Here is a 393,069-nt window from a genome sequence, read left to right as displayed (position 1 = left end):
AAAGATCAGGCAAATCATTCTGTTATAGTAACGAAAATCAGAGGTTTTCACAAAAACTTATGTGTCCTTTTTTACGATAAGTTTTTAAACTTTAAATAAACTTAAGTGTTTCAAGAAAACTTTTGTGACTTTTGTGGTTGATATTTTTTGTTTACATACGGTTTCATAAAACGCAAACATCTGTGAAAATCCGTGTCATCTGTGGTTAATTTTACATTTTTATTTACAATAAAACAAAACTGTTTTTTCTCACTGAAATTTTAATCCTACGCTTTTTAAAACATTAAGATAAATGAAGATAGTAAGGTGAGTTAAGAAAAAAATCAAATGATTTTTTTAAGCTCTACGCCTTAAAGCAAAGCTAAAACTTAATATTCTTAAAAGCTTAATAATACTTAATGGTTTAAAATATTATCTCTCGCAGATTAAAAAGATCAGGCAAATCTTTCTGTTATAGTAAAGAAAATCAGAGGTTTTCACAAAAACTTAAGTGTCCTTTTTTACGATAAGTTTTTAAACTTTAAATAAACTTAAGTGTTTCAAGAAAACTTTTGTGACTTTTGTGGTTGATATTTTTTGTTTACATATGGATAGTAAAAACATCTGTGAAAATTCGTGCCATCCGTGGTTAATTCAAAAAAAGCAAGTCATTTTACAATAATTTTCTCGCATGATTAGAAAGAATTTCGATACTCTTCTCCATTTCCTCAAAGTTAAGATTTCCAAAACCCAGCCTCATCGCCGTAAGATTTTTTGTCTGATAAAGGAGTGTTTTAGGAATAAACAGGTTGTTCTGTGCACAGTTCCGACTCAGCTGCATCAGATTGACGGGAACTTTCCATTCCAGCCAGAAAGCAAGACCTCCCGAAGGCTTTTGAAACTGTATAAATTCGTCTAAATTTTCTTTAAGCAGTTCTGCAAAATGGTCGCGTCTTTCCTGATACACCTTTAAAGATTTTTTCAGATAACGATGTATTTCTCCTTCCTCAATCATCTCACCCAAAGCTCTTTCCATTAAAATATCACCCTGACGGTCTATAATTCCAAGGTATTTCCTCATCTCGACCATCAGATTTTCCGGAGCGACAATAAACCCGGTCCTGAACCCCGGAGCCAGCGATTTTCCAAAAGATCCGATATAAATAACCATGCCTTTCGTATCTGCACTTGCCAAAGGAAGAATCGGACTTTTATCGTAATGAAATTCATAATCGTAATCATCTTCAAGGATAATAAAGCCGTATTCATGAGCAAGATCGAGCAATTCAAGTCTTCGCTGAGCACTTAAAGCAACGGTAGTCGGATAGTGGTGGTGTGGAGTAAGATAAAGCATCCGGATTTTTTGCTTTTTACAGGCTTCCCGGACATGTTCAACGATAATTCCTTCTTCATCTATCGGCAGGGAAACAATATTCACACCTGCTTTTTGGAAAATCATATTGACGGAAAAATAACTCAAAGCTCCCACCAACACGGTATCTCCCACAGAAAGCAGAATTTCGGAAACGATATAAATACTCATTTCCGTGCTTCGGGTAATGAGAAGATTGTTCTTTGAAATAGGCAACCCGCGGGATAGATTAAGATAATGAGATAAATGTTCTTTAAAAAATTCACTTCCATCATGATTGTAATGTCCAAGCATTTTCTGGTTGGATTTTCTTCTAAGAATAGAGCTGTAGAACCTGGAATGTTGCCCGATCTGAGTCAGTCTGATATCCGGAACACCATCATTAAAAACATACTGGCAGTCTGAATGCTCAAAAGGATTATCTAAAATATTCGAAGTTTTGAATGAAAAACCTGTTGTCTCAGGATAATTTTGAAGGTTATCTTTTTCAAAATCCTTGACCTTTACAGGCTTTTCCTGATTTTCTCCAATGATGAATGTTCCTTTATTCGGAAGACTTTCCACCCAGCCCTGTGCAGATAATTCGTCATAAACAGCCACAGCAGTATTCCGGTGGATTTCCAGAACTTCACTAAAGGCTCTGGTTCCCGGTAACTTGGTGCCATAGGGCAGAAAACCTCGCTGAATAGCATTAATCAGTTGATTGGCAATCTGCATATAGATTGAAGTCTCTGAATTTCTGTCAATTTCTATAAAACTTTCGTAAGGAATCTTAACCGGACTATCCATAATCTTAAAACTGGTACCTTTTAGTGGTCCGGCAATATACTAATTTTGAATCAGAATAAATGAAAAGTTACGGGATACAAGTTATGAGGTGATAATCATAGCTTATAATAAGAGGATTAAATCTCGAAACTCGCAACCTGAACCAAAATTGATAACCTATGGAATTTCATCAACTGCTTGAAAAAATCGTCCAGGACGGCGGAACTCACGCCAAATGGCTGAACACCCTTTCGTTCATGGAAAATGCCGGTGCCAGAAAGATCTCCAAATGTGAGCATCCGGTTTCTGTCACGCTGATTCAGCTGAAACATGCTGCTGAAGAGCACCGTCATGCTTATTATCTAAAAAAACAGATTGGAAAAATAGATCCCGAATTGTGTAAAACCTATGAAGCGGACGAACTTTTGGCTCCGATCGCCACCCGACAGTATCTTCATTCGCTGGATGTAAAAGCGTGTAGATATCTTCAAACTGCTTTTAACCTGAATAAAGAAGAACTGAAATACGCAGCTTACCTTTTTGTAACCTATGCAATTGAAGTCCGCGCAGATGAACTGTACCCGGTATATCAGGATATTCTGACCAATGAATCTTCAAGAATTATGGTGAAATCTATTATTCTGGAAGAGGAAGGACATCTTGAGGAAATGATCAATCAGTTAAATGAATTTTCCACAGACTGGCAGCAGCATGCAGAAAAGATTTTGACCATAGAAAAAGAATTGCATGATCAGTGGATCCATGCCATCGCAGAGGAAGTTTCAGAGTTGAATTATGCTTAAAAAATTTCAGGATGCACTTGACAAAAGAAAAGAAGCGGGCATATTAAGAACTTTAAAGTCAAAATCAGCTGGAATTGACTTTTATTCCAATGACTATCTTGGATTGGCAGGAAATGATGAACTTCAGGCACAACTGCTTTTGAAGGTTCAGGAAAATCCTAAACTTCTTTCTGGAAGCTCCGGTTCAAGGTTGATCAGCGGAAACAGCAATACGACTGATGAAACAGAAAAGTACATTGCTGAACAGCATCAATATCCTTCAGCTCTGCTTTTCTCTTCCGGTTACAATGCTAATCTGGCTTTATTTTCCACACTGCCTGACCGTCATGACACGATTATTGTAGATGAGCAGATTCACCGCTCTGTTCATGATGCGTGCAGGATGTCTCATGCCCGGAAATTAAAATTCCGTCACAATGATCCGGAAGATCTGGAAAGTATTCTGAAAAAGCAAACCGGACCATGTTATATTGCTATAGAAAGCCTTTATTCTATGGATGGAGATCTGGCACCCCTTCAGGAAATTGCAGCTTTAGCGAAAAGATATAATGCCGCACTGATTGTAGATGAAGCCCATGCTTTCGGAATTTTCGGATATGGTTTGATTGAAAAATATCAGTTGCAAAAGGATGTTTTTGCAGTGGTAATGACCTACGGAAAAGCTTTAGGAGCCCATGGTGCAGCTATTCTTTGTGATGAAACCGTAAAATCCTATTTAGTGAATTTTGCGTCTCCGTTTATTTATACGACCGCAGCTCAGGATTTTTTATGGATGGCTATTAAAACCGGATATGAATTTTTAAAGCAAAAACCGGAACTGTCAGAAAAGCTTCATCAAAACATTGAAATTTTCAGAAATCAAGATATAGAAACACCATCTTCGGAATTGAGTCCGATACAGGCTGTATTGGTTCCGGATAATCAGCAATTAAGAAGTTTACAGAAAGGACTATCTGATCATAATTTCTTAACCTATGCCGTCTACAGTCCCACTGTAAAAGCAGGAACTGAAAGACTCAGAATATGCCTCCACAGCTTCAATACCGAAAAGGAGATCATAGAACTCACAGAAAGCATCAAAGCATTCCTTTAAACCAAACAAAAATTAATATTTAAACCTAACCCCCGAATCACGCATCTCGAAACCCGTACCCGCATGACCCAACTATTCATCACCGGCATAGGCACCGAAGTAGGAAAGACAATTTGCTCTGCTGTTTTAACACAATATTTTAAAGCCGACTACTGGAAACCTGTGCAGTCCGGAGATTTGGACTATTCGGACAGCCATAAAATAGAATCATGGACAGAAAATACAGTCTACCATCCGGAGGCCTACCGTTTTAAGCTGGCTGCATCACCGCATCAGTCTGCCAAAGAAGAAAATATAAAAATCGATCTTGATGAGTTTCATCTGCCTGAAACACAAAACAGGCTTATTGTAGAAGGGGCAGGAGGACTTATGGTACCCCTTACAGATGATATTTTCATGATCGATCTGATAGAAAAACTGGATCTTCCGGTGGCATTGGTGGTGAGGAATTATTTAGGATGTATTAATCATACTTTGCTTTCCATCATGGCATTAGAACAGAAAAAACTCAAACTGGAATATCTGATCCTCAACGGAGTTTTTCCTCCGGATACGGAAAGAGTGATCTGCAACTTTATTAAAAGAGAAACGAGGATCATCCGTATCCCTGAAATTGACCTACCCACAAAAGACAGTATTAAAGCTGCCGCAGAACAATTAACAAAAACAAAATTATGATAATGGACCAAAAAACAACCGTAAGAAACAACTGGACAAAAGAAGAAATAGAAGAAATTTACCACCAGCCGTTACTGGAACTGATTTATAAGGCATCTACCGTTCACCGTGAATGGCATGATCCGACCGAAGTACAGATATCTACTTTATTATCTATCAAAACAGGAGGATGCCCTGAAGACTGCTCATATTGTGGTCAGGCGGCTCGTTACCATACCAATATCAAAGTGCAGGCATTGCTTCCGACAGAAACCGTTATTGCTCACGCTCAAAAGGCAAAAGACAGCGGTTCATCCCGTTTCTGTATGGCTGCAGCATGGCGTGAAGTCCGAAATAACCGTGATTTTGACCGTGTAATTGATATGGTAAAAGGAGTGAATGAGCTTGGGCTTGAGGTATGCTGTACTTTAGGAATGCTTACTGAAGAGCAGGCTATCCGTCTTCAAGAGGCAGGTTTATACGCTTACAATCATAATCTGGATACTTCTGAGCAGTATTATGAAGAAATTATTTCAACAAGAACATTTGATAACAGGATTAATACGATCAACAACGTAAGAAATGCAGGAATAACAGTATGTTCCGGAGGTATTATAGGACTTGGAGAAACGCATAGAGACAGAATTTCAATGCTTTTAACCTTAGCTACTATGCCAAAACATCCGGAATCTGTTCCCATCAATGCTTTAGCCAGAGTGGCAGGAACACCGCTTGAAGACAACGAAAAAGTGGACACCTGGGAAATGGTCAGAATGATTGCGACAGCAAGAATTGTTATGCCTTCATCCATGGTCAGATTAAGCGCAGGACGTATCGAGATGAGCGAAACGGAACAGGCCTGGTGCTTTATGGCCGGAGCTAATTCCATCTTTACAGGAGAAAGAGAAACCTTATTGGTAACACCTAATCCGGGCGTTTCCGAAGATATGCAGATGCTGGAAAAGCTGGGCCTGAAGCCAATGAAGATGAAGGAGGCTAATTGTTGTTAACGCGGTTCGGGATTCGGGTTATAAAATTGAAGTTTTGTAAGTCACAGGTTGACTTGCAGAACTTCAATTTTCTCTCTTCTAACCTCTAGTCTCTAACTTCTAACTTCTAATTTAAAAAAATGAATACATTAATACAATCATTACAGTCAAGAGATAAAGCCGTCAACTGGCATCCTTACACGCAGATGAAAACGGCTGGTGATGCAGTGCCTATTGTAAAAGGAAAGGGTGTTTATTTATATGATGAGGATGGGAAAAAGTATATCGATGCGGTTTCATCCTGGTGGGTGACGTTGCACGGTCATGCTCATCCTTATATTGCAGAGCGTGTTTTTCAGCAGCTGAATACTCTGGAACAGGTTATTTTTGCAGGCTTTACACATGAACCGGCGGTTCAGTTGTCAGAAAACTTATTGAACCTGCTTCCAAAGAATCAGAAAAAGGTTTTTTATTCCGATAATGGCTCGACGGCTGTTGAAGCGGCACTGAAGATGTGTATTCAGTATGCTTATAATTTAGGGAAAGAAAAAACAAAGATTCTGGCTTTTAAAAATGCTTACCACGGTGATACGTTTGGGGCGATGTCTGTGAGCGGAAGAAGTGTCTGGACAAAACCTTTTGGAAGTATGCTGTTTGAGGTGGTTTTTATTGATACACCCAATGCAGAAAACCTGGAAAGCTTAAAAATTCAGATTAGAGATCTGGCGGAAGAAACAGCCTGTTTTATTTATGAGCCATTGGTACAGGGCGCTGCAGGAATGCTGATGTACGAAGCCAAACATCTGGATGAACTCATGAAGTTTTGTCGAGCTGAAGAAATTCTGATGATTCAGGACGAAGTATTCACAGGTTTTGGAAGAACAGGAAAGCTTTTTGCCGCTAACCATCTGACAGAAATGCCGGATATTATGTGCTTTTCAAAAGGCCTTACCGGCGGAACGATGCCTATGGGAATTACGACGTGTTCACAGGAGATTTTCAATGCTTTTTTATCTGATGATAAGTATAAAACGCTGTTTCACGGTCATTCTTTTACGGCCAATCCTTTAGCCTGTACGGCGTCACTGGCCAGCATGGAACTTTTATTACAGGAAGAAACGTTAGCGGCCATTGATCTTATCAGTAGAAAGCATTCAGATTTTTCTAAAACTCTTTCACAGCATCCGGATGTTGAAAATGTACGTCAGACCGGAACTATTCTGGCTTTTGAGTATAAAACCGACCAAAATACTTCTTATTTTAACCAAATAGGAAAGGTTTTATATGATGAATTTCTGGAACGTGGGATCATTATGCGTCCGCTGGGGAATGTGATGTATCTGGTTCCGCCGTATTGCATCACGTCAGAGGAACTGAACTTTGTTTATCAGAATATACTGGAGGTACTGGATGCTTTTAAGAATCCAGATCATTGCCCCATTGATGCAGCTGATCGAGAATAGGGCCTAATTTCCGGGCTTTATCCGTCAGCTTATAATAGACTTCAGGAGGAAAATTGTAAACTTCAATCCGTTGAATCATATGATTTTCCTCCATTTGTTTCAGCTGCTCCGAAAGCACTTTCTTTGAAACCCTGGGCATTTTACGCCACAATTCTACAAAACGAACCTGCTCTTCCTCAAAAAGATTCTGAAGGATTAATGGTTTCCATTTTCCGGAAAGAATATCCAGGCTTCGTCTGAGCCCACAGTTTTTAAATTCTTCAAAATTCATAGATCCTTGTATATAAGTGGTGAACCTTTTGGTAACCGTCTATTATCCAGCCTTGATTTAGCCCTAGTTTTACAGGACAAAATTAAACAAAATGAAACTGGAATTATGGCGCAATGCCACATTATTAATCCAAATCGGAGAGAAAAATATTTTAATTGACCCAATGCTTGGCGCAAAAGGTTCTCTGGGGAAATTTCCGATGACGGATAACGAATTATTGAATCCATTAGTCGATCTTCCATTCAGTGAAGAGGAATTGAAAGATAAACTGTCAAAAATTGATGCTGTAGCAGTAACCCACCTTCATCCCGATCACTGGGACGGAAAAGCGATTGAACTTTTAAACAAAGATATTCCCGTGATTTGCCCTGAGGTGATTGCAGAGCACATTGCGCAGTCAGGTTTTAAAAATATAATTTCCATTAAAGACAGCATGATCTGGGAAAATATCAATATTACCATTACGCAGGGACAGCACGGAACCGGAGAAATAGGAGAGAAGATGGGGGAAGTCAATGGTTTTGTCTTTAAAACGGAAGAAAAAACACTTTACATCGTTGGCGACAGTATCTGGTATGAAGGAATTGCTACAGAAATTGATAAACACAGACCTCAGCATATTGTGGTTGCAGGTGGTGCAGCGACTTTTGTCGTGGGAGATCCTATTATTATGACCAGCCAGGATATCATTAAGGTTTGTGAGTATATTCCTGATGCCACCGTTTTGATAACTCATCTTGAGGCGGTAAGTCATTGTAAAGAAGACCGGAAATTTATTCAGGATAAAATCATAGAAAGCGGATGGCAGGACCGATGTTTTGTTTTGCTGAATGGTGAAGAATATTCTTTTGATTAATCTGGTGTCGGCTCACGAAAAATAAAAAAAACCGGGTTAAGGATAAAATCTATTATAAACAATTATTTCGATAGCTATTATGGATTACTCACTCTTAAAAATTTTAATTCTTCCGATTTTAATGTTACTTTTATTATTCCAGACATAATCCTCTGTTAGATGGATGTTCTCACAACCTAAGGGGAATGATACTGGAGTAATTCTTCATTAATTTTCGTCTCCTTGCTGTTTAATGTGCAGCACTGCTTTTTCAATATAAACTATATTTCATAGAATAATAGCAACTGTGGCCAGGCTAAGACCTCCGGCTCTGTACTGTTCTCCGATGTGTTCCGATAAGACAGAATAATCATTTAAGGAAAATAGGAACCACATGAAGCACCATCGATCGCTTTATTATTGTTTTTTTACAAGAATTTGATTTAAATGACACTACACTCGCTGTGGTAAATGAATCTCTCAAAACTTTCTTTATGCTCTATTCCTTTTGTGATTAAGGGAAACAATAAGATACACATTTAAAGTTCCCGTCTTCACTACCCAATACTTTAATTTCAGTTAATAAGATTAAACACTTAAGAAACGGACGGATAAACTACAGTATATAATATTATTTGGTAAAATTTATTTGTGAAATAACTTCTAAAATCTTATAAATGTGCATATTATCTTATTAATGTGTTGATTTTTTATTTAAGAAATTGCTCTTTATGTAATTTTTTACCTTTTATGAATTTTACGGCTTATTTATTTTATATTTAAAAATTAGAGTAATTTAATTTTTATGAAAATATTTACATATACAGCAATATTATCTTTAATATACTGCAAACCTTACAAGGATACTGCTGTATTTTATAATAATATTAAAAATGAATATTCCAGTAAACTGAGCCCTGATCGTCGGTTTATTTTATTCTATAAATATGAAGCTAATCCTCACAATCCTCAAAGATGGCTTAGCTACTTCGTAACAGAATCCAAAACTAATATCCTTAAAAAAGAAAAAAGCAGAAGTCTTACAGATTCCATTTATTGGAGATCCGACAATACACTCGTACTTATCCCTTATCGGGAGGTTATCAGAGCAAAAACGGAAGTAAACGAAGAAAACGAAGAAGATCAAATTTTAATCCCCATAAAATAAAACCCAAAATGAAAAAAAAATATTTCGGAAATGGCGTAATAGTACTTGGTCTTATTTTTTTATTGAATGCCTGTCAGCATTTCAGTAAAAAGACAGGCTCCACCCTTCAGCCTCTGCCGTCCTCAAAAATGACAGAAACGGGACAAAAGAAAGAAAAAGATCAACAGAAGAAATCCGATAAGATCAAGATTCCTACCGATAAGGAAACTTATGCCCAGATACAAAAAGCCCAAATCCTAAAAACTGGATTCGCTTACAATGATCCAAAATTCAGCAGAGTATTTGAAAAGTTTGGAGACGGAACGGAAGAGAAACTTTTAAGACAGGAACTTTTGTTCAGTATGGTAAAACCCGGAGAAATGGTAATAGGTCACCGTGCCGAAAAAAAACTAAGAGAACAGAAGACGGGTGTCAGGGAAAAGAAAGGAATTGAAGAAATGGCAGAGTACAGACGTAACATTACAATACCTATAGGAACCACCGAGATGCTTTATGAAAATGGGAATTTAATGAAGGAATACAGCAAGGCATTGAACAGTCTTACACTTAAGAATGCCCGCAAGAATTCTTCTATTGCTGCAAAGAATGGAACCTATTCTATCAATAATGTTACCTTTACAGAGAGAGGTCCTTATAATATTCCGGGAAGAGACAGAAGTCTGGTAATTTCACCTACCCATCCCGATAAATGGTACGTAGGAACAGCGGGAGGCGGGGTGTGGATTACCGAGAATGCGGGAACTACGTGGAGAAATACCACAGACTTTAGTGTGCCTAACCTTTCATCTTCTACTTTAGCCATTTCTCCTCAAAATCCGAATATAGTCTATGCGGGAACCGGAGAACCATTTGGTAATCTGGATGGCATCACAGGAGTTGGCCTGATTAAATCCAGTGATGCTGGTGAACATTGGGCTCCTGTAGCCAACACTTCAGCCTTTGGCGATGTGGGAAGGTTATTGGTGAATCCTGCCAATGCCAATCATTTACTCGTAGGAACTCCAAAAGGAATCTACATGACCCAGGACGGAGGAACTACCTGGACACAACCATTCTCCGGAGCAGCAATGAACTCCATCAATTACAGCTCTGTTCAGGATATTGTAGCCACCAACGATTTTGGGGTAATATATGCAGCCGTTAACACACTGGGAATTATGAAGTCAACAGATGGAGGCCTAACGTGGACAAAAATATTTGACGCTGTATCCCTTAATAAGGGTATAGAAAGAATAGAATTGAGCATATGCCATACAGACCAAAGCCGAATATATCTGAGCTGCCAGGAACTTAATACGACAGGATTGTATATGTCCAGGGATGCAGGGACCAGCTTTCAGGCTCTGACCTTTCAATCCGGAAACAGTAAAGAAATATTAGGTGACCAAGGCTGGTATGATAATACTATTGCTACGCATCCTACCAATGCCGATATTTTTTATGTAGGTGGGGTTTACCTGGCTAAGATTACAGTAAATACTACAAATAATTCATATAATGTCCTATCCATTGCCAGTGGTTATAATACAGCCTATCTTAATACCTCTGTACATCCTGATCAGCATGGTATCGTCTGCCAGGTCAATTCAAATGATCCTACTCAGTTCAGATTACTGCTGACTAATGACGGAGGAGTTTATTCTACACAATACAAAGTCAATCCGGGAGAAACCCAGGGAGACTGGTCTAACCCGGCTAAGGGTCTTAATACAACACAATTCTACGGAGCGGATAAAAAGAATGGAGAAAATGCTTACGTGGCAGGAGCTCAGGATAATGGCTCTGCAGCTACTATTACAGCCCCTTCTTCCGGTTCTTCCGATTATTTATCATTATATGGAGGAGATGGTTTTGAGACACTTTGGAACTATAATAAACCTAACGAGCTATTGTTTGGCTCTCAGTATAATAACTTTGTAAGAGCAGAACAGGGAGTAAGCTTATCAGGTCGTTTTAATGCAAGCAATGCTGATAATGGGTCGGCATCATCACCATTCTATTCCAAATTAGCCAATGCCAATAATAATCCGGATGTTGTATTTACTGTTTCTTCCAATGGGGTTTGGAGATCTTTGAACTTCGGACGGACATGGGATTTAACCTCCTTTACACCAGCCAATAATGGGACATGGCCGGGAAACTCATCCTATGCGACAGTGAAGGTATCTGTAGCCAATCCTGATGTAGTGTGGGCAGCAGCAGCTGTTTCGCCTGGCGCAGGTACAGCATATAAGGTGAATGTTTCAAAAGATAATGGACTTACTTTCGCCAAAACAACAGGGAACTCGCCAACAACAAGTAATCTCTATATCAGCGGCCTCTCTCCATCCAATACCAATGAGGCCAGAGCATATGTGCTACACTCGGCTGCAAGCCAGCCTAAGGTAGTAAAAACCAATGATTTTGGAGCAACATGGACCGATATTTCAGGATACAGTACGGGATCTGTATCATCAGGTTTTCCAAATGTACCGGTACATAGTTTAATTGAAATGCCATTTGATGAAAATGTCCTTTGGGCAGGAACAGATATAGGAGTATTTGAAACCATAAACGGGGGAACGAATTGGTATCCGGTAACCACTCTTCCGCCAGTTTCTGTCTGGCAGATGAAAATCGTTAATGATCAGGTCGTGCTTGCTACTCACGGCAGAGGAGTTTGGACAGCTACTATTCCTGAATTAACTACCTATGTGCTTCCGGAATATGTACCGCCCCCAAATATCACAAGTATCAAACAGGCAGGTATTCATGATATGAAGGCTGTAGCAGTCTTTAATTATACAAATCCACAAATCACGAGCCTGAAGGTATTTGTAGATAATACATATGTGTCAACTATTTCCAGTACACAGCCAAATACTGATTATACCTTTACAACTAATTCAAGTCTTCCGGAGGGAGTTCATACAGTCTCCGTTTTGGGGGTATATGGATCAAAAGAAACAATTAAGACATCAAAGTCTGTGGAGATCATCAACTTTAATGCAGGTGCCCCTGTGATTAATATCCCTTCATTTACAGCTAATGATGTATACATTGGAACAGGTAAGTTTGTGGTAGATAATGTATCAAATAAGTTCAGCTATAATGTACTTAATAATGTTGGCCATCCATATGCAGGTTCCACCAATTACCAGACCTATGTGAGAACTCCGGTCATTATAGGTGCAGGGTCTCCAATGACGGTGAGGCATATGGCATTTACAGAAGCAGGCTATGATTATGCATACGTGGAAGGATCTAAGGATCTGGTGACCTGGAAACTATTAGGCGTTTATGATGAAGCTTCATTCAGTAACTGGACAAATGCAGGAACTCCGCTTACAGCTGCCACTGTGAATGAAACACTATTTCAAAACAGTTCTCTGAATTTAACCGGTTTTGCTCTTGGAGAAGAAATTGCAGTAAGACTTCGCATGGAAAGCGATACTAATACAGAATCTTATGGCTGGCTTATAAAATCAATTATTCCAACCTCTGCACTTGGTGTAAACGACATTATAAAAACAGAAGAGGGCATCAGATTGGCTCCCAATCCGGCCAATGACCATACAAGCATCTTGCTTCCTTCTAATAATAAGAAAAATGTAGATGTTTATATTTATGATGCTTCCGGAAGACAGGTAATATCTTTGAAGAAACAGAAAGGTTCAAAAATAGATATTGACGTAAAAGAATTATCAAAGGGACTTTATCTGGTACTTGTAAAAACAGATACACAAAATAAAGCATTGAAGTTAATTAAAAATTAATTTTATTCCTCTAATAAATGACTGTGTAAAATATTATAAACAAATATCACTGTTACAAAAAGTAATTAGGGATGTTTTGTGTTATTGCCTTGTATCATTTGCTTAAAATTTTATTATTTTCTTTATTGTACCGCTAAATAAATAAGCTGATAAAACGGAAAATTGATATCTATCAGGCCTGGATTGGTTTATGCTTAATCCGCATTTTACCTTCGTGATCCATTAAACAATGAAGCTGAAGGAATGTAATACCTTTTCTATCCGGCAGCAGATATAACATGAGGCAAAAATATGCTGAGCTTTCCATGAAAGATAGATTTATGTTAATTATATGACTTTGTTCTTTTTTAGAACACAAAAAAACAGAAATTAAAATATTTTTTAGAATTGATGAAAAAAAATTATTTGTTAGCTATTTCATTGTCAATGATTAGCTTTACCCAGGCACAGGAAAAAGAAAAGAATATCGATGAAATAGAAATTCACGCAAGAGCAAAAGTAATTAAGGAGAGGGAAGAATTTAAAAGACATGCACAATCCACAGAAGTTATTTCCGACTATGAAATAAACCGTAATAATCCAGAATTTGTAGAACAAAGCCTGGGGATGATGGCTGGCGTTCAGGTAGAAAAAAGGACACAGCTAGGCGGACAAAGAATCATAGTAAGAGGGTATGGAAATGACCAGAAGTTTAATAATTGGGGAATCAAGATGTATCTTAATAATATTCCTCTAACCGGAGCAGACGGTATTACTGTTCTAGACGATGTGAATTTCGGGCTAATCAACCGTATAGAAGTTGTAAAAGGACCGGCTGCCACATTATATGGAGGTGGTTCCGGGGGAGCAGTAAGATTTTATATGGAGCCTGAAACTAAAAAAGGCACTTCTATTTCTGAGCAATTTAATACCGGCTCTTTCGGATTGTTTCAAAGCTCAACTTCTGTTACCAATGTAGGAAAGAATCACTCTATCATAACCAATTACGGGCACATTGGAAGTGATGGATATCGACCTCACGGGAAAAGTATCAAAAATTTTTACAACATCAATGGAGAATTTAAGCTGAATGAAAATCAAAAAATTACTTTATTGGCTACCCATGGTAATTCTCTGGAACAAGTTTCCGGGCAAATTTCCTATGATGATTACTATAATAAAATTGACAACGGAAATTTTGCCTACATCAGAAGAGGTGCAAAAACAAAATTTGTTACTTCGAGGGTTGGAGTTGGCCATATCTGGCAAATTACTTCTGGTTTAAAAAACAGCACTACAATATTCTATGCAGGAACGAACGGTGACAGAATTGCAGCCGGGGCCTATGAAACCTCTTCTTTTTCTAACTATGGACTCAGATCTGTATTTAATTTCAATCAGGATTGGGAGGATTTCGGGAGCCAGGCAGAATTCGGGGTTGAAATTCAGCAGTCTCTGGCTACTATTACCAATTACCGTTATAAAAGTGTAAAAAATACTGAGCCTCCTGTTTTAAGACCTCTTTCTGACGGATCTTATTTTAAAAATATGAACCATCAGAATAACTATTTTGCGGTTGAGAAAATCACTTATAAGCCATGGAGTTTAATGTTTCTTGCTGGACTCAGCATCAATCAGATCGGCTATAACAGAAAAGATTTGCTGGCTATACCTGGATTATTCATGACTAATACTGATAATGTCTATAAAAAGGATCTGTCCTTTGACAAAAAGTTCAAAGCCGTAGCTACTCCCCATTTTGCGCTTCAGAAAGTATGGAAAAATCAGATATACAACCTAAGCTATAGCGAAGGATATAATGCACCCACCTCCGCCACAGCTTTCATACCCGGCCTTAACATAACCAATGAAAATCTGACTGCGGAAAAGGCAAAAATGTGGGATTTCAGTATTCAGGGACTGATAGAGAATACATCAATAGATTATCAGTTTTCACTGTTCAGTATTAATATTAAAGATAAGCTTACCCAATTGGCAGGAAGAATGTCTAATGCAGAGCAAACAGCTTACACCTATTGGGCTAATACAGGAAATCAAAAAAATAAAGGATTGGAGATGAGTATAGGCTATTCTTACAAACCAGAACACTCCTTAGTTTCGAAAATTCAACCGTTTGTAAACTATACCTATAATGATTTTAAATATTCTGGTTTCAGTACCTATTTAAAAGAAGACGGAAAGCCTGCGGGAGTTAATAATTATGAAAAAAAGAGTGTTGTCGGAGTTCCGAAAACAAAAGTATCTTTCGGGCTTGATTTTGAAACAAACTTAGGACTATACTGGCAAAATACATATAATTTTATGGGAAGTGTCTACACTGATTTTGCAAACATAAATAAAGTAAAAAGCTTCGGACTTTTAAATTCAAAAATAGGTTATAAACATAATTTCAATAAATGGGATTTAGATATATTCATAATAGGAAATAATCTGACTAATCAAATCAATTACAAATTCTTATTTTATGGCAACAGTATCAATGATACGGATGCAGATAATCAATATAATAATTCTGCGGTCTATACTGATGTCAATCCCGGCCCTAGTAAAGCTTATTTTTTTACAGGATTTAATGTAAAATATAATTTTTAAGCTCTTTCAATTTGAAAAAACCGTAAAAGTCCACGATTTCACTAATTTTAATTCGGGAGGTTCAAATCTATTCATAATTTAGCCTATTAAAATTTTAACAAAATGATTCTTGAAACAGAAAGACTGCTGCTCAGAGATCTTGATATGAATGATAAGGAAGCCATTTTCGGGTACCGTTCAGATGGGGAAACCAATCAGTTTCAAAGCTGGATTCCCAAAACTCTGGAAGAAGTGGAAACATTCATCATCAGGAACTCCAAAGAATTCAATCTGCCGGAGACATGGTATCAGCTTTTGATTACAGATAAGCTGACGAAAGAAGTCATCGGTGATGTAGGCGTGCATTTTATAGACAGTAATCAGGTGGAATTTGGAATCACACTGAGTAAAAAGCATCATCACAAAGGATATGCTTCCGAAACATTGAAAGGATTGATTAACCTGATGTTTAAAGATTTGAAGAAACACAGGATCACCACTTCCATTGATCCTGATAATACCAGTTCATTGCAGCTGATGGAACGTCTTGGCTTCAGAAAGGAAGGGCACTTCGTTAAAAGCCTGTACATCAACGGTGTTTGGGTAGATGACGTGATTTATGCGATTCTTGCAGAAGAATGGGTAAATAAATAAATGGTGGCTGAGGAACTCGAAGCCACCTTTCCAAACAGGCTATGGCTCATTTTTTGGATGTCCCTTCTAAATTAATATCTATGCTAGCCTTATTTCTCTTAGAACTCAACTGGAAAGAATTGCTGATGGGACATGAAGAATGGTCTTTTCTTTTAGAGATCATTCTCCGGACGGCCATTATGTTTCTGGCGATTATTATCGGATTAAGGGTTTTGGGTAAAAGAGGTGTAAAGCAGCTCTCCATTTTTGAGTTAGTCGTTATTATCGGTTTAGGTTCTGCGGCTGGTGACCCGATGTTTAATAAAGATGTGGGCATCGTTTCTTCAATCCTGGTTTTTATCGTTATTATTCTTTTATATACGATCATTACTATTTTTATCGCCAAGAGCAAAAGATTTGAAAAACTGGTGGAAGGAAGTTCTGCCTGTCTGATTAGAGATGGAGAGTTTGCTATAGATAATTTCAAAAAAGAAAATCTGGGCAGCGATGAATTCTTTGCCGAGCTTAGATTAAAAGGCGTTTCACAATTAGGACAGATTGAAACAGCGATTGTAGAGAGTTCCGGAGAAATCAGCATATTTTTTCATGAAGATAAAGCCGTGAAATACGGACTTCCGATCATGCCTGATTCATTGGAAAATCCATTGAAGATAATTCCTCAAGAAGGCCATTATTCCTGCATATTCTGCGGACATACCGAATCTAAAACAGAAGGAAATGCCGGAAACTGCCCAAAATGTGGGAAAGACGAATGGGTGGAAGCCAGCGATAAAAAAAGAGTAACATAAATTATAAGTAATGGGTAATGAGCAATGAGTAATAACGTGCCTTATTTCTTCACCTTAATCTGATATCTCTTGTCTCATGTCTGAAATCTATTGTCTTTATTCTTGGTTCTTGATTCTTGACTCTTTTTCCTTAATCCTCCACACATTTATTACTTGCCGCCTTCATTCCAAAGTAAAACATCAGGATAACGGCACAACTTAAAAAGTAAAAAGAACTTTTCCATGAAACATCCCAATCATGCAGCTTCCCAAATACGGGAGGTCCGAACGCAGCGATCAGATACCCTACAGACTGTGCCATTCCTGATATTTTCACGGCATTGGCGCTGTTTTTTGTTCTTGTTGAAAAGAAAAGGATGGATAAACTGAAAGACAAGCCATTCGAAAGACCAATAATAACAGCATTAGCATAGATCCATTGAGACTGCAGCCAGACGAACATCATTGTACTTCCGAACATTAAGGTACAGATAAGGACAATCAGAATCCGCTGATCTTTCATTTTTCCTGCAATGATCGGGGCACAGAAAGTAACAGGAATCATAGTGATCTGGATAACGAATAGAACCCATCCGGTACTTTCGCCCTGCATATTGTAATCGGTAAGAAACGACGGCAACCAGGCCATCATACAGTAATAAAACAACGACTGAAGTCCCATAAAAACACTGATATTCCATGCCTGGGCGGATTTAAACATATTGAAATCAGAAACAGTCAAAGCTGCTTTGGACTGACCCGGATTTTTTTTATTGAATATCAATTCAAGAATCAGAACAAACAGCCCCAAACCTGCAATCACCAGCCAGATTCCCAATGAACCACGCCATCCGAATCCTGTCCATTCACCGATTCTTACACTAAAACCTGATGCCAAAGCTGCGGTAAGATTCATAGACACGGCGAAAATTCCGGTCATCAGTCCGATCTGTTTGGGGAAATTATTTTTAATATATCCAGGAGTAACCACATTTCCGATACAAATCCCAAGTCCTATGAACACAGATCCTGCAAAAAGCATCCAAAGAGATCCTGTAATTCTTAGAAAAAGTCCGAAACTTAAAATAATCAGAGAGTACATCAGAAATCTGCTGATACTGAATTTATGCGAAAATCTGCTAACCAAAACGGAACAGGTAGCAAACATAAACAAAGGGATAGATGTAAGCAAACTGACCTGAAAGCTATCCAGTTTCAAAGCATTTCGTATTTCGGATAGCACCGGAGAGACGGAAATAATGGGAGATCTCAGATTGCTGGATACCAGTATGACAACCAGTACATTGATCAGCATCAGAACGTAGGAAGCATTCTTTCTTGTTTCATTCTTCATCATGCAATACATATTTGATGCAAAGTTAATTCAGTTATTTCATTGGACCTTGCCAAAATTTTTACTTAAAACGACAATTGAATACAACAACATCTCCTTTGTTTATAATAAAATAAACAAAAAAAATCTCCAGGTTGCCCCGGAGATCTATACTGATTTTAAATATTCCTAGAACTTGAATACGCATCCGCAAACACTCATTTTTCCTTCTACGACTGTAGTCCACTGTCCGTTCCACGTACCTCCGTAAGAAGCACAGATAGAAGGACAAATTTCTTTTGCATCTTCGTTGCTCCAGATAGGTCCTGCTAAAACGTCCATAGTATATTCCGTACTTCCAGATGGTTCTGTATCGTATTCAACTTCGATAACGCTCATCTGACCTTCGACAATAGTGCTCCATTGTCCAGTGAATTTTCCTAAATGGGCCGCAGCAATACGACCTCCGATTTTTTGTGCTTCGTCGTTGCTCCAAAGCGGACCTGCAACGATGTTGATTTTGAATTTTGACATGGTGTAATGTTTTAAGTTGTTTAACATGACAAAGTTGTCACTTTAAAGGGAAATATAACAGCGTAGAAAGTACCAAATTCACGATTCAGTATTTACACTTAGCCAGAAAATTCATTATTCTATGTTTCCATAAACCCATGAAATAAACAATTACGTATGCATATAATGAAAAAGGTCCCCTAGATGAGGAGACCTTAAAAAAACACAAATGATGAAAAAAAATTATTTCGAAGCACAAATATAAGTAAAATTTACATTATGCAAAACATCATAAAGGTATAAATATTCAAAAATTATTAATTCTACATAAAAATAGGCTGTGCCATTAATTGGCTTTTTCTTTCATTTTTTTACAATTTTTTCCTACCGAATAGATTACCAATCCGAAAATAACCCAGTCAATGACTGCACTCGCCGTATAAATGCCACTAATTCCAAATAGTATGGGTACAGTAAGGAGTGCAGGGATATAAAAAACAACCTGTCTCAGAATACTGATCACCGTCGCCGGTTTCGCATGATCAACAGACGGAAACCAAACCATAGCCATAAAAACAAAGGGCAGCGCAGGCAGAATACTCATGTACATTCTAAAATCAGTCAGTTGAATGTTGCTAAAAACCATATCCGGAATCATCACCGACAATACACCTGACGGATAAAACATAACAAACAGCCAGAACGGCAGTAGAATCATTAATCCAACTAAAGAGAAGATCCAGTAAGCTTTGATGCTTCTTTCATATTTTCCGGCTCCGTAGTTCATGCCCGAGACCGGCTGAAGTGCCCGCATCAGACCCCAAAGCGGCGTATTCAAAAGGATATAGAAACGGTTTACTGCCGTGAAAAATGTAATATCCGAATCTTTTCCATACCTCGCCAGTACATTGAACACGACAATATTCTGTATCACGATCATGATCATCATAATAAATCCGGGCATTCCCAGTGAAAGCGCTTCTTTAATAATGGCTTTGTCTTTTTTCAGGGACCAGAACCTGGTTTTGAAAGACGCTTTTCCTGATGAATAATACCAAACCCCTAGAACGGTATAAATGATCATTGAAACATTCGTAGCCCAGGCAGCACCTGCAACGCCCCAGCCAAAAGTATCGATGAAAACAGGTTTTAAAGCGACATCTACTACCAACCCGACAGCAATCATCCATGCAGCGGTTTTCATACGGCCTTCCGCGCGAATCATCATATTCAGGGCCAGCCCGTGAATCCAGAAAAAGCTTCCGAGAATCGTTGCACGGAAATATTCGGTTCCCAATGACAGAATTTCACCTCTTCCGCCCATCATATATACCAGTTCTTTTCCAAAAATAAAGCATGGAATGGTGATCAGGACAGAGAAAATTAAGGTAAGATAATTCGCTGTTCCCAAAGAATTGTTTAGCTTTTCTTTATCATCCGCTCCGATCCAGATACTCACCGCAGAGCCAATTCCTGTCCCGATCAGTGTACCAAATCCCTGAGCAAACTGAGCCAACGGATAGGCTATACCAACTGCCGCCAGTGCTGTGGTACTGATCAGATGGCCGACAAAAATTCCGTCCAGAAAATTATTCATTCCATAAAGTACCATTGCAATCACGGCTGGCCATGAAAGCTGCCACATGACCCGATACATATTCCCGTTTAAAATAAGTTGTTTCTGCTTTTCCATTATATAAGTATGTCTTCGATTTTTATATCTGAATGAAGAAATTCTACAGTCTGAAGTCCTTCGCAGCCTTCCATGAGCATCAATGCTTCTTTATCTTCGAGAAGCGCATCAAGAAGAACAGTGTCCAGACTTTCTTTTCCAACCTTTATCATTTTTATACTTTTGATTCCGTTCGGATGTGTAATTTTTTTAGGTCTGGGATTGACAGAATAGGCAGACATCAGAAAAGGGAAGTGGGTATCATCCGGAACAGCAAGCCGCCATGAGAGTTTTTTTCCGCGGACATCTTTTCTCCTGCTTTTAAATGCTTTACAGCCGATATCTAAATATTCCAGAAGCAGCCGATAGTACTTAAGATCTTTCTGCCGGGTTTCCAGTGACCAGTCACACCAGCCCGGACTTTCATGCCATCCTTTCATTCTTTCCAAAACAGGGGAGTACCCGAATACTCTCATGATCCATCTGAATGGCAGAGGAATGGCAGGGATTTTAAAAATTTCAATAAAAACACCCTCTTCAAACCAGATAAAAGCATTGTACGCTTTTGAAGGATGGGCTCCGTATTCAACATTGAATCCGGCATCTGTCAGTTTTTGAACAGCACGGTTTAGATCATCTGTACGGAATAAAACATGGCTTATCTGCATCATTTATAGCTTATAATTAAGAATGATTCTAAATAATAATTAACTTTGTGCAAATATAGACACCCGGTTCATGTTTTAGGGTCTGTATAAAGGAGTAAAAGCTCCGCCAAAAGGAGAAATACATCAATACGAATGGCGCTTAAACTGTATGGAGACGATATTGAAAATCCGCTGATGGAAAGAGACCATCCGCTCACTGGATCATTACCATATCAGGACATTGTGGAATGTGAAACTCAGCTGGATCTGCCTTATGGAAAAGGAAGCTATAACGAAATCTATTTTGGAGATATCCATATCGGATACGGATTGGCCAACCTTGCAGATAAAGTCCTGTTGAATTTTGAGACCGATCATGAAACTGTGGAAATGCATTTTGCCCTGAAAGGAAAAAGCAGTGCGGTTTCCGGAAATTTTGTCGAGAATATAGATTTTTCCAATGGTCAGAACAATATTATCTATGCATCCGGAATGGAAGGAACGATGGAATGGGAGAGCCGGAATTTTGAACTTTTTGAGATCAATCTTTCTCCCGGTTTTTTTAAAAAATTTCTGCCTGATGAATCCCCGTTATTTGAAACTTTCAGAAACCGGATGGAAAAAGGGAATGGCTGTCAGCTGAACCCTGAACATAACAGAATCAATGCGCGGATGTATGAATTGATTAATGAAATTATCAACTGCGAACGAAAAGGACTATTCAAAAGGATGTTTATTGAAGCCAAAACCATTGAACTGCTGCTCCTTCAGTTTGAACAGATAGCAGATCAGTCATTGATAAAAACTTCTTTAAAAAGGACGGAAATCGACAAGATTCATGCGGTGAAGGATTTCATTATGAAAAACCATCATTCGGATCATTCACTGATTGAGCTGGCCCATTATGCCGGGACAAATGAATTTACCCTTAAAAAAGGATTCAAAGAACTTTTTGGAACCACCGTTTTCGGATTCTGGAACAGCCTTAAAATGGAGGAAGCCAGGAAAATGATCCTTGAAAAAGAAATGACCATCAGTGAAGTTTCAGACGCAGTAGGCTACAAAAATCCACGCCATTTTTCGACGGCTTTCAAAAAAAAATTCGGAATGGTTCCGAGCCAGCTGAAAAAATTCTGATCAGTAGAATATTTTACCGTTTTCTATTCGTACCATTTCTTCTTTCTCCATTTTTTTAACAACGCGTATCACTGTTTCTACGCATAAGCCCGTAAGAGAAGCCAGTTGCTGCCTTGTAAACGGAAACTGGTAGGAATATTTGCTGGTGTACTGATTATAGGATTTCAGGCACTCCATTACGCGTTTTACTTTGGTTCCCGGATCGGGTGATGAGATATTATTCAGCATTACATGCCTGTAATACATTCTTTCTGCTGTGTAGGTGTAGAGTTTTGAGAGAAGATCAGGCGAACTTCCGATAAGCGCCAGAAATTTGATCTTATCCAGCTTTATGATTTCACAACCCGTCATGGCCACAGCGTTAACAGGATAGTCTTTATCAATGAACAGAGAGCTCTCTACCAGACAATGCCCATCGAATGGGATGCTGTGAATGATTTCACGCCCGTCTTCATGATAATTATTGATCTTTACCGTTCCGGTTTTGATCTGAAAATAGTATTTCGGAACATCACCTTCTTTAAAAATAACATCGTTGACCCCATAACGGACAAGTTCGGCTCCCGAGGACAATAAAAGTTCTTCATCGATTATCATAGGCATATCGGACACACAACCATGAAATTGAATTGTTCAGATCAATCTCACAGCTATTGCTTTTAAATTTTTATTCAAAAATAAATATTAGTTTATAAAAAGAAGGTAAGATAAGCAAACTTTAACAAATTCACAATAAAATCAAGGCAACATGACTCCAGTCATAAAATATATTGATCATTGTTTTTACTTTTGGCTGGCAGTTTAAAAGCTCCATATATCTCAATACATTACGTTTTAACATTGGCCTCTCGATTGAGAGGTTTTTATATTCTATGATTAAAACACGAATAGCACAAATGACACGAACAATATTTTTCGCACTAGTGTTATTTGTGAAAGTATTTGTGTGATTTGTGTTTAAAACTAGTGTTGTGATTCCACTCATAAAGGAATTCTTCCGGTTTTTATAACTTAGTCTAAAATTCAATACCATGAAACCAAAGCAGATCCCGAGAGTTCCCCAGCAGATATCTGGTGGATTTCACGATACAGAAAGCCAAAAAGAGTTTGATCCAACATTTCTTCCGGTAAAATTTGAACTGCTCAAAGAAAGATTTTTTGCCGTTAACCAATGGAAAAGCTATTGTGGAGAAGGATTTGCAGACTTTAAACTTTATGATGCCGAAGGAAATGGAATCATAAGAGCTCCTCAGATAGGAGATTTTATAAAAATTGATATTCCCGGGCCGGGAGAAAAAGGAGCGAAAGGTTATGACTGGGTAGAAATCACTGACATCTGCTTCCTGGAAGACAACGTGTCGGAAAGCATTATGATCACCTGTAATCCATCAAAAGATCCTGAAGATAAGCACAGCAAACATATTTCTCATTTTTACAGTGCTAAAGCTACATCTACCTTTATGATTTCCAGAACAGCCAGCCACTTAAAAGCTGCAGTCTACGGACGGAATGAAACGCCAAATTTCAATGCAGGATTTATTGATATTGTTAGAAATTTTATGATAGCCGCCGGTGGAATGATAGGTGTTTCCAAGATCCAATGGAAAAAACTTTCGGACGGTTTTCTGGACTTTGAATAATTAACCCGAAATCCGCATTCCATAAGATGTGCTAAAATGTATAGTAAAAAGACTTCATTTCTAATTATTTACAAAACAATTCATCTTTTGAACTATCGAATATCTATGGGAAAGACTTCTGACACAGGGATTATTCTCATAAAATTAATACAGAGAACCGTTTTAGAAAAAATTTAAGCCCTATATTTGCACCGCAATGTTAAAATGGCTTTCCATAATATGTTCAATGATGTATGTGCTTGCTACCACCAATACGGCGGAAGTGCTTAAAGTGCCGTTGTTTGTGGAACACCTTATGGAATATGAAGGAAACTTCGCGGAGTTTGTCATGGAGCACTATGACAACCACAAAGAAGATTCAGACTGGGCTACAGACCAGAAACTTCCTTTTATCAATCCACCCATTGTGCTGATGGTGAATGCCCAGCTTCCTGATATGACTTTTCACATAGAAAAACCTAAAGAAATCAGGGTGCCTCAGAAAAACAGCACTTATCAGGAGAAAAACTTTCCAAGTCTTTATCTTTCCCGTATTTTCCAGCCTCCGCGGTTCTCTTAATTGATTTTGAATTGAAAATTAATGCTTTAGGATTTTGCCCTGAAGCAGTCAATTTCTTGTTTATCAATTAATAATTTTTCCATGTTAAATAAAATTATTGAGTTTTCTGTAAAGAATAAACTCATCATCGCTCTTTTTACCATAGGGCTGATTCTTCTTGGCATCTATGAAACCACCAAACTTCCTATTGATGCCCAGCCGGATATTACCAATAATCAGGTTCAGATCATTACCACAGCGCCTTCTTATGGAGCTGCAGACATCGAACGTCTTGTTACTTTTCCGATAGAACAGGCTACCAGCAACATCAGCAGAATCACCGAACTCCGCAGTTTTTCACGTTTCGGACTTTCTCTTGTGACTGTCGTTTTTGATGATAAAACGGATGTCTATTGGGCCCGTCAACAGGTTCAGGAACGTCTTCAGCTTGTTCAGGAAAATATTCCCGAGGGCATTGGAAAACCGGAGCTGGGACCTATTTCTTCCGGACTGGGAGAGATTTTTCAATATGTGGTAAGGGCTAAAAAAGGCTACGAAAATGTGTATGATGAAACTGAACTCAGAACCATTCAGGATTGGGTGATCAGACGCCAGCTTTTAGGAACAAAAGGGGTAGCAGATGTCAGCAGCTTCGGAGGCAAGCTGAAACAATATGAAATAGCGATTAATCCTAATAAATTACAAGCTTTTAACATCAACATCAATGATGTTTTTGCCGCCCTTGAAAAGAACAACCAGAATACCGGAGGTGCCTATATCGAGAAGAAAGAAACCGTTCTTTTTATCCGCAGTGAAGGACTCTTAGGAAGTACGGAAGACATTGGAAATATCCAGGTTGCCGATACCAAAGACGGAATTCCTGTTCATATCAAGGATGTCGCATCAGTTAAGATCGGCTTTGCCACAAGATATGGAGCCATGACATATAATGATACCGGAGAAGTATCTGGAGCCATTGTTTTAATGCTAAAAGGTGAAAATGCCAATGAAGTCATCGAAAATATAAAGCAGAGACTTGAAAAAATCCAGGAGTCTTTACCGGAAGGGGTTGTCGTGGAACCTTTCCTTGACCGTGCTAAAATGGTGAATAATACGATCAGTACCGTAAAAACCAACCTGATGGAAGGAGCTTTGATCGTTGTTTTTATTCTTGTTCTGTTCCTGGGAAATTTCAGAGCAGGATTATTGGTGGCATCGGTGATTCCTTTAGCCATGCTGTTTGCCATTATCATGATGAATATTTTTGGAGTTGGTGGAAACTTAATGAGTCTCGGAGCCCTTGATTTCGGATTGATTGTAGACGGAGCCGTCATCATCGTGGAAGCGGTTCTCCATCAGCTGGCTCATAAAAAGCATTTCGGTAAAGACAATATGCTCAGCAAAAAGGAAATGGATGAACAGGTTTCCAGTTCTGCTTCAAAAATGGTGAACAGTGCCGTATTTGGACAGATTATTATCCTTATCGTGTACCTTCCGATTTTTACGCTTCAGGGGATTGAAGGCAAGATGTTTAAACCTATGGCCCAGACTGTTGCTTTTGCTCTGGTAGGAGCATTCCTGCTTTCCTTAACTTATATTCCGATGATGAGTTCGCTTGTCTTGAGTAAAAAGAAAAAGGAGAAGGACAATATTTCAGACAGGGTCATGGCCAAAGTAGAGGCAGGTCATCAGAAATTCCTGATGAAAGCGCTTAAATTCAGAAAAACAATTCTCTTTACTGTTTTGATCCTTTTTGTAGGCGCTGTGGTAATCCTTTCCAGAATGGGCGGTGAATTCATTCCATCATTGGAAGAAGGCGATTTTGCGGTTGAAATGCGTATTCTCCAGGGAAGTAACATCAACGAAACAAAAAAAGTGACAAGCCAAGCTGCCGGAATTCTTCTGAAGCAGTTTCCTGAAGTGGAAAAAGTAGTTACTAAGATCGGAAGTGCGGAAATCCCTACAGAACCCATGCCGATGGATGCGGGAGACATGATCATTGTTTTAAAACCTAAAAAAGAATGGACATCCGCCACATCATTCCCCGAACTTTCAGCAAAAATGAGTGAATCTCTGAAAGTAATTCCCGGATTGACGACAGGTTTCCAGTTTCCGGTACAGATGCGTTTCAATGAGTTGATGACAGGAGCCAGACAGGATGTGGTCTGTAAAATTTATGGTGAAGATCTGGACAGTCTTGCGCTATACGCAAAAAAACTCGGCAGTATCATTAATACAGTAAAAGGTGCTCAGGATCTCTATCTGGAACCTGTTGTGGGAGCGCCTCAGGTAGTGATTGATTACAACCGGGCAGAACTGTCACGTCACCGTATTTCCGTAGCAGAAATCAACAGAGGGATCAATATGGCTTTTGCAGGACAAACCGCAGGAGCATTATACGAAGGAGAACGAAAATTTGACATTGTGGTTCGTATGGATAATGAACACAAAAAAGACATCACCAGCATCCGGAATCTTTTGGTTCCTACGGCGTCAGGTGAACAGATTCCGTTATCTCAATTGGCTAAAGTGGAATTGAAAAACAGTCCGAATCAGATTCAGAGGGAAGATACCAAAAGAAGAATTGTGGTAGGATTTAACGTGCGTGGAAGGGATGTACAAAGTATCGTAGAGGAGCTTCAGAAGAAAACGGATAAAGATTTAAAATTATCTTCCGGGTATACGATTTCCTATGGCGGTGCCTTTGAGAATTTAAATGAAGCCAAAGCCAGACTGGGCATTGCCGTTCCAATTTCACTGGTGATGATTTTCTTATTGCTATTCTTTGCTTTCGGTTCTGTAAAACACAGTCTGATTATTTACACCGCAATTCCTTTATCAGCAATCGGTGGGGTGTATTTTATGGCATTGAGAGGAATGCCTTTCAGCATCAGCGCCGGGGTTGGATTTATTGCTCTTTTCGGAGTTGCTGTACTTAACGGAATTGTTTTGATATCAGAGTTTAACCGCTTAAAAAAGAACGGAATAACCAACACCAGCAGAATTGTTCTGATGGGAACAAGAATCAGGCTTCGTCCGGTTTTAACGACCGCTTTTGTAGCCTCATTAGGCTTCCTTCCCATGGCGCTCAGCAGCGGTGCAGGGGCAGAAGTGCAAAGACCTTTGGCAACGGTGGTTATCGGCGGACTGATGTTGGCGACCTTACTCACCCTATTTGTCCTTCCTATTCTCTATGTCTTATTTGAACGAATTAATAAAAAGAAAATGAAATTCTCTAAAAAACTTAATTATAAAAAACTGTCGGTGGTTCTGTTATTACTTTCCGTAAGTGGAATCAGTGCACAGGAAAATATTACTTATGAACAGGCTTTGGAAAAAGCTTATCAGCAAAACGGAACACTTAAAAATTCAAAACTGATCACTGACTATCAGGAAAAACTGAAGGGAACTTATCTGGATATTCCGCAACTGGAAGTGGCTGGCGCTATTGGACAAATCCAGGGACAGGAAACCGACAATTCATTCTCGGTATCGCAAAGGTTCAGTTTCCCAACAGTATATTCGAAAAGAAAACAAATGCTAGATGCTTCATGGACGGCTAGTGTGATGAATCAGAACCTGACCAAAGCTCAGCTCAGAAAGGAAGTTTCGGACTTTTTTTACAGGATCTTAATTCTTCAGGAAAAGAAAAAAGTATTGGAATACATCAGCCGTCTGTATCAAAATTTTGCCGATAAAGCCAGCTTAAGACTAAAAAAAGGAGAGGCTAATATTTTAGAAGAATCTACCGGTTCCATCCAGAAAGAACAGGCAGACATCCAACTGAATATCCTTGAAAATGATCTGAATATAGCGAAACTGCAATTTCAATTACTGCTTCAGTCCGAAAAGTCCTACCAACCTGTAGCTGATCAATCCATAATGAATATCAATCTTCAGCTTTCTGAGGAAACCATCAGCCAGCATCCGGAACTTCAGTATTTACAGCAGCAGATTAAAATCAATGAGGCTGAAGTCCAGCTTGAAAAGAGCAAACTGCTGCCAGAACTTCTTGTCGGATATACGAATCAAAGCATGAAGAACATCAATAACAATCGTTTTAATTCCGTTCTGGTCGGTGTGGGAATTCCGTTGTTCACGAAAGGGCAGAGGGCATTGGCAAAAGCTGCTCAGGCAAAAATTGCCGTTTCCGAAAATGAATACCTGCGTAAAGAGATTGAGCTTAAAAACAGAATAGGACAGCAGATCAGCAATTACATGAATCAAAAGAAAATCATTGACAATTATGAAAAGAAACAGCTTCCGAAATCTGAAACGATTCTAACTGCTGCCCAGAAGCAGATGGATGCCGGAGAAATCGATTATATGACGTGGGTTTTATTGGTCAATCAGGCTGTGAAAACGAAAGCAGACTACATCGATCATCTGGAAAAGCTCAACCAGATCGCAGCAGAATTCAATTATTTAATTTCAAAATAACAGCGGAATGTCATTCAAAAAAATATCTATATACAGCCTTCTTTTATCTCTTGTTTTATCTTCATGTTCAGGAAAAAAAGAAGAGGAGAAAACCATTTACGAGAATAAAAAATTCGCACAGAATAAGGAAAATATGGTTAAACTTTCAGAAAAACAGCTAAACACAGTAGGAGTGACCACGACCATGATTCAAAGCAGGAATATGGAGAAGCTGGTCAGACTGAACGGAAAAGCAGAGATTGCGCCGTCGCATATGAGTTCGGTTTCGAGTATTATGGGCGGACATATCAAGTCTATTCATGTCATCAGTGGAAGTCATTTTAAGAAAGGTCAGGTGCTGGCTGTGGTGGAAGATCCCCAATTTATACAGCTTCAGCAGGATTATCTGGTGACCAGAGCACAGCTGGAATCTGCAAGACTGAATCTTAGCCGTCAAAAAGACCTTAATATCAGCAAAGCCAGCAGCGATAAAACCCTGCAGACCGCACAGGCTGATTATTCCACTTTGAATGCCACTTTAAAAGGGCTGGAAGAAAAACTGAGAATCATAGGCATCAATGCAAAAGGACTGAGCTCAGGAAATATCAGAAGCAGAATCAGTATTTATGCGCCTTTCAATGGATTTGTGAGCAAGATTCTGGTCAATAACGGACAATATATCAATCCGGCTGATACTTTATTTGAACTGATTGATCCTGCCGGATTATTGCTCGAGCTCAAAGTTTTTGAAAATGATGTGAATGATATCAAAACCGGGCAGGACATTCTGGTCTACAGCAATGAAAATCCGGATCTTAAACTGAATGCAAAAATCGTCAGCGTAGTTCCCAGCATTGAAAACGGAGGCGCTGCGATGGCGGTTGCCAAACTCTCTTCTCCCAATTCAGATTTTGTGAAAGGAATGTACATCAATGCCGAAGTAAGCATTAACGGTAGAAATACTATGGGACTTCCCAACGAGTCCGTCGTTTCTTTTGAAAACAGAAGTTATGTTTTTGAAGAACTTGGAAAAGGCAGTTATAAAATGATTCCGGTTACAGCAGGAATTTCCGATGATCAGTTTACAGAAATTCTGAAAGCGGATTTCCTGAAGGATAAAAAAATAGTGCAGAAGGGAGCGTACAGCCTTCTGATGATGCTTAAAAATAAAGCGGAGTAGATCGTATATCGTTCTGTACTGTAAAAATAAAGACTGCACATTGGGCAGTCTTTATTTTTTTATTTTTCCTTAAGATCCTTATTGATCTGCTTTTCCGCATTTTTAGCTTTCTCTTCCTGAGCTTCTTTTTCCTTCCGTTGCTGCCTTCTTGATTTTTTCTCAGCACGTTTTTCTTCACGGATCACTTTGTTGGACTTTTTATTGTACAGCGCATCTACGATTCCCTGTCCGGTTTTACTGAAAATTTTGATTTTCGGTTTGCTGTGAGTTCCTGTTACCACGATTGGAAAACCAATCCAGCCAGCCGGAGGAAGACCGACTCTCACTTGCAGATCCAGCAGTCCGTTGAAACTCGTGGTTCCACTGATGGAAGGTCTCAGAACGGAAACTTTAAAGGTGAACTTATCTACATGGATCAAATTGTTTTTGATATTGGTTTCAATCGTTACGCCTTTCATATCAGGATTGTCAAAAGCTTTTGCTCCGATATTATCACCCACCGCAGAAAGCATTTTCAGGTTTTTCACTTCCACATCCCGGAGATTGACTGTTCCGCCGCCTTCAAGTGATGGATAAATCGGGCTCATATTTTTATCAAAATCCCCTTTCAGTTTATAATCCAGGGATACGATTCCTTTGACATCTTTGGCTGCAGTAGCCATTTCACGAACCATATCAATCTCTTTATATGCTCTCTGGACATCAAAATCCTGAACTTTAAGAGCTACATCATAATTAGCCGTGAGCGGAGATTCATCCTGATAACGCGCATCAATATTCATGCGGCTTCCGATAATGTCAAACGAGGTGTTTTTAAGATACACTTCTCCCTTATTCACAGAAGCATTTCCTTTCAGGTGATTAAGTGCCAATCCTTTAAATTCAACCTTTTTTGCATTGGCATCCAGGGAAACATCCAGATTTTTCGGAATAATGACTACGCCGCTGCTTTTCGGGTTTTCTACTTTTGCATATTCCACTTCAATGGATTTATCGGTATTGTCTCCGTTTTTAAGCGCCATAAACTCATCGATCAGGATGTAATTGGAATTTAAAGTGAATTTCCCGTGAAGTGTTCCTTTTCTTTCAATAAAATAATTGATGGTATTGAGGAGATAACCGTTCAGCGCAAAATCAGATTTTCCGTAGGTAGCCAGGAATTTTCTGAACCACATTTTTTCATTTTCAAACTGGAAATTTCCTTCTTTGATAAAAAATGACTGAGGAAGGTATTCTGTAGTGCCTTTAATGTTCTTTAAAATTAAAGTCCCTTTGTTGTCAAGCTTACTGTACTGGCCGGTTGTAGCATAACTCTGCCGGCCATTGAGCGATAGATCCGCCATGATTAATCCGCTGATATCGAATCCTTTTTTCGCAAAAACTTTATAAATTCTTCCGACATTCAATACGCCTTTTGCGCGGACTTTATACAGCAGATCTTCAAAATTCTGTAAATCGGCATTCACAAACACAGGATTTCCTTCAAAATCAAAGCTGAAAGGATCCAGTTTTACACCAAGACTTTTGAAAGTGCCGTCTGTATTGATAATGTTCGCTACTAAATTGATGTTTTGGATAGGGTTGGGGTAATATTTTGTTTTGACTAGGCCGTTTTTAAGATTCAGATAACCATTGGTTTTTGGGAACAGCTTTTTATCAAGACTGAACATTCCATTGGCTTTAATATTGGTATCAATCAATCCCCGGATATCAATATCTTTCAGTCCCAAAGCCTGGCTCAACGTTTTCAGGTCTACAGCGCCTTTTATATTGGCATCCACCTGCATTTCGTTCAGTCCTTTCGTTTTTACATAAGCCCGGAAACTATTATTCGACCCCAGATCAAAACTAAGTTTTTTCAAATCTACGGCAAGCTGATTGGTGTCTAATGACGGTAAATCCACATTCAGGTCCATATTCAAATGGTTCATCGGAACGGGCGCTTTTCCATTAGAAACAAAACCGTTTTTAACCAAAAGACGTACTTTGACTCTCGGTTTCATATTTTTAGGCTCACTGAACCTGCCTTTGATATGAAAATACAAATCACTGTTGCCTTCTATTTTGGTATCTTTTGCCCAGTCGAGATATTGTGGAGGCAGTACGGAGATCATCTCACGAATCGTAGTTTTTTCCGAAGCTGCTTTGATGTCCATATTGTATCCGTCTTTGAGAATACTGATAAAACCAATGAATTTTAGAGGAAGATCATTAATTCTTAACTCATTCTTTTTTAAGACAAAAGTTAAGGCATTGGTATTAATTCTGGTGATCAGATCAGCGTGTAAGGTTTTTTGTTTGGCGTAATAAATTCTGTTCAGGCTGAAATCCACTTTATCAATATCAAGATTCGTCTGAAGATCAAAAATATCTTCACTCAATCCGCCTTTTCCGGTATAATTCAGTCCCTTGGCATCCACTAAAACTCTTGCAGAATGATCGTTGTATCTGATATTCCAGTTTTTAAGTCTGATCAGGTCCAGTTTGATAGAAGCGCCTGTTTCTGTAGTATCTTTCGGTTTTCCGGAAGGTTTGGAGACGTAGACATTATAATTCGCTTCTCCTTTACTGTTGACAAAAACATTGGCATTGGCATCGGTAACATAAATTTCATCGATCTTCACTTCACGGTTGAAAATCAGATTTTTAAGATTGATTCCCACGGCTAATTCTTTTGCCGTCAGTAACGTATCATTCTGAAAAGGTTTTGAACCCTGTAAAACGAGATCATCTACAGAAACCGTAAGAGAAGGGAAGTGGCGGAAGAAGGTAAGATGGGTCTTTTTATAATCGAGTTTACCCGCAAGATGCTGATTGGCAAATATTTTTACCTGCTGAGAAATCGTTCCCGGAAAAAGGATGGGAATGATAAACATTAAAAATAAGAGGGCTGCTATTGAAATTCCGGTCCATTTTAGAATTTTCAAAATTATTTTTTTAAACTTTTCCATAAATCCATAATTTTGATGAATATTGATAATGATAATTAGTTATTTGTAATCTAAAATCAAGCCATTTGCCAATCCCACTTTTCTTTAATATTATTTTTTTGTAAGTTCGTGCCGCGGTGAAATAGGGCAGGGAAAATGAATAAGAGTGCCTGTTCATCGCTATTTAACGTTAAAATTTATGAGAAAAAAATTATTGACTGTATTGTCTTTTGGTGTTATCCTTTCCACAACTTCATGCGCAAGTATTTTTACAGGAACAAAAGATTCAATATCATTTACATCATCGCCAGAAGGGGCCAAAGTATTCCATAAGGGTGTAGAAAAGTGCACTACGCCTTGTACTGCTGATATTTCAAGGTCATTAAGCAAGCAGACGGTTACCTTTGAAAAAGAAGGTTACACTACCAAAGAAGTGAAGCTTGTGAAAAACTTTAATGCGGTAACCCTGCTTAATATACTTCTTGGGGGAGCCATTGGCGTCGGAATTGATGCTGCAACAGGTTCTCTGACTAAATATTCTCCAAAAGCATACACCGCAGAATTAGAAAGCAAATAATACCGGATTATCCAGACATAAAAAAGCATCTGTAAAATATACAGATGCTTTTGTTTTATAGTAAAAAGGTGAATTAATAAAAGGTCCAATAAGAACTTCCATCATCCTGTTTTCAATCTCTAGTTCAGGATCTCATTCATTTCAGTTAAAATGATAGGCTTTCCATCCGTTACCACAATGGTGTGTTCGTGCTGTGCCATATAGCCGCCTTTGTTGCCGACCATCGTCCAGCCGTCATTCAGTTCTACTGCAATATTGGAGGATGTAGAGATAAAGGTTTCAATAGCCACTACAGAATTCTTTTTAAATCTTCTGGAATCATAACGGTTTCTGTAATTCATCAGTTCATCTGGTTGTTCGTGCAGGCTTCTTCCGATGCCATGTCCGGCAAGGTTTCTGATGACTTTAAAACCTCTTTTTTTAGCTTCGGTTTCCATTAGAAATCCGATGTCTGCTATTTTTACTCCGCCTTTAATATTGTTGATCGCCTTCTGTAAAATTTCCTTGGAAGCATTAACCAACTTTTGGTGCTGATGAATGTCTTTTCCGATTACAAAAGAACCACCGTTGTCCGACCAGTATCCGTCAAGTTCTGCAGAAACATCAATATTAATAAGATCTCCTTCTTTCAAAACTCTTTTATCGGTAGGGATTCCGTGGCAAAATTCATTGTCTACACTGATGCAGGTCCAGCCGGGAAATCCGTAGGTGAGATGCGGTGCCGATTTCGCCCCAAATCCGGAAAGGATCTTCGCGCCATATTCATCCAGGTCTTTCGTCGTCATACCGGGTTGAGCGTACTGAATCATTTCTTTTAATGTATAGGCTACAGCTTCACTTGCTTTCTGCATTCCTGCCAATTCCTGTTCATTGGTTATAGACATAGTCTTTTATTTAAGGTTCAATAATTATTTAGAAACTACAAAGTTAGGAAATAATTATTTTTATTTTAATACGAAAAAAGAAGCTTTTAAATGACTGATCTTAATAGCTCAAGGGATTTCACAATCTCCGTTTCATTGAGTGATGCAAAACCTAGCCTAAGGCCATTCGGTATAAAAACTTCGTTGTTGTAAAAAGATCCGTCCGCGATCTTAAGTCCCTTTTTCCCTGCCTCTAAAGACAGTTTCGGGAGATTTATCGACTGGTCGAAAACTGACCAAACGGCCATTCCTCCTTCGGGAATTTTAAAATCAATCACACCGTTGAAATCGCTTTGAAGAATCTCACAAAACAGGTCTCTGCGTTTTTTATATATTTTCAGGGATTTTCTAAAATGCCTTTCCATTTCTCCATTATCATACAGTGAAGAAAAAGCCTCTTCCAGAAGCGAATCTCCCTGCTTATCTATCAGGTGACGCAACGAAGCTGCTGCCTGAACAAATTCCGGCTGGGCAATCATAAATCCTATGCGTAATGCGGGAGCAAAGGTTTTGGTAACAGATCCTATATAAATGACATTCCGGTTGTGATCAATGCTGGCAAGCGGAATATAGGGTTTGGCATCGTAATGAAAATCGAAGTCGTAGTCGTCTTCAATGATAGCAAAACGATATTCCTTAGCAAGGTTTAAAAGCTTTAATCTGCGCTCCATGCTCATGGTTACCGTAGTCGGAAAATGGTGGTGAGGGATGATGTACACCGCTTTGATGACTTGTTTCTTTAAAGTGTCCTCCAGAAAATCTATGTCCATACCATGTTCATCCACGGGAATACGCAGCAGATTAGCCCCAACATATCTGAATATTTCATCGGCAGAACGGTAATTGGATACGCCTACCGCAATACTGTCGGATTGGGTGAGTAAAAGCTGTGCAGCCAGATAAATTCCCATCTGACTTCCTTTGGTAATAAGCAGATTTTCCGGATTTACAACCAGCCCACGGGTATCAGATAAATAACGGGACAACGCTGAACGCAGATTTTCAGAACCTTTTGGGAATCCATACTTAAGAAAGTTTTTTCCATAGAATTTTTTTGAGATGCTGCGGTATTCTCTCATTAAAAGATCAACCGGAGTCAAACGAACATCAGGAAAACCATCATCAATAGTAAGCATAGACTGCTGGTAATTTTCACTGATCTGTATTTCCGTAAAAGGATTGGTCCATGAAAAGGCCTCTCCAAGCGTATTTATTGTTTGTTCTGTACCTACTTTTTTCTTTTCGGGAAGTGCCGGAAGTTTAGATAAAACAAAAATTCCTTTTCTTTCGACAGACTCGGCCCAGCCCTGACTAATCAGTTCTTCATAGGCCAGTTTTATGGTGTTCCGGTTAAGACCTGTCAATTCTGACAGCAAACGAGTGCTGGGCAAAACATCTGACGGCTGAAGCGTTCCATTCGTAATCAGATGGATAAAACTGTTACAGAGCTGAATATACAGCGCAACACTCGAATCTCTCTTCAGTTGTATTAATGATTTGTAGGGCAGCATTCCGGATTGTTTATTTAAATGTACTATGAGTTTCATTAAATCTATGACAAAATTAAATAGCAATCAAGGGGAGTATTGAAAAAGAGAAGGAAGCCTGAAGCTGGAAGAGGGAAGTGTTTGAAGTCCAAAGACAGCACTGTAATTTAGTTTTATTAAATTTTATTATAAATATTTAAAAGGAATGTCTAATAGTAACTTCCAGCCTCCCTCTTCCAGCTTCCAGCTTTAATCATCAGTTTATTAATCCTGAGCAGGAACCAGCATTGTGGTAATCCCGATCCTGTTCCACGCATTGATGGTGATAATAGCTACAATCACCTGTGCCAGGTAGGTTTCTCCGAGTAACTTTTCTGCTGTAAGATAGGTTTCATCCTTAACATGATTGCTGATCAGGGTGACTTCTTCCGTGAGCGCTAAAACAGCCCGTTCTTCTTCTGTAAAAAAAGGTGTGTCTCTCCATGCATTCAATGCGTAGATCCGCTGTTCTGTTTCACCGGTTTTTCTGGCTTCTTTGGTGTGCATATCGATACAGAATGCGCATCCGTTGATCTGCGAGGCTCTGATTTTGATCAGATCTTTATGTGTTCTTGAAATGGGTGTACTTTCGATGAATTTTTCAAGGCCAAGGATCGCTTTATAGCCATTGGGTTCTACCTGATCCATTTTAATTCTTGTTGTCATTGTATGATGTGTTTGTTTAATTTTAGTAATTGTTTTGAGATGTATTTACTTTGCTTTATTATTCAAGAGATGATCAATACTCCATTTATAATTAGGGATAAAAGAGAGTAGAAATCCGGCTGCCGAAGCTGTAAATACCCCGTAATTGATAGGTTTTTGAATTCCCACAGAAAGGGTCATAAACAGAATAAAGGTCAGAGTAATAAGTGAGGCGCCGATCGCAGCATATTTGGTTTTAAATCCGATGATAAGGCAGATACCTACCAATAATTCAGCGGCTGTAGCAATACTTCCCATAACATTAACCATGGGCCTTTCAAATACCGGCATTAAGGTAGCGGTGTAATCTATAAAGTTGCTCCAGTTTCCCCATTCAATATTTCCGGTTCCCGGAGCTCCGAGTATTCCAAGTCGGTCTGCAACAGGCGTTAAGAATGTGATCCCTAATGCAAATCGTAAAAGTAATTGCGGAATGTTAAAAGAATCTTGCATAAATCTTGTTTTTCTGAGGACAAAATTAGCAAGACTCTGAACCACTTTAGTCACCCAGTTTTATAAAACAAGATGGCCCAGATGATGAATGAATACAATTAAATTTTAAAATGATTAGGCAGATTAGCGTCTGTGAAGAAGGGTTGCAAAAAGACCTGCTGCCGCCAGAAGAAAGCCGATTGAAATCAATAGAAAAATAAATAACAGAAGAAATCTGTTTGGAACTTTGAGGGAAGCTTTTCTCTTAAACATCTGAGGATTGGTAAACCCTGTCAAACTCACAAAAAAGAAGATTAAACTTAAGAGTAAGGAAATAATCAGGAAGAGTCTTGTGAAATCTAAGTTCATCGGGAAGTGTTTTTTTATCGTCAGCAAGCGAAGCTACATCAATTTGTATTAATTCTGTTCATTCTTCTTGAAATTTTAATTTTTAAAATGATAAAGATTTAACCTTACTTTCTTCATTTATCTTAATGTTTTAAATAATTGGTATAGAATTAACCACGGATTGCAAAGAGGTTTGTGTTGTATGGATTTAGATTTATCATCTGAGAATTATATGTAATAAAACCTCTTGACATTTATCAAGCCAATATCCGTTCCTATTTAATAATTTTGTAGAAACAAAAGGAAAAAACATTAGAATTTAACAGGTGATGAAAAACAAATTATTTCGATTATTATTCATTGTATCAGGCTGCATTTTGTCAGCACAGAAAGCAGACAATTCTTTTCATGGCTATTACAAATCTGATAATTCTGAAACTCTTTACGACGGCTTTAGCTTCGAAGGAAATGGAAAAGTTTTAATAGCGGACATGAATTATGGGGATTATTTTACCAGAAATGACAGCTTGATTGTTTATCCTGATAAAAGCATATTCATTTTCAAAATTAAAAAAGATAAACTCATCGGTCTATCCAATTGGGTAAAAAAAGGAAGCTGGACTCATCAAAAAGATGCATCGGAGACCGGAAAATTCTACGATTCGATTAAGGCTAAAAAAAAGGCTGAGCTTTTAGCGGAATATTATGATCAGACCAAAACATCATCTAAATCAGGGCTTGATTTGGATGCTTTGGTTTCCGGCAAAATAAATGATATTAATGAAAAACTTTGCGGAAAAGGTTTGGCTAAGGCCTGTATGAATCTTTTCGGATTAAAAATGATGGAATATACGCCGGATCTTCTTACTGATCCCGGGAAAATTGCTTCAAAAAAACTGAAACCCCATCCTGAATTGATCTTGCTCTCCGAAAGGATTATAGAACTTGGAGAACCTGAAGGATATACTGTATTAGGCAGCTATTATTATGCATTAGGTTTGAAAAAGAAAGCTTTTAAAACCTGGGATGAAGGAGAAAAACATGGAAGTTTAAAATCTCCTCAGGCCAAAGCTTCAGTTGAAATTCAGGAAGAACTGGATCGGGAAGATGAAAAGAAATAATTGAAAAATGGGTACAAATCTAGATCCTAAACCTCTCACGATGTATTTAAATAAAATATACTTCCCATTACTCTTCACTGCCGTAATGGTAGGCTGTAGTCCCACTGAAAAGACAGATCTGAAAAATAAGAAAACCAACGAAACGGTCCATATCGATACGGTTCCTGTAAAGCACAAGGATACGCTTGTGGCGGATGTGAAAATACCTGTTATTGATACCACTGCTGTATTGACTGCTTTCAATGAAGCAAAAAGATCAAAACTTTTTAGCAAAGAATTGGATTTTAATGGCATTAATAAGATAGACGGATCTATTTTTGATCTGGAGCGGCCTATTCTTATCGGAGATTTAAATGATGATCATTTGGATGATGCCATGATGCCTTTTTCGATAGAAGGGCGCGAAGGCGGAAATAACTGGGATACCTATTATGCTGTTTTTATTAATAATAGAGGTGTCCTTGACTATAAATATTCTTTTTCAAGAGGTGGGAAATTTTCTGAAACCCTGATCAATTTTACAAGTATAAAAGACGGATTTATAAAAGGCATGGAAGTGCCCGGAAACAATTCCTCCAAAGAAGACAGTACGCCTGTGGATTATATGTACAGGAATACTGACCTTTCAGAAGTAGCTACCGCTTCAGAGTAAAATCATACAAGGTTGATTCATCTATGAAGGGTTTCTGATGAAAAATTTTAGTTTAAATGGTTGAAACTTTTGCTGATATCTTTTATATCATTTATTTTTATTAAAGTTTTAAAAGGCTTGTTATATTGAATTTGAATCCCTTCGATAATTTGTTTATCAATATTGTCATCAAATTTCCGGGCAAAAAGGTGATTCCCGGTCTGCAGGAAATCCAGATCTGTTTCCGTAAACGTTTTTGGGCGTAATTTAATATCACCGTCAGGAATCCAGATGATTGCTCTTTTGTCATCATCTACCAGAATACCATCGAAAGAAGTATTCATTAGCACGGTCTGGAAGAAGGACTCATCCGCAATTAAGGTATTCAGATAATAGTCTTCAAACTTTTTCACCTCTGTACTGTTGCATATAAATTCACAACAGCTTCTGGTGAGAATCATCCATTGCCCACCTATATAAGGAATAACATCCTTCATAAACCCTCTTGTATGGGTTTTCTCCGAAATCTTATCTTCAGCCTCTTCAAAATAATTTTCAATCCTGTTCATGGTCTCAGGTCTGCTTTTTTTCTGATCAGCAATTTTTATGTAGCTCTTTCCATTATTCTTTGACAGAAAGTCTTTGATGATCTCCTGCGATTTTAGTGGGTAATCCTGGCCGCTTAAATTGATAAAATAATCCCACTTCATATTCATCTCCAAAAGATATTTCATCCCGTCCAGTTCGGCCTGCACCATGCTGTAGCCTCCCCATACGACGTTTTGGCTTTTAAGAATATGAACATTCGGATATTTCTGTAAAAAGACATTAATATCTTCACCTATTTCCAGATTGGCTTTTTTATCGATATGAATAAGATAAAAATTAGCAGGATCATAGATAGCTTTGAAAAGACGTTTGAATTGATCCGGTAAACGATGTACTAAGATTAAGTACGCAATAGTGATAGATTTCCCCGGTATGTTGCCGATGCTACGCCCATTACTTTCGTTTTGGTAAACATTTCTCATTTTATTTTATTTAAAAATTATGAATGTTTACAACTTATTTTATAAAGTATTAATAGACATCTTTGTAAATGTACAAAAATTAAATAACATTTTTTAACGAAAACACAATTCATTAAGCGTAAATAAACCCTAATTGTTTTCTTCCAATAACTCAATTTTAAAGAAAATGGATTGAGAATCGGGTACCAAAATCCGTGTTAATTTTTAAAAGAAATTAGAGATAATTGTATGGGTCAATAAGAATTTAAAATTCATGGGAAAAATTCATTTTAATGAATATACCCTGTAAATTGTTCATTTTCATGAAAATAAGAAAGATAATTCAAATAATGATATATTCATTAAATATCATTTATATTAATCAAATATTAAGTTATAAATATATTTGATTATTTTTTTCGAAATAATATAAACATATTGTAATTATTCTTATCTTAGTGATGTAATAACAACATAAAATTATACTCATGAAAAATTTCAAAAAATTGAACAGAAACGAATTGAAAACTATTTCAGGTGACGGAATCTTTGATAACATCGGTGGTGTTATCGGAGGACTAGGTGGAGTAGTTGGTGGAGTAGTAGGTGGTGTAGGTACTATCGTAGGTGGCGTTGTAGGTGGCGTTACCAATACAGTAGGAGGTGCTGTAAACGGTGTAGGTGTTCTTGTAGGGAATACATTGTGCCAGGTACAGTGCGTTGTAAACGGTGTTGTACACATCCAGGTCCTTTCTTGTGGATCTACTTGCTAAGCCAAGCCAGTAAAACTAAAAATTATACCGCTCTGAAAGGAGCGGTTTTTTTTTGCCAACCGATGAGTAGAGCTCAAAGCAAAATATGGCTTTTTTATAATTTCTTGATTTTTGTCAAGCCCAAATTGCCAATTAAGGCAGTTCTTTGTCTTCTTTTGACACAAAAAACAAAATGGGAACTCAAAAATTATGAGAAACAAATTATTCACAGCATTCTTTTTATCAGTATGCTTCGCTACCCATGCACAGATAGGTATCAACACTCAAAATCCTCAGGGTGCATTTCACATCGATGGAGGAAAAGATAACAACGCAAACGGTCTTCCTACACTTGCCCAGCAAGCTAATGATGTTGTGCTCACTCCAGGAGGAAATCTGGGTGTTGGTACTACAATTCCGAACAGCGTTTTACAGGTAAACGGATCATTATCAATGCCTGTCGTCACTACTGAGAATAACTACACCCTTACCGACAGAGATTATTCTGTCATTTTCACCGGGGTATCAAAAGACGAAGCAAGCCATGTCACTTTTACGATACCAGATCCGGCTACCTGCAAAGGACGCATCTACAAAATCACCTCTCTGAATGGTGGCACCAACGGTCATGGCGAGTGGAACAGTGATTTCACGGTTTTTAAAGAATATGGTTTAACCTTAAGCCAACCTGTTATTTATGCAAAGGAGGATGATGGTTCGGTAATGTCCTCTACACAGGTTTACATCCTTGGAAACAGCGCTGCCGGCACCAAAGGCCCGGGTGACAGAATCACTATACAGAGTGACGGAAATAATTGGTATTGTATTGATTACTGATCAGGTATAAATCCTTCCATAATTACTACATTGCAATACATTAAATCAACCAAAAGAGATGAATAAAATTATCATTACAATTGTCGTTCTATCATTAAATACACTGAATCAGACATATGCACAAAAAAAGTTACCAGCTACAAAGCCTGTTGTTCAGCAAAATGCAACAAAAGAAGCTAAGGAAATTGAAAAAGCAAAGACCTGGATCACCCATATCGTTGCCAAGACTTTAAATAAAGCCAACGGTATGGCAGAAAATACGAATGAAGAGGCAGAGGGAAAACATAAACCCATCTATACTGCTCAATATATGGCTTATAAAGATGATGCTGTAGAAGTAGGTATGGATGGCGGCATGACACAGAAAGCCTTCGAAAAGAAATGGGCTAAAGATTTTAACTGCCAATATGCAGGCGTAGGTAAAGGCTATCTGGTTTCCAATGCGGATTATGGATTTATAGAAGTGACCCGTTGTGTTTTCATCAAAAAGATCGGCGATGCGTATCTGTTTGAAACCGTTATTACAGATACGGAAGCTAAAATTAATTATAAAAGAGATATCAAAGTAATTCCGTCCGGAAATTCTTTTCTGATTGCAGATGTGCTGGAATACAATCAATAACCTCAATTCACTATGCCTACAATTCCTTTTTTAATCCTGTTCAAACTGTTTTATCTGGGAAGTTTCCGTGATCAAAAGGAGATAATTTATTTTGACGAAAACTGGCAGCCTGTATCCAAAAAGGAAATGGTGTACTATACACCAGTGCCTAAACCTGTTGGGAAAAAATACTTATTTCAAGATTATTACAAGTCCGGAAAACTTTATTTTGAAGCTTTGTCCAATTCTAAAACGGAGAGAAAATTTGATGGTGTGGCTAAATTTTATGCAGAAAACGGACATCTGATAGAATCCTCAGAGCTGAAAAACGGAGTTCTGAATGGTAAGATCCATTCCTTTGATGAGACCGACAGAAAAAAAGGGACCGCTTTGTATGTTAATGATAAACAAGTGAGCTCAGATATGTATTATTATAAAGGTGATCCTGAAGGCTCTCCAGATTATGACGTCATTTTGATGAGCATGAATGATGAACTAGTCGCGGAAATTATTTATGATGGTATGAGGTATGGAATTCGACAGGAGACTTATTTTACGGCCAAAGTAGTAGAAAGTTACAATATCAACGGCAAACTGATAGGTATAGCTAAATTAAATGAGGCTGATCCCAATGGCAATGTCCTGGATTATTTAAAAGACCAGAACCAGCCTGTTGAAGGAACTGTGGTAGAATACCTTTATCATCCGATGAGAGTGAATAAAATCATTCATCTTAAAAAACAGAAGTAATCAATAATGCCCACACACATAAGAAAAGAACCCCTTACCGCTGAAGAAAGGAAAAAGCTAAAGTTTGCATTAAAAGCAAGAGTTATTATAGGATTGATTTTCATTACTCTTCTTATTCCTGCTTTCATCCTTATGGGTTTGGCTGCAGTTCAGGATATCATGAGCGGGACTCCTGATGGAGGTACTTATTTTTGTATTGCAATTATCTTTTTTTGTGTATTTCTGATCATCCGGTTTGTCATTCCTTTTTATAAAAATTCTTTTAAAAACCTTAAGCGGAAAGATAAACTGGTTGTTGATACCGTTATTTTGTCTATTTCTAAAAAATGGACCAATAAAGGATTTAAATACAGTATCCAGACAGAATACAGATCCATAGATTCATGGTCTGTAACGACGTTGATAACCTCCAGTCTTCCTTATCATGAAATGTATGTTAACATGCTTGTCACCATTCACTGTTTTGGAGATAACAGTGTAGATATACTCTATATTGAGAAAACGGGTTTAAAAAACTGATAGCAGAAAGACTTTAGTTTTCAATACTGCCTTTAGCTCAAGAATGCTTTTTGTTAATCTTTTAAAAACAGATAGGCGAAAAATAAAAAAGTCGTTTGAGATTCATTCAGTTGAGCTAAATTAACATTACAATTTATTTTGATATTTGTCTTATGAAAGCATACTTATTATATGAAGCCGGAGGAACCGATAAACTGATTCTTGGTGAAACAGAAAAACCTATTTTACAAGATGGCGAAGTTTTAATCCAGGTAAAAGCCATTGGTATTAATCCGGCTGATACCATTTACCGCAATTCATCTGCATTCATCAACCATATATTTGGTGAAAAGCGACCGGTAATAATGGGCTGGGATATATCCGGTGAGATTGTCGAAAAGTCTGAACATACAAATGGATTTGAAATTGGCGATGGTGTTTTTGCACTTTTACAAAATGCCGGAGGTTAGGCACATCAACAGGTAGAAACGCGCCGTACCGCCGGAAAAATAGTGCTTACCATGTAATCATCAGCAAATCATACATTTGAAATAAGTAAAAAAAATTAAATTATGATAAAAACGAAAATGAATGAATTGAATATAAAAAAATAAAGGTTTTATAACTTAAAATTCATTCTTTCAAAAAAGCAATAGAATAAATTATTTAAAATATTGATAATCAATACTCAATGTGGTTTTAAAACCAGGTTTGTATATGTTTTTTTTCTAAATTTGAATAACAAATATTTAAATGATGATAAAAATTTATGCTCTCGTTATTGCTGCATTTATTAATGTTCAAATTTTTGCACAGACAAACGACTATTCCGTAAGAGAAGTTAAAAACGGATTATACATTCCCTGGGAAATGGTGAATGCACCCGATGGCAGTATTTGGTTTACGCAGAGGCACGGATCAATTTCCAGACTCAACCCGGTTACCGGTCAAGTAAAGCAACTTATCTTTGAACAAAATGTGTCTATCAATAATGGTGAAGGAGGAATGTTTGGTTTGGCCCTGCATCCTGATTTCCCCAATACACCCGAAGTATTCTGCTCTTACAATTATGTGATCAACGGGAATGATTATCGTGAAAAATTAGTTGTATATGAGTATAACCCGACTACAGACGAACTTACTTATAAAAGACTGATTGTAGATATGATAGAGGGAGCCGTCATTCATAATGGAAGCCGCTTACTCATTAGCAATAATAAACTGTACATGACTACCGGTGACGCATCAAATGTAAGTTTTCCTCAAAATACGTCATCATTGAACGGTAAAATTCTCCGCTATAACCTTGACGGCAGCATCCCTGCCGACAATCCTATTCCCGGATCTCCAATATGGAGTTTTGGTCACCGTAACCCACAAGGGCTCACGATGATGGGTAATAAACTCGTTAGTAGCGAACATGGTCCCAGTAACGATGACGAGATCAACATCATAGAAGCTGGCAGAAATTATGGCTGGCCCAATGTAGAAGGCTATTGTAATTTACCCGCAGAAGCCACTTTTTGCAGTGCCAACAATGTGTATGAACCTGCTAAATCCTGGACTCCAACGATTGCGGTATGTGGTATTGAATTTTATACGCATCCGCTTTTTCTGCAATGGCAGAATAAACTACTGCTGGCTTCATTGAAAACTCAGGCCTTATATGTACTGACATTCAATGCCAATCAAAACACCATTATTTCACAAGTGGATATCCCAGAGGTAAGTTTTGGAAGGATAAGGGATGTACTGGCTGCACCTAATGGAAAAATCTATGTAAGCACCAGTAACTCAAACAACGTGAACAATAAAATCGATAAGATTTACGAAATATATGATCCTACACCCACAGGTTTAGGTACAGGTGATACGGATCATTTGAAAAATAGCTGGACAGCAAGTCCCGTTCCCGCAAATAATACCATCACCCTACAAAACAAATCGAAGAATGACACCGCAGAGGTTGATCTTGTAGACATGAGTGGAAAGCTCATCAGGCAGCTTCATGTTCAGGGAAAACAAATGCAGATAGATATTTCAGATCTGGAAGAAGGGTTTTATTACCTTAAGATTAAAGAAAGGGGGAGTGTACAACAAGTTTTAAAAATTCAGAAGCAATAAATACATTTCTTATCACAGTATTTCCGCACCTTCAGAAATGACAGGTGCTTTTTTGGCTTTTAACAAAAAAATCCATTTTCGAATTGTTTAAAACAAAAAAATAATATCATAATAATTTTAATACGACATGTTTTGTCGTCACGTGTCTATATCTTTGTACCAGAGATAAGATAGAGGTATAAAATAATTCATTTTAAATTAACCATACTTTCTTATTTTTCTAAAAATAACTCTTAATTTTGTGAAATTTTTTAAATTATGTATAAAAAACAACTAATTACCATTTTTCTATTTTTATTTTTCAGTTCTTATGCACAGACTGAATTTATCACTTCGTGGAAACCCAATGTAACCGGGACCATCGATAATGCCATATCTTTTGGCGGTACCGGGACCAGCTATACCATCAGCTGGGAAGAAGTAGGCTATCCTCAGCACAGTGGAATCCTTAGTTCTGTAACATCCAGCAGCAGCAGTCCTGCTATCGTTTCTTTTGGTTCTTCTTTAAACACCAATCCGGTTCAGGCCACCTACAGAGTGAAGGTATCCAATGGCAGTGGATTATTTTATGGATTTAAGGCTAACATCAATATGGCCACTGAAAATTCTGAACTTTTCGAAGTTAACCAATGGGGCAACACCGTTTGGCTTGAGCAATTTGACAGAGGATTTTCGAGATGTCTGAACCTTAATGTCACTGCTACAGATGCCCCAAATCTGGCACAAATTAGTAATTTATCTGAAATGTTCTCTTACTGTCCATCTTTGGTTGGCAATAATTCATTTTCTACCTGGAATACAAGCACCATTACGAATATGAGTAGCATGTTTAGCAGAGCAACATTATTTAATCAACCTATTGGAACCTGGAATACGGCTAGAGTAACTAATTTTAGCGATATGTTTGCATTGGCGTCTTCTTTTAATCAAAATATTTCCAATTGGAATACGGTGTCGGGAACCAATTTCTCTTCAATGTTTACATTTGCGGCAGCTTTCAATCAGCCCTTAAATTCATGGAATACCTCAAATGCTACTAATTTCCGTTATGTATTCGCTTATGCTACCTCTTTTAACCAACCGCTTAACAACTGGAATACAGGTAATGTAACAGATTTTGAGCAAATGTTTACCAATGCTACCTCTTTTAATCAGCCTATTGGAAATTGGGATGTCAGTAAGGTTAATGTTAATATTGGATTTAATATGTTAAATGGTGCTTCACAATTTAATCAGGATATTTCTACCTGGAATATTAAGCTTCAAAACTTTCTTTCGAATTCAATCTATTTCGGATTAAAAAATACACGTTTATCATGTACCAATTATAATAAATTTCTAATTGCTCTCATGAATAATCCTACATGGGCCAGCTCAGGAATAACATCCGGAACCATTGATGCAACAGGGTTAACCTATTCTACACCGCAAGCCATTATGGCAAGAGCTCAATTGGTAAACAAAGGTTTTAACATTATTGGAGATACGTATAACGCTGCTTGTAATGGAAGTTTATCAACCGTGGAAACTTCAGCACAATTAAAAACTCCGGCTTATCCTAATCCAACAACAGGAGTGATCACCGTGGAGTCTGCTGAAAATGAAAATGCATATTTATATGACAGCACCGGTAAAATGATTAAAAATATAATTTTAAGTAAGGGGAAAAACCAGATCGACCTTACCGGATATCCATCAGGGAACTATCTGTTAAAAGGCCATACAACTTTTACTAAAATAGTTAAGAAATAGACTTCGGAGTCTTCTTTAAACCCTAAAAAATAGCCCTACAACAAACAATTGTAGGGCTATTTCTTTTATTGGCAGAATCAAAAGCTCTTAGAATATTGTAAGAATTTGTTGGGCAGGTGCAGCCAAAGTATTAGTAGCAGCGGTTCTCCCTGATGGGGTGGCTCCCGAATTATAAGTAGGAGTACCCGGCTGCGTACAACCTCTTCCTACATCAATGGTTTCTCCATTCACAAACACTATGGTAATACTCTGCCAATTAATAATAGATGTAATAGCAGCAGGTATAGTTGCCCCGGCATTTACGTTATATATGGCATCAGGAATCCCTATATAGTGTGACATAATATCCCATTGATTGATAGGTGGCGTTTTTGATGCACTGTTGTTCATAAGATCATAGGTAACCGTTGTCCCGGGCTGAATAAGTCCTGCCGTCTCTCCGGAAGCAATCGGATGGCAGTCATATTGCCATGTTGTAGGGTCTGTGACTTTAATTTTCAATTTAGCAACAGCAACAGGACTGAAATTATAAACGACTAACGGGTATTGCTGAGCTTTAATAATGACCGCTAAAAGAACTAAAAGCAGTGGAAGAATTTTTCTCATATTGTATGTGATGTATTATGGTTTTTGTTCATTTGAAATTGAAATAAAGGCTTGTGAAATAATGGCATCATCCTCTAAACCATTGACTATATCTTTAGTCATGCCTGTTGACAGTAAAACCATTTTTGCCGGTTCCAATAAGATTTTTTTCCTTGAAGGGCCCAATCCCTGACTTCCTGAATTGTTTGCAATTTCTTCTTGAATAAGTGCTGGGTTATTGGCATCCGCCAATGCTTTTTTAAAGTCATCAATAGCTTGACTTTTAGAAAGAATCGATTGGGCAGTACGTCCTTCTAATGGGTTACCCGTCAGGTTGTTTTCTTCAGAACCTTCCAATGAACATGAAATCATGGATAGGGAAGATAAAAGAGACAAAAAAAATACTTTTTTCATATTTTAAAATTAATTTGATAGTGCTCAAAAATACTAAAAAATATAATACACCATGCATTGAAATAATATTTTTAATTAATTTTTTTAATTATAATTGAATATTATACAAATAAAATTAATTATGAATCACTAAATAAAGAATTTAAACTATTAACAGAGTAGTCAAAAGAAACTTTAAAAATTAAGCTGGCTTGAAAAAGTTGATTTAATAATTTCAGACCTAAATATAGATTTGAATTATTATCTTTAATCGATTCACATACACTGAAAATTAAGAATAGAAAGCACGAAATGAAACTAATAAAGATAACTTACTTACTGATCATATTGTCAATATTAATCCAGTCTTGTAGCGAACAAGGAAAAAAAGGTAATCCATTGAAAACAGAGAATGATTACACTTTATTGATGTATGGACTACCCAATATGGAAAAACAAAATTCAAGAAATGTCATTGCCGAAAAGTGGGAAATAAAATTCGAATCAGTTGCAGGGTGTGTGGTTACCAAAGAATTGACTGACAGTGTAAAAACTATAAATGATAGAGTAGGTAAAAACATTGAAAAGAAATACGGGAAAAATTGGAAAACTGAATTTGAAAAAGAAATACAAGAAGAATATGCAAGGGAAAAGCAAATTACTGCAATTTTAGACAAAGTTGACTTTATCAAGAAAAAGGATGAGCAAATGGATAAAGAAGGTAATGGACTGGTGTATTATATGACACCTATTAAAAATTCAACAACAGACTATCATGTATCTGTAGAAGGTTGGGATACTATTAACGACAAGGACGTTTGGGTTTCTTATTATAGAATGACAGCAAATTACAAAACTAAAGAGTACAAACTGTTGGAGGATAAAATTCAACCAAGAGAATAACTAAACCAACAAGATTTTTGTAAAAGTAAGTAAACCACAGAGTTCAAAAACCGTTAACTATAGATAAAACTTAATCTCAAAAAAAATTAGATCTCTGTAAAATTTTAATCTAACTGTCCTTAATTAAGCTAAAGAAGATAATAATCGAAGATTGTCCGTCTGGATGAAAATTTATAAAAATTCCAATAATCACAAATTTAACATAATATAAATTATAGGCAAAATATAATGACAGAATCTTACCTTTAAAAACATTCAAGATCTACTACTTTCCGAATTTCTCTTCCAGATACTCTTTGACAACGTTCACAAACTCTTCCTTTGTCATATATCTGTCCAGAAAGTCTTCCAGGCTTCCTTCATTCTCAATCTCCTCAAAATAAACTTCATGATCTGTACTGTAAACCGTCGGGTTCATTGGATTCGGATCCGTTAAGCAAACAAAATAATGATCCGGATATCCATACGAATATATAATACAGATAAAATCCATTTCTGTTCCTTGTACAGTTTCTCTGACTTCAGTTTCTTTTACAAATCCCTCAAGTTCACCATCATCTTTTGAATCTTTTTTAAAGGGCGTAAACAGCCAGTCTTTATAAAAATCCTGTCCATACGTTTGCTCATGCTCTGAAAAATAATGTTCGACCAAATCTTCATAGAATTTTTCATTATGAATGTTATACCTCTCTTTATTCTTTTCGTAAAATGCATCAATCCCATACACATCCCATTCTTTATCATACAGATAACAGCTGAATTCCATGCTTTGCCAGTTCTCAGCAAAAGTTTTTTCTGCACTTACATGTTCTGTATTGGCGCCTAAAACATTCAGTTTTTCTAATATTTTCGTATACATTATGTTAAATTAACATTATAACAGATTTAAAATCAGGCTAATATTGTCCACCATTCCACAACTTTTCCGTTGTTTCTTCCTGGCTGTATTCAAAATAACTCCCGTTTTTATCCTTATTTCTTTGGAACAGTTTTACATGATACGTCCTGAAATTCAGTTTCAAAAACTGATGAAAATAACCATTCCCAAAGCATACGTGGCTGTAAAACAACGATTTAAAATCTTCTTTATCAGGTATTTCAAAAGTTTTCAGCCGTCTTACGATCTCCGAAACTTCAGTTTTTGTGATGCCTTCCAGGATGATAGGTTCCGGTAAAGCTATATCAAAGGCCAGATTTTCCGCTCCATCCTCTGCCCACCATTCCCAGAGATTAAATCCGGACATCTCCTTCCCTGTCACTTCATGCAGCGTATTCTCAAGTTTTTGGTAAGCTGAATGATCTTCATCTCCATGCTCATCACAGTAATCCGTATATTCTAAGATAAGCCGTAATACCTCAGGATAAAGCTTTTCAGCAGTCGTAAAATCAGGTTCAATTTCCTTTCGTAATTCCATATCATCTAAAACAAAATTCTTTTCTGTACTAAATTACATAATTTTTAAGACCTTAATCATCCTGTTTCCCTCTGTTTTACCTATATTTGATCTCAATACAATAGATATGAACCACGCGAGCTGTTTGCCTCCTCCAAGATTCTAATATTTTCAAATTCATTTGAAGTATTCTCATGCCGTTAATTTTTTACCGGCAGGGATTCCAATACTTCAGATTCTGATAAAAATAATATTACAAATCTTTACAGTTCATTCTCAATGAAAAAATCATATTTATTATTGCATCTGGCCGTAATCCTGGCCGGCTTTACAGGCATTTTCGGAAAACTCATCTCTTTAAATGAAGGACTACTCGTCTGGTACAGACTTTTCTTTTCGTCCATCATTTTATTTGTTATTTTAAAACTTCTGAGAATCCCCTACAGCATTTCTGCACAGGAAAAAGTGCGTATAATGAAAGCTGGGCTGCTCATCACACTTCACTGGCTTTTCTTCTACGCGAGCATAAAATACTCCAATATTTCCATCGGTGTGGTTTGCTATTGTCTGACCAGTTTTTTCACCGCCGTCTTCAAACCTTTGATAGATCAGGAGAAATTCAAAATTTCAGAATTGCTTCTCAGCACATTGACTTTGTTTGGGATCAGCCTGATCTTTCATTTCGACACTTCTTATCAGCTTGGAATTATTCTAGGCGTAATTTCTTCCGCTTTTGGCGCGCTCTATACCATTTATAATAACCGGCTGGTGAGACACTTTGATACCAAAGTCATCAACTTTTATCAGATGATGGGCGGAACTTTAGGCCTCGGAGCATTTTTGCCCATATATCTCCTCATTTTCCCGGCAGATAGCATAGTCCCTGACTTAAAAAACATGGCTTATTTGGGCATTTTAGCACTTTTTTGTACAGTTGGTTTATATGTGGCATTTGCAGAGGTTTTAAAGAAAATTCCGGCCTTCACAGTGAATTTAACGTTCAATCTGGAACCGGTGTATGCAATCATTATGGCATTTTTGTTTTTCGGGGAAAGCAAAGAAGTCGGACTGGCTTTTTATGTAGGTATTTCATTAATTATTGCTTCGGTTGTTTTGCAGACATTGATTTCAATGAGAAAGAAAGTCTAGCTATCCATTTAAACGAAACGCAGAAGATATAAACTTCTGCGTTTTTTAATTTTATAAATAAATATAAATCACAAACTAGTGATATTTTATATAATATACCCACCTCGATTTTATTTAGTAGTTTTAAAAGTCAGACTGATGAAAAATAAAAGATTAAATCATGAATTATCAAACCTTCCAACCTCGTCCTGAACTCTCCGCTCTTATCAAGTGCTACTGGACTCTGGAAAGCCCTAAGGAAGATATTCCTCAGCAGCAAACTATTGTTCCGGACGGTTGTATGGAAATGATTTTTCATTATGGTGACCTTTACAAACAATATATGGATGATGGCCAGGCAGTGGTTCAGCCCAGAAGCTGTGTTTTTGGCCAACTTACCAAACCATTGGTTATAGAATCTACAGGAACTACAGGAATGTTCTCTGTTCGTTTTCAGTATGAAGGTTTTATTCCGTTTGCCACGATTCCCATTAAAGAAATGGATGATAAGGCGGTTTCACTGGATAAACTCTTTGGAAAAGATGGAATTGAGATGGAGAAAAATATGCTGAAAACCAAAACACCAGAAGAAAAAATACAGGTTGTTGAAGACTTTTTACTCAAAAAACTGGATGCCGATGCCATTGATAAAATTGTACGGTCTACGATAGATACCATTATTACTGCTAATGGTCAGATTTCAATCGGTGAACTTTCTAAACAGACCAATATAAACCGCAGACAGCTGGAACGGAAGTTTTCTTCTGCCATAGGTTTAAGCCCTAAACAGCTCTCCAAAACAATAAGACTGCAAACAACGCTGAAACTTTTACTTAATAAAGAATTTACAACCCTTACGGCCTTAGCGCATGAATCCGAATATTATGACCAAGCCCATTTTATAAAGGATTTCAAAGAATTCACGGGACTGACTCCTAAAGAATTTTATGGTGAAAATCTGAAAATGTCTTTCCTTTTTTTCGGCACAGATTAACCTTGTCGCATTTTTACAATTATAAGCTTAATCATATGCTGAACTTTGTCTTCATAATAAATATTAAGACAATGAAAACAAAACTGATCCTCTCCGCCATCGTCCTGGCAATTCTCTCTGCATGGACGCTACAACACAATGAAATCCAAAAACTGGAATGGCTCATCGGTACCTGGGAAACCCAAACACCCAAAGGAAGCCTCTATGAAACCTGGACCAGAAAAAGCGATACCGAATTCCAAGCAAAAAGCTACTATCTGAACAAAAAAGACACCATCATGTTTGAATTTGTAAGACTGGTAGAAAAAGACAAAAAGCTTCATTACATGGTCACTGTAAAAGGTCAGCATGATGAAATCCCCGTCGATTTTATCTCAACATCCGACTCAAAACCTACTTCTCTTATCTTTGAAAACCAACAGAACGACTTTCCACAAATCATTACCTACAAAAAAATCAGCAAGAATTCTCTAATTGCTGAGATTTCAGGCACTATCAAAGGCAAAAAAGAGAATGAAATATTCGCGATGAAAAAGATAAAATAATAAACGGCACTTTACAGGCCGATTAAGAAAGAAAAGATTATTCAAATCTAAAGGAAAAAGGCTCGGCCGCCGAAGGCGGCCAGCTTAAAGTTCGCTTCATCAGACAGGTTCACCTGTCTCCTCTTTGCACCCCTAAAATAAACAGCATCAATTTAAACTTTGCGTTTCCAATAGAATGCATATTTAATATCACGCAAATTAAACGAATAACAAGGATTATATTGTAATTAAAATCTATATTAAAAATTAAACGCAAGCATCCGCTCAATCTGCAAAATCTGCGGGAGATAAAAAGCTAAGTTTAATTTTTAAATTTTAGGCTAAAAAATAAACTAATGCACCTACATTTTCTTTAAAATAATCTGATTTCTACATACCGTCACCGCTACCCTGTCACCCGCCTCAAAACCGCATTCCTGAACCCATTTCCCCGCAATCCGTATTTCCGGAAAAAAGACATGCCTTCTGTAAGATCTTTCAAAACACTTATGGGAAACCGTAAGGTTCCGGTTGCGGAACAGTTTATATTTGTTCTGGAGGTTTATCTTCTTTTTCATCATTTGTTGTTTTCTGCAAACCAAATAATATCAGGCTGGATATTCCAGTTTAAAGAAGGATATTTTATGCTGTATGAAAGATATTTTAGAATTTAATTTATTTTAAAAGGAGCTTTATTCTTATGTCTTAAAACTTTATATTTGTTATTATGATTGACACAGATATGCAAAATAAAAAAATACATCAGGGCCGAAATATCAAACGTTTCCGTGAAATGCTCGGCATCAAACAGGAAGCTTTGGCTTTTGAACTGGGTGATGACTGGAACCAGAAAAAAGTATCTCTTCTAGAATAGGAAGAAACCATAAAAGCCGATATTCTGGCTCAGTTTACTAAAATTTTAAAAGTCCCTGCGTAAGCATAAAAATATTTTTAAGCTTTAACAATTGTTAAACAATGGATCACCTGTCACAACAAATTCCAAAAGATAAATATTCTACAGAATTAAAAATTCATTTATTTAAACTCTGGAGAAATAATTTAGCAGATAAAAAAATAAATAATTTATATCAGCTCGTTAATTGTGGACTTGCAGATGATTGTTTTAAAAATCTTTTGGAAAACAATGATTATATTCTACCCGAAATACAAATTGAAAATATTGAGATAACCGCTAGGGTTAATGATATAAAATTTATTCTTGGGGACAAGGATAGGTTAAACTGTATTAAAAGGGCTGTAGAATCTTACATAAAAATATATGAAAAAACAGATGAATTAAATTATTTAATTCGGGCCCTAGAGTTAGTAGGAAAGGCAAAATCTATTTTTAAACAAGAGCTCGTACAATTGGAAGGAAAAATACTACAAGTAATTGTTGAATTAAAATCTTCATATTATCAATTACAGCTCTTAAATACTTCTATCAATTTTCTATTTCAAGAAGCTTCTTCTAAGAAGCTTATAGACTATTTTACAATTAAACTAGAGGAAAGTTTTAAAATAAATCAGTATGATAATGCTATTCATTATATTCAGATTTTAAGTAAATTAAAATATTTTAATGACACTCAATTCAAAATTGAAACAGCACTATGCTTAGAAAAAGAGGCTGATTATTATGTGTCTCAAATAGATAAGGATACCATTACATACAACCCTAAAATATTATCTTCTTACCTCGATGCATTAAGGCAAATAAAAAAAGTTGTAGTTGATGAAAATTTTAAAACTAGACTTGAAAAAAAGATAAAGAATGAACAAAAAGTAGAAGCTGAAATTATACCAATAATTGGCATTAATGGCAAATCAAAATTAAATATCCCTCAATTAATAAGAGAGCAAAATATTGAAGACTTTGATAGTGGATTCGATTTTCTTTTATGGTATCCAATTTTTAATCCAACTTTTAATAAAAAACAAGAAAAAGATTTTTTTTTCCAGCAATATTTTCCCACAAGTTTACAAATTACAAATAAAGGAACAGTTAGTGGTATTTCAAGTGCAGAAGAGTATAATTTGAACCAAGAAAGAGAACATTATAGAAATATTACAATTTCATTAATCCAAGAGATTAAATTAATAATGGATTTGGATGGGCAGGTATGCAGAGATTGGGTAGTAGCAATGATTAGCCAATGTAAGAGCCCGCTCATTCCAAAAGATAGAGAGTATTTATTCATTGAAGGAATTTACAGTGGATTTCAAAACAATTTTATACTTTCATCACATCTCCTTATCCCTCAAATTGAAAATAGTTTGAAATCTATTATAGAATCAAACAATAGAAATACTATCAAACTTTTAGAAGATATTCAGAATGATAATACTCTAGGAGGTTTATTAAGTATAAAAGAAAATGGAAAAATGCTTGATGGTATTTGTGAAAAAAACTTATTATTAGAATTAAACAGCTTTTTAATAGATGGTAATAGTGTGAATTTTAGAAATAAAATATCTCATGGATTAATTTCTCCATTTGAAATAAATTATTACGGTATTTATTTATGGTGGCTTTCCTTAAAAATGATTGTACAAACTGAAGAATATTTCAAAACTGTAATTACTAATATATAAATTCAAAAAATGACAGAAAGAAAGACTAATATTATTGAAGGAATAGGTTTAATTCTTATACTCTTTTCATTTCTAATTCAATTAATTGAAACTGATATTGAAAGCCAAGTTAGAGAAGCTCAATTTGCTCAAACACAAATTAAACTAGATAATTTATGGGTTGTTATCAGTGATGATTATTCAGAAAAACATCCAGAACAAAATTTAGTAAAAGCAATAGACATTAAAAACATGGATGAAAATTGGAAATATTACTCTATAAGTAAAGATGATTTAAGCAAATGGGAAAATAGTGTTTTATTCCAAGAGATATCAAAATTACGAATATGGTTTTTTATATTGGGAAGTTTGATAATTGTAATCCCAAAATTTTGGGGAAGGAAAAGCTAATGACACTTCCTTATTTATGATCATTTTTCAAATACATTTTCATAATTAATATTATTTATCAAAAAAAACTTGCGTAGTCAAATAACTTCATTTAAATTTGTAGTCAAATAACTACACAATGAATTTAAGAAGAGATGTATTCCAAGCTATCGCAGACCCTACCAGAAGATCAATCCTGATGCTGGTGGCCGCACAGTCCATGACGGCCGGAGCCATCGCTTCCAACTTCGATACCGCCAGACCTACCGTTTCCAAACATCTTCAGATCCTCACAGAATGTGAACTGCTTAGATCTGAGCAAAACGGCCGTGAAATTATCTATCACCTAAATCCCAATAAAATGAAAGAAATAGCCGATTTTATAGAACCCTTCCGCCAGATGTGGGACGACCGGTTCAATAAGCTGGAAAGTGTAATGAAAGCCTATCAGAAAAAGATAAGTAATGAGTAATGGGCAATAAGTAATATTTTACACTCTTCCCTTTTCCACCCTCAAACACACCAACCCTCAAACTCAAAATATGGAACTCAAAACAAAAATCCACGCCGAAGACGGCAAACAGGAAATATTCATCACAAGGGAATTTGATCTTCCGGTAGAATTGCTTTTTAAAGCCTACACTGAAGCAGAAATTGTTGAACAATGGATGAACACGAAAGTTCTGAAGCTTGAAAACAAACCCCACGGCGGCTATCAGTTTGAAACATCCAATCCTCAGGGCAATGTGGTTTTCCGTGCCAATGGAACCATCCACGAATTTGTTCCGGAGCAGAAAATCACAAGAACTTTCCAGATGGAAAACACTCCTTTCCCTGTTCAGCTTGATTTTTTAGAATTTGAAAAACTCACAGATCACACCAGTAAACTCACTATCCATACGGTCTATAAATCCGTTGATGTCAGAGATCAAATGTTAAAACTACCTTTCGCACAGGGACTGAATATGGCGCATAACAGATTGGAAGAAATTTTTAGAAAATAGAAAATAGAAATTAGATGTTAGATGTTAGATGTTAGAAGGTCGCAGTTTTAAATCATCCCCAAAACTCTAATATATTCAAACTCAAAAACCCTCAAACCCTCCCACTCTAATACTCTCAAACACACAAACCCTCAAACTCAACACCATGAATCCAAAAGTTAATTTTTTTTTCGATGAAGCCACTCAATGGCAGAAAGAATTTAAAAGGCTAAGAACAATCCTTCTTGATATAGGTCTTGAAGAAGAACTGAAATGGGGCTGTCCCTGCTACACCTATCATGGCAAAAATATTGTGCTGATCCACGGATTTAAAGAATATTGTGCCCTACTCTTTTTTAAAGGAGCTTTACTTAATGACACCCATCATATTTTGATTCAGCAGTCTGAAAATGTACAGGCTGCACGACAAATCCGTTTTACAGCGCTGAAAGAAATTATTGATCTCGAAAAAATCATTCCAGTTTACGTGTATGAAGCGGTAGAAGCTGAAAAATCAGGGATAAAAGTTCCGATGAAGAAAACCAAAGACTTCGAAATGCCTGAAGAATTTCAAAATAAATTAGATGAAAATCCCGAATTAAAAGAAGCTTTCGAAGCCATTACACCCGGAAGACAGAGAGCCTACCTGCTCCATTTTTCTTCAGCAAAACAATCGAAAACAAGAGAAGAAAGAATTCAAAAATATATTCCTCACATCCTTATAGGAAAAGGTCTGAAAGATTAACTTAATCTGAGTTCGGAATAAGAAGTTATAATCAAAAGGCAGGAAACTGGAGGATGGAAGTTACTATTGGCCGGTAAGTATTTAACAATTCTTTTTAAATGTCTTGAAATAGTTCTAAGAAGATTAATAAAAACAGATTGTATTCTATCTTTGGACTTCAATAACTTCCCGCTTCGAGCTTCTGACTTCCTTACATAATAATAAAAACGACTATGGAAACACAGAACAAATCACAAAAAAGAAACAGAATCATTTATTGGATCTTCACGATCTGGATGGCACTTGGAATGGTATCTACCGCCATCGTCCAGCTAATGAAAAACAAAGACGAACTCGCCAACTTCACCACTCTTGGTTACCCCATTTACCTGATGACCATCATCGGAGTTTGGAAACTTTTGGGAGTCATTGCAGTACTGATCCCAAAACGGCCGCTATTGAAAGAATGGGCATACGCTGGATTTTTCTTCGTTATGTCAGGTGCTTTTGTCTCTCATCTCATTGTTGGCGATACTTTGGGACGAACCTTTCCGGCCTTATTATTGTTGATTTTAGTCGGTATTTCGTGGTATTTCAGACCTGCAGACCGAAAAATTTCTACTCTTAATTAAATTGGAATAAAAAACATCAAATACAATCACTTCAATACATAAAATATGAGCAAAAAGAAACTAACAGCCGAACAAAACGGTGAGCTTTTAAAAGTCTTAAAAAACCGTTTTGAGAAAAATATGAACCGCCATAAAGGCCTGACCTGGGAAAAAATACACTCAAAGCTGGAAGCAGCTCCCGAAAAGCTATGGTCATTGAATGCAATGGAAGAAACAGAAGGTGAACCGGATGTAGTAGATTACGACAAAAAAACAGATGAATACATCTTCTTCGATTGTTCCCCCGAAAGCCCGAAACGCAGAAGCCTATGCTACGATTACCAGGCCTGGGATTCCCGTAAGGCCAACAAACCCGAAAGCAATGTCATTGATAAAACCACTGAAATGGGAATAGAACTCCTGACTGAGGAACAATACCGCCAACTTCAGGAACTCGGAAAATTTGATTTAAAAACATCAAGCTGGGTGAAAACACCTGCCAACATCAGAGAATTGGGAGGCGCTATCTTCTGTGACCGTCGGTACAATACGGTTTTCATGTATCATAATGGTGCAGATTCTTATTATGCAGCGAGGGGTTTTAGAGGAATGTTGAAAGTTTAACAAGGTTCGGATTCTTATTATTCTTCAAAACTTTTATTTTAAAATATTGATTTTAAGCTCTCGCAGATCAAGCTGATAATGCAGATTTTTTTAGTGCTATTAAGCGCAAACATCTGTGGAAATCTGTGCCATCCGTGATTAAGTAAGAAAAACGTAATTTATGCTCTCACAGACTTATAAGATGACACAGGTTTTAATGCACACTTTTTAAAACATTAAGATCAATGAAAAATACTAGATTAGTTAAGAAAAATCAAATGATTTTTTAAGTTGTACTCCTTAAAGCGAAGCTAAAACTTAATATTCTTAAAAACTTAACAGAAAATCTTAATGGTTTGAATTTTTCTCTCGCAGATCAAGCTGATGATGCAGATTCTTTTAATACTATTAATTTTATTAAGTGCAAACATCTGTTAAATCTGCGAAATCTGCGGGAGATTAAAAGTATACATATCTAAATCTACGAGAGACTAAATAAAACTAATCATTTTTAAGCCAAGGAGATTCTACACTCCAAAAAATAATATTCACCCCCAAATAATGTTCCGCATAATCCACGAACTCTTCCTTGATAAAAGGCTTCTTCGTTTTTGGATTTTTATACGTTAAAGTAGGTTCCTGCACCGCCATAGCTACTAATGGCAGTTTTCCTTTGTATTGATTGAAAAACGGATAGGAATTTTTCATCTGAGCATTTTTGTTGGGAACAATGTCCGGTCCGCCCAATGCGATGTTATTTTTATAGGCAAATTCAAATAATCTCGACATATATTGGTGATCATTCTCCCATTCACAAGGAAAAAAATTCACATATTGCAATACATAGGAAGTTTTAAAAGCATTTCTGGCGTACTTTAAATTATCCAGTTCAGCCTGAAAATATCGGTCACAGCTAAAGCCCGTTTTATCCTTTTTCATATCAATGTCTATGGAAGTTTCAGGTAAATTAATTCCCTGGATTTTTCCATCAAACTTTTTCGCCAGTTCTCCTATGAGCTTCTGATATCTCTGTTGAACAGCCGGATTCCACTGCTGTGTTACCCAACCATTTCCGACAGGTTTATTTTCACCGGGATTATCATACTGAGGAACCAAACCTCCATTATACTCCTTTTCTTTTAAAATATAATCCGGGACATATCTGGCTTCCGGTTCAAAGAAACGGTCCTGAAGCTGGATGAATAATTTTCTGTTCAGGCCTGATAAATAGTTTAGATCATTTTCAATTCGTGAAAAATCATAAACATCTTTTGCGGTTTCTAATGCCCTCCAGTTATACACGATCTGTACTCCGCCAATATCTTTCCTGGTAATCATTTTTTCAATGTTTTTCAGGTCTCCGGATGAAGTATAAATATAATTCTGAGGCGTTTGCGCTGTGAAAAGCTGTAAACCAAAAGCAAGCCAGCCCAAAACTGTCATCTTAAATAATCGTGTCATACCTATGAAATTAAAAGATTAATAGTCATCATTTATCGTGCCCAAGTTGGTTTTAGAATCAGATAAAGGTTTAAATAAAAATTATCAATCCTTTTTATTTGAAAGAAATTACAGACTATTTTTATGGAGAATTATTTCTATTTGTATGCAATTTTCTTTCATATTTAAATACTATTACTAATTTAGTAGATTGAAATTTGAATTTAATATAACAACATTGGGTATGAAAAAATTAATCTTACTGGGTTCAGTATCGGTTTTACTGATGAACTGTAATAAAAAAACAGAAACTCCGGCTCCGACAGCTAAAGTTGATACAGCTGCTGTGATTGAACCTGTGGTAGATACACTGGGACCAAAATCATTCTGCTATATGGCCGTTACAGGAAAAGACAGCGTCTTTGCATCCATCGATGACAATCTCGGAACCATTACCGGAAAACTGGCCTATAAAAACAATGAAAAAGACAGTTCAAAAGGAGATGTAACCGGCTTTAAATCTGGAGATACATTAAAACTGACCTACGAATTCCAGTCTGAAGGAACAAAAAGCAAGAGGGATATTTACTTTATTCAGAAAGACAATACCTTAACGGAAGGAATCGGTGACCACAAGGAAGAAGATGGCCAGTCTAAATATGCCAATGAAAAAAAGATCAGCTATAAGGACGGACAAAAACTGGAGCCTGCAGACTGCAAAGTGGTTATAAAAGCTTTAAAATAATTTAAAAATCAATTATTCTCCGTCATTTGATATATTCTGCATGGTATTTGCTATAAAAGTGTCTCACGAAAAACAACAATAAAGTAGTATTATGCAGCATTTTCAATTTCAGCCATTTTCAAAAAGTGAATTTATAGAGAGCTTAAAGAAGACTTTTCCTCAATATAAAATTCAGACCGGTTTCGGGGCACTTCAGGTAAGAACCAGCGGATTTACTCTAACCGGAAACGTGAAAATTACAACGAATCCTGAAATAGGAAAAGTAAGCACGGAAACCTGCCTGGACTCAGCGGTCCTTTACCTTATTTTCTGTTTTCCGATCGGCATTTATATGATGATGAAAAAGCAGAAGGTGAAAAAGTTTGAAAGCGAGGTGATTGCGGGAATTAAAAAAATACTGACTGAAGACAAATAATCACTGTCAAACAAAATAAAAAGGTGGCTTCGAATTTCTCGGCCACCTTTTTTATTACTTTTTACTGAAGTTCTTTTTTAATCATTTCGATAAAACGTTCTACCGCTTCATCGCCCGTATTCCACGAGGTAATAAGGCGGATGGCAGAAGACTCTTCGTCTATCTTTTTCCAAACGTAGAATTCAAAATGTTCGGACAGAATTCCAATCAGTTCATTGCTGATAATCGGGAAAATCTGATTGGTGTAGGTATCAGAAAGAAATTGTACTCCCCTTTCTTTCATCGCATTTTTAATTTTCATGGCCTGCATATTGGCATGTTTCGCCAGATCAAAATACAGATCATCTTTCATCAGTTCCATAAACTGGATGCCCAGAAGACGTCCTTTAGCCAGTAAGGCACCTTTCTGTTTGATATTGAAAGCAAAATCCGGCTGTAAATCTTTATTATTAATTACAATAGCTTCTCCTATCAATGCTCCGTTTTTTGTTCCGCCCAGATAAAAAATATCCGTCAGTTCAGCCACTCTTTCCAGGGTCAGATCACTGATCTCAGAAGTCAGTCCATGTCCTAATCTGGCACCATCCATAAACAGATACAGCCCATTCTGACGGCAAAATACTGAAAGCTCTTCCAATTCCTGAGCCAAATAAACCGTTCCCAACTCTGTAGAGTTTGAAATATACACCAGTTTCGGCATGACCTGATGCGGAACATTAGAGTGGCTTTCCAGAACCGGAACAATATCCGAAGGTCTCAGTTTACCGTCTTCAGTTTCAATGCTTAATACTTTATGTCCTGTTGCTTCAATAGCTCCTGTTTCGTTATTTAAAATATGGCCCGGCGCTGCAGAGATCGCACATTGATATGGCCTTAAGATGGAAGAAATTACAATCAGGTTTGCCTGTGTTCCTCCGGAAACCAGATAAACGTCAGAATTCTCGTTTTTAATTTTTTCTTTGATCAGTTTTTTGGCCTGAAGAGAATATTCATCTTCGCCATATCCGGCCTGCTGATTCAAATTAGATTGTATAAGTGCTTGTAGAATATTCGGGTGACACCCCTCGGAATAATCGTTTTTAAAAGAAAATTTCATAGAGTAAAATTAAAAAAAGTTAAAATAACAAGAGCAGATTTTACATAATATTTTGTTAGATTTGTACTGAAAATCATCTAACATTTTGAGAACAACATTAACAGAAGAAAATTATCTGAAGGCTTTGTTTCATTTAGTTGACAATGAAGGGAAAGTAACGATCAATGAGCTCAGCAAATTTTTGAACGTAAAAATGCCGAGCGTGAATAACATGATGAAGAAGTTTGCCGACAAAAAATGGGTCGTTTATGAAACATACAAGCCGCTGGTAGTCACAGAAAGCGGAAAAAGGGAAGCCGCACTGGTAGTCCGTAAACACAGACTTACTGAAATGTTCCTTGTGAAAAAAATGAACTTCGGCTGGGAAAATGTCCACGAGATCGCAGAACAGCTGGAACATGTCCATTCACAGGTCTTTTTTGACAAAATGGACGAAATCCTGGATTATCCTAAGTTTGATCCGCACGGAGAGCCCATTCCTGACAAAGACGGGAATATTATTTCACAGGACCTGCAGAAACTAAGTGCCTGTAAACTTGGAGAAACTGTGATTTTTGCTTCCGTTACCCTTTCGGACGACGGATTCCTAAGCTATCTGAATGAAAGAAAACTGCTTCTGAATACGAAAATCAAGGTTATTAAAATTGAAGATTTTGATAAATCGATGACGATAGAAATTGGGGACAAAAAGGAAATCCTTAGCAGAAAGGCTACTGAGAAGATATTGGTGAAGAAATAGAGGTTTATTGGTGGCTTCGAGTGCCTCCTTTAACCTATCTCTCCAGCATTCTCACCACTTCCTCAATTTCCTCAGAAGTATTAAAATAATGCGGTGACAGCCGAATAGCACGATCCAGATTCTTCAGCGTAAAGTCAATCAGGGCATTACTTTTATTGCTTACTGAAAAATAAACGTTATTCTCTTTCAGTGTTTTATAAATCCCGTCGATACTTCCGTCGGGAGCACAGAAAGTAACGATACTTCCTAAATTACGCCCTTCGTCCAGTATTCTTAAACCATTGCTCTGAAGCCCGGTTCTTAGCTTTTCTGCTAATTTTCTATTATAGCGTTCAATATTCTGAAGACCAATTCCATTTGCGTATTTTGCAGCTTCGGTAAATCCTAAAATCGAACTGATGGAAGTTTCCCAATGCTCAAATCTTTTTGCCGTTTTCAGAAGTTTATAATCATTGAATTCCGTCCATTCCGCGCCATTCATATCTAAAAAAACGGGAGCCATATCCTTTTCTAAAACCCTGTCTGAAACATATAAAAATCCGGTTCCTCTCGGTCCTCGCATAAATTTCCGGCCTGTAGCCGTAAGAAAATCGCAGCCTATTTTGTTGACATCTACTACCAACTGTCCTACCGACTGACAGGCATCCACAAGATACAGCACATCATATCGACGGCAGATCTCCCCCGCTCCTTCTACATTCTGAATCAATCCAGAATTGGTCGGGATGTGGGTAACCGCCACAAGTTTCGGATGATGCTTTTTAACGAGATTTTCCAAATCTTCCAAGTCGAGTTCATGATCAGGAAGATTTTTAACCCTGATTACTTTAACCCCTGATTTTTTTTGTAATGAAAAAAAAGCGATCTGATTGGAGACATAATCATCATTCGTTGTAATAATAACATCTCCATTTTCAAACTGAATGCTCGACAAAGCTTTAGCATACGCATCAGTAGAACTTACTGTAAACGCCATATTTTCCGGCTTAGCATTAATCAGTTGAGCCGCTTCTTCATAAAATTGGCGAATCTTTTCTTCATTCCTGTCAGCCGCTCCATAGGCTCCGTATTGCTGTTCCAGATAGATGTGATCGATCATTGTCTTAACCACAATTTCCGGCATCAGTGAGCCTCCGGCACTGTTTAAAAATAGTTTATCTGTACAGCCAATAGTATCCTGTCTGATGATATGTAGGTCCATATTTTTACTTAGTTTTAGAATTGATTGATAATTTTTTCCAGAATCAGTCTCAAAAGTTGCGGAATAGAAACATTCATATAATCGGGCAAATTGTACAGATAACACATGTTAAAAAAAGTAAAAATCTGTGTCATCTGAATGATCTGCGAGATTTTTTAATTCCCTTCATCAGAATCGTTGCACGTAATCTATTTTCTATTTTTATTCAGCTTTTTAAGCATAAAAAATCCCGAAAATTAACGTCCGGGATTTATATTTTAAAGTGTTTCCATTAATCTAAAACGCTCCAACCTCTTTTCGGATTGGTGTTTGAAGAAACTTCCTGTTCGTTAACGATGATGTTTTCTTTTCTCTGACCAATGTAGTCAAGTTCGCTTAGTTTAGAGAAAATAATTTCTAAGCTGCGAAGCATCTGCTGGATGTACAATAAAGGCTCTCCACAGTTGTGGTGATCATAATTGGTTTCTGCCACGATAGAAAGCTGATTCAGTAAAGTATGAGGCGCAATTTCACTCCACTCTAAGCTGTAGTTCAGCATTTCTTCCAGTTCGGCAGGTACCAGAAGCTGGGTAGAATTGTACAGATGAAGGGCTAGTTTTGCAAAAGCCTCGATCAAAAATACAGGCGGTTGCCATGGAATAATATTTCTGAACTGGAAATACATATCCCCAAAAGTGTTCACCATAGTGGTACACAGGAACTTTACATTCTGTGCGAGAGCAGTATTTTGATTTTTATGAGATGCTTTCTGAATGATCTTAAACGCGTACTGCTGAAGGTTTCCTATAGATTTTGCATAGCTACCGTAATAATCCAGCAAAACAGGATGACTCTGAATAGAAGTACACGGCGGGATAAAATTGGAATCTACCTGTGCAATATTGGCTTTCAGGTCTACTTTTCCGATGATCAGATAATTTCCTCCCGAATAGCTGCTGTTCAGTGAAGTGACAGGAAGCAGTTCGATGTGGTGGTTCGGTTGTGCGCTTGGATGACGGGGCGGAATTTCCTCCGGGTCAATATCTCCGAAAGGCACCTTATCAAAAGGATTCACAGAGATCAGTATGTAATAATCCCCATCTGCCTGTTCTTCGCTCATAGATCTTGCCAGAGATTTTACACTGACTCTCCTATCCGTTAGATCGATACGGTAACCGGCCATTGTGATAGCGCTGCATCTTTTGATAACAAGCTGTACATCGTTGGTAGCCGTATTATGGACATCAAAAATAGTTTTGTCTGTAAATTCGTTTGAAATAGGCAGAAGTCCGTAATTATATGTGTTGATCCCAAGCGAGCTGGAATCTCTGATCGTATCGATTAAAAAATTATCCTGATCATTGAGGTGTCTCTGGGAAACTTTCATCCCATCTACCCAATTGATTGCAAAATGTTTAATAGGCTGTATCATATGTAATACTTTTTGAATTTTCTGTGATTATGATTTTTTCAATAGTCCTTCTTCCTCATGCTGGATAACTCTTTTGCAGATCACCACTTCATTTTCTGAAATGCCGTTCGTAGAGATGTCCTGGTCGAAATCAAGGTATCTTCTAAAACTGAAAAATGATTTTTTGGTGTAAAAAATCCAGTAATAAGGTTCTTTTTCTATATCCGAAAGATGAATGATAGAATTCGGATTTTTATGATTGTAATCGTCTACTACTCTGTAAAACCAGTCTCCGAAAGTAACCCCGGTCGGTAAGGTTTTAGCTTTGATCCTGAATCGGTTTGTATCTTCAAGGTTTTTACTCAACTCAACATTCAATACCATTAATCGGTCGAAATCAGCGCCTTCAAAGTCCGGAAGTTTCTGATCCGGAGAATATCTCCACGTTTTATAGATATCAAAAGGAATACTGATAAACTGAACATAGCAGTAATAAAATACCATCGGCACAACAAAAATCACCATACTGGTTGCCGCCATTACGGCGTATCCTGTTTCTTTGCTGATCCAGTTAAAGATTAAGGTAAACAAAAATCCTCCGAAGGCAATACATGTCAAAGAAAGTATCGATTCAAAAAGGATACTCATCCCTACGGAATCAATGTGCTTTCTGAAATATCTGTGCAGTAAATTGACATGAATGATCCCGAAAATAAGGTAAAAAACCTGGGCAATAAGATACCAGTACGGGTTAAAAAGATTCCCTGCAAAACCGAAAATTCCCGGCAGCGCGAGACATAAACTGCAAAGAAGAACGTATATAATAATTACCTTAATTTTGATAGCAGGCTTGTTTCTTCTGATAATACCCAGAATAAACATCATGATCACAGCGATTAAAGGCATTAAAATATACCTTAAAAAAATACCTTTTACTGAAGAAATTTCCATTAGTTTCTTTTCAAATTTATACTTGGTTGGTAGTTGTTGTAAATATAATAAATTATTTTAGAGGAATGTAGAGTATCCGAGACGGCTGGCATTTCTTTCGTCATCTTCCAGACTGAATGAATATTCCAGTTTCTCGGTGATAAAATTCTCCTCCACGTCTACCGTTACGGGAAGAAAATAATCATATAAAGCCTGAAGCACATTTCTGAACGGACTTCCGGGAATATACTTTTTCATATCCTCATAAGGAATCGGGCCTATGTTGACTACCCAGTTCCGCTGTCCGTCCATATGTTTTCCGCTTGGAATATAGGTAACTCCTAACTTTGAATTCCCCAATAACATGGAATCGTCATTCCTTTCTATCCTGTCGATGATATTCGGAGCGAAGGTTACTTCTACCGGTACCTGCAGAAAAGCGGTCATGCATCTTTCAAACCATCTCTTGTCCCCTCTGATCTGGTGGAAAAACGGCAGAATATAGATGAAAATATAAGCGCTCTGCTCATCAAGCATTTTAATAAGCGGCCAGAGTTCGCTCACGGTATCCAAAAGCGTATCTGTGCTGCTTGAAATATCAAATTCCGATTCCTTAAGCAGGGAACTGATCTCTGTAAAAAAGACCTCCAGCTCAAAAGGACGGAAAAACTTCCGGGCATCCTCTTCTACTTTCTTCTGCTTGCGGATTTCGCGGACTACAGTATCTACATTTTTTCTGGAAGCTCCCAAAGACGGCGGATGGAAAAGTCCTTCCGGGAGATAGTCATAAATGCCTTCTCTATACGTTTCTATGGTGAAGACTTCTTCATCAAATCCCAAATAACTGCTCGAAATACTTTTGATATCCTTCAGGTAGGCACGGTCGTTGATCCCGATCCGTTCTATAAATATATTACTTACCGCCCGCTGATACTTCAAAAGATTCACCGCTACAGCTTCCGCTTTGAAGTCGGTCTGCAGTTTATTGTAATACATGTCTACAATATTATTCTCATACATAGTGTTTCCTGTGATTATGACTTGTAAAGATAATATATCTCGTAAGTTTGAAAAAATAATTTGCCACTAATTTTATTTTAAAAATACTAATTTATCTGCATTAAAAGGAATTATCTGTGACAAATTCCGTGAAAATACGGTAATACTGCACTGTAGAGGCTGTAAGGCTGAATATTTAAAAATTAAAGGTTATCATTGAGAGATAAGCATTTACAAAACAAAACACACCTTTCTTCTGGTATTTATAGAAATTTATACTGTACTTTTATTATTTAGATTAATTTTTATTAACATCCCATTGACAAGAAATTGGTTATAATTGATACAGGTTCGGAAACCGGGACGTATCTTTGCACCTTGTAAAATGTTATTTATAATGAAAAGTATTTATTCTAAAATTCTGATTTTAGCATTCATTTCATCTTCACTTTATTCCTATGCATGGGGATTAACAGGACACCGTGTGATCGCGGAGATCGCTGAAAACCATCTGTCGGGCAAAGCAAGAAGAGAGATCAAAAAAATAATGGGTAAAGAACGCCTTGCGTATTGGGCTAACTGGCCGGATTTTATCAAATCTGATACCACCGGTGCATGGAAGCAGGCTTCATCATGGCATTACGTAAACGTAGATCCAATGGCTGATTTTAAAACGTTTGACCAAACCCTTAAAATGCAGGCAGGTCCAAGTCTTTATACGCAGGTGAACACGTTATCAAGCCAGATCAAGGATGAGAAAACGTCTGCAAAAGACAGAAAAATCGCTCTGATTTTCCTTATCCACATTATGGGAGACCTTGCACAGCCTCTTCACGTAGGAAGAGCGGATGATCTTGGAGGAAACAAAATCAATGTCATGTATTTCGGAGATAAAACCAATCTTCACTCTGTTTGGGATGGGAAACTGGTAGATTCACAGAAATACAGCTATACAGAATATGCTAACCTATTAGACATTAAATCTAAAGAAGAAGTGGCTCAAATCCAGACCGGAACACTGGAAGACTGGTTATATGATTCTCATAAAATCGCCAATAAGATCTATGCACAGACTCCGAACGATTCGAAATTGTCTTACGATTATCAGTACAAATTCAATGATACGCTTGAAAGACAGCTTCTTTACGGAGGACTGAGACTGGCAAAAGTATTGAATGAATTATTTTAATCATTGATATTTAAAAGCTTAAAATACAAAAGCGGCCTTTTCAGGCCGCTTTTTTTATTCGTATCTATACTTGAGATTCTGATAGGACTGCATCCTATCTTGGGTTAAATCGCCACGTTGTGGCTGGTTATTCTCAACAGTTTTTAAGTTAGGATTTTTTATAAAGTTAGGATAGAAAAGTATGGCTTAAAAAATCATTTGATTTTTCTTAACTAAACTTACTCCCTTCATTGATCTTAATGGTTTAAAAATAATTTCCCGCAGATCTCTCAGATTTTCCAGATGTTTACGTTTATCAGAATGTTTATCTGGATACTTGGAAGTAGATCATGATCATCAACCCTTTTAGCTTTACTAATAAAAGACCCGCTCAGTATGTACCGAACGGATCTTTTTATTGAGTTAAAATAAAGTTTCTGAGAAAAAATTACTTACTGGCCTGATTAAGCAGTTCTATATCTTCCTGATCCAGAATCAGTTTCGGAGCCTTAAATAAAGTATCCAGCTGAGACGCACTGGTTGCACTTACAATCGGTGCTGTGATCAGAGGATTAGCCAAAAGCCACGCCAAAGCAGTTGTTCCCTGTGTCGTCTGATGCTTTTCACTCACCTGATCCAAAGCTTTTAACACGTCAAGTCCTTTATCATTCAGGTATTTTCTTACGCCCTCACCTCTCTGGCTTTTACCTAAATCAGCTTCTGTACGGTATTTTCCGGTAAGAAAACCTGCAGCTAGTGACCAATAGGGAAATACGCTCAGATCAAATTCTTCTACCAATGGAGCGTAGTTTTTTTCAAAACCTTCTCTTTCCATTAAATTATAATGAGGCTGTAATGCCACATATCTGGGAAGATTATACTTTTCTGCCGCTTCAAAGGATGCTTTCAGACGTTCGGGAGAAAGATTGGAAGCCGCGATATACCGTACTTTTCCGGCTTTAATGATCTCATCATAAGCAGAAAGTGTTTCCTCTACCGGAGTGGTATGATCATCAAAATGCGTATAATAAAGGTCAATATGATCAGTCTGAAGTCTCTGTAACGACTCATCTACCGATTTCAGGATATGTTTTTTGCTGATATCAAAACCGTGCTCTTTTGTTTCAGATCCTACTTTTGTGGCTAATATGATATTTTGACGGTTCCCACGGCTTTTCATCCATTTTCCGATGATTTCTTCAGACTGTCCTCCTCTTCCGTTCACCCACCATGAATAAGTATCTGCGGTGTCTATAAAGTTGAACCCGGCCTCTGTGAACTGATCCAATATATCAAAAGACTGTTTCTCATCAAGCGTCCATCCAAAAACATTCCCGCCAAAATTAACAGGTGCTACAGACAGATCGGTATTTTTTATATTCCTTTTTTCCATAAAAATGAATTCTAATTAAAAATTTAAGAAGGATCTAAGGTAAGGAATATAGGAGAGGATTCCAGATTCAAAATAAGCATACCGCCTATAGTTATTATAAATGGGAAAGCCGATTATTCCTGCTTTTTTATCATTATCAAAAAGGTTTTAAATTGTCAAAATCAAATTAAAAAAACAGCTTCCACGATGAAAGCTGTTTGATCTATCAATTAAAAAAAATACTGTTACTTTTCAACCTGAGGAACCTCAATGGCTGTCAGCATCAGTTTGTATTCCTGCAGTTGCAGGTCTATGGTTTTCAACCCGCTTTTAAAGAAGGTTGATGTATTAAACAGGTTATGGTAATATTCAATGCCTTCCAGTACATTTTTCTTGAAAGCATTCCATTTTTTTGTTTGGGAATGGGTGATCTGTGCTGAAGAACTGGCAATTTCTTTTTTAAGATAATCCACATACATTTTCAGTTCATTGATGAACATATTCGGACGCTGGTTATCAGGAAGGATATTGGCGTTTCCATAAATATGCTGTACCATTTCAGAAAGCGAAACTTCCTTGTCAAAAAAGGCAAGATTGGGTCCCGGACATATCACAACACCTTGTTTCTCTCCTTTTATTTCCAGGTCCTGTTCCATATAGGCGGCATTCACCAAACCTACACACAGACAGGCTTTATCCGTGATTTCTATTTTTCTTTTGTTAAATTCTTCAGCCGTGATTTCAAGATTCTCCTGAAGTTCTTTTAATTTAATGTCCTGATACTTTTTAGAAGCAGTACACGTTCCCTGTGGTGAAAATTCTTTGCTGAGTGCCAGCAGTTTTTTCGGACACGAGCTTCCGTATTTTCCGGCGGCTTCCTTTTGTTCTTTCAGTAACTCATTGGAGGTTCCTCTTACTGTATTGAAAGGAACGCCCAAAGGTGAGATATTACTTAGATAAAAATCTTTTTCTCCCGATTTTAAAAGCAGATTCCTGGTTTCGGTATCTACAGAAGTCGCTTCAGGAACCAATAAAAACGGAGATCCCCATCCTACACTGTCTACCTGATAATTGTCAAGCAGAAACTCATGTTCTTCAGAAGTTCCTACCCCGCCCTGAACGGTAATTTTCATTTCCAAAGGCTCAGAAACACCATGTTTCCCTTTTTGTTCCAGTGCAGCAATCATTAATGAATGCGCAGATTGAATCAGATCATTTTTCTTCTGCTTGAATTCTTCCATGATAGGTCCAAGTAACATCCCTTCCGTAGCAAAAGCATGGCCTCCGCAGTTCAGTCCGGATTCTATCCTGTATTCTGAGATCCACAGTCCTTTCTTAGCAAGGAAATTCCCCTGAATCATCGCTGAACGGAAATCGCTTACCTTAAGAATAATTTTCTTTTTCAGAACCCCATTCTGATCTGGGAAGAAATCATCAAACTCTTCAATATAGCTGTACAAACGGGGATTCATCCCTGCAGAAAGTACCATGGAAGAAGATAATTTACTTTGAGCAAAACCACGAAGCGAAGCATGCGCATCATTGAACATCACCGGAAGCTGCTCATCTTTTTTATAGTTGTCTTTATCCACTTTCGTCATGATGTTGACATCGATACTTCCCGGCTTTAAATTGGTTTCAATGAAATTTTTGATGTTTGAGCCTAAATTGTCTTTTTGGCTGACCAAATTCTGAAGCCCGCTTTTCAGATCCGAAGTATTGGGCAATATGGCCATAAAGTTTTTTAGCGCTTCCTTGTTTTTAGTGATTTCCTGTTTGAAAGATTCAAATTTTTCATTCACGATATCATCTACCATATCCAGGTAAGCCGTAATTCTTTTTGCCCTGTAATCTTCTGTTTTTGTTGAAATTCCTAAATAATCCAGATTGAATTTCTTGGTATAAAAGCCTTTCATTTTTTCCAGGATCTCATCATCGATAATGGAAATAACGGAAGAAATTCCATATTGGGCTACACGGATCGGGCTGTCTATGGTATACGCCAGACCCATCACCGGAATATGGAAATTGTGTAACGGTTTATGTGTCATTTTATTTTGATAAAAATTCTTTCGTTAAGAATGGATTAAAATTCCCAAAACACTTCATTCCTATTGAAATGAGCGTCTTAATCCGGAACTTTAATTATCTAAATTTATCATTTTAATATTAGCTATGCATTAAATAACACTTATAATATCGGAAATATGTTAAATATCATTCTTTTCGAAACCGGCAGAGAAGAATTGTTTTATGAACTTAAGGTTCAGATAATGACAGTTTGTATCATTCACTGTTTTTCACGCAAAGTCGCAAGGAATTATAAATCAAAACCTTTCTATTCCAATACGTTTTAACAAAAAAAACACCTCTAAAAACAATCGTTTTAAGAGGCGTTTCAAATGCGAAATTTTATATAATCTGAATATTTGTATTTCTGAAAGATTCAAGTTCAGGATCCGTTGAGTCGAGATCTGTGATCAGACAGTCAATCGCGTCAATCGCACAGATTTTGAAAGTTTCCGTACGTCGGAGCTTATTCTGATTGGCTAATGCAATGATTTTTTTTGATGAGCTGGCCATTGCTTTTTTGGTTTCCCCATCAGGAATCGAAGTCGCAGAAACGCCAAAATTTGAATCAACAGCGCAGGTTCCCATGATAAAGAGATCCGCAATATATTGAGTGGCATCATTACAGGTTGTTGCGCCTGTGGTTACAGCCAGCTCGTGATCGTATATTCCACCCAGCATGACCAGTTCTATATTTTTGAACTTACTTATGATAGAAGGCAGTGAATAATTATTGGTGATAATTCTGAGCTGTATGTCCAAAGGCATATAATTAGCAACGGCACAAACAGTGGTTCCTCCATCCATAAAAATGGTCATTCCATCTTTAAGGAATTGTTGTGCTTTTAAAGCAATAATATCTTTTTCTTTGGTAAGAAATGACTGCCTGTCGTGAAAAGAAAGCGGATCTTTTTCTCTTGATATCGCTCCTCCCCTTGCCTTTGAGAGCAATCCGTTCCGGTGCAGAAGATCAATATCTCTCCTGACCGTATCTTCGGATACCTGAAGCAGTGAGGCCAAATCTTCAAATTTTACCTTATTCTTTTCTTTTAACTGGCTAAGTATGATTTCGAAACGCTCTTCTTTTAACATGATCGTTTATGATTTCCTGAATTTATAAATTAAAGCAACCGCAATAAACAGCAAAGCTATGGCTTCAAAAGCGATTGTCAAAGAAAAATGATGGGCAATAAAACCCAGCAGTGCCGGACCTGCCAGCTGGCCTGCATAACCCATCGTAGTAATCACCGGAATGGTAACGGCTGGAGACAATCCCCTGATTTTCCCTCCTTCTGTGAAGAAAACAGGAACTATATTGGCTGCCCCAACACCAAGCAGAATAAATCCGGCAAGAGACAGCCCGATCCAGGGACTTAATGTTAAAATAAAGATACCCAATGAAGCGATGATACTCCCTGCAATAACCACCGTTTTGCTGCTGAACTTGCTTACAATCGCATCTCCTGTAAGCCTCATTACCGCCATGGCTACAGAGAAAGCAGCATATCCGATTCCTGAAAATTCAGGCTGAACATTCTTGTTATCCCGTAAAAATATAGCACTCCAGTCCAACATGGCTCCTTCTGAAAGGAAAACAATAAAACACATCAGTCCTAAAAGCAATACACTGGAATTGAACCATTGAAAACGGCTGGAAACAGCTTTAGCTTCATCAACATGGGAAAACTTCAGAGTGATTTCCTTTTCCGTCGGATAATTAAAAAGGTTTCTATATTGAAGAACCAATAGCAATACCAAGAGAGCAGAGATCGTAATGGCTGCATGAACAGGATTAAGTCCCATTTTGATTAAAAATCCCAGTCCTAGAGAACCAAACAGGCCTCCCACACTGAATAATCCGTGCAGTGATGACATGATGGGTTTTCCATAGCTGTTCTGCACCTGAACTCCGTGAGCATTCATTGCTACATCTATACTTCCAATACTGCATCCGAAAGCAAAAAGCGCGGCTCCCATGATATAAACGTCTGAGATAATCAGTAGACAAGGCAGTAATAAAGCCGCTGATAATACACTCCCTAAAATCACTTTTCTGGTTCCCAACTTACTGATCAGTATTCCTGATAAAGGCATCGTTACTAAAGCTCCGCATCCTAACAGCAGTAAAAGTAACCCTAAATCTGCCTCGTTTAATCCTAACCTGTCTTTGGCCAATGGAACCATGGGCGCCCAACTCGCTATTCCCAAACCACAAACCAGGAATATAAATTGGGTAGCTCTTTTCGCTTTGACAATCTTTCTGTCAATCACATTTGTTATATTCATTTTGCAAATTTATGCAATTTTGCATAAATTTGCAAAATATTAATTCGAAATACTATTTTAAATGAAAATTAAAATCGAACATTTTGCGATCTGGTGCAAGGATTTAGAGCTGATGAGAACATTTTACATGAATGCCTTCGGGATGAGCAGCAATGATAAATATGTTAATCCAGTTAAGAAATATGAATCTTACTTCCTGACCTTTGAAGACCCTTTTTCTCCCAGACTCGAACTGATGAAACGGCCTGATATTGCTGAAAATAAAAACACAAGAGGCCAGATGATGGGATATGCTCATATTGCCCTTTCTGTAGGAAGTAAGGAAGCAGTTGATTTGTTAACTGAAAAACTCAGACGGGACGGCTGTTCTATTGCCGGTGAAACCCGAATTACAGGAGACGGATATTATGAAAGTATTATAGAAGATCCTGAAGGAAACTGGATAGAAATTACGGAATGATAATATTTATAAGTTTGTTCTTTTGTCTTGAAACAAAATGAACCAAAAGTTCAAGGCTGGAATCTTGCACTAAAAATTAAAACTTGTTCCTAAAATTTCCAAACTCGTGCGGATTCAATGTTACCCCTTCGGTTCAATCTATGTTCCGCACTCAGACAGTGGAAATTTTTTAACGGATCAAATTTTAATTTTTTTAACGCTACAGCTTCCTAGGCCAATATAGAGTAAGCTAATCAATTTCTCTTCAAAAAATTAATTGGAATATAAAAATTGAAACTTGAAATTATTTAATTTCCTGCATTAATCGTGGATTGGTGTGACTTATTTATTCAGAATGAATGCTTATTTTGAATCAAAATTTGTACTTTTGTTGATATATTTTGTATCAATGTCAATTTTTTCAAATAATATTCGTTTTTTGAGAGGCCAAAGAAGCCTTTCCCAACAGGCTGTAGCCACTGAACTGGAGATTTCCCGTGTCCGTTATTCCAAATATGAAAATGGAATATCTGAACCGCCTATTGAGCTGCTTGTCAAAATGTCCAAATATTTTCACGTCAGCATCGATCTGCTGGTATCTGTAGACATCCACAAATACCCGATGGAAGAAATGCTGAAACTTCCGGACAACAGAATTGTTCTGCCTGTAGCGGTAGATGATCTTGGCAATGATACCATTGAAATCATTCCACAAAAAGCATCCATGGGATACCTTGAAGGGTACAGCGACATCGGCTATATCGAAAGTCTGCAGAGAATTGCTCTTCCCTTCCTTACGAACGGCAAATATAGGGCTTTTCCGGCAGATGGAGACTCTATGCCGCCATTCAGAAACGGTTCGTATATCGTAGGAAAATATGTAGAAGGAATCAGTGAGCTGAAACCTGGGAAAACCTATGTATTTATTACGTTAAATGATGGAATTACCTACAAACGTTTTAAAGAAACAAAAGGAAATTCCGTTTGTGTAAGTGCAGATAATTCATTCTATGAGCCCTATGATATTCCGTTTAATGAGATTGTAGAAATCTGGCAGTATGCTTCAGGAATTTTCCCGGAAGACTTTGAACCGGGGGATTATGAAAGTTATAATTTTAAAGAGATGTTCCGCGAACTGAAACAGGATATCAAAGATCTGGACCGTAAAGTTTCAGGACGTCGAAAGTCTTCATAACTCTAATGCACAGCGCACCATGGATCAGTTAAGTTTATTTGATTCAGAAGAATTCTTCAGGTTTCCGGAAGAGCTGCTGGAATATACAGACCATTTTTTGCCGGACGATGAGGCTTCTCAGCTTGAGGAGCTTCTGATCCGCAGTGCTCCCTGGAAGCAGAGAACACAGAAAATGTATGATAAAACGGTTCTTACACCCCGACTGACAGCTTGGTACGGAGAGGAAAACAGAACCTACAAAATGAGTGGTAATGATTTCACCGTTAACCCCTGGCTGCCTGAGCTCCTTTCTTTAAAACGGAAGATAGAAAAAACATCAGGACATAAGTTCAATTCCGTATTGCTGAATTTATACCGTGACGGAAATGATTCGGTTGCCTGGCATCGTGATAAGGACAGTGAACTGGGGAAACGTCCCGTCATTGCTTCCGTAAGCTTGGGACAGGTCCGAAATTTTGATTTCCGGAAAGCAGATGATCACCGGAATAAGTACAGCTTACCGCTTCAGCACGGCTCTCTGCTGATTATGAAAGGAGATCTTCAGCAAAATTGGGAACACCGCATTGCAAAGTCGACCCAGCCTATGAAGCCAAGAATCAATCTTACATTCAGGCTCGTTCATGAAGTGTCGTGATTAAATTATTATGAAATCACTTTATTTTTCCAATTGAATCCAGACTGGTGCATGATCACTGCTTTTCGTCCATCCTCGGACATGACTGTCCACACCACCCGACTTCAAACCTGAATGCAGATAAGGACTCAGCAGAATATGATCTAGTCTTATCCCTGCATTCCGTTCGTAAGCTTTGTACAGGTAGTCCCAGAAAGTATAAATTGTTTCATCGGGATACAGCGTACGGATAGAATCCAGCCAGCCTTTATTTTTCAGCTCTCTGTAAGCTTTTCTTACTTCTGTTCTGTATAAAGCATCATTTTCCCAGCGTTCCGGTTTGTACACATCTACAGCTTCCGGTATAATATTGAAATCACCGATGAGTATGGCGGGAAGTTCCATTTTGATCAGTTCATTCGTTCGCTTTTTTAAACGCTTGATCCAATCTAGTTTATAGTCGAATTTGGGACCCGGATAAGGATTTCCATTGGGAAGATACAGGCAGCATATCACCATTTGATCAATAATGACCTCAATATAACGGCTTTGCAGATCTTCAGGATCTCCGGGCAGCGTATCCTGAACTTCAGTAATTTCGAGGTCTTTGGTCAGGATGGCTACTCCATTCCAGCTTTTCTGTCCCTTCCATAGAGCCTGGTATCCTACAGCATTGATTTCCTGAAGAGGAAAACGCTCCTGGGGTGCCTTTAATTCCTGAAGACAAACGATATCCGGTTGGGCCTCTTCCAGCCACCGCAAAAGTACGGGCAGCCGGGCATTGATTCCATTGACGTTATAGGTTGCTATTTTCATATTCTAAGGTGATTAAATAACGGTGTAACTTATTTTCAGATGGCAATAATTATTCCATCCTACTGAGGTTCAGTAAGGTATTTTTAAATAAGAACTTTATTTTTTACTTAATGAAACATCACATTGGCATTGGCATAATTTATTCATAAGCATAAAAATAAAACCATTGTCCCATGTTAAGTAAAAATTTCACAAAAGCAGAATTCGTATTGAATAATGAAAATCAATATCAGCTGGAATACGGTAAAGACGAAATTGGTGAGGGATCGAATTTAACCATTGAAAGGAAAAAAGAAAATGGAGAATTTGAAACCGTACAGGCCAATATTACCAGACTGAATGACCGGATCTTTATAAAATGGAGCGAACCATTTGACGGCAGACTTATTTTTGAAAATTAAAATTCAACTTATGAAATACAGCGAAGCCTTAGCCCATAAAAAAGAAGCTTTGAAAAAAGCAGATGAATCTGTACTGAAAAGCTATCACATCATTATCGTCCCTGCCGATACAGAAGAAAGTTCAAAGTATATTGAAGACTTTTCTAAAAAGCCTGATGATTTTAATGACAGCAGCTGCAAAAAATACTGCTCAAATGATGAGTACGAGGTTGTCAGCTTCAATAAGGAAGAGGAAAGTCACTAACCGATATTTATGTCGTAAATGAAAATGCGGTTTTCGCTTTTCTTTTCTAAGATCATTATTTCCAGGATACCACATGAATACCCGGAACAATAAGCTGGTCTTATAATTGTACACACTAAGTATTAATCACTAAATTATAATTATTATGGCAACCAAAACAACAGCAAAAAAGACAACGCCGAAAACTGTGGCGAAAAAAACAGGTAAAACTCCGGCTAAAAAAGATGCTGCCAAACAGTTGAAAGATTTGTTTGAGGATTCATTGAAAGATATTTACTGGGCAGAAAAAGCTCTCGTAAAGGCTCTTCCTAAAATGCATAAAAATGCCACGGACAAAAAACTGAAAACAGCTATTGAAAAACATTATAATGAAACTAAGGTTCATGTAAAAAGACTGGAAGAATGTTTTACTGCCTTAGGAAAAAAGGCTCAGGCTAAAAAATGCGATGCCATGCAGGGACTATTGGATGAAGGAAAAGGCATTATGGAAGAAACTGAACCGGGAGCGGTAAGGGATGCAGGTATCATTGCTGCTGCTCAAAAGGTGGAGCATTATGAAATTGCAACCTACGGATCATTAGCTGCTTATGCTAAAGTTCTTAACGAAAAAGACTGTCTAAAAAATCTGCTGGCTACATTGACTGAAGAAAAGAAATGTGACCAGTTGTTAAGTAAAATAGCAGATACCGCTATTAATACTAAAGCGAAATAATAAAGAAGAAAGGAAGCTTGGGGCTTGAAGAGGGAAGTTATCAAGGTCGGAAAGAATAATTTTAATCTTTTTATGTAATTAATTGGTTTAGCTGTCAATTCAAATTTATGATAGTGAAATGAATGACTAACTAATAATATCTTTCTTCTTCCATCCTCAAGCATTTAATTTTAGCTAAAACTCCAATATTACCGGTTTAAACGGTCTATTTCCCTGTTAATTTTAATCCAGTTAATGCTGTCTGCAATCTGAACTTCATGATCAAACTGCTGTTTCCAGTTTTCACCCATTTTTTTCTCCAGGCTTTTAAAATACATCGCATTGGAACGATCGTATTGTCTCTGTAACCGGGTAATACTGTCGGTGACTTCACATCCAGTCTCAATCCGTTCATAACATAAGTCCCATTTTTTCACCAGACTGTCGATGCCATCATAGGCTCCTTGCGGGGGAAGTTCGCCGATTCTGATATCTTTCCAGCAAAGAGGCTCTGTTTTTTGTTCAGCCTTTTTTGTAACATCCGGCGTACAGGAAATTATAAATGGAATGGTTAATAATACAACAGAGATTGTTTTTAAAAAAGAAATCTTATTGTTCAATCTTTTTATATCGCTTATTCTTGTTGAAATAGTGGATGTTCCCATGACAGAAGTTTAGATTGTTGTATTATTTTAATCAGCTGATAAAATCGAGCAGGCGTTTTTTGGTAATCACTTGATTTCCCTGAAAAAACACATCATCATTCAATCGTGACATTGAGGCATTAGGCTGAGCGGAAAGCCAGGCGACAAATAAATCCCGTGTTTCAAAAATCCGTGGAGGATCAAAATCACCGTCATATACTTCTCCGTATATAAACTTCTGATCTTCATTTACTTTCAGGCCCATTCCACAATAATCCCTGTGACCGTAGGCCAGAACTGCCCCTGTCTGTAATTGATCTGCAACAAGATTGGCAAGCCTGTCTCCAAACGGACTGTTGTCCGGTTCCGGGGTGTCTGAAAAATGATAATTGCCCATAATTTTAAATATCAATAAGGTATCTAAAGTACATCATTCAGATTTGAAATTAATGAATTTTTTAATTAATTTTCATCCATAAGGAATATATATTTTAAACTGAATTCGGAATAAAAGCCGGTAAGGACGTTTGAGATATATTAGAACCATTAAACACTTTGACAGCACCTATAAGATGTTTATTTTTGTTTAATTTTAAAATGATGAATTCAAAGCTGCCCCTTTCCTATTACCTGAATCAGGATGTTCTTTTTCTGGCCAAAGATCTTTTGGGAAAAGTACTTTTCACAGAAATAAACGGCGATATTACGGCAGGTATTATTGTTGAAACCGAAGCCTATTTCGGGGTAGTTGATAAAGCTTCCCATGCCTATGGAGGCCGCCGGACGGAGCGCACTGAAACATTATACAGTCAGGGCGGTGTTTCCTATGTTTATTTATGCTACGGAATCCATCATTTATTTAATGTAGTAACTTCAGTGGATGGTGAGCCTCATGCTGTTCTGGTACGTGCTGTAGAACCATTAGTTGGTCAGGAAATCATGGAGCTTAGAAGAAATATGCCCGCAGAGAAGGCTGCTATCTCCTCCGGTCCCGGTTCCGCGGCTAAGGCTTTGGGTATTGACCGTTCTTTTAACAAAAAAGATCTGACTGAAAACGAAATTTGGGTTGAAGATCACGGGATCAGATATACTTCTGAAGACATTATCGAAGGACCACGCATCGGAGTTGCCTATGCTCAGGAAGATGCATTGCTGCCATGGCGATTTTATGTCAAAGGAAATAAATATGTCAGCAAACCCAGATCTTAACTTCAAGAGTAATTGAATTGAATAAATAAATATGTCTAGATCTGCGCTGCTTTCAACATCAGATAATGTAAATCTGTATTTTTGATAAAAGCCGGCAGAAGCTCTCTTCCCGGACCATACACTGCCACTTCAACATAATCTCCCGAATGATCCATACTGATCCAACCGACAGAGTTATGCTTCTTCTGAATATCGGAATACGCTTTGAATGGCAATTTCTTATAATTGTAAATTCCGGCTTCCTGCTTCTCGAGTCCTGAATAGAAACTTAGCAAATGTTTGGCATCATCATCAGCAAGACTTATGGTATTGGTTTCGTAGATCCAGTCCTTCATTTTCTGAAGATTAAAATCCGGATGAATCGCATTCAGAATATATTCATTAGTGTATTTATAATTCGAAATGCTGTTAAAATTCTTCGTTGCATCAGCTCCGTAAATGGTTCCCGGATTCGCATTGCCATGGTCTGTAGTAATGATGACCAGGGTATTTCCATCTTTCTCTGCAAAATCTATAGCTGTTTTTACCGCTTCGTCAAAAGCAAGCTGATCATGGATCAAAGCAGCGATATCATTGGCATGGGCTGCCCAGTCAACTTTTCCACCCTCGATCTGTAAGACGAAACCTTCCTTATGATCTTTCATCTGATCGATGGCTGTCTGCGCCATTTCAGCCAGAGTGGGCGTACTCTGAAGCTCCGAAATATGGGTTCTGTCGATGGAATAGGGTAAAGCTCCGGAATTGAAAATCCCTAAGATTTTCTTCCCTTTTTCTGTACTTTTCAGATCGGTTTTATTTTTAAGAACCTGATATCCTTTCTGTTTGTACAGAGCATACACATCTTTTTTATCTTCTCTTTTTAAGGGATTAAAAAATTCATCACCACCGCCCATCATGACGTCAAAACCTATCTCAGCATACATTTCCGCAATTTCACTTTCTGCATTTCTGCTGTCGGAATTTACACAAAACCCTGCCGGGGTTGCATGGGTAATAGTTACCGTAGTTACACAGCCTGTCTTCTTCCCTGCTTTTTTGAATTTTTGCCAGATAGGAACATATTTTTCACCATTAGCTCCTACATTCAATACACCATTTTTTACCCGGAATCCACCTCCAAAGGAAGAACTTGCCGCTGCCGAATCCGTAACGATAGAACTGGCTGAAGCTGTATCCATCAGGGCCCGTGAAACTTTATTATCCAGGTACAGATTCATCCAGTTGCCGTTTTTACCCAAGATATTCTGAGAATACAAGTTGGCCATAGCTAAAGTTCCGGAACTCATCCCGTCACTCACCATAAAAATAATATTCTTTGCTTTTTTCTTAGGATCCGGAATATCTTTCAAATTATTGGCAAAGAAATCAACCGGGTTTATAGTAAGAAGGCCTGACAGTAATGCTGAACCTTTTAAAAATTTACGTCTGTCCATGATCATACAATTTCGTAGAGTAAGTTAGGGAGTAATTTTATTTATTGACATATTGTTGCATTAATTAATTGTGAATTTTAAATTAAGAGGCTGGAAGCTGGAAGAAGGAGGATGGAAGTTACTTTTGGTTGATAATTTTGAATAGTTTCCGTCAATTAGAACCCTATCAGGGTTTTGAACCTTAACATGAATTTTTTACGTTTCTAAAACTTCCCTCTTCCAGCTTCAAACTTCATAACATTACCATCAGTGTTTATGGTTTTTAAAATTGATAATATGTCCTGCAATCAGTCCTGCTGCCCCTGCATAAATCAAAGGAATATGAACTTCAAAAATAAAATCCGCCAAAACGGAAACAGAAATCAGAACAATGGAAGCCCAGAACAATAGTTTCAGCCACCGGCTGGTCATGTGTTTTGTCACTCTGTAAACCACTACAGCGCCAATCACAAGGAAAGCCAGATCGATATAAGGATTGTGTGATATTCCCAAAGGAATGATCATTAACAAAGGGAAAGCAATACAATGAATAAGACACAGAACTGCCGCAGAAATTCCAACTGCATCAAGAATTTTCGATTTCATAAAATAAAGGGATTTAAATTTCTTATTGTAATTCTATGGCAAAAGTAGAGATAAAAACCAAATAATGCAACTTTGTTGCAATTAATAATCAAAACAAATTAGCCCTATTCGGTTGAAACACTGCTTTAATCTGACCTTTAGTCTTGTTTGAACCCAATAAAAATGTTAATTTTATTTTCACAAAAGAAAACACTCAATATGCCCACCGAAGCTTCCCATAAGCTGATTCCGATGACGGATTTTGTTATCGAGTATTACTCCAACGAAGGATACGCCGATCTTCAGACCTTGAGCCTGATGAAAAACTATGCCCAATTTCTGAGAAAACCCCTAACTCTTGGAATGTTTGTTCCTGTAGATGCACAGGGAAACGCACTGAAAGAACCGAAAAATTATTCCGCCTGGAAATCTCTTGCTCATAATGACGGGAAAAGAAGTGAAATAAATGGATTTGAAGAGAATATCCAATACCAGAAAGCAGAACAAAACTGTTTGTTCGATGGATTTATTGTAGCCTATAATGGCTATTCTGTGGTAAGGATCGAAGCTTCTTATGACCAGAGCATTGAACTGTCTTTCAATAAAAGTGATCTGATGTCGCCTGCATTTTATGATGTAGAATCACTTACTGTTTTCGATGCTATATTTTTGACGGCTAAGGCTTTAAAGACTATCGGAATCAAAAAATAAAGACCTATTCCCTTTCCTTCAATATTTTTTCCAGTTCTGTAATAAATGCTGCCTGTGCAAGATTAATCTTCTTTTGCGCCTCTTCCGACATGAACCATTCCCACTGATCTACTTCCGGGATTTCGATCATTGTAGATGACCTTGGAGGCCATTCTATTTCTACGGTATTGCTGCAAAGCCCGGAGGTTTCAATATCTTTTTCCAAAGCCCAGGCATACACCGTTTTTCCTCCTTTCTGCTTAACAGGCTGTAATGGAGTGAACTCCCCTTCCACAGATTGACCCGTTTCTTCTTTAAATTCAATAAGTGCACGTTCGAGTGGATCTTCATCGGGCGAGATTTCGCCTTTGGGGATAGACCACGCGCCTTCATCCTTATGTTTCCAAAAAGGACCTCCGGGATGCACCAGAAAGTAATACAAATGAGTCTGATCTCTTTTAAAAAGCAAAATACCGGCACTTGTTTTCATTACGTTAAGATACATTATTTTAAAAGACTTATCAATGGTCAGACCGGTTTTTCATTTTTCCGGAATGATGAAGGAGATCTTTTTTTATAGCTTTTAAAAATTTTATTAAAATGACTGGCATCATTGAATCCAAGCTGATCTGCAATTTCGTTGATGTTGTAATTACTCTGTTTCAAAAGCTTTTCAGCCGCTTTTATTTTATGCTGCATGACATGTTGCTGTACGGAAAATCCAGTCTGCTTTTTGATGTAGATACTGATATAATTGGGGGAAAGCATAAATTCTTTTGCCAGATGTTCCAGTTTCATTTTCTCCTGATTCATTGCATTCACATTGATATAATACAGAATTCTATCCGTCTGATTCAAACCCTGTTTTATCTGTTCCAAACCGCCACTGTTCATCGTATTTCTGATGAGAATGGTCATCATCGCTGAAAAGAGATCTGCACACGTTTCTTTATTGTAGAGGTTTTTATCCGTGAATTCATGCAGAAGTATTCGGGCAAGCTGCAGAAGATGCTCCCTGTCTGCCTTATTTTTTATCGCTGATTCATAGACGAAAGAACGGTCCTCCATGAGCATTTGAACAACCTTACCCAATTCTCTTTTTTTATCGGTCTGCAGACTTTCCCAGATATGCTGTTCTGTAAATTTGATATAAATGAATCTGGTTTTACTTTTTATAGAAAATTCGTGGGCATCACTGGGCCGAAGCAGAAAAACATCCCCTTTTTTATAGGCAAATGTAACGCCGTTCAGATGGTGTGTCCCTTTTCCGCTTTCAATCACGATCAGTTCGTAGAAATTATGGTTATGGTATTCAATGTCCCAAACCTCTTTCTCAATACTGAATACGTTGAAGGAACTGAAATTAAGAATACGCTTCATAAAACATGGATTTTTACAAATTTAGCATAAATTATTACAATAGAAATCACTCATTTATTGAACAATTTTGCAGAACAAAACCATTCAAAATGAAATATTTAAAACAATCTGCTTTACTGATCGCTTCCGCAGTATTCCTGATGTCCTGCTTTGATCAAAATAAAAAAAATCAGGCAGAACCATCTGTTAAATCTGAAACTAATGCTAAAAAACACTGGCCAAATGGCGCACAGCTGGTCATTTCAGTTTCTATGCAGTTTGAAACGGGTGGACAGCCGGAAGGGGCAGAAAGTCCGTTCAGTGGAACTCCTCTTCCCAAAGGGCAGCCCGATCTGCCGGCAGAAAGCTGGTACCGCTACGGAGCCAATGAAGGAATTTACCGCATGCTGGATCTCTGGAAAAAATATGATATCAAAGTCACTTCCCACGTTGTAGGAACTGCTGCCGAAAAATATCCTGATGTGGCAAAAGCTATTGCTGTCGGAGGACATGAGATCGCAGGTCACGGAATTGCCTGGGACAACCAGTGGAATAAAAATTATGCTGATGAACTGCGTTTCGTTAAAGATGGTGTGGATGTGGTTGAAAAAATTACGGGACAGAAAGCGGTTGGATATAACTGCAACTGGCTGAGAAGAAGTCCTAATACTTTAAAAGTACTGCAGGAACTTGGCTTTCTTTATCACATCGACGATCTGAGCCGTGATGAGCCTTTTATCACTAAAGTAAGCGGAAAAAACTTTGTGGTAATGCCTTACACGCTCCGAAATAATGATATAGTCAATATAGAAGGAAAACACTGGAGTCCGGATCAGTTTCTGAACCAGTTGAAATTTGAATTTGACCGTCTTTATGAAGAAGGCAGTTCAAAAAGAAGAATGATGAGCATCAGTTTTCACGACAGGATTGGTGGAACGCCGGCAATGGTGCATGCAATGGAAGAATTCATCAAATATACCAAAGAAAAACAGGGCGTTGTTTTTATGCGCAAAGACGATATCGCAAAAATGGTGGTGAATGATCCGGAAACTCCGGTGGACAACAGTGAAGAGAAATATAATAACTAAAGGTTTGGGAGCACGAAGATGGAAGATGGAGGTTACTGGCAGACGATGATGAGCTTATGGGTTTTTGATGAGATCATTTGAATATAACGCTAAAAAATTACAAAATCAATACAAGAAGATCATCATTAGATTTTCCCACCTCCATAGACTTCCCTCTCCCATCATCCAGCTTCCATCCCGATAAATTTTAACCATTATGAATAAAAATACAGCCTATTTTCTACTCCGCGTATCTATGGGAGTAAACCTTCTGGGTCACGGCCTGGCCAGAATCCCCAAACTTTCTGTTTTCGCAGATGGAATGACAAAAAGTTTTGAAAAAAGTTGGCTTCCACAGCCGTTTGTACACCTGTTTAGCATAACGCTTCCCTTCCTTGAATTTGTGATCGGGGCAATGCTTATTCTCGGCTTTAAGACCAGGATCATCAATTTTGCAGGAGCAGGACTCATCATTGCTCTTCTTTTCGGAAGCAGTACCATTGAAAACTGGGAAGCGATGGGGATACAGATGATTTATGCTTTATTCTTCTATATTTTGATTAGCAGACAGGAAGAAAACTGCTATTCGTTGGATCAACAGAAATAATTTGAAAAAAGGGGCAGATATTCACTTCTGCCCCTTTCAGTTTTTAATTAGTTACCTGTAAGATGCTGTTCATTAATATTTTAATGATTTATTAAAAAAGGGAAAACATCTGTCTAATTTTAATAAATAAAATATTATAGGTACCACATTTTAATATTTTAGTCTATAAAGGCACAGAATGTGTATTAAATCAAGCAAATAACATTAAAAATTTAAAATCATGAGAAATTTATTATGGTTAGTCGCTGTCATTTGTATTGTCGTTTGGCTTCTTGGAATGTTAGGTATTGTACCGGGAATCAGTACCGGATATTTAGTTCACGTTCTGTTGGTTATTGCCATTATTGTAGTTCTTTACAATATTATTTCGGGTAAAAAACCACTTTAATCTATTATTGTAATCCTTAAAAATAACAGTAAACAGCAGGAAATAGCTTTTCACCGGAACATCTGGAATTTTACATTTTATAAATTCATAGACTCCCACTTGCTTTTGGTAATTTCATAAATGAAATTGATCTGGGGACTTTCTCCAAAATAGGCTATTTCCTGCTCTGCTGTTTTCTCCCCACCAATACGGCCTACCGCGATTTGAGAGCGTACATTATGGGCACCTACATGAAATCCTACTTTGGAAACAAATTGTAAAATATAATTCATCATCAGCGATTTCACCGAAGGATTAATTCCTGTCCCCCAATACTCTCTTGTGAAAAAAGTATAACCGATGAATATAATGTCTTCCTTTTCATTATAATCGTAAAAACGGGTACTTCCGATCATTTTACCGGTCTCATTATCTATTATTTTAAAAGCACCTTTGCTTACCATAGCCCCTTCAAAGAACTTGTCGAATTCTTCTTTTTTCCAGCGGTTTTTCTGAGGATGCTGTTCCCATATTTTGGGATCGGAAGCCAATGCATACAGAACTTCGAAATCATCTTTCTCTAATGGCAGAAGACGTACTTTTTCATTTTCTAAAATGGGTTGAATATTAAAATTCATCATATAAATTTTATGGGGTTTAACTTGTACAAAATTAAACCTGAAATGGATAGCACAAACAGTCCATTATGAATAAAACAGATAGACCAATTTAAGATCAAATACAAAACTCTGTGAATAGATATTTTTTTTACGCAAAGAAATCTATTATCCTATTGATAAGGGAATGGATAAAAACTTTAAACCATTAACATTCTGTTAAGCTTTTAAGAATATGAAGTTTCAGCTTCGCTTGAAGACATACAGCTTAAAAATCATGTAATTTTTCTTAACTAACCTTACATTCTTCACTGATCTTACTATTTAAAAAGTATGAAATGAGAATCTGTTCCATCAGCTAAATCAGCGAGAGTAAATCAATACAAACACTGTTTTGTGGTAACAAAAAACTTTTTATATTTTGGATAACTAAACCTTATAGGTTTTTAAAACCTATAAGGTTTGATTGTATTTATATCACTTACCAAACTTTAAGACTGAGATCCAATTTGATTTTATAGTACTTTCTTCAAAATAGCCACACTCTTTTCCAGTTCCTCAAGAGACGGTGATGCAAATCCTAATCTTAAGGCATTTTCATCAAACTGAGGATACCGGTGAGCTTTTCCGTCCGAAACATACAATCCTTTTGCCAGAGCTTTTTTAGCTAATTTTTCAAGATCAACGGACCTGTCAAACTTTGTCCAGACAGACATTCCTCCGGCGGGTACTGTAAATTCAACAACATCTTTCAGCACATCGTTCAATTGCTGGCAGAAAAAATTTCTTCTTTCTTCGTAGACCACTAAAGTTTTTCGTAGGTATCGCTGTATTGTTCCGTCATTCAGAATCTCTCCCATCGCATTATCCAGAATATGATCTCCCTGACGGTCCAGCAGAAGGCGTATTTTAGAAAGATATTCAATTACATTTTCAGAAGCGACCAGATAACCCATCCGGAAAGCAGGAGAAAGGGTTTTACTGAATGAACCGCAGTAAATCACCATTCCGTTTTCATCTGCACTGGCTAATGGCAGCAATGGACGATGACTGTAATGAAAATCAAAATCGTAATCATCTTCAAATATGATGAACTGATATTCTTTAGCCAGTCTCAGCAGCTCAAGCCTTCTGTCGATCCGGAGTGGAACCGTAGTCGGAAAATGATGATGTGGGGTTACATAGACCATTCTCACTTGTTGTTTTTTGCAGATTTTTTTCAATTCATCTACTACAAGACCATGTTCGTCCACAGGAATCATGATGTGTTTCGCTTTGGCATGGGCAAAATTCGCTTCTGCCCTTCCCCATCCGGGATAGCCGGAAACAATAACGTCTCCTGGTTCTATTAATCCACTGCAGACGGTGTTTAGGCCCATTAATGTACCCCGTACAGAAAGAATATTGTTTAACGTCGTTTTTAGTCCTCGTGTTTCATTCAGATATTTTGAAATGGCTTCTCTGTAGTATACGGAACCATCCGGATAGCTGTAGTTTCCGAATTTGTCATAAAGTCCGCTTCTGGTCAGCTGATTTCTGTAAGCCCGGTATAATTCATGAAGCGGAGCAAGCGTAGGATCGGGAAATCCATCGTCCAGATGAAGTTTTGCTTTGACCGGAGAAAAAGTCACAAGATAATCCTTTTGATCAATCTTAAACCCTGCCTGTTTTTGGGAAATAAGCTGATGAGAGCCCTGAAGGGTTTCAGGTTTGTATTCAGGAAGATAGGAGGAGATAAATGTTCCCTTTCCTACAAAGCTTTCCAGCCAGCCCTGAGTCTGTAATTCTTCATAAGCTTTAGAAACGGTAATTCTATTAATATTCAAAATATCAGCCAGCTGTCTCGAACTGGGTAACTTCTGCCCGGATTGAATTTTTCCTGTCTTTATCAAAGAAAGAATATGATCGGCAAGCTGAAGATAAACAGGCTTTTCTAAACTGCGGTTCAGTTCAAAATCATTCAGAATCTGCTTAAATATTGGACTATCCATTTTGTAACTATTGAACCATAAATATAAACCAATATTGCCTGAATATTTTCATGAACCCATAAAAAATCTCTCAATAAAAAAGAGCGGTACAACGACCGCTCTGTGATGATATAAATTTTACAAGATATCAGGGTATTACTAATAAAGGCGACCTAGGAAACTGTAGCGTTAAGAAAATGAATTCTATGAACGTTAAAAAAACTCTTATGTCTGAGTGCGGGACAAAAATAGATTCTTAACATAGATTGTTGCCGCACGAGTTTTAGAGTTTTTAGAGAATAGATTTCATTTTTAGCGAAAGTTTCCAGTCTTGAACTTTTGGTTCATTTTGCTTCAAGGCAAAAGAACATATTCAATTAAAGAGTAATTATGGAATTTTATATTCAAGTTGATTATACTTTTTATTTTTTCTGATTAAAATATTTTCCAATAAACTCTTCCAACTCCTTCCCATGAAGATTTTTAGCCATAATCTTCCCTTCTCCATCAATAATCACATTAAAAGGAAGTTCCTCAATATGATAGGTTTTAGCCACCGGGCTTTTCCAGAATTTCAGATCACTCACCTGAATCCAGTTGATGCCAAAACGGTCAATCGCTTTTTGCCAGCTCTCTTTATTTTTATCTAAAGAAACACCCAGTATTTCAAATTGCTGCCCTTTAACCTGATCCGAGAAAGTATTGTATAAAGTCTTAAGTTCTGGCTGCTCACCAACACACGGAGCGCACCAGGTAGCCCAGAAATCGATCAGGACCACTTTTCCCTTTAATGATGAAAGAGAAAATGAGCTGTCGTCCCGTTTTGATAAGGTAATTTCAGGAGCCTGTTCTCCAACCTCGATTTTAGATTGCTGTGCAGCGGTATATCCTGTAAGAATGAGCACAGAAAATAAAGTAAGAAAAGCTCTCATATTAATCATTTGTAGGATAATCTTTATCCAGCCAATCCACTTTGATGTTTTTTGGAAGGTTCAAAAGTTTGGCATTTTTGAATCCCATTTCCTGCAGCAGTTTAAATGCAGGACGAATATTCGGGCATTTCACAAAAGGACAGCATCCGCAGTAAATCACGACTTCTTTTCCTTTAGGGATATTTTTAAGGTAATTTCTTAATTTTTCAAGATTTTCAGGCTCATGTGTCGGACCAATATCTACTGAGCCTTTGATAATAGCTTCTGGACCTACAGAAATGATCACAATGTCTTTTACTTTGTTTTCTGTGATTCTTGCGGCTAAAAGTGCCGGATCCATCAGTTGACTTTCATTCCACGGATCCTGTGTCTGCTGTGCGGAAAACTGGCTGAACATGGAACAGACCATACAAGCCATGATAAACAAATATTTCATTCTTCTGTTTTTAACAAAGATATGAAATTAGCCATCAGCTCTATGATAAGCATAGGGAAGTTTGATCTGTTTTAATCCATCTGAGCGTAAAAATTTTATATATTTATTGTAGGATATATCATCAAAGTACAAACAAAACCCAATCAATACCATGGAAGAAAATTTCCAGCCTGACGTCATTATTGTAGGAACCGGATTAGCAGGACTTACAGCTGCTATGGAAATCACCAATGTTGGCAAAAAAGTACTTCTTCTGGATCAGGAAACGGAACAGAACATTGGTGGGCAGGCATTCTGGTCATTTGGAGGACTGTTTCTGATCAATTCACCCCAACAGCGCAGAATGGGAATTAAAGATTCCTATGAACTTGCCCTTCAGGACTGGAAAGGTACAGCTGGTTTTGACCGTGAAGAAGATTACTGGCCTCGAAAATGGGCAGAATCTTATTTGAAATTTGCAGCTAATGAGAAGTACGATTATATTTCTAAACTGGGAATCAAACTGATGTTTATGGTAGGTTGGGCAGAACGTGGTGACGGCTCAGCAACCGGCCATGGGAATTCCGTGCCCCGCTTTCATGTCAGTTGGGGGACAGGAACAGGCGTTATAAAACCTTTTGTAGACAAAGCTTACGAGGCTAAAGAAAAAGGTCTTCTACAGATGAAATTCAGGCATAGAGTGACTGAATTGATTATAGAAAACAGTAAAATTAAAGGGCTTAAAGGTGATATTCTTGAAAATGATAACAAAGCAAGAGGCGTTGCAACCAACAGAAACGTGATTGCTTCATTTGAATACCATGCTCCTCACGTTATTGTGGCATCCGGAGGAATAGGCGCCAATCATGAGCTCGTAAGGAAAAACTGGCCGGAAAGATTAGGAAGAGCCCCTGAAAATATGGTTTGTGGTGTTCCTGCTTATGTGGATGGTAAAATGATTGGGATTACAGAAAATTCCGGAGCGCACATTATCAATCCCGACCGAATGTGGCATTATACAGAAGGCATACAGAACTGGAATCCGATATGGCCCAAACATGGCATTAGAATATTACCCGGTCCGTCTTCGTTGTGGTTTGATGCTAAAGGAAACCGTCTCCCCGCTCCTTTCCTGCCCGGATTTGATACGTTGGGAACACTGAAACATATACAGGATACAGGATTTTCCTATTCCTGGTTTATTCTGACGCAGAAGATCATTAAGAAAGAATTTGCCCTTTCCGGATCAGAACAGAATCCGGATATTACGAATAAAGATTATGGCTTGTTTCTAAAAAGGATCTTTGGAAAAAAAGCACCGGGACCTGTAGAGGCTTTTAAGGAACACGGAAAAGATTTTATTGTTTCCAATGACCTTAAAGATTTGGTAGAAAGAATGAACCAACTGTCCGGGGAGCATCTTTTAAAGTATGATAAAATTAAAGAACAGATTGAAGCCAGAGACCGTGAACTGGACAACAAGTACTCAAAAGATACGCAGGTTAATTACATCAGGAATACACGAAATTATTTAGGGGATAAATTAGGCCGTGTAGCCGCTCCGCATAAAATATTAGCCCGTGAAAACGGTCCTCTGATCGCTGTCCGTCTTAATATTCTTACCCGGAAAACCCTGGGAGGAATTAAGACCAATCTCAACGGACAGGTTTTAAGAGAAGACGACAGTATCATTGAAGGTCTGTATGCAGCAGGAGAAGCCACAGGCTTCGGAGGTGGCGGAATGCATGGCTACCGAGCACTGGAAGGAACATTTCTGGGAGGATGTATCTTCTCGGGAATGACAGCCGGGAAATATATTGCCGGGCTTTAGAGAAATCGGATTGTTAAATGTCAATGGTGAATTTTGCTCCGCAAGTCAATCGTGAATCTACAAAAATTGACAATTGACTATTCACTATTGACATTATTACTACTTTATCTTGTGAGTGGTGAATTTTGCTTTGCAAGTGAATGATAGATTTAAGAAACAAGAGCCAAGAACCAAGATTTTAAATACCCATACAATGAGCAGATATTTTGATCATAAAGTCGTTTGGATTACAGGCGCTTCATCAGGAATTGGAGAAGCTTTAGTGAATGAACTGGCTGCCAAAAGCAGTGCGAAATTGATTCTTTCCTCAAGAAATAAAGAACAACTGTATGTCGTTGCGAAAAAAGCAGGATTGGATGCTTCCCGTTTTGCGATACTGCCATTGGATCTGGAAGACTATAAAAAGATGCCGGATATAGCAACCGAAGCTATAGAGACATTTGGAAAGATCGATATTCTGATCAACAATGCTGGGCTTTCACAACGGTCTCTCGCTATGGAAACGGATATTGAAGTAGACAAACGGCTGATGGATGTTGATTTTTTAGGAACTGTAGCACTTACCAAAGCCGTTCTTCCTTATATGATTAGGGATAATGGTGGTCAGATTGCTGTGGTAACAAGCCTGATGGGAGTTTTCGGAGCTCCGATGAGAAGCAGTTATGCCGCTGCAAAACATGCCCTTCACGGTTTTTTTGATGCGTTGCGTGCAGAATTATATACCAAAAAAATTCTGGTGACTTTGATCTGTCCGGGGTTTATACAGACCAATATTTCCATTAATGCAGTCACTGGTGATGGCTCTTTGCAGGGCACAATGGACGATGCTACAGGAAAAGGTATGCCACCTGATGTTTTTGCCGGAAAGATGCTTGCTGCAATAGAAAAAAAGAAAAACCAGGCGGCTATTGGCGGTCAGGAAGTGATGGGAACTTATCTGAAGAGATTCTTTCCAGGTCTGCTGGCCAGAATTGTGCGTAAAGCGAAAGTAGTGTGAGTTTCGTAAAAAAATCGATGTCAAGGATTTCAACCCTGACATGGATAAACTTCCATCCTCCTTCTTCCCTCTTCCAGCCTGATTAAACTATTTCAATTTATTCTCAGCTTCAAATTGCCTCTTTAGGGTAAAAAGTTTTTCATCTGCTTTGAACACTTTCTGATAGAGTTGTTGTTTTTCGCGACCTAGTTCAAGCATCCTGTCCTGTGAAGCACGGATTACTTTTTCATCCTTGCTGTAGCGCATCAGTTTTTCCTGTTCAATTTCTTTTCTTGAAAACATAAAAAGTTCTTTCAGCACACTATAATAGCTGATCGCTGCCTGCTGCACTTCTTTTCCTTTCTTAATACCGTCAGTATCCACTTTTTCAATGTCTTTAATGATGTTATTGAATTCAGCTTCCTCTTTATCAATGATATACAGGGCTTTTGTGTAATCATGAGCGATCAGATAGTCCAGTTTCGCAGATTCAAATCCTTTTTCACCGATCAGCATTCCGGATGTCTGGGATTCTTTCTTAACGAGAATGGATTGAAGGTTTTCAGCCTTTTTATCGCTGCAGGAATGAAGAAGCACCATTACAGAAATGATCAGTAAGACCTTGAAAGACATTTTCGGGATCATAAGCATTAGTTTAACAGATCATTAAATGTATAAAAAATAATCTAACGCTAACGGTTGGGAACCTGAGCTTTTTCGTAGATCAATCCTTCAGATTTCAGCTCATTCCAGAAGTCAGCCGGAATATTGGCATGGAGAGCATTCACATTATCTTTGACCTGTTCTGTTGTACTTGCTCCGGGTATTATGGAAGCAAATTCATCAGAAGCCAATACAAAATGCAGGGCGGCATGAACAATATCTGTGTTGTATTTTTCAGCAATATCTGCTATTCTGACCCGTTTTTCAGCCATCCCTTTCGGAATTACATCTTTGTAGTTGTATCTTTCTCTTCCCGTGACATACCCTGAGTTATACCCTGCTCCGGAAACCAGTTTGACACCTGCTTTTTTTACAGCCGGAAGAAGTCTGTCAACCGCATCTTCATGTTCCAGTATTGAATATTGGGTAGCAGAAAGACAGATATCAGGATCCGCAGATTCAATGCAGTCTAAGATGGGTTCGATTTTATTCACTCCCATTCCCCAAGCTTTGATAATGCCCTGATCACGCAGCTCGGAAAGCACTCTGAAAGCTCCTTCTCTTGCCTGTTTCAGAAAATAAGGATAACGGTCTCCCACCTGATCTTCAGACAGATCATGAATGTACACAATATCTATATGATTCAGTCCTGTTCTCTGTAAACTGTCTGCAATGGATCTTTTGATGGCATCTGCGGTATAATCATGTTTAAAATCATAATTCAAAGGCTTTTTCCACATAGTAGGCGGAACTTCAGACTCCGGAACCTCGTGGAACAGTCGTCCTACTTTGGTTGAAAATACAAAATCATCCCTGTTGTGATCTTTCAGAAAATCTCCGAATCTTCTTTCACTTTTTGTAAGACCGTACCATGGAGAAGTATCGTAATAACGGATACCTAATTCCCATGCGGCCTGCAGAATCTGATGTGATGCTTCATCACTTATATTTTCGAAGGCTGTTCCTATGGCAACTCCGCCTATTCCTAATCTGTGCTTTTCTGTTAAAACATCTGTTTTCATATGACTGTATTTAAGTGTTGGTCATAAACAGGATGCAAACATCGTGCAGGGCTCGTCCGTAAAAACAAAAACGGATAAGAACCACCTTTTAAACGAATAGGTTTAAATTACTGTTTTATAGTAATTTAAACCTATTTATTGAATCAATAAATTGAAGGATTAAAATTCAATGAAATTTTGATAATTACTGCTCAACAATCGTCAAAACATTGTACCCACCTGTATTCAGGAGAGGACGTTTGTCGGGATCCCAAGACACATTGATCCATACAAAAGGTCTTAGTTTATCACCTGCATTCAGATATAGACTTGCCGTACTTGCCGATCCTACGATCACCGCATTGGGAGCATTTCCTGTGTCCTGTGGGTAACCGTTGTTGGTTTTAATTCTCTGTATCACTGCGTTGGAAGGATTTCTTACTTCCCAGATCGCTTCAGTTTGGTTTTGTCCGAAACTGGTATTCACCTGGCTTGGTGCAAGCGCAAAAGTAAAAGTCACAAAATAAACCCCTGCTCTCGGAGCAATAAATTCTCCTGTAGAAGGATTAAAATTCGTTCTTGGCTGCCCGGAATCGGAATCCAGTTTTTCGGTCCATGACGTAAGATAAGCAGAAGATCTTCCGGGAATTCCATCTGTATAATCTCCCATCGGCCAGAGACCGGTTTCAAAAACCGTGGAATTATTGTTTGTTTTTTCTGCCATCACTACAATTCTCGGCTTTCCATAAGGTAAAATAGGAACCCAGACTATTCCGTCCGAATATTCGATATATCCCTGAACCCCGATGGCAGGATTCGGGTTGTAACGTACAGCACCCGCACCGGCTTCAGCAGCGGTTTGGTTGGTCATTCCTATCGCCATAGAACCATTAATTCCGTTTCTAAGGTCAATAGCCGTTTTGGGAACAGCTACGCCTACACCTATTTTTCCGGTTTTGTCAATCACTACTTTTTCAGTTGCATTGATCTCAACGGCATTGGTTGAACCGGGATTATTAATACCGATACCTATCTGTGCTGATGCGGTGCTGGAAAAAACTCCAAGACCTATGAACAGCATCATTTTTTTATTTAATTTCATCATCCTTTGTTTATAGTTCGTAAATGCTGATACTGTTATTGGTACCGCTGTTGGCTGTGTTTATACTTCTGTTCCCTCCGAAATTGTGGAACACTTTAAACTGAATCGTATTCCCCGCAGACAGATTGAAAATAGCGGTACAGTTGCCTCCTACAATATTATTCACCGTAGAAACATCCCAGGCCGGATATGAATTGACACTTCTATAGGTCTGGATATTATTCGTGGCTGTATTGCTTTCAATGATGGTTTCTATTCTGGAGTTCTGTGCAATATTCGCATCTGCCAGTGTAATGTTAAAAGAAACGATGTAAAATCCATTTCTCGGTGCTGTAAAAGTTCCTGAGCTCGCTGTAAAATTAGACTGAGCATCGGTAAGTACAGACCATCCATCAACCTGTGTGGTCGCATTATTGGTCAAACTAAGAGTGCTGCTTTTATTGGCCAGCACCAATGCTTTTGGAGGTAAGGTCATAGGAAGGTTATGCCATGCAACACCATCGGAATACTGAATAATATTTCCTGTATTGTATCTTATTGCCCCGCCACCGGCAGCTGCAGCGATCTGTGTACTTGTCCCCAATCCGATAATTCCTTTCTGATCAGCAGAACGGACATCTACTTTTGTTATTGGGTTTAACAGTCCTACTCCCAATTTTCCGTCAGAAGTGACTACGACATCATTTAATATCTGTGGTGCGGCAGGTGGTACACTGGTGTTGTCTTTCGCTGCATCTACGTGAAAGATCTGCATAGGATCTTTCGTGAATACCCCGGTTTGCGCCTGCATAAAGAAGGGAAGGAAAAAGATCAGTCCTTTATAGAAAGTCTTCATTTTTATTTTTGTGTTTTTTAATGTTCGATAATAGTCAGATTGTTGAAACCTGCATCCGGATTGGACCAGTCTGCATTCACCCTTAAAGCTCTCGTACCAGATCCTGTAATATTCTGGTTAAGTTGCGGACGTACCGTTTGATTGGCATTTAAGCTCACCGTGATCGCTGCAGAACCCCCGACCTGAGCATCTTCATTGGCGCGGGCAAATGTCTTGTAAGAACGGGCCAGAATAGTACTTGTAGAGGGGCTGTAAAACTGGCTGGTAACTTCAGAAGAATTAGCCACCGAACCGGAAACAAAATTATACGTCATCAGAAATGTATATACTCCGGCTCGTGGGGCAGTGAAAATCCCTGTGGAAGGATCAAAACTGTTGGACAGATCTCTCACTTCGTCCCATCCGGTAATATTCACATCCGAATTGTAGGCTACTGAGAACGGATTTGTCATTCTTGCCACGACTACCGCTTTGGTAGGGAGGATCAATGTTGTTTCCCAGACATTTCCATCCGATACCTGAATTTTAGCCTGAGTCGGTTCATATCTTACGGCTCCTGCGCCAGCAGCATTGGCTGTCATTGTTGTGGAGCCCAGTCCTACAGCATTCTGCAGGCCTGCAGATCTCATATCGAGTTTTACAGTGGGATTGGAAACACCAGCTCCTATAAAGCCTGTGCTGGTAATGATAAGGTCGTTGCTGATCTGTTCGGGAGTTGCCGAAGCTGCATTATCTTTTGCACCGTCTATATGCACATGGCCCAGCGGATGACTGGTATTGATTCCTATCTGTGCACTCATAAAGCACGAAATCACCAGAGCCAGGGATAGCAGGTTTTTTTTCATTGTGTTGTGTTTTTTTATTTGTCCTTATTGTATGGAATTTACTGGTTTTTAAAGGATTGATTACCTGTTGAATTCCAAAATGCAAAGTAAAGTAATCTTTTTGAAATTATTTTTAAAATTGAAAATTAAAATTATATCATGAATACAAAATTTGATAAATTATTTGAGAACCGGAAATATCAGGTGTTATATATTCAGAAAAAATCACATTAATTAAAAGCTATAATCTACTATTTTAAAGGAATTTATATAAATTTTTTCTTCCATTTTGCAATGGTATTTCTGCTGAGTTTAAAATGTTGAGCCAGCTGAGAATTGTTCCAGTTGTGCTTCTTCTGATAATCCAGTATTTCCAGAATCGACTGCTGATCAAAAGAACGATGCTTCTGATTAAAATTAAATGTGCTCTTATCTTCTCTGTCCTCAAGAATACTGTTACATTGGATAACATCGAGTACGGAGAAATTCTTTTTGGAAAGTATGATTTTAAAATCCTCCTTTTTTTCAGGATACTTTTCGTTGACGAGATCTGTATAAATTCTTTTGTAATCGGGGATATTTTTCATCGTATGCTGTGTTTTATTTTTCTATCAGGTTGTATTTATGCAGCCATTTGTAGAGTGTACTTTTGGGAATTTTATATTCAGTCATCACTTTCGATTTGGTCATCTCTCCTTTTCTGATCTTGTTCAGGATAAATTCAATAATTTCCTTGTTGTATAAGCTTTTCCGGAAAACAGGAAGTGAATCCGGCAATTTCCTTTTTTGGACATAATCCATGGAAGATTGGGGAGAATAAAGAATCAGATGTTGGGAATAAAGCCTGAAAAAGTCATATTCCAGCAGTTTGGCCCATCGCAGGAGCAATTCCGTATCCAGAGATGAAGACTGGTACATCGTGAGGACTTCATTTTCGGACGTGTTTAAAAATTTACAGATACGGCTCATTCCTATGCCGTTTTCAGCGACTCTGTTTTTGATCATTGATCCAATATTAAGATTTTTCAGATCCATATTTTTTCTACTATTTGTGTTTAAATATTTGAGGATTAAGTTTTTATTCTTTGAGTTGAATAAAATGAAGACTGGATAAAGGAAAAGCAATAGGACAAAATCCCTAATTGAGGAGATTAGAAATCCTGACCGTTCTATTGCTTTTCATAATTGTGTTTTAGAATTTTCAGCCTGATTTTGTATATGATATATAGTACAGCATATAAGATTCTGCTACAAGATTATATGTTTATCCGGAGATATAAAAGAAGGTCATGTAGTAAATTCTGAATATCTCACCATCATTCAGCAAGCTTTTCAAAAGATATAATCTCACCATTTAAAAAAGATTTTCTGGATCGGGAAGGAATATTTCTGAAATAAGTGGACTTTTCAGGCAGTTTCCAACAAGTAAGTTTTATAATCTGAAATTTGGATTTAAATAATTTACAATCAATTCATTAATAATTTTAATCAATACAATTAATTCTGAATATATTACACTTATATTAGGTTTAAATTATTAATATTGTACTTAATTTGCTCTTTCAAAAAGCACACAATGAAAACCACCGTTTTACTTCTCTTCTGTTTGGTCTTTGGGCTCTTTCAGGCTCAGTTTAATTCTGAATTCCCTACAAATTCACAAGTTGACATAGAAATCATCCGGGCTGAAGAATTGGCTAAAAACAATCCAGCTCAATCCATAAAACTGGCGAACGAGATCTACCGTATTTCCAAAAAAACAGACTACAAAAAAGGAATGCTGGAAAGCATTACCATTCTTATGGCCAGGTATTTTGATGCCGGAAATCACAAAAAAGTAATCGACCTAAGCACAGAAGCAGAAAAACAGGCCCTGGAAGCAAAAGATGATGCAAAGCTGGCTAATATTTACCGTTTAAGAGCCAATTCCTATACAGAATTAGGCTTTAATAATGAAAGTATCGTAGAATTCAGAAAAGCTTTAACAATTGCTGAACAAATAACGTCTGCTGATAAAAAGAATTATTTGAAATCTTTAATCTACACGGGCATTGGATCGCATGCAGCTCATGTAAATGCACCGTTGGATTCGGTCATCTATTATCAGAAAAAAGCTTTGGAAAGTGCTGTTCATATGGGAAACACTAAAGATTTTATGGACAGAAAATACCATCTCCTCGCCCTGTGTCATATGAATTTGGGGATGACCAGCGTAGCTTCCAACCGGATTAAAGATGCCGAAAATTATTTTGGAAAAGCTTTGGAGATCGCTCAGAATAAAACATATCCCGTCTCTAAAAACCTCGAAGTCACCATCCTGAACGAATATGCCTGGTTATATCATGATCAGAAAAAATACAGTCAGGCCGTCTATTACGCAGAAAAGGCCGAGCAGCTGGAGAAAGCTATAAAGATTCCTTATATCCGAAGAGATATTTATGAGGTTTATTTCAAATCCTATGTGGAACTGGGACAAAAAGATGCTTCAAAAAAATACATGAACCTGTACACCAAGCTTAATGACAGCCTCGTCAACGAAGAAAAAAAGACGATCAATACGCCCGTAAAAAAGATACTGAATGAACAGGGAAAAACGCATTCCGGGGATATTCAGAAAATTTTGATGCTCAGTCTTGGATGTATCGTGATTCTGTTTGTAGGTGGACTGCTTTTATGGAAGAGAAATCAGAAAAAACTGCATGACAGATACGCTGCCGTTATTCAAAACCTGAAAAATGCCCATGAACAAGCTCCTAAAGAACCTATACAGCAGGAAATTTCTTCAGAGAAAAGCATTAATATCACCGATGAAACCGTGAAAATGATTTTGGCCAAGCTTGAAAAATTTGAAAAATCTCAAAAGTTCATCAAGAAAGATCTGAGTCTCACTTCTCTGGCCAATGATTTGAATACCAACACGAGATATCTTTCTGAAATCATTAAACTGTACAAAGAAAACAATTACAACAATTACATCAATGGTCTCCGGATCGGTTATATCACCAATAAACTTTATGAAAACCCAATTTACAGGGAATACAAGATCAGTTATCTGGCGGAAGCCTGCGGATTTTCTTCAAGGGAGGTTTTTGCAGTGATCTTTAAAAAGGAAACCGGAGTAAGTCCCTCCTATTTCATTAACAACCTGAGAAAAGACAGTCTGGAACCGGTAACTTAATGTCTTGTGATTTTAACTGATTCAAAACTTGTTAAAAATTAAGAAGAAAAAATTAAAATCAGGCAATAACCTGTTTATTAGTTGATTAAGCAGAGACATTGTCGTTTCCTGCCAGTTTTAACCAAAATTTTTATAAAGATATTTCATAAATTTACAGAACCATTACGGTTTTAAAATTGGTTCCCAGGTGAAAATTCACAATAAAAAAAAGTATTTAAGCTTTCTAAAATTTAAACGAGACTTTCAGGAGTACGGACTGGAAAAGGCGCGCAGCTACGAGCTGATCCTGCATTGGCTGAATAACAGACTCAGCAGAAATCAGTTTCTGGTGCTTTCCGGAATCCTTGTGGGCTGTACTGCCGGTTTGGCTGGAGTGATCCTGAAAACGCTTGTGCATACCATTCATAATTTTATTACCCATATTCATTTTGAGTATCAGATCCTGTTTTATATTGTCTTTCCTTTTTTGGGAATTGTACTGACTACAGCGATCGTGATTACTATTTTCAAAGGTCAGGACAGAAAAGGAATTGGTGCTATTTTGTATGAAATTGCCCAAAATTCAAGCATCGTGGCTTCTGTAAAAATGTATTCGCAGGTCATTCAGAGTGCGGTGACCGTTGGTCTCGGAGGTTCTGCCGGATTGGAAAGTCCTATTGCAGTTACCGGTGCGGCTATCGGTTCCAATTATGCACAAACTTACAGACTCAGTTACAAAGAACGTACACTTTTATTGGCTGCAGGCGCTACGGCGGGAATTGCTTCAGCATTCAATGCTCCGATTGCAGGAATTATGTTTGCTTTTGAAATTCTTCTGACGGGTGTAGTTTTTACAGACTTTATTCCTTTGGTGGTAGCAGCGGTCTGCGGAAGTCTTTTGTCAAGGGTTCTGCTTCAGGAAGATATCCTTTTCAGATTTTATGCAAGAGAAGCCTTTAATTATAAAAATGTTCCTTACTATCTTATTCTGGGTATTGTAACCGGACTATATGCCCGTTATTTTGTGGTCATTTCCCAAAAAGTTGAACATTTTATCAAAGGGCTGAAGCTTTCCAGAATGCGTAAGGCGATGTTCGGAGGTCTGGTGCTGTCGTTATTGTGTGTTCTTTTTCCGCCATTATTCGGGGAAGGATATGAAACGGTAAAAGCATTTACCAACGGAAGTACCCACTCTATTATCAGAAACAGTTTCTTCAGATATTTTGAGATCGGCAACTGGACTATTATTATATTTTTGGTGCTGGTATGCCTTTTAAAAGCTTTTGCAACGTCTTTTACGATATTCAGCGGAGGGAATGGCGGTAATTTTGCACCATCGCTTTTTGCAGGAGGTACAGTCGGATATTTGTTTGCATTGGTATGTCAGCATATCGGTTTTACAGATGTTCCGGTAACGAATCTTGTGCTGGTAGGAATGGCAGGAGCCATGAGTGGTGTACTGTACGCCCCACTCACAGCCATATTCCTTATCGCGGAATCCAGTTTCGGATATGATCTTTTTATTCCGTTAATGATTGTTTCGATCATTTCTTATCTTATTGCCAAATGGTTCTCTCCTATTTCTCCGGAGTTAAAATCTCTGGCCGATCAGGGGAAAATATTCACCAACAAGCATGATAAGAACCTCCTTTTTGCTTTAAGAACGGAAGACTTTATTGATAAATATTCAGAAACGATCAATGAAAATGCTTCGGTTAATGAATTATTTGAACTGGTAAAAAACGGAAACAAAAATATTTTCGCAGCAACGGATGAGGCCGGAAAACTGAAAGGAATTCTTACTTTGGATGATATCAGGCCGTATCTATTTAACAAAGAAATTGACAACCTTCAAATTGTATCTCAGATTATGAAAGCTCCTCCGGCAGTTATTTACCGTGACAACCAGCCTTTGGAAATTCTCCAGATCTTTGATGATACCGGCGTGTGGAATCTTCCTGTAACCAGTGAAAACAATGATTTTATAGGATTTATTTCAAAATCTTCTATCCTGATGAGCTACAGACAGCTTTTGAAAGAGTATTCGGAGTAAGGTAAGGTTAAGATTCAGGCTGAGGCAGAGGTAAAGGTTGAAAATTACAAACCCAGGATCTAAATTTATATGACCACGTCTGACATCTGGTATCTGATGTCTATTGTCTAAAATGAACTTCCCGACCTATAATTTAAAAAATAATTAAAACTGGTGTAACCTTTTTACCACTTCATACGTATAATATATAGTAACTCTTTTTTGAGGATAAAAATAGATGAGACAATTAAAAATCACTAAGCAGGTTACCAACAGGGAAACTGCTTCATTAGACAAGTATTTGCAGGAAATTGGTAAAGTGGAACTGATCACTGCGGACGAAGAAGTAGAATTGGCACAAAGAATACGTGCGGGCGACAGAGCAGCACTGGAGAAATTAATCAAAGCCAACCTTCGTTTCGTAGTTTCCGTATCTAAACAATACCAAAATCAAGGTCTTTCTTTACCCGATTTGATTAATGAAGGTAACTTAGGACTGATGAAAGCAGCAAAAAGGTACGATGAAACTAGAGGTTTCAAATTTATCTCTTATGCGGTATGGTGGATTCGTCAGTCAATTTTACAGGCATTAGCTGAGCAATCTAGAATTGTAAGGCTTCCGTTGAATAAAATCGGCTCCATCAACAAAATTAATAAGGCATACGCTCACCTTGAGCAGGAAAATGAAAGACCACCTTCTCCGGAAGAATTGGCTGAAGTTCTTGACATGAGCGAGGAAGATATTAAAGAATCTATGAAAAACTCCGGAAGACACCTGTCTATGGATGCACCTTTAGTAGAAGGTGAAGATTCTAATCTTTATGATGTATTGCGTTCAGGAGAATCTCCGAGCCCGGACAAGGATTTGATGCTTGAATCTCTTCAGATTGAGATCGAAAGAGCATTGAATACCCTGACTCCAAGAGAGGCTGATCTGGTAAGATTATACTTCGGACTGAACGGGAAACACCCGATGACTTTAGAAGAAATCGGTGAAACTTTCGATCTTACAAGAGAGAGAGTACGTCAGATTAAAGAAAAAGCAATTAAGAGACTAAAACATAATACCAGAAGCAAGATCCTGAAATCTTATCTGGGTAAATAATTTTTAGCGTAAAAACAATGTATGCGGAGTCTGTTTTCAGGCTCCGTTTTTTTTTTGTAACATTTTTTAGACTATCTTCAACTAATAAGGAACACTAAATCAAAAAAATTATGAAAAAAATACTTTTCGCTTCCGCTTTGGCTTTATCCATGCTTTCCTGTAAAGAAAACAAACCCGGAAATACTCCGGTGGTGGAAAATGCCGTAGATAACGCAGAATCATCCGTTTCAGGTTCTTTAAAAAGCTACCGAAAGGATAATATGATCGATAAAATTTATTTCGAACTGATGAAAAATGATAAAAACCTAAAAGCTCTGGACGACAGATTGACTCATTTGTTTGAAGAAAACGGAAAGGTTCTGGAAATTTATGGAACAACACTTCATACCTCAGAATCTTTCTATGCTGACGCTTATCTGCAAGCCAGTACTGTTAAGGATTCTCTTCTAAAACAGCAGCTGGAAAAAGAGATCAAAGTAAACGATGAAGCTTACAACCAGAAAATAAGCAAAGTAAAAGAGCTGATCGCAAAAGTGAATAAAAACGGTGATGATATCAATAATCTATACACCGCCTTTAAGATCAGAAAAACTCTTCCTGAGATTGGAAAATACCAGAATGCGCATCCTATGAAAACGGATAGCCTGGAAAATTTTATCAAAAAACAGAATCAACTTCTTGACGAACTGAAAAAAATTGAAATAAAATAATGAACTACACCACAAAATGGCTTAACGATACTACACGAACTGAAGAACTGGTTGATTTTTTCATCGCACACAAAACAGATTCCTATATCTCCCACGGTGAGATTATTTCAGGAAGAGCCTTAGATTCAAACCATTGGAACCCTGACCTTAAAAACATACTGACAGCGCAGTTTAATTCTGGTTTTGATGCGGATCATACCTCCCGATTAAGTATTCTAGTTGCTGAAAATGAGGACGGGAAAATCATCGGAATGCTGGTTTTCAATGTGATCAAGGGGTTTAAAAACTATGCGGTGCTGGAAGATATGCTTTTAGATCAATCTATGAGAGGGCAATCGCTTGGAAGTACACTTCTGAAAAAAGCTGTGGAAGAGTCTAAAAACTGGAACATCAGTTTTATGATGCTGGAAAGCGGTCTTGATAACACCGGAGCTCATCATTTTTTCAATAAATACGGATTTAAAAAAGTATCTGAAAATTATATTTTAACCTTTTAGCAAGATTAAAACCGATTCTCATGAACAGCATTTCAATCATAGGAGCCGGAATTGGCGGACTGACCCTGGGAAATATTCTGAAGCAGCAACAGCTTGACTTTAGCATTTATGAATCTGCCCCGGAAATAAAACCTGTAGGAGCCGGAATCATGATGGCCGTCAATGCCATGCAGATCTTTGACAAACTAGGTTTAAAAGAAAAAATTGAAAATGCCGGCAATAAAGTTCACGGAATTTCTATAACAGATGAATCTTTAAAACCGATCACCAAAACCAATATAGCTGTACTGGAAAAAAAATACAGTTCCTGTAATGTCGCGATTCACAGGGCTGAATTACAAAAAATCCTCGCTGAGAATATAGGCTATGAAAAGATTCAACTCAATCATTCTTTACGCAAAATAGAAAAAAAAGAAAACTATATTTTAGATTTTGAAAACGGAATTCAGACAGAAAGCGAAATTGTCTTTGGTGCAGACGGCATTAAATCCAACATCCGGAACCAGATTCTGCAAACCGGAAGCATCAGAAACGCAGGCCAAAAATGCTGGCGCGGACTTGTAGAATTCGACTTGCCGGAACAGTTTAACCAGGAAGCCATTGAAATGTGGGGAAAAGGAAAACGTTTTGGTTTTGTGAAAATTTCTGAGAAAAAAGTGTACTGGTATGCTTTGGTCAATGAACGAAAACATAAACGGTACTTCTCGCTTGCGGAAAATTTCAGCGAATTTCATCCCCTGATTTTACATATTCTGAATGCCACATTAAAAGAAAATATGATCCTTAATGACATTACTGATCTGTCTCCTATTCCTTCCTGGCATTCGGATCATCTGTGTCTGATCGGAGATGCTGCCCACGCCACCACACCCAATATGGGTCAGGGCGCCTGTCAGGCTATTGAAGATGCTTATATCATCGGGAAATTACTGGAAAACAGCCGGGATTTCAACAAGGTTTTTGGGGAATTCCAAAAGATCAGAAGGAAAAAAGTAGATTACATCGTAGATACAAGCTGGAAAATCGGAAAGATTTCGCAGTGGGAAAAAGGAAATGCATTGCGTAATTTTTTTATGCGGTTAATTCCCGAAAGTACCCATCAAAAGCTGGCAGAAAAAATCATCCGGCTGGAAATGTAAAGTCTAAATATAATTGTTAAACCTTCGTTTTTTTAATAACTCTATTTTTATTTTTTAGAATTATACCCTTCTAACCCTGTTAAACAGATAATAAAACGATCTATTTTTAAAATAATTGATTAAAAAAAATTATTGCAACATTGTTGCTTATATTGAAATAAACACATAAAACAATGACTTAAATTAATAATTTACAGCAATTTAGCTTATTGAACTATTCTTTTTCTAAATATATTATGAACCCTTTTTTTTCATACATTTAAATACAAAAAAATGAAAATGAAAAAAATCTTTTATTTATTACTTTTAATGATTGGACTGCAGATCACACACGCACAGGAAGTTCCATTGCTGGACAGAGAACTGTTTTATGGAAATCCTGAAATTTCCGGTGGCCAGCTGAGCCCGGATGGAAAATGGATCTCGTTTATGAAACAATATGAAGGGATCATGAATATCTGGGTAAAAAAGGTGGACGAACCTTTTGATAAAGCCCGCCCTTTGACTGACAGCAAACGTCCGTTGGCCGGATACTTCTGGTCGGAAAATGGGAAGTATATATTGTATGTAAAAGACAACAACGGGGACGAGAATATGAATATTTTTGCCGTAGATCCTACCGCAAATGTGGCCAAAGGCGTTCCTGAATCAAGAAATCTGACACCGCTTAAGGAAGTCACCGCCCAGATCCAAATGGTCAGCAAAAAAGATCCTGATCTGATGATCATCGGACTGAATAATAGAGATAAAGCATGGCATGATCTGTATTCTTTGAAAATTTCTACCGGTGAGCTGAAAAAAATGTACGAAAATAAAGACCGTATCACAGGATATGATTTTGATTGGGATGAAAAATTGAGAGTACTGTCTAAAACAGACGAAAAAGGGACCACTCAATTTCTGTACAAAGAAGGCGATAAACTGACCCCTATCTATGAAACACTGGTAACGGAAAGTGCTTATATCGCAAGCTGGAATGAAGATAATTCAAAATTCTACTTAGTAACCGATAAGGGTGATCTGGATAAATCCACATTGTTTCTCATGGATCCAAAAAACATGCAAACAACGAAAGTAGAAAGTGATCCGAAAGGGAAAGTGGATTTCGGAGGATTATCTATGGACAGGAATACAAGAAAAATGATTTCAACTTCGTATACCGGAGATAAGACTGAAAAATACTGGAAAGACAAAACATGGGAAGCTAACTATAAATTCCTGCAAAGTAAATTCCCGGGAAGAGAAGTTGATTTTTCAAGCTCTACAAAAGATTATTCTAAATTTTTAATCTCCGTGTGGGGTGACAAATACGCATCTGAAGCTTACTTTTTCGATGCGAAGACCAAAGAACTCGTATTTCAATATACCCCAAGACCCCAATTAAAAAAAGTTGAAAAGTATCTGGCTCCTATGACTCCTGTTACTTATAAAAGCAGCGATGGCTTGGAAATTCCGGGATATCTTACCATTCCTACAGGATCAACAGGGAAAAACCTGCCGGTAGTGATTCTGGTGCATGGAGGACCAAAAGGACCAAGAGATAATTGGGGATACAACTCAACCGTTCAGTTTTTAGCCAACAGAGGATATGCTGTACTGCAACCCAACTTCAGACCAAGCGGTGGTTACGGTAAAAACTTCCAAAACGGCGGCGACTTACAATGGGGGAAACTGATGCAGGATGATATTACCTGGGGCGTAAAATACCTTATCGATAACGGTATTGCTGATAAAAATAAAGTAGTCATTATGGGTGGAAGCTACGGTGGATATGCGACACTGGCAGGTTTGGCTTTCACGCCTGATCTTTATGCCGGAGGAGTGGACATCGTGGGACCAAGTAATATTTTCACACTCATGGAATCTATTCCAGCGTATTGGGAAGCTGCACGTGCCTCTTTATACGGGATGGTAGGCGATCCAAGGACAGAAGAAGGTAAGAAGCGGATTAAGGAAGCAAGTCCACTGTTTAGCGTAGATAAAATTGTAAAACCTTTATTGATTATTCAGGGAGCCAATGATCCAAGAGTAAAACAGGCTGAGGCTGACCAAATTGTGATCGCTCTTCGTGATAAAGGGAAAAAAGTAAATTATATCCTGGCAGATGACGAAGGACACGGATTCAGAAAACCGATTAATAATATGGCGATGTATGCGGAAACGGAAAAGTTCCTTTCGGAAGTCATCGGGGGAAGATATCAGAAAGACATGCCGGAAGCGGTAGCCAAACGTCTGAAAGAAATGACGGTTGATATCAAAAATGTAACCTACAAACCCGCTGAAAAAACAAAAGAAGCCGCACCGACAGCTTCAAAATAAAATAGAAATTGATTTCAGTGGCTCAATAAACAAAGCCGGTTCATGATTAAAATGAACCGGCTTTTTGTTTTTAGTTTTTAAACACAAATGGTGCTAATGATTTCACAAATAACACTATTGCGGCTAAGGTATTTGTGCCTTTCGTGTAAAAGATTCGTGTTATTTGTGTTTAAAACTAAAAAAGGCCGCCTTTATCAGGCAGCCTCTCTTTAGTAGGTTAACGTAATTCCGGCTCCCCAGCCCATTTCATTATCATAATTTCCGGATACGGATACCCATTTCTGTAGAATATATCTCAACCCTGTTGAAAATTCTCCATCCGAATTCAGGGTAAAGTTCCCTCTGATCCTTCTGGAAATCGGAATATCTTCTCTGCTCAATTCCAACAATACTTTCCCGTTCTGATCCACACTGGCATCAGCAGTGACCAGCATCGGTAAAAGATACTGCACACCGACCATGAAGGCATATTGATTCTTTGAAGCCTTCTCCTGCCCGAACCAGGTCTTTTTGCCCCGGAATTTCATTCCCATATCTTCCGTCATCTGCCGTTCCATAATCTCATGGTTTTTCTGAATTCTAAAACCGGCGTAAGGAAGTGCCCACTGGAATTTCCCTAAGAATCTTCCTACTTTCACGTTTCCTTCAAAATGATCAAAATCCCAGTTAGAGTGAAACTGGTTCAGATTCGCCCATCTCGGTCCGAACATCGTCATACTTTCCGCATGTACCTTATTGCTTGCGATATCCAGCATTCCCATGGAGCTGATCATTTTATTATCCTTCAGGAAGTTTTTCCAGGCAAGTTTTCTGTTCGGCAACTGTGGATTCGGTTTTGAATTTTCATAGCTGAATATTCTTCCCATTCCGGCCATCATATGGTATAAAATATGACAGTGGAAAAACCAGTCGCCATCCTGGTTGGCGGCAAATTCAATGGTGTTGGTTTCCATCGGCATGATATCAACTACATTTTTCAGCGGGGAATATTCTCCTTTTGAATTGATCAGTCTGAAATCATGGCCGTGAAGGTGCATCGGGTGGCGCATCATTGAATTATTGTACATCGTAATTCTCAGGATCTCCCCTTTTTTCACCAGAATCTTATCTGTTTCTGTAACTGTTTTATTATCCAGCGTCCACAGGTATTGATTCATATTTCCTTCCAGCGTAAATTTCAGTTCCCTAACATTTTCGTCCGGAAGAATAGTCTTTTCAGGAGACTTTAAAATATTATAGGACAGTCTTTTGATCGTTTTCTCTTCTTTCATATCCATCCCGGAATGATTTTCATGTCCCGAAACTACCTTTGAATGGTCTTCTTCCTTCGTCTTAATCCCCATCATTTCATTCATATGTTTCATCGTCATTTTTCGCTGACTTTCCGGAAGCTCAGGATACATCACTTCGTTCATATCCATCATCTGGTTACCCATCGTCATATTCATTGGCTTCATATTACCGCTCATTTCCATCATGCCGTTCATCATTTTCATTCCTTCAAAGAGCAATAATCTCGGCAAATTCGGAGCCTCCACTTTTTCACCGGAACCGAGCCAAAGTGAAGCGTGTCCTACCCTGTCTTCCGATGTGGAACGGAATTCAAAGCTTTTGTTTTCAGGAATGGTCACTTCAATATCATAGGTCTCGGAAACCCCGACAATCAGGCGGTCTACTTCCACCGGAACCACGTCATTTCCGTCATTTCCGATTACTTTTATTTTTCCGCCTCCATAATTCAGCCAGAAATAAGTGGATGAACCTCCGTTGGCGACTCTTAGCCTTACTTTATCCCCGGCTTTCAGATTGGAATACTCAGTGCTTGGAAGTCCGTTGATGAGGAATTTATCATAATAAACGTCACTCACATCCATAGCTTCCATTCTTTTCCATTCATTCAGGGCCTTTGTCCCGAAATTTCCGGATTTAATGGCTTCCCAATAACTCTGTACCGCATTCTTTTTAATGGCATACCAATCTGTATTGGCCATGTGAAGCCTTCTTGCGATCTGCATCGGATCTTCATCGCTCCAGTCTCCAAGTAATACCGGAATTTCTTTTGTATAAGACACTTTAGGCTCGCCTTCTCTTTTATTGAATACCAGGATTCCATTCATTCCGATCTGTTCCTGTAATGCTTCATGTGAATGATACCAATACGTTCCGTTTTGAGATACTCTGAACTTATATAAATGCGTCTCACCGGGTGTTATAGGCTTTGTGGTAAGGTAAGGAACACCATCCTGCTCGTTGGGAAGGATCACGCCATGCCAGTGAAGGCCTGTATTTTCTTTCAACATATTGTGAAGATAGATCTCTGCGGTATCTCCTTCTGTAAAATATAAGGTTGGAGCCTGCAGTTTTCCGTTGATGGCAATCGCTCTTCGGTTTTTTCCGGTGAAATTCACAATCGTATCTTTTACATACAGATCATATCGAACTGTCTTTCCACCAAATGTTACTTTTCCGTTTTCAGAATTTCTTTTAAATACTGATGGTTCTGTTTTAGTCTGAGACTGAGGCTTAGATTCAGGCTCAGGTTGAGGATTCGTTTCACTTTTTGAGTTTCTATTAACCTCTACCTTAGTCTTAGTCTTAGTCTTAGTCTTAGCCTTAATCTCAACCTTGGCTTTATTTTCCTTTTGCTTCTGTACTGTTTTCTGCTCCGGTTGCGCCACAGCTTCCGGTTTCATCACAACGGTTTTCTTTACCAGCGTCATATGGCATTTCGGGCAGTCTCCAGGTTTTGAAGATACGACCTCGGCATGCATCGGGCAGGTATAATAGGTTTTCGTTGTTTGTGCGAATGTAAAAACAGAGAACAAAAGCATCAGAAACAAGATGATTTTTTTCATAATATTCCGAACTTTTTAAAGCTGCACAGCTTAAAGTCAATGACAATTTAAGCTATGCAACTTATTGTTTTAAAATTAATTACAATAATTATTTTATTTCTGACTTTACACTTCCACAAGTAAGCATGGATTTTCCGTAGTAAGGATTAGCGATCTGTTTTTCGTCGCTTAACCAGTTTGAATCAGCCATTGGGCAATGCTGTACATACACCGGTTTTTCAGATAGTTTGAACTCTTTGGTTAAAGCGATCATATTTTCAGAAAGGTTGGAAAAGGTTTCTCTTTGGGCCGAGATATTTCTGGCATCGGAAATCACGGTGGCGTCTTTTCTCAGAATATTTAGATTACCCTCTGAAACCATTTTATAATCAACAGTTGAGGCTGTTTTAATAAATTCTGTAGCAGCTTTTGAGGTTTTATCGGCATCATCTGAAGCTAAGGCTGATTTGATAGCGATGTAGTTCTGATACAGTTTTGAAACCTGAGCGTCTTTTTTAGACTGTGCAGAAAGTGAAACGATTGAGAATAAAGAGAATGCTGCTGTAATGATATATTTTTTCATTGTTTTAAATTTTAGAATTAATTTTAGTAAAGAATAACTGAAACGCATGATGCGTTGAGCCGTGTTGTCTACGAAGGAGTGATCATCTGAACACTACCAGACAACAGACGGATCTTAAATTCTAAAATGACAATGATTGAGATAGATGGGAACCGGTTTGTATTCGGGTGGCCCATTGATTCTTATCTGAGTAAATTTTGTAGCGGAAAAAGATTTGTCGGCAAGGAAAAAATGCTGTTGTGTAAGTGTTGGAGCGATCTGGCTTAAAAAGTCGATCATCAGCAGATCAGATTTCTGAGAATCATCTACTTTTACCACTTTAACCTCAGTCTTACAACATCCTTTTTTTTCTTTGACCCCGCACTTGCCACAGATATCTGTGGTTTTCTGGCTTACGGAAACAAATTCCTCCATACAGAAATGTACGCTGAATGCTGCTCCGGAAGAAAATCCGAAGTAGAAAACAGAGAAAAATATGGCGAGAATCTTTTTCATTGGTAAGACAAAGGTAAAAATATCCCCGAAACTGCTGTTATAAAATTGTGTATACTTGTTATAAAATTCTGCCCCAACGAAAAAGCTCCTGAAATATTCAGGAGCTTTTCTTTATTTTTCAGTTTGAGTCGTTTTCGAAATTATAAGGAATCCCTACTAACTTCTAATATCTTACTTCTAACTTCTATTTTATAATTTGAATTCCAGCTTCACATTGAAGAAACGCCCCGTAAGACGTACAGGCACCGCATACATTGAGCTTGTGTTGTAATCTGTGATCCATTGGTTAGCCACTGTATTGTTGATGTTAAATGCATTGAAAACCTGAACTCCTAAAGTCAGTTCATCAAAATTACCCCAGAACCCGGAACGGTTTTTCTTGTTTTTGGAATCGATGAATACCTTTGAAAGCCCTAAATCCACCCTTTTATATGAAGGAAGTGTTCTCTGGTACTGATAAGGGTCTGTGAAAACAGGTGCTCCGTTCGGAAGTCCCATGGCATATACCAATGTAAGGTTCACACGCATAGACGGGAATTTCGGCATATAATCCTGATAGAACATCGCAAATCTGAATCTCTGATCGGTAGGTCTTGGAATATCTCCTTTCCCATCAATATTTTCATACACTCTTGCATAACTCGCAGACAGCCAAGAATCTACTCCGGGAACAAATTCCCCGAATAATCTGGTGTCAATTCCGTAAGCATAACCTGATGCATTATTTTTACCGGAATAGCGGATCCTCACATTATCCATATAATAAGGAATCAGATCGTCCATTTTCTTGTAATAAGCTTCTGTAGTCAGCTTAAACGGTCTGTCATACATATAAAACTCGTAGTCGTTGGCAAGAATAACCTGCATAGAACGCTGAGATTTTATATTCGTATTAAAGTTTCCGTCCAAATCCTTGATCTCCTTGTAGAAAGGTGCCTGGTAATAGACCCCTCCGGAAAGTTTGAATAGCATATCCGTATCCCAGTCAGGTTTGATCGCAAACTGAACTCTTGGAGAAAAGATGGTTTCTTTGTTAAAGCTCCAGTTGGAAACTCTGGCTCCGGCATTCACAAATACTTTGCTCGCTCCCCAGTAAAATTTCTGAGAATACTGAGCATATGCGGAAAGCCTCGTAGGTTCAATCTGATTGACTCCCGCAATATGATAAAACAGCTTCAAATCTCCTGAAGTTCCGGTTCTCGGATCATCAACAGGTAACGGAATACTGTATCCTGCAGCATCTACCAACTTCCATTCGTTGGTATTATCATTCAGATTTTCTTTTTCGTATTTAACACCGACTTCTATATCTGTATTGACATTCGGGGAAAACTTTGCTCTGAACTGTGTTCCGTACGTTTTCACATACAAATCGTTTCTGGCATGTTCTATCTGCCCGCCTCCATCAAAAGACGGATTGGGTGATTGAGTTACAGGATCGAAAGTCTGGATCTCATATCCTGATGCGATGGAATAATATTCTTTTTCTCTGTTCTGATAAGCAAAACTGTCCAATGTAAACTTCCATTGATCAGAAGGCTTATAGTTCATTGAAATAGTTCCCATCATGTTTTTATACATATCCTGCTCCTTGCCATTATAACCAATATTTACGGTAATAGGCTGCTGTAAACTACCAAAAGTAACACTCTTCGCTTTAGGAATCATATCATAATCATTCTTTGAATAATATCCAATGAATGACATGGAGAATTTGTCGCTGAAATGATAGTTGATGTATGACTGGAAATCCCAATAGGTTGGGTTAAAATCCGTATCCTCATTCAGGGTATTCAGAACAAGATTGGTATTTCTGTATCTTCCTGAAAACAAAGCGGTCAACTTTTTATTTTTTGAAGCCAGACCTGCTGTTAATCTTCCCCCGATCAAACTCGCTTCTCCTGAAAGTTCAAATTTCTCCGGTTCACGGTAATAGATATTCAGAGCTGAAGACATTTTGTCTCCATATTTGGGTTCAAAACCTCCGGCTGAAAAGTTGACTGTAGAAACCATATCCGGATTGATGATACTCAGTCCTTCCTGCTGTGAATTTCTGATCAGAAAAGGTCTGTAGATTTCAATATCATTGATGTAGATAAGGTTTTCGTCATAGTTTCCACCACGCACCATATATTGGGAAGACAGCTCGGTGTTGGAGTTTACGGAAGGTAGTGTTTTAAGGATTCCTTCTATTCCGCCACTTATAGAGGCTACATTTTTAGCATCTTTTGCTGAAATCTTGACATTGGTAATGTCGTTCGTTCTTCCGACTACTTTTTTCTGGAAAACGACTTCCTCAATATCGGTTACTTTATTTGCTGTATCTCTTTTTTTATTTTGAGAGAAAATAAGCATAGGAACCATAAGGCTCAACGGTAAAACTAGTTTTTTCAAAAGAAATGTTTTAAGAATTTCTAAAAATAGGGATTTTTTAACAATTACAAAATTGATTCTCTGATTCTTGTTAATTTTTGTAACAAATCTTCCAATAAATCTAATCTTAACATGTTGGCTCCGTCTGACAAAGCAGTTTCCGGCGTTGGATGTGTTTCGATGAAAAGTCCATCGGCTCCTACCGCAATTCCTGCTTTGGCCACTGTTTCTATAAGGTCCGGTCTTCCACCAGTCACCCCAGAACTCTGGTTAGGCTGCTGTAATGAATGGGTAACATCCAAAATCACCGGCGCATATGCTCTCATTGTAGGAATACCTCTGTAATCTACGATCAGATCAGTATATCCGAAAGAATTTCCTCTTTCAATGATAGCCACCTTCTGGTTATTGGAATCTGTAATTTTCTGAACCGCAAATTTCATTGATTCCGGAGAAAGGAACTGCCCTTTCTTCAACGTTACACATTTTCCGGTTTCAGCCGCAGCCACCAAAAGATCGGTCTGACGTACTAAAAATGCAGGAATCTGTAATACATCAACGTATTGTGCAGCCAGTGCCGCATGCTCATTTTCATGGATATCCGTTGTGGTAGGAATATTAAAGGTCTCGCCCACTTTTCTAAGGATCTCAAGCGATTTCTCCTCACCAATTGATGTAAAAGAATCTACACGGCTTCTGTTAGCCTTCTTGAAGCTCCCTTTGAAAATATAAGGAATATTATATTTATCTGTGATCTGAATTACTTTTTCTGCGATTCTTAACGCCATGTCTTCACCTTCAATGATGCACGGACCGGCAATAAGGAAAAAGTTTTTTGAATCTTTGTGTTGAATATTATCTAAATACTGGATCATTTTTATTTACATTAAAAAGTTCAGTAAAAATACTTATAAAGTTTCAGAATCGGAAATTATTTCAGGGGTTTGATTGGGGAAGGGTTTTAGAGTTTTAGAGTTTTAGAGTTTTAGAGTTTTAGAGTTTTAGAGTTTTAGAGTTTTAGAGTTTTAGAGTTTTAGAGAAAATAAAAGCATTCATAGAAATATCAAAAGAAAGATAGAAAAAATATGCACAATCATCCGTGTCCATCAATCCGTGGTTAAAATATAATCTCCTGCAGATTTCGTAGATTTCGCAGATCGCTAATATACTCTTCAAAAATATTCATCTATCCAAAAAAAAAATATACGCAATCATCTGTGTTCATCTGTGTAATCCGTGGTTAAAATAAAATCTCACGCAGATTTCGCAGATCTCTACTATAATCTTCAAAAACATTCATCTATTCAAAAGAATAAAAATGCACGCAATCATCTGTGTTCATCAGTGAAATCTGTGGTTAAAATAAAATCTCACGCAGATTTCACAGATTTCGCAGATCTCTACTATAATCTTCAAAAACATTCATCCATTCAAAAGAATAAAAATGCACGCAATCATCTGTGTTCATCAATGAAATCTGTGGTTAAAATTATAATCTCACGCAGATCTTACAGATTATTAATCTCAATTAAAAAAATACTCTGATACTTGAACTCAAACTTTGATCAACTCATTTTCTTTAAAACCTTCTCAAAAGTATTGATATTCCTGCTCGTGAACTGGTCTTTAAGACTTTTCTTGCCTAAGACTTTTCCAAAAGAAGAATCCAGCGTATTTCCCTTCGGAACCTGCCAGTAAAATAGGTCATTAACGATCTCAGCCTTTTCATTGTCAGTTTTGGAAGCAGCTTCAAACGCTCCCATCAAAACACTTTCCACTCCGGGATTTCCTACAAATCCGTAGATATGCAGATCATCATTTTTTTCAAAAGGAATACTGTTCCAGAATATTTCTGTTTCTTCCTGAGACTTGATGAATAAAAAAGCTTCATAAGAAAAATGATCAGACATCGCCTTTTCCAGAATTTTCTTTAAATCATCAGCTTTTTTATCAGAAGAGAACACAATATTTCCGGAAGCCAATACCGAACCTACGTCCAGCATTCCGGCCTCTTTAAAAACCTGGCAGACATCAGCCATTTTCATATTGGTTCCTTTTACGTTCACGCCGCGGAGAAAAGCACAGTATTTCATTTTTTTTAGGGATTAGGTGAGAGGGTTTAGGTTGCAGGTTATAGGGCAATAGAATATTGAATGTTCACATCTAATTTCTAACTTCTAACTTCTAATTTTCAATCAATTTTAATATACAAATTATAATCTGTTCCTGATGGTTTAAGATGATAGATTTTTTCCAGAATGGGATTATCGCTTTTCAGGTTGTCTTTTATCCTGAATTCTTTCATCAGTTTGTAATGTGTCTGATAATACAGAGCATCACTCCCTTGAAATAAATTTTTATAAGAAAGAAGATATTTGGGTTTCCTGTTTTTGACGGTATTAATCCAGTAATGAGCCTTATCTTTTTTCACTTCCATCTGGATTTGCTTATCCACCAATCCTACTTCATCAATGGTTTTTAATCCTGAAAAATAAGGAATATATCCTGCGGGCTCCAAAAGGATCCACTGTTTTTTGTCTTTTTCAAAAGCATCCAGAAACAGTCCGATTCCTCTTCGGTAATTCCACTCCCCGTTTCCTGTTGCAATGGCATGTACCGTCTGGAAAGCCAACATCGGAACGATATAAAACACCACCAATAATGACAACCATAGATTTCTCCTCTCCTTCTGCTCCAGGACAAAAATAAGAACGGGAACAAAAAGCAGTAGCTGCGGCACCCAGTAATACCAGTCGAATAAGCTTTTTTGAGAAAGAAAAATAATCTGTTTTGCCCAGCCGAAAATAAAAATTATCCATAAAAAATAATTTCTCTTTTCTCTTTGTCTGACAAGATAAATAAAGCAAAGCAGTTCAAAAATCAATACAATGACTGTAACCGGATTGAAGTTTCCGGGAAGCTTCAGCATTCCCCAGAAATTACCAAAACTTACCAGGAAATAATTAAGATTTTGCTCAAAAGTAAAATGGTGCTCATATAATAGTTTTTTGGCTACAATCGTATTGTTCACCAGCTCTCCGAAATACAGCCAGTTGAAGGACAAGGCAAATAAAAGCCCCAGAATTCCACCGAAAACGTAATTCCATTTCACCTTTCTGTTCCAGAAAACATCCACCAGGAATACAATCCCCAGGAAAATCACAGTATCGATTCTTGTAAACATAATCAGAACCGGCAGAAAAATAAGTGCCCATCTTTTGCCTTTACTGAAGCCGTAATACAGAAGCACCATTTCCAGAAAGAAAAGAATTCCGTATTCCATTCCGAGGATGGAGATCTTCACGGCTGGCGGTAATATTCCAATTAAAAATATAAAAATAGCTTTATGCCATGGGTTTTTAAGGGTAAGATTCGCAAGAAATAAAGTGCCTATAGTAAAAAGGACAGAATTGAAAATTAAAAGAGGTTCAATAAAATATTCTTTGCCGAAGATCAGATTGAACAGATAGGAAACAAAAACATACAGATGGGTGGTAGAAGCTGAAATTTTGGTTTCGCCATTAAAGCCTATCACTCCATAGTCCAGTAAATTCTGGGCTACTCTCCAGGTGATGAATGCATCTTCCTGAATATAATGAGTCAGTAAAAAAAGAAGTTTTAAAACAACCGTAAAAATTACGGCATAAATCGGGATCCTGTTAATTGTATTTTTTGCCATCACGCATTTTTGGTTTGACAAATATAATCTTAAAATTCAGGAATCCCAATAACAAAAAAACGGAACCGAAGTTCCGTTTTTGTTAAGTATTTTATTGTGTTACTTTGATAATCGCTGTGGTGATCTGCTCCTCTTTTTCTTTTGAATACGTAGAATCAAAAGGCTGCATCACATCGAACAGATACTGGTAGAAAGGCGTGATCTTCTGTACATTTTCAGACTCTTTCATTGCCTTTTCTTTCCCCATCACCTGAAGCTCTTTGATGAAAGCATTGAACTTTTTATCAATCGGCTCTATGGATTTTACAAGGTACGCGTAGGCTTTATCATCCTGTCCAAGCTTCTTATAGGCATCTGTAACGGCTGCAACGACAAGAGAATATTCCATAGGTTTCGTTCTCATCTGTCTTCTTGCAAAGTTCTGATCTGCCGGAGCAAGACTTAGATAATAATCATACTCTTCAAAAATTCCTTTTTTAAGGATTTCTGCCAGCTCAAGACCTTTTTTCTCCTGTCCTGCAATGATATATCCTGTTACCATAGCACTCAGTGAACGCGGATCATTGAATTTTTCAGCAGGAATTTCTTTTGATGCAAGATCAAGTAATTCTACTGCTTTAGCCTTCTGACCGTTTAATGCAAGTGCTGAAGCGGCTCTGCTTGCTGACATTCTATAGCTCATGATATTGGATGTAGCGGTTTCATCAAAATGGCTCTTTAAATGTTTGAAATTACCCCATCTGAAGTTTTTCACTACATTATATAAAGAATTAGGATCTACTCTTCCCATATCTCCGTCTACGTTCTGAACGGTATGGATAGGAACCAATCTGTAGCTGAATCCGTCAAACTGAAGGTATTCGTTCAGATAGAAAATATTTTCGTTATCGTAAATTCCTCCTGATGAGAAGTTGATTGGACGTTTCCAGTCAAAATTCGCCAGCATATCCAGCATGATCAGGTTGTTTTTATAAAGTGTGTTTCCTTTATAAGTAATCATGATCTGGTTCACTACGTTCGGAAGATCGGCCTGATTAATGATTCCTGCCTTTAATGCATTTTCCTTATTTACAGGAAGAATGAATTTGTTCACCGGAAGAATATTGTATTTCTCAAACTTTTCTTCCCCGAAATACATTTTTAAAAGTTCGTCTTTTTCAGGAGACTTGAACTTGATAAAATTAACTGCCTCTTTCAGCGTTAATGAATCCTGAGTAAGATATTTTCTGAAGGCTGCGAATTGGGTATCCGGAACGCCTTGTTCTTTTAACATAGAGAAAACGCCTTCCCAGTCCTCTTTCTTCATCATATAGATCTGGTCATTCACCCCATCTCTGTAATCATCGTGAGTCAACTGGCTTGGAATTCCTGCCGCATTATATGTTTTTCTCTTGATCTGATCTAAGTTCCATGGTGTAGAAGCAAGCGTGAAATTCACCACTTTTACATCATCTCTGAATCTTTCCGTTTCCTGAATAGCCCATACCGGATAGGTATCATTATCTCCGTAAACAAATAAGATATCGTTTTTCGGAAGCGATTTTAATACGGAATAAGCATAATCATAAGCCGTATATCTGTTGCTTCTGTCATGTACATTATAGTTCTGGAAGCCCATCATGAAAGGGACACCCAATAAAACTACACCCAGTGCAATGTTCGCACCATTAGATTTTACTTTGGACTGGATAAACCATAAAATAGCGCCGGCTCCCATTCCGATCCAAATGGCAAATGCGTAGAACGAGCCTACCATCGCATAATCTCTTTCTCTTGGTTCAAATGGTTTTACTCCTGTATAGAAAACAATTCCGACACTGGTTAAGACAAATAAGGAAAGAAGTGCATAGAATCTTCCGAAGTCCCTGTTTAACTGGAAGAAGAATCCGATCAACCCTAAAATTAAAGGTAAAAAGAAGAATTTCACGGTACTTTCATTCTGGAATTTTGCAGGCATTTTATCCTGGTTTCCTAATAAAGCATTATCTATAAAAGAAATTCCCGAGATCCAGTTTCCTTTAGTATTTTCCATGTTTCCTTCAAGGTCGTTCTGTCTTCCCACGAAGTTCCACATCAGGTATCTTACGAAATAATAACCGTTCTGGAATGTAATGAAATAGTCCATATTCTGAGCCAGTGAAGGCTTCTGAACATTGATCAGATTATAAGGCTTCACTTTCAGATAATCTGCCGCTGTGATAGATTTATCTTCATATTTTCCTCTCAGTTCATCAAAGATCTGCTTTGCCTGAGGATTGTCTGCCACATCTTCATTAGCATAATTGAAGGTAAAATCAGGAGCTCCGTACATTGAAATGTAGTTCGCCATCACATCCTTATCTTCATTGAACATTCTAGGCATTAAGCTTACCTGAGATTTGCTGAAAACATAATTGAAACGGTCTCCGGTTTTTCTGTACGTTCCGGTTTTCTCATCTTTTTCGTAGATCTCACCTGTTTTCTGAGTTTTGAAACTTCCGTCTTCATTTTTCTCAATTCCATTCGCATCAAGGAAAGCGGTATAGTTCTGTCCGTAAATGGTTGGCCAGTCACCGTACTGCTCTCTGTTGTAATAATCCAGCATACCAATAGCCGTATCCGGATCGTTAAGGTTCATCGGAGGGTTCGCATTCGCTCTGATAGGAATGACCATCCAGCATGAGAAACCGATGATCATATACACCACTGACAATGCAGCGGTCTGATAAATATTTTTCTTAGCCTTTCTTGCATATTTAATGATGAAGAAACAAGCTACTGTCATTAAAATAAATGCGACAATTGTTCCTGAGTGGAAAGGAAGTCCAAGTCCGTTTACGAAGAATATTTCAAGTCTTCCGAACATCGTCATGATCAGCGGGAAAATAATTTTAAAAACAATAATCAAAATTCCCAGCGTGATCGCATTAGCCCAGATAAAGTTTTTCCAGGTAAATTTGTAATTTCTTGCATAATAAACCAGACATACGGCCGGTACTGCAAGCATCCCCATCATGTGTACCCCTACAGAAAGTCCTAATACAAAGAAAATAAGGATGATCCATCTTTCGCTGTCTTTCGCCAGGTACTCGTTTTCCCATTTCGTAATCAGCCAAACCAGCAAAGCGATAAACATGGAAGCCATGGAATATACTTCTCCTTCTACTGCAGAAAACCAGAAGGTATCTGAGAAGGTAAAGCACAATGCGCCTACCGCTCCTGCAAAAAGAATAGAAATTTCCTGATGCTTCGTTACTTCATCAAAATCCTTGTTTAAAAGTCTTCTTACAAAATGTGTAATCGTCCAGAATAGGAATAAAATCGTCAGTGCACTGAACAAGGCAGACATCGCATTGATGACGATAGAATAGTTTTCTCCTTTTCCTAAAGCAAAAATGGCTGCCACGGCACCCACGATCTGGAATAAAGCCGCTCCGGGAGCGTGCGTTACTTCAAGTTTTACAGCTGAGGAAATGTACTCGCCGCAGTCCCAGAAACTGAAATTGGGTTCTATGGTCGACAAGTACGTGAAAAATGCAATGACAAAAATCACCCATCCTAAAACGGTGTTCCATTGCTTAAAAGTCCAATTTTTCATAGTATTAAATCAATTACGCGAAAATAAGGCTTTTATAGCATTCTATGGTGTTTTTAACAAAATTTAAAAAATTTGGCGTAGTATTTGTGATCGTACTTCGCGTAAGATTGCAAATCAGAAAATAAATTTTGCTGAATCGCTGGCTTGAAATCAAACAAAAGTTTAGTAATTATTTATTTTTTTGTATTTTTGCGGTCAGATTTTTATTGAAAATAACAAATAATGAGTAATGTTTACGATAATATTCTTGGCCTAATAGGACATACTCCTATGGTGAAGCTTAATACTGTTACAAAAGATATTCCTGCAACCGTTTATGCCAAGTTAGAATCATATAATCCTGGACATTCCACAAAAGATAGAATAGCACTTCATATTATAGAAAACGCTGAACAAAAAGGTTTATTAAAGGAAGATTCAGTAGTTGTAGAAACTACTTCCGGAAATACCGGTTTTTCTATTGCGATGGTCTGTATTATCAAGGGATATAAATGTATTCTGGCGGTAAGCGACAAAACGAAGCCTGAGAAAATTGCTTATTTAAAAGCATTAGGGGCTACTGTATACATTTGTCCCGCCAATGTAGCGGCAGACGATCCGAGATCATACTATGAAGTAGCTAAAAGAATAGCTTCAGAGACACCAAATTCAGTTTACATCAATCAATATTTTAATGAGTTGAATATTGATGCACACTACCAGACTACAGGTCCTGAAATTTGGGAGCAGACAGAGGGTAAAATCACACACCTTTTTGCCTGCACTGGAACGGGTGGAACATTGTCCGGTTCTGGGAAATTTCTAAAAGAGAAAAATCCCGGTATCAAGATCATCGGTGTGGATGCTGACGGGTCTATCCTGAAAAGCTACCACGAAACCGGAGAGATCCATAAAGAAGATGTACATCCTTATCAGATCGAAGGAATGGGAAAAAACTTGATCCCTGCTGCCCTTCTTTTTGACAAGGTGGATGAGTTTGTAAGAGTAAATGACGAGATGTCCGCTTACAGAACCCGTGAAATAGCGCTTAAAGAAGCCATCATGGGTGGATATACTACAGGAGCCGTTACACAGGCCCTTATTCAGTATGCACAGTCTCACGAACTTACCAAAGATGATATCATTGTCCTGATATTCCCGGATCACGGTTCGAGGTATATCACGAAGGTATACAGCGACAAATGGATGGCTGAACAGGGTTTTGTTAATAACTGCGTACACAACTACGATGAAGTTTTCAAAACAGAATTCATCAAATAGAAATATATATAAACCACGATACCAATAAAGTCTTTTGTGTTTTACAGGAAAGACTTTTTCACTTAAAAATTACTATACAAAATGTTAGATATTTTTGAACGTATTAAACAAAATCCAGGTCCATTGGGACAGTTTGCAGATTATGCTGAAGGGTATTTTGTTTTCCCAAAACTGGAAGGTCCAATTGGTCCAAGAATGAAATTTCAAGGTAAGGATGTAATTTTCTGGAGTGCAAACGATTATTTAGGACTTTGTAACCACCCGGAAGTTTTAGAAGCTGATGCGAAAGCTGCCGCAGAATTCGGAATGTTTTATCCGATGGGAGCAAGAGCAATGTCAGGAGAAACTCAGCAACATCAGCAATTGGAAAAAGAATTGGCAGAATTCACTCAGAAAGAAGCTGCTTATTTATTGAATTTCGGTTACCAGGGAATGGTTTCAGCTATCGATGCATTGGTGACAAGACATGACGTTATTGTATATGACGCCGATTCTCACGCGTGTATCGTAGATGGAGTTCGTCTTCACATGGGGAAAAGCTTTACGTTCAAGCATAATGATATAGAAAGTTTAGAGAAAAACCTGGCCAGAGCCACTAAAGTAGCAGAAGAAAACGGAGGAGGAATTTTAGTGATCACTGAAGGCGTTTTCGGAATGAGAGGAATGCAGGGGAAACTTAAAGAAATCTGCGACTTAAAATCTAAATTCAATTTCAGATTATTAGTAGATGATGCACATGGTTTCGGAACTTTGGGTAAAACCGGAGCGGGAGCAGGTGAAGAGCAGGGATGTCAGGATCAGATTGATGTTTATTTCTCTACTTTTGCTAAATCTATGGCCGGTTTCGGAGCTTTCCTTTCCGGAGATGAAACGATTATCAGATTCTTAAAATACAATCTTCGTTCTCAGATTTTTGCTAAATCTCTTACCATGCCAATGGTAGTGGGAGGTTTAAAAAGACTTGAGCTTTTAAGAACACGTCCGGAAATCAAAGCGAAATTGTGGGAGAATGTATATAAACTTCAAAACGGTCTGAAAGAGAGAGGATACAACCTTGGAAACACCAACACGTGTGTAACACCGGTTTTCATTGAAGGAACTACAATTGAAGCTACCCTTCTTGCTAAAGACCTTAGAGAGAACTACGGCGTTTTCACATCAGTAGTAGTATATCCTGTAATTCCTAAGGGAATGATCTTACTAAGACTAATCCCTACTGCATCGCACACAGATTCAGAAATTAACGAAACATTAGCCGCTTTCGATGGTATCCGTGAAAAACTAACTTCCGGACATTACAGAGAAATGGAAAAACAGATGAATATCGAGTACAAACAAATGTAATCCCGATATCATCATATAAATTAATAAAACCACTGAATTATTTTCAGTGGTTTTTTATAAAATAATCTCAAATTGAAGAGTACAAGGTACGGGATATAATTTCTTGTTGATGTAAGTTTGGAATATTGATCCTTGATCAAATAGTCTTTCTCATACATGCTCAGCCTTGATCTTTACCTTAGCCTTAACCTCAAAAAAATTAGCAAATGAAATTTAAGGGTTACCTGTTGGGAGTTTTGTCTTCGGTTTCATTTGGACTGATCCCGATCTTTATCCTGCCGCTGAAGAAGGCACATTTTTCAATGGACATTACTTTGTTCTACCGGTTTTTATTTTCGGCTTTGATGGTCGGAGGATATCTGCTGTATTCCAAAGAAAGTCTGAAGATCAACAAAAAAGAAATGTTGATTCTGTCTGTGCTGGGCGTCTGCTATGCCCTGTCCTCAGAATTTCTGTTCATCGGCTATGATTTTCTGACGCCGGGAATCGCTTCCACGGTCTTGTTCATATATCCGGTCATCGTTGCTTTGATCATGTTCTTTTTTTATAAGGAAAAACTGACCAAACTATCTGTACTATCTCTCTTTTTTGCATTTGCGGGAGTCATCGTTTTATGTTTAAAAGGAAAAGGCCTCGAGATCAATTTTGCAGGCCTAGGGATTGTCATGCTGAGTTCACTGTTTTATGCGCTCTATATGGTGATCGTGAATAAATCCGATCTGAAGGTTTCAGGTTTTAAACTGTCTTTCTATTCCATGCTTTTCACTTCAGCATTTTTTATGATAAAGGCATCGTCCGAAGGTGAATCTTTTGCGATTCCTTCAGTCTCTGTCTTTTTAAATTTCATTGTTTTTGCCTTCCTGACCACTGTTATTTCCAGCCTGTGTTTGGTGTACGCAATCAAATATATCGGATCTACGCCTACTGCTATTCTGGGTGCGCTGGAACCTGTAGTTGCCGTATTGGTGAGTGTTCTTATGTTTCATGAACGATTTACCACCAATTTACTCATCGGCATCACACTCATTCTTTTAGGCGTTACGCTCAACGTGATTTCAGACAACAGAAAGTCAAAACGCAATTCACATAAAATCCTAAAAAATGCCTGACGTTGGTCAGGCATTTTTTTATTTCGCTTTGTTAAACATATATCGGGCGATCTTCCATTTCCCATCTTCCTTTTCCAGGACAAACAGTTCACGGTTTTCTTCCGGCGTTGTTTTATTTTCAGCGCGGATCAGCTGTGTTCCTTTAGACATGGTACGGGCAATCGCATAGTTTTCATTGATGACGGTAATTTCATCAATTCTAAACTTTACATTAAGCTGTAACATTTTGAAAACAAAATCATAACCTCCCTTCAATTGTTCCTGACCTTCAGCACTTGGCGCTCCCTGAGGCATGAATATCCCGTTCTTGGTATACAGGGGCAACACCTGTTCAGTAGATGAAGCGTTAAGAGCATTTTCGTAGGTGTGAAGAGTTTCTTCTATATTCTTTTTGATATCGTTTTCCATTAGTGTATTTTTTTCTGTTGATGGGCTAATTGCAGGATTGCTATTTTCTTTTTTTTCGGTACAGGCTGATAATAGGAATATAACCTGAGCGGCGATGAACATCTTTTTCATCATTATAATTTGGACTTAGCTTCCTCGATATTCACAGCTTTTCCTAGTTTCCCGAATTCATGAAGATCTCCGAAAACTTCAATACGGATGGACTGATCAATACCTCCTACTCTCAAAGGTTCAAAACCTGTTTCTCTGATCACTTCTTCAATATCATTATTGATTTCCATATCATCAGATGCATAAAATAGTACGTCTTTTTCAGGCTCGTGATTGGAAGATGACGCCAGTGTTCCTGCACCCAGTGTTCCGAAGGCTTTTACCAACTTAGCCCCTTTAGGAAGAATGGCTTTGTTCAGCTCTCCTGCTGATTCCATTTCTCCGATGATTTTTTTAAATCCGCCATTTCCGTCCGGAGCAATTGGATTAGAAACATCAACAATGATTTTACCCTGTAAACTGTTTCCGTTGTCATTAAAGAAATCCTTAAAAGCACCAAACCATATTGCAGGTATAATAATATCCGCTGTATTGATTGCCTCTTCAATTGTTGTGCTCTTTGCAAATCCACCTGACTGCGCAGCAAAATCATTCGCTTCGTCTGCATTTCTTGTGGCAACGATAACGTTATGCTTATTGTTGACTAAATTATTGGCTACTGCTTTACCGATATTTCCCAATCCGATAACCGCTACTTTTTTCTGTGTTTCCATTTTTGTAAATTTTAATGTTTTTGTATGGGTCAAAATTAGCACAGATAACGGTGAAAAACCGGCAAACAAGTTTAAGAAAACATCTTAACAATTGGTAAGGCGAATTCTTAACATAGTTTCATAAAACGGATTAATCCTTTATCCTTTTCGCACGGATTTTACTGAGAAACTGAGGCGTAATTCCCAGGTATGAAGCGATTTGTGTATTGGAAAGACGATTAGCCAGCTGCGGGTACTGTTTAAGGAAGAACTCATACTTTTCATCTCCTGTAGCACTGATGTTTTGCAGCATACGGTTCTGAAGTTCAATAAATTTATGTTCAATGATCACTCTGAAGTTTCGGTCAAACTTTGGATAATAGGTATATAAAAACCACAGATCGTGTTTTTCAATCTGCAGCACAACAGAATTTTCAAGGGCTACGATGTGTAATTTGCTGGGCTTTTTGTTGTGGAAACTGTCGATGTCTACAATCCAGTCATTTTCAGAAGCAAACTGCAGGTTATGCTCTACCCCGTCTTTATCTATACTGAACATTTTAAAACATCCGGAAACCACAAAGGTATAATACTGGCACACCTCATTTTCCTGCAAAATAAACTGTTTTCTTTTGATTCGCCTTTCGGTTATCCTTTCTTCCAATACGTCAATTTCATCCTTTGACAGAGGTATATAGGTTTTAAAATAACTGATAAGCGGAGCGGTTTCTTTCGACATTGTGGATAGGTGTGTTTGATTAATAAAATCAATCTCTATGACAATATATCAAAAAAAACTGAATTAGAAATTGGGGAGACAGTTCTTAACTTAATTTTAAACTTACTTTTAATTCCTCAATGGTTTTTTAACCTATTTTTGTATCCTAATCTATACAGATATATTTTCCTTATTTTATCCCGAACACCAATGACAAGAACAGAAAAACTAACAAGAGAACAATTAAATCAGAAGGTAAAAAAAGCTTCAGAAAGATTATATGCTACCATTGATGAATCATTAGAATTGATGTTTACCAGCGGAGACGACTGGGATGAAGACAGTTTCTCAGAGTTTCTTGAAATAATGGATGCAGAAACAGTGGAAAAAATGAGAGAAACAGCGCGACAGCTGGACACTGAGAATGACGACCCGGAGATTTTTCTTATGAAAAATGAAAGCACAACTACTCTGGATTTAGTTACTGAACCGGGTGACGGCTTTATCATTATTCTTATTGAAAACGATATTCATTTAACTGGAAATCTTTTCGTTGAAGAATACGTTACGCTTATCGTTATGGGTGATATAAAAGCTAAAAATATTATCGTTAACGGTTCTTTATTTTCCTCGGGAAGCCTCTCCTGCAATGTGTTGTTTGGGGCCTCCGCTAATGATCATCAGACGTATATCGAAGGAAATATAAACACTTCGCTTATTGCAGAATATGGGCAATATACTGTTTCAGAGAGTAAAATATATTCCGAATATTTACTCAGCACTCACAATACAATAGAAGGAAGATCAGGAAGAGTAATAGAAAATAAAGCCCTTGAACGTGGAAATGAAGCATCTGTACTGATTCCTGAAATCCTTGATGAAAACGGATTTTTTGATGAAGAATCTTTCCTGAAGTATATTGAAATCAAAGAACCTAAGTATCTATTTCTATAAATACAGCTTAAATTTCACAACCTATCAATAGGTATATTATTCAATAATGTCACTTGCAGTATACCTTACAAATTGCCTATCTTTGCATTCGCAATCTGAGGGAAGATCCGGACTGTAACAATATCATTAAAATACTGTTATACAATTATTTAAACTCCGATTGAATGTAAATAAATTTGAAAAATTTCCTGTTGAAAGATCTGCTTCTCATCACTCCGCCTTTTACCCAGCTCAATACACCTTATCCTGCAACAGCTTATATAAAAGGCTTTCTGAATACCAAAGATATTTCCAGCTATCAGACCGATCTGGGACTGGATGTTATTTTGGAATTATTTTCAAGAAACGGAATTGAGAAAATTTTCAACACAGAGGTTAATCTTCAGGAGATCTCGGAAAATTCACAGAGAATTTATGCACTTCGCGAAGAATATCTGAAAACAATAGATCAGGTTATTCATTTTCTGCAGGGCAAAAATCCCACGCTGGCCAGACAAATCTGCAGCATGAATTTCCTTCCTGAGGCTTCCCGCTTCAATCAGTTGGACGACATGGATTTTGCATTTGGAAATATGGGACTTCAGGATAAAGCCAAGCACCTTGCCACTCTTTATCTCGAGGATATTTCGGATTATATTATTGAAAATATTGATGCGGATTTCGGATTCAGCAGGTATGCAGAACGTCTTGGAAAAAGTGCCAATTCGTTTGACGAATTATATTCAAAACTATCAGGAGATCAGACTTTTATTGATTATTTTACATTAAAGATCCTTCAGGAAAAATTAGAATGGGTTCAGCCCAAATTGGTGTGTTTTTCAATTCCTTTTCCAGGAAATTTATATGCAGGTTTCAGGTGTGCTCAGTTCATCAAAAAACATTATCCTCACATTAAAACTGCGATGGGTGGTGGTTTTCCCAATACGGAATTAAGGGAAGTAAAAGATCAGAGGGTTTTTGAGTTTTTTGATTTTATTACCCTTGATGATGGCGAACTTCCTCTTGAACTTCTGTGCAGTAATGTCTTACATCCTTCAGAAGAAGAAGCGGAGTACAAAAGAACATTTTTAATTGAAAACCAAAAGGTTACCTATAAAAATAATTCCAAAAGACACGATTACAAACAGGCAGATATCGGAACTCCGGACTATATTGATTTAAAGTTGGATCAATATGTTTCGGTGATAGAAATTGCCAATCCAATGCACAGTTTATGGAGCGACGGACGCTGGAACAAGCTGACAATGGCTCATGGCTGCTACTGGGGAAAATGTACATTCTGTGATATTTCTTTAGACTACATTAAAATCTACGAACCTATATCAGCTAAAATTTTAGTTGACAGAATGGAAGAGCTCATCAAAACAACGGGTGAAACCGGATTCCATTTTGTAGATGAAGCGGCACCACCGGCATTGATGCGTGAAGTCGCTTTGGAAATTCTGAGAAGAAATCTGGTCGTTACCTGGTGGACGAATATCCGTTTTGAAAAAAGCTTTACGCGCGATTTATGTTACCTGTTAAAAATTTCAGGATGCGTTGCGGTTTCGGGTGGACTTGAAGTAGCCAGTGATAGATTGTTGCAGTTAATCGACAAAGGAGTTTCGGTTGAACAGGTTGCCAGAGTGACAAGAAATTTCACGGAAGCCGGGATCATGGTTCATGCTTATCTGATGTATGGATACCCGACTCAGACCATTCAGGAAACTGTAGATTCTTTGGAGATGGTAAGACAGATGTTTGAAATGGGAATTCTGCAAAGTGGATTCTGGCATCAGTTTGCCATGACCGCCCACTCACCTGTCGGAATTAATCCTGAAGAATTTGGAGTGACTCCCGTGAAGGAAGAAATTTTGTTTGCGAACAACGATATTGATTTCAAAGACAAAACCGGAATCGATCACAGCAAATTCAGCTTCGGACTGAAAAAATCTCTTTTCAATTATATGCACGGAATCAATTTTGAGTTTCCGCTTCAGGATTGGTTTGATTTTAAAATTCCAAGAACACAGGTTCATCCCGATCATATTCACGACTGTCTTTTGGACGAAAACCAATTTGGCTTTAAAGGCAACTCAAAAGTGGTGTTTTTAACCAAAAATGTAATCGCTGAGAATCGCATAAAAAATAAAAAGAAGTACTCCGGGCCATATACGCTTCTTACATTCCACTTAAAAACGAATATTGTAAAGATCGATCTGGAGCAGGATAAGGCGGAATGGCTGATGAAAGTTCTGGAAGAAAATTCTATAGAAAATCCGAAAAAAGTTACAGCTCAGCAACTTAAGAATCAGTTTGAAGAAAATTTCGAAGATTTTGAACTGTTTTGGTTTTCAAAACCGATGCAGCAACTTAAGGAAAATGGGGTCATTTTGAGTCTTTAATTTTCGAGCAAAATAAATCCCGGAAAATCAATTTTCCGGGATTTTTATTATTTTTGACTAAAATCTAATCTATTTTTTACTTTTCACCACTTTCTTTCTGAACAGGACCTACCGTCACTTTTTCCTGAACCTTAATAAAAGTCGGATCCATAATCGCCATCCGTTCTGCAATAGCCTTATACGTAGGATATTTTAAAATGGATGCTCTTCCGGACATTTCCCTGTAAAGCGTAAAACTCTTTCCTCCTGCGGTTTTCAGCTGTTTGGTAGTGGTGATATATTTTCCTATTAATTTGCTTTTAGCATCATAAATCTCAATATCCACAAATGTCTTATCAGAAATGGTGTCTTCCGAGCCGAAACTTACGGGAAGATTTGTAAAATATCCCACAGGAATGCCATTGGACAGGATCTCTCCTACTTTATTCACTTCGATATTCATTTTATCGATTTTGCTTCTGATGGTGTAAGCATCTTTTGTCTTGGAATCCAGTTTTCTTTTGGGAACATTTTTAAAGATTTCATCTAAATTTTTAATATTGATCCCTTTATTATCGATGATTTTCAAGCCTTTTATCGAAGTATAAACCGCTGATTTTTCTTCACCCGAAAATGCCGACGGGGAAATATAGTCCATCTCTATGACTTTATCCCTGTTGTAAACCCTATTCAGTTTGATATAACTGTCTCTTACAGAATCTACTATACTTTTATCAACAAACTCGATGGTATACATCGGGGTTTCATTGAGATCCAGGAAAGTATAGGTATTAGACTTATTGACGATCTTGGCGACATGAATTCCATCCAGGCTTACAATTCCTCTTTTGGTTTTGAAATTCTGGGCACAGGTTAAAATTCCCAGAACGGTAAAGAATATGATTGTACTTTTCTTCATAAAATCAGACTTTTACACATAAAAAAAAGTGTAACCAAAGTTACACTTTCTTGAAAATATATTTAGCTTTTCATTTAATTATTCACAAAGGATGATTCCTTTATTATGATTAAATTCTACAACACCGCTTTTGATAGGATAAGAGAAAACTGACTCTTTATCATTTTCCTTAGTCAGGTTTTTAGCGTAAGCTTCACCAACAGAATTGGTAAAAAGCTTCACCTTTCCCCCGATTAAAGAAGAAACAATTCCTGCGTGGTTTTTCATGATGTGAAATTCACCATTCTTTCCAGGCAATAATACTGATTCTACTTCTCCTTCAAAAACTACGTATTCTGGTGTTAAAATTTTTATATTCATTTTAATTTAGATTAAAAGATTAAAAGATTGAAGATTAAAAGATTTTTGACAAATAATGTCTCTCGTCTCAGGTCTAAAAATCTTATGTCTAATTTATTACGCGTTTTCAGCTAACATTTTTTGTCCCGCTTCGATAGCTTCTTCGATAGTTCCTTTCAAGTTGAAAGCAGCTTCCGGTAAATGGTCTAATTCACCATCCATAATCATGTTGAAACCTTTGATTGTATCTTTGATATCTACCAATGATCCCGGAATACCTGTAAACTGTTCAGCTACGTGGAAAGGCTGAGATAAGAATCTCTGAACTTTTCTAGCACGGTACACTACAGATTTATCTTCTTCTGAAAGTTCTTCCATACCAAGAATCGCGATGATATCCTGAAGGGCTTTATATCTCTGAAGAATTTCTTTTACTCTCTGAGCACAGTCATAATGCTCTGCACCGATAATTTCCGGAGCAAGGATTCTTGACGTAGAAGCCAATGGATCCACAGCTGGATAAATACCTAATGAAGCAATTTTTCTGTCTAGTACTGTAGTTGCATCCAAGTGAGCAAACGTTGTTGCAGGAGCCGGGTCAGTTAAGTCATCCGCAGGTACGTAAACCGCCTGTACTGAAGTAATTGAACCGTTTTTAGTTGAAGTAATTCTTTCCTGCATCGCTCCCATCTCAGAGGCAAGTGTTGGTTGGTAACCTACCGCAGATGGCATACGACCAAGAAGTGCCGATACCTCAGAACCAGCCTGTGTAAAACGGAAGATGTTGTCTACGAAGAAAAGTACGTCTCTACCTTGTCCGCTTTCACCACCGTCTCTGTAGTACTCAGCTAATGTAAGACCAGAAAGTGCTACTCTAGCTCTTGCTCCTGGTGGCTCGTTCATCTGTCCGAAAACGAATGCAGCTTTAGATTCTTTCATAGCTTCCATGTCTACTTTTGAAAGATCCCAACCTCCGTTTTCCATAGAGTGCATGAAATCATCACCATATTTAATAATACCTGATTCTAACATCTCTCTCAAAAGGTCATTTCCTTCTCTCGTTCTTTCACCTACTCCGGCGAAAACAGAAAGACCTCCGTGTCCTTTTGCAATATTGTTAATCAACTCCTGGATCAATACTGTTTTACCTACACCGGCACCACCGAACAAACCAATTTTACCCCCTTTTGCGTAAGGCTCAACTAAGTCGATTACTTTAATACCTGTGAATAAAACTTCTGCAGAAGTTGAAAGTTGATCAAATTTTGGAGCTGGTCTGTGAATAGGCAGACCACCTTCTTTAGATATATTTTGAAGTCCGTCGATAGCATCCCCAACAACGTTGAATAGTCTTCCGTTTACAGCATCACCGATTGGCATTGTAATAGGATTTCCGTATCCAATTACTTCCTGCCCTCTCTGAAGACCATCTGTAGCATCCATTGCGATACATCTTACTGTATCTTCACCAATATGCTGCTCTACTTCTAAGACTACTTTTTCACCGTTCCCTTTTGTAATTTCCAACGCATCATAGATACTTGGAATTGCTTCCACGTCTGTAAATACTACGTCGATTACCGGACCAATAATTTGAGAAATTTTACCTTTAATTTGGTTTGCCATTGCTAAATTTTTTCTTGGTGCAAATATAATGATTCTTGATAAACCCACAATTGGTAAAAAAAAGATTTTTATCATACTTTTTATTAATTTCTCAATCTTACAGTTTGGCAGTATCACAATGTTCTTTACTGAAAATATTGATACACTGGTAAATTGGTACATTGCTACATTATCTTTATATTTGCAGTCAAATTTTTCCGTTTTGAAAGTTTTCAAGAATTTTAAAGATTATTCCTCTCAAAAGCCTTTAGCACTGTCTTTAGGAATGTTTGACGGAGTACATCTCGGGCATAAAAGTATCATCGACGAACTGATAAAAGTAGGTTCGGAGAATAATCTGGAGACAGCTATCCTTACTTTTTGGCCGCATCCGCGATTTGTTTTTAACCCAAATGAAGATCTGAAGCTTCTCAATACGGTAGATGAAAAGAAAGAACTGATCGAAAAATACAACATCGATCATTTATTCCTGAAAGAATTTGATGATGAATTCAGGAACCTTACCGGAGAAGAATTTGTACGCCAGATCCTGATAGACAAACTGAATGTGAAATACCTTATTATAGGATATGACCATTCGTTCGGAAAAAATAAAAGCGGGAATTTCGAACTTCTTCAAAAATTATCCAAAGAACTGGACTTCGATGTGGAACAGATGGAAGCCATCAATATCCACGAAAACAATATCAGCTCAACCAAAGTTCGTAATGCCCTTCTGACCGGTAATATTAAAGCAGCCAATGAAATGCTGGGTTACTCCTACTCTGTCTCCGGAACTGTAGTTCACGGGAAAAAGATCGGAAGAACCATCGGCTATCCTACGGCTAATATTGATACAGAATCCATTAAGCTTCTTCCTAAAAAAGGCGCCTACATTGTAGAAACGGAAGTAAAAGGCCAGCAATACAAAGGAATGCTGAGCATTGGCACCAATCCTACGGTGAACGGTGAAAAGCTAACCGTTGAAGTTTATATCCTTGATTTTGACCGAGATATTTATGATGAAAGAATTACGGTAAGATTCAGAGATTTTCTTCATGACGAGATCAAATTTGAAGGTCTTGAAAAATTGATTGAGAGATTGGATGAGGATAAAAGATTAACTAAAGAATTTAATTTCTAAAAAACATAAAAAAGCCGGCTTATCGTATAAGCCGGCTTTTTTATCAGGTTTATTTTAATATTTTTAAATAAACTTTCTGCGTTTCGTTATTTAATGTCACTGTAGGGAACTGTTTATCGTGATCTATAAATATATCTCCTTTTTCATTCGACTTTCCATTTCCATCAGAATCCCAGTCAAGGCTTATGTAATATTTAACAGCCCCGGAAGGTTTTGGACTAATACGGCTTTCTGCATCCTTGGGTACAGGTAAATCAATTGTGAAAGGAATTGATTTTTGCTCAAATTCTTTTTCCGTGATTAATGTGGCAGGAGCATCAGCTAAATTAGGATCGGCTCCGTATAAACTTACTTTTAATTTTGGATTTTTAATCGTAAAACTCTCTGTTCCTGAGAATTCTATTTTTACAGTATTGGAATCTGCACTGGCTGTGTTATTTTTTTTATCCACTGTATTACAGCTTAATAACGTCAATGTACCTGCTATAGCAAGCAATGAAAAATAGTTTCTCATAGTATTTTTATTTTTAGTTAATCCTAATTTTGATTAAGAATATTAACAACAAACTTCATACCTCACCCCTATGAGAAAAAAAAACTTTTAATTTCTCTCTTCCTTACCTTATGAATTATTGATCGATTCCTGAACCTTCTTAGTCAGAGATTTAAATACCAGATCATAAGACTGATCGATCATTTTAAAGATCAAATCTCTTTTCAAACCATCTAACAACACTGAATTCCAGTGGGTTTTATTCATGTGAAACGCACCGGTAATCTGTGGATGCTGCTCGCGGAGTTCTGCGCTCCATTCAGGATCGGTTTTTACATTAATTCCTAATGGCTGTCTTTCAAGTCCCATCAGTAAAAACATTTTCGTCCCTACTTTCATGACAAGGGTTTCATTATCAAAAGGAAAGGTTTCTGTAACTCCTTTTTTGGCAAGACAATAGTCTAGAATTTCGTTGGCATCCATATTTTTATGAGTAATGAGTAATTGGCAATAAGTAATTTATAAGGTTATAGTTATGTTGATATTAATTTCAAATTTAGTAAATTTAAGAAAGAAAATACTATCCATACAAATCACAACTATTATGAAAGCTTTGGTAATCGGTGCTACGGGCGCTACAGGAAAAGATCTGGTGAAACAACTGCTCAATGACAAGGAGTTTGAGGAAGTCGATATTTTTGTCAGAAAACCTGTAGATGTTCAGAATGACAAGCTGAAAGTGCATGTAGTCAACTTTGAACATCCTGAAGAATGGAAAGACAAAGTGAAAGGTGACGTTGTATTTTCATGTCTGGGAACTACGCTTAAAGATGCCGGCAGCAAGGAAGCACAAAGAAAAGTAGATTTCGGTTATCAATATGAATTTGCCAAAGCCGCGAAGGAAAACGATGTGGACGATTATGTCCTGGTTTCTGCTTATGGAGCCAATCCAACCTCTAAGATCTTCTATTCCAAGATGAAAGGAGAACTAGAGGAAGCTGTCAAACAACTGCATTTTACGAAGATTACTATTTTTAAGCCCGGAATGCTTGAAAGAAAAGATTCAGGAAGAACCGGAGAAGTTTTAGGCAGTAGAATTATAAAATTTGCGAATAAGCTAGGTCTCCTGGAAAGCCAGAAACCCTTACCTACAAATGTCTTAGCCAAAGCCATGATCAATTCTTCTAAAATAAAAAGTAATGGTTATTCCAGTATTAAATTGGGAAATATATTTTGTTTTGCGGATAAGAAAGTTGAGAGTTAGGGATTATGGGTTAATAAAAATACTTTATACTTATTAAATCGCAGTATTTTTTCATAAATATTTCATTTTAGATTTAAAATAAAGATAATATATCACTAAATACATCATTTTATTACGAAATAAATATACCTCATTATTATAATGTATATTTGTTCGAATTTAAAAACAAAATGATGAGAAATTTATTTTTAGCAACTGCTGCAGTTGTGGCACTAAGTCTGTGGTCCTGTAAAAATGATCATTCCGCAGCAATAGAAAAAGAATTATCTGAAGCACACATTAAGCTGGAAGTTGAGCACAAAGTACTTGAAGATTCCCATTCCAATATGGAAAAACAGCATGAGGAATTTAATAAGATACATAGCGCATTAAAAGAACCTGAAAAAAGTGAGCATAACAAAACAGAAGCTGCCCATCACACTATTTTGAAAAATCATGCGACACTCATAGCCAGTCATTCAAAAATTATAGCGCAACATGATGCACTTGAAAAGAAACATAAAGAAGGGAAATTGGCTTTAGACCAATTAATGATCGATCATGATAAGATGACTAAAGAAGATCAGGTGATATTCGCTGAACATAAAAAATTGGAGAATGAGCACAGTCTTATCTTACAACAGGATGAGAAGATCAAAAAAGAAGATCAGCTTAAATAGCTGTATCGTTACAAATAAAACGCTTCGACTCTGCTCAGCTTGACAGTAAAAAATACATCCGGTATTAGATTTTGTCACGCTGAGCGGAGTCGAAGCATTAATATAACTTTTATCTTACTTCAGATACTTTGTAATCACGTCGTCAGTAGGTTTTGTCGTACTTATGAACGTATCTACCAGTTTTCCGTTTTCATCGATCAGAAACTTGGTGAAGTTCCATAGAATCGTTGTGTTTTTCACTCCGTTTAATTCTTTCTCAGTCAGATACTTGAAAATCGGGGCGGTATCATCTCCTTTTACAGAAACTTTTGCGGCAAGTGGAAATGTAACTCCATAGTTTTTCTGACAAAATGCTCCGATTTCGGTATTGGTTCCCGGTTCCTGTCCTCCAAAATTATTGGCTGGAAATCCTACAATGACCAATTTGTCTTTATATTCTTCGTACACTTTCTCCAGATCTGCGTACTGTGGTGTAAATCCGCATTCTGACGCTGTGTTTACAATAAGGATTTTTTTTCCTTTAAAATCGGCAAAGTTGATTTCGCTGCCGTCAAGGCTTTCAACTTTGAAGTCATATATTGTTTTTCCCATAAGTTCATTGGTTTTAGCTTGAGAAATTTCACTTTTCTGATTGATACAGCTTTGTAAAAATGCTACAGTGGAAAGCAGCCATAAGAAAACATTTTTCATTTCTTTACAATTTAGTTGGCAGTTTTGCCGGAGTTATTGAACCTCTAATGAAACATCAACCGTTTCGTTAAGCCAATATATTTAATTAAAACTTAAAAATATTGGCCGGAAATACTTTATTGACGTCAATTCTATTTAAGATCATCATATAATCACCGTCCTTTTTGGTGCTTGAAGATTCTATTCTGAAAGCCATGACCAGGTTTCCTACTTTTTTATAATCCGAGTAGATCAACGTATCATCTTTTTTAACTTCTTTTAAAAGCATAAACGTTTTAACGTCGAAATAATAGATGTTCTTATTGACATTTTTCGTTAGTTCTACTTTATGGCAGTAGATCTCTCCTACTTTTTCTTTTCCAAGATATTTGGCATCAAACCCTTTGCTTTCCCAGTCGATGAAATCATTATCAAAACTTTCTGAAACATATTCAGGGTATTCCTGAAGCTTGTTAGTCGCATAATTCATGGCGTATCCTTTAGTTCCGTCAAAGCCTTCAATCGCTGTTTCTTTTCCGCTGATGCTGATCACCGTTTTGGTCAGATTGGGACGCTGCTGGTAAATTTTAATAGGATATTCGTCTTTGATTCCTAAGATCACTTTTCCCTGTAACAGTACTGAATTCAATAGTTTCCAATTCGTCAGTCCTCCGGACAGTTCTATATTCTTGTCTATAATTTCTTTTGCCGTCTGAGAATACAGTGAAGTGGTAAGCGTTAAAAGGACTAAGTATATTATTTTTTTCATTTATTTCTTTTAAAATAATGGTCTAAAGAGGGTCTGAAAATAAATTTTGATTCATTCTGTTTCTTTTTGGGTACCAGATTTCCATTTGCGTAAGTGAAAACAGTCCCCAGATCTTCTTTAAAATCTAATGGTTTTGCAAGATATACTATTTTATTTTCAAATTTATAATTAATAGGATCTTTTATACTTTGCTGTTGAGATGGTATCGCTAAATACGCCGGATAGATTTTGTTATTTTTAAATTCCAGCACAAGAAATGTGTAGATATCGATCGCTCCATTGGTTGTTGCCTGACATCTATGATTCATTTGGGCATAGAATTTTTTATTATTCAAATTCTGGCATTTCAGATGGGAACAGCAAAACAATACTATTAAAAACAAAATCCTCATGTATAGCCTGTATATTCATTCAAATATAAGAGGAATTGGGCAAAAAAACAAAAGCGCTGAATGCAGGTAATGTTAATCTTTTCCCAATCTATTTTTAAATTAATTTCCGTGCTTTTTCCAGATCTTCCGGTGTATCGATTCCTACTCCGATGAAATTAGTTTCTATCAGTTTGATTTTCATACCATATTCAAGATAACGGATACATTCTATCTTTTCTGATATTTCCAGCGGTTTCATTTCCAGTTTAGAGAACTGAAGCAGTGCATGTTTGCTGAAAGCGTAAACCCCGATATGTTTAAAATAACTCACATCGTAAGAAACCTCCCTGTGGAAAGGAATTACAGAGCGGCTGAAATACAGTGCGAACCCATTGTTATCCGTAATGACTTTGACATTATTCGGATTTTCGATTTCTGCTTTTTCCGTCAGTTTTATTTTTAATGAAGCCAGAGAAATTTCCTGATTGTCATCATCTCTGAATACGTCGATAAGCTGTCTCAGAGGCTCTAATTTAAGGAAAGGTTCATCACCCTGAACATTGATCACAATATCACAATCGATGTTCTGTACGGCCTCTGCAATACGGTCGCTTCCCGTTTCATGCTGTCCGGTCATCACGGCTTTTCCTCCGTTTTTCACGATTTCTTCAAAAATAATTTCTGAATCCGTTGCTACAAACACTTCATCGAACAGTTTCGTCTCCACAACATTCTTATACGTTGTTGTAATAACGGTTTTATCTCCCAACATCTGCATCAGCTTTGCCGGAAAACGGCTTGCTTCGTAACGGGCAGGAATGACAGCTATGATTTTCATTGATTATAAATTAATGTTATGAATGACTAGTTACTGTTTCGTTTCCAGAAATAGTCATTTATTTTCAAAAACGCTTCGACTTCGCTCAGCGTGACACTGCTAATACTAACAATTGACTATAAAGGTGTCATGCTGAGCGAAGTCAAAGCATCTATTCTATTTTAAATGTAACAATGTATCAATTTAACAGTTTACCAATATTGTAAGTACTGGAATTGTTACATTGATACATTGCTATACTGTTATATTAAAAACTATTTAAGACTATTCAGAGCATTTTCAAGCTTCGGAAGCATCACCTTGATCTCATCCACAGCTAAACCTCCTACAGAAGCACGGAACCAAGGTTCAGATTTTGCTTCTCCGAAAGCTGAGAACGGTACAAGAGCAACACCAGCGTCATTAATTAAATAGAAAACCAGGTCAGAAGAATTTTCAATCACAGAGCCGTCTGGTTTTGTTTTTCCGATATAATCCAATCTGATGGTAAGGTATAAAGCTCCCATTGGCTCAATGCTTTCCACTGATAATCCTTTTCCTTTCAGATCCTGGATTCCACCGTGAAGAACTTTTAAGCTTTCCTCTAATTTTCCTTTGAAATCTTCCACGAAAACATTTACATTTTCCGGGTTTTCATAGAATTTAGCGGTAGCTTCCTGTTCAGGTTTTGGTGCCCATGCTCCAACGTGTGTCAGAAGAGCTTTCATTTTATCCAAAATATGAGCAGGACCGAATCCCCATCCTACACGTACACCTGTTGCAGCAAGGCATTTAGAGATTCCGTCAATATAAATGGTGTATTCCTTAAGTTCAGGGAAAAGAGAAACCGGATCTACGTGTTCTGCACCGAAAGTAAGATTAGAATAGATTTGATCGTACATCAAGTACAATGGTTTTTCGTCTGCTCCTCTTTTTTTGTTTTCCTCAAGAACCAGTTCGCAGATATCTGAAAGCTGCTCTCTTGTAAACATAGTTCCTGTTGGGTTCAATGGCGAACAAAGCGCTAACAGAACTGCCCCTCCTAAATGAGGTCTCAGATCATCTGCTGTCGGAAGGAAATTATTTTCAGGAGTGGTCTTCACTTCTACAGCTTCTGCGGAAGTAAGGTAAGCGTAATGGTTGTTATTCCATGACGGTGTAGGATATACTACTTTATCACCTTCATCTACAATGGTTTTATAAACTGCATAGATCAAAGGTCTTGATCCTGCAGTAATTAAAATATCGTTGGGTGAATAATCCAGATTCCATCTGTTTTTCAGGTCTTTGGAAACTTCTTTTCTTAAAGATAAAAGTCCGTTGGCTGGCGGATAATTCGTCAGATTATTCTGATATGCCTTCTGAATCTCTTCCTTCAGCAATGCCGGAATAGGATATAGATTAGAATTCAGGTCACCAATAGTAAGATTGGCTATCTCCGCTCCTTTTGCTTTTAAATCATTTACTTCATTACCAATTTTTACGATTTCGGAACCAATCAGGTTCGCCGCTAATTTTGAAACTTTCACTTTATTTTTATTTAAATTTACTAATATTATCTTCTCAAATTAATCCTGTCTTCTATTTGATCTACAGGTACATGCGCGTCAAAAGCTGCTATCAGTTCTTTTGCTTTTTTTGCGGTTCTCGAATTCGGATATTTTTTTATGATCCTGCTGTATTCTTCTTTGGAGTCATCCATCAATCTCCCTTCTGTTCTGTCATAAGTCGGGGAACTGTCCATTCCAAGAATATAATCTAATAAATAATCATCATATTCTCTTTTCGCTTTCTTTATCAACGGGCTTTTAGGAAATTTATTCATAAAATTCTCCCAAGCGATCAATCTGTCCCCTAATTCTTCCCAGGTAATCATCAGACCTCCATTGATAGCATAATTTTCTTTACTGTCATTGGCCAACTGCAGAATATAGCTCTCATAGTCAGGAGTCACTTTATTCTTAAATACAGCATAATCATATCTGTTCACGGAATGAATTTCTGTCAGTCCCTCTCCCATAACACGAAATTCAAGACCTGCCTTATTCAGTTCAGCGGCAATTTTTTTTACGCTGTCCGGCAAACGATAAGTGTCCGGTTCATTGGTATGATAATCAGTATATTGATCTAACATATCCTGATGTAAACCATTCAGACAGTCTGTATACTTTGTTCTTATTTTGACATAATCTTCGTATAAGCTGTTGTTTTGTTCCGGGCTGTTTACTGCAATTTCTTTATCAGTCTTAGCCTTATACCATTGAAGAGCAGCAATATAATCCTCAGTTTTGTTAGCTGTTGAACAGGCTGTATCAATAGGCTTAAACAGATCTTCTTTTATTTCTGTTTGAGTGATTGAATCATTCGCTGTTTTGGTTTCCGCTACTTTCTGTACTTCTTTTTTACAGGAAAAAACAAGTACAGAGAGCATACAGACTGCTACAATCTTTTTTATCATCTTCTGCAAATCTGGAATTAATCTAATTTCAAATCTTTTCTTACGTCCTCGATTTTAGCTTCTAATGATTTCAGTTTATCTTTAAAATCTGCTTCAGACGTAATTGTGTCTTTTACAGAGATGTAAAATTTAATTTTCGGTTCAGTTCCTGAAGGTCTTACACAAACTTTGGTTCCGTCCTGGGTATAATAAATCAGTACATTCGATTTTGGAATGTCGTTCATTACTTTTGTCTCATTTTTTGAAACAGTGAAATTAGTCTGTTCTTTAAAATCCTTCACTTCTTCCACCAATGATCCGGCCAGTTCTTTAGGAGGATTCTCACGGAAGTTTTTCATCATATTCTGAATTTCTTCAGCGCCTTCTTTTCCTTTTCTGACAATATTTACCAGTCCTTCGTAGTACATTCCCAGATCTTCATAGATCTCAATCATGTACTGATACATTGTTCTTCCGTTGGCTTTACACCACGCAGCAATTTCGCATGCAACAAGGATACTTCCGCATGAATCTTTATCGCGGACAAAATCTCCGGTCATAAAACCGAAACTTTCTTCCCCACCACAGACAAATTTTTGTGTTCCTTCCGCTTCACGGATCATTTTTCCGATCCATTTGAATCCTGTCAATCCGGATTTACATTCAACACCGAATTTCTGAGCAATATCAAAGAAAATATCAGAGGTTACAATCGTAGACCCGATGAACTCTTTTCCGGTGATTCTTCCCTGCTTTCTCCACTCATTTAAAATATAGTACGTAAGGATGGTATTCGTCTGATTACCATTCAGAAGCTGCATGTCTCCATCCAGATTTCTTACGGCAATTCCTAATCTGTCGCCATCCGGATCTGTACCGATGACGATGTCCGCATTGGTAATTCTTGCCAGATCCATAGCCATTTCCAGTGCAGCAGGTTCTTCCGGATTCGGAGATTCTACCGTAGTAAAATTCCCGCTCGGGATCATCTGTTCTTTCACCAGATCCACTTTTTTGAATCCTGCTTTTTCCAAAGCTTTCGGAATCGTTGTATATGTTGTTCCGTGAATAGACGTGAAAACGATATTTAAATTCTCTTTCCCAACATTCTGATAGGTAGAATTTTCAAGACAGGCATCGATGTAAACGTCGTCCTGCTCTTCTCCGATCCATTCGATCAGATCATCATTTCCATCAAATTTAATTTCGTCAAATTTCACAGAATATACTTCATTGATAATGGCTTCATCATGCGGCGGTACAATCTGTGCACCGTCATTCCAGTATACTTTATACCCGTTGTATTCAGGTGGATTGTGTGAGGCAGTCAATACAATTCCTCCGTTACATTTTTTGTCTCTTACGGTAAATGATAATTCAGGAGTCGGTCTGTGATCCTTGAAAAGAAGCACTTTAATTCCGTTGGCTGTTAAAACATCAGCCACAAGTTTCCCGAATTCTTTTGAATTATGGCGAACGTCATAAGCAATCGCTACTTTAATTTCCTCTCCTTTAAACTGCTGAAGCATATAATTGGCCAGTCCCTGTGTAGCCTGTCCCAATGTATATTTATTCAAGCGGTTGGTTCCTACTCCCATGATACCTCTCATTCCTCCTGTTCCGAATTCAAGTTCTCTGTAGAAAGAATCTTCCAGATCCGGGGAATTGCTGTCGATCAATGTCTGTACAGCATCTCTTGTTTCTTTATCGAATGTATCACTTAACCAAAGTTGCGCTTTTTCTAATGTTGTCATATGTGTATCTAAGTTTGGAAGCGGGAAGCTTGAAGATGGAAGTAATTCTATATCCAAATTCATCTATCCTGCTTTTGTTTTACTATTCTGTTTATTTTTGTTCGGAAGATGAAAACTCGAAGATGGGAGATATTTTTGTCTCAACTTCAATGTTTCCACTTCTTATTTACTTTTATTTATCTGACTTCTAGTCCTTAATCTTTTAACTGATTTCTAAAAGCTATAATCTGATTCATTAAATTATAACTCTCATTATACAAGGCCCTGAATTCTTCTTCTGAAATATAATTTCGGTTTTTTGCCTTATACAGGCAGGTCACGGTTTCAGCTAAAGAACGGGTCGTATATCCAAGAAATTTCTTAAATTCCGGTTTCGACTGTAAAATACTTCCTTCTGAAATATTAAGTCCTATTGAATCAGATGCCCGTCTTATCTGAGAAGTAAGATTAAAAGTTTCATCTCTTGGAAAACTCTGAGACAATTTAAAAATAATCTCCCCGAAATCCATAGATTTTTGCCAAATAATCAATTTCTCAAATTTGAAACTCATCAATTTCTTCTTTCCTATAATAACTTCCCTCCTCCAGCTTCCATCTTCCTTCCTATTTTAATTAATCCAATTTCTTATTCTCCACACGAGCCTGCTTATCAATTTTAAAGGCACGGATCGGGTTGTTATAATAGATGAATTTTGCGGTATTCTGAATATTTCCTTTTAGAGAATCTTTCACGTTCACTTCTGCGTAGTTTCCGTTCTTAGAATCAATATTCAGGTTTTCTATTTTCCAGTAAGGAGCGATCAGACTTGCTGTGTCTGAGATCTTTATCACAGCATTCTTCGTCAGTCCCAAAAAGTTGGCCCGGCTTTTATTCTGCATGTCTACTTCTGCTCTTCTCGTGTTCACTGAACCCATAAATGTAGCATTATTTTTTAAATTAAGCCTAAAATTGTCGGTCTTAATTTCGCTCGAAATGTTCATTTCCACAGAGTCTGCAACGGCTACTTTTTCAAGATTATATTTTGAATAAATCGTCACATTATAGAAATCTACTCCTTTCGTACCCCGTTTTTCTTTAATAAAAAGGGTCTTGTCTTTTACCTCTACATCCAGATTACCGGCTACATTGGGATAGGTTTCAATTTCCACAAAATTCTTATCCCCTCTGGCATAAAATACACGGAATTTACCTTCCAGATCCAGATTCACAAATTCTGAAACATCCACGTCTTTCCTTTCAATCGTTCCTTTTGGAGAAACTTTTCCGCAGGAAACCGCCGCTACAAGCAGGGATGTGTATAGTATTTTTTTCATATTCAATTTAAAATATTCTATATAAAATCGTAATTATGGCAAGACTTTCTATTCCCATCAGGACATACAGCACCGATACTCTCCAAAGCAGGCCCGGTTTTGAGTATGAGTTTTTAAATGCATTCCAATACGTAACTGCCGGAAAGAGAACGAGAAGTACAACTGAAGCCTTATCCAGAATAGCAAAAATCTTCGCTGCAGGTTGCCACAGACCGATAAGACTTACCATATCATTAAACAAAAATAGGATTAAAATTCCTAACAGGCTTACTGTTCCGATGATAAAATGCTCGGCAATATTCAATTTTATCCTTTTGAAAATGAAAAAAGCATTCACCCCAAGCATCGGGATGATTACAAAAAGGATGGTTTTAGAATATTTTGAAAAAAATTGCAGGATTTTAGCACTGTCTTTTGGAATTTCCGCTGGATTCAGATCCAAATAAAAATGCATTGTTAACACATTGAATCCGAACAGAATAAGCAACAATGAAAACAGATTGTAATATTTAATTCTTTTCCCGGAAATATAATCCATTGCCATTCTTCCAGGCCCGAACAAAACGTGTTTCAAAGTTCTGAAAAACCTTTCTTCTATATGCCAGATTGATCCTAATATATCACTTTTAATCAATGAATGCGGGGTGATTCTTGCTGTATCTGATTTCTGTCCGCAATGAGAACAAAACTCACCGGAGATCTCATGACCGCAATTTAAACAGCTTTTCGGGTTCATTGTAAAAATCTGTACATTTTATTTTTTCCTGTAAAACCAGGTTTTCGGATCCTTTCCTGCTGACAGTAATAAATAATCTTTGCTTATATGGGAAATATTCATCACAACAGTATCTACAGCAGGATATTTCATCTTCAGCGTTTTACTTTTTCTTTGATAACTCCCCGATTCTTCCATGGATGTAAAGGAATTGTCTTTATTGAAAGTCAAAGTCCCTGTTCCATATTTAGAATTATTTTCTTTGGACTTCAAGGTGTCAATCTCAGTCACTACTTCATCATATAAATCTATGAATTCCCAAGATCCCAGAAGTTTGGATGATGTGCAGGAAGACAGAAAAAGAAAGGAAAAAATGATTAAAATAAATTTCGCCGGCTTGTTTTGTTGTGTTATCAATTTTATAAATTACACACAAATATAAAGAAAAAACGCTTCGGAAATGGTTCTGTAATTGTGTTTTCTGCTAATATTCTGTATTTTTTAATTTGTTGGATGAAGTTGGTTTAATGTGTTGGTTTTTAGCAAAGGCGCGAAGATTCTTACCTATTTTGCGTTGTTAAGGCGCAAGGATTTTATCTGCGATAAAATTGATTACTGTTCAAATATTTATACAGTAACCTAACTGAAATCTTGATTTTCTCAACCGTTAATAAAACCTTATAGGTTTTCGAAACCTATAAGGTTTATGACAGAGCATCTATATTCTGTTCCTGTAAAAATATCAATTCAGTAAACCTTGCTGAAAATATTTGATTTTCTTGCGCCTTAAAACAGTATGATTGTAAAACCTTTGCATCTTCGCGATTACCAAAAAAAGCTATTTAAAATGCTATTCCAACAAAGAAAATTGCATAAAAAATCCCCAAAAAGTTGAGAACTCTTTGGGGATTTTATCGTTTAATGATGATGTGCTTAACGTATTAAATCACTTCATCAATATTATAATTCTTATGTTCCCTGTTCGTTCTGATGATCATTTCACCTAAGAATCCGGCTATGAAAAGCAAGGTTCCCATAAGCATCATCGTCAGAGCAATAAAAAACCAAGGATTGTTGGTGATCAGGTGACCATAAATCCCTCTTGCTACATCAATCAGTTTTGAAACACCTAACCAAAGTGCTGAAAGGAAACCTACGATGAACATTACAGTTCCCACCGCACCGAAGAAATGCATTGGCCTTCCTCCGAAACGACTTACAAACCAAAGCGTTACAAGATCCAAAAATCCTCTGATAAATCTTTCGGTTCCGAATTTTGAAGTTCCGTAAGGTCTTGCCTGGTGCTGTACTTCTTTTTCCGTAATTCTTCTGAAACCGGCATTGGCAGCTAATACCGGAATATAACGGTGCATGTCTCCGTATACATCAATTGATTTTACCACCTGTTTTTTGTAAGCTTTCAAACCGCAGTTGAAGTCGTGAAGATAAACACCTGAAACTTTTCTGGCCGCTGCGTTGAACAGTTTTGACGGAACATTTTTCGTCATTACATTGTCAAAACGTTTCTTTTTCCAACCCGAAACGATGTCGTAGTTGTCTTCAATAACCATTTTATAAAGTTCCGGAATTTCTTCAGGAAAATCCTGTAAATCAGCATCCATGGTGATCACCACATCTCCGTTCGCTCTTTCAAAAGCGGCATGAAGGGCCTGTGATTTACCGTAATTTCTGGAAAATTTTATAGCGTGGATCTGAGGGTACTGAACCTTCATATTTTCGATAATACTCCACGATAGATCTGTACTTCCGTCATCTACAAACCAGATTTCATACGATAAGCTGTTGGTATAACATACATTATCAATCCTTGAAAAAAGCTCTTCCAGAGAGTCTTCTTCGTTTAATAACGGAATAACTATAGATAAATTCATTTAATTCTAATAAAAATTATTCTTGATTTTCTGTTTCCTGGTGAACGGATCTCGTTCTGAAAAACGCTCCAAAAAACACTGACAAAACTACGTAAAATATAAGAATTGCCGCAAAATATCCTGAAAAATGACTAGCCGTAAGCATATCTTTTCCTTTAACGGCCTCGGGAGAGAAGCTTGGAAGCCTTTCTTTGTACTTTTTATCTAATTCGTCAATATCTTTCTGATGCTTCATAATTTTCCTTGCAGACTGATACTCAGTATCCAATTCATTTTTCTGTCTCTGTACATACTGGTAGTTAAGAAGTTTTTTTGCATCTGTATCTACGAAATTCAGGAAAGCATAGATACTGAAGATGGAAAGAATTCCTCCGATGAACATCGGAACAAACGCTCTTGAGAACGCATCTTTAAAACTTACCACTCTATTTTTGTTCCAGAACGATTTTACGGACCAGAACGCGGCTCCCGCATAAATGATCGGCAGTACGAACGCATTGATTTTCAGCGAGGTTTCAAAATAATTGATTCCTGAGAAAAAGAAATAAGCTACAAAAAAGATGATCATTGTAGCGATAAAAAGTATAATTCCTAATGTTGATGGACTTTTCGTCATGTTAGATTTTTTAAAAAAAGTTGAAAAATTATTACCCTTAATTCCAGCTATTTAGCGCTATCACGGCATTTTTTTTACTAATTTTCTTTAATAATATTTTGAAGTTTATAAATTATTCCTACCTTTGCAACGGCAAGTCCTAAACAACCAGCTCCTGAGAACCCTCCAGGGTGGGAACACAGCAAAGGTAATTGGTCGTAGCGGTGTGATTTAGGTAGCTTGCCATTTTTTTTTAATTGAAGTTGAAGTAAGGTAATTGGAAGATTATCTTTTTTTGTTTCTATACTTTTCAACATTGCCATTCTAATTTCCGGATTACCTTTCATTTATTATTTAAAATTCAAACTCCTCTCCCAATTTAGGAAGAACCAGTTCTACATTTTTATCTGCAAAATGCTTCAGTGCACTTTCGTGATCAATCTTAATGGCAGGAAAAGTATCAAAGTGGCAACCGATTACTTTCGGAGTTTTCAATAATTCCGCTGCTGCGAAAGAAGCTTTTCTAGGACACATCGTATAGTGGCTTCCGATCGGCAGGATAGACAGGTCAATATTCCCGTAAAGCCTTGGGAACAGCTCCATATCGGCCATTACACCAGTATCTCCGGCCATATAGATGTTCTTACCTTCAGGAAGTCTGAAAATATAACCTACAGGAACGCCTCCATAGCTTCCATCCGGGAACGAACTCGTGTGATGAGCCGGTACCATGGAAATTTTAAGATCGTCGATTTTTGCCGATCCTCCTAAGTTCACATCATCTTTATTTTTCGCTGTTTCAAAATAGGCGCATACTTCAGGCACCCCAATTATGGTAGCATCCGGGTGAAACTGCAATACTTCCGCTACATCAGCTATATGATCACCGTGAGCATGAGTCAGCAGGATATAATCGATCTTTTGTGCCGAAATATCAAAGCCTGATTCTGCTTTCTGGTAATTGTAAAAAGGATCACTTAAAATTGTTTTGTCTTTGTACGTAAACAAAAAACAGTTTTGTCCTAAAAATTGTATTTTCATTTTTAATGATTTTTAAATTAAGAGACAATCTGGGAATCTATGATGATTTCTTCAAAAGAATAAATTTCATATAATGCCCAAATTGTTACTATGATTATGAGAATTTGAAAGATGATGAGAACCCGTTTTACTTTTATTTTTTTCGTTAAAAGTAAAATTGAAAGTAAAAGGTTAATGATTACAAAAATGGTAACTAATAAAGCAACCAGACTTATTTCTAAAAATATTTTTTTAATCCCTTCAAAAGAACTCATCAATTCACACAGATATACCATCACCAACAAAATGGATAAGCAGGAAGTTATTTTGTTGGCTAAAGTATTCTTCATGTATTATTTCTGGGGAAATTTATCTTCGATGAGATTTAGTTTAATCCCATGTTCAAGATAAGCTTTACAACCGTCTAAAACTGTCGTAAAACCGCCTGTATTGTCATTAACCGTTCTCAGCAGGTCTTCACCTGACTGGGCAAAACCATAGCTCTTAATGACCACCAGCGTTCCTTTCTCCATTTCTTTAAATTCGTAGTCCACCTGTACTGCCGGATCGCCCCACTCTGTTTTGATCAGTTGATCAGGAACGATATTGTGAACCTTTACATTCGATTTCACGCCATACATTTCCCATTCCCACGTTACAGATTTGCCTTCTTCCAATTTCCCGGTAGATTTTGTAAACCAGAACTGTGTGGTCTTTTCAGGATTGATAAATGCTTCAAAAACATCCGCAACCGGCTTTCTGATCAGCATCTGAGCTTCAACAAAAACATCAGTACTCATAGTGGTATTATTTTAGTTAAAAAAGTTAAGTCCGAATGCTGTAAGAACTGCCATCATAAAAGTCATGATCCCCACCTGTTTCAGATATTGGTCCAGTTCTTTCGGCTCTTTTACAGTCATGATATTCCTTCTCAGCTTCATCAGTGGTAACAGCAGGATCATTACAATAAAAACGTAATAGTTCTGGGCCTGGATAAAGCCATTTACCCCTAAAAAGACAAGGATTAAGATCAACGGGAGCTGCAACAGGATCATTTCATAGATCATTGCATTTTTAAAGCCTATTCTTAAGGCTAAACTATTTTTCCCGGAAAGTCTGTCGCTTTCAATATCTCTCATGTTATTCAGGTTTAAAACCGCCATACTCATCATTCCAATGGCTGTTCCCGGTAACAACATATCCCAGCTGAAGGTTTTTGTAAACAGAAAATAACTTCCGCATACCGAAACCAATCCGAAAAATACAAATACAAAAAGATCTCCCAATCCCATATATCCGTAAGGTTTCTTTCCTACCGTATAACCAATGGCAGCTAAAATACAGGCAACGCCCAATCCGATGAAAGTGTAAAACTCCTTCATGAAATCAGGGAAAAACGCCACATATAAAAGTCCGATGGTTGCCACAAAAGACAATACAGAAAAAAGAATGACTGCATTTTTCATCTGCTTCGCCGTAATTCTTCCTGAGGCTACCGCTCTCGCTTCCGCCTCATTGATTCTTTTGGCATCAGTTCCTTTTACGCCGTCACCGTAGTCATTGGCATAGTTTGATAAAATCTGATACAACAGCGTTACTAAAAGAGCCAGAGCAAAAATTCTCCAGTCCCATATTCCGCCTTCACGGTAAAGCCTCCATTTTGCAATGAAAGCCCCCATAATAATTCCGCTTAATGACAGCGGTAAAGTTCTTAGCCTTGCGGCTTTTATCCAATCCGACATAAATATTTAGATGTTAGATATTAGAAGCTAGAAATTAGATCAAAAAAAACGCATAGGTCTAGTATCTAATTTCTAACCTCTAACTTCTTATTTTAAGAGATCCACTGATTTTCTCCGAAGTCCGGTTTTCTTTTTTCAAGGAATGCATTTCTTCCTTCCTGTGCTTCTTCCGTCATGTACGCTAAACGGGTGGCTTCACCGGCAAATACCTGCTGGCCAACCATTCCGTCGTCTGTAAGATTCATGGCGAATTTCAGCATTCTGATAGACAATGGAGATTTAGCTAAAATTTCCTGTGCCCATTCGTACGCTGTATCTTCTAATTCAGCGTGTGGAATCACTGCATTCACCATTCCCATATCCATCGCTTCCTGAGCAGAATAATTTCTTCCTAAAAAGAATATTTCACGGGCTTTTTTCTGACCTACCATTTTGGCCAGGTAAGCAGATCCGTAACCACCGTCAAAACTTGTCACATCCGCATCCGTCTGCTTGAAAATAGCATGTTCTTTACTCGCTAAAGTAAGATCACAAACCACGTGAAGTGAATGTCCGCCACCCACAGCCCATCCCGGAACAACCGCGATCACCACCTTTGGCATGAAACGGATCAGACGCTGAACTTCAAGAATATTCAGACGATGTCTTCCATCTTCTCCTACATATCCCTGGTGTCCTCTTGCTTTCTGATCTCCTCCGCTACAAAAAGCCCAGCCTCCGTCTTTAGGACTTGGCCCTTCTCCGGTAAGCAAAACAACACCTATTGAGGAATCCTCAGAGGCGTCATAAAAAGCATCATACAGTTCGGAAGTAGTTTTCGGACGAAAAGCATTTCGAAGTTCTGGTCTGTTAAAAGCAATTCTTGCTACACCATTACATTTTTTATAGGTAATATCTTCGTATTCTTTGACGGTTTTCCACTCTATCATCTTGTAAAAAATTTTTCTCAAAGATACGGAATTGCAGAGAATTTTTAAGGTGAAATTTAACGATAATAACAGGAAAAAACAGAGGTCTTTTTCGGATCAGGAAAAACAAAAGCCGAAACATTTCTGTTCCGGCTTTGTTTATTATTCAATTAAAGAATGACTATTTCGTCTGTGCTTTAAGCTCAGTTTCTTTAGCTTTCATTTCTTTAACTTTGTCCATGTTTTTAGTGACTACATAGATCTCTTTCAAGGCAGTAACCGCATCGATGTTCTTTGGTGCAGCTTTGTACCATCCTTCAGCATAAGGAAGTGCTTTCGCAAATCTCTCTCTTCTTGCATCGATCAGCTTGGTAGCTTCTTCCGGCTTTTCTTTTCTTGTCGCGTTGATCTGGTCTACGATTTTAGAATCGTCCCCGATTACAGTGTATACAAGGTTCTGATAAGCGTTGTCAAAGTCAGGCTTGATCTCGATTGCTTTTTTGAATGATGCGATGGCATCTTCCAAAGAAGCAGGATTTTTAGACTGCATCACCCCAAGATTGTACCAGTTGGTCGCATCATTAGGATTTTTAGCCAACTGCTCTTTAAGAGTTCCGATAAACTTTTCTGTATTTCCGGACTCATAATATGCAGTTCCCTGAGCATCTTTAAGCTTAGCATTGTTAGGATATTTTGCCAATCCTTTTTCAATGATCGCTAATGCTTCAGTAGGTTTTTTTGCATTCAGAAGCAATGTAGTTAATGTTTCATACAGATCCGGTTCAACACTTGGAGTCTGTTCAGTTTTAAAATCTGAATAGTCACTGTTCTTCTTCATAAGGTCCCAGGTTGTTTTATCCAAAGGAACCACCTGACCGGATTTTTTCTCTTTTGCAGTATACGTAGTCTGAATACCTGTAAAACCGGAATTGATAAGTTCTGTATAGATTTTGATGGCTTCGTCGCTGTTATTGGCTAACGCATAACTTAACCCTGCATAATACATGTAAAGCTTATCATCCTGGCCATTTGTTTTTAGTAAGTTATATACTTCTAAAAACTTCGGCGCCGCAACGGTGTAATTCTTTGCAGTATATGCATCCATTGCCGCTTTATTCGTTTCCTGTAACTTGGCATTTACATCGTTCTTCTGACCGAAAACGAATGCAGAAGCTACGATGGCTATACCTAAAATGAGTCTCTTCATAATAACTATATTATATTAATTGTACTTTTATTCTTCAGAATCAGAATTCCCACTTTCCTCAGCCGGACTTTCGTTTTCAGCCTGAGGTGTATTGTTTTCCTGGTTATCAGCTACAATTTCTGTTTCTTCTGTCAATTCTTCGGAATCGTCTTCAACATCTTTATCCATTTCTACTTTTGCAATCGCTGCAATTTCGTCATTTTTCTTAAGGTTGATCATTCTTACTCCCTGAGTATTTCTACCCATTACTCTCATTTCATCCATATTCATTCTGATGGCAACCCCCGACTTATTGATGATCATCAATCCGTCTTCGTCTGTCACATTCTGAATAGCAATCAGATGTCCTGTTTTTTCGGTAATGTTCAGGGTGATCACTCCTTTTCCTCCTCTGTTGGTTTCTCTGTAGTCTAAAACAGCCGTTCTTTTTCCATATCCTTTTTCAGATACAACAAGTACCGTTTCATTTTCCAGATCATTCACAACAATCATACCAATTGCTTCATCATCATCTTCCATGCTGATCCCACGAACCCCGATAGATCCTCTACCTACTTCTCTCACTTTTTCTTCAGGGAAACGGATACATTTACCGTTTTTAGTAGCGATCATGATCTGAGAAGTACCGTTGGTTAAGTAAGCACCTAACAACTGGTCATTATCTCTGATCTCAATAGCATTTACACCATTTACCCTTGGTCTTGAATACGCTTCAAGAGACGTTTTCTTAATAGTACCGTTCTTGGTTACCATTACTACGCTCATTTGATTGACATATTCAGCATCCTTCAGGTTATTGGTTCTGATATAAGCCTTGATCTTATCATCCTGTTCGATGTTGATAAGGTTTTGTACCGCTCTACCTTTTGAAGTTTTAGATCCTTCAGGAATTTCAAATACTCTTAACCAGTAACATCTTCCTTTTTCTGTGAAGAATAACATATACTGGTGATTGGTCGCAGAAACGATATACTCAAGGAAATCTTCATCCCTTGTAGTTGCCGCTCTGTTTCCTACCCCTCCTCTGCTCTGAATTTTGTATTCGGAAAGAGATGTTCTCTTAACGTATCCTGCGTGCGAAATGGTAAGAACCACTGCTTCGTTCGGGATGATATCTTCGATAGACATTTCACCTCCTGAGAAGTCGATGGCAGTTCTTCTTTCGTCACCATATCTTTCTTTAATTTCAGCCAATTCTTCTTTGATGATCTCGAATCTTCTTGGCTCATTCGCTAAGATGTCTTCCAAGTTCATGATTTCTTTCATGATGGCATCATACTCGTCACGGATCTTATCAAGCTCCATTCCTGTAAGACGTGCCAATCTCAGATCAAGAATAGCCTGAGCCTGGATATCAGAAAGATCAAATGCTTCGATCAAACCTTCTTTTGCACCCTGAGGGTTAGCACTGTGACGGATGATAGCGATAGCTCTGTCTAAAGAATCCTGAGCACCAATCACCTTCATGAAACCTTCTAAAATATGCGCTCTTTCTCTCGCTTTCTTAAGCTCAAAATGAGTTCTTCTTACGATTACCTCATGTCTGTGCTCTACAAAGTGATGAATGATATCTTTTAAATTCAGCTGTTCCGGTCTTCCTTTAACCAATGCAATATTATTCACACTGAAAGAAGTCTGAAGCGCTGTATACTTATACAATAAATTTAAGACAACATTAGGAATCGCATCATTTTTCAGTTCATAAACGACACGCAGACCATTTCTGTCCGATTCGTCTCTGATCTCATGAATTCCTACAATCTTATCATCTTTAACCAATTCAGCTGTTCTGGCGATCATGTCCGCCTTATTGACCTGGTAAGGAACTTCTGTAACGATAATCGCATTTCTGTTTCCGATTTCCTCGAAATTCACTTTTGCTCTCAGCACTACTCTTCCTCTTCCTGTATGGAAAGCGTCTCTTACCCCGTCGTAACCATAGATAATACCTCCTGTAGGGAAATCCGGTGCTGTAATGTGGTGCATCAGTTCATCGATCGTAATATCTTTATTATCGATATAAGCAGTGATCGCATCTACAGATTCTGATAAGTTGTGTGGCGCCATATTGGTTGCCATACCTACTGCAATACCCGATGTTCCGTTCACTAATAACGTTGGAATTTTTGTAGGCATAACGGTAGGCTCCGTCATACTATCATCGAAGTTATTCTGAAAATCAACGGTTTCTTTATCTAAATCAGAAAGAATATCATCAGATATTTTTTTCAATCTTGCTTCCGTATAACGCATTGCTGCAGGCGGGTCGCCGTCCATTGAACCGAAGTTACCCTGTCCGTCCACCTGAGGATAACGCAAGCTCCAAGGCTGCGCCATTCTTACCATCGCATCGTAAACAGAAGAGTCACCATGCGGGTGGTATTTACCTAAAACATCCCCAACAATTCTGGCAGATTTTAAATATTTTCTATTAGAAAAAACCCCTAATCCATACATACCATACAGTACTCTTCTATGAACGGGTTTAAGGCCGTCTCTTACGTCCGGCAACGCTCTTGAAACGATAACCGACATCGAATAATCGATATAAGACGATTTCATTTCATCAACAATGTTGATAGGAATCAGTCTTTCTCCTTCTTTTTGCATAAACAAATTTTATTATAATGACAGTCAGACCTTTAGCTGTGCGTCTGAAAATTATTTATTTCCAATTTTTATTAACGGGCTAATTTACGAAATTTTTACCGATTTTTGTGCTAGAATTTATCCACAAAATCTTAAAAATTCATAAAATATGAGCTTATTGAGTATAACTTTCCACTGCACGAAAAACAATATTGAAGAATGGGAAAATTATATTGACGAAACACTGGTCCAGATGGCCGAAAACCTGATGGACGTCAACAAATATATTCTTTCTGAAGTACACACAGATTATATAGACGAAGGTAAGAATTATAATCTTCTTTTGATTTTTGACAATGAAGACCTCAGGGAAGACTTCATTAAAAGTGAAATGCTGAACATTGCAGAAAGGGTCGAGAAAAAATTCGGAACCGAGGTAATGATCTTCAATACATTCCTGAATCCTAAAAAATCCAGATTTTAAATATAAATCAAAAGCCCTGAAAAAATCAGGGCTTTTTTATTTTTCTCAATCTCTGTGATGTTTCTTTCCTTTGTGTCTGTGGCCGCGGCCTCTGTCGTCATCGTCGTAGTAATACACTCTTTTTTTCACATGTCCCGGAGCATAATACCTTGCACTTCCCCCATACATTTTCTTGGCGTGTCCCGGTGGAACCCTTCTCACGTGCTGATCATGCACTACACATGATGACAACATGAACAGGACCGTTACGACCCCTGTAATTTTAATCAAACTTTTCATTTTCTACTTTTTCAAATTTCAGTAGGGAGATAACAAGGTTGATGCCAAAATTTGAAAAGAATTTAGATATTAGAGCTTAGAAGCTAGTTTAGTGGTCTATTTCAAAGTTTCACACTAATTTCTAATTTCTAGCTTCTAACATCTCATCAATTAATTATTTCGCTTCTCTTTTCCATCAGGATAACATCTTTCCACTGCCCGTTCAGTTTTCCTATTTTCTTGCGGACTCCTACGGTTCTGAAGCCGTTTTTCTGATGAAATCTTATGGATGCTTCATTTTCCGGGAAGATACTGGCCTGTAATGTCCAGAATCCGTGGCTTTCGCTGTCGAGAATCATCTTTTTCAGCAGCACTGACCCTAAACCTTTCCCCTGATAAGAATTCTCAAAATAAATGCTTACTTCAGCCACTCCTTTATAACATTCCCTTTTGCTTACCAATTTCAAAGCGCACCATCCTACTATTTCATTGGTTTCATTTTCCAAAACCCACCGGCAGTCGTTGAAATATTCCATATTCCAGGCTTCGGCTGTAGGAACTTCAGTTTCAAAAGTAGCCATACCGCCTTCCAGTCCCTGTCTGAATATCTCCAACACCCTTTTTTCGTCGCTGGGAAGCATTTCGCGTAATTCGTAATTCATACTATTTTAATGGTATTTTCTTTTATTTCTTCTTTTAATTCTTGAATAATGCGTTTGTGTCTGTGTTTCGTCCTGAGAAACAACACTGATATTTCCGTCTACCTCGAGAATAGAGAGCTTTACATTCTGTATTTTTTCTACGCCGTGTTCTCTTATCGCTTCTTCCAGCTCATCACGGGTGATCTTTACCCTGTTCAAAGCAGGCTGATCTATCACTCCATCTCTGATCAGGACGACAGGATCCTCTTCCATAAAGGTTTCGAATTTCCGGTTGGCAAACATGAGTCTTTTTAAAATAAAATTGGCTGCGAAAAGAACTAGTGCCGCAATAAGACCGCCCTGCAGCGAGGTATCCGGTCCTACCATTGCATTCTGAACAGCATTGGAAATAAGCAGCAACAATACCACATCCCCTGCATTGAGCTGGGAAAGCTGATTTTTACCAAAAAGACGGATCGCGATTACCATAAAAAGGTAAACACACAAGGAACGTACGACAACATCAAGAATAGGATTCACAAATCATGTTTTATACTCAAATGTATACATTTTTACGATGGGCTGCTTAATTTATTTTTAACTTATTAAATTAATGAAATTAGAAAAATCGGCATACAGTTTGAGCCTTTAATGAAAAAAAAATCACACTCATTATGATCAAGAAATTATTTCTATGCTTAAGCGGTATTCTGTTTTTGGCAGGCTGCAAAAACAATGAAACCCGCCCGTCTGTATCGGCTGATACGGAAATTAACCAAAAAGTCAATCAGCTGTATACAGAATATGACGGTTCAAAAAAATCGATTTACAATCAATCGTTTTCAGACAGTCTGTTTTCTCCGGAACTGAAAAAGACTCTGGAAGATGCTATCCACGCATCGGAAGCTGATATTGAAAGAGTGAAAAAAAGTGATCACCCGGATGAAAAACCGTTATTGTTCGAGGGCGCTGTTTTCTCCAGTCTCTATGAAGGATATACCGGATATAAAATAAAGTCGGTTACAATAGATCCTTCCGGAACCTCAGCTAATGCAGCTGTTGAACTTGAATACACTTTATCCCCACCGAAAATTAAGTGGACAGATAACGTACAATTGATCAATTCCGGTCAGGGCTGGAAAATTGACAATATCCGATTTGACAGTATAGGAAATGCGAAAGATTTGAAAACAAGTCTGAAAGAATTCACCCAAAATGCCAATAAGTAAAACCTCATCATAAAAAAAGCTGCTCTGAGAGCAGCTTTACATTTTTTAAGGGCATTGAGCGATCGGAACCTCGCTGCATACTACTTTATTCATCCATTCGCAGAATACGCAGTATTTCTTTGGTTCTCCGCCGTACACAGATTTAAGATCGGTTTTTGTAAGTTTCTTTAAATTTTTCATATCGTTTTAATTTTATGTTTAACAAATTTATAACGAATTCCGCATCAGATTATTACAATTTAATCGTTAAAGCTTTCATTATTTATAGGTTATCACAGAAAAAATAGATCTATCCATAGGGAAATACGGTTTAATATTTAATGCGTATCTTTCACTAAGCCAAAAACATACACCAAAACAATTAAAAATATGGAAATTATAACAGCAAAAGGAGCTCATGCAGGCCAACTGGATCCCATAAAAAAGACCCTGATTTCGAACGGTCTTCTTTCCGGGCAGGACGATATGGGCAGTTACAACAAAGGAATATGTCATGATGTGGTAGCTTATGCTTTATACATGAGAGGTGCCGCGATATCTCCCTCTGAACTCGTACAGTATCATGCTCAGGGATGGCTTAATAAGTTCGATTATTCCGGAGGAGAGAAATGGGATGGATATTCCGTTATTCCCAAAGGAAAAGCCATTGGCTTTTACAGAGTAAGAGATAAAACCTGGTTTCACTCAGCGATTACTACCGGGAGCGGTACGGAGATCAGATCTGTAAACGGGTTCTCTTTAGGAACAGCATGGTCGGTGCCTGTTGATATGAAATGGGTCTTGGGCAAACGAAATTCTGACGGAACATTTAATTATGACGGAACTAAAATAGAGGTTTACATCTCTCCTTTATAGGATCCCGGATTCCCACAAGATTTTCATTATTCAAAAAAAGTATAATGTTAAAACCTTTGAACATAAAAGAGCGAAAACCTATATGGATCGCTCTTTCTGATTTTTATCTGGATACAGAGCTTCAGGATTCCGATTTCCGATATATTGTAAAAACAATTCTGGAAAGTCCGTATACTTTCGAAGAAGTGAAAACCATTAATACCTATGAAATTTTCCCGGTTCTTCAGTCCAATCTGCTTCAACCTGCGGGCGAATGGGCCGGCTTTAATGAAAAATGGCTGGTTGAGGCTATTACGTCTCACCTTGCAACCAAAAAAAGGTTTAAAAATTTGATGATCCGGATCGGTTATAAGAAATATGGATGGATGCAGGAGGATTATTGGGTAAGGGTTGAAACTATTTATAGTGAAATAAGAGGGAAATAAAAAAAAGAATCTGCTTTCACAAATTCTTTTCTATGTTTTATCATTTTCCGGACATGTTACCATCCATTGATTATTCTTTTGGTTTCAAGCTCATCGATAATAAATTGTGCATCACTCTCTGTAATGTATTTACTTTCATAAAGCCAGTGAATCCGTGCTATTTGAGTATGAACAGGAATCAGATTGTCTACTTTATAATATTCTCTCAAATAGTATTCTTTTTTACTCTTTTTAATTTCAACAATAAATCTGTCAACTTCTTCCATTTCTCTTTTCGTGTAGGAAAAAATAAGCGGTTTTGCAGCGACAATATTTTTAGAACTTTCAGCCTTGAATTCATTATTACATATACCAGTTACAATTAAAGCAGGAAGCATTGCTATGCCAAAAACAATCATTCCTGAAGACTGAGAAAGCTGATAGCTTTCATTAATAAAAATAGTGAGCAATATTGAGTTCACCAGCACAGATATAACTATAGCGATAATTACAGGATCTTTTGATTTTCTAAAAACACTTTCATCATCATAAATATCTGAAAAATGAATTTTATACTCATTTAGTTCCTTCGCAAATTTAGTTCTTACAAAAACTCCATCTTCCTGAATTTCATAATACCTCGTATTTCTTCCATCTTTTTGTGCCAAACTGTTCATATAAGTCCTTATTCCAGTTCTCTTTTCAAAAACTTCCCGGTTAAACTCTTCTTAGACTTTACAATCTCTTCAGGAGTTCCCTGAGCTACTATTTGTCCACCGTGTTTTCCTCCTTCCGGTCCTACGTCGATAATATGGTCGGCTAATTTGATCACATCCATATTATGTTCAATGATAATGAATGAGTTTCCTAATTCTACCAGCTGATTGATGGCTTCCATCAGGATCTTTACATCTTCAAAGTGAAGTCCGGTGGTAGGTTCATCTAAAATATAAAGTGTATTTCCGGTTTGTCTTTTTGAAAGTTCCGTAGCCAGCTTGATACGCTGTGCTTCACCTCCTGAAAGGGTCGTCGACTGCTGTCCAAGCGTAATGTATCCTAATCCCACATCCTGAAGGGTTTTCACCTTAGCAAAAATCTTAGGAATCGGCTGGAAAAAGTCTACCGCTTCATCAATGGTCATATCCAGTACATCGGAAATTGATTTTCCTTTATAACGCACTTCCAGCGTTTCTCTGTTGAAGCGTTTTCCGTTGCAGGTTTCACAGTGAACATAAACGTCCGGAAGGAAATTCATTTCAATCACTTTCAATCCTCCGCCCTGACAGGTTTCGCATCTTCCGCCTTTTACGTTGAATGAGAATCTTCCCGGCTTATACCCACGGATCTTACTCTCCGGAAGTTCTGCAAAAAGATTTCTGATATCAGTAAACATTCCCGTGTACGTTGCCGGATTTGAACGGGGTGTTCTTCCGATCGGCGTCTGGTCTACATCTACAATTTTATCGATATTATCCAGTCCTTCGATCTTCTTGTACGGAAGAGGTTCCTGAACCGCTCTGTAGAAATGTTTATTAAGAATCGGGTACAAAGTTCCGTTGATCAGAGAAGATTTTCCGCTCCCTGAAATTCCCGTTACCACCACCAGTTTTCCTAATGGAATATCAAGCGTGACATTTTTAAGGTTATTTCCTGTAGCCCCTTTTAACAGAATATTTTTACCGCTTCCGGCTCTTCTTTCTGCAGGAATTTCAATTTTTCGTTTTCCGTTGATGTATTGTGCCGTAATGGTATCTGCCTTTAACAGGTCTTTCGGTTTTCCCTGCCACAATATTTCTCCTCCGAATTTTCCGGCTCTCGGACCGATATCCAGTACCTCATCGGCTTCCAGGATCATATCTTTGTCATGTTCTACAACAATCACAGAGTTTCCGATATCTCTAAGGTTCTTTAATGAGCTGATCAGTCTTTCATTATCTCTCTGGTGAAGTCCAATACTCGGTTCATCCAGAATATACAATACATTCACAAGCTGTGAACCGATCTGCGTGGCAAGACGGATCCTCTGAGATTCTCCTCCGGAAAGTGTTTTCGAGCTTCTGCTTAAGCTCAGATAATCCAAACCTACATCCAGAAGGAACTGAAGTCTTGTTTCAATTTCTTTTAAAATCTCGAAGGCGATGATTTTATTTTTCTCAGAGAATTTATCCTTAACATCCGATAACCATTCTTTTAAATCGGATAAACTTAAGGCATTCACCTCAGCGATATTCATTCCATCGATTTTGAAACTTAAACTTGCCGGCTGAAGACGGGTTCCGCCGCATGACGGGCAGGTTTCTTCAGTGGTGAAGTGTCTTTCCAGCAGAACTGCTTCGTAAGATTCTCTTTCATCAATGATCTCTTCCATGAAAGTGATCAGACCATCAAAGCTTATTTTTATTTTTTTGGTAATTCCTGCGTATTTCAGGTCTTTGTTAAATTCTTTATGACATCCGTTGTAGATATAATCCAGAGCCTCTTCAGGAATATCCTGCATGGGCGTTGCCATTCCCAATCCGAAGATCTCAAGGATATTTTTAATCTGGGACAGGATCCATTTGTTGGATTTAATATCTTCCAGCGGTAATAATCCTCCCTGGTTAATGGAAAGTTTAGAATTCTCAATAAAATAATCTGTATTGATCTTTTTTATGGTTCCTAATCCTTTACAATCAGGACAGCTTCCTTTCGGGGAGTTGAAAGAGAATGTATTCGGTTCCGGAAGCGCCAGTGAATGACCTGTTTCGGCATCCATCAGGTTTTTCGAGAAGTATTCAATGTCTGTGCTTCCCAGTTTCTGAATTCCGATGATCCCCTCGCCCATTTCCATAGCGGTGCGCAGGGATTTCTCCATTCTGGTTTCAGAGGCATTTTCCCCGATGATCCAACGGTCAATGACAATGTCGATATCGTGGGTTTTATAACGGTCAAGCTTTAGATCGTATTCAATATCCTGAAGTTCACCGTCGATTCTTGCTTGACCGTAACCTTTCTTCGCCATCTGCACGAAAAGTTCATGGTAATGTCCTTTTCTGGAACGTACCACAGGAGCCATCAGCATTATTTTTTCGCCTTTATAATTTTCTTTGATGGTATCCAGGATTTGATCTTCCGTATAGCTTACCAGTCTTTTCCCTGTAGACAGAGAGTACGCATCAGAAACCCTTGCATATAAAAGACGCAGGTAATCGTAAAGCTCAGTAACCGTTCCTACTGTGGAACGTGGGTTTTTATTAGTTGTTTTCTGTTCGATGGCAATGACCGGAGAAAGTCCTTCGATCTTGTCTACGTCAGGGCGCTCCAGACCGCCTAAAAACTGACGGGCATACGCTGAGAATGTTTCGATATAACGGCGCTGTCCTTCGGCAAAGATCGTATCAAAAGCCAAAGAAGATTTTCCGCTTCCGGAAAGCCCGGTAATGACTACCAGCTCGTTTCGTGGGATCTTAACATTAATATTTTTAAGGTTGTGTTCACGTGCTCCGTAAACTTCTATATATTCTGTCGATTTGCTCATAATTTGAAGTGACTCTGCCTGAAAATCACGATGTGCAAAATTACGGAATTTTATGGAATTGTGTGAACCGGAAAGTTTTTATTAGAGTTTAATTTTAGTTAAATTTTCAGGATGTCGTACTCAGAATCAATTAGGCTCATTTAATCGAGGCTCCGGTTAAGAAAATTAAAATTAAGGGAACTGAAAGAGGAAGATTGGGAGTTAGCAGTAGACGCTTATTTTTAACAATTACCTTAAAAACCGCGATGAAGTTTTTCTTTAAAAGTCTCATGTTGAGACTTCCTAATGTCAATAAAAACAAAAAAGACTGACACCATGTATCAGTCTTTTTCTATAAGTTCAATTTTGCTCTTTATTTTACAAATGAATTGTATGAATTCAATACCGATTCGTAAGAGGAATCGATCTGCTGGATATCACTGTCGGAAATTTTTCCTGTTCCTTTCGCATCACGAATTAGTTTTCTGTAGGTATCCAAAAAGCCTGAAGCCGTTTTATTGAAACTTTCAAACTGCGATTTTTTATAAGAATACTGCGGATCTTTCACATTAAATTCTAATTTGGAATTCGCATCAACCGTTTTGGCAAGCTCATCATACTTTTTCTGAGCCTCCGCTTCGTTGAACTTTCCGGTATACTGTTTGTCCAGAAGATCAATATTGGAATCCAGAGAATTCATGACACTTTTAGAAGAAATGATGTACTCTTTCATAGGATGATCTTTCAGAACTACTTCTTCTGCAGCATCTGTACCCGGTTTAATCTTGGCCACCACATTTTCTCCGGCAGTAAACAAAGCCTGCGCCTCGGTTTCAATATCCTTTGTTATGGCATCTGCTTTCGCTCCTTTATCATCTTTATAATCTTCAGAAGTCATATAAGATTTAAGCTCTTCAAACTTTTTCTCTATGTTTTCCTTTTTAGCTTTGTAAGTATTAAAGTCCGCCTCTATAGCTGCTTTGTCTTTTCCAAATCCTGAAGGCACCTCTTTGATTTTTCCGAATGAATAATCCATCGAGCTGATCACAATAGGCATGATCATAACGTTCTCCCCTTTTGCTTTGGCAGCAGCGGCATCAGCATATTTAAGGATACTTTCGATATGTCTCGATGTACTTTTATATGATTCCAGAAAGTTGTTGTTAAAATCAATGATGGCATTGGCATCATCCGCCCCTCCAAGATTCAAAACAGATTTACCCAGTTTACTGACATCTTTTTTACAGCTGATGACACTCACCGATGTAAACGTCAGGGCCATCGCAAGTACGATAATCTTTTTCATATGTTATAATTTTAAGTTTGGTTATATTTCGTCAAGGTCGATGTCTTCATTGTTGATTTTCACTACATACTCGATTCCGTCAATTGCTTTTGAAATAATCTGGTTTCTGAGGATATTGGCCATATTTTCCCAGTATGCTCTTCCGTAAAAAGAATAGTTCTGCGGAATAATTTCTACCTCAACGGTTCTTACAAAACCTTCTTTAGGACGATTGCTGATCATGGTTCCTCTTCTTACCCTTACTTCCTTCACCTCATCTTTCAGGATCATTCTGCAGTAGTTTTTAACGTCTTCCAGAGAAATGATCTTATCCCTTGTCGTTAAAGCATATTTATAAGCCTGAATACTGTCTGTTCCTTTTTGCTCTTCCGCCCCTCCAATGGTTTCAGTAAGAAGTACCACGGTTTGTGATTTCAACTGATTGGAAAGTTCAGTTCCAGGACGCATATGATTGGCCAAAGTACAGTGTGTCACCCAGAAAGAAGCATACGTATGGTCTGTTTTCTCTACAGGCTCCATGATCACGTAGTTCAGCTCCTGTCTGATATTTCGTTTGGCATTGTTCACCTTCTGCACCATCGTCTTCATTTTGTCGGACATTTCACTAAGGACTCCTTTAACATTATCCCTATTTAAAAGTGAAAATGCAGCGATCTCATCTCTTGTCAGTTCCAAAACATTGGCGATCATGTCTACCGCGTTTCTGTTCGTAAAGCGCTCCATTCCTCCTTTTCTTACGGTGTAGAGCCCTTTTTTAAGATCATCTGCGGGCGTAAAAGGAATTTCGGTGTATTTTCTTCCGTCGCCGTCCTGAACCTCATCTACATAAAGGAAATGCTCGCCTTCGTCTGTAACCAGAGGAATATTGTTCCCCATAATGTCCAGACTATATTCCGTTTTTTTCCAGCCTCTGTTGTAAACCGGGAATGCATTCATTACAAATGAGAAGTTATCCAGGATCTCAGCAGAAAACTGTGGCGGGAACTCGAAAGTAAGCCACAAATAACGCTTGTCTCCGATCTGTTTTCTGATTTCCTCTTTTCCATCCAGAAAATCCAGATTCTGTGGTAATTTTCCGGGTTCTGAGAAAAGGCTGCTTGAAAGTCCTGTGATTTCTATGAATTTATGGCGGTAAATACTTTTAATATCTTCAATGGCCTTGTTTCGGATAGACTGCTCCCTGAACATCTGCTCATATCCTTCAGGCTGATTATTGCTCAAATAGCTAAGCCCTTCTCTTACAAATAAAGGGTTTCCGTTGCTCGTTACCGTAATATAAGGAAGAAGTTTGTACACAAAATCCATATGCTCAAAAGCCGGATTTGAGCAGAATACGCTTAAATATTTAGGGAAATTCTCGCTCGCATATCTGCTTACATCCACTCCGATGGTAATCTTTCTGTAATCTTCGGGTTTCCCCGGAAATCTTGCTACCGGAATTTTATTAAGTCTGTCGTCTACGCTATAGCAGGTATTCCCTACAAACATGACCGCTGTCTGTACTTTATTAATCCGTACATTTCCTACAGGTGTGAAAGGAATATTCAGCTGTTTGTCCGATTCTGATTTCACCGTAGAGGTCATCTGCTTACGGAAAAAGAATTCCGTATGTTCCAGCAATACTTCCGAAGAATCATATGGCAGCGTAAAGGCCACCGCATGAGCCGGAATCGGATGGGTATAAATGGACGGTGTCAGAAGTTTGGCCAGTTTCTCCAGGATACGGGCGTTTACGGTCTGAATCTCGTTATTGGCTTTAAAGACTTCCGTACTGAATGCGTCTATCAGTAGTTTTACAAAAGGGTCCAGAGATTGCGGGCTTTTCAGTCCCCACACTTTGGTGGCGTTCTGAAGCATTCTTGCCTTTACAGATTCTTTGGAGTATATATTTTGATCTAAGTTCATAAATTTTTCTTGCAGTTAAAAACATTTAGTCAATAGACATCGGACTTAAAAATAATTCTGTAGAAAAGCTGAAACGCTCTCCCGTTGCCTCCATTTTTGCATTGATGGCAATTCTTACTTTCTTTTTGATTTCTGTGTGTTCTTTGGTATCGTAGCTGTGTTCTACAAATTGAATGTGGGCATCAACCTGCGCCTGTACGATCCTGGGTTCATACTCCTGAATCTGCCTTCTCAGGCTCTTAATGAAAACGCTTTCCCATACGGCGCTGGTAACCCCATTGTCGAATTCCAGGTTCCAGACGTCGTTTCCATAGTTGTCATCATATCTATTCTCGCCTTTTTTGGTGGTGATCAGCAGCATGATATTGTGCGCAATGCTTTCGCCCATGTCGCAGATATCAATGCTTCCGCCTTCAGTCATGAGTGTTGAAGGTACAAAAGGCATTCTGTAATTTGGTGTATCCATAGTCAGCTTCTTATTTTTACTTCATGGTCTAGTTTACTTAAAAAGAGCTACCAAAATACACATTTTCATGAAATAAATCGGAAAATACCTCAAAAAATATCGCATATAATAAAGGCTTCCGGGTTTTTACGGAAGCCTTAAATAGGGTTTATACGGTTAAAATTTATGATTGATCTGCCGTCTTTTTTCTGTTAATGAAATAATATACCGGAAGTCCTAGCAGGACCATTACAAATCCGGGCCAGGTATATTGTTGTTTGTAGATCAGAAGCAGTACACAGAAGCCTGTTCCGATCAGAAGATAGATAATTGGAGTTACAGGATACAGCCATGTTTTATAAGGTCTTTCAAGTTCCGGTTTTTTAAATCTTAAATAAATAACCCCGAAAACGGTAATCATGTAGAATAAAACGATCACAAAAGAGATCATGTCCAAAAGATTTCCGTACTGTCCGCTCAGGCATAATATGGAAGCCCATACTCCCTGCATCCATAAAGCATTTTCAGGAACTTCATTTTTATTATTCTTTTCAGCGGAGTTGAAGAACATTCCGTCTTTGGCCATGGTTTGAAATACTCTTGCACCTGCCAGGATCAGTCCGTTGTTACAACCGAATGTAGATACCATCACAAGAACGGCAATAATAACTGTCCCCGCACTTCCGAAAATATTCTGAGATGCGGCTACCGCTACCCTGTCGTTCGTAGCAAAGGCAATACTGTCTCTATCCAAAGCATTTAAGTAAACGTAATTAACTGCAATATAAAGGATCATAACGGCAGAAGTTCCGTAGATCATTGATTTCACAATATTCTTTTTCGGATTTTCTACTTCTCCGGAAACGAAAGTTACGCTTTCCCAGGCTACAGAACTGAACACAGAACCTACCATTGCTGCTGCAATTCCTCCGAGTAAAGTCATTCCCCCGATAGGCTCCCAGCCTTCTTTAAGGAAATTACCGCTGATGTCTTTTTTAAGATTATTAAATGAATCCGAACCTAAACTGAAATTCTCAGCCAGATGGGAAAAATCCACCAATATGAATCCTGCCGCAATCAAACCCAATAAGGCTATGATTTTTGAACCTGTAAACACATTCTGAAGCAGTTTTCCGCTCTCAACACCGCGTGTGTTAATATAAGTCAGTAAAAGAATAACGGCTATTGCCAGAATCTGTATCCAGGTGATTTTAAATTCCCCGCTCTGGAAAAGAGGTGCCGCATCATTTAACGAAGGAACGAGATAAGCAGTAAATTTACCGAAAGCCATTGCCACAGCGGCAATAGTTCCTGTCTGGATCACTGTAAATAAGCCCCAACCATAAAGGAATCCCATCTTTTTGCCGAAAATCTCTTTAAGATAGGTGTATTGTCCGCCTGCCTTTGGAAACAGAGCCGAAAGTTCTCCGTAGCTGATAGCTGCTGCTACCGTCATCACTCCAGTGATCACCCAAACAACAATCAGCCAGTAACCTGATCCCAGGTTCCGCATCATATCAGCACTAACAATAAAGATCCCACTTCCGATCATAGAGCCCATTACCAGCATAATGGCGTCCCAAAGTTTCAGTTTTTTTTGCATAGTCAAGTATAGGTGTCAAATATAAACAAATCTGTGTTTCGTTTTGGAATTTGTTTAAAATTTACTGCACCACCTGTTTTTTATCAACCTTTTCTCAATTTAATATTCAATTTTAATTAGTACTTTTGAAAAAAATATTAAAAATGAAATTCAAGGCTATATTATTTGCAGCAGCGGTAAGTGTTTCCACTTTAGCTTTTGCACAGGAGACATCACAGAAAAAATTCGGACCACCGGAAGGTAATGCTATTGTAGGTGATACTTATGGAGCTGGAGTTGTTTCGACGTCCGAGTCTAAAGCCATTACCGTAGATAAATTAAGCAAGAAGCTTAAAAAAGATAACAAAAAAGTGGAAGGTGTAGCAGTGAAAGGAAAAGTAACTGATGTATGCGAGAAAAAAGGATGCTGGCTAACGATTCAGACTGAAGATAATTCTCAGTTTTTCGTGAAAATGAAAGATTATGCATTCTTCGTACCTACTGCCTTAAAAGGTAAAACTGTAGTGCTTGAAGGAACGGCAGAAAGAAAAGTAACTTCTATAGACGAACAGAAACACTACGCTGAGGATGCTAAAAAACCTCAGGCTGAAATTGACGCTATCAAAACTCCTAAAGAAGAGATCAGATTTGTAGCCAATGGAATCAAAGTGGTAAACTAGTTTTGTTCTATCATAAAATAACGTCCTCAGGAAATACTATTTTCTGAGGATGTTTTATTTTAAATATAATAAGAGTCTAGTCTTCTATCGTAAATTCTGCCACAGCATCCAGTTTCGGATATTTAGTTGATGCCACAAATTTCTTTCCTGTACAGTCTATTTCCACCCAGCCTTTTCTATTTTTCACGTCGCCCACTTCCATGACAAAAGGTACAAAAGATATCTCATCCTTTCCTTCCTCTATCACCTCCCGGTACTGAACTGCAACATCCAAAATACATTCATGATCCGTATTCAGTTTGACATTCCTGTAAATAATGTCGTAATGGGTTTCCTGATTTTCCGGAATTTCAAGGTACTTTTCCCAGCCTTCAATATCAGAGTTTAGTTCACTGATTCCTTTTAGTGCATAATATAAGGCTACCGTATAATATTTTCTGGTTCCCTTCCTTGGATAATCATCTGCGAAATGTCCTCCTTCAAATAAAATGGTAGGCATCCCTGCTTTGATAAAATTGTCTCCGGTAGAAGTCGGATAAAACTCATCAGAATATCTTCCGATCTGATTCGGGATTAATTCTTTTAAATGATCATAAATCTGTCCTATAACCGCCATACATTTTTTCCTGTTCTCCGTCACGGTACGTTCTATATTTTCCGAAGGTGCCAGAAACGAAAGTGTAGCAGGATGTATCCCGTCCGTTGTGAAAATCGTTCTTTGCTCGTGAAGATTTAAGGCATAATCGTAAGTATTGGAAGCAGCAGCTTTTTTAAGGTATTTAATCTCCGTACTGGACTCGTTGTGAAAGTCACGGTTCAGATCAATATCTGCTGCATTCAGTCTCGTCCATTTTTCAGATCCGTCAGGATTCAGCATAAAAATAAAATCCAGCCTGATCTTACTTAAAAGATCTTCCTTCATTTCCGGAGCCTTATCCAAAGTTTCCAGGAGATCCAGCATCGCGTGAGTGGCGTTGGATTCATTTCCGTGCATTTGAGACCAGGCAAGAACTTTAATGGTTCCTGTTCCGATGCTTAACTGGTAAATAGGTCTATCTAAATATGATCTTCCAATCTCCTTAATATAACCGCTGAGATTGTTCTGTAGGTAAGAAAATAATTTTTCAGGGGAAATATAGCGGTTTAAGAAATTAGGGTTTGGAAAATAGATTTGCTCAAAATTCATTATCAATAATTTACAAGAGTCAAATTTAATGATTTTTACGCAAAAAATATTGGTTAACATTTGTAATTTAACCAAACACCGCCAACTGCCATTTTGTCTGTGGATAAAATTGTTAATTGAATATAATCTAAACGCGATTTTTTAATTAACTAAAATTCAGCGCTTTATGAAGTTTATATCAATTACATTTAGAATGTTCCTTTAAGTATAAAAACGTCTGTTAATCAATAAATAGGCATAATATTATTAAACAAGATTAATGTGGAAAACTTAATAGGTTACACTTGCATACAAATGTAAATTGTTGTTTTTTCGCATTTATCCTTTAAATCTAGTTTAAATTTAATTGCAATGTACAGTCTGTTGCTTTTCTCAGACCATAAGATTCAGTTATTATGTAAAATTTTATTAAATCACCTATAAATACCTAATAATTAATTATTTACAATCGCTATTTACGTTTGTATACACCGAAAAATGGTCTTTTATTGCTTAAAAACCTCCATTCTATGCTAATGCAAGGTCATTTCCAAATTTACATTTGAAAACACTGAAAATCATTGGTTTATCTATAAATAAGTAAGAAATTGAGTATAACTGAAGCCCTATAAAAAAAAGAAGTATACGAGTCATTACTCAAAGAATTTATCCGCTTAAAAATAGTGTTTACTTTAGTAAATAGAGCCTTAATAGATAAATAAATACCATAAATAGCTACATTTAAGCTTATTACAAGTGTTTACATCTGTATATTTACAAGGTTCAATAAAGTTTACTTATGTAATTTGGTTATGTAAATTTTATTATTTACATTTGTAACACAATTGACAACTTATTTTTATGAGTTTAAACGAAAGAATTTCCAAAGTTATTGAGTATTCCAATCTCAGCCCTTCTGAGTTTGCAGATGCAATTGATGTGCAGCGTTCTTCCATTTCCCATATTACTTCAGGAAGAAACAAGCCGTCTCTTGAATTCATCATTAAGATCAAATCCAGTTTCCCGGAGATTCTTTGGGATTGGCTGGTTACCGGAGAAGGTGAAATGCTGAAGACGGAGTTACCGGAAGTAGAATCACTAGCGGAAGAAAAGACTGACGACGATAGAGGAAAACCCACTCCGCTCCCCGATCTGTTTACGATGATGAAGGACGATGAAGATTTTGGAGCAGAAGAAGAAATTGAGACCGTAAAAGAGAGCCCGCGAGAATCGTTTATACCGCCCCCATATAAGACGCAGCAAAATATATCAGATTCTCAGCGATTAGAAAATTCCAATGAGCAAATGCTTAATCAAGTTATTGGAAATCAATCTAATAAGATAAAACGAATTGTTCTCTTCTATGAAAACGGAAAATTTGAGAGTTTTGAGCCCTAAAAAACCTGGCCAATTTCTTTGGCCAGGATAAAAAATATTTGAAGAAGAAAACTAAAGCTATTGCTTTAATAGTTTTGTCATTTTTGTAAGTCCGCCTTCATTCTTTATTTTCAGAATGTAGTTTCCTTTCGGCAGATCTGAAACGTTGTACTCTTCAGAACCTTTCAATGTTTTTACCAATTTTCCGGAAGTGTCCATAATTTCCACGCTGCTTATTTTAAGTTTTTCAGGATTATTAATTCTAAATTGGTCCTTTGCCGGATTAGGATACACCTGAACTCTGTTATCATACTGCATCGTCTCCTGTGTACCTAACGTGGTTGCTGTAAACGTAATCACAAATGGCATATCCAAAGGATAATCCGGTGCTGTTGCAGGGTTTCCTAAATCTACAATAGGTACCCAGGTATTTAAAATAGCATCAAACTGTTTAGCATTAAAAGCAGGAATTCCCCTGTTTCCAACAATCGTAACAGGTGGTAAAAAGCCCGAACTGGCAGTCACTACATTTTGCAGCTGATATTTTATCCAATAGGTTCCTGCACCTAAAGTCTTAGGAGTACTTGCCGTCACTTTCCATATCTTTCTGGTGGTTCCGGGTGCTACCGTAAGTGGTACCGTAGTATTTCCCGTTCGATACATATTGGCATCTGTAGCCACACTGAATCTGTTGGTGGTATCATCACCATATACACTTACGGCCCCTATTACAGAAGGATCTGAGCTGAATATATTCACCCTCACTGTATTAAATGGAGGCGTCGTTCCTGTGTAACCAGTCTGATAGGCAAAAAAGTCAATGGTAGTGATCTGCCACGTAGATCCAATAGGGACCGTAAAGTCATCAGCAATAAAAAAGCTTGCTGTGGCTGAACTGAAAGTTCCTCCCAATCCCAAGCTGGTATTGGATTCTGTAGTATTTCCTGTATTATTCTGAAGTTCAGACCAGGTATATCCGGCAGGTGCCGCTGTACCGCCCTTAGAGGTTGCACCCGTACTTAAACCTCCATTACTGTAGGTTTGGGAGAGGATAAAGTTAACCGCCATCAAGGCAGCAACGAGTAATGTTTTTTTCATGTATTAGTTTTTTATGGTTTAATCAAATATAGTAAATACTAATTAAATAAACAATAAAAAGTTAATTATTTTAAATCATACATAACATAAAGTTGATTTTGTAAAATTATCAATAATAGAGTAAAGCTATTGAAATGGATAATAAACAGTACTTTTTACTATAAATACATCCGACAAAAAAAACCTGCATTTAATGCAGGTCTCGTATATTATAATAAAGTATTCTTATTTTCTCCTTCTTTCAAGTTCTTTTTTGATCAACCCAAGTTCTCTTCCTGTTTGTCCGGCTACAGAAGTGTTCTCTCTTGCTCTTCTCGTAAGATAAGGGACAACATCTTTTACAGGTCCGTACGGCAGATATTTAGCCACATTATAGCCTTTATCCGACAGGTAGAAGGAAATGTTATCACTCATGCCGTAAAGCTGTCCAAAATAGATATGCGGATTGCCGTTTTCAAGGGATTTAGCCTTCATTTTATCCATGATCAGTTCTGATGAAATCTCATTATGGGTACCGAAAAATGCCGATACTTTATCCAGATGATTCATCACGAAATCGATTCCCGCATTATAGTTTTTATCTGAAGCTTCCTTAGTGGGCTGGATCGGGTCTGCATAGCCTTTTTCAGCAGCTCTTGCTCTTTCCTTTTCCATATAGGCTCCACGTACGATCTTATACCCGATAAAGTAATTTTTTTCTCTGGCTCTCTGAAGATTTTCCTCCATATATTCAAGCCTTCCGGTTCTGTACATCTGGATGGTATTCCAAACAATTGGCTTTTCCTGGTTATATTTTTCCATCATCTCTTCACAAAGATGATCTGCCGCATCCTGCATCCAGGTTTCTTCGGCATCAACCATTACTTTTTTGTCATGTTCATGGCAAAGACTGCATATCTCATCAAATCTTTTGACCACTCTCGCCCATTCTTCTTTCTGGCTTGATGTCAATTCTGAACCGTTTCCTACCGCTTCATACAGATCAATTCTTCCGAAAGCCGTTGGTTTAAATACAATAAAAGGGATCGCAGGATTTCCCACAGAAAATCTGATGATATCTTTAATCTCTTTGCATACCGCATCAAAAGTTTCTTCATCCTCCTTACCTTCAATAGAATAATCGAAAATACTTCCCACTCCTCTTTTGAAAAGCTGTTTCACCACCTTCATGCTTTCTTCACGCGTTTCCCCTCCGCAGAACTGCTCAAACAAAGTGCTTTTTACAATTCCGGTCACGAAAGGAAAATTGTTGTGTACCGTAAAATTAAGGACAGAAGTTCCAAGGCTGGTAAGAGCCGGCTGTTCAATCATCTTAAACATCCAGTACGCCTTTCTCAATTGTGCATCAGACTTGTCTGCAAATGCAACTTTAGTATCGTTAAAAATGGGCATTCCTTTTTATTAAATTTAGTTTTGCAAAGGTAATAATAACCTCAGTTTATTTAAAGAAAATTTTCTATAATTTGCTCTCGATTCCGTTCAGCAGCATTGCTATAATTCCGACAAAAACCCAGAACCTTAATATATTGAGTGTAAAGAATTTACTTCTTCTGGATGAATCCAGCAACAGGTAAATACAAAGGATCATCACAAACAGCCCTCCCGTAAAATAATAGGCCATAAAACCTGAGATCCCGGTTTTGGCAATAAGTTTCATGGAAACCGCCATCGTAACGACCAATAAAGAAATAATGATCATCTGAGTATTTCCGGTTTTAAAATAGTTCGGAATCGTTATATAACCAAATGCTTTGTCCACGCTTTTCGTCAGCATATCCTTGACAATATCGATGCACAGAAGAATCAGAAACAGAAAAATAGCCATCAGCACAACCTTCTTGGAAAAAGTTTCATAATACACCATCATTCCGAAAAAGGGATATAGTGTGAGACTTACAAAGGTGAGATTATTGATGATTAAAATTCTGCTCAGTTTGTGGCTGTAAAACCACATAAAAAACTGATATACGAGGAAGAACGCGAAAACTTTATGGGAAATCATCCAGGCGACACCAAGGGATATCGCTGTCAAAACAAGATAGGCGTATAAGAAATATTTCTGTTTGATGAAGCTTTGAATCCTGGTCCGGAAAGGTTTTACCACATGGTCTTTTTCCAGATCGTAAAACTGATTGATAATTCCGCCCGCCAGAATGGTTATAACCGTACAGAAAATAATACCGTGAACCTTAAAATCGAAGACGAATTTTCTAAAAGTCTCATCCTGATTAAAAAGGAAAAAAGTGGAAACATACAGCGCAAAAGTCAGCAATATTGCTACAAAAAATCTTGCGCCGATCAGAAAGCCCACGAATTGTGAAAATCTGTAAAATATAGATTTAGAGACATAATTTTTAGATTGGAAAGTTTCTTTTTCAGAATTCATTCCAACCTATTTAAAATCTGTAGATCACTTCTTTCTGGAAGCCGTCAAGCATTTTCTCAGCTTTCGCATAGTCTTTGGTGAAACCCAGGATATATCCGCCGCCGCCGCTTCCGCAGAGCTTCAGATAATAGGCATTAGAGTCCAGCCCTTTTTTCCAGATGTTGAAAATACTTTCAGGAATCATCGGACGGAAATGTTCATACGCCCAGTGAGAAAGCTTTTTCAGGTTTCTAAAAAAAGGATTCATATCTTTTTTAAGGAATGATTCTATGCAGGCATTGTTGTAACGGATGAACTCTTCTTTTAATGTCTTACGGAAACCTTCCGTTTTCATTTTTTCAAAGAAGATCTGGATCATTGGTCCGGTTTCGCCCGTGATACCACTATCAATTAAGAAGATAGCTCCTTTTCCTTGCTCCCCATCAGGAATGGAAACCCGGTCTAGGTTTTCTTTATTTTCAATAAGGATTGGCAGGTTCATATAACAGATCAATGGATCCATCCCTGAACTTTTACCATGGAAATAGCTTTCCATTTCTCCGAAAACGGTTTTTAATTTCTTCAGATTATCTTTTGAAATCTGTTCAGGGTCCAGTTTGTTCAGCGCATACTTTTCGAAAATAGCAGCTACCAAAGCTCCTGAACTTCCTACTCCATATCCCTGAGGAATATTGGAATCGAAGAAAAGCCCGGATGTAATATCGTTTTTAAAGCGTTCAATATCCAATTGAAAATCATCAGAAAGATCAAGCGCTGCAAGGAAGTCAGAGTATTTCTGCAGATGTCTGTTGGATTTAAGTTCAAATTCAGAACTCAAATCTGAGAATTTAAGGGTTCCCTTGTAGAAACTGTAAGGTACTACAAGCCCCTGGGAGTCTTCAATCATCCCATATTCTCCGAACAGAATTATTTTTGCATAAAATAGAGGGTTCGTCATTTTGACAATAAATCTTTTTACAAAGTTAAAATTATTCCGCTGAATATAAGCAAAACTCACGCCGAATTCCAATTTATTTATGTATAAAAAGAATTTTTAGCTTCAATACAGCAAAAAAGCCTGATTATTTCAGGCTTTTTTTATTAAGATTGCAAGATGGAAGAAGGATGATGTAAGCTGTATTGGTTTTATCATCTCTAATCATTAACAGCATTTGAAATGGTCAAAATACTGTCTACTTTTTCAATTTTGATTCTCCATAATTTCCTTTCAAGCATCGTGCTTCTTTACTTCTCTTAGTGTTTAATCAGTTTTTTATTCACCGTTTGTTTATCCGTTTCTACCGTCACAATATAATTTCCTGTCTGAATTGACGAAATATTAACTTCCTGCTTATTCCCTTTTAATGAAGAAGCTGAAATGACCAATCTTCCGGATTCATCATAAATTTTATATGATTTTAAACCCTCTTTGGATGAAATAACGATCATATTTTTAGCAGGATTCGGGTAAATACTTATGGTGTTATCGGTTTTAGTAACATCATCAACTCCCAAGACAGCACATGAAAAACCAGCTTTCCAGCCGTTTCCTGTAACGCCGGGATCAGATACAAACCTTACCGTAATAGCTCCTGAGGAATGGGTAGAAGTAAACGGTCCCGGTACTGTATTCCCCGTCAGATTATTTCCGTTGGCAAACAAAGGAGAAGTTGTGGAAGGGCCATTATACACATACATAAAATCATAGTCCTGTTCCAGTGCAAATTCTGTAAAGCTCATTGTAAGGGCTCCGGAAGCCGGATAAAATGTTTTAACGATGGTTTCATTATTTCCGTAGCCTGCAGTTTGGCCACCGGTATCTGTAAACAGAGCACCTGCACACCATGCAGCATCCGTAAGAAATATCTGCGTTCTCTGAAAAGCATTGGATGCAGAACAGTTTGTTCCTACAGACAAATTATAATACGTCGCAGGTTGAAGATTGCTGAAATTAAGTGTCGAAGAGCTTGTATTTCCAGATTCTACAAGTGTTCCATCCATTTTGTTAAGTTTATATTTCCATGCCGTCGAAACAGCATCAGTAAATGCTGCATTGGCTGAAACCTGGGTAATATTTGAAATATTCATTTGGGTAATCGTCGTTCCGCATGCCGTAGTGCAATTGGTTCCCAGACAAGGTTTTGAATCGATAGTACTTCTGATCAAAGCTGCCGGCTGTGGTCCGAAGCCATTACTAAAGCTGATTCCTACTCCTGAAACCAGGTGACAGTAGCTCATGATGGTACCTTTAACTGTTGTGGAAGGAATCGGACCTGTACATCCTTCGCTATAACCAGCCTGAGCTCCACATCCGTCAATGGCTGTATTATTCCCGTTCCAGGCGCAGGCATGCGTGTGAGGAGATCCTAAGCTGTGCCCCATTTCGTGCGTCATCGCCTGAATTGTCCATGAATAAACAGGTACCTCAGAATAAGTTTGAGAAATCCCTGAATACGCGTGTTTGTAAGTTCCGCATAGAGAATTGATGTATGCCACACTGGTCGTAGCCGGAGCATTGATCAGGTGGGCCAGATCCCCGTTAAACGTCTGTCTGTTATTTCTAAAGCTGGAAAGATTCGCATTGGGTGTTCCTGTATAAGGATCCTGAGTGGTCCAGATATAAATTTCATTCAATGCTATTCTGATCTCATCATTGCTGTAAAGTGCGGCAATATTGTTATGCACAGCGGTAAGCCAGTTGGTGGTTGTCGTTACATCAGAATTATTATTTTGATAAGGTTTAAAACATACCTCATAATAAATTCTCACACAGTTTTCTGTCATTGCTTTTTTGCTGGAAGACGGATCATATGAGATATTTTTTGCCTGATTTTCTTTCAGTTCGTCCACCCCGCATACGAAAGGATTAGCTCCTGTCAGTTTAGATTCGGAATAACTTACGAAATCTTCAGAATTTTTTGCCTTTCCAAGAATAACATTTCCCAGTTCAGAAGTAGAAGCTATTCCTACAATATCATTATCAAAGAAACTGAAGGCAGCCACCGAAGTATTGTCCCCTTTTACAATTCCGATGTAGTAAGCACCCGGTGTATAGTTGACGATCTCTCCTTTATTGGTAACCACTTTAAACTCATTCGTGAAAATCTGGTTTTTATAAAGTTCCACGGTAATCTGCTTCCCCCCATCGAATGGAAAACTAATTTCAAGATATTCGGGTTTTTCTTGAACCAGCTTCTTCAGTTCGGTAGATTTTACAGTGATGGCTGTAATGTCTGTCGCTGCTCTTTTGTATTCGGCGAATTTTGGAGAAGTCTTATTGACCTCAAACAGATCATACTTTTGGAAAGTATTTTTTTCGGTATGGAATTCAGTGATTTTTTGCGCAATGGGTCTCAGGCTTTGTGAGAAACCAAAGGCAAAGCATTCCATCAGACACAGAAGTAAAATTTTTTTAATCATTTTTTCATTTAATTAGATCTACAAATAAACAAAAAAAATCAATATTTAGTGAAAAATAAATAATAATTCTATATGATTTTCAAGTAAATCACAACAGATGAATAACGGATTGTAAAAATCTTAATCTGAGACAATAGAATCATATATGAAGCAAACAGGAGCTGAACAATTAAATTCAGCTCCTGTTTTTATCTTTGTCTGGAGATTTTTGATTAGTTTTTCACAGCACTGTTGCCTACTCCTGTCAGAGAAATTTCAGCTTTTCCCGATTTATTGGGAGATGTTTTATAGAAAACTTTATTATTGGATCCTTCCATCTCTATACGGGAAACCTTATCTGCGTATACCGTGTTACCGGAACCTGCTACTTCCAGTTTTCCTGTATAACCCGTGATGGTAATGACATTATCCACCCCTTCTACCGATGCATTTCCTCCATCTGACGAAAAAGTCTGTTTATTTCCCACACCATCAACCTCAATCTTTTTATCACTCTGCTTACTTTTACCATGAGTCGTTGTGGTTTTCGTAGTTGTCTGTGCATAGCTCATATTGATTCCAATTAAAACAATACCTAGAGCCAGTGTTTTTTTCATAATTTTCATATTAATTTATTTTTGAAATCTGATACAATTAAAATGCCAGCTATCTGATTGATTGCTTTTTAACATAAAAAACCTATTCATTCCACGGTCTGACAATTTATAAAAATTATCTGTTTCTTTTTTCCCTCTGTCATTAAATAAAAAAGATGCCTTACACGTAAGACATCTTTATATATTTTGTTAATACCCGTTTTTTTTAAAGGGTATCTTTCTCTTTCAACATATTCACTTTAAGGAAACGGATCAGGACTAAACCTGTCGCGAAAAATAAAGTCATGGAAAGCGCTGCAATACGCATATTATTGAAATGTTCAATCAACGTAGCAAAGATGAATGTTCCGATAATGATTGCTATTTTTTCCAATACATCATAGAAACTGAAATAGGTGGTATTTTCCATAGAGTCTTCCGGAAGAAGTTTTGAATAGGTAGATCTGGACATCGCCTGAAGTCCGCCCATTACCAATCCTACAACCGCTGCTACACCATAGAACTGATATTCTACCGTAGGATTTTCTTTGTTCAGGAAATAAGCCCAAAGACAGGCAACGATCCATAATACAATAGCAATCGAAATCACATTTCTGTTTCCGATTTTTCTTGATAATCTGGAGAATAACACCGCCCCAATGATCGCTTCAATCTGAATCACCAATAACGTTCCGATCAGTTTATCCTGAGCCAGATTGATCTCACTTTTCCCGAATAAAGTCGCCATTAAGAAAATGGTCTGCATCCCTACACTGTAAAAGAAAAAACTGGAAAGGAAGAATTTAAGGTTTTTATCTTTAAATAATACGCCCCCTACTTTGAACAGCTCATGGAAACTTTCCTTGGCAATGTCTTTATAGAAGCTCATATTGTCTTTCAAAACTTCAAAGAAACCTCCTTGCTCTTCGTGCTTTTTAAAGATATTCTTATAGTTTAAAAGCACTAGATCTTTTGGAAGTTTTTCTTTCACATCGCCAAATTGCGGAAGATGCTTGAATGTATATTGGGAGAATCCGAACCACCATGCACCGGTCAGCAGGAAGCTGATTCTTGTAAATAAAAGCTGCTGTGCCGCTCCTTTTGCAAAAACCTGAATCAATACCAGACAGATCACTACCAGGACTACAGAACCTATATAACCATACACATATCCTTTGGCAGAAAGTGCATCCTGCTTATCCCGGGTCGCAATATCCGGCAGGAAGGAGTTGTAAAATACCAGACTTCCCCAGAACCCGACACTCGCCGTAATACTGAAGAGGAGCCCCAGAAATACATTGTGCATCCCAGTAAACATAGCTAATCCCATACATGAGGTAGCCCCAAGATAACAGAAAAACTGCAGAAATGATTTCTTATTTCCAATGGTATCCGCCAGGGAAGACAGGAACGGAGAAAGCAACACTACGATAAAAAACGATATCGTAAGTGAATATCCGTATACCGCATCCGGCTGATATTCTTTACCGAAAATCTTGATCATATGCCTTACAGGAACATCAATCCAGGATTTTGTTTCCTCCACATACTCCTTTTTCTCGTAAGCAGTGGTCAGTATGGAATAATAAATGGGGAAAATAGTGGACGTAATCACCAGTGAATAAACAGAATTCGCCCAGTCGTATACGGCCCAGGCTTTCATAATCCGTGGATTATTTTTTATGTTTTGAGGTTGTTGATTCTCAATTTCAGACATTTCAAATAAATATTAGTAGCACAAAAATAGAAAAACCATTAAGAAATCGATAAGAATTTAGAAAAATTATCGATTCCTTAATGGCAAAATATTTTATAAGAGAATTTTACATATTTTCAATCACGATAGCAGATGCTCCTCCACCACCGTTACAGATCGCTGCAGCGCCGTATTTAGCATTATTTTGCTTCAATACATTGATCAGCGTCACGATGATTCTGGATCCTGAACTTCCCAGTGGATGTCCGATGGCTACTGCTCCTCCGTTTACGTTAACTTTTGATGCATCCAGTCCTAAGATTTTATTATTAGCAAGACCTACTACTGAGAATGCTTCGTTGAATTCAAAGAAATCGATGTCTGAAATCTCTAAACCTGCTTTTTTAAGAGCAATTGGAAGCGCTTTTGCAGGGGCAGTTGTGAAGTTTTCTGGCTCCTGAGCTGCATCTGCGTAAGAAACGATTTTAGCTAAAGGCTTAAGTCCTAATTCTTCCATTTTTTCTTTAGATACAAGGATCAAAGCAGAAGCACCGTCATTTAAAGTAGATGCATTAGCTGCTGTCACTGTCCCGTTTTCTTTTTTGAATACCGTAGGAAGTGTAGGAAGTCTGTCAAAGTTTACTGCTTTGTACTCCTCATCTTCAGCAAAGATAACTGGCTCCCCTTTTCTCTGAGGAATCTCTACAGGAACAACTTCTTCCGTAAATTTCCCTTCGCTCCATGCTTTTGCTGATCTCTTGTAAGATTCAATTGCAAAATTATCCTGATCTTCTCTTGAAATACCATAATCTACAGCACATTTCTCAGCACATACTCCCATATGAACTTTACCGTAAACATCTGTAAGACCATCCAGTACCATTCCATCCTGCATTTTAATATCGCCTAATTTTGTAGCGATTCTTGCATTGTAGTAATGAGGAACTGAAGACATATTTTCCATACCTCCGGCAACGATCACTTCAGCATCACCTGCTTTAATAGCCTGTGCAGCCATAGTCACCGCTTTCATCCCTGAAGCACATACTTTATTGACTGTAGTAGAAGGTGTCTCAATAGACAGACCTGCACCCAATGCCACCTGACGGGCCGGCGCCTGGCCCTCTCCTGCCTGCAGCACATTTCCCATATAGATCTCCTGAACATTTTTCGGATCAAGATTGATTTTATCTAATGCTCCTTTTACAGCAGCAGATCCCAGCTTCGTAGCAGGAACCGTTGAAAGGCTTCCCATAAAACTCCCGATAGGTGTTCTTACTGCGGAAACAATGAATACTTCTTTCATGTGTATTATATTTTACTTTTTTTAACAAAATGCTGCCTTTCGGCCTCATTATACTATTCTATTTTTTAACCTTTATATAAACCACCTCAAACTGATCTTTTTCAATTCTGGAGTGTATCTTCAGTGAATTGTCCTGCGTTTCTACAATTTGATTATTGAAAACATCTCCAATCTGCACCGGATCTGTTTTGTCTGATTTCTCCAGAACAATTGCCTTATAATTACAGTCATCTACAAAAACAAGTGTTGATTTGATATGATCTTTCCCATTATTGAAATATTCCGTCTGAATATTATTTTTAACAGTCATATACCATATTTCTTCAGGATAGTTAGCCCGCAGAAACTTTCCCTCTCTAATACTTTTACATTTGGCAGGCTGGTCCGGCTTATCAAATGTTGTAGACTGAGATTTAGCCTGCGAAAATACCACCATAAATAAAGCTGCTGCTCCGATTTTTAAATGCTTCATATCTATGTATGTTATATCTGTGTACGTTTATTTACTTTTTTACCGCCTATAGCGAATACCATCAGGAAAGCTCCTAAAAACTCTACAGCCCAGCCCCACTTCAGTTTTACAACTCCTGCAAAAGCTTCTCTCCAGGATTTAAACGGCAGAAAGCTGAAATAGTCCAGAGACTGCATTTTCACGGCCACCAATGTGAAAGCAAACAGCAGAATCAATAATACCCCAAAAAACCTTACTACTTTCGCATTGCTGTTCACAATCCCAAAAACAGCACATGCTGCAAAAATCCAGCAGGCAATGGCCAGATAATGATCTAGTTTCCAGTAGTTCCAGTTTCCAATAATCGGAACATGTACAAGCGGCAGAAAACTGCCTGCCACTACTAAAATCAATCCTAATAACTGAATATTTTTCATATTTACTAAAGTGCCAAAATACAAAAAAAAACACACTTATAAACAGTGTGTTTTAAAAACGGATGATTGGCGTACAAACATTCGTTAGCATCAATAAAAATCAATTAAAAATATATTATCTACAATAAACACCGTTTTATATTATGTAATTAAAAAATGATATTAACGAATTCTATACCGATCTGCACTCCGTATTTATTCTTCAGAAGCGCACTGTCATTGAATACAGGTGTAAAATCTTTCTGAACAAATACTTTAAGACTTCCATAGCTGATTCCGAATTTCCCGCCTACGATAAAATCATTCACGCCCTGCATTACTCTTTCTCTTTCTACAATTCTTCTGGAATTTTCGTTGGAATATTTTATATAATTCACACTTCCTAACTTCACACCGCCATACACTCCCACGACAAGGCTTAGCTGTCTTTTTTTGTTGTCAAGGTATTCAACTCCGTTATATTCCACATATTTTGGATTCAATACAAATCTTAAATCTACCGGTACATAAAGGTATGTATTGTTGAACTGGGTTTTCTTCAAATTGCCCCTGTCAAAATCATCTACGAACAAACTGTTGTCTTCCTGTTTGAAAACCTTTCCATATTTAGGAACATACTGGTCAAATCTCATTCCCAGGCCGACACGGTAAAATACAGGGCTTTTAAAGCCTCCCACCTGGCCTTCATATCTCAATGCCATTTGTGAAGAGTTGATGATCGTATTTCTCGTATCAGAATTCTTATCATAAAAATTAAAAGGCTGATTTTTAGAAGTCAAACCGGTTCCCATCATACTGACAGAGAGCTCCACCGTTTTTAAAGAATGCATCGGATTTGTTTTTCTCTTCTGTCCCAGTTTCATATTAAGTCCGTTAAGTCCCACCCACATTTCATTTTTATGAATGCTGTCCCGATCCATAAAGACTGCATTTTTAACCATTTCTTTTGTAGCAGACTGCAGTTCGCTTTGCTGGGCATCCACTTTTTCATTAATGGTTTGCTGATATTTCGAAGCAATTTCAGTACGTTGTTTCTGTTTCTCTTCCGAAGTGATTTTTTTATCTTTAAAATCTTTATCAATCATATCGAGCTCTGCATTCATTTTGGATTTTTCCGAAACCACAATGCTGTCAATTTTCTTTGAATAGATTTTAATCTGCGGGTTCACATTTTGTTTTTCCTGGGCGGTACCGTATGTAAAAGCCATTACAGCAGCCATGAAGATTAGTTTTGTTCTCATATTTATTTTTTTAATTTTTAGACAATATTTTAGCGCTGTCCCTACTTCAGGACAGTATTTTGATTTTATAAAAGTTTAAGATTTATTTAGATTCCAGGTAAACGGTCACTCCCAAAACGGTTACATTTCCTACATTCGGAACCACCTTATCGAACTTGAAAGCTCCCAGTTTCCGTTCATCCTTACTGGCTTTTTCCCTGGCTTTATCAAATTCTCTTCCCAGAAGAAGTTCATCGGGATTGATATAATTTTGTTTTGACTTATTAACTTCCGCAATTACAGGCGTGTTGGATGGAGCAACATTTTCAACTTTTCCCGGATTAACGAAAATATTTTCCGGCTGCTTCAAAGTATGAACTTGTTCTTTATGCTGTATAACCTGAGTCTCTGCTATTTTCTTTTCTTTTGTTGGAGGCAAGTCTTTATCAGAAGTATTTTTTTTGTGATTTTCATTGACTATTTTCACTTCATTCTTCTCAACCGGCTGATCATTCGAAATAACAGATGGTTTTTCAAAATCAGTACCGATTGGATTGACTGTTTTTTCAAGACCTTTTTTCACGGCATAATCCGTTTCCTTATAATCAAATTTCGTTTTATAATTGTTGAAATAAATAAAAGTGCCCGCAGAGATAAACAACAATATCACGGCAGCATATTTCCACCACTGAAAAGACCGTTTTAATGGCGCATCAGACGTTTCATCCAACTTCTTATCCAGTCTGTCCCAAAGATCCTCAGAAGGGCTTCTTTCGAGCCTCTCGTAATCAGACTTTAACTGTTTCAGTATCTCTTTTTTCATTTTCTTTTGCTTTTAAAAATTCTGTAAGCCATTTTTTTGCTTTGCTCAGCTGGCTTTTACTGGTCCCTCCTGAAATATTCAGAATCTCTGCAATCTCCTGATGCTTTTTCTCTTCAAATACATATAAATTGAAAATCAATCTGTATCCCGTTGGCATCTGTGAAAATATTTCCTCAATATTGATTTCCTCCAACCGTTCATCCGTATCTTCATCTGAATAATCATCTGCAATCTCTATATCGGCATACAGGATATTCCTGCTCTTCCTGACAAAGCTTATGGAATCATTCACCACAATTTTCCTCAGCCAAAACGGAAAACTTTTCCAGTCTCTGCATTCATCCAGCTTGGTAAAGCATTTCATAAATGCGTTGATCAGGATATCCTCTGCATCATGGATATTGTTCGTATAAGAATTTGATATGGCCAGCATTTTAGCTGAAAACATCTCATACAGAACTTTCTGGGCCTTACGGTCCTGCTTTTTAGCCATTAAAAAATTCTTTTCGAGATGTTCCATGTATCGGTTTCTATCTATAAGACGGAATTTATTTTAAAAGGTTGCCTGAAAATAAAAAAAATTGCACCTTTTTTCAAAAGTGCAATTTAATATTTTAAAAATCAGTCCGGTAGAATTAATGTTTCACTGAAGAAACTTCTTCCGGATTGTGTTTATGTCTGAATAAAATGGCGAAGAATATAGCCAGAACCAATGCATAGATGGCAAAAGATAACCATATGTTCTGCCAGTCTTTTACCATGACTACAGAAGAAAGTGTCCCGTCTGCATTTACTGCTGAATTGAAACTGTCTTTAAGAATCTGAAGGAACGTTGGATTGTCCGGTGTTGTGTCCAGGTAAGTGGTCAGGTCTGCAACGTTCGTAAACTTATGGGTGAAAAACTTATCAATAGCCCAACCTGCGATGTAACTCCCGAAAAGAGCTCCAAAACCGTTGGTCATCATCATGAATAATCCCTGAGCAGAAGAACGGATCTTTTTATCAGTCGTTGTTTCCACGAAAAGAGAACCTGAAATATTGAAAAAATCAAAGGCCATTCCGTATACGATACATGAGAAGATAATCAGAGAAAGTCCGAATCCGTCCGGAACTCCGTACGCAAAGAACCCAAATCTAAGTACCCATGCCAGCATTGACATCAGCATTACCTTTTTAATTCCGAATTTCTTCAGAAAGAAAGGAATCGCCAAAATAAATAATGTCTCAGATACCTGAGAAATAGACATGATAATTGTAGATCTCTGAACTACAAAAGAATCTGCATATTTTGGAAAATGAGAGAATTCACTTAGGAATACATCTCCATAAGCATTCGTCAGTTGAAGGGCTGCTCCCAAAAGCATTGAAAACAGAAAGAATAAAGCCACTTTATAGCTTCCGAAAAGCTTAAATGCGTTCAGTCCCAACTGTTCCGATAAAGGCGCACTTTTATCAATAAGTTTCTGTGGCGGACATTTTGGTAAAGTCAGCGCATAGATCCCCAAGCATACAGCAATAGCTCCTCCAATATAGAATTGTCCTTCCGTAGCCTTGTTTCCTGTAAGATTGGTAATCCACATCGCTACGATGAACCCAATGGTTCCCCATACACGGATTGGTGGAAAATCTTTCACTACATCGAGGTTACTGTTTTTCAGGATGGTGTAAGAAATGGAATTCGCAAGAGCGATAGTCGGCATGTAAAAACACATTGCCAGAAGCATCAGCCAGAAGAAGGAATTAGGATCAGCGGAATGAGGCAGTATAAAAAGCACAACTCCATAAAGGATGTGCAGGACCGAAAACATGCGTTCTGCATTCACCCAGCGGTCGGCAATGATTCCGGTGATGGTCGGCATAAAAATAGAAGCTATTCCCATTGTTCCGAAAACGGCTCCGAACTGGGTTCCGTCCCAGTGTTTTGTACCGAACCAAAAATTAGCCATCGTAATCAGCCATGCTCCCCAGACAAAAAACTGGAGAAAACTGAGGATGGTCAGTCGTAATTTTAAATTCATAGTTTAGTATAAAGTATCTCTTTTAGTCAATTTTCTTTTTCCTCCTTTTAATTTCTTCCTGAATTTCCAAAGCGGTGTCAAAGTCTTCTTCTTTTACGGCTTCATCGAGTAATTTTTGAAGTTCTTCCATCGATACGGCTTTCAGATTGTCTTCTGACTGTACCGTTTCTGAGAAAGGCTGTTCTTCTTTTGAAACATCTTCCAGTTCCAAAAGGATTCCTGCTTCATTCAAAACCTGTTGAGTGGTGAAAATAGGCGCGTCAAATCTTACAGCCATGGCCACCGCATCTGAGGTTCTTGCATCCAGGATCAGTTCTTCTTCGTTAGCTTTATTTTTGAAATTAATATTGGAAAAAAATACGCCGTCTACGATCTGATAAATGATCACTGAAACCAATTCATAATTGGCTGAAACTATAAATTTTGTGAATAAATCATGGGTAAGCGGACGAGGCGGATGGATGTCTTTTTCCAGTCCAAGAGAGATGGACTGAGCCTCGAAATTTCCTATGACAACAGGTAATTTTATATGTGTCTCTTCATGCTCCAGTAACAAAGCGTACGCCCCCGATTGTGTCTGGCTGTACGATATTCCGCGAATAATTAGCTGCTTATAATCCATAGCTACAAATATAGATTAATTTTTTATTGTGATTTCAGTTTTTTACGCAAAAATAAAAGCCCGGAAAAGCCCGAGCTTTTATTTTTTATGTGTGAAAATTGTGAATAGTGAATGGTCAATTTTACTTCGTAAGTGAATGCATGCTGCAACGTATTGATTTTATTCAATTGACAGCGTAGCGAACTGACAATTCACTATTGACTTTTTTATCCTTTAATTGCTTTAATTTTCTCTGTTAGTGCAGGAATAATCTGGAAAGCATCTCCTACTACCCCGTAATCTGCAGACTTGAAGAATGGTGCTTCAGCGTCGTTGTTGATTACTACAATCGTTTTAGAAGAGTTTACCCCAGCTAAGTGTTGGATAGCTCCAGAAATACCTATTGCGATATAAAGGTTAGGTGAAATTGCTTTACCTGTCTGTCCTACGTGTTCTGTGTGAGGTCTCCAACCGATATCAGAAACAGGCTTAGAACAAGCTGTAGCAGCTCCAAGAACGTTAGCCAGCTCTTCAACCATTCCCCAGTTTTCAGGACCTTTCATCCCTCTTCCTGCAGATACTACTACTTCCGCTTCTTTAAGATCTAATTTACCTGAACTCTGCTCGTGAGAAATCACTTTAGTATCTTCATTCGCTACTGAAAGATTTTTAACTTCTTCAGAACCTGATACTCCATTTTCTTTTACTCCGAAAGCATTTTGAGAAACCGTGATGATCACGCCGCTTCCTTCTGCTTTTGCATGCATGAAACCTTTTCCTGAGAAAGCTCTTCTTTTCACCTGGAACGGAGAAAGGCTTTCAGGAGCTTCCAAAACATTGGTAATTAAAGAATAATTCTTCATTACTGCAAGCATTGGAGCGATAGAAGAAGCGTCTGTCGTGTGAGGGAAAATAATTGTATTTCCGTCCAATACTTCACTTACAGCCTGAGCAAATGCTTTAGCTGAAAAGCTTTTAAGACCTTCGTCTTTGATATTGATCACGTTTGATGCTCCATATTTATACAATAAATCTGAAGAATCTGTAGGGTTTACAGAGATTGCCGTCACAGTGTCTCCTGCCTGGTCTGCAACCGCTTTAGCATAAGAAACTGCTTCAAAAGCTGCTTTTTTGTAAACTCCGTTTATATTTTCTGCGTATACGAATACTGCCATTTTTTTAAAATTTAAAGATTAAAAAATTAAGGATTAAAAGATTAGATTACCTTCGCTTCTTCGTGAAGTAATCTTACCAATTCATCAAGATTGTCAGGAGAAACCATTTTCACAGCTGCTCTTGGTGGAACGCTGTCATAAGATACACCCTGAACTTTCACTTCAGAAGAAGTTGGCTCTGTAACCTGTAAAGGCTTCGTTCTTGCAGACATAATTCCTCTCATGTTCGGGATGATAAGGTCTTTTTCGTCTACCAATCCTTTTTGACCTGCGATTACAGCAGGTAATTTTACTGATATAGTTTCTTTTCCACCTTCAATTTCTCTTACTGCAGTCGCTTCGCTTCCGTTTACATCTAATCCTACAGATGCATTTACGAAAGGCTGGTTCAATAACTGAGCTACCATTCCCGGAACAGATCCTCCATTGTAGTCAATAGATTCTTTTCCACAAAGGATAAGATCATATCCTCCGTTTTGAGCTACAGCAGCAATTTCTTTCGCTGTAGAATAGCTGTCTTTAGGATCAAGGTTTACTCTTACTGCATCATTGGCACCAATAGCTAATGCTTTTCTGATTACCGGTTCTGTAGCAGCATCTCCTACGTTGATCACTGTTACAGTTGCACCCTGAGATTCCTGAAGTTTAACCGCCTTTGTCAATGCAAATTCATCTAAAGGATTGATAACCCACTGAATTCCATTTTTGTCGAAAGCAGACTTATCTGCCGTAAAGTTAATCTTGGAAGTAGTATCTGGAACACTACTGATACAAACTAATATTTTCATGTGTACTATTTTATTTTTTCCCATTAATGCATAAAAAACCTTACTGTTTTATGCTGAGATTTTGTTATATTTTACTTTTGCTAATATAATTAAAAAATATATTATGCATGCATAATACTTATTTTTTTACTATTCAATACATTAAATGCTTTTACTAGGCTGGTTTTGTTGCCCTAAACTCTATCTTGCTGGGCAATACGCGCGGATTCATTTTTAAAATATCGAGCACCAGATTCCCCATATCTTCGGGCTGTATCTTCCAGTTATCTTTTTCGGAAGGAACGTTGCCGTTGAAATTGGTCGCTACGGATCCGGGCATAATAACCGTAGATTTAATGTTGTATTTTCTGAGATCAATCATCGCCGCCTGAGTAAATCCTACCACTCCGAATTTTGAAGCATTATAGCCTGTTCCGTTTTCAAAAAAGTTGGCTCCTGCCAGACTTGATACTGTAATATAATACCCTTCTGTTTTTTTCAATGCTCCTACGGAAGCCTTTAATGTATAGAAAGCCCCGGTCAGATTGGTTTCTATCATATCATTCCATTCTTCGGCTGTCAACTCATCTACAGGTTTGAAGATTCCTAAGCCTGCATTCGCAATGACAAAATCAAGTCTTCCGAATTTTGCGATAGTATATTTTACAGCTTCTTCTTCACTTTCTAGACTTCTTACATCCGAAACTACCCCAAGAACGTTCTCAGAATATTGCCTGAGCTCCTCTTCCGCTTTCTCTACATCATCTCTTTTACGCCCTGAAAAAGCGACTGAGATACCGTTTTCCAACAGTATCTTTGCTATTCCGAAACCTATTCCTTTGGTTCCTCCGGTTATATAAGCTACTTTCTGATCTGACATATTTTTGAATTTTAATGCTCTAAAATAACAAAAACGCTCCAATTGAAGCGTTTTATATCTACTAAGATTTATCAGTACTTATTTTTTTATGAATTTTTTAGACCATGTATTTCCTTTGGTTTCAATACTAAGAATATAAGTTCCCGGACTAAGATTCCTTACATCAATTTTATCATGATCAAATTTGGCGTGCATCTTTCTTCCTGTTATATCAACGATTTCAGCTTTGGTAATCTGTGATTTTGATTCTACCGTAACAAAATCAGTTGCGGGATTAGGATAAATTGAAATATTATTTTCTTGTACTATAGCCTCTTTTGTCCCTAGCACGGCATTATTAGTAGCGGTTAGCATATAGTTGTCGAAAGAAGTGATATGAGCTACCGTATTTCCCGCATTAACCACTGAAACGAAATCCATTTCAAAAGGATCTACCCCAGCTGCAGCCGGTATATAGTTTGCGGCAGGGCTATAAAGCATTCCTCCGGGACCTGTCCATACCACTGCCCCTGTCGTTTTATTAAATGTACATTTTAATGTAATCCATGTATTGGCAGGATAAGTATAGGTATTGGGCTCCAGATAAAAAAGGATGTTCCCTGTTACCCCCGTGGTCGTATTGGTATAGTTTGCTATGCCTACCGTTCTTCGCGAAGCGTAATCATAGCCGGCACCAAGCAAGGTTTTATGAGTTGTCCCATCGTAAACTAAAACCGTCGCTCTACCTGCACCACCGGTAGCACTTCCTGTGTATAAATTAAATTCAAGTTTAAGAACATCATTTCCTGTTGTTCTTGCTGCCCACGCTGCCCCCAGTCCTTTCTTCCACATATACTTTGTTCCGGCTGCCGTTGCGCTTCCGGTAAGCTGCAAAGATTTGTCGTGAGCGGCATCTATACTTACAATCTGTGCTTCTGAATTAGATCCGTTTGCAAAATCAGTATAAAATCCACCCTGCCCGGGGTCAGTCGCAGTGATATCTGTACCCACATTCCCTATAGTATAGGAATTAAAATGATCGCTTTCTAAAGTCTGGGCATTCAATATCTGGCATAAAACCAGTAAAAGCGCATTAATTGATAAAATTTTTCTCATAACCTATTTTTTAATTTGATATTATTATTTATATCATTCTTTTATAAGTATAAAATTCTTTTCATCAATGTTGAGCAAAGCTATTCTGATAACAGTAAATAATCAATCCTTAAAAAACAGTAATTATTTCTACCTGCTTTCAGGTATTTAAGATGTTTTGAGGGTGCATTTGTTAGATATTCTATTTTTATTCGTTACAATAAAAAAACGCCTCAAGTGAAGCGTTTTACTGATCTTAAGATTTGTCGTATCTTACTTTTTAATGAATTTTTCTGAAAAATTGCCGTTCTCTGTTTTTATATTGATCAAATATAAGCCTGCCGGCAGGTTTCTGACTTCCACTTTATTATTTTCTACTATTGCCTGCACTTTTTTTCCTGTGGAATCATACAGCTCAATGCTTTTTATTTTACCGGAAGAATTGATTTTAATAAAATCGGAAGCAGGATTAGGATATACTGATACTCCATTTTTATAGGTCGCTACATTGGCCGTAGACAGCATAGCTGCATTGTATACCTTAAGATGATCAATATATGCCGTTCCGTCTGCATTATCATGGACAAAACGCAGCTGATTGATCCCTACTGTCTCTGCAGCTGAACCGGTAAAGATTAAAATTCCATTCAGAAAATATTTAACCTCTGTAGAAGTTCCTGCTACGGTAAGCCGGTACCACATATTGGGTGACCATGTTGCAACAGTAGGTTCCATAACAGGCATTCCTGAAGACATTTTCAGGACTTTAACCGTTCCTGTATGATCAAAATCCACTCTGACCACATATTTCTCGTCTGCGCTGCTCAATCCCTGAAAGCTGAAAATAGAACCGTTAAGCTGAGACATATTGATATCAAAAGAAACAGTAAAACTGTTATGAGAAAGTACTATTGGAAGATTATCAAATGCTCCGATAATGGGAATAGATTGAGTTCCATATGTATTTTCTTTTACAATCTTCAGAGAATTCACCCCATCTGTTGCATTATCTATACAGATTAACTGGTTGAGCACATTGGGAGGCACATCCCCGGTTGGCGTACTGATCCAGGTTCCCTGACCATGGATGTCTCCTGTATAAAATCCATCTGAATTTTCAAAGGAAATGATCTGCTGCTGTGCAAAGGAAATCACTGAAAACAAGCAGAGTGCGGTAGAGTAAATTTTTTTCATAGCATTATTTTTAGGTTGAACTAAAAATAAATACATCCATTAATTAAAAAAATATCATTTGATAGGGATATTATCATAAAAAAGTATAAAGCGCTCCGATGTTGGAACGCTTTACACAATATCATTATAAAATATTAATTATTTAGAGTAATTTTCGAAGAACAATGGAATACTTTCAATCCCTTTGTAGAAATTGAACAATCCGTAATGTTCATTCGGAGAGTGAATTGCATCGGAATCAAGCCCAAAGCCCATTAATACAGACTTAGCTCCCAATACTTTTTCAAACATTGCTGTGATCGGAATACTTCCACCGCTTCTGTATGGAAGAACTTCTTTACCGAACGCAGTTTCCATAGCTTCTTTAGCTGCAAGGAATTCCTTCGTATCACTTGGCAATACATAAGGCATTCCTCCGTGGTGAGGAGTTACTTTTACTTTCACATTATCAGGAGCAATCTTTTCGAAATACTTCGTGAATTTTTCCGTGATCTCTTCCGGAGTCTGATAAGGAACCAGACGCATTGAAATTTTAGCAGAAGCTTTGGAAGGAATTACTGTTTTAGCGCCTTCTCCAGTGTATCCACCCCAAATACCATTACAGTCTAAAGTAGGACGAATAGACGTTCTTTCAAGCGTTGTATAGCTTTTTTCACCTTCCACTCCGCTCAGTCCGATAGATTTTTTGAACTCTTCAGGATTATCTTTCAGTTTATTCATATCCGCTCTTTCAGCGTCTGATACTGTTTCTACATTGTCGTAGAATCCGTCGATGGTGATATGCCCATCTTCGTCAATTAGTTTGGCGATCATTCTCGAAAGTACGTGAATAGGGTTTGGAACCGCTCCTCCGTAAAGTCCTGAGTGAAGATCTCTGTTGGGTCCTTCGATTTCAACTTCTACATAGCTCAACCCTCTTAAACCTGTAGTTACCGTTGGCTGTTCGTTGCTGTAGATATGTGTATCAGAGATCAGGATACAGTCGCAAGAAAGTTTTTCTTTATTCTCATTCACGAAGTCGCCAAGACTCACAGAACCTACTTCTTCTTCCCCTTCAAGGATAAATTTAACGTTGCAAGGAAGTGTGTTGGTCTTCATCATCGCTTCAAAAGCCTTCACATGCATGAAAAACTGTCCTTTATCATCGGCAGAACCTCTTGCGAAAATCGCTCCTTCAGGATGAAGCTCCGTTTTCTCAATATAAGGTTCGAAAGGTGGTTTTTTCCATAATTCCAGCGGATCTGCAGGCTGTACGTCATAATGTCCGTATACCAATACCGTAGGAAGGTTTTTATCTAATATTTTCTCTCCGAAAACAATCGGATAGCCTTTTGTCTCACATACTTCAACCTGATCTGCTCCTGCATTTCTAAGATGTTCTGCACACACGTCCGCACATTTCAATACATCATTTTTATAAGCCGGATCTGCAGAAATAGAAGGAATTCTCAGTAACTCAAATAATTCATCCACGAAACGCTGTTTGTTTTCGTTAATGTAATTTAATGTCTCTTGCATTTTAAAAATTTGTTTTGTTAAAAGTAAAAAAATTGGTCTGCAGCAGCAAACAAAAACAGATAATTTTCCGAAGAACTGTTATTATTCAGGCTCAGTTTCAAAACTTGGGGAGTAAAATAAATTTAATTAAACCTATCAGAGTCTGTTTAAGATTGATCTTATTTTTCTTAACCTCAATAAACTTTAGTTTATTTCTTAATTTAAACATTAAGGATTTAAGCAGTACGCTTACTGTTTGAATGAAGAAATCAATAAATTGATTTTTTTAAGTTCTTTAAGCACCCTATCTTTTAAGATCTTAATTTCTTAATGTTTATAATATTTTTTTTAGAAAAATAAATCGGATCACCTGCAACACTTAGGGGACAGATAAAGTCTTTTCCAAGTGATAAAAAAGCTTATCTAATTCTTAAATTTTGAATTTGATCCATTAAATTCCGTACAAAAAATGTCCTGCATTTCGGCAGGACATTTTTATATCGTGTACTAATAATTAGTGTTCAGCTTTAGGAGCTTTTGCAGCTTCAGCAGGCTTTACAGAAGCAGTACTGTCTGTTTTAGGAGCTGTAGCTTCATGCTTTTCAGCAGGAGCCTCTTCTTTGTGTCCTGCAGCAGCTTCATGACTGTGTGCTTCACCTCCGCCTTGTGCGTCGTCAGAATATCTTTCTACCCCTTCTTCCAGTTTCAGTGTATTTTTGTTTCCTCCTGCCTGGATCTTTTTACAGCTTACAGCTACCGTCGCAACAGCTAAACATATAATTAATTTTTTCATATGTAAAATTTATTTTTTAAAGGTCATATGGAATCGCATTATTTTAGCCGTTTATCATTATTTTAACAGCAAGCGATTTCATGCTTAATTTTTTAATTGCCCAAAATTAAGAAATCCTGCTTTTTGGGGCAACATTTTTACACTGATTTTAAAATAATTTTGCCTTTTTTGGATTGTGTAAAAATAAGATAGCCCTTTCCGCCATCTTTTAGCCCGTATTTCTTTTTGATATCTTCCGGTTTTAAAGGATAATTCTTTGATATGATATTGAACTGCACTTTCTTTTTAACCTGTTTAGATTCAATTACTTCCATCTCTATTTCTCTTCCCGGAAAATCACTGATCTTTTCGGAAGAAGTGTAAATATGGGTATTGGGATGAAGTTTTTTTAACCCAAACCTTTCTGAGATCAGATTAAAAACGCCGGCTTTTAAAATAGCATTATTGGGAATATAGATGAATTTTTCGGGTTCAGAATACAATGCCTGGCTATTTTCTTCCTCTCCAAAGGTAAAACTAAAGGCAGATTCTCCGCTTTCAAGATTGATGCAGTTTACCTTAATTCCTTCTTCTTGTCCGTTGGAGAGGAAAATAACGACTTCTTTCACATCATTTCTTACCGCTATTATTTCGATTCTGAAAATGCCCGGGACTACTGAAACAAGATATTTCAGATCGATCAAGGGAGAGAGTTTTACCACTACCTGATCTGCCGTGGCAAGTAATTTTTCTCTGATCTGAAGGATATCCGGTGAAAGGTCTTCCAATAGAAATACCTTATTTTTATTCTGATCTCTTCTCGCAGGATCCAGATAGATAACATCGAAATGTTCCTGATTGGTCTGTAAAAAATCTTCCAGATTTTGATTGATGAATGTCGCTTTTCGTTCTAAAATGCCCCAGTTATGCTCTACAATGTTCAACAACTCCTGATTCTGTTCCACCAAAGTGATTTCCTCAAAATTTTGAGATAGATAATAGGCATCAATTCCAAAACCGCTCGTCAGGTCAATGAATTTCTTTCCTTTAAGAATTTGGGATTTATAGTCTGCTGTTTTCTCTGAAGAGGACTGTTCCAGATTTAGCTGCGGTGGGAAAATAATTTCTTTCTTTAAAAGAAAAGGGAATTTCTTCTGGGCCGTTTGTTTTCCTTTGATCTGCTGGACAATTTCAGACATGGAGACATCCGGAAATGGAGATTTTTTTAATAAGAGTGTATGCAGATCTGTATTTAGATTTGCATTGATATAATTTTGAATTTCTTTGTTGATTAATTTATTTTCCAAGGTCAATCAGCTTTTTATGTTTAACCACAGATTGCACAGATGATTATGTATATAGTTGATACTCTTTTTTAATAAAAGTATATAGATTTAATTTTAACATATTAGAAATATGCATTTTGCAAGAAAATTAAGCATAGACATCTGTGAAAATCTGTGAAATCCGTGGTTCAATAATCTATTTTTTTAATATTCTAATTTTCCGTTTATTTTTCTGAAAATACTTTTACTGATATAATTTGTATTGAAATTCACCAGAATACCTAATTTTAGGTTGGTTAGCTTTAAATATGTCAATAACTGCTGATGGTGTATATTCACTATTTCCGTAATGGCTTTTACTTCTACAATTATTTTACCTTCAACAATCATATCGGCAATAAACCCAGAATCAATAATCACATCTTTAAATTTGAGATTCATTGGAACCTGAGTTCTTACGTTCAAACCATTATTTTCAAGTTCATAAGCCAGAACTTTTTTATCTGAAAAATCTGTGGGAGCAAAAAGCACACTTCAAACAACCTCTGTCAACAATAAAATTTACCTCTTATAAAAAATATAATCCGTCAACAATGGATCAACTTCATTCTGTTTTAGTAGTGAATTGATTTGTCCTCTGTGATAGGTGGAATGATTGATGGCATGGAACAGCATTTCAAAAATACTGTTTTCAAACTTTGTTCCTTTTGAATTTTGATATTCTATCCTTTTATCAAGGTCAGATTTTTGAATAATATCAATGCTTTTCTTTAAATTCTGATGATTGATTTCTTCCAGAGATTCAAGAGGATTGATCTGCCAGACTTCAAATGATTCTTCACCCAATATCCGTGAATTCCAGATCTGTTGGGCATTAAGCGTATGATTGATCAGACTGATCGTTTTTTCATCCACTTTTGTGATGTTTTCAGAAATAGCTTTAATCATTTCTCTGTTGAAATGATGCGTGTATTCAAATAGGTCGATCAGCTTTTCTTGCATTGGTTGGATATTATTTTTTTAACCACAGATTGCACGGATTTTCACAGATGTTTGCGTTTAATTTTTAAAAATTAAAAAGCTGCACATGTGTACAATAAAAGAACAGGTGAAATTACTCAAACATTTCAGCCCAACGTACGGCTTTTATTTCCTTTTCGCTGTATAGATCTTGAATGGATCTTTTAACGTCCAATTTGGGGTATAAATTAACTCCAATCAGCTTTATTTTCCCTTCTTCCACCCATTTCTGTTCTTCAACAGCATGATCATAAATTTTTTTCTGAACCACTCCCTGATTTAAAAGCGCAATATAACCACCTGCTTCTTCCATTTCAACAAACAGATCCCATGCTTTTTCTGCAATCTGGCTGGTGATATCTTCTACATAATAACTTCCGTTCGATGCATCTTCAAATACATTGATGATGCTCTCATAAGCCAGAACAATCTGCTGCTTGAACGAGATTTCTTCCGAAATGTCCGTACTTCTGTTCACAAGATAATTACTGCTGAAAACGGCATCTGCTCCTCCGATCATGGCAGCAGCAAGCTCCAGTGTTGAGCGGATCAGGTTGTTTTCATTGTCTGCCACCGCTTTATTTCTCAAAGAAGTTTCAGCAAAAATATAAGGAACGTCATTTAAACCATACTCTCTGGAAAGCTGGTTAAAGACTATTTTAAAAGCTCTCAGTTTTGCCATTTCAAAGAAATAATTTCCTCCTACAGCTATTCTGAAAATCAGTTTATTTAAAATTTCAGGACCATATGCTTCAACAAGTTCCTTTGTTTTTGACAAAGCAATTCCTAGTTGCTGGTAAATCGCTGCTCCTGCATTTTGATGAAGTGAAATATCCACGCAGATATTCCTTTTGAAATCTTTGGCCAAAAGTTCTTTAGCCAATTGGTCATCAATATTCCCTTCGTTTTCGTTAAAAACATCAATTAAAGAAAAATACTGATCTTCTTCCTGCGGGCTGATATGGCCGGCCAGATCTTTATTATTAACAAAAAGCGTTTTCTGCTCAAGCGTTTCTACATTATGGTCTAAGATAAACGCAAATACATCCTCTTCCAGACTTTCATGATATCTTGCTACCAGATGAGTATTTTCTTCCACTTTTGGCAGGTTGGCCAACGGTTTCTGAACTTCACTGTAAAAAGGTTTTACCTCTATTCCTTCCAGATTTTCTTTCTTTAGGATAGAATAAATATCTTCTGTTTTAAGCTGTTTTTTAACTAAGGCTTCCCAGTTTGGAAGTATATCTGTATTGGACATTGGCTATTTGTTAATGGTCAATAGTGAATGGTGAATTTTGCTCCGCAAGTCAATCTTGAATCTCTATAAAAATTGACAATTGACAATTCACTATTGACATTATTATTACTTTATTTTGTGAATGGTGAATTTTGCTCCGCAAGTCAATGGTGAATCTATAAAATTGACGATTGACAATTCACAGCAAAGCTAATTGACTATTCACTTTTTCAAATTTCAAATTATTTTTTTGCCTCATTGGCACTATCTACTACCAGGATAAAGATTTCTTCATCCGGTTTTTTCATAAAATAGTTTTCTCTGGCGTATTTTTCTTTTTCCGACTTATTGTTCATCAGCTTTTTATAGAAAGTATCGTTTTTGTCGTATTCCTTTTTATAGTATTCCAGCTGGTCTTCATATCGGCTGATTTCGCCGTTCAGTTCATGAATAACAAGGAAAGAGGTTTTATCAAAGAATATCATCCAGACCAGAAACATACAGATGGTAATGGTGTATTTATTCAGAACATATTTCTGAATAACTTTCAATGTTTCAGACTTTGGCTGGATGTCTTTAATAAGTTTGTTTTCTTCCATTTTAATGTTTTCTCAACGAATTTTTAATAACAGTAGTTAGAAAATCAATCGCTACGGAATTCTGTCTCATATTTGGAATGATCAAATCTGCGTCATTCTTTGATGGTTCAATAAATTCCTGATGCATCGGCTTCAAAGTGGTCTGATAACGGTGAAGGACTTCACTCAGGTCCCTTCCCCTCTCTTGGGTATCGCGCCTGATTCTCCTGATCAGTCTTTCGTCTGAATCTGCATGAACGAAAACTTTTAAATCGAATTCCTTCAGCAGCTCTTTGTTCGTAAGGACCAGAATACCTTCTACTACCAATACATTTTTAGGTTCTACAGTGACGTGGTCGCCCGTTCTGGAATGCGTTACAAAGCTGTAAATGGGCTGTTCAATAGGCTCATTGTTTTTTAAAGCTTTCACATGTTTTATCATTAAATCGAAATCTATAGACTTTGGGTGGTCGTAGTTAAGCGCCTCTCTCTCGGTCAGTGTCAGATTCGGGTTATCGTGATAATAATTATCCTGAGAAAGGATATTCATTCCTTCGATATCAAGCTGTTGCAGTATCTTGTCAACAACTGTAGTTTTGCCGGATCCTGTACCCCCAGCAATTCCTATTACAAGCATTCTTTTTTTGTTTCTTTATAGTTGGTACAAATATACTATTTTAGATGAATGCAACTAAAACAATCCTTCTACAAATTGGTTTAAAACAAAAAAATCCGGTGTCTGAGCACCGGATTTTAAAGATTTTATTTAAGATTTTTATTTCTTGATGAATTTCGCAGATAATTCAAGGCCTTTTACGGTCAGGATATAGTTTCCGGACGGAAGGTTTGAAATATCAATTTTATTTCTGTCGCTTCCTATTGTGGTTTCCATCACTTTTCTGCCTTCCATATTGAAGATTTCGGCTTTTTGTTCCTTATTTCCTTTCCATGAAACAATCAGCACATCAGAAGCAGGATTTGGATATACCGTGATGAGACTTTCTTTTGCCACTTCTTTTGTGCTCAGTACACAGCTGTATTCCGGAAGTACATATCCGGCCGCTGTAAATTCTTCTGTCATCACCGTAATATCACTACAAGTGAACCCGAACTGCCCCAACATATCAATTCCTGCCTGTCTTACGGCAATAGCTGCATTTTGCTGATTGGTCGTTGAAGTGGTTAAGTCCAATCCTTCCAGAAAAGCTCTGTCTGTTTTTTCTTTTCCTATTCTATTCCAGATTCTCATTAATGCAGAAGCCCAAATTTGACCTTTTGTATGTATTGCTCCGGTTCCTGGATATAAAACCGTGTAATTTGTGATTCTACCTGCCCAATATTGGTTATGGCCATCCCAGTTAAACATCCACTGATACTCAGGAGCTGTGGAAGGCCATTGATTTAAACTCCGGCTGTAAGACTGTGCCCAATAATCACCACACCCTTCGCTTAGCCCATCTGCATTTGAAGATCCTCCCGCAAGCCAGTGATGAACTCCGTGTCCTAATTCATGGATAATCACATCTGCATCCTCTCCATCATCTACACCTCCCTGGCCGAACTGCAGCACTCCGGAAGAACTATAACTTGAATTATCAGCTCCGTTTAAGGCGTGGGGATCGTAAAGAACAGCCCCTCCATTCGTAGTCGGTCTACAGATGATTCCCAATGTTTCATTGATGTATCTCATGCTTTTATCCACGTGCCAGAAAACATTGACTGCCTCAAAGCCCAGTTCACTTCTATTGAATAAAAACTGGTTGCTGGCCTGAGTAAATAATCCTGTATTGGGGGCACTTATGTTGGCAATTTCCACATAAGCATTCTTTAATTTGTAAACGTTACTGGCAAATTCAATATCTGATAAATTGACCAAAGTTCTCGCATTATCAAGACTCGCGTTGGTGGCATCATTGTTATCTAAAAAGTTACCGGCATAAGCTGATCCGGTTTTTGACAAGGGATCCGGATCAAAAACATAGCCTGAACCAGAACCTTTAAAACTCGTTTTTTTCTGTGTATTAGTTGCTTTATTTTTTTTATCATGATGAGGATCATCTTCGTGTCCGCGATGGTATACGGCGATGTCTTTTACACTTATTACAGCGCCTGTTTTTGCATCAATGATTGTTTCCCAGCTTCCAGGGTTATCATAAGGATTAATGACTGCCCTGTACACCAGTTTTGTATCTCCTTCATCGGTAACATAAACGAAGAGCTTATTTTCCTGATAAGTAATCTCACCATCTGCTTTACTGCTTACCATAGCCTTTTTAAAAGCATCAGCAGCAGATATAGAAGGAGTCGTATTCACTTCCTTCAGATTTTTTTTCAGGCTTTCTGTACCGGTGTAGCTTAATTTGCCTTCTTTATTGAAGTGTACTACAATTTCAGACTGAAAAACAGGAACGCCTTTTATCATCTGCTGAAAACGCAGTGTTTCGCCTGTATTCCTTTTACGTACTGAACTTAATGTAAGTTCGCTAAATCCCGGAATTCCTAAATTTCTTGTGTTTTCTTTGATCCAGCTTTTAGCTGGTGTTTCAAAAGATGATTCCTGAGCATTTAATGCAGAACAGCATAATATACCACAAAGAATCAGCGAAGTAATTTTTTGTTTCATTTATATATATTTTAAATTAAGGTGTCTTGATTGCTAATATATATAAATTTATTCTAATTTATCACTAATAAGTGCGTAAATGTTTTTAAAAATTGCATTTTAAATAAAAAACTCTACCAAAAGGCAGAGTTTCATTTATACTATTTCGCTTGTCAATTCTCTTGAAAGCAGTTTTTCATGCATCGGTTTCAGAAGATCCAGGGAGCCTGTTTTTACAGTGCATTTGCCTTTGTAATGCACCAGCATGGTACATTGCTCTGCCTGCTCCAGAGTATGTTTGCAGATCTCAACAAGACAGTCGATCACATAATCAAACGTGTGAATGTCATCATTGTGAAGAACCAGCTTATACACTTCATCCGTATCATCCAGTACCAGTACTTCTTCTTCATACTGACGTTTCGGATCTTCGTAATCTTTTATGCTGTTATAAAAAAACATTTCTTTTTCTCTCTTTAAACTTCACCTAATTTATCGGCCAGATCACTGAGTACATTCGGGCCTTCATACACTAATTCTACAAGTTCCACACTCTTGTTATTCATTTTCAGAATTTTGAAGTGGTAGTTCTCCAGGTCAAATTCGTCATTTTCTTCCGGAATCTCTTCCAGTTCGTGCAGAATGAATCCTGCCAGGGAGTTGTATTCACTTTCCTCAGAAAGAGGCAGCTTTTTAGGAAGATGTTCATTAATCTCGTCCAATGGCTGTGTAGCCTGAACCCAATAGATATTATCTCCAATCTTATCTACCAGTTTGTCTTCATCATCCTCTTCATCCTGGATCTCTCCTACCAGCTCTTCCAGAATATCTTCCAGAGTGATAATCCCTTCAGTTCCTCCAAATTCGTCGATAACGATGGCAAGGTGCTGTTTTTTCTGCTGAAATATCTTAAGAAGGTCGGAAATCTTTTTACTTCCCACCACGAAAAAGGCATCACGCATCAGATCTTTAAGATCCTCATGGCTTAAATCCCCTTTTCTTTTCACATATTCTCTGATAATTTCTTTCGTATAGAAAATACCAATCACATTGTCTATGGAATCAAGATACACCGGAATACGCGAATAACCGCTGTCCATGATCTTATTGATGATTTCGTTGATATCTTCTTCAAAGTCAATTGACGTGATATTCTGTCTTGGAACCATGATCTGTTTTGCGGAATGATCTGTAAAATCAAAAGCATTTTTAATGATCTCATAGTTCTCCTCTTCAATCTCTCCGCTGTCTGCACTTTGCTTTACCAAAAGCTGAAGCTCTTCCGTAGAGTGGATTTCCTGTTCGGAAGCCGGATGTATTTTTACCAGCCTTAAGAAGGTATTCGACATCAGGTTCATCAACCAAATAAACGGTTTGAAGATGGTATAAAAAACTCTCAACGGTACTGCTGTAGCCATTGTAGTCGCTTCAGATTTTCTGATTGCAATTGATTTAGGAATAAGTTCCCCGAATACAATATGCATCACTGTGATCAGCACAAAACTGGTTACTACTGAAATCGTAGTAATGGTAGATTGAGTGAGTTCTACGCTCAAAGAGTGGAAGATACTTTCAACTACATGATGCAGAGCGCTTTCACCTACCCAACCCAAAGCAAGAGATGCTAAGGTAATACCAAGCTGTGTAGCGGACAGGTACTCATCAAGATGCTTGATAATATGCTCTGCCTGCTTTGCCATAGAGTTACCTTCGGCGGCTTTTAACTGGATTTGTGAATAACGAACTTTAACAATTGAAAATTCTGCGGCTACGAAAAAGCCATTGAGTAAAACAAGAAATAAGGCTAGCAAAAGCCTGACTATGTCCGAGTCCATTTAGAAGTTGTATATTTTTAGGATACAAAGATAGATAAAATAAAAATAACCTGCATTGGGGTTAAGATATTTTGGGAATGTAATTTTCTAAATTGGAGGATAGAAGCAAAAAAAAGAAGGCCTCCAGAGTATTAAAAATTCAATTAAAAACTTTTTTGAACAAGGAATACATATTCGGAAAGATCGCAAGTTTTACAGCCCAAGGAAGAACAAAAGAGTGATTCATTCTGCAATAAAATAATTAAAAAACCAAAAGTAACAAAAACTTTCACCATCTCACTCCAGGAACTTTAATTATACAAAAAAAAGCACCGACCGTGTCGATGCTTTTGTATGATATAAAAAATAATTCTTTATGAATTTTTCAAAGCTTCTGCTCCTGAAACGATCTCTAAGATTTCGTTCGTAATAGCAGCCTGTCTTGCTTTGTTGTAGAAAATGACAAGGTCATTCTTAAGCTCCTGTGCGTTGTCAGTTGCTTTGTGCATTGCTGTCATTCTCGCACCGTGCTCAGACGCTACAGAATCTAAAACAGCTTTGAAAACCTGAGTTTTAATAGACTTTGGAATCAAATTATCCAAAATCTCAGCTCTATTCGGCTCAAAAATATAATCTGTTTCTACCTGAGGCGCTGCAGGATCCGCTTCTGCCATAGAAATAGGCAAAACCTGTTCTGTAGTTACTTCCTGGGTAGCAGCATTAATAAATTTATTGTAGATGACATAAACTTCGTCAAATTTACCTTCTTTGAAACTGCTCATAGCTGCTTCAGTAAGGTGAGAAACTGCTTCAAAGTTCAGATTATCAAAAACGGCGCTTTCATTTGAGTAAACTGCACGAGTTTTTCTTACAGCATCGTAAGCTTTTTTACCAATTGTAAGAACTTCAACCTCATATTGAGCTTTATTCTGAAACTGGATGTTTAGCTCCTTTACAACATTAGAGTTGAAAGCACCAGCCAAACCTCTGTTTGAAGTTACAGCGATGAAAAGTACTCTTTTAACCTCTCTTTTTTGAGCATAAATAGAAACCTGATCAGGATCTGAACTAGAATTTACATTCTGGATGATCTCCTGTAGCTTTTCAGAATAAGGTCTTAACATTACGATTGCATCCTGTGCTTTTTTAAGTTTCGCAGCGGAAACCATTTTCATAGCACGTGTGATTTGCATCGTAGATGAAATTGAACTGATTCTTCCTCGTATTTCTTTTAAGTTTGCCATTTTATGTTTTCAATGTATAAAGTTTAAGGTTCAAAGGCCAGCTTCAAACCTTAAACATTGAATTTTTTAGTTATATTTAGATGCTAAGTCGTTAGCCGCCTGCTTAAGAACGCTTGTAATATCGTTGTCGATTTTACCCGCTTTAATAGCTGCCATTGTATCAGGGTGCTTAGATCTTAAGAACTCAATATATTCTAATTGGAATTCTTTTACTTTTTTGATAGGAACGTTTCTCATTAAGTTCTCAGTACCTGCATAAATCATAGCTACCTGACTGTCTACAGGAAGTGGAGAATTTACCGGCTGCTTAAGAAGCTCTACGTTTCTTTCTCCTTTAGAGATTACTGCTAAAGTAGAAGCATCAAGGTCAGAACCGAACTTAGCGAACGCTTCCAATTCTTTATATTGAGCCTGGTCTAATTTAAGAGTACCAGACACTTTTTTCATTGATTTGATCTGAGCGTTACCTCCTACTCTCGATACAGAGATCCCTACGTTGATCGCAGGACGAACCCCTGAGTTGAATAGATCAGACTCCAGGAAGATCTGTCCGTCTGTAATAGAGATTACGTTCGTTGGAATATACGCAGAAACGTCACCAGCCTGAGTTTCGATAATCGGAAGTGCAGTTAATGAACCGCCTCCTTTTACGATTGGTCTTAAAGATTCAGGTAAGTCGTTCATCTGGCTCGCGATATTGTCATCAGCAATTACTTTCGCTGCTCTTTCCAATAGTCTTGAGTGAAGATAGAAAACGTCTCCAGGATAAGCTTCACGGCCCGGTGGTCTTCTCAATAGTAGAGAAAGCTCACGGTACGCTACCGCTTGTTTGGATAAATCATCATAAACGATCAATGCCGGTCTACCAGAGTCTCTGAAGAACTCACCGATAGATGCACCTGCCATTGCAGAATACACCTGCATTGGAACCGGGTCTGATGCGTTAGCCGCAACGATTACAGTATATGCTAAAGCTCCTTTATCAGAAAGGGTTTTAACGATTTGTGCTACGGTAGAAGCTTTCTGACCGATGGCAACATATATACAATATACAGGCTGTCCTGCATCAAAGAATTCTTTTTGGTTGATGATCGTATCAATCGCAACAGTAGTTTTACCTGTCTGTCTGTCACCAATGATAAGCTCTCTCTGACCTCTTCCTACAGGGATCATAGAGTCGATCGCAACGATACCTGTCTGTAAAGGCTCAGTTACCGGCTGTCTGAAGATAACTCCAGGAGCCTTTCTTTCCAATGGCATTTCGTATAAATCCCCAGTAATAGGACCTTTACCATCGATAGGGTTACCAAGAGTATCTACTACTCTTCCTAACATACCTTCTCCTACTTTGATAGAAGAGATTCTGTTTGTTCTTCTTACTGTATCTCCTTCTTTTACTAATTTACTTTCCCCAAGTAGAGCAACACCTACGTTGTCTTCTTCAAGGTTAAGTACAATACCTTCTACATCACTAGCAAATTTAACCAACTCACCGTACTGTACATTTTCTAACCCGTATACACGAGCAATACCATCACCGATGGTTAAAACTGTACCTACTTCCTCAACGTTAGATTGAGTGTCGAAGTTGGCCAACTGTTGTTTTAAGATCGCAGATACTTCTGCCGGATTTATTTCTGCCATTATATGGTTGTTTTTTCTTAATTTAAATGAAAATCTTTTTTAATCTGATTCAATTTGGTTTTCACAGATGCATCGATCTGCTGATCACCTACTCTTAAAATGTACCCCCCTAAAATATCAGGCTTCACATTTACATTAAGATCAAAGTTTGAATCTGCTTTTACCAGATTGGTAGATCTTAAGATCTGATCAAGGTTCTCTTGAGAAAGCTGAGTCGCAGTAGTAAGAGTAATTCTCTGTACCCCGTTGATATCCTCTACCTTATTGATGAACTCCTGAGCAATATTTTTCAACTGGTTCACACGCCCGTGCTTGATCACTAGTCTGATCAGGTTCTGCGAAGAAACTGAAAAATCCTTAAAGATCTGGTCTGCTACCTCTATTTTCTTTTTTGCATCAATGTAAGGCGTACCGAAGAACTTGTTCAAATCCGCAGATTGAGACATGATCTTCACTACATCTTTCATTTCAGAAAATACAGCAGCTGTCTGACCTGATTCATTGGTGAAATCAATCAGTCCCTGTGCGTATCTTTTAGCTACTTTAGATGTAAGCATTCTTAGTTAAGGTTAGATTTGTTTAAATAATTTTGAACTAATTCGTTTTGAGCTTCGTTGTTATCCAACTTCTGCTTAAGGATAGATTCAGCGATGTTTACAGATAAAGCACCGATTTGAGTTTTGATGTCTGCCATAGCAGCATTTTTCTCAGTCTGGATTGTTTGCTTAGCTGCTTCAATCATTTTGTCGCCTTCATTTTTAGCTGCATCTTTAGCCTCACCTACGATTCTATCTTTAATTTCTCTCGCTTCTTTAAGGATAGCATCTCTTTCGATTTTAGCTTCACGAATAATTCTTTCGTTATCCTCTTTTAAAGTCTCCATTTCTTTTCTTGCCAATTTAGCCTGATTAAGAGCATCAACAATAGAAGTTTCTCTGTCATTGATCGATTTTAAAATAGGTTTCCAGGCAAATTTGCCTAACAAAAATAATAATGCTAGAAAAATAACAGACTGGATAATAAATAATCCTGATGAAAACTGGTGAATTAATTCCATTATATAAATGTATAAATAATTATTACTTTTTTTCTTAAAAACCATTACCTGTAACCAACCGTTACGGGTAATGGTTTGATTTTAATTAGTTTACTGCGAATAGAGCAGCAAACGCAACACCTTCAACAAGTGCAGCAGCGATAAGCATAGCTGTTTGGATTTTTCCAGATTGCTCAGGTTGTCTAGCGATAGCTTCAAGAGCAGCAGCTCCGATTTTACCAAGACCGATACCTACACCTAGTACTACGATACCAGCACCTACAATTTTAGGGATTTCCATAATATATAATTTTAAAAAATTTGTTTTACTTTAATTTACAATTTCAATTAGTGAGCTGCATGATGTTCGTGCTCGTGCTCCTGTACTGCCATTCCGATGAACAAAGCTGATAACATCGTGAAGATATAAGCCTGTAGGAATGCAACCAATACTTCCAATAAATAGATTACTAACGTTAAGAACGGGAATGCAACACCAGCTGCGAAGTTCTTAAATACGTAGATCAATCCGATCAAACTCATTACTACGATGTGTCCTGCAGTCATGTTGGCAAAAAGACGGATCATCAATGCGAAAGGCTTAGTAATCGTTCCTAACAATTCAATTGGTAACATGATCAGCTTCATTGGCACAGGTACTCCCGGCATCCAGAAGATGTGCTTCCAGTAATCTTTGTTAGCAGAGAACGTCGTGATTAAATAGGTAAGGATCGCAAGGAAGAATGTCATGGTAATATTACCTGTAACATTGATTCCGAAAGGCATTAATCCTAATACGTTAAGGAATAAGATAAAGAAGAATACCGTTAACAGGTAACCCATAAATCTTTTATACTTGTGTCCGATGTTCGGGATCGCTACTTCGTCTCTTACGAAAATGATTAAAGGCTCTAAGAATCTTGCTGCTCCTGTAGGAACTACTGATTTCTTGTAAGACTTAGCCATTCCAGCAAACACTACCAGCATAAAGACAGATACTAATAAAAGAATAAGTACACTCTTTGTAATGGAAAGATCTAAAGGTCTTTCGTTAGTAGGAAAACCATCTTCACCAAGTGTTAAAGTTCCCGCTGCATCCGTTTTGAAAATTTTCTCGTGGTGCAGTTTATAATAAGAACCGTCTACTTCAGTAGTTTCACCGTGCATGAAACCTTCTTTACTGTTGCTCATAAAAGCGTGGATTCCGTTATCATAAAAAATAACCGGAAGAGGGAATCCGATGTGGTGACCATCTTTATCCACCATCAATGTAAAGTCATGAGCATCCAACAAGTGATGATCGATGAACTCTTTGTTTTCTTTACTTGCTTTGTCTTTTTCTGAAAGCTCCTGTGCTGGAACTGTTCCGGCAGCAGCCTCACCGTGCTGTGCAGACACTAAGTTTAATACAAAAATACTGTAGAATAAAACTGCGAATTTCTTAAACATTGATAGGTTTTTTTCGTTGTGCAAAAATATAATATTTTTTCTATTTTCAATAAATAATTTTACTGTTTTTTGTCATGATTAATCAGCTTAATCGCATAGTAGGTAAGCAGCGTGGTCAGGACGAAATAAGGGATAATGAAATGAAATTTATAGCCTGGAATCACTTCAAAGTTCAATTTCTTCCTGATTAAGTACATTAAACCGAATTTTAAAAGGATCAAACCAATCACAGACAGCCCTAAAAATTCCGGCACTACCCTATTAATTAAAACAATCATTGTAATCATCAGCATAAACATTACACTTAAAAAAAGATAAAATTTAACAATAATAATCTCATCTAAGTGAAAAACAAATTTCCAAAGGGAAAAATGGATCAGAAATGTTAAAAAGAATAATACCGTAACTAAGATATTAGGATTTAATTTCATTATAAACTTATTTTCAACCTCTATTCTGCGAGGTTTATTTTAACTGATCGCAAAAATAGACTTTTTCTATCGTATTTTCATACGATTTGATTTTTATCATTTTTTCTATATATATAATATTACGTGTCCGAACACTTTGCATATGCTAAAAATTCCTTATTTTTGCAAACCTATAATTTACAATAAATATGTTTAATAGTTTACAGGATAAATTAGACAAGGCTCTACATAATATTTCCGGACGCGGAAAAATCACAGAGATCAACGTAGCGGAGACCGTAAAGGAAATCCGTAGAGCGCTGGTAGATGCCGACGTTAACTATAAAGTTGCAAAAGATCTTACCAAAAGAGTTCAGGATAAAGCTTTAGGGCAAAACGTTCTTACTTCCCTTACACCGGGACAGTTGATGACGAAAATCGTTCATGACGAATTAGTAGAACTTATGGGAGGTTCTCAGGAAGGCATCAATCTTTCAGGGAAACCGTCTGTGATCCTTATTGCGGGTCTGCAGGGTTCCGGTAAGACGACTTTCTCCGGAAAACTGGCTCATCATTTAAAAACAAAAAGAGCAAAAAAACCTTTATTGGTTGCCTGTGACGTTTACCGTCCGGCTGCTATTGACCAGCTTAAAGTATTGGGAGGCCAGATCGGAGTTCCAGTATTTACAGAGGAAGGTTCTACCAATCCTTCTACCATTGCTGAAAACGCGATTGCTTTCGCAAAGGCAAACGGTCATGATGTAGTAATCGTGGATACCGCAGGACGTCTTGCGATTGATGAGCAGATGATGAACGAGATCAAATCTGTACATTATTTCATCAAACCTCAGGAAACTTTATTCGTAGTAGATTCCATGACGGGTCAGGATGCTGTAAACACAGCTAAAGCGTTTAACGATGCTTTGAATTTTGACGGTGTTGTTCTTACCAAATTAGATGGTGATACGAGAGGGGGTGCTGCTTTAACGATTCGTTCAGTAGTAGAAAAACCGATCAAATTCATCTCTACCGGTGAGAAAATGGAAGCTTTAGATGTTTTCTATCCGGAAAGGATGGCAGACAGAATCTTAGGAATGGGAGACGTTGTTTCCCTAGTAGAAAGAGCTCAGGAGCAGTTTGACGAAGAAGAAGCAAAGAAACTACACAAGAAGATCGCTAAAAATGAATTCGGTTTTGACGACTTCCTTAAGCAGATCAACCAGATCAAGAAGATGGGTAATATGAAAGACCTTATGGGAATGATTCCTGGGGTTGGAAAAGCCATCAAAGATGTTGAGATCAGCGATGATGCATTCAAACATATTGAAGCAATCATTTATTCTATGACTCCGGACGAAAGAAGAAGACCTTCTATCATCAATACCCAGAGAAAACAGAGAATTGCAAAAGGAGCAGGAAGAAAAATCGAAGATGTGAATCAGCTGATGAAGCAGTTTGAGCAAATGGGGAAAATGATGAAGATGATGCAGGGACCTCAGGGAAAACAGATGATGCAGATGATGAGCAAGATGCCAAACATGCCTGGAATGGGCGGAATGATGGGCAAATAATAAAGCTTACAGCCACAAGACATAAAAAAACTCTCAGAAATTCTGAGAGTTTTTTGTTTTGTTTTATGCCTTATTTGAATTTGTATCCCAATCCGATCTGGAAGAAATTCATTTTCAATTTTTCGTCGTTTACAGGATCTTTGATCATGTTCGTCAGTCCGAAACTGTAACGTGCATCTACGAATAATCCTTTGTATACGTTATAATCAGCTCCAAAGAAAAGTCCGAAATCTGTAGATTTCAAATTATCATTGAACGCTTTTTCAAGATATTCCTCTCCAGCACTGATCCCTTGTGGATTAGACATTGCCCCGCTCACTTCGATTTTTGCCGTTGTATTGGTTTTAAAACTCACATATGGACCTGCATAAATACCCAATTCCGGAGTTGCATAATATCTTGCGGATACAGGAATTACAATTCTGTTGAAGTTTAATTTTTCAGTTACAGAAACTCCTGCAGGCATTGACACTTTTGCTGTTCCTCCTAAATTAGCATATTCCACTTCTCCCTGAAGAGCAAATTTACTGCTCAGTTTGTGCTCAACCAAAGCTCCTACATAGAATCCGGATTTTGATTTTAAATCCCCTGAAATCCCTCCAAATTCAATACTATTGTCGTTAGAATTCAGTTTAGAAGAAGCATAACCTGCTTTTACACCAAATGTTGTCTGTGCATTCATGCCTGCAAAGAAAGCAAGCGCCGATGCCAATAAGATTTTTTTCATGATTATTATTAAAAATTTTATTTTTAGTGGTAAAAAAAAAGCCCTAAAATAAATCTTAGGGCTTTCTATTTTGATAAATGCTTTGTTAATTACTTAGCAAATACATATTTAACTCCGAAAGTTACAGCTGATAAATTCAATCCGAACTTGTAGTTGTTTACGCTTTTAGCACCATCAACATCAAATTTAGAAGTGTTGTATCCGAATTCACCGAAAGTAGCTTCAATGCTCCAATTTTTGTTTAGGAAATAATCTAAACCTGGCTTAATGTTAACCCCGATTGAAGTGTAGTTAGATTTAGTAGAAGTAGATGCAGTAGTAGTAGAACCACCAATAGTAGTAGTTGAAGTACCTTCTTCTTTAACCTGACCAAATTCCATTGGAACTTCTAATTGACCGAAGATATATAATTTGTCAGCAATAGTCCAGTATTTTCTTACGAAAGGAGCTACAACAAATGCAGATTCTGTATTTTTATCTTCAGAAGTAATTAGAGAGTTTTTTGTAGTTTCTGTAGTTTTGTCATTTTTATAACCAACACCTAAACCAACAGCTAAATTAGTTCCTACAAAATATCCTACAGTTGGAAGAACTTTGAAGCTTTCTACTTTAGAATCATCATTGTTATTTTCTTTTTGAGAATAACCTACCTGTCCTGAAATATAAGTTGTTCCTTTTGCAATCTGTGCATTAGATAAACCGAAAAGTGCAATGGCACCAGCTAATACTAATTTTTTCATTTTATAATAATTTTAATACTTTCTGAGGGCAAATTTACAGTGGGTCCGGCTAATATTAAAATTTGTTAACGTGATTAATATCATTGATGAACATTGATGTTTTCCGAAAATAAAACGTACTAATTATAGGCTTTTGTTTTTTTCACAATATTTAGAATAAAAAAACTACAATTTATCAACAGGAGTGAAATATACTTAACTTTTTAGATTTTCCATTTTCTTTTAAATTCATGTTTATTTCTGATTATCATAAATGACAATGCTCTAAAACGTTAATATTTAAGAGATTAGTCTTAAAATTAAACAAATGTTTATTATTTGAGATAAATTCACTCCCCAAATCTGCTAAAGACATAAATTCATCCGGAATACCCAATCATATCAGATATTCATTGGTATTCAAATAAAAAAACTCCAGCTAAAAAGCCGGAGTTTGATGTATTATTCTTAATATTTCTTATTTAAGGAAGAAATTGAATCCAAGATTCACGGCACCTACGTTCCAGCTGGAGGTATACCAGCCATAGTCACGTCTGTTGCTGATCGTCTGATATCCTAAATACAGTTCACCTTTTTTCATCTGGTAACCAAATTTAGGCTGCGCGTAGAAACCACCGTCTACTCCATCTTTTACAGAAATCCCATACCCAAGATCCAATCCTACAAAGACAGGTGCTCCCGAGAATTTGTATTTTCCGGAAACCGCAACAGGAATAAACCCGAAATCATCAAAATGATCTTTTCCGAAGAAATGAGAATATCCTGTGGTAACCCCAAGATCAAGACCTTTTGTAATGTTCCACATATAAGCAGCATCCACTCCTAATGTAAAGGAAGATGCATCGCTGGCATCACTTACCGGAATACCGATGTGACCTCCAAGCTTAAACCCTTCCTGCGCGTGCGCAGCAGTACCCAACAGCGCAAAAGCACCCAGTAAAAATAGTTTTTTCATTATTTAAATAGTTTGATTGATACCACAAAATTAATAATTATTTTCTTCATTAACATAAAATTAACAAAGTACATTCATTGTAATAATAAAAAAGCGGGACAAAAATTTGTCCCGCTATGTATCTTTTCGTTAAGCTTCTGAAGAATTAGTTTCCTCCGAATTTGAAACCGATACCCACCTGTAAAAAGCTGTTAGTGGTTTTCTCACCATTCACAGGATTTTTAGCTAAGTTGGATACTCCCATATTATATCTGGCATCAAAGAATAATCCGTTTTCCAACGCATACTCAGCACCTAAGAAAGGAGCAATATTCAACGTATTCGTCTGGTCTTTAATATCCGTTTCATCATCAGCACCAAGCTCTAATCCTGGAATTAATCCTCCAAAATTTAAGTCGGTTACCGTTTTAGATTTTGCAGTAAGGATATATCCAAAACTTGCCCCTGCAGAAACTGATAAACCTTCAGTGATGAAATATTTGGCAGAAACAGGAACCAATAAAGTACCGAAAGTCATTTTGTTTTGAACTTTGATCAATTCATTGTCTTCATCCTCAACACTTTTGGATACTTTCCCTCCTAATTGGGAATATAAAACTTCCCCTTGCAAACCAAATTTATCACTGATTTTATATTCAACCATACCTCCCACATAGAAAGTATGCAATGGATCTGTGCTTTCTGATTCTCCGCTGCTTTTAAATTTAAGGGTAGATAAAGAATAACCGGCTTTAGGACCGAATCTTAATTCCTGAGCGCTTAAGTTGGCGCCTAGTACAGCCACAGCTGCAATAAGTAGAATTTTTTTCATGAGTTATTGTTAGTATTCGGCTGTAAAACTAAGTCTTTTTTTTAAAACACCAAATAGTGCTTAAAAATATTCTCTCAAACATATAGTTCTAAGCATAAAATTCACAGAAAAAAATTACATCTCAGTCTTTTATCTTAATCTTTAAGTCTTTTATCTTCCTCGTTGTACGCTAAAATAATTTTCTTCACGACCGGATGTCTTACTACATCCTCTTCCGTAAGGTGTACAAAACCTATTTCTTTAACATCTTTCAGAATTCTCATCGCTTCCTTCAGCCCCGATTGTTGTTTCGGTGGTAAGTCGATCTGCGTTGGATCTCCGGTGATGATGAACTTGGCATTCATCCCCATTCTGGTCAGGAACATTTTCATCTGGGCATGAGTGGTGTTCTGTGCTTCATCAAGAATCACAAAGGCATCATCAAGCGTACGACCTCTCATAAACGCTAACGGAGCTACTTCAATCACCTTTTTCTCCATAAAACCTTCCAGTTTTTCGTGAGGGATCATATCTCGAAGCGCATCATACAAAGGCTGTAAATACGGATCCAGCTTCTCTTTCAGGTCTCCGGGAAGGAATCCAAGGCTCTCTCCCGCTTCCACAGCAGGTCTTGTCAGGACGATTCTTTTCACTTCCTTATCTCTCAAAGCTCTCGCCGCCAAAGCCACACTGGTGTACGTTTTCCCGGTTCCTGCAGGACCAATGGCAAAAACCATATCCTTTTTCTCGGTTTCTTTGACCAGCCTTTTAAGATTGGTGGTTTTGGCTTTAATGATCTTACCGTTGACTCCCTTTACAATGATATCCTGATCAAAAACCAAATGTTTTTCATGCTCATCTTTGATGTTCAGAACATTTTCAACGTCTTTGAGGGCAATAGAATTGTTTTTGGAAATAAATTTTATGAGATCATCCAGTTTTAGTTTAAGTATGTCTAAAGCCTCCTGATTCCCCATCGCGAAGATAAAATGATCTCTTCCGGTGATCTTAAGCGTCGGAAAGCTTGATTTTAACAAATTGAAATATTGATTATTAACGCCATAGAAGGTCTTTACATCGACATCTTCCAAATCATATGTTAATTCAAACATGCAGTATTTTATTTTTATTAGATTTTAAAATTAAAGCTTTTTTTCAAATTTCTGTCAATTCTTTTCTACAATCTTTCGGGCTTTCTTTTTATTTTAGATAACTTTGCAGTAAACACTATTTATTCTACTACCAATTCATGTCAATTATTACCCTTACTTCGGATTTCGGACATTTAGATTACAGAGTCGCCGCTGTGAAAGGCAAGGTTCTGTCTCTAAACCCTAAGGTGAATATTATTGATATATCCCACGATATCCAGGCATTCAATCTTATACAGACATCGTATATTGTTCGGAATGCTTATAAATATTTTCCTAAAGGCACTATTCATATCCTGTCTGTAGACAGTTTTTATCATAAATCAAGAAAAAACATCCTTTACAAAGCAGACGGCTCCTATTTTCTGGCGGCAGATAACGGACTTCTGGGTCTTATATTCTTCGACATTAAACCTGAAGCGATCTATGAAATCACTTTGAACACCCGTTTTGACGACATCGTGAATTTCACTTCCACAGATGTTTTTGTCCCGGTGGCAGTCCATTTGGCTAATGGCGGGCTTCCTGAAGTCATCGGACGGAAGATAGATTCAGCCAAAGAACTTCTTTTCCCGAAACCGGTTTTCAATGAATCTGAAAAGATGATCATTGGGGAAGTCACCTATATTGATAATTTCGGAAATATAATCTCAAATATCAGTAAAGACTTTTTTGAAAGCACCGGCAAAGGCAATGAAGGTTTCACTATAAAATTCAGAAATTTAACACTTTCGCGCGTCTTTTCAAGTCATACGGAAGTGGTTTCGGACTGGGAAAGGGAAACAGAATTCCACGGACAGTCGGCAGCGATCTTCAATGACAGTCAGCTATTGGAGCTTACGATCTATAAAGGAAGCAAGAAAAACGGGGCTAAAAGCCTGTTTGGACTCAATGTAGGCGAGAATATTTATGTTGAATTTGTCTAAGATTATATATTTCATAAAAAAACCGATTTTTTTTATATATTTGTCAAAATCTAAAAATTAAAAATGGCAGAATACAAATTATTGCTTCCTTCCATGGGAGAAGGTGTTATGGAAGCGACGATTATCACTTGGTTATTCAATGAAGGTGATAATGTAAAAGAGGATGATTCCGTAGTTGAAATTGCAACAGATAAGGTAGATTCAGACGTTCCGACACCAGTTTCGGGGAAAATTGTAAAAATCCTGAAACAGAAGGACGAGGTTGCTAAAGTTGGTGAGGCCATTGCCATTTTAGAAATTGAGGGAGAAGGAGGAAATACAGCATCAGAAGAAGTGAAAACAGAAGCTCCTGCAGCTGCTCCGGATACTGAAACGTTAAAAACCATTGAAGAGCCGTTACAGGCTGCAGCCAATGTAGAATTCTCAGGAGACCTTTACCTGTCGCCGTTAGTAAAATCTATCGCACAGCAGGAAAACATCTCTGAAACTGAGTTGAAGTCTATCAAAGGAAGCGGTTTAGAAGGAAGAATTACAAAAGAAGATATATTAGCATACGTTTCCAACAGAGGAAACCAGCCGGCTCAGCAAGCAGCTCCTGCACAACAGGCTTCTGCTCCTGCAGCACCAAAAGCTCCTGCTTCAGCACCGGTTTCTACAATTTCTACAGCAGCGGGTGATGAGATCATTCCAATGGACAGAATGAGAAAGATCATTGCTGAGAACATGGTGAAAGCAAAACATATTGCTCCGCACGTGACTTCTTTCATCGAAACAGACGTTACCAACGTTGTAAAGTGGAGAAACAAGCATAAAGATATTTTCGAGAAACGTGAAGGTGAAAAACTGACGTTCATGCCGATTTTCGTGAAAGCTATTGTAAAAGCTATTCAGGATTTCCCTATGATCAATGTTTCTATCAGTGGCGAAAACATCATTAAGAAGAAAAATATCAACATCGGTATGGCCACTGCTTTACCAGACGGAAACCTTATAGTTCCGGTTATTAAAAATGCTGATCAGTTATCTCTTTCAGGTTTGGCTAAAGCGATCAATGATTTAGCGTACAGAGCGAGAAACAAGAAATTAAGACCAGAAGATACACAAGGAGCTACGTACACGATTTCTAACGTAGGAAGTTTTGGAAACCTGATGGGTACGCCTATTATTCCTCAGCCTCAGGTAGCAATTTTAGCGATTGGTGCTATCGTAAAGAAGCCTGCAGTTCTTGAAACTAAAGATGGTGACGTGATTGCGATCCGTCAGTTGATGTTCATGTCTCACTCTTATGACCACAGAGTGGTAGACGGATCTTTAGGTGGAATGATGCTTAAACATGTTCATGACTACCTTCAGAACTGGGATCTGAATACAGAAATATAAAAACAAAATAAACCCGTAATCTAAATAAGAACATGAAAAACGCAACATTAATTGCCATGATTTCAGTAGGAGTCATTATCCTTATTGATCTTGTTCAAATTATATCCAGTTTTTTTGAGTTCTACTCCATGAGCTTATTTAGATTATTCGGAATCTTAAACCTGATTGCTTTTGTCGGGGTATTACAGTTCTTTGTGAAACTTTACAATAAGCAAAAAGAATGAGTCCGGAACTGAGAAAGCTGTTTGAGATCAAGCAGGAAGACGAGGAGAAAAAGATCAGTCAACCCACTGATCAAAATGTTAAAAATCATATTTTAATACGTCTTGCTGTACTTATCACCGGAACACTTGGTTTTGCCTTTCTCATCAATGGTGCAGAAGGATGGGGAGCAGTGGCTTTGGTTATATTTATGGCGATCTTCCACGGAATATGGCTTCTTTATATCATCATTGAAACCATGATTCTGCAAAGCAAAAAGAAATTTATTCTCAGGAATATTAATCTTGTTTTTATTCTTATTCTATTACTAATTTATGGTATCGGGAGTATTTTCCTTTTCGGATTCGCCTGACACTCACACATACAACGTAAAAAGCTTCCTCCGGGAAGCTTTTTTTTAATTTTAATGATCATTCTTGTGATCTTTCAATTTTAAATCTTAAGGCATTTGTGAAAATGTTTTGTTTCACGCAAAGATTGATGTAAAATGCTTTTTAGTTCGAGCAAAGCAAAGGTGGCGGTATAGCCACTGATTAAGCGTATGGATAAAACACTCGCTTAGTCGAATCAATGCAATTGATTCCCTTCTTTGTGTTTCTTAAAGTATGCAGTATCAGAATCAAACTTTGCGTTAAAAAAATAAACGTCTTATTATTCTCCTTTCAAACTGTCAATTACTTTTCCTCTATGCATTTCCCCCCAATTAATCAGCTCTATGATTAACGGTTTCAATGATTTTCCGTGGTGTGTAAGCTCATATTCTGCCTGAGCCGAATAAATCGAAGTTTTTCTGATCAGCAAATTTGTTTCAAGTTTTTTAAGCTCAATAGAAAGCATCCGATCTGTGATCTGACCGATCATTACTGATATTTCCCTGAATCTTTTAGGCTCATCCAGAAGAACAGCTATGATTTTCATTCTCCATTTTCCGTTGACCGCTTCCAAAGCATCACCGATGGACAATAATACTTTTGATGAGTTTAACGGACATTGGGAGTTTCCCGGTTCTTCTTCTTTCATGCGCTTGTCTTTTAAGTTCTACATTTACAACGTACAGTAAAAGTAAGAAACTTAACCAACTAAGAAAAGTTAATGATTAAGGAAGTTTGAAGCTGGAAGAGGATAATTATTTACGTGAAAGAAACTATTGAAATCCTTTTTACTATTTTCAGACTACTTCGAAATTCAAAACCAATAGTAACCTCCATCCTCCCTCTCCCATCTCCCAACCTTTTACTTAAACTCGTTTGCGTGGACAAACTCATTGAATTTTTTCGGATTCCGGCCTAAGATTTTTTGAATTCCATCGCCTGTGCTTTCATTCCGTCCGTCTAAAATTTCATCAAATGCAACAGCCATATGTCCGGCTGCAAATGGGGGCAAGCCAACCTGTATGAGTAGTTCTCTGTATTCATCTTTTTCCAGAAAATTGTATTGAATGTTACGGTTCAATTTTGCACCAATCATTTTAACAGCTTCTTCAAAAGTCAATAATTCACTTCCCGTTATTTCATAGATCTCGCCATTATGTTTTTCATTCGTCAAACATTCAACCACAGCATCCGACAGGTCATCCAGGTCCACAAACGGTTCTTTTACAGAGCCAGCCATGAAGGTAACCTCTCCGGACTGTACGCCATGCAGAAAATGTCCTTCACTAAAATTCTGATTAAACCATGCTGAACGTACAATAGCCCATTTCAACGGTGAACTGATCAAAATACGTTCACAGTCTTCCACCGATTCCTGGCCACGTCCTGAAAGTAAAACCGCTTTGGACACGGAATTTTCAACCATAGCATTGACCAGTTCTATTATCTGTTCCTCCGCACCAGGAATGGAGGTATCCGGATGTACAATGTATACCTTCTCAATATTCTTCAAGGCCTGATCATAGGAAGCCAAATTATTCCAGTCGAAAAAACGGGCATCTTCATTCACATCATCCTTTACACGAACTGTAGAAAAGACGGTATATCCAAGAGTTTTCAATTTCTTTACTACACGGCGGCCGTTTTTTCCTCCACCACCAATCACCAGGATATTTCCAATTATTGTTTTCATATTCTTTAATTTAAAGTACAAATCTATGTCTATTGAATGCTGCGTTATGCTTAACTATCATGGAGTATAGCGCTCTTTTCATTCTGTTTTTTCAATCAACCATCATTAAACAGCTTAATTTTTTTACTGCAGATATTTTCAGATACCATCTAATTTTCCTACTTTTCAGTTCAATAAAATGTCCCGGTCCACAAATGCTGAAAATTTTCTCCCTCTTACGGAAAGGCCTTAAAAAGTCTTTTGACAACATAAGAAACGAACAACTGAAGAACAATCTGCTTCAGGCAATTCCTTTCTGGATCGGTTCAGTGATCACCGGTTTTTTTGCGGTGATGTACGCCAAGATATTCGCATGGGGAGAGCATCTGCTGAATTTCATCATGAACTGGCATGCATGGATGATCTTCATCATTGCACCTATCGGTTTTGTGCTTTCGTGGTGGCTGGTAAAAGAATTTGCCCCCAATGCCAAAGGAAGCGGGATTCCACAGGTTATGGCCGCCGTAGAGCTTGCCAATCCCAAGGAACATACAAAGATCAGAAGCCTTTTAAGCCTTAAAATCATTGTTTTTAAAATCATTTCATCTGTTGTTCTGGTTATCGGTGGTGGCGCTGTAGGTCGTGAAGGACCAACGATACAGATTGCAGGTTCTGTATTCCGGAAGGTCAATGAATATCTTCCGCACTGGTGGCCGAAAATTTCCAAGAAAAACATGATTATGACAGGTGCAGCGGCAGGTCTTGCAGCGGCATTCAATACGCCTTTGGGAGGAATTGTATTTGCGGTAGAAGAACTTTCAAAAACACATATCAACTATTTCAAGACAGCATTGTTCACAGCTGTTATCATTGCAGGTTTAACAGCTCAGACATTAGCAGGTTCTTATTTATATTTAGGATATCCTAAAACCAATGATGTTTCTTTAATGGTCATGTTTCCAATTATTCTTGTAGCCGGAACAGCAGGTATTCTGGCCAGCCAGCTTTCTGTCATGATGCTTAAAATGAGTGACTGGAAGAAAAGAAAATTAAAAACGGACCAGGCCAATATCATTTTTCTTGTGATCTGCGCATTGTTTATTGCTTCTATAGCCTATTTCATTAACAGGGAAATTCTAGGCTCCGGAAAGGAAATTATGGAGCGTGTTCTTTTCACAAAGGATAAGCATGAAGAATGGTATGTCCCGATCTTAAGAATGCTTGGCCCTGCCCTTTCTTTTACATCGGGCGGTGCGGGCGGAATTTTTGCTCCTGCCCTTACAGCCGGCGCGAGTATAGGTTCCGTGATTTCAGGAGCTATTCATTTAACTCCCAACGAAACCAATGTAGTCATCCTCGCTGGAATGGTCGCATTTCTTACCGGAATTACAAGAGCTCCGTTTACATCAGCTATTATTGTTTTGGAAATGACGGACAGACATTCCCTTATTTTCCACCTTATGCTGGCGGGAATGGTTTCATCCATAGCTTCTATTCTGGTAAGCAGACATTCTTTATATGATGTGATTAAGGTGAATTTCCTGACAGAGATCAGGGAGAAGGAATAGTTTTCGGAATGCGGGGTTTGAGAGTTGGAGAGTTTTTGGGTTGGAGAGTTTCGGAATACGGGATGCTAGTTGCTAGTTGCTGGTTATTGGTTATTGGTTTAATAAATTAGGTTGATGAAGTCATTGTTCTATGTCTGTTTGATTAAATGCATCAAACTGATTACAACTTAAAATTCACCATTAGCATTTTCTAACCTCAGTCACAACCTTAACCTTAATCTCTCATATCTTGTATCTGTTGCCTAAAATCCGCCTACAAATATTCACCCAAGTATTGCATATTCCAAATATATTCTCTAATTTTGCACCTCGAAATAATTAACAAATTCATTTAACATTATGAACAATTACGAAACTGTTTTCATTTTAACTCCCGTTCTATCTGATGCTCAGGTAGAGGAAGCAGTGAAAAAATTTGAAGATCTTTTAAAAGAAAAGAACTGTGAAATCGTTGCCAAAGAAAACTGGGGATTAAAAAAACTAGCTTATCCAATTCAATTGAAAAAGAATGGATTCTACACTTTAATCGAGTTTAAAGGTGAAGGTACTGTAGTAGCTGATTTAGAATTAGCATTCAAACGTGACGAGAGAGTAATCCGTTACCTGACTACAAAACTTGACAAGCACGCTGTTGAGTATGCTGTAACTAGAAGAACTAAAATCAAAGCGGCTAGAGCTTAATTATTAACCCTATTTTTTAAAAAAGACAAGACATGGCAATAGATGAAATGGCTAAACAAGCCTCAGCTGGAGGAGAATCAGAAGTAAAATTCCTTACTCCACTTGATATCAATACAAAATCTGAAAAGAAATATTGTAGATTCAAAAAATACGGAATTAAGCACGTTGATTACAAAGATGCTGACTTCTTATTACAGTTCGTAAACGAGCAAGGTAAGATCTTACCAAGAAGATACACTGGAACTTCTTTAAAATACCAAAGAAAAGTTTCTGCTGCTATCAAAAGAGCAAGACACCTTTCTTTACTACCTTACGTAGCTGACTTATTGAAATAAGACAAAAAAAAATAAATAGAAGAAGAGGGCAACCTCTTCTTTTGTTGCTGAATAAATAATTTAATTCTAACTTGATTTTAGATAAAAGATCTACAGATTTAGATAAAGGCACTGTCTCACATCTAACTTCTAATTTCTAACATCTAGATTCTAAAAAAGGACAACAACAATGGATATCATTCTAAAAAAAGACGTAGAAAACTTAGGACTTGAGTTTGATACAGTAAGCGTAAAGCCAGGTTATGCAAGAAACTTCTTACTTCCTCAAGGAATTGCTCTTTTAGCTACTCCTAAAAACAAAGCAGCTCTTGAAGCTACTTTAGAGGCTAGAAAAGAAGAAGAAGCTAAACTTATCGCTACAGCTAACGGTGTAGTAGATCAATTGAAGAAAACTTCTATCACTATTCCTGCAAAAGTAGGTTCTGGTGACAAGTTATTCGGATCTATCAACAATTCTGATCTTTCTGACGCTCTTGCTAAAGCTGGAGTTTCTGTAGAGAAGAAATACATCAAAATCCCAGGAAACACTATTAAGAGAACTGGTAGAGTTACTGCAAACATCAGACTTCACAGAAATGTTGAGTACAATTTCGAATTCGACATCGTATCTGATGCTCCGGTGGAAGCTCCTAAACCAGCTGCTCCTAAAGCAAAAGTAGTAGAAGAAACTCCTTCTGAAGAAGCATAAGCTTTAAAGAGATTTTCTCAAATATATGAACCACTTCGTTTGAAGTGGTTTTTTGTTTTATGAGAAGCTTAATCCCGCTATCCACTCATACTCCTCGCGCAGCTGCTTAGCCAACGCTTACTGCGGGGTAACCGTTTCTATCGGGGCTAAGGAAGCGGGTGACTTCGGGAGCCTCAGTCACCCGCTTCCTGTACTCTATCAACAATTATCAGAACATTCTTCATTAATTGGTGGATGAGGCTCCCGAAGTCACCAATACAATCACTCCCCTCCTCTCAATTTCTGCTGATACTCACTGGGTGGTATCCCGATTACTTTTTTAAATATATTACTGAATGACGATAGGCTGTTGTACCCTACCATCATGGCTATTTCGTACATATTGTATTTCCCCTCCATCATTAATTCCAGCGAGCGGGTAATCCTTAAAGCACGCAGAAAACGGACGTAATTCATACCTAAAATCTCTTTAAACCTTCTGGATAGGGTTCTTGTACTCATCCCGAATTCTTTTGCCGTAGATTCGATGGTAAGGGGTTTCTCAAGATTAGCGTGGATATACTTGGCAATCTTCAGAAGGGTCTCGTCTTTTGGAAACGGATGCTGAACGGGGAAAGCCAGTTTTTTATCTCTTTTTTCAGGAAGAATTCCTTTTAATGCTTTAAGGAAAAAATATTTATCGCCTTCATTTTTTGTGATTTTCCCATCCCAGTCTTTGGTATACAAAATCATTTCTCTGAGAAGATGACTGACGGAATAAATATTAATTTCATCAAAGAAGCCATTTTCATTTTCTTCTTTTTTAAAATAAAAATTATAAAACTCTACATTCGGACTGCTTGAAAAGATGTAATGAGGTGTTCCGGCCGGGATCCACATAAAGCATCTTGCCGGAAGATACCAGTGTTGGAGATCTGTAAAAATATGGACTATTCCACCCTCTGCATAAACCATCTGGGCAGAACTGTGATGATGAATGTCTGTCGTTATGCCTCCTGTAAACACATTATAGACATAAAATTCTGCATCATCTTCTTCTACTGCTTTAAAATGACTGTCGTTCATAGAATAAAGGTAAGAAGAAAATTTCACATTGGCGTAAATGAGCAAATCTTTTTCTGCTTTAACAAATAGGGTGCGATCCTGTGCAGCGTAACTTTGCAGCATCAAAATCATTTCAGCAAAAATCCCTTACTTAAATTATGAATATGACATTTAGCGCCTTCCAATACAGGTGTATGGCGTTGTCCTTACTGCTGACAGGCAGTTTTTTACACTCACAAATGACCGATTACCAGCATCTGAGTCTTCAACAGGCTATAGAGACCGGTTTGAAAAATAATAAGAATATCCGCATCAGCCATTTAAAGCAGGAAATGTCTGTCACGAAGGAGAAAGACCTGGCTATGGAAAAACTTCCGGATATTGAATTTCATACCAGCTACAATCAGGTGACCAATCTTTTTCAGCATCAGAATGGCTTTTTCAATAAAGCTACTAAATATGACATCATCAACGGAATGTATGACTTTACCCTTGCAGCATCCATTCCTGTGTATATGGGTGGAAAGATCAAGAATACAGAAAAGAAAGCAGCCATCGACACCGAAATTTCAGCTTTAAAAACCCATCAGGATGAAAGACAGCTGAAAATGGAAATCATTACGGCTTTTCTTCAGATTTATCACTTAAAGGAACAGCAAAGCCTGATCAACGATAAAATGAAGGAGGATTCCATCAACATCAAACAAGTGAAAGCTTTGAAAGCCAATGGCGTTGTTACGGTGAATGAAGTTCTGAGAACATCTTTACAGCTATCAAACCATACAATGAGCTGGACAGAGCTGGATAACGATATACAGATTGCAGAACATAAGCTTAAAACCATTCTTTCGCTTCCGGAAAGTCAGGAAATGCACGCAGACACGGAAGATCTGATCTCCGACAAAGCATCGGTTCCCTATATCGATGAGCTTACGGAAACGGCTTTACATCAAAATGAATCCGTAGAAATGACCCACAAAAACCTTTCGTTAAAACAATTGGATCAAAAAATCACGAAAGCGAATTATTTACCGAAAATCACCGCTGGCGGAGAATATTTTATCAAGTACCCGAATATGATGTTCTTCCCTCCCGAGCCTTATGCCTACCGTCTTGGGATGCTGGGTGTGAACCTTACCTATCCTATCGAAAACCTGTATAAAAATAAATACAAAATGCAGGAAGCCCGGGAAAATATTGATCTGGCCAAACTTCAGATCGAGGAAAACGATGAAAATGTACGGCATTATGTGTATGAAGCGTATAAGAAGTTTGAAGAAACGGATCAGAAGGTTAAAATCGCAGAGGAAGCCATTGGCCAGGCCAAAGAAAACTATAGAATTGTAAAGACAAAATATGCCAATAAATTAAGTCTTATCACCGAACTTATCGATGCAGACAATGCTTATCTGGAGGCTGAATCCAATCTTATCTCCGTAAAAATCAACCGACAATTAAAATATTACCAACTCCAGTACACGATTGGAAACTTATAAAAACTATGGCAAAGAAACAACTGACACAAAAGGAAAAAAGAATCAATAAAACGATCACGCTGCTGGCCTGGATTCTGATCATCAGCGGAATCACGGGAATGGTAAGCTTCTTCCTTTTCTCAAGAAAAAATGTCACCACGAATGATGCCCAGATCGAGCAATTTATTACGCCCGTTTCCAGCAAGGTTTCAGGGTTCATTAAAACGATACAGTTCGAAGAAAACCAGTTTGTACGAAAAGGAGATACACTGATCGTCATAGACAACAGAGAGTTTGTCAACCAGGTGAAAATGGCGGAAGCAGGCCTTCATGCGAATGCTGAAAACATCACCACCATTGAAAGCGGCGTCAATACCAAAGAAAGTGATTCCAAAATCATTGATGCTAAAATTGCTTCGGCCAAAATTGATATCTGGAGAACGGAACAGGATTTTAAGCGATACAAAAATTTAGTTTCAGAAGATGCCGCCACAGAACAGCAGTTTGAGAATGTAAAAGCTTCTTACGAACAGGCCAAAGCCAATCTTTTAGCCTTGGAACAGCAGAAAAATGCAGTGAGAGCCGGCGCCAATGAGCAGCAGACAAAAGTAGCTCCCGTCAAAAGCCAGATCCAGCAGAGCTCTGCAAGCCTTAACAATGCTAAGCTTTTTCTTTCCTACACCGTGATTACAGCACCTTATGATGGCTGGGTCGGGAAAAAGACCATCCAGGAAGGACAGCTTATTAAAGAAGGCCAGGCTTTGGTTCAAATGGTGAGCAAAGAAAAATGGATCATTGCCAATTATAAAGAAACCCAGCTTGGGCAGATCGATCCGAAACAGGAAGTTACGATCACGGCAGATGCTTATCCTGATATTGAATTTAAAGGAAAAGTCGTTTCCGTATCTCCCGCCTCTGGTTCACAGTTTTCCCTGGTAAAACCGGATAATGCCACCGGAAACTTCGTAAAAATTGAACAGCGATTTCCTGTGAAAATTATTCTCGATAACAATCAAAATAACGAAAAACTGCTTTCCGGGATGAATGTTCTGGTCAGTGCAAAGAAAATATAGCGTTTTTGTGTGGGAGGGTTTGAGAGTATTAGAGTATTAGAGTATTAGAGTATTAGAGTATTAGAGTATTAGAGTATTAGAGTATTAGAGTGAAAGATAACAGATATTGAATGGCATCATCATATTGTCTAATTATCAAATCAACACATTATCAAATTATCAAATCATCGCATCATCGCATCAACAAAACAGCCCATTAGATTTTTTCAGCGGAAAGACAGAACTGCAGCGACAGGCTTATGATGATTCGTAAGTATTTGTCAATTTACCTTTTACTTTTTTTACACCCTGCTCTTTTGTCTTTCCGTGTTTTTATCTTCCACCATCTCATCGCCAAATCATCAAATCATCAAATCATCAAATCAACACATCAACGAATCATCTCATCAACCATGCAACATAATACAGTTTATCACAAATGGGTACCACAATGGCTGAAACTGCCTCTTCTGGTGCTGGCTCTTTTTCCTCACCTAATGCTGTTGTCACTTTTGCATTCCAACAGCGCTTTCACGTCTTCGTTTATGGATGTAGATTCGGATGACATTCAGTATTTAATGATTTTGATGTACGGGACATTTGTGGTTACACTTTTGGTTTTACAGCGGTTTTTGGCATATTTCAGTGTGAAATACTATATCCTTCTGATGGCTTCTGTTTCTGTGATTATACTGTATGTTTTATCAGTTACGAATAATTATCAGGTTATTCTGGTGATCCGTTTTCTCGAAGGGATTTTCGGGTTGTTTGAAGGCGCTATTTTTCTTCCGTTAATTATTGCCGAATTAAAAACAAAACACGCCAAGGTGATAGCTTATCTGTTCATGTACACCATTATGCTTACCGGCGGAACCATCACCACTTCTTTATTGAAATCCAGTATTGAAGATTATGATTTCAAGCATATGATCCTGATGATGGCTTATTTTCACATCTTTGTTCTGATCATCGGAATCGCTCTTTTTAATACCAACAGATTTTTCCCTAAAATGCCACTCTATCAGCTCGACATCACAAGTTGGTTTCTCCTTTGGGCCTGTTTGCAGTCGGGAGGTTATGTTATTATTTACGGTAAAAGGCTGATGTGGCTGGAGTCTGACACGATTATCATGTGTTTTTTCATATTTCTGCTTTCCGGAGGATTATTTATGCTGAAGCAAAGGAATTCCAAAAGACCACTTTTTCATTACGAAGTTTTCAGTTCAAAAAACGTCATTGCAGGAATGATTATGTTCTTTATTTTCTATCTGATCCGGTCAGGCTTAAATAATGTATACAGCATTATGGCAACCGTCTGGAAATGGCCATGGGATTATATTGTCAATATTCAGTACTGGAATGTGGCCGGGACTTTATTGGGGGTTATTTTATCTGGAATTTGCCTGATGCGCGGCGTTTCTTCAAGAATTGTTTTCTTCACCGGATTTCTGCTTCTGGCCATTGATTGTGCATGGTTTACGTATACTTTTTATCCGGATACGACCCTTTCCACGATCTGTCCTCCTTTATTTTTACAAGGAATTGCACAGGGGCTGCTGTTTACGCCACTTGTTTTCTTTTTGATTTCCGGAATGCCGGAACAATATGTCGCCAATGCAACGGCCTTAGGAACCACGACCCGTTTCTGGACCACCGCCATTGGATATGCCTTAATGCAGAACCTGATGCTGTTTTTAACGTTAAAACATTCTGACACCTTAAGTTTCAATATGACCGATTCCAATCCTGTTTTCTACAGCCAGTGGAACCAGATTTTCGGTGCTAATCTGTCTAAACTGCCGGTTAATGAATCCCTGTCTATGACTGCCGGTGCATTTAAAGCAAAAATAACCGCTCAGTCGATCCTTCTTTCCAATATGGAAATTTTCACAGGACTTTTCTGGCTGGCACTGATTACGGCTTTTGCTTTACTGCTGTATCATCCTGTGAAAATTGCGGTGAGGAATATTATGTAATCGTTTAGGCCGAAAATTTGCTGTACTTCCAGAAATTTGATTTTATGGACATTCAGGAAATCGTATCCAGCCAACGGGCTTTTTTCAAAACCCAGCAGACGAAAAGTCTTAAGTTCAGGAAAATGTATCTTGAAAAACTACGGGATATTATTCTGAGGAGTGAAGATCTTTTATGTGAAGCTATTGATAAGGATTTTGGTAAGTCAAAGTTTGATACGTTTACCACAGAACTTTCTTTCGTGCTGAATGATATTCATTATTATTTGAAGAATTTAAATTCCCTTTCAAAACCTAAAAAAGTCACCACCAATCTGTCTAATCAGATCGGAAAAAGCAGTATTCATCCTGAACCGCTGGGCTGTGTTCTGGTTATTGGCGCCTGGAATTATCCTTATCAATTGTCACTCTCTCCTATGATCGCTGCATTGGCTGCAGGAAACTGCTGTATTTTAAAGCCGAGTGAAATAGCAGAAAATACAATGAAAGTGATGGCAAAACTCATCAATGAGAACTTTCCACCCGAGTATTTATATGTCTACGAAGGGGGCATTGATGAAACTACAGAACTTTTAAAACTGAAATTTGATAAAATATTTTTTACAGGAAGTACGAAAGTTGGAAAGATCGTGTACAAAGCTGCTGCAGAGCATTTAACACCCGCTGTTCTTGAATTGGGTGGAAAATCTCCTGCAATCGTCACTAAAGATGCAGACCTTGAAGTCGCTGCCAAAAGAATCGTTTGGGGAAAATTCCTCAATGCTGGACAAACCTGCGTGGCACCGGATTATCTGCTTGTAGAAGAATCCATTCATGAACAGTTTCTGGAAATGCTGAGAAAATATATCACGGAGTTCAAATACGAACCCGGTTCCGAACAGTATACAAGAATTATCAATCGTAAAAATTTTGACCGTCTCATAAAGCTTATCGACCAGAAGAAAATTTATTTTGGAGGAAATTCCGACGAATCGAAACTGCATATTGAACCTACCATCCTCAATAATGTAACTTGGGAAGATGATGTCATGCAGGAAGAGATTTTCGGTCCGATACTTCCCGTGATCAGCTTTACTCATTTTAATCCGATTTTAAATACTATTCTGGAACATGAAAAACCACTTGCGGCCTATCTGTTTACCCGTAATTCTGAGGAAAAAGAAGCTTTTACTTCGAAATTATCCTTTGGTGGCGGATGTATCAACGATGTGATTATGCATTTGGGTAATGAAAGGTTACCGTTTGGAGGTGTTGGAGCTTCCGGTATCGGAAATTACCATGGAAAATATGGTTTTGAAGCTTTTTCACATCAGAAATCGATCCTTGAAAAAGCAACCTGGGGCGAACCCAATATTAAATATCCTCCTTATTCTGAAAAGAAATTAAGTTGGATCAAGAAACTGTTGTAAATAAAAAAACCGGGAAATTTCCCGGTTGTACTTTTATGATTTAGGCGCCCACTGAGTAAAAAATTCTTTTACCTTTTCTTTGCTGTAGCCTTTACCTTCTTCCAGAACTGAACTGTCTTTCAGTACATGAATCATTTTTCCATTCTTATCCAAAACTATGAAAAAAGGATACCCCAGCTTTTCATTAATATCTACATATTTAGAAAAAACTTTTTCATTCTTATTCTCAGGAGAGAAATTCAAATGATAATACACATAGTTCTTATCTACGGTTTCCTTTAATTCAGGGCTACTTTGAACAAAATTATTAAAACGGAGACACCATATACACCAGTTTCCACCCGCCTGAATGATTATATTTTTTCCTTCTTTTTTAGCTTTGGCAATTACTTTATTGATATCAGCCTCTGCATTGGCTTTCGGATCGTAGGGTTTTGGAAGTTTCGCCTTTTCCTCACCTGCTTTCTTCTTCGCATCCAGTTCTGCATGGTCAGTTTTCACCAAAAGGGCGTTATCTTTATTTCTTCCTTCCGGTACATTTTTGGTTTCCTGGGAAAAAGCAATGACACTAAGTCCCAAAAAAGCTATGATTGACAATTTTTTCATAACATAAAAATAAAAAAAATTTTACACTTATTGCAAGCAAAAATAGAACCATAATTTTATTATCACTAGATTTGCATGTTTTATGGATTTCCTGATCAAAATATTATATTTCATCTCCAAACTTCCGCTCAAAGTATTGTATCTTTTCTCGGACGTTATGTTCTTCCTGAATTACTATTTGGTAGGCTACCGAAAGAACGTTATTACCCAGAATCTAAGAAACTCTTTTCCTGAAAAATCGGAAGAAGAGATCAGAGCCATACGAAAGAAATTCTATCTAAATTTTTCGGATTATCTGGTAGAAACCATCAAATCGTTCAGTATCTCTGAAACGGAAGCCAGAGTCAGAATGCAGCACATCAATCAGGAGATCTTCCATGAAGCTAAAGCTGAAGGCAAAAATGTAATCATGCTCGCAGGACACGTTTTCAACTGGGAATGGATGAATGCTTTCGCAAGAGTGATTCCACAAAAACACTGTCATCCCGTATACAGAAAGGTCAACAGCGATTTCTGGGAAAACCAGATGAAAAGAGTCAGAAACAAATTTGGAAATGAAGCGCTGGAAGCCAATGAAGTGATCTTGAATATTTTCAGATCTAAAAACGATGGTGAATCAGCTTATATGTTCGTGGCAGACCAAACGCCTCATGTTGCCCATGTGAATTACGGACTGGAGTTCCTTCACCAGAGAACGCCTGCATTTATAGGCTATGATAAACTGGCTACCAGAATGGATCTTGCTTTTATTTATTGTGAAATGAAGAAAGTAAAGCGGGGCTATTATCAGGTCAATTACCACAGAATTTATCCTGATGGTGAAAAATTTACAGAACATGAAGTGGTGAAGAAATTCCATAACCTTCTGGAAAACACACTTCGCAAGAACCCGGACAACTATCTTTGGTCTCACAGAAAATGGAAGTATCAAAGCTCGATTAAAACCTTTGATGGCAATAAAAAATAAATCCTGATGCCGAATAAATTAGCCGTTGCTATCTTAAACTGGAATGGAAAAAACTGGCTTGAGAAATTTCTTCCGAGCGTTGTCAGTTTTTCTCAAAATGCAGATATCTATGTCATTGACAATCTTTCTACCGATGATTCTATAACATTTATACAAACTCATTTTCCTGCCGTAAAAATCATTAAAAACACTCAGAACTATGGTTTTGCAGGTGGCTACAATGAAGGTTTAAAGGAACTCAAAAATGAGTATTACTGTCTTCTTAATTCAGATGTAGAAGTTACTGAAGACTGGACAGTTCCGGTTCTGGAATTGTTTGAAAAAGACGCTTCCATAGCAGCAATACAGCCTAAAATCCTATCTTTTAATCATAAAGCGTTTTTTGAATTTGCCGGCGCTGCTGGTGGTCTTATTGATAATCTGGGCTATCCTTATTGCCGTGGACGTGTATTCGATGATGTGGAAGAAGATAAAGGACAGTATGATGATGAAACACAGATTTTCTGGGCCTCCGGATGCAGTTTCTTTATCCGTTCAAAAGACTTCTGGGAGCAGAAAGGTTTTGATGAAAGGTTTTTTGCCCATCAGGAAGAAATTGATCTCTGCTGGAGACTGATTAATTCCGGGAGGAAAATTTTCTACACAGGAAAATCCAAAGTTTATCACGTAGGTGGCGGAACACTCAACAAACAAAGCGCTCAAAAAACATATTTAAATATCCGCAACAACCTTTCCATGATGTTGAAAAATTTACCGTTTCCAAAACTGGTAGCGTTAATTTTCTTCAGACTTTGTTTAGACGGAATTGCCGGAATTTATTTCGGATTGAAAAACGGATTCCCTCACCTTTGGGCCGTTGTAAGAGCTCATTTCGGATTTTATGCACAACTTCCCGGAACATGGAAACTTCGCCAGAATTATCAGAAAAGCAAGTTCTATCAATCAAAATGGCTGATCTTTAGACATTTTTTGGGTAGAAGGGATTAGGGATTAGGGATTAGGGAAATAAAGTACAAATATCTGACGGTTAAAGGACTATAGTATTTTATGTGAAAAATTCTTAACTTCAAAAACTCTAAACTTTAAGCATTAAATAAAACCAACCAACCAAAACCAACCAACAACACATAACTCTTAACTCATCACTCAAAAAAATGGATTTCTGCGCAATAGATTTTGAAACGGCAACACACGAAAAAAATTCAGCGTGTGAAATGGGTATTTGTGTTGTTCAGGATTCCAAAATTGTGGAAACGAAAACATGGCTGATCAAACCGCCAAGTTTTCCTTATTTCAGCAGATTTAATATTGCTGTTCATGGAATTACCCCTGAAGATGTAAAGGATGCTCCTACTTTTGATGAGATATGGTACGAAGCTGAAGAAATGATGTACGGATCGCTGATGATTGCTCACAATGCAAGCTTTGATGCAGGTGTTTTAAGAGGATGTTTCGCACATTACGGCATGTTTACTCCAAAGCTGAATTATCTTTGCAGTATTCAGCTGGCCAAAAAATCATGGAATTATCTTCCAAAATACGGATTGAAACATCTGGCAGAACATCACCAGATCAATCTGAATCACCACCGCGCCGGAGATGATGCCGAAGCCTGTGCAAAAATTTCACTTCTTGCTTTTGAAAAATTAATTATCACCGAGAACGACGAAATCCATGAATCTTTTTTAAATAAATACATCAAAAAACTATAACACCCATGAAAAAACTTTTACTTCCTGCTGCCATTATTGTTGGCACCCTGTTCCACGCACAAAACACGGAACTCACTGATACTACATGGTATTTGAAAAAAATTATCAAAAATAATGTAACTTACAATGTTCCCCAGAATACTGAAATGGTGACTCCTACATTGACTTTCACTCTACCATCCGTATCATCGCCGGCATATAGTATGAACAGTTATATCTGTGGAACCAGCATTTGGGCAGTAGTGTACCAAATCGAAATTACAGCAAGTGCTTTTGGCCTCTGGGCATCTGGGGTTGGTAACCAAACATGTACAAATCCAGAAAACATTACCTTTTTCAATCATTATAGCAACTATTTTGAATACAATTCGGGACTATTTAATTATCAGATTACCTATTCAGGAAATACAAAAAATATGGTAGTAGATAATAATTATGGAGTTCAAGCTTTTTATGAAAGTGGTTTCTTAACCACCAAAGAACTGGAGGCATCCAAAGCTGCGTCAATAAAGATTTACCCTAATCCCGTTAAGGACAGTTTCCTTGAAATTAAAGGCGTTGAGCGTATTGAATGGACAAAAATTTATAACGCTGAAGGAAGACTCGTTCAGCAGAATTCTGCAGATTCCAGAATAGATGTTTCCGGCCTTTCAAGAGGAGGTTATTTCTTAGAAATCAAATCTCAGAAAGGAATAAGCAGACATCAATTTATCAGGGAATAATCCTAATTTTTTTGATATCAGATTTCAGACTTTCAACTGGGATGAAGAATGTCAATGGTGAATTTTGCTTTGCAAGTGAATGGTGAATGTAGACTGGAAAATAAGAGTCAAGAAACAAGATTTTAGATCTCAGTCACAAGACATCAAACAATAATTTATTAGCTTAATACAATCAACCAGCAACCAGTCAACCAAAATTTACCCTGAAACTCATAACTCGGCTTAATTGCTTAACACTTCAGACAACAGGTTGAACTTTGGGATCTCTATCTCAAAGGTTTCCTGCGTATCCATATTTTTAACGAGGTATTTTCCGCTCATATTGCCTACGCCGGACCGAAGCATTACATTGGAGAAATAAGCGAAATTTTCGCCTGTGGGAATTTCCGGTGTCAATCCGATTACACCATCGCCAATAATCTCTGTGTATCCAAAACCTACATCAAAGATGAGCCATTTTCTTTTAAGTACTTTAATGGGAAAGCTTCCGTCATTTTCTATTGTAATATTGTACTTAAAGACATAACGGTTTTCGGAAGGATAACTGTTTTTACTATCATATTCAGGTATTACTGAAACTTTGATATTGGAAGTCATTTTTGAGAACATCACCTTAGTTTTTATAACAGATACAAAAATCTCGCCTTTTTTAAGGCGAGATTGTAAGTTATCTTAAAATTTTATTAAATTTTATAGTCCAAGGCCTTTTCTTTCGTCGCCTCCCATTAAAATTTCAACAGGATTGTCGATACCTTCTTTTACCGCTACAAGGAATCCTACAGACTCTTTTCCGTCGATAATTCTGTGGTCGTAAGACATGGCAACATACATCATTGGTCTGATCACAACCTGTCCATCTACTGCTACCGGTCTCTGGATAATGTTGTGCATTCCAAGGATAGCAGACTGTGGAGGGTTGATAATTGGTGTAGACATCATAGATCCAAAAGTACCACCATTTGTAATCGTGAAAGTACCGCCAGTCATTTCATCAACCGTAATTTTACCGTCTCTTACTTTAGTTGCAAGATCTTTGATGTTGGCTTCAACTCCACTGAAAGACATGTTTTCAGCATTTCTCAATACCGGAACCATTAATCCTTTAGGACCTGATACTGCAATTGAAATATCGCAGAAATCATAGTTAATTTTGAAGTCTCCGTCGATAGATGCATTCACATCCGGGTACATTTGTAATGCTCTTGTCACTGCTTTTGTAAAGAAAGACATAAAGCCTAATCCTACTCCGTGCTTCTGAGCAAATTCTTCTTTGTATAATTTTCTTAATCTGAAAATTTCAGACATATCAACTTCGTTGAAAGTAGTCAACATCGCTGTTTCGTTCTTTACAGAAACTAATCTTGAAGCGATTTTTCTTCTTAGAACTGAAAGTTTAGTTGTTGTCGTTGTACGTGCACCAGTTGCCGTAGAAGGTGTTCCACCTAAAGCAGGAACTGCAGCCAATTCTGCGTCTGTTTTAGTGATTCTTCCGTCTCTTCCGCTTCCTGAAACCTGTCCAGCCTCAATCCCTTTTTCGTCAAGGATTTTTTTAGCTGCAGGAGATGGAGCTCCCGTTGCATACGTTTGTGGAGCCGCTACCGGAGCCGCAGGTTTTGGAGCTTCCTGTTTAGCAGGTTCAGCAGCTTTCGGAGCCTCTTCCTGTTTTGGAGCTTCAGCAGCAGGTGCGCTTCCGCCTGCAGGTTTTGGAGCATCCACATCAATTAAACAAACTACCTGGCCAACCTGTACTACATCACCCTCTTCTGCTTTTAACGTGATCACACCGCTTTGTTCTGCAGGTAATTCAAGAGTTGCTTTATCTGAGTCTACTTCTGCGATGGGCTGATCTTTTTCTACATAATCACCATCTTTCACAAGCCAAGTTGCAATTTCAACTTCTGTAATGGATTCTCCCGGTGAAGGAACTTTCATTTCTAAAACTGACATATTGAGTATTTTTTATTTTTTTAATTGGGTATTATTCTTAATTACAATTACACGGTAACTGGTCTTTTTACAGGAGCATCATCTCTGTCGAAAACTCTGTTGATCACTGCATTCTGACTCTTTTCAAACATTTTGTGACTTCCCGGAGCCGGAGCACCGCTTGGTACTGGAGCTACCACCTGGATACCTGTATCTCTGAAGTTTCTCAGGATATAAGACCATGCACCCATGTTTTCAGGTTCTTCCTGAGCCCAGATCAGCTGTGTTCTGCTGTCATATTTGCTGAAGATAGCCTCTATAGCATCTGTCTGAAGCGGATATAACTGCTCGAATCTTACCAGTGCAATATTTTCACAGTTAAGTTCTTCTTTCTTCGCTAATAATTCGAAGTACAGTTTACCTGAACACAATACTAATTTTTCTACTTTTTTAGGATCTGCTGTAGGATCGTCCAATATTGGCTGGAATGAACCATTTGCGAAATCTTCCAGTGGAGAAACCACTTTAGGATGTCTCAACAGAGATTTAGGGCTCATTACGATCAGCGGCTTTCTGAATGTCCATTTAAGCTGTCTTCTTAATAAGTGGAAATAGTTGGCTGGTGAAGTAACGTTGGCTACCACCATATTTTCGTTCGCACAAAGCGTTAAGAATCTTTCTAGTCTTGCTGAAGAGTGTTCTGCTCCCTGACCTTCTGAACCGTGAGGTAATAACATCACCAATCCGTCCTGGATTTTCCATTTCTCTTCTGCAGCAGCCAGATACTGGTCTACGATGATCTGAGCACCGTTTACAAAGTCTCCGAACTGAGCTTCCCAGATCGTCAAAGTATTAGGAGAAACCATCGCATATCCGTAGTCGAAACCTAAAACTCCATATTCTGAAAGGTGAGAGTTGAATACATCAAATCTGCTTTCTGATACATGTCTCAACGGGATATATTCTTCTTCCGTATCTTCTGTCTTCACTACTGCGTGTCTGTGAGAGAATGTTCCTCTTTCCACATCTTCTCCGGAAATTCTTACATTGTGACCTTCCACAAGAAGCGTAGCATATGCCAACCATTCTCCAAGAGCCCAGTCTAGTGAATTTCCTTCAATAGCTTTAACACGGTTATCAAACAGTCTTGTAATTTTATTGATGAACTTTTTGTCTGCAGGAAGAGATGACATTTTAATCGCCAGTTCTTTAAGCTTCTCTAAGTCATATTTTGTATCTACAGGAATCTGAACTGCCCCTCTTTTTCCGATAGGATAATTGGTCCAGTCATCTGCCATGAACAGATCCATTACATTTTTTTCGATCTCCTTGGAAGCATCAAAATCTTTATCTAAAAGCACTTTGAAATCTGATTCCATTTTCGCGATCACATCATTGGAAGTGATGCTGTCCTTAAGTAATTTATCTTTATAAATTTCTCTTGGGTTCGGGTGTTTTGAAATCAGTTTATACAGATTAGGCTGCGTGAATCTAGGCTCATCACCTTCGTTGTGACCGTATTTTCTATATCCTAATAAATCGATGTAAACGTCTTTACCGAACTTAGCTCTAAAGTCTGCTGCAAAATGCATCGCATGAACTACCGCTTCAGCATCGTCAGCATTAACGTGCATTACCGGAGACTCAGTTACTTTTGCAATGTCTGTACAGTATGTTGAAGATCTAGCATCCGCATAGTTGGTGGTAAACGAAACCTGGTTGTTAACCACAATATGAACCGTTCCTCCTGTTTTGTATCCTTCCAGTGTCATCATCTGAGCCACTTCATACGCGATACCCTGGCCGGCAATAGCACCGTCACCGTGGATCACGATAGGAAGAATCTTAGAACCTTCTCCTTTGTATTTGTCATCTATCTTCGCACGGCAGATCCCTTCTACAAGAGCAGCTACGGTTTCAAGGTGAGATGGATTCGGGGTAAGGTTGATAGCCACTTCTTCTCCTGAAGCTGTTTTCACTATTTTAGATGATCCTAAGTGATATTTAACATCACCTGAAAATACATCCTCTTCAAATTCTTTTCCTTCAAATTCTGAGAAGATCTGCTTATAAGATTTCCCGAAAATGTTTGACAACACGTTCAGTCTACCTCTGTGAGCCATTCCAAGAACAACTTCGTCTACTCCTAATTGAGAAGATCTTGAGATCAACTGGTCCAATGCAGGAATTAATGTTTCCCCTCCTTCCAGAGAGAATCTCTTCTGTCCTACGAACTTGGTGTGAAGGTAGTTTTCGAAAGCTACCGCCTGATTTAATTTCAGTAAAATCTCTGTTTTTTCGTTGGCAGAAAGACTTGGGTGATTTTCGTTCACCTGAAGCCATTTCTTGATGAAATCTTTTTCTTCAACGTTGTTGATATACGTATACTCTACCCCGATAGAATCGCAGTAGATGCTTTCTAAATGCTTGATCAGGTCCTGTAGTGTTGCAGGTTCTTTCATCCCTGTTTCAACAGCACAGTTGAATTTTGTATTTAAATCCTCCTTGCTAAGACCGAAGTTCTCGATGTCTAAAGTAGGCGTATAGTGTCTTCTTTCTCTAACCGGGTTTGTTTTTGTGAACAAGTGCCCTCTCGTTCTGTAAGCCTCGATAAGGTTTACTACCTTGAACTCTTTTTTGATGTGCTCAGGAACTTCTCCACCGGCTACTGCCTGAGAGATCTGCTGTACTGCCGGAGCAACGCTGGCCGGAGCCTGAATGTATTGAATGTTATCATCATCTCCATAGTTCTCCAAAGCGAAATCGAAACCTTGAAAAAAGGCTTTCCATGATGGCTCCAAAGAATCCGGGAATTTTAAGTACTGTTGGTATAAATCCTCAATTAACTGAGAATGAGCTGCGTTTAGGAATGAAAATCTGTCCATTATTACAGTTTATCTATTATTAAAATTTATTTGTAGAATTAATCTTCAAATTTAATAAAAAAAACCGAGTTAAGACAGCCTGAGACCGTTAAAAAAAATTAAGAAAAAAATAAATGAAAAAAAATTACTTAAACACTGATAATGAGAGCTTCATGTTCACCTCCTGTCCTTCTATCGGACGTTCAATAAAGGTTTGTCGGATATCTCCGAAGCGCATCTCGTCTTTTTTGGCCTTCTGAATCAGCTGCTGAACTGCCCTTATTCTGCCTTCATAATTTCCTTTGTAGTAGATCACGTAATTTTGAGAAGGATTGATTGTACGGAAATTGAAATTATTATCCGTAACTCCAATTTTCTTGGAAAGTGGAATTCCCAGGAAGTAAGAAACCTCTTTGTCTTTATAGTTATCCGCATCCGTAATCAGTACCGGAAAGCCGAATTCATCGTCTTTTTTACCAAGATCCATCGTGATGTAGTTGTAAATTTTACTGTAGTTCATCACGATATTTTTATACAGCGCTTCCTTCTTGTTGGATGCACTTACATTGATCCCCAAAATCAGCTTATCCTCTTCATTTTCTACCATCAGACTGTCATACTTGATGGACGCCATCTGGTTGTCTTTTTCTACTTTATTGCCCAGTACATTTTTCAGATTCACCATACTTTTGTTGATGTTTTCTGCAAACCGGTCTTCTGTCCAGAAATTTTCCACTCTCCTTAACACGGAAAGCTTTGGCGTATGAACGTTCCAGGTGATCTTCGTTTTTTCTGCAGACACCACTTTGAACTGAACATCAACGACCGTCGGGTTCTCATTTCTATCCTCAAAAAGCTGGTAACGCAGGCTTTTTTGCGGGTTTTCGTAACGGATGAACATTTCCCCGTCCGTATCGTTTTTAGGATCTACATAGCTGATGGCACCACCCTGACCTTCGTAAGGCGTGTAATAATCTATGTCGATAGACTGCGAACTCGTGAAAAAGTTGTTCCAGCGCGTAAAATGCTGAAGATTATTAAACTGGGCAAAGACTTTATCGATGGGATAATCGATCTCTTTTTCTATCTTAAAGTCCTTGTTTTCATCCACAAAATAATACATGGAAGCAGCATAAGCTCCTACCAGCAAAACAAGAATCACGGCTGTAATTTTAAAAAAACGCATCGCACAAAAGTAAGACAAATAAAAAAAGTGACCAATATGTTGATCACCCTAGTTTTATGTTTAACACTAATTAACCTGATGGAGGTTGAAGGTTAGAAGATAGATGTGGGAAGATGGAAGTTACTGTCCGGAACTTTATGGGTTGAAAGTCCTTTTCATTACTCATTAAATTTCATAGTTGGACAATCGCAAAGGCGCAGGAATTTATCTCCGATAAAATTGTATAATGTCATTGCGAGGAGCTATGCGACGAAGCAATCTCTAAAATACTTTTTTGTGGCATAAATCAGAGATTGCTTCACCTAAAGGTTCGCAATGACAAGGTATTTTTACATATATCACATGAAAGAAAACAGCTTCAAAAGTCTTCTTCTCATCCAATGTGTGTTCCCGAAGGAAGAACTGCTCCTTTCTTCACCACTACAATTCCATCCTGAACAGAATGGGTTCCGTAATCGCCATCCGGAAGATGTTTTCCTCCGATGATCTTAACGTTGTCGCCGATGTAACAGTTTTTATCGAGAATCGCTTTTTCAATGTAACAGTATTTCCCGATTCCCATATTCGGACGGCCGTTTCTGTCATTGAGGACAATTTCTGTCGTATTTTGATAGAAGTCAGCACCCATCACGTAAGAATTTACAATAGTACTTCCTTTATCTATTCTGGTTCTGTTTCCGATCACCGAATTCTCGATCTTATCGGCCATAATGATGCATCCGTCTCCGAAAACTGCCTTGCTTACGTAAGATCCGTTGATTTTAGACGGCGGAAGCATCCTCGCCCTTGTATAGATTGGTGAAGAAGAAAACAGATTGAACTGCGGAAGATCCTGACAAAGGTCCAGATTCGCTTCGTAGAACGATTCTATGGTTCCGATATCAGTCCAATACCCTTCATACTGATAGCTTAATGTTTTATACTTCCCGATTGAATTTGGAATGATATCTTTTCCGAAATCATCACCGGCTCCATCTTCGAACATCTTTTTAAGAATTGTTCTCGTGAAAATATAGATTCCCATTGAAGCCAGATATTCTTTTCCTTTGTGCTTGTTTTCCTCTGAAACTTCAGATTTTAAGCTGTCCAGAATATCATATTCCGGTTTTTCATAGAAAGAGGTGATATTTCCGTCATCATCAGATTTTAAAATCCCGAATCCGGTCGCATCCTTCGCCACCACCGGAATGGTTGCAATCGTTACATCGCCTCCGTTTTCAATGTGAAAATCCAGCATTTCCCTGAAATCCATCTGATAGAGCTGGTCACCGGAAAGGATCAGAATATAGTCATAATCATACTTTTCCAGGTGCTTCATCGACTGGCGGACCGCATCTGCTGTTCCCTGATACCAGCTTTCATTTTCCACATTCTGCTCGGCAGCAAGAATATCTACAAAACCTTTGCTGAAAATATCAAAGTGATAAGAATTCTTGATATGTGAATTTAAGGAAGCTGAATTAAACTGCGTTAAAACCAGGATTTTATTGAGTCCCGAATTCAGACAGTTGGAAATTGGAATATCTACCAGCCTGTATTTTCCTGCAATAGGAACTGCTGGTTTTGATCTTGAATACGTTAACGGGAATAATCTTGTCCCTCTGCCGCCTCCCAAAACAATGGAGATTACATTTCGTTTCATAAGTATCTTGCGTTTTATTGAATTAAATTTACTGTTCTATTCTTAGTGTTTACTGACAATCTAAAGCATTCTTTATTTTCGTATTTGAGTTCATGATTGTAAACAATGACTTTAAATTCGCCCTCGTCATTAAGCTCAAACACTTCTTTATCTACATTATATGCCTCTATGTAATGTTTTTTAAGTTCATCCCTGAATAATTTATTCGTGATCAGAACATCCATAACATCCACATTTTTCATGGCAAAATCCTGCATATCTTTATCATAAGCTGCACTCCAGCCTTTTCCGTATTTTCTTTCTATTGCAGCGTAGGTTCTTTTATTAATAGCATTTACAGCCCTTTCTTCTTCATTACTTATCATACACCCTGATACGGCATAATGCTTAATTTTCCATTTTTCAGATATCCCATCCATCTTCTCCTGTGCGCCCATTTCAGGCAGTCCATATCCATAAATCCAGTAATATCCTCCATGGTAACTCCCTTCATCTTTTTTACACGAAGAAAGCATGATCATGATGATAAAAAGAAAACCGGTAACTTTCATAGGATCAGTTATTATATAAAGCTATATATTTTTCTGCAGATTTCTCCCATGCAAAATCAAAATTCATGTTCGCATGGATCAGTTCACTCATGACTCCTTTCTGATTATAAATTCCCATTGCCCTGTTCATGGCGTGCACAATATCATCGACACCGGGGTAGGTAAAATTCAGACCTGCTCCTCCGGTTGAAATATCTTCTACCGTATCTCTTAGTCCTCCGGTATATCTTACGACAGGAACCGTGCCGTATCTCATGGAATACATCTGATTCAGTCCGCAAGGCTCCACTCTTGACGGCATCAGCAGAAAGTCCGCCGAGGCATAGATCTTATGGGAAAGATGTTCCTTATAGCCCAGATCCAGTGCAAAATTGGTATAGGTATGTTCATATTCTTTAAGCTTATTCTCAATATAGGTGTTTCCTGAACCGAGAATCATAATATTTAAAGCGCCGTAACTCTGTTTAATGCTTTTCCAAACCACATCCGGAAGGAAATCGGCTCCTTTTTCCGTAGCAAATCTTCCAATAAAAGCAAACAAAGGAAGATCAGGTTTCAAACCGTATTCTTTGCAGAGTTTTTCTTTGTTTTTCTTCTTTTGGGCTACTGCATTTTTACTATTAAAATTAAAATCCAGCATCGGATCTGTTTCAGGATCCCAAACTTCCGTATCAATCCCGTTGATGATGCCGTATGCCTTTCCAAATTCTTCACGCACCAGGCTTTCCAGTCCACGGAAGCTGATGAACAGTTCTTCCAGATACCCTTCAGAAACGGTGGTAAAAGCATTGGCACATTTGATCATGCTTGCCAATGGGTTCATGTAACCGTTCCAGTCCATAAGACCCCATTTATAGGAATCAAAAGACGGCATATAATTCGCCATATTCCAGCTCATCATGCCCTGGTATTCCCCGTTATGAATCGTTCCTATTGTTTTTACTCCTTTTAAAAATTCAAATTCCGGACAGTGCTGGGTCATAAAAGGCACCAATCCTGTATGGTAATCGTGACAGTGCAGGACATCCGGACGAATCTTCATAGCAGTCAGCCAATGCAGTACGGCATGCTGAAAAGCGATAAACTGAAAACTTTCATCCTGATACCCGTAAGGATTCTCCCGGTCTAAAAGTCCCGGAACCTTTACCATATACAGCTCAAATCCCAAAGTATCCGTTTTCTCCTTCATCACCTGAACCTGCAGCATATCCGGCCCCTGATGGATAAAACCATCAAAAACGATATCAAATTCATGGTTATGAACGAAAGGTTTATTGTACCACGGCATGACCACCTTGGCGTCTATTCCTTTTATTTTGTTCTGATACTTCGGCAATGCGCCTACAACATCTGCCAGGCCGCCTACTTTGGCGACCGGATAACATTCTGTACTTAAGTGATAGATTACCATAATTTCAGTGTCATTTGTATTTTGTCAGATTTTGCTTTAATTCCCAACATCATCATTCTTTATTTCTTATGTTTTATTCTGTGTAATTTATACTTTTTATCTTTTTTCTGTCTTAAAACAATTCCTGCCAATGGTGGCAGCTTTAAGGTGATAGATTTCGGATGGCGCATCCATTCTTCATATTTTTCATTCAGAATTTCAGCTTCCGTCCCGCTTCCGCTGTATCTGTGGTCATCAGAATTAAGAACAACTTCCCAATGAGTTCCTGCGCCCACTCCAATTTTATATTCCAAAACCTGTGGTGTAAGATTTAAAACAACCATCAGAACATCATCTCTTCTTTTCCCTTTTCTCAGATATACATACACCGAATTCTCCAGATCATCGGCTTCTACCCATTCAAACCCGTTTTTATTAAACTGATTCTCATAAAAAGCGGTTTCATCACGATAAAGATGATTAAGATCTTTTATAAGCGTCTGCATTCCTTTATGAACAGGATATTCCAGCAAATGCCAGTCCAGACTGCGGGTAAAATTCCATTCACCGGTTTGTGCAAATTCATCACCCATAAACAGAAGCTTAGCTCCCGGATGGGTATACATATACACGTAAAGCGCACGGAGATTGGCAAATTTCTGCCATTCGTCGCCCGGCATTTTATAAATAAGACTCGCTTTCCCGTGGACCACTTCATCATGTGACAGCGGCATCATATAATTTTCATTATACATATACACGGAGGCAAAAGTGATTTTATGATGATGGTATTTTCTGTTTTCCGGAGATTCTTTAAAATAATCCAGCGTATCATGCATCCATCCCATCATCCATTTCATTCCGAAACCTACGCCACCGTCATGAACAGGTTTTGTAAGCAAAGGAAAATCTGAACTTTCTTCAGCTATCGTCATGATGCTGTCTCCAAATTCTTTATAAACCGCCGTATTAAATTCCTGCAGGAAAGCTTTGGCTTCAAGGTTTACATTTCCACCTTCAATATTAGGCTCCCACTCGCCTTCGTTTCTTGAATAATCCAGATGAAGTATTGAGGTCACTGCATCTACACGAAGTCCGTCGGCATGATACCGTTCCAGCCAGAACATGGCATTGGAAATCAGGAAAGATTTAACCTCATTTCTGCCGTAATTGAAAATATATGACTTCCAGTCGGGATGAAAACCTTTCCTCGGATCTTCATGCTCATAAAGATACGAACCGTCAAAACGGTGAAGTCCATTCGCGTCTCCCGGAAAATGGGAAGGTACCCAATCCAGAATAACCCCGATGTCATTTTTATGAAGTTCATCAATCAGAAACATCAGATCCTGCGGAGAACCGAAACGTGAAGTAGCGGCAAAAAAACCTGTGATCTGATATCCCCAACTCGGGTCATAAGGATATTCCATAACCGGCATGAATTCTACGTGAGTAAAACCCATTTCCTTGGCATAAGGAACCAGTTTCTTAGCAATATCACGATAGTTTAAATATAGATCCGGAGCTTCTCCCTGTCTTACCCAAGAACCCAGATGAAGTTCGTAAACTGATATTGGTGCATCCAGACTGTTATTCTTCCAGCGCTTTTCCATCCAGTCTTCATCACCCCATTCATACCAAGTTGTGGAAACAAATGAAGCCGCCTGCAGATTCTGTTCCCAGCTTAAAGCGTAAGGATCACTTTTCTCCAGAATTTCACCTCTGGCTGTTTCTATAGCATATTTGTATAAAGTACCCCAGGTAAGTCCGGCAATAAAACCTTCCCAAATTCCTGAGCCGTCCCATCTCGGGAACAGAATATGATCTTTATGATTCCAGTTGTTGAAATTTCCTATGACGGAAACTTTTTTGGCATACGGAGCCCAAACCGAAAAATAGACACCCTTTACACCGTCTTTTTCCACAGAGTGTGCCCCAAATTTCCCATACAGCTTATAATGCCTTCCTTCTTTGAAAAGGTAGACATCATGGTCCGTGAACAGCGTATAGGATTTAACAGAATTCATCAAGATATGGTCTTACTTTATTTTTTTCTGAAACTACGAAAATTCCCTGCAATAACGGTTAATAATTAGTCAATTTATTATTATGTTAACAGACTTCGGAATGAGATACCACCTATTTAGAGTCAAGAGCCAAGAACCTGGAATCAAGATATCAGATGTCAGATTTCAGATAGGAGACTTTTAGACTAAGGTTGAAATTGATGTAGAAAATACTAATGATCAATTTTGAGTTGTAAAAATCGAGAAATGTTAGTCTGACATAGTCAATCTAGATATTAAATACAGGGCAATGAACGCATTAGTTTATTTATTACGAACCAGCAACTAGCAACAGACAACCCAAATCTACACTCATTATAAATCCTTTTAAACAACTTTCAAACCCAAAAATTCTCCGACTCTCAAACCCGTAACGCGCACCCCGCAACTTTGAAACTTTTCAGCACATTGATCAAATATATTATTTTTTACATTCATTTTTTTATGATTTTAAAACAATCTTTTTTATAAATTTAGCTTCCAATTTATATTAAACACATAGGATGAGGTTTGAACTTTATACAGAAGAAAGCGACGACAGAACGGTGTACATCACCGGAAATTTCAATAACTGGAACCCGAGAGACTACAGTTATCAGCTTAAACAGCTGGATTCACACAATTATTTCATAGAAATCGACAATGAAATCCTTCCCGATACCGTGGAATACAAATTCACCAAAGGCGGATGGGAAAACGTAGAACTCGATAAGTACAGAAATATCACCCCCAACCGGAAAGCTGATAAAGCAAAAGGGAAAACATCTGATAGCATTGAAAAGTGGAGGCTCAACTGGGGTCCTTTCAAAAAAGAATTTTTTCCGATCGCAGAAGTTATTTCCGAAGAATTCTACATTCCGCAGCTGGAACGTTACCGTAAAATCTGGGCTGTATTGCCCTATGATTATTATGTAGCCGATAAAAGCTATCCGGTACTTTATCTACAGGACGCTCAAAATCTTTTCAACGAAGGAAGCGGCTACGGAAACTGGGAAATCGACAAAAAACTGTCTATCCTTGCGGAATACGGCCGTGGCGACGTCATTATCATCGCTATAGAACACGGCAGCGAAGAGCGTATCAAGGAGTATATTTTTGACAACGACAATGTGGCTAATGGTTCTGAAGGAAAAAAATACATCCGTTTCATTACCGATACGTTGAAACCTTTTGTGGACGAACATTACCGCACCAAAAAAGACCGTGACAATACAGGAATCGGGGGCAGCTCTTTGGGTGCATTGATCAGTATTTACAGCGGATTCCTTTATCCGGAGGTTTATTCCAAACTGCTGATCTTCTCCCCTTCACTTTGGGTTGAACCTAATAATAATTTCCCAATGATGAGCTTCAGGGTTCCTTTTAAAACTAAAATCTATCTCTACGGCGGTGGTCAGGAAGGGTCTAAAATGGTCAAAAGAATCCATGTTTTTGAAGAATATTTAAAACGTTGGGAAAAGAAAAATCTTTTTGATTTTGAATTCAGGACAAGCATCAATCCGGAAGGAACCCACAGCGAATTTTACTGGTCACAGGAGTTCCCGAGAGCCATTGAATGGCTGTTCTATGACAACACGGAAAACCCTGTAGAAGTAAAACCACAACAACAAAGCATTAAAAATTAAGTTTATGAAACTAATCAACAAAAAAAATAAAAAATACACCCAGATTTTTCAGCTTTTCACCGAGGAAGAATGGACAAAATCCAGCAAAAATTACAATAAAAATGTGGCTTCTTTTTTCACCGGAAAGAAAAATGAAGTTTTCATCCACACTGACACTGAAAGCATTACTTATCTGATCGGCTTAGGAAAATCTACCTTACAGAATTTTGAGGTTCAGCAGGTAGCCGTTAAATTCTCTCAGATCCAAAAAGACAAACTTCAGGCTGTCCCTACTCTGTTGGTAGCAGATTTCCTGAAAGAAAAACAGTTTGAAGAATTTGTAAAAGGATTGCTTTTCGGAACATACACTTATCCTTTTGATAAAAAACATGCCTGTTGGAATCCCAAATTTGAGATCCATTTCGAAAATATCAGTCAGAAAAAATTAGATGCTATAGGTTCAAAAGCCGAAGCTTTGGCTAACGGACAAACTGCCTGTCAGGAATGGCTGAATAAACCTGCCAATCTTAAGAAACCTGATATGCTAAGTCTGTATCTTAAAAATTTAGCCAAGAAACATGAATTAAAATACACCGTCTTCAACAGAAAAAAATGTGAAGAGCTGGGACTTGGCGCTTATCTGTCGGTGAATCAGGGAAGTGCTTACGATGCTGCTTTCACAATCATAGAGTATAAAACAACGGTTAAAAATACCAAAACATTTGGTCTCGTAGGAAAATGCGTACTGTTTGACACCGGAGGGGTTTCCCTAAAGAATCCGGACAATATGCATTATATGAAATCTGATATGGGAGGCGCTACGGCTGTTATCGGAACGCTTATTTACGCAGCAGAGATGAAACTTCCGGTGAATATCATTGCGGTGCTTCCTATTACAGACAATGCTATTTCTGAAAAGGCTTTTCTTCCGAGCGATGTCATTACAGCCTACAACGGAAAAACCATCGAAGTTCTCAATACAGATGCGGAAGGCAGAATGATCCTGGCAGACGGTCTTTCTTATCTGGCTAAAAACTATAAAACAGATTTCCTGATCGATCTTGCCACGTTAACGGGAAGCTCTGTGAGAATGTTCGGAGATACCTGCGGAGCGATGTTCTCCAATAATGATGACCTGAAGAATCTTCTGGTAAAAACCGGGGACAATACCAACCAAAGAGTCTGGAATCTTCCTTTGTGGGACATCTGGAAAGACGATATTCAGTCTGATGTGGCAGACCTTAAAAATATCTCCATGAAACCTATCGGCGACTGCATTATAGCGGCTAAATTCCTGGAGCAGTTTATAGAAAATCACCCGAAATGGGCGCATCTGGATATTGCCGGCGTAGCATTCGGAAGTACGGGATATGCAAAGGAAAAAGCTGCAACCGGCTATGGGGTGCAATTACTGGCCGATTTAATTGAAAATTATCACTAAAAATTAGTTTTTTTCAAAATTTCTCTGTATACTTGATTGTACATTCTCAAAAACGCAGCTAATTCATGGTTTTAACATTAATTAATCAATAAAAAATTGCTTTTATTTTTGATAATTTACTAAAAATTAAAAAACATTATATGGAGGAGAAAATTATAGTATGTATTTCGTGCTATTACAAGGGCTATGATTTCATAGATGAAATGAAGAAGCTCGGTAACAAAGTAATTTTGGTAACATCGGAGGGCCTTAAAGAGAAAAACTGGCCCTGGCACGCTATCGACGAGGTATTTTACATGGCAGAATTAAGACCGTCCGTCTGGAATCTGGAACATCTGGTTCAGGGATTTTCCCATCTTATGACCACCAGAAAAATAGATGCAGTAGTGGCACTTGATGACTATGATGTAGAAAAGGCAGCGCTGATCAGAGAAACATTCCGTATTCCCGGGATGGGACAGACTACCCACCGGTATTTCAGAGATAAACTGGCCATGCGTCAGAAGGCAAAAGATTCGGGAATCAGTGTTCCGGAGTTTACAGCTGTTTTTAATAATGACGAAGTCAACAGCTTTATAGAAAAAGTTCCTGCTCCGTGGGTCTTAAAACCAAGATCGGAAGCCTCTGCATCCGGGATTAAAAAGTTTTCTTCCAAAGATGAACTTTGGGCGGAACTGAATACATTGGGAGAAGAACGTCATCTGTTTTTGCTGGAAAGCTTTAAGCCGGGCGATGTATACCATGTGGACAGCCTTACCTTTAATAAAGAAATTGTATTTACTTCTGCTTCAAAATACCTAGCTCCGCCGATGCAGGTTTCTCACGAAGGCGGTGTATTCAGATCGAAAACACTGGGAAGATATTCCGAAGAATTTAAAGCGCTTGATGAAGCCAATACCAAAGTTCTATCCAACTTTGGCCTTCTGAACGGAGCTACCCATACTGAGTTTATCCGCGGAAAAGCAGATGGAAAATGGTATTTCCTTGAAACTTCTTCCAGAGTGGGTGGTGCTCATATTCCTGACTTAGTAGAAGCCTCGAGCAATATCAATATCTGGCGCGAATGGGCTAAAATAGAGGATGCTCTCTTGCGTGGAAAAAGCTATCAGGCTTCAAAACCTACCGGCTACTACTCAGGACTTATTGTTGCCCTGATCAAAGATAAAGAGCCGGACTACACCGTTTTTGAAAGTGAGGAAGCCATCAAGTTCCTTCCGATTGATCACCATGTAGGAATTGTTTACAAATCCACCGATCCGGATATCATACAGGAAAGATTAGACAGCGCTGCAGAAAAGATACAGGCAGAAATGCTCAATATTCTCCCGCCGAAAAGCAAACTGACAAGCTAAAAACCATAACAAAAGAAATTTATCAATGCCGCATATAGAACATACAGATTATTACTCCAATATATTAGGAACAAGCCTTAAAATAGAAGTGACGGGACATTACGGACATCCGATCATTATGTTTCCGACTTCTCAAGGGCAGTATACCCAAAATCACGATTTCCATCTGAACGGAAGCATCAACTGGTTTATAGAACAGGGAAAAGTAAAGCTTTATAATGTTCAGACCATCGATGGCTGGAGTTTTTATGATGAAAAGATTTCGCCCCAGAAAAGAATTAAGAATTATGAGCTGTATGTGCAGTTCCTGATTCAGGAATTTATTCCGTATATCCAGAAAATTCACAAAACACACCGTGTCGCAGTAGCCGGAGCAAGTTTCGGAGGGTATCATGCCGCCAATTTTGCTTTCCGGTTTCCGGATGTGGTTTCCCATCTGTTCTGTCTTTCAGGAGCTTTCAGCATCAGGAATTTCATGGACGGATACTCGGATGAGCTGGTTTATTTTAACTGCCCAAGGGAATTTGTAAAGAATGATGAAGCCTGGAAATACAAACATATGCACATTGTTCTGAGTACTTCAGATCAGGACATCTGCAGGGACAAAAATATTGAAATGGCCGAAATCTTAAGCTCTAAAGGCATCGACTTCTGGTATGATGAGAGAAAATGGATCAATCATGACTGGCCGTTATGGAGAATGGTATTTCCAACATTTATAAGTACTTTTTTTTCGTAAAAAGCAGTACATTTAAGAAGATAAAATAATAACACATACACCAATTTAAAAACAGAAATTATGGCAAAAAAAGTGGGAATTCTATTCGGTATGGAAGATACGTTTCCTTGGGCGTTTATCGACAAGGTGAATGAACTGGGTGGCGGTGAAATCATTGCTGAACCGGTCAACATCGACAAACTGGAACAGGGTGCTGATTACGGCTATGCAGTCATTATCGACAGAATTTCGCAGGATGTTCCTTTTTACAGAGCGTATTTAAAAAATGCGGCACTTAACGGAACTTATGTAATTAATAACCCATTCTGGTGGAGTGCAGATGAAAAATTTTTCAATAATGCACTGATGTCAAAACTGGGAATTCCACTTCCGAAAACGGTCCTTCTTCCTTCACACGAAAGACCAACGGATACTTCAGAAACTTCATTCAGAAACCTGAAATTCCCTCACGACTGGGAATACATTTTCGATTATGTAGGATTTCCTGCTTATATGAAACCTCATGACGGCGGTGGATGGAAAAGTGTCTACAGAGTAGAAAATCCGGATGACCTTTGGAATAAATTAAGCGAGACGGAACAGCTGGTGATGATGGTTCAGGAAGAAATTGTTTTCGACGATTATTACAGGGTGTATTGCCTGGGTAAAAAATATGTCCACATTATGCCATATGAGCCGCGCAACCCGCATCATCTGAGATATGCTACGACACATCAGACCAAAGGAGCAGAACTGGAAAAACTGTTAAAAACCATTCATGATTATACGATTACCATGAATGAAGCACTGGGCTATGATTTCAATACGGTAGAATTTGCGATCAGAGACGGCATTCCGTATGCGATTGATTTCTGTAACCCAGCTCCGGATGCTGATAAAAATTCGGTAGGTGAAGAAAATTTTGCATGGATTGTAGAACATTCCGCCAAACTGGCCATTGAAAAAGCAAAAGAATACGTTCCGGGGAAACCTAATATCTCCTGGGGTACTTTTGTAAAAGACTCCGTAAAATAACCATTAAAAAATAAAAAAACACGAAAAAAAATGCATCAGTTTACTATTGGAATCGAGGAAGAATATCAGATCATTGATGTTGAGAGCAGAGACTTAATATCTCATGTTTCGAAAATAATTGAGGGCGGAAAAGCGGTTTTAAGTGAAAATTTAAAACACGAGATGCACGAATCCATGATTGAAATGGAAACCGGCATCTGCCAGAATATCAAGGAAGCCAGAGCGGAACTGACCAATCTGAGAAGACATTTAATCAACACAGCCCATGAACAGGGTCTTAGGGTAGCCGGAGGCGGAACTCACCCTTTTTCAAACTGGGAGCACAATACGATCACGAACGGGGAACGTTATAACAAGATCGTAGACGATATGGGTGATGTAGCCCGCGGAAATCTGATTTTCGGACTTCACGTTCATATCGGAATCCCCAACCGTGAAGAAGGCGTAAGAATTCAGAATGTGATGCGTTATTTTCTGCCGCACGTTTATGCGCTTTCTACGAACTCTCCTTTCTGGATTGGAAGAAATACAGGGTTCAAATCTTACAGACAGGAAATCTTTGTGAAATTCCCAAGAACGGGTATTCCAAGCTATTTCAATTCACTGGCTGAATTTGACAGTTATGTAGAACTTCTGGTCAAAACGGGAACCATTGATAATGCCAAGAAAATCTGGTGGGATCTGCGTGTACACCCGTTCTACCCTACCATTGAGTTCAGAATCTGTGATATGCCTTTAAGGATAGAAGAAACGGTTTGTATGGCTGCCATTATGCAGAGTCTGGTCGCGAAAATCTATAAACTTCATCAGCAGAATTTAAGTTTCAGAAGTTACAGAAGATTATTGCTTAACGAAAACAAATGGAGAGCCTCCAAAAGTGGTATTGAAGCCCATCTGATCGATTTCGGGAAAGAAGAATCCGTTCCTTATCCTCACCTGTTGAAGGAGCTTCTGGAATTCATTGATGATGTTGTCGATGATCTTGACTGCAGAAAAGAGGTTGAGTACGCGTGGACTATTCTCGAAAACGGAACCGGAGCTGACAGACAGCTTAAAGTTTTCAATGAGACCGGCGATCTTACCAAAGTAGTAGACTATATGATCTCAGAAACAGAGTATGGCATAACACATGGCGAAACCGCTTCATAATATTTTCGGTAACTTTGTAAAAAATATGAAGTAGTATGAAAGATATTCGAATCGCATTGATAGACATGAACAACAATCATGTGAATCAAGGCTTTAGAAATATTAAAGAGATTTCGGAAGCATTCCAGCAGAGCTCTGAAGAAAATGTAATCATCGAAACATTTGATGTAAGGTTTAAAAATGAAATGCCTAACATTGAAGATTTTGACATCTTTATTTCTTCAGGCGGCCCGGGAAATCCACACAGAGAAGGTCTAGAATGGGAAGACCGATATGCAGCTTTTTTGGACTCTGTCTTAGAGCACAACAAATATAACGAAGATAAAAAATATCTTTTCCTGATCTGCCATTCATTCCAACTGGCAAGCATTCACTGGAAGCTAGGGAATATCTGCAAAAGAAGATCTTATTCTTTCGGGGTAATGCCTGTTCACAAAACAGAGGATGGAGAACAGGAATTCTTATTCAAAAACCTTCAGGATCCTTTCTACGCCGTAGATTCAAGAGCTTACCAGTTCATTGAACCGGATATGGAACGGTTTGATGAATTGGGCATGAAAATCATGGCTATCGAAAAATCGAGACCACATATCAATCTGGAAAGAGCAGTAATGGCGGTACGTTTCTCTGATGAAATATTCGGGACTCAGTTCCATCCGGAAGCTGATCCTAAAGGCATGATTGAGAACCTGAAAGATGAAAAAAACAAAACGGCGATGATCGAGAACTTCGGAATGGAGAAATATCTTGAAACTGTGGACAGAATAGATGATGAAGACAAGATTATCCTTACCAGAAGCCAGATCTTACCGAGATTCCTTCAGTCTGCAAAAAAAAACATTTTGAAGGGAAGTGAAGTTTTAGCTTAAAAATTTAGAGATGGAAGCTGGAAGAGGGAGGCTGGAAGTTATTTTTTGACGATTAACTTCTTATCGTTTATTTGATTGAATTTGTCATCAATAAACTAATTTTGATTCTTTTGAGGTTCATTAACTTCCCTCTTCCAGCATCCAGCTTCCATACAATAATTAAATCGGGCAGAAATGCTCGATTTTTTAAAATCAAATCACAAAGAAAAAATATGATCCCAAAATACAGAAAACAGTTCAACCAGGAGTTTTCACAGGAAAAATACGATCAGCTTAAAGACATTCTTACGGAAAAAGGCGGTATGGCACCAGCCTTCAGAATTTCGGAAAGTCCTATTTTTCTTCCCAACGAATTTAAAAATAAACTTCTGGACGCCAGCGACAGTATTATTGACCAGATTAAAGCACTTCCTGCTGAAGTCCTTTCCAAAGCTGTCCCAGATAACTGCAAGGTTCCCAATGATACCAAACAGCCTCATTTTTTCACGATAGATTTCGGGATCTGCCGGAGCGAGAACGGGGAAATAGAACCCCAACTGATCGAGCTGCAGGCTTTTCCTTCCTTATATGCTTTTCAAAAAACTTTTGAAGAAACGTTTTGTGAGGTCTACCCTTTTCTCTCGGAGATCAAAAATAAAATGCCCAATGAGGAATTTAGAAATCATCTAAAGAAACTTATTGTAGGAGACGAGCAGCCTGAACATGTTATTCTGCTTGAAATATTTCCGGAGAAACAGAAAACGGCTATAGATTTTGCATTAACGGAAAAACTATTAGGCATAAAAACAGTTTGTCTGACAAAAGTAAAAAAAGAAGGCAGAAAATTATTTTACGAAAACAATGGAAAACTGACTGAGATTAAAAGAATCTACAACCGTGTGATCTTTGATGAACTCGACAGAATCCCTGATTTAAAAGCCGGATTCGATTTCCGTGAAGATATTGATGTACAATGGGTCACGCATCCTAACTGGTTTTTTAAGATTTCCAAATTCCTTCTTCCGATGCTTAAGCACCAGTTTGTTCCTAAAAGTTATTTCCTGCACGAATTCCCGGAGCATGAAAGTTTAGAACATTTTGTACTGAAACCTTTATTTTCATTTGCAGGAAGTGGAGTGAATTTAAATCCTACAAAAGAAATCACTGAAGCTATTGAGGACAAGGAGAATTATATTTTACAGAGAAAAGTAACCTACGAACCTATTTTTGAAGATATTAACGGAGATTTTTCAAAAGCAGAAATCCGACTTCTTTATATCTGGCACGAAAATGAAGACCGTCCTGTTCTACTTGAAAATCTAGGAAGAATGACAAAAGCTGCTATGGTGAATGTAGATTTTAATAAAAAAGATGCCATATGGATTGGTAGTTCTAATGCGTTTTTTGGAGATTAATAAGAAACAAATCAAATCCCGATTAATACAACAAATCCTTCTGAATTCAGGAGGATTTTCTATTTTTGTAACACGGAAACAGCGAAAAATAAAATGTACTCAATGAACCTTAAAAATGTTGATGAACTTATTTTTCAGCCTCTTGAACTGAAGCTTTTAAATATAGAAGAAGACACTGAATCTAAAGACTATTCCGGTTGCGGTTTTACACTCAACGATTTAAAAATCAAATTCCGTACATCTAAAATAACACCCACTAAAACAGGTCAGTTTGTAACCATCTGGAAACGGAATGAAAAGGGAGAAACGGCTCCATTTGATTCAAATGATGTTTTTGATTTCTATCTGATTTCTGCATTCAAGGATCATAACAAAGGACTTTTTGTCTTCCCGAAAAAGATACTCGTGGAAAAACAGATTTTGTCCCACGGGAAAAAGATGGGGAAAAGAGGAATCAGAGTCTATCCAAGCTGGGATCTTACAGAAAACAAACAGGCAAAAGCGACTCAAAAATGGCAGACAGCGTACTTTCTTGATCTTTCAAAGGACTCAGAAGCGTATCTTCAAAAAGCTAAATTTTTATTTGATTTGAAATAAAGCAATTGATCTGTTTTTTGACGCAAAGTTTTAGATTAATAATATATAGTTTAAAGATTGCAAAGACAGAATCGATCAGAGATCGATTCGACTAAGCGAGCGTTTTATCCATACTGCTTTATCAGTGGCTCTGTCGTCTTCTTTGCATGACATAAAGTAGAACATACTTTTAATAAAACTTTACGTTAAAAAAAAACTCTCGCAGATTGAACAGATTTTGCAGATCATATGATCTTTTGTTTAAAATAAAAAACGGCTGAAAATTCAGCCGTTTTTATGTATAAATTATTTATTTTATGAATTTTTATCGTCTTCCAGCAGCTCCCGTGCCTGATATTCCTGTACAAGGTCGATTGCGTTTGAAATAACGTCACTTAAAGCCGTGATGAAAGTTCCGTCTTCAGCCATTCCCATGGCGTGTTTTAAAGCTTCAATCTCTTTTGGAATAATCTCATAGCTTACATCTCTTCCTGCTTCATTAATTCCATCAATGATTAATCCATTGATTTCTTCTTCAGTTCTTCCTCTGAGGTGCTTTTCATTTCGGATAATAATGTAATCAAACATTCTTCCGGCGATCTTTCCACACTCTCTGATATCACTGTCACGCCTGTCACCTACCCCGGAAATAATACCGATTTTCTTTGTAGATTCTACGTTTTTAAGATAATCTTCGATCGCTTCATACCCCGAAGGATTGTGAGCAAAATCAATCAGCACCTTGAAGCTTTTGAATTTAAAAACATTCAGTCTTCCAGGTGTAAGCTGGGCACTCGGAATAAAAGTTCTCAGAGAATTGGAAATATCTTCAATGGCAAAACCATAAAGATAACTTGCCAAGCTGGCTGCCAGAACATTTTCGATCATAAATCTGGCCTTTCCTTCCATCGTGATCGGGAAGTCTTTGGCTTTTCCGATTCTGATCTTCCAGTCACCTTTTTTAATGGTTACAAAGCCTTCTTCATAAATGCAGGTAATTCTTCCTTCTTTGGCAAATTTTACAATATGGGGATTATTTTCATCCATACTGAAAATGGCAACTTTGCTGTCAAGATCATTGATGATCTTCATAGAATATTCGTTGTCTGCATTCAATACGCTCCAGCCGTTTTTCTTTACGCTGTCCAGAACGACTCTTTTCACTTTCGTCAGGTCTTTCAGATTGTGGATATCATTCATTCCTAAATGATCTTCCTCAATATTGGTTAAAACCCCGATATCACACTGTGAAAATCCTAAGCCTGAACGAAGAATTCCTCCTCTGGCCGTTTCTAAAACAGCAAATTCAACAGTCGGATCTTTTAAAACAAATTCAGCAGAAAGCGGTCCCGTAGTATCACCTTTGGTAAGCATCGTATTCTGAATATAAATACCGTCAGAAGTCGTGAAACCTACTCTATAGCCGTTGCTTTTTACAATATGTGAGATCAGTCTTGTGGTCGTTGTTTTTCCGTTGGTTCCTGTTACTGCAATAATTGGAATTGTAAAAGGTTTTCCCGGAGGATACAGCATATCAACCACCGGCGCTGCTACGTTTCTCGGAAGACCTTCGCTTGGCGCCAGGTGCATTCTGAATCCCGGTGCAGCATTCACTTCTATGATTGCAGCACCACTTTCTTTCAGAGGTTGCGTAAGGTTTTCAGCCATAATATCGATACCGCAGACATCCAAACCAATGATTTTGGAAACTCTCTCAGCCATCGTGATATTTTCCGGGTGTACCATATCCGTAACGTCTATAGATGTTCCACCCGTAGAAAGGTTGGCTGTAGACTTTAAATACACGATTTCTCCTTTGTGAGGAACCGTTTCAAGAGTATAATGAAGTTTTTCAAGAAGCTCAGACGTATCTTTATCCACTTCTATTTCGGTAAGGACATTTTCATGACCATATCCTCTTCTCGGATCTTTATTTTCTTTATCGATCAGCTCCTGAAGATTCAGTTCACCATCACCCACAACGTGAGCAGGAACTCTTCTTGCAGCAGCTACCATTTTATTGTTAATGACCAAAACCCTGAAGTCATAGCCTGTAACATATTTCTCTACAATTACTTTTCTGGAATATTTCTGAGCATGTTCCAACCCTATTTTGGCAGCTTCCCAATCGTTTACATTGATGGAAGACCCTTTTCCATGGTTTCCGTCCAGTGGTTTCAGAACGATAGGATAACCAATCTTTCTGATAACATCCGTTAAGCCTTCTTCATCCACCACCAAGTCCCCGATAGGAACCGGAATAGCTGCATCGTGAAGCATTTTTTTGGTCAACTCTTTATTGCATGCAATATCTACCGCGATAGAACTTGTCTTTCCGGTAATGGTAGCCTGAAAACGCTGCTGATTCACACCGTAACCAAGCTGTACAAGCGAATTTGTTCCTAATCTGATCCACGGAATTCTTCTGGAAACCGCTTCCTCTACAATACTTCCCGTAGAAGGACCCAGACGGACACGTTCTCTGATCTCTTTTAATCTATGGATACAGGCATGAATATCATATTCTTTATCTTCAATAAGAGCTTCTGCAATCTTTACGGCTTCTTCAGCAGCATAAATCCCTGCATTCTCTTCAATATAATTAAAGACCACATTATATATTCCCGGTGATTTTGTTTCACGGGTTCTTCCGAAACCTACATCCATACCCGCCAGCGTCTGTATTTCCAAGGCAATATGTTCAATGACATGTCCCATCCAGGTTCCTGTTTCTATCCGGTGAAAAAATCCGCCCTCTACTCCTTCTGAGCATCTGTGAGTGATGAGAGACGGGATCAGTTTTTGAATTCTTTCCCTGAATCCGTCGATTTTGTTGGTAGGGTAATTCTCCATTTCTTCAAGGTCCAATCTCATCTGTATCAGCTTCTTTCTTCTGATACTCCAGATATTTGGGCCGCGTAGTGCCTGTATCTTCTCAATTTTCATAATCTATTTGCATTTTTATCAGTTAACAATAACTCCTTCAAAAATCAAAGATAATGTAAAACCCTAAACGAAACTATACCACGTTTAAACATTTCTCAAAAAAGAATTAAAATAAATTAACAATCCTAAAACATTAAAAACCATTTAAATGTGGCATGAATTTCGCCAAATGTTAAATATTTTTTAAATTTGCACACTATGATGAGACCCGTTGGAAAATTAATTATTATCGGAGGAGCTGTAAACAAAGGAAGCTTTGCAGAAACCGATTTCGACCAGAACATTGAAAAAAACCTTAATTTCTTTGAAAGAGGGATCTTGCGAAAGATCATTAACGAATCAAAGCACAAAGAAAATTCTGTCATCGAAATCGTAACGACAGCCTCACAAATCCCACAAATTGTAGGTACAGAATACAAAAAAGCTTTTGAATTTCTGGGTGCCAAAAATGTAAATATCCTCGATATCCACAACCGTGAAGAGGCCAATTCTGATGCTATGGCCGCAAGGGCTAATGCTGCTGATGTGGTGATGTTCACCGGTGGAGATCAGCTTAGACTGACTTCTATTCTTGGAGGAACGAGATTTCACGATACCATTTTACTGAAATACCAGGAACAGGATTTTATTTATTCCGGAACTTCTGCCGGTGCGGCTGCCGCTTCTGAAAATATGATTTATCAGGGAAGCAGCTCTGAATCTCTTTTAAAAGGTGAAATTAAAACCACCCAGGGACTAGGTTTAATAGATAACGTCATTATTGATACCCATTTCGTACAGAGAGGCAGAATCGGACGTCTTTTCCAGGCTGTAGTCAATAATCCACGAACATTGGGAATCGGACTGGGTGAAGATACCGGACTTTTTATTCATGATGATGTCATGACTGCTGTAGGTTCAGGTCTTGTGATCCTGGTAGACGGAAGATTCATTAAAGACACCAATCTTACCAATATCAACCTTGGAGAACCGATTTCTATCGATAACCTTACCGTACATGTCATGTCTATGAATGACCATTACGATCTTACTACGAAAAAACTGACAATAGAGAATTCACAATTTAATCCGATACCACAGGATAAATAAAAGTGAATAGTCAATGGTGAATCGTGAATTTCATCAGCTAAAATTTTTAACCTTATCTTGACAATTGATTTTCACAATTGACACCTACAACATATGAAAATAATAATCCACGGCGGTTTTTTCTCGGAAAGCGACCAAAGCCATGAAGTAAAGACAGCTAAACAAAATTCTTTAAAACAGATCGCTCAGAAAGCCTTTGACTATCTTCAGACCCATTCTGCGTTTGATACCGTGGCCTATGCCGTTTCCCTTCTGGAGGACGATCCTTTATATAATGCAGGCATCGGTTCCCAGATACAGAGTGACGGTGTGATCCGTATGAGCGCCGCTATTATGGATGGACAAACACAAAAATTAAGCGGTGTAATTAATCTTCAGGACGTAAAGAATCCTGTTTTTGTAGCGAAAGCACTCATCAATGAAGATGACAGAGTTCTTGGCGGAAATGGCGCTAAAATCTATGCATCCGAACACGGTTTTGAAAATTTCTCTACTGAAATTCCTCAGAGAAGAAGCGAATATGAAGCTAAACTTAATAACGGCGGAAAAGGAACTGTAGGCTGCGTGGCTCTTGATAAAGATGGCAAACTGGCTGTGGCCACCTCTACCGGAGGAAAAGGCTTTGAAATTCCGGGAAGGATATCAGATTCAGCGACGGTGGCAGGAAATTATGCCAATGCCATTTGTGCTGTAAGCTGTACAGGTGTTGGAGAAGATATTGTAAGCAATGCCACTGCTGCCAAAATCGTTACAAGAACTACAGACGGGATGAGTCTTGAACAGGCCTTTACCAAAACTTTTGAGGAGCTAAAAGTGATTGACGGGTTCGCAGGAGCCGTCGCCATAGACAAAGATGGAAATATCTATCATCAGGATTCTTATCCTACGATGGTCTTCGCCAGTTTTGATGGCGAAAGTTTTCAGGTCTTCCAATAATTTTAACATTTTTTTATCATCTGATTTATTTTTTTGGCACGTATTTTACATGTTTAGTAATAACAAATTTTAATACAACATCTTAAAAATAGAAATCATGGGAAACAAGACAAAAGGTTTATTAGCTTTATTAGGAATTGGTGCTTTAGCATATTGGAAATATAAAAATTCTACTCCTGAAGAGAAGCAGGCTGTAAAAGATAAAATCAATACCGCTAAAGACAATCTGAACAAATGGGGAAATGATGTAAAAAGCAAAGCCAATGATGTGGCTTCCCAAGTTCAGAATAAAGTAGATGAAGCTAAGACAAAAGCAGAAGATTCTTTAAGCTAAAAGCAGATTAGTTTTTTTAACATTCATATATAGAAAGTCATTGTAGTCTCAGGATTACGATGACTTTTCTTATAGGCTGAAAGATGGAATGATAAAAATAATAACTACCTACATAAAGGAAAGATACCCTAGTATGGGTGTTTATAAAGCTAACAATATTGAAAAACTATTCTATGCTTAGCTCAATGGGATTGTATTTTTTAGCCATACTTTCAGCGCTCCGCTTTAACTCTTCGAATTGGCTTTTATCCTGTATATATTTGCTTAGTCTATCGATATTTTCATATTTATTCCTCTGGTAATTATAAATCTTTTCTTTCTGAACTTTCTTTGCACTTCTGTAGATATTTGCTGAATTGCAAGTATATTTTCTTTTCCTAAAAACATATAATGTATAATGATAATCTTTTTTACTGTCATATAATTCAGTAATCAAACCTGGCAAGCCATTAAATTTATATGGCCCATATTGAAATGGAATCTCTGTGGTAAACCAAGCTGTCCAAACTCTTCCGTATTTTGTTGTTTCTGCTTTTTGGCATTCAAAGCCCAGAACATTTTTAAATTGATTTTTTACTTTCCAATTTATATCATTGGATTCTTCATATTCAAAAGCTTTTCCTTCTATTTCTGTTGTAAAATAAATCGTTTTTGATGTTGTACCAATGTTTTCAGGAAAATCTGTATAATATCTGTTGTAATAATTACTTAGATCTTTCTCCATATTTCCAGTATTTTTCATTTGCCTTGCTAAAATGAGAGAATCTGCCATGTATTTATTCATACTCTTAAAATAGGAAGAACTATTCCCAATCAGCAGAGCAAAAGTAGTTTCATACGCATATGAATTTTCAGTATTTGTGAGTTTATAGCGTAATTTATAATCTGCCTCAAATTTAACTTCAAACTTCTTTTGTGAACATATTGTTATAGATAGCAATACAAAGGTAATTTCTATCACTTTTCTCATTTTAAAAATTTTAAAAGATTATAAAAGGTACTTCCAAATTAAAGGAAGTACCAAAGTTTTTAATGTGAATAGATTACAATTGAAGAAGGTCTTTCGCCACATGCTATAAGATTGATGTCAGATAGCTCACTTGCAACTTGATTTAAACTCATTCCTTGAGTTCCACTCACTTCATAAACTTTTCCACAAGATGTTCTGAAAGGGAATGCAGAAACTACACCTGTTAAGAATAAAGTTCCTAATAAAATTGTTTTTTTCATAATCGTTTTTTTTAATGATTAGCAATTAATTTTAAAAAAATCGTTTTAAAAATATACAATAAATCAAAACAGGTGAGAATTATTTTATTATGTTAAATGTCTGATTTACAAATATTTACACAACTTGATAAAATTCATTAAAAAAATAAATGGGATTCATAATACTCAAAAAGATAATTATAAAAGAATTTAAAATAATAGAATAAATTATTTTTTTAAAGAGTAAAAATAGCCCAAGAAATTGATCAAACTTTAATCAATATCAAATCCAAGGCTCTTGGTATAGAGTCTCACAGAATATGAGAAGAATCCGGAATCAATTAGTGAATTGATGTATTAACGAAAGAATTAAATAAACCTACTTTTGCCTTCCTCTTAAGCTATACACCATCGGGATTTTATTTCCTATGTGTGCAATCCTCCATTTTCCTTTTTCAAACTCGTCCACATGGCTAAAACACGGATAAGGTGACCAATCATACTCCTGAAAGATTTCCAGCTCAATTTGATGGTTGATCAGATTTTGAAGGACTTCACCTAGAGAATGGTTCCACATCACATATTCCTGAACAATATCTGCAGATCTGTCAGCGTAAGTGCCTTCGAAGGTCTCTACGATGGGCTTTTCATTAAAATAATTGTACGCTACTTTGGTAAAATCATCATCGAACATCCAGACTGCCGGATGAAATTCTGCCATGATAAATTTCCCGCCAGGTTTTAAAAAATGACTGATCACACCAGCCCACTGATCCAGATCAGGAAGCCATCCAATGGTTCCGTAGCTGGTATATACGATATCAAATTTCTGATCCAGAATATCCGGAAGGCTGTAAACATCCGAGCAAATAAATTTGGTGTCGGTTCCGCATTGTTGGGCAAGATCTTTTCCCGCCTCAATAGCTTTATCCGAAAGGTCGATTCCGGTAACATCCGCCCCCATTCTTGAAAGCGAAATAGAATCCTGGCCAAAATGACACTGCAGGTGCAGAACACTTTTTCCTTTTATATCTCCTAATAGTTCCAGTTCTATGGAGTTAAGCGAAGTTCTTCCTTTTAAAAATTCATCAACAAAATAGAAATCCGATTTCAAATGCGGGTCTACTTTGGCATTCCAGGAATTTTTATTGATTTCCAGGTAATTTTCCATGGTTTTATTATTTTCAACAAATATAACTAATGTTTTTAAATCTTATAATGGGGATTTATTAAGGTTAACTTTATATCTTAAAAATTAAATTTTATGAATAACAATAGACGTATAAGGACTATAAAGCTCCCACCCCATCGATTGATAAAGACTTCTTCCCACTTCGGTGGCTACTAAAAAATTATTTGAAATACCTTTTGATACAGCTACTTTTTCAAGTTCCTTCATTAGGAAGGTTGCGAGACCTTTTCTTTGGTGTTTTTCTTCTGTTATAATTCTGTCGTACACCGCGAGATCATCTATCATCACAACACGGCCGACAGAAGCCAGTTCATGGGTTTCTGCAATGATTTTAATGACTGTTGTAGAATTATATGTTTCAGATTCAATCCGGTAGCCCTTGCACAGGTTTTCTGCCTTAATCTTCATAAGTCCGAAACAGGACATCATGTAGCCGGGAGACTGTATTACCCATTGATCAGGCACCCTCTTTTTCACTTCATCCGGAGAAGCGCAAACTTTGAGGTAGATCCAGGGTTCATTAATCTGTTTTGAAAGTTCGATAAAATCATCATTCAACTCAGAAAAAACATATCTTATTTTTTGCTTTTCTTCTCCTACTTCTACTTTAAAACCCTTTTTATACCGTACCGGAAGAGGAAGTTTCCTCGACAGTGACCATCCTTTCAACCATTTCTCCACAAGATCATGAGATACTTTATCAGCCATGATTTATAGATTCTATTTATGAAAGCTGGCCCAAAAGTTTCTTTTTCTGCTCTGCAAATTCCTGCTCGGTGAGGATTCCATTTTCCCTTAGTTTGCCAAGTTTTTCAAGTTGCTCAAAAATAAGATTCGATGCCACTCCTTTTGTTTCCGGCGTGTCTTCCGGTGTTTTATTTTGATTATAAATTTTATGAATGAAGTCGTAAAAACGCTCTCCATCCAGTCTGTCACAGAAACATTCGAATTCAACGATTTTATTCTCAGTATGCAGTTTAATAACCGGAGATATGGAATTGCTTACAAAACTTACTTCGCTGATGGTTTCATTCGGATACGTATTTACTTTTACCGGTGCAAACATAGCCTTTGATACAGAAACGATTCTTTTGGGTGTCACCAACAGCATTCCGGCATCTACAGTCTTTATAAACTGAGCATCAGTGGCGGCCAGGATAACCTCATCTACAGCAAGTATATGGGGTAATTCTTTGATTTCTCCTTTTGTAAACATGGACAGATTGGCACCTACCTGTTCCAGCTGATATTTGATTTCCTTCAGTCTTCTTTTGTAAAGATCGCTGGGCATTTCATCAGATGCAAAAACGGTCATACTTTCTATCTTATTTTCTTGAGGCTGCTGTTCAATGGTTTCAGATTGTATTTTACCTGTTTCTACCAGGCTTTTAATATCCCTGATGCTGAATGTATTGAGACTATACAGAAGTTCCTGATGAATACTGCTTACTTTGTCCAGACATTTGTTGCAGAGATTTCCGCCGTCCGAAAGTTTATTTTCGCCGAGAAGGGTGTCTATTGACGTCAGTTCAGCACTGCATAATGCACAGATATTGCTCATTGTAGGTCTTTTTTAAAGTTTATCCAGAAGCTTTTTCTTCTGCTCTGCAAATTCTTCTTCCGTCAGAACCCCCAATTCCCGAAGTTTGCCCAGTCTTTCAAGCTGTTCAAAAATTAAAGAAGGCGCAGCTTTCTGTTCCGAATTCTGCTGGGGTTTAGGAGGCTGCTGTACAACTTGTTGTTGTTGTTGTTGTTGTTGTTGTTGTGCCTGCATCTGCTGTAGTCTGATCTGATCTTCAGAACGTCCGATGTAATCCTGTACGGCATCGTGGAAATTTTTTGCAGCACTTTTTATATACAGCTTAAATTCAGCAGTGAAACCGGGTGTGTATACCTTCAGTGTTGAAGACATCAAACTTGTATCATGCTGTACCGAACTTACTTTGTGAAGCGGAAATTCGTTTTCAAACACTCCGCCGAAGAATTTCTTATCAACGAAAATAATTCTTCTCTCCGTGGAAACCACAATCCCTTCCAGGTTATTGTGAAGGTATTTTCCTTCTGCGATGGCAATAAGCTTTTCGTTTTCATCAAGGACATTCACCAGCTCCTCTACCTCACTGTTCACAAAAAGGCTAAGCTTGGCACCAGTCGCAACGATCTGATCTTTGATTTCATCCAATCTGCTCGGCTCATCCGGAGTATAGGTGAACTGAATGCTTTGAGATGGAGTTTCAACGATCCTTGGCTGGGCAATCTGGATGGCTTCAAACGATTCGGTTTCTATGGTCATTTCCGGTTCGCCTCCTTCATTCAGGACCATGCTTCTTATCTGAACAATGCTGTAATTACCGAGGTCAGAGACCAGATCTTTATTAATATTGGTGGCTTTATTGAGACATTTATTGCAGAGAACTCCTCCGTCGGAAAGTTTATTTTCGCCTAAAAGCGTATCCATGGACGTGAGCGGAGTTCCGCATAAAGCGCATTCAGTATTCATTTGGTTTTATGTTTAATAGTTTAAAGATTAATGCTCAACAATATTTGCATTAACCCAAATTACAAATTTGTGTTTAAAGTAAGAGCAATATTACAATCTTTCCATCAGTTTTTTCTTCTGCAACTCAAATTCTTCTTCTGTCAGAACGCCACTCTCCCGAATTCTTCCCAACTGCTCCAATTGATCTAAAATGGTAGGCTCAGATTTATTTTGGAAATATTCTTTAGGACGGGCCATGAAGTCTCTTACTCTTTCACAAAACAATTCTGCATAATATTTTCCGACATTATCGATCTCCAGAATATTATCCGAGATATGAATGTCTATGGAAGCCAGCATCAACGACTTTTCATATTGTATGGAACTTACCTTATCATAAGAAAAATCTTCTACTTTCAGTCCATACATGAATTCTTTATCCACAAAAATCAATCTTCTTTCTGTGGCAACCAAAATGATGTGGTGATTGCTCAGTTTATTTCTCCCCTCAATCAAATACACCAGTTTTTCATTCTCCGAAAGCACTTCCGGCAATGCGTGAATTTCTTTTCTGGCAAAAATGGTAGGGTTGATATCCAAAGTTTCCAGCTCATCTTTTATTTGATCAAGTCTTGATTTTTCGCTCATTATTAGTTTTTTATCAATGGGACATATTACAAATTTAATTTTTTTTAAAATACGGAAAACCATAAGGCTATTATTTTACACCTAATTATTTTTAAACAAAATTTTTATCATGGCGCTAATTACAAAAACTGATCTTTATTTTACAGACTATTCCTGGAGTGCAATAGAACCCGATGATCCAAGGGTGACCGGTGAACCCGACAGCACTTTATTAAACAGAAAAGAAGGCTATGAAATTCTTTATTTCATCAATAAACTCAGTGATATCTGGAGTTTAAAAAACAAATCGTCAGCTACAAAAATTGAAAGAATGATAAGGTTCGAAGTTCCATCAAATATACACAGTCAGTTGACTATTCGAATTTGGATTCATGATAACTGGAATGAAAGCAGATATTAAAAACCACAAAAAAAGCATTACCGGTTTGATAATGCTTTTCTTTTATATTTTCTAAGATATTATCCTAAAAACTCCTCCAGAGAAAGCGTTTTCTGCTCTCCGGCTGTCAGATCTTTAAAGGTAACTGTCCCATTTTTAATTTCTTCTTCTCCTAAGAAAACCAGGTTTTTAATTCCTTTCTTTTCGGCGTAGGTAAACTGTTTGTTCAGTTTTGCATTTTCAGGGTAAAGTTCTGCAGAGATTCCTTTTTGTCTCAACTGCATAATCAGTTTTAAAGCGTCTACCGTTCCTTCTCCTCCGAAGTTAGCAAACAGATATTCTACCTGAGTGTTAGCTTCTTCAGGGAAAATATTAAGCTCTTCCATGACCAGATACACCCTGTCCAGACCAAACGAAATCCCAATACCAGGAATGTTTTTCACTCCGAATACTTCAGTAAGGTTGTCATATCTACCACCTCCGCCGATAGATCCCATCGCTACCTCATCCGCTTTAACTTCGAAAATAGCTCCGGTGTAATAATCCAAACCTCTCGCCAGCGTAATATTGAATACCAGATTCTGCATATCTACACCAAGATTCAGTGATTGTGTCAGAACAAATTCCAGTTCTTCCACTCCTTTCAGTCCAATTTCACTGTCTGCAAACTTCTCTTTCAGTTGAAGAAGGTTTTCCAGCGCATCATCCGATTGGTTAAATAAAAATTCCAGTTTATCGATAGATTCCTGAGAAATTTCTCTCTCCAATAACTCCTTCACCACACCGTCTTTCCCGATCTTGTCAAGTTTGTCCAAAGCAACAGTAAATTCAATCAGCTTATCGGTAATACCTGCATATTCTGCAAGACCCGAAAGGATCTTTCTGTTGTTCATATGAATGGTAACAGGAATTTTCAGGTCAGAGAACGATTTCAGATATAACTGAACCAAGTCCACTTCCTGTAAAAGACTTTCGCTTCCCACTACATCGGCATCACATTGGTAAAACTCTCTGAATCTACCTTTCTGCGGACGGTCTGCTCTCCAAACCGGCTGGATTTGATAACGTTTATAAGGGAAGGTCAGTTTCCCATGATTCATCGCTACGAATCTTGCAAAAGGTACCGTAAGGTCATAACGAAGGGCTTTGTCTGAAATTTGGGAGATTAATTTCTGATGGTTTTTATTATCCCAGTCTTCCTGATTCACTTTTGAAGCGTACTCTCCTGAATTTAAAATTTTAAAGATCAGTCGGTCACCTTCTTCCCCGTACTTTCCTGTCAAAGTAGAAAGATTTTCAAAGCTTGGTGTTTCCAATGGCTGAAATCCGAACAATTCAAAATTATTCTGTAATATATTGATGATATATTTTCTTCTGGAAACTTCCTGTGCTGTAAAATCTCTCGTTCCTTTTGCTAAACTTGGCTTCATTTGCTGTATGTCATTTTGATATATGCAAAAATAAGGAATTGAAAGGACTTTTCCGAAACATAAAAAACTGAGGAAGGAATCTTCCCCAGTCTTCGATGGATTATCATCATTAAGTCCGAAAAATCAGACACTTTCAAGGATTTCTAAAATCTCTTCACCATAATTTTCAATCTTATGTTTTCCGAAACCTTTGATGTCAAGCAATTCTTCTTTTTTCACAGGCTTATACTTGGCCACAGACATCAGTTCTTTATTGCTCGCGATAAAATAAATGGGGAGATTCTGTTCTTTCGCCTTCTCTGATCTCCAGTATTTCAGGGCATCTAAAATTTTTTCTTCATCCGAACTTAAGACATCATTATCTGCAGAGTACTTAACTGCTTTTGGCTCTTTCACAACATTTTTAGCGGCTTTAGCCTCTTCAAAATACAGGACCACGGACCAATAACATTCATCATTTACAAAAGCGGTTTCCACTTTTATAATTTCGTTTACTTCCAGGAAATCATCAAGCATTCTTTGATCTTTATAGAGAAATTCTTCAGGAAGTCTGATTTTAAAAACTTTTACTTTCATCATTTGTGTTTTTAGAATTATTTACTTCCCAGCAGCAGGATCTCATCGATTCTGATTTCTGTAATATATCGCTTCACACCATCTTTATCATCATAGGATCTGTACGTAAGCTTCCCTTCAACAGCAATTTCTTTTCCTTTTGGTACGTATTTCTGAAGGATTTCAGCTGTTTTTCCAAAAGCTATCAGATTGTGCCATTGTGTTTCTTCTACTTTTTCACCTTTTGCATTGGTGTAATGATCGCTGGTGGCTAAAGACACGCTTGCTTTTACGCTTCCGCTTTCGAAGTTTACGGTTTCAACTTCTTTTCCTGTGTAACCAATTAGTGTTACTTTGTTTCTTAGTGACATAGCTTTAAAATTTTTAAGATTAATAATTCAGATAAGAGACGTTCACTTTCTTTCTCAAATCTCTGTTGCAAAGATTGTCACAGTACACTGGCTTAATCGGTTATAAACTATTTAAATTCATTTGTATCCGTTTGTTGTCGAATAATTTTCTTTCTGATTTTTAAAGTTTATTCCATTAAACATGAAATTAAAACCTAAATCATTTAATAGAATCCATTTTATTTTTAATTGAAAAAAAATGCTGTAATCTTTTAATTCAGAGATAAAAATTTACGATCTATTTCTTGTCATTAAATTTTTTAAATATTATCGCCATTTTATTTAATTATTCTCATCGCAGCAATGCTAAAAAAACCTCTAAAAAAGAGTCCAATATATGATCTCACCCGTTTTCAAACGGATAATTCCGTATCTTTGAGGAAATATCATCTATGAAAAGGGACATCAATATTTTTGAGTTTCCTCTCAATTTGGGATTAAAGAAAAAAGAGCACGAATCTGAGCCCGGTGTCAGAAAACTTCCGGATTGGCTCAGAAAATTTGATTTCCATCAAGAAATCAATCCTCAACATATTTTCAGACTGGAAGCACCGGATTATTCCATGGAACTCGATCAGGAATCTGGTGTTTTAAATGCAGACGGTATTATTGAATATGCTCAAAAACAGGCTGATTTCATCTTAAAAAATCACAAAGAAGATTCCTTCAATATTATGCTTGGTGGTGACTGCAGCATTTTAATAGGAACTGCCGTGGCTTTAAAGAAACTTGGAAATTACGGATTATTTTATCTGGACGGACATACGGATTTCATTCCTGTTCATCTCTCAGAAACAGCTGCCGCTGCGGGGCTTGATCTTGCTGTTATTACCGGAATGGGGCATGAAAAACTAACCAATATTCAAGGTCTTAAGCCTTATTTTTTGGAAGAAAATATTTTCTGTGCCGGAAATGCAGAAACGGATGATGAAGAATATGTGGGACAGATTATCAATTCAGATATTCATTATTTTGATGTGTATGAATTGAGAAAAAATGGTTTTGGAAAAACGGCAGAAGATTTTCTAAAGATGGTTAGCAGCAAAGCTCTGGACGGATTTTTCATTCACCTTGACGTTGATGTTCTGAAAGACGAACTGATGCCCGCCGTAGACAGCAGAATGGAAGATGGAATTGATTATGAAAATCTAAGAGAAATCCTGAAGCCTCTGCTTCATTCTCCCCTATGCTTCGGAATACAAATCACCGTTCTGGACCCTGATTATGATGAAAATGGAACGTATACAAAACCTTTCGTAAAGAATTTAATTCAAATTATAAAAAATAAAGAAGATTAATGAAGAAGACTATAAAAAGAACATTCAGGGTATCAAAATATGTAATCTACAAAGAAACCCTGGTTGATTATAAAGAACATTTCTGGTCGTTTCTGGGAGCATTTGTAGGTATTGGACTTATTGCATTTATCCAGTCCCACTCTGTTTCCGCTACCGAAAATATATTTCTGATCGGATCTTTCGGGGCCTCCAGTGTTCTGATCTATGGAGCGATCCAGAGTCCGTTGGCCCAGCCGAGAAATCTTGTGGGAGGACACGTGCTTTCAGCAATTGTAGGTGTTACCGTTTATAAAATTGTTCCCGATATTATCTGGCTTTCGGCCCCGCTGGCCGTGGCATTTTCCATTGTACTGATGCAGTATACCAAAACCCTTCATCCACCGGGAGGCGCTACGGCCCTGATCGCTGTGAGTTCTGTAGGTAAGATTCCTGAATTGGGCTATTGGTACGTTCTTTCTCCTGTTTTGTCAGGCTGTATTATTCTTCTCCTTGCCGCCCTGTTATTCAATAATATGACACCCAACAGAAGCTATCCTACCCATACGAGATTCAAAAGGCTGTTAAGAAAAAAACACGAGCATACCCACAAAATGAAAAAATAAAAACATGGAATGTCTTGAATGTGGCGAAAAAATTATCGGGAGGTCTGATAAAAAATTCTGCAACGATGCCTGCCGGAACGCCTACAATAATAAGCAGAATAAAGACTCCACCAATCTGATGCGGAATGTAAACAACAGACTCCGCAAAAATTACCGCATCCTGATGGAATTAAATACGGACGGTAAAGCAAAAATTGCCAAATCGAGGATGGATGGCTTGGGTTTTGATTTCGATTACTTCACCAACCTGAAAGTGTATAAAAATGGCTCTGAATATAGATTTATTTATGACTATGGTTATAAACTTTTAGAAGAGGATTTTGTTCTGATCGTTAAAAGTCAGTCTTAATCTCACACTATTCCTAAATATCGTATTATGAAAGAAATCGTTCTGATAACCGGTGCCGGCGGCATGATCGCACGTAAACTGTCTAAAAAAATAGAAAAAGAATTCACCGTTCGCTTCCTTACCCGAAAGAAAAAACATGAGAATGATTTTGAATGGGACATCAAAAAAGGAACAATAGATGAATCTGCACTGGACAATGTTTCCCACATCATTCATCTGGCGGGAGCCAATATTTCTGAAAAACGCTGGACCAAAGAAAGAAAACAGGAACTGATCTCCAGCCGTGTAGATTCTGCCGGACTGCTTCTGGAAACACTACGAAAGAAAAATATAAAGTTAAAATCCTTTATTTCCGCTTCAGGGATCAATTATTACGGTACCGTAACTACAGACAAAATATATACAGAAAATGACCCTCCGGGAAATGACTTTCTCAGTGAAGTAGTGGTTTTATGGGAAAGAGCTGCTGACGATTTCAAAGAGCAGAATCTCGCTGAAAGAGTGGTAAAAATACGAACAGCCGTTGTCCTCTCCAAAGAAGACGGAGCCCTGAAGAAAATGCTCCCAACAATACAATTCGGGATCGGATCTGCTTTGGGAAGTGGAAAACAGTATATGCCGTGGATCCATATTGAAGATATATGCTCTATTTACGAAGCTGCTTTAAAGAATTCAGCTATGAATGGGGCTTATAATGCCGTTTCTCCACAACATACCACCAATGAGAATTTAACCAAAATGATCGCTGAGGTCCTGAACAAGCCACTGTTTATGCCGAATGTACCTGCTTTCGTTTTAAAATTGATATTTGGAGAGCTGGCAGATGCTTTACTGGAAGGTTCGAGGGCTTCTTCACAAAAGATGCGGGATACGGGATTTCAGTTTAAATTTCCGGATCTGAAAGGGGCTTTGGAGGATTTGTTGAAAAAAGATCAGTGAGCAACAAAATAGTTAGGAACATATCCGGATTTCTGTGTGTTTTTATATTTTAATATTTTTCAAAACCTTGTCCAGCAGGACTGTGAGTGTCTGTAATTCATGATTATCCAGGACAGCTGAGACCTGATCAGTGACCGTTTTTCGGAAATCCTCAGAGTTGTTAATCAAAAATTGGCCTTTTTCGGTGGCAGAAAGATTAAATATTCTTCTGTCGGAACTGCTTTGTTTCTGTTTGATGAGATCATTATCCATTAAAAATCTGATCTGTTTTGACACGGCAGCCTGGCTCACATTAAATGCTTTGGAAATCTGCTTTCCAGTCGCCTCTTCTTTTCGGTATACGTACTCTATTATATTGTAATGGGTTGCCGTTACCCCACTGATATTTCCTTTATTCATATTCGCCAGTATAAAACACTGCAAATCTGTAAAGACATCAAAAAAATCATCATTCTGTTGTTTCATGAAAAATACTTAACTTAGTTAACTATTAACAAAGTTAATGAAAATATTATGAAAGAGATTATTATTACCCACGCCCGACAGAATAATTTGAAAAATATTTCATTACGTATTCCAAAGAACAAAATAACAGTCTTCACGGGAGTCTCCGGATCAGGGAAGTCATCTTTGGTATTTGAAACCATTGGAGCCGAAGCGCAACGCCAGATCAACGAAACGCAAAACAGCTTTGTAAGAAACCGTCTGCAGCATTTCGGGGTTCCCAATGTAGATAAAATCGAGAACCTGAATGTGCCGTTTATTATCAATCAGAAAAGATTGGGCGGAAACGCACGCTCTACCGTAGGAACTGCCACGGATATTTATGCTTCCCTTCGATTGCTTTTCTCGAGAATCGGAAAGCCATTTGTCGGCTACTCCAACGTATTCTCATTTAACAATCCCCAGGGGATGTGCCGTGAGTGCGAAGGATTGGGCTATGTACAGACGGTAAACGTTGACACTCTTTTTGACAAAAACAAATCGCTGAACGAAGGCGCCATACAGTTTCCGACATTTCAGCCCGGTGGCTGGAGGCTGACCCGCTATATTCATTCAGGCTATTTTGATAATGATAAAAAACTTAGAGATTTTACAAAAGATGAATGGGAACTATTATTAAATGCAGAAGAGCACACTCCTAAAAATCCAAATAAAGAATGGGGAAAGACCGTAAAATATAAAGGCGTCATTCCAAGAATAGAAAACTCATTTCTAAAAAAGGATTCACAAGAAAATGTCACCAGAAAAGATACTTTAAAGAAAGTCATCATTACTAAAGAATGCCCTGTTTGCAAAGGACAGCGTCTCAATTCAAAGGTACTGAACTGTACAATAAACGGTAAAAATATTGCAGACTGTACAGCTTTATCCATCGATGATTTACTCAGTTTTATCCAGAAAATACCCGCTGAAAAATATGCTTCCGTCATACAGGAACTTGAAAAGAAACTTCAAAACCTCCTGGATGTAGGCTTACAGTATCTGAGTCTGGACCGACAAACAGACACACTTTCAGGCGGGGAATCCCAACGGATAAAAATGGTCAAACAGTTGGGAAATAGTCTTGTAGACCTCTTGTATATTTTCGATGAACCCAGTATTGGTCTTCATCCGAAAGATATAGATCATATTGTAGATATTATCAAAAAAATACGGGACAAAGGAAATACGGTCCTGATTGTGGAGCATGATCCAGATCTGATCAAAATAGCTGATCTGATTATTGATATGGGTCCCGGTTCAGGAAAAAACGGAGGTGAAATCATGTATCAGGGAACCTTCAAAAATTTAAAAAATGCGAAAGGCAAAACAGCCAGCTATTTCAGCAGAGAAAGGGTTTACAATACAAATCCCAGAGCGACAAAAGGTTTTCTTGAAATAAAAAATGGCCATCTTCACAATTTAAAAAATGTCAGTGTCAAAATACCTACCGGAATCATGACCGTAGTAACGGGTGTAGCGGGTTCAGGAAAAAGCACACTCATCAATAAAGTTTTACCATCGTTCTACCCTCAGGTAACTGTAGTAGATCAGTCCGTTTTCACAGCGAGCAGCCGCTCAAATCTTTTAACCTATCTGAATCTGTCAAATACCGTAAGAAAGCTTTTTTCAAATGCCAACCATGTTTCTGAAAAACTTTTCAGCAGAAACGGAGAAGGCGCATGTCCGAATTGCAGAGGATTAGGGGCTGAAAAAATAGACCTTGCTTTTATGGATGATATTGAACAGCCTTGTGAGGTTTGCCACGGATCAGGATACAGGCCTGAAGTTTTACAGTATCAGTACCAAGAAAAAAATATAGCTGACATTATGAATATGACCGTTTTGGAAGCTCTTCACTTTTTCCCGAAATCCGGGTTTGAACATGAGCTCAGTCTGCTGATTAAATTAGGATTGGACTATCTGACGCTCGGACAAAGGCTGGACAGTTTTTCAGGTGGTGAAAGACAGCGTTTAAAGCTGACCAAAGAACTGAATTATACCGATCAAATCATTATTTTGGATGAACCCAGCACAGGACTCCATCCTATTGATAATGAAAAGCTCTTATCTTTCCTTGAGGAACTGGTTAATAAGGGAAATACCCTCATCGTTATTGAACATAATCTGGATATCATTGCTCAGGCCGACTGGATTATTGATATCGGTCCGGGAGCAGGAAAACTCGGTGGTAAGATTGTATTCGAAGGAACTGTGGAAAATTTGCTGTCTGAAAAGAATTCTGCGACCTCCGTTTATTTAAAGAAACATTTGAAAGGTAAATAATGTAATGATGCATAAGTAAAAATTGTCGTCCCGATCGCCTTATTTTAAGGGTATTTTAAAGCTCTGTTGAAAAAGAAATATTAATTTAGCACTTATATAAATTCCATCAGGACACCAATCAATCTAACAAAAGAAGACAGCTACAATGCAGAATCCTAAGATCAACATTATTAAGACAGAAATCCTTTCTGACAACTGGTACACTTTAAACAAAGTCACCTACACCATCGCCAAAAAAGACGGAACTACAGAAACCCAAAGCAGAGAAGCGTATGACAGAGGAAACGGAGCAGTGATCCTGCTTTATAACAAAACTTCGGGTACTGTGATTTTAACCAGACAGTTCAGACTGCCTACGTTTATCAACGGAAATGCCACAGGAATGCTTATCGAAGCCTGCGCCGGTCTGCTGGACAATGATAATCCGGAGGAATGTATTAAAAGAGAAACAGAAGAAGAAACCGGATATAAAATCTCAAAAGTGGAGAAAGTATTCGAAGCGTATATGTCGCCGGGCTCTGTAACGGAGATCCTTCATTTTTTCATTGCAGAATATTCTTCTGAGATGAAAATTGCAGACGGGGGCGGACTTGAAGAAGAAGGTGAACACATTGAAGTTCTGGAACTTTCATTTGAAGATACTCTTTCGATGATAGACAACGGAGAGATCATGGATGCAAAAACCATTATGCTTATTCAATATCTGCGTATTAAAAACATTGTATAGAAAACAAGATGAAAAAACTTTTCCCAGCGTTAGCTTTACTCATTCTCGCCTCCTGTAAAGAAGAGCCTAAACAGGAAAATAAAACAATGTTAAAAAAGGAAACTGTAGCTCCAATTAAAGCTGAAGTTATGAAAGACGCTCCATACACTGAATTTAAGCCTGACAAAATTTCTGATTTAAAAATCAAAGGATTTGATATTGAGCAGGCTTTTTCTGTGGAAGGAAACAGGGTTGTAGCAGGAAATTTCCAATTTACTGACGGCAAGATTACCCTACCCGACACTGAAGAAGATTTTGGAAAGAGACTTTTACTGCTGAATCATAAAAACGAAATCATTTACCAATCTCAAGGTTCCGGAGATGCTTATCTTTATGAACCTTATTTTTATAAGAACAGTCAGAACGGAACTATCATTATCGTCTGCCAGCAGGCATATGAATATTTTTTCGGTGGTGATGCTTATTTATTAGAAAAAGGAAAGATCAAATATCTCGGAAATCTGGACATTGAACCCAATAATGAGGAAAAAAAACTTACGGATATCTTACGAGTTAAAGAGTCAGGAAATGGAATCACTTTTAGTTTTGATTCAGATTCATTAGTTTTGAAACCGGGAAGCGATGATATTACGATCAAAAATAATGATGTGAAATATGTGTATGATTACAGGTCATTAAAATTATATAAATAGGACTACGTAATTTTCAAAAATGTCTGAAAATAAAAACATAGATACTTCTGGTTAAATGCATCATAAACCACAAATAGCACAAATTAAAAACACAAATTTTCACAAGCATACCTACAACATTGGTGTCATCAGTGAAAAATATTCGTGTCATTTGTGTTTAAAAATTCAAAATATTAATTTTACAGCCACATTCAGAAAATATTTCCGGAAGAACATCACACAAGAAATTATATGAAAAAGTTAATACTTACACTTTCAATAACCCTTTCTGTAGCAGCCTTTGGACAGAAAACGACTGGTAAGACCAATAATCTGGCTCTTTATGCTTACCAGACTTTCAACTGCGATAACAAGGGATATTACCATCCGGGAAAATATAAAAAGGAGGAAATAGACGGCGTTTTTAAACTTCTGTACACCCTCAACGGAGGAGCTTTTGATAATCATACGGTGTTTAAGCTTTCAGATCTTGAAGATATCAGGAAAAATAAAAACACCTATCTGCAGCAACTGGATAAACAATATCAGCAAAAAAAAGCAGAACTGTACAATCTTAAAGTAATCAATCTTCCGGAATGGAAAAAACTTCACCAGAAAACCATTAAGGCATTTGAAGGAGAATATCAGCTCAAAAAAGAAGAGCTTAATGCCTATTCTAATCCTGCATCACTCAAAAACAGTCAGTTTTACAATACCTGCAAAGAGTATATTGATGCTGTTTCTTCTCCGGATAGAGAGAAAATGTATGCCGTATGGGAAAAATTTGCAGTAGCAAAAAGTAAAAATAATTCAGATCCGCAGTCGGTGATGACTCGGTTTAATGATCAGCTTAATGATCTCCGAAAAGATGATTATGCACTCATCGACCTGATGGGAATGGGTTTTCACAACTGTGCGAACGCCAGTTTCAGAGCTGAACCGGATGATGATGGAATATTGTATAAGAAATTTGACAAGATCTTTGTGAAACTGAAGCAGGACTGTGATCAGCCGTAAATGTATTTAAAGATTGAATCATTTAAAAATTTAATGATTTAGAGATTCAGAAATTACAACAGCATTCGTTTTCGGGTGCTGTTTTTATTTTTAAATACTTACCCCATGAATATTTTTCACTTCAGCCATGACAAAAGTACTGTGCGCACTACCAATAGTATCCAATGAACCTAATTTATTGAATACAAAATCCTGATAATGCTTCATATCTCTTACCTGAACTTTGAGGAGAAAATCAAAATCTCCGGAAATATTATAACATTCAGCAACTTCATCGATCTGTAAAATGTCTTCCACAAACTGGTTGCCTACGGAACGGTCATGCATCTTAAGTTTGACCTGACAAAAAACGGTAAATCCCCTATTCAGTTTTTCAGCTTCTAAAACAGCTGCATAATGTTTAATATATCCGGCCTGCTCCAGCCTTTTCATCCGTTCGAAAACAGGTGAAGGTGACAGATTAATTTCTTTAGCAAGTTCCTTTACCGTCAGTTTAGCATTCTTTTGCAGGATTCTAAGCAACTGAAGATCCTTTTCGTCAAGTCTTTCCACAGAATAATATTCTTTTTGGGATTATGTTTTTCAAATTTACAGAATAATTCGCTTTTAAATTAATTTCAAACCAAATTATATTCTTATTTTATTCAATTCAACCAATCAATTCACTTTAATCAATACCTTTAGCCCAGATTTTGTTCTTTAACATCCTTCATCAAACAGAAGAGGTTTTACATAACGTAGATTAATAGGGAATCGTGTGAAAATCACGAGCTGTCGCGCAACTGTAAGTAACACACCAAAGGTTTTTATCCATGAATATCCACTGCTAAAGCGGGAAGGATGATGAAAACCGTTACAAGTCAGGAGACCTGCCTAGTCTGAATTGACAATGCTTTCGCGGTCTGAAGCTTTGGGTCATACAGATGATACTTTTTTTGAACGTTCCTGTTAGCAGGAAAATTACGTCCTTATTGTATCTCTTTATCCTCAACATTCTTTCCCGGCAGCATTGCGAAGCATTCTAAAAGAGCTTTTACCATCATTATTGTTTAATTTAAAAGTGTAAGAACATGCAAACGCACCTACTTGGCAGCCCGCGTATTGGCCGCCACAGAGAACTCAAAAAAGCCTGCGAGCAATATTGGTCAGGCAAAACATCATTGAATGAACTTCGGGAAACCGGAAAAAACATCAGCCTGCAAAACTGGAAACTTCAGCAGGAAGCAGGAATCGATCTTATTCCCTGTAACGATTTTTCTTTTTATGACCAGGTTTTGGATATGACGCTGACTGTCGGTGCCATTCCTGAGCGTTATCAGGAAGTTGCTGCCAGAAAATCTGCCTCAGAACTTGATCTGTATTTTGCCATGGCAAGAGGGTATCAGAAAGATGACCTTGATATCACTGCGATGGAAATGACGAAATGGTTCGATACCAATTACCATTACATTGTTCCGGAATTCCAAAAAAACCAGCCGTTCAGATTGTTTTCCCAAAAGATTATTACTGAATTTATCAGTGCAAAACAAGCCGGAGTGAATGCAAAACCTGTCATCATCGGGCCACTTACTTATCTTCTCCTGGGAAAAGAGAAAGAAGAAGGGTTTGATAAGCTAGATTTAATCCATAATCTTCTTCCGGTATATATTGAAATTTTAAAAGAACTTGAGAACCACGGTGCTCAATGGATACAGTTTGACGAACCGTTTTTAGGACTGGACCTTACTGAAAAAGCAAAAGAAATCTATCAATCGGTTTACAGCGAAATCAGAAATCAGTTTCCAGATCTGAAATTTATCGTTGCTACTTATTTTGAAGGTTTAAAAGATAATCTTACATTGGCCTCTTCGCTTCCGGTTGATGTATTACACATTGATTTGGTTCGTTCTCCTGAGCAGTTGGATGATGTTTTAAATGCTATTCCACAGACACTGAGTTTATCCTTAGGAGTGGTAGACGGAAGAAATATCTGGAAGAATGATTTTGAAAGGTCATTGGGATTCATTGAGAAAGCGGTCAATGCCATTGGATCCGACAGGGTTTTCATCGCTCCGTCATGCTCCCTGCTCCACTCTCCTTTCGACCTTGATCTGGAAACCAATGAAAACACATTATCTCCTGAGATCAAACAGTGGATGGCTTTCGCCAAACAAAAGGTTCATGAAGTGGTCGCTTTAAAAAAACTGGCTGCCGGAAAAGCAGATTACCAAGCCTTGCAACAGTTTGCAGAAAATAAAAAAGCGATTGACAACCGCAAAATTTCATCCCTGATCCACAATCAGGCCGTCAAAGACCGTGTTGATATTACTACTGAAAATGATGCACAGAGAAAAAATCCTTTCAGCATAAGAAAAGAGAATCAGCAGAATGTTCTTCAGCTTCCTCTATTCCCGACAACGACTATCGGTTCTTTTCCTCAAACTAAGGAAGTAAGAGCCTGGAGATCGAAATTCAAAAAAGGCGAACTGACTGCCGAACAATATGATGACCTGCTTAAAAAAGAAACGGAAAGAACCATCCGCTGGCAGGAAGAAATCGGCATCGATGTATTGGTTCATGGTGAATTTGAGCGAAATGATATGGTGGAATATTTTGGCGAACAGCTTGCCGGATTCGCCTTTACTCAAAACGGATGGGTTCAGAGCTACGGAAGCCGCTGTGTAAAACCTCCGGTAATTTATGGAGATGTTCACCGACCACATCCTATGACGGTTTACTGGTCTCAATACGCTCAATCACTTACTCAAAAATGGGTAAAAGGAATGCTTACCGGTCCGGTAACGATCCTGCAATGGTCTTTTGTCCGTGATGATCAGCCAAGATCCGTAACCTGCAAACAGATTGCATTAGCCATCCGTGATGAGGTTAACGACTTGGAAAAAGCAGGTATCAGAATTATTCAGATTGATGAACCCGCTATCAGAGAAGGACTTCCACTTAGAAGATCTGAATGGCAGCAGTATCTGGAATGGGCGGTAGAAGCTTTCAGAATTTCAGCTTCGGGTGTTGAAGATACAACGCAGATTCATACCCATATGTGCTACTCCGAATTCAATGATATCATTCAGAATATTGCCGATATGGATGCCGATGTGATTACCATAGAATGCTCCAGAAGCCAGATGGAATTGCTTCAGGCCTTTGCAGATTTCAAATATCCGAATGAGATTGGCCCGGGAGTTTATGACATTCACTCACCGAGAGTCCCTTCAAAAGAAGAAATGATCCATTTATTGAGAAAAGCCCAAGCCGTTATTCCGGCTCAGCAGCTTTGGGTTAATCCGGATTGTGGCTTGAAAACCCGTCATTGGGATGAAACAGAAAAAGCATTGATTGCGATGGTAGAAGCATCAAGAGAAGCTGCTGCAGCTTATGTGTTGCAGGAAAGCTAAAGAATTGATTATTACAATTTATAAGCAGGAGTTTTGACTCCTGCTTTTTATGTTTTGGCTAAAGCCTTTTTAATGGAACAATGGTGAGTGAACGGGCTAGAGCCCACTCTTATTGAATTTCTGCCAAATGCCAGTTTAATAATTGTAAACTTCAAATTTCAGAATAGGAAGACAAACCCAGTTATTTAAGTTATAGAATCAATTTAATTCAATAATTTTGAATATTATTTTTTCACGATTTTAATGAAAAAGCAGGACAAAAGTATTTCTTTAAGACAGTCAGAAATAGCCAGTCAGTTTGTTTCTGAACTGGATAAACATTTAGACGAACTTGTGTCAGGGCAGGTTGAAACCGCTTATGAAATCAATGAGTTTGCAGACCTGCTGTTTATCAACCCCAATCATTTAAGTGATACGATTAAAGATGTTCTGGGAAAGTCGCCCTGCGCCGTATATGAAGAAAAACTGGTTATTATTTCTAAGGATCTGATTGTGAACACCAACAAACCCATTAGTGAAATTGCAAGAATTTTAGATTATGACCCATCCAATTTCACGAAATTTTTCAAACGATTTACAGGCAAAACGCCCAAAGAATTCAGAAATGAAAACCACTCAGGTTAAAAAAACAGAAAAGGTTACCATTTAAACAGAAAAGGTCACCATTTTCCCTGTCATACACTTTCTATTTTTGCTCTATCATTTAACAACAGAAATTATGACAACAAAGAAAACGGCTTTAATTACAGGGGCCAATAAAGGAATAGGTTTTGAAACGGCGAGACAGCTTTTACAGCTTGGATATTTTGTTTTCATCGGCAGCAGAGATCACGAGAGAGGTTTAAAAGCTGTCGAAGAGCTTAAAAAGACAGGGTTTAATGATATTGACCTGCTGGAGATTGATGTAACCAATTTACTCTCCGTTCAGCACGCCAGAGAAGAACTCGGAGCAAAAATTTCAAAACTTGATGTCCTTATCAATAATGCAGGAATTACGGGAGAAATGCCTCAAAATGCTTCCAGTATCTCATTGGACAATCTGCGTACTGTTTATGAAACCAACTTCTTTGGTGTTATTCAGGTGACACAGCATTTCCTGGATCTGATGAAAAAATCTGATGAGCCCAGAATCGTCAATGTTTCGAGCGACCTTGGATCTCTAACCAATCACAGTAATCCTGATTATGAATTTTATGACGTAAAACTTACGGCCTATTGCAGTTCGAAAACAGCTGTCAATACTTTTACTGTAATGCTTGCCTATGAACTGAAAGATACCCATTTCAAAATCAACAGTGTGAATCCAGGATTTACGGCAACGGATCTTAACGGATATACAGGATATCAGACCGTAGAACAGGGAACGAAAGCCATTATAAAATACGCAACGATTGATCAAGATGGTCCATCCGGAAAGTTTTTCGGTGATGGATTGGAAATTGCGTGGTAGAAGTTTTTCAAATTTAATTAAACAGGATATTTTCCTGTTTTTTTATGTTTTGGCTAAAGCCGTTTTTTGTTTGAATCATAACGATCGGGCAGGCTAAAGCCCGCCCCTATTGAATTTCTAATAGTTTCTGAAAACCAGTTGGATCGGTTCAATCTGAATGAGATTTTTAGACGCAAAGGTTCAAGATTCATTCTGTTGATTTAAGTAAAACAAAGAGGAATCAATTTTTCAAATTGATTGACTAAGCGGACGGAAAGAATAAATAAGGTTCTCCCAATTCAATAGAAATGGGCTTTAGCCCATTATCATGAAAGAAATTATTGATCCGGCTTTAGCCAAAATTTACCTGAAAGAAATAAAATTACATCAAAACTCTTATACATTCTTGGGTCTATTATCTTTAGCTACCAACGATTTATCCTCTTAAAAACGAAAAAACATTTGATAATTACCTGTTTTTTAAGTGTCAAATAAATTAATAATGAATAAGTTATGATTTTTTGAATTTAATTACTTAATTTTGCACCCCGAAATAAGGATTTACAGTTATGAAAAAATTAGGCGAATACAGAAAGCTTCTTAATGTTGATAAGACCGTTACTTTAAAGGAATTAAAGACAATTTACAGAAATACGATGAAAGATTCGCATCCTGATAAATTTATTGACGACGAAGCCGGGAAACTGGAAGCAGAAGAAAAAAGTAAAGCTGTGATTGAAGCATACCATTTCCTGGTAAGCATCAATCAGGAAACACAGGAAAAATATAAAGAGGAATACACGGAAACGATTACAAAATCTAATATTCAGGATTTTTATCTTGAAAAGGCAGTTTTGAAAGTTCAGCACCTGAACGGAAATATGTACGAATATATTGGGGTTCCAAAAAACACGTATATCAAAATGGTGAATGCTGATTCGCCAAGCCGTTTTGCAAGAAGACACATTTACGGAAGTTTCGTCTACAGAAAAGCCGGTGAGGCGATGGTAGATTAATTCTCCACATATAAGATAAATAAAGGCTTTCAGTTGATTCTGGAAGCTTTTTTTGTGCATAAATATTATTTTTTCGCTCTCGCAGATGATTCTGATATAGCAGATTAGTAAACCTAAAAATCTGCGTTATCTGTTTAATCTGCGTGAAATTTCAAGCAATTTGTCTACATCAGAATCAATTAGATTAATTCTCTCTTTATACTTCTTATAATATTAGATTTGCGTTAAAAAATAGATGAAAATACTTCGAAAATAAAAAAGCGCATCAGATTTCTGATGCGCTTTTAGGTTAATTAAGGTTGTAATATTATTCTACGTGTTTCGGAGTGTATCCGTCTTCACTTAGTTCTTTATGTACGTATTCAGCTTTCATTTCAGCTTCGTAGTCTACTTTTTCACCTTTGCCCATTCTTCTTAGAATTGAATCAAATAATGAGTATACTACCGGTACAATGATCAGTGTCAGGAATAATGATGATGTCAAACCACCGATAATTACCCAAGCCAATCCGTTGTTCATCTCTGCTCCTGCGCCTTTTGCAATTGCAATCGGGATCATACCGAAAATCATCGCAATCGTTGTCATCAGGATCGGACGAAGACGGGCGTGGTTTGCCTGAATCAAAGCATCATGGGTATTCGCCCCGGCTGCTTTTCTCATATTCGCAAAGTCGACAATCATAATCGCGTTCTTCGCTACCAAACCAATCAACATGATCATCCCCAGCATCGTAAAGATGTTTAATGAGTTTCCGGTGATGGCAAGAATAACCATTACCCCGATCAATGCCAGAGGAATAGAGAACAATACCACGAACGGATATACGAATGAGTCATACAGTGAAACCATTACCAGGTAAACCAATACGATAGCTGCCATCAAGGCAATTCCTAACGTACCGAAACCTTCCGTCTGGTTTTCCATATCACCACTCCAGATATAGCTTACTCCTGCCGGTTTGGTCTTTTCGTTATCCATAAACTGAGCGGCCCATTCGTTGGCAACGTCTCCTACAGGACGACCTACCACTTTAGATTTTACTTTTACAGAAGGTGCTTTATCTCTACGTTCAAGCAAACTCGGTCCTGACCCCATTTTTACATCAGCAAACTGGCTCAGTCTGATCTGTTCACCCTGAGGGTTTGTAAACATCAGGTTTCTTACATCATCAATGGACTGTCTGTTGGCATCACCAAAACGGATGTTGATATCATATTCATATTCTCCGGCTCTGAATTTTCCGTCTGTATTTCCACTGAATGCAGTCTGCATCGTTTTTCCTACACTGGAAAGATTTAAGCCTAAAGATGCCATTTTATCTCTGTCGATATTCACCTGTACTTCAGGACTTCCAGAGTCCGTAGATAATTCTGCATCTACAGAACCTGGAACTTTTTTAAGCAATTCAAGAATTCTGTTCGCTTCTTTATTCGCAGTTTCGTTATCCTGAGCTGTTACTACCATTTCAATCGGTGCATTATCTGCTCCCATTAATCCGATTGGTGCCGTTTTGAATTCAACACCTGTGAATTTTTCTTCTAAAGCTCTCTTGATTTTTGCAGACTTGATATCTGTGCTTTCGTTACGCTCAGATTTATCTACCAAAATCACCTGAATTTCTGACTGATACAATGTAGCCTGTGCCCCACCAAAACCTGATGACTGCTGACCAACTGTCGTGATCATATCCACTACATCTTTATCATTTCTAAGATATCTTTCAACCGCTAAAGTAATCTGATTGGTTTTTTCTACGGAAGCATCTTTTGGTAATTCCATCTGAACAAGGAACTGGCCTCTGTCCATTTTAGGGAAGAATTCACCACCGATAAATCCGAAAGCTACCAACATGAATGAAGAAATCAAAATAATAAACGTTACGATTACGGTCATCACTCTTCTTAAGGTAGATTTCAATGCCCATTCCAGAATTCCTGTGATCCAGTGTGTGAATTTTTCCAATTGCTTTTCAAACCAAAGGATAAATTTCTCAAATGGATTTTTACCGGTCAAATGTACCAGTTTACCATATCTTGATGACAACCAAGGAATAATGGTAAATGATGCTAATAACGAGAATAATGTCGCAATAACTACCGTGACACAGAACTGCGCAAGGATATCAGCAACCAATCCTGAACTCATCGCGATCGGTAAGAATACCACCACGATTACAAGCGTAATAGCGGTTACCGTAAATCCAATTTCCGAAGCACCATCATAAGCTGCCCGGATTCTGCTTTTCCCCATCTCCATGTGACGGTAAACGTTCTCCAGTACTACAATCGCGTCATCCACAAGAATACCCACAACCAATGAAAGTCCAAGTAAACTCATCAGGTTCAAGGTATACCCCATCAGATACATTCCAATTACCGTTGCGATCAATGACATCGGAATAGAAACCATTACAATAAATGCGTTTCTGATGTTATGAAGGAACAACAGCATTACTACTGCTACCAGGATAATCGCTAAGAATAAATCGAAAATTACGTGATCTGCAGCTTCAAGTGTAAAGTCTGTTGAGTCATCTACGGTATTGATTTTAATCGCCTGCGTTTTATAATCCTTCTGAACATTCTCAATTGTTTTCTGAATGGCTTCTGAAACGGAAACCGCATTGGCATCAGATTGTTTTTTAACCTGAAGTAAAATCGTTGAATTCTGGTTGTATCTTGCCACTTTCTCCACATCTTTCTGTGTATCGAAAACGGTTGCAATATCAGACAAACGAACCTGAGCTCCATCTTTATTGGAAACCACAAGACTATTCATCTCATCTACACTTTTATACTTACCGGAAAGTCTGATCGTAGATCTTGAAGTTCTTGTCTTCAAAGCTCCCGTCGGGAAATCCAGGTTGGAGGAAAGAATGGCCTGCTGTACATCTGCGATAGCAATACCATACCCCTGCATTTTCTTTTCATCTAAATTCACCTGAATCTCTCTCTCCTGTCCACCTACAAGGTCAACCTGAGCTACACCGTTTACACGGGAGAAAATAGGTTCTATTTTTTTATCTAAAAGGTCATAAAGATCTTTATTATTCAGCTTGTTACTGGAAATACTCAAAGTCATGATCGGAAGATCATCCAATGAGAACTTTTGCAGAGAAGGAGGATCTGCATCGTCCGGAAGGTCTGCCAGAATAGCATTTACCTTTCTCTGTGCGTCATTCAAAGCATAGTTTACATCGGCACCGGTATTCAACTGAACCATGATTACCGATAAACTTTCGTATGATGAAGATTCTACTTTCTTTACGTTTTCCAGGGAACCCACGGCATCTTCAATCTTTCGGGTTACCGAAGTTTCCACCTCAGCAGGCGAAGCTCCCGGATATACCGTAGAAATGGTTACCATATTGGTTTCAAACTTTGGAATCAACTCGTACCCCATCATGGAGTAACTTAATAAACCACCCAGCGTAAGTATCGTAAATAATACGATAACCAGGGACGGCCTTTTAATGGATATTTCTGCTAACTTCATCTTATCTTACTTTACGATGTTGATTTTCGAACCGTTATCAAGGTTGATCTGTCCGCTGGTGATTACCTGTTCTCCGCCATTCAGTCCGCTTAAGATCTGAACTTTGTCACCGTATACTTTTCCGGTTTGTACTTTGATCAGTTTAGCCGTTCCATTGCTTACGATAAATAGCTGCCCTGAACTTACTCCGTTCACAAAAGCTTCTGCCGGAATGGTCAGCATATTCTGAGTTTCAGCACCGTGATTGGTTTTAAATAAAGCCGTTGCGTACATACCTGCTTTTAAGTTTCCTCTGTTCTGAACTTCAATTTCAACTGGGAAATTTAAAGAAGCATCACTTTTAGGAGCAATAAATGTAATTCTACCGCTGAATGAATCTTCGGGTAAAACATTAACATTGATCGGAACCTCCTGACCTAATGCAATTCTTCCCACCTGGCTTTCGTCTACCAGTACAGATAGTTTAAGGCTGTTGATATTTACAATTTCAAACATAGAAGTTCCTACAGAAACTACAGTTCCCGGCTCTACCATTTTCTTATTGATCGTACCGCTGATTCCCGCACGGATGCTGGTGTCGTTCACTCTTACGCCCTGAGCTCTTACAGCTGCCTGTGCATTTTTCAGCTGCAGTCTTGAGTTGTCAACCTGCTGTTTCGTAACTCCTCCAGTTTTGAAGGCGCTTTCGTAACGCTGATTGTCAATAATCGCATTCTGTAAATTATTCTGAGCCTGAGAAACGTCAACTTCGATAGCGTCTTTTTTGATCACCGCTAAAGTCTGACCTGCAGAAACTCTTGATCCTTCTTTTACCAGAACGCTTACGATACGTCCTGCAATTTCAGAAGACTGGTTCATTTCCTGTTTTGGAATGAAGGTTCCGTTAGCTGAGTAGTCTGTATTGATATTTTCTCTTGAAGCAGTTACTACATTCACGTTGATTTTGTCAACCTGTTTAGCAACTTCCTTTACTTCTTTGGTCTGTTTCTCTTTATTATCTGCAATCTTGTAAGCCGCTAAACCGACTAAGACCGCTGCTACGATGATATATATTAAAGTTTTTTTCATTTTAGTTTATTATAAGTTTTGTAGTGTGTTCAGTTCCCCTTTAGCTTTTATGAGTTTAATTTCAGCCTGTTTGTAATCCAGCAATGCGTTTGAATAGTTCTGTTTTGCCTGTGTCAAAGCGTTTTCAGAATCCAGCACTTCGGTAAGTGTTGCCAAACCGTATTGGTAATTGGACTGTGTATTCTTCTGTACTCTTTCTGCAAGCTCAACGTTATCTTTCATGCTCTGAATATTGATGATAGAATTCTCCATATTCGTGATTGCATTTTTATAATCCAAACTCAGACTCAGCTGCTTGTTCTGAATATCCTGATCAAGATCCTGAATATCTATTTCTGCCTGCTGAATTTTAGCTTTTGTAGCACCACCGGTGAAAATAGGAACATTGATGTTCAACCCTATCGCTGAATAGTCGCTCCAAAGAACTCCGTTGTTAAGACCATTGGTCAAAGGAAATTTCTTTCCCATACCAGCCCATCCATAGTTGGCTGTAAGGCTAACGGTAGGATAAAGGTAAGCTTCCGTTGCTTTTTTGTTAAACTGAAGAAGTTCTCTGTTTTTATTTAAAACTTTGATCTCTGTACGGTCATCCAGGTTCACTGTACTTGCAATAAGTTCTGGTTTTGGCTCGATTGTTTTTTCTTCAAGTACAATATCATTTCCGATGGGAACTCCCATATAAAATTTCAAAGCATTTTTTGAAAGTTCAACGGAATTGATCAGCTGTTGCTTGTTTGAACCGATATTGGTAAGCTGTACGTTGGTACGGTCTAAGTCGATGGCTTTTGCAAGACCATTATCCACTAAACTTTTAATCACGTTTCTTACTCTTTCCGTATTGGCGTAACTCGCTTCTACCGTTTTCAGATTTTCAACCTGTACAAATACCTGATAATAGGCTGTTGCCACATTTTCAATGATCTGTTCATTCGTCAGCTGAGCATTCAGAACATAGAATTCTCTGGTAGACTTTGCCGCTTTAAGACCTGTGAAAACTCTCTGGTCAAATAAAGCCTGCTGAAGCTGTACGGAAGCCGTTGAGCTCCAGGGCTGTCCCAGTTGTGCTCTGATTCTTTCTCCGCCAAATTCAAGCAAAGACTCCTGAATAACAGGATTGTAGGTTAAACCGGCTGTGGCAGTGATCTGCGGTAAAGCACCGGCTCTGGCCTCATCAATCTTATATTCAGCTTTTTTAATCTGTAGTGCCGCTTTTTTGGCTTCTGCTTTATTCTGCAGTGCCTGCTTAATGGCTTCCTGTAAAGAAACCTGCTGCTGGGCAGATACCGATGAAAAGCCGAAAATCATAAATGCTGCAGCTATCCCAATTTTTAGCTTATTAGCAGTTATACGTTTTCTTTTCATAATTGTATACTTCGTTTATTTTTTTAATGTAATTTTTTTCGTCAAGGCTTTTGTTTCTAAAGGACGTATCATTTCTTAAAATACTTTAACATTTTTTTAATTTTTAAAAAGCATGTTGATAATGATCTCTTTTCTTTCGGAAATAATCTGGTCATATTCCTGATCACTGATCATCAGATTCTCCATAAATAAAGGCCTTACAGCACTTGGGAATACGAGCAGCGAAACCATATTCAGAATAAACTGAACCGGCGCCATTTTTTCTATATTTCCCAATTCCATTTCTTTTTCGATGTCTTTATACAGCGTATTCAGTACATCTTCTTCTATTTCTCTCTGATGACAGTTTCCCTTATTGATCTGTGAAACAATGTAGGTTTCCAGATACGGATACTGAAGGCTGGTAGAAAGACTGCTTTCTATAAACTTGCTGATCTTTACTTTGAAAGGAAGATCTGCATCCTGAATAATCTTAGATTTTTCCTGTTCCACTCTCTGAGCCTCGTCAAAAATGATCTGAATCAGATTATCCCTTGAACGGAAATAATAGTTAATCAATGTTCTGTTCACTCCGGCTTCATCGGCAATCTCCTGGGTAGTAGCATCAAACTTCCCCTTCACAAAGAATAAATTCTTCGCTGTCTCCTTGATCAATTCCTGTGTTTGGTCTTTTTTCGCTTGATTTGACATTATTGTTAAACAATTTTGTGCAAATGTAAATCAAATTCTGTTTTTGACAAAATTGTTAAACAAAATAATTAAACAAAATTGTTATGACTTACATCATGTTTTTGATGTTCAGTTTGAGGGAATTGAGGTAAAAGTAGCTGTAGAAGCTTGAAGTTACAGATGAAGGAACGAGGGAAGAGTTTGAGAATAGGAGCGTTTTTGTGTTGAAGAGTTTTGGATATGAATTGTTTTAACCTGAGTTTGGGTTAAGATGAAAAATAAATACGAAACTTACTAATTGAATTATCCTTGGAATCGCTAAAACCACTGGAGAGGTGGAAAGGCAGATTTGAGAGCTGGAAAGTTTCGGAATACTGCCTAAAAGCAAAAAAAAGGGCAGAAGATTCTGCCCTTTTTTATTTTTACACTAATTTGATTTTATCATCTGAAATATCGACGATCTTATCTTTATAAAGTCCGCCGAGTGCCTTTTTAAAGTTCTTTTTACTCATCTGAAGTTCAGCTTTGATTTCCTCCGGAGAAGACTTGTCTGAAAGATAAAGAAGTCCGTAGTTCTCATCCAGTTTATCCAGAATTTTCTGTTTAAATTCGTCTATGTTTTCAAAACCTTCAGGCTGTAGAGACACATCAATCTTACCATCTTCACGGATATCCTTGATATATCCTCCTTCTTCTGATAAAGGATACAGTTTTTTGAACACATCAGATGCATAAATAAGTCCGATATATTGCTTATTGATCACCACATTCCAGCCCAATTCACTTTCATTCATCATGATCAGATCTACTTTCTCTCCTTTTTGCAAAGGAAGATCCTGGTACTGTGGATTTCTTTTGAATTTTGTAGTTCCTGTGATCAGATCAAGGGCTTCATCTACATAAAGATAAACCAGGTATCTTTTTCCTTCTATAATTTTGGATTTCTGCTGTTTGTAAGGGATAAAAAGGTCTTTAATGATTCCCCAATCCATAAATGCCCCGCTCGGAAGACTCTGCACACAGCTCATTACAGCATACTGACCTACTTCCGCTAAAGGAATTTCAGTGGTTGCCTTTAATTTGCCGTCGTCCTGATAGACAAAAACTTCAACGTCATCATCAATTTCTTTTTCATCGCTGGTGAAAACCTTAGGCAGGAAAGCTTTTTCGCCTGATTCATCCTTAAGGATCCATCCTGAATAGTTTTTGTCTGAAATTTTTAAAGTCTGGGTTTTTCCGAGTTGCATTGAATATAAAATTAGCCACAAAGGTACGGAAAATTGAAGATTTTAAAACTACATATCTTATTTAACTAAGATTAATGGAGCAGGAAGCTTGAAGATGGAGACTGGAAGTTACTACTGGCTATTCATTTTTAACAGTTCTCTTAATTATATCTTCGGTTTTCAATAACTTTTTGCTTTCTTAGATTAAAGAGTTGTTAAGGCTGGAAATAAAACCAATCATCTGATACAATAAAAAAGAGAAGCCTCAACTTCTCTTTCAATTTTGGTCTCAATTTCTATTGCGTTACACTGAAATGGGTCTTGATTTCCTACAGTTTTCCGTATACTTTTTCCAGTAACTCATCAGAAAGATGATGAAGATTAAAATAGGTTTTGATGGTAAAAACCAGCTGATCCAGCTCTGTAATCTCTGAACTTTCTTTTCGCCCGTCGTTCCATCGGATATTCAATGTACTGTTAAAAAGAGCATATCTAGCCTCTTCATCCACTCTGGTGATCATTAAAAACTGGCTAAACATTGAACCCGGACCGGTCGCAATATACCAATTGGCCATTTCCAGATCTGATCGCTCCACTTCTTCCAGCGAAAACTTATAAATAGGCAGCCATTCATCCTTTAAAACTTCCAATCTGTAAAAATCTTCTGTTTTTATCAAGCGAAACAGACCATTTGGTGTTTCCTGCTCGATATCTGACTTCAGTATAATCGGGGAAGTAAGGGTCATAGATCCAAATCCGACATCGACAAGGTATTTCACACCGTCTATATCTGTGGTGAGCATCATATGGGAGCGGGCGGTTCCGGTTCCGTCCTTACTGCCCCAAACCACTCTGGCCAGATGCATTTTCATGGTAAAGCCTAAAGTCTCCAAAACATCTTTGAACAATGAATTCTGCTCATAGCAATACCCTCCTCTCTGGCGCGTAACCAATTTATTGAAGACAGCATCCAGCTGTAATGAAGGTGTTTCTCCGGTATATGTTTCTATATTTTCAAAAGTAATATTTTTAGGATGCAGCTGATGAAGTTTTTTCAGAAGGTCTAATTTCCCTATATTTTCTGCTGGTTGTTCTGCCTGTATTCTCTTTAAGTACAGATCCAGTTGCTGGTTTTCCATAATGCTGATATTTTAAATTTATTCTTATTCAAATATCGGGATTGTTCAGGGTTCAAAAATAGGTCAAAAGAGACAATTATGAGGACAAATCAATCATTTTCCGGTATTCACGGGGAGACATTCCGGATTGCTTTTTAAAAAACCTCGCGAAGTAAGAAGGATCACTGATGCCTATTGCATAAGCCGCTTCACTGATGCTCATTTCGAAGATTGATAAAAACGCTTTGGCTTCAATCATGATAAACTTATTGATAAATTCTGAAGCCGTAATTTGCTTTTAGTCTTAATCTGAATTTTAAACAAAAAAGAGAAACATGACTGCTTCTCTGTATATTCTAAGATTTTGCGACAAACTCCATGAGTTCTCTCTTGCTGTTTTCAAAATCAAACGCATCGTAAACTAAGAAATACCTGTTTTTATCTGCACATCTTTTGTACATCGATTTAGCCAGTGCCAGTTTATTGTTATCAAAACTGATATATTTCACCAGATCTCTGATTTGCGCTGAAGTGAACAGAGAGCTGCGCATCTGCTGATTGATCAAAGCAAGTTTACCATCATCAAACTTTTCGTTTTTCTGCAACATATCAAAAAACTGACGGAAAGTATTATTATCCATCACATTTCCTGAATTATATCCGTCTTCCGGATGATTTCCATAAGGATTATTCCAGACATCATTCCAGTCATTGAAACCGTAAGACTGGCTTTTAACAGGGTAAAGATCCAGTAAGTAAAGGCCTTCATTGGTGAAGAAATCCAAAACCATTCTGTTGTTATTCCGTAGCATTAAAGTTGTTCTGTACAACAAAAATCCATTTTCATAGATCGATACAGGTATTTTACCGGATTGAAGGTCAAAAAACCGGTATTTTCCGGAACCGTTTGAGATCATCTGATCACCAATTTCAACCGTGAAAAAGCCTTGCTCAGGGATTCTCAGAAAAACTTCTGCGTATCCATAGTTTTTATTCCACTGATAGTTTGGATTTTTTGATGTATGGTTTGAATTATCTGTTTGATTATATTTTGACTGATCAAAACCCTTCCCTTTTGACTTTGTATTTCCGGAAACCTGCATTTCTGCTGCGGAAGCTTCATTTTTTAAAAGCTCACCCGCCTTTCCTGCTTCCTGAGCAAACGAATATATTGCCGCAAAAAACGCTAAACCTATAAAAAATTTCTTCATAAAATAAATTTGCTTTGTCGATCTCCATTTTTATGCCAAAAAAAAGAGAAGCATACTACTTCTCTTTAATTTGTTTTATTATTTAAATTTTTAAATCTTTCAATTAAAAATTAGATATGGATAGGTCTCTTACCTGTAGCATCCAATGCAGCTTCTTTAATAGCTTCTGCATATGTTGGGTGCGCATGAGAACTTCTTGCCACATCTTCAGCACTTGCACGGAATTCCATTGCAATTACGCCTTCAGCGATAAGGTCTGCTGCTCTTGCTCCAATGATGTGCATTCCTAAAATCTCATCTGTTTTCTCGTCTGCAATGATTTTCACAAGACCATCAACGTCACCACTTGCACGGCTTCTACCTAACGCTCTCATTGGGAAAGAGCCTACTTTAATAGCCACTCCTTCTTCTTTCAACTGCTCTTCTGTTTTACCTACTCCGGCAACTTCAGGCCAAGTGTATACAACACCAGGGATTAAGTTATAGTTGATATGTGGTTTTTGACCTGCAATGATTTCAGCAACCAAAGTTCCTTCTTCACTGGCTTTGTGAGCAAGCATTGCTCCTTTGATCACGTCACCGATTGCATAGATGTTGGCAACGTTAGTCTGTAAATGGTCATTTGTTTTTACTCTTCCTCTTTCATCAAGTTCTACTCCTGCTTTTTCAAGACCAAGACCGTCTGTATAAGGTTTTCTTCCTACAGAAACTAAACAGTAATCTCCTTCTACAACTACCTCTTCTCCTTTTTTATCTTTAGCAGTAACTTTTACAGTATCGCCATTTCTTTCCACGGCAGATACAGCGGTAGAAAGCATGAACTTCATTCCCTGCTTTTTAAGAACTTTAGTCAATTCTTTACTCAATGCACCGTCCATTCCAGGGATGATTTTATCCATGAATTCAACAACAGTTACCTGAGCTCCCAATCTTAAATATACAGAACCTAACTCAAGACCAATTACCCCACCACCGATTACTACCAGGTGCTTAGGAATTTCTTTAAGGTTTAACGCTTCTGTAGAAGTGATCACTCTTTCTTTATCAAGGCTGATGAAAGGAAGTGAAGACGGCTTAGAACCTGTTGCAATGATGGTATATTTAGATTCAATGGTTTCAGAAGAACCATCGTTTTTCGTGATTTTGATCTGAGTAGCAGATTCGAAGCTTCCCAAACCTTCAAAAACAGTGATTTTGTTTTTGTCCATCAAAAACTGGATTCCTTTAGTAGTCTGATCTACCACCTCGTTTTTACGGGCAACCATTCTAGCAATATCAGCCTGTGGCTCATTGATAATGATTCCGTGACCTGCAAAATTATGTTTTGCATTTTCGAAATGTTCAGAACTGTCTAAAAGTGCTTTTGACGGGATACATCCAACGTTAAGACAAGTTCCGCCTAAAGTTGAATATTTTTCAATAATTGCTGTTTTGAAACCTAACTGAGCTGCACGGATAGCAGCTACATAACCTCCAGGACCAGAACCGATTACGGTAACATCGAATTGACTCATGTTATTGTATGAATTTGTTTGTTATTATCTTACTTAGTAATCACAAATTTACTGATTAATTGCCACACCCCCAAGTGAGTTTTGTCAAGTTTACAGATGAATTTGGAATTTTAAAAAAACAAGTGTTATCTGTTTGCATTGATCCATATAATGACAGCAAGAATAATCAAAGGAATTCCAATTCTAATTCCTCCTAAAGTAATCATTACCATTCCTGCCAAGAGAACCACAGTACCTGCTATATATAATACGATGCTTATAACAGAACGGTATTTATTTTTTTGTTTTATGGCTTTTTGTTTCTCAGCATGAATATCTTTCATGACTTCATCTACATCTTTTTGATCATACCCCTCCTGAATGATGAGTCGATAGATGTATTTTTCATTATAATTTTCAGCAAGATAACTTCTATACTTATTGTATATTTCCTGTTTTAATTCGCTAGTCATGGTTAAAAAATTTCAATTATTTCTATGGAATGTATTATCATCCTAAAATAATCAATAGAACATATATTCTCATTTATATTTTCACTTTATAACAGAAATCACGCATCTACGTTCATTTTTCCGGATCCAAACATTCCGGCACTTTCAAAAAACGAACCTCCATACACATACCATTCAAGGCTTTCCAAATAGTCAACTGTATTTTCAGGGGTCATCTGTAAGCGGTCTTTTTTCGTAACGATGCCTTTGTACCATCTTCCCGACTTGGAAAAATGCTCGAATTCAACGAAATAACGAACCCATATTCTTTGACAAAGTTTGCACTGCTGAATCGTTACTTCCGCGTATCTTCCGTTAGTATGGTCTATGCCTAATTCTGAACTTCTGAATTCAGTATAATCAGAAGTTGGCTTTTCGCAAGCACATCCAATTTTGGGGATTTTATTCATTGATGAATATTGATTTTAATAAAATTAATGAAGGCCAAATGTAGAAAAATATGAAGTCATAAAGCAAATCCAGCCCTTATTTCTTCATCATATCCATCAGAACCTTTTCATATTTATCGAGAATGATATCCTTTGAAAATCTGGACCTGATTGAATTTTTTATCGCATCCCGGTTATAATTCCCCTGAAGAACCTTCATTATTTTCTGTGAAAAATCTTCATACTCTTCAATATTGGAAACTTCACCATTGATCTGATGCTGAATGATCTCATTGATCCCTCCGGGACAGTTATTGGCCAGAGAATAGGTTCCGCACGCTCCTGCTTCCAGAAGCACATTCGGGAAACCTTCATACCTTGAAGAAAGGATAAAAAGATCCGCATATTTCAGATACTGATAAGGATTGTCCTTTTTGCCATGAAAAATGACATTCTTTAATCCCAGAAAATCCTTCATCTGAAGCAGAACATCTTTGTCTTTACCGTTGCCCAGAATATGAAGCAGGATATTTTCGTTTTTAAGTCTTGAAAACACTTTCAGAAGATTGTCGAAGCCTTTTCTCGAAGACAGATTTCCGATTGCTACTACGTTTTTGTAATTGTATTTGAAACAGTCCGGCTTGGTGGAAATGGCCAGTTTTTCGTTTATGAAATCAAAATCTACAGGGTTATTTATCTTGACAATTTTCTTTTTCTTAATATTGAAATTATCGACAAGATCATTCATCATATCATCACTTTGTGCGATGATCTTCTGATAGTTATTGTAAAAATTATAGAAAAATTTAATTTCTTTTCTGGTCACATGCTGTGTCACCACATTGGTCTCTCTGGCGATGAATTTTGTTCTCGGAAAAAGTCTGATAAATAGAGCCAGATAAGCATTCACTTCACCAAAACCTGAAAACACGATGTCAGGTTTCCGTCTGTAGATTTCACCCAGAATAGGCTTTAAGGAATGTCTGATGCGCTCCGTATTGATGTCAATGATTTCAACATCTTTTTTCAGAAAATTAAGATATCCGCCCTGTTTGCGGAGCAGCAGGATTTTAGGTTCAAACAGATCTCTGGACAGGTGATTCGCAATGGTGGTAACAATCCTTTCTGCACCACCGGTTTCCAGATCCGGCAGAATAAATATGACAGAAATCTTTTTCATCTCTGTAAAATTAGTAAAAAGTTTTGGTAAGTTTCAAATAATGATTGACTGGTCGGCCTAAATAACAATAGTATTGCTTTTTAGAACCTTAAACGATATAAAAGTATTTTTGAAAAAAACTTTTACGATTAGTATATGCCGTATAGAGCTGAATGGTTTGAGAATCTGATAGGACTGCATCCTATCTTGGGCTAAATCGCCACGTTGTGGCTGGTTTTTCTCAGCAGTTTAAACTTTATGATAAAAAAGTATGGCTTAAAAAATCTTTAAATGTTCTCTTAACTATTCTTTTTCTCTTCATTGACCTTAAGGGTGAAAAAATAAAAAATCTGCATCATCCGCGAAATCTGTCATCCGCGAAATCTGCGGGAGGTAAAAAAATGAACCATTAAGGTTTTTTAAGGTTTTAAGAATATTTAGCTGAGCTTCGCTTTAAGGATCTAGCTTAAAAAAACTTTAGATTTTTCTTAACTATTCTTATCTTCTTCATTGATCTTAATGGTGAAAAAATAAAAAATCTGTGTCATCCGCGAAATCTGCGGGAGGTAAAAAAATGAACCATTAAGGTTTTTTAAGGTTTTAAGAATATTTAGCTGAGCTTCGCTTTAAGGATCTAGCTTAAAAAAACTTTAGATTTTTCTTAACTATTCTTATATTCTTCATTGATCTTAATGGTGAAAAAAAATCACGCTGATTGTACAGATTGAACAGATTTTTCTAAACTTTTAACCTTGAATTTTGAATTTAATCAAAAAAAGCCCTTCCGTGGAAGAGCTCTGTTATTTTAAAAACCACTGTTTTAATTAGCTACATCACTGATGAATTTTATTCTCAGCATTCTTACCTCTTCATCCGAAAGTTCATCTCCAAATTCATCGAGAAGCACTTTCATGCTGTCGCTTTCAGATTCGGTCATGAATTCCATGAAGCCGTCTACAATGTCTTCATCAAAATTATCTTCAATATAATAATCGATATTCAGCTTTGTTCCCTGATAAACGATGCTTTCCATTTCTTTTAAAAGTTCGGTCATCGAAAGGTTTTTCGCCCTTGCAATATCTTCAAGATCTATCTTTTTATCGGTACTCTGAATGATGAAAACCTTGTGGCTGGATTTATTAGCCACCTGTTTAAGCACCATATCCTGGGTACGCTCGATATTATTAGCTTCAACGTAGGTTTTAATGAAGTCTGCGAATTCCTTACCATATTTTTTGGCTTTTCCTTCTCCTACTCCATAGATTTTTGCAATCTCATCCACCGAAACCGGATACTGAACCGTCATATCTTCCAGACTCGGGTCCATGAAAACCGTATAAGGCGGAATTCCATATTTCTTGGCTACTTTTTTTCTCAGGTCTTTTAACTGACCGAACAGATTCTGATCGAGTCCGCTGCTGGCTTGCAGCTGTACCTGCTCGCTCTCCGCTTTGGTCTGGGAAAGGTCAAATTCACGGTCTTCAGCTATTAGAAATGGTTCTTTAGGCTGATTATCCAGGAAATTTCTTGCTTTATCCGACATTTTCAAAACGCCATACGTTTCAATATCTTTCTGCAGATACCCCTGAACGGTAGCCTGTCTTAAAATGGTTTTCCAGTAATTATCTTTTTCCTCTTTTCCGAAACCGAAATGAGAAGTCTGTTCCAGTTTATAGGATTTGGTAACGGCATTTTCTTTTCCGACGATCACGGAGATCAGATCTTTCGACTTGAATTTTTCCTGGGTATCTCTGATCAGTTCCAGCACTTTTCTCAGATCTGCCGTAGCTTCTTTTAATTTTGGAGGATCGGAGGAATTGTCACACATGTCGGCGCCATCTCCTTTTACCGGATCAAAATTTTCCCCGAAATAATACAGAATATATTGTCTTCGGCTCATTGAAGTTTCGGCATAACCTACCACTTCATTTAAAAGCTGAAGCCCGATTTCTCTTTCGGAAACAGGTTTCTGGGCAAGGAATTTTTCAAGTTTCTCAATATCTTTAGGATCGTAAAATGCAAGACAATAGCCTTCGCCACCGTCTCTTCCTGCTCTTCCGGTTTCCTGGTAATAACTTTCAAGAGATTTTGGAAAATCGTAATGGATCACAAAACGCACATCCGGTTTGTCAATTCCCATCCCGAATGCAATGGTTGCCACGATCACATCTACTTCCTCCATCAGGAATTTATCCTGATTGGCAACTCTTACTTTCTGATCAAGACCGGCGTGATAAGGAAGCGCATTAATGCCATTGACCTGCAACAGCTGGGCAAATTCTTCCACCTTTCTTCGGCTCAGACAGTATATAATTCCTGATTTTCCTTTGTGATGATTGATAAATCTCACAATTTCCTTATCTACATTGACTTTTGGGCGTACCTCATAATATAGATTGGGACGGTTGAAGCTTTCTTTAAAAACCAGCGCATCCGTCATTCCCAAAGTTTTCTGGATGTCATCCTGAACTTTTGGTGTTGCGGTGGCTGTCAAAGCGATCACCGGAACATCGGCAATCCTGTCGATGATAGATTTCAGGTTCCGGTACTCAGGTCTGAAATCGTGTCCCCATTCAGAAATACAGTGTGCTTCATCAATGGCTACGAAAGAAATCTTCACTTCTCTCAGAAAATCCAGATAATCATCTTTAATCAATGATTCCGGAGCTACGTATAAAAGCTTGGTTTTACCGCCTTTGATATCATCAAAGACCTGTTTTGTCTGTGTTTTGTTTAATGATGAATTTAAAACGTGTGCCACCCCGTCATCAGATGAAAGACCGTTTACCGCATCTACCTGATTCTTCATTAACGCTATTAAAGGCGAAACTACGATTGCCGTGCCTTCTGAAATAAGTGCCGGAAGTTGGTAGCACAATGACTTACCTCCTCCTGTTGGCATTAAGACAAATATATCCTTCCCACTAAGTAGGTTTTCTATAATTTCTTCCTGCTGGCCTTTAAATGTAGAAAACCCGAAATACTTTTTCAATTCGCCTGATAAATTGGCTTTTTTTGCGCTCATCTAATTTTCTATTGCTAAATTTGCATCCAACCCAAAGTTATAAAAATTCTGCTTAAAATAAAAGCGAACGAATTTATAAAAAATAAAACTTATATTAAATATTCTTTTTTAAATATAACGTTTTTCATTGGATTTTTTGTATACCTTATACTTATAAAATGGAAAGAACCGACATTATTTCAATTGCGAAGAGCACTTTAGAGATAGAAATTTCAGAACTTGAAAAATTAAAGAACAGGATAGATGAAGATTTTGCCAAAGCAGTAGAGATTATTCATTCGGCAAAAGGGAAGTTAATCGTTGTGGGAATCGGGAAATCTGCCCATGTAGGCAATAAAATAGTAGCCACTTTAAATTCTACGGGAACACCGTCACAGTTTCTTCATGCTTCCGAAGCGATCCACGGAGATTTGGGGGTAATTCAGAAGCAGGATGTTGTTTTATGCATCTCCAACTCCGGAAATTCACCGGAAATAGCGAATCTTGTCCCATTTCTGAAAGATTATTCTTCCGCATTGATAGGGATGACCGGAAATAAGAAGAGCAAACTTGCAGAATTCTCTGAAATTGTCCTGGATACCCACGTAGATGTAGAAGCCTGCCCGAACAAGCTGGCTCCTACAAGTTCTACCACGATTCAGATGGCTCTGGGAGATGCGATGGCCGTTGCTTTAATGGAACTTAATGATTTCAGAGAGAATGATTTTGCTAAATTTCACCCGGGGGGAAGCTTAGGAAAGAATCTTGTTTCAAAGGTTGATCAGTTTTTATCTCCACAAAAACCTCAGGTAGAGGAAAATGCGCCGGTAAGAGACGTGATTATCTCGATCAGTGCATCCAGCCACGGAATTACAGTGGTCACTCATGATGAAAAGATCATCGGAGTGATTACAGACGGTGATTTAAGAAGAATGCTGATGAAGGGAGACGATATTGCTAAGGTTCAGGCCAGAGACATCATGTCTGCCCATCCTAAAACCATTGAAAGAGATACGCTGGCTAAAGACGCCATGAAAATTCTGAAAGAAAATAATATCGGCCAGTTGATCGTCACAGAAAACGGAAAATATTTCGGGATCATTGATCTGCATAAGCTGCTTGATGAAGGGATTAATTAATTCCAATTAAAGTCATCTTCATCTGTAAACAATAAATCAACAGACGGTATTCCTCAAAATACCGTCTGTTTCTTTTCTGAAAATCAAACATAAAGGTATTGTCCTTATAAACTTACACAAAATCATTCCCAATAATTCTGAATACTGATTATTATTTCATAATTTCGCAAACTTAAACAGCTTAACTCTGACGAGTTTACTATTATTAGATAGACTGTAGTATATGGACGAAAAAAAAGACATGTCCTTCCTGGGGCATATTGGAGAATTAAGAGGTCATCTTGTCCGCTCAATTATTGCTATTATAGTGGTAGCTTTTGCCGTAGGATTCAATATCAACTGGATCATGGACCACATCTTTTTTGGACCGACAAGAAATGATTTTCCAACTTTCAGGGTAGTCAACCACTTTTCAAGGATGCTTTTGGGGGAAGACAGTATTCACCTTCCGAAAGAGTTTCCCGTTCGTGTACAGAGACTTTACCAGCAGTTCAACGTCATGATGGCTGTTTCCGTTTTCGGAGGTATCGTAGGAGCTTTTCCTTATATTGTATGGGAACTGTGGAGATTTATCGGACCTGCTCTTCATCCGAAAGAGAGAAAAAACTCAATCTTTATTATCAATGCTGTATGGATTCTGTTTATGACCGGCGTTTTATGCGGTTATTTCCTAATCCTTCCGTTCGCTGTTAATTTTGGAGTTATTTTCAAGATCTCAGATATTATTATTCCGCTTTATGACTTAAGCGACTATACCACACTATTTTTACAGGTTATTCTAGGTATGGGGGTTATCTTCCTCTTCCCTATTCTGATCTATTTCCTGACGAGTATTGGTATTCTGACGCCTATGTTTATGAAGACTTACCGTCGTCACGCGATTGTACTGATCATGGTTGTTGCCGCAATTATTACACCGGCCGATGTTTTAAGTATGATCATGGCTGCTTTACCATTACTTATTCTTTATGAATTCAGTATTATCATGTGTGCTTACACCTACAAAAAGGTTCAGAAAAACGCTGCAAATCTACCAACTGTACAATAATACAGTTTAAATTAAAATATAAAACATTACTAAACAACTCTTTACACCAAAAGGGTTGTTTTTTTATATTTTATTTTCAATAATTACTGAAAGTTCAAAAATATTTCTATCTTTGAATAGAAATTAATAAGACCAATTCTTCACCCATGAAAAGCATCTATAACACCATCAATTACGGTATTGCCACAGTCTGGATCATCAATGGCCTTTTCTGTAAGGTATTGAACTTTGTTCCGCGTCATGAAGAAATTGTTGCCAGAATTTTAGGTGGTGATTATTCAAGACTGTTAACGATTCTGATCGGATGTTCAGAAATAGTGATGGCGGTATGGATATTAACAGGGATTAATTCCAGATTTAATGCACTTGCCCAAATCACCATTATTGGAGCGATGAACATGCTTGAATTTATATTGGCTCCGGATTTACTGCTTTGGGGTAGATTCAATTCACTGTTTGCCTTCCTCTTTATTCTGCTTATTTATTTTAATGAATTTCATCTGAATCCCAAAAAACTAAATCATCATGTTTGACTTTTTAAAAAATCATCCGTTCGCTGTTGAAGCTTTTTTCGAAAGTTCTCTTGTTCTGACCTTTGCCGTTCCTAAAGAACAACTGCAACATCTTATTCCGGAATGTCTGGAACTCGATACTTTTCAGGATCAATGGGCTTTTGTAGCAGCAGCCATGGTTCAGACAAAAGATTTACGTCCAAAAGGCTTTCCAAAATTCATGGGAAATGATTTCTTCCTGATCGGCTACCGGGTATTTGTAAGATATAGGAGCAATACCGGAAAAAAACTGCGCGGGCTGTATATTCTTAAATCTGAAACAGATAAAAAGAAAATGGAATTCATGGGTAATGTATTCACTCATTACAATTACTCCACAACAGACATTCAGCAGACGGAAACAGAAAATGTAAAAGAAATACAGTCTGTGAAGTCCGGGTTTAAAGTCAGCATCAGCAAAACAGAAGAAAATATATCGCTTCCTCCCCATTCTCCTTTTGCAGACTGGAAAGAAGCAAGAAGGTTTGCAGGACCACTGCCTTTTACTTTTACCTACAATGAAGAAACCCGGAAAGTTCTTATCATCGAAGGGGTAAGACAAAACTGGACTCCCTCACCGGTAGAAATTCTTGATTACCATTTCGGATTTTTAGACACGCTTAAACTGGAAAACCCTGTTTTAGCCAATGCTTTTATCATTAAAAACATTCCATACTACTGGAAAAAAGGAAAAATTGAATCATGGAAACAACAAGAAGACCATTTCAGGGTGTCTTAAATATTTTAAGCTTCAACCGCCATTTTTACATCATAGGAATAGGGATTTTAGCTTTAATCACGGTCAGCCACCAACTGTTTGGATGGTCAGATCTTCTATACTGGGTCATTATCGCTGCATTTCTTTACGGATTGATCATGCCCTTAATCGTATCAGCCTATGTCTATGACTTTTCGGGGTATTATGATTTTCAATGGCTGAAAGATTGTTCAATTGATGAATCTAAAGTAAAAAAGATTTTAAATATCAATGCAGGTTTTGATGAAACGAGCTATATTATTAAAGATAATTTTCCGCAGTCTGATTTAAAAGTATTTGATTTTTATGATGCGAAACGACATACAGAACCGGCTATAGTAAGAGCCCGAAAAGTGAGCATTGTATATCCTGACACCCAACAGATGCAGTCTAATTCAATGCCTTTGCCTGATCAGTCAGTTGATCTTATTTTCCTGCTTTCTGCGGTACACGAAATAAGGTCAAATGAAGAAAAAATCCAGTTCCTGAAAGAATGTCACCGCTTATGCAAACCCGAAGGAAAAATAATCATGGTAGAACACCTGCGAGATTTCCCTAATTTTCTGGCTTTTTCTGTAGGCTTCACCCACTTTTTTTCAAAAGCGGTATGGAAAAATGCTTTTAGCCATGCTGGTTTTGCATCTTTCAAAGAGGTAAAACTCACCCCTTTTATGTCAATTTTTATTTGTAACCCGTAATCATCTCATGCTATGGAACTGCATTTACAAATCATCGGAACCCTTTTCATTGCTTTGGCATTTGTACATCTTATTTTTCCTAAATATTTTAACTGGGAAAAGGAACTTCAGTCATTAAGCCTGATGAACCGGGAAATGATGAGAGTTCATACCATTTTCATTGCTTTAACCGTATTTCTTATGGGCTTACTTTGCCTAACCTCTCCGCATGAACTGACAGAAGCCGGTTTGGGTAAAAAAATCACCCTTGGGTTAGCGGTCTTCTGGACTACCCGATTGTTTATTCAATTTTTTGGATATTCCTCAGAATTATGGAAGGGAAAAGCTTTTGAAACCGTTATCCATATCATTTTCTCTTTATTCTGGATATATGTAAGCGCCTTGTTTTGGATCATCTATTTCAGCACGTAGAATAAAATTATTTGTGCTTACATTTAAATTATTGACATTAATTTTTCTATTTTTGGTAGAATTTAATTTGATTTTAAATGAAAAAGCTGACATATACACTTTTATTTGCTTCGGGGCTGGTCTTCGGACAGTTCTTTGAAAAGGATAAAGTTTTCACCAAACAAGATACTCTGAAAGGTTCTGATACGAAATTCAGAAATTTTTGGGATGTCAAAAAATATGATCTTTCCGTAGAACCTGATTTTGCCAAGAAAAGCATTAAAGGATATAATAAAATAAGCTTTGAGATCACCAAAGATATTGCAAACCCTGTTTTCCAGATCGACCTGCAACAGCCGATGAAAGCTGATAAAGTGGAAGGTAATTTTCCTATTGCCAACTATAAGCAGGATGGTGATTTTATTTTTGTTACCGCCAAAAAGAACTTCAAAAAAGGAGAAAAATTTACGCTTGACGTTACCTATTCCGGAAATCCTGTGATTGCAAAAAATGCACCGTGGGACGGAGGCTGGGTTTTCGCTAAGGATGAAAAAGGAAATCCGTGGATGAGTGTTGCCGATGAAGGAATTGGAGCATCTATCTGGCTTCCGACAAAAGATATCTGGAGCGATGAACCTGAAAACGGGATCATTATGAAAATCATTACGCCGAATGATCTTGTAGGCGTAGGAAACGGAAGACTGATCAGTAAAAAAGCAGAAGGCAATAAAACGGCTTATATCTGGGAGGTAAAAAATGCGATTAATGCCTACTCTATCATCCCGAATATTGGGAAATACGTCAATTTTAAAGATACATTTACCGGGGAAAAAGGAAAACTGGATCTGGATTACTGGGTATTGGATTACAACCTTGAAAAAGCAAAAAAACAGTTTCAGCAGGTAAAACCTATGATGTCTGCATTTGAATACTGGTTCGGACCTTATCCATTCTATGAAGATTCTTACAAACTGGTTGATTCACCTTATCTGGGCATGGAACATCAAAGTAACGTAGCTTATGGAAATGGCTATACCAATGGTTATCTGGGCAGAGACCTTTCGGGAACGGGCGTAGGCCTTAACTGGGATTACATTATCATCCACGAAAGCGGACATGAATGGTATGCCAATAATATCACGGCAAAAGATCAGGCGGATATGTGGATTCATGAGAGTTTCACCATGTATTCCGAGGTTCTTTTCACAGAAAAATACATGGATAAAAAATCGGCTGATCAATATGCCATAGGAATCCGTGGAAACATCCAGAATGATGTTCCTATCATCGGACAATACGGTGTGAGAAATGAAGGCAGCGGCGATATGTATCCAAAAGGAGCCAGCATGATCCACACCATCAGACAGGTGATCAACAATGATGAGAAATTCAGACAGATTCTGAGAGGAATGAATAAAGATTTTTATCATCAAACCGTTACCACCAAGCAGATTGAAGATTATATGTCTTCAAAATCAGGAATTGATCTATCAAGTATTTTCAATCAATATTTGAGAACCGTTAAAATCCCTACTCTTGAGTATTCGCAAAACGGAACCTCTTTAAAATTCCGATACACCAATGGGGTGAAGGATCTTAAACTTCCGGTGATCGTTAACGGAGATCAAACGATCAATCCAACAGAAAGCTGGCAGACTGTACAACTGAAAAAGTCTACCCCGATAGAATTCAACAAGAACTATTATATCAATTATAAGAACGTTCAGTAATCATAAAACTGTAAAAGGGCAAATTTGACAATAAGCGAATTTGTCCTTTTTATTTCACTCATCTTTCGCGTTTAAAAATTTTAAGAAAAGTTTAATATTACATTTCGTAACAAAACGATTAAAAAAACTACTATTTAACTATAATATTTAAACCTAATGAGAAAAACAGCAATCAGCCTGGGTTTATTCGCCGCATTTCTGGCCAATGCCCAATCCATAAAAACCACGATTGACCTTGTGAATGTCAAAGACGACAAGGTAGCCGTTACCATGGAATTCCCGAAAATGAAATCTGGAGACATCAAATTCCATTTTCCGAAAACCGTTCCCGGTACGTATTCTGTAGATGACTACGGAAGATTTGTGGAAGGCATCAAGTTTACGGACAACAAAGGAAGAGAAATTGCGTACACCAAAGTAAATGACAATACCTATTCATTAAAAAACGCTAAAGATTTAACCAAAGTAACTTATCTGGTGAATGACAGTTTTGATGATGAAATGGACAGTTCAAAACACAAAGCCGTATTTTCTCCGTCAGGAACTGATATTGAGGAAGGAAAAATCTTTATGATCAATACCCATGGTTTCATCGGATATATCGACAATATGCAGGATGTTCCGTATCAGCTTATCGTTCAGAAGCCGGCAGGTTTTTATGGAACAACAGCTTTGGTAGATCAGGACAAATCTGAAGCGACAGATACGTTTACGCTGGCTAATTATGCTAAAGTAACGGATTCTCCGCTGATGTACACCAAACCGGATTATATCACCTTCAATGCAGGAGGAATGGATCTGGTACTGGGCGTTTATTCTCCAACCGGAAAATACAAAGCCGCAGACTTTAAAGAGAATCTTGAAAAAATGGTACAGGCTCAGAAGAAATTCCTGGGTGACATGAATACCAATAAAAAATATGCGATCATGCTTTACCTTTCAGGAGGTGACGGACCAAAAATCAAAGGTTTCGGAGCATTGGAGCATCATGAATCCACCAGTGTGGTCCTTCCTGAAATGATGCCGAAAGAAGCGATTGACAAAACCATTACAGATGTTGTTTCCCATGAATTCTTCCACACAGTGAATCCTTTGAAAACGCATTCTGAAGAGATTCATTATTTCGATTATGCAGATCCGAAAATGTCTCAGCACCTTTGGATGTATGAAGGAGGAACAGAATATTTTGCGAATCTTTTCCAAATCCAGGAAGGTCTGATCAATAAAGACGAATTCCTTCAGAGAATGAATGAAAAGATCACCAATTCCAAGAGTTATGACGATACGATGCCGTTTACGGTGATGAGTAAAAATATCCTGCAGGACGCATACAAAGATCAGTACAGAAACGTATACGAAAAAGGGGCTTTACTGGCTATGTGTCTGGATATTGAACTGAGAAAACTATCTAATGGGGAAATGGGATACCGTGATATGATCAGAAAACTGTCTCAGAGATTCGGGGAAAACAAACCTTTCAAAGATGACAAACTGATCGACGAATTGGTAACCGTAACCGGATATCCTCAGGTAAAGGAGTTCTATAACAAATATATCGCAGGAAACCAGCCTACACCTTATGCAGAATATCTGAATATGGTAGGCGTAGAAGCGAAAAAGAAAGATACACCTCCATTGTTCTGGTTCATTAAAGACCCGAATCAGACAGGTTATAACGATAAGAACAACACGTTTATCTTTGATGAAAGCTCAGCACTATCACCTTTTGCGAAAAGCATAGGATTCAAGATTACAGATGAAATTCTTGCTCTGGATGGAAAAACAATCGATATTCAGAAAATGCAGGATTTCATCAATTACTCGAAATCAATTAAGGAAGGACAGAACGTTACCGTGACCATCCTTAGAAAAAATGGCGACAAGACTGATAAAATAGAACTTAAAGGAAAAGCTATTTTAGACAAAATGACGATTGAAAGCCTGCAGTATAAAGCCAATCCTACTCCGGCAGAACTGAAACTGCAAACTCAGTGGCTGACAGGAAAGAAATAATACACTGAAAAATTAATGGTCAATAAAAAAGCGGAGAAAATTTCTCCGCTTTTTGTATTTTTTATTTACCGCTTTGCTTTTCTAAGAGTTCCAGCGTATGCTTCACATGGTCGTTGCCTTTCCATTCATCATGGCCCGGAATTACTTTGGCACTGGCCGGGTATTTGGCTTTCAGTTTTTGCATCGTCGATGGCCATTGCTGTACATTGGCTTCTCCTGTATACCCAAGATCAACTGCAGAACTGCTTTTTACTAAGCAGCCACCATCCAGAACGTTATATTTTGGAAACCATACCACTACATTATCCGCGGTGTGCCCTTCTCCAAGGAAGTCTACCGTAAATTCTTCGCCTCCGATTTTATATTTCTTTCCGGTTTTTATGATCTTACTGGATGTCGCTTTACCTTCTTTCTTTAGTAATTCATTCGTTTTTTCAGTAGCATAGGTATCAATTCCTCTATTATTGTAAAAGCTCAGATCTCCGGCTCTGTCAGAATGGGAATGGGTTGCAAATACCGCAATCACCGGTAAATCGTGATGCTTTTTGATGGTATCCATAAGGCTTTGATACTGGGATTTCTGCCATGGAACATCAAATAACACCACCCCTTTCTTGGTAATCAGGTAAAGCGCATTGGTTGAATATTCTTTGCCGCCAAAAATGCCGAATGTTTTGTATAAATAAAGGTTCGGACTAAGAGGCGGCTCTATCTCAAAATCACGCACCTGCTGCGCGTTAAAAAAATTAATTAAGAATAAAAACAACATTGTAAAAACCTTAACACTTTTCTTCATAATTTTTTATTGTATTAAATTGATTTGTAATGTGATTCGAGATTCAAGATGCCAGATTTCGGACATCAGATTTCAGATATGTTTCGGAATATGAGTTCTGAGATTTGAACCAGTAACTATGTTACTTTTAAACCCTATAACGCTCCGACTCTCAAACGCAGAATTGAACGAATCGCGAAACTACTTATAATTTGGAAAAAATGATGATAATGAAAAGGGGTTTAACTTTTTTTTAATAGAAGACTGTGGGAGAAGATGATAATTACTCCGAGAAAATTTTAATATCTCATGAAATATTATTTTGTAAGCTAAAGAAACCTTATAGGTTTTGAAAACCTATAAGGTTTGATCCTGAGCTGGTTTCAACTTATCTGCAATGGAAGGTTATTTTTTAAGCTTTTTTTACCGTTATTCTAAACGTAGTCCCTTTTCCTACCTCAGTTTGCGAAATTTTAATATCTCCGTTATGGTATTCATGAATCACTCTTCTGGCCAGGGAAAGTCCTAATCCCCAACCTCTTTTCTTCGTTGAATAGCCCGGTTTAAAAGCATTTCTTGCCTGCTGCTTGGTCATTCCGCTTCCGGTATCTTTGACTTCGATCAGAATATTTTTATTTCTTTCGAAAACATACATATCCAGTATTCCTTCTCCTTTCATGGCATCCACAGCATTTTTAACGAGGTTTTCAATCACCCAGCTCATCAGGATTTTGTTGTGGGGAACCAGAATGGTGTAAGTGGGAAGATGAAGTGTAAAATTGATCTTCTTTGAAATCCTTGTCTTCAGATAATCATAGTTTTCGGAGATGGTTTCATTAAAATTCAGATCGTTGAGCTCAGGAATAGAACCGATTTTTGAAAAACGCTCGGAAATGGTCCTCAGTCTTTCAATATCTCTTTCTATTTCATGTACGCCTTCCGATTCCGGATTATCCAGCTTCATGATCTCCATCCAACCTATCATAGAGGATAATGGAGTTCCGATCTGGTGTGCCGTTTCTTTTGCCAGTCCGGCCCAGAGATAACCTTCATCCGTTTTCTTGATCGTTCTTAAAAACCAGAATGAAAACAGGAAATAACATAGAATAAAAAATCCTAATATATAAGGTGAATACCGTAAATTATTAAGTATCTGCGAGTTGTCATAATACACAAACTGATTATTCCCATCGGGTACTTTAATTTCAATGGGCGGATAACTTTTCGCCATTTTCTTGGCCAGAATGGTAACCTGCACCGGATCGCTTTCAATCTCCTGAGGAATATTTTTATGAACCATCGGCCGGTCATCCCTGTCCAGTACGACCATTGGAATGGTGGTATTGGAGCTGTATATTTTGAGGATCAGTTCCTGAACTTCAAGGCTGGGGGTTACTTCCTGCTGAAACTTCAGGGCACTTACCAGAATATCTACCCTTTTGATCTCTTCTTTTCTCAGAAAATTGATCAGAATCGTTGAGGCCACCACAATGGTCACCACCACAATGGTCATCAGTAAAAATATAATCCAGTTATTCAGTCTGGCCAGTATGGATTTCCTCAAAGCTTTTTATTTTAAGACATTCAGAATTTTCTGCAGTTCTGCGCCTCCGCTTCCCTGATAATTATTAATAATGATTGAAAATACATATTTTTTACCATCTTTCGCGGTGTGGTAGCCGGCAAAAGATTTGGTATCTCTCATCGTTCCGCTTTTCATCTTCATGCCGTTGTCCTGAACCGGAAAACCATCATAGTAAGCATCAAACCAGCCCTGCTTTTTAGCATACAATAGGGCCTGAACTTCAGCTTTGGCCGCTACATAATTTTGAGGAGAAAGTCCGCTTCCGTCTGCAAAATTGATCATATTGGGATTGATTCCTTTTGATTTCCAGAAGTCCTTCAGATAAGCTACCCCGCTTTTAAAGCTGGAATTTCCTTTCTTTTCTTTTCCTAAAGTTTTAATGAAAGTTTCTCCGTAAAGATTGACACTTTTTCTTAAAAACCAATAGACCATTTTATCCAAAGTGGGCGATTCGTAGGTAAGAATTATATTTTTGGGAATTGTCGGAATTTGTTTTCCTTCGAGTTCCAGCTGTGAACTTGTGACTGTTTTTCCTGAGATTTCGATCCCAGATTCTTTCAACCATTGAAGTGCTTCAGTTCCTAATTGCAGCGGTGGATTGGGCAAAGCACCGGAAACAGTCACTGTTTTTCCAGCCGGCAGCGTTCCATTGATCAAAGCAACGTCAGAATAAGGTGCCGTAAAAATGAGACTTTGATCCGAGTTTCCACCTGCTTTGAGGTCATTCAGCCATTTTATATTATCTATCGGATAAGAGAATCCTTTGAATTCCGTCCCGTTAATATTGATGTCAAACTGATTTTCTCTCCAGTTGATTCCCCAAACTCCCGCTCCGTAATAGTTCCCGAGATCGTCCCAAGGCCATCCTCCCGGAATCGTCTGATGGTCAAAATAAGAATCATCAATCACCAGATTTCCCGTGATCTTTTTTATCCCGGAATTTTTAAGTGCTTCAATCAATCTCTTTTTAAAACTTTCCGGTTTATAGGCATCATACCGCCAGCTTCCAAGGGTTGGATCACCGTTTGAACCAATGATAAGATCTCCGTTCAAAGTTCCTGATGAAAGATTTCCTGAATAACCGGCCGTTGTTTTATAGGTGTAATTTTTTCCCAATGTTTCCAGAGCAGCGCCAGCCGTAAAAATTTTCTGGGTGGAAGCCGTTGAAAGCCCTTTATTCCCCTGATATTCGTAAATCAAAGTCCCGCTTTCATCTGTTACATAAAAAGATAAACCGGATGATAATGCGCCCGAAGAATCCATCAGGTCTTTGGTAGCTTTATCCAGTTTCTGCGCCATATTCTGGGCAGATAATATCTGAACCGACAGTATAAGAACTGCAAGTGTTTTTTTCATTGCAAGGTTTTTATGGATCTCAATTGTATACATATGCTTCGACTCCGCTCAGCATGACAGCATTAGCAAATTCAGTATTTGAATCTTCTTCAAGACGTACTGAAAGCCTACTTATTCAATTCCAGATCAAATATAATAAAAATAAGAGCTGTTTTTTACAGCTTATACTATACTTCCCGCTTCTATTTCGTAAGGTTCTTTCCCTTTTTCAAAGATTCTGGTCAGTTCGCTGCCTTCCACGGTGATCGTGTTTCCAATTCTTCTGATCCAGTTTCCTTCACGAAGACCAACAACCTTCAGATCATTTTGAGTTAAAAATTCTCTGATTCTTGTTTCTCTTGTTTCGCCATTGTGCTTCAGTTCAGGATTTGGGTCCAGATAATGCGGATTGAGATTGAACGGAACAAGTCCCATGCATTCAAAACTTGGCGGATAAACAATAGGCATATCATTCGTGGTCTTCATATTCTGACCTCCGATATTACTTCCGGCACTGCATCCCAGATAAGCCTTTCCGTTTTCTACATTCTCTTTTAGAACAGACATCAGACCTTCTTCATGCAAAGTTTTCACCAGTAAGAATGTATTTCCTCCTCCTGTAAAATAGCCCTGAGCATTATGTAAAGCTTCTGTTTTATTGTCAAATTCGTGAAGACCTTTTACTTTAATATGGATGGTTTCAAAGAAAGAACGGGCTTTTGCCGTGTAATCATCGTGAGAAATTCCACCGGGTCTTGCAAAAGGAACGAAGATGATCTCATCTATTCCTTTATATAGCTGTATTAATTCTTCTCTTAAGTATTCCAGATATTCGCCACCGAAAATAGTGGAAGTTGAGGCTAATATGATATTCATTGAAGTAAGAAAATTATAGTGATTATTAAAAAATGTTTGAGTCGCAAAGATAAACTCAAACATCAACGAATCAAAAATTAAGCTAAAAAAAAACATTTATCCGTTAATATTTTCCAAAAAAACTTAAAGCTTCTAAAATTTGAGCTTTTGTGGAATTATTATTGAATTTTAGAATGTAGAATTTAAAAATGTAAGATTATGAAAATGACTAAAATCAATATCAAAAACCTATTTTTAGGATTGATCCTTGCAGGAGGTGCAAGTTTTGTAAATGCACAGACTACTCAAACAGATACAGCAACTACGACAACTGCCACAGCTGCTACAACAACGACTACACAATCAAATCCAGCTATTGAAGCCCTTAAAAAGCAAATTGAGGCCAATCCAAAAGATACAGATGCCTTAGCAAAATTAGCAACAGCTTATCAGGATGCTTCTGATTGGACCAATGCAGTAGATACATGGAAAAAGATATCAGCTTTATTACCGGATTGGGCTCCATCATATTACAGTCAGGCCTATGCTTATCAGTCTGCTAAAGACGATGCCAATGCAAAACTGGCTTATGAAAAATATATTGCCACTGTAAAACCGGCAGAAGTAGATCAGAATAAGAAAAATCTAGCCTACGCGTATTTCTATATTGCCTTTGCAGAACAGAAAAATGATCCTGCCAAAGCAAAAGAGCATATTGCTAAATCTATTCAATATGATCCAACCAATCAGGATGCGTTAAAACTTAGTAAAGTTTTAAACTCATAATAAAAACAAAGTCCAAAATATATGGGTTGCCCCTAAAGAGTCTAACTTTTTAGGGGTATTTTTATTTAAAACCCTTAAAGGCAGGAATGATAAAAACGTCTGCTTAATTGAATCAATGAAATTGATTGCCCGCACAAACTCTAGTGGACTTTACATTTTCATAGATTGGTCAGTCAATATTTTTAAACGCAAAGTTTTAAAATCATGCTTTATACTTCAGGAAGGCAAAGGAAAGAATCAATTTCATTGATTCGATGAAGCGTATGGAGAGGCTTGAATACATTTCATATTGTTTTAACCTCTTTATGTAATCTGTAGTTTTCTTCTAAGTAAGTTTTGAGACCGATGATTTAATTTAATCAATTCTTTTACCAAAGAAATCCGTCTCGCCGTGAAGATGCCGCATAATCTTTTCAATATTTCTTTCGATGCTGGCTTCTGTTTTCAGATTGTTGATATAGCGGATCAGCTCGTTTCTTCTTGACTGAATCAGGTTTTCAAAATTATGGGAGGCTACCGGACTTGCTTTAATCGCTTCATCCAGTCTGGGATGAATGGAAATACTTCTGTCCGAATTATCAAATTCTAAAACAATTTCAAGTGTCTCTCCTATTCTTTTGGGGGAGTTTTTCAGCATCAGCAAGTTGACATACAGCCTCCATTCCCCTAAATATTTCATCAGGTTCTGTTGAAATTCCTTTCCATTGACTGTTCCCTTCACAGGAATCGGACTTTTATCCTTCCCCGCCGCTTTGAAAATTTCATTCAAAATCTCATCAGGAACGAAAACAAAAGGATTGATACCGATAATTTCCAGTATGGCTGTAAAGCTGCTGTTTTTCATGTTTAACAAAGATAATATTTATAGTTAATGGAATATGGCTTCTAGCTTCTGGCTTCTAGCTTCTAGCTTCTAGCTTCTAGCTTCTAGCTTCTAGCTTCTAGCTTCTAGCTTCTAGCTTCTAGCAAAATTAAAATTTTCCACTCACGCAGGGATTCATTATCTTTGCATTAATAAATCTATCAAACGAAATGAAATTTTTTATTGACACAGCTAATCTGGAACAGATCAAAGAAGCAAGAGACCTTGGAATTTTAGATGGTGTAACCACTAATCCTTCATTGATGGCCAAAGAAGGAATTCAGGGAAATGAAGCGATCAAGAACCATTATAAGGCGATCTGCGAGATTGTAGACGGAGATATTTCTGCTGAAGTACTTTCTACGACGTACGAAGAAATGATCAAGGAAGGTGAAGAACTGGCAGCGATCCACCCGAATATCGTGGTAAAAATCCCAATGATCAAAGACGGGATCAAGGCATTAAAATATTTCTCTGATAAAGGGATCAGAACGAACTGTACGCTTATTTTCTCTGCAGGACAGGCACTTTTAGCAGCTAAAGCAGGAGCTACCTACGTTTCTCCTTTCTTAGGAAGACTGGATGATATCTCTACAGACGGACTGGGTCTTATTCAGGAGATCAGATTAATTTTTGATAACTATATGTATGAAACTGAGATCCTTGCAGCATCTATCCGTCATTCTATGCACATCATCGACTGTGCTAAAATCGGGGCAGATGTCATCACTTCTCCACTTCCTCCGATCTTGAGCTTATTAAAGCATCCATTAACGGACAGCGGACTGGCTCAGTTTATCGCAGATTCTCAGAAACTGGCTTAATTATTGAAAAGCTATTCAGATATAAAGGGGCTGTCTCAAAATTGAGACGGTCTTTTTTTATTAGTTTTCAACGCAAAGTCCGATTTTGATTCTTTACTTTTCTTTAAATTCAGTATCACCTAAATTAAAAAATTTAACGCAAAGATTTCATGCTATATCTCCTGATTTTAAGGTAAGCAAAGAGGTGCGACTGTGCCACTGAATAAGCGGACGTTTTATACACACGCTTCATCGAATCAATTGAAATTGATTCTCTACTTTGCATTCCTGAAATATAAAGTATGATCTTCAAACTTTGCGTTTAATAAAATTACTCCATTTGCCGGAAACCAGTCTTAAATAATAAACGACAAAAATAATCCCCGGAACTTTTAGATTCGGGGATTATTCCTGGGAAGTTTTTTAGACAACTTCATTCTTTTATTTCAACAGATCCAGTTCCAGAATATTATTTTCTTTTTTAATTTGATTAATCAATTGCATTTCTCTCTCCTTTCTCTTCGCATTAGAAGTTTTTACCAGTTTTCCTGAATCATCAATTTCCAAAACATCACGGCTTTGTGCCTGCATCAGCTTTTCACTTTTCATCGGATCTTTACAATAATCTTTAAAAGCTTGTTTATATTTTGTTTCATTCAATTTAATAAGGTTAAAACCATTCTCTCCGGAATTCTTCCATTCATATCCTTCCGGAAGTTTTTTAATTCCCTTTAGTTCGAATGAATGCGTCTGGCTGGAATCCTCTAACTTTACAATGAGTCCGGGAAGCCCATAAAATTTATAGGGTCCGTCTTGAATGAGCAAGTCTGTGGTAAACCATGCAGTCCATTTTCTGCCTGCAAATTCGCAAACAGCTTTTTGAGCTGCCAATTCTCCGATCTTTGCTTTGTCAGGAAGAATTTTCCATTTTTGTTTTCTTCTCTCCTCTACCATATACCTATCAATACCCAGAGAATTGAAAAAAATTACCGAATAATCAGTATATGACTTTTCAACACTATAACGAATTTTGCCTTTGAATTTAATTTTTGAAAAATCCGTCTCTATTCCACGCTTAACATGCATATCCATAGCAGCAGCCCAAATAGAATCTGATTTAAAGACATCGCTGCTGTAAAAATTAGATCCCTTCGGAATAACATCCAGAAACATTATTTCAGTCTCTTGGACATCTCTTGCTGTAGAATCAATGCTGAACTTATACTCATAAATGAATCTCTGACTCTGAGCACAGACTGAAAGGGTTAATAGGAGAATGAATAAGGTAATTACTTTTTTCATGATAATGATTAAGATGATTTTAAATTTTCTTCAACATTTTTAATTATCCTGCAAGGATTTCCGACAGCAACAGCATAATCAGGAATATCTTTGGTGACCACACTTCCCGCTCCTATCACCGCATTATTTCCAATTGAAACTCCAGGCAAAACCACTACATTTCCTCCCAGCCATACATTATCTCCCACTTTGATGGGATGGGCATATTCTAGGCCTTCATTTCTCTGTTTTGCATCAAGCGGATGTCCGGCAGTGTAGAAACTGCAGTTGGGTCCGATGAAAACATTATCTCCGAACGTCACCTTTGCACAATCTAAAATAATCAGATTATGATTGGCATAAAAGTTCTCACCCACTTCAATATTATACCCGTAATCACACCAAAAATTAGGCTCGATACAGATGTGTTCTTTGGTTTTCCCGAGGATCTTTTTGATTAATTTATTCCGGTTTTCGGCATCAGAGTTCTTCAGCTGGTTATATTCCAGGCATAGATCTTTAACAGCAATTCTTTCATTGATGAGCTCCTGATCATAATTAGCATTATATAAAAGTCCCGCCTCACATTTTTCCTTTTCTGTCATAATATTAGGATTCAAAGTTTAGGGTTCGAAGATACGATAATACCAAAAAAACAGAATAGTCATAAATAACCATCCTGCTCCATACTAAAAATAGGTATACTATCTTATCAGATCAGGTTCGATCGGATTATTGTTTTTCTGAAATCCGGCCTTAATTCTCCCTTCTACTTCTTTTAATACCTTATTGGGGTCTGAGATCTCTTTCCCGTCTGAAGTTCTAAAAATAAGATAGGGCGTCCTGGCATTTGGATCACCTCCGTTCTTCATCATCATTTCTCTCATATTTTTGTTAGGGTCATTCACGTAAGTTTTCCATACTTTTTTATACTGATCTTTTGTAATCTCCACGGCTTTTCCGCCCATTGCCACATTGTCAGGAAGCCGGTTTTCTTTTTCTTCTGAAGGATTCTTTATCACCTTATTTCCAACAAGAGTCATGATGTGCGAGCCTGTTGCATCCTCTATCTTTACGATCAGCCCCGGAAGGCCATAGAATTTATACGGGCCGTCCTGAAAAGGAATATCCGCTGAAAACCAGGCGATCCATTCTCTTCCGCCATAAGTGGTTAATGCTTTTTGTGTATTGTATTCCCCGATCTTCCTGGTATCCGGAAAAATCTTCCACTCTGGTTTTTTATCTTCCTTTACTTTATATCTATCATTGTTAATACGTGTGAAAAGATAAGTTTTAAAATCCGGATAATCTTTAGTCACAGTGTAATCCTGGCCTGGTGTATTCCTGTTTGCCCTGATACTTCCGGTAACGGAATTAATCTGTTTCTCAATAGCTGTCTTTGAAGTAGAATCCGTAATCAATTTCTCTTGACTGTAGTAATAAACCGAGCTATTTTTCTGAATGTCCAGAATCATCATTTCCTTCTTCACTTCTTCTTTATTGTTAAAATCCGGACTGTATGTGTATTGATAATAGAATCTGTTGACCTGCGCCTGGGCCAATAGGCTCAGTAATGCCAGTACAATAAAATATTTTTTTTTCATAATTTATATTTTTCCCGTCTGTTTCAATATAAAAAGATTTTGCAATCAATCAGTGACAAGGCTTAAAGGTACTCTTATCCGCCGACATTATTTTTTTCAATGCATAATTAAAAAAAACAGGATGATTTTCTAAATCATCCTGTTTTTTTATCACGTAGAAAGCGGTTGCTTATTTATACAGTTCCGGCTCTATTTTATTGTTATTTTTGGCTACTTCTTCTTTTGCTCTTTTTTCGATATTCCTGTACATTTCATTCATATCAATACTTTTTCCATCCGCATTTTTCATGTTGACAACGGCGCCTGCGGGAAGTGTACTCATGGTCTGTTTCATATCTTTGGTAGGATCTGTAAGATAGTCTTTCCAGGCTTTTTTAAACTGCTTTTTGGTGACTTCAATTTCTTTTCCTCCCATTCCAATCATGGTCAATCCCGGTATCTGAAGATCTTCATCTGAAGCGGCTTCCGTTTTCTTATTTCCAATTAAAGTTATAATATGGGATCCTGTTTTATCTTCAATTTTTACAATAAGTCCCGGCAATCCATAAAATTTATACGGTCCATCCTGAAAAGGAATATCTGTAGTAAACCAAGCCGTCCAGGTCCTTCCTCCATAGTTGGTTGTGGCTTTTTGCGTATTGTAATCTCCGATCTTTTCCTTATCGGGAAGGATTTTCCATTCCGGTTTCTGATCTTCCGCTACTTTATAGGTGGTATTTCCTACTTTTTCAGAAAAAGACATGCTGTAGTCCGGATACTTTTTGGTAACGCTTGTAAAAATAGTTCCCGGTTTTATATTTTTCTTGATATTAATACTTCCTCCAAATCCACCTTTCATCTGCTTGGCAATATCAGCTTTTGTGATAGAGTCCGAAATAAACTTTTCACGGCTGTAATACTTTGATCCGCTTTTATCAATATCCAAAAGCATAATATCACTTTTCACTTCTGCTCTGTTCGTAGAATCTGCAATGTATTTGTAATCATAAAAGAACCTGTTGACCTGTGCGTGTGCGAATACACTTAAAAATGCCAATAGAACGAAATAATTTCTTTTCATAACTGATGTCTTTTGCTTTGTTTTTAAAAAATTAAAGCTTTGCCAATGAGTTATTGACAAAGCTTAAGGGTACTTTATTTCTTTGTCTGAATTCTGATTTCTCCGCTTTTGTTTCCATCCGTGCTTTGTTTGTTCACCATCACGCTTGAAATTTTTTCCGGTTTCAGGGCCTGAGCTTCTTCTTTGGAAACTTCTTTTCCGTCTATATAAACTTTTAAGTTATCCCAGCTATTAACATTAAATTTTTTAACCCCATTCATGGTAATGTTTCCGTTGCTGTCTCTCTTCAGATAATCAGCCTGCATGACGATGGTTCTCGCTTTTTCACTGAGTTTATCGAAGTTAGCTCCGTTGTAAACATAAACGTTTGCGTCTCCGTTTTCGGCAAGTCTTTTAGTCACTTCCAGTCTGATCTTTTCACCCATCTGTCTGGCTTTTTCGCCATCAATTCTTAAAGCTTCCCCGTGAATCCTTGCAATTTCACCGTTCTGTCTGGCTTTCTCACCAGCTCTTCTTGCAACTTCTCCCTGCAGCCTTGCTTCTTCACCCTTTTGTCTTGCTTTTTCACCCAATTCCATGGCTTCAATTCTGGCTTTTTCAGCTTTTTTCCTTGCTGCTTTTCCTGCTTTCATAGCTTTTCGGGCTTCTTTTTCTGTAACCGGGCCCCAGTTCTGATAACCTGCTGTATCATTAAATCTGAATAGTCTCATGCGGGAATTTGGAGGGGATGGAGGTGATGGAGGACCTTCAGGAAACTCGATCCTGAGATTGGATAAATCCGGAATTTCCACGCCCATATTCTCTAGCTCTTTCGTTTTGTTTTTCCATTCATCTGATTTGAAAAAATCATTCACTCTTTTCGCTTCTGCTGCAGAAGTGGTCATAGCCATTTTAAAATCATCAGAGCTTGTAATAGCTCCCAATTCTCCGGAAAGTTCACCAATCTCATCAATTTTCTTTTGAAATTCTTTGCTTTCGGGTTTTAAATTTTTCAGAGCCTTACTTTTTTCTTCAATCTTCTTTCCAAGCTCTGACAGTTTTTTTTCATTGGCAGACTGGATGGAGTATTTAGGCTTTATGTCTTCTTTTCTTTCGATTTTCTCAGGTCTTACCGTATCTTTTTTGATCTGGGCAACGGCATCCTCAATCGCTATGTTTGTTTCCTTAATTTCCTGGTTCTTGGCATTTACCATATAGGCAAAGGCTACTGAAAATAAAACCGGTAATGCAAAAATTCTACGCGCATATCCGAATTTGGTTTTTGGTTTTTGTAACATTTTGAGTCGTTTTTTTAGATTTGAACTTAGAAACGGACTGGCTGCAGGCAACTGTGTTCCGGAAAAGTGGCTTGCTAAAAGCATCTGCGCAAATGCTTTCGTGTCCGATTGTTTGACGGCTTTTTTGTCCGCCAGGTATTCGTGGATCAGGCTGATCTCTTTTTTAATGATATGAAAAAACGGATTGAACCAGAAAACAGACGTGATGATCTCAATAAATATCTTATCGAAGGAGTGTTTCTGTTCAATGTGTACCATTTCATGTTTTAAAATCTGTTCTCCCACATCAGAATTGAGTGTGATGGTGTTTTTCCAGAATAGATTTTTGAAGTATGAAAACGGAGCTTCATTCAGGTCTGTACGGTAAAAATTGATCCCGTCAAAACTTTCTTTTTGAAACTGTTTCTTAAGTTGTTGGATCTTTAAAATCCCAAAAATCAACTTCCCTAAACAATAGAGAGAAACCAGTCCCAAAGCTGAAAAAATAATTCTAAAATAAATGTGACCATTGTCTATGTTTTTTTCTGAATTAAAATTCTGTATCTTATCAAGAAGCATATATAAATCACTATTCACTTCTATCGTAAAATCATCTACCCTGATGAGGGGCAGCAGCAGCGATATCACCATGGCACCCAACAGATAAAATCTGTTATAATGATGGAATGTCTTGTCTTTTAAAGACAACTGATAGTATAAAAACATTACACCGGAGCTTAGAATTACTTTTCCAAAGTATAGAAGTACAGTTTCCATAGTCTGCTAATTTTTCTTTTTGAGTTCGTCCAAAAGCATTTCAAGGTCTTCCACGGTCATTTCATTTTTTTCTACCAGAAAAGAAACCGCACTTTTATAAGATCCTTTAAAATAATTTTTCACAAGACTTTTCATCGTTTTCCCTGAATACTGTTCTTTGGTAACAAGCGGGAAATACTCATGCTGTCTTCCGTATACATGATAGTCTACGAATTCTTTATCCTTCAATACTTTTAAAATCGTAGAGACTGTATTCGTATGAGGCTTCGGTTCCGGAAACAGATCGAGAACATCTTTCAGAAATCCTTTTTCAAGTTTCCATAAATACTGCATCACCTGCTCTTCCGCTTTCGTTAAATTTTGAATTTTCATATCCTTTTCATTTATCATTATTGTGACCAGAATTGCATTGAATTCCATATCACTAAGAAATTAGTTATACAAATGTAGAAATAAATCTGATTCTAACAACTAATTTTCTAGTGATAAAAGCCAAATTAATATAAACTACTGATAATCAGTAAAATAAATTTTATTAAAATATGTTAAATATTTAATGCACTTATTTATTGTCTGTTTAATCTACAGAAAAAGCTCTAATTAAGTTATAAATTCTTACCACTTACTTTAAATGTATGCAGGTTACATATTTTCATACTGATGTAAAAACAATCTTTCTTTACCTGTATAAAAATGATCTGTATCTATCCAAATAGTCCAAACTGTAACTGTTTACACTGATCCTGTTTGATGATATTTGTATTCAACGAAAAAAAAGAAGTATGAAAATCGCGATAGTTGGTTATAAAAAACAGGAAAAGTTTACACAGGGCGTTACCAATGATGAAGATGCTGATCTTTTAAAATTTCTGACCGGGAAAGGATTGGATGTTGTTCCCGTCATCTGGAACGATGAAAATGTGGATTGGGCCAGTTTTAATGTAGCCATCATTAAGTCCCCGTGGGATTATCATAATCACTTACCAGAGTTTTTAAACTGGCTGAATCAATTGAAAAAATTAAATATCAGGGTATTAAACCCGGTAGAGATCATCCGATGGAACAGTCATAAAAAATATCTCAAAGACATTGCTGAAAACGGACTTCCGGTAATTGCATCGGCATATATCGACAAAGGTTCTGATTTTGACGGTCGGTTTTTTGATTTATTCGGTACAGACCGGGTGGTTGTAAAGCCATGTGTAAGTGCAGGTGCACACAATACCGTCGTTGTTACCAAAGACAATCTTAAGGAACGTACAGAAGAAATCAGGCAGTTTTTAACAACGGAAGATTATATGGTGCAGCCTTTTACAGAGGAAATAAAAAATGGGGAATGGTCGTTTCTGTTTTTCAATGGCCAATACAGCCATTGTTCGTTGAAGACACCTAAGCAGGATGATTTCAGAGTACAGCATTATCACGGAGGAAGTATCAGTTATCCTACACCTGACCCGATTCATATAGAACAGGCAGGCATCTTCTTAAAAAATCTGCCTCAACCTACGCTTTATGCACGAGTGGACGGTGTACTCATCAACAATTCATTTACATTAATGGAACTTGAGCTGATAGAGCCTTATCTGTTCCTTAATGGTAACATTGATTTACTGGAAAACTATTACCGGGCATTAATGGATTTAATTTCTTAGAGAGAAGCTGGAGGTCGTTATTCAGTGTTATCTTGCGAAATTAAACCTTCTTTCCCGAGCTGTAACTTAAATTACTTCAGGTCATGAAGTAAAAAATAGCATTAATAAACAGGGTGCAATCATCATTTGTACAATAATGAACTCATTATATTAAAGATTTGTTAAAATTTATTAAATAAAATTAAAATGAATTTGTTTAAAGTGAGAAAATATATTTATTTTAGTGCTTTAAAAATTTCTCATGAAAAGATATAATTTATTGATTGTACTATTACTGCTTATTTTTAACGTGACTACGGCTCAAAAGAAAAAATCTCCGGCTGCAGATCTCAGTATCTTAAAGGAAACCAAAACGAAGATCGAAAATACGGTTCCATTGGTGATTAAACATCTTCAGGCTATTGCTGATAAAGAAGGTGACAACAACATCGTAACCAACGGAAAGACGGCGTTAGGAAAAGAATACGGAATTCTGGAATCTGAGTGGTTCCTGTACAGAAATAATATGAAGAACTGTATCCTGAACAATTCTTCCAAAAAAGCTAAAAAATGTATGGAATATCATACGCAATACCTGAGAAATACATTCATCAACTACGCGAACTATATCTCAAACCTTACTAGAAAGAACGGATACCTGGGTGTGGAAGGTGATACTAAATTTGATTTTAAACCGGCTGATATTGCTACAAAACTGAGCGAAGCTTACTTCAACGCTAATGATGCTGCAGGCAGAATGAAAGGCGATCAGAAAAAAGACTTTTTAGGACAGACGATGTCTGATGACAACAAACTGACTGCTTTCGGTCAATTAGCTCAATAATATTAACCTATACCATAATGAATCCCGCTTTTTTAAAGTGGGATTTTTATTTTTACAGCTATTCTTCCCTTTTCGGTATCCTTCTGTAATCCGAGCTGTTAATACCATCTGTTTTGAATGAAAAAAGAGAACCACAGATGCAGTTCTCTTTATCGTTAGAATATATTACAATTCATTTCATCATTAATATACCCGATGAAACGTTTTTTAAGTTTGTGAAAAAAGATCCCCGCCATGAAAGCTGTTATGTACTAATCATAAAAACATTCGGGAAAAAGTAGAAAATGAAGGCGGAGATCTATTAAACATAAATAAACTCTACCACCAGTCTCCCGGTCAGTAAGAGCGCTACAAAAGTAAGCTTCCGGCCTATTCTGCTGAAAAATATCTTGTAGAATTAAATCGATAGCCGTGTAGAAGTAGTATTACTTTTGAGAGAATATGGTGATTTGATGATGTGATGATTGGGTAATGCGATTACTGACAACCAGAAATAATACCGAGATTTCCCATCTTCTAACTTCTAATTTCTAACATCTAACTTCTATTTACTAACTTCTCCACCAATGATAATAATTATGAAGTCCGTCATATTCAAAACCGCAGCGTGGATAAAGGGTGTTTCCGATATCGTTGGTTTTTTCCGTTTCAAGCATCAGTCCACAGGCCTCCGTTTCTTCGCACCATTGTTTGCTTCTGTTGATAAGTCCTACGGAAATTCCTTTTCCACGGTAATCCGGATGTACGAACAGATCACTTAAAAGCCACTGCTTCTGCAGTCTGGTGTAATGAAACAGTTTATAGAGCTGCACAAAACCTACTGCTTTCCCCTCGGCAAAAGCCAGGAATACGTCTGATTCATTATTCTGAAATCTTTCTTTCAGGAATAGTTTCCCTTTTTCCACATCTGATTCCTGACGGTAAAAAATGCGGTAAAGATTGAAAAGTTCTGCCGTTTCATTGAGATCTTCCAGACCTACTTTTTTAATGGTGTAATTCATTTCTGTAATTATTTTTTTATTTAACACCACAAAAATATTTTTAAATAGGACTACATTTGTACTCCAGATTTTAAACTAAAGGTAGTCCAGTATGCTTCCATTCGAACACATCATCCCTATTAATAAAGAAAGTAAAACCGCAGTTTACAGGCAGATCGCAATCTCTGTGATCAAAGCGATCAGAAATGGTGTATTAAAGCCGGGCTATCATCTTCCCGGAACCCGTGAACTTTCAAAAACATTGGGAGTACACCGAAAAACTGTAATAGCAGCATACGACGAACTCCATGCACAAGACTGGATTACGATCATTCCAAGAAAATACACTGCAGTATCCGACCGTATTCCCATACTAAGGCCCCAACAGTGGAATCTGGAAACAGCTCTTTCCTCTTATGAACATCATTTCAACCTCCCTTTTAAAATTATTGATAAAAAAATAGAAAAGTCCGATACTGTCCTACTTCCTGAGATCGTCATCGACGACGGACATCCGGATGTAAGACTTTCTCCCATTGATGACCTTCTGAAAACATATCGATCCTACACATCCAAAAGATACACCATCAAAAATGCCAATATTGGTACAGAACAAGGCACCATAAGACTTCGGGAAAAACTTGCACAGTATCTTTCTGAAACACGGGGTCTGAATATCCGCTCAGAAAATCTTCTGATTACTCACGGTGCACAAATGAGCATCTACCTCGCTGCACAACTTATTCTCGGCCCCGGTACGAATATCATTGTGGGATCTCCCAATTATCCGGCAGCCAATGCAGCATTTGAGCAGACCGGCGCAAAACTTACAGAAGTGCCTGTAGACGAAAATGGCATTGATACCGAAGCCATTGAACACATATGCAGGAAGAAAAAGATCAATGCAGTATATGTCATTCCCCATCATCATTATCCTACAACGGTTACACTTAGTGCGGCCAGAAGAATGAAACTTCACGAATTATCAGCTACTTACTCGTTTGCCATTATAGAAGATGATTACGACTATGATTATCATTATATGTCTTCACCCTATCTTCCTCTGGCAGGAAGCAGCCATCAGGGAAATATCATTTATACAGGATCTTTCTCCAAGATCTTGGATCCTTCGCTCAGGATAGGTTTTATGGTCGCTCCAAAAAATTTTATAGATCAGTGCACGGCCTTACGGAAAATCGTTGATGTTGGGGGTGACGGATATATGCAAAATGCCCTGGCTTTTCTGATCAGGGAAGGTGAGCTTAAGCGGCATATTAAAAAGGCAAAAAAAATCTATCATCAACGGAGAGACTTTCTGGATATTCTGTTAAAAGAGAAATTAAGTCGGTATATTTCCTACGTACGGCCATCCGGCGGAATGGCTTTCTGGATTCAACTTTCATCTGAATATCCTGTCCATCGTTTATTAGAAATTCCTCAATTGAAGATTTTACGTGCCGATGAAAATCTCAATGCTTTCCGGTTTGGTTTTGCCTCGATGGATGAAAAAGAGCTGAAAAAAACGGTGGATTTCCTAAAAGCTGCATTGGATCGCTTCTGATCATCAATTTACTTCTGCCAATATCGTAAGCTTTGGATTGTTTACTTACAGGTAACTTAAGATCTTTATACAATGGAAAATCACACCGAGATAACCGATTCTGCTTTAAGGGATAAAATTCGAAAGAGAGAAATTAATTTTGGAGGAAATAGAAAACTGAAAATTTACGGACGACTTCATTGTTCTTCTGGTAAAAAAATGAAAAGAGAAAACAGGGTCTTTTTTACATCAGAAAAGGAAGCATTGGAAAATAATTACCGTCCATGCGGGCATTGTATGAAAGTAGAATATAAACTTTGGAAGAATACGTGTGAAAAATAAGATCATGTTAAATCCCGTTTTTGAAAATATCATTTTTTTTAATACTATTGCAAAATGAATAGAATTGATTTATATGAAAATTAAAACCTCTGTAATCTTTATTCTGGGTTTCACATCAGTCAGTGCTCAAAAGGCAGTGATGGAGATCAATTATGAGACAAAAATCATTCAGGACAGTATTCATAAAAGTCAGATTCACATCTACTCTTCTACTTTATTATGCAATAATCTGGAATCATCTTATTCCAGCAAAGAGGCTAAAGCTTTTTATAATAAAAATTCTAAGGAAACTATTCAAACCAGTTATGGAGGAATCCCAAAATACCCTAAATCAGTAAGCAGCGTTTATAAAAACAAAGAGAATCTAATCGTATCCATGCCCGTTGGAAGGTATATTTTCACTTACGAAGAACCTAAACTGAAGTGGGATATTTTGAATGACAGAAAAGAAATACAAGGTTTTAAAAGCCGGCTGGCCAAAACGACAACAGATACGGGGCAGACTTTTTATGCCTGGTTCACAGATGATATAGCGATTCCTGACGGACCTTTCAGATTTAAAGGCTTATCCGGGCTGGTGTTGGAAGTGTACAACAAAGACAGAACGATTGAAATCTATGCCACTGATATTAAAAAATCGGAAGAGCTCATAGAACCTTTGAATTACGGAAGCGATGTAAAGACAAAATCCAAAGGCCAGTTTCTGGAAGCCAGAAAGAATTATCAGGAAAATCCGTCGGTGTACAATGGAAATTTGAAGCTATTTGATGAATATGGAAATGAAAAGACTAAAAAAATGACCGATAGAATCAAGAGTCATACTACTTTTCTGGATTAAAATCTGAATGCTTAATTTCTCTTTATTTATTTTAAAACGCAAAGTTTTATCCTAATAATGTATTACTTTGAGTGTTAAAAAGACAGAATCAATCATAGATTGATTTGATGAAGCGCGCGTTGTATCCATGAACTTAATCAACGACGTAGTCGAACTCTTTGCCTTCCTCAAAACTATGCGTTACCCGGATGAACCTTTGCGTTAAAAAACACAGTTATAGCTACAGAATCCTCCACCTACATATACATAACAAAAAAAGAAGCAATACAATTATTGCTTCTTTCGTTCTAGTAGCGGGAACCGGACTCGAACCGATGACCTTCGGGTTATGAGCCCGACGAGCTACCTACTGCTCCATCCCGCGGTGTATTTTTTTCGGACTCGAACCGATGACCTTCGGGTTATGAGCCCGACGAGCTACCTACTGCTCCATCCCGCGGTGTATTTTTAGAGTGCTTACCGAAAGCACTTAACTTAGTAGCGGGAACCGGACTCGAACCGATGACCTTCGGGTTATGAGCCCGACGAGCTACCTACTGCTCCATCCCGCGGTGTATTTTTAGAGTGTTTACCGAAAACACTTAGCTTAGTAGCGGGAACCGGACTCGAACCGATGACCTTCGGGTTATGAGCCCGACGAGCTACCTACTGCTCCATCCCGCGGTGTATCTTTAGAGTGCTTACCGAAAGCACTTAACTTAGTAGCGGGAACCGGACTCGAACCGATGACCTTCGGGTTATGAGCCCGACGAGCTACCTACTGCTCCATCCCGCGATATTGGATTGCAAAGATACGTCTATTTTTTAAAAATCCTAATTTTTCTTTTAAATAAAGGACTTTTATGAAAACTATTTTATTATTTGTATCTTTGTTTTATGGCAAAAATACTTAAAATTTACCCTGATAACCCTCAGGAAAATCTTGTGAATGAGGTGATTAAAACCTTAAAAAACGGCGGATTGATTATCTATCCTTCAGATACGATTTATGCCTTAGGATGTAATATTTTTGACATAAAGGCTATGGAAAAACTGGCCCAGATCAAGAAAGTCAAGCTGGAAAAGTCTAAATTCTCGATTATCTGTAATGATTTAAGCCATCTTTCAGATTTTACAAGACCTATTGACACTTCCGTTTTCAGGTTTCTGAAAAGCCATCTTCCGGGACCGTTCACCTTTATCCTTGATGCCAATAAAAGTCTTCCTTTAGCTTATAAAAACCATAAAACAATCGGTATCCGTGTTCCTGACCACCCGATTCCCCAACTTATCGTGGAAAAACTGGGACATCCGATTGCTTCAACCTCTATAAAAGATGATGACGAAATCATTGAATATTCTACAGATCCGGAACTTATCGCCGAAAAATATGATCATCTGGTAGATATTGTCATTGATTCAGGATACGGAGATAACGTAGCCTCTACTATTGTGGATCTTACTTCCGGAGAACCGGAGATCATCCGTCAGGGAAAAGGAATTATTTAGTGAAGTATTAAAGAGGCTGAAAACGCTGATCATCTGGAATTATGAGTTTAAACGGAAAATATGCACTGGGAATTCTTTTGACCTTTGTGTTCCTCGCTGCACTGATGCTTTATGTTTTTCCGTTCATTTATTTCATCACGGGAGTCAAAGAATTTAACGCAACTAATTTCTTTTATACAAGAATCGCACTCTGGGCAGTTCTTGGATTGATTTTTCTTTACAGTCTTTTTGTCGAAAAAAACACTTTCCTGTTATGGAAAGATAAGAAATACTCCACCCTGTTTTACATCAAAGCAGTCATTACGCTTTATCTGATCTGTGCTTTCGGCGGTTCTTTTCTGAATCTTATCGTTCAGCTTTTGACCCGGGAAGGGATGAGCAGCAAACTGGTTCAGTTCTCTTCTATCTTTAAAAATAACTATCTGCTGATTATCTTTATCTGCCTAACTGCAGGCGTCGTGGAAGAACTTCTGATGCGGGGATATATTCAGCCGAGACTTGAAAAAATATACAGTAGCCCGTACGTTGGCATTATTGGTTCTGCCATGTTATTTGGGATTCTGCACAGCACCTACGGAACAGTTGGACAGGTAGTAGTTCCTTTCTTTATCGGAACCGTTTTTGCTTTGTTTTATAAAAAATATTCAAATATTAAAATTCTGATCATCTGTCATTTTATGTACGACTTTGTGTCTATGATGATGATGAATTTTGTTGACATTAAACATTTATCTGCATTCTAAACATTATGAAAATTATAACTTCTCCAGCGAAACTGATGAACGTTGAGAATTCAACCGACTTACTGAGATCTACAACTCCGAAATTCATCGAAGAAGCTGCATTGATACAGTCTTATTTAAAACATAAATCGCCGAAATACCTTTCCGAACTCATGGAAATATCACCTAAACTGGCTGATGAAAACTGGGAACGAAACCAAAGATGGAAAGACAAACCTACGGCCAAAGAATCCGCTCCTGCCATGTTCGCCTTTACCGGTGAAGTCTACAGAGGACTGGATGCCAAAACCCTGGACAAAAATGCGGTAGACTACTTACAGAAAAATTACAGAATGCTTTCCGGACTGTATGGTCTGCTGAAACCTTCTGATAAAGTTATGCTTTACCGGTTGGAAATGGGGCGTCATTTTGAGTTCGATCAATACAAAAACCTGTATGAATTCTGGAGAGAAAAAATCACGGAACAGCTGAATTCTGAAATGAAAAAAGGCGAATTCCTTCTTCACCTGGCCAGTAACGAGTACGGAAAGGTGATCGACAGAAAAAAACTGAATCATAAGGTGATCGACTTTGAATTTTACGAACTGAGAGAAGGAAAACTGAAAACGATTGTCGTTTATACCAAACATGCGAGAGGTCTTGTGGTAAGATTCTGTGCAGAAACCAATGCCAAAACGCTGAATGACGTAAAAGCATTCAACTATGAAGGCTACCTGATCAATGAAGAAAAATCTACGGATACAAAACTGGTTTTCACAAGATAAATGACGATATCAGCATTCAAAAAACATTTTAAAACTGAACTTTCCGAATGGTATACTGATTCGGAAAGTGCTTTTTTATCGGCTCTTTTTATACAGAAAATAGTAGGTTTCGATTCATTTCACCAGAGAAGGTTTTCGGAGCAGGAACTTCTTATTGATGATGAAAAGCAGCTTATTCAGATTGTTTCTGATTTAAAAACCGGCAGACCTTATCAGCAGATTCTGGGTGAAACTGAGTTTTACGGAATGGTATTTTTCGTGGACGAACATGTCCTGATTCCACGTCCTGAAACAGAGGAACTCCTAGAAATTGCGATTCAAAAGATTCATGATTCAGAACTTCCTGTTCAGGGTTTAAAGATTTTAGATATCGGAACCGGAAGCGGTGTGATTCCGTTGGTTTTAAAAAAACATTTCCCCGAAGCCCAAATTTCTTCCATCGATTTTTCTGAAAAAGCTTTGGAAACAGCCAAACGAAATGCGGAACATCATCAGCTGGAAATCAATTTTATTCATGGGGATTATCTCAACTTCGAATTAGCCGAAAGTTATGATATTATTATTTCCAACCCGCCGTACATAGGAATTGAAGAGGAAATTGAAATTGCGGATTCTGTCAAAGAATTTGAGCCTAAAATGGCCCTATTTTCTCCTGTTCAGGATGCTTTGATCTTCTACCGGAAAATTGCAGAAGATGCCAAGCAGTGTTTGAAAAACAACGGTCTTTTATTTTTAGAGATCAATCAGAAACTTGGACCAGAAACCCTTGAATTATATACCGGACATTTTTCTAAAGCCGAACTCATCAAAGATTTATCTGAAAACGACCGCTTTATTGTTGGAAAGAAATAAGTACTTTTATCTTCTTAATCCATACCTCTATGCGGATATCCTTATTCAGTCTACTGCTCGGTTTTATCTTGATTCTGCCGCTTTCATCCTGTGAAAAAAAATCACGTGGTGTGGTCGGAAATTATTACGATAAGGGAGAATTCAACGGTTCTGTTTTAGCTGTAAAGAATGGGAAAACAGTTTGTGACACAGCTTTAGGCCTCAGCAATATTGAGAAAAATATAAAACTGGAAAAAACCACTCCGATCTATATTGCCTCATTAAGCAAGCCTTTTACCGCAGTTTCGGTTATGCTTCTGCAACAGAAGGGACTGCTGAATTATGACGATAAAGCATCAAAATACATTGAGCTGCCTGCCTATGCCCAAAATGTAAGCATCAGGCAGCTTTTAAATCATACCTCAGGAATAAAAGATTACGAATCGATTATTTTCAGCAAAAAAGGACTGACAAACCAAGATGTACTGAGTTGGCTGAGCGGTCTCAACAAACTGGAATTTCCCTCAGGAAGCAGGTTTCAATACAGCAACAGCGGTTTTATTATCCTGTCATTGATCATTGAAAAAGTTTCAAAACAGTCTTATGGCACGTTTCTCAGTGAACATATTTTTACTCCGCTGGGAATGAAAAACACCTGGGTATATGATTCCTTAACTGCCGATAAAAACAGAGCTACAGGGTATAATAAAAACAAACATTTGGATGATTACTCAATTCTAACGACCGGAGACGGCGGCATCTACTCTACTCCCGAAGATTTATACCGGTTTGATCAGGCATTAAGGAGTTTCAAACTGATTAATAAAAGCAATACGGATCTCATGTACACACCTACCAAACTGTCTGACGGAAAACTTTCCAACTACGGTTTCGGATGGTTTATTGAAGAATCTGATGGAGGAAAAACCGTTAGCCACACTGGTGGTCTGAGCGGTTTCCGGGCGATATTCTGGAGAGACCTGAATAGTAACAGCTGCATCATAGCACTGACCAATCAGGGTGATGCATTTCCGCTGTCCGATTTTTTAAAAGATATGAAAAGAACCTTACAATAGAACCTATGCAGATCAAATCTCACGATATTAATACCATAAAAATTGCAGAAGTTGTTTCTGACGAAGCCATCATCAAATCCGCTCAGGATGGGCTGGATCTTCTTGGAAACATTTACTATCAGGGCTTTGATAAGATAATTGTTTATGAAGAAAACATCACACCCGAATTCTTTGACCTGAAAACAAAAATAGCCGGAGATATTCTACAAAAGTTCTCCAATTATCGGGTAAGTCTTGCCATCGTAGGAAATTTTGAAAAGTATCCCGGAAAAAGCATCAGGGATTTCATTTTTGAAAGCAATAAAACACGACATATCAACTTTACGGAAACGCTGGAAGAAGCTTTGGAAAGGCTGGGAAGGTGAAAAATATTTTGTTTTTTATTGACCACGGATGACACAGATTTTCGCAGATGTTTTCACAAATTAAATCTGTTAAATTATTTGATGTATAAAAATCGATTTGAATTCAAACGAGAGCAGACAAAAACTTATATCTGCCGCCCTACCTTAACTTCATTATTCTTCCTTTCAAAAAAACGGATTGCATCTTCAACGGCTTTATCAACGGACTGATACCGAACCCCCAGTTCTTCTGAAGATTTCCGGTTTGAATAGAAATTATTGATTCTCAAAGCTTTCATATTGGGAGAACTCAGGCTTGTTTTTATCTTCAGTTTTCTCAGGAAGTCCCCGATCATTCCCAGCATCGCCAACCCGGCATCAGGAATCGGAATCATGACAGGAGTCTGTCCGGTGATCGCGTTTATTTTTCCGAAAAACTCTTTATAAGTCAGGTTTTCATTGGCCAGAAGGTATTTCTCACCATTTTTTCCTTTTTCAACAGCTTTTATAATTCCTTCTGCTGCATCTTCGGCATGAACAAAGTTCTTCCCGCCTTTCGGATAGAAAACCAATTTCTTTTTCCAGGTCCAAAAAATGATTTTTCCAGAACTTGGCTTACGGTCGTAGGCGCCAATCATAAAGGTAGGATTCACAATAACCACCTTTGTTCCTCTGTTCTGCTGAAGAAGGTAATTCTCTGTTTCCAGTTTACTTTGAGCGTAATAAGAATGGGTAAACGGATAGATCTGAGGTGCTTTTTCACTTCCCCACACCGCAGAATTCCCATATCCCAACGTATTGGCAGTACTCACGAAGAGAAATTTTTCTACACCAGCCGCTGCTGCCTGCGCAAACAGATGAACCACAGCATCGTAATTCGTCTTTTTATAATCCTCATAATGCAGCAGATCCTGGCTGGTTTCTGCAGCTATATGAATCACAGCATCCACATCCTGCAGATATTCTGAAATATCCGAGAACAGGTCTCCTTCTATGAGTCTGAGATTTTCATTTTCTTCGCCCATCCAGCTGCTTTTTTTGCGCACCAGAGCAGTAACAGTATAATCATATTGTAGTAATTTAATAACGGTATTGGCACCCAGAAGCCCTGTGGCTCCGGTCACGAAAACTTTTTTCATGCTTCAATTTCTTTTTTTATGGCACTGGTCATCAGAGGCAGCTTGATCCATATCGGCAGGATCTTCATGATCAGCCAGCTTATGGGGTTCACCATAATAACGGAATCTTTTTTGAAAAGTTGTCTGATGCAGTAAGCTGCCACTTTATTGGGATCCAGCAGGGTAAGTTTTCCTAAAATACCTTGCTTTTCTATTCTTTTACACACATCGATGTTCGTTTTCATGGCACCGGGATTCACAACGCTTACAAAAACGTTGGTGTCTTTCAACTCTTCATGCAGTCCTCTTGAGAATGAATGGATAAAGGTTTTGGAAGCGGGATAGACTGTTTTAAAACCTATCGGAGAAAAAGCAGCCATGCTGGATACATTTAAAATATAGGCTTTCGGCTGTCTCAACAGATTAGGCAGCAGCTGGTGGGTAATCAGTGAAGTTGCAGCTACATTGACCTGTAAAATCGTGTTGATGTAAGATGGCGATGCGTCTACAAATTTCTTCGTCCCGCCAAGTCCGGCATTATTGATCAGAACATGAATTTCAAAAGACCTGTTCAGCCATTCTGTAAGTTTCATGACATTTTCATTCACGGAAAGGTCTACTTCATAATAATGGGCTTTGATTGGATAGCTTTCCTCCAGCCGTTGAGCCAGCTCCTTTAAATGCTGCCCCGGAAGACTGACCAGAACGACATTGATATTTTTACTGGCCAGGTTTTCGGCAAATGCTTTTCCCAGTCCCTGACTTGCTCCCGTCACTACAGCATATGATTCTTTGGTGCTCATAAAACAATTTTATGGTACAAAGCTATCCTGAAATCAGTCCTCCAATGTTCAGGATTATCTGAGCGAACCTATTTTTAATTTTAAAAATAAAACTACACAACTAAATGAAAAACAGATAGTTATTTAAATAAGAACGTTAAAATTTATAAACCCGTACCATTTTTATACTCGGAAGGAGTCTGATCGGTCAGTTTTTTAAACGTGGTGTTGAAAGAAGTTTTGGAATTGAATCCGGATTCATAAGCGATGCCCAAAATCGAAAGTTTGCTCTGAGTATCTTTAAGGAGTTTTTTAGCGTACTCAATCCTGTATTCATTCACATACTGGAAAAAGTTTTTTTTAAACCCGGTATTGATTACGTAAGACAGATGATGAGTAGAAATAGATAAGAGTTCGGAAAGACGGATCAGGTTCAGTTCACTGTCAAGATAAGGTTTTTGCTTACCCATGATTTCTTCAAGCTGGCTTTTGATCTTTAGGAGTTCTTCATCAGAGATCAGTTTCTTTTTTACCTCTTCCGTTTCCGGATCTTCATCAATTGATATCAGTTCTTCACGCTGTTTTTCCTCCAAAGGATAAATTTCTTTCTGTTTTAAAGAATAATATCCCACAAAATAAATTACCAGCAGGAAAGCTCCATTAATGAAGAAATTCAGGGCTGTTGAATCGTAGGATAAATTATAAACTACGTAAGCTATATTGATGATGAAAATAATAATTGTGATGTATTCCAGCCAGTTCAGATTGATTCCTTCCGTATTGGCAGAAAACTGCTGGATTCTTTTCTTATGTTTCCGAATGGTGAAATAGGAAAGACCGGTATAGAATAAGGCCTGAAAAAGAATTAACCCGATAAAGACAACATTAAAAACCGTATTATCTTTAAATCCTCCAAATCGCTGTAGAAGAACATTGACCCAAAAGATAACGGGCAGAATCAGGTATTTAAGATCTGTAATTTTAAATTTAAATGAAGGATTCGTGTAAAATAATACACTGAAATAGAACATAATCGGCGTCAGAAACTGAATAATCTGGACAGAAATGATAGAATGAACCTCTACCTGGGAATCTGTAACAAGCGTCAGGACTTCATCCAGCCAGAAACTTGACCATAAAAAAAGAAATATCCCGAACCAGAAATTAGCCTTCCTGTTAACCCGCAAAGGATTGGACAGTTTCAGTAAAGAAAGCAAAACCAATGAACCATAGATTAATACAACGATAAAGCGGTTTAATTCTGATGTGTTCATTGGTTTTGATATTTTAAGTAAAGATAGCTTTTATCCTATTCTCTTCCTTACAAAAATTTCGTAGCCCAGATAGATTAGGGGCAGCGACATAATTCCAAGATACAAAGCATTGTGCATTGCCTGATCCGGAGCCATAGCCACAGCATACACCAATCCGAAGAATGCACCTCCAAGGTGTGCCGCATGGCCAATATTATCTTGCTGTCTCGGATTCATCATCATGTACACGGAATATCCAAAATACAACAGTCCGAAAATATATCCTTTAATCGGAATCGGAATAAAGAAGATATAGATGCCGATGTCAGGAATCATTGCAATGGAAGCAAATAATATCCCTGAAACCCCTCCACTCGCTCCTACTGCCGAATACCAAGGCTGTTTCTGATAAATATAAAGCGAGAGAAAATTCCCCAGCAATATAGATCCCAGATAGACAATCGCGAAACCGATGTTTCCGAAAGCCTGAATAACAATAGGTCCAAAGAAATACAGTGTCATCATATTAAATACCAGGTGCATGATATCGGCATGCAGAAACCCTGATGAAATAAGACGGATGTACTCTTTCCTGTTCAGAATAGGCCCTACACTGAATTTATATTTCTCGGTAATACCCGGATTGTTGAAGGCAACAAAACTGATAATGGCCGTAATGATGATAAATACGATTAGAATATTCATAAGTTTAATGCTTAATTTTCTGGTTCACCGCTTTCAAACAGATCCCCGATTACCGTCCGGTCGTCATCCACAATACCGTCTCCGGTTTCCGGCTCTTCATATACTTCCGGCTCCTCTTCTACAGGTTCCGGAATCGTAATATTAATGGTTTTTACTTTAAATTTAGTAAATTGATTTCCAATTGCTTTTATTCCTTTTACGGTAATAAATTCATCCAGATGTATCATTTCAGCATCGCGGTCTTTGCCTTTATCTTTAGCAAAAATAATTTCTGCTGAAGCTCCGTTCGCCACGATTACATTTTCAATAAATGATTTCGGGTGCTCCGAAGGCATGAAAGTCTGCAGATTCACTGTATTTTCAAGCAGGAATCTCTTGATGAAATACATATCTTTTTCACCATCGTAATAGATGCAGGTCACCGGCTGTTGCGGCTTCCATTTTTCAAGAACTAAGTATTCATCATCGAAACGGTTTCCAAGATCGAAAGAAACGAGCTTCACTTCACCGTTTGTATTGATGGTCAGAATTCTGTCGTCTCCTTTGAAACTGCCCAAAAGAGTTCCTCTTGCATCTGCATTCAGTCTTCTCACGGTATCATCAAACCAGATTCTTCTTGGAGCCAGCGTAGAAACGCCTTCCTCTTTCATATCTACCTTTTTCACCGAATATTTGGTCACCAGGTTTCCTTTGGAGTCTCTTCCTTTGATCGCAAGATCCGAGAAATCGATTTCCATTTTGTTTTTCCTGATCCTTGGGTTCGGTTTTAAAAGCACTGTTACTGTTTCTGCCTCACCATTAGGATTGGCTGAGAAATACAGCACTTCCGAGCCTTTTTTATCGGAGGCCAGCGGATAATCTGTGTTTCGGGTTACTGCCGTTACGGAGAAACGTTTCATGTAGTAAGGTCCGGCAGTACCTTCACGATAGATCATGTTGTAGACCGTTCTTTTGTCATTTTTCTTCCAGATGGCAACGCTCAGAAGGTCTTTTCCGACGAATATTTTAGCATCCACCTTCACCACCTTCATGGTTCCGTCTTTTCTGAATATAATGATATCATCAATATCCGAACAGTCGAACAGATACTGATCTTTTTTCAGCGATGTTCCGATAAAGCCTTCTTCGAAATTGGCATAGAACTTTTCATTGGCTACCGCTACTTTAGTGGCATCAATGGTATCAAAGATTCTAAGCTCAGTTTTTCTCTGTCTGTCTTTTCCGTATTTCTTCTGAATATTTAAATAATAATCAATTGCGTAGGCAATCAGATTGGCAAGATTATATTTTACCTGCTCTATTTTGCCTTCTAGCGCGGCTATATTTTCTTTAAATTTATCTAAATCGAATCTTGAAATTCTCTTGATTCTGATCTCGGTCAGTTTTAAAATATCTTCCTCCGTTACCGCTCTTAAAAGATGCTTGGTATGAGGTTTTAAACCTTTATCAATCGTTTTAATTACATCTTCCCAAGTCTTGACCTCTTCAATATCGTGATAAATCCTGTTCTCGATGAAGATTCTTTCCAGTGAAGAAAAATGCCAGCTTTCCTGAAGTTCATGAAGCTCGATTTCCAGTTCTTTTTTAAGTAAAGAAACGGTGTGTTCCGTGTTCATTTTCAGAATGTCTGAAACATTCATAAACATCGGCTTATCGCCTACAATAACGCAGGCATTCGGAGAAATCGTTACCTGACAGTCTGTAAAGGCATACAATGCATCTATGGTTTTATCCGGTGATACATCATTATGAAGATGAATCAGGATCTCTACTGTATCTGAAGTATTGTCTTCAATCTTTTTGATCTTGATCTTTCCTTTTTCGTTGGCCTTCAGGATAGAATCGATCAGGTCGCTGGTGGTTTTTGAGAAAGGAAGTTCAGAAATTACCAACATATGCTTATCGGTGTGGGTAATTCTTGCTCTCGCTCTTACTTTTCCTCCTCTGTGACCGTCGTTATATTCTGAAACATCCAGATAACCCGCCGTCATAAAATCCGGAAAAAGTTCAAATTTCTTTCCTTTCAAATGGGCAACAGAAGCATTGATCAGTTCATTGAAGTTATGCGGTAGGATTTTCGTGGAAAGTCCTACCCCGATTCCTTCCACTCCCTGTGCAAGAAGCAAAGGAAATTTAACCGGAAGATCAATGGGTTCGTTATTTCTTCCGTCATAGGATTTCGCCCATTCCGTAGTTTTCGGATTGAAGACCACTTCCAGTGCGAAAGGGGTCAGCCTGGCTTCGATATATCTTGCCGCAGCAGCAGAGTCTCCCGTATAAATGTTTCCCCAGTTTCCCTGGGTATCTATTAAGAGTTCTTTCTGCCCGATCTGTACCATGGCATCGGTAATGGAAGCATCTCCGTGGGGGTGATACTTCATGGTATTCCCTACGATATTGGCTACTTTATTGTAACGGCCGTCTTCCAGTTCCCGCATAGAGTGCATGATCCTTCTCTGAACGGGTTTTAGCCCATCAAAGACGGAAGGAATCGCTCTATCCAGAATCACATAGGAAGCATAGTCCAGAAACCAGTCTTTATAAAGTCCTGAGACTTTTTTCAAGCTCTCACCTTCGTGCGAGTTTTCTTCTGTCGTCATCTGTTTTTAATCATTTTTCTCTTCGTTAGCTTTCACTACTTTATTCAGAGAGATTTTTAAATCGTTTACTTCTTTTTGGCTCAAATAAGATATTTCATATTTGAGGATGGTAGAACCGCTGTTTTTACTTGAAATCGTAATATATAATCTTCTGATAAAGAACACATTGACAATCTCATACTTCATCAGTTTATACTTCGGAAATTCGTCATGAAGCGGTCTGTCTAAAAAAGGAATAATGTTCCTGTTTTTAAAATTCAGCGCTTCTCCGTCACTGTCGTATTCAAAGATCTGTCTGCCATTCAAGTGAAAAATCACCAGCAGCAGGATCGGAAGAATAAGAATGATGTAACTTTCTTTTCCTACCGCATGAAATCTGTACTCGTTAAGTAAAAATGCAGCTATCCCAAATATGACCATCATCAGCAGCAGCGTATGTACAAAATTGTAAATTGAAGCTTTATTGCGGTTGCTAAGTCTCATGTCTGGTATTGTGTGTTTGGTGTTTTATGTGTATTAGTTTAGTTTTTTAACCTGCGGCTTCGTCCAGTATTTCCTTCTTCTCAATATCTGCATCTTCTACGACAAGATTTTCCAGGATAAATACCTGTCTGTCCGGGGTATTTTTACCCATATAGAATTCCAGCAGCTGATCTATCGTCTGATCTTTACCGATCACGACAGGCTCCAGACGAATATCTTTTCCGATGAAATGTTTAAACTCATCAGGAGAAATCTCTCCAAGTCCTTTGAATCGGGTAATTTCAGGATTTTTTCCAAGTTCATTCAGCGCTTTGATTCGTTCTGCTTCGCTGTAGCAGTATCTTGTTTCCTTTTTATTTCTTACCCTGAACAATGGGGTCTGAAGGATATAAAGGTGACCGTTCTTGATCAGATCCGGGAAAAACTGAAGGAAGAAGGTGATCATCAGAAGACGAATGTGCATCCCATCCACATCGGCATCGGTAGATATAATCACCTGATTGTATCTCAGATCTTCCAAACTTTCTTCGATATTCAAAGCCGCCTGAAGAAGATTGAATTCTTCATTCTCGTACACCACTTTTTTCGTCAGTCCATAGCAGTTCAGAGGTTTTCCTTTCAGTGAAAAGACAGCCTGGGTTTCTACGTCCCTGGATTTTGTGATGGATCCGGATGCAGAATCTCCCTCGGTAATGAAGATCTGGGTTTCCCCTTTTCTTTCGTTTTTCTGATCGTTATAATGCTGTCTGCAGTCACGCAGTTTTTTGTTGTGCAGCGATACTTTTTTAGCTCTTTCCCTTGCCAGTTTCTGAATTCCTGAAAGTTCTTTTCTCTCTCTTTCGGAGATCAGGATCTTTCTCTGGATGGCTTCGGCAATTTCAGGATTTTTATGAAGAAAATTATCCAGTTTGCTTTTCAAAAAATCAATGATAAAAGTCCTTACGGTAGGTCCGTTCGGGCCCATATCATTAGATCCCAGTTTTGTTTTGGTCTGGGACTCGAATACAGGTTCTTCCACATTGATGGAAATAGCTGCTATAATGGATTTTCTGATGTCTGAAGCATCAAAGTTTTTATTGAAAAATTCGCGGATGGTCTTTACATAGGCCTCACGGAAAGCATTAAGGTGCGTTCCTCCCTGCGTGGTATTCTGTCCGTTTACGAAAGAGAAATACGTTTCCGTCTGGGATTTGTCAGAGTGCGTGATCGCCAGTTCTATATCCGTATCTTTCAGGTGAATGATGGAGTACAGAATTTCGTTTTCCATCTCTTCTTCCAAAAGGTCTTTCAGTCCGTTTTCAGAATAATAGGTTTCCCCGTTGAAAATAATTTTCAGCCCGGGATTCAGATACGCATAGTTGCGCAGCATCTTTTCTATGTACTCTTTTCTGTATTTGAAATGAAGGAAGATCTCCCCGTCCGGAACAAAGGAAATCTCTGTACCATTGCGGTCTGAAGTATCTTTTTCTTCGTGGTTTTCGGTAATTAGTCCTCTGGAGAATTCCGCCATCTTCATTTTTCCTTCACGGAAAGATCTTACGCGGAAATATTCTGAAAGAGCATTCACGGCTTTGGTACCTACCCCATTCAGTCCTACCGATTTTTTGAAGGCTTTACTGTCATATTTCCCTCCCGTATTCATTTTAGAAACGGCATCTACCACCTTTCCCAGCGGTATTCCACGGCCGAAGTCACGGATACTGACTTTCCCGTCGTCCACTTTTATTTCGATTCTTTTCCCTGATTTCATTCTGAACTCATCAATGGAGTTGTCCAGAATTTCTTTCAGCAGGATGTAAATACCGTCGTCCGCAGAGGAGCCGTCTCCGAGCTTCCCGATGTACATTCCGGGGCGCAGACGGATGTGTTCCTGCCAGTCGAGGGTTCTGATATTATCTTCGGAGTAGATTGGATTTATTTCTTGTGACATATATGATTTCAGCAAACATACAAAAGTACGAAATTGTACAAAATTATCCGAATTTTTTCAATTCGATTTTATTCAATATTTAAACTTAAACTTTGCATTATTATCAGTCAAATCATATATTTACCACATTATTCAATATGATGTGAAAAAATTTGTCTTTTCCCACTTATTTTATCTCATTTTGCTGTCTCCCTCATTATTTTTTGCACAGATTCCCGGAATGGTCAACTATAATGAAGAGGATGGCCTCAACAGTTCATATACTTATCACTTGCGGCAGGATAAAAATGGCCTGATCTGGATAGGCAGTGACAACGGGTTATTCAGATTTGACGGAAAAGATTTTAAGCAGTATGGAAAAGAGGAAGGATTAAAGAATATTGACATTATATCCTGTGAGCCTTTGCCGAATGGAGAAGTTTTTATACTTCCTTTCCTGAATGATTTTGCGTATCTGAAAAACGGGCGGGTGATCAATTTAAATATTAACGATTATCTGAAAAACCAGTTTTCGAGCTCAATTCCCAAAATCACCCGTGATGGAAACAGACTTTATTTATACAGCACCCAAAGTCCGCGGAATATTTTTATCTATGAAAATGGAAAAGTAAAGAAAAACCCAATCCTTTTAAATTATAACAAAAGAGAATTTTCAACGGTACAATATGACTTCCGAACTCAGAATTTATATTTAAATAACAGTATTACCGGACAAATTTTAATTTACAGCCTGATCACCCGGAAAGAAAAAGAGATCAGAATAGATCCGGGAGGTATAATCTGTGAAAAGGATGATTTTTTTGTGTTTCAACATCAGGGAAAAATTACAGTCTATCAACGTACCGATCCGCTTCATATAAAGAAAATTCATTCCTATGATACAAAAGAGAACATCTTCTACGGTGTTATTGATAAAAATAATAAACTTTGGCTCAATGTTCAGAATGGCGGTGTTCTGTATTTTAACCAGTCACTGCTTGAAAATAAAAAGAACCTGAACCCTCCTGTAAAAATATTAAACCAGCATGTGATCAATAATGTTCTGGTGGATAAAGATGATAATGTCTGGTTCAATTCCAGGAACAGCGGTGTTTTTTTTATCACCAAAGCTCTTTTTACCAATCACATCAATTTATCGGTGAAAAGCAATTCCGAGTATATCAAAGCGATCGCTAAAGATGATCAGAATATTATCTTGGGCTATAACAATTCCTACGGAGCCATTATTTACAGGAATGGTAAGATGCAGGATATTACGCTTGATGCAAATAACAAGGATGAAAACAAATCCATCTATCTGAACCATAATGTATCTATTTTCGGTATGGCCGCTACGATCGTCGTTCATGATCTTTCTACAAACAGGAGTAAAAAACTGAGGTATAGCTTAAAAAGCATCGTTCCTTACACCCAGAACTCGGTCTTTTTCTGCACGTCCGGCAGCTTAATGACTTACCACTTAAAAACCGGGAAAATAACCAGCCTTCTTGATGAACGGGTATATACGGTTCTCCCTTTTGATAAAGAAAATTTATTAGTGGGTAATTTCAGTGACCTGTACAGGTTCAATATTAAAACTAAAAAAAAGACTCTGTTCTTAAAAGGCTATTACTTTACAGATCTAAAAAAATTAAGAGATCATGTTTATCTCGGAGCCACCAACCTCAACGGAATTATTATTTTCAACGATCAGGGTATTTTAAAGAAAATTGAAAAGAAGAATGGTTTAATTAATGACCAGATAAAAAAAATAGAGGTAGAAAACAACAATACGTTTTGGGCCAGTACCAATTCCGGCATCTCCCGAATTGAACTTACAGCTGATCGTAATACTCTGATCACCAATCTGACTCAGACAGACGGACTTCCCTCAAACGCAGTCTCGGGCTGCGTTATCAGAAACGACACCATTTTCATTGGTACATCTAAAGGATTGGGAATCTTTTCCATAAAAAAGCTGCTGGCTCAGGAAAAATCAATACATAAAAAAGTCATTATCAACTCTATAACTATTGAAAACAATGAACATTATGATCTACGTGAGAATCTGACCGGCCATTCCGATAATAATGTTATTTTCAACCTCAGCTTTCCCGATTATGCTTCACAGGGGAAAATAAGTTATAAATATAAGGTGGAAGGGCTTGACGAAACCTGGCAGTTAAGCAATTCCTCAACCATTATATTTAATTCCATTCCTCCGGGGAAATATGTATTCCGGGTCTATGGATTGGGTTATAATGGAAAGCAGTCTTATATTTCGTCTGATCTGCCTTTTGAAATCAAACCCAGATTCTGGCAGACCTGGTGGTTCATGGCGGCTTTGGCGATTATTATCATTATGATAGTCACTTTGATTATTAATTCGTGGCTGCAGAAAAAGCGTAATAAAAAATTAGAAAAGTTCTTTCATGAAAAGAAAATTGCCGAGCTGGAACTACAGGCTATTAAGGCACAGATCAATCCACATTTCATTTATAACTGTCTCAATTCCATTAAATATCTGCTGTTCAAGGAAGATTATCAGGAAACGGAAAACTATCTGGATATCTTTTCACAGCTGATCAGAAAAACGCTTCATTACTCGGAAAAAACCTTCATGCCTATAGAGGAAGAAGTGGAATACCTTTCTCTTTATATGGACATGGAAAAGCTTCGCCAAAACGAACTTTTTGATTATGAATTTCATATTTCTGAACAAGTCAATAAGAGATGGGCTATCCCTTCCCTATTAATTCAGCCTTTTGTGGAGAATGCGATCAAACATGGGATTTCCAGCCTGAAAAACGCCAAAGGCTTCGTTAAAATATCTTTTGATCATGAAGATTCTACTCTATGTATAACGATTGAGGATAATGGCACAGGAATCAGAACTAAAGATAAATCTTCCGTCAATACGGATTCTTTTGGATTAAAATTATCTCAAAAAAGAATCAAAACCTTTCAGCAGCTTTTTGAAACCCATATTACCCTGGAAATCAACAACCTGTCTGATACATCTGAAAAACAAGGAACACAAGTTAAACTATACATCAGCCCCTATGAAAACCAAGACACAAATCTGCATCATTGACGATGAGAAACATGGAAGAGATTATATTGCCCTGTTATTAAAAAAGGAATTTCCAGAAATGGAGATCAGTTTTGAAGCTTCCAGCGTAGAAGAAGCCTATATTTATCTTACGAAAAACACGCCGGATATTTTATTTTTAGACATCCGGCTGAATGACGGTACTGCTTTCGATCTTTTGTCAAAATTCAAAGAGATTCCGTCACAGATTATTTTTATCACAGCTTTTGAAAACTTTGCGATTCAGGCCATTAAAAACGGGGCTACCGATTATCTTTTAAAGCCCATAAAAAAAATTGATTTTGTGATAGCCGTCAATAAAGCTTTGGAAAATATCAAAAAAACACAGCCGGTCCAAAACAATCCTTTACAGGACAACAAGATCATACTTTCTACCCTTCAGGGTTTCAGAGTGATCGGTATTGCTGATATTGTGCGCTGCGAAGCAGATTCCAGTTACACTACTTTTTATCTCATCAATAAGACCAAAATAATGGTATCCAAGACCCTTCATGAGTTTGAGATGGTCCTTCCTGACCTTAATTTTTTCAGGATACATCATAAGCACCTTATTAACGTAGATCATCTTCAGGAATATATTAAAGGCAGAGGCGGCCAGGTGGTTATGAGTGACGGATCTGTTCTGGATGTATCTTTCCGCAGAAAAAATGATTTTCTTCATAAAATAGGAAATGTGGATTAATCGCTTTTTCGCATTTACTGGCTCAACCGACGCACCTGTTAGTTGTATTTGTTTTTTGTTAAGGCACTTCTCTATTTTCGTCATGTTAATCAATAAATAAAAACATTATGAAAACAATTACAGGAAAAGTACTTAAGAAAAATCAAATGAATGCTATTTCAGGAGGAACTGCTTTTATCACACCAAGCAACCCGGGGGCAATTAATCCTCCTCATCCCCCTATCGTTCAAAATCCACAACAACCTATTGGAGGAATTCCCGCTATCTACACAATGCCGTGGGGTGGGCTCCCATGGGTGGAGCCTAAATAGTGATGAGAAAAAAAAGATAATCCGACCGGTATCTTTTCAACGATGACATCCAACCCGGCAAAAGATCATATTATATTATCAACTGACTGCAAATCTCCAACTACAATTGTTGTTACGATTACAGATATGCTGGGAAAAACAATAGTGAATTCTTTTCATAAAGCAGATTCAGGAAAAAACACAATTACTATAGATATCAATAAACTTAGTACAGGGGTTTATTTCGTAAAAATACAAGATATTCGGGGAGCATCTGCAGTTCACAAACTGATCAAAGAATAATAACTCAAAACAAATAAACTGCAAATCTTGTAAACAGTAGAAATTTCAGAATTTCTGCTGTTTTTTGTTTTCACATCGAACATTATTCATACAAAAAAAACATCCTCTCAATTCATTTTAAATAATATTCACCGCCATGTGTTGTATTATTATTAATCAAATTCTATATTTACAACATTATTCAATATCATGTGAAAAAAATAATCCTTTTCCACTTATTTTTTTTCATTTTGCTGTCTCCATCATTATTTTTTGCGCAAATTCCGGGAATGGTCAACTATAATGAAGAGGATGGTCTGAATAACTCATATACCTACTCACTCAGTCAGGATCCCACCGGACTTCTCTGGATAGGAAGTGATAACGGATTGTTTCGCTTTGACGGAAAGGAATTTAAGCATTTTAATAATAAACAGGGTTTAAAAAATATAGAAGCTTTATCCTGTATTCCTTTATCCAACGGGGAAATTTTTGTGGCTCCTTTTCTGAATGACTTTGCTTACCTGAAAAACGGAAAGGTCATCAACTCGGATATGAATAGCGAACTAAAAAAAATACAGCTCACCCACAATCCTGATTACTATATTGATGGTAGTTCCCTGTATTTATACTCACCTTATAACCCTAATCAGATTTATTTCTATAGAAACGGGAAGATAAATAGAATTCCTGTGGATCTCAACATCAAATCAGGGGATGAATATTATTCTTTTGGTCTGAATATACCTGACCACGTTTTTTATCTTTTTAACCAGCATGATGGCGGAAAGGTAATGGCCTATGACATCATCAGTAAAAAGAAAACGGTTTGCAATATTTCCGCCCGTAAAAGCACATTCATCCTTAGAAAGGGGGATATTTTTGTTTTCAGAAATAAAAGAAATATTGATATCTATAAACTGCAACATCCATTTTATTTTAAAAAGATTAAAAGTTATAAGGCGCAGCACAATGTAGACAGGCATATTATAGACAATAATTACCGGCTGTGGCTGTGTCTGGAAGAAGGCGGAATTCTTTACTTTAAAGAGTCACTTCTGGAAGATGGCGAACTCTCCCACCCAGTAAAAATGATGGAAAACTAAATCATCAGTGATATTCTGATAGATAAGGACAACAATACCTGGTTTTCTACCCGCAACAATGGTCTATTTTTCATTGCGGACCGGTTCTTTAAAAACCATATGCAGCTTCCTATCAAGAATAATTTGTCATACATCACCGTCATTGCCAAAAATAACCACGGCATCTATCTGGGATACAATGAAGCGAAAAGTGGTATTTATCATAAGGGAGAGGTCACTGACCTTGTTTTTGAAAAAAATATTAAAATAGAACATAAAGCGATTTTTGCGGAAGGAAACACCGTCATATTCGGGCTTACCAGAAGGATTTTCCAGTACAATACAAAAATCAAAGAAAAGCACTTGTTAAACAATTTTGTTCTGAAGAATATTGTCCCCTATACACCGGGTTCTATTCTTCTGTGTACATCAGATGGCCTTATTTCCTACAATTATCACACAAGAAAATACACTGATGTTCTCAGTAAAGAAAGAATCTATACTGCCTTGCCTTACACCCATGACAGCCTGTTTGCGGGAAGTTTTAAAGACCTGTACAAAGTAAATACCGTCACAAAAAAGAAAACCCTGTTTCTGGAAGGATATTATTTCACAGATCTCAAGAAGCTCAGAGATAATCTGTACGTTGGAGCCACTAATCTGAATGGCATTGTCCTGTTTGATAATACAAGAATCATCAGAAAAATTACGGAAAGTACGGGACTCACCAACGGTCAGATCAAAAAAATAGAAGTAGAAAATAAAAATACATTCTGGGCAAGTACCAATTACGGACTCAGCAGAATAGAGCTTAAAGGCAACGATGTAAAAATTAATAATTTCACACAAACAGACGGTCTTCCATCCAATACGGTAGCCGGATGTGTGATATCCGGTGACACCATTTTTGTAGGAACATCCAAGGGTCTGGGAATTCTTTCCATTAAAAATCTGATGACACAAAAGAATTTTATTGACAAGAAAGTGATCATTAATTCTGTGGTGGCGGGAGGAAAAGAAATTTTTGACACCCATCAGCCATTAACAGGGCAAACTCCTGAAAACGATATCATATTTAATGTCAGTTTCCCCGACTTTACCTCTCAGGGAAAGATAAGCTACCGATATACCATTGAAGGGCTCAGTACCGGATGGCAGACCAGCAGCTCGCAGAAAATCGCTTTCTATTCTCTGCCGCCCGGCAATTATACATTTAAAGTTTTCGGAATCGGATATAACGGGAAACGTTCTTATGCACCTACTGAAGTCCATTTTGAGATTTTCCCCAAATTCTGGCAAACCTGGTGGTTCAAGACCATGATCATCTTTCTGGGTGCCGCTGCACTGTTTATTCTTATTACTGTTTATTTTCAGAAAAAAAGAAATAAAAAACTGGAAACGCTGTATTACGAAAAGAAAATCGCAGAGCTGGAATTACAGGCGATTAAGGCACAAATCAACCCTCACTTTATTTACAATTGCCTCAATTCTATTCAATTTCTTCTGTACAAAAAAGATTACCGGGAAACAGAGAATTACCTGGAAATATTTGCCCAAATGATCAGGAAAACCCTGCATTATTCGGAGAAAACATTTATGCCAATCAAAGAGGAAGCAGAATATCTTGCCCTGTATCTGAATATGGAAAAACTGAGACTGAAGGATCTGTTTGATTATTCTATCACAATATCTGAAAAAGTCAATGAAAATTGGGTTGTCCCTTCCCTGCTGATCCAGCCTTTTGTAGAAAATGCCATAAAACACGGCATTGCGGGATTAACCGATAGAAAAGGGAACATTCAGGTGTCATTTGATCATAACGGAACTTCGCTTTGTGTCGTTATTGAAGACAACGGTATCGGCATTGGAAACGGAAAACAAAAGAAAGCTGATTCTTTCGGGGTTAAATTATCTCAGAAAAGAATTGAAACATTCCGGCAGCTTTTTGAGACTCATATCCTATTGGAGATTTATGATCTTTTTGAAAAAGAACAGAGACCAGGAACCCAGATTAAACTATATATAAAGCCTTATGAAAACCAAAATACAAGCATGCATCATTGATGACGAACAGGATGGAAGAGACTATATCGCTCTTCTGCTGGAGAATGAATTCCCTGAAATCCAGACAGCATTTCAGGCATCAAGCGTGGAGGAAGCCTATATTTACCTGTCTAAAAATACTCCGGATATTATTTTTCTGGATGTACAGTTGAAAGACGGGACTGCTTTCGATCTTCTTTCCAAATTCAGGGAGGTAGATGCCCAGATTATTTTCATTACAGCATTTGAAAATTTCGCCATCCAGGCCATCAAAAACAGTGCAGCGGATTATTTACTGAAACCCATCAGGAAAATGGATTTCATTATTGCAGTCAATAAAGTTCTTGAAAGCATTAGAAAGACTAAAAACGCTTCTGCCGTTTCTCTGAATGAAAACAAGATCAGTCTTCCGACCCTTCAGGGTTTCAAACTGACCAGCATCACTGATATCATCCGTTGTGAAGCAGATTCCAGCTATACCACATTTTATTTAGCGGATAAAACGAAAATCATTGTTTCGAAAACGCTGCATGAATTTGAGGAACAGCTTTCGAAATATAATTTTTTCAGGATCCATCACAAGCATCTGATCAATCTTTCTCACCTTAAAGAATATATCAAAGGGAAAGGCGGGCAGGTTGTGATGGCCGATCAGTCTGTTCTGGATGTTTCCGTGCGTAAAAAGAATGATTTCTTACATAAGATCGAAAATATGGAATAAAAAACTAGGATTCAGAACGATATTCCAGCTTTGCAATCATCTTTTTGAGCATCACCGGAACGATCAGCTGGTGAAAAGGGCGTACCGGCAGGAAATACAATTTACCCATCCAGTTGTGGTATTTTACGGTGGTTGAAATCGTTAAAGAATCTGTTTCGGTGCTATGTTTCGCTTTATCGTAAAGAAGGGAAACTCTGAAATCAAGATGTTTATCATTCTCACCCAAAATAATTTCATGATCTGTCTTATCGAATATAGTGAAAATCCCGACCTGCTCTCCTATTTCAAGGTGAAGGTCTTCCGGTCTCAACAATTCATTTCGCTCTTTTCCGGTTTTCAGTCCGAATATTTTAACAATTCTGTTCCTGAGATCAAACATTTTCTTTCCCCACTGAGGCGTGCTGGTGAAAAAGGCCTTGCCAATATCCTCTGTACTAATATTCCGTCCGCCATTCAATACATCCCCTCTGAAGCTGTCTGTATAATCAAAAAAAGATTTTTCTCCGAACAAAACAGATTTTGCGGGTAACTCAGTCTTTTTAATGTTCATGGTCATAATTTTAGGAGATTTAGTTTTATTTATCACAAATGTAAGAGGCTTGCTGCACAAAGGATGTGAGCAATCTCAGCTTTAAGTTAAAATATATCGCGGATTATTTATTTCATCGATATTCAAAAATTACACTTATCTGTCAATCATCAACACTTATTAGAAAAACATCAACACTTACCAATTCACACAACAGGGAGTTTTAAAAGCTGTTAATTTTATTCAAAACTAAAATACGGAATGATGTACAAAAGCTTACAGGCCTTCAACATCTTCCAAAAAAACGACCAACCATAAAAACTTTACTAATATGAAACTCAAAAACATTGCAATTTTAGGATTGTCAGCCGGGCTTTTCTTTTTATCAGGATGCCGCGACAGCAACGAACAACTCGAAGAATCTACAGGCATTGCGCCAACAGCTTTAAGCAAAACAGATCCGTCTAACCTGCCACCTCCACCACCTGGAGTCAGGGAAGAATTTGCACAGGACGGCATTAACATTGATAAAATAAGAGTCGAATATTTCTCTGATGGCCAGCAGGTTGATGTCATCGCCGATCTGGAAGATAAATATCCTGTAGCTTCTCTGGTGAAAAACCCAATCGATCAATCCGCCCTTATCACGGTGAGAACTTTTACTTCCGAAGAAAGATATCTCCAGTATGGCGATCAAAACGGACTGAAATTCCGGGAAACTAAAGCATTCAATGAGACCATTCAGAAATATGCAGAAGTGAACGGCTTAGTTCAAATGGCAGAAGCCGGAGAACAGCTGCCCGACAGCTATTATGCTTTCGAGAAGCAGCAGTATCAGACTTTTTTCGGAGCATTCAGTCCGGGATGGCTTCGGGTATATGATGATATTATTCCCTATGGTTCCAACAAATACGTCATGTCCCAATTTACCCCAACGCTGGGCTTCTGGTTTTTTGACAACTGGAACAATAAAATCGGATGTTATAAAAGACAACACCTTTATATGGTGGAACACCTGTATGACAAAAAGTTTTTCAGAAAACATTTAGTTTCTCTTTCCGGATGGGGAGGCTCTACCGTAATGTTCTGGGGAATCCTTGGCTATGTCAACAACAGAGTGGAATCTATGATACTGTTTTAACATAAAGCAAAATAAATAGCTGGCTGTTTCGAAAGAAGCGGCCTTTTTTACGTTGAACTCATTTAACCATTTTCTTTGAAGTTGTTTAAACTTTTATTTTCTCAAGAATGAAAATAGAAAAATCAGGTCATTTACATTGATCTAATTGATATTCAAAATTTAAAAAAAAATCCTAATACTATTCATACAGATATTTATTAAATCTTTTTATAGTTGGAAAAGCGCAAAGGAACGCAAAGCTTGAACAAAAATGACGATATTTTAAGGCGCAAGAAAATCAGAGATTTTCAGCAAGTTCATTGGCGTTTATTGAACGGCCCACAATTTTATCGAAGATAAAACCCTCGCGCCTTAAAGCATTCGAATTAGAAAAAAAACTTGCGTTCCTTTGCGCTTTTCCAACTCAAAAGTTTAAACAATTTGGTTCTTCTGTTTCATGATTGCAAAAAATAAATTAAATTCGGATCAACAAAATTGATCTTCATGATACAACTTCCTTTATCTAAGCTTTCTAATGTAGGAACTACCATTTTCAGCCAGATGACACAGCTCGCCAACGAAAATGAGGCCATCAATCTTTCTCAGGGATTTCCGGATTTCATGCCGGATGCTGAACTACTGGATCATGTAGACCATTTCATTAAAAAGGGCTTCAACCAATATGCCCCGCTGGGAGGTATGATGCCTTTAAAGGAAGAAATCGCCAGAAAAATTGAGAACAGTCATCAGGCAATTTATCACCCGGATTCTGAAATAACGGTTACCGCAGGAGGTACACAAGCTATTTTCACCGCTATTGCCACGTTTGTAAAAAAGGATGATGAAGTGATTATTTTTGAGCCCGCTTATGATTGCTATGAGCCTACTGTAGAGCTTTTCGGAGGAATCGTAAAACGTTTTGAAATGAAAGCTCCGGATTATGAAATCGACTGGAATACGGTAAAAGGCCTAGTGAGCGATAAAACGAAGATGATCATTCTGAACAATCCGAATAACCCTTCAGGAAAGATCTTAAAGGAAAACGACCTGCAGGAACTCGTTAGCATCGTAAAAGATACTCCTATCCTTATTCTGAGCGACGAGGTGTATGAAAATATTGTATTTGACGGAAAACAGCATTTGAGTATCTGTCAGTATCCTGAACTTAAAGAAAGAAGCCTTCATGTTGCATCTTTTGGAAAACTTTTCCATGTCACAGGCTGGAAAACGGGATATTGTGCAGCCCCTAAAAACCTTACCGACGAGTTTAGAAAGGTGCATCAGTTCAATGTTTTCTGTGTAAATACACCCATCCAACTGGCTTTGGCAGAATACATGAAAAATGATGATCATTACAATAACCTAAATACATTCTTCCAGGAAAAGAGAGATTTTCTGAGACAGGGACTTGCGGGGACTTCTTTTGGACTTCTGGACTGTGAGGGAACGTATTTCCAGGCACTTACCTATGATAAAATTTCCGATAAAAATGATTTTGATTTCGCTTCTGAACTGACGATCAATCATAAAGTGGCCAGTGTTCCTTTTTCATCGTTTTATAAAAACAAAAGAAATGATCACGTCATCAGATTGTGTTTCGCGAAAAAACAGGAAACCTTAGAAAGAGCAATAGAAAACCTTTCCAGACTTTAAAATTTTATATCAGCGGGGAAAGCAGCCTGGCCAGATGCTCAAAGAACACTTTGGATTTTGGCCTTTTTCTCCAGGATTCAAGAGAAATTTCTTCGCAGTCATTCATATCTTCATGAAACAGGTCCTGAAGTTTCTTGTTGATCTTTTGATCAAAAACCAATGCATTCACCTCGAAATTCAGTTCCTGGCTTCGCACATCCATGTTCGCGGTACCTACTGAAGAAAACTGATCATCTATGAGCATTGTTTTCGCGTGAATAAAACCTTTTTTATAAAAGAAAACCCTCACATTATTCTCTAAAAGTTCTTCATAATAAGAATATGCCGCCGCGTTTACGATAACTGAATCACCGGATTTGGGAACCATCAGTCTTACATCAACTCCTGAAAGAGCGGCTTGTTTAATACCATTCAACACCGTTTCAACCGGAATAAAATAAGGCGTAACGATATAGATTCTTTTTTTCGCAGAAAGTACTGCGGAAGTTGTACTCAACATGATGGAAGGTTTGGTATCCGGTCCGCTGGCAGCTGTCTGAATTAATGAAGTTCCTTGACCTTCGTTTTTTGTAAAATAGAGTTGGGAAATCTCAGGAATTTTTTCCGTCGCAAAAATCCAGTTGCTGAAAAACAAAAACTGAAAATAAAAAGCCGCCTCTCCTTTCATATACAAATGAACATCCCTCCAATATTGCTTGGGATTAGGATTAATATATTTATCCGAAACATTAATTCCGCCTGTAAAAACTTCAGCCCCATCTACAATAATGATCTTTCGGTGATCTCTGTAATTAACCCGGTTCGCGAGAAGTCTGAATGTAATTTTATTAACGGGAGACACCTGTACTCCACCTTCTTTCAGTCTTTTCAGAAGCTTTTTTCCTATTTTTCCGCTGCCCATATCATCATACAGAAAACGGATGATCACACCTTCTTTTGCTTTTCTGATCAGCAAATCCGCAAGCCTGTTCCCGATATCGTCATTATCATAAATATAATATTCCAGGTGAATGTGATGAACCGCTTTTTCAAGAACCTCAAAAACCTTTTCAAATTTACCTTCCCCGTTGATCAGTACTTCTGCATGATTTCCCTGTGACAAAGGAGAATGCCCGGCATTATACAGAAAATTAACGGTCGTCAGAAACTGGTCTATATCTTCTTTATGATTTTCCAGCGTTTTATGATGTGTTTCCCTGATATAAGTACTTACAGCCTGATACACCTGCTCGTTCCGCTCTATTTTAAAAGTATAAAACTTATTTTTCCGGTAATTCACCCCAAAGACAAAGTAGATAATAATTCCCACCACCGGAAGGAAGATAATCAGCATGAGATAAGCCAGGGTTTTGCTTGTATTCTTCGTATCCATGATGATTTTCCCGGCCAGGAAGATAATCCCGATAAGATAAAGAACTTCGAGCCCTACGAGAATATAGGGAAACTGGTTGAAAAATTCTTTAATCATAGACGTGAAGTTTATTATTGATATTAAAGGTAGGTAAATTTGTTAAAAAACTTCTTTATCCGTTCTATCAGTAATAAAAAATAAGACCAGTCCCTTATCTGAACTGGTCTTATTAATAATATAAGATTGCTTCGTTACTTCGCGCCTCGCAATGACGGGAAGCAAGCGAATCGACCTATTTTCGTCTATAAAAACATTCCTCCTGAAGCCTCAATTCTTTGTCCGGTAATCCAGCCAGCATCTTCAGTACAAAGAAAAGCAACTACGCCGCCGATATCGTCCGGAAGTCCGGCTCTTCCTAAAGCGGTAATATTGGAAATCATTGAATTTACATTCTGATCGTCTCTCGTTCTTCCGCCTCCGAAATCGGTTTCAATGGCTCCCGGCGCAATCACATTGGCTTTGATTTTACGAGGGCCTAATTCTTTGGCCATGTATTTGGTCAGCATCTCAACACCCGCTTTCATAGAACCGTAAACGGATGATCCCGGAAGGGCAAATCTTGCCAGTCCTGAAGAAATATTTATAATTCCACCACCATCATTGATGAATGGAAGCATTTTCTGCGTCAGAAAGAAAACCCCTTTAAAGTGTACATTAACGATATCATCAAGCTGCTCTTCCGTAGTTTCTGTGATCGGAGCATATAAAGCGGTTCCTGCATTGTTAATCAGAAAATCAATGTTTGAACTTCCCGTTTCTGTTTCCAGGTGATCGGTGATGTTTTTGACAAATACATCAAAGCTTTTCACATCTCTCGTGTCCAGCTGATAAGCGATAGCCTTTTGGCCCAAAGCTTTGATCTCGTTTATAACAGCATCCGCCTCTTCTTTACTGTTTTTATACGTAATAATAACGTCTAATCCTTTTTGAGCAATTTTTAGGGCTGCATTTTTACCCAATCCGCGGCTTCCTCCGGTGATTAATGCAATTTTTGTTTTTGTATTCATCTTTTATATGATTTGTTTATATTATTTAATGGTACAAAGTTGGGCAATTCTGCGGAGGATACGGTTGCCCGAATCAATCTGAAATTTGCAAAATTCAAATCATGAACGAAATTCCATCGGTGTGAAAGATGTTTTTCTTTTGAAGAAGTTGGAAAAGTGGGCTATTTCTTCAAAACCCAATGCATAGGAAATCTCCGAGACATTCCATTTGGTCTGTCTTAAAAGGATTTTGGCTTCCTGAACCATGCGGTCTGCGATAAATTCAGTGGTGGTTTTTCCGGTGCTTTCTTTTAATTTTTTGTTTAAATAATTCACGTGTACAGCCAGACGGTCTGCATAATCTTTGGCTGTTTTCAATTGCAGCCTCTGTTCCGAAGATTCAATAGGAAACTGTCTTTCTAAAAGCTCAATAAACAATGAAACTACCCGTAATGAAGCATCATTGGAAGCCGATAATTTCGCAGCCGGTTGCAGCTTCTGTCCATAATGAATAAGTTCCAGAACGTAGTTTCTGATCAGGTCATATTTGAATACATAATCTGAATCTATTTCTTTTTTTATCTTCCCGAAAAGCACTTCTATTTCGTCTGCCAGTTCATCTTCAATTTCAAATAACGGGATGTTTCCGGGCTGAAATATAGGCAGTTCTTCCAATGAAAACCGTGACTGTGCCTTAATGAAAAAATCTTCTGTAAATACGCAGAAACTCCCCGACTGATCAGGATCTTCAGGAACCCAGTGATACGGAACCTTTGGAGTGGCGAACAGCAATGCATTTTTCTTAATCGCAACAATCTTATCTGCATATTCTGCTCTGTTCCTGCCTCTGATCAAACTGATTTTATAGTACTTCCGCCTGTTATACGGCATTTCTGATGTCATTTTTACCTTTTCTATGGTCTGCCTGATATCAAATACATTAAAGTGTCCGATATCTTTACCAAGCCCTTTTGGAAAAATACTGTCAAGGTCTTTTCCCAGCTTGGCGGTCATTTCTTTATAAAAGTCTTCAAGGGATGCATGAGCGATCTTTTCCATAGCTAATGATTTGTAAAATTCAAATATACAAAGTTGCTGTTATATGAAAATAAAATACAGCTGAAATTTTAAAATACCATTCAATAAGTATTTTTTATACCTTGGCTGAACTAAACAACAACCTATATTATTATGAAAAATCAAAATTTAGCAAACGGAAAAAAATTAAACAAAAAGGAATTAAGAAGCATTACCGGTGGATTGATGATGTGCCGTGATCCAAAAACCAATCAGTGCCGGATTTTTTCAATAGGCTGTGCCGATCCTCAATGCCGTCCGGACCTGCCTTAATCAAAAAACGGATACCTCAAAACATAGATCCGTTTATCGGTAATATTTTCTTAACTGTGTAAAATATATTCCTTATCAAGTGATATATATTCAGATTTTTCATACCTTAGTTTTAACTAACACCTTAAAAATCAAAACAATGAAAAATCAAGACTTACCAAAAGGGAAAAAACTGAACAAAAAGCAGCTAAGAAGCATCACCGGCGGACTTATGGACTGCATTGACCCCATGACCGGAGGCTGCAGAAAAATATCAATAGGCTGTGCACAGTTGCAATGCAGACCTGTAATAGATCCACTATAAAAAATTAAAAAGAACCGTTCACTGCCTGAACGGTTCTTTTTAATTTTTTCCATTCATCAAATATAATTTAAGAATATTTTTTCTTCATCAAGTGATATATGTGAATATTTTTCATATCTTAGTTTTCAACTAACACACTAAAAATCAAAACAATGAAAAACCTATTTTTAACAAGTGGGAAAAAACTAAGCAAAAAACAATTAAAAACGATCGCAGGAGGTCTACTGAACTGCATACAACCGGTTCTTTGCCCTAGTCAGCCTTGCGAACCTTCTTCAGATCCAAACGGATGTACAATTATTTCCAAGGTTTGTGCACAAAAAGAATGCAGACCACAACCTTTAGTTTAAAATTAATCACGAATTAAGCTATGAAAAATCTAATTTTAAACAGCGGAAAAAAGCTAAGTAAAAAAGAGCTTAAAACCATTTCCGGAGGTATGATGAACTGTATGGAACCTATTCTTTGTACAGAATTTCCATGCGAACCCATTCCACCGGATGATCTAAGGGCATGTACAAAAATTTCTGTAGGATGTGCACAGAAAATATGCAGACCTCAACCGGAACCTGTGTTCGTACCTTAAAATCTACAGCAATCATAAAAACTAACCCGAGAACCATGAAAGAAATAATTTTACAAAGCGCGAAAAAGCTAAGCAAAAAAGAACTTAAAACTATTGCCGGAGGTAGGCTGGACTGTATGAGGTCAAATCCTTGTATGGAGCCTTGTGAGCAGATTCCTCCCGGTACCTGTACCCGGATTTCTGTCAACTGCGCACAAAAAGAATGCAGACCACAGATTATCGATATATCCATTCAATAGCCTTTACTATAAAAACAATTATTGAATATAATAAATCAAATCATCATGAAAAATAAGAACTTAAGCAACGGAAAAAAATTAAACAAAAGAGAATTAAGAACCATTGTTGGCGGAAAGGAAATGTGCATTGATCCTTTTACAGGAGAATGTAGAAAATACGGAAGAGGATGTGCTGAACAGCAGTGCCAGCTGATCATCATAGATCCTATCGAACGTTTATTCTAATATCGAGAAATATTTTTAAAGAACCACTCTCCTGCAGGGTGGTTTTTTTATGCAAAAAACGCTCCCCATATTTCGTGGAAGCGTTTTTCATTTATAACTAACTTTAATATATTCTTATACGTTGAATCTAAAGTGCATGATGTCACCATCCTGAACGATATATTCTTTACCTTCTACAGAAAGTTTTCCGGCTTCTTTAATTTTCACCTCAGAACCGTACGTTAAATAATCATTGTACTTGATTACTTCTGCACGGATGAAACCTTTTTCAAAGTCTGTGTGGATCACTCCGGCAGCCTGTGGAGCGGTCCATCCCTGCCCAATCGTCCATGCTCTTACTTCTTTTACACCAGCCGTAAAATACGTCTGAAGCTTCAATAAATCGTAAGCTTTTCTGATCAAACGGTTTACTCCAGGCTCTTCAAGACCCAATTCTTCAAGGAAGATCTCTCTTTCCTCAAATGTTTCAAGCTCATTGATATCTGCCTCGATCTGTGCTGCCAAAACAACAACTTCTGCCCCTTCATTCTTAGCCATCGTTTCGATTTTCTCTATCCATTCGTTTCCGTTTTTGATAGAATTTTCGTCTACGTTGCATACATACAATACCGGCTTTTTCGTTAAAAGCTGGATATCATCAATGATAGGCTGTGTTAAGTCATTAACCGGAAATTCTCTTGCATTCTTTCCATCTTCAATAAACTTTTCTAAGTTTTGAAGGGTTTCGTATACAAGGATATCGTCTTTCTTTCCAGACTTGATGAATTTTTTAGCTTTCTCGACTGCTTTTCCTACAGTTTCAAGGTCTTTCAGCTGTAACTCGATGTCGATGATCTCTTTATCTCTCATCGGGTCTACAGAACCTTCAACGTGGATGATATTGCCATTGTCAAAACATCTTAAAACGTGGATAATAGCTTCACACTCGCGGATATTCGCAAGGAACTGGTTTCCCAATCCTTCTCCTTTGCTCGCCCCTTTTACAAGACCTGCAATGTCAACGATTTCAACTACCGCAGGCAGTACTCTCTCCGGATTAACTAATTTCTCAAGCTCGAATAATCTCTGATCCGGTACCGATACCGTTCCTAAGTTCGGTTCTATGGTACAGAAAGGATAGTTCGCAGACTGCGCTTTAGCATTGCTTAAGCAGTTAAAAAGAGTTGATTTACCTACATTCGGAAGGCCTACAATTCCACATTTCATATTGTAAAATTCAAAGTTTAATGTTCAATGATACGATTTCAGTTCAAGGTTTAGGGTCTTGTATGCAAAGGCTTTCCTTTATCAACTCCAGACCATTGAACTTTCAGCCTGCAAAGGTAGTGAATTTATAGGGAGATTCATAATAAAAAAATCTGCCAGTAATTCTGACAGATTTTTAATAATTTTCGTTCACCCATTGGTTTTTATGGATTGTCTCCGGTAGCTTCCTGAGCCAGAGGAACGTCATTCGGTGCATTCTGCAATGCTTTATCTAAAGTAAATAATGATTCATCTGTAGCTCTGTCTCCCCCTGCAATTTTTAATTTATCTATCAGGTTGGCGGCGAGTGTTTCTTCTTCGATCTGTTCCTGAACAAACCACTGCATAAAATTCCAGGTTGCCCAGTCTTTTTCTTCTAACGACATATCTACAATTTTATAAATCGCAGTCGTATTGTCTACTTCATGCTTAAAGACCCCGTCGAAACAGGCGGTTAAAGAGTCCGGATCGGCAGGAGGAGCCGGAATGGTATCTACTTTCGGTTTTCCGCCTCTGTTCAGTACATATTCCATGAATTTGATGGAATGGTTTCTTTCTTCCTGCGAGTGTCTGTAAAGGAAGTTGGCAATTCCCTGGTAACCTTTGTCATCTGCCCATATTCCATAAGATAGAAAAACGTGTGACGCGTGAATCTCTTTGTTCATCTGATCACTTAATGCTTTTTCAATAGTCGCGGAAAGTCTGTTGGTATTCATAATGGTATATTTTTGTGATTATGAAAATAATAATGCAAAAATGGTTCCGCACGTGTTTAATTTTTATGCCGACAATTTAAAACAAGATACACAAGCCATTGATTTAAAGTAAATTAAATATTTAATTTATAGTTATTCTAAAATAAGAACACTTTATTTTTGTGGTATCTTGAGTGTTGTTTTTGGCAGGCATAGAGCCACAAGTTGTTTAATTCGACTTTTGTAAAGCGCAAGGATTTTATCTTCGATAAAATTTCATGCTGTTAAGTAAGGTGTTATTTAAAGAAAAAACGGTTCAAAAAGATCAATTTTTGGTTAATGCTAGGCTGCAAATTATTTTCTGATTCGGATGCTTAAAATACAATGGCTTTATACCCAATAAAATTTCATGCTGCTGAATGAATGTTTTTTAAAGGAAAAACCAGTCCTTTTTTGAACTGGTTGTATTGTTGTTTTATTAAACGTAAAAGGTTTTTATTCAACTGCTGAATTAAATTAATAATCGGGAGTTATGACAAGGTTAATACTAACTTCCAGCCTCCTTCTTCCCTCTTCCAGCCCTTTACTTTATCTTTTTCGCCATATAATCACTTTCATTTCCAAGTCTGTCGACTGCTTTTATAGCTACTGCATTGAGTTTCTTGCCATCTTTAAATTTCGGAATATCTTTTGAAAGCGTGTCTAAAGTAAGGATTTCTGTTTCCCAAACTCCGTTATACTGGGTGAAAAGCACCCATTGAAACACGTCGCCTATATTTTTAGTACTCCAGCTTGTTCTGGCTGAACTTCCGCTGTCTGTCACAAAAATGGTAGGAGTCTGCAATGGTGTGGCTTTGATCCAGGATGTTTTCGGGATCAGTGCTTTTTCTTTGTAAGGTCCGTTTTTCAGGACAGGAAGCATATTGGCATTTTTTGTAAGGCCGGCAATGCTCCAGTGGATTTCTCCCGCATCATTCTTTAAGATCTGTCTGGAAACTTCTATCTGATTTTTAATTTCAGTAGGGCGGTCTGATACTTTAATCTCAACGGTATTAAGTCCCGGCCACAGGTGACGGTTCATTGTATTTTCAGATTTCCACCAGTTCAGTAAAGCTTCAAAGCCCTGCCCTTTTGAATCAATCGGCCAGTATAGCTGCGGTGAGAAATAATCAACCCAGCCTTTATTCAGCCATAATTTAGCATCAGCATATAATTCGTCGTATTGAGATGAACCTACGATTCCTTCAGGATATCCGGGTTTCCAGATTCCGAATGGACTGATTCCAAATCTCACATAATTTTTCTCCGCATGGATTTCTTTATAGATCCTTTCCACGAATTTATTCACGTTATCTCTTCTCCAGTCTGCTCTGGACAAGGTTCCGCCGTTTCTCAGATACTCATTCCAGCTTGCGTTATCCGGAAAATCTGCACCTCTGTTGTATGTAGCGTAAGGATAGAAATAGTCATCAAAGTGAACGGCATCGATATCATATCTTTTCACAATATCTTTTACAACATTGGAAACGTGGCCCTGCGTTTTTGGATTAGCGGGATCGAACCAGTACATTCCGTTCTTTAATTTAATCACGATATCGGACAGCTTGCTCGCCATAGAAAGGCTATTAACAGCTCCTCCGTTTGAATGGTGAGCGCGGTAAGGATTTAACCATACATGCAGTTCCAGGCCTCTTTTATGCGCTTCTTCAATCCAAAACTGAAGGGGATCATAATTTGGATAAGGGGCAGATCCGGTCTGCCCAGTCAGAAAGTACGACCAGGGTTCAATATTACTCGTATACAAAGCATCCGCAGAAGGTCTGATCTGGAAGATGGCTGCATTGAAATTATTGTCTTTCAGCATATCGAGCATACTAATGGCTTCTGCTTTCTGCTGATCTACGGTTAAATTATTTCTTGACGGCCAGTTGATATTGGCTACACTGGCAATCCAGGCACCACGGAATTCTCTTTTAACTTCGGGAAGAACGGTTCTGAAGTTTTCATCTGCCGGAAGAACTGGCGTTCCGGGTTTTACTACGGCAACCGGTTCTTTAGGTTTTGATATATTGGTATTGGGCTTTGCTGTATTTTTTGTCGGGGCTGCTTTTACGGTATTGTTCTGGACGGAGCAACTGGCATATGATGCAAAAACTCCGGCTAAAACAGTAAGCTTTATGATATTCATTCTCATCGTCTGCAAACTACTTTAAAATTTATTTTTTCTAAGAGATTATTATGCCAAAATAAACATTTTAAGACATAGTATAATAAAAAAGCCCCGAAAAATTCGAGGCTTTTCTTATATGTAAGAAATTCTTATGCTTTCGCAGATCTGTCCATTCTTTTTCTTTCTTCTTCAGAAAGTACTTTCTTTCTCATTCTGATGAAGTTTGGAGTCACCTCAATTGCTTCATCGCCCTGAATATATTCCATACATTCTTCAAGAGAGAATAAGATTTTCGGTGCAACACCTGTATCTTTATCTTTACCTGAAGCTCTCATGTTGTTCAACTGTTTTGCTTCAACGATGTTTACTACCAAGTCACCTGGCTTGTTTTGTTCACCGATGATCATACCTGCATAGATTTCCTCACCCGGATCTACATAGAACTTACCTCTATCCTGTAGTTTAGCGATAGAATATTCTGTAGCAGGACCTTGAGTTTTGCTGATCAGTACCCCATTACTTCTTCCAGGAATCGCACCTTTGAAAGGCTTGTATTCTGTGAAACGGTGAGCCATAATAGCTTCCCCAGCAGTAGCTGTCAACATTTGAGAACGCAATCCGATCAAACCTCTTGAAGGAATTTCGAATTCCATATGCTGCATTTCTCCTTTAGTTTCCATAATGTGAAGGTCACCTTTTCTCTGAGTAGCCAAGTCGATTACTCTTGAAGCAAATTCTTCAGGAACGTCTACTACTAAAGATTCATAAGGCTCACATTTTTCTCCGTCGATTTCTCTAAGGATAACCTGTGGCTGACCAATTGTCATTTCATACCCTTCTCTTCTCATTGTTTCGATCAAAACTGACAAGTGAAGAATACCTCTACCGAATACAAGGAATGTGTTGGCATCATCAGTTTGTTCAACTCTTAATGCTAAGTTTTTCTCTAATTCTTTTGTTAATCTTTCTTTCAGGTGGTTAGAAGTAACATATTTACCGTCTTTACCGAAGAAAGGTGAATTGTTGATAGAGAACGTCATGTTCAATGTAGGTTCATCAATTGCAGTTCTTGGCAATGGTTCAGGGTTTTCAAGATCTACGAATGAATCACCGATCTGGAAAGCGTCAAAACCTACAACAGCACAGATATCACCTGCTTTTACTTCTGTCACTTTTTTCTTTCCTAAACCTTCAAAAACGTAAAGCTCTTTTACTTTTCCTTTCAATACTTTACCGTCAGCCTGAGCTAAACCGATCCACTGAGATTCTTTGATCTCACCTCTGATCACTTTTCCGATTGCAATCCTTCCTAAGAAAGAAGAAAAGTCAAGAGAAACGATTTGCATCTGTAAGTTTCCTTCCTCTACTTTAGGTTCAGGAACATATTGAAGGATACCATCCAATAATGGAAGAATATCTTCAGTCTGCTCTAATGAAGTGTTGAACCATCCTTGTTTTGAAGAACCGTAGAATGTTGGGAAATCAAGCTGCTCTTCAGTAGCTTCAAGGTTAAAGAATAAGTCAAATACCTGGTCATGAACTTCTTCAGGACGACAGTTTGGCTTATCTACTTTATTGATTACTACCAATGGTCTAAGTCCTAATTCCAAAGCTTTCTGAAGTACGAATCTTGTCTGAGGCATTGGCCCTTCAAAGGCATCCACCAACAAAATAACTCCATCAGCCATTTTTAAAACTCTTTCCACTTCCCCACCGAAATCGGCGTGACCGGGAGTGTCAATTACGTTAATTTTTGTGTCTTTATAGGTAACAGAAATATTTTTGGATAAGATCGTAATACCTCTTTCTCTTTCAAGGTCATTGTTATCCATTATTAATTCTCCACTTTCCTGATTTTCTCTGAAAATGTTTGTAGCATGAATAATCTTGTCAACCAAAGTCGTCTTCCCGTGGTCAACGTGTGCGATAATCGCAATATTTCTAATGTTTTGCATGAATGATTTTTACGGGTGCAAAAATAGTGATTTCTAATGAATAATAAGCAAGAATATAAATTAATTAACAAATTCATAATGAGCAAGTTCACCACTTTCCCCTGTTAAAGCTTTAAAATTGAAGATTTTAGAATTCCATTTAAATTGAAGATTAAGAATCTATCATTAGGTTTTAACGACTAAGCTCACGAATATTTTTCCAAAAAATAAATACATACGGCCTGAATTAAAATAATTCCGACTAATTTCAGCAAAAAAGATTTTTTAGAAATTTTGTGCCTGAAAATGAGCATTCCTAAAATAGCTCCGACCGTTCCACCAAGAAATGTAAATCCTAAAAGGGTACTTTCAGAAATTCTCCTTTTGTGTTTGATGGAAAGTCTTTTGTCCCAGCCAAAAATGATAAAGGTAGCCAGACTTATAATAAGCAGAATGTAGATCATGGGTGCAAAAGTAGTGAATTGGGCGGTGGCTTCAAGTCTCTCAGCCACCATAAAATAAATCCAAAAAAAAGCTGCTTCTATAAAAAAGCAGCTCTCCCTATTTGTATTGTATCTAACAATTATTTTTTAGCTTTCACATCAACAGAGATCTCGATGTCTTTGCTGATCATCCATTCTGCAGGATCTGCTTCTGAAGTACCAAATTTAAGTCCCCAATCTGCTCTGTTTACAGTAAATTTAGCATTCACAGCTGCTGAAGTTTCTGTTACGTCTACTTTAGCAGGGAAAGTTACATTAACTGTTTTTCCTGATAAGGTAAGGTTTCCGCTTACTGTTTTGTTGGCTCCTGCAACAGCATCTTTAGGTGCATCTTTTAAATCTGTTACACTGGTGATTTTGAAATCTGAAGTTGGATTCTTTGCCGTATCAAAGAAATCAGGATTTTTTAAGTGAGCTTCAAGATCTGCCGGCTTTTTATCTTTCTCCGTTACTGAAGCTGGGTCAACTTTAATAGAATTCATATCGATCACAAAATTTCCGGCAGCCAACTGACCTCCTTCAATGCTAAGATCTCCAGACTTTACGTTAAGTGTTCCCCAACGAGGCGCCATACCTCCTTTGTGGAAAGCCTTCCAGTTTACTACAGAAGCAGCAACATCTACCGGTAAAACTTCACCTTTGCTCTCAGCTACTTTCTGTTCTGTATCCGTAGCTGCAGTATCTGCTGATTTGTCTTTATTACATGATGCTGCAAGCAATCCAATTCCTACTAATGCAATTACACTAAGTTTTTTCATATTGTTTATTTGTTTAGAAAATTGTTTTAAAACTTTAAATTTAAGAATTTCAAAAATAGAAAACCATATTAATGATCACCTTAACATACATCAAGAAACGAAAAATTTAACATTTTTTGTATAGAAAGTACTTTATTTTAGATTAACTTCGTGATGAGTCACAGCATTAGTTTACCCGGCTGAAATATTCCGGTCGTTGTGAATTGCTTTCAAAATTTACTATCTTAGTGATTAGTCACAGCCTCAAAATTTAACCCATTGAAATTCAATGGGTTTATTGTTTAATTAGAATTTTAAAATTAGAATAATTCAAGCTGTTGAAAGGTTGGCGGCGGCTCTTCTTTATTTCTGGCAAAAAAGATTTCAATATCGCCAAACTGTTTATCGGTGATGCACATAATTGCCACTTTGCCTGCTTTTGGTAGCATCAATTTAATCCTTTTGATATGTACTTCCGCATTTTCACGGCTCGGGCAGTGGCGAACGTACATTGAAAACTGGAAAAGAGTAAATCCGTCATCAATCAAACCTTTACGAAAGCGATTGGCATCTCTCATATTGGCCTTTGTTTCTGTTGGGAGATCATATAATACTAAAACCCACATAATTCTGTACGCATTAAACCTTTCGGAATTCATATCAGTTCAGGATAAAAGATCAATCGCTTTTCCCCTGTATAACATTTATATAGCGAAGTAGCCGTTGTTTTTACCGCCACCAGCAAGGGTCTTGTTTTATCATCTATCCTCACATCCTTCGTTGCGATCTGCAAAATATGAGCTTTAAATTCTTTTGACAATTCTTCAGCCTGCGGATTATTTTTTAACCAATCCATAACCAGCATATCAATAAAAGGACGGTACGGTTCCATCAGATCATCTGCCAGACAATAAGGATTGTATTTATTTTTATGAAAAATTCCCAAAACAGGAAGCAAGCCGGTTTCTACAATAGACCTTGCGACCATACTTCTTAAAACTGAATACCCAAAATTAAAGAACTGATTGGGTGAATCTCCAAAACGCCCTCTCAAAAAATCAATATTAATCAGGTATTTCCAGTAATGTTGCGCCGCTATGCCTTCCATATTGGTAATATCGCCACTCTTTACATTTCTCTGATATTCTATCATAGGTTCAAAATAGTTTCCTAACCTTACCAGAAGATTTTTCTGATTTTCAATTTTACATTCTACGGTCTGTTTCCAAAGCTGTTTCTTCAAAGGCTCACTCGCTTCAAGCTGATCTTTTACTCTATCCGAATGCTCCGTATGTCCATAAAGAGGAAGCATTATTCCATGTGGCAAATGTTGTGCATCACAACTGATAACCACTACATTATTCCCCATCATTTTTTGGATCAGCTGATGCGAAAGGATGATCTGAAAATGATCCAGCATGAGCAAGCCCAGATCTTCCACTGGAACACTCCCCTTCTCTACCTTAGTTTCTGGGCAAAGTATTTTCATCTGCTCATCTTTCAGTTTAAGATAGGCGGGATTTCCGATGTATATGGAACGGGTGATCATGATTATGATTTTGTCATATTTCCTATGCGATCAATTTTTAACTTTACACAGCACTCTTTAATCATTCTGCCATCAATAGCTCTTTCCATTTTATTTAAAGTAGAAAACTCAGCTTTATTTACAATAGAAACAGCAACATTCTGTTTTACAAAGAAAATTTGACTACCAGAAAAGCTTACCACTTTATAAACATTATTTATATACTCTTGAGAATCAGACTGAAAATCCAGATTATCTACAGATTCACCTTCTGCAGCAACATATACCAAGTCATTGGGAGACAAATAAAAATCATTTTTACTTTTGAATGTAACTGGCGCCAATCCTTGTTTCTGTCTTTCAATCACTTCATTTAAAGGAATCGTTTCATACGTTCTTTTGCCTTTATCATCTTCATATATAGCAAAAAAGAGATTAGTTCCTTTTGCCGTTTCCACATATTTATGTTTTTTATTCCCGATTTGCCCTAAAGGAAATTTACTGCCTAATTCAAAAATCCTTACTTTAATAATAGGCTGATGCTGTTTTCCATCATTAAATTTTTCGATATTCTTATTCATATCTTCAATTCCTTCAGGTGAAAAAGCGTCCTCATAACTTCCCTTATATTCAAGATAATTTTTTAGAATTTTCTGAATTCCAGTATCTGTAATAGAATTTATGGTTTTCATATCGAAAGAAGTATCAATACTTTTCCTCGTAGCAGTTAGTATTTTTCCTTTAGGAACTTTGGTTCCAGGTAAATCTACTTTTCCGGAAACCGTATCTTTATGCAATGGTTTTCTGATTGCCCAATTCAAACCTTGCTGCTCCACCAAAGCTTTTACTTTAACATTGTTTTTTTCAATCCATTTTTCATAATGATTTGTAGCTTTATTAATTACTCTAAGATTCTGTTTAAAGCTTACAATAATTCTATCAAGATTCTCTTTAGCTTCGACAATGAAATTATCCCACGGTTTTAAAAATTCTACCGGAACATCCTTTACAATTCTTTCTCCTGTTTGTGAATGCTGATAGGCTTTCTTTTCAAACTTCATCAGCTTTCTTTTCAAATCATACCGTTTCATTTCTGATCTTGCGGACTGATTATTAAGCAGATTAACATGATCTCTTGTTGCGCAGGCAATTACCAAAGCATCTAATGCATGATGGCGATGATCTATTCTCTTTTTTGAAAACCCTTTTGAAAATTCGACGGGCACTGTTGGCAAAAACTTCTGGTATTTTTCATTCCAGACTGTAAAGTCATTAGATTTGGTAAGCTCGTTCATCCGTTCAAAACGGGGAAGAACTAAATCATTCCAAACATCATTTAATCCCCAATCCTGTTTAAGTTGTGATGTAATTTTTCCATTCCCGGGAATGATATCTTTAGAATTTACGCCATCATCATTTTCCTTTTTCCTTACAATATTAGAAAGGATACCTGAAATATATTTACTGATATACCGGGTATCATTAAGCTGACGTTCAATCATCTCTTCCGGAATTTCTTCCAGCAGGAGTTTTGATCTCTTAGACCAGTTACTGGCATAATTTTTCTTCACAAAGTCTTCATATTCCTCCACTTCAAAGACTTTAGTTTTATCAGAAATTTTATAGCCATGAAACTGTTTAATGAATCCAAGACCAATGTAATTATCTTTTAACCTGTTAACTGAAGATTCACAAATCACTTTATTGCTGAAACTGTCGTCAAAATAACGGCTTTGAGGAATAATATGTTCAATTTCATATTCAGTTGTAAAAAGTTTATTAAGAGGAATGATATCTCCTGTATAAGGTGAACGGTATTTTTGTTCCAGCCAAAGTTTATACTTTTTCAGATCGGATGGAGAAGGTTGAGCTGTTTTACTGATCTTAAGAATATCATCATCTACAGAAATCTCAGAATTCAGGGCTCCATCTTCATATATCTTCAGAATCTCCTGCTGCATGGGAGAATAAGGCCTTACATTGTGCACTTCACTATCATTCATCATTTCTACCAGTAAAGCTTTAATACGAAGGTTGGTATTTTCGTTTTCTGATATTTTTTGGGTCATTTTACTTCGCTCCTTTGCAGGAAGCTTCATTTCGCGGCCAAGTTCAATATGAATTTCATTGAAAAAATCTGCCGCTCCATTACCATATTTTATCCAGATATCTTTCACCACCCGGATGGTTTCCGTTATCACCTGTTCTACAATTGGGTTACGAAGAGAATGCTGTTTGAATTCTTTCAAATACTCTTCCATATCATTCACAGAATTCCATTTTCCTGCGACTGAAGCTTCAGAATGTCTCCCATATACTGCATATTGAGCTAACCATAAAGGCAATCCCTGAAAATCACTTTCCTTCTGAAGAGAAAGCGTTTTCTCTCTTATATTATCTTTAATATCTTCATCCCACTCCCCGGTAATCATTTTCTGAATCCTTTTTTTCGTTTTTTCATCAACAGCTTCCCAGTTCCAGTACTTTCCGGTTCTGATTAATGGTAACAGTTTCTTAATGGCTTTCTCAGAAAAGGAACCATATTCACTATCAAATGGAGGAAATTTTCTGAAAGCTTCAAAGAACGAAACGTTATCGAGATCATTTTTCTTTGCAAAGGATTTTAAGGCTTTTTCGTACTCTGTTTTATCATTCACAGAATAGATGATATGCCACATTTGCTGCTCCATTTCTCTTGTAAAGATATTATCCGCGCTATCCCCAACTTTTTTAAACCTTTCCAAAATCATTGTTCCGGTCTCATTGCATGGATATCTTTTATCTTCAACATAATTCCAGCGATGCGTTTTTTCATTTAATTTAAAGTGTTTCAGACATGCTTTCTGGTCAACTTCTTTTCTCGTATTTAGAAATACAAAAAGATCTTGGTAATCTTCGGTTGTTTTTAGATATTCCGAAGTTATATTCACATCATCATCTCTTCTGTAAATTTTCAGATTAGACATCCATTGCCAGATCCGGAATTCCTGATAATAAGGATTTGATTTCGGTATAACTTTCAGGAATTGAATTCTTTCCTCTCCGTTTTTATCTTTATACTTCCTACATTCTAATGTACAGTTCGACACAGAAGATTTCTGACTCTTTAAAGGTCTTTGATAAAAAATAATATCCTCTACGAAAAGATGTATAAAATCCTTTTTAGCCAGACTTAACTGGTGAGCGTCATTGTTTCTGTATAATTCTCTCACACAATCACTGTACAAATCTTCATTTTGCAGTTCAGGATGAAATTCTTTTTGTTTTTCAAGTATCTTTCTCAGCTCTTCTTTGTAAAACTTACGTTCAATTGTTCGGATAAGTTTTCCCTTTATTTTTTGTTTAGGATTTTGAAGAATGGCGTCATAAATATAAGAGCCTACTGTTTTATGAGCTATTTCAATTTCCTGTTCTGTTTTCGCCTTGATGGCAATCCAGTCCTTTTCAGAATCAACAGCTTTAAAAGTCCGTTTTACTTCACCATTTTTTAATAAAGATTCGGTGATAATAAATTCTTTGGAACGCCCGAGCCAGTCTTCCGGCTTTGTTATTTGCTTTTCATATTTCCATCCGTTGGTAAAATATACATCAAAAAGAACAATTCCTTTCACTTTTTCCCCGGAATCAATCACTTTATCAACATTTAACGTCACAAATGTTTTATCTTTTTCTTCGTCAAAATCTTCTCCTCTAAGCTGATAATAACCTCTTTTCTGATTAAAATTTAAAAGAATCCAGACCAGCTCTTCTTTTTCTATTCTCTGGGAGACTGCTTTTTTTCTTAAATAATAAATCGTCCAGTCATAAGGAATTTTTTTGTTTTCTGATAAAAGCTCAGGTTGAGATATTTTAAAATCTGAAAGCATTTCTTCAAAAGAATTCTTGAAAATAAAACCTTCATTGTTATAAGGTAGCTTAGGCTCTGTTTCTGCTTTAAATTTTCCAAATCTTTTATCGAAATCGATTTGAGCGGCATAATAATCTGGCAAAAAACCTAAAATATTTAAAACCCTGTGCAACCGTTCTCTTCTTAGTAAAAATCTTTCGCGCAGCCTTCTCACTCCTCTATACCCAGTTCTGGCAGCTGTTTGTGAAACAGAATTTCCTTTTCCAAAATCTCCTAAAGCATCCTGTGACATAGGTAGAACCCGGGTTCCCATTCCCAGAATACTTCCTTTTCTTTCTTCAGCGTTTTGTTTAATTAAAGCCCAACCAATTGAGTTGGTTCCTAAATCTAGCCCAAGTATATTTTTAGTCATCATCTTATATTTTGAAACTATATAAAAATAGAAATAAAAAAAATAGTCAAATTATGGGTTCCCATAAATCATAAAAAGATTTTTTCATTTATATTTGTTCTATAATTTTGAAAGCAATTCACAATAAGGATTATTCCGTTGTGAAAACATTTAAGGCGGGGCAACTCGCTTTTTTTCATTCTAAAGCATTATTTTAGCCTTCCGAAACCAAGATAATGACGACCGTAACATTTATACAGCAACAGCTCAATATACCCGAAAAGAGCATCAACAATACCCTACAATTACTCGCAGAAGACTGCACCATTCCGTTTATTTCCCGTTACAGAAAGGATAAGACCGGAAATCTGGATGAAGTTCAGATCGAGCAGATCTCAAAAATCAGCAAACAGTTTGAAGAAATTGTAAAGCGGAAAGAAAGCATTTTGAAATCTATTGAAGAACAAAATGCGTTAACTCCTGAACTGAAACAGAGAATTGAAGAAAGCTTTGACCTGCTTGAACTGGAAGATTTATATTTGCCCTTCAAAAAACGTAGAAAAACAAAAGCGGATACAGCCAAAGAAAAAGGACTGGAGCCTTTAGCCAAGATCATTATGAGTCAGAAAAGCAGTGACGTTCAGTTTCTGGCTTCGAAATATCTTAACAATGACGTTCCTTCTGAGGAGGAAGCCCTTCAGGGCGCCAGAGATATCATGGCGGAATGGATCAATGAAAATATGTACGTCCGTAAAAATCTTCGCCGTCTGTTTCAGCGTAAAGCGATGATCACATCCAAAGCGGTCAAATCCAAAAAGGATGAAGAAGACGCACAGAAATTCTCTCAATATTTCGAATGGGAAGAAAGTCTCAACAGAACGCCATCTCACAGACTTCTGGCGATGCTCAGAGCCGAATCTGAAGGTTTTGTAAAGGTGAATATCGGCGTTGATAAAGATGAAGCGGTTGATTTCATTGAAAAAGCTATCATCAAATCCAATAATGAAAGTTCAGACCAGATCGCTCTGGCTATTAAAGACAGCTACAAACGTCTTCTGGAACCCGCCATTTCCAACGAAGCGCTGCAGGAAGCCAAAGAAAAAGCAGATAAAAAAGCTATTGAAATATTCTCTGAAAACCTAAGTCAGCTCCTTCTTGCCCCACCTTTGGGCGAAAAAAGAATTCTGGCGATTGATCCCGGATATAAAAGCGGATGTAAAGTGGTCTGCATTGACGAAAAAGGTGACTTACTGCATAACGAAACCCTCTACCCTCACGCGCCTCAGAACGAAAGCGGAATGGCCATGAAAAAGATCCGTTCTATGGTGAACGCCTACAATATTGAAGCGATTTCTATTGGAAACGGAACAGCCAGCCGGGAGACTGAATTTTTCATCAAGAAAATTGCTTTTGATAAGTCGTTGCAGGTTTTTGTAGTCTCTGAAGCTGGAGCATCGGTGTATTCTGCAAGTAAAATTGCGAGGGATGAATTTCCGTCTTATGATGTCACTGTTCGTGGTGCGGTTTCTATCGGAAGAAGACTGGCCGATCCGTTGGCTGAACTGGTAAAAATTGATGCCAAATCCATTGGTGTGGGACAGTATCAGCATGATGTGGATCAGACTCAATTGAAAAATGAACTTGATTCAACGGTGATGAAATGTGTGAATTCTGTTGGAATCAATTTAAATACGGCCAGTAAATCTTTATTAAGCTACGTTTCGGGAATCGGGGAGAAAATGGCGGAGAACATCGTTAATTACAGAATGGAAAACGGTGCTTTTGAAGACAGAAAACAACTCAAAAAAGTTCCTAGGCTTGGAGAAAAGGTCTATCAACAGGCTGCCGCTTTTGTAAGAATTACGAATGCGAAAAATCCGCTTGATAATTCGGCTGTGCATCCGGAAGCCTATGGAATCGTAGAAAAAATGGCAAAAGATTTAGGCATTAAAACTAATGAACTGATTGCCAGCAAAGAAAAGACAGCTTTGGTAAAACCTGAGAATTATGTCACAGAAGAAATAGGAATTTTAGGGATCAAAGATATTTTAAAAGAATTGGAAAAACCCGGATTAGATCCAAGAAAAGCGGCCAAAGTATTTGAATTTGACCCTAATGTAAAAAGCATCAGAGATTTAAAACCCGGAATGATTCTTCCCGGAATTGTCAATAATATTACGGCTTTCGGATGCTTTGTAGACATGGGAATCAAGGAAAGCGGGCTGGTTCATATTTCTCAACTGAAAGAAGGCTTTGTTTCGGATGTGAATGAAGTGGTGAAACTCCACCAGCATGTCCGCGTAAAAGTAACGGAAGTAGATGAAGCCAGAAAAAGAGTTCAGTTAAGCATGATTTTATGATAACGCTGAAATCTGTTCAACACTATTAATCAAACAAAATAACACTGCATTTTGAGCTATAAAAATTTAATTTTCGATTTAGACGGAACGCTTTGGGATCCCAGAGCTACGATCATCAAAATATGGAATGAGGTTTTAAATAAATATCAATTGATTCAAAAGGACCTGAAACCTGAGGATATGGATCAGTATATGGGATTATTGGCTGATAATATTTTAAAAGCGATCATTCCCGGCATTTCAGATCAAAAGGTTTATGAAGTATTATCTGAAATCGTAAGCATTGAAAATAAGGTGTTGCGCGTTGAAGGCGGTATTCTTTATGAAGGAGTTGCAGAAAACTTAAAGAATTTAGCAAAAAACCACAGCCTTTTTATCGTCAGTAACTGCCAGGACGGATATATTGAAGCTTTTTTAGAACATTATCAATTGAACGATCTTTTTGTAGATATTGAATCCCACGGCCGGACTAAAAAACCAAAATCAGAAAACATTCAAATGATTATGGAAAGAAATGGCTTAAGCATTGAAAACTCGGTTTATATTGGGGATACGCAGACGGATTATGATTCAGCTATCTTTAATAATCTGCCGTTTATCTTCTGTGAATATGGCTTTGGAAAGCTGAACACGGATGGTTATGAGCCTTCTGTTTCGAAGTTTCCGGATCTTAAGAACTTTATTTAAATATCATCAAAGCTACATACAAATAAGGCTGCCCAAAAGGACAGCCTTATCATTTTTAATCATTTAAAATAATCTATACAGGTCTCTTTAAGCTTCCTGCACAGGACTTGTTAATAGATTTTTATAATTGTTATTCAAAAGCCGTAAAGCTACAGAACTATTAAATCTATATGGAGTAACCGCATTCAGTACTGTATTTCCTACAATTTCATAAGTTTCCTGAAAAGTCTGTTTCACCGGATTTTTATCAGGAGGGGCAACAAACTCTACAAAAACACCATATTTCATAGCATTACCTCTGCCTACCATCTTATTGTTTCTTACAGATATTTCTTTATTTAGCGTTCCACGAATGGTAATACCGGTTAATAGATCTTCCAAGCCTGAATTTTTTAAGCCGGGATTTTCAATAGTATTAAAATTGGCAGATAATAAATAATTATTAGCTTCAATCATAATTCCGGTTTCCTGAGTCGTTTTAATATTGTTATTGCAGACTTCCACACCCTTGGTGTCGGAAATATAGATTCCTGCGTACGAGATATCATTGATCACATTATTGGAAACAACGCCCAGATCTACAAATCTTATATTAATCCCGTGCTGGCCCGCATTTCTCACTACATTTCCGGAAACTACCACATTTCTTGCATAAAGCCGCGAAGCCCCCACTGTTGTATTATTGATCAAAATACCATCTCCGCCTTCACCTGTATTTTCAACTATATTATTCGAAATGACAACATTATGACACACATAGTCTGGATGGTTTGGATCATCACTATTCTGAAGTTTAATTCCTACTTTCACGGTATTTCTCACTCTGTTTCCTATTACCGTAAGATTTGAGATACCGGAATCAAGGTACATCCCATGCTCCAGAATGGTATTCTCTACATCATTATCTGAAATGCTGACAAAATTTGAATTTTCAGCAATATAAATTCCCTGTGACGAATTTTCAAAATAGTTTTTAAAAATTGTGATATTTTCTCCTCCTACTACAATACCCATATTATCCTTTCTGTACTCACCATTTTTTGTTACCCACTCATGATCAAATAAATTTTTAACTTTATTAAATCTAAAGGTTAAATCTCCTACTCCATCCAGTCCTGATACCGCAGCATAGGTGAAATTTTCAAATACATTTTTTTCAATAATTAAATTTTTTGCTTTGGTACAAAGAATGCCTACATTTCGGGAACTGGCATTGACCACGTAATCAACACCTTCTCCTTTTAACATAAATCCTGTAATGGAAATATTTTTCTTTTGCTCACAGTTAAAAATTTCTGCTTTTACTTCAGTCTGCTTTATCGTACACTTGTTTGAAAGGATTTTTTGGTTGTCTTGAAGGTAAAGTGTTCCTTTAATTTCAATGGACATTTCATCAAAAAATGTATTATATCCCAGAGCCAAGGCTTTGTTGATACGCTCTGTAACTGTTGGTGTCAGGATTCCGGCTTCCCTGATATTCCACCATAATACATTGACATAGCCGGACCATTGTCTTTCATAAAAATCATTGTCTTTTTTTCGATAGATGACGCCATCCTCAACGGCAGTCCCAATTTTTTTATAAACAACTGCCTCGTGGGTATAATTATCTACCAGCTGTACAACGTCTTCATTAGGATAACTATTACCCGCTGTGAAAAAAGCATTTGCGTAAATCATAAAATTTTGTTTTTTTGGTTTAAATTAATTGGTAAAATATTCCTTCATTAATTTTACTAATGCAAATGTAGACGCGCGATACGACAGAAGCTGACGTGTTTTATTAAACTATGATTGTTATTTTTTAATGATCAGAAAAAAAACAGAAACCTACATCTTTAAGGGAAATAAAATTCACTAAATAAGAAACCATTTCTATCCAAAAAAACAAAGGCTGCACAGTAATCTGTACAGCCTTTTAATATTTCCAGAATAAAGTCTGAAATCTGATGTCTGAAATCTGACATCTTATGTCTCTATTTATACTCCTTAGAATCTCTCCTCGGCTCCTTAGCTTCCGGCCATTTTACCGTTTCACCTTTATCATCCTGAGGCATTACTCTTCTTTCTCTGCTGGTAAATTCAGGGTCTTCTGATGCCATATAAGCCAGTGCAGCCGTTAAAACCACGTTGTTTTTCACCTCATCAAAAACGATCTTGTCATAGGTATCTTTTGTTGTGTGCCATGTGTATCCGAAATATCCCCAGTTCAGAGAGCTTAGAGAAAATCCTGGAACTCCGGCTGCTACGAATGATGCATGATCAGAACCGCCGCCGCCAGGCATTCCCGGGAAATCGGTTTTAATCTGATCCCTCACAGTTTTAGGAACTCCATTCAACCATTTTCCGATATAGCTGTAAGAATCTGCGAATCCCTGACCGCTGATATTGATCACACGACCTGTTCCGTTATCCTGGTTAAATACCGCCTGCGTTCCTTTCATAATCTGCGGATTATCTGCCACAAACCCTCTTGAACCGTTCAGTCCCTGCTCTTCACTTCCCCAAAGTCCTATAACAATGGTTCTTTTATTATTCGGGTAATATTTCTTCAGGATCCTCATCGTTTCAAGCATGGTAAGCGTGCCTGTTCCGTTATCTGTCGCTCCCTGTGCTCCGTCCCAAGAATCAAGGTGGGCGGAGAGGATCACATATTCTTCAGGCTTTTCTTTTCCTTTGATCATCCCGATGGTGTTGAAATTTTTCGCATCAGGAAGAATTTTAGACTGAGCTTCTACCTTAATCTTAGGTTTTGCTCCTTTTTCTGCCATTCTGTAAAGCATTCCGTAATCTTCTACATCAATGTCGATCATTGGAATCTTTGACGTCTTCGCTCCGAAAATCCTGTTGGCTCCCATAATTCCGGTCCAGTTGGAAATAGCAATTCCTGCGGCTCCTGCTTTTTCTAAAACTTCCGGAAGCGTATTGTTATCATACCCAATATTTTTTACATAATCACGGAAGTCTTTTCCGGCCTGTTCTTTTTCTGCTTTCAGTTTTTCATACAGTTCCGGAGTGGCAAATTCTTTGATCTGCTCGTCAGAACGGCCGATTTTCTGGTATTGTGCCATAAGCACTATTTTTCCTTTTGCGGAAGGAAGCCACGCGTCAAATTCAGCTTTAGAAGAAACCTTTGGAAGGACGATCACCTCAGCTTCAACGGCTTTTTTCGTTGCCGGACTCCAGGCAAGCTGTGTTGCCGCTAATGATTTCACTCGTGGATACGTCATATCTACATGCGTAATCCCACGCTGCCAGCCTTTCCATGTTCCGAACTGCTGAAGGTTGGATTCTATTCCCCATGAACGAAGTTTAGCGGCAGACCATTCATTGGCAGCCAGCATTTCAGGGGTTCCTACAAGTCGTGGTCCGATACCGTCCAGAAGCTCATAAGCCATGTTTTCCAGCTGAGAACCGGTGTTAATTTCATCTACAAAGCTTTTTACAACAGGATCAAGTTTCTCTTTCGGATCTACCTTCACCTGAGCCCATGAAAACTGGGCAGCCAGCACAACTGCCGGTACAGCAAAAAATTTATTTATCTTCATAACATATATTGAATGCTTAAAGATAAAGGAATTTGCGGGAATGGCGAAGCAAATTTGATGGGATGATGGGATGATTTGGCGATTTGATAATGGGATGATGGGATGATGTGGCAATGTGGTAATTGGATGATCGGGCGATTTGCTGATGTGTGATTGAGATAAGAAAAGACCATCTTCAACGGGACGGTCTGTATATTTGATCTAAAAAGGATTATTAAAGTATGAAACGGATCGGATCTAAAGGTTAGGGGAGAAAATAATACGTTTAATAACCCTATGATAACCTGATGATGAATAAGGGCATAAAAAAACCGGCTCAGTGAGCCGGTTTGGGAACGAATTATTTTTTAGCTTCTTCAACAGAAACTTTTCTGAATTCTTTGAACAATTTGCTAAGTTCTAAAGCTGATTTACGAGCTCTTGTACCTGCAGCTTTGTTTCCTTTTTCTGCTTGTTGGTTAGCCTCACCTGCAAACGCTTCGAATTCAGCGTTGATTTTTTCAATTAGTTCTTTCATTATTTTTAAAATTTAGGGTGCAAATATAGGTTTTATGGTCATTCCAGCCTAGCTCCGACTAAAAAATTTTGGCCGAAAATGCGATTTTTTTCTTCTTTTCCTCCGCTGAAGTGTCATTTTTTATGTTTATGCTAAAAATTCAGGGTTTTTATTAGGTCTATTGTGCCTGTAAAAGGATTATCCGCGTATTATATGACGCCTTCTATCTGTACATTTATTCTTATTCCAAAATTCTATAATTCTTTTGAACCATTCACTCCATTTCACGTCAGAAAATTGAGTTATTTTAACCCATCAATTGTTATAAAACTGTCTGTTTCCTGAAATTGACACTTCCCAGATAATAAAACAACAGACTGAACAGCAATAACGGTCCCAGCATCGCTAACCAGTTGATCTGGCTCCGTTCATTGTAATATTCCAATTGAAACTGTTTCCAGTTGATACTTCCTGTCGGTTCGTTTGCGAAAATTTTAGGATAAAATAAAAGCCTCTTGCCTTCATGGAAATGTTCCGCAGCCTGTGTAAACCTCAATTGATCAGCCAATCCGGAGCCTGTAAGATCACTCAACTGAAACTGCATATGAATTCCGGGAACAAAATAAGAAAGTGTACGGCTCATTTTCTCTCTTTTCCAAAGCTTTTCTTTCAGCTGATCAGACTGACTTTTAGACTCATCATCTCCCATCTGCTGCATGGCATAATACCAAAGCCAGTTAAAACTTTCTTTCGGATATCCATAGGATTTGAACTGCGGATAATGTCTGTAAAATTTATCTATCGTCGGTTTCTGATCGGTATCCCATTTTTCGTGATACGCTTCCCTTTGCTCAATTGCCGTATCCAACGCTTCCGGTAAAGGATATTTGCTTAAAATAAAATGGTTGAGAACCGCAGGAAGAATAATTGTAAGCACAATCCAGAAACACAGAAGCCCTGCAGCCCCTGCTCTGGAACTTTTATTCCAGGAAACGACCCAGAAGCTTAAAGCAAACCAAACGGTAATATAAAAAAGCGAAACGAGAATAAAACCGGCCAGTGCGGCATTAATCCTCAAATCAAGGATCGGAATCGCGAGAACAATCAGAAACAGTAAAACTACGGTAATCACAGCAAAACGGACCATGAATTTTTTAAACAAAATCCTGAAAGGCGTTTGAGATTGTACAGACAATAGAATCCATGTGCTTTCCTCTTTCTCTTCAGACAGAAGATTATAACAGTAGGAAATAATCACCAGCGGAAACAGGAAAATAATCACAAAACCCAGATCCAGACTGCCCAAAAGCAGACTTACAGGATTCTGAAGATCCGTATCATACTTCTGACCTTCCAGATTTCTTATCGTTAAACTCTGTATGGAAGGATTGACATCTCTCTGCCCTATGGAAAGCCCATTCAGGTTGTCTGTTGTATTAACCAGTCCAAATTTCAGATAATATAGCAGAAGTCCAAGATCCTTTTCTATATAACCTGTGTACCTTTCGATATGTTCTTTCTGATAGACCGCCGTATGTTCAATATTCGCTTTCTGCTTCTCTATAAACTGCCTTCCCACAAAAATACTGACCAGTCCTGACAAAAGCAGGAACAGCATTCCCAGATAGGCAGACTGGGAACGGATGAAGTTCTTAAATAATAAAAGATACATGATTAATTTATTTTTATTGTTTTAGACATAAAATGAAGAACGAAAAGAAGGCCCAATGCCCATACCAGAAGGGAAAGTACAGAAGCTATCTCGTTCTGAAATAAAGCCCTCTGACCTATAAACCTATACTGAAAATCAGGAAGTTCTTTCCAGTGATCTTTGCTGATGGTGTACGGTTTATCATTTTCCTGCTGCTTTTTATTGCTGATGTTTTCCATCTGCAGGTTGTTCATCAGCTGCGCCAGTTGGTATCTGTACGCTTCCACCTGCTCCTGATAATAGATATAGGAATTAAAATCTGAACCGGTCAATGCTGTTGACAAGTCTTTAACCGCCTGAAAAGGATTTACAAAAGCCAGAGAACGGTTAATACTGTTCTGATCTTCATAAATATCAAGCTGATTCTGCCATTGCCTGTTATAAATTCCTGAGCTGATCTTTTCTCCTTCAGCCATGATATAGCCACTGTAGTTGAAAGGCAGTTCTTCAATCGTTTTCACGTGATGAGCCTGCAGAAGGGAATCTTTTATCCCTTTGTAATAACTGTCATTCGGATTGTGACTGTCGCCGGTTTTCACCAGTTCGTTTTCCACTTTGGTGTCAAAATCTATCTTGGATGGTGCCGGATGCAAATACGCCCCGAAAGCCTGTGCCGTTCGCGGAATAATGACGATAAACAGCAGCCATAAACCGATCAGTTTAACCAAAGAAGATCTTGAAGTTTTGCTTACCGCAGATACCATGACACAAACACTGCAGACAATAAAAAAGTAGATCAGATAAGCTCCGCCGATCCAGAACAGACGAAGAAATTCATCAACCGTCCCTTTAAAACCGGTCAGAGAAAACCACATGACCGCAGACAGGATCATGATCGGAACAAAAACCAATCCTACCAGACAAAGCAGTCCCAGTATTTTTCCGGCCAGCAGTTCTTTCCACCGTACGCCCTGACTGATCAGTACTTTCAGTGTGTTATTTTCCCGTTCGGCCGAAATGCAGCTGAATCCCAGAAAAAATATAAACAGAGGAATCAGGGTTTGCAGGATCATAGCCGTGCTTACCTCTCCGAAACGTAGCATTCCCGATGAAAATCCGGCTTCAGAAAAATTAACGGTATTCTGCTTGTGCGCTTCCAGAAATACTGAATTTCCCATATACCGTTCCAAACCGTAATCGAAAAAGCTTAAAGGATATCTTGCCCTGAAGATCAGATATCCGTAATGCGCCATTCTGTGGGGATGTTTATCCGGTTTGTTTTCCCATTGATGGCGGACATCCACCTGATGTTTTACCCTGGTATCTTCCTGCACCTTGTAGTCCTGCCATCCCGTGTAGGCGGCAAATACAAACAGGAGACTCAGGATCATCAGAAGAACAATGACCGCCTTATTCTGTAATGACTGTTTCCAAAGCTGTATGGAAATCAGACGGATAATATGTATTCTCATAATCTTAAGATTTAAAATTTATAAACTGCCGTGAGCACTGCGTTTCTTAGGGCTCCAGGAAACAGACGCAGATAATTCTGTGCGCCCAGCCAGTAAGTTGTGTTAAAAAGGTTATTGATATTGAGTGAAATGCTCACAGGCCCCTGTTTGGGACTGTAGTAAACTGCGGCATCAAAGACGGTATATTCAGGAACCAGAAAGGAGCGGTTGTACATCGGAACTTTATTTCCGCTGTACTGAACGCCTAGTCCTACGGCAATATCCTTCAGAAAAGAAGTTTCTCCAAAGCTATATTTCTGCCAGACATTCGCACTATGGAATGGAGTATTCTGCTTTCTCGCACCGATTAATGAAGGATTGATATCGTCAATAATTCTCGCATCATTGTATCCGTAAGATGCAAATACTTGCCATGCCCGCGAAATATTCCCGATAACGTCCATCTCAAAACCGCGGCTGCGCTCCTGGCCTCTGGTTACCAGACGGTCCGGTTCTGCAGGGTCATTAGCATTCAAAAGGATATTCCGCTGACGGATCTCGTAAACGGCAACATCAACATGAATTTTTTTATTAAAGAAATCGGCTTTCATTCCAACTTCCTTGGACTGACTTCTCAAAGGCTCAAAAGCTCTGCCTTCAGGAATAACCACCGGAGCCAGTGAAGCTGTATTCGACTGTGGCTGGAATCCTTCGATGTAAGAAGCATAAACATTGATCCGTTCATTCACATTATAGGTCAGACCTATTCTCGGGATCAGTTTGCTGTCTTTGACCACGATTTCATTATTCTCTTTATAACGGGTAATATCCTGAAACCACTCCTGTCTGAGGCTTAGAAACAGATTAAAACGGTTCCATTTCATCTGATCCTGAATGTAAATTCCATGAGAACGTATCAAAGCAGGCGGTAATGCAGCCTTTGAAAAGACATATTCATCCGGATTTTTGATACTGTAGACAGGATTGGCCAGATTGAAGTGCTCTACATTGGGCTTAGGCATGGTAATCCCATTGACAGTCACCATTTGATAGTCAGCTGCGTTCTGCGGATTATAGGAAGACGCTGTTTTCCCGTTGGTCAGAAGATATCCTCTTGCCGTGTTCTGTGCTCCGCCTTTATATTTATGGGTGCTGATCAAATCATAGCCTGCCAGGATTTTATGCTCAATAGGTCCTGATTTAAGGTTAAATACAAGATAAGCATTAAGATTATCTGTATTCCAGAACTGGTTTCTCTGAACCATCTGCATTCCCGCCAGCGTTGGAATAGGTTTGTTATTCGCATCTACAGCAAAAGCATTGGTAGTTCTGTGTTCCTGAAGATCTTCTTTCCAGGTCTGCTTCATATACGAAGCATTGATACTGATCTTATCGGTAATCCGGTGGGTAAAATTAGACATGATGATCAGCTCCTTTGATTTAAAATAATCATTAATCGCTCCAAGATTAAAGCTTATAGGAGTGCTCCGAAGATCCGTCATGCCGTCTACCGCTCCGAAAATAGGCTGACCTCTGTCTATCTTCCCGTTCAGGTCACTGTAGATCATTTCTACGTTGATTGCCGTCCTGTCATTCGGGATATAGGAAATGGAAGGAGATATCAGGATACTTTTCTGGGACTGAATATCTCTGAAACTCTGAGCCTGTGCATAGCCTGCATTCAACCTGTACAAGAGCGTTTTCTCCTTGTTTAAGGGCCCTGTAAAGTCCAGAGAGCTTCTTATGGTGCTAAAACTTCCTGCGCTCATGGTCACTTCCCGGCTTGGCGTTTTCAATGGCTTTTTAGTCACCAAAACAATGCTTCCTCCCGGATCCACACTGGAAAGAACGGCACTGGCCGGACCTTTTATAACTTCGATCTTTTCAAGGTTGGTGGTAATCGGCTGCATAAAATAATACTGCCGGGTCCGCATTCCGTTGATGATCGTTCCTTCTTCATTCTGTGCAATTCCACGGATGCTGAACTGGTTGTAATAGCTTACAGGCGTTACACTGCTGGCCATTTTCACGGCATCCCCCAATTGAAAAGCCTGCCGGTCTTTGATCAGCTCCTTACTCACCGTAGAAATGGAAAAGGGAATATCTTTGTTCTGAACCCCAATTTTAGTGGATGAAAAAGAATAATCACTCTGGTATTTTTTAGCAGCTCTTCCTAAAATTTCCACTTCCTGAATGGTTCCGACCTTATACAGATGAATAACCAGTTTTCTGGTTAAAAACGTACTGTCCGCTTCGATCTGTTCGGTATAGGTATCATAAGATTCAGCATTGACACTGATTTCATAGGTTCCTTTTCTGACATCCGGAATGCTGAAATTCCCGTCACCGGATGTCGTTTCATATCTGTTTTCGTTGTTTTTAATAATGATTCTGGCATTTTTAAGACTCTGATGATGTTCGCCAATCACTTCCCCGGACAATGTCTCCTGCGCACAAACCTTCACACTGGCGACGGCCAGTGCTGCTGTGATATACAAATATTTCATTCCCGGTTCTTAAATGGTTTCCAGATAAATCTTCTGCAGCTCGTCTGCTGTCACAGATTTGGCATCAAGGGTATGAACCAGTCTTCCTTCTTTCATAATGCCGATACGGGTTCCCACATTCACTGCATTGAAAATATCGTGCGTAGCCATGATGATGGTTTTCCCTTTGGCAGCAAGTTCTTTACAGATTCTGGTGAATTCTGCAGTGGCTTTCGGATCGAGTCCTGAAGTGGGTTCGTCCATTAAAATGAGGTCCGCACTTTTCGCAACAGCGATGGCAATAGCCACTTTCTGACGCATCCCTTTGGAATAGGCAGCCAGCTTTTTATGATGAGCCTCTTTCTGAAGGCTTGTGTTTTCCAGCAACATTCCCAGTTCTTCTTTGGAATATCTGAAACCCGCCATCTGACTGAAAAAATCTAAGTTTTCAATTCCTGTAAGATTAGGATACAGCTGCACCACTTCAGGAATATAAGCCGTGAACTTTTTAGTCGTTTCTCCATTAACTTCCACCGGAACTCCTTTAATGAGAGCCTGTCCGGAACTTGCTTTTAAGAAACCTAAAAATATATTGATGGTTGTGGTTTTGCCGGCTCCGTTTTGTCCGAGCAGACAGAAAATCTCTCCTTTTTGTACGGATATATTGAGTCCACTTAGCGCAGTGACATTATTGTACTGCTTACTAAGCTCAATCGCTTGTAATATTGACATGAAAATATATTATGTAATTAAATAATTAAAAAAAGTTCAGCCCGCAAAAGCAGGCATGGGATATTTAAAAATCATAATACAGCCGGTGGGCCTCTGTCTGAAAGGGAAAAAAGAGTGTAAGAAAATAGAAATTCGGGAGAAGAGAAGATCTTTCCCGTGATTTTTGACACAGAAAAAACAGCCGTGTAAATCTTTCCGATTCCACCTTCACCTAGCAATTTATGGTGGCAGATGGGGCACTTGGTGTCACATGATGAAAAGGCCTTTTTGAAAATTTTTCCATTCTCCCCTTTTGTCTGCTGAAAAGAATTTCCTGCATTCTGGCTGTGAAGAAAATGATGGTGGAGATATTCCGCCGGAGAAACAGCAAAGGCATACACAGCAATAAAAATTGCCGTCAGAAAGTTTTTAAAATGCTTGGTGACTCTCAATAGATAGATTTGCTGATTGAACTTGAATGCTGCGAAATTAAAAAATATTTAATTAACATCAGGTTTTACCAGGATCAATTTCAAAATTTTTCAAGGAATAAAACTGTTTGATCTCTTTCTCGTTCCAAAAAACGGCACTTGATGTAAGAAATAATATATTTGGATTGTCCTATTCTTAGAAACACTTTTAATCATCCTGAAATATGATCAGACCGCTATTTTTTATATTGCTTTTCATTCCGTTGTACATCTTTTCACAAAATAAGATCAGCTATAAAGTCTATTATGATGAAAACCTCGAACAGAACGGTTTAAAAATTCAGGTGGATTATACTCAGAAAAAATCTTCGGAAACGACTGATTTCTATTACCGTAATGAAAACTGGGGCGAGAAAGACCTATTTAAAAGTGTAATGCTACTGAAAGAAGACAATCCCGGTATCCGTTTCGAAACAAAGCCGGACAATGATGAAATAAAGGTCCGGCACAAAGACAGCAGAAAAGTTTCTTTTGTGTATCACATCAAACAAGATTTCAAAGATCCGAACCACCGTATTTTCAACCGCCCCAAAGTGAAGGACCATTTTTTCCACATTATGGGAAAGAACTTATTTATCGTTCCCAAAACATTCACAGAAATGCCGGATGACCATGAATTTGAATTTTCGATTGAGTGGATTGGTTTTCCTGAAGATTTCAAAATACACAATACTTTTGCAAGCCAGATTAAAAAACAAAAGATCAAAACAGTGCTTTGGGAAGGCTTTTATCATTCCCTTTTTGTAGGCGGAGATTACCGGATCTATGATTTTAAAATTCATGACAAGCCCGTCTATTTTGCAATAAGGGAAGAATGGAATAACGGATTCTCCGATAACTTCCTTTTTTCCAACCTTAAAAAAGCGGTACAGTCGCAGCGGGATTTCTGGAAAGATTACGATCAGGATTATTTTACCGTGATCATGAGCCCGACCGTTTCTCAAAAAGACAGTTTATTTAAAGGCTACAGCACCAACGGTTCAGCGATAAAAAATGCTTTTATGATCCAGGGAACCAACAATCCGTTTAACAATAAAAATTCTTACCTCTATCTTCTCCATCATGAGCTGATGCATGACTGGATTGGAAACAGAATCAAAAACCAGCATGAAGAACTCAATTACTGGTTCAGTGAAGGGTTTACAGATTATTACACCTATAAAAACAGACTTAGAATCAAAGATATTTCATCCGAAGAATGGCTGAAACTTTTCAATGAAGAAGTGATTAAAAGCCATTGGAAAAATCCGCAGCGAAACATCCCGAATTACAAAATAAAAGATGAATTCTGGAAAAGCAGGAACGTAGAAAAGGTTCCGTACCGAAGAGGTTCTATCTTCGCTTTCTGGCTGGATAACCAGATCATGATCAAAAACGGTCATAAAAAATCTCTAGACGACCTGATGCAGGAACTTTTAAAAACCTGTACAGAGAAAAAGGTGAAGTTTACAGATGAAATGTTTCTTGATCTTGTCCAAAAGTATCTGGATAAAGACCTGTCTTACTTTTTCCAAAAACATATCCTGAGCGGTGAAGACATTGATCTGGCCAATGAAAAATGGATCGATGGTTTTGAGTTTAAAACAACAGACGGCATTCCACAGCTTCAGACGGATAAAAATAAAGAAGTGAAATATATTTTATAATGGGTCAAGCCAAAAGACAGAGATGGGTTTTGCCGGCTTTCAGGACTTCCCGCTCCCACCTTCCCGCTTCCTTTCTTCAAGCAGCTCCTTTGCTTTTTTACCCGCATTTTCCAGCAATGCCAGACTTTCAGATGTGATCCGGTCTGCAAAAACGATCCGGAAATGGTGGCTGTACTCATCGGTTAATGAAAACGTATTTCCGGGTGTGAACAGGATTCTGTTTTTATCACAATAATCGAAGAATTTCTTCATATCAGTTCCTTCCGGTAGCTTTCCCCAGATACTGTATCCTCCTTCGGGATTATGAAAATAGGAATCTTTAGGAAAGTAATGGCGTAAAGCATCTAATAGCTCAATAGCCTGCCTGTTCAGCTGCTTGCGGAATGACCGAAGATGCCTTTCATAGCCAGTTCCCTGAAGAAGCTTCAGCATCAATTCCTGATAAATGGGAGAAACTGATCTTCCTAGGACAAATCTTGCCCTTTCCGAGCGGGCATAGAAACGTCCGGTATGTAACCAGCCTAAACGAATGCCCGGCGCCAGCGTTTTTGAAAAGGAAGAATAGGTCATCACCAGTCCTGAATCATCAAAGCTTTTGATGCAGCGTGGCCTTTTACCACCAAAGTAAAGATCGCTGTAGATATCATTTTCAATAATTGGAATCTGATGCATAGATGCGACGGCCAACAGCTCTTTTTTAGCATTATCACTCATTAAGATACCTGTCGGGTTGTGAAAATTGGGTGTTACGACTACAGCTTTTATATCATTTGAAGTACAGACTTTCCTGAAATAATCTGTGTCAAAGCCATTTTCGTAATGTACTGGAATTTCGATTATTTTAAGACCCAAATTCGCTACAGCCTCCAAAACCGAAAACACACACGGACTTTCGACAGCTACGATATCTCCGGGATCGGTTACCGCTCTTAAAGCAATGGTCAATGCCTGCAGTGCTCCGTCTGTAATGATCAGTTCATCAGGATTAAATACACATCCATGACCTGCCATCTGAATGGAAATCTGTTTTCTTAATTCGTACAAACCGTTTGAAGGATAATAACGTAACAATGCAGCACCTTTTTCGCGGATCACTTCCTGCATGGTTCTGAGGATCAGTTTTTGTGGAATCAGAAGATCTCCCGGCGCTGCCATATGGAAAGAACTGGATTCAGAGGGTTTGTTTCGGGCCGAGGTCAGCATCACATTTTTTGCAAATACGGCATCTCTCACAACAGGAATCAGATCTGTTCTGACTTGTGAAATACGATCTTCTTCGATAGAGGATACGAAATAACCTGAACGCGGACTGCTTTCTATCAATCCTTTCATCATCAGATATTCAAAACCACTTTGAACTGAGCTTGTACTGAGTTGATATCTGCTTTTGATCTCCCTTACGGAAGGCAGACGTTCTCCTTTCAGCAAAATCCTATTTCTGATCTGCCCTTCAATAACCGATGTAAAAATTTCATATTTATAGGACCGCATCATTCTTTCATTACACTGTACTGAACAAATTTACAAAATAAACAACTGTACTGATTAAATTAATGAAAACTGTATCCCTTTCGAATCCAATAATCCTCTAATTTTGAATAAAAAAGATTCATGAATGTAATTTCAAAATTTACAGTGGGTTCTGAGGAGGGAATTTCTGATCTTATAACCATTATCGATTCTTCAGTCTATGCCCTACACAGGGAACTGGTTCCTGAGGAGGACATCAAAAAATATATTAAAACCGATATTGATCCCAGAAAAATGATCAATGACCTGAATGATCTGTCTAATCAATTGATCATTACGTATGCAGATGATAAACCAGCAGGTTACAGTATTATCAGAAGCGGATTGAGCCATCCTGCCCTTCCGGAAGAAAAAAAAGCAACAGAAATAAGTTTTGTAATCCTCCCGGATTTTGATTCACAGGAAATCAGGGAATCACTTTGGAAAAAAAGCAGATCAGCAGCCAGTTTTACGGATATCATCTGGATCAATATGATGACACATGATCCACTTTTGCCGTTTTTAAAAGAATCAGGATTTTCTGTTGTGGAGGATGCTGTGGCGGGGCCGTTTAAGCTTCCTTCTCAAATATTAAAATTCGAAATCAGCAGAGGTTAGATATTTTTCTGCTCTTTAAAATATTTTGACACTATTATTTTTTTAAACCACAAAGGATGTAAAAATTTTTTGTGGTTTTATTTTTTAATCTGTCGCGGATCAAACGAATTAGGCAGATTTTTTATAATCCAAATAAAAATCTCTGATTTTTTACAAAACTTAAGTGAACCTCTGTGCAGTACGATTCTAAACTTTAAATGCTTCAAAAAACTTTTGTGACTTTTGTGGTTTTATTTTTTTATTCTCATGGATTAATGAGATCATACTGATTTGATTCAGGATTTTTTAAACATTAAGATCAAATAAGATGATAAGGATAGTTAAGGAAAAATCAAATGATTTTTTATAAGCCGTTTCCTTAAAGCAAAGCTCAAACTTAATATTCTTAAAAACTTAAAGAAGCTTAATGGTTCAATTTTTTTAATCTCTCGCGGATCAAATAAATCAAAAATGATTTTGTGGCTTTGTGTTTTTTCAACCACAGATTGCACAAATTTGCACAGATGTTTGAGCATATTTTCTATTCGTCAATATAAAAATCTTTGATTTTTTTTACAAAACTTAAGTGAACTTCTTTGCAGTAGGATTTTAAACTTTATAAAACTAAAAGGGTTAAAAAAACTTTTGTGACTTTTGTGGTTTATATATTTTAATTCCCCACAGGTTTAACAAAATTGAGAAAAACTATTTTGTCAATTATCATTACCTCACAGAAAATGAATCCGGATTCATTACAGTTTACGTATCTTTGATTTTTATAATTTATAAAATCATGAGTGATCAGCTGGAAACTATTGAAGATTATTACAGACGTCTCAGAAAGAATCAGATGAAAATGTTCGATTCCGATGATTTTGAAACCGGAAAGTCGCATTTCAATGTTTCCATGCGGAAATACTGCGGCTTTAAAAGCCCGTACAACCGCCGTGACTATTATAAAGTAAGTTTTATTCTGGGAAAAGGCACTTTCCAGTATGGATCACATGAGCTGTATATTGACCGCCCTGCCCTCTTTTTTCCTTCACCTAATATTCCGTATTCCTGGGAATGTGACGGAGATCTTCAGGAAGGCTATTTCTGCCTGTTTAATCAAGAGTTTTTTAATGAAAATTCTGAATTCAATCTGTTTAAAAAGACTTCACTATTCAAAGAATGGAGCAAGCCAATTATTTTTTTGACGGATGAGCAGACTCAGCTGGCGACTCTTTATTTTGAGCAGATGTACAAACTTAATAATTCAGCATATCCTTTCCGGTGCGGCAGTATTAAAAGTCATCTTGCTTCTCTGATGCATCTCGCTCTGGAGATCCGTGTGGATGATATTAATCCTCACGAACTTCCGGCCAATATCCGCCTGTACCGCTTATTTGATGAGCTTTTGAACAAACAGTTTCCATTGGATTCCCCGGCTTATCCTTTGGCTCTGAAAACAGCTTCAGACTTTGCAGAACATCTTAATGTACATGTTAATCATTTGAATTCCTCGGTAAAATCAGTGACACAGTTGACCACAACGCAAATCATTAAAGAAAGGGTATTTGAGGAATCTAAAAATTTACTGAAATACACCAACTGGGATATTGCGGAGATCGGATACACATTGGGATTTGATCAGCCTTCCCATTTTAATAACTTCTTTAAAAAACATGCTGAGGTTTCTCCGTTGAAATTTAAAAACGCATACTAAATCTTTGATTTTTGTAATTTTTACTTTGTCTTTTTAAATTGAAACGCTCATTTCTTAGTCTATTTTTGCATAGTAAAATAACGAACGAATATGTTGTTGAAAGAAGCATCTGAAAAAAGAATCAGATTAATCACCATTATGGCCTTTGTGTCGATCCCGCTTTCCGGGTTTGTCACAGATATTTATTTACCTTCATTTCCCTCGATGGCCAAAGAACTGCAGGTTTCCGAAAAGGATATTCAGATTACTTTAACGTCTTACCTTTTGAGTTACGGGATCTCCCAACTCTTTGTAGGAGGAATCCTGGACAGCATCGGGCGTTACCGTCCTAAGCTGATCGCCCTTTTCCTATTGATTATCAGCAGTCTTTTGATTACTATGACGGACAGTATTCTGTTGATCTGCCTATTGCGTATCCTTC

Annotated in this window: 376 protein-coding genes, 4 tRNA genes, 1 other RNA gene, 1 pseudogene and 1 riboswitch (1 of these 383 cut by a window edge); of the genes and pseudogenes, 162 read left to right on the top strand and 220 right to left on the bottom strand. The window is 37.8% G+C overall.

Annotated features, from left to right (window positions below):
* Nucleotides 1-652: 652 nt before the first annotated feature.
* Nucleotides 653-2,140 carry a PLP-dependent aminotransferase family protein gene (locus IW22_RS08490; RefSeq protein WP_034725594.1) on the bottom strand — a complete coding sequence of 496 codons (1,488 nt, stop codon included), beginning with the start codon at nt 2,138-2,140 and terminating at the stop codon, nt 653-655.
* 158 nt (nt 2,141-2,298) lie between these two features.
* On the opposite strand from IW22_RS08490, the gene IW22_RS08485 reads away from it, so the two are divergent.
* The 5 genes from IW22_RS08485 (at nt 2,299) to bioA (ending at nt 7,124) form a co-directional block, all read left to right on the top strand.
* Nucleotides 2,299-2,922, top strand: coding sequence for a hypothetical protein (locus IW22_RS08485; RefSeq protein WP_034725593.1), 624 nt, complete (start codon nt 2,299-2,301; stop codon nt 2,920-2,922).
* Nucleotides 2,915-4,015 carry an aminotransferase class I/II-fold pyridoxal phosphate-dependent enzyme gene (locus tag IW22_RS08480; protein ID WP_034725592.1) on the top strand — a complete coding sequence of 367 codons (1,101 nt, stop codon included), beginning with the start codon at nt 2,915-2,917 and terminating at the stop codon, nt 4,013-4,015. Before IW22_RS08485 ends, IW22_RS08480 begins: the two co-directional genes overlap by 8 nt.
* 63 nt (nt 4,016-4,078) lie before the next feature.
* The gene (bioD, locus tag IW22_RS08475; RefSeq protein WP_034725591.1) at nt 4,079-4,693 is read left to right on the top strand and encodes a dethiobiotin synthase; all 615 of its coding nucleotides are present in this window, start codon (nt 4,079-4,081) and stop codon (nt 4,691-4,693) included.
* Between the two features lie 2 nt (nt 4,694-4,695).
* Nucleotides 4,696-5,682 carry a biotin synthase BioB gene (gene bioB / locus IW22_RS08470; protein WP_034725590.1) on the top strand — a complete coding sequence of 329 codons (987 nt, stop codon included), beginning with the start codon at nt 4,696-4,698 and terminating at the stop codon, nt 5,680-5,682.
* Between the two features lie 119 nt (nt 5,683-5,801).
* Nucleotides 5,802-7,124: an adenosylmethionine--8-amino-7-oxononanoate transaminase gene (bioA, locus tag IW22_RS08465; RefSeq protein WP_051891158.1), complete on the top strand. Its 1,323-nt coding sequence runs from the start codon at nt 5,802-5,804 to the stop codon at nt 7,122-7,124.
* Here bioA and IW22_RS08460 read toward each other — a convergent pair.
* Nucleotides 7,078-7,395 carry a winged helix-turn-helix transcriptional regulator gene (locus tag IW22_RS08460; RefSeq protein WP_034725588.1) on the bottom strand — a complete coding sequence of 106 codons (318 nt, stop codon included), beginning with the start codon at nt 7,393-7,395 and terminating at the stop codon, nt 7,078-7,080. The genes bioA and IW22_RS08460 overlap by 47 nt on opposite strands.
* Nucleotides 7,396-7,486: 91 nt before the next feature.
* Here IW22_RS08460 and IW22_RS08455 point away from each other — a divergent pair, with 91 nt between their 5' ends.
* From IW22_RS08455 to IW22_RS08430, 6 genes are all read left to right on the top strand, one after another.
* Nucleotides 7,487-8,251: an MBL fold metallo-hydrolase gene (locus IW22_RS08455; protein ID WP_034725587.1), complete on the top strand. Its 765-nt coding sequence runs from the start codon at nt 7,487-7,489 to the stop codon at nt 8,249-8,251.
* Between the two features lie 784 nt (nt 8,252-9,035).
* Nucleotides 9,036-9,398: a hypothetical protein gene (locus tag IW22_RS08450; protein ID WP_034725586.1), complete on the top strand. Its 363-nt coding sequence runs from the start codon at nt 9,036-9,038 to the stop codon at nt 9,396-9,398.
* Between the two features lie 8 nt (nt 9,399-9,406).
* Nucleotides 9,407-13,153: a T9SS type A sorting domain-containing protein gene (locus IW22_RS08445; protein ID WP_051891157.1), complete on the top strand. Its 3,747-nt coding sequence runs from the start codon at nt 9,407-9,409 to the stop codon at nt 13,151-13,153.
* Between the two features lie 390 nt (nt 13,154-13,543).
* A complete protein-coding gene (locus tag IW22_RS08440; RefSeq protein WP_034725585.1) occupies nt 13,544-15,745 on the top strand; it encodes a TonB-dependent receptor in 2,202 nt (733 codons plus the stop codon).
* Between the two features lie 102 nt (nt 15,746-15,847).
* Nucleotides 15,848-16,378, top strand: a complete 531-nt coding sequence (locus tag IW22_RS08435) for a GNAT family N-acetyltransferase (RefSeq protein ID WP_034725584.1) — start codon at nt 15,848-15,850, stop codon at nt 16,376-16,378.
* 80 nt (nt 16,379-16,458) lie between these two features.
* On the top strand, nt 16,459-17,166 hold the full coding sequence (locus IW22_RS08430) for a DUF421 domain-containing protein (RefSeq protein WP_034725583.1): 708 nt from the start codon (nt 16,459-16,461) through the stop codon (nt 17,164-17,166).
* A gap of 130 nt (nt 17,167-17,296) precedes the next feature.
* On the opposite strand, the gene IW22_RS08425 is transcribed toward IW22_RS08430, so the two are convergent.
* The 4 genes from IW22_RS08425 to IW22_RS08410 all read right to left on the bottom strand — a co-directional run bounded on the left by IW22_RS08425 (nt 17,297) and on the right by IW22_RS08410 (nt 21,334).
* Complete coding sequence (locus tag IW22_RS08425; protein WP_228384018.1) at nt 17,297-18,502, bottom strand: CynX/NimT family MFS transporter; 1,206 nt, start codon at nt 18,500-18,502, stop codon at nt 17,297-17,299.
* 165 nt (nt 18,503-18,667) lie between these two features.
* Nucleotides 18,668-19,012: a mannan-binding lectin gene (locus tag IW22_RS08420; protein WP_034725582.1), complete on the bottom strand. Its 345-nt coding sequence runs from the start codon at nt 19,010-19,012 to the stop codon at nt 18,668-18,670.
* 325 nt (nt 19,013-19,337) lie between these two features.
* Nucleotides 19,338-20,684, bottom strand: coding sequence for an MATE family efflux transporter (locus tag IW22_RS08415; RefSeq protein ID WP_034725581.1), 1,347 nt, complete (start codon nt 20,682-20,684; stop codon nt 19,338-19,340).
* Nucleotides 20,684-21,334 carry a VOC family protein gene (locus IW22_RS08410; protein ID WP_034725580.1) on the bottom strand — a complete coding sequence of 217 codons (651 nt, stop codon included), beginning with the start codon at nt 21,332-21,334 and terminating at the stop codon, nt 20,684-20,686. The genes IW22_RS08415 and IW22_RS08410 overlap by 1 nt, the downstream gene beginning before the upstream one ends.
* A gap of 129 nt (nt 21,335-21,463) precedes the next feature.
* On the opposite strand from IW22_RS08410, the gene IW22_RS08405 reads away from it, so the two are divergent.
* The gene (locus IW22_RS08405) at nt 21,464-22,447 is read left to right on the top strand and encodes a helix-turn-helix domain-containing protein (protein ID WP_034725579.1); all 984 of its coding nucleotides are present in this window, start codon (nt 21,464-21,466) and stop codon (nt 22,445-22,447) included.
* On the opposite strand, the gene IW22_RS08400 is transcribed toward IW22_RS08405, so the two are convergent.
* Complete coding sequence (locus tag IW22_RS08400) at nt 22,448-23,050, bottom strand: Crp/Fnr family transcriptional regulator (protein ID WP_051891156.1); 603 nt, start codon at nt 23,048-23,050, stop codon at nt 22,448-22,450.
* Between the two features lie 428 nt (nt 23,051-23,478).
* On the opposite strand from IW22_RS08400, the gene IW22_RS08390 reads away from it, so the two are divergent.
* The 4 genes from IW22_RS08390 (at nt 23,479) to IW22_RS08375 (ending at nt 30,224) form a co-directional block, all read left to right on the top strand.
* The gene (locus IW22_RS08390) at nt 23,479-24,087 is read left to right on the top strand and encodes a hypothetical protein (protein WP_051891155.1); all 609 of its coding nucleotides are present in this window, start codon (nt 23,479-23,481) and stop codon (nt 24,085-24,087) included.
* A gap of 226 nt (nt 24,088-24,313) precedes the next feature.
* On the top strand, nt 24,314-24,646 hold the full coding sequence (locus tag IW22_RS08385; protein ID WP_131401710.1) for a hypothetical protein: 333 nt from the start codon (nt 24,314-24,316) through the stop codon (nt 24,644-24,646).
* 81 nt (nt 24,647-24,727) lie between these two features.
* Nucleotides 24,728-29,065, top strand: a complete 4,338-nt coding sequence (locus IW22_RS08380; RefSeq protein WP_034725576.1) for a CusA/CzcA family heavy metal efflux RND transporter — start codon at nt 24,728-24,730, stop codon at nt 29,063-29,065.
* Nucleotides 29,066-29,072: 7 nt separating this feature from the next.
* Nucleotides 29,073-30,224 carry an efflux RND transporter periplasmic adaptor subunit gene (locus tag IW22_RS08375; protein ID WP_034725575.1) on the top strand — a complete coding sequence of 384 codons (1,152 nt, stop codon included), beginning with the start codon at nt 29,073-29,075 and terminating at the stop codon, nt 30,222-30,224.
* A 59-nt stretch (nt 30,225-30,283) separates the two neighbouring features.
* Here the strand turns inward: IW22_RS08375 and IW22_RS08370 are convergent, their stop codons facing one another.
* Nucleotides 30,284-33,151: an AsmA-like C-terminal region-containing protein gene (locus tag IW22_RS08370; protein ID WP_228384017.1), complete on the bottom strand. Its 2,868-nt coding sequence runs from the start codon at nt 33,149-33,151 to the stop codon at nt 30,284-30,286.
* A gap of 202 nt (nt 33,152-33,353) precedes the next feature.
* On the opposite strand from IW22_RS08370, the gene IW22_RS08365 reads away from it, so the two are divergent.
* A complete protein-coding gene (locus IW22_RS08365; RefSeq protein WP_051891153.1) occupies nt 33,354-33,731 on the top strand; it encodes a PEGA domain-containing protein in 378 nt (125 codons plus the stop codon).
* 119 nt (nt 33,732-33,850) lie between these two features.
* Here the strand turns inward: IW22_RS08365 and map are convergent, their stop codons facing one another.
* The 5 genes from map to IW22_RS24235 form a co-directional block, all read right to left on the bottom strand.
* The gene (map, locus tag IW22_RS08360; protein ID WP_034725574.1) at nt 33,851-34,615 is read right to left on the bottom strand and encodes a type I methionyl aminopeptidase; all 765 of its coding nucleotides are present in this window, start codon (nt 34,613-34,615) and stop codon (nt 33,851-33,853) included.
* 86 nt (nt 34,616-34,701) lie between these two features.
* Nucleotides 34,702-36,201 (bottom strand): PLP-dependent aminotransferase family protein, encoded by a 1,500-nt coding sequence (locus IW22_RS08355; RefSeq protein ID WP_081873916.1) that lies wholly within the window; start codon nt 36,199-36,201, stop codon nt 34,702-34,704.
* A gap of 204 nt (nt 36,202-36,405) precedes the next feature.
* Nucleotides 36,406-36,846 (bottom strand): carboxymuconolactone decarboxylase family protein, encoded by a 441-nt coding sequence (locus IW22_RS08350; RefSeq protein WP_034725573.1) that lies wholly within the window; start codon nt 36,844-36,846, stop codon nt 36,406-36,408.
* A 45-nt stretch (nt 36,847-36,891) separates the two neighbouring features.
* A complete protein-coding gene (locus IW22_RS08345) occupies nt 36,892-37,338 on the bottom strand; it encodes a DoxX family protein (protein ID WP_034725571.1) in 447 nt (148 codons plus the stop codon).
* Between the two features lie 123 nt (nt 37,339-37,461).
* Nucleotides 37,462-37,686, bottom strand: coding sequence for a hypothetical protein (locus IW22_RS24235; protein ID WP_131401709.1), 225 nt, complete (start codon nt 37,684-37,686; stop codon nt 37,462-37,464).
* A 308-nt stretch (nt 37,687-37,994) separates the two neighbouring features.
* Here IW22_RS24235 and IW22_RS08340 point away from each other — a divergent pair, with 308 nt between their 5' ends.
* Complete coding sequence (locus IW22_RS08340) at nt 37,995-38,786, top strand: hypothetical protein (RefSeq protein ID WP_034725570.1); 792 nt, start codon at nt 37,995-37,997, stop codon at nt 38,784-38,786.
* A 7-nt stretch (nt 38,787-38,793) separates the two neighbouring features.
* On the top strand, nt 38,794-39,438 hold the full coding sequence (locus IW22_RS08335) for a hypothetical protein (RefSeq protein ID WP_131401708.1): 645 nt from the start codon (nt 38,794-38,796) through the stop codon (nt 39,436-39,438).
* 47 nt (nt 39,439-39,485) lie between these two features.
* On the opposite strand, the gene IW22_RS08330 is transcribed toward IW22_RS08335, so the two are convergent.
* Nucleotides 39,486-40,448: a beta-1,6-N-acetylglucosaminyltransferase gene (locus IW22_RS08330; RefSeq protein WP_081873915.1), complete on the bottom strand. Its 963-nt coding sequence runs from the start codon at nt 40,446-40,448 to the stop codon at nt 39,486-39,488.
* A 467-nt stretch (nt 40,449-40,915) separates the two neighbouring features.
* On the opposite strand from IW22_RS08330, the gene IW22_RS24340 reads away from it, so the two are divergent.
* The 8 genes from IW22_RS24340 to IW22_RS23605 all read left to right on the top strand — a co-directional run bounded on the left by IW22_RS24340 (nt 40,916) and on the right by IW22_RS23605 (nt 47,741).
* The gene (locus IW22_RS24340; protein ID WP_034725567.1) at nt 40,916-41,200 is read left to right on the top strand and encodes a bacteriocin-like protein; all 285 of its coding nucleotides are present in this window, start codon (nt 40,916-40,918) and stop codon (nt 41,198-41,200) included.
* A gap of 189 nt (nt 41,201-41,389) precedes the next feature.
* The gene (locus IW22_RS08320; RefSeq protein WP_034725566.1) at nt 41,390-42,016 is read left to right on the top strand and encodes a hypothetical protein; all 627 of its coding nucleotides are present in this window, start codon (nt 41,390-41,392) and stop codon (nt 42,014-42,016) included.
* 58 nt (nt 42,017-42,074) lie between these two features.
* Nucleotides 42,075-42,638, top strand: coding sequence for a hypothetical protein (locus IW22_RS23610; protein ID WP_051891152.1), 564 nt, complete (start codon nt 42,075-42,077; stop codon nt 42,636-42,638).
* A gap of 12 nt (nt 42,639-42,650) precedes the next feature.
* Nucleotides 42,651-43,367: a hypothetical protein gene (locus IW22_RS08310; protein ID WP_034725565.1), complete on the top strand. Its 717-nt coding sequence runs from the start codon at nt 42,651-42,653 to the stop codon at nt 43,365-43,367.
* Nucleotides 43,368-43,373: 6 nt separating this feature from the next.
* Nucleotides 43,374-43,886 carry a hypothetical protein gene (locus IW22_RS08305; RefSeq protein ID WP_034725564.1) on the top strand — a complete coding sequence of 171 codons (513 nt, stop codon included), beginning with the start codon at nt 43,374-43,376 and terminating at the stop codon, nt 43,884-43,886.
* A 152-nt stretch (nt 43,887-44,038) separates the two neighbouring features.
* The gene (locus IW22_RS08300; protein WP_034725562.1) at nt 44,039-44,335 is read left to right on the top strand and encodes an alcohol dehydrogenase catalytic domain-containing protein; all 297 of its coding nucleotides are present in this window, start codon (nt 44,039-44,041) and stop codon (nt 44,333-44,335) included.
* Between the two features lie 283 nt (nt 44,336-44,618).
* Complete coding sequence (locus tag IW22_RS08295) at nt 44,619-45,989, top strand: PQQ-dependent sugar dehydrogenase (RefSeq protein WP_081873914.1); 1,371 nt, start codon at nt 44,619-44,621, stop codon at nt 45,987-45,989.
* Nucleotides 45,990-46,247: 258 nt separating this feature from the next.
* Nucleotides 46,248-47,741: a BspA family leucine-rich repeat surface protein gene (locus IW22_RS23605; protein WP_051891151.1), complete on the top strand. Its 1,494-nt coding sequence runs from the start codon at nt 46,248-46,250 to the stop codon at nt 47,739-47,741.
* Between the two features lie 87 nt (nt 47,742-47,828).
* On the opposite strand, the gene IW22_RS08285 is transcribed toward IW22_RS23605, so the two are convergent.
* Nucleotides 47,829-48,347 (bottom strand): hypothetical protein, encoded by a 519-nt coding sequence (locus IW22_RS08285; RefSeq protein ID WP_034725561.1) that lies wholly within the window; start codon nt 48,345-48,347, stop codon nt 47,829-47,831.
* Between the two features lie 15 nt (nt 48,348-48,362).
* Nucleotides 48,363-48,740, bottom strand: coding sequence for a hypothetical protein (locus IW22_RS08280; RefSeq protein WP_034725560.1), 378 nt, complete (start codon nt 48,738-48,740; stop codon nt 48,363-48,365).
* A gap of 291 nt (nt 48,741-49,031) precedes the next feature.
* Here IW22_RS08280 and IW22_RS08275 point away from each other — a divergent pair, with 291 nt between their 5' ends.
* Nucleotides 49,032-49,622 carry a hypothetical protein gene (locus IW22_RS08275; RefSeq protein ID WP_034725559.1) on the top strand — a complete coding sequence of 197 codons (591 nt, stop codon included), beginning with the start codon at nt 49,032-49,034 and terminating at the stop codon, nt 49,620-49,622.
* A 265-nt stretch (nt 49,623-49,887) separates the two neighbouring features.
* On the opposite strand, the gene IW22_RS08270 is transcribed toward IW22_RS08275, so the two are convergent.
* Together IW22_RS08270 and IW22_RS08265 are read right to left on the bottom strand one after the other, a co-directional pair.
* Complete coding sequence (locus tag IW22_RS08270; protein WP_034725558.1) at nt 49,888-50,481, bottom strand: hypothetical protein; 594 nt, start codon at nt 50,479-50,481, stop codon at nt 49,888-49,890.
* A 37-nt stretch (nt 50,482-50,518) separates the two neighbouring features.
* A complete protein-coding gene (locus tag IW22_RS08265; protein ID WP_034725557.1) occupies nt 50,519-51,037 on the bottom strand; it encodes a hypothetical protein in 519 nt (172 codons plus the stop codon).
* Between the two features lie 258 nt (nt 51,038-51,295).
* On the opposite strand from IW22_RS08265, the gene IW22_RS08260 reads away from it, so the two are divergent.
* The 3 genes from IW22_RS08260 (at nt 51,296) to IW22_RS08250 (ending at nt 53,683) form a co-directional block, all read left to right on the top strand.
* A complete protein-coding gene (locus tag IW22_RS08260; protein WP_034725556.1) occupies nt 51,296-52,165 on the top strand; it encodes a DMT family transporter in 870 nt (289 codons plus the stop codon).
* A gap of 160 nt (nt 52,166-52,325) precedes the next feature.
* A complete protein-coding gene (locus IW22_RS08255) occupies nt 52,326-53,138 on the top strand; it encodes a helix-turn-helix domain-containing protein (protein ID WP_034725555.1) in 813 nt (270 codons plus the stop codon).
* A 71-nt stretch (nt 53,139-53,209) separates the two neighbouring features.
* Nucleotides 53,210-53,683 carry a DUF6265 family protein gene (locus IW22_RS08250; protein ID WP_034725553.1) on the top strand — a complete coding sequence of 158 codons (474 nt, stop codon included), beginning with the start codon at nt 53,210-53,212 and terminating at the stop codon, nt 53,681-53,683.
* A gap of 341 nt (nt 53,684-54,024) precedes the next feature.
* Here the strand turns inward: IW22_RS08250 and IW22_RS23985 are convergent, their stop codons facing one another.
* The gene (locus IW22_RS23985; protein ID WP_165571869.1) at nt 54,025-54,240 is read right to left on the bottom strand and encodes a SymE family type I addiction module toxin; all 216 of its coding nucleotides are present in this window, start codon (nt 54,238-54,240) and stop codon (nt 54,025-54,027) included.
* A gap of 149 nt (nt 54,241-54,389) precedes the next feature.
* Between IW22_RS23985 and IW22_RS08240 the strand changes: the two are divergent.
* From IW22_RS08240 to IW22_RS08205, 8 genes and pseudogenes are all read left to right on the top strand, one after another.
* A pseudogene (locus IW22_RS08240) lies at nt 54,390-54,533 on the top strand (XRE family transcriptional regulator); the annotation flags it as partial.
* Nucleotides 54,534-54,637: 104 nt separating this feature from the next.
* A complete protein-coding gene (locus IW22_RS08235) occupies nt 54,638-56,257 on the top strand; it encodes a DUF4209 domain-containing protein (RefSeq protein WP_034725551.1) in 1,620 nt (539 codons plus the stop codon).
* Nucleotides 56,258-56,266: 9 nt separating this feature from the next.
* A complete protein-coding gene (locus IW22_RS08230) occupies nt 56,267-56,647 on the top strand; it encodes a hypothetical protein (RefSeq protein WP_034725550.1) in 381 nt (126 codons plus the stop codon).
* Nucleotides 56,648-56,765: 118 nt separating this feature from the next.
* Nucleotides 56,766-57,098 (top strand): ArsR/SmtB family transcription factor, encoded by a 333-nt coding sequence (locus tag IW22_RS08225; protein WP_034725549.1) that lies wholly within the window; start codon nt 56,766-56,768, stop codon nt 57,096-57,098.
* A 70-nt stretch (nt 57,099-57,168) separates the two neighbouring features.
* The gene (locus IW22_RS08220; protein WP_034725548.1) at nt 57,169-57,630 is read left to right on the top strand and encodes an SRPBCC domain-containing protein; all 462 of its coding nucleotides are present in this window, start codon (nt 57,169-57,171) and stop codon (nt 57,628-57,630) included.
* Nucleotides 57,631-57,775: 145 nt separating this feature from the next.
* Nucleotides 57,776-58,354, top strand: coding sequence for a YdeI/OmpD-associated family protein (locus IW22_RS08215; protein WP_034725547.1), 579 nt, complete (start codon nt 57,776-57,778; stop codon nt 58,352-58,354).
* A gap of 212 nt (nt 58,355-58,566) precedes the next feature.
* The gene (locus IW22_RS08210; protein WP_034725546.1) at nt 58,567-58,965 is read left to right on the top strand and encodes a DoxX family protein; all 399 of its coding nucleotides are present in this window, start codon (nt 58,567-58,569) and stop codon (nt 58,963-58,965) included.
* A gap of 45 nt (nt 58,966-59,010) precedes the next feature.
* Entirely contained in the window at nt 59,011-59,568 is a 558-nt protein-coding gene (locus tag IW22_RS08205; protein WP_034725544.1) for a DUF4256 domain-containing protein, read from the top strand.
* 480 nt (nt 59,569-60,048) lie between these two features.
* Here the strand turns inward: IW22_RS08205 and IW22_RS08200 are convergent, their stop codons facing one another.
* Nucleotides 60,049-61,008: a hypothetical protein gene (locus IW22_RS08200; RefSeq protein ID WP_034725543.1), complete on the bottom strand. Its 960-nt coding sequence runs from the start codon at nt 61,006-61,008 to the stop codon at nt 60,049-60,051.
* A gap of 223 nt (nt 61,009-61,231) precedes the next feature.
* Between IW22_RS08200 and IW22_RS08195 the strand changes: the two genes are divergently transcribed.
* Both IW22_RS08195 and IW22_RS08190 read left to right on the top strand, forming a co-directional pair.
* Nucleotides 61,232-61,732 (top strand): hypothetical protein, encoded by a 501-nt coding sequence (locus tag IW22_RS08195; RefSeq protein ID WP_034725542.1) that lies wholly within the window; start codon nt 61,232-61,234, stop codon nt 61,730-61,732.
* A gap of 91 nt (nt 61,733-61,823) precedes the next feature.
* Entirely contained in the window at nt 61,824-62,147 is a 324-nt protein-coding gene (locus tag IW22_RS08190; RefSeq protein WP_034725541.1) for a hypothetical protein, read from the top strand.
* A 61-nt stretch (nt 62,148-62,208) separates the two neighbouring features.
* Here the strand turns inward: IW22_RS08190 and IW22_RS08185 are convergent, their stop codons facing one another.
* Complete coding sequence (locus IW22_RS08185; protein WP_034725540.1) at nt 62,209-63,243, bottom strand: threonine aldolase family protein; 1,035 nt, start codon at nt 63,241-63,243, stop codon at nt 62,209-62,211.
* Nucleotides 63,244-63,328: 85 nt separating this feature from the next.
* Here IW22_RS08185 and IW22_RS08180 point away from each other — a divergent pair, with 85 nt between their 5' ends.
* Nucleotides 63,329-63,982, top strand: a complete 654-nt coding sequence (locus IW22_RS08180) for a metal-dependent transcriptional regulator (protein ID WP_034725539.1) — start codon at nt 63,329-63,331, stop codon at nt 63,980-63,982.
* Nucleotides 63,983-64,016: 34 nt separating this feature from the next.
* On the opposite strand, the gene IW22_RS08175 is transcribed toward IW22_RS08180, so the two are convergent.
* From IW22_RS08175 to IW22_RS08160, 4 genes are all read right to left on the bottom strand, one after another.
* Nucleotides 64,017-65,183, bottom strand: a complete 1,167-nt coding sequence (locus IW22_RS08175; RefSeq protein ID WP_034725538.1) for an aminotransferase class V-fold PLP-dependent enzyme — start codon at nt 65,181-65,183, stop codon at nt 64,017-64,019.
* A gap of 271 nt (nt 65,184-65,454) precedes the next feature.
* A complete protein-coding gene (locus IW22_RS08170; RefSeq protein WP_034725537.1) occupies nt 65,455-66,594 on the bottom strand; it encodes a hypothetical protein in 1,140 nt (379 codons plus the stop codon).
* Nucleotides 66,595-66,621: 27 nt separating this feature from the next.
* Nucleotides 66,622-67,524 (bottom strand): TssN family type VI secretion system protein, encoded by a 903-nt coding sequence (locus tag IW22_RS08165; RefSeq protein WP_034725536.1) that lies wholly within the window; start codon nt 67,522-67,524, stop codon nt 66,622-66,624.
* Between the two features lie 57 nt (nt 67,525-67,581).
* A complete protein-coding gene (locus IW22_RS08160) occupies nt 67,582-68,523 on the bottom strand; it encodes a type VI secretion system baseplate subunit TssG (RefSeq protein WP_034725535.1) in 942 nt (313 codons plus the stop codon).
* A gap of 376 nt (nt 68,524-68,899) precedes the next feature.
* Here IW22_RS08160 and IW22_RS08155 point away from each other — a divergent pair, with 376 nt between their 5' ends.
* Nucleotides 68,900-69,691: a S1/P1 nuclease gene (locus IW22_RS08155; protein ID WP_034725534.1), complete on the top strand. Its 792-nt coding sequence runs from the start codon at nt 68,900-68,902 to the stop codon at nt 69,689-69,691.
* Between the two features lie 427 nt (nt 69,692-70,118).
* Here IW22_RS08155 and IW22_RS08150 read toward each other — a convergent pair whose 3' ends face one another.
* The 4 genes from IW22_RS08150 to IW22_RS08135 form a co-directional block, all read right to left on the bottom strand.
* Nucleotides 70,119-71,063, bottom strand: a complete 945-nt coding sequence (locus IW22_RS08150; protein ID WP_034725533.1) for an aldo/keto reductase — start codon at nt 71,061-71,063, stop codon at nt 70,119-70,121.
* A gap of 224 nt (nt 71,064-71,287) precedes the next feature.
* Complete coding sequence (locus tag IW22_RS08145) at nt 71,288-73,093, bottom strand: hypothetical protein (protein ID WP_034725532.1); 1,806 nt, start codon at nt 73,091-73,093, stop codon at nt 71,288-71,290.
* A gap of 361 nt (nt 73,094-73,454) precedes the next feature.
* Nucleotides 73,455-74,204 (bottom strand): DeoR/GlpR family DNA-binding transcription regulator, encoded by a 750-nt coding sequence (locus tag IW22_RS08140; RefSeq protein WP_034725531.1) that lies wholly within the window; start codon nt 74,202-74,204, stop codon nt 73,455-73,457.
* Nucleotides 74,205-74,210: 6 nt separating this feature from the next.
* Nucleotides 74,211-75,398 (bottom strand): MFS transporter, encoded by a 1,188-nt coding sequence (locus IW22_RS08135; RefSeq protein ID WP_034725530.1) that lies wholly within the window; start codon nt 75,396-75,398, stop codon nt 74,211-74,213.
* Between the two features lie 61 nt (nt 75,399-75,459).
* Here IW22_RS08135 and IW22_RS08130 point away from each other — a divergent pair, with 61 nt between their 5' ends.
* From IW22_RS08130 to IW22_RS08120, 3 genes are all read left to right on the top strand, one after another.
* A complete protein-coding gene (locus IW22_RS08130; RefSeq protein WP_228384016.1) occupies nt 75,460-75,858 on the top strand; it encodes a VOC family protein in 399 nt (132 codons plus the stop codon).
* A gap of 388 nt (nt 75,859-76,246) precedes the next feature.
* A complete protein-coding gene (locus IW22_RS08125) occupies nt 76,247-77,032 on the top strand; it encodes an XRE family transcriptional regulator (RefSeq protein ID WP_034725529.1) in 786 nt (261 codons plus the stop codon).
* A gap of 19 nt (nt 77,033-77,051) precedes the next feature.
* Nucleotides 77,052-77,666, top strand: coding sequence for an alpha-ketoglutarate-dependent dioxygenase AlkB family protein (locus tag IW22_RS08120; protein ID WP_034725528.1), 615 nt, complete (start codon nt 77,052-77,054; stop codon nt 77,664-77,666).
* 21 nt (nt 77,667-77,687) lie between these two features.
* Here IW22_RS08120 and xth read toward each other — a convergent pair whose 3' ends face one another.
* The gene (gene xth / locus IW22_RS08115) at nt 77,688-78,461 is read right to left on the bottom strand and encodes an exodeoxyribonuclease III (protein ID WP_034725527.1); all 774 of its coding nucleotides are present in this window, start codon (nt 78,459-78,461) and stop codon (nt 77,688-77,690) included.
* 173 nt (nt 78,462-78,634) lie between these two features.
* Here xth and IW22_RS08110 point away from each other — a divergent pair, with 173 nt between their 5' ends.
* From IW22_RS08110 to IW22_RS08100, 3 genes are all read left to right on the top strand, one after another.
* Nucleotides 78,635-78,862 (top strand): hypothetical protein, encoded by a 228-nt coding sequence (locus IW22_RS08110; protein ID WP_034725526.1) that lies wholly within the window; start codon nt 78,635-78,637, stop codon nt 78,860-78,862.
* Between the two features lie 10 nt (nt 78,863-78,872).
* A complete protein-coding gene (locus tag IW22_RS08105) occupies nt 78,873-79,106 on the top strand; it encodes a hypothetical protein (protein WP_131401707.1) in 234 nt (77 codons plus the stop codon).
* Between the two features lie 145 nt (nt 79,107-79,251).
* On the top strand, nt 79,252-79,818 hold the full coding sequence (locus IW22_RS08100) for a ferritin-like domain-containing protein (RefSeq protein ID WP_034725524.1): 567 nt from the start codon (nt 79,252-79,254) through the stop codon (nt 79,816-79,818).
* 188 nt (nt 79,819-80,006) lie between these two features.
* Here IW22_RS08100 and IW22_RS08095 read toward each other — a convergent pair whose 3' ends face one another.
* Nucleotides 80,007-80,462 carry a hypothetical protein gene (locus tag IW22_RS08095; RefSeq protein ID WP_034725523.1) on the bottom strand — a complete coding sequence of 152 codons (456 nt, stop codon included), beginning with the start codon at nt 80,460-80,462 and terminating at the stop codon, nt 80,007-80,009.
* Nucleotides 80,463-80,493: 31 nt separating this feature from the next.
* The gene (locus IW22_RS08090; protein WP_034725522.1) at nt 80,494-80,838 is read right to left on the bottom strand and encodes a hypothetical protein; all 345 of its coding nucleotides are present in this window, start codon (nt 80,836-80,838) and stop codon (nt 80,494-80,496) included.
* Between the two features lie 200 nt (nt 80,839-81,038).
* Here IW22_RS08090 and IW22_RS08085 point away from each other — a divergent pair, with 200 nt between their 5' ends.
* A complete protein-coding gene (locus IW22_RS08085) occupies nt 81,039-81,650 on the top strand; it encodes a DNA-3-methyladenine glycosylase (protein ID WP_034725521.1) in 612 nt (203 codons plus the stop codon).
* Nucleotides 81,651-81,685: 35 nt separating this feature from the next.
* Here IW22_RS08085 and IW22_RS08080 read toward each other — a convergent pair whose 3' ends face one another.
* Together IW22_RS08080 and IW22_RS08075 are read right to left on the bottom strand one after the other, a co-directional pair.
* The gene (locus IW22_RS08080) at nt 81,686-83,083 is read right to left on the bottom strand and encodes an alkaline phosphatase (RefSeq protein ID WP_034725684.1); all 1,398 of its coding nucleotides are present in this window, start codon (nt 83,081-83,083) and stop codon (nt 81,686-81,688) included.
* A 246-nt stretch (nt 83,084-83,329) separates the two neighbouring features.
* A complete protein-coding gene (locus IW22_RS08075; protein ID WP_034725520.1) occupies nt 83,330-83,668 on the bottom strand; it encodes a MerC domain-containing protein in 339 nt (112 codons plus the stop codon).
* A gap of 162 nt (nt 83,669-83,830) precedes the next feature.
* On the opposite strand from IW22_RS08075, the gene IW22_RS08070 reads away from it, so the two are divergent.
* Nucleotides 83,831-84,358 (top strand): hypothetical protein, encoded by a 528-nt coding sequence (locus tag IW22_RS08070; protein WP_131401706.1) that lies wholly within the window; start codon nt 83,831-83,833, stop codon nt 84,356-84,358.
* 4 nt (nt 84,359-84,362) lie between these two features.
* Here IW22_RS08070 and IW22_RS08065 read toward each other — a convergent pair whose 3' ends face one another.
* Together IW22_RS08065 and IW22_RS08060 are read right to left on the bottom strand one after the other, a co-directional pair.
* A complete protein-coding gene (locus tag IW22_RS08065; RefSeq protein ID WP_228384015.1) occupies nt 84,363-84,842 on the bottom strand; it encodes an NUDIX hydrolase in 480 nt (159 codons plus the stop codon).
* Between the two features lie 23 nt (nt 84,843-84,865).
* Nucleotides 84,866-85,717 carry an AraC family transcriptional regulator gene (locus IW22_RS08060; protein ID WP_034725518.1) on the bottom strand — a complete coding sequence of 284 codons (852 nt, stop codon included), beginning with the start codon at nt 85,715-85,717 and terminating at the stop codon, nt 84,866-84,868.
* An 89-nt stretch (nt 85,718-85,806) separates the two neighbouring features.
* Between IW22_RS08060 and IW22_RS08055 the strand changes: the two genes are divergently transcribed.
* From IW22_RS08055 to IW22_RS24170, 3 genes are all read left to right on the top strand, one after another.
* Nucleotides 85,807-86,784 (top strand): polysaccharide deacetylase family protein, encoded by a 978-nt coding sequence (locus IW22_RS08055; RefSeq protein WP_034725517.1) that lies wholly within the window; start codon nt 85,807-85,809, stop codon nt 86,782-86,784.
* Nucleotides 86,785-86,980: 196 nt separating this feature from the next.
* Nucleotides 86,981-87,370 (top strand): DoxX family protein, encoded by a 390-nt coding sequence (locus tag IW22_RS08050; RefSeq protein WP_034725516.1) that lies wholly within the window; start codon nt 86,981-86,983, stop codon nt 87,368-87,370.
* Nucleotides 87,371-87,590: 220 nt separating this feature from the next.
* Complete coding sequence (locus IW22_RS24170; protein ID WP_034725515.1) at nt 87,591-87,758, top strand: lmo0937 family membrane protein; 168 nt, start codon at nt 87,591-87,593, stop codon at nt 87,756-87,758.
* Nucleotides 87,759-87,835: 77 nt separating this feature from the next.
* Here IW22_RS24170 and IW22_RS08040 read toward each other — a convergent pair whose 3' ends face one another.
* From IW22_RS08040 to IW22_RS08025, 4 genes are all read right to left on the bottom strand, one after another.
* Nucleotides 87,836-88,375, bottom strand: coding sequence for a GNAT family N-acetyltransferase (locus tag IW22_RS08040; RefSeq protein ID WP_034725682.1), 540 nt, complete (start codon nt 88,373-88,375; stop codon nt 87,836-87,838).
* A 494-nt stretch (nt 88,376-88,869) separates the two neighbouring features.
* The gene (locus IW22_RS08035) at nt 88,870-90,345 is read right to left on the bottom strand and encodes a PLP-dependent aminotransferase family protein (protein WP_034725514.1); all 1,476 of its coding nucleotides are present in this window, start codon (nt 90,343-90,345) and stop codon (nt 88,870-88,872) included.
* 401 nt (nt 90,346-90,746) lie between these two features.
* Nucleotides 90,747-91,256, bottom strand: coding sequence for a TlpA family protein disulfide reductase (locus IW22_RS08030; RefSeq protein WP_034725681.1), 510 nt, complete (start codon nt 91,254-91,256; stop codon nt 90,747-90,749).
* Between the two features lies 1 nt (nt 91,257).
* Nucleotides 91,258-91,692, bottom strand: a complete 435-nt coding sequence (locus IW22_RS08025; protein WP_034725512.1) for a rhodanese-like domain-containing protein — start codon at nt 91,690-91,692, stop codon at nt 91,258-91,260.
* Between the two features lie 151 nt (nt 91,693-91,843).
* Between IW22_RS08025 and IW22_RS08020 the strand changes: the two genes are divergently transcribed.
* Nucleotides 91,844-93,502 (top strand): FAD-binding dehydrogenase, encoded by a 1,659-nt coding sequence (locus tag IW22_RS08020; protein WP_034725511.1) that lies wholly within the window; start codon nt 91,844-91,846, stop codon nt 93,500-93,502.
* A 193-nt stretch (nt 93,503-93,695) separates the two neighbouring features.
* A complete protein-coding gene (locus IW22_RS08015) occupies nt 93,696-94,499 on the top strand; it encodes an SDR family oxidoreductase (protein WP_034725510.1) in 804 nt (267 codons plus the stop codon).
* A gap of 87 nt (nt 94,500-94,586) precedes the next feature.
* Here the strand turns inward: IW22_RS08015 and IW22_RS08010 are convergent, their stop codons facing one another.
* The 7 genes from IW22_RS08010 to IW22_RS07980 all read right to left on the bottom strand — a co-directional run bounded on the left by IW22_RS08010 (nt 94,587) and on the right by IW22_RS07980 (nt 99,938).
* Nucleotides 94,587-95,123, bottom strand: coding sequence for a hypothetical protein (locus tag IW22_RS08010; protein ID WP_131401705.1), 537 nt, complete (start codon nt 95,121-95,123; stop codon nt 94,587-94,589).
* A 47-nt stretch (nt 95,124-95,170) separates the two neighbouring features.
* On the bottom strand, nt 95,171-96,163 hold the full coding sequence (locus tag IW22_RS08005) for an aldo/keto reductase (protein WP_034725508.1): 993 nt from the start codon (nt 96,161-96,163) through the stop codon (nt 95,171-95,173).
* 184 nt (nt 96,164-96,347) lie between these two features.
* Nucleotides 96,348-97,244: a hypothetical protein gene (locus tag IW22_RS08000; RefSeq protein ID WP_034725680.1), complete on the bottom strand. Its 897-nt coding sequence runs from the start codon at nt 97,242-97,244 to the stop codon at nt 96,348-96,350.
* Between the two features lie 10 nt (nt 97,245-97,254).
* Entirely contained in the window at nt 97,255-98,079 is an 825-nt protein-coding gene (locus IW22_RS07995) for a hypothetical protein (RefSeq protein ID WP_034725506.1), read from the bottom strand.
* Nucleotides 98,080-98,096: 17 nt separating this feature from the next.
* The gene (locus tag IW22_RS07990; protein WP_051891149.1) at nt 98,097-98,924 is read right to left on the bottom strand and encodes a hypothetical protein; all 828 of its coding nucleotides are present in this window, start codon (nt 98,922-98,924) and stop codon (nt 98,097-98,099) included.
* A gap of 245 nt (nt 98,925-99,169) precedes the next feature.
* A complete protein-coding gene (locus IW22_RS07985) occupies nt 99,170-99,490 on the bottom strand; it encodes a helix-turn-helix domain-containing protein (RefSeq protein ID WP_034725505.1) in 321 nt (106 codons plus the stop codon).
* Between the two features lie 13 nt (nt 99,491-99,503).
* Complete coding sequence (locus tag IW22_RS07980) at nt 99,504-99,938, bottom strand: transposase (protein ID WP_034725503.1); 435 nt, start codon at nt 99,936-99,938, stop codon at nt 99,504-99,506.
* A 541-nt stretch (nt 99,939-100,479) separates the two neighbouring features.
* Here IW22_RS07980 and IW22_RS07975 point away from each other — a divergent pair.
* The 7 genes from IW22_RS07975 to IW22_RS07945 all read left to right on the top strand — a co-directional run bounded on the left by IW22_RS07975 (nt 100,480) and on the right by IW22_RS07945 (nt 109,862).
* Entirely contained in the window at nt 100,480-102,081 is a 1,602-nt protein-coding gene (locus IW22_RS07975) for an AraC family transcriptional regulator (protein WP_034725502.1), read from the top strand.
* Between the two features lie 187 nt (nt 102,082-102,268).
* On the top strand, nt 102,269-104,113 hold the full coding sequence (locus IW22_RS07970; protein ID WP_034725501.1) for a chloride channel protein: 1,845 nt from the start codon (nt 102,269-102,271) through the stop codon (nt 104,111-104,113).
* A gap of 217 nt (nt 104,114-104,330) precedes the next feature.
* Nucleotides 104,331-105,197: an RNA polymerase sigma factor RpoD/SigA gene (locus tag IW22_RS07965; protein WP_002979276.1), complete on the top strand. Its 867-nt coding sequence runs from the start codon at nt 104,331-104,333 to the stop codon at nt 105,195-105,197.
* 110 nt (nt 105,198-105,307) lie between these two features.
* Nucleotides 105,308-105,907, top strand: a complete 600-nt coding sequence (locus IW22_RS07960; RefSeq protein ID WP_034725500.1) for a hypothetical protein — start codon at nt 105,308-105,310, stop codon at nt 105,905-105,907.
* On the top strand, nt 105,907-106,404 hold the full coding sequence (locus IW22_RS07955; RefSeq protein WP_051891148.1) for a GNAT family N-acetyltransferase: 498 nt from the start codon (nt 105,907-105,909) through the stop codon (nt 106,402-106,404). The genes IW22_RS07960 and IW22_RS07955 overlap by 1 nt, the downstream gene beginning before the upstream one ends.
* A 20-nt stretch (nt 106,405-106,424) precedes the next feature.
* Entirely contained in the window at nt 106,425-107,543 is a 1,119-nt protein-coding gene (locus tag IW22_RS07950) for an FAD-dependent monooxygenase (protein WP_034725499.1), read from the top strand.
* Between the two features lie 279 nt (nt 107,544-107,822).
* Nucleotides 107,823-109,862, top strand: coding sequence for a S9 family peptidase (locus IW22_RS07945; protein WP_051891161.1), 2,040 nt, complete (start codon nt 107,823-107,825; stop codon nt 109,860-109,862).
* 209 nt (nt 109,863-110,071) lie between these two features.
* Here IW22_RS07945 and IW22_RS07940 read toward each other — a convergent pair whose 3' ends face one another.
* From IW22_RS07940 to IW22_RS07905, 8 genes are all read right to left on the bottom strand, one after another.
* Nucleotides 110,072-112,717: a multicopper oxidase domain-containing protein gene (locus IW22_RS07940; RefSeq protein ID WP_034725498.1), complete on the bottom strand. Its 2,646-nt coding sequence runs from the start codon at nt 112,715-112,717 to the stop codon at nt 110,072-110,074.
* An 88-nt stretch (nt 112,718-112,805) separates the two neighbouring features.
* Nucleotides 112,806-113,279: a DUF3347 domain-containing protein gene (locus tag IW22_RS07935; protein ID WP_034725497.1), complete on the bottom strand. Its 474-nt coding sequence runs from the start codon at nt 113,277-113,279 to the stop codon at nt 112,806-112,808.
* Nucleotides 113,280-113,393: 114 nt separating this feature from the next.
* Nucleotides 113,394-113,774, bottom strand: coding sequence for an HYC_CC_PP family protein (locus IW22_RS07930; protein ID WP_228384014.1), 381 nt, complete (start codon nt 113,772-113,774; stop codon nt 113,394-113,396).
* 189 nt (nt 113,775-113,963) lie between these two features.
* Nucleotides 113,964-116,168: a TonB-dependent receptor plug domain-containing protein gene (locus IW22_RS07925; protein WP_034725496.1), complete on the bottom strand. Its 2,205-nt coding sequence runs from the start codon at nt 116,166-116,168 to the stop codon at nt 113,964-113,966.
* 44 nt (nt 116,169-116,212) lie between these two features.
* Nucleotides 116,213-117,022: a 3-deoxy-8-phosphooctulonate synthase gene (kdsA, locus tag IW22_RS07920; protein ID WP_034725494.1), complete on the bottom strand. Its 810-nt coding sequence runs from the start codon at nt 117,020-117,022 to the stop codon at nt 116,213-116,215.
* Between the two features lie 690 nt (nt 117,023-117,712).
* A complete protein-coding gene (locus tag IW22_RS07915; RefSeq protein ID WP_034725492.1) occupies nt 117,713-118,240 on the bottom strand; it encodes a DUF1697 domain-containing protein in 528 nt (175 codons plus the stop codon).
* 98 nt (nt 118,241-118,338) lie between these two features.
* A complete protein-coding gene (locus IW22_RS07910; protein WP_034725491.1) occupies nt 118,339-119,826 on the bottom strand; it encodes a hypothetical protein in 1,488 nt (495 codons plus the stop codon).
* Nucleotides 119,827-119,917: 91 nt separating this feature from the next.
* On the bottom strand, nt 119,918-123,403 hold the full coding sequence (locus IW22_RS07905; protein ID WP_034725490.1) for a DUF2723 domain-containing protein: 3,486 nt from the start codon (nt 123,401-123,403) through the stop codon (nt 119,918-119,920).
* 222 nt (nt 123,404-123,625) lie between these two features.
* Here IW22_RS07905 and IW22_RS07900 point away from each other — a divergent pair, with 222 nt between their 5' ends.
* From IW22_RS07900 to IW22_RS07890, 3 genes are all read left to right on the top strand, one after another.
* Nucleotides 123,626-124,663, top strand: a complete 1,038-nt coding sequence (locus IW22_RS07900; protein ID WP_034725489.1) for a PLP-dependent cysteine synthase family protein — start codon at nt 123,626-123,628, stop codon at nt 124,661-124,663.
* 81 nt (nt 124,664-124,744) lie between these two features.
* Nucleotides 124,745-126,007, top strand: a complete 1,263-nt coding sequence (locus IW22_RS07895; protein WP_034725487.1) for an aminotransferase class I/II-fold pyridoxal phosphate-dependent enzyme — start codon at nt 124,745-124,747, stop codon at nt 126,005-126,007.
* A 206-nt stretch (nt 126,008-126,213) separates the two neighbouring features.
* The gene (locus tag IW22_RS07890) at nt 126,214-127,116 is read left to right on the top strand and encodes a DMT family transporter (RefSeq protein WP_034725485.1); all 903 of its coding nucleotides are present in this window, start codon (nt 126,214-126,216) and stop codon (nt 127,114-127,116) included.
* Between the two features lie 18 nt (nt 127,117-127,134).
* Here IW22_RS07890 and IW22_RS07885 read toward each other — a convergent pair whose 3' ends face one another.
* The 3 genes from IW22_RS07885 to IW22_RS07875 all read right to left on the bottom strand — a co-directional run bounded on the left by IW22_RS07885 (nt 127,135) and on the right by IW22_RS07875 (nt 129,006).
* Nucleotides 127,135-127,524, bottom strand: a complete 390-nt coding sequence (locus tag IW22_RS07885; protein ID WP_034725675.1) for a YybH family protein — start codon at nt 127,522-127,524, stop codon at nt 127,135-127,137.
* 113 nt (nt 127,525-127,637) lie between these two features.
* Nucleotides 127,638-128,288 carry an NADPH-dependent F420 reductase gene (locus tag IW22_RS07880; RefSeq protein ID WP_034725484.1) on the bottom strand — a complete coding sequence of 217 codons (651 nt, stop codon included), beginning with the start codon at nt 128,286-128,288 and terminating at the stop codon, nt 127,638-127,640.
* Nucleotides 128,289-128,418: 130 nt separating this feature from the next.
* Nucleotides 128,419-129,006 carry a Crp/Fnr family transcriptional regulator gene (locus tag IW22_RS07875; RefSeq protein WP_034725483.1) on the bottom strand — a complete coding sequence of 196 codons (588 nt, stop codon included), beginning with the start codon at nt 129,004-129,006 and terminating at the stop codon, nt 128,419-128,421.
* 189 nt (nt 129,007-129,195) lie between these two features.
* On the opposite strand from IW22_RS07875, the gene IW22_RS07870 reads away from it, so the two are divergent.
* Entirely contained in the window at nt 129,196-129,939 is a 744-nt protein-coding gene (locus IW22_RS07870) for a hypothetical protein (RefSeq protein WP_034725481.1), read from the top strand.
* 191 nt (nt 129,940-130,130) lie between these two features.
* Nucleotides 130,131-132,323, top strand: a complete 2,193-nt coding sequence (locus IW22_RS07865; RefSeq protein ID WP_034725674.1) for a B12-binding domain-containing radical SAM protein — start codon at nt 130,131-130,133, stop codon at nt 132,321-132,323.
* A 76-nt stretch (nt 132,324-132,399) separates the two neighbouring features.
* Here IW22_RS07865 and IW22_RS07860 read toward each other — a convergent pair whose 3' ends face one another.
* From IW22_RS07860 to atpD, 3 genes are all read right to left on the bottom strand, one after another.
* The gene (locus IW22_RS07860; protein ID WP_034725480.1) at nt 132,400-133,221 is read right to left on the bottom strand and encodes a hypothetical protein; all 822 of its coding nucleotides are present in this window, start codon (nt 133,219-133,221) and stop codon (nt 132,400-132,402) included.
* Between the two features lie 78 nt (nt 133,222-133,299).
* Nucleotides 133,300-133,581, bottom strand: a complete 282-nt coding sequence (locus IW22_RS07855; protein WP_034725479.1) for a FoF1 ATP synthase subunit delta/epsilon — start codon at nt 133,579-133,581, stop codon at nt 133,300-133,302.
* Between the two features lie 96 nt (nt 133,582-133,677).
* On the bottom strand, nt 133,678-135,186 hold the full coding sequence (gene atpD / locus IW22_RS07850) for a F0F1 ATP synthase subunit beta (protein ID WP_034725477.1): 1,509 nt from the start codon (nt 135,184-135,186) through the stop codon (nt 133,678-133,680).
* A gap of 202 nt (nt 135,187-135,388) precedes the next feature.
* On the opposite strand from atpD, the gene IW22_RS07845 reads away from it, so the two are divergent.
* Entirely contained in the window at nt 135,389-136,309 is a 921-nt protein-coding gene (locus IW22_RS07845; RefSeq protein ID WP_034725673.1) for a bifunctional riboflavin kinase/FAD synthetase, read from the top strand.
* Between the two features lie 49 nt (nt 136,310-136,358).
* On the opposite strand, the gene IW22_RS07840 is transcribed toward IW22_RS07845, so the two are convergent.
* Nucleotides 136,359-136,823 carry a hypothetical protein gene (locus tag IW22_RS07840; protein ID WP_034725476.1) on the bottom strand — a complete coding sequence of 155 codons (465 nt, stop codon included), beginning with the start codon at nt 136,821-136,823 and terminating at the stop codon, nt 136,359-136,361.
* A 108-nt stretch (nt 136,824-136,931) separates the two neighbouring features.
* Complete coding sequence (locus IW22_RS07835) at nt 136,932-137,285, bottom strand: MmcQ/YjbR family DNA-binding protein (RefSeq protein WP_034725474.1); 354 nt, start codon at nt 137,283-137,285, stop codon at nt 136,932-136,934.
* Nucleotides 137,286-137,406: 121 nt separating this feature from the next.
* On the opposite strand from IW22_RS07835, the gene IW22_RS07830 reads away from it, so the two are divergent.
* Nucleotides 137,407-138,066 (top strand): NAD(P)H-binding protein, encoded by a 660-nt coding sequence (locus tag IW22_RS07830; protein ID WP_034725472.1) that lies wholly within the window; start codon nt 137,407-137,409, stop codon nt 138,064-138,066.
* Nucleotides 138,067-138,236: 170 nt separating this feature from the next.
* The gene (locus IW22_RS07825; protein ID WP_034725471.1) at nt 138,237-138,725 is read left to right on the top strand and encodes a hypothetical protein; all 489 of its coding nucleotides are present in this window, start codon (nt 138,237-138,239) and stop codon (nt 138,723-138,725) included.
* A gap of 114 nt (nt 138,726-138,839) precedes the next feature.
* Here the strand turns inward: IW22_RS07825 and IW22_RS07820 are convergent, their stop codons facing one another.
* From IW22_RS07820 to IW22_RS07760, 13 genes are all read right to left on the bottom strand, one after another.
* Complete coding sequence (locus IW22_RS07820) at nt 138,840-139,415, bottom strand: glutathione peroxidase (RefSeq protein ID WP_034725470.1); 576 nt, start codon at nt 139,413-139,415, stop codon at nt 138,840-138,842.
* An 85-nt stretch (nt 139,416-139,500) separates the two neighbouring features.
* The gene (locus tag IW22_RS07815; protein WP_034725468.1) at nt 139,501-140,163 is read right to left on the bottom strand and encodes a hypothetical protein; all 663 of its coding nucleotides are present in this window, start codon (nt 140,161-140,163) and stop codon (nt 139,501-139,503) included.
* The gene (locus tag IW22_RS07810) at nt 140,160-140,471 is read right to left on the bottom strand and encodes a hypothetical protein (RefSeq protein WP_131401704.1); all 312 of its coding nucleotides are present in this window, start codon (nt 140,469-140,471) and stop codon (nt 140,160-140,162) included. Before IW22_RS07810 ends, IW22_RS07815 begins: the two co-directional genes overlap by 4 nt.
* A gap of 178 nt (nt 140,472-140,649) precedes the next feature.
* Nucleotides 140,650-141,372 (bottom strand): 3-deoxy-manno-octulosonate cytidylyltransferase, encoded by a 723-nt coding sequence (gene kdsB, locus IW22_RS07805; RefSeq protein ID WP_034725466.1) that lies wholly within the window; start codon nt 141,370-141,372, stop codon nt 140,650-140,652.
* 254 nt (nt 141,373-141,626) lie between these two features.
* On the bottom strand, nt 141,627-142,880 hold the full coding sequence (locus tag IW22_RS07800; RefSeq protein WP_034725464.1) for a pyridoxal phosphate-dependent aminotransferase: 1,254 nt from the start codon (nt 142,878-142,880) through the stop codon (nt 141,627-141,629).
* A gap of 26 nt (nt 142,881-142,906) precedes the next feature.
* Nucleotides 142,907-143,809 (bottom strand): hypothetical protein, encoded by a 903-nt coding sequence (locus IW22_RS07795; protein WP_034725462.1) that lies wholly within the window; start codon nt 143,807-143,809, stop codon nt 142,907-142,909.
* Nucleotides 143,810-143,826: 17 nt separating this feature from the next.
* Nucleotides 143,827-145,542 (bottom strand): phospho-sugar mutase, encoded by a 1,716-nt coding sequence (locus IW22_RS07790; RefSeq protein ID WP_034725672.1) that lies wholly within the window; start codon nt 145,540-145,542, stop codon nt 143,827-143,829.
* Nucleotides 145,543-145,736: 194 nt separating this feature from the next.
* The gene (locus IW22_RS07785; protein ID WP_034725461.1) at nt 145,737-146,093 is read right to left on the bottom strand and encodes a four helix bundle protein; all 357 of its coding nucleotides are present in this window, start codon (nt 146,091-146,093) and stop codon (nt 145,737-145,739) included.
* Between the two features lie 61 nt (nt 146,094-146,154).
* Complete coding sequence (locus IW22_RS07780; RefSeq protein ID WP_034725458.1) at nt 146,155-146,856, bottom strand: GIN domain-containing protein; 702 nt, start codon at nt 146,854-146,856, stop codon at nt 146,155-146,157.
* Between the two features lie 7 nt (nt 146,857-146,863).
* Nucleotides 146,864-147,592, bottom strand: coding sequence for a DUF3667 domain-containing protein (locus IW22_RS07775; RefSeq protein ID WP_034725457.1), 729 nt, complete (start codon nt 147,590-147,592; stop codon nt 146,864-146,866).
* 18 nt (nt 147,593-147,610) lie between these two features.
* A complete protein-coding gene (locus tag IW22_RS07770; RefSeq protein ID WP_034725456.1) occupies nt 147,611-147,988 on the bottom strand; it encodes a hypothetical protein in 378 nt (125 codons plus the stop codon).
* 524 nt (nt 147,989-148,512) lie between these two features.
* Complete coding sequence (locus tag IW22_RS07765; RefSeq protein ID WP_034725454.1) at nt 148,513-149,463, bottom strand: glycosyltransferase family 2 protein; 951 nt, start codon at nt 149,461-149,463, stop codon at nt 148,513-148,515.
* A gap of 16 nt (nt 149,464-149,479) precedes the next feature.
* On the bottom strand, nt 149,480-150,079 hold the full coding sequence (locus IW22_RS07760; protein ID WP_034725452.1) for a DUF4199 domain-containing protein: 600 nt from the start codon (nt 150,077-150,079) through the stop codon (nt 149,480-149,482).
* A 130-nt stretch (nt 150,080-150,209) separates the two neighbouring features.
* Between IW22_RS07760 and ffs the strand changes: the two genes are divergently transcribed.
* Nucleotides 150,210-150,307, top strand: an RNA gene (gene ffs / locus IW22_RS23980) — signal recognition particle sRNA small type.
* Between the two features lie 105 nt (nt 150,308-150,412).
* Here ffs and IW22_RS07750 read toward each other — a convergent pair.
* The 7 genes from IW22_RS07750 to gyrA all read right to left on the bottom strand — a co-directional run bounded on the left by IW22_RS07750 (nt 150,413) and on the right by gyrA (nt 157,545).
* The gene (locus IW22_RS07750) at nt 150,413-151,099 is read right to left on the bottom strand and encodes a metal-dependent hydrolase (protein WP_034725448.1); all 687 of its coding nucleotides are present in this window, start codon (nt 151,097-151,099) and stop codon (nt 150,413-150,415) included.
* Nucleotides 151,100-151,116: 17 nt separating this feature from the next.
* A complete protein-coding gene (locus IW22_RS07745; RefSeq protein ID WP_131401703.1) occupies nt 151,117-151,428 on the bottom strand; it encodes a hypothetical protein in 312 nt (103 codons plus the stop codon).
* 3 nt (nt 151,429-151,431) lie between these two features.
* Entirely contained in the window at nt 151,432-151,878 is a 447-nt protein-coding gene (locus IW22_RS07740; RefSeq protein ID WP_034725445.1) for an SRPBCC family protein, read from the bottom strand.
* A 12-nt stretch (nt 151,879-151,890) separates the two neighbouring features.
* Entirely contained in the window at nt 151,891-152,820 is a 930-nt protein-coding gene (gene menA / locus IW22_RS07735) for a 1,4-dihydroxy-2-naphthoate octaprenyltransferase (RefSeq protein ID WP_034725443.1), read from the bottom strand.
* Between the two features lie 92 nt (nt 152,821-152,912).
* Nucleotides 152,913-153,749, bottom strand: a complete 837-nt coding sequence (locus IW22_RS07730; protein ID WP_034725441.1) for a 1,4-dihydroxy-2-naphthoyl-CoA synthase — start codon at nt 153,747-153,749, stop codon at nt 152,913-152,915.
* A gap of 160 nt (nt 153,750-153,909) precedes the next feature.
* Nucleotides 153,910-154,935 carry a tetratricopeptide repeat protein gene (locus IW22_RS07725; RefSeq protein ID WP_034725439.1) on the bottom strand — a complete coding sequence of 342 codons (1,026 nt, stop codon included), beginning with the start codon at nt 154,933-154,935 and terminating at the stop codon, nt 153,910-153,912.
* Between the two features lie 27 nt (nt 154,936-154,962).
* A complete protein-coding gene (gene gyrA / locus IW22_RS07720; protein WP_034725438.1) occupies nt 154,963-157,545 on the bottom strand; it encodes a DNA gyrase subunit A in 2,583 nt (860 codons plus the stop codon).
* Between the two features lie 148 nt (nt 157,546-157,693).
* Here gyrA and IW22_RS07715 point away from each other — a divergent pair, with 148 nt between their 5' ends.
* Nucleotides 157,694-158,008 carry a DUF4286 family protein gene (locus IW22_RS07715; RefSeq protein ID WP_034725437.1) on the top strand — a complete coding sequence of 105 codons (315 nt, stop codon included), beginning with the start codon at nt 157,694-157,696 and terminating at the stop codon, nt 158,006-158,008.
* 45 nt (nt 158,009-158,053) lie between these two features.
* On the opposite strand, the gene IW22_RS07710 is transcribed toward IW22_RS07715, so the two are convergent.
* The 3 genes from IW22_RS07710 to IW22_RS07700 all read right to left on the bottom strand — a co-directional run bounded on the left by IW22_RS07710 (nt 158,054) and on the right by IW22_RS07700 (nt 159,447).
* A complete protein-coding gene (locus tag IW22_RS07710; RefSeq protein WP_034725436.1) occupies nt 158,054-158,287 on the bottom strand; it encodes a hypothetical protein in 234 nt (77 codons plus the stop codon).
* 146 nt (nt 158,288-158,433) lie between these two features.
* The gene (locus IW22_RS07705) at nt 158,434-158,928 is read right to left on the bottom strand and encodes a GNAT family N-acetyltransferase (RefSeq protein ID WP_034725434.1); all 495 of its coding nucleotides are present in this window, start codon (nt 158,926-158,928) and stop codon (nt 158,434-158,436) included.
* A 6-nt stretch (nt 158,929-158,934) separates the two neighbouring features.
* Nucleotides 158,935-159,447, bottom strand: coding sequence for a DUF421 domain-containing protein (locus IW22_RS07700; protein ID WP_034725433.1), 513 nt, complete (start codon nt 159,445-159,447; stop codon nt 158,935-158,937).
* 134 nt (nt 159,448-159,581) lie between these two features.
* Here IW22_RS07700 and IW22_RS07695 point away from each other — a divergent pair, with 134 nt between their 5' ends.
* Nucleotides 159,582-160,136: a DUF3828 domain-containing protein gene (locus tag IW22_RS07695; protein WP_051891145.1), complete on the top strand. Its 555-nt coding sequence runs from the start codon at nt 159,582-159,584 to the stop codon at nt 160,134-160,136.
* A 45-nt stretch (nt 160,137-160,181) separates the two neighbouring features.
* On the opposite strand, the gene IW22_RS07690 is transcribed toward IW22_RS07695, so the two are convergent.
* Nucleotides 160,182-160,316 carry a bacteriocin-like protein gene (locus tag IW22_RS07690; RefSeq protein ID WP_034725432.1) on the bottom strand — a complete coding sequence of 45 codons (135 nt, stop codon included), beginning with the start codon at nt 160,314-160,316 and terminating at the stop codon, nt 160,182-160,184.
* 189 nt (nt 160,317-160,505) lie between these two features.
* Here IW22_RS07690 and IW22_RS07685 point away from each other — a divergent pair, with 189 nt between their 5' ends.
* Both IW22_RS07685 and IW22_RS07680 read left to right on the top strand, forming a co-directional pair.
* Nucleotides 160,506-160,991, top strand: coding sequence for a hypothetical protein (locus IW22_RS07685; RefSeq protein ID WP_034725431.1), 486 nt, complete (start codon nt 160,506-160,508; stop codon nt 160,989-160,991).
* A 44-nt stretch (nt 160,992-161,035) separates the two neighbouring features.
* Nucleotides 161,036-161,416, top strand: coding sequence for a hypothetical protein (locus IW22_RS07680; protein WP_034725429.1), 381 nt, complete (start codon nt 161,036-161,038; stop codon nt 161,414-161,416).
* A gap of 56 nt (nt 161,417-161,472) precedes the next feature.
* On the opposite strand, the gene IW22_RS07675 is transcribed toward IW22_RS07680, so the two are convergent.
* The 6 genes from IW22_RS07675 to IW22_RS07650 all read right to left on the bottom strand — a co-directional run bounded on the left by IW22_RS07675 (nt 161,473) and on the right by IW22_RS07650 (nt 170,150).
* The gene (locus IW22_RS07675) at nt 161,473-162,072 is read right to left on the bottom strand and encodes a hypothetical protein (RefSeq protein ID WP_034725428.1); all 600 of its coding nucleotides are present in this window, start codon (nt 162,070-162,072) and stop codon (nt 161,473-161,475) included.
* Between the two features lie 8 nt (nt 162,073-162,080).
* Entirely contained in the window at nt 162,081-164,912 is a 2,832-nt protein-coding gene (gene uvrA, locus IW22_RS07670) for an excinuclease ABC subunit UvrA (protein ID WP_034725427.1), read from the bottom strand.
* 352 nt (nt 164,913-165,264) lie between these two features.
* The gene (locus IW22_RS07665; RefSeq protein ID WP_034725426.1) at nt 165,265-166,197 is read right to left on the bottom strand and encodes a DUF6845 domain-containing protein; all 933 of its coding nucleotides are present in this window, start codon (nt 166,195-166,197) and stop codon (nt 165,265-165,267) included.
* A gap of 21 nt (nt 166,198-166,218) precedes the next feature.
* Nucleotides 166,219-168,102: a type VI secretion system baseplate subunit TssF gene (locus IW22_RS07660; protein WP_034725424.1), complete on the bottom strand. Its 1,884-nt coding sequence runs from the start codon at nt 168,100-168,102 to the stop codon at nt 166,219-166,221.
* A 25-nt stretch (nt 168,103-168,127) separates the two neighbouring features.
* Entirely contained in the window at nt 168,128-168,568 is a 441-nt protein-coding gene (locus IW22_RS07655; protein WP_034725422.1) for a GPW/gp25 family protein, read from the bottom strand.
* 163 nt (nt 168,569-168,731) lie between these two features.
* A complete protein-coding gene (locus IW22_RS07650; protein WP_034725420.1) occupies nt 168,732-170,150 on the bottom strand; it encodes an APC family permease in 1,419 nt (472 codons plus the stop codon).
* A 143-nt stretch (nt 170,151-170,293) separates the two neighbouring features.
* Between IW22_RS07650 and IW22_RS07645 the strand changes: the two genes are divergently transcribed.
* The gene (locus IW22_RS07645) at nt 170,294-170,809 is read left to right on the top strand and encodes a DUF4920 domain-containing protein (protein WP_034725418.1); all 516 of its coding nucleotides are present in this window, start codon (nt 170,294-170,296) and stop codon (nt 170,807-170,809) included.
* A 76-nt stretch (nt 170,810-170,885) separates the two neighbouring features.
* On the opposite strand, the gene IW22_RS07640 is transcribed toward IW22_RS07645, so the two are convergent.
* Nucleotides 170,886-171,995: a M14 family zinc carboxypeptidase gene (locus tag IW22_RS07640; protein WP_034725417.1), complete on the bottom strand. Its 1,110-nt coding sequence runs from the start codon at nt 171,993-171,995 to the stop codon at nt 170,886-170,888.
* 840 nt (nt 171,996-172,835) lie between these two features.
* Between IW22_RS07640 and IW22_RS07635 the strand changes: the two genes are divergently transcribed.
* Complete coding sequence (locus IW22_RS07635) at nt 172,836-173,372, top strand: helix-turn-helix transcriptional regulator (RefSeq protein WP_034725416.1); 537 nt, start codon at nt 172,836-172,838, stop codon at nt 173,370-173,372.
* Nucleotides 173,373-173,429: 57 nt separating this feature from the next.
* Here the strand turns inward: IW22_RS07635 and IW22_RS07630 are convergent, their stop codons facing one another.
* The 38 genes from IW22_RS07630 to IW22_RS07445 form a co-directional block, all read right to left on the bottom strand.
* A complete protein-coding gene (locus tag IW22_RS07630; RefSeq protein WP_034725415.1) occupies nt 173,430-174,449 on the bottom strand; it encodes a T9SS type A sorting domain-containing protein in 1,020 nt (339 codons plus the stop codon).
* A 225-nt stretch (nt 174,450-174,674) separates the two neighbouring features.
* Nucleotides 174,675-175,841 carry a proline dehydrogenase family protein gene (locus tag IW22_RS07625; RefSeq protein WP_034725414.1) on the bottom strand — a complete coding sequence of 389 codons (1,167 nt, stop codon included), beginning with the start codon at nt 175,839-175,841 and terminating at the stop codon, nt 174,675-174,677.
* Nucleotides 175,842-175,905: 64 nt separating this feature from the next.
* On the bottom strand, nt 175,906-176,835 hold the full coding sequence (locus IW22_RS07620) for a UbiA family prenyltransferase (protein ID WP_051891144.1): 930 nt from the start codon (nt 176,833-176,835) through the stop codon (nt 175,906-175,908).
* A gap of 10 nt (nt 176,836-176,845) precedes the next feature.
* Nucleotides 176,846-177,772 (bottom strand): mevalonate kinase, encoded by a 927-nt coding sequence (locus IW22_RS07615; protein WP_034725668.1) that lies wholly within the window; start codon nt 177,770-177,772, stop codon nt 176,846-176,848.
* A gap of 296 nt (nt 177,773-178,068) precedes the next feature.
* Nucleotides 178,069-180,234, bottom strand: coding sequence for a T9SS type A sorting domain-containing protein (locus IW22_RS07610; RefSeq protein WP_034725412.1), 2,166 nt, complete (start codon nt 180,232-180,234; stop codon nt 178,069-178,071).
* Nucleotides 180,235-180,446: 212 nt separating this feature from the next.
* The gene (locus tag IW22_RS07605; protein WP_051891143.1) at nt 180,447-180,839 is read right to left on the bottom strand and encodes a DUF3060 domain-containing protein; all 393 of its coding nucleotides are present in this window, start codon (nt 180,837-180,839) and stop codon (nt 180,447-180,449) included.
* A gap of 196 nt (nt 180,840-181,035) precedes the next feature.
* On the bottom strand, nt 181,036-182,526 hold the full coding sequence (locus IW22_RS07600; RefSeq protein WP_034725411.1) for an MFS transporter: 1,491 nt from the start codon (nt 182,524-182,526) through the stop codon (nt 181,036-181,038).
* Between the two features lie 106 nt (nt 182,527-182,632).
* Nucleotides 182,633-183,811, bottom strand: coding sequence for an acetyl-CoA C-acyltransferase (locus IW22_RS07595; RefSeq protein ID WP_034725410.1), 1,179 nt, complete (start codon nt 183,809-183,811; stop codon nt 182,633-182,635).
* A gap of 58 nt (nt 183,812-183,869) precedes the next feature.
* Entirely contained in the window at nt 183,870-184,283 is a 414-nt protein-coding gene (locus IW22_RS07590; RefSeq protein ID WP_034725408.1) for a hypothetical protein, read from the bottom strand.
* Between the two features lie 11 nt (nt 184,284-184,294).
* On the bottom strand, nt 184,295-184,699 hold the full coding sequence (locus IW22_RS07585; protein ID WP_034725407.1) for a hypothetical protein: 405 nt from the start codon (nt 184,697-184,699) through the stop codon (nt 184,295-184,297).
* A 149-nt stretch (nt 184,700-184,848) separates the two neighbouring features.
* Nucleotides 184,849-185,940 carry a hypothetical protein gene (locus IW22_RS07580; protein ID WP_034725406.1) on the bottom strand — a complete coding sequence of 364 codons (1,092 nt, stop codon included), beginning with the start codon at nt 185,938-185,940 and terminating at the stop codon, nt 184,849-184,851.
* Nucleotides 185,941-186,022: 82 nt separating this feature from the next.
* A complete protein-coding gene (locus tag IW22_RS07575) occupies nt 186,023-186,742 on the bottom strand; it encodes a hypothetical protein (protein ID WP_034725404.1) in 720 nt (239 codons plus the stop codon).
* The gene (locus tag IW22_RS07570) at nt 186,708-187,262 is read right to left on the bottom strand and encodes an RNA polymerase sigma factor (protein ID WP_034725402.1); all 555 of its coding nucleotides are present in this window, start codon (nt 187,260-187,262) and stop codon (nt 186,708-186,710) included. The genes IW22_RS07575 and IW22_RS07570 overlap by 35 nt, the downstream gene beginning before the upstream one ends.
* Nucleotides 187,263-187,377: 115 nt before the next feature.
* Nucleotides 187,378-188,760 carry a nucleoside permease gene (locus tag IW22_RS07565; protein ID WP_034725401.1) on the bottom strand — a complete coding sequence of 461 codons (1,383 nt, stop codon included), beginning with the start codon at nt 188,758-188,760 and terminating at the stop codon, nt 187,378-187,380.
* Between the two features lie 22 nt (nt 188,761-188,782).
* Nucleotides 188,783-189,382 (bottom strand): bifunctional nuclease family protein, encoded by a 600-nt coding sequence (locus tag IW22_RS07560; protein ID WP_034725399.1) that lies wholly within the window; start codon nt 189,380-189,382, stop codon nt 188,783-188,785.
* Nucleotides 189,383-189,588: 206 nt separating this feature from the next.
* Entirely contained in the window at nt 189,589-190,536 is a 948-nt protein-coding gene (locus IW22_RS07555) for an electron transfer flavoprotein subunit alpha/FixB family protein (RefSeq protein WP_034725397.1), read from the bottom strand.
* A 41-nt stretch (nt 190,537-190,577) separates the two neighbouring features.
* Nucleotides 190,578-191,324 carry an electron transfer flavoprotein subunit beta/FixA family protein gene (locus IW22_RS07550; protein WP_034725666.1) on the bottom strand — a complete coding sequence of 249 codons (747 nt, stop codon included), beginning with the start codon at nt 191,322-191,324 and terminating at the stop codon, nt 190,578-190,580.
* 154 nt (nt 191,325-191,478) lie between these two features.
* Complete coding sequence (locus tag IW22_RS07545; RefSeq protein ID WP_034725395.1) at nt 191,479-192,183, bottom strand: SDR family oxidoreductase; 705 nt, start codon at nt 192,181-192,183, stop codon at nt 191,479-191,481.
* Nucleotides 192,184-192,261: 78 nt separating this feature from the next.
* Nucleotides 192,262-193,278 carry a T9SS type A sorting domain-containing protein gene (locus IW22_RS07540; RefSeq protein ID WP_034725393.1) on the bottom strand — a complete coding sequence of 339 codons (1,017 nt, stop codon included), beginning with the start codon at nt 193,276-193,278 and terminating at the stop codon, nt 192,262-192,264.
* A gap of 252 nt (nt 193,279-193,530) precedes the next feature.
* Nucleotides 193,531-194,451, bottom strand: a complete 921-nt coding sequence (locus tag IW22_RS07535) for a T9SS type A sorting domain-containing protein (protein WP_165571868.1) — start codon at nt 194,449-194,451, stop codon at nt 193,531-193,533.
* Nucleotides 194,452-194,589: 138 nt separating this feature from the next.
* On the bottom strand, nt 194,590-195,969 hold the full coding sequence (locus tag IW22_RS07530; RefSeq protein ID WP_034725390.1) for a dipeptidase: 1,380 nt from the start codon (nt 195,967-195,969) through the stop codon (nt 194,590-194,592).
* A 493-nt stretch (nt 195,970-196,462) separates the two neighbouring features.
* Entirely contained in the window at nt 196,463-196,741 is a 279-nt protein-coding gene (locus IW22_RS07525; RefSeq protein ID WP_034725389.1) for a hypothetical protein, read from the bottom strand.
* A gap of 137 nt (nt 196,742-196,878) precedes the next feature.
* Nucleotides 196,879-198,027 (bottom strand): THUMP-like domain-containing protein, encoded by a 1,149-nt coding sequence (locus tag IW22_RS07520; RefSeq protein ID WP_034725388.1) that lies wholly within the window; start codon nt 198,025-198,027, stop codon nt 196,879-196,881.
* A 183-nt stretch (nt 198,028-198,210) separates the two neighbouring features.
* Entirely contained in the window at nt 198,211-198,537 is a 327-nt protein-coding gene (locus IW22_RS07515; protein WP_081873909.1) for a GxxExxY protein, read from the bottom strand.
* Nucleotides 198,538-198,567: 30 nt separating this feature from the next.
* Nucleotides 198,568-199,008 (bottom strand): DinB family protein, encoded by a 441-nt coding sequence (locus IW22_RS07510; protein ID WP_034725387.1) that lies wholly within the window; start codon nt 199,006-199,008, stop codon nt 198,568-198,570.
* Nucleotides 199,009-199,120: 112 nt separating this feature from the next.
* Nucleotides 199,121-200,284 (bottom strand): methylmalonyl-CoA mutase family protein, encoded by a 1,164-nt coding sequence (locus IW22_RS07505; RefSeq protein WP_034725386.1) that lies wholly within the window; start codon nt 200,282-200,284, stop codon nt 199,121-199,123.
* Nucleotides 200,285-200,505: 221 nt separating this feature from the next.
* Entirely contained in the window at nt 200,506-200,862 is a 357-nt protein-coding gene (locus tag IW22_RS07500; protein WP_034725385.1) for an FtsB family cell division protein, read from the bottom strand.
* Nucleotide 200,863: 1 nt separating this feature from the next.
* A complete protein-coding gene (gene udk, locus IW22_RS07495; protein ID WP_034725384.1) occupies nt 200,864-201,478 on the bottom strand; it encodes a uridine kinase in 615 nt (204 codons plus the stop codon).
* A 138-nt stretch (nt 201,479-201,616) separates the two neighbouring features.
* Nucleotides 201,617-203,464, bottom strand: a complete 1,848-nt coding sequence (locus IW22_RS07490; RefSeq protein WP_051891142.1) for a T9SS type A sorting domain-containing protein — start codon at nt 203,462-203,464, stop codon at nt 201,617-201,619.
* A gap of 135 nt (nt 203,465-203,599) precedes the next feature.
* A complete protein-coding gene (locus IW22_RS07485) occupies nt 203,600-203,905 on the bottom strand; it encodes an ATP-dependent Clp protease adaptor ClpS (protein ID WP_051891141.1) in 306 nt (101 codons plus the stop codon).
* 14 nt (nt 203,906-203,919) lie between these two features.
* The gene (locus IW22_RS07480; protein ID WP_034725383.1) at nt 203,920-205,278 is read right to left on the bottom strand and encodes a hemolysin family protein; all 1,359 of its coding nucleotides are present in this window, start codon (nt 205,276-205,278) and stop codon (nt 203,920-203,922) included.
* Between the two features lie 353 nt (nt 205,279-205,631).
* On the bottom strand, nt 205,632-206,501 hold the full coding sequence (atpG, locus tag IW22_RS07475; protein WP_034725381.1) for an ATP synthase F1 subunit gamma: 870 nt from the start codon (nt 206,499-206,501) through the stop codon (nt 205,632-205,634).
* A 66-nt stretch (nt 206,502-206,567) separates the two neighbouring features.
* Nucleotides 206,568-208,145, bottom strand: coding sequence for a F0F1 ATP synthase subunit alpha (gene atpA, locus IW22_RS07470; RefSeq protein WP_034725380.1), 1,578 nt, complete (start codon nt 208,143-208,145; stop codon nt 206,568-206,570).
* A 17-nt stretch (nt 208,146-208,162) separates the two neighbouring features.
* On the bottom strand, nt 208,163-208,702 hold the full coding sequence (gene atpH / locus IW22_RS07465) for an ATP synthase F1 subunit delta (RefSeq protein ID WP_034725379.1): 540 nt from the start codon (nt 208,700-208,702) through the stop codon (nt 208,163-208,165).
* A gap of 2 nt (nt 208,703-208,704) precedes the next feature.
* Nucleotides 208,705-209,202, bottom strand: a complete 498-nt coding sequence (locus tag IW22_RS07460) for a F0F1 ATP synthase subunit B (protein ID WP_034725377.1) — start codon at nt 209,200-209,202, stop codon at nt 208,705-208,707.
* Nucleotides 209,203-209,287: 85 nt separating this feature from the next.
* On the bottom strand, nt 209,288-209,482 hold the full coding sequence (gene atpE / locus IW22_RS07455) for an ATP synthase F0 subunit C (RefSeq protein ID WP_002979108.1): 195 nt from the start codon (nt 209,480-209,482) through the stop codon (nt 209,288-209,290).
* A 47-nt stretch (nt 209,483-209,529) separates the two neighbouring features.
* Nucleotides 209,530-210,630 carry a F0F1 ATP synthase subunit A gene (atpB, locus tag IW22_RS07450; RefSeq protein ID WP_034725374.1) on the bottom strand — a complete coding sequence of 367 codons (1,101 nt, stop codon included), beginning with the start codon at nt 210,628-210,630 and terminating at the stop codon, nt 209,530-209,532.
* A 59-nt stretch (nt 210,631-210,689) separates the two neighbouring features.
* Nucleotides 210,690-211,061, bottom strand: a complete 372-nt coding sequence (locus tag IW22_RS07445; RefSeq protein WP_034725372.1) for a hypothetical protein — start codon at nt 211,059-211,061, stop codon at nt 210,690-210,692.
* A 188-nt stretch (nt 211,062-211,249) separates the two neighbouring features.
* Here IW22_RS07445 and ffh point away from each other — a divergent pair, with 188 nt between their 5' ends.
* Nucleotides 211,250-212,611, top strand: coding sequence for a signal recognition particle protein (ffh, locus tag IW22_RS07440; protein WP_034725370.1), 1,362 nt, complete (start codon nt 211,250-211,252; stop codon nt 212,609-212,611).
* 70 nt (nt 212,612-212,681) lie between these two features.
* Here ffh and IW22_RS23600 read toward each other — a convergent pair whose 3' ends face one another.
* From IW22_RS23600 to IW22_RS07415, 5 genes are all read right to left on the bottom strand, one after another.
* Nucleotides 212,682-213,338: a porin family protein gene (locus IW22_RS23600; RefSeq protein ID WP_081873908.1), complete on the bottom strand. Its 657-nt coding sequence runs from the start codon at nt 213,336-213,338 to the stop codon at nt 212,682-212,684.
* An 89-nt stretch (nt 213,339-213,427) separates the two neighbouring features.
* Nucleotides 213,428-214,078, bottom strand: coding sequence for an outer membrane beta-barrel protein (locus tag IW22_RS07430; RefSeq protein WP_034725368.1), 651 nt, complete (start codon nt 214,076-214,078; stop codon nt 213,428-213,430).
* A 457-nt stretch (nt 214,079-214,535) separates the two neighbouring features.
* Nucleotides 214,536-215,033, bottom strand: a complete 498-nt coding sequence (locus IW22_RS07425; protein WP_034725366.1) for a hypothetical protein — start codon at nt 215,031-215,033, stop codon at nt 214,536-214,538.
* A 145-nt stretch (nt 215,034-215,178) separates the two neighbouring features.
* Nucleotides 215,179-215,844, bottom strand: a complete 666-nt coding sequence (locus IW22_RS07420; RefSeq protein ID WP_034725365.1) for a porin family protein — start codon at nt 215,842-215,844, stop codon at nt 215,179-215,181.
* A gap of 134 nt (nt 215,845-215,978) precedes the next feature.
* Entirely contained in the window at nt 215,979-216,935 is a 957-nt protein-coding gene (locus IW22_RS07415; RefSeq protein WP_034725364.1) for a PhoH family protein, read from the bottom strand.
* Between the two features lie 137 nt (nt 216,936-217,072).
* On the opposite strand from IW22_RS07415, the gene IW22_RS07410 reads away from it, so the two are divergent.
* The 4 genes from IW22_RS07410 to IW22_RS07400 all read left to right on the top strand — a co-directional run bounded on the left by IW22_RS07410 (nt 217,073) and on the right by IW22_RS07400 (nt 219,854).
* Nucleotides 217,073-217,900 (top strand): S-adenosyl-l-methionine hydroxide adenosyltransferase family protein, encoded by an 828-nt coding sequence (locus IW22_RS07410; protein WP_034725363.1) that lies wholly within the window; start codon nt 217,073-217,075, stop codon nt 217,898-217,900.
* Nucleotides 217,901-217,963: 63 nt separating this feature from the next.
* Nucleotides 217,964-219,280, top strand: coding sequence for a dihydrolipoamide acetyltransferase family protein (locus IW22_RS07405; RefSeq protein ID WP_034725362.1), 1,317 nt, complete (start codon nt 217,964-217,966; stop codon nt 219,278-219,280).
* Between the two features lie 32 nt (nt 219,281-219,312).
* On the top strand, nt 219,313-219,504 hold the full coding sequence (locus IW22_RS24230) for a hypothetical protein (protein WP_131401702.1): 192 nt from the start codon (nt 219,313-219,315) through the stop codon (nt 219,502-219,504).
* Nucleotides 219,501-219,854 (top strand): hypothetical protein, encoded by a 354-nt coding sequence (locus tag IW22_RS07400; RefSeq protein WP_034725360.1) that lies wholly within the window; start codon nt 219,501-219,503, stop codon nt 219,852-219,854. Before IW22_RS24230 ends, IW22_RS07400 begins: the two co-directional genes overlap by 4 nt.
* A 299-nt stretch (nt 219,855-220,153) precedes the next feature.
* On the opposite strand, the gene IW22_RS07395 is transcribed toward IW22_RS07400, so the two are convergent.
* Nucleotides 220,154-220,522: a winged helix-turn-helix transcriptional regulator gene (locus IW22_RS07395; RefSeq protein WP_051891139.1), complete on the bottom strand. Its 369-nt coding sequence runs from the start codon at nt 220,520-220,522 to the stop codon at nt 220,154-220,156.
* A gap of 213 nt (nt 220,523-220,735) precedes the next feature.
* Nucleotides 220,736-221,566 (bottom strand): NAD(P)H-binding protein, encoded by an 831-nt coding sequence (locus IW22_RS07390; protein WP_034725358.1) that lies wholly within the window; start codon nt 221,564-221,566, stop codon nt 220,736-220,738.
* Between the two features lie 194 nt (nt 221,567-221,760).
* Between IW22_RS07390 and IW22_RS07385 the strand changes: the two genes are divergently transcribed.
* The 4 genes from IW22_RS07385 to rplI all read left to right on the top strand — a co-directional run bounded on the left by IW22_RS07385 (nt 221,761) and on the right by rplI (nt 224,817).
* Nucleotides 221,761-223,113 carry a chloride channel protein gene (locus IW22_RS07385; RefSeq protein WP_034725660.1) on the top strand — a complete coding sequence of 451 codons (1,353 nt, stop codon included), beginning with the start codon at nt 221,761-221,763 and terminating at the stop codon, nt 223,111-223,113.
* 339 nt (nt 223,114-223,452) lie between these two features.
* Nucleotides 223,453-223,794 (top strand): 30S ribosomal protein S6, encoded by a 342-nt coding sequence (rpsF, locus tag IW22_RS07380; RefSeq protein ID WP_034706729.1) that lies wholly within the window; start codon nt 223,453-223,455, stop codon nt 223,792-223,794.
* Nucleotides 223,795-223,826: 32 nt separating this feature from the next.
* Nucleotides 223,827-224,129, top strand: coding sequence for a 30S ribosomal protein S18 (rpsR, locus tag IW22_RS07375; RefSeq protein ID WP_034706728.1), 303 nt, complete (start codon nt 223,827-223,829; stop codon nt 224,127-224,129).
* Between the two features lie 169 nt (nt 224,130-224,298).
* A complete protein-coding gene (rplI, locus tag IW22_RS07370; protein WP_034725357.1) occupies nt 224,299-224,817 on the top strand; it encodes a 50S ribosomal protein L9 in 519 nt (172 codons plus the stop codon).
* Between the two features lie 261 nt (nt 224,818-225,078).
* Here rplI and IW22_RS07365 read toward each other — a convergent pair whose 3' ends face one another.
* On the bottom strand, nt 225,079-225,984 hold the full coding sequence (locus tag IW22_RS07365) for a helix-turn-helix domain-containing protein (protein ID WP_228384013.1): 906 nt from the start codon (nt 225,982-225,984) through the stop codon (nt 225,079-225,081).
* Between the two features lie 35 nt (nt 225,985-226,019).
* Here IW22_RS07365 and IW22_RS07360 point away from each other — a divergent pair, with 35 nt between their 5' ends.
* The 4 genes from IW22_RS07360 to IW22_RS07345 all read left to right on the top strand — a co-directional run bounded on the left by IW22_RS07360 (nt 226,020) and on the right by IW22_RS07345 (nt 231,770).
* Nucleotides 226,020-227,357 carry a TolC family protein gene (locus tag IW22_RS07360; protein WP_228384012.1) on the top strand — a complete coding sequence of 446 codons (1,338 nt, stop codon included), beginning with the start codon at nt 226,020-226,022 and terminating at the stop codon, nt 227,355-227,357.
* Nucleotides 227,358-227,362: 5 nt separating this feature from the next.
* The gene (locus tag IW22_RS07355; RefSeq protein WP_034725352.1) at nt 227,363-228,409 is read left to right on the top strand and encodes an HlyD family secretion protein; all 1,047 of its coding nucleotides are present in this window, start codon (nt 227,363-227,365) and stop codon (nt 228,407-228,409) included.
* A gap of 392 nt (nt 228,410-228,801) precedes the next feature.
* On the top strand, nt 228,802-230,364 hold the full coding sequence (locus IW22_RS07350) for a hypothetical protein (RefSeq protein ID WP_131401701.1): 1,563 nt from the start codon (nt 228,802-228,804) through the stop codon (nt 230,362-230,364).
* 20 nt (nt 230,365-230,384) lie between these two features.
* The gene (locus IW22_RS07345; protein ID WP_262483625.1) at nt 230,385-231,770 is read left to right on the top strand and encodes an aldehyde dehydrogenase; all 1,386 of its coding nucleotides are present in this window, start codon (nt 230,385-230,387) and stop codon (nt 231,768-231,770) included.
* Between the two features lie 33 nt (nt 231,771-231,803).
* Here the strand turns inward: IW22_RS07345 and IW22_RS07340 are convergent, their stop codons facing one another.
* On the bottom strand, nt 231,804-232,376 hold the full coding sequence (locus IW22_RS07340; RefSeq protein WP_034725348.1) for a thioredoxin family protein: 573 nt from the start codon (nt 232,374-232,376) through the stop codon (nt 231,804-231,806).
* A gap of 82 nt (nt 232,377-232,458) precedes the next feature.
* On the opposite strand from IW22_RS07340, the gene IW22_RS07335 reads away from it, so the two are divergent.
* The 4 genes from IW22_RS07335 to IW22_RS23595 all read left to right on the top strand — a co-directional run bounded on the left by IW22_RS07335 (nt 232,459) and on the right by IW22_RS23595 (nt 235,777).
* Complete coding sequence (locus tag IW22_RS07335) at nt 232,459-233,343, top strand: lysophospholipid acyltransferase family protein (protein WP_034725347.1); 885 nt, start codon at nt 232,459-232,461, stop codon at nt 233,341-233,343.
* Nucleotides 233,344-233,349: 6 nt separating this feature from the next.
* Nucleotides 233,350-234,330 carry a glycosyltransferase family 2 protein gene (locus tag IW22_RS07330; RefSeq protein WP_034725345.1) on the top strand — a complete coding sequence of 327 codons (981 nt, stop codon included), beginning with the start codon at nt 233,350-233,352 and terminating at the stop codon, nt 234,328-234,330.
* Nucleotides 234,331-234,497: 167 nt separating this feature from the next.
* Nucleotides 234,498-235,055, top strand: a complete 558-nt coding sequence (locus IW22_RS07325) for a 3'-5' exonuclease (protein ID WP_034725344.1) — start codon at nt 234,498-234,500, stop codon at nt 235,053-235,055.
* A 5-nt stretch (nt 235,056-235,060) separates the two neighbouring features.
* Complete coding sequence (locus IW22_RS23595; protein WP_051891138.1) at nt 235,061-235,777, top strand: T9SS type A sorting domain-containing protein; 717 nt, start codon at nt 235,061-235,063, stop codon at nt 235,775-235,777.
* A gap of 222 nt (nt 235,778-235,999) precedes the next feature.
* On the opposite strand, the gene apaG is transcribed toward IW22_RS23595, so the two are convergent.
* The 8 genes from apaG to glgB form a co-directional block, all read right to left on the bottom strand.
* Complete coding sequence (apaG, locus tag IW22_RS07315) at nt 236,000-236,386, bottom strand: Co2+/Mg2+ efflux protein ApaG (protein ID WP_175548910.1); 387 nt, start codon at nt 236,384-236,386, stop codon at nt 236,000-236,002.
* Nucleotides 236,387-236,467: 81 nt separating this feature from the next.
* The gene (gene odhB / locus IW22_RS07310; RefSeq protein ID WP_034725340.1) at nt 236,468-237,724 is read right to left on the bottom strand and encodes a 2-oxoglutarate dehydrogenase complex dihydrolipoyllysine-residue succinyltransferase; all 1,257 of its coding nucleotides are present in this window, start codon (nt 237,722-237,724) and stop codon (nt 236,468-236,470) included.
* A gap of 47 nt (nt 237,725-237,771) precedes the next feature.
* The gene (locus IW22_RS07305; RefSeq protein ID WP_034725339.1) at nt 237,772-240,588 is read right to left on the bottom strand and encodes a 2-oxoglutarate dehydrogenase E1 component; all 2,817 of its coding nucleotides are present in this window, start codon (nt 240,586-240,588) and stop codon (nt 237,772-237,774) included.
* Nucleotides 240,589-240,712: 124 nt separating this feature from the next.
* Complete coding sequence (locus tag IW22_RS07300) at nt 240,713-241,753, bottom strand: SRPBCC domain-containing protein (RefSeq protein ID WP_034725337.1); 1,041 nt, start codon at nt 241,751-241,753, stop codon at nt 240,713-240,715.
* Nucleotides 241,754-242,126: 373 nt separating this feature from the next.
* Nucleotides 242,127-243,395, bottom strand: a complete 1,269-nt coding sequence (locus IW22_RS07295) for a glucose-1-phosphate adenylyltransferase (protein ID WP_034725336.1) — start codon at nt 243,393-243,395, stop codon at nt 242,127-242,129.
* Between the two features lie 14 nt (nt 243,396-243,409).
* Entirely contained in the window at nt 243,410-243,946 is a 537-nt protein-coding gene (locus IW22_RS07290) for a hypothetical protein (RefSeq protein ID WP_034725334.1), read from the bottom strand.
* Nucleotides 243,947-243,950: 4 nt separating this feature from the next.
* A complete protein-coding gene (locus IW22_RS07285; RefSeq protein ID WP_034725333.1) occupies nt 243,951-245,357 on the bottom strand; it encodes a glycogen synthase in 1,407 nt (468 codons plus the stop codon).
* Between the two features lie 59 nt (nt 245,358-245,416).
* Nucleotides 245,417-247,363 (bottom strand): 1,4-alpha-glucan branching protein GlgB, encoded by a 1,947-nt coding sequence (glgB, locus tag IW22_RS07280; protein WP_034725658.1) that lies wholly within the window; start codon nt 247,361-247,363, stop codon nt 245,417-245,419.
* A 542-nt stretch (nt 247,364-247,905) separates the two neighbouring features.
* On the opposite strand from glgB, the gene IW22_RS07275 reads away from it, so the two are divergent.
* The 9 genes from IW22_RS07275 to IW22_RS07235 all read left to right on the top strand — a co-directional run bounded on the left by IW22_RS07275 (nt 247,906) and on the right by IW22_RS07235 (nt 257,561).
* Nucleotides 247,906-249,027 (top strand): alpha/beta hydrolase-fold protein, encoded by a 1,122-nt coding sequence (locus tag IW22_RS07275; RefSeq protein ID WP_034725331.1) that lies wholly within the window; start codon nt 247,906-247,908, stop codon nt 249,025-249,027.
* 4 nt (nt 249,028-249,031) lie between these two features.
* The gene (locus IW22_RS07270; protein WP_034725329.1) at nt 249,032-250,447 is read left to right on the top strand and encodes a leucyl aminopeptidase family protein; all 1,416 of its coding nucleotides are present in this window, start codon (nt 249,032-249,034) and stop codon (nt 250,445-250,447) included.
* Nucleotides 250,448-250,587: 140 nt separating this feature from the next.
* On the top strand, nt 250,588-251,799 hold the full coding sequence (locus IW22_RS07265; RefSeq protein WP_034725328.1) for an acetyl-CoA carboxylase biotin carboxylase subunit family protein: 1,212 nt from the start codon (nt 250,588-250,590) through the stop codon (nt 251,797-251,799).
* Nucleotides 251,800-251,824: 25 nt separating this feature from the next.
* Nucleotides 251,825-252,538 (top strand): alpha/beta hydrolase-fold protein, encoded by a 714-nt coding sequence (locus IW22_RS07260; protein ID WP_034725327.1) that lies wholly within the window; start codon nt 251,825-251,827, stop codon nt 252,536-252,538.
* Between the two features lie 60 nt (nt 252,539-252,598).
* On the top strand, nt 252,599-253,552 hold the full coding sequence (locus tag IW22_RS07255) for a RimK family alpha-L-glutamate ligase (protein ID WP_034725325.1): 954 nt from the start codon (nt 252,599-252,601) through the stop codon (nt 253,550-253,552).
* Nucleotides 253,553-253,582: 30 nt separating this feature from the next.
* A complete protein-coding gene (locus tag IW22_RS07250) occupies nt 253,583-254,701 on the top strand; it encodes a carboxylate-amine ligase (RefSeq protein ID WP_034725324.1) in 1,119 nt (372 codons plus the stop codon).
* A 35-nt stretch (nt 254,702-254,736) separates the two neighbouring features.
* A complete protein-coding gene (locus IW22_RS07245) occupies nt 254,737-255,570 on the top strand; it encodes a type 1 glutamine amidotransferase (RefSeq protein ID WP_034725322.1) in 834 nt (277 codons plus the stop codon).
* Nucleotides 255,571-255,782: 212 nt separating this feature from the next.
* Complete coding sequence (locus IW22_RS07240; protein WP_034725321.1) at nt 255,783-256,964, top strand: hypothetical protein; 1,182 nt, start codon at nt 255,783-255,785, stop codon at nt 256,962-256,964.
* Nucleotides 256,965-257,066: 102 nt separating this feature from the next.
* A complete protein-coding gene (locus IW22_RS07235) occupies nt 257,067-257,561 on the top strand; it encodes a MepB family protein (RefSeq protein WP_228384010.1) in 495 nt (164 codons plus the stop codon).
* 294 nt (nt 257,562-257,855) lie between these two features.
* On the opposite strand, the gene cphA is transcribed toward IW22_RS07235, so the two are convergent.
* Nucleotides 257,856-260,486 (bottom strand): cyanophycin synthetase, encoded by a 2,631-nt coding sequence (gene cphA, locus IW22_RS07230; protein ID WP_034725318.1) that lies wholly within the window; start codon nt 260,484-260,486, stop codon nt 257,856-257,858.
* A gap of 198 nt (nt 260,487-260,684) precedes the next feature.
* On the opposite strand from cphA, the gene IW22_RS07225 reads away from it, so the two are divergent.
* From IW22_RS07225 to IW22_RS07215, 3 genes are all read left to right on the top strand, one after another.
* Nucleotides 260,685-261,575 (top strand): cyanophycinase, encoded by an 891-nt coding sequence (locus IW22_RS07225; RefSeq protein ID WP_394332549.1) that lies wholly within the window; start codon nt 260,685-260,687, stop codon nt 261,573-261,575.
* Nucleotides 261,576-261,668: 93 nt separating this feature from the next.
* Nucleotides 261,669-262,511, top strand: coding sequence for an isoaspartyl peptidase/L-asparaginase (locus tag IW22_RS07220; RefSeq protein ID WP_034725317.1), 843 nt, complete (start codon nt 261,669-261,671; stop codon nt 262,509-262,511).
* 97 nt (nt 262,512-262,608) lie between these two features.
* A complete protein-coding gene (locus IW22_RS07215; RefSeq protein ID WP_034725316.1) occupies nt 262,609-262,845 on the top strand; it encodes a YtxH domain-containing protein in 237 nt (78 codons plus the stop codon).
* A 166-nt stretch (nt 262,846-263,011) separates the two neighbouring features.
* On the opposite strand, the gene IW22_RS07210 is transcribed toward IW22_RS07215, so the two are convergent.
* The 7 genes from IW22_RS07210 to IW22_RS07180 all read right to left on the bottom strand — a co-directional run bounded on the left by IW22_RS07210 (nt 263,012) and on the right by IW22_RS07180 (nt 268,373).
* On the bottom strand, nt 263,012-263,815 hold the full coding sequence (locus IW22_RS07210) for a GLPGLI family protein (RefSeq protein ID WP_034725315.1): 804 nt from the start codon (nt 263,813-263,815) through the stop codon (nt 263,012-263,014).
* A 59-nt stretch (nt 263,816-263,874) separates the two neighbouring features.
* Nucleotides 263,875-264,075 carry a hypothetical protein gene (locus IW22_RS07205; RefSeq protein WP_034725314.1) on the bottom strand — a complete coding sequence of 67 codons (201 nt, stop codon included), beginning with the start codon at nt 264,073-264,075 and terminating at the stop codon, nt 263,875-263,877.
* A gap of 358 nt (nt 264,076-264,433) precedes the next feature.
* Complete coding sequence (locus IW22_RS07200) at nt 264,434-265,225, bottom strand: class I SAM-dependent methyltransferase (RefSeq protein ID WP_034725313.1); 792 nt, start codon at nt 265,223-265,225, stop codon at nt 264,434-264,436.
* Between the two features lie 84 nt (nt 265,226-265,309).
* Nucleotides 265,310-265,954, bottom strand: coding sequence for a GNAT family N-acetyltransferase (locus IW22_RS07195; RefSeq protein ID WP_034725311.1), 645 nt, complete (start codon nt 265,952-265,954; stop codon nt 265,310-265,312).
* 16 nt (nt 265,955-265,970) lie between these two features.
* Nucleotides 265,971-266,807, bottom strand: a complete 837-nt coding sequence (locus tag IW22_RS24165; protein ID WP_034725310.1) for an SHOCT domain-containing protein — start codon at nt 266,805-266,807, stop codon at nt 265,971-265,973.
* Between the two features lie 12 nt (nt 266,808-266,819).
* Nucleotides 266,820-267,746, bottom strand: a complete 927-nt coding sequence (locus IW22_RS07185; protein ID WP_081873907.1) for a PH domain-containing protein — start codon at nt 267,744-267,746, stop codon at nt 266,820-266,822.
* Nucleotides 267,747-267,836: 90 nt separating this feature from the next.
* Nucleotides 267,837-268,373 (bottom strand): PH domain-containing protein, encoded by a 537-nt coding sequence (locus IW22_RS07180; protein WP_034725308.1) that lies wholly within the window; start codon nt 268,371-268,373, stop codon nt 267,837-267,839.
* Between the two features lie 109 nt (nt 268,374-268,482).
* Here IW22_RS07180 and IW22_RS07175 point away from each other — a divergent pair, with 109 nt between their 5' ends.
* Nucleotides 268,483-268,773, top strand: a complete 291-nt coding sequence (locus tag IW22_RS07175) for a hypothetical protein (protein WP_034725307.1) — start codon at nt 268,483-268,485, stop codon at nt 268,771-268,773.
* Between the two features lie 59 nt (nt 268,774-268,832).
* On the opposite strand, the gene hisS is transcribed toward IW22_RS07175, so the two are convergent.
* From hisS to IW22_RS07160, 3 genes are all read right to left on the bottom strand, one after another.
* Nucleotides 268,833-270,182, bottom strand: a complete 1,350-nt coding sequence (gene hisS, locus IW22_RS07170) for a histidine--tRNA ligase (protein WP_034725304.1) — start codon at nt 270,180-270,182, stop codon at nt 268,833-268,835.
* A gap of 123 nt (nt 270,183-270,305) precedes the next feature.
* Nucleotides 270,306-270,761: an HRDC domain-containing protein gene (locus tag IW22_RS07165; RefSeq protein WP_228384009.1), complete on the bottom strand. Its 456-nt coding sequence runs from the start codon at nt 270,759-270,761 to the stop codon at nt 270,306-270,308.
* Between the two features lie 14 nt (nt 270,762-270,775).
* Nucleotides 270,776-271,108 carry a single-stranded DNA-binding protein gene (locus IW22_RS07160; RefSeq protein WP_034725300.1) on the bottom strand — a complete coding sequence of 111 codons (333 nt, stop codon included), beginning with the start codon at nt 271,106-271,108 and terminating at the stop codon, nt 270,776-270,778.
* A gap of 431 nt (nt 271,109-271,539) precedes the next feature.
* On the opposite strand from IW22_RS07160, the gene IW22_RS07155 reads away from it, so the two are divergent.
* Genes IW22_RS07155 through IW22_RS07140 form a run of 4 tightly spaced genes read left to right on the top strand, consistent with a single transcriptional unit; the run spans nt 271,540 to nt 274,335 of the window.
* Nucleotides 271,540-272,445, top strand: a complete 906-nt coding sequence (locus IW22_RS07155) for an arginase family protein (RefSeq protein ID WP_034725298.1) — start codon at nt 271,540-271,542, stop codon at nt 272,443-272,445.
* Nucleotides 272,445-273,047, top strand: coding sequence for an HPP family protein (locus tag IW22_RS07150; RefSeq protein ID WP_034725296.1), 603 nt, complete (start codon nt 272,445-272,447; stop codon nt 273,045-273,047). The genes IW22_RS07155 and IW22_RS07150 overlap by 1 nt, the downstream gene beginning before the upstream one ends.
* 4 nt (nt 273,048-273,051) lie before the next feature.
* Nucleotides 273,052-273,396, top strand: coding sequence for a hypothetical protein (locus tag IW22_RS07145; RefSeq protein ID WP_034725294.1), 345 nt, complete (start codon nt 273,052-273,054; stop codon nt 273,394-273,396).
* Nucleotides 273,397-273,423: 27 nt separating this feature from the next.
* Nucleotides 273,424-274,335, top strand: coding sequence for a TIGR01777 family oxidoreductase (locus tag IW22_RS07140; RefSeq protein WP_034725292.1), 912 nt, complete (start codon nt 273,424-273,426; stop codon nt 274,333-274,335).
* Nucleotides 274,336-274,377: 42 nt separating this feature from the next.
* On the opposite strand, the gene IW22_RS07135 is transcribed toward IW22_RS07140, so the two are convergent.
* On the bottom strand, nt 274,378-274,800 hold the full coding sequence (locus tag IW22_RS07135; protein ID WP_034725291.1) for a MarR family winged helix-turn-helix transcriptional regulator: 423 nt from the start codon (nt 274,798-274,800) through the stop codon (nt 274,378-274,380).
* A 48-nt stretch (nt 274,801-274,848) separates the two neighbouring features.
* Between IW22_RS07135 and IW22_RS07130 the strand changes: the two genes are divergently transcribed.
* The 4 genes from IW22_RS07130 (at nt 274,849) to IW22_RS07115 (ending at nt 279,519) form a co-directional block, all read left to right on the top strand.
* Nucleotides 274,849-277,104 (top strand): ATP-binding cassette domain-containing protein, encoded by a 2,256-nt coding sequence (locus tag IW22_RS07130; RefSeq protein ID WP_034725289.1) that lies wholly within the window; start codon nt 274,849-274,851, stop codon nt 277,102-277,104.
* Nucleotides 277,105-277,249: 145 nt separating this feature from the next.
* Nucleotides 277,250-277,831 carry a GDP-mannose pyrophosphatase NudK gene (gene nudK / locus IW22_RS07125; RefSeq protein WP_034725288.1) on the top strand — a complete coding sequence of 194 codons (582 nt, stop codon included), beginning with the start codon at nt 277,250-277,252 and terminating at the stop codon, nt 277,829-277,831.
* A gap of 8 nt (nt 277,832-277,839) precedes the next feature.
* Nucleotides 277,840-278,523 carry a hypothetical protein gene (locus IW22_RS07120; protein ID WP_034725287.1) on the top strand — a complete coding sequence of 228 codons (684 nt, stop codon included), beginning with the start codon at nt 277,840-277,842 and terminating at the stop codon, nt 278,521-278,523.
* Nucleotides 278,524-278,754: 231 nt separating this feature from the next.
* A complete protein-coding gene (locus IW22_RS07115; RefSeq protein WP_034725286.1) occupies nt 278,755-279,519 on the top strand; it encodes a hypothetical protein in 765 nt (254 codons plus the stop codon).
* A 90-nt stretch (nt 279,520-279,609) separates the two neighbouring features.
* Here IW22_RS07115 and IW22_RS07110 read toward each other — a convergent pair whose 3' ends face one another.
* A complete protein-coding gene (locus IW22_RS07110; RefSeq protein WP_034725285.1) occupies nt 279,610-280,071 on the bottom strand; it encodes an Lrp/AsnC family transcriptional regulator in 462 nt (153 codons plus the stop codon).
* Between the two features lie 154 nt (nt 280,072-280,225).
* Nucleotides 280,226-280,411, top strand: a riboswitch (cobalamin riboswitch).
* 178 nt (nt 280,412-280,589) lie between these two features.
* Here IW22_RS07110 and metE point away from each other — a divergent pair.
* The 4 genes from metE to IW22_RS07090 all read left to right on the top strand — a co-directional run bounded on the left by metE (nt 280,590) and on the right by IW22_RS07090 (nt 285,356).
* Nucleotides 280,590-282,911, top strand: coding sequence for a 5-methyltetrahydropteroyltriglutamate--homocysteine S-methyltransferase (gene metE, locus IW22_RS07105; protein ID WP_034725284.1), 2,322 nt, complete (start codon nt 280,590-280,592; stop codon nt 282,909-282,911).
* Nucleotides 282,912-283,154: 243 nt separating this feature from the next.
* On the top strand, nt 283,155-283,535 hold the full coding sequence (locus tag IW22_RS07100; RefSeq protein WP_034725283.1) for a helix-turn-helix domain-containing protein: 381 nt from the start codon (nt 283,155-283,157) through the stop codon (nt 283,533-283,535).
* Between the two features lie 94 nt (nt 283,536-283,629).
* Nucleotides 283,630-284,361: an SDR family oxidoreductase gene (locus tag IW22_RS07095; RefSeq protein WP_034725281.1), complete on the top strand. Its 732-nt coding sequence runs from the start codon at nt 283,630-283,632 to the stop codon at nt 284,359-284,361.
* Nucleotides 284,362-284,909: 548 nt separating this feature from the next.
* Nucleotides 284,910-285,356 carry a KTSC domain-containing protein gene (locus tag IW22_RS07090; RefSeq protein ID WP_034725280.1) on the top strand — a complete coding sequence of 149 codons (447 nt, stop codon included), beginning with the start codon at nt 284,910-284,912 and terminating at the stop codon, nt 285,354-285,356.
* A gap of 307 nt (nt 285,357-285,663) precedes the next feature.
* On the opposite strand, the gene IW22_RS07085 is transcribed toward IW22_RS07090, so the two are convergent.
* The 13 genes from IW22_RS07085 to recQ form a co-directional block, all read right to left on the bottom strand.
* A complete protein-coding gene (locus tag IW22_RS07085) occupies nt 285,664-288,852 on the bottom strand; it encodes an efflux RND transporter permease subunit (RefSeq protein WP_034725278.1) in 3,189 nt (1,062 codons plus the stop codon).
* A gap of 6 nt (nt 288,853-288,858) precedes the next feature.
* Nucleotides 288,859-289,920 (bottom strand): efflux RND transporter periplasmic adaptor subunit, encoded by a 1,062-nt coding sequence (locus tag IW22_RS07080; protein ID WP_034725275.1) that lies wholly within the window; start codon nt 289,918-289,920, stop codon nt 288,859-288,861.
* 9 nt (nt 289,921-289,929) lie between these two features.
* Nucleotides 289,930-291,282, bottom strand: coding sequence for a TolC family protein (locus IW22_RS07075; RefSeq protein ID WP_051891136.1), 1,353 nt, complete (start codon nt 291,280-291,282; stop codon nt 289,930-289,932).
* Between the two features lie 96 nt (nt 291,283-291,378).
* Nucleotides 291,379-291,972, bottom strand: a complete 594-nt coding sequence (locus IW22_RS07070; RefSeq protein ID WP_034725274.1) for a TetR/AcrR family transcriptional regulator — start codon at nt 291,970-291,972, stop codon at nt 291,379-291,381.
* A gap of 401 nt (nt 291,973-292,373) precedes the next feature.
* Nucleotides 292,374-293,198, bottom strand: coding sequence for a S1 RNA-binding domain-containing protein (locus IW22_RS07065; RefSeq protein WP_034725273.1), 825 nt, complete (start codon nt 293,196-293,198; stop codon nt 292,374-292,376).
* A gap of 308 nt (nt 293,199-293,506) precedes the next feature.
* Entirely contained in the window at nt 293,507-294,316 is an 810-nt protein-coding gene (locus IW22_RS07060) for an arylamine N-acetyltransferase family protein (RefSeq protein ID WP_034725272.1), read from the bottom strand.
* Between the two features lie 76 nt (nt 294,317-294,392).
* Nucleotides 294,393-294,587 carry a helix-turn-helix domain-containing protein gene (locus tag IW22_RS23970; RefSeq protein ID WP_228384020.1) on the bottom strand — a complete coding sequence of 65 codons (195 nt, stop codon included), beginning with the start codon at nt 294,585-294,587 and terminating at the stop codon, nt 294,393-294,395.
* A gap of 64 nt (nt 294,588-294,651) precedes the next feature.
* Nucleotides 294,652-295,506 carry a DUF4476 domain-containing protein gene (locus tag IW22_RS07055; RefSeq protein ID WP_034725271.1) on the bottom strand — a complete coding sequence of 285 codons (855 nt, stop codon included), beginning with the start codon at nt 295,504-295,506 and terminating at the stop codon, nt 294,652-294,654.
* 110 nt (nt 295,507-295,616) lie between these two features.
* Complete coding sequence (gene lpdA / locus IW22_RS07050; RefSeq protein WP_034725270.1) at nt 295,617-297,020, bottom strand: dihydrolipoyl dehydrogenase; 1,404 nt, start codon at nt 297,018-297,020, stop codon at nt 295,617-295,619.
* A 125-nt stretch (nt 297,021-297,145) separates the two neighbouring features.
* On the bottom strand, nt 297,146-297,472 hold the full coding sequence (locus IW22_RS07045; RefSeq protein ID WP_034725269.1) for a hypothetical protein: 327 nt from the start codon (nt 297,470-297,472) through the stop codon (nt 297,146-297,148).
* Between the two features lie 98 nt (nt 297,473-297,570).
* Entirely contained in the window at nt 297,571-297,921 is a 351-nt protein-coding gene (locus tag IW22_RS07040; RefSeq protein WP_034725267.1) for a hypothetical protein, read from the bottom strand.
* A gap of 76 nt (nt 297,922-297,997) precedes the next feature.
* Nucleotides 297,998-299,080 carry a glycosyltransferase gene (locus tag IW22_RS07035; protein WP_034725265.1) on the bottom strand — a complete coding sequence of 361 codons (1,083 nt, stop codon included), beginning with the start codon at nt 299,078-299,080 and terminating at the stop codon, nt 297,998-298,000.
* Between the two features lie 799 nt (nt 299,081-299,879).
* Nucleotides 299,880-302,084 carry a DNA helicase RecQ gene (gene recQ / locus IW22_RS07025; protein ID WP_034725263.1) on the bottom strand — a complete coding sequence of 735 codons (2,205 nt, stop codon included), beginning with the start codon at nt 302,082-302,084 and terminating at the stop codon, nt 299,880-299,882.
* 158 nt (nt 302,085-302,242) lie between these two features.
* Here recQ and IW22_RS07020 point away from each other — a divergent pair, with 158 nt between their 5' ends.
* From IW22_RS07020 to IW22_RS06985, 8 genes are all read left to right on the top strand, one after another.
* Nucleotides 302,243-303,202 carry an SIS domain-containing protein gene (locus IW22_RS07020; RefSeq protein WP_034725262.1) on the top strand — a complete coding sequence of 320 codons (960 nt, stop codon included), beginning with the start codon at nt 302,243-302,245 and terminating at the stop codon, nt 303,200-303,202.
* A 223-nt stretch (nt 303,203-303,425) separates the two neighbouring features.
* Nucleotides 303,426-304,250, top strand: coding sequence for a twin-arginine translocase subunit TatC (gene tatC, locus IW22_RS07015; RefSeq protein WP_034725261.1), 825 nt, complete (start codon nt 303,426-303,428; stop codon nt 304,248-304,250).
* 146 nt (nt 304,251-304,396) lie between these two features.
* A complete protein-coding gene (locus IW22_RS07010; protein WP_034725260.1) occupies nt 304,397-304,783 on the top strand; it encodes a DoxX-like family protein in 387 nt (128 codons plus the stop codon).
* Nucleotides 304,776-305,540, top strand: coding sequence for a DUF2071 domain-containing protein (locus IW22_RS07005; RefSeq protein ID WP_034725258.1), 765 nt, complete (start codon nt 304,776-304,778; stop codon nt 305,538-305,540). The genes IW22_RS07010 and IW22_RS07005 overlap by 8 nt, the downstream gene beginning before the upstream one ends.
* Nucleotides 305,504-306,256 (top strand): class I SAM-dependent methyltransferase, encoded by a 753-nt coding sequence (locus IW22_RS07000; RefSeq protein WP_034725256.1) that lies wholly within the window; start codon nt 305,504-305,506, stop codon nt 306,254-306,256. The genes IW22_RS07005 and IW22_RS07000 overlap by 37 nt, the downstream gene beginning before the upstream one ends.
* Before the next feature lie 12 nt (nt 306,257-306,268).
* Nucleotides 306,269-306,667, top strand: a complete 399-nt coding sequence (locus tag IW22_RS06995) for a hypothetical protein (protein WP_034725255.1) — start codon at nt 306,269-306,271, stop codon at nt 306,665-306,667.
* A gap of 77 nt (nt 306,668-306,744) precedes the next feature.
* Complete coding sequence (locus tag IW22_RS06990; protein ID WP_034725253.1) at nt 306,745-308,376, top strand: M1 family metallopeptidase; 1,632 nt, start codon at nt 306,745-306,747, stop codon at nt 308,374-308,376.
* Nucleotides 308,377-308,532: 156 nt separating this feature from the next.
* Nucleotides 308,533-310,389 (top strand): PDZ domain-containing protein, encoded by a 1,857-nt coding sequence (locus tag IW22_RS06985; protein WP_034725251.1) that lies wholly within the window; start codon nt 308,533-308,535, stop codon nt 310,387-310,389.
* A gap of 61 nt (nt 310,390-310,450) precedes the next feature.
* Here IW22_RS06985 and blaIND read toward each other — a convergent pair whose 3' ends face one another.
* The 4 genes from blaIND to pepE form a co-directional block, all read right to left on the bottom strand.
* On the bottom strand, nt 310,451-311,185 hold the full coding sequence (gene blaIND / locus IW22_RS06980; protein ID WP_034725250.1) for an IND family subclass B1 metallo-beta-lactamase: 735 nt from the start codon (nt 311,183-311,185) through the stop codon (nt 310,451-310,453).
* A 391-nt stretch (nt 311,186-311,576) separates the two neighbouring features.
* The gene (locus IW22_RS06975) at nt 311,577-312,728 is read right to left on the bottom strand and encodes a sensor histidine kinase (protein ID WP_034725249.1); all 1,152 of its coding nucleotides are present in this window, start codon (nt 312,726-312,728) and stop codon (nt 311,577-311,579) included.
* A gap of 6 nt (nt 312,729-312,734) precedes the next feature.
* Nucleotides 312,735-314,105 (bottom strand): D-alanyl-D-alanine carboxypeptidase/D-alanyl-D-alanine-endopeptidase, encoded by a 1,371-nt coding sequence (gene dacB, locus IW22_RS06970; protein ID WP_034725655.1) that lies wholly within the window; start codon nt 314,103-314,105, stop codon nt 312,735-312,737.
* Nucleotides 314,106-314,267: 162 nt separating this feature from the next.
* Nucleotides 314,268-314,960, bottom strand: coding sequence for a dipeptidase PepE (gene pepE, locus IW22_RS06965; RefSeq protein ID WP_034725654.1), 693 nt, complete (start codon nt 314,958-314,960; stop codon nt 314,268-314,270).
* A gap of 198 nt (nt 314,961-315,158) precedes the next feature.
* Between pepE and IW22_RS06960 the strand changes: the two genes are divergently transcribed.
* Nucleotides 315,159-315,725: a tetratricopeptide repeat protein gene (locus tag IW22_RS06960; protein ID WP_034725248.1), complete on the top strand. Its 567-nt coding sequence runs from the start codon at nt 315,159-315,161 to the stop codon at nt 315,723-315,725.
* 355 nt (nt 315,726-316,080) lie between these two features.
* On the opposite strand, the gene IW22_RS06955 is transcribed toward IW22_RS06960, so the two are convergent.
* Nucleotides 316,081-316,569, bottom strand: coding sequence for a YdeI/OmpD-associated family protein (locus tag IW22_RS06955; RefSeq protein WP_081873904.1), 489 nt, complete (start codon nt 316,567-316,569; stop codon nt 316,081-316,083).
* 188 nt (nt 316,570-316,757) lie between these two features.
* Between IW22_RS06955 and fsa the strand changes: the two genes are divergently transcribed.
* Nucleotides 316,758-317,411, top strand: a complete 654-nt coding sequence (gene fsa, locus IW22_RS06950) for a fructose-6-phosphate aldolase (protein ID WP_034725246.1) — start codon at nt 316,758-316,760, stop codon at nt 317,409-317,411.
* 420 nt (nt 317,412-317,831) lie between these two features.
* Here the strand turns inward: fsa and IW22_RS06945 are convergent, their stop codons facing one another.
* The 6 genes from IW22_RS06945 to IW22_RS06920 form a co-directional block, all read right to left on the bottom strand.
* Nucleotides 317,832-318,692 carry a GLPGLI family protein gene (locus tag IW22_RS06945; protein WP_034725245.1) on the bottom strand — a complete coding sequence of 287 codons (861 nt, stop codon included), beginning with the start codon at nt 318,690-318,692 and terminating at the stop codon, nt 317,832-317,834.
* 8 nt (nt 318,693-318,700) lie between these two features.
* Nucleotides 318,701-319,276: a sugar O-acetyltransferase gene (locus IW22_RS06940; protein ID WP_034725243.1), complete on the bottom strand. Its 576-nt coding sequence runs from the start codon at nt 319,274-319,276 to the stop codon at nt 318,701-318,703.
* A gap of 99 nt (nt 319,277-319,375) precedes the next feature.
* Nucleotides 319,376-320,275: a GLPGLI family protein gene (locus tag IW22_RS06935; protein ID WP_034725241.1), complete on the bottom strand. Its 900-nt coding sequence runs from the start codon at nt 320,273-320,275 to the stop codon at nt 319,376-319,378.
* Nucleotides 320,276-320,444: 169 nt separating this feature from the next.
* Nucleotides 320,445-321,335 carry a GLPGLI family protein gene (locus IW22_RS06930; RefSeq protein WP_034725240.1) on the bottom strand — a complete coding sequence of 297 codons (891 nt, stop codon included), beginning with the start codon at nt 321,333-321,335 and terminating at the stop codon, nt 320,445-320,447.
* 74 nt (nt 321,336-321,409) lie between these two features.
* On the bottom strand, nt 321,410-323,368 hold the full coding sequence (locus IW22_RS06925; RefSeq protein ID WP_034725239.1) for a M56 family metallopeptidase: 1,959 nt from the start codon (nt 323,366-323,368) through the stop codon (nt 321,410-321,412).
* Between the two features lie 6 nt (nt 323,369-323,374).
* Complete coding sequence (locus tag IW22_RS06920) at nt 323,375-323,740, bottom strand: BlaI/MecI/CopY family transcriptional regulator (protein ID WP_034725653.1); 366 nt, start codon at nt 323,738-323,740, stop codon at nt 323,375-323,377.
* A gap of 410 nt (nt 323,741-324,150) precedes the next feature.
* Here IW22_RS06920 and IW22_RS06915 point away from each other — a divergent pair, with 410 nt between their 5' ends.
* Entirely contained in the window at nt 324,151-325,020 is an 870-nt protein-coding gene (locus tag IW22_RS06915; protein ID WP_034725238.1) for a RimK family alpha-L-glutamate ligase, read from the top strand.
* A 241-nt stretch (nt 325,021-325,261) separates the two neighbouring features.
* The gene (locus IW22_RS06910) at nt 325,262-325,843 is read left to right on the top strand and encodes a hypothetical protein (RefSeq protein ID WP_034725237.1); all 582 of its coding nucleotides are present in this window, start codon (nt 325,262-325,264) and stop codon (nt 325,841-325,843) included.
* Nucleotides 325,844-326,394: 551 nt separating this feature from the next.
* Here IW22_RS06910 and IW22_RS06905 read toward each other — a convergent pair.
* Nucleotides 326,395-326,844, bottom strand: coding sequence for a GNAT family N-acetyltransferase (locus tag IW22_RS06905; protein WP_034725233.1), 450 nt, complete (start codon nt 326,842-326,844; stop codon nt 326,395-326,397).
* A 91-nt stretch (nt 326,845-326,935) separates the two neighbouring features.
* Here IW22_RS06905 and IW22_RS06900 point away from each other — a divergent pair, with 91 nt between their 5' ends.
* The 3 genes from IW22_RS06900 (at nt 326,936) to IW22_RS06890 (ending at nt 329,543) form a co-directional block, all read left to right on the top strand.
* Nucleotides 326,936-328,384, top strand: coding sequence for a PLP-dependent aminotransferase family protein (locus IW22_RS06900; protein WP_034725231.1), 1,449 nt, complete (start codon nt 326,936-326,938; stop codon nt 328,382-328,384).
* 72 nt (nt 328,385-328,456) lie between these two features.
* Complete coding sequence (locus IW22_RS06895; protein ID WP_034725230.1) at nt 328,457-328,705, top strand: Ada metal-binding domain-containing protein; 249 nt, start codon at nt 328,457-328,459, stop codon at nt 328,703-328,705.
* A 73-nt stretch (nt 328,706-328,778) separates the two neighbouring features.
* Complete coding sequence (locus IW22_RS06890; protein WP_034725229.1) at nt 328,779-329,543, top strand: GLPGLI family protein; 765 nt, start codon at nt 328,779-328,781, stop codon at nt 329,541-329,543.
* Between the two features lie 291 nt (nt 329,544-329,834).
* Here IW22_RS06890 and IW22_RS06885 read toward each other — a convergent pair.
* The 4 genes from IW22_RS06885 to IW22_RS06865 all read right to left on the bottom strand — a co-directional run bounded on the left by IW22_RS06885 (nt 329,835) and on the right by IW22_RS06865 (nt 330,318).
* A tRNA-Met gene (locus IW22_RS06885) sits at nt 329,835-329,907 on the bottom strand.
* A gap of 114 nt (nt 329,908-330,021) precedes the next feature.
* Nucleotides 330,022-330,094: transfer RNA gene (locus IW22_RS06875), tRNA-Met, on the bottom strand.
* Nucleotides 330,095-330,133: 39 nt separating this feature from the next.
* Nucleotides 330,134-330,206, bottom strand: a tRNA-Met gene (locus IW22_RS06870).
* Between the two features lie 39 nt (nt 330,207-330,245).
* Nucleotides 330,246-330,318: transfer RNA gene (locus tag IW22_RS06865), tRNA-Met, on the bottom strand.
* Nucleotides 330,319-330,419: 101 nt separating this feature from the next.
* Between IW22_RS06865 and IW22_RS06860 the strand changes: the two genes are divergently transcribed.
* From IW22_RS06860 to IW22_RS06835, 6 genes are all read left to right on the top strand, one after another.
* Nucleotides 330,420-331,031 carry an L-threonylcarbamoyladenylate synthase gene (locus IW22_RS06860; protein ID WP_034725228.1) on the top strand — a complete coding sequence of 204 codons (612 nt, stop codon included), beginning with the start codon at nt 330,420-330,422 and terminating at the stop codon, nt 331,029-331,031.
* A 41-nt stretch (nt 331,032-331,072) separates the two neighbouring features.
* Entirely contained in the window at nt 331,073-331,774 is a 702-nt protein-coding gene (locus IW22_RS06855; protein ID WP_034725226.1) for a CPBP family intramembrane glutamic endopeptidase, read from the top strand.
* A gap of 5 nt (nt 331,775-331,779) precedes the next feature.
* A complete protein-coding gene (gene yaaA / locus IW22_RS06850) occupies nt 331,780-332,538 on the top strand; it encodes a peroxide stress protein YaaA (RefSeq protein ID WP_034725225.1) in 759 nt (252 codons plus the stop codon).
* On the top strand, nt 332,539-333,390 hold the full coding sequence (gene prmC, locus IW22_RS06845; RefSeq protein WP_034725224.1) for a peptide chain release factor N(5)-glutamine methyltransferase: 852 nt from the start codon (nt 332,539-332,541) through the stop codon (nt 333,388-333,390). It abuts the gene before it with no gap.
* 110 nt (nt 333,391-333,500) lie between these two features.
* On the top strand, nt 333,501-334,445 hold the full coding sequence (locus IW22_RS06840) for a serine hydrolase domain-containing protein (RefSeq protein WP_228384008.1): 945 nt from the start codon (nt 333,501-333,503) through the stop codon (nt 334,443-334,445).
* Between the two features lie 5 nt (nt 334,446-334,450).
* Entirely contained in the window at nt 334,451-334,810 is a 360-nt protein-coding gene (locus IW22_RS06835; protein WP_034725222.1) for a DUF4180 domain-containing protein, read from the top strand.
* A gap of 125 nt (nt 334,811-334,935) precedes the next feature.
* Here IW22_RS06835 and IW22_RS06830 read toward each other — a convergent pair whose 3' ends face one another.
* The 7 genes from IW22_RS06830 to IW22_RS06800 form a co-directional block, all read right to left on the bottom strand.
* Nucleotides 334,936-335,928, bottom strand: a complete 993-nt coding sequence (locus tag IW22_RS06830; protein ID WP_034725221.1) for an NAD-dependent epimerase/dehydratase family protein — start codon at nt 335,926-335,928, stop codon at nt 334,936-334,938.
* Nucleotides 335,925-336,710, bottom strand: a complete 786-nt coding sequence (locus tag IW22_RS06825; RefSeq protein WP_034725219.1) for an SDR family NAD(P)-dependent oxidoreductase — start codon at nt 336,708-336,710, stop codon at nt 335,925-335,927. The genes IW22_RS06830 and IW22_RS06825 overlap by 4 nt, the downstream gene beginning before the upstream one ends.
* A gap of 143 nt (nt 336,711-336,853) precedes the next feature.
* Complete coding sequence (locus IW22_RS06820; RefSeq protein ID WP_034725218.1) at nt 336,854-337,963, bottom strand: helix-turn-helix domain-containing protein; 1,110 nt, start codon at nt 337,961-337,963, stop codon at nt 336,854-336,856.
* Between the two features lie 30 nt (nt 337,964-337,993).
* A complete protein-coding gene (locus IW22_RS06815) occupies nt 337,994-338,647 on the bottom strand; it encodes a rhomboid family intramembrane serine protease (protein WP_034725217.1) in 654 nt (217 codons plus the stop codon).
* An 11-nt stretch (nt 338,648-338,658) separates the two neighbouring features.
* Nucleotides 338,659-341,247, bottom strand: coding sequence for a DNA gyrase/topoisomerase IV subunit A (locus tag IW22_RS06810; protein WP_034725215.1), 2,589 nt, complete (start codon nt 341,245-341,247; stop codon nt 338,659-338,661).
* Nucleotides 341,248-341,253: 6 nt separating this feature from the next.
* Complete coding sequence (locus tag IW22_RS06805; protein WP_034725213.1) at nt 341,254-341,730, bottom strand: hypothetical protein; 477 nt, start codon at nt 341,728-341,730, stop codon at nt 341,254-341,256.
* A 46-nt stretch (nt 341,731-341,776) separates the two neighbouring features.
* On the bottom strand, nt 341,777-343,660 hold the full coding sequence (locus tag IW22_RS06800; protein WP_034725212.1) for a DNA topoisomerase IV subunit B: 1,884 nt from the start codon (nt 343,658-343,660) through the stop codon (nt 341,777-341,779).
* Between the two features lie 142 nt (nt 343,661-343,802).
* Between IW22_RS06800 and IW22_RS06795 the strand changes: the two genes are divergently transcribed.
* The 7 genes from IW22_RS06795 to IW22_RS06765 all read left to right on the top strand — a co-directional run bounded on the left by IW22_RS06795 (nt 343,803) and on the right by IW22_RS06765 (nt 351,854).
* Entirely contained in the window at nt 343,803-346,733 is a 2,931-nt protein-coding gene (locus IW22_RS06795) for a histidine kinase (RefSeq protein WP_131401700.1), read from the top strand.
* A complete protein-coding gene (locus tag IW22_RS06790; RefSeq protein WP_034725209.1) occupies nt 346,702-347,433 on the top strand; it encodes a LytR/AlgR family response regulator transcription factor in 732 nt (243 codons plus the stop codon). The genes IW22_RS06795 and IW22_RS06790 overlap by 32 nt, the downstream gene beginning before the upstream one ends.
* 107 nt (nt 347,434-347,540) lie before the next feature.
* On the top strand, nt 347,541-347,744 hold the full coding sequence (locus IW22_RS06785) for a hypothetical protein (RefSeq protein WP_034725207.1): 204 nt from the start codon (nt 347,541-347,543) through the stop codon (nt 347,742-347,744).
* A gap of 42 nt (nt 347,745-347,786) precedes the next feature.
* Nucleotides 347,787-348,026, top strand: a complete 240-nt coding sequence (locus IW22_RS06780; protein ID WP_034725206.1) for a T9SS type A sorting domain-containing protein — start codon at nt 347,787-347,789, stop codon at nt 348,024-348,026.
* A 269-nt stretch (nt 348,027-348,295) separates the two neighbouring features.
* Complete coding sequence (locus IW22_RS06775; protein WP_034725205.1) at nt 348,296-349,111, top strand: two-component regulator propeller domain-containing protein; 816 nt, start codon at nt 348,296-348,298, stop codon at nt 349,109-349,111.
* Between the two features lie 99 nt (nt 349,112-349,210).
* Nucleotides 349,211-351,154 (top strand): histidine kinase, encoded by a 1,944-nt coding sequence (locus tag IW22_RS06770; protein ID WP_034725204.1) that lies wholly within the window; start codon nt 349,211-349,213, stop codon nt 351,152-351,154.
* Nucleotides 351,123-351,854 carry a LytR/AlgR family response regulator transcription factor gene (locus IW22_RS06765; protein ID WP_034725202.1) on the top strand — a complete coding sequence of 244 codons (732 nt, stop codon included), beginning with the start codon at nt 351,123-351,125 and terminating at the stop codon, nt 351,852-351,854. Before IW22_RS06770 ends, IW22_RS06765 begins: the two co-directional genes overlap by 32 nt.
* A 4-nt stretch (nt 351,855-351,858) precedes the next feature.
* On the opposite strand, the gene IW22_RS06760 is transcribed toward IW22_RS06765, so the two are convergent.
* Entirely contained in the window at nt 351,859-352,404 is a 546-nt protein-coding gene (locus tag IW22_RS06760) for a DUF2867 domain-containing protein (RefSeq protein WP_034725651.1), read from the bottom strand.
* 310 nt (nt 352,405-352,714) lie between these two features.
* On the opposite strand from IW22_RS06760, the gene IW22_RS06755 reads away from it, so the two are divergent.
* Nucleotides 352,715-353,524 (top strand): hypothetical protein, encoded by an 810-nt coding sequence (locus IW22_RS06755; RefSeq protein ID WP_034725201.1) that lies wholly within the window; start codon nt 352,715-352,717, stop codon nt 353,522-353,524.
* Between the two features lie 483 nt (nt 353,525-354,007).
* Nucleotides 354,008-355,156 carry a methionine aminotransferase gene (locus IW22_RS06750; RefSeq protein ID WP_034725200.1) on the top strand — a complete coding sequence of 383 codons (1,149 nt, stop codon included), beginning with the start codon at nt 354,008-354,010 and terminating at the stop codon, nt 355,154-355,156.
* Between the two features lie 4 nt (nt 355,157-355,160).
* Here IW22_RS06750 and cls read toward each other — a convergent pair whose 3' ends face one another.
* The 3 genes from cls to IW22_RS06735 all read right to left on the bottom strand — a co-directional run bounded on the left by cls (nt 355,161) and on the right by IW22_RS06735 (nt 358,612).
* Nucleotides 355,161-356,624 (bottom strand): cardiolipin synthase, encoded by a 1,464-nt coding sequence (gene cls, locus IW22_RS06745; RefSeq protein ID WP_034725199.1) that lies wholly within the window; start codon nt 356,622-356,624, stop codon nt 355,161-355,163.
* 185 nt (nt 356,625-356,809) lie between these two features.
* A complete protein-coding gene (locus IW22_RS06740) occupies nt 356,810-357,574 on the bottom strand; it encodes an SDR family NAD(P)-dependent oxidoreductase (protein ID WP_034725197.1) in 765 nt (254 codons plus the stop codon).
* Nucleotides 357,575-357,673: 99 nt separating this feature from the next.
* Complete coding sequence (locus tag IW22_RS06735; RefSeq protein ID WP_034725195.1) at nt 357,674-358,612, bottom strand: helix-turn-helix domain-containing protein; 939 nt, start codon at nt 358,610-358,612, stop codon at nt 357,674-357,676.
* Nucleotides 358,613-358,744: 132 nt separating this feature from the next.
* Here IW22_RS06735 and IW22_RS24160 point away from each other — a divergent pair, with 132 nt between their 5' ends.
* The 6 genes from IW22_RS24160 to IW22_RS06720 all read left to right on the top strand — a co-directional run bounded on the left by IW22_RS24160 (nt 358,745) and on the right by IW22_RS06720 (nt 360,257).
* On the top strand, nt 358,745-358,903 hold the full coding sequence (locus IW22_RS24160) for a bacteriocin (protein ID WP_117616569.1): 159 nt from the start codon (nt 358,745-358,747) through the stop codon (nt 358,901-358,903).
* Nucleotides 358,904-359,042: 139 nt separating this feature from the next.
* On the top strand, nt 359,043-359,207 hold the full coding sequence (locus IW22_RS24155) for a bacteriocin (RefSeq protein ID WP_117616568.1): 165 nt from the start codon (nt 359,043-359,045) through the stop codon (nt 359,205-359,207).
* Between the two features lie 152 nt (nt 359,208-359,359).
* Nucleotides 359,360-359,557 carry a hypothetical protein gene (locus IW22_RS24150; protein WP_117616567.1) on the top strand — a complete coding sequence of 66 codons (198 nt, stop codon included), beginning with the start codon at nt 359,360-359,362 and terminating at the stop codon, nt 359,555-359,557.
* Between the two features lie 20 nt (nt 359,558-359,577).
* The gene (locus tag IW22_RS24145) at nt 359,578-359,793 is read left to right on the top strand and encodes a bacteriocin (protein WP_117616566.1); all 216 of its coding nucleotides are present in this window, start codon (nt 359,578-359,580) and stop codon (nt 359,791-359,793) included.
* A 35-nt stretch (nt 359,794-359,828) separates the two neighbouring features.
* Nucleotides 359,829-360,032, top strand: coding sequence for a bacteriocin (locus tag IW22_RS06725; RefSeq protein ID WP_034725193.1), 204 nt, complete (start codon nt 359,829-359,831; stop codon nt 360,030-360,032).
* A gap of 45 nt (nt 360,033-360,077) precedes the next feature.
* The gene (locus tag IW22_RS06720) at nt 360,078-360,257 is read left to right on the top strand and encodes a hypothetical protein (protein ID WP_034725192.1); all 180 of its coding nucleotides are present in this window, start codon (nt 360,078-360,080) and stop codon (nt 360,255-360,257) included.
* Between the two features lie 114 nt (nt 360,258-360,371).
* Here the strand turns inward: IW22_RS06720 and ychF are convergent, their stop codons facing one another.
* The 9 genes from ychF to cas9 form a co-directional block, all read right to left on the bottom strand.
* Entirely contained in the window at nt 360,372-361,463 is a 1,092-nt protein-coding gene (ychF, locus tag IW22_RS06715) for a redox-regulated ATPase YchF (protein ID WP_034725191.1), read from the bottom strand.
* Between the two features lie 203 nt (nt 361,464-361,666).
* Nucleotides 361,667-362,218 carry a ferritin gene (locus IW22_RS06710; RefSeq protein ID WP_034725190.1) on the bottom strand — a complete coding sequence of 184 codons (552 nt, stop codon included), beginning with the start codon at nt 362,216-362,218 and terminating at the stop codon, nt 361,667-361,669.
* Nucleotides 362,219-362,780: 562 nt separating this feature from the next.
* A complete protein-coding gene (locus IW22_RS06705) occupies nt 362,781-364,391 on the bottom strand; it encodes a glycoside hydrolase family 10 protein (protein WP_034725189.1) in 1,611 nt (536 codons plus the stop codon).
* A gap of 125 nt (nt 364,392-364,516) precedes the next feature.
* Entirely contained in the window at nt 364,517-366,322 is a 1,806-nt protein-coding gene (typA, locus tag IW22_RS06700) for a translational GTPase TypA (protein WP_034725188.1), read from the bottom strand.
* A gap of 185 nt (nt 366,323-366,507) precedes the next feature.
* Nucleotides 366,508-366,816 (bottom strand): DUF1294 domain-containing protein, encoded by a 309-nt coding sequence (locus IW22_RS06695; RefSeq protein WP_228384007.1) that lies wholly within the window; start codon nt 366,814-366,816, stop codon nt 366,508-366,510.
* A gap of 68 nt (nt 366,817-366,884) precedes the next feature.
* Nucleotides 366,885-367,562, bottom strand: a complete 678-nt coding sequence (locus IW22_RS06690; protein ID WP_034725187.1) for a YceI family protein — start codon at nt 367,560-367,562, stop codon at nt 366,885-366,887.
* 299 nt (nt 367,563-367,861) lie between these two features.
* Nucleotides 367,862-368,200, bottom strand: coding sequence for a CRISPR-associated endonuclease Cas2 (gene cas2 / locus IW22_RS06685; protein ID WP_034725186.1), 339 nt, complete (start codon nt 368,198-368,200; stop codon nt 367,862-367,864).
* Entirely contained in the window at nt 368,197-369,090 is an 894-nt protein-coding gene (gene cas1, locus IW22_RS06680; RefSeq protein ID WP_034725185.1) for a type II CRISPR-associated endonuclease Cas1, read from the bottom strand. The genes cas2 and cas1 overlap by 4 nt, the downstream gene beginning before the upstream one ends.
* Nucleotides 369,091-369,092: 2 nt before the next feature.
* Nucleotides 369,093-373,331 (bottom strand): type II CRISPR RNA-guided endonuclease Cas9, encoded by a 4,239-nt coding sequence (cas9, locus tag IW22_RS06675; protein ID WP_081873903.1) that lies wholly within the window; start codon nt 373,329-373,331, stop codon nt 369,093-369,095.
* 212 nt (nt 373,332-373,543) lie between these two features.
* Here cas9 and IW22_RS06670 point away from each other — a divergent pair, with 212 nt between their 5' ends.
* Together IW22_RS06670 and IW22_RS06665 are read left to right on the top strand one after the other, a co-directional pair.
* On the top strand, nt 373,544-375,667 hold the full coding sequence (locus IW22_RS06670; RefSeq protein WP_034725182.1) for a Tex family protein: 2,124 nt from the start codon (nt 373,544-373,546) through the stop codon (nt 375,665-375,667).
* Between the two features lie 51 nt (nt 375,668-375,718).
* A complete protein-coding gene (locus tag IW22_RS06665; protein ID WP_034725180.1) occupies nt 375,719-376,354 on the top strand; it encodes an HAD family hydrolase in 636 nt (211 codons plus the stop codon).
* Between the two features lie 87 nt (nt 376,355-376,441).
* On the opposite strand, the gene IW22_RS06660 is transcribed toward IW22_RS06665, so the two are convergent.
* From IW22_RS06660 to IW22_RS06625, 8 genes are all read right to left on the bottom strand, one after another.
* On the bottom strand, nt 376,442-378,034 hold the full coding sequence (locus IW22_RS06660; RefSeq protein ID WP_034725178.1) for a right-handed parallel beta-helix repeat-containing protein: 1,593 nt from the start codon (nt 378,032-378,034) through the stop codon (nt 376,442-376,444).
* Between the two features lie 296 nt (nt 378,035-378,330).
* Nucleotides 378,331-379,902 (bottom strand): M20/M25/M40 family metallo-hydrolase, encoded by a 1,572-nt coding sequence (locus IW22_RS06655; protein WP_034725177.1) that lies wholly within the window; start codon nt 379,900-379,902, stop codon nt 378,331-378,333.
* Between the two features lie 340 nt (nt 379,903-380,242).
* The gene (locus IW22_RS06650) at nt 380,243-380,419 is read right to left on the bottom strand and encodes a histone H1 (protein WP_034725175.1); all 177 of its coding nucleotides are present in this window, start codon (nt 380,417-380,419) and stop codon (nt 380,243-380,245) included.
* A 301-nt stretch (nt 380,420-380,720) separates the two neighbouring features.
* On the bottom strand, nt 380,721-382,070 hold the full coding sequence (locus IW22_RS06645; protein ID WP_034725173.1) for a DUF3526 domain-containing protein: 1,350 nt from the start codon (nt 382,068-382,070) through the stop codon (nt 380,721-380,723).
* A gap of 2 nt (nt 382,071-382,072) precedes the next feature.
* On the bottom strand, nt 382,073-383,521 hold the full coding sequence (locus IW22_RS06640) for a DUF3526 domain-containing protein (protein ID WP_034725172.1): 1,449 nt from the start codon (nt 383,519-383,521) through the stop codon (nt 382,073-382,075).
* Nucleotides 383,522-383,532: 11 nt separating this feature from the next.
* Entirely contained in the window at nt 383,533-386,007 is a 2,475-nt protein-coding gene (locus IW22_RS06635) for a TonB-dependent receptor (RefSeq protein WP_034725171.1), read from the bottom strand.
* Between the two features lie 9 nt (nt 386,008-386,016).
* The gene (locus IW22_RS06630) at nt 386,017-386,718 is read right to left on the bottom strand and encodes an ABC transporter ATP-binding protein (protein WP_034725169.1); all 702 of its coding nucleotides are present in this window, start codon (nt 386,716-386,718) and stop codon (nt 386,017-386,019) included.
* A 71-nt stretch (nt 386,719-386,789) separates the two neighbouring features.
* A complete protein-coding gene (locus IW22_RS06625; RefSeq protein ID WP_034725168.1) occupies nt 386,790-387,149 on the bottom strand; it encodes a hypothetical protein in 360 nt (119 codons plus the stop codon).
* 203 nt (nt 387,150-387,352) lie between these two features.
* On the opposite strand from IW22_RS06625, the gene IW22_RS06620 reads away from it, so the two are divergent.
* On the top strand, nt 387,353-388,834 hold the full coding sequence (locus tag IW22_RS06620; RefSeq protein WP_034725167.1) for a M1 family aminopeptidase: 1,482 nt from the start codon (nt 387,353-387,355) through the stop codon (nt 388,832-388,834).
* Nucleotides 388,835-388,873: 39 nt separating this feature from the next.
* Here IW22_RS06620 and IW22_RS06615 read toward each other — a convergent pair whose 3' ends face one another.
* Nucleotides 388,874-390,328 (bottom strand): PLP-dependent aminotransferase family protein, encoded by a 1,455-nt coding sequence (locus IW22_RS06615; RefSeq protein ID WP_081873901.1) that lies wholly within the window; start codon nt 390,326-390,328, stop codon nt 388,874-388,876.
* Between the two features lie 117 nt (nt 390,329-390,445).
* Between IW22_RS06615 and IW22_RS06610 the strand changes: the two genes are divergently transcribed.
* From IW22_RS06610 to IW22_RS06600, 3 genes are all read left to right on the top strand, one after another.
* The gene (locus IW22_RS06610) at nt 390,446-390,961 is read left to right on the top strand and encodes a hypothetical protein (protein WP_034725166.1); all 516 of its coding nucleotides are present in this window, start codon (nt 390,446-390,448) and stop codon (nt 390,959-390,961) included.
* A gap of 772 nt (nt 390,962-391,733) precedes the next feature.
* Nucleotides 391,734-392,648 (top strand): helix-turn-helix domain-containing protein, encoded by a 915-nt coding sequence (locus IW22_RS06605; RefSeq protein ID WP_034725165.1) that lies wholly within the window; start codon nt 391,734-391,736, stop codon nt 392,646-392,648.
* 93 nt (nt 392,649-392,741) lie between these two features.
* On the top strand, nt 392,742-393,069 hold the start of the coding sequence (locus IW22_RS06600; RefSeq protein WP_034725647.1) for an MFS transporter. 878 nt of this gene lie beyond the right edge of the window; 328 of the gene's 1,206 nt are visible here — the first part of the coding sequence; it begins with the start codon at nt 392,742-392,744; its stop codon lies beyond the right edge, outside the window.

This window comes from Chryseobacterium sp. JM1 (assembly GCF_000737715.1).
In the GTDB taxonomy this organism is placed as follows: domain Bacteria; phylum Bacteroidota; class Bacteroidia; order Flavobacteriales; family Weeksellaceae; genus Chryseobacterium.
Note: the sequence above shows the minus strand (reverse complement) of the source record. Positions and strands in the feature narration are given on the sequence as shown.

Bases quoted from the DNA above. Each gene is read 5' to 3' on its own strand.
- IW22_RS08490 (WP_034725594.1), bottom strand. From the start codon at position 2,140: ATGGATAGTCCGGTTAAGATTCCTTACGAAAGTTTTATAGAAATTGAC.
- IW22_RS08485 (WP_034725593.1), top strand. From the start codon at position 2,299: ATGGAATTTCATCAACTGCTTGAAAAAATCGTCCAGGACGGCGGAACT.
- IW22_RS08480 (WP_034725592.1), top strand. From the start codon at position 2,915: ATGCTTAAAAAATTTCAGGATGCACTTGACAAAAGAAAAGAAGCGGGC.
- bioD (WP_034725591.1), top strand. From the start codon at position 4,079: ATGACCCAACTATTCATCACCGGCATAGGCACCGAAGTAGGAAAGACA.
- bioB (WP_034725590.1), top strand. From the start codon at position 4,696: ATGGACCAAAAAACAACCGTAAGAAACAACTGGACAAAAGAAGAAATA.
- bioA (WP_051891158.1), top strand. From the start codon at position 5,802: ATGAATACATTAATACAATCATTACAGTCAAGAGATAAAGCCGTCAAC.
- IW22_RS08460 (WP_034725588.1), bottom strand. From the start codon at position 7,395: ATGAATTTTGAAGAATTTAAAAACTGTGGGCTCAGACGAAGCCTGGAT.
- IW22_RS08455 (WP_034725587.1), top strand. From the start codon at position 7,487: ATGAAACTGGAATTATGGCGCAATGCCACATTATTAATCCAAATCGGA.
- IW22_RS08450 (WP_034725586.1), top strand. From the start codon at position 9,036: ATGAAAATATTTACATATACAGCAATATTATCTTTAATATACTGCAAA.
- IW22_RS08445 (WP_051891157.1), top strand. From the start codon at position 9,407: ATGAAAAAAAAATATTTCGGAAATGGCGTAATAGTACTTGGTCTTATT.
- IW22_RS08440 (WP_034725585.1), top strand. From the start codon at position 13,544: ATGAAAAAAAATTATTTGTTAGCTATTTCATTGTCAATGATTAGCTTT.
- IW22_RS08435 (WP_034725584.1), top strand. From the start codon at position 15,848: ATGATTCTTGAAACAGAAAGACTGCTGCTCAGAGATCTTGATATGAAT.
- IW22_RS08430 (WP_034725583.1), top strand. From the start codon at position 16,459: ATGCTAGCCTTATTTCTCTTAGAACTCAACTGGAAAGAATTGCTGATG.
- IW22_RS08425 (WP_228384018.1), bottom strand. From the start codon at position 18,502: ATGATGAAGAATGAAACAAGAAAGAATGCTTCCTACGTTCTGATGCTG.
- IW22_RS08420 (WP_034725582.1), bottom strand. From the start codon at position 19,012: ATGTCAAAATTCAAAATCAACATCGTTGCAGGTCCGCTTTGGAGCAAC.
- IW22_RS08415 (WP_034725581.1), bottom strand. From the start codon at position 20,684: ATGGAAAAGCAGAAACAACTTATTTTAAACGGGAATATGTATCGGGTC.
- IW22_RS08410 (WP_034725580.1), bottom strand. From the start codon at position 21,334: ATGATGCAGATAAGCCATGTTTTATTCCGTACAGATGATCTAAACCGT.
- IW22_RS08405 (WP_034725579.1), top strand. From the start codon at position 21,464: ATGGCGCTTAAACTGTATGGAGACGATATTGAAAATCCGCTGATGGAA.
- IW22_RS08400 (WP_051891156.1), bottom strand. From the start codon at position 23,050: ATGCCTATGATAATCGATGAAGAACTTTTATTGTCCTCGGGAGCCGAA.
- IW22_RS08390 (WP_051891155.1), top strand. From the start codon at position 23,479: ATGAAACCAAAGCAGATCCCGAGAGTTCCCCAGCAGATATCTGGTGGA.
- IW22_RS08385 (WP_131401710.1), top strand. From the start codon at position 24,314: ATGATGTATGTGCTTGCTACCACCAATACGGCGGAAGTGCTTAAAGTG.
- IW22_RS08380 (WP_034725576.1), top strand. From the start codon at position 24,728: ATGTTAAATAAAATTATTGAGTTTTCTGTAAAGAATAAACTCATCATC.
- IW22_RS08375 (WP_034725575.1), top strand. From the start codon at position 29,073: ATGTCATTCAAAAAAATATCTATATACAGCCTTCTTTTATCTCTTGTT.
- IW22_RS08365 (WP_051891153.1), top strand. From the start codon at position 33,354: ATGAGAAAAAAATTATTGACTGTATTGTCTTTTGGTGTTATCCTTTCC.
- map (WP_034725574.1), bottom strand. From the start codon at position 34,615: ATGTCTATAACCAATGAACAGGAATTGGCAGGAATGCAGAAAGCAAGT.
- IW22_RS08355 (WP_081873916.1), bottom strand. From the start codon at position 36,201: ATGAAACTCATAGTACATTTAAATAAACAATCCGGAATGCTGCCCTAC.
- IW22_RS08350 (WP_034725573.1), bottom strand. From the start codon at position 36,846: ATGACAACAAGAATTAAAATGGATCAGGTAGAACCCAATGGCTATAAA.
- IW22_RS08345 (WP_034725571.1), bottom strand. From the start codon at position 37,338: ATGCAAGATTCTTTTAACATTCCGCAATTACTTTTACGATTTGCATTA.
- IW22_RS24235 (WP_131401709.1), bottom strand. From the start codon at position 37,686: ATGAACTTAGATTTCACAAGACTCTTCCTGATTATTTCCTTACTCTTA.
- IW22_RS08340 (WP_034725570.1), top strand. From the start codon at position 37,995: ATGAAAAACAAATTATTTCGATTATTATTCATTGTATCAGGCTGCATT.
- IW22_RS08335 (WP_131401708.1), top strand. From the start codon at position 38,794: ATGGGTACAAATCTAGATCCTAAACCTCTCACGATGTATTTAAATAAA.
- IW22_RS08330 (WP_081873915.1), bottom strand. From the start codon at position 40,448: ATGAGAAATGTTTACCAAAACGAAAGTAATGGGCGTAGCATCGGCAAC.
- IW22_RS24340 (WP_034725567.1), top strand. From the start codon at position 40,916: ATGAAAAATTTCAAAAAATTGAACAGAAACGAATTGAAAACTATTTCA.
- IW22_RS08320 (WP_034725566.1), top strand. From the start codon at position 41,390: ATGAGAAACAAATTATTCACAGCATTCTTTTTATCAGTATGCTTCGCT.
- IW22_RS23610 (WP_051891152.1), top strand. From the start codon at position 42,075: ATGAATAAAATTATCATTACAATTGTCGTTCTATCATTAAATACACTG.
- IW22_RS08310 (WP_034725565.1), top strand. From the start codon at position 42,651: ATGCCTACAATTCCTTTTTTAATCCTGTTCAAACTGTTTTATCTGGGA.
- IW22_RS08305 (WP_034725564.1), top strand. From the start codon at position 43,374: ATGCCCACACACATAAGAAAAGAACCCCTTACCGCTGAAGAAAGGAAA.
- IW22_RS08300 (WP_034725562.1), top strand. From the start codon at position 44,039: ATGAAAGCATACTTATTATATGAAGCCGGAGGAACCGATAAACTGATT.
- IW22_RS08295 (WP_081873914.1), top strand. From the start codon at position 44,619: ATGATGATAAAAATTTATGCTCTCGTTATTGCTGCATTTATTAATGTT.
- IW22_RS23605 (WP_051891151.1), top strand. From the start codon at position 46,248: ATGTATAAAAAACAACTAATTACCATTTTTCTATTTTTATTTTTCAGT.
- IW22_RS08285 (WP_034725561.1), bottom strand. From the start codon at position 48,347: ATGAGAAAAATTCTTCCACTGCTTTTAGTTCTTTTAGCGGTCATTATT.
- IW22_RS08280 (WP_034725560.1), bottom strand. From the start codon at position 48,740: ATGAAAAAAGTATTTTTTTTGTCTCTTTTATCTTCCCTATCCATGATT.
- IW22_RS08275 (WP_034725559.1), top strand. From the start codon at position 49,032: ATGAAACTAATAAAGATAACTTACTTACTGATCATATTGTCAATATTA.
- IW22_RS08270 (WP_034725558.1), bottom strand. From the start codon at position 50,481: ATGTATACGAAAATATTAGAAAAACTGAATGTTTTAGGCGCCAATACA.
- IW22_RS08265 (WP_034725557.1), bottom strand. From the start codon at position 51,037: ATGGAATTACGAAAGGAAATTGAACCTGATTTTACGACTGCTGAAAAG.
- IW22_RS08260 (WP_034725556.1), top strand. From the start codon at position 51,296: ATGAAAAAATCATATTTATTATTGCATCTGGCCGTAATCCTGGCCGGC.
- IW22_RS08255 (WP_034725555.1), top strand. From the start codon at position 52,326: ATGAATTATCAAACCTTCCAACCTCGTCCTGAACTCTCCGCTCTTATC.
- IW22_RS08250 (WP_034725553.1), top strand. From the start codon at position 53,210: ATGAAAACAAAACTGATCCTCTCCGCCATCGTCCTGGCAATTCTCTCT.
- IW22_RS23985 (WP_165571869.1), bottom strand. From the start codon at position 54,240: ATGAAAAAGAAGATAAACCTCCAGAACAAATATAAACTGTTCCGCAAC.
- IW22_RS08235 (WP_034725551.1), top strand. From the start codon at position 54,638: ATGGATCACCTGTCACAACAAATTCCAAAAGATAAATATTCTACAGAA.
- IW22_RS08230 (WP_034725550.1), top strand. From the start codon at position 56,267: ATGACAGAAAGAAAGACTAATATTATTGAAGGAATAGGTTTAATTCTT.
- IW22_RS08225 (WP_034725549.1), top strand. From the start codon at position 56,766: ATGAATTTAAGAAGAGATGTATTCCAAGCTATCGCAGACCCTACCAGA.
- IW22_RS08220 (WP_034725548.1), top strand. From the start codon at position 57,169: ATGGAACTCAAAACAAAAATCCACGCCGAAGACGGCAAACAGGAAATA.
- IW22_RS08215 (WP_034725547.1), top strand. From the start codon at position 57,776: ATGAATCCAAAAGTTAATTTTTTTTTCGATGAAGCCACTCAATGGCAG.
- IW22_RS08210 (WP_034725546.1), top strand. From the start codon at position 58,567: ATGGAAACACAGAACAAATCACAAAAAAGAAACAGAATCATTTATTGG.
- IW22_RS08205 (WP_034725544.1), top strand. From the start codon at position 59,011: ATGAGCAAAAAGAAACTAACAGCCGAACAAAACGGTGAGCTTTTAAAA.
- IW22_RS08200 (WP_034725543.1), bottom strand. From the start codon at position 61,008: ATGACACGATTATTTAAGATGACAGTTTTGGGCTGGCTTGCTTTTGGT.
- IW22_RS08195 (WP_034725542.1), top strand. From the start codon at position 61,232: ATGAAAAAATTAATCTTACTGGGTTCAGTATCGGTTTTACTGATGAAC.
- IW22_RS08190 (WP_034725541.1), top strand. From the start codon at position 61,824: ATGCAGCATTTTCAATTTCAGCCATTTTCAAAAAGTGAATTTATAGAG.
- IW22_RS08185 (WP_034725540.1), bottom strand. From the start codon at position 63,243: ATGAAATTTTCTTTTAAAAACGATTATTCCGAGGGGTGTCACCCGAAT.
- IW22_RS08175 (WP_034725538.1), bottom strand. From the start codon at position 65,183: ATGGACCTACATATCATCAGACAGGATACTATTGGCTGTACAGATAAA.
- IW22_RS08170 (WP_034725537.1), bottom strand. From the start codon at position 66,594: ATGATACAGCCTATTAAACATTTTGCAATCAATTGGGTAGATGGGATG.
- IW22_RS08165 (WP_034725536.1), bottom strand. From the start codon at position 67,524: ATGGAAATTTCTTCAGTAAAAGGTATTTTTTTAAGGTATATTTTAATG.
- IW22_RS08160 (WP_034725535.1), bottom strand. From the start codon at position 68,523: ATGTATGAGAATAATATTGTAGACATGTATTACAATAAACTGCAGACC.
- IW22_RS08155 (WP_034725534.1), top strand. From the start codon at position 68,900: ATGAAAAGTATTTATTCTAAAATTCTGATTTTAGCATTCATTTCATCT.
- IW22_RS08150 (WP_034725533.1), bottom strand. From the start codon at position 71,063: ATGGAAAAAAGGAATATAAAAAATACCGATCTGTCTGTAGCACCTGTT.
- IW22_RS08145 (WP_034725532.1), bottom strand. From the start codon at position 73,093: ATGACACATAAACCGTTACACAATTTCCATATTCCGGTGATGGGTCTG.
- IW22_RS08140 (WP_034725531.1), bottom strand. From the start codon at position 74,204: ATGTTAAAAGAAGAGCGTTTCGAAATCATACTTAGCCAGTTAAAAGAA.
- IW22_RS08135 (WP_034725530.1), bottom strand. From the start codon at position 75,398: ATGAATATAACAAATGTGATTGACAGAAAGATTGTCAAAGCGAAAAGA.
- IW22_RS08130 (WP_228384016.1), top strand. From the start codon at position 75,460: ATGAAAATTAAAATCGAACATTTTGCGATCTGGTGCAAGGATTTAGAG.
- IW22_RS08125 (WP_034725529.1), top strand. From the start codon at position 76,247: ATGTCAATTTTTTCAAATAATATTCGTTTTTTGAGAGGCCAAAGAAGC.
- IW22_RS08120 (WP_034725528.1), top strand. From the start codon at position 77,052: ATGGATCAGTTAAGTTTATTTGATTCAGAAGAATTCTTCAGGTTTCCG.
- xth (WP_034725527.1), bottom strand. From the start codon at position 78,461: ATGAAAATAGCAACCTATAACGTCAATGGAATCAATGCCCGGCTGCCC.
- IW22_RS08110 (WP_034725526.1), top strand. From the start codon at position 78,635: ATGTTAAGTAAAAATTTCACAAAAGCAGAATTCGTATTGAATAATGAA.
- IW22_RS08105 (WP_131401707.1), top strand. From the start codon at position 78,873: ATGAAATACAGCGAAGCCTTAGCCCATAAAAAAGAAGCTTTGAAAAAA.
- IW22_RS08100 (WP_034725524.1), top strand. From the start codon at position 79,252: ATGGCAACCAAAACAACAGCAAAAAAGACAACGCCGAAAACTGTGGCG.
- IW22_RS08095 (WP_034725523.1), bottom strand. From the start codon at position 80,462: ATGGGAACATCCACTATTTCAACAAGAATAAGCGATATAAAAAGATTG.
- IW22_RS08090 (WP_034725522.1), bottom strand. From the start codon at position 80,838: ATGGGCAATTATCATTTTTCAGACACCCCGGAACCGGACAACAGTCCG.
- IW22_RS08085 (WP_034725521.1), top strand. From the start codon at position 81,039: ATGATGAATTCAAAGCTGCCCCTTTCCTATTACCTGAATCAGGATGTT.
- IW22_RS08080 (WP_034725684.1), bottom strand. From the start codon at position 83,083: ATGGACAGACGTAAATTTTTAAAAGGTTCAGCATTACTGTCAGGCCTT.
- IW22_RS08075 (WP_034725520.1), bottom strand. From the start codon at position 83,668: ATGAAATCGAAAATTCTTGATGCAGTTGGAATTTCTGCGGCAGTTCTG.
- IW22_RS08070 (WP_131401706.1), top strand. From the start codon at position 83,831: ATGTTAATTTTATTTTCACAAAAGAAAACACTCAATATGCCCACCGAA.
- IW22_RS08065 (WP_228384015.1), bottom strand. From the start codon at position 84,842: ATGTATCTTAACGTAATGAAAACAAGTGCCGGTATTTTGCTTTTTAAA.
- IW22_RS08060 (WP_034725518.1), bottom strand. From the start codon at position 85,717: ATGAAGCGTATTCTTAATTTCAGTTCCTTCAACGTATTCAGTATTGAG.
- IW22_RS08055 (WP_034725517.1), top strand. From the start codon at position 85,807: ATGAAATATTTAAAACAATCTGCTTTACTGATCGCTTCCGCAGTATTC.
- IW22_RS08050 (WP_034725516.1), top strand. From the start codon at position 86,981: ATGAATAAAAATACAGCCTATTTTCTACTCCGCGTATCTATGGGAGTA.
- IW22_RS24170 (WP_034725515.1), top strand. From the start codon at position 87,591: ATGAGAAATTTATTATGGTTAGTCGCTGTCATTTGTATTGTCGTTTGG.
- IW22_RS08040 (WP_034725682.1), bottom strand. From the start codon at position 88,375: ATGAATTTTAATATTCAACCCATTTTAGAAAATGAAAAAGTACGTCTT.
- IW22_RS08035 (WP_034725514.1), bottom strand. From the start codon at position 90,345: ATGGATAGTCCAATATTTAAGCAGATTCTGAATGATTTTGAACTGAAC.
- IW22_RS08030 (WP_034725681.1), bottom strand. From the start codon at position 91,256: ATGAGAGCTTTTCTTACTTTATTTTCTGTGCTCATTCTTACAGGATAT.
- IW22_RS08025 (WP_034725512.1), bottom strand. From the start codon at position 91,692: ATGAAATATTTGTTTATCATGGCTTGTATGGTCTGTTCCATGTTCAGC.
- IW22_RS08020 (WP_034725511.1), top strand. From the start codon at position 91,844: ATGGAAGAAAATTTCCAGCCTGACGTCATTATTGTAGGAACCGGATTA.
- IW22_RS08015 (WP_034725510.1), top strand. From the start codon at position 93,696: ATGAGCAGATATTTTGATCATAAAGTCGTTTGGATTACAGGCGCTTCA.
- IW22_RS08010 (WP_131401705.1), bottom strand. From the start codon at position 95,123: ATGATCCCGAAAATGTCTTTCAAGGTCTTACTGATCATTTCTGTAATG.
- IW22_RS08005 (WP_034725508.1), bottom strand. From the start codon at position 96,163: ATGAAAACAGATGTTTTAACAGAAAAGCACAGATTAGGAATAGGCGGA.
- IW22_RS08000 (WP_034725680.1), bottom strand. From the start codon at position 97,244: ATGAAATTAAATAAAAAAATGATGCTGTTCATAGGTCTTGGAGTTTTT.
- IW22_RS07995 (WP_034725506.1), bottom strand. From the start codon at position 98,079: ATGAAGACTTTCTATAAAGGACTGATCTTTTTCCTTCCCTTCTTTATG.
- IW22_RS07990 (WP_051891149.1), bottom strand. From the start codon at position 98,924: ATGAAAAAAAACCTGCTATCCCTGGCTCTGGTGATTTCGTGCTTTATG.
- IW22_RS07985 (WP_034725505.1), bottom strand. From the start codon at position 99,490: ATGAAAAATATCCCCGATTACAAAAGAATTTATACAGATCTCGTCAAC.
- IW22_RS07980 (WP_034725503.1), bottom strand. From the start codon at position 99,938: ATGGATCTGAAAAATCTTAATATTGGATCAATGATCAAAAACAGAGTC.
- IW22_RS07975 (WP_034725502.1), top strand. From the start codon at position 100,480: ATGAAAACCACCGTTTTACTTCTCTTCTGTTTGGTCTTTGGGCTCTTT.
- IW22_RS07965 (WP_002979276.1), top strand. From the start codon at position 104,331: ATGAGACAATTAAAAATCACTAAGCAGGTTACCAACAGGGAAACTGCT.
- IW22_RS07960 (WP_034725500.1), top strand. From the start codon at position 105,308: ATGAAAAAAATACTTTTCGCTTCCGCTTTGGCTTTATCCATGCTTTCC.
- IW22_RS07955 (WP_051891148.1), top strand. From the start codon at position 105,907: ATGAACTACACCACAAAATGGCTTAACGATACTACACGAACTGAAGAA.
- IW22_RS07950 (WP_034725499.1), top strand. From the start codon at position 106,425: ATGAACAGCATTTCAATCATAGGAGCCGGAATTGGCGGACTGACCCTG.
- IW22_RS07945 (WP_051891161.1), top strand. From the start codon at position 107,823: ATGAAAAAAATCTTTTATTTATTACTTTTAATGATTGGACTGCAGATC.
- IW22_RS07940 (WP_034725498.1), bottom strand. From the start codon at position 112,717: ATGAAAAAAATCATCTTGTTTCTGATGCTTTTGTTCTCTGTTTTTACA.
- IW22_RS07935 (WP_034725497.1), bottom strand. From the start codon at position 113,279: ATGAAAAAATATATCATTACAGCAGCATTCTCTTTATTCTCAATCGTT.
- IW22_RS07930 (WP_228384014.1), bottom strand. From the start codon at position 113,774: ATGAAAAAGATTCTCGCCATATTTTTCTCTGTTTTCTACTTCGGATTT.
- kdsA (WP_034725494.1), bottom strand. From the start codon at position 117,022: ATGATCCAGTATTTAGATAATATTCAACACAAAGATTCAAAAAACTTT.
- IW22_RS07915 (WP_034725492.1), bottom strand. From the start codon at position 118,240: ATGAAATACTGTGCTTTTCTCCGCGGCGTGAACGTAAAAGGAACCAAT.
- IW22_RS07910 (WP_034725491.1), bottom strand. From the start codon at position 119,826: ATGGCAAAAAATACAATTAACAGGATCCCGATTTATGCCGTAATTTTT.
- IW22_RS07905 (WP_034725490.1), bottom strand. From the start codon at position 123,403: ATGAAAAATTGGACTTTTAAGCAATGGAACACCGTTTTAGGATGGGTG.
- IW22_RS07900 (WP_034725489.1), top strand. From the start codon at position 123,626: ATGAGTAATGTTTACGATAATATTCTTGGCCTAATAGGACATACTCCT.
- IW22_RS07895 (WP_034725487.1), top strand. From the start codon at position 124,745: ATGTTAGATATTTTTGAACGTATTAAACAAAATCCAGGTCCATTGGGA.
- IW22_RS07890 (WP_034725485.1), top strand. From the start codon at position 126,214: ATGAAATTTAAGGGTTACCTGTTGGGAGTTTTGTCTTCGGTTTCATTT.
- IW22_RS07885 (WP_034725675.1), bottom strand. From the start codon at position 127,524: ATGGAAAACGATATCAAAAAGAATATAGAAGAAACTCTTCACACCTAC.
- IW22_RS07880 (WP_034725484.1), bottom strand. From the start codon at position 128,288: ATGGAAACACAGAAAAAAGTAGCGGTTATCGGATTGGGAAATATCGGT.
- IW22_RS07875 (WP_034725483.1), bottom strand. From the start codon at position 129,006: ATGTCGAAAGAAACCGCTCCGCTTATCAGTTATTTTAAAACCTATATA.
- IW22_RS07870 (WP_034725481.1), top strand. From the start codon at position 129,196: ATGACAAGAACAGAAAAACTAACAAGAGAACAATTAAATCAGAAGGTA.
- IW22_RS07860 (WP_034725480.1), bottom strand. From the start codon at position 133,221: ATGAAGAAAAGTACAATCATATTCTTTACCGTTCTGGGAATTTTAACC.
- IW22_RS07855 (WP_034725479.1), bottom strand. From the start codon at position 133,581: ATGAATATAAAAATTTTAACACCAGAATACGTAGTTTTTGAAGGAGAA.
- atpD (WP_034725477.1), bottom strand. From the start codon at position 135,186: ATGGCAAACCAAATTAAAGGTAAAATTTCTCAAATTATTGGTCCGGTA.
- IW22_RS07840 (WP_034725476.1), bottom strand. From the start codon at position 136,823: ATGAGAAACTATTTTTCATTGCTTGCTATAGCAGGTACATTGACGTTA.
- IW22_RS07835 (WP_034725474.1), bottom strand. From the start codon at position 137,285: ATGGATGCCAACGAAATTCTAGACTATTGTCTTGCCAAAAAAGGAGTT.
- IW22_RS07830 (WP_034725472.1), top strand. From the start codon at position 137,407: ATGAAAGCTTTGGTAATCGGTGCTACGGGCGCTACAGGAAAAGATCTG.
- IW22_RS07825 (WP_034725471.1), top strand. From the start codon at position 138,237: ATGATGAGAAATTTATTTTTAGCAACTGCTGCAGTTGTGGCACTAAGT.
- IW22_RS07820 (WP_034725470.1), bottom strand. From the start codon at position 139,415: ATGAAAAATGTTTTCTTATGGCTGCTTTCCACTGTAGCATTTTTACAA.
- IW22_RS07815 (WP_034725468.1), bottom strand. From the start codon at position 140,163: ATGAAAAAAATAATATACTTAGTCCTTTTAACGCTTACCACTTCACTG.
- IW22_RS07810 (WP_131401704.1), bottom strand. From the start codon at position 140,471: ATGAATCATAGATGTCAGGCAACAACCAATGGAGCGATCGATATCTAC.
- kdsB (WP_034725466.1), bottom strand. From the start codon at position 141,372: ATGAAAATCATAGCTGTCATTCCTGCCCGTTACGAAGCAAGCCGTTTT.
- IW22_RS07795 (WP_034725462.1), bottom strand. From the start codon at position 143,809: ATGATAAAAAAGATTGTAGCAGTCTGTATGCTCTCTGTACTTGTTTTT.
- IW22_RS07790 (WP_034725672.1), bottom strand. From the start codon at position 145,542: ATGACAACATTAGAAAAAGCGCAACTTTGGTTAAGTGATACATTCGAT.
- IW22_RS07785 (WP_034725461.1), bottom strand. From the start codon at position 146,093: ATGAGTTTCAAATTTGAGAAATTGATTATTTGGCAAAAATCTATGGAT.
- IW22_RS07780 (WP_034725458.1), bottom strand. From the start codon at position 146,856: ATGAAAAAAATACTATACACATCCCTGCTTGTAGCGGCGGTTTCCTGC.
- IW22_RS07775 (WP_034725457.1), bottom strand. From the start codon at position 147,592: ATGAACCCGAAAAGCTGTTTAAATTGCGGTCATGAGATCTCCGGTGAG.
- IW22_RS07765 (WP_034725454.1), bottom strand. From the start codon at position 149,463: ATGAATTTATCTATAGTTATTCCGTTATTAAACGAAGAAGACTCTCTG.
- IW22_RS07760 (WP_034725452.1), bottom strand. From the start codon at position 150,079: ATGACGAAAAGTCCATCAACATTAGGAATTATACTTTTTATCGCTACA.
- IW22_RS07750 (WP_034725448.1), bottom strand. From the start codon at position 151,099: ATGAAAATACAATTTTTAGGACAAAACTGTTTTTTGTTTACGTACAAA.
- IW22_RS07745 (WP_131401703.1), bottom strand. From the start codon at position 151,428: ATGAAGAATACTTTAGCCAACAAAATAACTTCCTGCTTATCCATTTTG.
- IW22_RS07740 (WP_034725445.1), bottom strand. From the start codon at position 151,878: ATGAGTACTGATGTTTTTGTTGAAGCTCAGATGCTGATCAGAAAGCCG.
- menA (WP_034725443.1), bottom strand. From the start codon at position 152,820: ATGTCGGATTGGATAAAAGCCGCAAGGCTAAGAACTTTACCGCTGTCA.
- IW22_RS07730 (WP_034725441.1), bottom strand. From the start codon at position 153,749: ATGATAGAGTGGAAAACCGTCAAAGAATACGAAGATATTACCTATAAA.
- IW22_RS07725 (WP_034725439.1), bottom strand. From the start codon at position 154,935: ATGAAGAGACTCATTTTAGGTATAGCCATCGTAGCTTCTGCATTCGTT.
- gyrA (WP_034725438.1), bottom strand. From the start codon at position 157,545: ATGCAAAAAGAAGGAGAAAGACTGATTCCTATCAACATTGTTGATGAA.
- IW22_RS07715 (WP_034725437.1), top strand. From the start codon at position 157,694: ATGAGCTTATTGAGTATAACTTTCCACTGCACGAAAAACAATATTGAA.
- IW22_RS07710 (WP_034725436.1), bottom strand. From the start codon at position 158,287: ATGAAAAGTTTGATTAAAATTACAGGGGTCGTAACGGTCCTGTTCATG.
- IW22_RS07705 (WP_034725434.1), bottom strand. From the start codon at position 158,928: ATGAATTACGAATTACGCGAAATGCTTCCCAGCGACGAAAAAAGGGTG.
- IW22_RS07695 (WP_051891145.1), top strand. From the start codon at position 159,582: ATGATCAAGAAATTATTTCTATGCTTAAGCGGTATTCTGTTTTTGGCA.
- IW22_RS07690 (WP_034725432.1), bottom strand. From the start codon at position 160,316: ATGAAAAATTTAAAGAAACTTACAAAAACCGATCTTAAATCTGTGTAC.
- IW22_RS07685 (WP_034725431.1), top strand. From the start codon at position 160,506: ATGGAAATTATAACAGCAAAAGGAGCTCATGCAGGCCAACTGGATCCC.
- IW22_RS07680 (WP_034725429.1), top strand. From the start codon at position 161,036: ATGTTAAAACCTTTGAACATAAAAGAGCGAAAACCTATATGGATCGCT.
- IW22_RS07675 (WP_034725428.1), bottom strand. From the start codon at position 162,072: ATGAACAGTTTGGCACAAAAAGATGGAAGAAATACGAGGTATTATGAA.
- uvrA (WP_034725427.1), bottom strand. From the start codon at position 164,912: ATGAGCAAATCGACAGAATATATAGAAGTTTACGGAGCACGTGAACAC.
- IW22_RS07665 (WP_034725426.1), bottom strand. From the start codon at position 166,197: ATGAAAAAGATTATCGTACTTGCGATGGCCCTGACGTTTACATCGGTG.
- IW22_RS07660 (WP_034725424.1), bottom strand. From the start codon at position 168,102: ATGAACTTAGATCAAAATATATACTCCAAAGAATCTGTAAAGGCAAGA.
- IW22_RS07655 (WP_034725422.1), bottom strand. From the start codon at position 168,568: ATGGATACACCAAATTACAGAATGCCTTTTGTACCTTCAACACTCATG.
- IW22_RS07650 (WP_034725420.1), bottom strand. From the start codon at position 170,150: ATGCAAAAAAAACTGAAACTTTGGGACGCCATTATGCTGGTAATGGGC.
- IW22_RS07645 (WP_034725418.1), top strand. From the start codon at position 170,294: ATGAAATTCAAGGCTATATTATTTGCAGCAGCGGTAAGTGTTTCCACT.
- IW22_RS07640 (WP_034725417.1), bottom strand. From the start codon at position 171,995: ATGAATTTTGAGCAAATCTATTTTCCAAACCCTAATTTCTTAAACCGC.
- IW22_RS07635 (WP_034725416.1), top strand. From the start codon at position 172,836: ATGAGTTTAAACGAAAGAATTTCCAAAGTTATTGAGTATTCCAATCTC.
- IW22_RS07630 (WP_034725415.1), bottom strand. From the start codon at position 174,449: ATGAAAAAAACATTACTCGTTGCTGCCTTGATGGCGGTTAACTTTATC.
- IW22_RS07625 (WP_034725414.1), bottom strand. From the start codon at position 175,841: ATGCCCATTTTTAACGATACTAAAGTTGCATTTGCAGACAAGTCTGAT.
- IW22_RS07620 (WP_051891144.1), bottom strand. From the start codon at position 176,835: ATGAATTCTGAAAAAGAAACTTTCCAATCTAAAAATTATGTCTCTAAA.
- IW22_RS07615 (WP_034725668.1), bottom strand. From the start codon at position 177,772: ATGACGAACCCTCTATTTTATGCAAAAATAATTCTGTTCGGAGAATAT.
- IW22_RS07610 (WP_034725412.1), bottom strand. From the start codon at position 180,234: ATGATTAAAAAAATTTTACTTCTGTGTCTGATGGAATGCTTTGCCTTT.
- IW22_RS07605 (WP_051891143.1), bottom strand. From the start codon at position 180,839: ATGAAAATTATGAAAAAAACACTGGCTCTAGGTATTGTTTTAATTGGA.
- IW22_RS07600 (WP_034725411.1), bottom strand. From the start codon at position 182,526: ATGTCTGAAATTGAGAATCAACAACCTCAAAACATAAAAAATAATCCA.
- IW22_RS07595 (WP_034725410.1), bottom strand. From the start codon at position 183,811: ATGAAAGAAGTATTCATTGTTTCCGCAGTAAGAACACCTATCGGGAGT.
- IW22_RS07590 (WP_034725408.1), bottom strand. From the start codon at position 184,283: ATGAAGCATTTAAAAATCGGAGCAGCAGCTTTATTTATGGTGGTATTT.
- IW22_RS07585 (WP_034725407.1), bottom strand. From the start codon at position 184,699: ATGAAAAATATTCAGTTATTAGGATTGATTTTAGTAGTGGCAGGCAGT.
- IW22_RS07580 (WP_034725406.1), bottom strand. From the start codon at position 185,940: ATGAGAACAAAACTAATCTTCATGGCTGCTGTAATGGCTTTTACATAC.
- IW22_RS07575 (WP_034725404.1), bottom strand. From the start codon at position 186,742: ATGAAAAAAGAGATACTGAAACAGTTAAAGTCTGATTACGAGAGGCTC.
- IW22_RS07570 (WP_034725402.1), bottom strand. From the start codon at position 187,262: ATGGAACATCTCGAAAAGAATTTTTTAATGGCTAAAAAGCAGGACCGT.
- IW22_RS07565 (WP_034725401.1), bottom strand. From the start codon at position 188,760: ATGAATTTAAAATTACGACTGACCATCCTCAGTTTTCTCCAGTTTTTT.
- IW22_RS07560 (WP_034725399.1), bottom strand. From the start codon at position 189,382: ATGGATTATAAGCAGCTAATTATTCGCGGAATATCGTACAGCCAGACA.
- IW22_RS07555 (WP_034725397.1), bottom strand. From the start codon at position 190,536: ATGGCAGTATTCGTATACGCAGAAAATATAAACGGAGTTTACAAAAAA.
- IW22_RS07550 (WP_034725666.1), bottom strand. From the start codon at position 191,324: ATGAAAATATTAGTTTGTATCAGTAGTGTTCCAGATACTACTTCCAAG.
- IW22_RS07545 (WP_034725395.1), bottom strand. From the start codon at position 192,183: ATGTCAGATCAGAAAGTAGCTTATATAACCGGAGGAACCAAAGGAATA.
- IW22_RS07540 (WP_034725393.1), bottom strand. From the start codon at position 193,278: ATGAGAAAAATTTTATCAATTAATGCGCTTTTACTGGTTTTATGCCAG.
- IW22_RS07535 (WP_165571868.1), bottom strand. From the start codon at position 194,451: ATGAAAAAAATTTACTCTACCGCACTCTGCTTGTTTTCAGTGATTTCC.
- IW22_RS07530 (WP_034725390.1), bottom strand. From the start codon at position 195,969: ATGCAAGAGACATTAAATTACATTAACGAAAACAAACAGCGTTTCGTG.
- IW22_RS07525 (WP_034725389.1), bottom strand. From the start codon at position 196,741: ATGAAAAAATTAATTATATGTTTAGCTGTTGCGACGGTAGCTGTAAGC.
- IW22_RS07510 (WP_034725387.1), bottom strand. From the start codon at position 199,008: ATGCAAGAAAAGCTGATCGACCTATTTGAATACACGCATCATTTCAAC.
- IW22_RS07505 (WP_034725386.1), bottom strand. From the start codon at position 200,284: ATGTCCAATACAGATATACTTCCAAACTGGGAAGCCTTAGTTAAAAAA.
- IW22_RS07500 (WP_034725385.1), bottom strand. From the start codon at position 200,862: ATGGAAGAAAACAAACTTATTAAAGACATCCAGCCAAAGTCTGAAACA.
- udk (WP_034725384.1), bottom strand. From the start codon at position 201,478: ATGCTTGTAATAGGAATTGCTGGGGGTACAGGATCCGGCAAAACTACA.
- IW22_RS07490 (WP_051891142.1), bottom strand. From the start codon at position 203,464: ATGAAACAAAAAATTACTTCGCTGATTCTTTGTGGTATATTATGCTGT.
- IW22_RS07485 (WP_051891141.1), bottom strand. From the start codon at position 203,905: ATGTTTTTTTATAACAGCATAAAAGATTACGAAGATCCGAAACGTCAG.
- IW22_RS07480 (WP_034725383.1), bottom strand. From the start codon at position 205,278: ATGGACTCGGACATAGTCAGGCTTTTGCTAGCCTTATTTCTTGTTTTA.
- atpG (WP_034725381.1), bottom strand. From the start codon at position 206,501: ATGGCAAACTTAAAAGAAATACGAGGAAGAATCAGTTCAATTTCATCT.
- atpA (WP_034725380.1), bottom strand. From the start codon at position 208,145: ATGGCAGAAATAAATCCGGCAGAAGTATCTGCGATCTTAAAACAACAG.
- atpH (WP_034725379.1), bottom strand. From the start codon at position 208,702: ATGCTTACATCTAAAGTAGCTAAAAGATACGCACAGGGACTGATTGAT.
- IW22_RS07460 (WP_034725377.1), bottom strand. From the start codon at position 209,202: ATGGAATTAATTCACCAGTTTTCATCAGGATTATTTATTATCCAGTCT.
- atpE (WP_002979108.1), bottom strand. From the start codon at position 209,482: ATGGAAATCCCTAAAATTGTAGGTGCTGGTATCGTAGTACTAGGTGTA.
- atpB (WP_034725374.1), bottom strand. From the start codon at position 210,630: ATGTTTAAGAAATTCGCAGTTTTATTCTACAGTATTTTTGTATTAAAC.
- IW22_RS07445 (WP_034725372.1), bottom strand. From the start codon at position 211,061: ATGAAATTAAATCCTAATATCTTAGTTACGGTATTATTCTTTTTAACA.
- ffh (WP_034725370.1), top strand. From the start codon at position 211,250: ATGTTTAATAGTTTACAGGATAAATTAGACAAGGCTCTACATAATATT.
- IW22_RS23600 (WP_081873908.1), bottom strand. From the start codon at position 213,338: ATGAAAAAAATCTTATTGGCATCGGCGCTTGCTTTCTTTGCAGGCATG.
- IW22_RS07430 (WP_034725368.1), bottom strand. From the start codon at position 214,078: ATGAAAAAATTAGTATTAGCTGGTGCCATTGCACTTTTCGGTTTATCT.
- IW22_RS07425 (WP_034725366.1), bottom strand. From the start codon at position 215,033: ATGAAAAAACTATTTTTACTGGGTGCTTTTGCGCTGTTGGGTACTGCT.
- IW22_RS07420 (WP_034725365.1), bottom strand. From the start codon at position 215,844: ATGAAAAAAATTCTACTTATTGCAGCTGTGGCTGTACTAGGCGCCAAC.
- IW22_RS07415 (WP_034725364.1), bottom strand. From the start codon at position 216,935: ATGTTTGAATTAACATATGATTTGGAAGATGTCGATGTAAAGACCTTC.
- IW22_RS07410 (WP_034725363.1), top strand. From the start codon at position 217,073: ATGTCAATTATTACCCTTACTTCGGATTTCGGACATTTAGATTACAGA.
- IW22_RS07405 (WP_034725362.1), top strand. From the start codon at position 217,964: ATGGCAGAATACAAATTATTGCTTCCTTCCATGGGAGAAGGTGTTATG.
- IW22_RS24230 (WP_131401702.1), top strand. From the start codon at position 219,313: ATGAAAAACGCAACATTAATTGCCATGATTTCAGTAGGAGTCATTATC.
- IW22_RS07400 (WP_034725360.1), top strand. From the start codon at position 219,501: ATGAGTCCGGAACTGAGAAAGCTGTTTGAGATCAAGCAGGAAGACGAG.
- IW22_RS07395 (WP_051891139.1), bottom strand. From the start codon at position 220,522: ATGAAAGAAGAAGAACCGGGAAACTCCCAATGTCCGTTAAACTCATCA.
- IW22_RS07390 (WP_034725358.1), bottom strand. From the start codon at position 221,566: ATGAAAACAATAATTGGAAATATCCTGGTGATTGGTGGTGGAGGAAAA.
- IW22_RS07385 (WP_034725660.1), top strand. From the start codon at position 221,761: ATGCTGAAAATTTTCTCCCTCTTACGGAAAGGCCTTAAAAAGTCTTTT.
- rpsF (WP_034706729.1), top strand. From the start codon at position 223,453: ATGAACAATTACGAAACTGTTTTCATTTTAACTCCCGTTCTATCTGAT.
- rpsR (WP_034706728.1), top strand. From the start codon at position 223,827: ATGGCAATAGATGAAATGGCTAAACAAGCCTCAGCTGGAGGAGAATCA.
- rplI (WP_034725357.1), top strand. From the start codon at position 224,299: ATGGATATCATTCTAAAAAAAGACGTAGAAAACTTAGGACTTGAGTTT.
- IW22_RS07365 (WP_228384013.1), bottom strand. From the start codon at position 225,984: ATGCTGCAAAGTTACGCTGCACAGGATCGCACCCTATTTGTTAAAGCA.
- IW22_RS07360 (WP_228384012.1), top strand. From the start codon at position 226,020: ATGAATATGACATTTAGCGCCTTCCAATACAGGTGTATGGCGTTGTCC.
- IW22_RS07355 (WP_034725352.1), top strand. From the start codon at position 227,363: ATGGCAAAGAAACAACTGACACAAAAGGAAAAAAGAATCAATAAAACG.
- IW22_RS07350 (WP_131401701.1), top strand. From the start codon at position 228,802: ATGCAACATAATACAGTTTATCACAAATGGGTACCACAATGGCTGAAA.
- IW22_RS07340 (WP_034725348.1), bottom strand. From the start codon at position 232,376: ATGAAAAAATTGTCAATCATAGCTTTTTTGGGACTTAGTGTCATTGCT.
- IW22_RS07335 (WP_034725347.1), top strand. From the start codon at position 232,459: ATGGATTTCCTGATCAAAATATTATATTTCATCTCCAAACTTCCGCTC.
- IW22_RS07330 (WP_034725345.1), top strand. From the start codon at position 233,350: ATGCCGAATAAATTAGCCGTTGCTATCTTAAACTGGAATGGAAAAAAC.
- IW22_RS07325 (WP_034725344.1), top strand. From the start codon at position 234,498: ATGGATTTCTGCGCAATAGATTTTGAAACGGCAACACACGAAAAAAAT.
- IW22_RS23595 (WP_051891138.1), top strand. From the start codon at position 235,061: ATGAAAAAACTTTTACTTCCTGCTGCCATTATTGTTGGCACCCTGTTC.
- apaG (WP_175548910.1), bottom strand. From the start codon at position 236,386: ATGTTCTCAAAAATGACTTCCAATATCAAAGTTTCAGTAATACCTGAA.
- odhB (WP_034725340.1), bottom strand. From the start codon at position 237,724: ATGTCAGTTTTAGAAATGAAAGTTCCTTCACCGGGAGAATCCATTACA.
- IW22_RS07305 (WP_034725339.1), bottom strand. From the start codon at position 240,588: ATGGACAGATTTTCATTCCTAAACGCAGCTCATTCTCAGTTAATTGAG.
- IW22_RS07300 (WP_034725337.1), bottom strand. From the start codon at position 241,753: ATGCGTTTTTTTAAAATTACAGCCGTGATTCTTGTTTTGCTGGTAGGA.
- IW22_RS07295 (WP_034725336.1), bottom strand. From the start codon at position 243,395: ATGAAACGAAATGTAATCTCCATTGTTTTGGGAGGCGGCAGAGGGACA.
- IW22_RS07290 (WP_034725334.1), bottom strand. From the start codon at position 243,946: ATGAAAGTTACCGGTTTTCTTTTTATCATCATGATCATGCTTTCTTCG.
- IW22_RS07285 (WP_034725333.1), bottom strand. From the start codon at position 245,357: ATGGTAATCTATCACTTAAGTACAGAATGTTATCCGGTCGCCAAAGTA.
- glgB (WP_034725658.1), bottom strand. From the start codon at position 247,363: ATGAATTCTGTTAAATCCTATACGCTGTTCACGGACCATGATGTCTAC.
- IW22_RS07275 (WP_034725331.1), top strand. From the start codon at position 247,906: ATGAGGTTTGAACTTTATACAGAAGAAAGCGACGACAGAACGGTGTAC.
- IW22_RS07270 (WP_034725329.1), top strand. From the start codon at position 249,032: ATGAAACTAATCAACAAAAAAAATAAAAAATACACCCAGATTTTTCAG.
- IW22_RS07265 (WP_034725328.1), top strand. From the start codon at position 250,588: ATGGAGGAGAAAATTATAGTATGTATTTCGTGCTATTACAAGGGCTAT.
- IW22_RS07260 (WP_034725327.1), top strand. From the start codon at position 251,825: ATGCCGCATATAGAACATACAGATTATTACTCCAATATATTAGGAACA.
- IW22_RS07255 (WP_034725325.1), top strand. From the start codon at position 252,599: ATGGCAAAAAAAGTGGGAATTCTATTCGGTATGGAAGATACGTTTCCT.
- IW22_RS07250 (WP_034725324.1), top strand. From the start codon at position 253,583: ATGCATCAGTTTACTATTGGAATCGAGGAAGAATATCAGATCATTGAT.
- IW22_RS07245 (WP_034725322.1), top strand. From the start codon at position 254,737: ATGAAAGATATTCGAATCGCATTGATAGACATGAACAACAATCATGTG.
- IW22_RS07240 (WP_034725321.1), top strand. From the start codon at position 255,783: ATGATCCCAAAATACAGAAAACAGTTCAACCAGGAGTTTTCACAGGAA.
- IW22_RS07235 (WP_228384010.1), top strand. From the start codon at position 257,067: ATGAACCTTAAAAATGTTGATGAACTTATTTTTCAGCCTCTTGAACTG.
- cphA (WP_034725318.1), bottom strand. From the start codon at position 260,486: ATGAAAATTGAGAAGATACAGGCACTACGCGGCCCAAATATCTGGAGT.
- IW22_RS07225 (WP_394332549.1), top strand. From the start codon at position 260,685: ATGATGAGACCCGTTGGAAAATTAATTATTATCGGAGGAGCTGTAAAC.
- IW22_RS07220 (WP_034725317.1), top strand. From the start codon at position 261,669: ATGAAAATAATAATCCACGGCGGTTTTTTCTCGGAAAGCGACCAAAGC.
- IW22_RS07215 (WP_034725316.1), top strand. From the start codon at position 262,609: ATGGGAAACAAGACAAAAGGTTTATTAGCTTTATTAGGAATTGGTGCT.
- IW22_RS07210 (WP_034725315.1), bottom strand. From the start codon at position 263,815: ATGAGAAAAGTGATAGAAATTACCTTTGTATTGCTATCTATAACAATA.
- IW22_RS07205 (WP_034725314.1), bottom strand. From the start codon at position 264,075: ATGAAAAAAACAATTTTATTAGGAACTTTATTCTTAACAGGTGTAGTT.
- IW22_RS07200 (WP_034725313.1), bottom strand. From the start codon at position 265,225: ATGGAAAATTACCTGGAAATCAATAAAAATTCCTGGAATGCCAAAGTA.
- IW22_RS07195 (WP_034725311.1), bottom strand. From the start codon at position 265,954: ATGGCTGATAAAGTATCTCATGATCTTGTGGAGAAATGGTTGAAAGGA.
- IW22_RS24165 (WP_034725310.1), bottom strand. From the start codon at position 266,807: ATGAGCAATATCTGTGCATTATGCAGTGCTGAACTGACGTCAATAGAC.
- IW22_RS07185 (WP_081873907.1), bottom strand. From the start codon at position 267,746: ATGAATACTGAATGCGCTTTATGCGGAACTCCGCTCACGTCCATGGAT.
- IW22_RS07180 (WP_034725308.1), bottom strand. From the start codon at position 268,373: ATGAGCGAAAAATCAAGACTTGATCAAATAAAAGATGAGCTGGAAACT.
- IW22_RS07175 (WP_034725307.1), top strand. From the start codon at position 268,483: ATGGCGCTAATTACAAAAACTGATCTTTATTTTACAGACTATTCCTGG.
- hisS (WP_034725304.1), bottom strand. From the start codon at position 270,182: ATGAAGCCAAGTTTAGCAAAAGGAACGAGAGATTTTACAGCACAGGAA.
- IW22_RS07165 (WP_228384009.1), bottom strand. From the start codon at position 270,761: ATGATGAAAGTAAAAGTTTTTAAAATCAGACTTCCTGAAGAATTTCTC.
- IW22_RS07160 (WP_034725300.1), bottom strand. From the start codon at position 271,108: ATGTCACTAAGAAACAAAGTAACACTAATTGGTTACACAGGAAAAGAA.
- IW22_RS07155 (WP_034725298.1), top strand. From the start codon at position 271,540: ATGAAAAGGGACATCAATATTTTTGAGTTTCCTCTCAATTTGGGATTA.
- IW22_RS07150 (WP_034725296.1), top strand. From the start codon at position 272,445: ATGAAGAAGACTATAAAAAGAACATTCAGGGTATCAAAATATGTAATC.
- IW22_RS07145 (WP_034725294.1), top strand. From the start codon at position 273,052: ATGGAATGTCTTGAATGTGGCGAAAAAATTATCGGGAGGTCTGATAAA.
- IW22_RS07140 (WP_034725292.1), top strand. From the start codon at position 273,424: ATGAAAGAAATCGTTCTGATAACCGGTGCCGGCGGCATGATCGCACGT.
- IW22_RS07135 (WP_034725291.1), bottom strand. From the start codon at position 274,800: ATGAAACAACAGAATGATGATTTTTTTGATGTCTTTACAGATTTGCAG.
- IW22_RS07130 (WP_034725289.1), top strand. From the start codon at position 274,849: ATGAAAGAGATTATTATTACCCACGCCCGACAGAATAATTTGAAAAAT.
- nudK (WP_034725288.1), top strand. From the start codon at position 277,250: ATGCAGAATCCTAAGATCAACATTATTAAGACAGAAATCCTTTCTGAC.
- IW22_RS07120 (WP_034725287.1), top strand. From the start codon at position 277,840: ATGAAAAAACTTTTCCCAGCGTTAGCTTTACTCATTCTCGCCTCCTGT.
- IW22_RS07115 (WP_034725286.1), top strand. From the start codon at position 278,755: ATGAAAAAGTTAATACTTACACTTTCAATAACCCTTTCTGTAGCAGCC.
- metE (WP_034725284.1), top strand. From the start codon at position 280,590: ATGCAAACGCACCTACTTGGCAGCCCGCGTATTGGCCGCCACAGAGAA.
- IW22_RS07100 (WP_034725283.1), top strand. From the start codon at position 283,155: ATGAAAAAGCAGGACAAAAGTATTTCTTTAAGACAGTCAGAAATAGCC.
- IW22_RS07095 (WP_034725281.1), top strand. From the start codon at position 283,630: ATGACAACAAAGAAAACGGCTTTAATTACAGGGGCCAATAAAGGAATA.
- IW22_RS07090 (WP_034725280.1), top strand. From the start codon at position 284,910: ATGAAAAAATTAGGCGAATACAGAAAGCTTCTTAATGTTGATAAGACC.
- IW22_RS07085 (WP_034725278.1), bottom strand. From the start codon at position 288,852: ATGAAGTTAGCAGAAATATCCATTAAAAGGCCGTCCCTGGTTATCGTA.
- IW22_RS07080 (WP_034725275.1), bottom strand. From the start codon at position 289,920: ATGAAAAAAACTTTAATATATATCATCGTAGCAGCGGTCTTAGTCGGT.
- IW22_RS07075 (WP_051891136.1), bottom strand. From the start codon at position 291,282: ATGAAAAGAAAACGTATAACTGCTAATAAGCTAAAAATTGGGATAGCT.
- IW22_RS07070 (WP_034725274.1), bottom strand. From the start codon at position 291,972: ATGTCAAATCAAGCGAAAAAAGACCAAACACAGGAATTGATCAAGGAG.
- IW22_RS07065 (WP_034725273.1), bottom strand. From the start codon at position 293,198: ATGCAACTCGGAAAAACCCAGACTTTAAAAATTTCAGACAAAAACTAT.
- IW22_RS07060 (WP_034725272.1), bottom strand. From the start codon at position 294,316: ATGGAAAACCAGCAACTGGATCTGTACTTAAAGAGAATACAGGCAGAA.
- IW22_RS07055 (WP_034725271.1), bottom strand. From the start codon at position 295,506: ATGAAGAAATTTTTTATAGGTTTAGCGTTTTTTGCGGCAATATATTCG.
- lpdA (WP_034725270.1), bottom strand. From the start codon at position 297,020: ATGAGTCAATTCGATGTTACCGTAATCGGTTCTGGTCCTGGAGGTTAT.
- IW22_RS07045 (WP_034725269.1), bottom strand. From the start codon at position 297,472: ATGACTAGCGAATTAAAACAGGAAATATACAATAAGTATAGAAGTTAT.
- IW22_RS07040 (WP_034725267.1), bottom strand. From the start codon at position 297,921: ATGAATAAAATCCCCAAAATTGGATGTGCTTGCGAAAAGCCAACTTCT.
- IW22_RS07035 (WP_034725265.1), bottom strand. From the start codon at position 299,080: ATGAAAAAGATTTCTGTCATATTTATTCTGCCGGATCTGGAAACCGGT.
- recQ (WP_034725263.1), bottom strand. From the start codon at position 302,084: ATGAGCGCAAAAAAAGCCAATTTATCAGGCGAATTGAAAAAGTATTTC.
- IW22_RS07020 (WP_034725262.1), top strand. From the start codon at position 302,243: ATGGAAAGAACCGACATTATTTCAATTGCGAAGAGCACTTTAGAGATA.
- tatC (WP_034725261.1), top strand. From the start codon at position 303,426: ATGGACGAAAAAAAAGACATGTCCTTCCTGGGGCATATTGGAGAATTA.
- IW22_RS07010 (WP_034725260.1), top strand. From the start codon at position 304,397: ATGAAAAGCATCTATAACACCATCAATTACGGTATTGCCACAGTCTGG.
- IW22_RS07005 (WP_034725258.1), top strand. From the start codon at position 304,776: ATGTTTGACTTTTTAAAAAATCATCCGTTCGCTGTTGAAGCTTTTTTC.
- IW22_RS07000 (WP_034725256.1), top strand. From the start codon at position 305,504: ATGGAAACAACAAGAAGACCATTTCAGGGTGTCTTAAATATTTTAAGC.
- IW22_RS06995 (WP_034725255.1), top strand. From the start codon at position 306,269: ATGGAACTGCATTTACAAATCATCGGAACCCTTTTCATTGCTTTGGCA.
- IW22_RS06990 (WP_034725253.1), top strand. From the start codon at position 306,745: ATGAAAAAGCTGACATATACACTTTTATTTGCTTCGGGGCTGGTCTTC.
- IW22_RS06985 (WP_034725251.1), top strand. From the start codon at position 308,533: ATGAGAAAAACAGCAATCAGCCTGGGTTTATTCGCCGCATTTCTGGCC.
- blaIND (WP_034725250.1), bottom strand. From the start codon at position 311,185: ATGAAGAAAAGTGTTAAGGTTTTTACAATGTTGTTTTTATTCTTAATT.
- dacB (WP_034725655.1), bottom strand. From the start codon at position 314,105: ATGAAAAAAACACTTGCAGTTCTTATACTGTCGGTTCAGATATTATCT.
- pepE (WP_034725654.1), bottom strand. From the start codon at position 314,960: ATGAATATCATATTAGCCTCAACTTCCACTATTTTCGGTGGCGAATAT.
- IW22_RS06960 (WP_034725248.1), top strand. From the start codon at position 315,159: ATGAAAATGACTAAAATCAATATCAAAAACCTATTTTTAGGATTGATC.
- IW22_RS06955 (WP_081873904.1), bottom strand. From the start codon at position 316,569: ATGAAAAACAGCAGCTTTACAGCCATACTGGAAATTATCGGTATCAAT.
- fsa (WP_034725246.1), top strand. From the start codon at position 316,758: ATGAAATTTTTTATTGACACAGCTAATCTGGAACAGATCAAAGAAGCA.
- IW22_RS06945 (WP_034725245.1), bottom strand. From the start codon at position 318,692: ATGAAAAAAGTAATTACCTTATTCATTCTCCTATTAACCCTTTCAGTC.
- IW22_RS06940 (WP_034725243.1), bottom strand. From the start codon at position 319,276: ATGACAGAAAAGGAAAAATGTGAGGCGGGACTTTTATATAATGCTAAT.
- IW22_RS06935 (WP_034725241.1), bottom strand. From the start codon at position 320,275: ATGAAAAAAAAATATTTTATTGTACTGGCATTACTGAGCCTATTGGCC.
- IW22_RS06930 (WP_034725240.1), bottom strand. From the start codon at position 321,335: ATGAAAAGAAATTATTTCGTTCTATTGGCATTTTTAAGTGTATTCGCA.
- IW22_RS06925 (WP_034725239.1), bottom strand. From the start codon at position 323,368: ATGGAAACTGTACTTCTATACTTTGGAAAAGTAATTCTAAGCTCCGGT.
- IW22_RS06920 (WP_034725653.1), bottom strand. From the start codon at position 323,740: ATGAAAATTCAAAATTTAACGAAAGCGGAAGAGCAGGTGATGCAGTAT.
- IW22_RS06915 (WP_034725238.1), top strand. From the start codon at position 324,151: ATGAAAATCGCGATAGTTGGTTATAAAAAACAGGAAAAGTTTACACAG.
- IW22_RS06910 (WP_034725237.1), top strand. From the start codon at position 325,262: ATGAAAAGATATAATTTATTGATTGTACTATTACTGCTTATTTTTAAC.
- IW22_RS06905 (WP_034725233.1), bottom strand. From the start codon at position 326,844: ATGAATTACACCATTAAAAAAGTAGGTCTGGAAGATCTCAATGAAACG.
- IW22_RS06900 (WP_034725231.1), top strand. From the start codon at position 326,936: ATGCTTCCATTCGAACACATCATCCCTATTAATAAAGAAAGTAAAACC.
- IW22_RS06895 (WP_034725230.1), top strand. From the start codon at position 328,457: ATGGAAAATCACACCGAGATAACCGATTCTGCTTTAAGGGATAAAATT.
- IW22_RS06890 (WP_034725229.1), top strand. From the start codon at position 328,779: ATGAAAATTAAAACCTCTGTAATCTTTATTCTGGGTTTCACATCAGTC.
- IW22_RS06860 (WP_034725228.1), top strand. From the start codon at position 330,420: ATGGCAAAAATACTTAAAATTTACCCTGATAACCCTCAGGAAAATCTT.
- IW22_RS06855 (WP_034725226.1), top strand. From the start codon at position 331,073: ATGAGTTTAAACGGAAAATATGCACTGGGAATTCTTTTGACCTTTGTG.
- yaaA (WP_034725225.1), top strand. From the start codon at position 331,780: ATGAAAATTATAACTTCTCCAGCGAAACTGATGAACGTTGAGAATTCA.
- prmC (WP_034725224.1), top strand. From the start codon at position 332,539: ATGACGATATCAGCATTCAAAAAACATTTTAAAACTGAACTTTCCGAA.
- IW22_RS06835 (WP_034725222.1), top strand. From the start codon at position 334,451: ATGCAGATCAAATCTCACGATATTAATACCATAAAAATTGCAGAAGTT.
- IW22_RS06830 (WP_034725221.1), bottom strand. From the start codon at position 335,928: ATGAAAAAAGTTTTCGTGACCGGAGCCACAGGGCTTCTGGGTGCCAAT.
- IW22_RS06825 (WP_034725219.1), bottom strand. From the start codon at position 336,710: ATGAGCACCAAAGAATCATATGCTGTAGTGACGGGAGCAAGTCAGGGA.
- IW22_RS06820 (WP_034725218.1), bottom strand. From the start codon at position 337,963: ATGAACACATCAGAATTAAACCGCTTTATCGTTGTATTAATCTATGGT.
- IW22_RS06815 (WP_034725217.1), bottom strand. From the start codon at position 338,647: ATGAATATTCTAATCGTATTTATCATCATTACGGCCATTATCAGTTTT.
- IW22_RS06810 (WP_034725215.1), bottom strand. From the start codon at position 341,247: ATGACGACAGAAGAAAACTCGCACGAAGGTGAGAGCTTGAAAAAAGTC.
- IW22_RS06805 (WP_034725213.1), bottom strand. From the start codon at position 341,730: ATGAGACTTAGCAACCGCAATAAAGCTTCAATTTACAATTTTGTACAT.
- IW22_RS06800 (WP_034725212.1), bottom strand. From the start codon at position 343,660: ATGTCACAAGAAATAAATCCAATCTACTCCGAAGATAATATCAGAACC.
- IW22_RS06790 (WP_034725209.1), top strand. From the start codon at position 346,702: ATGAAAACCAAGACACAAATCTGCATCATTGACGATGAGAAACATGGA.
- IW22_RS06785 (WP_034725207.1), top strand. From the start codon at position 347,541: ATGAAAACAATTACAGGAAAAGTACTTAAGAAAAATCAAATGAATGCT.
- IW22_RS06780 (WP_034725206.1), top strand. From the start codon at position 347,787: ATGACATCCAACCCGGCAAAAGATCATATTATATTATCAACTGACTGC.
- IW22_RS06775 (WP_034725205.1), top strand. From the start codon at position 348,296: ATGGTCAACTATAATGAAGAGGATGGTCTGAATAACTCATATACCTAC.
- IW22_RS06770 (WP_034725204.1), top strand. From the start codon at position 349,211: ATGCAGCTTCCTATCAAGAATAATTTGTCATACATCACCGTCATTGCC.
- IW22_RS06765 (WP_034725202.1), top strand. From the start codon at position 351,123: ATGAAAACCAAAATACAAGCATGCATCATTGATGACGAACAGGATGGA.
- IW22_RS06760 (WP_034725651.1), bottom strand. From the start codon at position 352,404: ATGAACATTAAAAAGACTGAGTTACCCGCAAAATCTGTTTTGTTCGGA.
- IW22_RS06755 (WP_034725201.1), top strand. From the start codon at position 352,715: ATGAAACTCAAAAACATTGCAATTTTAGGATTGTCAGCCGGGCTTTTC.
- IW22_RS06750 (WP_034725200.1), top strand. From the start codon at position 354,008: ATGATACAACTTCCTTTATCTAAGCTTTCTAATGTAGGAACTACCATT.
- cls (WP_034725199.1), bottom strand. From the start codon at position 356,624: ATGATTAAAGAATTTTTCAACCAGTTTCCCTATATTCTCGTAGGGCTC.
- IW22_RS06740 (WP_034725197.1), bottom strand. From the start codon at position 357,574: ATGAATACAAAAACAAAAATTGCATTAATCACCGGAGGAAGCCGCGGA.
- IW22_RS06735 (WP_034725195.1), bottom strand. From the start codon at position 358,612: ATGGAAAAGATCGCTCATGCATCCCTTGAAGACTTTTATAAAGAAATG.
- IW22_RS24160 (WP_117616569.1), top strand. From the start codon at position 358,745: ATGAAAAATCAAAATTTAGCAAACGGAAAAAAATTAAACAAAAAGGAA.
- IW22_RS24155 (WP_117616568.1), top strand. From the start codon at position 359,043: ATGAAAAATCAAGACTTACCAAAAGGGAAAAAACTGAACAAAAAGCAG.
- IW22_RS24150 (WP_117616567.1), top strand. From the start codon at position 359,360: ATGAAAAACCTATTTTTAACAAGTGGGAAAAAACTAAGCAAAAAACAA.
- IW22_RS24145 (WP_117616566.1), top strand. From the start codon at position 359,578: ATGAAAAATCTAATTTTAAACAGCGGAAAAAAGCTAAGTAAAAAAGAG.
- IW22_RS06725 (WP_034725193.1), top strand. From the start codon at position 359,829: ATGAAAGAAATAATTTTACAAAGCGCGAAAAAGCTAAGCAAAAAAGAA.
- IW22_RS06720 (WP_034725192.1), top strand. From the start codon at position 360,078: ATGAAAAATAAGAACTTAAGCAACGGAAAAAAATTAAACAAAAGAGAA.
- ychF (WP_034725191.1), bottom strand. From the start codon at position 361,463: ATGAAATGTGGAATTGTAGGCCTTCCGAATGTAGGTAAATCAACTCTT.
- IW22_RS06710 (WP_034725190.1), bottom strand. From the start codon at position 362,218: ATGAATACCAACAGACTTTCCGCGACTATTGAAAAAGCATTAAGTGAT.
- IW22_RS06705 (WP_034725189.1), bottom strand. From the start codon at position 364,391: ATGAGAATGAATATCATAAAGCTTACTGTTTTAGCCGGAGTTTTTGCA.
- typA (WP_034725188.1), bottom strand. From the start codon at position 366,322: ATGCAAAACATTAGAAATATTGCGATTATCGCACACGTTGACCACGGG.
- IW22_RS06695 (WP_228384007.1), bottom strand. From the start codon at position 366,816: ATGGTGGCTGAGAGACTTGAAGCCACCGCCCAATTCACTACTTTTGCA.
- IW22_RS06690 (WP_034725187.1), bottom strand. From the start codon at position 367,562: ATGAAAAAACTTAGTGTAATTGCATTAGTAGGAATTGGATTGCTTGCA.
- cas2 (WP_034725186.1), bottom strand. From the start codon at position 368,200: ATGAATTCCGAAAGGTTTAATGCGTACAGAATTATGTGGGTTTTAGTA.
- cas1 (WP_034725185.1), bottom strand. From the start codon at position 369,090: ATGATCACCCGTTCCATATACATCGGAAATCCCGCCTATCTTAAACTG.
- cas9 (WP_081873903.1), bottom strand. From the start codon at position 373,331: ATGATGACTAAAAATATACTTGGGCTAGATTTAGGAACCAACTCAATT.
- IW22_RS06670 (WP_034725182.1), top strand. From the start codon at position 373,544: ATGACGACCGTAACATTTATACAGCAACAGCTCAATATACCCGAAAAG.
- IW22_RS06660 (WP_034725178.1), bottom strand. From the start codon at position 378,034: ATGATTTACGCAAATGCTTTTTTCACAGCGGGTAATAGTTATCCTAAT.
- IW22_RS06655 (WP_034725177.1), bottom strand. From the start codon at position 379,902: ATGAAGATAAATAAATTTTTTGCTGTACCGGCAGTTGTGCTGGCTGCC.
- IW22_RS06650 (WP_034725175.1), bottom strand. From the start codon at position 380,419: ATGAAAGAACTAATTGAAAAAATCAACGCTGAATTCGAAGCGTTTGCA.
- IW22_RS06645 (WP_034725173.1), bottom strand. From the start codon at position 382,070: ATGTATCTTTTATTATTTAAGAACTTCATCCGTTCCCAGTCTGCCTAT.
- IW22_RS06640 (WP_034725172.1), bottom strand. From the start codon at position 383,521: ATGAGAATACATATTATCCGTCTGATTTCCATACAGCTTTGGAAACAG.
- IW22_RS06635 (WP_034725171.1), bottom strand. From the start codon at position 386,007: ATGAAATATTTGTATATCACAGCAGCACTGGCCGTCGCCAGTGTGAAG.
- IW22_RS06630 (WP_034725169.1), bottom strand. From the start codon at position 386,718: ATGTCAATATTACAAGCGATTGAGCTTAGTAAGCAGTACAATAATGTC.
- IW22_RS06620 (WP_034725167.1), top strand. From the start codon at position 387,353: ATGATCAGACCGCTATTTTTTATATTGCTTTTCATTCCGTTGTACATC.
- IW22_RS06615 (WP_081873901.1), bottom strand. From the start codon at position 390,328: ATGATGCGGTCCTATAAATATGAAATTTTTACATCGGTTATTGAAGGG.
- IW22_RS06610 (WP_034725166.1), top strand. From the start codon at position 390,446: ATGAATGTAATTTCAAAATTTACAGTGGGTTCTGAGGAGGGAATTTCT.
- IW22_RS06605 (WP_034725165.1), top strand. From the start codon at position 391,734: ATGAGTGATCAGCTGGAAACTATTGAAGATTATTACAGACGTCTCAGA.